Annotated in this window: 349 protein-coding genes, 3 tRNA genes, 1 other RNA gene, 10 pseudogenes and 1 riboswitch; of the genes and pseudogenes, 182 read left to right on the forward strand and 181 right to left on the reverse strand. The window is 41.9% G+C overall.

Annotated features, from left to right (window positions below; translation table 11 throughout):
- Positions 1-251 precede the first annotated feature (251 nt).
- Positions 252-326: transfer RNA gene (locus AAEY88_RS00005), tRNA-Gly, on the reverse strand.
- A 274-nt stretch (positions 327-600) separates the two neighbouring features.
- Between AAEY88_RS00005 and AAEY88_RS00010 the strand changes: the two genes are divergently transcribed.
- Positions 601-2,262, forward strand: a complete 1,662-nt coding sequence (locus tag AAEY88_RS00010; RefSeq protein ID WP_350557460.1) for a thiamine pyrophosphate-binding protein — start codon at positions 601-603, stop codon at positions 2,260-2,262.
- 175 nt (positions 2,263-2,437) lie between these two features.
- On the opposite strand, the gene AAEY88_RS00015 is transcribed toward AAEY88_RS00010, so the two are convergent.
- On the reverse strand, positions 2,438-3,277 hold the full coding sequence (locus tag AAEY88_RS00015; protein WP_350557462.1) for a DUF5020 family protein: 840 nt from the start codon (positions 3,275-3,277) through the stop codon (positions 2,438-2,440).
- 689 nt (positions 3,278-3,966) lie between these two features.
- The gene (ppc, locus tag AAEY88_RS00020; protein ID WP_350557464.1) at positions 3,967-6,756 is read right to left on the reverse strand and encodes a phosphoenolpyruvate carboxylase; all 2,790 of its coding nucleotides are present in this window, start codon (positions 6,754-6,756) and stop codon (positions 3,967-3,969) included.
- 334 nt (positions 6,757-7,090) lie between these two features.
- On the opposite strand from ppc, the pseudogene AAEY88_RS00025 reads away from it, so the two are divergent.
- Positions 7,091-7,237, forward strand: a pseudogene (locus AAEY88_RS00025) (IS5/IS1182 family transposase); the annotation flags it as partial.
- A 147-nt stretch (positions 7,238-7,384) separates the two neighbouring features.
- Here the strand turns inward: AAEY88_RS00025 and AAEY88_RS00030 are convergent.
- On the reverse strand, positions 7,385-7,600 hold the full coding sequence (locus tag AAEY88_RS00030; protein ID WP_350557466.1) for a hypothetical protein: 216 nt from the start codon (positions 7,598-7,600) through the stop codon (positions 7,385-7,387).
- A gap of 1,033 nt (positions 7,601-8,633) precedes the next feature.
- Here AAEY88_RS00030 and AAEY88_RS00035 point away from each other — a divergent pair.
- Positions 8,634-9,953, forward strand: a complete 1,320-nt coding sequence (locus AAEY88_RS00035) for a short-chain fatty acid transporter (protein WP_350557468.1) — start codon at positions 8,634-8,636, stop codon at positions 9,951-9,953.
- Positions 9,954-10,065: 112 nt separating this feature from the next.
- Positions 10,066-10,725, forward strand: a complete 660-nt coding sequence (locus tag AAEY88_RS00040) for a glutathione S-transferase (protein ID WP_350557469.1) — start codon at positions 10,066-10,068, stop codon at positions 10,723-10,725.
- A gap of 260 nt (positions 10,726-10,985) precedes the next feature.
- On the opposite strand, the gene AAEY88_RS00045 is transcribed toward AAEY88_RS00040, so the two are convergent.
- From AAEY88_RS00045 to AAEY88_RS00055, 3 genes are all read right to left on the reverse strand, one after another.
- Positions 10,986-11,558: a manganese efflux pump MntP family protein gene (locus AAEY88_RS00045; RefSeq protein WP_350557471.1), complete on the reverse strand. Its 573-nt coding sequence runs from the start codon at positions 11,556-11,558 to the stop codon at positions 10,986-10,988.
- 8 nt (positions 11,559-11,566) lie between these two features.
- A riboswitch (yybP-ykoY riboswitch) is annotated at positions 11,567-11,734 on the reverse strand.
- Between the two features lie 529 nt (positions 11,735-12,263).
- Positions 12,264-13,451, reverse strand: coding sequence for a PHB depolymerase family esterase (locus AAEY88_RS00050; RefSeq protein ID WP_350557473.1), 1,188 nt, complete (start codon positions 13,449-13,451; stop codon positions 12,264-12,266).
- 58 nt (positions 13,452-13,509) lie between these two features.
- Positions 13,510-13,932 (reverse strand): hypothetical protein, encoded by a 423-nt coding sequence (locus AAEY88_RS00055; RefSeq protein WP_350557475.1) that lies wholly within the window; start codon positions 13,930-13,932, stop codon positions 13,510-13,512.
- A 707-nt stretch (positions 13,933-14,639) separates the two neighbouring features.
- Here AAEY88_RS00055 and tenA point away from each other — a divergent pair.
- Complete coding sequence (tenA, locus tag AAEY88_RS00060; protein WP_350557477.1) at positions 14,640-15,287, forward strand: thiaminase II; 648 nt, start codon at positions 14,640-14,642, stop codon at positions 15,285-15,287.
- A 65-nt stretch (positions 15,288-15,352) separates the two neighbouring features.
- Positions 15,353-16,051, forward strand: coding sequence for a class I SAM-dependent methyltransferase (locus AAEY88_RS00065; RefSeq protein ID WP_350557479.1), 699 nt, complete (start codon positions 15,353-15,355; stop codon positions 16,049-16,051).
- Positions 16,052-16,121: 70 nt separating this feature from the next.
- Here AAEY88_RS00065 and AAEY88_RS00070 read toward each other — a convergent pair whose 3' ends face one another.
- The 4 genes from AAEY88_RS00070 to bhcB form a co-directional block, all read right to left on the reverse strand.
- Entirely contained in the window at positions 16,122-16,535 is a 414-nt protein-coding gene (locus tag AAEY88_RS00070; RefSeq protein ID WP_350557481.1) for a PaaI family thioesterase, read from the reverse strand.
- 971 nt (positions 16,536-17,506) lie between these two features.
- Complete coding sequence (bhcD, locus tag AAEY88_RS00075; protein WP_350557483.1) at positions 17,507-18,508, reverse strand: iminosuccinate reductase BhcD; 1,002 nt, start codon at positions 18,506-18,508, stop codon at positions 17,507-17,509.
- 110 nt (positions 18,509-18,618) lie between these two features.
- Entirely contained in the window at positions 18,619-19,773 is a 1,155-nt protein-coding gene (gene bhcC / locus AAEY88_RS00080; protein WP_350557485.1) for a 3-hydroxy-D-aspartate aldolase BhcC, read from the reverse strand.
- Positions 19,774-19,919: 146 nt separating this feature from the next.
- On the reverse strand, positions 19,920-20,900 hold the full coding sequence (gene bhcB, locus AAEY88_RS00085; protein ID WP_350557487.1) for a beta-hydroxyaspartate dehydratase BhcB: 981 nt from the start codon (positions 20,898-20,900) through the stop codon (positions 19,920-19,922).
- A gap of 1,066 nt (positions 20,901-21,966) precedes the next feature.
- Here bhcB and AAEY88_RS00090 point away from each other — a divergent pair.
- The gene (locus AAEY88_RS00090; RefSeq protein ID WP_350560355.1) at positions 21,967-22,680 is read left to right on the forward strand and encodes a DUF6977 family protein; all 714 of its coding nucleotides are present in this window, start codon (positions 21,967-21,969) and stop codon (positions 22,678-22,680) included.
- Positions 22,681-22,890: 210 nt separating this feature from the next.
- Entirely contained in the window at positions 22,891-24,018 is a 1,128-nt protein-coding gene (locus tag AAEY88_RS00095; protein ID WP_350557489.1) for a M14-type cytosolic carboxypeptidase, read from the forward strand.
- 168 nt (positions 24,019-24,186) lie between these two features.
- Here the strand turns inward: AAEY88_RS00095 and AAEY88_RS00100 are convergent.
- Positions 24,187-24,752, reverse strand: a pseudogene (locus AAEY88_RS00100) (transposase); the annotation flags it as partial.
- A gap of 321 nt (positions 24,753-25,073) precedes the next feature.
- Between AAEY88_RS00100 and AAEY88_RS00105 the strand changes: the two are divergent.
- On the forward strand, positions 25,074-26,756 hold the full coding sequence (locus tag AAEY88_RS00105) for an NAD-dependent malic enzyme (RefSeq protein ID WP_350557492.1): 1,683 nt from the start codon (positions 25,074-25,076) through the stop codon (positions 26,754-26,756).
- A gap of 603 nt (positions 26,757-27,359) precedes the next feature.
- Here the strand turns inward: AAEY88_RS00105 and AAEY88_RS00110 are convergent.
- Complete coding sequence (locus AAEY88_RS00110) at positions 27,360-33,083, reverse strand: ATP-binding protein (RefSeq protein WP_350557494.1); 5,724 nt, start codon at positions 33,081-33,083, stop codon at positions 27,360-27,362.
- A 136-nt stretch (positions 33,084-33,219) separates the two neighbouring features.
- On the opposite strand from AAEY88_RS00110, the gene AAEY88_RS00115 reads away from it, so the two are divergent.
- Complete coding sequence (locus AAEY88_RS00115; RefSeq protein ID WP_350557496.1) at positions 33,220-34,440, forward strand: HEPN-associated N-terminal domain-containing protein; 1,221 nt, start codon at positions 33,220-33,222, stop codon at positions 34,438-34,440.
- Positions 34,441-34,778: 338 nt separating this feature from the next.
- On the opposite strand, the pseudogene AAEY88_RS00120 reads toward AAEY88_RS00115, so the two are convergent.
- Positions 34,779-35,988: pseudogene (locus AAEY88_RS00120) on the reverse strand (IS256 family transposase).
- A gap of 134 nt (positions 35,989-36,122) precedes the next feature.
- A complete protein-coding gene (locus tag AAEY88_RS00125) occupies positions 36,123-37,586 on the reverse strand; it encodes a hypothetical protein (protein ID WP_350557498.1) in 1,464 nt (487 codons plus the stop codon).
- A 129-nt stretch (positions 37,587-37,715) separates the two neighbouring features.
- Here AAEY88_RS00125 and AAEY88_RS00130 point away from each other — a divergent pair, with 129 nt between their 5' ends.
- Positions 37,716-38,027: a hypothetical protein gene (locus AAEY88_RS00130; RefSeq protein WP_350557500.1), complete on the forward strand. Its 312-nt coding sequence runs from the start codon at positions 37,716-37,718 to the stop codon at positions 38,025-38,027.
- Between the two features lie 867 nt (positions 38,028-38,894).
- Here AAEY88_RS00130 and AAEY88_RS00135 read toward each other — a convergent pair.
- Positions 38,895-39,242, reverse strand: coding sequence for a hypothetical protein (locus AAEY88_RS00135; RefSeq protein ID WP_350557502.1), 348 nt, complete (start codon positions 39,240-39,242; stop codon positions 38,895-38,897).
- A 49-nt stretch (positions 39,243-39,291) separates the two neighbouring features.
- Positions 39,292-40,998: a hypothetical protein gene (locus AAEY88_RS00140; protein WP_350557504.1), complete on the reverse strand. Its 1,707-nt coding sequence runs from the start codon at positions 40,996-40,998 to the stop codon at positions 39,292-39,294.
- A 760-nt stretch (positions 40,999-41,758) separates the two neighbouring features.
- On the opposite strand from AAEY88_RS00140, the pseudogene AAEY88_RS00145 reads away from it, so the two are divergent.
- Positions 41,759-41,952: pseudogene (locus tag AAEY88_RS00145) on the forward strand (IS3 family transposase); the annotation flags it as partial.
- Between the two features lie 247 nt (positions 41,953-42,199).
- Here AAEY88_RS00145 and AAEY88_RS00150 read toward each other — a convergent pair.
- From AAEY88_RS00150 to AAEY88_RS00180, 7 genes are all read right to left on the reverse strand, one after another.
- The gene (locus AAEY88_RS00150) at positions 42,200-46,258 is read right to left on the reverse strand and encodes a hypothetical protein (protein WP_350557506.1); all 4,059 of its coding nucleotides are present in this window, start codon (positions 46,256-46,258) and stop codon (positions 42,200-42,202) included.
- Positions 46,255-47,271, reverse strand: coding sequence for an MBL fold metallo-hydrolase (locus tag AAEY88_RS00155; protein WP_350557508.1), 1,017 nt, complete (start codon positions 47,269-47,271; stop codon positions 46,255-46,257). The genes AAEY88_RS00150 and AAEY88_RS00155 overlap by 4 nt, the downstream gene beginning before the upstream one ends.
- 149 nt (positions 47,272-47,420) lie before the next feature.
- On the reverse strand, positions 47,421-50,399 hold the full coding sequence (locus tag AAEY88_RS00160; RefSeq protein WP_350557510.1) for an HsdR family type I site-specific deoxyribonuclease: 2,979 nt from the start codon (positions 50,397-50,399) through the stop codon (positions 47,421-47,423).
- 2 nt (positions 50,400-50,401) lie between these two features.
- The gene (locus AAEY88_RS00165; RefSeq protein WP_350557513.1) at positions 50,402-51,616 is read right to left on the reverse strand and encodes a restriction endonuclease subunit S; all 1,215 of its coding nucleotides are present in this window, start codon (positions 51,614-51,616) and stop codon (positions 50,402-50,404) included.
- A 4-nt stretch (positions 51,617-51,620) separates the two neighbouring features.
- The gene (locus tag AAEY88_RS00170) at positions 51,621-53,093 is read right to left on the reverse strand and encodes a class I SAM-dependent DNA methyltransferase (RefSeq protein WP_350557515.1); all 1,473 of its coding nucleotides are present in this window, start codon (positions 53,091-53,093) and stop codon (positions 51,621-51,623) included.
- A complete protein-coding gene (locus AAEY88_RS00175) occupies positions 53,093-54,853 on the reverse strand; it encodes a DUF262 domain-containing protein (RefSeq protein WP_350557517.1) in 1,761 nt (586 codons plus the stop codon). The genes AAEY88_RS00170 and AAEY88_RS00175 overlap by 1 nt, the downstream gene beginning before the upstream one ends.
- A complete protein-coding gene (locus AAEY88_RS00180) occupies positions 54,853-56,331 on the reverse strand; it encodes a class I SAM-dependent DNA methyltransferase (RefSeq protein ID WP_350557519.1) in 1,479 nt (492 codons plus the stop codon). The genes AAEY88_RS00175 and AAEY88_RS00180 overlap by 1 nt, the downstream gene beginning before the upstream one ends.
- A gap of 542 nt (positions 56,332-56,873) precedes the next feature.
- On the opposite strand from AAEY88_RS00180, the gene AAEY88_RS00185 reads away from it, so the two are divergent.
- From AAEY88_RS00185 to AAEY88_RS00205, 5 genes are all read left to right on the forward strand, one after another.
- Positions 56,874-57,014 (forward strand): hypothetical protein, encoded by a 141-nt coding sequence (locus tag AAEY88_RS00185; RefSeq protein ID WP_350557521.1) that lies wholly within the window; start codon positions 56,874-56,876, stop codon positions 57,012-57,014.
- A 123-nt stretch (positions 57,015-57,137) separates the two neighbouring features.
- Entirely contained in the window at positions 57,138-58,226 is a 1,089-nt protein-coding gene (locus tag AAEY88_RS00190) for a WYL domain-containing protein (RefSeq protein WP_350557523.1), read from the forward strand.
- Positions 58,227-58,244: 18 nt separating this feature from the next.
- Positions 58,245-58,679, forward strand: coding sequence for a DUF1810 domain-containing protein (locus AAEY88_RS00195; RefSeq protein WP_350557525.1), 435 nt, complete (start codon positions 58,245-58,247; stop codon positions 58,677-58,679).
- Positions 58,680-58,724: 45 nt separating this feature from the next.
- Positions 58,725-59,960 (forward strand): PD-(D/E)XK nuclease family protein, encoded by a 1,236-nt coding sequence (locus AAEY88_RS00200; protein WP_350557527.1) that lies wholly within the window; start codon positions 58,725-58,727, stop codon positions 59,958-59,960.
- A 27-nt stretch (positions 59,961-59,987) separates the two neighbouring features.
- Positions 59,988-60,614, forward strand: a complete 627-nt coding sequence (locus AAEY88_RS00205; protein WP_350557529.1) for a hypothetical protein — start codon at positions 59,988-59,990, stop codon at positions 60,612-60,614.
- A 187-nt stretch (positions 60,615-60,801) separates the two neighbouring features.
- On the opposite strand, the gene AAEY88_RS00210 is transcribed toward AAEY88_RS00205, so the two are convergent.
- Complete coding sequence (locus tag AAEY88_RS00210) at positions 60,802-61,122, reverse strand: hypothetical protein (protein WP_350557531.1); 321 nt, start codon at positions 61,120-61,122, stop codon at positions 60,802-60,804.
- A gap of 250 nt (positions 61,123-61,372) precedes the next feature.
- Here AAEY88_RS00210 and AAEY88_RS00215 point away from each other — a divergent pair, with 250 nt between their 5' ends.
- From AAEY88_RS00215 to AAEY88_RS00235, 5 genes are all read left to right on the forward strand, one after another.
- Positions 61,373-61,591, forward strand: coding sequence for a helix-turn-helix transcriptional regulator (locus AAEY88_RS00215; protein ID WP_350557533.1), 219 nt, complete (start codon positions 61,373-61,375; stop codon positions 61,589-61,591).
- 360 nt (positions 61,592-61,951) lie between these two features.
- Positions 61,952-62,404 carry a hypothetical protein gene (locus AAEY88_RS00220; protein ID WP_350557535.1) on the forward strand — a complete coding sequence of 151 codons (453 nt, stop codon included), beginning with the start codon at positions 61,952-61,954 and terminating at the stop codon, positions 62,402-62,404.
- Positions 62,391-64,703, forward strand: coding sequence for a hypothetical protein (locus AAEY88_RS00225; protein WP_350557537.1), 2,313 nt, complete (start codon positions 62,391-62,393; stop codon positions 64,701-64,703). The genes AAEY88_RS00220 and AAEY88_RS00225 overlap by 14 nt, the downstream gene beginning before the upstream one ends.
- A complete protein-coding gene (locus AAEY88_RS00230) occupies positions 64,696-67,851 on the forward strand; it encodes a site-specific integrase (RefSeq protein WP_350557539.1) in 3,156 nt (1,051 codons plus the stop codon). Before AAEY88_RS00225 ends, AAEY88_RS00230 begins: the two co-directional genes overlap by 8 nt.
- Positions 67,852-68,033: 182 nt before the next feature.
- On the forward strand, positions 68,034-68,306 hold the full coding sequence (locus AAEY88_RS00235; RefSeq protein ID WP_350557541.1) for a hypothetical protein: 273 nt from the start codon (positions 68,034-68,036) through the stop codon (positions 68,304-68,306).
- A 319-nt stretch (positions 68,307-68,625) separates the two neighbouring features.
- Here AAEY88_RS00235 and AAEY88_RS00240 read toward each other — a convergent pair whose 3' ends face one another.
- The 11 genes from AAEY88_RS00240 to AAEY88_RS00290 form a co-directional block, all read right to left on the reverse strand.
- Positions 68,626-70,218 (reverse strand): DUF3987 domain-containing protein, encoded by a 1,593-nt coding sequence (locus AAEY88_RS00240; protein WP_350557543.1) that lies wholly within the window; start codon positions 70,216-70,218, stop codon positions 68,626-68,628.
- Positions 70,208-70,495, reverse strand: coding sequence for an AlpA family phage regulatory protein (locus AAEY88_RS00245; protein WP_350557545.1), 288 nt, complete (start codon positions 70,493-70,495; stop codon positions 70,208-70,210). The genes AAEY88_RS00240 and AAEY88_RS00245 overlap by 11 nt, the downstream gene beginning before the upstream one ends.
- Positions 70,496-70,606: 111 nt before the next feature.
- Entirely contained in the window at positions 70,607-71,542 is a 936-nt protein-coding gene (locus tag AAEY88_RS00250) for a hypothetical protein (protein ID WP_350557547.1), read from the reverse strand.
- Between the two features lie 16 nt (positions 71,543-71,558).
- Entirely contained in the window at positions 71,559-72,755 is a 1,197-nt protein-coding gene (locus AAEY88_RS00255; protein WP_350557549.1) for a phage integrase central domain-containing protein, read from the reverse strand.
- Between the two features lie 149 nt (positions 72,756-72,904).
- Positions 72,905-72,981 (reverse strand) — tRNA-Ile (locus AAEY88_RS00260).
- 69 nt (positions 72,982-73,050) lie between these two features.
- Complete coding sequence (locus tag AAEY88_RS00265; protein ID WP_350557551.1) at positions 73,051-73,857, reverse strand: pteridine reductase; 807 nt, start codon at positions 73,855-73,857, stop codon at positions 73,051-73,053.
- Between the two features lie 21 nt (positions 73,858-73,878).
- Positions 73,879-75,057, reverse strand: a complete 1,179-nt coding sequence (locus tag AAEY88_RS00270) for a tRNA nucleotidyltransferase (protein ID WP_350557553.1) — start codon at positions 75,055-75,057, stop codon at positions 73,879-73,881.
- A gap of 169 nt (positions 75,058-75,226) precedes the next feature.
- Positions 75,227-77,560 (reverse strand): NADP-dependent malic enzyme, encoded by a 2,334-nt coding sequence (locus tag AAEY88_RS00275; RefSeq protein ID WP_350557555.1) that lies wholly within the window; start codon positions 77,558-77,560, stop codon positions 75,227-75,229.
- Between the two features lie 436 nt (positions 77,561-77,996).
- Positions 77,997-79,478 carry a protein adenylyltransferase SelO family protein gene (locus AAEY88_RS00280; RefSeq protein WP_350557557.1) on the reverse strand — a complete coding sequence of 494 codons (1,482 nt, stop codon included), beginning with the start codon at positions 79,476-79,478 and terminating at the stop codon, positions 77,997-77,999.
- 237 nt (positions 79,479-79,715) lie between these two features.
- Positions 79,716-80,900 carry a fatty acid desaturase gene (locus AAEY88_RS00285; protein ID WP_350560357.1) on the reverse strand — a complete coding sequence of 395 codons (1,185 nt, stop codon included), beginning with the start codon at positions 80,898-80,900 and terminating at the stop codon, positions 79,716-79,718.
- 574 nt (positions 80,901-81,474) lie between these two features.
- Entirely contained in the window at positions 81,475-82,317 is an 843-nt protein-coding gene (locus tag AAEY88_RS00290) for a glycerophosphodiester phosphodiesterase (RefSeq protein ID WP_350557559.1), read from the reverse strand.
- 387 nt (positions 82,318-82,704) lie between these two features.
- On the opposite strand from AAEY88_RS00290, the gene AAEY88_RS00295 reads away from it, so the two are divergent.
- Positions 82,705-83,688, forward strand: a complete 984-nt coding sequence (locus AAEY88_RS00295) for a hypothetical protein (protein ID WP_350557561.1) — start codon at positions 82,705-82,707, stop codon at positions 83,686-83,688.
- A 110-nt stretch (positions 83,689-83,798) separates the two neighbouring features.
- Here AAEY88_RS00295 and AAEY88_RS00300 read toward each other — a convergent pair whose 3' ends face one another.
- Complete coding sequence (locus tag AAEY88_RS00300) at positions 83,799-84,449, reverse strand: cob(I)yrinic acid a,c-diamide adenosyltransferase (RefSeq protein WP_350557563.1); 651 nt, start codon at positions 84,447-84,449, stop codon at positions 83,799-83,801.
- A 263-nt stretch (positions 84,450-84,712) separates the two neighbouring features.
- Here AAEY88_RS00300 and cysS point away from each other — a divergent pair, with 263 nt between their 5' ends.
- From cysS to pdxH, 5 genes are all read left to right on the forward strand, one after another.
- Positions 84,713-86,176, forward strand: a complete 1,464-nt coding sequence (cysS, locus tag AAEY88_RS00305; protein ID WP_350557565.1) for a cysteine--tRNA ligase — start codon at positions 84,713-84,715, stop codon at positions 86,174-86,176.
- A gap of 197 nt (positions 86,177-86,373) precedes the next feature.
- Positions 86,374-88,428 (forward strand): mechanosensitive ion channel family protein, encoded by a 2,055-nt coding sequence (locus tag AAEY88_RS00310; RefSeq protein ID WP_350557567.1) that lies wholly within the window; start codon positions 86,374-86,376, stop codon positions 88,426-88,428.
- 342 nt (positions 88,429-88,770) lie between these two features.
- Positions 88,771-90,243 (forward strand): IMP dehydrogenase, encoded by a 1,473-nt coding sequence (gene guaB / locus AAEY88_RS00315; protein ID WP_350557569.1) that lies wholly within the window; start codon positions 88,771-88,773, stop codon positions 90,241-90,243.
- A 176-nt stretch (positions 90,244-90,419) separates the two neighbouring features.
- Entirely contained in the window at positions 90,420-91,793 is a 1,374-nt protein-coding gene (glmM, locus tag AAEY88_RS00320; RefSeq protein WP_350557571.1) for a phosphoglucosamine mutase, read from the forward strand.
- A gap of 106 nt (positions 91,794-91,899) precedes the next feature.
- A complete protein-coding gene (pdxH, locus tag AAEY88_RS00325; protein WP_350560359.1) occupies positions 91,900-92,562 on the forward strand; it encodes a pyridoxamine 5'-phosphate oxidase in 663 nt (220 codons plus the stop codon).
- A 199-nt stretch (positions 92,563-92,761) separates the two neighbouring features.
- On the opposite strand, the gene AAEY88_RS00330 is transcribed toward pdxH, so the two are convergent.
- From AAEY88_RS00330 to AAEY88_RS00360, 7 genes are all read right to left on the reverse strand, one after another.
- Positions 92,762-94,120 carry an HlyD family secretion protein gene (locus tag AAEY88_RS00330; RefSeq protein WP_350557573.1) on the reverse strand — a complete coding sequence of 453 codons (1,359 nt, stop codon included), beginning with the start codon at positions 94,118-94,120 and terminating at the stop codon, positions 92,762-92,764.
- Between the two features lie 112 nt (positions 94,121-94,232).
- The gene (locus tag AAEY88_RS00335) at positions 94,233-95,924 is read right to left on the reverse strand and encodes an MFS transporter (protein WP_350557575.1); all 1,692 of its coding nucleotides are present in this window, start codon (positions 95,922-95,924) and stop codon (positions 94,233-94,235) included.
- A 221-nt stretch (positions 95,925-96,145) separates the two neighbouring features.
- Positions 96,146-96,781, reverse strand: coding sequence for a glutathione S-transferase (locus AAEY88_RS00340; protein ID WP_350557577.1), 636 nt, complete (start codon positions 96,779-96,781; stop codon positions 96,146-96,148).
- A 31-nt stretch (positions 96,782-96,812) separates the two neighbouring features.
- The gene (locus AAEY88_RS00345) at positions 96,813-97,490 is read right to left on the reverse strand and encodes a type 1 glutamine amidotransferase domain-containing protein (protein WP_350557579.1); all 678 of its coding nucleotides are present in this window, start codon (positions 97,488-97,490) and stop codon (positions 96,813-96,815) included.
- Between the two features lie 132 nt (positions 97,491-97,622).
- Positions 97,623-98,684: an NADP-dependent oxidoreductase gene (locus tag AAEY88_RS00350; protein ID WP_350557581.1), complete on the reverse strand. Its 1,062-nt coding sequence runs from the start codon at positions 98,682-98,684 to the stop codon at positions 97,623-97,625.
- 151 nt (positions 98,685-98,835) lie between these two features.
- The gene (locus AAEY88_RS00355) at positions 98,836-100,053 is read right to left on the reverse strand and encodes an iron-containing alcohol dehydrogenase (RefSeq protein ID WP_350557583.1); all 1,218 of its coding nucleotides are present in this window, start codon (positions 100,051-100,053) and stop codon (positions 98,836-98,838) included.
- Between the two features lie 265 nt (positions 100,054-100,318).
- Positions 100,319-100,981 (reverse strand): TetR/AcrR family transcriptional regulator, encoded by a 663-nt coding sequence (locus AAEY88_RS00360; protein ID WP_350557585.1) that lies wholly within the window; start codon positions 100,979-100,981, stop codon positions 100,319-100,321.
- Between the two features lie 324 nt (positions 100,982-101,305).
- Here AAEY88_RS00360 and AAEY88_RS00365 point away from each other — a divergent pair, with 324 nt between their 5' ends.
- Complete coding sequence (locus tag AAEY88_RS00365; RefSeq protein WP_350557587.1) at positions 101,306-102,796, forward strand: aldehyde dehydrogenase family protein; 1,491 nt, start codon at positions 101,306-101,308, stop codon at positions 102,794-102,796.
- Positions 102,797-102,948: 152 nt separating this feature from the next.
- On the opposite strand, the gene AAEY88_RS00370 is transcribed toward AAEY88_RS00365, so the two are convergent.
- The gene (locus AAEY88_RS00370) at positions 102,949-103,176 is read right to left on the reverse strand and encodes a hypothetical protein (protein ID WP_350557588.1); all 228 of its coding nucleotides are present in this window, start codon (positions 103,174-103,176) and stop codon (positions 102,949-102,951) included.
- Between the two features lie 201 nt (positions 103,177-103,377).
- Between AAEY88_RS00370 and AAEY88_RS00375 the strand changes: the two genes are divergently transcribed.
- The 5 genes from AAEY88_RS00375 to AAEY88_RS00395 all read left to right on the forward strand — a co-directional run bounded on the left by AAEY88_RS00375 (position 103,378) and on the right by AAEY88_RS00395 (position 107,763).
- On the forward strand, positions 103,378-104,823 hold the full coding sequence (locus tag AAEY88_RS00375; protein ID WP_350557590.1) for a DASH family cryptochrome: 1,446 nt from the start codon (positions 103,378-103,380) through the stop codon (positions 104,821-104,823).
- Between the two features lie 53 nt (positions 104,824-104,876).
- A complete protein-coding gene (locus tag AAEY88_RS00380; RefSeq protein WP_350557592.1) occupies positions 104,877-105,314 on the forward strand; it encodes a DUF3429 domain-containing protein in 438 nt (145 codons plus the stop codon).
- A gap of 42 nt (positions 105,315-105,356) precedes the next feature.
- Complete coding sequence (locus AAEY88_RS00385; RefSeq protein WP_350557594.1) at positions 105,357-105,776, forward strand: hypothetical protein; 420 nt, start codon at positions 105,357-105,359, stop codon at positions 105,774-105,776.
- Positions 105,777-105,902: 126 nt separating this feature from the next.
- Positions 105,903-107,159: an NnrS family protein gene (locus AAEY88_RS00390; RefSeq protein WP_350557596.1), complete on the forward strand. Its 1,257-nt coding sequence runs from the start codon at positions 105,903-105,905 to the stop codon at positions 107,157-107,159.
- 49 nt (positions 107,160-107,208) lie between these two features.
- The gene (locus AAEY88_RS00395) at positions 107,209-107,763 is read left to right on the forward strand and encodes an Rrf2 family transcriptional regulator (protein WP_350557598.1); all 555 of its coding nucleotides are present in this window, start codon (positions 107,209-107,211) and stop codon (positions 107,761-107,763) included.
- A 357-nt stretch (positions 107,764-108,120) separates the two neighbouring features.
- On the opposite strand, the gene AAEY88_RS00400 is transcribed toward AAEY88_RS00395, so the two are convergent.
- Positions 108,121-108,864, reverse strand: a complete 744-nt coding sequence (locus AAEY88_RS00400; RefSeq protein WP_350557600.1) for a hypothetical protein — start codon at positions 108,862-108,864, stop codon at positions 108,121-108,123.
- A gap of 199 nt (positions 108,865-109,063) precedes the next feature.
- On the opposite strand from AAEY88_RS00400, the pseudogene AAEY88_RS00405 reads away from it, so the two are divergent.
- The 10 genes and pseudogenes from AAEY88_RS00405 to mmsB all read left to right on the forward strand — a co-directional run.
- Positions 109,064-109,351: pseudogene (locus tag AAEY88_RS00405) on the forward strand (ankyrin repeat domain-containing protein); the annotation flags it as partial.
- Between the two features lie 630 nt (positions 109,352-109,981).
- Entirely contained in the window at positions 109,982-111,166 is a 1,185-nt protein-coding gene (locus tag AAEY88_RS00410; RefSeq protein WP_350560361.1) for an MFS transporter, read from the forward strand.
- A gap of 230 nt (positions 111,167-111,396) precedes the next feature.
- Entirely contained in the window at positions 111,397-113,067 is a 1,671-nt protein-coding gene (locus AAEY88_RS00415) for a fatty acid--CoA ligase (protein ID WP_350557602.1), read from the forward strand.
- A gap of 223 nt (positions 113,068-113,290) precedes the next feature.
- The gene (locus AAEY88_RS00420) at positions 113,291-115,330 is read left to right on the forward strand and encodes a propionate--CoA ligase (protein ID WP_350557604.1); all 2,040 of its coding nucleotides are present in this window, start codon (positions 113,291-113,293) and stop codon (positions 115,328-115,330) included.
- 110 nt (positions 115,331-115,440) lie between these two features.
- Entirely contained in the window at positions 115,441-116,829 is a 1,389-nt protein-coding gene (locus tag AAEY88_RS00425; protein ID WP_350557606.1) for a GntP family permease, read from the forward strand.
- A gap of 456 nt (positions 116,830-117,285) precedes the next feature.
- On the forward strand, positions 117,286-118,770 hold the full coding sequence (locus AAEY88_RS00430; RefSeq protein ID WP_350557608.1) for a CoA-acylating methylmalonate-semialdehyde dehydrogenase: 1,485 nt from the start codon (positions 117,286-117,288) through the stop codon (positions 118,768-118,770).
- A gap of 172 nt (positions 118,771-118,942) precedes the next feature.
- Positions 118,943-120,103, forward strand: coding sequence for an acyl-CoA dehydrogenase family protein (locus AAEY88_RS00435; protein WP_350557610.1), 1,161 nt, complete (start codon positions 118,943-118,945; stop codon positions 120,101-120,103).
- Positions 120,104-120,224: 121 nt separating this feature from the next.
- Complete coding sequence (locus AAEY88_RS00440) at positions 120,225-121,007, forward strand: enoyl-CoA hydratase (RefSeq protein WP_350557612.1); 783 nt, start codon at positions 120,225-120,227, stop codon at positions 121,005-121,007.
- Positions 121,008-121,057: 50 nt separating this feature from the next.
- Complete coding sequence (locus AAEY88_RS00445) at positions 121,058-122,296, forward strand: enoyl-CoA hydratase/isomerase family protein (RefSeq protein ID WP_350557614.1); 1,239 nt, start codon at positions 121,058-121,060, stop codon at positions 122,294-122,296.
- Positions 122,297-122,516: 220 nt separating this feature from the next.
- Positions 122,517-123,500: a 3-hydroxyisobutyrate dehydrogenase gene (mmsB, locus tag AAEY88_RS00450; protein ID WP_350560363.1), complete on the forward strand. Its 984-nt coding sequence runs from the start codon at positions 122,517-122,519 to the stop codon at positions 123,498-123,500.
- A gap of 130 nt (positions 123,501-123,630) precedes the next feature.
- Here the strand turns inward: mmsB and AAEY88_RS00455 are convergent, their stop codons facing one another.
- A complete protein-coding gene (locus AAEY88_RS00455) occupies positions 123,631-124,389 on the reverse strand; it encodes an IclR family transcriptional regulator (protein WP_350557616.1) in 759 nt (252 codons plus the stop codon).
- A 648-nt stretch (positions 124,390-125,037) separates the two neighbouring features.
- Between AAEY88_RS00455 and AAEY88_RS00460 the strand changes: the two genes are divergently transcribed.
- Positions 125,038-125,943 (forward strand): hypothetical protein, encoded by a 906-nt coding sequence (locus AAEY88_RS00460; protein ID WP_350557619.1) that lies wholly within the window; start codon positions 125,038-125,040, stop codon positions 125,941-125,943.
- Positions 125,944-126,235: 292 nt separating this feature from the next.
- Here AAEY88_RS00460 and AAEY88_RS00465 read toward each other — a convergent pair whose 3' ends face one another.
- From AAEY88_RS00465 to AAEY88_RS00475, 3 genes are all read right to left on the reverse strand, one after another.
- Positions 126,236-126,964, reverse strand: a complete 729-nt coding sequence (locus AAEY88_RS00465; protein WP_350557621.1) for a 4'-phosphopantetheinyl transferase superfamily protein — start codon at positions 126,962-126,964, stop codon at positions 126,236-126,238.
- A 300-nt stretch (positions 126,965-127,264) separates the two neighbouring features.
- Complete coding sequence (gene pal / locus AAEY88_RS00470; RefSeq protein ID WP_350557623.1) at positions 127,265-127,816, reverse strand: peptidoglycan-associated lipoprotein Pal; 552 nt, start codon at positions 127,814-127,816, stop codon at positions 127,265-127,267.
- A gap of 275 nt (positions 127,817-128,091) precedes the next feature.
- Positions 128,092-128,706, reverse strand: a complete 615-nt coding sequence (locus AAEY88_RS00475; RefSeq protein ID WP_350557625.1) for a DUF6231 family protein — start codon at positions 128,704-128,706, stop codon at positions 128,092-128,094.
- 274 nt (positions 128,707-128,980) lie between these two features.
- On the opposite strand from AAEY88_RS00475, the gene pepN reads away from it, so the two are divergent.
- Positions 128,981-131,581, forward strand: a complete 2,601-nt coding sequence (pepN, locus tag AAEY88_RS00480) for an aminopeptidase N (protein ID WP_350560365.1) — start codon at positions 128,981-128,983, stop codon at positions 131,579-131,581.
- 315 nt (positions 131,582-131,896) lie between these two features.
- On the opposite strand, the gene AAEY88_RS00485 is transcribed toward pepN, so the two are convergent.
- Positions 131,897-132,979: a 3-deoxy-7-phosphoheptulonate synthase gene (locus tag AAEY88_RS00485; protein ID WP_350557627.1), complete on the reverse strand. Its 1,083-nt coding sequence runs from the start codon at positions 132,977-132,979 to the stop codon at positions 131,897-131,899.
- Positions 132,980-133,421: 442 nt separating this feature from the next.
- Between AAEY88_RS00485 and lpxB the strand changes: the two genes are divergently transcribed.
- The 3 genes from lpxB to AAEY88_RS00500 all read left to right on the forward strand — a co-directional run bounded on the left by lpxB (position 133,422) and on the right by AAEY88_RS00500 (position 137,119).
- Positions 133,422-134,651 (forward strand): lipid-A-disaccharide synthase, encoded by a 1,230-nt coding sequence (gene lpxB, locus AAEY88_RS00490; RefSeq protein WP_350560367.1) that lies wholly within the window; start codon positions 133,422-133,424, stop codon positions 134,649-134,651.
- A 117-nt stretch (positions 134,652-134,768) separates the two neighbouring features.
- Positions 134,769-135,647 carry a ribonuclease HII gene (locus AAEY88_RS00495; RefSeq protein WP_350557629.1) on the forward strand — a complete coding sequence of 293 codons (879 nt, stop codon included), beginning with the start codon at positions 134,769-134,771 and terminating at the stop codon, positions 135,645-135,647.
- 221 nt (positions 135,648-135,868) lie between these two features.
- Positions 135,869-137,119 (forward strand): CAP domain-containing protein, encoded by a 1,251-nt coding sequence (locus AAEY88_RS00500; protein ID WP_350557630.1) that lies wholly within the window; start codon positions 135,869-135,871, stop codon positions 137,117-137,119.
- Between the two features lie 50 nt (positions 137,120-137,169).
- Here AAEY88_RS00500 and AAEY88_RS00505 read toward each other — a convergent pair whose 3' ends face one another.
- The gene (locus AAEY88_RS00505; RefSeq protein ID WP_350557632.1) at positions 137,170-137,835 is read right to left on the reverse strand and encodes a DUF924 family protein; all 666 of its coding nucleotides are present in this window, start codon (positions 137,833-137,835) and stop codon (positions 137,170-137,172) included.
- Between the two features lie 161 nt (positions 137,836-137,996).
- Here AAEY88_RS00505 and AAEY88_RS00510 point away from each other — a divergent pair, with 161 nt between their 5' ends.
- From AAEY88_RS00510 to radA, 21 genes are all read left to right on the forward strand, one after another.
- Entirely contained in the window at positions 137,997-139,238 is a 1,242-nt protein-coding gene (locus AAEY88_RS00510; RefSeq protein ID WP_350557634.1) for a carboxynorspermidine decarboxylase, read from the forward strand.
- Positions 139,239-139,482: 244 nt separating this feature from the next.
- Entirely contained in the window at positions 139,483-140,757 is a 1,275-nt protein-coding gene (locus tag AAEY88_RS00515; protein WP_350557636.1) for a saccharopine dehydrogenase family protein, read from the forward strand.
- A gap of 560 nt (positions 140,758-141,317) precedes the next feature.
- Positions 141,318-142,940: a GMC family oxidoreductase N-terminal domain-containing protein gene (locus tag AAEY88_RS00520; RefSeq protein WP_350557637.1), complete on the forward strand. Its 1,623-nt coding sequence runs from the start codon at positions 141,318-141,320 to the stop codon at positions 142,938-142,940.
- Between the two features lie 233 nt (positions 142,941-143,173).
- Entirely contained in the window at positions 143,174-143,758 is a 585-nt protein-coding gene (locus AAEY88_RS00525; protein WP_350557639.1) for an HD domain-containing protein, read from the forward strand.
- A gap of 105 nt (positions 143,759-143,863) precedes the next feature.
- Positions 143,864-144,499 (forward strand): class I SAM-dependent methyltransferase, encoded by a 636-nt coding sequence (locus tag AAEY88_RS00530; protein WP_350557641.1) that lies wholly within the window; start codon positions 143,864-143,866, stop codon positions 144,497-144,499.
- Positions 144,500-144,567: 68 nt separating this feature from the next.
- Positions 144,568-144,729, forward strand: a complete 162-nt coding sequence (locus AAEY88_RS00535; RefSeq protein WP_350560369.1) for a DUF1963 domain-containing protein — start codon at positions 144,568-144,570, stop codon at positions 144,727-144,729.
- Between the two features lie 104 nt (positions 144,730-144,833).
- Positions 144,834-145,295, forward strand: a complete 462-nt coding sequence (locus AAEY88_RS00540; protein ID WP_350557643.1) for an isoprenylcysteine carboxylmethyltransferase family protein — start codon at positions 144,834-144,836, stop codon at positions 145,293-145,295.
- 201 nt (positions 145,296-145,496) lie between these two features.
- Positions 145,497-145,826: a DHCW motif cupin fold protein gene (locus AAEY88_RS00545; protein ID WP_350557645.1), complete on the forward strand. Its 330-nt coding sequence runs from the start codon at positions 145,497-145,499 to the stop codon at positions 145,824-145,826.
- Between the two features lie 23 nt (positions 145,827-145,849).
- A complete protein-coding gene (locus tag AAEY88_RS00550; protein WP_350557647.1) occupies positions 145,850-146,683 on the forward strand; it encodes a PhzF family phenazine biosynthesis protein in 834 nt (277 codons plus the stop codon).
- Positions 146,684-146,814: 131 nt separating this feature from the next.
- On the forward strand, positions 146,815-147,147 hold the full coding sequence (locus AAEY88_RS00555) for a YnfA family protein (RefSeq protein WP_350557649.1): 333 nt from the start codon (positions 146,815-146,817) through the stop codon (positions 147,145-147,147).
- A gap of 705 nt (positions 147,148-147,852) precedes the next feature.
- A complete protein-coding gene (locus AAEY88_RS00560) occupies positions 147,853-148,464 on the forward strand; it encodes a 6-carboxytetrahydropterin synthase (protein WP_350557651.1) in 612 nt (203 codons plus the stop codon).
- Entirely contained in the window at positions 148,457-149,005 is a 549-nt protein-coding gene (gene tsaE, locus AAEY88_RS00565; RefSeq protein WP_350557653.1) for a tRNA (adenosine(37)-N6)-threonylcarbamoyltransferase complex ATPase subunit type 1 TsaE, read from the forward strand. Before AAEY88_RS00560 ends, tsaE begins: the two co-directional genes overlap by 8 nt.
- An 85-nt stretch (positions 149,006-149,090) precedes the next feature.
- Positions 149,091-150,845 carry a DNA mismatch repair endonuclease MutL gene (gene mutL / locus AAEY88_RS00570; protein ID WP_350557655.1) on the forward strand — a complete coding sequence of 585 codons (1,755 nt, stop codon included), beginning with the start codon at positions 149,091-149,093 and terminating at the stop codon, positions 150,843-150,845.
- A gap of 213 nt (positions 150,846-151,058) precedes the next feature.
- Positions 151,059-152,204: a tRNA (adenosine(37)-N6)-dimethylallyltransferase MiaA gene (gene miaA / locus AAEY88_RS00575; RefSeq protein WP_350557657.1), complete on the forward strand. Its 1,146-nt coding sequence runs from the start codon at positions 151,059-151,061 to the stop codon at positions 152,202-152,204.
- Positions 152,205-152,634: 430 nt separating this feature from the next.
- A complete protein-coding gene (hfq, locus tag AAEY88_RS00580; protein WP_350557659.1) occupies positions 152,635-153,201 on the forward strand; it encodes an RNA chaperone Hfq in 567 nt (188 codons plus the stop codon).
- A 314-nt stretch (positions 153,202-153,515) separates the two neighbouring features.
- On the forward strand, positions 153,516-154,508 hold the full coding sequence (locus tag AAEY88_RS00585; protein ID WP_350557661.1) for a KpsF/GutQ family sugar-phosphate isomerase: 993 nt from the start codon (positions 153,516-153,518) through the stop codon (positions 154,506-154,508).
- A gap of 78 nt (positions 154,509-154,586) precedes the next feature.
- Positions 154,587-155,177 (forward strand): HAD hydrolase family protein, encoded by a 591-nt coding sequence (locus AAEY88_RS00590; protein WP_350557663.1) that lies wholly within the window; start codon positions 154,587-154,589, stop codon positions 155,175-155,177.
- Positions 155,174-155,773: an LPS export ABC transporter periplasmic protein LptC gene (gene lptC / locus AAEY88_RS00595; RefSeq protein WP_350557665.1), complete on the forward strand. Its 600-nt coding sequence runs from the start codon at positions 155,174-155,176 to the stop codon at positions 155,771-155,773. The genes AAEY88_RS00590 and lptC overlap by 4 nt, the downstream gene beginning before the upstream one ends.
- A 197-nt stretch (positions 155,774-155,970) precedes the next feature.
- The gene (lptA, locus tag AAEY88_RS00600; protein ID WP_350560371.1) at positions 155,971-156,459 is read left to right on the forward strand and encodes a lipopolysaccharide transport periplasmic protein LptA; all 489 of its coding nucleotides are present in this window, start codon (positions 155,971-155,973) and stop codon (positions 156,457-156,459) included.
- 213 nt (positions 156,460-156,672) lie between these two features.
- On the forward strand, positions 156,673-157,383 hold the full coding sequence (lptB, locus tag AAEY88_RS00605) for an LPS export ABC transporter ATP-binding protein (RefSeq protein WP_350560373.1): 711 nt from the start codon (positions 156,673-156,675) through the stop codon (positions 157,381-157,383).
- 472 nt (positions 157,384-157,855) lie between these two features.
- Complete coding sequence (gene radA / locus AAEY88_RS00610; protein ID WP_350557667.1) at positions 157,856-159,298, forward strand: DNA repair protein RadA; 1,443 nt, start codon at positions 157,856-157,858, stop codon at positions 159,296-159,298.
- A gap of 130 nt (positions 159,299-159,428) precedes the next feature.
- On the opposite strand, the gene AAEY88_RS00615 is transcribed toward radA, so the two are convergent.
- Positions 159,429-160,043, reverse strand: coding sequence for a septal ring lytic transglycosylase RlpA family protein (locus AAEY88_RS00615; protein ID WP_407074376.1), 615 nt, complete (start codon positions 160,041-160,043; stop codon positions 159,429-159,431).
- A 980-nt stretch (positions 160,044-161,023) separates the two neighbouring features.
- Complete coding sequence (rodA, locus tag AAEY88_RS00620) at positions 161,024-162,166, reverse strand: rod shape-determining protein RodA (RefSeq protein WP_350557669.1); 1,143 nt, start codon at positions 162,164-162,166, stop codon at positions 161,024-161,026.
- Positions 162,167-162,441: 275 nt separating this feature from the next.
- On the opposite strand from rodA, the gene AAEY88_RS00625 reads away from it, so the two are divergent.
- Together AAEY88_RS00625 and AAEY88_RS00630 are read left to right on the forward strand one after the other, a co-directional pair.
- Complete coding sequence (locus AAEY88_RS00625) at positions 162,442-163,470, forward strand: D-Ala-D-Ala carboxypeptidase family metallohydrolase (protein ID WP_350557671.1); 1,029 nt, start codon at positions 162,442-162,444, stop codon at positions 163,468-163,470.
- A gap of 264 nt (positions 163,471-163,734) precedes the next feature.
- Positions 163,735-164,304: a hypothetical protein gene (locus AAEY88_RS00630; RefSeq protein ID WP_350557673.1), complete on the forward strand. Its 570-nt coding sequence runs from the start codon at positions 163,735-163,737 to the stop codon at positions 164,302-164,304.
- Positions 164,305-164,328: 24 nt separating this feature from the next.
- Here AAEY88_RS00630 and AAEY88_RS00635 read toward each other — a convergent pair whose 3' ends face one another.
- Both AAEY88_RS00635 and AAEY88_RS00640 read right to left on the reverse strand, forming a co-directional pair.
- Positions 164,329-165,783, reverse strand: coding sequence for a pitrilysin family protein (locus AAEY88_RS00635; protein ID WP_350557675.1), 1,455 nt, complete (start codon positions 165,781-165,783; stop codon positions 164,329-164,331).
- A gap of 215 nt (positions 165,784-165,998) precedes the next feature.
- Positions 165,999-167,528: a pitrilysin family protein gene (locus AAEY88_RS00640; RefSeq protein ID WP_350557677.1), complete on the reverse strand. Its 1,530-nt coding sequence runs from the start codon at positions 167,526-167,528 to the stop codon at positions 165,999-166,001.
- 1,356 nt (positions 167,529-168,884) lie between these two features.
- On the opposite strand from AAEY88_RS00640, the gene ftsY reads away from it, so the two are divergent.
- Entirely contained in the window at positions 168,885-169,793 is a 909-nt protein-coding gene (gene ftsY, locus AAEY88_RS00645; protein ID WP_350560377.1) for a signal recognition particle-docking protein FtsY, read from the forward strand.
- A gap of 134 nt (positions 169,794-169,927) precedes the next feature.
- The gene (locus AAEY88_RS00650; protein WP_407074409.1) at positions 169,928-170,443 is read left to right on the forward strand and encodes a methylated-DNA--[protein]-cysteine S-methyltransferase; all 516 of its coding nucleotides are present in this window, start codon (positions 169,928-169,930) and stop codon (positions 170,441-170,443) included.
- 133 nt (positions 170,444-170,576) lie between these two features.
- Here the strand turns inward: AAEY88_RS00650 and AAEY88_RS00655 are convergent, their stop codons facing one another.
- On the reverse strand, positions 170,577-171,326 hold the full coding sequence (locus AAEY88_RS00655; protein WP_350557681.1) for a YebC/PmpR family DNA-binding transcriptional regulator: 750 nt from the start codon (positions 171,324-171,326) through the stop codon (positions 170,577-170,579).
- A 329-nt stretch (positions 171,327-171,655) separates the two neighbouring features.
- On the opposite strand from AAEY88_RS00655, the gene AAEY88_RS00660 reads away from it, so the two are divergent.
- Positions 171,656-172,486, forward strand: a complete 831-nt coding sequence (locus tag AAEY88_RS00660) for an ion transporter (RefSeq protein ID WP_350557683.1) — start codon at positions 171,656-171,658, stop codon at positions 172,484-172,486.
- 21 nt (positions 172,487-172,507) lie between these two features.
- Here AAEY88_RS00660 and AAEY88_RS00665 read toward each other — a convergent pair whose 3' ends face one another.
- Positions 172,508-173,821 carry an AarF/ABC1/UbiB kinase family protein gene (locus tag AAEY88_RS00665; RefSeq protein ID WP_350557685.1) on the reverse strand — a complete coding sequence of 438 codons (1,314 nt, stop codon included), beginning with the start codon at positions 173,819-173,821 and terminating at the stop codon, positions 172,508-172,510.
- Positions 173,822-173,988: 167 nt separating this feature from the next.
- The gene (aroQ, locus tag AAEY88_RS00670) at positions 173,989-174,528 is read right to left on the reverse strand and encodes a type II 3-dehydroquinate dehydratase (protein WP_407074377.1); all 540 of its coding nucleotides are present in this window, start codon (positions 174,526-174,528) and stop codon (positions 173,989-173,991) included.
- Positions 174,529-175,000: 472 nt separating this feature from the next.
- Between aroQ and AAEY88_RS00675 the strand changes: the two genes are divergently transcribed.
- Complete coding sequence (locus AAEY88_RS00675; protein WP_011513806.1) at positions 175,001-175,216, forward strand: cold-shock protein; 216 nt, start codon at positions 175,001-175,003, stop codon at positions 175,214-175,216.
- A 323-nt stretch (positions 175,217-175,539) separates the two neighbouring features.
- Complete coding sequence (locus AAEY88_RS00680; RefSeq protein ID WP_350557687.1) at positions 175,540-176,694, forward strand: DEAD/DEAH box helicase; 1,155 nt, start codon at positions 175,540-175,542, stop codon at positions 176,692-176,694.
- 116 nt (positions 176,695-176,810) lie between these two features.
- Here AAEY88_RS00680 and AAEY88_RS00685 read toward each other — a convergent pair whose 3' ends face one another.
- From AAEY88_RS00685 to ilvA, 8 genes and pseudogenes are all read right to left on the reverse strand, one after another.
- Entirely contained in the window at positions 176,811-177,641 is an 831-nt protein-coding gene (locus AAEY88_RS00685; protein ID WP_350557688.1) for a sulfite exporter TauE/SafE family protein, read from the reverse strand.
- Positions 177,642-177,757: 116 nt separating this feature from the next.
- Positions 177,758-178,054, reverse strand: coding sequence for a cbb3-type cytochrome oxidase assembly protein CcoS (gene ccoS, locus AAEY88_RS00690; protein ID WP_350557690.1), 297 nt, complete (start codon positions 178,052-178,054; stop codon positions 177,758-177,760).
- 114 nt (positions 178,055-178,168) lie between these two features.
- Positions 178,169-178,933 carry a YdcF family protein gene (locus tag AAEY88_RS00695; RefSeq protein ID WP_350557692.1) on the reverse strand — a complete coding sequence of 255 codons (765 nt, stop codon included), beginning with the start codon at positions 178,931-178,933 and terminating at the stop codon, positions 178,169-178,171.
- Entirely contained in the window at positions 178,914-180,026 is a 1,113-nt protein-coding gene (gene murB / locus AAEY88_RS00700; protein WP_350557694.1) for a UDP-N-acetylmuramate dehydrogenase, read from the reverse strand. Before murB ends, AAEY88_RS00695 begins: the two co-directional genes overlap by 20 nt.
- 179 nt (positions 180,027-180,205) lie before the next feature.
- Positions 180,206-180,721 carry a low molecular weight protein-tyrosine-phosphatase gene (locus tag AAEY88_RS00705; protein WP_350557696.1) on the reverse strand — a complete coding sequence of 172 codons (516 nt, stop codon included), beginning with the start codon at positions 180,719-180,721 and terminating at the stop codon, positions 180,206-180,208.
- A gap of 244 nt (positions 180,722-180,965) precedes the next feature.
- Positions 180,966-181,385, reverse strand: coding sequence for a S4 domain-containing protein (locus tag AAEY88_RS00710; protein WP_350557698.1), 420 nt, complete (start codon positions 181,383-181,385; stop codon positions 180,966-180,968).
- Between the two features lie 149 nt (positions 181,386-181,534).
- Positions 181,535-181,672 (reverse strand): annotated as a pseudogene (locus tag AAEY88_RS00715) (excalibur calcium-binding domain-containing protein); the annotation flags it as partial.
- Between the two features lie 245 nt (positions 181,673-181,917).
- On the reverse strand, positions 181,918-183,471 hold the full coding sequence (gene ilvA, locus AAEY88_RS00720; protein WP_350557700.1) for a threonine ammonia-lyase, biosynthetic: 1,554 nt from the start codon (positions 183,469-183,471) through the stop codon (positions 181,918-181,920).
- A gap of 285 nt (positions 183,472-183,756) precedes the next feature.
- Between ilvA and rpiA the strand changes: the two genes are divergently transcribed.
- Positions 183,757-184,416 (forward strand): ribose-5-phosphate isomerase RpiA, encoded by a 660-nt coding sequence (rpiA, locus tag AAEY88_RS00725; protein WP_350557702.1) that lies wholly within the window; start codon positions 183,757-183,759, stop codon positions 184,414-184,416.
- A 292-nt stretch (positions 184,417-184,708) separates the two neighbouring features.
- On the opposite strand, the gene argF is transcribed toward rpiA, so the two are convergent.
- The 3 genes from argF to dnaB all read right to left on the reverse strand — a co-directional run bounded on the left by argF (position 184,709) and on the right by dnaB (position 188,434).
- Entirely contained in the window at positions 184,709-185,632 is a 924-nt protein-coding gene (gene argF, locus AAEY88_RS00730; RefSeq protein ID WP_350557704.1) for an ornithine carbamoyltransferase, read from the reverse strand.
- A 173-nt stretch (positions 185,633-185,805) separates the two neighbouring features.
- Positions 185,806-186,918 (reverse strand): alanine racemase, encoded by a 1,113-nt coding sequence (gene alr, locus AAEY88_RS00735; RefSeq protein WP_350557706.1) that lies wholly within the window; start codon positions 186,916-186,918, stop codon positions 185,806-185,808.
- A gap of 115 nt (positions 186,919-187,033) precedes the next feature.
- Complete coding sequence (gene dnaB, locus AAEY88_RS00740) at positions 187,034-188,434, reverse strand: replicative DNA helicase (protein WP_350557708.1); 1,401 nt, start codon at positions 188,432-188,434, stop codon at positions 187,034-187,036.
- A gap of 398 nt (positions 188,435-188,832) precedes the next feature.
- Here dnaB and pdxA point away from each other — a divergent pair, with 398 nt between their 5' ends.
- From pdxA to AAEY88_RS00755, 3 genes are all read left to right on the forward strand, one after another.
- A complete protein-coding gene (gene pdxA, locus AAEY88_RS00745; protein WP_350557710.1) occupies positions 188,833-189,909 on the forward strand; it encodes a 4-hydroxythreonine-4-phosphate dehydrogenase PdxA in 1,077 nt (358 codons plus the stop codon).
- A gap of 394 nt (positions 189,910-190,303) precedes the next feature.
- Positions 190,304-191,167 carry a 16S rRNA (adenine(1518)-N(6)/adenine(1519)-N(6))-dimethyltransferase RsmA gene (rsmA, locus tag AAEY88_RS00750; protein ID WP_350557712.1) on the forward strand — a complete coding sequence of 288 codons (864 nt, stop codon included), beginning with the start codon at positions 190,304-190,306 and terminating at the stop codon, positions 191,165-191,167.
- A gap of 53 nt (positions 191,168-191,220) precedes the next feature.
- A complete protein-coding gene (locus AAEY88_RS00755) occupies positions 191,221-192,057 on the forward strand; it encodes a symmetrical bis(5'-nucleosyl)-tetraphosphatase (RefSeq protein ID WP_350557714.1) in 837 nt (278 codons plus the stop codon).
- 54 nt (positions 192,058-192,111) lie between these two features.
- Here the strand turns inward: AAEY88_RS00755 and AAEY88_RS00760 are convergent, their stop codons facing one another.
- The 8 genes from AAEY88_RS00760 to AAEY88_RS00795 form a co-directional block, all read right to left on the reverse strand.
- Entirely contained in the window at positions 192,112-194,574 is a 2,463-nt protein-coding gene (locus AAEY88_RS00760; protein ID WP_350557716.1) for a site-specific recombinase, read from the reverse strand.
- A 256-nt stretch (positions 194,575-194,830) separates the two neighbouring features.
- Entirely contained in the window at positions 194,831-196,615 is a 1,785-nt protein-coding gene (locus AAEY88_RS00765; protein WP_350557718.1) for an acyl-CoA dehydrogenase C-terminal domain-containing protein, read from the reverse strand.
- 385 nt (positions 196,616-197,000) lie between these two features.
- Positions 197,001-198,794, reverse strand: a complete 1,794-nt coding sequence (locus AAEY88_RS00770; RefSeq protein ID WP_350557720.1) for an acyl-CoA dehydrogenase C-terminal domain-containing protein — start codon at positions 198,792-198,794, stop codon at positions 197,001-197,003.
- A gap of 410 nt (positions 198,795-199,204) precedes the next feature.
- On the reverse strand, positions 199,205-200,884 hold the full coding sequence (locus tag AAEY88_RS00775; protein ID WP_350557722.1) for an EAL domain-containing protein: 1,680 nt from the start codon (positions 200,882-200,884) through the stop codon (positions 199,205-199,207).
- 194 nt (positions 200,885-201,078) lie between these two features.
- The gene (locus tag AAEY88_RS00780; RefSeq protein WP_350557724.1) at positions 201,079-201,966 is read right to left on the reverse strand and encodes a 16S rRNA (uracil(1498)-N(3))-methyltransferase; all 888 of its coding nucleotides are present in this window, start codon (positions 201,964-201,966) and stop codon (positions 201,079-201,081) included.
- 230 nt (positions 201,967-202,196) lie between these two features.
- Complete coding sequence (locus AAEY88_RS00785; protein WP_350557726.1) at positions 202,197-203,045, reverse strand: methylenetetrahydrofolate reductase; 849 nt, start codon at positions 203,043-203,045, stop codon at positions 202,197-202,199.
- A gap of 47 nt (positions 203,046-203,092) precedes the next feature.
- On the reverse strand, positions 203,093-204,517 hold the full coding sequence (gene ahcY / locus AAEY88_RS00790; protein WP_350557728.1) for an adenosylhomocysteinase: 1,425 nt from the start codon (positions 204,515-204,517) through the stop codon (positions 203,093-203,095).
- A gap of 367 nt (positions 204,518-204,884) precedes the next feature.
- Positions 204,885-206,831, reverse strand: a complete 1,947-nt coding sequence (locus AAEY88_RS00795) for a TonB-dependent receptor domain-containing protein (RefSeq protein ID WP_350557730.1) — start codon at positions 206,829-206,831, stop codon at positions 204,885-204,887.
- Between the two features lie 423 nt (positions 206,832-207,254).
- Here AAEY88_RS00795 and AAEY88_RS00800 point away from each other — a divergent pair, with 423 nt between their 5' ends.
- On the forward strand, positions 207,255-209,129 hold the full coding sequence (locus AAEY88_RS00800) for a mechanosensitive ion channel family protein (protein WP_407074410.1): 1,875 nt from the start codon (positions 207,255-207,257) through the stop codon (positions 209,127-209,129).
- 128 nt (positions 209,130-209,257) lie between these two features.
- Here the strand turns inward: AAEY88_RS00800 and AAEY88_RS00805 are convergent, their stop codons facing one another.
- The 4 genes from AAEY88_RS00805 to AAEY88_RS00820 form a co-directional block, all read right to left on the reverse strand.
- Positions 209,258-209,989, reverse strand: a complete 732-nt coding sequence (locus AAEY88_RS00805; protein ID WP_350557733.1) for a Smr/MutS family protein — start codon at positions 209,987-209,989, stop codon at positions 209,258-209,260.
- A 100-nt stretch (positions 209,990-210,089) separates the two neighbouring features.
- Positions 210,090-210,959 (reverse strand): indole-3-glycerol phosphate synthase TrpC, encoded by an 870-nt coding sequence (trpC, locus tag AAEY88_RS00810; protein WP_350557735.1) that lies wholly within the window; start codon positions 210,957-210,959, stop codon positions 210,090-210,092.
- A gap of 127 nt (positions 210,960-211,086) precedes the next feature.
- Entirely contained in the window at positions 211,087-212,226 is a 1,140-nt protein-coding gene (gene trpD / locus AAEY88_RS00815; protein ID WP_350557737.1) for an anthranilate phosphoribosyltransferase, read from the reverse strand.
- A 93-nt stretch (positions 212,227-212,319) separates the two neighbouring features.
- The gene (locus tag AAEY88_RS00820; RefSeq protein WP_350557739.1) at positions 212,320-212,943 is read right to left on the reverse strand and encodes an aminodeoxychorismate/anthranilate synthase component II; all 624 of its coding nucleotides are present in this window, start codon (positions 212,941-212,943) and stop codon (positions 212,320-212,322) included.
- Between the two features lie 723 nt (positions 212,944-213,666).
- On the opposite strand from AAEY88_RS00820, the gene glnA reads away from it, so the two are divergent.
- Both glnA and AAEY88_RS00830 read left to right on the forward strand, forming a co-directional pair.
- The gene (gene glnA, locus AAEY88_RS00825) at positions 213,667-215,076 is read left to right on the forward strand and encodes a type I glutamate--ammonia ligase (protein WP_350557741.1); all 1,410 of its coding nucleotides are present in this window, start codon (positions 213,667-213,669) and stop codon (positions 215,074-215,076) included.
- Positions 215,077-215,353: 277 nt separating this feature from the next.
- Positions 215,354-216,124, forward strand: coding sequence for a DUF4124 domain-containing protein (locus tag AAEY88_RS00830; protein WP_350557743.1), 771 nt, complete (start codon positions 215,354-215,356; stop codon positions 216,122-216,124).
- A 233-nt stretch (positions 216,125-216,357) separates the two neighbouring features.
- Here AAEY88_RS00830 and AAEY88_RS00835 read toward each other — a convergent pair whose 3' ends face one another.
- The gene (locus tag AAEY88_RS00835) at positions 216,358-217,074 is read right to left on the reverse strand and encodes an SIMPL domain-containing protein (RefSeq protein WP_350557745.1); all 717 of its coding nucleotides are present in this window, start codon (positions 217,072-217,074) and stop codon (positions 216,358-216,360) included.
- A 429-nt stretch (positions 217,075-217,503) separates the two neighbouring features.
- Between AAEY88_RS00835 and ffs the strand changes: the two genes are divergently transcribed.
- The 10 genes from ffs (at position 217,504) to AAEY88_RS00885 (ending at position 230,162) form a co-directional block, all read left to right on the forward strand.
- Positions 217,504-217,600: signal recognition particle sRNA small type (ffs, locus tag AAEY88_RS00840), an RNA gene on the forward strand.
- A gap of 357 nt (positions 217,601-217,957) precedes the next feature.
- Entirely contained in the window at positions 217,958-218,806 is an 849-nt protein-coding gene (locus AAEY88_RS00845) for a hypothetical protein (RefSeq protein WP_350557747.1), read from the forward strand.
- 130 nt (positions 218,807-218,936) lie between these two features.
- On the forward strand, positions 218,937-220,046 hold the full coding sequence (gene serC / locus AAEY88_RS00850) for a 3-phosphoserine/phosphohydroxythreonine transaminase (protein ID WP_350557749.1): 1,110 nt from the start codon (positions 218,937-218,939) through the stop codon (positions 220,044-220,046).
- Positions 220,047-220,319: 273 nt separating this feature from the next.
- A complete protein-coding gene (locus AAEY88_RS00855) occupies positions 220,320-222,152 on the forward strand; it encodes an extracellular solute-binding protein (RefSeq protein ID WP_350557750.1) in 1,833 nt (610 codons plus the stop codon).
- Positions 222,153-222,263: 111 nt separating this feature from the next.
- Positions 222,264-223,043: a hydroxyacylglutathione hydrolase gene (gloB, locus tag AAEY88_RS00860; RefSeq protein WP_350557752.1), complete on the forward strand. Its 780-nt coding sequence runs from the start codon at positions 222,264-222,266 to the stop codon at positions 223,041-223,043.
- A 56-nt stretch (positions 223,044-223,099) separates the two neighbouring features.
- Entirely contained in the window at positions 223,100-224,170 is a 1,071-nt protein-coding gene (yejB, locus tag AAEY88_RS00865; RefSeq protein WP_350557754.1) for a microcin C ABC transporter permease YejB, read from the forward strand.
- Positions 224,170-225,309 carry an ABC transporter permease gene (locus AAEY88_RS00870; RefSeq protein WP_350557756.1) on the forward strand — a complete coding sequence of 380 codons (1,140 nt, stop codon included), beginning with the start codon at positions 224,170-224,172 and terminating at the stop codon, positions 225,307-225,309. Before yejB ends, AAEY88_RS00870 begins: the two co-directional genes overlap by 1 nt.
- Before the next feature lie 109 nt (positions 225,310-225,418).
- Positions 225,419-227,026, forward strand: a complete 1,608-nt coding sequence (locus AAEY88_RS00875; RefSeq protein WP_350560381.1) for a dipeptide ABC transporter ATP-binding protein — start codon at positions 225,419-225,421, stop codon at positions 227,024-227,026.
- A 372-nt stretch (positions 227,027-227,398) separates the two neighbouring features.
- Positions 227,399-228,631, forward strand: a complete 1,233-nt coding sequence (gene msrB / locus AAEY88_RS00880) for a peptide-methionine (R)-S-oxide reductase MsrB (protein ID WP_350557758.1) — start codon at positions 227,399-227,401, stop codon at positions 228,629-228,631.
- A gap of 316 nt (positions 228,632-228,947) precedes the next feature.
- Positions 228,948-230,162: a YadA-like family protein gene (locus AAEY88_RS00885; protein ID WP_350557760.1), complete on the forward strand. Its 1,215-nt coding sequence runs from the start codon at positions 228,948-228,950 to the stop codon at positions 230,160-230,162.
- A 757-nt stretch (positions 230,163-230,919) separates the two neighbouring features.
- Here the strand turns inward: AAEY88_RS00885 and phoU are convergent.
- The 6 genes from phoU to folE all read right to left on the reverse strand — a co-directional run bounded on the left by phoU (position 230,920) and on the right by folE (position 237,963).
- Positions 230,920-231,702 (reverse strand): phosphate signaling complex protein PhoU, encoded by a 783-nt coding sequence (gene phoU / locus AAEY88_RS00890; RefSeq protein WP_350560383.1) that lies wholly within the window; start codon positions 231,700-231,702, stop codon positions 230,920-230,922.
- A 260-nt stretch (positions 231,703-231,962) separates the two neighbouring features.
- On the reverse strand, positions 231,963-232,886 hold the full coding sequence (gene pstB / locus AAEY88_RS00895) for a phosphate ABC transporter ATP-binding protein PstB (protein ID WP_407074411.1): 924 nt from the start codon (positions 232,884-232,886) through the stop codon (positions 231,963-231,965).
- Between the two features lie 92 nt (positions 232,887-232,978).
- Positions 232,979-233,875, reverse strand: coding sequence for a phosphate ABC transporter permease PstA (pstA, locus tag AAEY88_RS00900; protein WP_350557762.1), 897 nt, complete (start codon positions 233,873-233,875; stop codon positions 232,979-232,981).
- A 52-nt stretch (positions 233,876-233,927) separates the two neighbouring features.
- A complete protein-coding gene (gene pstC / locus AAEY88_RS00905; RefSeq protein WP_350557764.1) occupies positions 233,928-234,878 on the reverse strand; it encodes a phosphate ABC transporter permease subunit PstC in 951 nt (316 codons plus the stop codon).
- Positions 234,879-235,198: 320 nt separating this feature from the next.
- A complete protein-coding gene (gene pstS, locus AAEY88_RS00910) occupies positions 235,199-236,368 on the reverse strand; it encodes a phosphate ABC transporter substrate-binding protein PstS (RefSeq protein WP_350557766.1) in 1,170 nt (389 codons plus the stop codon).
- A gap of 998 nt (positions 236,369-237,366) precedes the next feature.
- Positions 237,367-237,963, reverse strand: coding sequence for a GTP cyclohydrolase I FolE (folE, locus tag AAEY88_RS00915; protein WP_350557768.1), 597 nt, complete (start codon positions 237,961-237,963; stop codon positions 237,367-237,369).
- A 347-nt stretch (positions 237,964-238,310) separates the two neighbouring features.
- Between folE and AAEY88_RS00920 the strand changes: the two genes are divergently transcribed.
- Both AAEY88_RS00920 and AAEY88_RS00925 read left to right on the forward strand, forming a co-directional pair.
- Positions 238,311-239,120 (forward strand): enoyl-ACP reductase, encoded by an 810-nt coding sequence (locus AAEY88_RS00920; protein ID WP_350557770.1) that lies wholly within the window; start codon positions 238,311-238,313, stop codon positions 239,118-239,120.
- A 153-nt stretch (positions 239,121-239,273) separates the two neighbouring features.
- A pseudogene (locus AAEY88_RS00925) lies at positions 239,274-239,846 on the forward strand (YoaK family protein).
- 63 nt (positions 239,847-239,909) lie between these two features.
- Here the strand turns inward: AAEY88_RS00925 and AAEY88_RS00930 are convergent.
- A complete protein-coding gene (locus AAEY88_RS00930; protein WP_350557772.1) occupies positions 239,910-240,071 on the reverse strand; it encodes a hypothetical protein in 162 nt (53 codons plus the stop codon).
- A gap of 366 nt (positions 240,072-240,437) precedes the next feature.
- Here AAEY88_RS00930 and AAEY88_RS00935 point away from each other — a divergent pair, with 366 nt between their 5' ends.
- Positions 240,438-241,859, forward strand: coding sequence for a DASS family sodium-coupled anion symporter (locus AAEY88_RS00935; RefSeq protein ID WP_350557774.1), 1,422 nt, complete (start codon positions 240,438-240,440; stop codon positions 241,857-241,859).
- A 374-nt stretch (positions 241,860-242,233) separates the two neighbouring features.
- On the forward strand, positions 242,234-242,593 hold the full coding sequence (locus AAEY88_RS00940) for a hypothetical protein (RefSeq protein ID WP_350557776.1): 360 nt from the start codon (positions 242,234-242,236) through the stop codon (positions 242,591-242,593).
- Positions 242,594-243,351: 758 nt separating this feature from the next.
- Here the strand turns inward: AAEY88_RS00940 and dauA are convergent.
- Positions 243,352-245,049, reverse strand: a complete 1,698-nt coding sequence (dauA, locus tag AAEY88_RS00945; RefSeq protein WP_350557778.1) for a C4-dicarboxylic acid transporter DauA — start codon at positions 245,047-245,049, stop codon at positions 243,352-243,354.
- A gap of 1,232 nt (positions 245,050-246,281) precedes the next feature.
- Between dauA and AAEY88_RS00950 the strand changes: the two are divergent.
- Positions 246,282-247,163 (forward strand): annotated as a pseudogene (locus AAEY88_RS00950) (IS982 family transposase).
- Between the two features lie 98 nt (positions 247,164-247,261).
- On the opposite strand, the gene AAEY88_RS00955 reads toward AAEY88_RS00950, so the two are convergent.
- Positions 247,262-248,515 carry a cupin domain-containing protein gene (locus tag AAEY88_RS00955; protein WP_350557780.1) on the reverse strand — a complete coding sequence of 418 codons (1,254 nt, stop codon included), beginning with the start codon at positions 248,513-248,515 and terminating at the stop codon, positions 247,262-247,264.
- Positions 248,516-248,700: 185 nt separating this feature from the next.
- Between AAEY88_RS00955 and AAEY88_RS00960 the strand changes: the two genes are divergently transcribed.
- Positions 248,701-248,895 carry an NF038104 family lipoprotein gene (locus AAEY88_RS00960; protein ID WP_350557782.1) on the forward strand — a complete coding sequence of 65 codons (195 nt, stop codon included), beginning with the start codon at positions 248,701-248,703 and terminating at the stop codon, positions 248,893-248,895.
- A 123-nt stretch (positions 248,896-249,018) separates the two neighbouring features.
- Here the strand turns inward: AAEY88_RS00960 and purB are convergent, their stop codons facing one another.
- Together purB and mnmA are read right to left on the reverse strand one after the other, a co-directional pair.
- The gene (gene purB, locus AAEY88_RS00965) at positions 249,019-250,416 is read right to left on the reverse strand and encodes an adenylosuccinate lyase (protein WP_350557784.1); all 1,398 of its coding nucleotides are present in this window, start codon (positions 250,414-250,416) and stop codon (positions 249,019-249,021) included.
- 94 nt (positions 250,417-250,510) lie between these two features.
- Positions 250,511-251,737, reverse strand: coding sequence for a tRNA 2-thiouridine(34) synthase MnmA (gene mnmA, locus AAEY88_RS00970; RefSeq protein ID WP_350560387.1), 1,227 nt, complete (start codon positions 251,735-251,737; stop codon positions 250,511-250,513).
- 328 nt (positions 251,738-252,065) lie between these two features.
- On the opposite strand from mnmA, the gene ispF reads away from it, so the two are divergent.
- The 7 genes from ispF to AAEY88_RS01005 all read left to right on the forward strand — a co-directional run bounded on the left by ispF (position 252,066) and on the right by AAEY88_RS01005 (position 259,874).
- The gene (ispF, locus tag AAEY88_RS00975) at positions 252,066-252,560 is read left to right on the forward strand and encodes a 2-C-methyl-D-erythritol 2,4-cyclodiphosphate synthase (RefSeq protein ID WP_350557786.1); all 495 of its coding nucleotides are present in this window, start codon (positions 252,066-252,068) and stop codon (positions 252,558-252,560) included.
- 228 nt (positions 252,561-252,788) lie between these two features.
- Positions 252,789-253,139 (forward strand): Grx4 family monothiol glutaredoxin, encoded by a 351-nt coding sequence (gene grxD / locus AAEY88_RS00980; protein ID WP_350557788.1) that lies wholly within the window; start codon positions 252,789-252,791, stop codon positions 253,137-253,139.
- Between the two features lie 243 nt (positions 253,140-253,382).
- Positions 253,383-253,982 carry a hypothetical protein gene (locus AAEY88_RS00985; RefSeq protein ID WP_350557790.1) on the forward strand — a complete coding sequence of 200 codons (600 nt, stop codon included), beginning with the start codon at positions 253,383-253,385 and terminating at the stop codon, positions 253,980-253,982.
- Between the two features lie 269 nt (positions 253,983-254,251).
- Positions 254,252-256,147, forward strand: a complete 1,896-nt coding sequence (gene mnmG / locus AAEY88_RS00990; RefSeq protein WP_350557792.1) for a tRNA uridine-5-carboxymethylaminomethyl(34) synthesis enzyme MnmG — start codon at positions 254,252-254,254, stop codon at positions 256,145-256,147.
- Between the two features lie 65 nt (positions 256,148-256,212).
- Positions 256,213-257,172, forward strand: coding sequence for an AEC family transporter (locus tag AAEY88_RS00995; protein ID WP_350557794.1), 960 nt, complete (start codon positions 256,213-256,215; stop codon positions 257,170-257,172).
- A gap of 266 nt (positions 257,173-257,438) precedes the next feature.
- Positions 257,439-258,536, forward strand: a complete 1,098-nt coding sequence (locus AAEY88_RS01000; protein ID WP_350557796.1) for a ChuX/HutX family heme-like substrate-binding protein — start codon at positions 257,439-257,441, stop codon at positions 258,534-258,536.
- 318 nt (positions 258,537-258,854) lie between these two features.
- A complete protein-coding gene (locus AAEY88_RS01005; RefSeq protein WP_350557798.1) occupies positions 258,855-259,874 on the forward strand; it encodes an ornithine cyclodeaminase family protein in 1,020 nt (339 codons plus the stop codon).
- Positions 259,875-260,051: 177 nt separating this feature from the next.
- On the opposite strand, the gene AAEY88_RS01010 is transcribed toward AAEY88_RS01005, so the two are convergent.
- The 4 genes from AAEY88_RS01010 to katG form a co-directional block, all read right to left on the reverse strand.
- Positions 260,052-260,213, reverse strand: a complete 162-nt coding sequence (locus tag AAEY88_RS01010; RefSeq protein WP_350557800.1) for a hypothetical protein — start codon at positions 260,211-260,213, stop codon at positions 260,052-260,054.
- 30 nt (positions 260,214-260,243) lie between these two features.
- Positions 260,244-261,263, reverse strand: a complete 1,020-nt coding sequence (locus AAEY88_RS01015) for an LLM class flavin-dependent oxidoreductase (protein ID WP_350557802.1) — start codon at positions 261,261-261,263, stop codon at positions 260,244-260,246.
- A gap of 315 nt (positions 261,264-261,578) precedes the next feature.
- Positions 261,579-262,514, reverse strand: a complete 936-nt coding sequence (locus AAEY88_RS01020; protein ID WP_350557804.1) for a LysR substrate-binding domain-containing protein — start codon at positions 262,512-262,514, stop codon at positions 261,579-261,581.
- Positions 262,515-262,790: 276 nt separating this feature from the next.
- Positions 262,791-264,971, reverse strand: a complete 2,181-nt coding sequence (gene katG, locus AAEY88_RS01025) for a catalase/peroxidase HPI (protein WP_350560389.1) — start codon at positions 264,969-264,971, stop codon at positions 262,791-262,793.
- A 768-nt stretch (positions 264,972-265,739) separates the two neighbouring features.
- Between katG and AAEY88_RS01030 the strand changes: the two genes are divergently transcribed.
- From AAEY88_RS01030 to AAEY88_RS01050, 5 genes are all read left to right on the forward strand, one after another.
- On the forward strand, positions 265,740-267,392 hold the full coding sequence (locus AAEY88_RS01030) for an AmpG family muropeptide MFS transporter (RefSeq protein ID WP_350557805.1): 1,653 nt from the start codon (positions 265,740-265,742) through the stop codon (positions 267,390-267,392).
- A 69-nt stretch (positions 267,393-267,461) separates the two neighbouring features.
- Positions 267,462-268,394: a peptide chain release factor N(5)-glutamine methyltransferase gene (gene prmC, locus AAEY88_RS01035; protein ID WP_350557807.1), complete on the forward strand. Its 933-nt coding sequence runs from the start codon at positions 267,462-267,464 to the stop codon at positions 268,392-268,394.
- Between the two features lie 231 nt (positions 268,395-268,625).
- Positions 268,626-269,432: a HesA/MoeB/ThiF family protein gene (locus AAEY88_RS01040; protein ID WP_350557809.1), complete on the forward strand. Its 807-nt coding sequence runs from the start codon at positions 268,626-268,628 to the stop codon at positions 269,430-269,432.
- Between the two features lie 60 nt (positions 269,433-269,492).
- Positions 269,493-270,839, forward strand: coding sequence for an AarF/ABC1/UbiB kinase family protein (locus AAEY88_RS01045; protein ID WP_350557811.1), 1,347 nt, complete (start codon positions 269,493-269,495; stop codon positions 270,837-270,839).
- 236 nt (positions 270,840-271,075) lie between these two features.
- The gene (locus AAEY88_RS01050; RefSeq protein WP_350557813.1) at positions 271,076-272,335 is read left to right on the forward strand and encodes a YbfB/YjiJ family MFS transporter; all 1,260 of its coding nucleotides are present in this window, start codon (positions 271,076-271,078) and stop codon (positions 272,333-272,335) included.
- Here AAEY88_RS01050 and AAEY88_RS01055 read toward each other — a convergent pair.
- Positions 272,332-272,820 (reverse strand): Lrp/AsnC family transcriptional regulator, encoded by a 489-nt coding sequence (locus tag AAEY88_RS01055; protein WP_350557815.1) that lies wholly within the window; start codon positions 272,818-272,820, stop codon positions 272,332-272,334. The two genes, AAEY88_RS01050 and AAEY88_RS01055, sit on opposite strands and share 4 nt — an antisense overlap.
- A gap of 238 nt (positions 272,821-273,058) precedes the next feature.
- On the opposite strand from AAEY88_RS01055, the gene leuA reads away from it, so the two are divergent.
- Positions 273,059-274,843 (forward strand): 2-isopropylmalate synthase, encoded by a 1,785-nt coding sequence (gene leuA, locus AAEY88_RS01060; protein WP_350557817.1) that lies wholly within the window; start codon positions 273,059-273,061, stop codon positions 274,841-274,843.
- A gap of 279 nt (positions 274,844-275,122) precedes the next feature.
- Positions 275,123-275,740, forward strand: a complete 618-nt coding sequence (locus AAEY88_RS01065) for a hypothetical protein (RefSeq protein WP_350557819.1) — start codon at positions 275,123-275,125, stop codon at positions 275,738-275,740.
- A gap of 169 nt (positions 275,741-275,909) precedes the next feature.
- Here AAEY88_RS01065 and accC read toward each other — a convergent pair whose 3' ends face one another.
- From accC to AAEY88_RS01090, 5 genes are all read right to left on the reverse strand, one after another.
- On the reverse strand, positions 275,910-277,271 hold the full coding sequence (accC, locus tag AAEY88_RS01070) for an acetyl-CoA carboxylase biotin carboxylase subunit (RefSeq protein WP_350557821.1): 1,362 nt from the start codon (positions 277,269-277,271) through the stop codon (positions 275,910-275,912).
- Positions 277,272-277,446: 175 nt separating this feature from the next.
- Entirely contained in the window at positions 277,447-277,875 is a 429-nt protein-coding gene (gene accB, locus AAEY88_RS01075) for an acetyl-CoA carboxylase biotin carboxyl carrier protein (protein ID WP_350557823.1), read from the reverse strand.
- Between the two features lie 515 nt (positions 277,876-278,390).
- Entirely contained in the window at positions 278,391-279,758 is a 1,368-nt protein-coding gene (locus AAEY88_RS01080; RefSeq protein WP_350557825.1) for an MATE family efflux transporter, read from the reverse strand.
- Positions 279,759-280,249: 491 nt separating this feature from the next.
- Positions 280,250-281,290, reverse strand: a complete 1,041-nt coding sequence (locus AAEY88_RS01085; protein WP_350557827.1) for a hypothetical protein — start codon at positions 281,288-281,290, stop codon at positions 280,250-280,252.
- Between the two features lie 523 nt (positions 281,291-281,813).
- Positions 281,814-282,308, reverse strand: coding sequence for an EVE domain-containing protein (locus AAEY88_RS01090; RefSeq protein WP_350557829.1), 495 nt, complete (start codon positions 282,306-282,308; stop codon positions 281,814-281,816).
- 528 nt (positions 282,309-282,836) lie between these two features.
- Here AAEY88_RS01090 and hemW point away from each other — a divergent pair.
- The gene (hemW, locus tag AAEY88_RS01095) at positions 282,837-284,087 is read left to right on the forward strand and encodes a radical SAM family heme chaperone HemW (RefSeq protein WP_350560391.1); all 1,251 of its coding nucleotides are present in this window, start codon (positions 282,837-282,839) and stop codon (positions 284,085-284,087) included.
- Between the two features lie 175 nt (positions 284,088-284,262).
- On the opposite strand, the gene AAEY88_RS01100 is transcribed toward hemW, so the two are convergent.
- Positions 284,263-284,403, reverse strand: coding sequence for an entericidin A/B family lipoprotein (locus AAEY88_RS01100; RefSeq protein ID WP_350557831.1), 141 nt, complete (start codon positions 284,401-284,403; stop codon positions 284,263-284,265).
- Between the two features lie 369 nt (positions 284,404-284,772).
- Here AAEY88_RS01100 and AAEY88_RS01105 point away from each other — a divergent pair, with 369 nt between their 5' ends.
- On the forward strand, positions 284,773-285,348 hold the full coding sequence (locus tag AAEY88_RS01105) for a tRNA (cytidine(34)-2'-O)-methyltransferase (protein ID WP_350557833.1): 576 nt from the start codon (positions 284,773-284,775) through the stop codon (positions 285,346-285,348).
- 22 nt (positions 285,349-285,370) lie between these two features.
- On the opposite strand, the gene AAEY88_RS01110 is transcribed toward AAEY88_RS01105, so the two are convergent.
- From AAEY88_RS01110 to AAEY88_RS01130, 5 genes are all read right to left on the reverse strand, one after another.
- Entirely contained in the window at positions 285,371-285,715 is a 345-nt protein-coding gene (locus AAEY88_RS01110) for a TusE/DsrC/DsvC family sulfur relay protein (RefSeq protein ID WP_350557835.1), read from the reverse strand.
- 11 nt (positions 285,716-285,726) lie between these two features.
- On the reverse strand, positions 285,727-286,071 hold the full coding sequence (locus tag AAEY88_RS01115; protein WP_350557837.1) for a hypothetical protein: 345 nt from the start codon (positions 286,069-286,071) through the stop codon (positions 285,727-285,729).
- Positions 286,072-286,127: 56 nt separating this feature from the next.
- Positions 286,128-286,451, reverse strand: coding sequence for a hypothetical protein (locus AAEY88_RS01120; RefSeq protein ID WP_350557839.1), 324 nt, complete (start codon positions 286,449-286,451; stop codon positions 286,128-286,130).
- Positions 286,452-286,474: 23 nt separating this feature from the next.
- A complete protein-coding gene (tusD, locus tag AAEY88_RS01125; RefSeq protein WP_350557841.1) occupies positions 286,475-286,906 on the reverse strand; it encodes a sulfurtransferase complex subunit TusD in 432 nt (143 codons plus the stop codon).
- A 97-nt stretch (positions 286,907-287,003) separates the two neighbouring features.
- The gene (locus AAEY88_RS01130) at positions 287,004-288,053 is read right to left on the reverse strand and encodes an NADP-dependent oxidoreductase (protein WP_350557843.1); all 1,050 of its coding nucleotides are present in this window, start codon (positions 288,051-288,053) and stop codon (positions 287,004-287,006) included.
- Positions 288,054-288,385: 332 nt separating this feature from the next.
- Here AAEY88_RS01130 and glnE point away from each other — a divergent pair, with 332 nt between their 5' ends.
- Together glnE and AAEY88_RS01140 are read left to right on the forward strand one after the other, a co-directional pair.
- Complete coding sequence (glnE, locus tag AAEY88_RS01135; RefSeq protein ID WP_350560393.1) at positions 288,386-291,241, forward strand: bifunctional [glutamate--ammonia ligase]-adenylyl-L-tyrosine phosphorylase/[glutamate--ammonia-ligase] adenylyltransferase; 2,856 nt, start codon at positions 288,386-288,388, stop codon at positions 291,239-291,241.
- A 350-nt stretch (positions 291,242-291,591) separates the two neighbouring features.
- Entirely contained in the window at positions 291,592-292,521 is a 930-nt protein-coding gene (locus tag AAEY88_RS01140; RefSeq protein WP_350557845.1) for a branched-chain amino acid transaminase, read from the forward strand.
- 112 nt (positions 292,522-292,633) lie between these two features.
- On the opposite strand, the gene AAEY88_RS01145 is transcribed toward AAEY88_RS01140, so the two are convergent.
- From AAEY88_RS01145 to AAEY88_RS01165, 5 genes are all read right to left on the reverse strand, one after another.
- Complete coding sequence (locus tag AAEY88_RS01145) at positions 292,634-293,968, reverse strand: glycosyltransferase family 4 protein (RefSeq protein ID WP_350557847.1); 1,335 nt, start codon at positions 293,966-293,968, stop codon at positions 292,634-292,636.
- A gap of 106 nt (positions 293,969-294,074) precedes the next feature.
- Positions 294,075-295,052, reverse strand: coding sequence for a ChbG/HpnK family deacetylase (locus AAEY88_RS01150; protein ID WP_350557849.1), 978 nt, complete (start codon positions 295,050-295,052; stop codon positions 294,075-294,077).
- A complete protein-coding gene (locus AAEY88_RS01155) occupies positions 295,052-295,507 on the reverse strand; it encodes a GtrA family protein (RefSeq protein WP_350557851.1) in 456 nt (151 codons plus the stop codon). Before AAEY88_RS01155 ends, AAEY88_RS01150 begins: the two co-directional genes overlap by 1 nt.
- Positions 295,500-296,594 carry a glycosyltransferase family 2 protein gene (locus AAEY88_RS01160; protein WP_350557853.1) on the reverse strand — a complete coding sequence of 365 codons (1,095 nt, stop codon included), beginning with the start codon at positions 296,592-296,594 and terminating at the stop codon, positions 295,500-295,502. Before AAEY88_RS01160 ends, AAEY88_RS01155 begins: the two co-directional genes overlap by 8 nt.
- A gap of 77 nt (positions 296,595-296,671) precedes the next feature.
- The gene (locus AAEY88_RS01165) at positions 296,672-298,276 is read right to left on the reverse strand and encodes a glycosyltransferase family 39 protein (protein ID WP_350557855.1); all 1,605 of its coding nucleotides are present in this window, start codon (positions 298,274-298,276) and stop codon (positions 296,672-296,674) included.
- Positions 298,277-298,618: 342 nt separating this feature from the next.
- Between AAEY88_RS01165 and AAEY88_RS01170 the strand changes: the two genes are divergently transcribed.
- Positions 298,619-299,482, forward strand: coding sequence for a glycosyltransferase (locus AAEY88_RS01170; RefSeq protein ID WP_350557857.1), 864 nt, complete (start codon positions 298,619-298,621; stop codon positions 299,480-299,482).
- Positions 299,483-299,680: 198 nt separating this feature from the next.
- On the opposite strand, the gene AAEY88_RS01175 is transcribed toward AAEY88_RS01170, so the two are convergent.
- From AAEY88_RS01175 to AAEY88_RS01185, 3 genes are all read right to left on the reverse strand, one after another.
- Positions 299,681-300,748, reverse strand: coding sequence for a glycosyltransferase (locus tag AAEY88_RS01175; protein WP_350557859.1), 1,068 nt, complete (start codon positions 300,746-300,748; stop codon positions 299,681-299,683).
- A gap of 150 nt (positions 300,749-300,898) precedes the next feature.
- Positions 300,899-301,597 carry a putative nucleotide-diphospho-sugar transferase gene (locus AAEY88_RS01180; protein ID WP_350557861.1) on the reverse strand — a complete coding sequence of 233 codons (699 nt, stop codon included), beginning with the start codon at positions 301,595-301,597 and terminating at the stop codon, positions 300,899-300,901.
- Positions 301,598-301,690: 93 nt separating this feature from the next.
- Positions 301,691-302,458: a hypothetical protein gene (locus AAEY88_RS01185; RefSeq protein ID WP_350557863.1), complete on the reverse strand. Its 768-nt coding sequence runs from the start codon at positions 302,456-302,458 to the stop codon at positions 301,691-301,693.
- A 152-nt stretch (positions 302,459-302,610) separates the two neighbouring features.
- Here AAEY88_RS01185 and AAEY88_RS01190 point away from each other — a divergent pair, with 152 nt between their 5' ends.
- Positions 302,611-303,714 carry a glycosyltransferase gene (locus AAEY88_RS01190; protein WP_350557865.1) on the forward strand — a complete coding sequence of 368 codons (1,104 nt, stop codon included), beginning with the start codon at positions 302,611-302,613 and terminating at the stop codon, positions 303,712-303,714.
- Positions 303,715-303,723: 9 nt separating this feature from the next.
- On the opposite strand, the gene AAEY88_RS01195 is transcribed toward AAEY88_RS01190, so the two are convergent.
- From AAEY88_RS01195 to aspS, 4 genes are all read right to left on the reverse strand, one after another.
- Entirely contained in the window at positions 303,724-304,584 is an 861-nt protein-coding gene (locus AAEY88_RS01195) for a hypothetical protein (RefSeq protein WP_350557867.1), read from the reverse strand.
- Between the two features lie 117 nt (positions 304,585-304,701).
- Positions 304,702-305,496 (reverse strand): glycosyltransferase, encoded by a 795-nt coding sequence (locus tag AAEY88_RS01200; protein WP_350557869.1) that lies wholly within the window; start codon positions 305,494-305,496, stop codon positions 304,702-304,704.
- 122 nt (positions 305,497-305,618) lie between these two features.
- Entirely contained in the window at positions 305,619-306,584 is a 966-nt protein-coding gene (locus AAEY88_RS01205) for a lysophospholipid acyltransferase family protein (protein ID WP_350557871.1), read from the reverse strand.
- A gap of 67 nt (positions 306,585-306,651) precedes the next feature.
- Entirely contained in the window at positions 306,652-308,496 is a 1,845-nt protein-coding gene (aspS, locus tag AAEY88_RS01210; protein ID WP_350557874.1) for an aspartate--tRNA ligase, read from the reverse strand.
- A 549-nt stretch (positions 308,497-309,045) separates the two neighbouring features.
- Between aspS and sohB the strand changes: the two genes are divergently transcribed.
- The 6 genes from sohB to AAEY88_RS01240 all read left to right on the forward strand — a co-directional run bounded on the left by sohB (position 309,046) and on the right by AAEY88_RS01240 (position 315,416).
- Complete coding sequence (sohB, locus tag AAEY88_RS01215) at positions 309,046-310,014, forward strand: protease SohB (RefSeq protein ID WP_350557877.1); 969 nt, start codon at positions 309,046-309,048, stop codon at positions 310,012-310,014.
- Positions 310,015-310,205: 191 nt separating this feature from the next.
- The gene (locus AAEY88_RS01220) at positions 310,206-310,826 is read left to right on the forward strand and encodes a DUF1543 domain-containing protein (protein ID WP_350557880.1); all 621 of its coding nucleotides are present in this window, start codon (positions 310,206-310,208) and stop codon (positions 310,824-310,826) included.
- A 77-nt stretch (positions 310,827-310,903) separates the two neighbouring features.
- Positions 310,904-312,151 carry an acyl-CoA dehydrogenase family protein gene (locus AAEY88_RS01225; RefSeq protein WP_407074412.1) on the forward strand — a complete coding sequence of 416 codons (1,248 nt, stop codon included), beginning with the start codon at positions 310,904-310,906 and terminating at the stop codon, positions 312,149-312,151.
- Between the two features lie 63 nt (positions 312,152-312,214).
- A complete protein-coding gene (locus tag AAEY88_RS01230) occupies positions 312,215-313,585 on the forward strand; it encodes a phosphotransferase family protein (protein WP_350557883.1) in 1,371 nt (456 codons plus the stop codon).
- Positions 313,586-313,658: 73 nt separating this feature from the next.
- Positions 313,659-314,411: a histidine phosphatase family protein gene (locus AAEY88_RS01235; RefSeq protein WP_350557886.1), complete on the forward strand. Its 753-nt coding sequence runs from the start codon at positions 313,659-313,661 to the stop codon at positions 314,409-314,411.
- A gap of 135 nt (positions 314,412-314,546) precedes the next feature.
- Positions 314,547-315,416: an SDR family oxidoreductase gene (locus AAEY88_RS01240; protein ID WP_350557889.1), complete on the forward strand. Its 870-nt coding sequence runs from the start codon at positions 314,547-314,549 to the stop codon at positions 315,414-315,416.
- 132 nt (positions 315,417-315,548) lie between these two features.
- Here the strand turns inward: AAEY88_RS01240 and AAEY88_RS01245 are convergent, their stop codons facing one another.
- The 3 genes from AAEY88_RS01245 to AAEY88_RS01255 form a co-directional block, all read right to left on the reverse strand.
- Positions 315,549-316,340 carry an ABC transporter permease gene (locus tag AAEY88_RS01245; protein WP_350557891.1) on the reverse strand — a complete coding sequence of 264 codons (792 nt, stop codon included), beginning with the start codon at positions 316,338-316,340 and terminating at the stop codon, positions 315,549-315,551.
- A 97-nt stretch (positions 316,341-316,437) separates the two neighbouring features.
- Positions 316,438-317,358, reverse strand: coding sequence for an ATP-binding cassette domain-containing protein (locus tag AAEY88_RS01250; RefSeq protein ID WP_350557894.1), 921 nt, complete (start codon positions 317,356-317,358; stop codon positions 316,438-316,440).
- Positions 317,359-317,370: 12 nt separating this feature from the next.
- Complete coding sequence (locus tag AAEY88_RS01255) at positions 317,371-317,940, reverse strand: hotdog domain-containing protein (RefSeq protein WP_350557897.1); 570 nt, start codon at positions 317,938-317,940, stop codon at positions 317,371-317,373.
- Between the two features lie 314 nt (positions 317,941-318,254).
- Here AAEY88_RS01255 and xthA point away from each other — a divergent pair, with 314 nt between their 5' ends.
- The 3 genes from xthA to AAEY88_RS01270 all read left to right on the forward strand — a co-directional run bounded on the left by xthA (position 318,255) and on the right by AAEY88_RS01270 (position 321,037).
- A complete protein-coding gene (gene xthA / locus AAEY88_RS01260) occupies positions 318,255-319,079 on the forward strand; it encodes an exodeoxyribonuclease III (RefSeq protein WP_350557899.1) in 825 nt (274 codons plus the stop codon).
- An 84-nt stretch (positions 319,080-319,163) separates the two neighbouring features.
- Positions 319,164-320,387, forward strand: a complete 1,224-nt coding sequence (gene argJ, locus AAEY88_RS01265) for a bifunctional glutamate N-acetyltransferase/amino-acid acetyltransferase ArgJ (RefSeq protein WP_350557902.1) — start codon at positions 319,164-319,166, stop codon at positions 320,385-320,387.
- 251 nt (positions 320,388-320,638) lie between these two features.
- A complete protein-coding gene (locus AAEY88_RS01270; protein ID WP_350557905.1) occupies positions 320,639-321,037 on the forward strand; it encodes a DUF4377 domain-containing protein in 399 nt (132 codons plus the stop codon).
- Between the two features lie 111 nt (positions 321,038-321,148).
- Here the strand turns inward: AAEY88_RS01270 and AAEY88_RS01275 are convergent, their stop codons facing one another.
- Positions 321,149-322,582 carry an L-serine ammonia-lyase gene (locus AAEY88_RS01275; RefSeq protein ID WP_350557907.1) on the reverse strand — a complete coding sequence of 478 codons (1,434 nt, stop codon included), beginning with the start codon at positions 322,580-322,582 and terminating at the stop codon, positions 321,149-321,151.
- A gap of 577 nt (positions 322,583-323,159) precedes the next feature.
- On the opposite strand from AAEY88_RS01275, the gene AAEY88_RS01280 reads away from it, so the two are divergent.
- Positions 323,160-324,581, forward strand: coding sequence for a solute carrier family 23 protein (locus tag AAEY88_RS01280; RefSeq protein WP_350557910.1), 1,422 nt, complete (start codon positions 323,160-323,162; stop codon positions 324,579-324,581).
- Between the two features lie 265 nt (positions 324,582-324,846).
- Here AAEY88_RS01280 and AAEY88_RS01285 read toward each other — a convergent pair whose 3' ends face one another.
- The gene (locus AAEY88_RS01285; RefSeq protein ID WP_350557913.1) at positions 324,847-325,779 is read right to left on the reverse strand and encodes a DMT family transporter; all 933 of its coding nucleotides are present in this window, start codon (positions 325,777-325,779) and stop codon (positions 324,847-324,849) included.
- A gap of 418 nt (positions 325,780-326,197) precedes the next feature.
- Between AAEY88_RS01285 and AAEY88_RS01290 the strand changes: the two genes are divergently transcribed.
- Entirely contained in the window at positions 326,198-327,226 is a 1,029-nt protein-coding gene (locus AAEY88_RS01290) for a WG repeat-containing protein (protein ID WP_350557916.1), read from the forward strand.
- Positions 327,227-327,321: 95 nt separating this feature from the next.
- Here AAEY88_RS01290 and AAEY88_RS01295 read toward each other — a convergent pair whose 3' ends face one another.
- Together AAEY88_RS01295 and AAEY88_RS01300 are read right to left on the reverse strand one after the other, a co-directional pair.
- On the reverse strand, positions 327,322-328,371 hold the full coding sequence (locus AAEY88_RS01295; RefSeq protein ID WP_350557919.1) for an alpha/beta hydrolase: 1,050 nt from the start codon (positions 328,369-328,371) through the stop codon (positions 327,322-327,324).
- A gap of 28 nt (positions 328,372-328,399) precedes the next feature.
- Positions 328,400-328,564 (reverse strand): rubredoxin, encoded by a 165-nt coding sequence (locus AAEY88_RS01300; RefSeq protein WP_350557922.1) that lies wholly within the window; start codon positions 328,562-328,564, stop codon positions 328,400-328,402.
- 320 nt (positions 328,565-328,884) lie between these two features.
- On the opposite strand from AAEY88_RS01300, the gene AAEY88_RS01305 reads away from it, so the two are divergent.
- A complete protein-coding gene (locus AAEY88_RS01305; protein ID WP_350557925.1) occupies positions 328,885-329,466 on the forward strand; it encodes an adenine phosphoribosyltransferase in 582 nt (193 codons plus the stop codon).
- Between the two features lie 136 nt (positions 329,467-329,602).
- On the opposite strand, the gene AAEY88_RS01310 is transcribed toward AAEY88_RS01305, so the two are convergent.
- A complete protein-coding gene (locus AAEY88_RS01310) occupies positions 329,603-330,544 on the reverse strand; it encodes a transaldolase (RefSeq protein WP_350557928.1) in 942 nt (313 codons plus the stop codon).
- Positions 330,545-330,916: 372 nt separating this feature from the next.
- Between AAEY88_RS01310 and pheA the strand changes: the two genes are divergently transcribed.
- The 6 genes from pheA to AAEY88_RS01340 all read left to right on the forward strand — a co-directional run bounded on the left by pheA (position 330,917) and on the right by AAEY88_RS01340 (position 338,293).
- A complete protein-coding gene (pheA, locus tag AAEY88_RS01315; protein ID WP_350557931.1) occupies positions 330,917-332,107 on the forward strand; it encodes a prephenate dehydratase in 1,191 nt (396 codons plus the stop codon).
- A 103-nt stretch (positions 332,108-332,210) separates the two neighbouring features.
- Positions 332,211-333,356, forward strand: coding sequence for a histidinol-phosphate transaminase (hisC, locus tag AAEY88_RS01320; RefSeq protein ID WP_350557934.1), 1,146 nt, complete (start codon positions 332,211-332,213; stop codon positions 333,354-333,356).
- A 327-nt stretch (positions 333,357-333,683) separates the two neighbouring features.
- Entirely contained in the window at positions 333,684-336,056 is a 2,373-nt protein-coding gene (locus tag AAEY88_RS01325; RefSeq protein WP_350560397.1) for a bifunctional prephenate dehydrogenase/3-phosphoshikimate 1-carboxyvinyltransferase, read from the forward strand.
- A gap of 297 nt (positions 336,057-336,353) precedes the next feature.
- Positions 336,354-337,304, forward strand: coding sequence for an EamA family transporter RarD (gene rarD / locus AAEY88_RS01330; protein WP_350557937.1), 951 nt, complete (start codon positions 336,354-336,356; stop codon positions 337,302-337,304).
- Positions 337,305-337,350: 46 nt separating this feature from the next.
- Positions 337,351-337,761: a dihydroneopterin aldolase gene (gene folB / locus AAEY88_RS01335; RefSeq protein WP_350557940.1), complete on the forward strand. Its 411-nt coding sequence runs from the start codon at positions 337,351-337,353 to the stop codon at positions 337,759-337,761.
- Entirely contained in the window at positions 337,751-338,293 is a 543-nt protein-coding gene (locus AAEY88_RS01340) for a 2-amino-4-hydroxy-6-hydroxymethyldihydropteridine diphosphokinase (RefSeq protein ID WP_350557943.1), read from the forward strand. The genes folB and AAEY88_RS01340 overlap by 11 nt, the downstream gene beginning before the upstream one ends.
- Before the next feature lie 125 nt (positions 338,294-338,418).
- On the opposite strand, the gene cysE is transcribed toward AAEY88_RS01340, so the two are convergent.
- The 5 genes from cysE to AAEY88_RS15820 all read right to left on the reverse strand — a co-directional run bounded on the left by cysE (position 338,419) and on the right by AAEY88_RS15820 (position 345,574).
- Positions 338,419-339,351 carry a serine O-acetyltransferase gene (gene cysE / locus AAEY88_RS01345; protein WP_350557946.1) on the reverse strand — a complete coding sequence of 311 codons (933 nt, stop codon included), beginning with the start codon at positions 339,349-339,351 and terminating at the stop codon, positions 338,419-338,421.
- Positions 339,352-339,597: 246 nt separating this feature from the next.
- A complete protein-coding gene (locus tag AAEY88_RS01350; RefSeq protein WP_350557949.1) occupies positions 339,598-340,662 on the reverse strand; it encodes a TrmH family RNA methyltransferase in 1,065 nt (354 codons plus the stop codon).
- Positions 340,662-341,048, reverse strand: a complete 387-nt coding sequence (locus AAEY88_RS01355) for an Hpt domain-containing protein (protein WP_350557952.1) — start codon at positions 341,046-341,048, stop codon at positions 340,662-340,664. Before AAEY88_RS01355 ends, AAEY88_RS01350 begins: the two co-directional genes overlap by 1 nt.
- A 72-nt stretch (positions 341,049-341,120) precedes the next feature.
- Positions 341,121-344,825, reverse strand: a complete 3,705-nt coding sequence (gene dnaE / locus AAEY88_RS01360) for a DNA polymerase III subunit alpha (RefSeq protein ID WP_350557955.1) — start codon at positions 344,823-344,825, stop codon at positions 341,121-341,123.
- Between the two features lie 317 nt (positions 344,826-345,142).
- Positions 345,143-345,574 (reverse strand): DUF4236 domain-containing protein, encoded by a 432-nt coding sequence (locus AAEY88_RS15820; RefSeq protein ID WP_407074381.1) that lies wholly within the window; start codon positions 345,572-345,574, stop codon positions 345,143-345,145.
- Between the two features lie 175 nt (positions 345,575-345,749).
- Between AAEY88_RS15820 and AAEY88_RS01370 the strand changes: the two genes are divergently transcribed.
- Positions 345,750-346,880 (forward strand): restriction endonuclease, encoded by a 1,131-nt coding sequence (locus tag AAEY88_RS01370; RefSeq protein WP_350557957.1) that lies wholly within the window; start codon positions 345,750-345,752, stop codon positions 346,878-346,880.
- 148 nt (positions 346,881-347,028) lie between these two features.
- Here AAEY88_RS01370 and glcF read toward each other — a convergent pair whose 3' ends face one another.
- The 5 genes from glcF to AAEY88_RS01395 form a co-directional block, all read right to left on the reverse strand.
- A complete protein-coding gene (gene glcF, locus AAEY88_RS01375) occupies positions 347,029-348,240 on the reverse strand; it encodes a glycolate oxidase subunit GlcF (protein WP_350557960.1) in 1,212 nt (403 codons plus the stop codon).
- 38 nt (positions 348,241-348,278) lie between these two features.
- The gene (gene glcE / locus AAEY88_RS01380) at positions 348,279-349,340 is read right to left on the reverse strand and encodes a glycolate oxidase subunit GlcE (protein ID WP_350557963.1); all 1,062 of its coding nucleotides are present in this window, start codon (positions 349,338-349,340) and stop codon (positions 348,279-348,281) included.
- On the reverse strand, positions 349,337-350,821 hold the full coding sequence (locus AAEY88_RS01385) for an FAD-linked oxidase C-terminal domain-containing protein (RefSeq protein WP_350557966.1): 1,485 nt from the start codon (positions 350,819-350,821) through the stop codon (positions 349,337-349,339). Before AAEY88_RS01385 ends, glcE begins: the two co-directional genes overlap by 4 nt.
- 229 nt (positions 350,822-351,050) lie before the next feature.
- Entirely contained in the window at positions 351,051-352,991 is a 1,941-nt protein-coding gene (gene ggt, locus AAEY88_RS01390; protein WP_350557969.1) for a gamma-glutamyltransferase, read from the reverse strand.
- Between the two features lie 566 nt (positions 352,992-353,557).
- The gene (locus AAEY88_RS01395) at positions 353,558-354,076 is read right to left on the reverse strand and encodes a Spy/CpxP family protein refolding chaperone (protein ID WP_350557972.1); all 519 of its coding nucleotides are present in this window, start codon (positions 354,074-354,076) and stop codon (positions 353,558-353,560) included.
- Positions 354,077-354,306: 230 nt separating this feature from the next.
- Between AAEY88_RS01395 and AAEY88_RS01400 the strand changes: the two genes are divergently transcribed.
- The 4 genes from AAEY88_RS01400 to AAEY88_RS01415 all read left to right on the forward strand — a co-directional run bounded on the left by AAEY88_RS01400 (position 354,307) and on the right by AAEY88_RS01415 (position 358,870).
- Complete coding sequence (locus AAEY88_RS01400; protein WP_350557975.1) at positions 354,307-354,993, forward strand: response regulator transcription factor; 687 nt, start codon at positions 354,307-354,309, stop codon at positions 354,991-354,993.
- Positions 354,994-355,091: 98 nt separating this feature from the next.
- Positions 355,092-356,597 (forward strand): ATP-binding protein, encoded by a 1,506-nt coding sequence (locus tag AAEY88_RS01405; protein ID WP_350557978.1) that lies wholly within the window; start codon positions 355,092-355,094, stop codon positions 356,595-356,597.
- A gap of 51 nt (positions 356,598-356,648) precedes the next feature.
- Positions 356,649-356,984 (forward strand): GlpM family protein, encoded by a 336-nt coding sequence (locus tag AAEY88_RS01410; RefSeq protein WP_350557981.1) that lies wholly within the window; start codon positions 356,649-356,651, stop codon positions 356,982-356,984.
- 107 nt (positions 356,985-357,091) lie between these two features.
- Positions 357,092-358,870 carry a potassium/proton antiporter gene (locus AAEY88_RS01415; protein WP_350557984.1) on the forward strand — a complete coding sequence of 593 codons (1,779 nt, stop codon included), beginning with the start codon at positions 357,092-357,094 and terminating at the stop codon, positions 358,868-358,870.
- Positions 358,871-359,099: 229 nt separating this feature from the next.
- On the opposite strand, the gene AAEY88_RS01420 is transcribed toward AAEY88_RS01415, so the two are convergent.
- Entirely contained in the window at positions 359,100-360,416 is a 1,317-nt protein-coding gene (locus AAEY88_RS01420; RefSeq protein WP_350557987.1) for a DUF3100 domain-containing protein, read from the reverse strand.
- Positions 360,417-360,468: 52 nt separating this feature from the next.
- Positions 360,469-361,629, reverse strand: a complete 1,161-nt coding sequence (locus AAEY88_RS01425; protein ID WP_350557990.1) for a M20 aminoacylase family protein — start codon at positions 361,627-361,629, stop codon at positions 360,469-360,471.
- A gap of 771 nt (positions 361,630-362,400) precedes the next feature.
- Between AAEY88_RS01425 and AAEY88_RS01430 the strand changes: the two genes are divergently transcribed.
- From AAEY88_RS01430 to arfB, 11 genes are all read left to right on the forward strand, one after another.
- Complete coding sequence (locus tag AAEY88_RS01430; RefSeq protein ID WP_350557993.1) at positions 362,401-363,438, forward strand: histone deacetylase family protein; 1,038 nt, start codon at positions 362,401-362,403, stop codon at positions 363,436-363,438.
- Positions 363,439-363,649: 211 nt separating this feature from the next.
- Positions 363,650-365,077 (forward strand): sodium:solute symporter family protein, encoded by a 1,428-nt coding sequence (locus AAEY88_RS01435; protein ID WP_350557996.1) that lies wholly within the window; start codon positions 363,650-363,652, stop codon positions 365,075-365,077.
- Positions 365,078-365,260: 183 nt separating this feature from the next.
- Positions 365,261-366,352, forward strand: a complete 1,092-nt coding sequence (locus AAEY88_RS01440; RefSeq protein WP_350557999.1) for a beta-carotene 15,15'-monooxygenase — start codon at positions 365,261-365,263, stop codon at positions 366,350-366,352.
- A gap of 32 nt (positions 366,353-366,384) precedes the next feature.
- Positions 366,385-367,635: an FAD-dependent oxidoreductase gene (locus AAEY88_RS01445; protein WP_350558002.1), complete on the forward strand. Its 1,251-nt coding sequence runs from the start codon at positions 366,385-366,387 to the stop codon at positions 367,633-367,635.
- A gap of 28 nt (positions 367,636-367,663) precedes the next feature.
- The gene (locus tag AAEY88_RS01450; protein WP_350558005.1) at positions 367,664-368,953 is read left to right on the forward strand and encodes a divalent metal cation transporter; all 1,290 of its coding nucleotides are present in this window, start codon (positions 367,664-367,666) and stop codon (positions 368,951-368,953) included.
- 129 nt (positions 368,954-369,082) lie between these two features.
- Entirely contained in the window at positions 369,083-369,421 is a 339-nt protein-coding gene (locus AAEY88_RS01455) for a RidA family protein (RefSeq protein ID WP_350558008.1), read from the forward strand.
- A gap of 81 nt (positions 369,422-369,502) precedes the next feature.
- Positions 369,503-371,158: a thiamine pyrophosphate-dependent enzyme gene (locus AAEY88_RS01460; RefSeq protein WP_350558010.1), complete on the forward strand. Its 1,656-nt coding sequence runs from the start codon at positions 369,503-369,505 to the stop codon at positions 371,156-371,158.
- Positions 371,159-371,235: 77 nt separating this feature from the next.
- Positions 371,236-372,597 carry an NAD-dependent succinate-semialdehyde dehydrogenase gene (locus AAEY88_RS01465; RefSeq protein ID WP_350558013.1) on the forward strand — a complete coding sequence of 454 codons (1,362 nt, stop codon included), beginning with the start codon at positions 371,236-371,238 and terminating at the stop codon, positions 372,595-372,597.
- 191 nt (positions 372,598-372,788) lie between these two features.
- On the forward strand, positions 372,789-373,712 hold the full coding sequence (locus tag AAEY88_RS01470) for a LysR family transcriptional regulator (RefSeq protein ID WP_350558016.1): 924 nt from the start codon (positions 372,789-372,791) through the stop codon (positions 373,710-373,712).
- Positions 373,713-373,940: 228 nt separating this feature from the next.
- Positions 373,941-374,828, forward strand: coding sequence for an MBL fold metallo-hydrolase (locus AAEY88_RS01475; protein WP_350558019.1), 888 nt, complete (start codon positions 373,941-373,943; stop codon positions 374,826-374,828).
- Between the two features lie 308 nt (positions 374,829-375,136).
- Positions 375,137-375,550 (forward strand): alternative ribosome rescue aminoacyl-tRNA hydrolase ArfB, encoded by a 414-nt coding sequence (gene arfB, locus AAEY88_RS01480; protein ID WP_350558022.1) that lies wholly within the window; start codon positions 375,137-375,139, stop codon positions 375,548-375,550.
- A gap of 215 nt (positions 375,551-375,765) precedes the next feature.
- Here the strand turns inward: arfB and AAEY88_RS01485 are convergent, their stop codons facing one another.
- From AAEY88_RS01485 to AAEY88_RS01500, 4 genes are all read right to left on the reverse strand, one after another.
- Complete coding sequence (locus AAEY88_RS01485; protein WP_350558025.1) at positions 375,766-377,028, reverse strand: amidohydrolase family protein; 1,263 nt, start codon at positions 377,026-377,028, stop codon at positions 375,766-375,768.
- Positions 377,029-377,327: 299 nt separating this feature from the next.
- Positions 377,328-378,290 carry an acyltransferase gene (locus AAEY88_RS01490; RefSeq protein WP_350558028.1) on the reverse strand — a complete coding sequence of 321 codons (963 nt, stop codon included), beginning with the start codon at positions 378,288-378,290 and terminating at the stop codon, positions 377,328-377,330.
- Positions 378,291-378,556: 266 nt separating this feature from the next.
- On the reverse strand, positions 378,557-379,075 hold the full coding sequence (locus AAEY88_RS01495) for a DUF302 domain-containing protein (RefSeq protein ID WP_350558031.1): 519 nt from the start codon (positions 379,073-379,075) through the stop codon (positions 378,557-378,559).
- Between the two features lie 87 nt (positions 379,076-379,162).
- The gene (locus tag AAEY88_RS01500; RefSeq protein ID WP_350558034.1) at positions 379,163-379,888 is read right to left on the reverse strand and encodes a haloacid dehalogenase type II; all 726 of its coding nucleotides are present in this window, start codon (positions 379,886-379,888) and stop codon (positions 379,163-379,165) included.
- 171 nt (positions 379,889-380,059) lie between these two features.
- Between AAEY88_RS01500 and AAEY88_RS01505 the strand changes: the two genes are divergently transcribed.
- Entirely contained in the window at positions 380,060-380,683 is a 624-nt protein-coding gene (locus AAEY88_RS01505; RefSeq protein WP_350558036.1) for a helix-turn-helix domain-containing protein, read from the forward strand.
- Positions 380,684-380,746: 63 nt separating this feature from the next.
- On the opposite strand, the gene AAEY88_RS01510 is transcribed toward AAEY88_RS01505, so the two are convergent.
- The 7 genes from AAEY88_RS01510 to AAEY88_RS01540 all read right to left on the reverse strand — a co-directional run bounded on the left by AAEY88_RS01510 (position 380,747) and on the right by AAEY88_RS01540 (position 388,041).
- Positions 380,747-381,538, reverse strand: coding sequence for a sterol desaturase family protein (locus AAEY88_RS01510; RefSeq protein ID WP_350558039.1), 792 nt, complete (start codon positions 381,536-381,538; stop codon positions 380,747-380,749).
- On the reverse strand, positions 381,528-382,175 hold the full coding sequence (locus tag AAEY88_RS01515; RefSeq protein ID WP_350558042.1) for a CDP-alcohol phosphatidyltransferase family protein: 648 nt from the start codon (positions 382,173-382,175) through the stop codon (positions 381,528-381,530). Before AAEY88_RS01515 ends, AAEY88_RS01510 begins: the two co-directional genes overlap by 11 nt.
- 77 nt (positions 382,176-382,252) lie before the next feature.
- Positions 382,253-382,915, reverse strand: coding sequence for an ATP-binding cassette domain-containing protein (locus AAEY88_RS01520; protein WP_350558045.1), 663 nt, complete (start codon positions 382,913-382,915; stop codon positions 382,253-382,255).
- Between the two features lie 231 nt (positions 382,916-383,146).
- A complete protein-coding gene (locus AAEY88_RS01525) occupies positions 383,147-384,937 on the reverse strand; it encodes an ABC transporter permease subunit (protein WP_350558048.1) in 1,791 nt (596 codons plus the stop codon).
- Entirely contained in the window at positions 384,934-386,157 is a 1,224-nt protein-coding gene (locus AAEY88_RS01530) for an ABC transporter substrate-binding protein (protein WP_350558051.1), read from the reverse strand. Before AAEY88_RS01530 ends, AAEY88_RS01525 begins: the two co-directional genes overlap by 4 nt.
- A gap of 498 nt (positions 386,158-386,655) precedes the next feature.
- Positions 386,656-387,339, reverse strand: a complete 684-nt coding sequence (locus tag AAEY88_RS01535) for a DsbA family oxidoreductase (RefSeq protein WP_350558054.1) — start codon at positions 387,337-387,339, stop codon at positions 386,656-386,658.
- Between the two features lie 147 nt (positions 387,340-387,486).
- Entirely contained in the window at positions 387,487-388,041 is a 555-nt protein-coding gene (locus AAEY88_RS01540; RefSeq protein WP_350558057.1) for a carboxymuconolactone decarboxylase family protein, read from the reverse strand.
- A gap of 353 nt (positions 388,042-388,394) precedes the next feature.
- Between AAEY88_RS01540 and AAEY88_RS01545 the strand changes: the two genes are divergently transcribed.
- The 11 genes and pseudogenes from AAEY88_RS01545 (at position 388,395) to AAEY88_RS01595 (ending at position 401,611) form a co-directional block, all read left to right on the forward strand.
- The gene (locus AAEY88_RS01545; protein ID WP_350558060.1) at positions 388,395-389,075 is read left to right on the forward strand and encodes a glutathione S-transferase N-terminal domain-containing protein; all 681 of its coding nucleotides are present in this window, start codon (positions 388,395-388,397) and stop codon (positions 389,073-389,075) included.
- A gap of 49 nt (positions 389,076-389,124) precedes the next feature.
- Positions 389,125-389,982 (forward strand): glutathione-dependent disulfide-bond oxidoreductase, encoded by an 858-nt coding sequence (gene yghU / locus AAEY88_RS01550; protein ID WP_350558063.1) that lies wholly within the window; start codon positions 389,125-389,127, stop codon positions 389,980-389,982.
- A gap of 132 nt (positions 389,983-390,114) precedes the next feature.
- Entirely contained in the window at positions 390,115-390,699 is a 585-nt protein-coding gene (locus tag AAEY88_RS01555) for a TetR/AcrR family transcriptional regulator (RefSeq protein ID WP_350558066.1), read from the forward strand.
- Between the two features lie 1,267 nt (positions 390,700-391,966).
- Positions 391,967-393,352, forward strand: a complete 1,386-nt coding sequence (locus AAEY88_RS01560) for a hypothetical protein (protein WP_350558069.1) — start codon at positions 391,967-391,969, stop codon at positions 393,350-393,352.
- A gap of 117 nt (positions 393,353-393,469) precedes the next feature.
- Entirely contained in the window at positions 393,470-395,242 is a 1,773-nt protein-coding gene (locus AAEY88_RS01565) for a hydantoinase B/oxoprolinase family protein (RefSeq protein WP_350558072.1), read from the forward strand.
- Between the two features lie 53 nt (positions 395,243-395,295).
- A complete protein-coding gene (locus AAEY88_RS01570; protein WP_350558075.1) occupies positions 395,296-397,377 on the forward strand; it encodes a hydantoinase/oxoprolinase family protein in 2,082 nt (693 codons plus the stop codon).
- 142 nt (positions 397,378-397,519) lie between these two features.
- Complete coding sequence (locus AAEY88_RS01575) at positions 397,520-398,521, forward strand: AraC family transcriptional regulator (protein ID WP_350558078.1); 1,002 nt, start codon at positions 397,520-397,522, stop codon at positions 398,519-398,521.
- 72 nt (positions 398,522-398,593) lie between these two features.
- Positions 398,594-399,172, forward strand: a complete 579-nt coding sequence (locus AAEY88_RS01580; RefSeq protein ID WP_350558081.1) for a GNAT family protein — start codon at positions 398,594-398,596, stop codon at positions 399,170-399,172.
- Positions 399,173-399,213: 41 nt separating this feature from the next.
- A pseudogene (locus AAEY88_RS01585) lies at positions 399,214-399,542 on the forward strand (DHCW motif cupin fold protein).
- 408 nt (positions 399,543-399,950) lie between these two features.
- Positions 399,951-400,283 carry a hypothetical protein gene (locus tag AAEY88_RS01590; protein WP_350558084.1) on the forward strand — a complete coding sequence of 111 codons (333 nt, stop codon included), beginning with the start codon at positions 399,951-399,953 and terminating at the stop codon, positions 400,281-400,283.
- Positions 400,284-400,546: 263 nt separating this feature from the next.
- Positions 400,547-401,611 carry a 2,3-butanediol dehydrogenase gene (locus AAEY88_RS01595; protein ID WP_350558087.1) on the forward strand — a complete coding sequence of 355 codons (1,065 nt, stop codon included), beginning with the start codon at positions 400,547-400,549 and terminating at the stop codon, positions 401,609-401,611.
- Positions 401,612-402,145: 534 nt separating this feature from the next.
- Here the strand turns inward: AAEY88_RS01595 and AAEY88_RS01600 are convergent.
- Positions 402,146-402,221 (reverse strand) — tRNA-Arg (locus tag AAEY88_RS01600).
- 63 nt (positions 402,222-402,284) lie between these two features.
- Positions 402,285-403,088 carry a hypothetical protein gene (locus AAEY88_RS01605; RefSeq protein WP_350558090.1) on the reverse strand — a complete coding sequence of 268 codons (804 nt, stop codon included), beginning with the start codon at positions 403,086-403,088 and terminating at the stop codon, positions 402,285-402,287.
- Between the two features lie 719 nt (positions 403,089-403,807).
- Between AAEY88_RS01605 and AAEY88_RS01610 the strand changes: the two genes are divergently transcribed.
- The 3 genes from AAEY88_RS01610 to recD all read left to right on the forward strand — a co-directional run bounded on the left by AAEY88_RS01610 (position 403,808) and on the right by recD (position 415,114).
- Positions 403,808-408,181, forward strand: a complete 4,374-nt coding sequence (locus AAEY88_RS01610) for an exodeoxyribonuclease V subunit gamma (RefSeq protein ID WP_350558093.1) — start codon at positions 403,808-403,810, stop codon at positions 408,179-408,181.
- Between the two features lie 67 nt (positions 408,182-408,248).
- Positions 408,249-412,685 (forward strand): UvrD-helicase domain-containing protein, encoded by a 4,437-nt coding sequence (locus tag AAEY88_RS01615; RefSeq protein WP_350558096.1) that lies wholly within the window; start codon positions 408,249-408,251, stop codon positions 412,683-412,685.
- Between the two features lie 101 nt (positions 412,686-412,786).
- Positions 412,787-415,114, forward strand: a complete 2,328-nt coding sequence (gene recD, locus AAEY88_RS01620; protein WP_350558099.1) for an exodeoxyribonuclease V subunit alpha — start codon at positions 412,787-412,789, stop codon at positions 415,112-415,114.
- A gap of 92 nt (positions 415,115-415,206) precedes the next feature.
- On the opposite strand, the gene AAEY88_RS01625 is transcribed toward recD, so the two are convergent.
- Together AAEY88_RS01625 and AAEY88_RS01630 are read right to left on the reverse strand one after the other, a co-directional pair.
- Positions 415,207-415,770: a hypoxanthine-guanine phosphoribosyltransferase gene (locus AAEY88_RS01625; protein WP_350558102.1), complete on the reverse strand. Its 564-nt coding sequence runs from the start codon at positions 415,768-415,770 to the stop codon at positions 415,207-415,209.
- A gap of 109 nt (positions 415,771-415,879) precedes the next feature.
- Positions 415,880-416,551, reverse strand: a complete 672-nt coding sequence (locus tag AAEY88_RS01630) for a hypothetical protein (RefSeq protein WP_350558104.1) — start codon at positions 416,549-416,551, stop codon at positions 415,880-415,882.
- 632 nt (positions 416,552-417,183) lie between these two features.
- Between AAEY88_RS01630 and AAEY88_RS01635 the strand changes: the two genes are divergently transcribed.
- From AAEY88_RS01635 to AAEY88_RS01645, 3 genes are all read left to right on the forward strand, one after another.
- Positions 417,184-418,863: a carbon starvation protein A gene (locus AAEY88_RS01635; RefSeq protein WP_350558107.1), complete on the forward strand. Its 1,680-nt coding sequence runs from the start codon at positions 417,184-417,186 to the stop codon at positions 418,861-418,863.
- A 281-nt stretch (positions 418,864-419,144) separates the two neighbouring features.
- Positions 419,145-419,453 (forward strand): cory-CC-star protein, encoded by a 309-nt coding sequence (locus AAEY88_RS01640; protein ID WP_407074413.1) that lies wholly within the window; start codon positions 419,145-419,147, stop codon positions 419,451-419,453.
- A 42-nt stretch (positions 419,454-419,495) separates the two neighbouring features.
- Positions 419,496-420,515 carry an ArsA family ATPase gene (locus AAEY88_RS01645; protein WP_350558110.1) on the forward strand — a complete coding sequence of 340 codons (1,020 nt, stop codon included), beginning with the start codon at positions 419,496-419,498 and terminating at the stop codon, positions 420,513-420,515.
- A gap of 40 nt (positions 420,516-420,555) precedes the next feature.
- Here AAEY88_RS01645 and AAEY88_RS01650 read toward each other — a convergent pair whose 3' ends face one another.
- From AAEY88_RS01650 to AAEY88_RS01660, 3 genes are all read right to left on the reverse strand, one after another.
- Positions 420,556-422,232: a DUF3482 domain-containing protein gene (locus tag AAEY88_RS01650; protein WP_350558113.1), complete on the reverse strand. Its 1,677-nt coding sequence runs from the start codon at positions 422,230-422,232 to the stop codon at positions 420,556-420,558.
- 105 nt (positions 422,233-422,337) lie between these two features.
- Complete coding sequence (locus AAEY88_RS01655; RefSeq protein ID WP_350558116.1) at positions 422,338-423,342, reverse strand: sterol desaturase family protein; 1,005 nt, start codon at positions 423,340-423,342, stop codon at positions 422,338-422,340.
- Between the two features lie 120 nt (positions 423,343-423,462).
- Entirely contained in the window at positions 423,463-424,860 is a 1,398-nt protein-coding gene (locus AAEY88_RS01660; RefSeq protein WP_350558119.1) for a DUF2868 domain-containing protein, read from the reverse strand.
- A gap of 606 nt (positions 424,861-425,466) precedes the next feature.
- Here AAEY88_RS01660 and AAEY88_RS01665 point away from each other — a divergent pair.
- Both AAEY88_RS01665 and AAEY88_RS01670 read left to right on the forward strand, forming a co-directional pair.
- A complete protein-coding gene (locus AAEY88_RS01665) occupies positions 425,467-426,972 on the forward strand; it encodes a nucleobase:cation symporter-2 family protein (protein ID WP_350558122.1) in 1,506 nt (501 codons plus the stop codon).
- A gap of 287 nt (positions 426,973-427,259) precedes the next feature.
- The gene (locus AAEY88_RS01670) at positions 427,260-428,030 is read left to right on the forward strand and encodes an SDR family oxidoreductase (protein ID WP_350558125.1); all 771 of its coding nucleotides are present in this window, start codon (positions 427,260-427,262) and stop codon (positions 428,028-428,030) included.
- A 57-nt stretch (positions 428,031-428,087) separates the two neighbouring features.
- Here the strand turns inward: AAEY88_RS01670 and AAEY88_RS01675 are convergent, their stop codons facing one another.
- The 12 genes from AAEY88_RS01675 to AAEY88_RS01730 all read right to left on the reverse strand — a co-directional run bounded on the left by AAEY88_RS01675 (position 428,088) and on the right by AAEY88_RS01730 (position 443,771).
- Complete coding sequence (locus tag AAEY88_RS01675) at positions 428,088-429,593, reverse strand: bifunctional 2-methylcitrate dehydratase/aconitate hydratase (RefSeq protein ID WP_350558128.1); 1,506 nt, start codon at positions 429,591-429,593, stop codon at positions 428,088-428,090.
- Positions 429,594-429,748: 155 nt separating this feature from the next.
- Entirely contained in the window at positions 429,749-430,324 is a 576-nt protein-coding gene (locus AAEY88_RS01680; RefSeq protein ID WP_350558131.1) for a GNAT family N-acetyltransferase, read from the reverse strand.
- Between the two features lie 248 nt (positions 430,325-430,572).
- The gene (locus AAEY88_RS01685) at positions 430,573-431,202 is read right to left on the reverse strand and encodes a GNAT family N-acetyltransferase (RefSeq protein ID WP_350558134.1); all 630 of its coding nucleotides are present in this window, start codon (positions 431,200-431,202) and stop codon (positions 430,573-430,575) included.
- Between the two features lie 110 nt (positions 431,203-431,312).
- Complete coding sequence (locus AAEY88_RS01690; protein ID WP_350558137.1) at positions 431,313-433,184, reverse strand: ABC transporter ATP-binding protein; 1,872 nt, start codon at positions 433,182-433,184, stop codon at positions 431,313-431,315.
- 261 nt (positions 433,185-433,445) lie between these two features.
- Complete coding sequence (gene prpF / locus AAEY88_RS01695) at positions 433,446-434,666, reverse strand: 2-methylaconitate cis-trans isomerase PrpF (protein ID WP_350558140.1); 1,221 nt, start codon at positions 434,664-434,666, stop codon at positions 433,446-433,448.
- A gap of 289 nt (positions 434,667-434,955) precedes the next feature.
- Positions 434,956-435,216 (reverse strand): Txe/YoeB family addiction module toxin, encoded by a 261-nt coding sequence (locus AAEY88_RS01700; protein ID WP_350558143.1) that lies wholly within the window; start codon positions 435,214-435,216, stop codon positions 434,956-434,958.
- A 38-nt stretch (positions 435,217-435,254) separates the two neighbouring features.
- Positions 435,255-435,557 carry a type II toxin-antitoxin system prevent-host-death family antitoxin gene (locus tag AAEY88_RS01705; RefSeq protein WP_350558146.1) on the reverse strand — a complete coding sequence of 101 codons (303 nt, stop codon included), beginning with the start codon at positions 435,555-435,557 and terminating at the stop codon, positions 435,255-435,257.
- Between the two features lie 166 nt (positions 435,558-435,723).
- Positions 435,724-438,357 (reverse strand): Fe/S-dependent 2-methylisocitrate dehydratase AcnD, encoded by a 2,634-nt coding sequence (acnD, locus tag AAEY88_RS01710; protein WP_350560401.1) that lies wholly within the window; start codon positions 438,355-438,357, stop codon positions 435,724-435,726.
- 295 nt (positions 438,358-438,652) lie between these two features.
- The gene (gene prpC / locus AAEY88_RS01715; RefSeq protein WP_350558149.1) at positions 438,653-439,780 is read right to left on the reverse strand and encodes a 2-methylcitrate synthase; all 1,128 of its coding nucleotides are present in this window, start codon (positions 439,778-439,780) and stop codon (positions 438,653-438,655) included.
- 102 nt (positions 439,781-439,882) lie between these two features.
- Positions 439,883-440,776 (reverse strand): methylisocitrate lyase, encoded by an 894-nt coding sequence (prpB, locus tag AAEY88_RS01720; RefSeq protein WP_350558151.1) that lies wholly within the window; start codon positions 440,774-440,776, stop codon positions 439,883-439,885.
- 394 nt (positions 440,777-441,170) lie between these two features.
- On the reverse strand, positions 441,171-442,358 hold the full coding sequence (locus AAEY88_RS01725; RefSeq protein ID WP_350560403.1) for a divalent metal cation transporter: 1,188 nt from the start codon (positions 442,356-442,358) through the stop codon (positions 441,171-441,173).
- 414 nt (positions 442,359-442,772) lie between these two features.
- Entirely contained in the window at positions 442,773-443,771 is a 999-nt protein-coding gene (locus tag AAEY88_RS01730) for a LysR family transcriptional regulator (RefSeq protein WP_350560405.1), read from the reverse strand.
- Positions 443,772-443,883: 112 nt separating this feature from the next.
- On the opposite strand from AAEY88_RS01730, the gene AAEY88_RS01735 reads away from it, so the two are divergent.
- On the forward strand, positions 443,884-444,105 hold the full coding sequence (locus AAEY88_RS01735; protein ID WP_350558154.1) for a hypothetical protein: 222 nt from the start codon (positions 443,884-443,886) through the stop codon (positions 444,103-444,105).
- Between the two features lie 242 nt (positions 444,106-444,347).
- On the opposite strand, the gene AAEY88_RS01740 is transcribed toward AAEY88_RS01735, so the two are convergent.
- The gene (locus AAEY88_RS01740) at positions 444,348-444,695 is read right to left on the reverse strand and encodes a hypothetical protein (RefSeq protein WP_350558157.1); all 348 of its coding nucleotides are present in this window, start codon (positions 444,693-444,695) and stop codon (positions 444,348-444,350) included.
- 368 nt (positions 444,696-445,063) lie between these two features.
- Here AAEY88_RS01740 and AAEY88_RS01745 point away from each other — a divergent pair, with 368 nt between their 5' ends.
- A complete protein-coding gene (locus tag AAEY88_RS01745) occupies positions 445,064-445,732 on the forward strand; it encodes a hypothetical protein (RefSeq protein WP_350558160.1) in 669 nt (222 codons plus the stop codon).
- 124 nt (positions 445,733-445,856) lie between these two features.
- On the opposite strand, the gene AAEY88_RS01750 is transcribed toward AAEY88_RS01745, so the two are convergent.
- On the reverse strand, positions 445,857-446,612 hold the full coding sequence (locus AAEY88_RS01750; RefSeq protein WP_350558163.1) for a M90 family metallopeptidase: 756 nt from the start codon (positions 446,610-446,612) through the stop codon (positions 445,857-445,859).
- Between the two features lie 551 nt (positions 446,613-447,163).
- Here AAEY88_RS01750 and AAEY88_RS01755 point away from each other — a divergent pair.
- The 4 genes and pseudogenes from AAEY88_RS01755 to AAEY88_RS01770 form a co-directional block, all read left to right on the forward strand.
- Positions 447,164-448,687: pseudogene (locus AAEY88_RS01755) on the forward strand (circularly permuted type 2 ATP-grasp protein); the annotation flags it as partial.
- Between the two features lie 171 nt (positions 448,688-448,858).
- Entirely contained in the window at positions 448,859-449,485 is a 627-nt protein-coding gene (locus AAEY88_RS01760; protein WP_350560407.1) for an alpha-E domain-containing protein, read from the forward strand.
- A 55-nt stretch (positions 449,486-449,540) separates the two neighbouring features.
- Positions 449,541-450,326: a transglutaminase family protein gene (locus AAEY88_RS01765; protein ID WP_350558166.1), complete on the forward strand. Its 786-nt coding sequence runs from the start codon at positions 449,541-449,543 to the stop codon at positions 450,324-450,326.
- Between the two features lie 33 nt (positions 450,327-450,359).
- On the forward strand, positions 450,360-451,097 hold the full coding sequence (locus AAEY88_RS01770; protein ID WP_350558169.1) for a peptidase: 738 nt from the start codon (positions 450,360-450,362) through the stop codon (positions 451,095-451,097).
- A 287-nt stretch (positions 451,098-451,384) separates the two neighbouring features.
- Here the strand turns inward: AAEY88_RS01770 and AAEY88_RS01775 are convergent, their stop codons facing one another.
- The 4 genes from AAEY88_RS01775 to yghU (AAEY88_RS01790) all read right to left on the reverse strand — a co-directional run bounded on the left by AAEY88_RS01775 (position 451,385) and on the right by yghU (AAEY88_RS01790) (position 457,510).
- On the reverse strand, positions 451,385-452,629 hold the full coding sequence (locus tag AAEY88_RS01775) for a DUF819 family protein (RefSeq protein ID WP_350558172.1): 1,245 nt from the start codon (positions 452,627-452,629) through the stop codon (positions 451,385-451,387).
- Between the two features lie 269 nt (positions 452,630-452,898).
- Positions 452,899-454,584, reverse strand: coding sequence for a DEAD/DEAH box helicase (locus AAEY88_RS01780; RefSeq protein ID WP_350558175.1), 1,686 nt, complete (start codon positions 454,582-454,584; stop codon positions 452,899-452,901).
- 602 nt (positions 454,585-455,186) lie between these two features.
- Positions 455,187-456,317, reverse strand: a complete 1,131-nt coding sequence (locus AAEY88_RS01785) for a DUF1176 domain-containing protein (protein WP_350558178.1) — start codon at positions 456,315-456,317, stop codon at positions 455,187-455,189.
- 302 nt (positions 456,318-456,619) lie between these two features.
- Positions 456,620-457,510, reverse strand: coding sequence for a glutathione-dependent disulfide-bond oxidoreductase (gene yghU / locus AAEY88_RS01790; protein WP_350558181.1), 891 nt, complete (start codon positions 457,508-457,510; stop codon positions 456,620-456,622).
- A gap of 357 nt (positions 457,511-457,867) precedes the next feature.
- Here yghU (AAEY88_RS01790) and AAEY88_RS01795 point away from each other — a divergent pair, with 357 nt between their 5' ends.
- Positions 457,868-459,244, forward strand: a complete 1,377-nt coding sequence (locus AAEY88_RS01795) for a DHA2 family efflux MFS transporter permease subunit (RefSeq protein WP_350558184.1) — start codon at positions 457,868-457,870, stop codon at positions 459,242-459,244.
- A 146-nt stretch (positions 459,245-459,390) separates the two neighbouring features.
- On the opposite strand, the gene bfr (AAEY88_RS01800) is transcribed toward AAEY88_RS01795, so the two are convergent.
- Together bfr (AAEY88_RS01800) and bfr (AAEY88_RS01805) are read right to left on the reverse strand one after the other, a co-directional pair.
- Complete coding sequence (gene bfr, locus AAEY88_RS01800) at positions 459,391-459,873, reverse strand: bacterioferritin (RefSeq protein WP_350558187.1); 483 nt, start codon at positions 459,871-459,873, stop codon at positions 459,391-459,393.
- A 68-nt stretch (positions 459,874-459,941) separates the two neighbouring features.
- The gene (gene bfr, locus AAEY88_RS01805; protein WP_350558190.1) at positions 459,942-460,430 is read right to left on the reverse strand and encodes a bacterioferritin; all 489 of its coding nucleotides are present in this window, start codon (positions 460,428-460,430) and stop codon (positions 459,942-459,944) included.
- A 308-nt stretch (positions 460,431-460,738) separates the two neighbouring features.
- Between bfr (AAEY88_RS01805) and AAEY88_RS01810 the strand changes: the two genes are divergently transcribed.
- Complete coding sequence (locus tag AAEY88_RS01810) at positions 460,739-460,888, forward strand: hypothetical protein (RefSeq protein WP_350558193.1); 150 nt, start codon at positions 460,739-460,741, stop codon at positions 460,886-460,888.
- 12 nt (positions 460,889-460,900) lie between these two features.
- Here the strand turns inward: AAEY88_RS01810 and AAEY88_RS01815 are convergent, their stop codons facing one another.
- Positions 460,901-461,092 (reverse strand): (2Fe-2S)-binding protein, encoded by a 192-nt coding sequence (locus tag AAEY88_RS01815; protein ID WP_350558196.1) that lies wholly within the window; start codon positions 461,090-461,092, stop codon positions 460,901-460,903.
- Positions 461,093-461,373 lie beyond the last annotated feature (281 nt).

The raw sequence follows: 461,373 nt of genomic DNA on the forward strand, positions 1-461,373 counted from the left end.
CCCTTCATTGTCTCTGACTTGATTCGATTGATTGTGCTGGTGTCTTTCCCTGCCATATCTCTGGTGTTATTAAGCTAGAAGTGGTTTGTGATAGCAATATAGATAAACCGTAGGTAATATGGTCGATGCACCTGTGATTCAGCGTTGCATTCGTCTATTGAATAAGTGATTAATTAACAATTTCATGGAATTTTAAGCATAAAAAAAGCCTCACTATAAAGTGAGGCTTTTTGCTCTTAACGAGCCATATTTGGAGCGGGAAAAGAGATTCGAACTCTCGACCCCAACCTTGGCAAGGTTATGCTCTACCACTGAGCTATTCCCGCATAATTATCAACTAATCGTCAACTAACTATCGCTAGATGATGATGGCGTATTATACGCAGTTTATTCGGGCTGTCAATAGACATTATGAAAAAAGGTAAAAATTAGCAAAATAGGCATGTTATCCCCCTATAGAACTATGTTATAACAGATGGTTATAATATACATTCCAAAAGCTTTGTTTTGATAAATAAGCTGGAATGCTGTTTTATGATGATCTTCAACCACAGTTATAACCATAACTACTTATAACGATAAGCCTTAAGGATAAGCAACATGAGCAAACCATATACTATCGCTGACTATTTATTTGAGCGTATTGCCGAAGCGGGCGCGACTGATATATTCGGGGTACCGGGCGATTTTAACTTAACATTTTTAGATAATATTATCGCCTCTGATAAACTACGTTGGGTCGGTAATACCAATGAGCTTAATGCAGGCTACGCCGCCGATGGCTATGCCCGTGAGCGTGGTTTTGCCGCGATGGTGACCACCTTCGGTGTGGGGGAGCTATCGGCGATTAATGCGACTGCGGGCTCGTACGCTGAATACGCACCAGTACTGCATATAGTAGGCGCGCCGGCCATGGCTTTACAAGACTCAAAGCGTCGGATTCATCATACCCTTGGTGATGGCGTATTTAATCATTTTATAAAAATGGTAGAGCCAGTCACTGTTGCCCGCGCCCAGATTACGCCCGAAAACGCCGCCTCTGAGATAGATCGAGTGATTCGTACTATTCTCAAAAAACATCGCCCCGGCTATTTAATGCTATCACCCGATGTCGCGCGTCAGCCTATTTATCCGCCTACTACTAAGCTTAACGATAGCGAAGAGAATATTACTAGCCAAGCGGCATTAGCAGCCTTTAAACAAGCTCTGATTGATTTTTTACCGAACAAAACCACGACCTTGATGGCAGATTTAATGGTGCATCGTTTGGGGCTGCAGGACCAGCTGAAGGCTTTAATTGCCGATACTGAGATACCGTATACCACTTTATCATGGGGTAAGACGTTACTTGATGAGCATAGCGAGCGCTGGGCAGGCACTTATGCCGGGGTGGCATCACGTCCGGTAGTCAAAGATGCGGTAGAGAACTGCGAATGTTTGATTAAAATTGGGGTTCAATATACCGATACTACTACCGCAGGATTTAGCCAAGATATCGATGATAAAGTAGTGGTTGATTTGCATTATGAACGGGCGACCATCAGTGGACAGAACTTTGCTCCTATTTCGCTTAAAGACACGCTGCAAGCGCTCCATGAAGTGATGACCTCTGGTATCAATGTTGTGCCTAAGCCGTTATGTAGCCAGATACAGCCCCATGAGCAACATGGCAAGGATGACGAGCCTATCCGTCAAGATGACCTGTGGCACATCATTGCCGAGCGTCTAAACCATAACAATCTGGTATTTGCTGATCAAGGTACTGCTTATTTTGGCATTAGTGATGTGCGTCTACCAGAAGGCGTGACCTGCTACGGACAACCGATGTGGGGATCAATCGGCTATACCTTACCGGCAGGCCTAGGCGGCGCTATCGCTTCTCCGGATAAGCGCAGTGTGGTACTGATTGGTGATGGCTCAGCCTTACTGACCATCCAAGAGCTAGCAGTGATGCTGCAAGAGCGTATTAACCCGGTCATTGTGCTTATTAATAATGATGGTTATACCGTTGAGCGTGCTATTCATGGCGAAAACCAACCCTATAACGACATTCCTAAATGTAATTGGCAGTCAATGCCGCAAGCCTTTGGCGGCAATGAGGACAATACCTTATTACTTAAAGCGGAAACTGCTGGCGAGTTAAAAGCAGCTCTACAAAAAGCAGCAGACACTACGGATAAAATGGTGTTCTTAGAAGTGATAGCGGACAAGCACGATATCCCACCGTTATTGGCTGATATCAGCGCAGCGCTGAAGCCTTAAGTAGATTAAGCTTATATTGCCAAGCGTTTAATAATAGGCGAGTTAATCACTAACGCAAAAAGCCCCATTTAGCATTAATCAGCTGAATGGGGCTTTTCTATGACCCTAATTTTTATAAACCAGGTTTTATAAGCCCGGTTATATAAACAAGATTTATAAATAATCAGAATGCTGTTTAAAAATGATATTTTACCAAGGCACTAGCGGCATTTTGCGTCTCATCGCTACCGAATTTATTTTTCCAGTAGCTATATTCCATACCGACTTCTAAGCGGTTATCGATACCGAGCACTTTTTGCAGGTTATATTTAATTTGGGGGTTGATATGGATGTTGTCTCTAACGCTATCATCCTCACTATTAAAGGCGTAGTCAATATAGCCATCAATGACAAAGTCATTCTTCTCCCAACCATAGGTCAAAGTGATTTGTTGATCATCTGCATCATCTTTGCTGTTATAGGCATGATATAACGAGGCAGATGCGTATTTCATACCGGGAATCGGTAGGTTTAGATCGGCACCGACGCCTACTAAATAGTTATCTTGACTAAAGCCTTTACCGTTTGAGCCAAACTCATACTGACCCGCTAAGTTAACTTGCTTGATAAAACTGTTATCAAAAGTGGCCAGCTTAAGCTTAGGTGCCAGCTCACCATAAGTTTCTTTAAACTTTTTAGTTTCGCCAGTGACTGTATTGGAGACATATTCATCCCCTTGAATACGGTCAACGAAGAAAAATACGCCGCCCCAAGTGTGAGTAGAGGCATGCTCTAGAGTCATCACCTTAAGGGTATTGTCATCCTTATTAGGCGTTAATTTAAAGTTATCACCATAGAGTCCAGTGATACTGGTATCGGCAAAAAGGGTTTTAGCCTGTACGCCAGTCATAGTGCCCAAAGCGACGATAGCAACTGCTGCCATAGTCAAGGGCTTGATAGCAGACAGTTTGCTCTTAGAGGCTTGGATAGAAGGTTGGATATGAGCGGGTAGGCTGGTTAATAGAGTAGAACGCACAGTATTACTTCCTTATGTACAGTGGTTGGTTTTCCCTAAAGGCGCGGTTATAGCGATGAGGCCTGATCTGGTTTTAACGTCCTGTTAAAACGGGTCAGTAGTGCTAGGGAAAAGATAAGTGTTAATTGGGTATTAGTGAGGTATGGATAATAAAATTTAATAAAAGACAGTAAATATTGTTGCTAACTGAGGTCGAAAATAGCAGCTATAAATATAGCTCAGAACAATGAAAATAAATCGATAGATACAGACGTAACAAAAAATTTATTAACGATTTGAAACAGTTAAGCATATTTAAAACCGCCTAACAACTTATATTTTATGGAAGTAAAGCCCTATTACGTGTCGTTATATTGCTAGTATTCACTAAGGATATGATTTCATTGACAATAACTGACCAAATGGTCAGGTTTAAATATTTTTCTTATTTAAAAATATTTTTAGGGAAAGGTGTTTTTGCCTGTTGATGTTTATAGAAGCCATTATAAAAGCGGTCAGCAAAAATTATGATTATTGTAAAATTTGAAATATGGACGCCCCGTTGTCAATTTTTAGGCCATAAAAAACCCCTTTAAATCGACGATTTAAAGGGGTTTAAATAATGCTATCAGACTTCTTCGTTGAGACCCAATAAAATTAAGCCAGTGTTGGTTTACTCGGTTTAATTAATAAATGTATCGCTGTAGTGATTAACCGGTATTGCGCAGACCTGCTGCCAGGGCATTGATACTACGGATTAATGGATCTTCAACGTCCAGGTCCTTATGACCACCATGATCACTATCGCCTGTAGTATCCTTTTGTCTGGCACGTTTTAATAGCTCAATTTGGATATAGTTAATCGGGTCTAAATAAGCATCTCGCCATTCAAGGGAAGCGGCGAGATTTTGCTGGCTAGACAATAAGGACTCTTGATTAAGCAAAGAGTTTAAACCTGAATAGGTCAGCTGGTGCTCATCAGTCACCGCTGTCATAATCTTTTCACGTAACGTCTCATCGTCACATAATTGGCTATAGGCGTGAGCAATACTCATCTCAGATTTGGTAAAAGCCATTTCGATATTGCTAATAAACACGCTAAAAAAGGGCCAGCAGTCATTCATTTCCTTCATCAAGTCTTCGTCTTCTTTAACGCTATGTAAAGCACTACCGACGCCGTACCAAGCAGGTAGGGTAAAGCGGGCTAATGACCAGCCGAATACCCAAGGAATTGCCCGTAAAGTGGATTTACTTGGTAGGCCTTTTTTACGATGCGCTGGGCGTGAGCCAATGTTTAATAAAGAGATTTCTGCTACTGGGGTCGCTTGTGAATAGAACTTATAAAAGCCGTCAGTATGGTCGGTAAGTTCGCGATAGCGATACTCACCGGCATCGGCTAAACGAGCAAAGAGTGCTTCATAACTGGGCAGCTCAGCCGGTTGTACCACAAATCTTGAGGAGCAAGCTTTAAGGGTACCCGTGATGCCCATGGTGAGCTCAAATACAGCAGTATCGGTATTGGCATATTTGGCATAAAGGACTTCGCCTTGTTCGGTGACTTTGATTTGTCCGTGCAGTGTACCCGCTGGCTGAGCGGCGATTGCTTTATGGGTTGACCCACCGCCACGACTCACTGACCCGCCACGCCCATGAAACAAGCGGGTTTTGATACCATATTCCTCAGCGATACGGTTAATGGTTTGTTGCGCGCTATAAAGCTGCCATGCAGAGGTAATGATACCGCCATCTTTCGATGAATCTGAATAGCCTAGCATGATTTCTTGGGTGTTATCTGAGTGCTGTAGCAAGCCTCGATAAAGTGGGTTATCCAAAACCGCAGGTAAGATCTTATCGATATTTTTAAGATCTTCGATGGTCTCAAACAAGGGTGCTACTGGTAAGTCCGCAGATAATTGCCCCTCATCATTGATTTTGCATAAGCCCGCGAAGCGCATTAATAGCAACACTTCCAATATCTGACTGGCATTGTTAGTCATCGAAATAACATAACTGCCGAAAGTATCTTGCCCAACCAGTTTACGCAAGGTCGCCACCGAGTTCATCAAGGCCAGTTGTTCTCGGGTTTTATCTGTTAAGTTTTCAGTATAAATGAGCGGTGTACCAGGCTTTTTAAGCAAGCGCGTCAGCCACTCTTGGCGCTCAATTTCACCCAGCATTTGATAATCTGGCAAATTAGAGGCACTGGCAAAAATATCGGCAATCACGTCACTATGATAAGAGGACTCTTGACGAATATCGAGCGCTGCCAAATGAAAGCCACAGGTTTTTACCAGACGAATCATATCAAGCAATAACCCTTCCGCATGGGCCGTATCATGAGTATTCACACTTTGACGGATGATACGTAAGTCTTCTAATAGCGCTTGTGGATTGGTGTAAGCATCTTTTTCAGCCTCACTATCACTGCCTTTACTCTGAATAAGGCGGTTAGTGGCTTTGACTTTATTAAGAATTAAGGAGAGTAGTCTACGATAAGGCTCATTGCCGTAATCATCGAGATTGTAATCAAATACCCGTTGATCAAGCTCATCGTAACTCTCAATTTTTGCATACACTTCCGGTGCGACATTAACGGTCGTATCGCTATGGATAAGCTGGCGGCGCAACTTTTTGAGCAGTACTTGATAATGACGCAACACGGTATCAGCATGCATTAATACCGCAAGTTCTGTGGTCTCAAAAGTCACAAAGGGGTTGCCGTCTCTGTCGCCGCCTATCCAAGAACCAAAACTCATAAAGGCCGGTAACGGGTACTCTGTTAACTCGGGGTAAATATCGACAATGGCCGCTTTAATATTACGATAGACCTTGGGAATGGCCTCAAACAAACTGGCGTTAAAATAGTGCAGGCCATTATTGATCTCGTCATAGACCAGAGGTTTACGCGTCCGCACTTCATCGGATGACCATAATAAATCAATGGTTTGCGCCGTTTGTTCTTTCGCTTGCTCGTAGGCAAAACTGTTTTCGGTCAGGTTGTTTAGGGCGTCGCTGTCAGCAAATAGACTCTGTAAGATATTCATCGTCGTACGGCGGCGAGCTTCAGTAGGGTGCGCGGTAAATACAGGTATAAATTTCAGTTGATCAATGAGTTCTTGCATTTGGGCGGGCTCAATATTGCGTTCACGACATTCAAGTAAAGTACGACGAAACGATCCTTCCCAGCTCTGTTCAGATTGCGCACGCAAGGCATGACGTTGCTCACGTAAGTAATTTTCTTCACTTAGATTGGCGAGAAAAAAATAGATAGAAAAGCCACGTATGACATTTTTTAAGGTTTGATTGTCTAAAGAGGCAATGAAGTCGATGAGTTGCTGCTTATGGGTTTCGTTAGGCTCACGGCGTTGTTGAATAAAACCTTTACGCAGGGTCTCAATAGTATGGACCGTTTCTTCACCAGACTGGCGAGAAATCGCCTTGCCTAGGAATGAACCTAACAAGCTGATACGTTCACGTAATACGTCGTTATCTATAGTCATCCTTAACCTTCTCATCAAATTAATTGGAAAATAGTCGTGCTAATTTAGAATAGCATATCTACAATTACTGCAACAAAAGTTTATCACCTTTAAAAATCGTAATTTTAATTTCTTTATACCTAATTATTTATGAGAGCATATAGTTAATACTAAATAAAATAGATACGCTAACAGTGACGCGCAGCTGGCAAGATTTTCTCGCTTGCTGTGCGGCTATGCCACTCTAGAGGCTTAGAAAATTTCCCCTAACCATGCTCGCTGTATTGATTTCAGAGTGGACTAACTATAGCAAATAAGTAATTTTTGAATGCTCACAAAAAAGACATGGTTCACTATACCTCGTACTATGCTCAAAGATGAACATTGGACAAGACTAAAAATTATATTACTAGCACTTAATATCTATGACAACGCGAATCTTAGAAATACGGTTGAAGGTGTGCTGTATCGTATGCGTGTTGGCTGTTCTTGGCGCGACCTATTGGCTTAGTGAGCCCAAAACCGTCTACAAGGCGTACTACTACTAGCGTTGGTTTCGCAGTAACAAGCTGCTTGCACTGTTATACAAGACAAGACACTTAGTGGAAAACGCTTTGGCTAAGTTAAAGCAATACAGGGCGATTGCCACTTATAAGCTATCTTTATCTGATTTATCTGAAATAATATCTCTAATTTTTTGTTTGAGCGCCACTAACTCTAAACTAAAAACATCGATTTGATTGTTGTTATGTTCATCTTCAATTCCCATATAATTTTTAGCATCTTCTAACCTCATCATTTGATTTCGTAAGGCGTTGTTAATTATACCCAATTCATAAATTGATAAATCTAAGGAATCAATCATGCTAGCTTCTCTTGTTTTAGAGGAATGAGTGGTTTAGTTAAATTAACATGTATTTGTGATTATGGTGTAAAAAAATTCAGTCATTTTGGACGTACTGTCTTTTTTACTATAGGCTATGAAGCTCAACATCAACTTTCATTAACGACGTACGTCTGCCCTGAAGTCCTGTCCGATCCCCATATTAGGCCTTGATATATCAGCTGTAGCCCAAGTGTTTACAGTATTCTTTGTTTTGTCTGTTATTTGCTTTTGGTATCGTGATTGGTGATTTTATTAAATAAGTTTATTGGGTACCGTAAGAAAAAAACTTGTTTGATCTAACCGCGAGGGGTCATAGAGTTAAACAGAAATACATGTATTGTCAGTCTAATGAAAGAGAAACGCTTCATATTAAAGAACCCATAACTATTAGGTGGGCCTCCCTTTTATTTTTGATAATCATCACTGCCGGAGTGTGGTTACTTTTAGCAATCTATAATATGCTTTTTGAAAGAAGATGGATATGCAGCGTATGTGGATTGAGACGATAAGATGACGCACGGATAGAAAACACCCTGCTACAGGGTAGCCTTCAAGACCGCTATATCTTGTCACTGTTAATTTTGTCGATGGCTTGTTTCTGATAGCGACATGACAAAAAGCCCCACCTAATAAGTGGGGCTTTTTAGCTTTTACCTTGACGACATAGGGTTAAATTGTAAACACGGCCATAGTTGTTACGAAACTATCTAACTGTCAAAAATGCTAACTGTCAAAAATGCTGAAATTGATCGGCACAGCATGGAGAAAAAGAAGAACGCAACGCGGTGCGAACTGGCTGATTACTATCATTTCTTACATAAGAATGATTGGAAGTCTTTGTAGGGCGACATAGCTCTCCAAAGGCTTTTTCTATTGAAGAATAATAAGAACAATTTGAGAAGTCAACACTGCATCAAAAAAGTAGATTTCTGATGAATGAGTAAGAATAAAAACGAAGAATGAGGTAGCATTAGAAATGAAGTGCAAATTCAAACAACAAGGAAGTTAGAAGATGAAAGGGATTACACGTTTTTCGAATAGTTTGATGGAGAAGTATTTACCCGATCCATTTTTATTCGTCATTATCTTAACCGTCGTCATTTTTGGGCTGGGCTTAGGCTTAACCGATTCTTCACCGGTACAGATGGTGGCGTTTTGGGGTGAAGGGTTCTGGGCGTTACTTGCATTCTCGATGCAAATGGTGTTGGTCCTAGTCACTGGTTTTGTATTGGCAAGCAGCCCGATATTTAAAAAAGGCTTAGGCAAACTGGCGAGTTTCGCAAATTCGCCCGGTAGTGCGATTATCTGGGTAACCTTAGTGTCACTGGCAGCAAGCTGGATCAACTGGGGATTTGGGTTGGTTATTGGGGCGTTATTCGCAAAAGAATTGGCGAAGCGTGTTCAACATGTCGATTACCGTTTGCTAATTGCCAGTGCTTATTCTGGATTTATAATTTGGCATGCCGGATTTTCTGGTTCGATTCCGTTGTCCATTGCGACAGAAGGCCATCCATTCGTTGATAAAATCGGTATCATTCCAACGAGTGCGACCATTTTTGCTAGTTATAACTTAATCATCATTGCTGCATTGGTTATTATTGTCCCTTTGTTAAACCGTTTGATGATGCCGAGCAAAGAAGATACGGTCACAGTGGATCCGAAAGTTCTAGTTGATCCGGTCATTGAGGAACTTCCGGCAAAATCGAGTATGACACCTGCAGAGCGTTTGGAAAACAGCTGGATTTTATCGATGGTCATTGGTGCAATGGGGATTGCTTTTGTCGTTTATTATTTCGCACAAAATGGATTCGCGTTAACGCTCGATTTGGTTAACTTTATGTTCTTGTTCCTTGGCATTATATTCCACGGAACGCCTCGCAACTATTTGATTGCCGTTCAAGAAGCCGTCAAAGGAGCAGGCGCTATCATCGTTCAATTTCCGTTTTATGCAGGCATTATGGGAATGATGACGGCATCCGGTTTGGCAGGCGTTATGTCAGAAGCGTTCGTCAGCGTCTCGACAGCGGATACCCTCCCACTTTTCGCCTTCCTAAGTGCAGGATTGGTCAACTTCTTCGTCCCTTCAGGTGGTGGACAATGGGCCGTTCAAGCGCCGATTATGTTAGAAGCTGCAGAAATGCTTGGCAGTGACCCGGCAAAAGTTGCCATGGGTGTTGCCTGGGGTGATGCTTGGACAAACATGATCCAGCCGTTCTGGGCATTGCCAGCACTGGCAATCGCTGGTCTGAAAGCCAAAGACATCATGGGCTTTTGTCTCATTGTGTTGGTAGTCAGTGGCGTTGTGATTGGTTTAGGGCTGTTGTTCTTGTAAATAAATTTATACAAGACAGCCCTCTTTAACAGAGATCAAGAGTAAAATTAACTAACCATTGGAATCAGTGACTCTGAGCTCACTGATCTCGATTTAACTGTGAAAAATATCTATGACTTCCTCCCTTCATCGCTTGTACTCTTTTCGTCGCTGTCCCTATGCCATGCGCGCCCGTCTCAGCCTCTTGTTTGCCGAGTTACAGGTGGAGCTGCGGGAGATAATCCTGAAAAACAAACCGGCCGAGATGCTAGCGATTAGCCCGAAAGGCACCGTGCCTGTTTTACAGATTTTTGACGCTACTGTGGACGGTGCTGTGGTTGAAGAAAGCCGGGAAATAATGGTGTGGGCGCTTGCACAGAAAGATCCGCAAGGGCTATTGGATGCAAAGGTTTTGCATCAGGCCAATGATCTGATCGAGCAAAACGACAACCAATTTAAATATTGGTTGGATCGTTATAAATACGCCGACCGTCATTTTGAGATGACCCAGACAGAATATCGGCAACAGGGTGAAGATTTTTTACAGGTTTTAGAGGTATTGCTGACTAAAAACCCTTACCTACTGGGGGATAGCGCGACCATTGCAGATATTGGCATCATGCCTTTTGTCCGCCAATTCGCCCATGTGGATCGCGATATTTTTTACAGTCTACCTTACCCAAAGCTGCAGTTGTGGCTACAACATTGGTTGGATCATCCATTCTTTCTGCAAGCCATGACCAAGTTTCAGCCATGGCAAGAGGGGGATGAGGTGGTATTTTTTCCTTCTTAACACTAAGCGCTTAGGCCTTCTTAGCCTCTGTACATAAAATTTTAAAACTCAAAAGTGAGGGGAAAGAATTAAAGCGTATTGAACGTTTCGTAGATATTATGGCAAGGCGTACCCGCGAGGGCGCCATTCCGCTTGATCTTGCACAGCTGGCGGAGTTATAACAAGAGTTACTTGGTAGTAAAACGGTCATTCAGCAGTATAACCTCCGTCACTCCCCTGTCTTTGCGTCGTATACTCAGGTGGAAGCACCAAGGTAGCGATTAAAGATGATTTGACAGAATCCACGTACCGATAGCAATTAGCATTAAACCACCAAATACTTCAGTCTTATGACCGAGTAATGAACCCAACACTTTCCCTAGCATGACGCCTAGAGTGACCATTATTGTGGTAGCTAAGCCAATTAGGCCCGCCGCCAGTAAAATATTAACCTCTATAAACGCTAGGCTAATACCTATAGCCATCGCATCAATGCTGGTGCCGAATGCGGTCAAAGCAAGTTTGAAAAAAGAATGTCTCGACGGTGCTTCTGCCTTTTGACTGCTTGGCTTCAAACCTTCATACAGCATGTGCAGACCGAGGGCGACAAGTATGGTGAACGCTATCCAGTGATCCCAGGCTTCAACAAAAGAAGCGTCTACAAAAGAGGCTGCTGAATGACCAATAAACCAACCAATAATGGGGGTGATAGCTTCAATGGTGCCAAAAATGAGGCCCATTCTTAAAGCTTCGGTAAAACGGGGGTTTTTAAGGTTTGCGCCTTTACTAACTGCCACAGAAAAGGCATCGGTAGACATAGAAAGAGCAAGTAATAGAAGGGCTATAGGGTTCATTTTTATTTTCTCAGGTCGAGTATAGAGTCCACGACATACTCACACCCCCGACCTGCAGTGTGGATATATCGATGGTCTCGCCAACCGAGAGGTGTTCGTACCATGGCATATGGCCAAGCATGTTGACACGAACTCTTTCGTAAAACGAAAGCAGGCTACTCCCCAAAGAGCGCTCAGATTAACATTAATAGGTTATAAGTCAATGGAAAAGTATCTGGTTAGCCTTGGTTGAGGCTACGCTCAGTGAGGCTGATTAACCTACCAATTAAAATGGACTATTAACAGGCTTTTGATAACAAGGGTTCAGCGCCTTATTTAGGACTTGGACCTTCGGCTGTGCGCTGTATACGCTAATATATTGAGTTATTGAAATAATGATGGGATACCCTTAATTCTTACCGTTATAAAGGTGAGTATGAGATCAAGTCTTCTCTTATACCAGAGAAAGTGTTGCCTACAATGAGCGAGGAAGTAATATAGGGTTACATAGTGGATTCTATTAATTTACTGAGAAATCTCATAAATTCTTAAGCAGTCTTGATAATTACGTTGAGTAATTACATTGAAAAGAAGAGACCTATCCCTGACAGTTATAAAGGTGGCTTGGTAGTAGGAATCCCTTCCGTTTAGGGAGGGGAGGCAGTCAAGCCAAACCCATCTATTGATGAGGCAAGTTTCTACCTCATCAATGAAGCGTGTTATAAATCAATGATTCAAGAAAAACCGCAGCATCTCCTTTGAAGCGTCCGGCCCTTTGGGATCAGTATGAGATCCTGCGCTACTGCCACCTGCCCAGCTATGCCCGGCACCGTGAATTTTCCAATACTCCAACTGACTAACTCCTCTCTCATCACAAATCTCTAATTGCGTACTACGACAATTTTGCTCGGAACATCGTTGATGCTGCTGGGTGTTTAAATCATTTTTTTGCGCTTGTAACCGTTGCTTTGCCTGCTCAACGATCTGATTACCATTACGAATACTTACCGTATGATCCTGATCACCATGAAACACAATCATCGGGACAAACTTACTGTTCCCCGCACGGTTCATGGCAGCTGCGCCACCCTGACGCATCGCCATTAATGCAGACGGTAAGTCGGTGGCACTGCGATAAGCCAATCCTGAATGAACGCCAACCGCCGCATACAGTTGCGGATAAGCCTCCGCCATAATCACTGCCATGGCAGCGCCTGCGGATAGTCCTGCAATATACACACGTGATGAGTCCACTGCGTAATCCTTAGTAATGGATTGAGTCAATGCCGCAAGCCATGCAGGCTCACCTTGACCTTGCTGTTGATCGGTGGGGTTAAACCAGTTCCAACAGCGATTTTGATTCGCAGAAGCGGGCTGAGAGGGATAAACGATCAGGCAACGGTGTTGTTCTGCCAACTCATTCATGCGGGTACCCGCTGCAAAATCCTCCGGTGATTGAGTGCAGCCATGCAGCATTACTATTAGCGGCAGGCGCAAGCCTTTTTCTACAGCTTGTGCGTAGCTTGATGGAATATACAGCCGGTAGTCATGGCTTCCTTGAGATGACTTAAGCGTGCCTTTAAGAAACTGCGCATTGTCAGGAATAGGCTGCTCGCTATGCGTATTAACCCCGGCACTCATATTCATAACCGTTGGCAAGTCCAACTTAAAGTGCTTCATTGTATCTGTAAAACCTTGCAGTTTATTAACATCTATAAGCTTGCCCATCGGGGCTAAACCATCTTGTGGCATTGGTAAATCAACCATTATGTTATTAGCGGTATCGCTGGCTGATGCTATGCCACTCAAGTTATTTTGAATCGCGATAGTGGCCGCTTTCAAATCGCCTGATTGCATGAGTGTCATCGCTTCTTGAAGGTGCGGCGGTGTCATGCTTAGTTTTGAAAAGTCCATTGGTTATTTTCCGTCGTATATTGATATAAATTTTAGAGAGAGTCGTAAGAGCGGATGCTTAAATCATCTTATTAACCAATACCGCTTTTATCTCGGGGCTTGCCTGCAGCACGCCTAATACCGTAATGCTTTCAATAGTGGCCTCTACAAGTTCCGGGGTTACGTCAGCGGCGATGGTCGCCAGACCCAATACTTGAATATGTAATTTTTCATTGCGCTGTTGAACCGCCTCAAGATCGGCGCGAGTGTAATGACGCAGTCCTAACTCCAAAGTTTTACGAGCAACCGTTTGACGCACCACCTCAGCATGCGTGGTTAGCTGATTGCGAATCGCCGTGCGGATAAAGTCAGTGCGGTTAGAATAGAAACCTTCCTGCACCATTAAATCGACTTGCCCAAGATCTACGTAACCTAAATTAATGGTGACCTTTTCCGTCTCGCCTGCTCTAGCGCGAATGGGCGTAATATTGTTGCTTGCCATCGTCTGCTCCTTACGATCAAAACTGTCTAATACGTCCAACTAATATGCTTAATATACTCCAATTGGAATCCATTTGGAGTATAAATCTAATTTTTTAATAAAATTTAACAATTAAGGCTCTTAAAGTCCTTCTAAATCTGTACTTATTAAGTGCTGAGCACTGTACTCAGGTAGACGTGATTCTTCAAAGCAGATCAATGTCAGATATTTTGCCGTATACGGCATGACCTAAGAACTATATAATTATAATTGAAAACATCAATAATAGAGGTAGCGACAGCCAAATGTCGTTAATAGTGTTGTTGATAGCAGACATTTAAAACCCGAACATCGCCAAAACACTTGGTAGACATCCGACTGGTTATCTATTACCCTGCCGTTTATAGTCAAAATACCACCTGATAGCCAAGTCAAAAGCCCATGAATTCACAGCCAAGCAAAGTCCACCATATATATCTGATTCATGTGATTTAAGAGTACCTCGGAGGATAACAGCACTCAATTTTTATCAGCCTGCTTGTTTCTAGATTCAACAAAAAAAGACAAGCATGTCGTATCAAAGGTCTATTCAATCTTGCAGATCAAGTAAGCGTAGCAGCCAAAAAACCAACCACTAAAGTAATGGCTCAGTTAGTTAAGCAGCTTCTTTTTGTTTGCTATTCACTATTTACGGCGTTAACACACCCTCATAAAAATAAGCTAAAACTATGGATTACCAAACGCTAAGTAACAACTGCCCCACATGGGATGCCTATATTAATCATGACTTTGTCAATCAAGTGGCGGCAGGAACCCTCGCAGAAGACAGCTTCCGCCATTACTTAAAACAAGACTATTTATATTTGATTCACTATACTCGCGTCATGGCTTTAAGCGTTTATAAAAGTGACAGTCTTGCGCAAATGCGTATCGGCCAAGCCGGTATCAATGCCATGCTTGATTTAGAAATAGGTATGTACCTAGACTTTTGTAAACAGTGGGGTATTGAACTTAAAGAGGTCGAAAATACCGATGAATCTGCCGCCACTACTGATTATAGCGGCTATCTATTGGACACGGCAATGTCAGGCTCACTGGCTGATTTGTATGCCGCTATTGCCCCCTGCTTGATGGGCTATGGCGAAATTGGCAAACGCCTTAAAGCGCAAGGTCACAAGTCTGAAAATCCCTACCAACAATGGATAGACGTCTTTGCAAGTGCTGAATTTCAAGAAGTGACTGCCCAGAACGAGGCACATATTGATGAGCTACTGGCTGGGGCGACTCCCTGTCAAGAACAGAGGTTTCAACAGTTATTTGATACCGCCTCTCGTATGGAGATTAATTTTTGGCAGATGGCATTAGAGCTGTCCTAAATAAGCATCCATATTAAAAACTATAGAAACAATCATGATTCTAAGCACAATCAAGGAGCAACATCATGGCAGCATTCGATGAACATGCAACCGCATACGACAGCTGGTTTTTGGGCAATCAAAATTTATTAACCAGTGAGCTAAAACTAGTAGCACACTTTTTGGATAAAAACAGCGAGATTTTATCTATCGGCTGTGGCAGCGGACTATTTGAGATGTTACTGGCAAAAGACTACGACATCCATATTAAACATGGTGTTGAACCCTCAAAAGACATGGCCGGAATCGCCGAAAAACGAGGCTTACAAGTGGATGTCAGCCCTGCCGAAGTTTGTGAGATTGAGCCTAATAAATTCGATGTCATCCTGTTTAACGGCAGTGTCAGCTATATTAGTGATTTAGATCTGTGTATTAAAAAGGCTTTTGATGCCTTAAAAACGGGTGGTAAATTAATACTTATTGATGTTCCAAAAGAGAGCGGGTTTGCAAGCTTATACAATTTAGCCAGCTCACTAGGGACATGGGAACACCAGCTGCTAGCACACATTTCCCCTGCCGACCCTTATCCTATTGAACTGGTGAAATCGGCAAACTGGCGCACTTCTGATGAAAAAATTGAGCTAATGCAAGCTAATGGATTTGTAGATTTTGAATACGCTCAAACCTTGTTGACTCACCCAATGTTCGCCAATGACAAAGTGCAAGAGGTTATTGAAGGCTATGACCGCGGTGACTATGTAGCGGTTTGTGGCTATAAAGCATAAGTAACTTATCTATATTGATTGTCTATTTTTGAAGAGCGCATAATGTGCCCTTCAAAAATAGACAAGCCGCTTAGTCATGCTTGGGCGGTACGGAATAAGTGCCAACAACATGTGCGACCAAGTCGCTAGAGCCTTCTGAGTATAAAGAAACCTCACCTACGATTAGCGTGCGACCTACTTTTAGCAAGGTGCAGTCAGCAATAATACGTGCTTCTGCTGATGGTTTACGCAAAAAATTGATGGTAAGGCTCGTCGTCACTGTCAACGGTACAATGCCAATGGTACCGAGTATCGCGACATAGATTGCTACATCAGCAATGCTCATCATCACAGGGCCGGAGACCGTTCCACCAGGACGCAGCTCGTCTATACCAATATCATGCGATAAGGTCGAACCCTTATCACCTACTGCCTCAACGATACATTTGGTTTGTGGAAACTCTAATGCTATAAAGGCAACAATCTCTTCTTTGCTTGCAGACATATATACTCCTGGGGTCTAATTATCCTTGTTGTTAACTACCCACTCTTCTCATTGAGGTTCATTGGGTTGTTAATGTCTCGACGAACGCTGATAGCCGCCTTTTATTTGAACCGTTTAAAGCGCTTATCTGGCTTGCAGGCTAGCCTACGGTATGGTTTGACTCTAGCTTATCTTATAAAGTGTATTTTACCTAAAAATGAGAATTATCTTTATGACAGTTTTTTATTAATGCTTTTAAAAAAAGTTAAACATTTGGGTTCAGTGTTCAGTAGATCAAAGTTTTAACATTTTACTATACTAGCTGTCTGCCTAACCTTAAGCGATATTATAGCCAATAAATTCTTCATCACCGCTCAGGTGACTTAGAAGCCGACCGCAACGCACACACGCGCGCAAAAAAGTCTCCATCACAGTATAGGCGAATGATTAGGTATGCCCAAAATGCTCGTACCCATTATAATGAACAATTAAATCTATTCAATGGCAAGTCTTTTTCAGTAATGGCTACGTAATCCTGTCGATACTTTAAACCAGTGATTTATCCTGATACATTGTGGCTTGGTGTCTGAGTTAAGAAAATCGGCAATGCCAGCTTGATTCATGAATATATACATTATAGTACGGCTTTGAATACCATTGTTACTAGCGGTGAGCCATTGCTGGGGTATCTCGATAAAGTAAGTGGACAGAAAAAATACCGACGAAGCAAAAGAATCCGCTATTATCACTTTAGAAAATTTTAACCAAACAGATAGAATGAAGTATGGGGACACTCTTTCTCGACGTTTTCTAAGTTTAGTAGGTTGTTAAATTTAGAAGGTGGTTGAGTTCAAGAGTGACTTCTATTTTCTTAGCTTATCGAATGTTAGTCTACGGTTTCTTTAGCATAGCTCATCTTATACTTATCATAAAAAAACCGCCAAATAAACTAATTATTTGGCGGTTCTAAAATACAGCGGCTAGTCTCATAATTACAACGAGATGTGCTGGGCTTCACCTTTCTCAACGGCAAGTTTGACAGCAACTGATGCGATCGCTAAATCTTGCAAGCCAACTCCTGTGCCATCAAAAATTGTAATCTCATCATCAGAGGTACGACCAGCATGTTTACCATTGATAACATCACCGATCGTAATAATCGCCTCTTCTTTGATTGTGCCAGAAGCAATGGCATGCTGTGTTTCACCAAGACTAATTGATTGTGCGACTTCATCAGTGAATACAGTGGCTGCTGACATCAGATCAGCATCAACTTCCTGCTTACCTTTAGTATCTGTGCCCATACAGGCAAGATGCGTACCGGGTTTGATCCACTCTTTCATAAGCAGCGGCTCAAACGCCGAAGTAATGGTAATAATCACATCAGCTTCTGCACATAACTGTTCGCGCTCAACGGCTTCAAACGGTACGCCTAATTCCTCAGCAACTGCTTGTAGGTTTTTGAGACGCTCTTTATTCTTATTCCAAGCAACTACTTTTTCAAAACTGCGTTGTTCAAGTGCAGCGCGCAGCTGAAAAGTAGACTGATGACCCGCACCAACCATACCCAGTACCTTGCTGTCTTTACGTGCCAGATGGGCGATCGATACCGCAGATGCTGCGGCAGTACGTACGGCAGTTAAGTAGTTGCCACCCACTAAAGCGCGCAATTTACCGTTATCGGGATCAAACAAAAAAATCGTCGATTGGTGGTTGGTCAAGCCTTTAGCAGCATTGCCCGGCCAATAACCACCTGATTTAAGACCTAGTGTTTTACCAGCACGGTCAAAGCCTGATTTAAAGCCATATAGCGCATCAGCATAGCCAATCGCTTCTCGAATAACCGGAAAGTTATAAGCATCACCGTGTGACATTGCTGCAAAAACATTTTCAACCGCGCTAAATGCAGAAGTACGATCAATCACTGCTTTGCAAGCATCTTCTGATACGATCAGCAGACCGCCTTCGTTATTAATATTGTTTTCCTCGCTCATTGTAAATTCCTTTTTAGTGCGCAACTTTCAATTTGATATGGGCTGTGGGCTAAAGCTATAGCCACATTGAAAGCCCATTTCATAAATTATGATATTAAGAGTAGGGTTTTTTAGTACATTTTACCGCGTGCAGATACCGGCCATACGGTTTCGACTTTACCGTTACGGACACCCACATACCAATCATGGACATTACAAGTTGGATCACAGTGACCAGGTACCAGCTTAAGTTTTTCATTCACTTTAAGTACGCCATGTGGATCGCTTACGACGCCATGCTCGTCTGAACATTTAACATACTCAACATCGTCACGACCATAGATAAAGGGTAGGCCACTATCAACTGACTGAGCTTTTAGACCGGCATCGACAATCGCTTTGTCGGTTTTGGCGTGGCTCATAACAGAGGTTAGAAGAAATAACGCATTTTCCCACTCATTTTCATCGATACGCTTGCCGTCTTCGTCTAGAATACGACCATAATCGGCATCCATAAACGCGTAAGAGCCACACTGTAATTCGTTAAATACACCTGAATTACTTTCAAAATAATAACTGCCTGTACCGCCGCCTGAGACAAATTTTGGTTTTAAACCGATCTCTGTTAGCGCATCGACGGCGTCTTTTACTTGAGCAATGGCGATGTTGGTCTTGGTTTGACGGTCACTATAGCTGTCCATATGCTGCATCGCACCTTGATAGGCTTGGATACCCGTGAAATGGATATTGTTTGCAGCATCAATCGCTTTGGCAATCTCTACCACTGCTTCTGTCGTAGTGACACCACAACGTCCAGCGCCGCAATCGATTTCGATATAGCAATTAAGTTCAGTGCCGTTTCTAGTCGCAGCTTCTGATAACTCAGCAACGTTATCAATGTCATCGACACAGACAGTGATGGTTGAACCCATCTTAGGCAATTTTGCTAGGCGATCGAGTTTGGCAGGCTCACGTACTTGGTTTGATACCAGCACATCCTTGATGCCGCCGCGTACAAACACTTCAGCTTCAGATACTTTTTGACAGCAAACACCGATAGCGCCGCCAAGCTCTTCTTGCAGTTTTTGTACATCAACCGATTTGTGCATTTTACCGTGGCTACGGTGACGCATGTTATGCGCTTTGGCATAGTCACCCATTTTTTTGACGTTACGCTCAAGGGCGTCTAAGTCTAATATCAAACAAGGGGTTTGAATGTCGGCTTCGTCCATACCAACAGCGGCGGGTACGTTATAACCTACTTCTAATTCAGCAGTAATTGTCATTTTAATTCTTCCATGTTGTTAGTTAGTTGTATTTCGTTAATGGTATAAAAGCCGTTTAAACTTGCGCATGACTTGCGCTTAGTTAACGCTCAATTTTCGTATCGATGATGCTTAATTATTAATGCCTAATACTTAGTTGCCGATAATTAGTTCCAAGGCAACTTATCAAGATCGACGTTACCACCAGTGATAATGACGCCGACCGTTTTTCCTGCAAATATGTCTTTATTCTTTAAAATAACGGCAAGCGGTACTGCACAGCTTGGCTCGATGATGATTTTCATATGGCGCCACGTTAATTTCATGGCTTCAATAATTTCTTCTTCAGTCGCGGTCAAAATATCAGTAACGTAATTACTAACAAAGTGCCAGGTCAAATCTTTAAGCGGTACTTTTAAGCCATCAGCGATGGTATTGGGTGCATCATCAGCGATAATGTGACCGGCTTTTAATGAGCGCGCAGCATCGTCAGCATTTAGAGGTTCTGCTGCATATATCTTGATGTCAGGGGCTAGGTTCGATAGGGTCAAACAAGTACCTGATATCATGCCACCACCACCAATTGGTGCGATAACTATATCGGGTTTTTTGCCAATTTCTTGCATTTGCTCTAAAAACTCATAGGAGCAAGTGGCTTGTCCTGCAATTACTCGTGGGTCGTTATATGGATGTACAAAGTCGCCACCGGTTTCTGCTTGAACCTTAGCAAACACTTCTTCGCGTGAAGTGGTTGATGGCTCGCACTCGGTAATAATTCCGCCGTAGCCCCGTACTGCCGCTTTTTTTGCTTCTGGTGCACTATGCGGCATCACCACATGACACGGTACGCCACGCCGGCCAGCAGCATAAGATAAAGACAACGCATGGTTGCCTGAGCTGTGCGTACATACCCCATTTTTTGCTGCTTCGTCAGACAGACCAAACACCGCGTTTGATGCGCCGCGTACTTTAAAGGCACCGGCTTTTTGGAAGTTCTCACACTTAAAGAACATCTCACAGCCGGCCATCTCGTTCAAAAACTGCGAGGTCAAAACAGGGGTGCGATGAATGTATGGCTTGATTCGCTCATGAGCCTCTAGCATATCATCAAGGGTTGGAATCGTTAGTCCATCGTTATTTGTTATCATAAAAAATACCCTTTAATTTTTGTTGTTGAGTTGCTTATTTAGTTGCTACACTGAACAGAATGACTTCGCCATATCGTGTGCCACCTACTTTTTTGATATCAAAAAGTACGGGCAAAAATCTATCTGAGAAATCAGATGCACAGTGATAGGGACGGCACGTTGATCACGTGACGTAGTCTGTCTAGTATATTGGTAGGATCAGGAACAAAAATTGGATTTTGCAGCGTTCTGATTTACATCCTTGTAAGTTTGTATAAAGGTTATACAAAAATTGTATATGCAGGGTGCCAATCGGATTTTATGCAAGAGTCTTCCTGACTCATACGAGTTTATCTTTTGTGTTTTATAGATTTAAAAATTAACCATGTCAAGAGAAAGGAGTTGCAGGTGATTTATCACTATACTGCTTACTGCTTTCTTTTTATGGTGTTTCTTGCGGTAACTGTTTTTACGAAGGATGGACTAAGAAGTTTTGGTTGAAAAGTGTAGATACTCATCAACCAACTAAAATATAGCATCAACGGCAAGTTGTAACAAGTCATTTTTTAACCTGTAGGTAAAATTACATTATTACGAATTTATTTTAAAGGTATTTAAACTATATATCACTGCGGGGCAACTGCTTTGCAGCGACGCAAGACAAGAGCTGTGCTCGTAGTGGGACTAGAATTCAAGAGCGTTTAGGGTATAAAACGTCAAGGCAGATGTGGTTTGACTTTTACCGTCAGGTTGCTTGATTAAAATCTCCCAAGTTAATGTCTACGGGTTTGACAGCATAGGTCAAAAATAGGATAGGATAAATGATTAATAATAAGATAAACTTCCCCGCGAGCGCTGATTGGGTTCAGTGTATTTTGGATTGAGCAAATGCATTTGACTGCCAGAGAGTGAAATGCCAAGAGATAAAGAGGCGCTGCTAGCAATGATAGAGTGAGCCGCCAGAAGCGCTTGATGTATTTGGATCACTGCTTATTTAAATGCTATTTATGCCAGACCAGTTATGAAAGAAAATTTATACAAGACCATTGATATAAGGCACATCGCTATGGAACAAAGACAGAACCCTATGGAACAAACACAAAACGCTGTAGAACATAGACCCGTATTTATGCCTAGAGTCAACAGTGACAATCTGGTAAAAACGGACATGGTTAGGTTTGAGCGGCATGTGGGATTCGCGAGTAGACAAAAGAAAAAATCTATCAATGACCTGCATCAAGTTATTCGCAAAAAGTATGGATTTAATCACGTCTTAGAGCTGTCTAGCAAATCTGGCAATAAGTTGAGTTTTTTGCTGAGTCCATCGAGCTTAAAGTTAGCTAATGAGCATGATGGTCAACAGTATAGTGTCGAAAACGCCTTTCAAAGCAGTATGGTTTTTGAGGACGGTGGTCCCTACACCGACTTGTTGACAGCCCCGCCAAGACAAGCCAAAAAAGACGAGCGATTAACAACCTCGGGTGAATTAATTGGCTACAATTATTTTGGTATGGAGTGGGGCGTAGAGCCCTTAACTACTTTTTATGATTGGCTGTATGTGAATGCCCTAAAGCAAAATCCTCAGCTGCATGAAGAGGTCATGCAATATCAAGCTTTTACTGATATTGAGTTTAATCCCAAAAAGTCTATCCATTGTTCGGCTTATGCGCTGGCTATGTTTGTGGCACTCAATAAACGAGAGTTGCTCGATAATGTGGAAGAACCGATGGTATTTTTTGACTTATGTAATGAGTTTCAAGTGAGTAATACCGAGCAGCTTTTGGAAGAGGGTTGGGTCTGATAGCTCGATAAAATAATGATTTATAATCGTTTATTGGTGTTGTTTTAAAAAGTATATTGAGAAATCAAAGGAGAGTCTACAGCCGGAGAAAAAATGTTATATTTGAGGTCATGAAGACACAAATAGAGATTAATTGGCCCGACTGCCACAGCTCCAGTTTAAAGAAAAACGGTATAAAAAGTTATGGTAAAAACTAATTAAGGAAAGGTTATGCATATCACTGCTAATTTCGACGCCGGCAATATTGACGTTATTAATTTAGATAATAAAAAAGATATCCAGTTGGCTATTCGTCCGGACTTTGGCGGAGAGTTTTTCCAGTGGTTTAACTTTCGTCTATCAGGTCAGGTTGGAGAACAATATGTTCTCAATATTCTTAATGCAGGCGAAGCGTCATACCCGGCAGGGTGGGAAGATTACCAAGCCGTTGCTTCGTACGATCGTCAGCATTGGTTCCGTCTGCCAACCTTTTATAAAGACGGAACGTTAACCATAGTGGCAGATATGGAGTATGAAACCATTCAAATTGCTTATTTTGCCCCTTATAGTTATGAGCGTCATCAAGATTTATTAGCAGCCGTACAAATGCACCCATTAGTGAACGTAGAGCATTTAGGTGAAACCCTTGATAAGCGCGACTTAACTTTAGTTAAAATTGGTGATGGAAATACTAATAAACGTAATATTTGGATCATTGCGCGTCAGCATCCCGGTGAAACGATGGCTGAATGGTTAGTCGATGGTTTAATACATAGCTTGTTGGATAGTGATAATGCCACCGGTAAGTTGTTGTTAGATAAAGCTAACTTCTATATTGTGCCTAATATGAACCCCGATGGTAGTGCGCGCGGACATCTACGTACTAATGCATCAGGTGCTAATTTAAACCGTGAATGGTTAAATCCAAGTTTAGAAAAAAGTCCTGAGGTGTTTCATGTGATCAATAAAATGAAAGAGACCGGTGTGGATCTATTTTATGATGTGCATGGCGATGAAGCATTACCTTTTGTGTTCCTTGCCGGCTCTGAAGGTACGCCAAGTTATAACGACCGTCTCGCGCGTCTACGTGATAGATTTTCAGACGTGTTAAAATTAGCCAGTGCCGATTTTCAATCTGAATTTGGTTATGAGGTTGATGCGCCGGGTAAAGCGAACATGACCATCGCAACTCACTGGGCTGCTGAACATTTTGACTGCCTTGCAAATACTTTAGAGATGCCTTTTAAAGATAACGATAATGTACCCGACGTGGCTATGGGTTGGTCACCAGAGCGTTCTGTTAAATTAGGTGAAGCGTCGTTAATTGCCATGTTGGCGGTCGTTGATGCCTTACGTTAATTAATAACTTGGCGTTAATTAATAACTTGGCGTTAATTAATAACTTGCCGTTAGTTAATGATTTAGACCAATTGCTTGGGGTAGCTGCTCGAGCAATTAAGAGTGACCTATGCTGTCAAATCCGTAAACATGAACTTGGGAGATTTTGATCAAGCAGCCTGATGATAAGAGCCAAACCATATCTGTCTTGGCATTAAATTTCTGATCTAATACATTTGGATAGACCAGCTCGTTATGACTGGAGTTGGTGGGGACTTTAAAGCGTTTGTAGCGACGGTAAGCAATGCCATGCTATTCTTTAAGGCTTCTGACCATGTATTTGCTGCTCACTGATGTCACGATTCACCCAAGTCATAGTAGCTTGATGGCTTAACGTCCAGTATACGACACATAAGCGTAATACTAAATACTTGCTGGTTGGCTTCAATAAAGGCATACTTTACGAGCTGTGATTCGCTTTATCCTTCCTTATTTAATATCTCTCGTGCCTCTTGGGTTATTTTTAATTGCCGTTTGAATTGCTTGATTTCTTCAAGAGCTGCCATAAGTTTAGGATCATATGGTTCTGTGCCGACAAGCTTGCCTTAATTGGTTTTGTTCTGCCAATTTGATAACGTTTGCATCGCTATTCCTAATTGCTGAGCAGTGGCACGCAAGTTACCGTTATTATCTGCTATCTTTTTGACCGCTTCTGCTTTAAATTCTGTACTATAGCTCTGCATTTTCTTGGTCATGGTAACTTTCTCGTCGAGTGGTTAGTTTACCAAGTTTATCTTTACGGTTTCTTCAGCATCGCTCAATCTCTAACTTACTATAAATTACTTATCCAATTAAGCAAACATAATAAAAAAATCACTTCATCATCAATGCTGAGAGCCTATGAAAGACATTTAATTGCTTATGGGTATCAACCCTTAAGTGTGTTAGTTTGAATAATTTTAAGAAAGTTAGACAAAGAAATAAATGTAAATAATTTCTGTTATTTAATGAATTTGTAAAAACATTTAAACCATTAACTTTGTACCACCATACGCCTTTACTAAGAAGATTTTATTATGTCAAACCAACGTCCGTTATATATCCCCTTTGCTGGGCCAGCACTATTAGAAACCTCTTTGTTAAATAAGGGTAGCGCTTTTTCATCAGAAGAACGCGATAGCTTTAATCTAACCGGTTTATTACCTCATAATATCGAGACGATTGAAGAGCAATCATTACGCGCTTATCATCAACTTAGCTCGTTTACTAGTGATATGGATAAGCATATTTATTTGCGTAATATACAAGATACCAATGAAACCTTATTCCATCATTTGATTGAGCAGCATATTGAGGAAGTGATGCCGTTGATATATACCCCAACGGTTGGCCAAGCTTGTGAAAAATTCTCTAAAATTTATCGTCGTAAACGTGGCTTGTTTATCTCTTATCCTGAGCGCCATAAAATCGATGACATGCTGCAAAATGCAACCAAACAAAAAGTGAAAGTGATTGTTGTCACCGACGGTGAACGTATATTGGGCTTAGGAGATCAAGGCATTGGCGGAATGGGAATCCCAATTGGTAAATTAGCTTTATATACGGCTTGTGGTGGTATTAGCCCTGCTTATTGCCTACCCATTTTATTAGATGTCGGCACCAATAATCAACAGTTACTTGACGACCCTATGTACATGGGCTGGAGAAATCCACGAATTTCTGGTGATGAATATAATGAATTTGTAGATTTATTTATTCAAGCGGTTAAACGTCGTTGGCCAGAGGTATTATTACAATTTGAAGATTTTGCACAAGGGAACGCGACACCCTTGTTAAATAAATATCGTGATCAATTATGTTGCTTCAATGATGATATTCAAGGGACCGCTGCTGTTTCAGTCGGCACATTGATTGCAGCTTGTTTAAATAAAGGTCAAAAACTTAGTCAACAGAGAATAGCATTTTTGGGTGCAGGATCAGCTGGTTGTGGTATCGCCGAGCATATTGTTCGCCAAATGCAGCGTGAAGGTTTAACGGAAGAGCAGGCCCGCAGACAAGTATTTATGGTTGACCGTTATGGTTTGCTAACGGATAGCATGACAGAGCTACAAAAATTCCAAGCACCGTTAGTGCAAAAAGAATCAGCTATTGAAAGCTGGGATAAGAGTCAAAAACTCGGTTTAGCGCAAGTGGTTAAACAAGCAAAAATAACGGTATTGTTTGGTGTGAGCGGACAAAAAGGTCTATTTACACAGGAGGTGATCGAAGCTTTATGTGTTAACACTGAAAATCCAATTGTATTACCGCTTTCAAACCCAACGTCTCGCGTTGAAGCAACACCACAAGAAATAACGAACTGGAGTAAAGGTAAGGCAATTATTGCAACCGGTAGCCCTTTTCCTAATACAACTTTTGAAGGTCAGTCTTTTGAAGTTTCTCAGTGTAATAACAGTTATATATTTCCAGGTATTGGCCTAGGTGTTTTAGCATCACGTGCGACTAGTATCAGCGATAATATGCTCATGGCCGCAAGTCAAGCACTTGCAGATATATCAATGGAATATGAAAAAGCACCAGGCGCACTATTACCGCCAATCAAAGTCATTAGAGAGATCAGTGAAAAAATAGCCAGTGCAGTTGCATTACAAGCGGTTGAAGATAGATTGGCATTACCTATAACGGCAGAAAATTTCGAACGTCGATTAAAGGCTAATTTCTGGTTGCCTAAATACCGCAATTATCGTCGTACCTCCTTCTAGCGGTTAGAAAGGTCATATAAAAGAGCCGAATGTTACTGCTAGCAGTAGCATTCGGCTTTGTTTATTATTATTGGCTTTTGATTTAACCTTAATTATTGGCTAATATAAGGATGATTGTATTTGAAATCATAAAATTATAGTTGCTTATTATATAGTGTCGTTAATTGTGTGGTTCAAACCCCAGGTTCAACCTTGTCACCTAATAAAAATCTAAAACGTAATAACCTCTTAACGCTTTATTAAATATAGCTATAAGAGGCTTTTTTATTTGCCTCAATTTTGGTCTAAGTTGGTCTAAATAGCTCAATACCGATTGCTATCTGATTACTTTTTACAAGCTGATAGAAAATAGCAGACAATAAAAAAGACCTTCAATCTCTTGAAAGTCTTTAATGGTATAGCTTATATATGGTGGGCCCAGTATCAACTTAACTTAGTAATTAAGTATATGATATTTATGAATTTTATATATAAATAAAATATTTATACCAACCAATATACCAACTATTCATTTGGGTAAAAGCTTGGTTAACTAGCTAAATTTAGGTATTCAGATTCAACAAGAAATATTGTTATCATTTGTTAAATATGAGAATTTTTTATTTATATTTTTATTATGCTATAAATCTCAATAGGGTCATCATCCTTATTGTAATTACGCTTATCTATGATAGTAAGCCTTCCCAACATATAGATACTGTTCTCAAATCTGTCTCGTAATATATTCCATATACCTTCTGGCACTATCAAATAGGCTCCCATCGCTGGGCCTATATACGCATAATGTATCGGATACCAATGATAGTGCCATATTTTATACTTAGTATTCAGAACATCTCCAAAGTAATGGTCAACTGAGCTTAATGTTGTTCTCATATCTGCGGGAGGGCAGCCGATTGTAAAGCTCGGAGTCTCGATGCCTCTAGAGGCATAATTAACTTCGAATCTACCCAATTCTAAGCCTAGTGGATGTGCACGCATTGAAAAGGGGTTAATACCTAGCTCTCTACCAATGTCGTACTGGAGTGCATCAAATACTTCTTTAGGAGTTAGGCTTGTTTTTTTACTAGATTGAAAGATTTGCAGCTCCATGTCTATACATACACCATTTATAGTACGAATAATCGGACCTGAACCAGATAGTATCTTTTCTTCCTGCTTTATCAAGTTTTGCATATATTTTGCCAATGCTGCTTTATCAGGTAAAGCTTCATTTTTTTTAATTTCTAAAAGCTGAGGCCAACCAGTTGGTGCTTTAGACGGTTGCAAAGAAGTATAAGGAGTGCCGAAAGGTTTAACTTGATTCGCGAAAAAACTCGCTTTTTCATCAGATAGTCCTAGACAGTGATATGCATAGGATAATGTTCTTAAATAAGCGGATAAGATGACCGTTTCTGCTTGAGTAACTATATTGAATACTAATTTATCTCTTGGATAAAAACGATTGTTACAAAAGCCATAATAGTTAAAGTAAATAAAATCTTGTCTACCTTTGATATATTCCCATTCGTACTCACAGTGTGCTAAAAGAGGATAATTCAACTCCTTACTTAAAACTTGTAGAAAATGCAAATATAAAGGAGCTATACCATTCTGTGCTTTGTTAAATGAATCTGAATCTGAATAAGTTTTATCTTCATTTTTAACAGTATAGAAAGCACTAGTTACTTTTTTAGGTAGTAACCCTAGTTTTCTCAAAATATTATTCGATAATATTGATGGATATATAATAGCTAAGGTTAGCTCCTCAGAACTATAAATTTTTCTGTTTATCAACAACAGGATTGACAAGTAGTCAGTTATGTCTATTTCATACTGTAGTTGACTCAAGTGCTGCAAAAATAGTGGTCGAAACGAAATGTCACTTTCGAGAAGTTTAGCAATTTGATGAGCTGTCCTTAATCTAGCAACTCTGTCTGGCCATTTGTATGACCATAAAAGTATGTGAGACGGTACTTGTTCTATAGCTAATTCTTGTAGTTGCCAATATAAAGGTGTGAGTGACAGATGACTAGTCTCATCTTCCAAGTATTTGAGCATAGACTCAGTTGTAGCAACCGCTAAATCATACTCTCCAACGACAAGAAAAAATTTGACGAGTTCGTAAGTGGGTATAAGAAACCATTCTGAATCGCCAGTTTTGGAAAATTTTGAAGATAACGTATCATCTAAGAACTTTTGCCAGTCACTCTTGTATTTTTCAGCATAAATAAGGATGGTATCTTTTCCACCCCAAAACCGACTCCATAGCCTATTTAGACGAACGCTATGCAATGCAATTGCATAAGATTTTTTTACGCCTCTAAGCTTACAACTAAGTAAAAACACTTTATCAAGGCTTCTTCTTAGGTTGTCAGGAAAATTATCTTCAAGTATCAGCAGAGCTTCGTAAGCTTCGATAATATCAAAAGCTTTACTTTGATCTACCCAATAATCGATCCAACCTGTTATAAAGTCATCTGCAGAGTATATATTTTGGGCCTTGAGCTCATCGCATAAATCATTCAGCCGGTTTGGTGGATACTCTTCAATATCTATTTCAATAGTCTTACTCATATCAGAGGAAGATCTACTGTCTCTAGGCGCTGGAGGAAAACTACCCAAGAATTCTAATTGTTCGTTAAAGATGGTTTTTAGAGTAGTGCTTTCATTAGCTCTTAATTCCAATTGTCTTAGAGACTCATAAGTGGTTTGCGATAATAATAGTGCTTTTTCCGCTGCAGAGTTAAGAGGAAAGTTGATTATAAATTGGTCAAGAACATCTTGACATAATGACCAATTATGTTCTGATATGTGATATGCAAATTCATCCACCAAACGTTCTGGTACGTATTTAGCTATTAGCTTAATTCTCCAGCTAGGAATGTGCCTGTTCTCTTTTTCTGAATATTCAAATATATCAGTAGTGAAGGGCGTTAGTCGGATTACCCAGTCCTTAATACTTCCTACACTATATTCTGCACAAGCATCCACAGCTTCATAAACGTCATTTAACGTGATATCTTTTCGATGACCGTAACCATAAATATGTTGTGCCGTACTCTTTAAACCAATTGTTGTCTCATTATCTAAGTTATATTGATAGGCAAGCTTGGTAACTTCTAAACTATCACCTGCTAAGTAGTTGGTAAGGTTTTTTTGTAGTGATAACTCTTCGAACGAACTTTGTATCGTTTTTTCTATGACCTTTATAGGAACAGATATTGTGATACCGTGTTCAGAAGCAGATTCTAGCCAGTTTTGTGCGAGCCATAAGCTGTTAGTTACTAAATAGTCAAAGTCAGACACATTTAGTGGTACTATTCGATTAGTAGTGCTGAACAATCTATACAGCACAATAGATATTTGGGTCAAGGCTTTTGATACGGTATGCCATACCTGTGCTTTGTCGTTATTACAGTCTGTTCTCTTAGGAAAACTGAATACTTCTATTTGTTTATAGATGTCAAAGATATCTATTTTATTAGAAATTAAAAAATCATATGCTACATTAGAGGCTACATACTCAAAAAACATATCAGCATCTTTTTGAAAGGTGGTGATGTCTGAATTAGTGAAATCCGGTAGTTTACGAGTTGCTTTGGGATGTGATAAAGATTGAGCTAAATTATAGAAAAATAGCTTTATATATCGCTTATAAGGCATACTTTCAAAAGAAGCTATTGGCTCTGGCTTAGTAAATTGAGCCCAATCTATTTGAAACCTATTGTCTTCTAATTTTGCAATTATTGAGCCGTAAATGCTCGTAATAGCTTTCTTTCTTTCTGGTCTATGTAGAAAAGAAATGTCATGATCACAACATGCTAGCACAAAGCTATCCCAATATATATTTATTGAATCTTCGGGAATAGAGCTTACTGGAAAGTCCAAAATAATATCGGAATAACCAGATGATACTAGTCTTTCAATAATTTTATCAAACCAAACTGCCCTTTCATTAAGCTTGTTAAGAAGCCAGACAACTTTCGTTATATCTGGGTTTTCGGACTTAATAAGACAGTCAAAAGCTGAGCTGATCAAAGCATCTACAGTATTTCCTTGATCATCGCCATACATAGCATAGAACTTAATACGTTTAATCAGTTCATCAAAACAACGCATTAATACGTTAGGGCTACTCTTAGAATAAGATACAACCACAGATATATCTTGGTTAGATAAAGTGTTTAGATTATCTATTCGCCATAGCATGGCATAATTAGCTGTTGGATTCTCCACAGCAATTTTGAGAAATTCAGAAAAATCCTGAATTTGAAAATCTGGACCATCAAGATGACGCATCTTAATCAATCTAAATTTCACAAGATCGGAATATTTTTTTTGCTCGAAAGCTGCTCTTTCAGCGAAATATAATATTCGTTCAATATGTGAGTTAGGATATCCTTTGCATACAGAGTCAATTAACCAATCACGGTTAACACCTTCTAGAAGAGGTAGTGGATTATCCAAATAGCTTTCAATAATCCATTGCCAGCCCCATCTCCAATATTCAGGTGCGTCAGTATCAAGCCAGCTTTTCGCTCTTTTCGTTAAAGTTTTCGATTGTTGTGTAAACTCATCTTTACTTTTTAAGTAGACAATAATACTGCTATGAAAAGGCGTGATACCGCTTAAACGAATATCAAATAAGTGCCGAATTTCATCAAAAGCATTCGTAAAGCTCAAGGTATCTTCAAAGCAAGTGGCTAAGCTGTCTCTATCTGGCCATGAGAATTCTACGCATGATATTTGAAGAAGAACCTCACGTGCTTGAGCAGATAAGTTTGACCACAGCACATCATAATATTTGAGAATATTGCCATCTGGGCAGATAGGTAAGCGTTCAACATCATAAGCAGTTATGTAGTTTTTATTATTCGCCAGTTTTCTTATCGAATAAATAAGATAGAGAGGGTAGCCACTTGATACTCTATGAAAGGCGGTAGTGATGGCACTTAGTTCAGAATTCCTATATTCATTGTCACCTACTACTTTAATTTGACTGCTAGCAACTAAATTGTCTAACCAACTTCTGATGGCATGCATATCCATAGGTGGTAATTCAAACCAATGAGTATCTCTAGGTGTATCTACTTCCATAATCGCTGGCAGTTTTATGTTGCTTATCGGTTGCGTGCCATAAATTATACATATCCTGTCTTTGAGTTTATTTACAATATTAATTAGGTGGTTGAGCTGACTAATATCACCAGATCGTTCTCTACTAACATGATCTAATCCATCAATAATCAGTACCAGTTGCTTGTTGTTTGCTTCTGCTTTATCACAAGCCTCTTTAAGTGAGACATAGAAGTCATTATGATTTAAGTCTGAAGTCTTAATTAAATCTGGAAATACTTGTTTAATTTGAAGTAGTATTGATCTGGCTACGTTGGTATAACTGACCCTCTCAACCTCTCCTTGCGATAAAATAGAATAGTGATGGCGTAATACAGGCACACCTTTCTCAACTAATACATTAGTTAAATGCGATAGGTATGTACTCTTACCCATACCAGGACGACCAAAAACAACCCATGCGCCCGATTTTTCAGTTTTAGCTAAAATGTTTTTATGAAAGTCTTTTGAAGGAGGCGTATAGCCATTTGGGACTTCGAAAAACTGCGATAAAGGTTGTGAAATAGCTACACTGAATAAGTCTTTTAAATGTTGTAGCTTAATGTGACCATCAGGTGCTGGCTGCTTCTTTGTAGTGGCCCATCTTTCAACAGCTTTTATGAAGCGATACCAACCTTCATCTGTAGTATGGTCAGGCACAAGACTATTGCGAAGTGACGTTTCAAGGTCATTGTTTGTCGGCTGACTATGTTGAAATTTAAAGTGTTTGAAGAAGCTCTTTGCTTCATCGGTTCCACCGAGCTGCTTATAAATTTGGCTAAGGTATTCAGAAGGAATCATTTTAAGATCTATAATTTCGTTAGTAAGTGCTTGACTAACAATATTATCGGGTACTCTATTGGTAATTAGAACAGCCTTGGCCAGTAAATCAACCTCATAGTACTTTTTAAAGTCGGTATTCCATTTTTGAATAAAGGATGTACCTTTGTCTTTCTTCTTTAATAACCAGTCAAGGCTTAAGCTTAAATCTTTACGCTCCGAATCGATAGTAAACTTGACTTGATAAAGCTCGTATTTTCCTTGTAAGTTCAGAGCTACAACGTCATCTAGACCTTTAAAATCATGTGGTCCTGATTCAGAGTTTTCTATAGTCATCCACTGATATAAATTAGGATTATGGAACCAATCTATTAGAAGCTTAGTACACCAGAGGTCTTGATATGAATATCCTACTCTGGTTAGCTGCGTATGTTTGATGTCACTTGCCATAGTTAAGTCGATAATAATGATTGAGTTAGAATTTTTGAATTCTTAGATTAGAACATTTATTAAGTTAGATACTATCGTATATACGTAAATTGAGATACAAGTTAAATATATAAAATTGAGAGGTTAAAGCATGGGAATGGCAAAACAACAGCAAATTAGCGACTGGGAGCGAGGCTTTAGCTGTGACAAATATTTAACGGTCTGTAATAACTGTTTTGAAGAAGATGGTATTAATAATTTTATAAAAGAGCATCAGACTTCTACAACATGCTCATTTTGTGAAGGTTATGATGAAGATGTCATTGCCAGTAAGTTAGAGTTAGTGCTAGAACATATTTTGAATAGTATTCATTATGAATGGGGAGATCCAAATAATGAGGGGCTACCATATGAAACCAGAGAAGGGGGTTGGCAGGGAGAGGTTTACGATACGTGGGATTTATTTGAAATAATTGAGTTGGGTATTGTAAATTATAATGTTTCCCAATTAATTATGGACTCAATAGATAACCAACAATGGTGTGAAAGAGAGCCGTACTCCTTAAAAATTGACGAAACCTATATGTATGGATGGAATCATTTTTGTAGCTTTGTTAAAACGAAATCAAGATATCTTTTCTTAAACGCAAGAAATCTTGATTATAATACAAAGCAACATGATGAGATGGATCCTGTAAAAATACTTGATGTATTAGGTAGTATTATAAATAGAGTTGGTTTAATTGAAGTGGTAAGTATAGATACTGAAATACTTCGAGTAAGAATTACTGAACTAGACGAGGATTTGACTACTGCCAAAGATTTAGGTTCTCCGCCAACTCAATTTGCCACTATGCCGAACAGGATGAGTCCAGCAGGTATCCCGATGTTTTACGGCGCATTTGATATGGAAACTGCAGTAAGTGAAACTTATCAACAATGTAGTAACAATAAAAAAGCTATCTGTGGTATTTTTAGACCGACCAGAGAGCTTGTATTAGTTAATCTACCTGAAAAATCTAATGTTCCTAGTCTGTTCGATGAGCATAAAAGAGAAACTCGTAGTTATATAAGATTTTTGCAAAATTTCGTTCACGATTTTGTTAAACCTATTGCAAGAGACGATAGGGCTCATATAGATTACGTGCCCACTCAAATTGTGACAGAATACTTCAGACATGTTTTTAAAAGTGAAGATGGCAGGCAAGTAGATGGTGTAATTTATCCTAGTTCTAAAAATGAAGGTCATAGAGCGATGGTCATATTTGCGACTTCTGAACAGTGTTTAAATACAGACGAGCTGTCTGAAAATGATGCTCTCCTCAGGTTGAACAGAATAGAGTCAGAAATATTAAATGGGTATACTCAGGTTAGTTAAAGTTTAATAGTATTTTTAGTGTTATGAGATGCTTAACTAAAATAACAACTTAGGGCTCACTACCCAATAAGAATTATGAAAGCCTGATATAGAGGTTGTTTTAAATCTTTTAAATAAAAGCGTGTCATCAATTAGCAGAAGTGTTTTAGAATAAGCTATACTCATTTTATATATAGCAAACCGAGCTCAACTATGACAAGACTGGCATAGCTTGGCGTAATCTACCTGAACGCTTAGGCGACTTTAGAGTGATTCATACTTGTTTTAGTTATTGGTCAAAAAAGCATATGGGAACGGGTATTCAATCGAGACCATCCCACATTCTGTGTAACTGCCATTTAGATTAAGTGCTTACTGATACGGTCATCAAACATAATCATAAAGCGATTAAGAGCAGACGTCCAGTTACGGATTGGCATCGACCACTTCTTGGATGCTTGCTGGGTGGCTAAGTACACCACTTTGAATGCTGCCTGATCAGATGGGAACACCTTACGCTTATTCACCGCTGTCCGAATCACACTGTTTAGTGACTCAATAGCATTGGTGGTATAAATGGCTTTTCTGATATCTTTAGGGTAGCCAAAGAACACCGTTAAGCCCTCCCAGTTATTAAGCCAAGACTTGATGACATGCGGATACTTATCACCCTACACCTCATCGAAATGATCGAGATTGGCCTCTGCTATCTCGAGGGTATCCGCACCGTAGATGGCCTTTAAATCAGCGGCTACTGCCTTATTATCCGTCCACGGTAAAAACTTCATTGAGTAACGCACCATGTGTACGATACACAGCTGAACCTGAGCCTTTGGATAGACGGTGTTGATGGCATCAGGGAAGCCCTTTAAACCATCTACACACGCAATGAGGATGTCTTTTACCCTACGGTTTTGTAGTTCAGTGAGAACGCCTAGCCAGAACTTAGCGCCCTCATTCTCTGATAACCACATACCAAGCAGCTCTTTTTTACCGTTAAGGTTAACGCCTAAGGCTAAGTAAATGGCTTTGTTGATGATCTGCTTGTCTTGACGTACCTTGACGACAATGCAGTCTAGATAGACGATAGGATAAATACTGCTCAATGGCCGGTTCTGCCGTGCGGTGATGTCATCTAATATATTATCCATGACTCTTGAAACCAAGCTGCTTGAGATATCTACATCGTAGAGCTCTTTAATAGTTTCGACGATCTCAGTGATGGTTTGACCTTTAGCGTAAAAGAATATGATTTTATCATCAAGACCTGAGATACGGGTTTGATGCTTACTGACGGGTACAGTCAAAGCTGCTATCACGGTCTATTGGGGTGGATATCTCAAGATCGCATGTGTCACTGCGGACGGTCTTTTTAGTGTGTCCATGTCCATTGGGCTTATCCGCCTTCTCATGCTTAGGATAGCCGAGATGGTCTTCCATCTCAGCTTCAAGAGCAGTATCGATAAAGGATTTCATGAGCTGCTTCTGAAAGTCTTTGATGTCATCAAAGCTGTTCATGCTACCAGCCATTTGCTCGGCTAGTTTCTTGATGTCAGATTGGGTAGTCATTGCTTATTCTCCGGTTAGTGGATTATAAGCAGTTACACACTTTTTAGGAAAATCCCGTCCAATCAGTTGTCTGAGCAATCAGATACTGCCTTAATGGAACTCTAAGCGCTTTCTTCTCTAAGTACCAACGATAATCACTCTCGTTTTGGCAGCTCATGCATCCCATATTCAAAAACTATTGTAACACCTTCTATATTATCGATATTTCCTTGAAGGATGTTCATTAACTTTACTTTGCGCTCTATTTCATCAACGTCAGCATGTATTTGAGCTAAATTATTTCCTTTGATATAGCTTAGTACTTTTTCTACCTTCGGGTTAGGCTTCATGTTCTCAATAAACTCTAAATGTCTTTGTTTACGGTAAAATTCAGCATATTGAGTTCGGCACAACATATATTTAGTATAAACTTCTGGGATGTTAGCAACATCTAGTACAGGCGCTTCTAATATCTCATCGACTGTTTGCGGATTCTGTTCGGCCATTTTTCGAATAGCAGCTGGCAGAGACGTATCCTTCTTGCCACTCTTAGAGCCTGGGCTTTCGAATTTTAAGTCTTGTAAGGCGTCAGCTGCTAACGCATTAGCATGTAAACTAATGAGATAATCCACGTCTTGTTGAGATATGGATTGATTACCATCAGAGTACCAGTAATCTCCTTTTTTAGTCATAGGATTTCCTAATTTCAATCGTAGACATTGAGCTGCTACTAGCCAATAATGTCTCACATTTGCCAATCCTTGGTTCTCTCTATTCTTTAGGGAATCAAAGGAATCATCATAAAAATCTGCTGTTATCTTACTAATCAAATAACGTTGCAAAGCCTGGTGGTGCGTAATGCTCGAAATTTGATTATATTTTAGAATTTTGAGACTGGGACTATCATTGTCTTTGCTACGTCTCTCTAATATATCTGCAAACATTACGCCCGAAAGTTTCACCATTTTATCAATCAGAAGATCAAAGGATTTCAAAACCTTGCATATTTCATCGGACTGGTGATAGAGAATATTACTGTAAAGCTCCGCCAAATACCCTCCGTATTCTTCGCTAAAAGCGAAGTCTTTACGAGGATAATACACTCTTAAGTCCGTAGACCAAGCATCATTAACTACAGCTAGTTGCCGAATAAATGTTGGACTTGCTTTATGCATATGTGCTAGAAGATAAATGCATTTGAGCATATCATCATGATGTGGCTTATCAATATCTGTTTCTTTTGCTTGCTTGAGATAGGTTTGACGCCAATCCTTATCCTTTTTATTACTTCTAGTTAGCCCCAAAATTGTATTCAAGTGCGTCTTGAGTGCTGAATCATTGAAGTTTTTCCAAAAATCATTATTACTATTTTCATCATCTAATACCCATAATTCTTGTCTAAGCCCTGTAAGCGTCAATTGTCCATCATTATCAGTATTTTTCAGAAAGTCATAGTTTGATAAGGATGAAAAGAATGAGTCACTCTTAGAGCGTAACGATACTTCATACGGTAAGAGATAAATCTCTCCATTAGTCACTGCTTTATAGTTGCCCTTATGCCTTCGACGCAACTCATCTCTATTCGTGACTAAGAGTTTTTCTTGATTCTCTAAATCCATAAATTTATCACTTATTAATTTTTTCTGCTTTTTAGATCGTAACCTTGTTTTAATATCTACACCAGAGCAACAGATTAGTTTTTGCTAGTTGCCTAAATAACCAAAATGTCTAATCAAGAGGTAAATACTATGTCAAATATTGTTCAACGTAATCTACAACGTAGTTTGGCTAAGAGCGTCTCGGTCCTTGCAGAAGAAACGGGGTTTTCACCAAGTGAAATAATAAATACTCTTAACGATGAGTACGGATATGTAACTCCAGAGTTACTGCCCGATTTAAATAAGCAAGTTGAGTTGGATAGGGCTGCCGATCTCCATGCTAAGCAAAAGAAAATTAAAGTCAACAAAGTAGCTGTGTTAAAAACTGCTTTAGATCGTGAAACCAGTGAACTAGCCAAAATCGTTAGGAATAAAGGTGAAGATAGTAGATTCCAAGTTTAGTCAAACCCCAATTTTGACAACTTCATCTAAGTAAAATGCTAAGTAGAGAAAAGTTGCTAACACTATGTATGATACAGTGTTGGCAACCTTTTCTACTTCTATCAAAATCAGTCATACCGTATATGAATTTATGGTATTAATATCCTTATAACCTCATTAATGAGGTTGTTGGCGTCTGACAAATCTCAAGCCAGCCTATAAACTAACTCTTCTTATGCGTTCCCGTTGATTGGCGTTACTCATCATTGATATTCCTTAACTTTTCACATAACCTTTCTATGTTAGCAATAACATCTTCTACAGTAGTTTGTTCGGTGTTAACAAAGTAAGCAGGGTGGGCTACTGTATCTAGCTCTTTTTTTGGACTTATGTGTTCAAACCCCGGTATTAATAGCGTCACCTAAGAAAAGTAAGTTTCATAACCTAGCCCTCTACACTATACAAATAATAGCATATAGAGCTTTTCCAAATTGCCAGAGTAAGATTGATCCATGGCATATGCAAATATTGATGATATTTTAAACACCACAATATTGAAGGATTTACTACCTAATAAGTTATAGTTTTAATAAGAATTTGATCTACTTCAACGTTAATTATTTCTAGTATTAATCTCAATTTTCAGCATAGCTAGACTATAAAACTAGCCACGTCATTGTATTCACACTGATTCTAACACCGGCTGAAAAAAAGACGTTACTTTAATCAAAACCTCTTATCAAATGTACTAAATTAGTTGACTACTACAAAGATAGGTGAGGGAAATAGCCCCAAGCGCCTCAGAAAGCTAAGCCGTAATCGTCCCGCCTTATAAAATCACACAGATTTCTGGACAAGGCCGAAAACGACTCACCGTGAATATATTTATTATGCCTTTGTCAGATGCCAACCGTTACCATGAATACATTGATAAACAGTTAAATTAATTCCACGCTCATCTCTGATAATTTTAGATCTTGTTTTAGCATCAACTTTCGTTTTATATGATTCCTTAAAGCTACTATCAGCGGCAGTACAAAATTCACAGGTTTTAGTAGGTGTTTGCCTGCTTTTTGGTGACAAATGCCATTGCCCGCATTTCCTACAGTTGTATGGTACTAGTTCATGCCCAAATTGTATTTCTGAATACTCTGCTGCATCTAAAGCTTCATGTTCAGAATAATACTCCGTAAGTGACTCGCCAGATACCTTTCCAAAACAGATTTCACTTTTCATTTTATCTTCCTGAATTCAATATTTTTAATAGTAAAAATAGCTCCATTGTTTATAAACAATCGCTACTCTGAAGCTGCTGCATTTTCACCACTGTTAAATCTATCATTTTCACTATCATCGAATTTTTAAGTTGATTAGTATAAGATGGAGCTAATGTTTTTGGATCTCGCATCCATTTCGGCTTATATCCTAGCAAATTACTATATTTTGAAGCATTAGAACCAAGTTCATCATAGAATCGTTCAAAAATATCAGCTTCATTTCTTGCAGAAAAGTACTTATACATCATTTTACAAAAAGCACAGATATCAATATAGAGAGATGTAAAATAGCGACCTGATCCATATTTTGCGTGTGATAAAGATAGTTTAAAATACTGTAACGCCTCGTTCATATCCCCTTCGATCATTGACCTTCTTGCTTCACTCCAGTATTTAACCCAGGAAGAAAAAGGATTGAGGAGAGTAGCTTCAACTACAACTGAAAGTTTCTTTACATCGATATTTTCTTCAGTGTCAATACACCAAAAGTTGGTAAATTCAATAGGCAGCGAGTTACTTGCGTAAAACTTACTACTAGCTAACCAAGATCTATATTTATCCTGATTAACCTTACAAGTAACTAAAAAATCAGATGTTTCTATATCACGAGTCCCACCAGATTCAGCAAATGTAATATCTGAAAAATCATCAATAACATCGCTAATTGGCTTTAAATAAATAGTATTCTGCTTTACTAAATATTTTTCTTTAGAGTATTCAATGCTTTTATAGATGCTAGCTAATATCCCTTCTAATGCATACTCACATTCACTTACTGGCTCTATATTAATGACTAAATTATGAATCCACTGAGCAACAAAACTATTCAACTTCACTATTTTTTCATCAACTGGTAAACGAGAAATAATTGGAGATATTTGTTGCCAAACCTTATTCCAGTTCATTTTGTTTTTTCGGTTGAAACGTGCAACGACTTGTTTGGACTTCGTATTGGTCAAATCAGCGGGGTTAATCTTTTTCCAAATATCAACATCAGCGAGATTTGGATTGTTTAATTGAAATTCATGAAATTGATGAAGCTTATAAGCAGAGACTTGCGAGCTTTTTAGTAACTCGTCAAAATATGCTTTAAGAGGCCATATCTCTTCATTATCTTTTTGACTACCAAATGAAATAGCAGCGCAACTTAGCTCTTCGAGTGAGTAGGAGTGCGACAGTGTTGAAAACAGCGACTTACATATAACCTCTACAGCAATGTGGGTTAAAAATAACTGATAACCATTTATTGCCTCAGCATCATTAGGGATAAATTCCCTAACAAACTCTTTATAGTGTTCAATTAGAGAACGTCTAGTGTTTATTACGAATTCACTTAATATAGGATCACTAAATTTTTCTTTTATAACCTCTTGTATATAAGGTTCTAATTCATCAAATTCAAAACTACTACGAAAATCTTCCTTAGCAAAATGCTGAATTAAATCCTGAATTGTTCGCGTTCTCCGCTGAAGTTTATAGCTTTGTGGCGCATTATCTTCCATTGACTTAAGAACGGATGAAAGAGGCCCATAAGATCCATCAGGTTTCTTGTGCTCCTCAAATACAAGATTTACAGCTTTTCTGCGTTGATCTTCTGTAGCCATTACATCAAACTCGACATCAACGACATCTCCCCCCCAAATTCCTAGACTATCTAAAATCGCCTTATTAAAGAAACTTATTGTTGGTAATGTGGAGCTTTGTACAATATTCATGATTATTCCTAAGAAGTTAATTAATCGAGGAGTAATTTAACCAATTAACTGACAGCTAATATAGGTATCAAAATTGCGATAGACAAGATAAGCTGTTACAAACCCTGATATTAATAGCGTCACCTAATAAAAGTAAGTTTTATACCTCAGCCCTCTACATTATATAAATAATAGCATATAGAGATTTTCTGACTTGTTAGAGTAAGTTTGTTCCATGGTATATGCAGATATTGATGATATTCTAAACACCATAATATTGAGGGACTTACTACCTAATAAGTTATAGTTTCAATAAGAACTTAATTTACTTTAGTGTTAACTATTTTGAGTATCAATCTCAATTTTTAGCATAGCTCGACTATAAAACCGACTACATCAGTGTATTTATACCGACTCTAATACTTGCTGGCATGCTTGAGCTAAATAAGGGTCAACATTGTCCTGTTTAAGCCGTCATTTAATAAAGCCAACACCTTTAGAGCTCGCAGCTAAATCTGTAATAGCCTTACACTTATGCTTGCCAAAGCTTGAATGTATCGGTATACGTGCCATTTGACTAAAATTATATAGGCTCTTCACATTATTTATCTTATGACCTTGGCTATTGGCCAAATCAATCAGACTACCAAGCACTAGCTTAGTGAAGTAAATATCAGCAAAGGCAGTATGCGCGTTCTTTGCTTAAGCACACGCCACATCTCGATGAAAGTGATAGAGTAGGGAAACTAGCTTATGGCTCTTAAACGTAGGAAGAAGGAAGTTAGCCATAGCATTTAATAATAGACGTCCCAACAAAAAGCTGATTTGTCCTTCTGACAGAAGCAGTCAGTATTGTAGCCATGCCTACCACAAGATTATCAAGTAGCGTCAATTTACAGGCTAAATGAGTAGTAAGGCAGTTGTTTCGACAACGCTCCAATAGAAAGCTTCTGGGGCATATTGAAGAATGAGCTTGGGTATCCCAAGATTATAAAATGCTAAGGCATGTATGGTTTGGTAGCACTTGTAGCCCATTTTGCAACACACAATTCAGTAGCTAAGACTATTGAGTAGATAGCAGGCATAAAAAAACTGCCTTTAGGGCTATTGTTAACAGCTCAAAGCGGTTTTTTATATCAGATTAAAGTACTTAGGTAAGTTTAGCGGACAAAACTACCAAAGTATGAATAAAATTGCTCAAAAATACTTTAAAATTTTAGTTTCAGGTACGAACCTTTAAAAGTAATTCATCTAAAGTCTTATTAACCTCCAGCTCATCTCCAATATTTAAAGTAGGTAAAATAGCTTTCATTAAGCACAATATATTAACAGTCCAAGAGTAATCTTTTACTGAAATAGCTCTATTTATGTTTGCGAAGTGATATTCAGGATTTTTAAGTAAATGCCTTTGTTGCCCCCAAAAATATAACCATTTAACTTTGAATGACTCAAAGGCCAACCTAGAGATTAAATTTGACTGCTTGATATTAATACTAATTTGGATGGCGATTAGAGTCTGGTGAAATGTCCCAATAATTAGATGTATAGGAGCTTTGTTTTGCTGATGGCGAAAGCTCATCATTAATTTAAAATTGTTAGCTAGTGCATCAGTTATATTTATATTATTGCCTTCCAATATACTAATTAACTCTGTTCGAATAATTGCTTCTGGCTCTAGTGAAATATGTTCAACTAGTTTATCGACCTCATGCCACTTATTTTGCAGCGAACAACTGGTAACGAAACTAAGTAAGTAGTGCTCAACGATACCACCACAACGTTCAAAATCTGATATGGCTGCTTCTGGTAATGTTTGATATGTGAAATTAATATCAGATGATTCATTTCTATTATCCGCATTAGCTGCAACATAACTTAAACTTGATACAAAGCCTTTTAAAGCATTTATTAGTAACTCGCCATTTGGTTTTATGATTGCCAAATTAAGTTTAGAAGAGTTTAGATCAAGCTCACCTTCCACTAATGGACCATTAGGTAAATTTTCCACAAGCTTTGAGGATATACCTACATCTAATGAGCAGTAATTCTCAATCGAAGCCAACATGTACCAAGCCATTTCGATAGGTGCTAACCTTTGCTTATCTATATCTATACTAGGTTCAGGGTTGCTAACGCAACCTGGAAACATGCTGACCTCTTCACCATTAGGTAAAAAAAACTTTTCTTTAGTGGCTTCTTGTCGAAGCCATAACAAAATGTGGCGAGATATTGCATGGCAATGAGCAGCTTGTAATGAGCTTTTAGGGTCTATTTCTTCAAGCTCAAACAGTACGTCTGCAAGGTCTTGAATACACTCTTCTTTATTACCTCTATGCCAACTTGCTAAAGCAGCATCAGCTTTAAAACCTACTTCCATCGGTTTGTTTTCTGGTAACTCCTTTTCTCTGCTAGCAGAAGCTCCAAGCAAATAATACTTTCTTGCTATTAAATAATCATTCTCGTTTTCTGCACAGATAGCTGCATCCCGATAAAAAAATATTTTAGCAGTATTATTAAGTGGAGCATTAGAATCTATAAGTTGATTTGAGAGTGTAAGACTTTTACCATATTCTTTTGCCCTAAATAGGACTTTTGCTTTTGCTCTTATTAAGACAAAATTTGAAGCTCCATATTTCGCCAGACCTGAATCAATGACCTTTAGCGCTTTCTCTTTTTGCCCTCCTAATTCATCCCAAATAATAGCGGCGAATTGTACGCAAACTGACGCAAGCTCCTCATAATCCCACTTATTTGCAAAAGTTTCTAGTTCAGAGAATATAGCTGAATGCTTTTCGCAATCAATAGTTTCTCTTTTATACTCATGTAACCATGCCCCCCTCACAAAATAATCTACCCCAAAATCAATTTGATCTATAGTTTGGAATAGCTCTTTTCTAATATCTGAGTCCAATGTATCAATAAATTCAAATAATGGAATCAGTGCTTCTATTGTTTCAATTTGACGGATTTGATTGATGATTGAAAAGCTCACAACTGAGATACCATTAACTTCTGTCGGTATTTCTTTATGAGGTATTGAAATAGGAAGTAATTCTGCTTTGTTTTTAAATAAAGCATTAAGCTTCATTACTATTAAATTCCAATTTGGTAAATTTCCAAATTTGGGCTGGGACAATAAAAGTTTTGTGTAGATCACCATACGTACTAAGACCGAGCTGCCAGTCTCTTGAGCATTAGAGTTGCCTGCTTCAATTTCAAAACGGTTAAACGTTTCTAAATAACTCTCTTTTTTATCTTCAAAACACGTTAAAAGTATTAGTTGGGCTCCTCTCAACATAATATTTACACTCGAGTCATGTATATAAATTGAATTTTCTGTAGTGAATAAAGTAAACATCACTAAATGTGGGGCGATAATTTGAAGCTCATTGAGTTCAGTAGTTAGAATTGGATAACATAGAAGTGCAAGCGCTCTAGTATTTTCCCCTGCAAATGCTGCAAGGAATGCAGCATTCATTGTAATTGGATCAATTACTTTTGTACGAAGGATTGAGTCCGCAATTTCACATTGAATTGGTTTCTGTTGCTGCTTAGTTAAAGTCGCATTGGCAAAGTTAGATAACAATGGAGATAAAGAAAAGCGGTCAATTTCATGTTGATCTACCCAAGAGCCTAAAAGTTGATCAAAAATGATTCCTGCGTCAGCTATTTTAGGAGGTAATAAAGCTAAATCAAGAATCAGATGCCTGTTAAACCTACCTGTAATTAAAGATACCCGCTCGATAAGTTCCCTTGCACTAGCGGGAAGTTCATGAAGTAACCGTTCCCTTGTTTTCTTCTTAACTTTTTCAACCGTTTCATTTCTTTGTAGTAAAGAGTCTAAGGTTCGAAATTCTTCAATGCTCCATTCGCTTTTTCTCATACTTTGAATCATTGCGATTACTAATTGAGGATGTCCTCCACCTGATGATATATGTATATATCGTGCCCAATAATCTTCTGTCACACCAAAAGATGATAAAATTTCTTTAATATCGGCCTCTGAAAAGTCATCAACTTTTTGTTCAACCTCTTGGGGGAGGTCAGCAGAATACAAGTAATCTTCATCCGTTGCTTTTGATGATGTGAAAAGTATAAAAACATTAATACTTTTACAAAAATGATGAATGCTAAGTAACTTCTCGATAACAGTAGGCGTGAAGACACATTCAAAATCATCAATAAGGACTCCAGTCACTTCTTGATTATTAAGATTAGTTACTGAACTATCTAAAATTTGACACACTTCCAGAGAGTTTAGTCCTCTCAAATTAGTACCAATCCAACTTCCTCCAATATGTTTCGTAGCCATCTTGGCCGCAACGGTTTTGCCAACGCCAGCCGCCCCAAACAGCCACGCAGTATTATTGTTTTTAAGTGAATAGACTGTGCTATCAATTAGTTCCTTTCTCAACGCTATTGATTTAGGAAGCGGAACACTTTCAATTGAGCTTAGAGGTGACGTGTTTGCTACAGCTATGTCTGAATTACCCGATGAAGAAGGCATAAATTGAGAAATCAAGTTTTTTGAAATTGAACGAGTCAATTCTTCCACATCTATTTGGGTAGCGGGGTCGGTTAATTTACTTTGAGAACTGGTACTTTTTTCACTTCTATAATGTTTGTAATCTATTAGATTTAATTCAGGGATTAAGTACTTCTTAAATAAGGATATACAAGTACAATTAACACCAACGAAGTTATCTTCGCTTACAGACTTTACTATTGAAGTTAGAAAGGCTTTACTTGAGTCATTATCATGAATAAATACGCCACTACCAGACAAGCCTTGTAAAATCTCGGCTCCTGCTTCGCCTTGAAAATCAGTATAGTTTTTCTCTGGTATCTCTATATGAATATCTTCCCCCGCAGTTCCGTTCTTGAAACAAGGTTTCACTGAATAAATTTTACCGCTTTGAACCTTGCCTCTGCCTCTAAATATAAACTCCAATGTTGGCTCATTAGTATCACTAGTAAAAAATATTTCTGGAAAGTCATCGCTATTTACGCCAACTTCAATTGCAAGGATGTCATGATCCTTAAATATTTCGATATTACCTAACTCTCTAATAAACGTTAAATTTCCAAAATTTTCGGATTCATAAGTTAATGAAGAACTAAGATCTTCGCTATATTGCTCACACTTTTCTCCAAAAGAGACGTGAGCAGCAGTTAATACATAAAATGCATTTTTCACTTTAATGAGTACAGCACTTCCTAGGTAGTTTGACTCTTTAGAAATTTGAACAGTTGCGTTGGGTAGAAATGTTAGGTGGTTCATGGCAATCTAATCTCATTTCGTTCTATATAATTTATCTTGTATGAAGTACGTTCTTCAACACTTAATAAAGGTCCATTTCTTGTTTCAATAGACGAAATCGAGTAATTAAAGTAAAAATTAATTTCATCATTGCCATTTCTATCAACTAAAGCTGCTAGCTTAGCAATAGTTTCAGCACTAGGATGCTTACTCCTTGCCTTACCACCGTTTGTGCTAATAATAAAGTTATTACAGCTAATTATGTTAAGTAACTGTTTTGAAATGCTTTTTGCACTTCCGTGATGAGATAATTTGATATAGTCGAATGTTGCTTTGTTCGTTGAATTAAAGCCTTGTTTTAGTAAATAATCTGAAATCACTTCAGGGTGTGAATCAGCTAAAAAAAGTACTTTCTTATCTTTATAATTGAGAATGAAAGCAATAGAGCTAGCATTAGCAATATCATCGGATATTTTAGGAAATGAATCTGGCTGTTTGATCCACTCGGTAACAGATTTAGTGGGTGCGTTTAAAGATATGTCCGTTCCCTTAGTATTCTGTTGTACAGTAGCTATTTGGTCATTATATTTCGCGTAATAACTATCTAGCTCTGTTTGGGTTGGGGAAATAATATCTAGCGAAAGATTTTTAGAGACCTTAATAGTCTGTCCTTGAATTAGACCTTCAAATGGTAATTCTTTGTCTTTTAGCAAGTTAACTAAATCTTTAGCTTGTCGTATAGATATTTCACCGTCAGTTCTGGGGATGGGTATAGATTCAGGGGAGTTTACGTACACTTTATTCAAAGGGAATTTTACAGGATAATCATTAATTAATGGAAAAGCGCCGTTAATGTGATCTTCATCCGAGTGAGTTAAAATAATGAAATCCGCTGAATTGGTTCTCTTTTTTATATGGTGTTTATAGGTTAGTTTAAACCCACAATCTACTAGAAACTTTATATTACTATCAGGCTCTTCGATAAGAAAAGCATCGCCATATTTTGCTTCGAAACTAGTTATTATCAATTCCATAAATATCTCTAAACGTTACTAATCAAGTCTGAAGTACGCGTTAGCAGCTCATATAAAGATCATTAAAAATTAGTAAAATTCTACTAAGTGGTCTAAATGTAATCTTCAAAAGGATGCTAATATTTAATTTAAACTACCGATTCAATAACTCAATAGTACTCTTTAATATAAGCATAGGCCCGATCGAATAGTTCCTGGTCTTTGTGTAGCTGATATTTCAAAAGTGCTTTGCGTAATGATTTTTGTACTTCACGCTCGCCAGCGCTAGTCGTCTGCCAGCCAGGAAAGCGCACAATTCTCACAATGGCATCAATATCACCAACAATACGCTCGACCACTGCCGGTGTTTGATCCGTTTTCAGCTCTAGAAACAACTCAGACAAAGCCGCTGTAGGTAATTTTTCTTGAACATCAATCTCTAGCTCTTTTTCTGCTTGGACTGTTTCCTTAGCAATCTTACAAAGCTCTTTTACAAAATCAATGGAAGCTACTAACCCTTTCTCAGCTTTATCACGTAAGGCTTCAAGGCGTTCACTTAAAGACTTAAAGTTAGGTAACTCTCCAGCATTCTTAAAACGCTCAATTAAAGCCTTCTCTAACTGCTTTACTTTTTTCGGACTCGGATTATTGAAAATCTCCTCGATGATATTTGCATCCATTACAAATTCATCTAAGACATGCACGCTGCCCACATGCACGTTGTCATGGATTAATTTGGTAGTCTGTGCACCCAGTGTCAACCAAAGAAGCTTACCAATACTGTCTGAAGCGGGCTTAACCGACTCATAAACCTGAGCCAGCCACTTATAGTCTTGGTTGTAACTGTCTAATACCGAGTCTGGCGATAACGATTCCCAAAGTTTGAATAGAAACTTAAAATCCAATGCGAAAGCATCTTTCTTTTCATTATTGGCTATAGCGTTCTGTGCAGCCTCTAAGCCCTCAAAGCCTTTTAAGGTCCTATCTACGCCTTCAAAGTGGGATAAAGCATTATGCATGGCTTGTGGTAGCTGTTCGCGCAGCTCTGACAGGTTGGTAATGATTTGCTGTGCACCTAGCTCATCAAACTCTAGCGCTTTTGCTGCATCATCAAATACACCAAAGTAATCGACAATACAGCCAAAGGTCTTGCCTGGATATAAACGGTTGGTTCGGCAAATCGCTTGTAGCAAAGTATGGTCTTTCATGGACTTATCTAAGTACATGGTCTGACAAATAGGCGCATCAAAACCTGTCAAAAGCTTTGCAGTAACGATAATAAATTTAAGCTCCGATGTAGCATCATTAAACTCATCAATAATTTTTTCTTGTTGGCTCTTGTCTATACCCCATTTTTTCTTAAACTCATAATCATCGTTAGCGGTAGTGGAGATAACTACTTTACTGGCCGCCTCAGGGAAGTGCATATCCAATGCTTCTTTATATAGAACACAAGCATGACGATCTGGCGTCACTATCATTGCCTTAAAGCCGTGCGGCTCTACTTTCTCCATAAAGTGGATAGCCATATCTTCAGCTATTCTAGTAATGCGTTCAGGCGATTTTAAAAAGGCTGCCATTTTAGCGGACTTCTTATTTAATGCATCGGCGTCTTCATCACTCAGAGCTTGGCTTTCTTTAAAGTCAGCAAAGGCCTTATCGAGTGATTCTTTATCAATATGAACATCAACTAAACGTGGCTCAAAATGCAGAGGTAGGGTAGCTTCATCACGAATGGAATCATGAAAGGTATAGCGACTCATATAGCCGCCTTGGTCTTCCTCGGCACCGAATGCCCAGAATGTATTCTTATCCGCTTTATTAACGGGTGTACCTGTTAAACCAAAGAGAAATGCGTTAGGTAGCGCAGCACGCATCTGACGTCCTAAATCACCTTCCTGTGTACGGTGTGCCTCATCTACCAGCACGATAATATTATCGCGGGTATTCATATTAGGTTTGGCGTCACGGAATTTATGAATAGTAGAGATGATAATTTTACGGGTGTCACGTTCAAGCATCTTCTGCAATTCTTTAATACTTTCGGTGCTCTCTACGTTAGCAATATCCGCAGCGTTAAAAATGCCGCTTATTTGTGTGTCTAAGTCAGTTCTATCCACTAGCACAATAACCGTTGGGCTTTTTAGCTTTGCTTCACGGCGCAATTTTTGTGCTGCAAATACCATCAATAAGGATTTTCCTGAGCCTTGGAAATGCCATATTAAGCCTTTTTTAATTTTACCTTCAATCACGCGCTCAACGATTTTATTCGCACCTTCATACTGCTGAAAGCGCGGTATTATTTTCATCCGCTGCTTTTTCTTATTACTGCTAAATAGTGAGAAGTTACGCATGATGTCTAATAAGCGAGCAGGATTAAGTAGATCTTTTAATTCTTTACCAACTCCACCTAAACCAAAGCTTCTAGCGATAGCATCGTCATCATTACTTAGACGCCAAGGTGCCCAAAACTCTAATGGACAGCGTACAGAGCCATAAAAGAACTCTTTTCCTTCGGTAGCGAATGAGAGGATATTTGGCACAAATAACTGTGGTACCGCGTTTTCATAAATATTGTGTATTTCATGCGCACCGTCTAGCCAGCTAACAGAAGGGCGAATAGGGGTTTTAGCTTCACCGACGACGACAGGAATACCGTTAATCATCATGACGATATCGGGTATTTTGGTTTCTCTATAATGAATGCGAAACTGGTTGGTAATGATGTATTGGTTATTATCTAGGTTTTCAAAGTCAATTAGGCGAATAGACACATGGTGATTATTCTCACCAAAGGGCATGGTCTTTTCGCCCGTTAGCCACTGAAAGAACTCTTCGTTGGCTTTGACCAAACCAACTTGGTTCACCGAAATTAGAATAGCACGCAGAGCATGGATCACTTCATCAGCTAATAGAGGATTGGCTTGGATTTCTGGGTTTAAGCGTAATAGGGCCGCTTTGACTTGCGGCTCAACCAACACTTCATTCACACTACGACCAAGCTGCTCTGCTGATTGGAACTGCCACTGGGCACCATACTTACGGCGAGGCTCATTAACTTGGTTGCTCTCATGAGAAGCGTTTAAGTTAATGCCGCTCATTTGATTAATGATGTAATTCTCTACGCTATTTAATTCGGTGAAGCTCATCCTTAAAACACCTTGTTTATCAATTGATTTAAGAGCAGTTCACTGTTTGTTCTATGGTCTTTTACTTGATCTATTGTATGTTCAATTTCCTTAAGTTGTTTTACGATATCTCTTTGTTTATTAAGTTCAAATTGCGGTATAGGTAAGTTCTTTATTGTTTCAGTGTTTATGTTGTAATTACCTGCTGAAGAAGTAGCGTGTCGTCTAAAATACCTCCTAACTACATTGCACTGTAAATACCTAACCACAAACTCTGGATCAAAAACATTCTCATCTAATCTTAATTTAATTAAATAAGATGCAAAAACATGACCTTCATCTATATTGTAAATCGCACTTCGCCCTGTATATTCTGGATTTCCGTTTGTTCTAACAATTACGATATCACCATAACTAAGTCTTATAGATTCATATTCATTTTGGGATAAGTCTACTCTTGATAACCTGTCTAAAGATAATCTTTCATTCACTACGTTAGGAATCCCAAGAACTTCATATCCTGATAAATCCTTTGTTGCTTTCTTTGAGGTTCCATACTTTATATTTACCACATGATCAGAGACTGTAGTAAAGCAGATGTTTTTATTGATATTATTCTTTAACTTTATATTGAACTCAGTGCTGCAATTATCATCTACTTCAAGCATTAATTTTTCTCTTGTGGCAGAGTAAAATCTTTCTATTTTTTCTTGAAGATTTCTATGTTTACCAACAACTTCATCACAGGATTTCAATAGTTTATCTAACTTAGACTGTTCGTCTATCGGAGGCAAAACTATTTGATATTCAGCTAAATCCCTCCATTTGACCCTCTTTGACATTGTTCCGGCAGCATTTGAGTTAGCAAAGTCCCATAATGAATTGGAATTTACTATATAAGATAAGAATCCTGGTATTAATTTAGCTTTATTTTCCCTCAAAACGAATGCGTCACCTGAACAAACTCCATCAAAGTTAACGATAGACGCTCGTCTTAAGTAAGCATTTCTTCTAGCAAATAGAATATCACCCGCTTGGAAAGCCTTGCCAGCTGAAACCAATCCCTTAGTTCCACTATATTTGCTTATCTTTATGTCTCCTGAAACAAAATGCTCTAAGCCTACAAACCTTTTATATTCTGATCCATCAGGGTTACTAACTCTCTGTGAAATATCATCTGCTAACTCACCGAGAGTAATCTGAGACCAGTTAGACTTATTAATCACTAAATCATTCATTAGATTACTCCGCCTGCTTAAGTAGCGCGCTTATCGAATCATTTAGATTCATAAAGCTATTACTCCACTGTGAAATAGTTTCAACTATTGACTGCTTATCATTGACACTATCTTCAATATGAAGCTCAACACTAAGCCTTGCATTCTTATCCTCTAAAATATCCGCGTTTTCAACAATTTTAGAAAAGCCTTCAATAGAAGTAAATGTTGTATAAGAGTTTAATATCTTGTTAATGTTTTTATCATCAAGATAACTCATAGCCTTTTCTTTTCTAACTTCATCAACCGCCTGTATAAAGCATATCTTTCCCTTTCGGGCGTCTGATTTTTTGTTATTAGTGATAAGAAGACATGAAACCATTGATGAGTTATAAAACAGATTAGGCCCAAGACCTATAACGCACTCCACCAGGTCTTCTTCAATCATTTTACGACGTATTTGCATTTCAGAGTCACGAAACAAAATACCGTGCGGCCATAATGAAATAGAACGGCCATTACCTAAATCAAGACTCTTTTGAATATGTTGTTGGAAAGCATAATCTGCGCAGCCTTGCGGCGGCGTGCCCCATAGATTTCTGCCGTAAGAATCGTTTTCAAAAGCTTTTCTATCCCAAGACTTAATCGAATAGGGTGGGTTAGCAAGAATCACATTAAACTTTTTTAGCTCATCGTTTTCTATTAAGCCTGGGTTGGCTAAAGTATCGCCACGCACAATCTCAAACTCTTCAATACCGTGCATAAACATATTCATGCGGGCAATCGCTGAGGTTAGCAAGTTAATCTCTTGACCATATAGCTTGAGCGTACGGTATTCTTTGCCTTCGTCCTTTAGATGCAGCGCACAATTCAGCAATAAACCACCAGAGCCACAAGTAGGGTCATAAACAGATTCGCCTGGCTGTGGGTCCATAATCATGGTCATTAGCTTTACAACGGTACGGTTGGTATAAAACTCAGCTGCCGTATGGCCGCTATCATCAGCAAACTCTTTAATCAGATATTCGTAAGCGTTGCCCAGCTTGTCGTCAGGCACATTGGCTAAGTTCAGCGTATGCTGCGAGTAATGCTCAATAAGGTTAGTGAGCATGGCATCGGATAGACGGTCTTTGTTGGTCCAGCTGGCATCACCGAAGATACCTTGTAAGGTTTCTGGATTGGCTTGCTCAATCGCACGCATAGCGCTTTGTAGTGCTTGACCGATATTAACCGTAGTTTCACGAACGTCTTGCCAGCGCGTACCTTCTGGAATTTGGAAATGGTGGTTTTCTGCAAAGGCTGCGTACTCCATATCTCCATCTGATTCAGCTAACGCTTTTTCAAACTCTTCGTCATATACATCAGAGATACGCTTAAAGAATAGTAAAGGGAAGATGTACTGTTTGTAGTCGCCGGCATCAATGGTGCCACGTAAGGTAGTAGCTGCACCCCAGAGGTATTTCTCTAAGGATTTTTGGTCAAGTTCCTGGTTAGCCACTATACGGCCTCCTCAATCGATTCTTCAATATAAGTCACATCGAATAGCTCATGTAGTTTTTTTCTTAAAAGTTCTTTTCGATTTAAAAAGAAGTCTTTGAAATCTTTTAGCTCTAATGACTGCTCATCTAAAATATAATTTCGCTTTCGATAATAGGTAGCATCATCAACCTTATCACTAACCCATTTGGATAAATCAGTAGCCTGCTTCACTGTATTTTCTCGGCCCTCTAGTAGCTGCAAATTAGGCACCTGATCCCGCATATCTTGCCACTGCTTGATAGTTTCGTCGTCTATGCCAATACCCTTTAATACAGAGGGTTTGAATTTGCTGTGAGGGTGCATGTGATCCTGGTGAAAAGATATTTGATCTAACTTTAAGTCTGGATAAAGCGTTGAGAGTAATAAGAACGTAAATGCTCCTTTTTTGTACTCTAAGAAGCTTTCAATATCTGTGGTATCAATTGTTAGCTTTTTGCCACCTGACATTTTTGTATGTTTATATACGGAAAAATCAAACTTAATGGCTTTAAGTATGTATGCGTCACCATCGTCAGACTTTATTCTGAACCCATCACGCAAACCGCTTAGAGCAGTATCCGCTTGACCACTATAAACCTGCTTCAAAAGACTATGCACAATCAGCTTTTTTAGTTCCTGTTTAGTTGTAGAGTCTACCTGTCCGCCCTTATATAAATAATAGGCTAATGGAGTTGCAGCATAGTTGGAGGATAATCGCTTCTTATTAAAACCAAACTCTCTTAGCATTGCTGCTGCATCTATTAGAGCCTTGCGAATTTGATCCCAATTATCTTTTATCTTATGAATGTTCGTAGGGTTAAAGGTCTGTACCTTAAAGTTCATTGGTGCGTCTACCAGAAACAGGCATGTTCGCATCAAAAAATCTGTATTGAAATTAAACAGACCATCTTCGCCATTCATATCAGATATAAGTTTCTCAATTTGGTCGCGCCCATGTTCCCAATGTGCCACTAAGGTAGAGAATAAAAGGTCTGATTTTGATAGTATCGTTCCGCCACTGTTGACACGTACGAAAATATCTAAGATATCATCTAAGTCCTTATTAACGATTTTGAAGTAACTCACTAGTTGGTCATCGTTAAACTTATTTATTAACTGGTCAATAATTTTTGTTACTAGTTCTCTATTTTCTATCAATAAATCTGCTCTGCTAGGTTCGTTCTCTATCAACCTATCAATAATAGCTTCAGAGTCAGCATCTGCATAATCAAGTTCATCTAAAATATTTCTAACCAGATAGAAGTAACCATTCTTACTATTTTGTGCATCTTTGTGAGTTAAGAATTTAAACTCATAAGCCTCATTTAATAGGTTTATATACATCTTACGTTCAGGATATGCGCTATCGTTCTTGGTCTTTGCATATTTCTTCTTAGTACAATATACCCCTTGTAAAGCAATATACATTGAACTGATACGCTGCTGTCCATCCAGTACACCGCGTATGTTAGAAGAAAAACTATAATTGACTAACTCATTCTTAGAGTCACGCTCATGATAATTCTTGAGAAACTCGTAAAATGTATAATCACGAGCTTTCTGAGCCGTTAATTCCCAAAATAAGAAAGTTCCAATCGGATAATCTTTCATAATGGAGTTAAATAATTCGCAAATTTTCCCTTCACCCCAGACAAATTTTCTTTGTATAGCAGGCAAATAATATTCATTATGATTGATATCTTTAATCAATTGCCTGATAGATAGGCTCGAATATGCCATTATAAGAATTCCTTTAATATCGTTTTGAATTTCTCTTCAGCTTCAAGGCTGGCTTGCCATGCTTCTTTTAAGTCAGCCATAGCCTCTTCAACACTGGGCAGATTATCTTCAATTATTTTTTCTACGTAGAGTGGAATATTTAGATTAAAGTCATTTTCTTTTAAATCTGCAAAACTTGCTACCTTGACATAGTTCTCAATATCTTGGTAATCGCTATACCATTGGTATATTTGTTGAACATGCTCTGGTTCTAAATGGTTTTGTGCACGGCCAACGCGTATTTGTTCAGAGGCATCGATAAATAGCACGTTTCCTTTTTTATCGGCATCTTTGTTTTGTTTAAAGACCATGACACATGCGGCTAACTGTGTTCCATAGAATACATTAGGACCTAACCCTATGACGGCTTCCAAAATATCCTGCTCTAGTAATGCTTGACGGATTTTACCTTCCGCACCTTTACGAAATAGGGCACCATGAGGCAATACCACGGTCATACGGCCTGTGCTATTCATGGATTTAACCATGTGCTGTACCCAAGCCATGTCTCCATTACCTTTAGGTGGCACGCCAGCGATATTGCGTCCATAGGGATCATTAGCCCAATTATCTGCGCCCCAGTCTTTTAGTGAGAACGGCGGATTAGCTATGACACAATCAAAGGTTTTCAAACCATCTGCTTGGAAAAAAGCGGGCTCACGTAAGGTATCACCGCGGATAATTTCAAAATCCTCTATGCCATGTAAAAACATATTCATACGCGCAATAGCACTGGATGTTAGGTTTCTTTCTTGGCCGTAGAGTTTAAGCGTACGGAAGTCTTCTCCGTTATGTTTCAGGTTATCAACACACTCCAATAACATGCCTCCGGTCCCACAGGCAGGATCATAAACAGATTCACCTTCGTGCGGATCGAGAATTAGCCCTAGCAAATGTACTACTGAACGCGGGGTATAAAATTCACCTGCTTTTTTATTGGTTAGGTCAGCAAAGTGTTTGATCAGATACTCATAGGCGTTGCCTAACATATCTGGATTGGCATTTTCATGGCCCAAACGATACTGTGAGAAATGCTCAACCAGATCAATCAGTAGCTTATCTGGCAGCTTATTTTTGTTACTCCACTGAGCATCACCAAAGATGCCGTATAAAAAACCTTGGTTAGCTTGTTCAATGCCACGCAGCGCCTGTTCTATGGCTTGACCTACGTTAGTGGTTGTTTCACGTACATCATTCCAGTGGCAGCCTTGTGGGATTTCAAATCGGTGCATTTCTGGCATAGATGCGTATTCAATATCACCGTCAGACTCTGCTAAGGCTTGCTGATACTCTTCATCATAAACGTCGGAGATACGCTTGAAAAATAAGAGAGGAAATATATAGACTTTGAAGTCTGAGGCATCGACGGGACCTTTTAGAATCCAGGCCGCTTTTGAAAGGTATTGCTCTAACTGGGACAGTGATAAAACGTCACTCATTAATAAATTCTCTTAGTAAAACAAATATAAATGAAGGTAGTGGTTCAATGGTCTATATCATACTCTGGTTTTCTGTCAAACCCCAATATTGCCCAAGCCACCTGAGTATTTCTTTGAAAACTAAAAAATTCGCTAAGCTATATAAGACGGTGCTTATTATCAATTTTTAGTACTAGGGTGTATTAAACAATCGACTCTTTGTCCTATTAAAGTTGATAACGACGTACCCTCGAAAACTTTGGTATCTTCACCTGAGTAGTAGGGTTTGATAAATCTACAATAATCAGCAAGAGTAAGTATTTTATTATTTTTATGGCAGGTTTAATGTGTTGATGGCTTATAAGTAGGAGTGAAAGATTAGACTATAGTATATAAATTCATTTATCTTTACTAGCGATATACCCTTAGACCTAACAACAATCAAAGCTAACTATTATTTTGGGATAATCTATGAGATTTATAATAGTATATAACCTAGAAAATAAATTACTAGGTAGTCTACTATACTTGTCTTAATGATAATAAATAATAAGCGAATGAATATGACAGCTACTTTAAGTGATGAATATGAACCTCTTACTGGAACAATAGCCCAAGTCTGTGGTATTGCCTTTAGTCTCGAAATTTGTAGTGACGGCATTCATGATTTAGTACCGAGCAATGATTGGCTACAGACACTTTAGCATCAAGTGTATGACTCAGATGGCAATGCTTATGGTAATGGCACTGCGATTTTGGTTCGTTTTGATTGAGCCTGTATTTTAATAATGATTTGATTACTTCATCAGTCCAATAGAGAAGCTACTATGCCTGCACATCCAATCGCCAGCTATACAAAGTCAGCACGTCTATTTGCTTTATATCAAAGCCTTCCTCGAAGTGAAGCAGATGCTATGTCACTGACCGAGCTTATGGAAAACTATGGTAATGATCCTGATAATTATACAAATGAGCGTAAAAATTTAGAGAACGATTTGATTGGCTTAAATCAAGTCTTTAACGACATATTCTATAGTGACGCCTTAATCCGAGTGCCGGCATGGGGCAAGAATATCAGTGGCAAGACAGCACGGTTTTATATTGAATCCAGCTTTAGTATCGATATTATCAACGAGCAAACAGTGTTCTTTTGGGAGATGCTTGATAAATATACCGCAAACTACTTACCAGTATCTTTTAAACAAGGACTCACAGATAAGCTTACCCAGTTACGTCGCCAAGATAAAGATAGTTTTCACCAAAGTCAGCTAGGACAATGGCAAGATCATCTCATCACACTGCCTAGTATCGTGCAAGCACCAAAGCTTAATAGTGATGTATTTGGCAGTATTCATCAGGCTTTGCTGCAAAGTCGTCAATTACAGATACGCTATCAAAAGAAGTGGGATGATCAGTCAACACAGCGTGTTATTTATCCTAAAGGACTTATCTTTATTGACAATATGATCTATCTCACAGGCTTCAATCTAGTAAATGATCATATCGATGATGAGGTACTGCTAAAAGCGCATCGCAATTTTGCAGTCAATCGTATTACAGAGGCAGTAGTCATAGATAAGCCAATACCTGACTGGATAGGGCGTGACGTTTTTACATTAGATAGCTTACAGAAGCTGGGCAAGCTAGAGTTTGGGGAAAATATTGAAATCAACTTGGTTTTAAAGGTACAAAAGTACGCCTGCCAGCATTTGTATGAACGTCCCTTATCGATAGATCAGCAGATTACTATTATCGATGACACTTGGAATCAGGTCAGCGCTACGGTTGCAAATACTACTCGTCTGCAAGACTGGCTAGTGAGTATGTCTCAGCTAGCCGTGGTCGTAGAGCCGGTGGACTTGAAAGCCGTTATTCTGGATCGATTGCATAGTGCACTGGTACTTTATGAAAACTAAATAGACAGGAGTAGCACTATGAATGAAACCCTGTTCGACGCTTTTATCCAAGCTCAAGATACTATCTATTCACAAGTGATTGAAGAGCTGACCCAAGGTCGTAAGCGTACGCATTGGATGTGGTTTATCTTTCCACAGGTGAAAGGGTTAGGACACAGTAAAATGTCTCGACGATTTGCAATAGGTAGTCTGGAGCAAGCGAAAGCGTATTTGCAGCATGAGGTGCTTGGAGCACGATTAATAGAATGCACTGAATTACTGATGTTACACCCTGATAAAAGCGCTTTAGATATTTTTGGTTCACCTGATAACTTGAAGCTGCACTCTTCGCTAACGTTATTTGCTTTTGCCGCTGGTAACAAGTATATATTTGAGCAACTTTTATATCAGTTTTATGCAGGAAGTTACGATATAAACACTATCAAAATGTTAAGGCAATTGAGTGGTCAATAGTAGCACCAAACAAAACTGAATGAGATTTTAAGAGGATGAGTGAGTATGAGTACGGTACAAAGTTTGATAAGCAATGTTAGCCAAAAGATTAATGCTTTAGAGACAGCGCAAGCACTCTATAGCCGTCAACTGTCGCCAGATTTTAGTACTTTTGATTATATTAGTACTGATGAATTAGGGCTGAGTCGTATTTTGGCAGCTCTACTTGATCCCAAAGGAAGTCATGCTCAACAAGAAAGTTTTTTGAGATTATTTGTGGAACATTGTTTGCCTGTTATATATAAAGACGATAACTGGCAGGTTTTTCTTAATAACCTTGAGAAAACAGACGTTTTTCTTGAAGAAGTAACGGGGAAAAATAATACCCAGCGCCGTATGGATATTTACTTAAGATGTCAGGTAGGTGATGACAGCTACGGTATTTGTGTTGAAAATAAACCTTATGCAGCAGATCAGCTGGACCAAATGAAAGATTATGCTACTGAACTTAAAAATAGAAAACACAAGCATTGGCATCTTGTTTATCTAAACGAAGACAATGACGTACCAAGTGAGTATAGCGTTGATACTAAAACTTTAGAAGGTTGGGTAACCAGTAATCAATATAGTCATCTTAGATTTAGCGGTCTGATTGGTTGGCTCAAAGCGTGTCAAGTAGAATGCCAGAATCATAGTGTCAGTGAGTTTATTGCACAGCTAATTAAGTTTATTCAAAAGCAATTTATGGGGATAGAAGATATGAATGAAGACAACGCAATTTTAGATATCATTAAACAAAATGCAGCTACTATCGATTCTAGTATCAAGATATCTAACACTGTAGATCGAATGAAGAAAGAGCTGATAGCTAAGCTGAAAATAGATTTGTTAGCAAAATATAAAAAAACTGATTACGAATTAGATATTAGTTATATCGGCGAGGGCAGAAGATACGAACAGATTAGATTCATAATTCCTGGCTATGATAAGGCATGGGTTTGCTTCGAGTTTGATAATGCAGGGTTTGATCGTCCAATCCTAGGAATTAAGTTCACTTCTGTAGAAGCCGCGAAAGCTTGTCCATATGCAGAAAGTATGAAAACGGTACTGAATACGATGCTAACTGATAAAAAAGTGAGCTCCTCTGCTCAGTGGCCTGCTTACTACTACTTTGATCCGCAGGACTGGAAAGGTTCGAGTGAGGCATGGTTAATGATAAATGAACGCACGATGGCAGATAAAATCTTGGAAGAAATGGACACAGTGTTTCAGGTTTTAAATGATAACCATCTATTGAATTAGAAGCTCTAATTACAAATGAGTATAATCATGAAATATCAGCTCGACAACTCGCAAATAAATGACACCCCCTGTGCAGCTCTATATCGATCAAATACAGAGTGTTTTCCATCAGCTATCATTGCTTGTTTTATCATCAGTGACGGTTGGAATGAGCAGGCACTACTAGAGCTAAAAAAGAAAGTAAAGGCTGACATTTTAGTAGGCTTACAAACAGATGATAATAAATATGAAAGCTTAGATATCATAGGTGGAGTTATTAGATGTCAGCCTGATGAAGTAAATGATGTCGTTGAACTGCTAGATGTAAATTCCGCAAGTACCATTATTGGTATAGATGTAGTAGATGTTATAAACCTACTTGAGCGTGGTAATTCATTCCAGTTCGTTCAAACAAGCGCTACAGGTGAGCCTGAATCAGATACGGTAAAAACAGCTACACACAAGCTGATTAGTCTACTTGCAAAAGCTCATAATACTAAAGGGATGTTTGTCGGAATGCAGAGTGTGCAAGGTTTACCATTGGAATCTTTGGCTTATGTAACAGAAGCTATTGAAGGGTTGTTATCTAATCCCGCTGCGTCTATTTATTACAGCTCAAATATGAGTGATGAGCCTAACTCGTTTCATTTAAAAGCGATATATATTGATGATTGAATAGGCTATGTAATATCACGACATAAATGGAAATATATTTGGCTATACAGATGCCTTGTTGACTGATGATAAAGTCAACGAGAACCAAATTGTCATGAATACGAATAGAGTTAGTGTTTTGAGTGAGAGAGGGTTGGTTGTGTCAGATAAAAATATGAGTTTTTTAGCTGAAAGTAGATTTGATTATTTATTTGCTAATAAAGTCACTTCTCCACATAGCATGCTCACATACTGCACAAAACCAATTCTCTTTTGCCCGCATATAGGCGATATCAGCAGGTACCTCAATAGGACAAGCGCTACCACAATATTCACAGCAAACATCATCTAAGCAAGCATAGCATTGACTTATAGTTTCAAACAATGTTTGCGAGCTAATATTGTATTTTTGACAGAGCATACGCACATAATCTACATAGCTGATTTTATGATTATAGGCCCAATAATCCTCACAGACCCGTTTATCCCAAGCATTTTGTGTCATGCTCCATTCAATCTTGATGCCCACAACATACTCCTTTTTAATGGCAGAATGACTATGATTAGTGTCATATTTCTATAGTGACTATATATATTGAACAAGTCGCACCCATCATAGTTAGCCAGTTATTGAGCAGCAAGATGAGTCTATGACATAATAGAGCGTTAGTCAGCACAAAATAGTTTTTGACGGAAACTTAGTTATTGCCAACGAGTATTATTTTAACAGAAAAGTAGTCACTGGCAAGTATTTTTTACTTACCAATAAGGATTTTATTGTGATTTCATGTAATCTACCAGTGCTTTTAGCGGAAAGAAGATTGCGAGTTGCAGATTTAGTAAGAATGACAGACATCAGCAAGTCAACGCTTCATAGAATTTATAACGATGAGACAACTCGCATAGAATTCGATACCCTGAGTAAGTTGTGCCAAGTATTAAAAGTCAGCCCAGGGGATGTTTTAAAGTATGTTCCCGATGATAATGAAGAGATCTAAGCTTGATAGGAAGATCGACTGATATAAGACGTTAACCTCCTCACCCAACTAAAATTGAAATGTTTAAATACTCTTCATGCCTTTATAAATATAGGCTGAAGAGTATTTTTTTGTATAAAAAATGGTTGTAAGTCAATATTTGAGTTATCTAAAGATAAAAATATAACAGCAATATTAAAGGCTTTACAATCGATAAGTTATAACATATTATAATTAGTATTATTCACTATAAATGATAATAAAATGAATATTATTCATCTAAAGCCTACTCAGAAGTTTATAACTTTTAGTAAATATAATTTGGTTGTTCATCAAGATGCGCAAAAGGCATTGCTGATATGGCATCAATTTAGGCCAAGAATGAGAATTATAAATATAGGTGGCTTGGATGATTATTATCGCCCACCGTTACGCTTGGTCATTGGTAAAGATTCGACTTATTATTTTTTTAATGAGTTTAGAAGGTTTGATGAAATTCTAATAGAAGAGACCAGTTCACGTCAGCCTTGCTTAGTTGCCGCTGAAAGCCTGAGAGATATTAAGCGCTTAGCTTGGAGCGAGGTTGTCGAGCTGGCCTTCTCAAGGGGAATTAATCATCCTGAATTTCTAAAGGCTTTAAGCTCTAGTGCACCAAAAAGTATTATTTGCGAGCTCATGAATATTGAGCGACTGACAGTAGATAACTATTGTAGGTTCGCGGGTATCAACCAAAGCGCTTATGAGTATCAGCAGTGTAAGGTAGCCAATGATGAGGTGATGCTGGGGCTGCCCAAAAACCTGAATTGGATGGATGCATCTTATGGTTCACACTAAGTTATTTAATGAAGTAATCGATAGGCGAGTGTTTGATAAGCTTATCCCAATAGATTCACCACATCACATACAAATGCGTCAGCTCGTGATGGATGTAATCAGTCTGGTGCCAGATGATGATATTGATTTACTGCCCTCAACACGAGAGTCTGATTTTGCAGACTTTACTGGCATAGACTGCACTGAGGCAATGACACAAACCATTCGGGAAGGTAAGACTGGAGAGTGGGCGGTTACCTATATGCTGATAGTCTTCTATCAGGCCTATGGTGCGATAGACGTTAATAGTAATGCTTGGCGGTTTATGAGCGGCTACTTAAAAGTGATATTTATGATCACAGCACGCCATGACAAGCACTTTGCCAAAATAGATAAGCTTGGCGTGCGTATTCGTATGGCACTAAGACCTTCTGATCCACAACGTGGCATTCTCGAACAGTTAATCCGCATTCACGATCAATGCGATAGCTTGTCCTCATGCTTATCTTATATCAGACAATATGAAGCAAGCGTCAAACAGGAAGAGGCAACAGGTAAAACAGCGAACCAATATCTTGCTAGTAAAATCGGTCAAATCAGGTTGGCTTATGAGGTAGCGATTGATAATAAAGCTTTTATTGGTAAAACCTATAACGAGAGTACTAAACGCATAAAGTCGGCTCAAGCAGTCACTAAGACAGTTATGCATATCGATGGTGAGCCACTACAGAGAGTAGTGTTTGGTACGAAACAATCAAAAAAGCAAAGTAACGTGGCAAGCGCTGAAAATATTGCTGATGACGACGAAGTACCTTTGCTAGACAATGGTTTTAAGCCAGCCACACAAATTGCTAAATCCTCTGAGCTGCAGCAATGGCGATTAAAGAACAACCATCAACATGCCCGCCGTAATCAATTTCATTTCCCAACCAATCATCGTCAGCTAAGCATTACCGGATATCAGATGCTATTTGCCACGCTTTGGCAACGCTTTATGAGTATTGATAAAGAGAGTGGCACTGGGTATGCCGTTTTACTACTATCACTGTTAAGCGGTCTTAGTATTGATAGCATCATTGCTGATTGGCAATGCAGTCGCAGTCAACGGCAGTATTTCGTCTATGACCGTGTCCGTAAAGTTAGTAGTATTGCCATCACGATTGATGTGACGACCAATACTCGAAGTCATCTACTTGCCTACAGACAAAGCTATGGCAGTACCTTTTATCGTGCAATTCCTGAAGCTTTACAGATTATGCTTGAGGATAAAATTACCGTTTCATCCGATACTGTTAAAGACGCTATTTCTTATGCTAAAGATCTGCTTAACCTGCCAGCACTGAGCCCCCAGTATATTGAAGTAGGCCTATTTATCCTCATCAAAAACGAGCTTAATAAGCCATTATATGCTGACCTGCTCACAGGTGTTGATGTACGGCATAGCTCTGCGCTGTATTACCTTAGCACTAAAACGGTAGAGCTAGAGCAAACTTATATAAAAGCGGTAGAGCTAATAACTGAATACTGCAATAATGAGCAAAAAGTACTTTTAATAGATGAGTGTAGCGTACCGATGAATGGGCATAAAAGCCACATTGGTAGCGATATGGTACTTGAAACAAAAATGTGCGAGCAGTTCTTTGAACAGTTGGCTATGAGCGCTGAGAGCTATAATGGACGGCTCAATCACAGTATCGAGCGCTATATTGCACAGTTCAATAGCTATAGCATTTGGCTATGGCACATTGTTATGATCCAAACCGGTATTCGCCCAGTCAAGCATGCACCAGGCTTGCTACACCAGTTTGACTTTCAGCAGCGCATGCTATGGGTATCTGACAAAGAAGAGCGTCATGCGCAGTCTGATGGCAGGCTCATTCCTCTTAGTAAGTTTTTGATAACGGCTATTCAAAACTACATTATTTATATTAAGCAATTTGCTGCCATCTATAATTCATTATGTCCAGCAGTGCTTTATCCCATCAATGAAGTCTTACAGTCAGAACAACCCCTCATTCAAATTTACCAAAAAAATCCAAAAGGCTTTGCCAGTATTACGCCAAGCCGAGTCCGCTATCAGTTGCAAGACTTTTTTAGCCATCAGGATAACTGGCTGCGTCATCAGCTTAGATCTATGCTTATGGGGCGCGTGCCTGACTATCTGATTTGCACCCTTTACGGTCACGAACATGCTGATCAGGAATTTATGCATCCGATGTCATCAAGCTTCATAAATCAGCTGCATCAGCTCAGTCCTCATTTAGATGCGATTGCTACAGATCTTCACTTAAAACAAATTGAGGTTAGTCTATATGGATAATATTAGCGCTCATAAACTGCGACAGCTGAATAGAGAAGAATCCAAAAAAAGTGTTAAGCGTGATGCTAAAAAATTAATCGAAGAATATATCAATCAAAACTCTATGCAACCGCCTTGTGAGTTGCAGCATCATTATGAATCAATTAACCAGTTACTAGAAGGGAGGTTCGACACCGCTCAAAATTTCCAATTGGCTCGGCGCGGGTTTTTAGAATTTGTTCGTGATTATAATAAAACTCACCAGATATATCTTAATGAGCCTGTGGTGCCGATACTGGCAACTCGTGAGCGCTTGACCATTAACTATGATTGGTTTGTGAATGGACGCATGGTGGCAGACAGTAGCGCGAGAATGATAGATGTCTGGCAACGAAAACGGCGTTTTTCAGTGAATGACTTGGTTGAGGGATTGCTGTATTGCAGCATCATGTATGGTGGTATGAATGACATTGAGGTGGTAAGAGCGCTATACGATTGGCTGTTTGGTGAGCGCCGTATGTATAAAATTGAAATGCCAGCAACTGATGAAGAAAGTAGAGCAGAGTCATTGGCTGTGATACCGCTTAGGGTATGTGACGATAATTATGGCTGCGCGGCTGATGAGAGTGAAAGCTTACTCCGTTTTGTTGATTATGTTCCCGATGATATGAGTTTGTGTTTTTTATATGCTCTAAAGGATAAGGAATTAAATACGGCTAAGATAAAGCCATTTAATACCGTAATTAACGATATCTCAAAAACGCTTAAACTCACCAATAAAGATATCGATCGCCCGCAGCACTCACTGCTCATCAAATATGCCAACTATCACTGGCGACAACTAGAGGGTAGCCTGATTGATGGTGCGCTTACTGTGGTGAAACAAGGCGATATAAAAACCACGGGGCTGCCGACTGAGAAACTTATTTATTATAACCAAGAAACCATTAACCCAAATCCTGAGCCACTCGAGTGGTCTGAGTTGTTTGATATCAGTTATCAGACGGCAGGGAAATCACAAGACAAGAGAAATGCCACAGCTTATCCAAGCTTTAGCAAAAACCTGATCAAAGAGCTGCAAGATGCGCTCAAACTGACCAGAGTTGGTGCTATCTCTACTATCACAACATTAAAGACAGACGCTAGCCAGTCTAATGCGCAGCGCTTGCTTAGTTGGACTTTGTCGTTGCTCGGTGATAATAGCATTCGGCTTAATACCATCAGTAAATATGTGGGCTGCATTGGCCGCGACTGGCTGATGCTGACAATGGATGAGGATATTGAACAGTGGGAGGGCAGTGACTTTGAGGAAGTTTATGAGCAAATTATTCAGAGTAAGATAAAAGATGGTCGCAAATTGTCTGTACTGTGCAAGTCATCAGAGTTTGAAGATGATATGTCTAGTGTGATAGATAATGATAAAAATGTTACTGGTCAACCGCTATTTCATCTTGACCGCCTGAAAGACAGCCAGAAATTTACTTATGGTCGTCTGAAAGCATTTCACGATCATCAGTGTATGTACTTTGATGCCCCTTATGTGTATTTTCCATGGGGGAGTAATAGACAAGTAGTAAAAGCAAGTATGGTATCCCCGCGTGTCTATCATGCGATGAAAGACTATGTTCAATCATCAAATTTAGAGATCGATCAAAAGCAATTATGCTTTGTGGTACTAGCGCTTGCTTATCGGACTGGTATGCGAGTTAACGAAATTATTGGCATTAAGGTTAGCGACATTGCAGATATAGGGTTTATTAATAATCAGGTGATTGAAGCGCCAAAAATAATCCTCAAACCCAATCGTTATCGTAGGCTTAAAAGCTCCAGCGCTAAACGGGTAATACCGATAGATAGTCTACTTAAAGCGGATGAGCTAAAGCAATTTATTGCGAATTATCATCAGCAGCATAGATTAAAGCGACGCTATTTATTCTCACAAGGCTCAGGCGACCAACCACTGCCGCCTGTATTCTTTAGTAATATGATGAAGATCATATGGGATAGACTGCTAATTACCCATGATTTTACTTTTCATAGTTTTCGGCATACCGCAATTAGCCAATTGGCACTGGTGTTAAGCGGTTCACCACTGACGCAGTTAATGACAGATTATGATAGAGATCATAGCGAGGCTATCGCTAAAGCCGTCCTTGCCAATAATAAAGAGAAAGGTATATGGTTTGGGCTGGCTAGCCTTGCTGGGCATCTAACGCCAGATACTACGTTTGAGTACTATCTACATACCGCTCAACTATTGGCTGGATGGCAAATGAGTCAAGCTAAGCTTGCTATGCCTATAACCGTATTTGAGATGGTGACAGGTATTGGTTATCAGACAGTGAATAGAAGGGATAGCAGGGCATATAGTGCCAATACTAAACAGGTTCATCTTGATAAGATGCGTTGCTATTTAATTGGCAAGGTTGTGAGCAAAGAGTCTCTATTTTCTTATAACAGCACTCCAACTAATATAGCTTGCCAGCAAAACACACAAAATGACGCAGTAGATACTAAGCCGTCTATATTTATTCATTCTAAAGTTTATGATGTTATTGTGCTGTTAGAAGAGCTACAAAAAATAAGCGTTGATAAAAGAGCTGAGCAGTTGCCAGAGATCGCACTACGGCATGGTATCCATGTCTTCGAGGCTAGAAAGACTTATAACAGGGCTAATCAAATTTTTGCCGATGATAGGTTGCTTTTGAGTGCGCCAACGGGACATAAAAATCAAGAGGTTTTAGTTAAAGCGCTTGATCGTGCGTATCAGATGTCAATTGATGAGCCTACAAGACTGAGATTATTTGTGGAAGTGTTTAAAAATAAACACAACTTAAACACTTCATCAATCCATTTTGGTATTAAAGAGACCCAGCTTAAAATGCTACAGCAGTTCGTGACAGTAGGTTGTCAGCTTATCGATGCCAATCATTGGCAGATTAGGGCGCATAACGAGAAAGCAGCGCGTAACGTTAAAAAAGAGCTCGAGCTCGATAGCTCAATACGTGTCGGTGCTCGTGAGAGTTTTCATGGCTATGAGGTGAGAGTGGTACAGAAGAAGCATAAGCTATCTGATAAAAACATGGCTATGACAGATGATTATTATGCTTCGTCGGGGATGCTGAAGTACCTTGGATATTTATTGATGATACTAATACCGATGGATTAGAGATTAACAAATCTATTTTTTACTTATTTTTTTAGGCAGATTAGGCACATTTAGGCATCTGTCGTTAATAATGAGACAGCTCTGATATCAAGGAATGAGGGCAATAAAAGGAATAGAGGCACACTTATTGAAATGTATTTAACCTTATTTATGTATAAAAATTAGGTGGTGTTTCAAAAAGTATGCTGCCATTAGATGAAGCCATAATTGATATAAAAGAACACCATATTGAACGTCTTTACAGTAGATTCTACTTTGCTGATGCTGATGCCTCATGGCAACGAGGAACAAACGAAAATACCAATGGCTTGATTAGAGAGTACCTGCCTGAAGGGTGTGACTTTAGACAGGTATCTGATGACGAAGTACAGGCTATTGAGGATAGAATAAACAACCGACTAAGAAAGCGTTTAGGGTTTAGAATGCCAAGCCAGGTGTTCTATAATATTATTTAGCGTTGCACTTGGTGTGTTAATCTAGGCTATCGCTTATTAATAATAAATAAACGGCATCTATATATCTGCCATAACAGATGCGATAAATATTTATATATGACTAAGAGTGTGCCTTTTCTGCCTAAACAAGCCATAGCATTTTGACAGTAAAGGGTTGATTTGATAACAGGATGTGCTTAAGTTGTCTTAAACTGCCTAGGTATTGCACTTTTATACTGATTTGATGTAGCTAAAGTACGCTTAGGTGTTGGATACTAACAAAAAAGCCCCTAGCTATAAAGCTAGGAGCAATTTAAAAGTATATTTAAAGGTTTAAGTGTTATGCGTACAATTTTGGATTAATCTCAATAATTTTTTTTCTGCCATGGGTTGACTGTATTATATGCCCTTTACTTTCTAAGTTATCCAACTCAATTTGCAACAATTTATTATTTTTGCGCATTGGCGTAGGTGCTCCGTTGAAGGCATCAGTACGATTTAAAATAGCAGGATTCTTATTCTTGGCCTTACTCATAAGCCAGTTGCTTAATTTCTCACTATCGTTTTGCTCACATGTAGGCGAGCTATCAAAATAGCGTAAGCGTTCAGCTGTAGAATATTCAACTAACATAAAAGCACGTTTAATATCATCACTATTGATTGTCCTACGTTCTTCAAAGAATGCGATCAATGAAGCTATACGGCTCGCATTTTCTGCCATGCGTGATGCATACGCTTTTAATGTGGCAAATATACCACCTAGCTTCTGACGATCTTCTATTGCTTGCATATGGTCATCAAAAGTCTGTTGAGCTGTGACATCTGCCCATTGTATTTTGATGCGTTCAGATTTGTCTGCGACGTTGGTTGGCCCATCGGCGGGCAAAGTAGCAAGCAAAACTTGACAGCGTGACCAATATTCCATTAAGTAAGGGTTGTCGTCTGAGCTATGACTTCTACGCTTTGGATCATTCCATGTTCTATATCCTCGCAGATCTTCAGGACAAGCAATCAAAGCACGGGCTAAAAACCCTTGACCATTCATTAACGGATCGCTTAATGCTGGTTCTAAAATGACATGCTGTGCCATTAACATCAAGGTTAAACGTGCGCCATATGCTTTTGTACGTGGGTTAGCAAAAGCAGTCTTTTGTGATCGTGATCGATTAACCATACCGTTACTATATAAGTCAGTAATTCCAGTCAAACTATTACCAGCTGTCTTACTAGTCATTGAAGGACCATTGAAAAATTGTGCTGCATCATCACTTGCCCACGTTGCAGCAATAATTTCTCGATTTACATACTTATCAAGTAAGGCCTCCATTGTAATATCTTTGAATGCCATTTCAGGATTATATGGCTTAGGTGTTGATTCAAGAAACTCTTTTAATTCTTTGCCATTTAAAACTTCCTTTTTAGCTTCCCATAATACTAATGCATCAATATATTTTTCATATTGTCGTTGCTCATACTCATCAATTTTCAAATGTGTTAACTTCATGGTCTCAGTCTTGCCAGCGCCACTTTCACCTTCTGTTATTAGTATCAAACTCGCTGGCTTATAACTATTTCCAAAAGGTGCGTCAACAAACTGCTGGCCTATATGTGATAACGCGCCCAATACACACTGACCAGCCATTGCAAGTGGCACCTGCGCATAATAGGCTATTGCCTCAATGGTATGCCGCAATGAGCCTGTAAATGCATTGATTGGGTATGACGTAGGCTTGCTAGAGTCGTTGGCTAGTGGCTCAGGATCTGGCCATTTATCAATTTCCAACATATTGATGTTATGTTGTAATGAAGAAGCACTTTTCATGTTAATATTAACATTCAAAAAATCTCTATTAAATTTACAGTCACATGTAGATTTTTCGTGATTAGTAACGCTCATGCTACCAACATGAGCGTTTTTATTTTTAACTTTCATCAGTTTCTCCTCCTGCTTGTTTAGAGATAATCAGCGGCTTATCATGACTCTCGAGCCATTCTATAACATCTGAATTACGCCAAACTGCCATGGAAGGTGAGAGTTTGATACAGGCAGGAAACTTACCAACACGACTCCACTCGTGTAAAGTCGTTCTTGAAAACGGTAAAAAAGGAAGGATGGTTTTTGCTCGTGACATGCCTTGGGTAGGTAACGTAATAATTAACTCATTTTTTAATGACGCGTTACAGTCATTATCGTTATATTGATCGGTCATTTTATTTCTCCATGTGTACTGCAGCGACATGCTGCGGTACACATGGAATATAGTAAAATAAGTTGTAGGAAGGTTGAAGGTTCAAAAGATAGATTGAACCTTCAATCTATTTTAATGTTTAGAATCATTGGTTGTAAAAAAGAATTCTGAAAATTCTTCTAGGCATTGTTTAATACGCTGATCAGGAGCTTCAAGCCCATAAGCATGTGCACGGTCAATTTGCAATTCATCAGTAAGTTTTTTAATTTCCCGTTTTATAGCTGATCTATTAGGTTTGTTAGCATACTTAAACTGTGAGGATTTTTTAGAAAGCATGATCGCCATTACAGCAATTAATTTAGAGTCCTGGCTCCTAGTACTTTTATTATTTTGTTCTACTATACTTAATGAAGAAATGTTATCAGATATTTTGTGCTGAGTTTTTATTGCTTTGAATAAGCACTCAACATTCAGTCTATCAAATAGTAATTTACAAGTTTCGTTTATATTTAATCTTGGAGTGTTAACTTGGTCAGAAGGGTACAGTTGATATCCCAAAAACTCATATTCATTGTTTTCTATGGGGTCATCAATAAACCGCTTTATATGAGCAACTGGTTTAGTGAATCCAAGCTCAACTTGTATTCCTTGTGGAGTATTCAGAATACACAAAGGCGATAATCTAAAAATGGCATGAGTTATATTTTCTTCACGTGGTGGTTTAGTACAATAGCCGTGTTCGAACGTCTTAATGAGATTTTTTATAGAGCTTATAGTGGGGCTATATTCATATAAGTGATAAAGTTCTTTCTTATTACTACTATATTCGGATTTTTCTAGAGCATTAAGAAGAGTTTCAGTGATTTCAAATGAAGCGAGAGGCATGACGGATTCTACGATACCTGCCAACCCTTTATACTCTAAAAAAGGTACTAAATGATTATCTAAGACTAAGTGGAAAATAATTTCATTTAACTCTTCTGTATTATTTATATCAATATCTAGATTTTCAGCCACCAATACTTCTAATTCACTTAGGGTATAAAATTCTTTAAGTTCGTTATTCATAATCCCTCTACTTCTGCTAGTTTTTAATTTTGTTATTGATAGCGTTACGAATGAAATTCGCCCACTGATTCATCATATCCCTACGATAATCTAGATGCTGAGCGCCGTTATACGCTTTACTGATTTTATTTTCTTGTTCATGAGCCAGCTGTAACTCAATAGCTTCATGCATAAACCCCTGCTCATGAAGGGTAGTGCTTGCCAGCCCTCGGAATCCGTGCCCCGTCATTCTATATTTATAGCCCATCTGATATAAAGCATTTATAAACGCATTTTGGCTGTAAGGTTTGCGGGTTGAAGGGTTGTAGAATACATACTGCTCTGAAAAGTTCAGCTCTTTAATTTGTTGTAATATATCTATGACCTGTGGTGAAAGAGGCACAATGTGAGGTCTATCCATCTTCATTTTGTCTGCAGGTATACGCCAAATTTTATCGTTCCAGTCGATCTCTGACCATTCCATGAACCTGAGCTCATTAGTGCGCACGAAGGTATAGCATAGAAACAATAGACCTAATTTAACAGTCATATGACCTGTGTAACTATCAATTTCGCTTAAAAGCTGAGGCAACTCTTTTGAAGTAATGCGACTGTGGTTTTTAGTTTTATGCGGTTTGATGGCTGCTGATAAGTCTGCTGCAGGATTTGATGTTGCCATACCAGTACGAATAGCATGCTTAAATATCTGTCCAACTTCTGCCATAATTCGTCGCGCCATTTCATTAGCGCCGCGTGCTTCAATATTCTTACCGATTGTCAAAATATCAGGTGACGTAATGTCGTCTATTAGCTTATGTCCTATAACTGGTTTAACGTCACGCATGTAGGCTGAATAGTTACGACTAAATGTACTTGTGGCTAAAAAGGTTTTACGATCTGCATACCACGCTTGAGCAATGGTATCAAAAAGTCTTGACCCATCTTGTTCTGCAATTTTTTCTTTTTTCTTATCTTTCGGGTTAATGCCTTCACTGATCAGTTGCTTTATTTCTAAATTACGCTGGCGTGCTTGCTGCAGTGTGATGACTGGGTATTTACCTAAGGTAAGCGACTGCTGTTTACCTTGCCAGCGGTAAGCGCTAACCCAGACTTTATTTCCTGTATGTCTTACCCATAACTGTAATCCATCACTATCACTGTGCTTGTCAGGGCGGTTAGGGGTGCATTTTTCGCTTGGGGCTAACTTATTGATAATAGTATGAGTCAATGGCATGTTGGTATATCTCCGTGTTGGTATAATCTATACCAACAAATATACCAATATTCTATATAGTTCGCCATATACCAAGATATTCGGAAATTACGCAAAATCCCATAAAAAAAGGCTTGCCGCATCGCTGCGAACAAGCCTGATTCAATATGTGGTGGGCCCAGTAGGACTCGAACCTACGACCAAAGGATTATGAGTCCTCTGCTCTAACCAACTGAGCTATGGGCCCTGGTAGACGCATAATGATACCTGAATTTTTCAGATTTTCAAGTAAAAGATGTCTACTAAATGATATCAGTTAGTGATTACTACCGGCTAAGGTCAAACTGCGACCCCCATCAACGGTAATAATCTCCCCAGTAATGTAGCTTGCCTGTGCTAAATAGAGCACACAATGGGCAATATCATCAGGCGTACCAATGCGCTGCATAGGAATAGAGGCAACAATACGGTGTTGCTGCTGCTCATCAAGCGCTTGATCACTATCTGTTTCAGGTAGGACATTCACTCCAGGTGCGATACCATTGACGCGCACGTAAGGTGCCATATCTAGCGCTAACGACTGCACCATCATCCGCTGAGCGGCTTTTGCCATATTATATATGATATAGCCACTAAACGGCTTATCGTGAGCATGAATATCAAGTAAGCTAATAATACAACCGTGCTGGGCTTGCAGATAGGGTAGTAGCGCTTGGCTTAGTAGCAAAGGTACTTTGGCATTGGTCAAAAATAGTTCATCCCATTGATCATAGGTAAGATGACCAACAGCAGTAGGATAAAACCGCGACGCATTATGTACCAGTACGTCAAGTTGGCCAAAGGCATCTATAATTTTTTGAATAAATGGGTTTAAGGTAGTTTGTCTATTGACCACTGCCAAATCTACAACGATTACTACCGCGCTAGCAGCACGGATTTGATTGAGTGCCTCTGCTAAACTATCCGCCTCTAGCTGGCTATGATGACAATGAATAATGACTCGGTAGCCTTGCTGGTGCGCTGCTTGAATAATGGCGGCACCAATTCGCTTGGCACTACCGGTTACTAACATCACCGGTGCAAGCTTGCTTATTGGGTCGGAATGTTTAGGAGGATAATTCATAGCGATATCAACATATTAATATCAATGATTATGCTGCGCTTGCAGGCGTTCAATGCGCGCCTGACGTAGGGCGTTGCCGATAGCTGCGCCTTGGAGATTTGGCGCAACGTCTTCCATACCGATGGTATGAAAACTATTCAGCGCGAGCATCATCTGGCGATGATGCTGTGCCAGTTGTAATACATGGCTAGTAACCAATAGCTGTGAGAGTCTATCCGGCTCTTTATGGGCGCTACACGCTTGGATAAGGTCGATTTTTTGTGCCGCTGTTAGCTCATTTATTGCGCTTACATTTTTGGCTTGTTGAATAAATAGGGTGGCAAACTGGGTCTGGGCTTTAGGTACCTTAGCAACGTTGCCTATATGAGCAATATTTTTCGAAGCCGTAAGTGTGTCATTAATGCCATCAATATTGAATAACGATTGATCAAGACTTGCCATTAGTAGCGCCCAGCGCTGTGATAAGTTTAATTGCATTTGACCGGAGAAATAGAGTGCGGTCTGTACCGTTTCTCGTATTTGCCCATTGTTCCAAGCATAGTGTAAAGGCGTAAAATGGACGGTCAAGACCCCACTCTCATACAGTTGCTGCCAATAGATATGAGGCGAGATTTGCATCATCGCACGGCTCGACTCTTGCCAAATACGCTCAGCACTCAAATGCGCCAGCTCACCAGAGTTCACCAATTCTCGCATTAAAGTCAGAGTTTCATCAGCAATCCTAAAGCCTAGATCATGATAACGTCCATAAAAGCGTGCGGTTCTGAGTACTCGTAGCGGGTCTTCGCTAAAGGCCTTCGAGACATGGCATAAGGTTTTAGCCTTGATATCATCCAGTCCACCATAATAGTCAATAACTGCACCGCTAATAGGGGTGTCATCTGTGAGACTAGTTACTTCAATCGCCATCGCATTGACAGTCAAATCGCGGCGTTGCAGGTCTTCTTGTAGACTGACATCAGGGCTGGCATGGACGCTAAAACCTTGATAGCCATGGCCAAGCTTACGCTCAGTACGTGCTAGTGCATATTCTTCTTGGGTGGTTGGGTGCAAGAATACCGGAAAGTCGGTGCCTACTTGATAAAAACCGGCCGCTAGCATAGCGGCAACGGTAGTGCCGACCACTACAAAGTCCTTGTCTTTGATAGGACGGCCTAATAGCTCATCACGTACCGCGCCGCCAACCAGATAGACTTGCATCGCAACCTCTTTTATTTAATGTTATAAAATCTTAATAAGCCAAATTTTTAGGATGCTAAAAAAAACCAGTCAACGCCATTGTAATAATGGCGTTGACTGGTTTTATTATAACAGACTGCTACCATCAATTAATAATAGTAGCAAATCAGCGTATTGCTTATATTTTAGATCATACAGTAGCGGCTATTGCTGCTTCGTTTTCTAAATCCTGCGCTTCAGTCACAGCAAGAGCGGTCATATTTACCACACGGCGCGCGGTTGCTGATGGGGTCAGGATATGTACCGGCTTGTTGGCACCTAATAAGATCGGGCCAATAGAGGCGCTACCAGTTGCGGTTTTAAGCAAGTTAAAGGCTATATTTGCTGCATCTAAGGTTGGTAAGATTAGCAGATTCGCAGCCCCTTTGAATTGACTTGATGGCAAGTCTTCTATACGAATACGTTCATCAAGAGCGGCATCACCTTGCATCTCACCGTCAAAATCAAAATCGACATTCATATCGGTCAGTAGTTGATACACTTTGCGCATTTTTACAGCGCTGGCACGGTCTGATGTACCAAAGTTAGAATGGGATACTAACGCGACCCGCGGGGTGATACTAAAGCGGCGCAATTGATCAGCAGCTAATATTGTCATTTCAGCCAACTGCTCGGCAGTAGGGTCTTCATGAATATAAGTATCGGCAATAAAGATATTGCGGTCTTGCATCAAGACGGCATTCATCGCATAAAAGTCACTAACGCCTTCTTTTTTACCGATGACGCTTTGTACGTACTTAAGATGCAACTGATAATGACCAAACGTACCACAAATCATGCCATCCGCATCGCCATTGTCGACCAGTAGTGAACCGATCAAAGAGGTTTTGCGACGTACATCACGGCGCGCAAGCTCGATACTGACGCCATTGCGTTTGTTTTTATTGTAATAGCCTTGCCAGTAGTCTTTATAGCGTGGATCATCATCAATGTTGACGATAGTGACATTTTCACCATCTTTGAGACGTAGACCCAGTTTTTCGATATTGGTTTCAATGACTGAAGGACGACCGACTAAGATAGGTTGAGCCAGATTTTCGTCGACGACTACTTGTACGGCAAGTAGGACGTTGTTGTCTTCACCTTCACAATAAACGATACGTTTTGGATCTGATTTAGCACGCGCAAAGATAGGTTTCATTACAAAGGCTGAGTTATAAACAAACTCAGATAGACGCTGGCGATAGGCGTTAAGGTCCTCAATAGGTAAAGTCGCAACCCCTGAATCCATAGCAGCTTTGGCGACAGCAGGAGCGATTTCGATGATCAGGTTAGGCTCAAGTGGTCCTGGAATTAAATACTCACGACCAAAGCTTTGCATGCTTTCAATGTCTTTAACATTCTTAGTTGGCGTGGCTTCAACATGCGCCATAGCTGCAATAGCACGTACGCAAGCAATTTTCATTTCTTCATTAACAGTGGTCGCGCCTACATCTAACGCACCGCGGAAGATATAAGGGAAACATAAGGCGTTGTTAACTTGGTTTGGATAATCTGAGCGACCGGTTGCCATGATGACGTCTGGACGTACTGAATGAGCCACTTCTGGCATAATCTCAGGCGTTGGGTTAGCAAGTGCAAAGATAATAGGGTCTTTTGCCATACGGCGAACCATATCAGCGGTCAAAGTTCCAGGCATAGATAAACCTAGGAACATATCAACATCATCTATGAGCTCATCAATAGTGCTCGCTTCCGTATCACGGACGTAGCTCTGCTTGGATTCATCAAGGTTTTCACGGCTGGTGGTAATAATGCCACGTGAGTCAGAAACGTAGATATTATCTTTTTGAACCCCCAACGCACAGATAAGGTTTAAGCAAGAAATCGCTGCAGCGCCTGCACCTGAACAGATTACTTTGAGGTCTTCAATTTTTTTGCCAGTCAACAATAAGGCGTTAAGCATGGCAGCGGCAACAATAATTGAGGTACCGTGTTGGTCATCATGAAAGACCGGAATGTTCATGCGTTTACGCAATTCGCGCTCGATTTTAAAACATTCTGGTGCTTTGATATCTTCTAGGTTAATACCACCAAACGTAGGCTCAAGAGAGGCAACGGCTTCGATGAATTTATCAGGATCATTTTGGGCGATTTCAATATCAAAAACATCGATACCTGCGAATTTTTTGAATAATACCCCTTTACCTTCCATAACTGGTTTTGATGCTAATGGACCGATATTACCTAAGCCTAAAACAGCGGTGCCATTGGTGATAACACCAACTAGATTGCTGCGCGCGGTATATTTGGCTGCTAGTGTCGGATCTCTTTGAATCTCGAGACACGGCACAGCAACACCTGGCGAATAGGCCAAAGCCAAGTCACGTTGGTTAGCCAGCTGCTTGATAGGCGTGACCGAGATTTTGCCTGGTCGTGGGTGTGAATGGTAATGCAGAGCAGCTTGTTCAAACTGCTCTTTTTCATTAGAATTATCCGTATTCAAATTGGTATCGTCATTCATAGTAATTGCCATTGTTAGAATAAATTGGAATAAAATAAACTGTGATAAAGATAAAGTAACGCCTGAGCTACACCGATAACGGTTTAATATTTTATATAAATAATAGGTGTAGGCGCTAAATTAAGCGGGTGAAAAACACCATAGTCATCATCAAAAAAAATGCAAGTTGACAAGTGAGCTATTCTAACATTATTGGCAATTCACTGCCTAGTCAATGGGCGTGAAATAGGCAAGTTACATATTAGATTGATAACCAACATTTAGACAGTTGATGATGATCGAAAACGTATTTTTCTATGACAGTTTAGTCCTTTTAATAAGCGATAGCCAAATTAATGTCAATCAATATATTTTATATGAGGACTAGAGCAATGATGTTAAGGACAGAAAAATGAGTGTTGATTGTTACCGACTATTAACTGCCATCGTCTAGCTGCTATGACGAACAGCTAATCGGCAATTGTGGTGCATTTGGGGTCGGCGGACGGCTATCAAGGTCCGTGGCGATATCTTGTACCGTATAAGGGCTAGCAAGTAACTCAAAAAGCCGAGCGACTTCTTCAAACTGTCCCTGTTCAGCTGCAGTAATGGCGTGCTGAGCCATGCTATTACGTAGGACATAAACCGGATTATTGGTTTTTAGATCAGTAACCACTTGGTCATTTGTTGGACTAGACGGCTGCTGTATTTGCGCTAAATAGCGTGTTGACCAATCTTGCCAAACTTGGCGTGCCTCATCACTCAGCTCAGCAATCATGATTTTAAGTAGCTGTTGCTCATAAGGATGCTCATCCGCTGCGACCAGCCCTAATAACGCCCGAAAGCTATTAGTGTAATCAAGTAAATTATCTTCTAATAAGGTTAAAAATTCAAAAGCTAAAGTTAAACTATCAGATTGATGCGGCAGTCCTAACTTACGGCACAACCCTTGTTGATAATGTTGCATAAAGGTGGGCTCATAAGGGGCCAAACATTCTGCCAAACTGTCCCGCGTGACACCCTCTTGGGTTAAACGCATAAAGTGTGGTAGCCAGACGTTGAGATTCCAGTGGCCGATAGCGGGCTGATTTTGATAAGTATAACGTCCGCTATGATCTGAGTGATTATTAATCCATGCTGGATCAAAGCGCTCCATAAAGCCAAAGGGACCAAAGTCCAACGTACTGCCGGTAATTGATAAATTATCGGTATTCATCACCCCGTGAGCAAAGCCAGTCAGCTGCCAGTCAGCAATCATGCGGGCGGTACGCTGAACTACGGCTTGCAAAAATGCCAATACCGGTTTTTCGCTATCACGGCACTCTGGATAGTAAGTGTCAATCATATAATCGGTAAACTCGCTCAATAGATCAGGCGCAAAGCTGGCAATCCACTCTACGTGACCGAGGCGAACATGACTGTCAGCGACCCGCATTAGGGCTGCACCTGCCTCCATACGCTCACGACGTATCGGGGTATCAGATACCACAAAACCCAGCGCATTAGAGGAAGGGATACCAAGTTGGGTCAAGGCATGACCGCATAAGTATTCACGAATAGTACTACGCAGTACTGCGCGGCCATCACCCATCCGCGAGTAGGGGGTTAGGCCGCAACCCTTAAGATGCAAATCTTGTAGCTGGTCATTGTTATCGAGTACTTGAGCCATTAACAATCCACGACCATCCCCCAATTGTCCGGCCCATTGGCCGAACTGATGACCGGCATAAGCCATGGCCAAAGGCTCAAACTGAGTGGGTACATACTGACCACCGATAATATCAACCCAGCGCGCCATCAAATCAGGGTCATCTGCCCAGCCGAGTTGCTGTGCGACTTGGTTGTTAAAATGGCCTGCGCGCGGATTTTCCAATGGGGTCGGCGGTTGGCGATGATAAAGACGCGTGTCTAATTTGACATAGGTATTTTGGTAACGCATATGAGCTCTTCCTGTTAATAAAAACTATCTATGAAAATGGGTCAATGAAATGAATAAAACCACTATAACATAGCCCCAATGCTGCACCTGAGTGCTCTGTCAATGTCCTGTAATTTATTTCTAATCTAATAGGTATTAACTAAAATTTAACCCAAAAAAATCCCCCTGTCTATTACAGATAGGGGGAAGGAGAAACGTCATAATAAAAGGTCTAAATTAGCATCTAATCAATGTTGATTAAGCCGCTTTACTGTTATAGCCAATAGAGCGGAAGGCTATTTTTAAGTTATCGTTATGCTCATGAATTTTTTGTTCAATCTTAACGTATTCATGTTTAAGCTTATCATCAACTTCATGTAAACGATCAGCAAATTCGTTCTTTTTCATCTCAATGGCTTTGGCTTTTAATGCTTGCCATTCTTCTACTGTTTGAGTGAAAGCTTCGAATTCAAACTTGATACGATCTTGGAAACTTTGCATCGCATGAGGGATATCAAGGCCGCCTGCGGTTACTGACTCAATCTGCTGCTGTGCTTGTTTAAATTGCATCTGTACTTCAGCATGTTTGATTGTTGTATCATCAATGGTACGCAAATCGGTAGTTAAGCCGACTTTAGATAAACCAGCAATCAACCATTTGGTTGGGTCATATTGCCACCATTTCACTCCATTACGATAGTCGTATTGGAAGAAGTGATGATAGTTATGATAACCCTCGCCCCAAGTAAAGATGGCTAAGATAAAGTTATCACGGGCGGTGTTGGTGTCAGTATAAGGACGTGAACCAAACATATGACATAAAGAGTTAATAAAGAAAGTAAAGTGGTGGGTTAAGACCAAACGCAATAGCCCGGCCAGTACTAAGGTACCCCAAACATCACCAATTAACCAACCCACAGCGGCTACTAAGCCAACGTTTGCTGCTAAGACCCAAAGACCATAGTATTTATGCTGAATTTGGAGCACTCTATCTTTGGTCAAATCCGGAATATTTTTATAGTCAAATTTGCCGCTCGGATAGTTACGCAGCATCCAACCGATATGACTGAAGAAGAAGCCACGCTTCGGTGAATACGGGTCATCCATGCGATCATCGACATGACGGTGATGGCTACGGTGACCAGAAACCCAGTCAAACGCTGAACCTTGTACAGCTAAGGTAGAACCAAGCAATAAGAAGTTTTTGACCACTGGGTGTGCTTTATAGGCACGATGTGATAGCAAACGATGGTAGCCTGCAGTAATGCTGATGCCCGTCCATACCATAAAAGCACCAAATACGCCCCAGACGGGTGCGCTGACTTGATGGGTGAACAAGTACCAGGGAGTAATGACTGCGGCAGCAATTGGGGTTGCTACTAAGATGGTCGCTGGTATCCAGTTAATGGGAGCTTTTTTGAACTCAAGTTCACGGATATCCATAGGCTCATCTATAGAAACGGCAGCCTTATTGTCCGAAGCATCAGTAGACGCATTTTTTATATAGCCGCGTGTTGCGGTAGGCTGCTCATCGAGCGCTCCGTCTGCTTTGCTATCATCAAACCACGTCTTAAAACGCAATGCTTGAGTGCCAGCAGTCTGTATGAGTGTGTCACCAGATTTGATAGCCAAACGTAAGCCTTTAAGCGGTAAGCCCATTGCTTTTTTTGCAATCATATAATATCCCTAACGGTATTAATTCAAGCCTCTATATTACAGTAAAAACATAAGAAAGTGAACACTCATGCACTATAAAAATCTTACTAAATAACAATAACTTGTATGAATTATAGAATATTATTCTGTCAATACCATGATAGCTATCAGGAATTGAGTAAAAATGTAAGCCGTAGCCACTTTATGTTAAAAGTCGGGTTGAATTTGAGAGGTGCTATATGCAAGGTTTAAAGCATAAATAGAGGTAGAGTTAATATCATTTAAGCTCAGTTTAATCTAAACAATAGGAGCACGTTAATCACCGTGAAGGAAATACCAAACGCGCAATGATGCACAGTTCTTATAACAGCTGAGTGGGAATGTCGGTAATGATGACATCAACTTGCCACTGTACCAATTGTTTGATTTGTTCAATATCATTTACTGTCCAAGCACTCACTGGCAGTCCATAGCGATGACAATATTGGATCATTGACTGAGTGAGTAGTGGATGATAAACCCCAAGATGGGTGCAACCGAGTTGCAATGCCGTATTGGGTGCCGCGCTTAACAATTGTGGCGTACGTACCAATAAACCACGCGGAATATGAGACAATAGCGTATCACGTTGCAGTCGAGCCAAAAGCTGCACATCAAAACTGGTAAGGACAATAGGAAGGCTGGCGAGTGGGGTATCAATCAAGTAGTAGGTTAGTGCCCGAATTAACTTGGAGTAATTAGTACGATCATGCGTTTTAATCTCTAGCTCAATATGGGTAAATTGAGCCAGCGCTTGGGCTGTTGTCTCTAAACCCCTAGTCTTTGATACGGTATGGTTAGATAGTCCAAACAAACTATCAAGCGCCTGCTTCTGCGACGTTTGAGATAATAATTGCATTGGTAAGGGCAAGGTCTGCGACAGCATATCAAGCGTAATAATATGATGTCCAGACTGCAGATGTCGCTGGATCTCAGTTAGGCTGAGCTGATCAACACGTGCTTGCAAGCCACATAAGCGCTGTAGCGTATCATCATGAAAAATGATTAAATGTCCATCTGATGTCAGTTGTACATCAAATTCTACACCTGCCAAACCGCGTGGCTGTAAGCTATGTGCATGCTGAAAACCAAATAAAGTATTTTCAAACGCTTCACTGCGTGCACCGCGATGACCAAGAAGTCGTGTCTTTCCGAGGTTTATCATAGTCGTTTATTATCAATTATTTCTTGGCTCAATAATAGACAGTCTCGCAAAGTTTTGTAAAATGGTTTATGAAAAATGTACGGACAATATATTACATTGACCATTAGTTTAATTACTTGTTGCTTAGCTAAAATTCAGCGTAGGCAAGAACTCATTGAGTCTCATATTAGTATTGCCATTTGTTATATTGGACAATTAAAAATAGATTTTTATTTGACCAATAGCTTTTATTTGTATATCAAGGGTTTACACTAATGACCATCGCTTACAAACCTCGTATAATGGCGTGATTTTAAAATCTAATATTTATGACGATCGTGCCTTCATGGCGATATAGATGGCAAATATAGTCATCGGCAGTGGTGCGAATCAGTAATTCGGAGCAAGATGAATATGAGCGTAGTGAATAAAAAATGGATGAAATGGCAAAAAATTGCCGGTATCAGTGTGATATGCGGTTTAGCGGTTGCTGGGTGTAGCCGTTCAGACGATACAGAAGATAGCGTCGAGACTGCAGATGTAACGACTGAACAGCCGATTGTTAATGAGGGTGCGGTAGCTCCAGCCTTCAATTGTGATGATCCTATGGTACAAGATCGTCTTAAAAATGCCTTAAAAAATACGCTCAATCAGCAAGCCCAGAATCTAGTTGCCAACTATGCTAATAATGCAGAGATCAGCCTAAATAGCGGTACGGTTAGTGATAAGGTTAATGGTATTTTAATTGACGTACAAAATGCTACGGTCTTACAAGAAGCCAATGCTAATGGGCTAACGACTTGTCAAGCTAGCGTCAGCATGACCTTACCAAGTGAAGATTTGTATCAAGCGAGCCAAATAACAGCGGCCAATAACCAGCCAAGCTTGCAAACGCGCTTGGCTCAAGACAATATTCGCATTAATAATAATATGCTGGTCGATGAGTCGTTTACGTATGTCGTTGGCGTCCAAAATGGTCAAGTTCAGGTGCGCATTGCTGGACAACCGGCACTGATCACTGCGGTTGCCGATGTTATGGCAGGCTCTGTATTCAAGTCGGCTATGGATGTCCAGCGTTCAGCCGAAGAACGCCCACGTCGCCGTGAACCTACTGAAAGTAACAATCAAAAAAGCAACCAGAATAAGCCTGTTCGTCCGCCCACGCCAAAACCTGTGACGCCAACTGAGCCCGTTCGCCCAGTTGAACCTGCTACGCCACCAACGATTAATCTAGACGGCAATGAAAACAGCGATCAGAGTGATAGCCAAGTGGAAGCGACGCCTAATACTAACAATAAAGCGCCCGCTAGCAACACAACATCGCCGATACTTGTCCCTAAAGATGACAGTATCGATATGGTGATTATTGAAGATGACAGCGCCATTTACTAAATGTTTACTTGGTTCTTAATTTAAGACGTGTTATAAAAAACCGCCCGTAATTTTATAAAGTTACGGGCGGTTTGCGTTTAGATATCTATATTTAAATTGCGCACTCTACGCTATTCATTATCCACGAATTTTTGTAGCACTTGGCTGTCCCATAATACTTCTGATACTTGCTCAGGATCGGTACAGAAACGTGCGGCGACAAATAGCCAATCAGATAAGCGATTAACCAAGCTAACCGCGGTACTCCGAATCGCTTGCGGGCGCTGTTGTTGTAATAGTACCGCTTGACGTTCGGCACGGCGGCAGACACACCGCGCCACATGCAGCTGACTGACCAATACTGAGCCTGTCGGCAAAATGAAGTCTTTTAACGGCGGCAAGGTGGTATTCATCGCATCAATTTGCTGCTCTAACCAATCAATATGGCTGGCATTTACACCTTCATATTCTGGCATAGAAAGCTCACCACCCAGGTTAAACAATAGATGTTGAATAATAACCAATGCTTGGCCAAAATCCATATCTGCTTGTTGGTGTAGACGTTCAGGCAGCTTTTGGCTATCGTCTGTTACTCCAGTATTAGAGGCTGTGATTGCTTGTGCCAGTTGCGCGCGTACCAGCCCAATGTGCGAGTTGAGCTCATCGACATCACCCATCACGCTGAACAAGTTATCCGCCTTACTAACGCGGCTGCCATCTGCCATGCCGGTGCTACCATCATCTCCGGTACGGGTATAAATTTTGCTTAAACGATTGCTCATGGTACTTCCTTATTGTGTTGGTGCTTATGTTGATAAGTAAGGGTTTAAAATTTAGTATTTATTACTGCACCTGTATGGATTGTGCGTCCATTGTAGTATTTTATGGCTGTTTTCGCTAAGATAAAGGGTTGGTGGTTGTGTTACGGTCAGTTTAAGGGTTTCTAGATATTAACCTAAAAATACTGACAAACCATAGTTATCTATTTTTTGCGCTATTTTTCTATTTATTTTCGATTCATTTTTATTCAAAAGGCTATTCCATTATGACCACACCTCTTACCGACGCCATGTCTCAGCTTGTGATTTATGATTCACTAACTGGAAGTAAGCAAACGTTTAAACCGCTTATTAAGGGGCAAGTAGGCATGTATGTGTGCGGGATGACAATATATGATTATTGTCATATTGGTCATGCTCGAATTATGGTTGCTTATGATGTTATTTCGCGCTGGTTACGCCAATTGGGCTATGAAGTCAATTATGTACGTAATATCACCGACATTGATGACAAGATTATTAACCGCGCAGCAGAGAATAATGAACCTATTAATGAGTTGACCGAGCGTTTTATTACGGCTATGCATGAAGATGAGCTGGCATTAGGGTGCATACCCCCTAATCAGGAGCCTCGTGCTACTGACTATATTGATGAGATGCAGCATATTATTGAAACGCTAGTTACTGGCGACTACGCCTATGCTGGTAATAAGGGCGATGTCTATTATGCGGTCGATAGCTTTACTGATTATGGCAAATTATCGAAGCGTAATTTGGATGAGATGCAAGCTGGCTCGCGGGTAGACGTTGAAAACGATAAACGCAACCCCTTTGATTTTGTATTATGGAAAGCGGCCAAACCTGGTGAGCCACAATGGGCGTCACCTTGGGGTCAAGGTCGTCCGGGCTGGCATATTGAATGCTCGGCAATGGCGACTAAATGCCTAGGCAATACCTTTGATATTCATGGCGGCGGTCACGATTTGCAGTTTCCACATCATGAAAACGAAATTGCCCAGTCTGAGGCCAGTACGGGTTGTGAATATGCGCGCAATTGGATGCATGTGGGCTTTATCAATGTCGATGGTGAAAAGATGTCTAAATCTTTGGGCAATTTCTTCACCATTCGCGATGTGATGGCAAAATATCATCCTGAAACCGTGCGTTACTTTCTATTGTCCAGCCATTATCGCAGCCAAGTAAACTTCTCAGATGTGGCCTTAGACGAAGCACATAATAGCCTAAGCAGACTATATCATGCCCTAAAAATTGCAGAGCAACACCAAGGGCAGACATTAGAGATTAATAATGATGAGTTGGTTAATGTGGCTTACACCAGCGCTGCAGGACAAGACTTTATTGCAGCGATGAACGATGACTTTAATACCTCAGCAGCTACTAGTGTGCTATTTGGGCTGGCACGTGATATCAATAAAGCGATTAAGGCAGAGGAAGTAGATAAGGCGTGGCAATTGGCACAGCAGCTAAAAGCATTGGCACAGGCACTCAATATATTACAGCAACCGGGGTCGCAGTTTTTGCAATCAGTGATTGGTGAAGCGCAAGACGATGGCTTTAACGATGACACTATTGATAACTTAATTATTGAACGTGCCGATGCCAAAACCAACAAAAACTTTGCCCGTGCTGATGAAATACGTGTGCAATTGAAAGATGCCGGAATTGAGCTTGAAGATAGCCGTACTGGTACCACATGGCGCCGTGCTTAGGATTACCCGTCATTAAAGCCAGTACTTTTGTCATTAAATATAAGTACCAATAAATCAGGGCGTGTCATTAGTGAGATTATAAGGTCTAAAATGAATAAATGTGCTTGCTAATGACCCGCTTTTGGTCAGCTTACGCTGGCTTTTTTGTGTGGACTGTTTTAAATTGGCTTAATATTCAGACCAAAAAACTTTATCGTATGCAAATTTCTCATAAATCCATAACGTCTAATTCTAACCGTAGCAGCACTCATCGCTCTGATTTCAACGGCGCGCTTGAGGATCATTATGTCCGCTGCACTAACGACATTATCAATGATGACAGCAGCAATGATGACACTATCAGTCATGACAGCACCAGTCATGGCAGCAACGGCCTAACGTTAATATTTGGCTTAGTAGTTATATTGCTTGGCCTGTTTTATATACCTGCCTATGGTGCAACTAATGACAGTGAGCAACGTAATCCGCCAACACAAACAAAAGATAAACCCGATAACTTGGTTGATTATGCTGCGCAGAAACTCGACATTATCAAAGAAAAAGGCTTTAGCCCCTCAGAGATTACCAAGGAGCTGGTCAATCCGTTAAAACAAACAGCGGTGCCGCAAGCAGGATATTTGCAAGGAGATGAGGGTTTAACTGGAGAGTATAACGAAAGCTACTATCCATTAACTGAGCTCAATAGTGGTTTGCCACCATTGTCTAAGCCAGCTAACCTATCTACACCATTGGCAACTTTAGAATTCTTTCAATCGGCAATTATGAAACAACAGTTTGATTTGGCCGCCTATGCACTGAACATGAACTTGATAGATAAGGAATTGCAGCGCAGCCGGTCACTTGAGCTATCTAAGCGCCTTGATTTTTTATTAACTAAAAAGAAGCTCTATGTTTTTAATGAATTGCCCGATCGTCCTGATGGTTTAATTGAGCCGTCCATTGGCAACAACAGCAGCGTAATGGGCATTCCCAGACGTTCCATTCAACTTGGCTACATGGATTATCGTGAACGCCGTGTGCCTATTTATTTACAGCGGGTACGGGTCGACGATAATGCGCCGCTTTGGGTGTTTTCGGCACAAACGGTTGGCAAGATCGACAACCTTTATGAGCAGTATCATCCCACGCAGTTTGAGCGTTTTCTACCTACTTGGCTTACGCTGCGATTTTTTGGCATTGCTTTATGGGAACTTTTAGCGTTAGTTTTATTTTTCTTGTTGACCATGGGGTTGGGTTGGTTACTGAGTAAAGGCACCGAAAAAATTATCAACTGGTATGCCAGCGATCAAAACTTTAGTCTCTACGTTGGCAGCAGTAACAGCGTGGCGGACTTAGTCAGTAAGCTGACCGTGCCATTGACGTTTACCATCAGTTTTTCATTAGTATTTACCTTAGTATCCGGCGGCTTTCCTTATATAGATGCGGTGGCATCATCGACTCGACCTATTGTCTGGATTGGTTTGGTATTTAGTGCTATGTGGCTGGGTATTCGGGTCATTAATTTTTTTGCCAATCGTTATCAAGATTTGCAAATTGAAAATTTAGCTGAAGAGCAGTTCGATAAAGTGCGCCGACGCCGTACTTATGTATCTGTATTTCGGCGGTTGTTTATCTTTGTCATGATTCTCGGCAGTTTTTGGATCGGTCTTAGTGAATTTACCAACGTTCAAGGGCTAGGCAAGACCTTATTGACCTCAGCAGGTATTGCTGGTGTAGTGATTGGTATTGCTGCTCAGCCTAGCTTGGGTAATATTATTGCGGGTATACAGGTGGCACTCACTCAGCCAGTACGCATTGGCGATACAGTAATAATGGAAGGGGAGTGGACGACGATTGAGGACTTGCGCTATACCTATGCAGTGCTTAATACTTGGGATGAGCGCCGCTTAATTGTACCGATGCGCTATCTTATTACGGAAGTTATTGAAAACTGGTCGCATACTGATGTGCATCAGACCTGTGCGGTGTACTTATATGTCGATTATGGCGCTGATATTGATGCCATTAGACAAAAATATATCGAGGTGGTTAAGGCGCACAAACTGTGGGATGGTGAAACAGAGCCTGAGCTATTCGCGGTGTCGGTCAGTGAAAATGCCACTAAGCTACGCGGTAGTCTGGCGTCTGATGGTCCTTTGAGTGCCTGGACACTAGAATGCGCGGTACGCGAGCAGATGCTCAGTTATATTTATCAAGAACAAAAATCTTATCTGCCAACCGAGCGCTTCACCTTTCAAAACAACATTAAATAGATCGGAGTTTATATTTTTTAGGAATAGTTATCTCCTCATAATAAATCGCCTCATAGGCAAATTTATGGTAAGTATAGATAACTAGCCGTAAACTAAGCTGACAAATATATCATGCGATATGCTAGCTTATTTGTTATAATGTGGCGTTATTTTTAAGGGATAACTGATTTATTAAGCGAAGGTCGATGCTACATTTGCATCACCGTACTATTGATCAATTATTAGCGTAGTATTTGAGTCGAGTAAGCGTCTGTATTTAGCGTTTGCTGGCTGCCAAACTGTTGATTGAGGTCCTTAATACTGAGCTCCCACCCATCAAAATAACCACTGCTAGGGGTATGTATGTTACGAATTGTCGATGAAGCCTTCACCTTTGATGACGTTTTATTGTTACCAGCCTATTCTGAAGTCTTGCCAAAAACTGCCGATCTGTCTACCCGTTTGACCAAAAATATCACCCTCAACTTGCCTATTATTTCTGCTGCTATGGATACGGTCACTGAGTCTGAGATGGCGATTACTATGGCGCAACTGGGCGGTATGGGTATTTTGCACAAAAGTATGGACATCGTTAAACAAGCCACCCAAGTACGCCGCGTTAAGAAGTTTGAAGCCGGTACGGTGGTTGACCCTATCACTGTACATCCAGAGATGACCATTGGCGACTTACTACAATTGACCCAAGATAACAATATTTCAGGGGTACCGGTAGTTGAGAAGGGCACTGATAAAGTAGTGGGTATTGTCACTCACCGCGATTGGCGCTTTGAGACCAATCTCTCCTTGCCAGTGGGTCATATCATGACCCCAAAAGAGCAGCTAGTCACCGTGCACGAAGGTGAAAGTAACGAAAATATTAAAAAGCTATTACATGAGCATCGTATCGAAAAAGTAGTGGTTATTGATGATGATTTTCGTTTGCGTGGCCTGATTACGGTTAACGACTTTGCAAAAGCTGAAAATAACCCCAATGCTTGTAAAGACGAGCAAGGTCGCTTGCGAGTTGGCGCGGCTGTTGGTACCGGCGCAGATACCCAAGCGCGTGTTGAAGCATTAGTCGCGGCTGATGTAGATGTTATCGTGGTTGACACCGCGCATGGTCATTCAAAAGGTGTTATCGATAAAGTGGCTTGGATCAAAAAATCTTTCCCACATATTCAAGTTATCGGTGGCAATATTGCAACTGGCGATGCTGCTAAAGCCCTACGTGATGCCGGCGCTGATGCCGTAAAAGTCGGTATTGGCCCTGGCTCCATTTGTACCACCCGTATTATTGCTGGTATTGGGGTGCCGCAAATATCAGCTATTGATAATGTCGCCAGTGCGCTGCAAAACAGTATTCCCTTGATTGCTGATGGCGGTATTCGCTTTTCAGGTGATATCGCAAAAGCGATTGCTGCTGGGGCGTCGTGCATCATGGTAGGCTCATTGATGGCTGGTACCGAAGAAGCGCCTGGTGACGTTGAGCTTTTCCAAGGTCGCTATTATAAAGCCTATCGTGGTATGGGTAGCTTAGGGGCAATGTCAGGCGACAATGGCTCTTCAGACCGCTACTTCCAAGATGCCAAAGATGGGGTTGAAAAACTGGTTCCCGAAGGTATCGAAGGCCGTGTTCCTTACAAAGGCCCAGTAGCCGGTATTGTTAATCAATTGGTTGGTGGCCTACGCTCATCAATGGGTTATACCGGTTGTGCCACTATCGAAGACATGCGTAGCAAACCACAGTTCATTAAAGTGACCTCCGCTGGTATGAAAGAATCACATGTTCATGACGTCCAAATTACCAAAGAAGCACCGAACTATCGCATCAACTAAACAACAGCGTTAAAAACGTGAGTATTTATAAGATAATGATCTCAAGATACAAACAGCCAACAATGCTCGTTCATTGTTGGCTGTCTTTTTTGTAAAATAAGACAGTAAGAGACCCTCTTACCGTCGTGTAAGGCTGGCCTTTTATTTTTAGCATTTAATATAAGGATATAACTATAATGAGCTACTTTGGTACTGATGGTATTCGTGGAAAATTTGGTCAACTGCCTATCACCCCTGATTTTATTCTAAAATTAGGTTATGTGACTGGACAGGTGCTCGTAGAGAATAATGACAATCCAGCGCGTAAACCCAGTGTGGTTATTGGTAAAGACACTCGGCTTTCGGGCTACGTCATTGAGGGCGCGCTGCAAGCTGGCTTTAATGCGGCAGGGGTAGATGTCCATATATTGGGCCCGCTACCGACGCCTGCTATTGCTCATTTGACCCGCAGCTTTCATGCTGACGCCGGCGTTGTGATTTCAGCCTCGCACAATCCGTATTATGATAATGGCATTAAACTGTTTTCAGCAGATGGCAAAAAGATCACTGACGACATGCAAAATGCCATTAATGATAAATTAAAAGCTATCATGAGCGCGGAAAGTAGTACCGAAGATAGCCCATTAATGTCTATAAATGATCCTGCAAAATTAGGTAAAAATCACCGGATTAATGATGCTAAAGGGCGCTATATTGAGTTCTGTAAAGGCAGCTTTCCTTACCAATATGATTTAGATCATCTGACCGTGGTGGTAGATTGCGCTAACGGTGCAGGTTACAGTGTCGCACCAAGAGTGTTGCGTGAGCTTGGGGCTAATGTCATTGCTATTAACAATACTCCGAATGGTATCAACATTAATGATGAGTGTGGTTCTACTCATCCTGAAGCGCTACAGCAAGCGGTTTTAGATCATAGTGCTGATGTAGGTATAGCTCTCGATGGTGATGGAGATCGTATCGTTATGGTAGATGAAACAGGAAAACTAGTCGATGGCGATGGTATCTTGTACGTATTAGCAACCCAAGGTCGAACACGAGCAGCTGGCGTGGCGGGTACATTGATGAGCAATATGGGTTTAGAGCTAGCACTACAAGCAGAAGGGATTGAATTCACCCGTGCAAAAGTTGGCGACCGCTACGTGATGCAAGCGCTTGAAGCAAGAAATTGGATATTGGGCGGCGAGCCTTCAGGGCATATATTATGTTTGGATAAAAGCCGCACTGGTGATGCGATTATTGCCAGTCTACAAGTATTGGCAGTGATGCAAGCGCGGAATAAAGCGCTGAGTGAGTTGACTGAAGGCTTTGATGTCTTGCCACAAAAACTAGTCAATATACGCCTAACAAAAATGCAAGACCCTTATAATTATAAAGAGCTGGTTACCGCTTTTGATAAAGCGCGCGCTACCTTGGAGGGCCGTGGTCGCTTGCTTATTCGCCAGTCAGGTACTGAGCCTATGATTCGAGTCATGGTCGAGTCCGATGATGAAATAGAATGTGATGTCATGGCCAATGATTTGGCTGATCATATCAAGGCGGTACTGGGCTGATAGGTAAGTCTAATAGTTACTTTATTAATAATTCCTTTAATAGGCACTTTATACTATAAACAAGCCATTTAAAATAAGACAACGGCAATAAGGAACAGTTATGAGCATGGATTTTACCGATCAGCGCTTATCTTATGAAAAAGGCAGCTTAGATCAGCAGTCAGTGCCAGCGTCTCCATTCGAGCTATTGAAGGGCTGGATTGCTGAGGCAACAGAGCAGCAAGTACAAGAACCTTATGCCATGAGTTTGGCCACTTGCGGCGCCGATAATAAACCCAGCGTGCGCATTGTATTGATGCGTGAAATTACTGAAACGGGTATCGTTTTCTATACCAATTATGAAAGCGCTAAAGGCCAAGATATCGCTGAAAACCCCAATGCGGAGGTATTGTTCTTTTGGCATGAGCTTGAACGTCAAATTCGTATCAGCGGTAGTATCGCTAAAATAGATGCCGATAAGTCTGCGGCTTATTTTCAGAAGCGTCCGCATGACAGCCAAGTAGGAGCGTGGGTTAGTCAACCACAAAGCGGCGAAGTTGCCAATCGCGAGGTCATGGAGCAAACCTTTGACCAACTGCAAGCTGATTATCCAGAAAATGCAGCAGTGCCAACCCCAGAGTTTTGGGGCGGCTATGAGATTAAGGTAAATGAAATTGAGTTTTGGCAAGGTCGCGCCAATCGGATGCACGACCGTATTGTGTATAGCCGTGACGATAATGAAAGTAGTGACAATGTTGCAAACTGGCACACCAAGCGTTTATTGCCATAACTAGTTATAAAAACGATGATGTTTATTTGAATATAAGTACAAACAATTAATTACTAAGTTGCACACAAAAGCCACTCAAGTCGTCACATTTATGGTGATACTTAGAGTGGTTTTTTTTGGTAAATCTTAGTAATTTTTTATCGCACTTATTATAGTTAATCCAACTTAAAAACGACCCAGTGCTACTGGTCTGAATTTTTTACTGGGTTTTTGTATCAACATCGATAGAAACCGACATGCCAGGGCGCAATTGTGCAAGCTCCGGCTGGCCTTGGTCTAAATCAATCCGTACCGGAATACGCTGAGCAATTTTAATATAATTACCGGTAGCAGGGTTTGCCGCCCCGGCACTAAACTCACTGCCGGTTGCTGGTGAGATATTACTAACATGACCACGAAATTTAGCGCCACCAAGGGCGTCAACATGAATGGTGGCGGGCTCGCCAATGGTCATATTTGCCACTTGGGTTTCTTTAAAATTAGCGATAATCCATATACCTTTTGGTACGATATACATCAGCTGGGTACCCGCACTAACGTACTGGCCAGTCTTGACGCTCACTTGGCTCAGCTGGCCCGATTCAGGAGCAGTAATGACCGCATTGTCTAAATTGATTTGTGCTTGCTTCGCGCCAGCCTCGGCACTTTTAATATTGGCATCTAAAGAGGAGCGGCTACCGCTGGTTTTTTCACGGGCTTGACGCGCTGCTTGCAAGTTGGCCTCGGCTTGCTGTACGCCTGCTTGCGCTTTTGCCAATTGCGCTTTGGTATGCGAAACTTCAGCTTTGGATACGGCACCAATCGCATCTAGTCCTTGATAGCGTTTGACGTCTTCTAAGGCACTATCAACACTGACTTTTGCACTATATAAATCGGCCTCGCGCGCTTCGATTTGTGCTTGGCTTGACTGAGTGTCTTGAGCGTTACTAGAGCGATTGGTAACCGCGATTTCAATATCAGCCTGTGCTTGCTCAAGCTGCTGGCGGAAGATACGGTCATCTATTTTGACCAGTAAATCTCCGGCTTGTACGTTTTCAAAATCTTGCACCGCCACTTCGGTAACATAGCCGGACACTTGTGGGCTGATAACGGTTGTTTGACCTTTTACAAAGGCGTTATTGGTCTGCTGAACAGTAGGGGTAAATGGCGGCAGTTTCCATGCATATAGAATTAATAATACCCCGATAATAATCAGACCCATAAATAAGCTCAAATTTAAAAAAGACTTGTCTTTAGGCGACCAACCTGAGGGCCCAGGAATAGGTTCAGTGGGTGGCATCGGCGTCTCATTGTCAGCAGCATTTATATTATTAAGGTCATCTGATTTAGCTGAACTGGGCGTGTCTGTTGCAGGTTTGGGTTCAGGTTTAGATTCAAAGTCAGGCTCTAACGCTTCTTTATTATCCTGTAAAGGCGGTGCCGTCGTTTCAGTGCGAGTTTCTATGGTATTAATCTTTGATTCTACACGGGTGTCTGTTGCTGGAGAATCAGTTGGCGTCTGAGCCTTGCGGTCAAGGTCATTGAGCTCATTGAAGTCATTGGGTTTTTTTTGGCTCATGACGCGCTCCTAAGGGGTTGAATCAGCATAATAAATAACTTTAATAATACGGTAATCGTTAGGTTATAAAGATTAAAAATGTGAGTAAGGGTCGTATCGTAATTGCAATGACTTATTTTGGTTCACGCATTTTAGCGATAGCAGCCAGTTCTTTGGCAAGTGGGTTGCGCTTATGATAGCGATAGTAAAAGTAGTTTATCAATAAAATAAGGGTCGTTACGGTAGCAATACTGGCCATGAGAAAAAATAAATCGCCATAAGCGGCAACGGTGGCTTGACGCTGGATACCTTGTAATACTTGTCCCATTGCTGCTGCACTGGCTTGCGCTGAGTCGGTTATTTGGGTTGATAACGCACCACGCGCGCCCGCCACTTGTGCCATCAGAGCGGGATCACCCAAATTGAGGGAGCTGACCATATCTGCATAATGCATCTGCGTGCGAATAGTGGTAAAGGCTTGAATGGCTGCTGCGCCTGCCAGACCACCAATAGTTTGTGAGATACCAAAAATTACCGAAAAGCTGATGATATAAGCTGGACCATTAGCAATGGCGCGAAACATACCTTCAAAGACCATCGGTCCCATAAAATAAACGGCGGCAAAGGCGATCAAAAACTGACTCAAATAAAACATAGAGGGCGCAGAGTTTAACGAAACATCAGTGTCCATCCACGCGCCTAAAGCAATCAGAGCTACGGCAAAAATTACCGGACGGCGCAGCTCCATAGCATTGGTGCGAAACACACTAATCACCAATGCTAGCGCACTAGCTGCCAATATTACTGCATAAAAAGGTACCAGTTGATCATTACCGTAGCCTAAATTTGCCAAGAGTCCAGCAGCACCCACATTTTGCTCAGACAGCAAAATACGCATAGTCGCACCGGTAATCATAAAGGCAATAATAGTACGACTGCGCATCCAGCGCACTTGCAGCATGGGGTTTTTGCGATGAGTTTCTATCCATAGAGCAATAGAAATAGTGACCACTGCAATAATAAGCGGATAGCTTAGCCAAGGCGTACTCCACCATAAAATCCGTCCTTGTACTAAGAACACTGACAACGCGGCAAGACCGCTGGCAAAAAAAGCAAAACTTAAAATATCGAGTTTCTCAAAGACCTTTTCAGTATTACCGGGTGGTAGCTCAAGTAAGTTAATCAGCCCAAAGCAAATCAGCGCCATTCCAAACTCAAATAAGAACAAATTCTCCAGCTGACCATCAATGGCGAGATAGGGCGAGATGATACGCGATAGCGGAATGCCAAATTGCACCAAACCAAAACCCAAAATCAGGCCGCTGATACGCTTAGCGGTGGGCATGCCCTGTAAACAATAAAAAATCGACAGCACCGTCATGGCACTAGCGACCACCCCACTAAAACCACGGGCAACTATTTCTAGATAATAGGGATCTAACGTGATGCCAGTCGTTGTGCTTGTTAGTTCACTACTTACTAGCCACTGCATGCTGGTAGCCGCCAGTAAAAAAAACAGGGTAATTTTACTGAACAGTGACATACCAAATTGCTGCCGTATTTTATACAGCAATACAGTGATACAGGCATTGGTCATATTATAGGCGACCGATATCCAACCACCTTCTACGGGCGTTAGGCCCATTTCGCCTTGAATTTGGGTAAGGTTAGCGACCAGTAGGCCATTTTGGAAACTGGCCGTCAGACCAATAAAAATACCGATAAATAAGTATAGTATCTTACGGCGTACAGGATGGTCAGGGGTGGCAGGTGAACCCAACATAAACGGCTGTTCATGGGGCTTGAACTGATATTCGGTATTCATGGTCGCATGATGATCTGTATAAGTGAATAGAATAAGGTCATGGTACCGCTTCCCTATAATTGGCAGCGCCTGTTGAGTTTGGCTGCAATTAAACTGAGTACTATCATGGTTAATACTATCAGCAGGGTGATAAAACGAAAAAAAACAGTCCAAGATTTACTTGGACTATTTTATCATAATTTTTAACTAGCGCTTGCAGCTATGCTGTTCGTTAACACTATCTAAACTGCAGTAGTCTCATCATAATTGGCTTCCAAGCGCATGGCACGTTGGTAGCTATCAAGGCTGGCAAGCTGTAACGCATATTGTTCTATATGCGGATAGTCACCGAGCTCATCGCGCTTAGCAAGCATAATTAAGTCAAACGATAACATAAAGTCTGCGCCGCTGAGTTTATCGCCAACAATGTAGGACTTACCATTGACTGCATTATCTAGATAGCTCAGCAAGTTACTTTTTTCTTGACTGATATAACCGTTTAAAAACTCATTATCGCCCATCCCCGCTTTTTTGGTAAACAACTCAAGTAGCAACGGTACCATCAGCGAGCTTTCAGCAAAGTTAACCCATTGCAGATAGTAACCATAATCTGCGCTCTCAGGAGCAGGGCGCAGACGCTCAGGGGCAAAGCGTTCAATCAATAGCTCAGTGATAGCACCCGACTCTGAGTATAACTGACCATCCATGTCGATGACCGGCGACTTACCAAGCGGATGTACTGCTTTGAGACTATCTGGCGCTAGATGAGTTTTGGCATCACGTTGGTGGCTGATGACTTCATAAGGCTCGTCTAATTCCTCTAGTAGCCACAAAATACGCAGTGAACGAGATTGGTTAAGATGATGCAAGCGAATCATAGTAGTAACCTTTTATTAAGCTTTTGGCTTATTAAGCTTGAAGCTTAGCGAGTAGGTGTTTGGCAGTATCTTCTGAAGACGCTGGATTCTGTCCAGTGATCAGTAGACCGTCTTCGACCACATATGATTCCCAATCCGCCCCTTTTTCATAGTTGCCACCATTGGCTTTAAGGGCATCTTCTAATAAGAAAGGCACCACATCGCTTAGGCCAACGCCTTCTTCTTCAGTATTGCTAAAGCCAGTGACTTTTTTACCTTTAACCAAGTATTCGCCATCGACTTTAACGTTTTTAAGTGCTGCAGGTGAATGGCAAACAAAGGCAACTGGTTTGTCTTGTTTGACAAAGGTTTCGATTAATTCAATAGAATGTTTGCTGACTGCTAAATCCCATAGCGGGCCATGACCGCCAGGATAAAATACTGAATCAAAATCTTCAGCTTTCATATCAGCAAGTTTCTTAGTATTGGCAAGATGCTCTTGAGCATCAGAGTCCTCTTTAAAACGTTTGGTATCTTTTGTTTGCGCATCTGGGGTGTCGCTACTAGGGTCAAGTGGTGGCTGACCGCCGGCAGGAGAGGCAAGCGTAACGTTCACACCCGCATCAATAAAAGCATAGTAAGGTGCCGCAAATTCTTCTAGCCAAAAGCCAGTTTTTTTGCCAGTATCGCCCAAACGGTCATGTGAAGTCAGTACCATTAGAATATTCATAATTAGCTGTCCTTATTTATTATTCATTAAGAGTGTGTAGTGAAAGAGAAGGTTAGCAATCCGTATTTGTAAAACATGGATGCTAATGGTATCTACTTTTTAGCCGTGAAGTTTATCCATCATATTAAGAAGTTACTTAACGTCAGCAACTTTTACCACGGTCTTACCAAAATTCTTACCCTCTAGCATGTCAAAGAAGGCTTGTGGCGCTTGTGCTAGGCCATCAGCTTGATATTCTTTGGTTTTAACTTCGCCAGATTCTACCCATTTACCCATAGTTTTTAAGAATTCTGGGAAATGATCGCCATATTCCTCAAAGATGATAAAACCTTTGATGGTTAGACGTTTACTTAGCACATTTCCCATGAGTAGACCCAAGCGGTCTTTGCCGTCAGGGAGTTCGGTGGCGTTATATTGTGAGACCAAACCACATACTGGGATACGCGCATGCGCGTTCAGTAATGGTAATACCGCGTCAAACACTTTACCACCGACGTTTTCATAATAGATATCGATACCATCGGGGCAAGCGGCTTTAAGCTGCTCAGAAAAGTCATCAGCCTTGTGGTTAATACAAGCATCAAAGCCTAACTCATCGACCGCATAAGCGCATTTTTCAGCACCGCCTGCTACGCCGACTGTACGTAGACCCAAATGTTTACCCACTTGGCCAACGGTTGCGCCGACAGGACCTGTTGCTGCGGCGACTACTAAGGTTTCGCCTTTTTGTGGTTTACCAATATCAGTCAAGCCCATATAACCGGTGAAGCCTGGCATACCTAGAACGCCTAAACCGTAAGAGGGGTTTGACATATTTTTATCGAGCTTGAGTACACCTTCGCCATCACTGACGCTATAGTCCTGCCAGCCAGAGTTTGATACCACTAAGTCGCCTACGGCAAAGTTAGCAACATTAGACTCAACCACTTGGGCAACGGTACCGCCGGTCATGACGTCACCAACTTGTAGTGGATCAGTGTAGCTTTTGGCATCACTCATCCGTCCACGCATGTAAGGGTCAAGTGATAAATAGACCGTACGTAGCAGCATTTGCTTGTCATTGGGTGTCGGGATATTGCCAGCAGTCAGCTCAAAGTTATCGTTCGTTGGGGCGCCATGTGGGCGGCTAGCAAGCTTGATTTGACGGTTTTGTTGTTGGTTTTGCTGCTCATTAAAATTGTTATCAAAGCTCATATTAAGGCTCCTTTGTATTTATTAGTTTTAAAATATTTGATTTTTAATATAGTAACTACTCAATGCTGAGTAGTTACTATAGATAGCATAACTAGATGTATTTCTTGTTACTATTTATTATGTACTGCTTATTATTGTACTGCGATGTTTTTTACGACGCTTTGCTGCTTACTGCGCGCTCTAAAATGTGGCGTGATACCTCTAAATCATTCTTGCCATACTCACCTAATTTGACCATTTTATGCGCCTCTAACTGCTTGATGATAGGCTCAATCGCTGATTTATCTAGTTCTGCGTCTTCTAAGCTCACTGGTAAACCAAGCTCACGGAAGAAGTTTTCGGTATAGCCAATCGCTTTTTCAATGATGGCATCATCGTCTTGATCAGTAGCGGTGATGTTCCATACATTACGGGCATATTGGAGCAGCTTGTCTTTTTTGCTGTCTTTTAGCTCACGCATGACTGATGGCAGTAGAATAGTAAGCGTCCGTGCATGGTCAATAGCATGTAATGACGTTAACTCATGACCAATCATGTGCGTCGTCCAATCTTGTGGTACGCCTGTACCAATCAGACCGTTAAGCGCCATAGTTGCTGTCCACATGATGTTTTTGCGGGTCTCTAAATTGTCCGGGTCATTTTTGACCACTCGGCCTTCATCAATCAGAATTTTGAGCAGACTTTCAGCAAAGGCGTCTTGAACTTTGGCATTGACTGGATAAGTCAGATACTGTTCCATAACGTGGACAAAGGCATCGGCGACACCATTCATCACTTGGCGCTCAGGTAAAGTCAAGGTCTTAGTCGGATCTAAAATCGAGAACTTAGGGAATACTAATGGGCTACCAAAAGGTAGTTTTGCTTGACGTTCGCTACTGTTAATGACCCCACCTGAGTTCATCTCAGAACCAGTCGCTGGGATGGTCAATACCGTACCCAAATCAATAGCCGAGTTGATTTTTTTGCAACCACTGGTTAGCGCATCCCAAGCTTGCTCACGTGAGACAATATTTTTATTATCTTCTTCGGTTAGTGAAGAGATGAGCGCAACGAACTTACTTCCGTCAATCACTGAACCGCCACCGACTGCTAATAAGAAATCGATGTCGTGTTCGTTGACCATGTCAGCCGCTTTTAGCAAAGTGGTAAATTCTGGATTGGCTTCAATACCGCCAAACTCAAATACTTGCCGTGCGCTATTTGCTGATAATGCGTTTTTTACTTCATCTAAGGTACCGGTACGCTGAGCTGAACCACCGCCGTAAGTAATAAGGACGCGAGCATCAGTAGGCACTAGATCGGACAATTGCTTGATTTGGCCTTCACCGAAAACGATACGTACTGGATTGTAATATTGAAAGTTATTCATAATATTCCTGAAATTTTAATGTAAATTCTGAAAATTAAACGATTAAATCGTAAATACTGGGCATGCTCTTTTTGAACATCTGCACGCATTGTACATTAATTAGACCGGTCGTCTAGTAGTTTGTTATTATCAGTTACAAAACTATCGTATAGTTGAATATCAAAATTAGCTGTTAAGACGAACGATACAAATAAATCTTTAGGTTAAGTAAGTCTAATGAGCAGAATAAAAAATATAAGTAAAAAAATAGACAAACAGAACGTTATTAGCGCCCCATTTGGGTAGTGGTCATCTGCCATACTTCAGCTAGTGGGGTATTGGTTTGGCTAATTTTGGCGATTAAGCTGGCACCAAGCCATGCGAAATACCAACGCTTGGCCATGCTTTCGGCCGCGACATTATCGGGATGCGGTACCGAGTTATCTGCCCAACCGGCTTTAATTTGCTCAGCAAGCCAAGTAATTGTTTGCTGGTAACCCGCATCGAGTGCTTTACGCATCGTCTCTGACATATCTGCTACTTCAGCGCTTAACTTTACCACCAAGCACTTTGCATGATCGCAGCCGTTTTGCTGAGTGTCATACCAGTTCTGAAAGTAATCATAAAGCTTTTGCTGTGCGCTGACGTCTTGTGCGCCAATGATATCCAGCCGATTTTTATATAAGGTAAAGTAATGGTTGATAATGGCTTCACCGAAGACTTCTTTTGAGGCAAAGTAATGATAGAACGAGCCTTTAGGAACACCGGCGGTATCTAATATTTGCTTGATACCGACGGCAGTAAAACCTTTTTGGGCGATCAGCTGATAGCCGGTTGCTAAAAGATGATCTTTAGTATTTGCTGGGCCCGTATTTAAAGAAATCGTTTCTAAAGGGTCGGCATTTAAAGGGAGCGTATCTAATGGAGCAGCGGTTGTAGTAACAGACATAAAGGTCATGTTCTCCTTGGATTATTATTTTAATAAGGGATGCTTCTAATTAATAAGTTACGTTTTTTCAACAAACTTTAGTGAGAAGAAAGTCTTGTTTTATTACTGTCTATGGTAGCATTAGACCAGTCGTCTAGCAAGTTAGATTTAGAAAGTGTTTGAGCAATTTAGTAAAAATTAACGTCATAATTTTAAACGGCTAGCTTTACAGCATTTACGTATTCATTTAAACAAGATCAACATAAAATAAATATGAACGTATTAAGACAGTACCTCTAAATGATAAATTTTGAATAACAATAGGGATAAACAATAGGAATAATTATGACTACTAATAATACAAATACTACCGCGAACGCTTATAGTGACTTCCATCTGCAATATATCGCAGGTAAATGGCAAAGCGGCCAAGATGATAGCGTCAATATCGATACCAACCCCTATAACGGCGATACGCTGGTAGAGATTAAACAGGCCACAAAACAGCAGCTTGACGAGGCTTATCAAGCAGCAACCACCGCGCAGGCTGAGTGGGCACAAAAGACCCCAGCCGAGCGTGCTGGCGTCCTCTATAAAGTGGTCACTATCTTCGATCAGCGTCAAGACGAAATCGTTGATTGGCTGATTAAAGAGTCCGGCAGCACTCGTATTAAGGCAATGGTAGAGTTTGGTAGTGCGCGTGCGATTACTTTGGAAGCGGCGACCTTTCCCAACCGTATGCATGGAGAGATTCGTCCGTCTAACACGCCCGGTAAAGAAAACTTTATCTATCGTGAACCAATGGGTGTCATCGCGGTTATCAGCCCTTGGAACTTTCCTCTACATTTAACTCAGCGTTCTATCGCACCAGCCTTAGCACTTGGCAATGCGGTGGTACTCAAACCTGCTAGTGATACGCCTATTACGGGTGGTTTATTGCTTGCAAAAATATTTGAAGAGGCAGGCTTGCCAAAAGGGTTGTTGAACGTGGTCGTTGGTGCGGGTAGTGAGATAGGGGATGCAATTGTCACCCATGATATACCGTCATTAGTATCTTTTACCGGCTCGACCGCGGTAGGTAAGCGTATCGGCGAATTAGCCAATGGTGGTGATTATATCAAGCAAGTGGCGCTAGAGCTGGGCGGTAACAGCCCGTTCGTCGTGCTAAAAGATGCTGATATCGAACAAGCAGTAAAAGCGGCGGCCTTTGGTAAATTTTTACATCAAGGTCAGATTTGTATCGCTATCAACCGTATCATTGTTGAAGATGAGATTTATGATGACTTTGTAGAGCGTTTCCTTGCTCACGTTAAGACCTTAAACGTCGGTGATCCCAATCAAGCGGATACAGCGGTCGGTCCTATTATCAATAAAAAACAAGTTAAGTCTTTAAAGGATAAAATCGCTAAAGCTATCGACGAAGGCGCGAAGATGATTTTAAGCGATGAGATTAAAGGTCAAGTGGTCCCACCGCATATCTTTACAGAAGTCACTCGCGATATGGACTTGGCTCGCAATGAGGTATTTGGACCCTTAGTCGGTATTATCCGTGCCAAAGATGAGGCTGATGCTTTGACCATTGCTAATGACACTATGTATGGACTATCTAGTGCGGTATTCACCAAAGATATGGAAAAAGGTCTGCGCTTTGCCCGCGGCATCAAAGCCGGCATGACCCATATTAATGACATTACGGTGAATGATGACAGTAATGCACCGTTCGGTGGTGAGAAGAACTCTGGTATTGGTCGCTTTAATGGCGAGTGGATCTTAGAAGAGTTTACGACCTTGCATTGGATATCTGTGCAACATACGCCGCGCGATTATCCATTCTAACAGTAGCCGTTTTAAAAGCAGCCATTTTAAGATTGGCCGTTTTAAACATTGTGGTACGTTTAACTTGAATTTTTAGATCAAAAAAAGACTGCCATATTGGTAGTCTTTTTTATTTGTGAAAGGGGTCGTTGTTCGACCGTTTGCGGTTTTATTTATAGATGAAAACCCATCATAGACTGAATCTCTTCGATGGTCATACGTCTGACTAGGGCCTGCTCTTCTACTGACAAGCGGTTGGTATGCTCCTTTATCATGGTGTGAATACTGCGAGCGACTTCAGCAGTCGTGGCATAATACATTTGCGGCTGTTCTTTAGTCAGTTTAATCAAAAATTTATCGATGATTTTACGCTTTTCAATCGAAGCGTGTTCTTCAGTCATAGCATTCTCCTAGGTGTTAACCATTTAATCAGTCAGATTAATGAGAGTCAATACTCATGGCTAGAATAATGATAATAACAACAGTTATGAATGCTCGCGTTAAACCTTTAACACGCCCTATACGGTATATGCTGTTTTAAAATATTATAGTTTAAGGATGGTCGTTAATCGAGTGCGTTTAATTATTTGGAAATTTAAAATATGTCACATAAGCGGTCAGATAAAAAAGTCGCATTGGTTTTATTCCACAACGATTTGCGGATTCATGATAATGCTACTTTATTACAAGCGGCAACAGTAGCCAACGCTAATAATGGGCAATTGCTACTCGTTTACGCGTCTTCTTTGGCTGATACACTTGATCAAAAAAGTGTCAGTCAAGCCTATTACTTTGATGAGAAGGGCGCTGCCCGTCAGCGGTTTTTGTATGAGAGCTTGGCTGACTTAAATGAGTCCCTACAGTGCCTTGGCAACAGATTACTTTACTTACAATCTAAACATCTGCAACAAGAGCATTCGTCACCGGAACAGTTACCACAATATTTGGATACGCTTCTACAGCTTTGCCAGCTCATTGAGCAAGAACAGGTTACTGATATAAGTGTCAGTCAAACGGCAGACTATAATCAAAACCAAGTTTATGACATATTGCAAAATAAATATCCACAAATATGCTGGCATGGTCAGTCAACCGCCCCTTTATTTGCTACTTTGCCGCTTGACGCTCTGCCCAAAAGTTTTACTCAATTTCGTAAAAAAATTGAATCAAATTATGATTTACTAAATGCCGAAAACGACCTTATTGTTTGTCAAACGCCGAAAGCACTCCCGCCAATGCCCGAAAGCATGACCAATAGAAGTGAGTACTTTTTTGAAAATCAAAAACTTGGCGAACCAACACCTGTAGCCACTGATACTGATATAGCACCTCAGCTACAGCAGCAATCACAACACCAATTTCAGAATAAGTTTAAAGGCGGTGAAGCAAATGCCATGCTTCATTTAAATGACTATTTTAATTCCAGCGCCCCCAGCACTTATAAAACCACTCGTAATGCGCTTGATGACTGGACTCACTCCACCAAATTTTCGGCTTGGCTGGCCAATGGCACCTTATCAGTTAAGACTTTACTCAATCGATTGCGTCATTATCAAACACAAGTTACTGCTAACGAGTCAACTTACTGGATATGGTTCGAGTTACTCTGGCGTGAATATTTTTATTGGTATGCAGTCACTCACCAGCAAAAGCTATTTTGGTTTCAAGGGATTGCTCAACATGCCCCATCGACTCAGTTTGATAAAAAGCGTTTAGTACAATGGCAAAACGGCACCACGCCATATCCTCTGGTCAATGCCTGTATGAATCAGCTAAAAAGTACCGGCTACCTGTCGAACCGTGGTAGGCAAATAGTTGCCAGTTGTTTCATTCATGAGCTGGGTCTGGACTGGCGTTACGGCGCTAGCTACTTTGAGCAGCACCTTATTGATTATGATGTTGGCAGTAACTGGGGCAATTGGCAGTATTTAGCAGGAGTCGGTGCGGATCCAAGAGGCTGTAGACAGTTTAATCTTAAAAAACAAACCCAACAATACGATCCCAATGGCGATTTTATTAATAAATGGCAAGGTAATAAGACCTGTTAATACTGCTGGTAAGTCTCAGCTTAGCGAACTTAATACAAGATGATTTTAATAATATGAAAAAACCCAGCCCTTACTTAACTTTTGCAGGTGCGATTCCGTTCGTAGTTTGCACCATTTTACTCATTATGGGCATTGGTGCCATACCGGTTTTGGGAAGGACTGCGCATATTTTGTCTATTTATGGCTTGGTGATTGCCTCATTTATGGCGGGTGCACACTGGGGTAATCATCTTAGCTTGGCTGATGACCATAGCTGGGCCGTTAAGCTGCCTATATTTAGTAATATTATGGCACTCGCTTTGTGGCTAGGGTTTTTAACGTTACCGATGGTCGGTTTTCTCTGGCTGCTAATGATAGGTTTTGTCTGTATGTTAGTTATCGATTACAGTCTTAATCAAGCACATATTATCAGTTATGATTATTTTAAAGTCAGGAAATACGTCACTGCGATTGTGGTCTTTTCATTAATAATTGCAGTAGTGCAGTTATAAGCGTTTAGAATGGCGTCAATTTATTATTTGGTACAATAAGCTATGAAAATTAAAATGATTGTCGCTATAGCCGTTATTGCATTGCTGGGTATCATCGGCTTTAAATATTATAGCAGTACACAATCTAAGGTAAGTGTCGTTGCTACTGAAGAGAGCCTAGCCAAACTTAATAATATTACAAATCGATGGGAGCATAATAGCGAGGCTGTAAGCAAAGCGCCCAAAGCAAAATTGCCGGCAGCTATAAAAGATATGCAATCGTTAAGACGTGAGGCGAATAAACTTGGTGTCACGCCATGTTTGACAAGTGCGCAAAACAATCTGTTGGTAGCAATGGACTCAGAAATAGCAGGCTACCTAAAGCTTATGGCGGATGATGATGCGGTTATCACCACAGATATAAATAGAGTTTATCAGGCGATTACAAAATATCATGAGATAGTCGAGAAGTGCGCTGCTTAGAGAGTACTATCAGTAACCCTAGGTTACTGGTAGCTAAATGCAGCACGTCCATTGTATAATCTGTAACATTCATTTAAAATAAACCTTTGAGGTAATACTTATTCAATCTATTTTAAGAAGTCTGTTATGCAACCGATATCTTTACCTAGCAAGCCGCCGACCTCTCCGCATCCCATTTTGAATTTGAGCTTCCGCATATTTTTTAGTGCGGCGGCACTATTTGCTATCGTGACGATGACGCTGTGGGCGTTTGTGTTCACCGGTCATACCAATATTGATGCGCAAACCTTGAATCCACTGTACTGGCACGGTCATGAGATGATTTATGGCTATGCACTGGCGGTGGTGGCGGGTTTTTTACTGACGGCAGTGAAGACCTGGACAGGAGTGATGATGCCGCATGGCTATAAACTGCTGGGTATCTTTGTCTGTTGGTTGCTGGCACGTCTCGGTTGGCTGGCATTTGGTTTGGGTATTGATTTTGGCGTTGGGCAGGGTGCTGGTCAAGGGATATGGCTACTATATGCGGCGGCCGTGTTTGATTTATTATTTATAGGGTTGATGGCATTTGCGATTTTTCGAGCGGTATTACAAGTTAAACAATATAAGCAGCTGGGTATTTTGGCCAAGCTGGTGCTATTAACGGTCGGTAATGGGCTGTGCTATTGGGGCATTATTAGCGCGGATATGAACCTTACTAGGATAGGTATGTATCTAGGCTTTTATTTAATTATCGGCTTGGTGTTGACCATGGGTCGGCGTGTGGTGCCGTTCTTTATTGAGCGTGGGCTTAGTATCGACAGTACAGAAACCATTAAAGTACGTAATAATAAAGTGCAAGATATCGCCAGTTTATTATTTTTCTTGGCATTTTTTATCGTTGATTTGTTTTATCCTAATAAGTACTTACTGACCATTACGGCACTGGGCGTGGCGGCTGTTAATATCGTACGATTAATAGGTTGGTATCATCGCGGTATTTGGCAAAAGCCGCTGTTATGGTCGCTGTATATCGCGTTTTTGGGAATGTGTCTCAGCTTTGTATTGTACGCGCTACAACCATGGCTCGGTTATAACCATAGTATTGCGGTACATGGGCTATCGATTTCAGGTGTTGGCATGATGACGGTAGCAATGATGGCACGGGTATCACTTGGCCATACTGGACGCAGTATCCATAATCCATCTAAAATGGTCACTGTAATGTTTGCGCTGATGGTGTTGGTATTTGTCAGTCGTGTGCTACTGCCATTAGTAGATACCAGTCATTATTTACTATGGATAATGATAGCGCAAGGAGCATGGATTGCCTGTTTTATGTTATTTTGCATCAGCTACTTACCCATGCTGGCGCGTCCTAGACCTGATGGCTTATTTGGGTAGTTAAAGATTTTACTTTATTAAAAAACGATAAAAATAGGAGCGCTAGCAGATGCGATTGACCAATTATAGTGATTATGCGTTACGATCTTTGATCTATTTGGCGGTCAAACCAGCGCCGCAGACTTTAGCCAATATCAGTGATATTGCAGACAGTTATAATATCTCTAAAAGTCATTTAACCAAGATTATTCATCAGCTTGGTCAGCTGGGCTACATCGATAGCGTACGTGGTAAGAATGGCGGTATTCGGCTAGCAATGGCACCTAAAGATATCAATTTGGGCATATTAATCAAGCAAATCGAGCCAGATTTTGCTTTGGTGGAGTGCTTTGCCGAAAAGTTACCTGATAGTGATGGCATCAACTATAACGCCAGCCATGACGAGCGTTATGATACGGCTAAGTCGCCAGGCTTACCGCTGACCCTTATTGACGAGACGGCAGTAACCGCGAATAAATCGACATCAGGTTGTGTGATCAGTCCAGTATGCCAATTAAAAGGCGTATTCTTTGAAGCGTTAACGGCATTTATCACAGTACTTGAGCGCTACACGTTGGCTGATATCATTAATAATAAGGCTGAGCTTGATTGGCTGTTATCCTGATAAGGTGTTTTGAAGAAAGCAGTGAGTAGTATTAATAAGGTGGGTAGTATTAATAAATTGCAGTACCATCCTGAAAGATACTCAATTATTCATAATGATCACAGCCTATTTAATCGCTATCTATATAAACTTCACATACTCTGTTTTATTGTCTATTGCTGCAATATTCCTTTGAGCTAAAGCATTCTCTTAATTGACCGTTTTTCCATACCTTCAACTGACTTAGCAGACTCTTGAAAAACACGTTAGCAAGATAAGCCACTTAGAACTGCATTAAAAAAGACTACCAATATGGCAGTCTTGTTTTGTGTTTAGTTTAGCTGAGGTACGTTATAAGTAAGACAACACCCTAAAGTATTAGGCTTTTTCAAGCTTAGGACGGGCTTTATCGATAGCTTTTAGTAATGCTTTTTCAAAGCCACCAACTTCAAACGTAACCAAGCTTGAATGCGCCGCACAGAAATGTCGGGTATCACGCCATTGATGCGCAAGCTCTGTCGCCCAATCACAATATTGTTTGCCAGCATTGGGCTCATCTTTGAGCGCATTGTTGGTCGAGGGATGCAATATTAGCTCGGGTAGCAGCGCTTTAAGCAGGGAAGGCGGGCTTACAAACGTGTCATCCACGTGTAAGCTATGGCTAGCAGGATGAAATACCAATAGCGATCCTGCGTGTACTTTCTCATTAGGCGAAATATAATAAATACCTTGAGGTAAAGAAAAATTGAGCTCAGAATAGCATTGGGCTACCGCCTCACTTTCAACAAGTTCATCGGCCCATTCTACTTCAGGCACTTGCTGCGCGTGACGCTCACTGCCATAAAAAGTGGCTTGTGGAAAGTCTTTGGCCATCTGTGCACAATGTACAGTATGGAAAGGATGGACGTTGAGTACCGCTTCCACATCGTGTCCATTATTTGTCAATACCATAACTTTTTTACGGACGTCACCGGTTAGAGCGTAACTGTCCAAAAAAACAAACTTTCCTGACTGCAATCGGATCAACGAGCATTGGGCGCCAACATCAATAATACCGCCAATGCGAAACGAGCCTTGTATATTCCAAAAGCCTGCACCCAAATTATAAATTTTATCTGTCATTTGTGCTATTCCTTAATAAACAATATATTAAATGGTGCTTAAAAAGACTGTAATATTCGCGCTACAGCATTTCATGTCCACATTTTATAATTATGTTCCATAGAGGTATTTAAGTCTGTATAAAAAAGATGGTATATGGTCAGCCTTGATTACTTCTTGTTAAGGGAAATAAGTTCTAAAAAACTCTACTTTCAAAGGTTTATTAGATGCGAAAGCACCAGTAGATTTAAATGACCAAACTCGAGAGAGCGATGGTGAAACTCTAATTATGGTGGCTGTTAGCAACAATCGAATTGAAACCGTAAAATTCTTGCTATCTAAAGACGCTAATCCCAATCTAGTCGCGACGACTAAAGATAAGAAGATGGGATCATACAATCAAGGCGCTTACTCATATGCGTGTTCGCGCGATTTGATTGAGATGCAAGAGCTGCTCGCGGCAAACGGTGCTATCAATCATCGCACTGGCAAGGCAAGCTGTAAATAAGCATTTTGATGGCGTAAAAAATTAACAATAAGGCCGCTAACATCAATAGCGGCCTTTTTTTGTTCAAGCTATCTCTGCGGTATTTTTCTGTCCAAACCCATATTTATATTCTAGCTTTTAGTGAATTCTATTTAAAGAATTTTCCTTGCGCACCTATGAGGAAGGACAAAATAAAGGTTTAGGAAACCTTTACCCTGACGCAAGAGAAAATCTGTGATTTTCTAGCATGCAATTTTTAACGGTGTTCATAAATCACCTAAGCGGTGATGAAGATTCGTGCTAGCGGCAATTTCTAAGCTACCTTTGCGGTGAGGAATTTCTAAGCCACCTCTACGGTGGTAAAGTCGGCGTACCTATTTTTTTTTGACGCAAACATGATGCACAGTCAAATCTAACAATTTTAGTGCTCAAATGGAAGTGTTATTTAATTTTAACAGCACACTTCGAACCCTAAGCCTAACTCCCAATGTGCTAACATAAAGGGCTTGTTATAATAAATATAAATGATTAAAAGTTCAGACTTCTATAGCCTTACTCCTATCACCCACGCTTAGATAAACCGCGTATAACATAGTTAGAATCCTCGTGAATAACTCTATAAACCATATTCAAAAGTCCGATTTACCGCCTTTGTCCCCACCAGCTAATTCGCCTTCATGGATTTTAAAATTAACCATCGGCTTAATCGGCATGTTTGCTTTTTTGCAGGTGTATTCCGTTCAAGCGGTGTTGCCCGTCCTAATGGTAGATTTTGCTGCCACCGAAGTACAAGTCGGTATGATTGTCGGGGCAACGGTGATGGCTATTGCAATCATGTCGCCGTTTTTAGGAATGCTCTCTGATGCGGTTGGTCGCAAGTCTTTTATCGTTGGGGCTTTGTTGTTTTTAGCGATACCAACGGCTTTAATTGCTCAAAGTCCCAGTATTGGTTGGATGGGATTGTGGCGGTTTATTCAAGGGTTATCTGTTCCCGGTATTACGGTGGTGACCATTGCTTATATTGGTGAAGAGTTTGAGGGACGAGATGTTACTGAGCTGATGTCGTTTTATGTCTCAGGCTCAGTGCTTGGTGGCTTTATGGGTCGGTTTTTACTCGGGCACTTACATGAGTTAATCGGCTGGCGGCAGGGTTATTATGTGATGGCGACTATGACTCTAGTAGGTGCGTTGTGGGTGGGGAAAATGCTACCGGTATCGCGCTGTTTTGAAGCCAATCCTAACTTTCGCTCAGCGATACAGACGCTTGGTGAACACTTGACCAACCGTTACGTCGTTACTGCCTGCTTGCTTGGGGGTTGTGTGTTGTTTTCGCTAGTGGGCTGTTTTACCTTTATCAATCTCCATCTTGCCAAAGCCCCCTACAATCTAAGCACCGGACAGCTGGCTAATATCTTCGCGGTCTACTTAATTGGAGTGATTATCACCCCACTATCGACTACGCTGCTACGCCGATTCGGTGCCGCGCGGACGGTTCGAGTCGCGGTGATCGTCTCAATGGTAGGTGTGCTATTAACTCAAGTGACACCGCTATGGGGTATCATTGTTGGTCTTGCCATCATGTCCTCGGGAGTATTTATTACCCAAGCGGCGACCATCAGCTATATCGCAGTCAATGTCAAAAAAGGACGCTCACTGGCCTCTGGTTTATATTACATGGGTTACTATGCGGGCGGCACAATGGGTGCTTGGCTGTGCGGACTTGCCTATGCGCGCGGAGAATGGAAGCTAACGATATGGCTGTTATTATTGGTACAAGTCTTAGCACTATTAATAGCAAGCTTTGGGATGATTAAAACCAAAACCCGCGCGACTTAGCACCCATTTGACATAGCACAATATGGCGAATAATTAAACGATAGACATCGAACGGATAGTCCTACAACACTTACGCGCACGCCCTTTACATGCAACAGGTTTTTTCTTACTATCAATAAATACCTTTTAATAAGCATTTTTATTATCATAACGATGACTACTTATTAAAACGTCTTTAAAAAATACCCATAGCCTGTGCCCTATTCATAACAAACAAGGAAGTTAAACCTATGTCAAATGTTTATCCGAGCGCACCATCTGCTTATGAATTTCCGCTACTTATCAAACAGTTATTAAACCGCGCTAAGACTGTGTCCTTAGACCAAGAAATTGTCTATGCAGATAAAAAACGCTTAACTTATGCGGAATTATTTACCCGTATCAATCGTCTGGCCAATGTTTTAGCAGACCTAAATCTTGCTGCCGGTGATGTGGTCGCGGTAATGGATTGGGATAGCCATCGTTATTTAGAATCCTATTTTGCGGTGCCGATGTCGCAGTATATTTTACAAACCGTTAATATTCGTTTGTCACCAGAAAAAGTTCTCTACACCATCAATCATGCTAAGCCTAAAGTCCTAATGCTGAACTCTGAGTTTGCGGAGCTGGTGAAGAATTATCAGTTTGAAAACTCTAGTATCGAGCATATTATTTGGCTTGATGATCATGGTGTGACGGTTGAAGGGGTCTTTGGTGATAACCAAAGTCGGGTGGTGGGTGAGTATGAGGCACTACTAGACAGTGCGGATAGTAGTTTTGATTTTCCTGACTTCGATGAAAACACCATTGCCACCACTTTTTATACGTCAGGGACGACGGGCGATCCAAAAGGGGTCTACTTCAGCCATCGCCAATTGGTATTACATACCATGGCAGAAGCGGCATCACTCGGCATGTTGCCCAATAAACAAGGCGTTAGCTACGGTGATGTCTATATGCCGATGACCCCAATGTTCCATGTACATGCGTGGGGCTTTCCGTTTACCGCCACTATGACTGGTCTGAAGCAAGTGTATCCGGGTCGCTATGCGCCAGATACCTTGCTTGATTTAATTATTAATGAAAAGGTCAGCATTACCCATTGCGTACCGACGATTTTGCAAATGGTACTTAAAGAAGCGCAAGCGCGTAACGTTAGCTTTAATGGGTTAAAAATGATCATTGGCGGTTCAAGATTGACCGAAGGTTTAGCCAAAGCCGCATTGGCACAAGATATTGAGGTCTATACTGGTTATGGTATGTCAGAGACAGCGCCGTTGATTAGCTTGACTGACTTTAGTATCAATGAACCTGAGATAAGCGAGGAAGAAGATATCGCTCGCCGCTGTATGACCGGTAAGCCCGTGCTGATGGTCGATGCGCAAATTTGGAGTGAAAGTAATCAGTCAGTTGGTACCGGCAAAGACAACACCGGCGAGCTGGTATTACGCGCACCCTGGTTAACCCAAAGCTACCTAAAAAATGATGATGCTGGAATCGAGCTGTGGGAACATGGCTATATGCATACCCAAGACATTGCTTATATGCAACTGGATGGTACTATCAAAATCACTGACCGCCTAAAGGATGTCATCAAATCCGGTGGAGAATGGATCTCATCGTTAGAGATTGAGACCATTTTATCTTTGCATCCGTCAGTCTCTGATGTGGCAGTGATTGGTATTCGTGATAAGCAGTGGGGCGAGCGTCCGCTAGCGCTAGTGGTCCTCAAACCTGATTGCCAAGATACCAGCGCCGATGATATCAAAGCCATTGCTGAGCAAGCGGCCAGTAAAGGGATTATTCCTAAGTATGGCGTGCCCAGTCAGTTTAAGTTTGTCGATGAATTACCCAAAACCTCAGTCGGCAAACATGACAAAAAAGTTATGCGCGAGATGTATTCTAAACAGACTGAAGTTTAATTTTTTAAATAATAAGTGGTCGATTGGTTAAGTCGTTTACTAGAATAATTGCTTAACAGTTGACCTTTATTCATTGCTCTGCTACATTTTAAACCGATACATAACGTATCGGTTTTCTAATTCCGGCAAGGATAGCCAGTGTACTAGTGCTTAAATTGTTATTTTATTTTCATTTATTATTATTGTGTTGCATCACATTTCGTTTACGCTAAGGACAGCCATTATGAGCGAGCAAACCACCAATCAAGCTTCTAACCAAACTTCTCAAGTTGCACCAACCCCGCAAACGCCAAACTTTGCTGATATTTATCACGCCTCTATTAATGACCGAGAGCAGTTTTGGGCCGAGCAAGCTCAGCGTATTTATTGGCATAAAGAGCCAGAACAAATTCTTGATGACAGTAACCTGCCTTTTGCCCAATGGTTCGTCGGTGGTGAGACCAATCTATGCTATAACTGCGTCGATCGACATCTGCCTGAGCGTGCTGAGCAAGATGCTTTTATTTGGTTGTCATCAGAAATCAATCAAGAGTTAATAGAGACTTATCCAGCGGTAGTGGATTCTTTTAATGATTTGGGCAATAACGTTGAGTTTTATACTGACTACACTAAACGCCGTCTGACTTATAACGATCTATATAAAGAAGTGAATTATTTTGCAGACGTGCTCCAGCGTCACGGTATCGAGCAGGGCGATCGAGTCATTATCTATATGCCGATGATTTTAGAGGCTACTTATGCCATGCTAGCGTGTGCGCGTATTGGTGCCATCCATTCGGTAGTATTCGGGGGCTTTGCGGCGCATAATTTAGCGATACGTATGGATGATGCCGAGGCAAAAATGGTCATCACCGTGGATGCTGGTCTGCGCGGTGGTAAAGTTATTAATTATAAAAATCTGGTCAATCAAGGGCTTGAGCAAGCAACGGTTAAGCCTGAACATGTGCTGGTCGTTGATCGCGGTATTTTACCTTTTAAAGCGCAGGCATTAGATGTTGACTATGCTACCGAGCGCCGTGTTAGCTGCGAGGCCAATGCCATCGTCGATCCGGTATGGCTAGAGTCTAATACCCCATCATATTTGCTTTATACCTCCGGCACTACCGGTACGCCAAAAGGGGTACAGCGCGATACAGGCGGTCATGCCGTAGCGTTAACGACCTCAATGGACTATATCTACGATGGTAAAGCAGGCGAGACCTTTTGGGCGATATCCGATATCGGCTGGGCAGTCGGACACTCTTATACTGTTTATGCGCCGCTGTTAGCAGGTATGACTAGTGTCATGTATGAAGGTCTACCGCATCGTCCCAATCCGGGTATCTGGTGGCGCATCGTTGAAGCTAATAAGGTCAATATCTTATTTACTGCACCAACGGGCGTACGCATGCTTAAAAAGCAAGATGAGACTTGGATGACACGTTACGATGTCTCCAGTCTTAAGTCCTTCTTTTTAGCCGGTGAGCCCCTTGATGAGTCGACTGCCAATTGGCTCACTAAGCATCTAGGCGTACCGATTTTAGATCATTATTGGCAAACAGAATCGGGCTGGCCGATTTTAAGTAATACACCGAAGTTTAACCACAAACCGCATAAACAAGGATCTCCCGGTTATCCGATGTATGGCTATGATGCGCATGTTATTAATGAGGAAACCGGTGAGCGTTGCGCTGCGGGCGAAAAAGGACTGTTGGCGATCAGTGCACCGTTACCACCAGGCTGCTTAACCACCGTTTGGCGTAATGATGAGCGCTTTATCAGCAGCTACTTTAGCTTATCTGATAGTAATGAATACTCAACTTCAGATTATGCGGTGACTGATGAGGATGGCTATTTTTATATTTTAGGTCGCACTGACGATGTTATCAATGTTGCTGGCCATCGGCTTGGTACCCAAGAGATTGAGGAGGCGATTAGCACCCATCCAGAGATGGCAGAATGTGCGGTTGTAGGTATTCAAGATGAGCTCAAAGGCGAATTACCTATCGCGTTTTGTGTACTCAGAGATCACGAACAAGTGGCAACGACCGAAAATCGCTTTCGCCTTGAGCAGCAGATTATTGGCGCAGTGGTTAAGTCCCTTGGTGGTATTGCGCGTCCAGCAGCGGTATATTTTCCACAAGCACTACCAAAAACCCGTTCCGGTAAGATCTTACGCCGCGCTATCCGAGCCTTAGCAGAAGATAAGCCAACGGGCGATATGTCAACCCTTGATAATCCAACTGCGATTGATGCGGTCAAGCAGTCTATGAAAGACTATTAAATAATCCACGGTCTAGGTTCTATTTGCTAATAGAACCATTCATTTTATTTAGTATATTTCTACGGCTTGTCCGTTTCAGTTGAAAAAAGTTATTGAAAAGAGTTGGCGTTATGGATATTTTTGCCATTGTATTATCTTTGGTATTGCTGATGTATTTTGCATATCGAGGGGTGAGTGTTCTAATACTGGCTCCCATCCTTGCTATTCTGGCCGTTGTTTTAAGCGGTGTTGGCAATCAAAGCATGGGGATGTATACCCAAATATTTATGAAGGGGATGGGCAGCTTTGCGGTTAAGTATTTCCCCTTATTTTTACTCGGAGCCATTTTTGGCAAGCTGATGCAAGATTCAGGCTATGCTTATGCCATTGCTAAAACTCTAGTTACGAGATTAGGGGATAAGCATGCCATGCTATCGGTAGTACTGGCCTGCGCTATTCTTACTTATGGCGGGGTATCCGCTTTTGTGGTTACGTTTGCTATATATCCGATTGCTGCCGCTTTGTTCAGGCACGTCAATATCCCTAAAAGACTGATACCGGGTGCGATTTGTATTGGTGCTTTGACACTAACGATGACCGCATTACCGGGTACCCCCTCCATTCATAATGCTATTCCTATGCCTTACTTTAAGACAGATGCGTTCGCAGCCCCGGGATTAGGCATTATTGCAGCAATAATTATGCTAGGGGGCGGTATGTTATGGATGAGTCGCCAACTTCGTATTGCCCGTGTTAACAATGAAGGGTATGGAAATCATACTTTAAATGAACAAGACAGTCCTTCGGGTATCGATATACCCAATTTCTGGCTCGCACTATTGCCCATTGTCATCGTCATATCCGGCAATTATGTTTTTTCAAAAATCATAATACCTTTATGGAGTAACGGCTACTTAGCTGATGAAAAATTTGGAGGGGTAGGATTAAGCTCTGTCATTGGTATTTGGTCCATAATTTTATCGTTAGTTTTGGCTTGTATTTTTGTTACGGTACTTAATTTTAGAAGAATGGACAATGTGAAAGAAAGTTTAAACAAAGGCGCTATGGGCTCTCTACTGCCGATTTTTAATACGGCATCAGAGGTGGGTTATGGCTCTGTTATTGCCACTCTTACAGGTTTTGCCATTATCAAACAGTACCTTATGGGGTTTGCACCAGGCAATCCATTGATATCAGAAGCAATCATGATTAACGTTCTAGCAGGTATTACAGGGTCAGCTTCTGGCGGGTTAGGTATTGCTCTAGAAATTATGGGCAAAAGTTATATGCAATTAGCAGAACAGTATAATATTAACCCTGAACTGATGCATCGTATTGCTTCTTTGGCTGCAGGGGGATTGGACTCATTACCCCATAACGGAGCAGTAATAACGATGCTAGCTATTTGTGGATTAACTCATAAAGAGTCTTACAAAGATATTTTTGTTACTGCTGTCTTTGTACCGTTGATAGCACTAATTGTAGTGATTACCTTAGGAACTATGTTTGGGTCATTTTAATGTTCAACAGACCCGAATATCTAAAGTAACTTCTTAAATTAATTCTAATTCGTTAGATGGTTATTTAGACTTTACTCAATTTACTAGTATGTCGAGTTTGACAGTCTCCGAAAGACTATGAGAAATTAATTACTCATAAAAATTACAAATATTCGTCACTTATATTTCATCTCTAAGCTTATGGAACTCCATAGGCTTTTTTATTTGCTTACTGTACGGTAGTTCCAAAGGTTGTATAGATTTCTATAAGACACGGTAGTAACAATAGCTTTATTGTTGAAAAAAGACCTCCTGTACGAAAACTTCAAGAAAGCGCTTGACCCTAAAATTGTTTTATTGTTATAGTCAATAACGATACGAAATAAATCATTTTAAATAAATACATCGCTAAGCTTGGTTCAGATACTGATAACTAAGTAAATAGCGGCAATCCTCTAGACAAGATAAGGATATCTTATGCATCACGTCCAGCAGCTTATTAATGGTCAATTTACCAAATCAGCCACCAATGAATGGATTGATATTACTGATCCAGCGACTCAAGAAGTCATCGCTAAAGTTCCACAAACCACCAACGATGAGATTAATCAAGCAGTCGCCGCCGCTCAAACCGCCTTTCAAACGTGGCGTAAAACACCGATTACCACTCGTGCGCGTATTTTCCTAAGATACCAAGCTCTGATTCGTGAGCATATGGATGAGTTGGCAGGAATTTTAACCGCTGAACAAGGTAAAACGATTGCCGATGCTCGTGGTGATGTGTTCCGTGGTCTAGAAGTGGTTGAGCATGCTGCCGGTATTGCCAATTTACAAATCGGTGACTATGTCGAAAACGTCGCATCTGGTGTGGACACTTATAGCATCTGGCAACCTCTTGGCGTCTGTGCAGGTATTACTCCGTTTAACTTCCCAGCGATGATTCCGTTATGGATGTTCCCAATGGCCATCGCCACTGGCAATACTTTTATTTTAAAACCTTCTGAGCAAGACCCGATGGTTACCATGCGTTTGGTAGAGCTGGCAGTAGAAGCGGGTGTTCCTGAAGGTGTACTGAACGTCGTACATGGTGGTAAGGACACGGTCGATGCTATCTGTGATCATCCTGATATTAAAGCAGTTTCTTTTGTAGGCTCTACTGCTGTTGGTAAGCATGTCTATGAGCGCGCTAGCTTATCGGGCAAACGCGCCCAGTGCATGATGGGTGCCAAGAACCATGCAGTTATCCTTCCGGATGCCAATAAAGAACAAACCCTAAATCAATTGGCAGGCGCCGCATTTGGTGCCGCCGGTCAGCGCTGTATGGCTTTGTCAGTAGTCGTACTGGTTGGTGCTGCTGGAGAGTGGGTCGATGAGATTAAGGCCAAAGCAGAAGGCTTAATTGTTTCTGCCGGTAAGGATGATAAAGACTTAGGGCCATTGATTTCACCAGCTGCCAAAGCAAAAGTTGAGCATCTGATTGGCACTGGCGTAGAAGAGGGTGCAACTTTGGTACTTGATGGTCGCGGTATTACCGTCAAAGGCTTTGAAAAAGGCAACTTCGTTGGACCGACTATTTTTGACAACGTCACTGCTGATATGCAGATTTATGAGCAAGAAGTATTTGGGCCCGTACTGTGCATTATGCGCGCTGACAGTTTAGATGACGCGATAGAGATACTTAATGCCAACCCACATGGTAACGGCACGGCTATCTTTACCCAATCAGGAGCTGCCGCGCATAAGTTCCAACAAGATATTCAAGTCGGACAAATTGGGATTAACTTACCTATTCCAGTGCCACTACCGATGTTCTCCTTCTCGGGCTCACGTGCCAGTAAGCTTGGCGATTTAGGTCCTTATGGCAAGCAAGCGGTACAGTTTTATACCCAAACTAAGACCGTGACAGCGCGTTGGTTTGACGATGAGGCAAGCCGCGGTGTGAATACCACCATCTCAATGTAGATGTTAATCAAATATATTTGCGGTACAGTATCAACCTCGCTTACTATGTTAACTTTGATACGTTAGCTACTATCTGAGTTTGATTTCCTCGTACTGCTTTTATATCAAAGTAACGATATATTAAACTTAGCCTTCTATTTATGTACCGCGCTTATAGCACAAGGATGACCTCATGGATTTTTCATTAACCGATGATCAAATTGCTTTCGGACAGACTGCCAAACAGTTTGCACTAAAAGAGCTGAAGCCGAACGCCGCTGAGTGGGATCGTAATTCTCATTTTCCGGTCGATGTGATTAAAAAGTCAGGTGAGCTTGGCTTTTTAGGGCTGTATGCCAATCCAGAGTATGATGGACTGGGACTGCCACGCTTGGATTCTGCCATAGTGTTCGAAGAGCTAGCATGGGGCGATACCTCAGTGGCCTCTTATATGAGCATCCACAACATGGTTACATGGATGGTTGGCGAGTTTGGTAGCGATGCGCTGTGTCAGAAGTATATGCCTAATATGGTTAGTGGTGAGTGGCTGGGCAGTTATTGCTTAACCGAGCCCAATGCGGGCTCTGATGCAGGCTCGTTACGTACTAAAGCCGATAAGCAAGGCGATTATTATTTACTGACTGGCGAAAAAACCTTTATCTCTGGGGCTGGTGCGACCGATGTATTGGTGGTCATGGCACGTACTGGTGCTTCTGGACCAAAAGGTGTTTCTGCCTTCGTCGTCGATGCGCAGAGTGATGGCATTGAATATGGTAAAAATGAGCACAAAATGGGTTGGAAAGCACAGCCAACACGTACTATTAGCTTTAAAGACGTCAAAGTTCCAGCGGTAAACCTATTGGGCGTAGAAGGGCAAGGCTTTCAAATAGCAATGAAAGGTCTGGATGGTGGCCGTATCAATATCGGTATTTGTGCGGTGGGTACCGCACAGGCGGCACTGGAGACTGCAACCAATTATGTCAAAGAACGCAGTCAGTTCGGCAGCCCCATCGCCACGTTACAATCAGTACAGTTTAAGCTGGCCGATATGCTCACTCAGACAGTAGCTGCACGGCAAATGCTGTATTTGGCGGCTAATAAAGTTGACAAAAAGGACCCACAAGCTTCTGTCTATTGTGCCATGGCAAAACGATTGTCCACGGATTTGTGTTTTGATGTCGCAAATGAAGCGTTACAGCTTCATGGTGGTTATGGTTATTTAAATGAGTATCCACTTGAGCGTCATGTTCGTGATTTGCGTGTGCATCAAATCCTAGAAGGTACTAACGAGATTATGCGGGTGATTATCTCTCGTCAGCTATTACAAGAAGATGGGCTCAACCAATTACGCTAATATCTGTTGCTATTTATTCTAAATAAAATGCTATCACAGCGTCCTAGAAGAGTGATGGCAAACAAGCGATAACATACGGATATATAAAAATCTAGATAGATAAAATAATAAAGGATGACTTATGACGGAATATACCAATCTACAATTGTCAATTGACGGTCATATCGCCACGTTGACCCTGCAAAATCCACCCGCTCATACCTGGACGATGGACAGTCTACAGGCACTTAAAAATCTGATCACAGATCTTAATGTTAATGATGATATTTATGCCTTAATTATTCATGGTGATGGCGAGAAGTTCTTCTCAGCTGGGGCTGATTTGAATAACTTTTCTGATGGCGATAAAGGAAAAGCGGTAAGTATGGCGATTGCTTTTGGTGACGCATTTGAAGCCTTGTCCTCTTATCGCGGAGTTAGCATCGCTGTTATTAATGGTTATGCGATGGGCGGCGGACTTGAGTGTGCGCTAGCCTGTGATATTCGCATCGCTGAAGATCATGCTCAAATGGCGTTACCAGAAACCGGCGTGGGCTTATTGCCTTGCGCGGGCGGTACGCAAAATCTACCGTGGCTCGTTGGTGAAGGCTGGGCAAAGCGCATGATATTATGTGGCGAGCGGGTCGATGCGGCCACTGCGCTACGTATTGGTCTGGTTGAAGAAGTGGTCGAGAAAGGAGCTGGTCTTGCAGCCGCACAAGCTTTGGCTGCAAAAGCCGCTAAACAGTCACCGGTCGCCGTTAGTCATTCTAAGCAATTAATCCAAGCCGCTAGACATACCCCACCGGCGCAGAATCTAATTTGTGAGCGTGAATCTTTTGTTAAATTGTTCGATACCCAAGATCAACGTGAAGGTGTTCAGGCCTTTTTAGAAAAGCGGTCGCCCAATTGGCAAAATAAGTAGCCTTTATTAAAGTAGCCTTTTTACCTTTTAACTATTTATAGGTCACTTTTATGACAGCAGCGGATAATACAAACAATCATGAGTCTATAACCCCAGAAGCGCCTGTACTCTTTGATACTGAGTTAACTGATTGTGGCCACATCATTGGGATAATGACCTTAAATACGCCAAAGTCTCTAAATGCCTTGAGTGTTGAGATGTGTCAACTATTATCGCATCAGCTAGAGCAATGGCAAGCAGATGACAAAGTGGTCGCCATACTATTAAAAGGGGCGGGTGATAAGGCGTTTTGTGCGGGCGGCGATATTCGTAAGCTTTATGACAGTATGTCGGAGACCGCGCCCCTACCGAATCCTTATGCGACCGAATTTTTTAGCCATGAGTATAAGCTATATCGGCAGATGCACTTTTACCCTAAGCCCTTAATACTTTGGGGTGATGGCATCATTATGGGTGGTGGCATGGGACTGATGGCTGGTTGTAGCCATCGTCTGGTTACTGAGCGCACGCGCTTTGCAATGCCTGAAATAACCATTGGATTATTCCCTGATGCATCCGGCAGTTGGTTCCTGCAGCGTATGCCCGCTAAAACAGGTCTGTTTTTGGGACTTACCGGTGCGCATTGTAATGGTAATGATGCGTTGCTCGCCAGCCTTGCAGAGTATGCGGTAGCCAGTCATGACTACGATGCCATCATGCAGCGTTTAATTCAAAGCAATTGGCAATCGGTGACTGATATCACACATGCTGATAATGCACATAGCATTGCAAGTCGCGCCTTGGCCTCACATCCAGTCGCAAAGCTACCTGCGAGCAAACTTGCAACCTATTGGCATCCTATTCAGCAGCTCATGAACAGCGGTGGTTTAGCTGATATTGATGCATTGCTACGGGATGATGAAGCGTTAAAGCAACTTGATACGGATTTTGCTGAGGACAGCTGGATACAAAAGGCAGTGGCGACTTATCGTCATGGCTGTCCAGTAACAGCCGCCTTAACTTATGGGCTATATCATAAAGTCGCTGATTTATCCTTAGAGCAGACTTTATATTTAGAAACTAATGTTGCGGTGCATTGTGCTGCCAATCCTGACTTTAAAGAAGGGGTGCGCGCGCTACTGATTGATAAAGACCGAAGCCCGCAATGGTCACGCTCACTAGCAGACTGCTTAACCGCTGAGGGGCGTGAGTATATTGCGCAACATTTTGTCAACCCTTATCCAGTAGGCGAACATCCCTTTAGTGATTGGCTTAGTACTGATTCCTTTGGGGCACAGCATGTGTGCTAAGTAGCCTGTGACAAGTAGAGTAATTACTTTATTTTAAAATAAATACAGTGAGCAGGGCTGTGAAGAGATTTTCGCCAGCCTTGCAATTTTATGTTTCGTATTTATTTTATTTAGCATTCACTATATATTTATTAAGCAATATTAAAAACACACTTTATTTTTAAGAAATATTTTAGAAATTTAACTGTCAATAAAAGACTTAAAATCGTCTGTAATATTGATTACACAATCATCAAGGAGCGATGAGATGAGTACAAAGGATAAGGCTAAAGTAGAGAATAATCAGGACTCAAAGCCGAATATTGCCTTCATTGGCCTCGGTAATATGGGCGGCCCAATGGCAGAAAACCTACTAAAAGCAGGTTACAAGTTATCGGTATATGATTTATCTGAATCAGCGACCCAGCATTTACAGAAATCTGGTGCTAGCGTCGCTGACAGCCCTAAGGCTGCCGCTGCTAATGCCCAAGTCATTATAAGCATGTTGCCCGCTGGCAAGCACGTACACTCTGTCTATTTGGGTGATGCGGACGGTGCCAATAATGGCCTGCTAGCCGAATTACCAAAAGGCACGCTGGTCATTGATAGTAGTACCATAGCTGCTGCTGATGCTCGTGTCGTAGCGGAAGCTGCCACGGCGCATGGCATTCACTTTTTAGATGCGCCAGTCTCAGGTGGCACAGGCGGTGCCGTTGCAGGAACTCTTACCTTTATTGTGGGCGGCAGCGCTGAGGATTTTGCAACAGCAGAACCGATACTGGCTGTGATGGGTAAAAACATCTTTCATGCTGGCGATCATGGTGCCGGACAAATCGCTAAAATATGTAATAATATGCTATTAGGTATTTTAATGGCAGGAACGGCTGAGGCGATTAGTTTAGGGGTCAAAAACGGTCTCGATCCTAAAGTATTGTCAGATATTATGTTGCAAAGCTCTGGGCGCAACTGGACGCTTGAAGTATATAACCCTTATCCACAAGTGATGGATAATGTGCCGTCAAGTAATGGCTATCAAGGCGGCTTTATGAGTAAGCTCATGCAAAAAGACCTTAATCTTGCCATGCAAACCGCTGAAAATAGTGACGCTGATACCCCAATGGGTGCCAAAGCGGCTGAGCTATATCAGGAGCATGCTGTCGAACATGGTGATAAAGATTTTTCGAGTATTATGGCACGCCATGATAGCTCGGTGCTATCTTCGTAATTTAATATTTTTTCAGCAATACTAAGCCTCGTAAAACTATCTTTTAAAAGATAGCGGTTAATAAAAAGTCCGATTGGGCTAGCAGGATATCTTGCTAGGCCAATCGGACTTTTTTATCTGGTTAGAATGCTTAGCTTTGTAGCTCATAAACCAGCGTTTGGATATCTTGCGCTGCCGTACGTAAGCGCGGTACATGAGTCAATAACTCATCCAAAGATACTCGAATAGTCGGTGCATGCAAATATAGCGATGCTAAATAACGTGATTTTTTATCCAATATAGGTACCGCTACTGCTACCATCTCAGAGATAAACTCTTCATTATCGATACCAACGCCGGTCTCAGCAATATGGTCAAGCTCAACATTTAGGACATCAAGATCAGTAATGGTATTCTTAGTAAATTTATTGAGCGTTAAACTATGCAGCATTTTGCGTCGATTTGCTGCCGGTAGTTGACTTAGATACAGTTTACCAGTTGCTGTACACCACATCGGTGATTTTGCACCTACAGGCAGATAAATCTGTAGCGGCAACGTTGTCTGCGCGCGGTTGGTATAAATCATATCCATATGATAAGGAATGCCAATACCGCAAGTCTCTTTGATATCATCAACCAGTCTTTGCAATATCACCTGGCGCTCGTTAAAAAACTGCCGCCGCTGCCACAATTCGACGCTTAAATTACGCACACGCTTGCCAGGAATAATGCCACCCCCAATATCAACCGCTATGAACCCCTCATCGACTAGGTTCTGAATCAAGCGATGAATCGTCGGTTTTGGAATATCAAGCGCTTGTGATAACTCAAGCGGTGAAATAGGTTTGGATGCATAGGAGACCGCTTCAATAATCTCTAATACACGGGTAATCGATGACACTTTAGGCATATGAACAGCTCAATGAGGATAAAAAGGAAAGCAGGACACTATATAAGGCCATTTTAGCATAATGTTCTATTTTGAATAATGTTCAATAGCACAGATAAGAATCAAAATAGATTAGAGTGGTTACGATATGTTTGTGTGCAGTATCTCAATGTATTTGTAAAAGCAGTCATTGATACTTCCACTAACAAATCACAACATACCGTAATAATATGCTATATAATCTGCATTGTTTTAGTTTAACTATAATGACATTATAGTGACATGTTTTGTATCACTGTTGCTATAGCTGTAACTGATGAATCCTTATTGTTTTATCAAGATGCTCATCTGTTGCGATAAACGTGACTTTTGATGCGGGCCTGTTAAATATTAAGTAAGTTTCTAAACAAGGTATTGCTTGGTAAGTTATTTCTTCAATAAGTTACTTTAAGAGTATCGTGTAACAACAAAGCGACGTTTTACAGATTCCTGTAGCAATCATTACAATATCTATGCAATCTTTACATAATGGCAAATAAAAACACCGTCTTTAGGGATGACTTTTTGAGCCAAAATTGTTTTAATCTGCTCAACAAAATGATTGTTTAAAATAAAGAATAAACAATCGTTTTTTGTGGGCTAGTTATTTCATACTTTAGGAGAATAACCATGAAACTTATTAAATTAACTGCAGTCGCTGCCGCTGTTTTGGCCTCAACTGCTGCACTAGCAGCTGATCCTATCATTGTTATTGATGACACTGATGCGGTTGTTTATGAAGCTGAGCCAGTATCTTATGCTGAGCCAGTTGCGGTAGCATATGAAGCTGAACCAGTTGCCTCTGAAGCTGCTCCTGCTGCTCAGTACAATAACGATGCAGGCATTATCCGTAATACTACTGGTGCTATTTTCGGCGGTACTAAGACGTTATTTAACACCGTTACTCATCCAGCAGCAGTTAGTGCTGAGGTCGGTACCTTAGGTTACGGCGCTAATATCGGTTGGGCGATTAACGACAAAACTGAACTACAAGCCGGTTGGGCAGGTGGTGATGTCGCTGATTTATTCGGCGGCGATTTTGATGCAAACGATGTCAACTACGATGTTGAGACTGACTTTAGCAACCCGTACATGGGTGTACAACTACGTCCTGCAGGTAACTGGTTCACTATGGGTGCTGGTATCATCGTTCCTGACAACAGTATCGACGTAACTGCTAATTCTGAAGGTGGTTTCTACAAAATTGATGGTGAAAGATATAAAGCTGACGACCTTGGAACATTGACAGGTAGCGTTGATCATCGCAACAAGTTGGCACCTTATGGTACTATCGGTTTCCGTCCGAACATCAACAACCATTGGGGCGTGTTTGGTGAAGTTGGTGCTGCATACTTAGGCAAAACTGATGCTACAATTCGTACAAATAGTACGAATAGTAACGTAGAACTTGAAGATGGTAGTTTATCAGGTCAGAGTGCAACTGAAGTTGCTTCTAAAGCTCAAAACGAACTAAAAGGTAAAGACTATCTTGAGTGGTTACCAATTGTTAAGTTAGGCGCCACTTACCGCTTCTAATTACAGTAGCTAATAAGTACTGTAATCAGAGAAAGTAAGCTAAAGAAACGACCTTCGGGTCGTTTTTTTTGTTTAAACTTATAAAGTCCTAGAGCAAGTTATCAATTCGATTACGAGGACTAAAATGAGATAAGTTGAGGTTAAATAAGGAAATATTTACAGCGAATATGAACCTATTAACAAGGGTTTTGACGCCATTTAGAGCGTTTTTAGCCATTTCAAGACCATAATACATGAATGTGCCAATTGATGACATGCCCTTGCTAGAAGCATTAGAGTTCGATAAACAGGCCTAAAAAATAATAATCGTTTGCTGTTGAGGTAAAAGAGCAATCTGGTAGTTACATTCGTTCCTGCTAGGAAACACTAACGGAGAATTAGCTGGTTCGAGGCTAATAATAAGATCAGCAATCAGAGGCGAGTAGTTCATCCCTAATCCCTGTGCGAGCTTGTACTGATAAATTTTTATAAAGCTCTCTTTGATTTGCCACAACCATTTGGCAGTAATATCGCGTTGTTGTAATGACAATTCATTTAAAGTAGTCGTTTCAGTAGAGTGATAAAAGCGCTGTGTAACATGCCGAGTAATATTGTGAGTTTCAATGTCGATACCAACGGCGCGCTGGGTGCTAATGACCACAGCTACTTTGTTTGCAGAGTGACTAAAACAGACATAATGACGGCTATTCATGAGGCGATAAGGGAATTGGGAGTCATCTAATGTATCAACGATACTAAGCTCAGCGAGCAGCTGTTGCAAGAGAAGACGAACACCACTACGTTGTTGTTGGCGCTTATAGCGAGCATGCTCGGGTACTGTCAAAGGGATTGGATTGGATTGGAGTTGCCAGTAAAAATTATAAAGCGTGATAGAGTCGATGAATGCAATAGAAGGCGCTAGCGGCCAGGGTAGATTACCCCATAAGCTTGACTGTAATTGCAGCCTAACCTGAGCCGTAGCGCACCATGTCATAGGGTCAAGCTGGGTATAGTGGCTACGGCGTAATATCAAGTTTTGCATAAGTCATTGTCATCAGCCATTAAAAGTTAAATCGATAACTAAAAGGAAAGTCGGTAGCTAAATAGGTATAGTCGATCCAATTTAAAATTTATACCAGTAGCACGCTCATATGAACGACTCTTTTTTATCTTAAACTGACTATATAACACTCAATATTGATTCTTTTAAGCATTTTGAGTGGTTGATAAAGAGCAATTTATTAAAAAATAATTCATCAAAAGCACTTATTTTAAAAAGCCCAGCAATACTTTGATTGCTGGGCTTTATTGATTAGTATTTCTTACTGGCACTTAATAGCGATTAGTAAGACAGCTCAGCACGGCGGTTTTGGGCGTAAGCTTCTTCAGTAGTACCAGCAACGGCAGGGCGTTCTTCACCATAGCTGATGACTTTGATATTATCTGCCGCTATGCCTTGAGTAGTCAGGTAGCTACGTACAGACTGCGCACGACGTTCGCCCAATGCTATATTATATTCACGGCTACCACGTTCATCAGTGTGGCCTGCGACAATAACACTAGCCGCTGAGTTTGAACTTAATAAACTGGCGTGCTGGTTTAAAACGCTGGATGATTGAGCCGTAATCTCGCTGCTATCAAAATCGAAATATACAACAGCTTGTAAGGTATCAGCAGCGGTGACGATTGCGGTTGGATTATCGACCATGACCGCACCGGTATAGGCTACTTGGCCGCTTGGAATCCCTAAAGGTGCAACCACCACTTCAGAGGTAGCACGTTTAGTGGCGCAACCTGTGGTTAATGCAACGGCGCTTGATAGTACGGTAAGCGCGGCAATTTTAGCCAAACGATTCTTAGATAGAGTGTTAGACAAAGCAGAATGAATTGACATGATAAGCTCCTAAATATTTAATCAGACTTGTTATTTTTAAAACTGCCTGTAATAGAACCTAGGCAATTGCTGCTCATAGTAAAATCAATGTTACGTTATGTAAATAGCATTACTGTAAATGATGCCAAATTTTGCTGCCTATTACAATATGCAATTGGCAATCCTCTCATCACCCAGCAATCTAGTAAGTTATATTGATTGGTATTGCTAAATGTTAAGCGGATTTAAGTAGAATAAGCTTATATAACTCACCTAAGTAGCGATGAGTAAATTCTCTACCAGCGTTCTTTACCCCAGTTCTCAGGATTGGCCCAATATTTACTATTTAACCAGTTTGGCAGCTTTTTATAATCATATAAATTAAATTGCCAGAGCCTTATAGAGTTTATAGGAGTGCTTGAGGGTGGTAAATATTCTGCTGTATGGTCGTCCCGTGTTGACCCTTCATTATTTAGAATATCAAAGGGTGTAAAACCATAAGCGCGTAAGTCTATAGCACTATCAAGCGCAACAAGCAGGTGTGCAGCATAGAGATCACGATAGCGCATCAGTAGTGGTATATAGGGTTGCAGCAATTCTTCTGTTAACGTTGGCAGCCAAAAGCAGGCAAGTTGGTAGCGCTCAGGTTTAGTGTGTATAGCAAGCTCTGGTAAGGTAGACAGATTGCAATGAGTTATGTCATCACTATTTTTATTATCAAGCTGCATTTGCAGGGTTGATACCTCAGCTTTATCTTGCACGGCCCATAACAGCGGCGCTGAATTATCATTCTCAGGAACATCGGTTACGTTTTTAGGAACTGATAATGATAAAGAGGGCAGTAAGGCCTCGATATAAGCGATGCATAACGGTAAGGTAATATTGGGGCAGTTGTTATTGTGTCTGGTCATAAAAGTAGCCCACTTGTTCAACGTTGTCGTCAGGTTTATGGATAGTCTGTCAGCCAGTAGGTTGACGTCCTATTCGCTGACCACCTCATTTCCTTAAAAATTTACTCTTGAAATTTTGTCATTTAAGCCAATGTAACCATAAGTCTAATCATAGTCAAATTTATAAGTAAAATTCATATCACCTTGATTCGTTAGCCCCAAGCTTTGCTAATACTAAATAATAGGAAATGCCATGTCTACCGCTGAAAACGATGCCCAGATTATTAATCCTGAGATGCCAGATGTCCCGTTACATGCGCCTAGTGATATTAATAATAAAATTAATTTAAAAGACTATAAGCCGCCAAGCTTTGATGTTGATACTGTCGATTTAGATATTAAACTGTTTGACGATTATGCACTGATTGATAGCAAGCTAGTGATGAACCGTCAGACTGTGGGTGATTTAGTTCTTTATGGTGAAAACATTGAGCTGCTAACCATCAGGATTGATGGCGAATCGCTTGCGCCTGAGCGTTATCATCAACAGGCTGGCACGCTGACGATTACTAATGCACCTGATAGCTTAACCTTAGAGTTGCAAGTGCGGCTTTGCCCGCAAACCAATACGGCACTTGAAGGGCTATATATGGCGGGTAGCGGTAGTGATACCATGTTCGTTACTCAGTGTGAGCCTGAAGGTTTTCGTAAAATTACCTTTTATCCAGATCGTCCCGATGTATTGGCAAGATTTACCACGCGCCTGGAAGCAGATAAACGCTATCCTACGCTGCTGGCCAATGGCAATTTGGTTGAGCAAGGAGAAGTGGCAGACGCGCCAGACCGCCATTATGCGATTTGGCATGATCCAACTAACAAGCCCAGCTATCTATTTGCCTGTGTGGTTGCCGACTTAGACGTGCTGACCGATCATCATACTACTAGCGACGGTCGAGATGTCATCCTTGAGCTGTACGCTAAATCTACTGATATTGATAAATGCCATGTCGGTATGCAAGCGCTCAAAGATGCGATGGTTTGGGATGAAGTCAATTACGGCCGTGCCTATGATTTAGATCGTTATATGATAGTAGCGGTCAGTCAATTTAATATGGGTGCGATGGAAAACAAAGGCCTTAATATTTTTAATACCGCCTGTGTGTTATCCAGTCCTGAAACCACGACTGATGCGCGCAGCTTCAATGTCAAAGCGGTTATTGCCCATGAATATTTTCACAACTGGACCGGCAACCGTATTACCTGTCGTGATTGGTTTCAATTGTGCTTAAAAGAAGGCTTTACGGTATTTCGCGATCAGTCTTTTTCAGCTGATCAGCAATCAAGCGCCGTACAGCGGATTGATGATGTGGCAACCTTGCGCGCGCATCAGTTTGCCGAAGATGCAGGACCATTGGCGCATCCGGTTCGCCCTGAGAGCTTTGTGGAGATTAATAACTTTTATACCACGACTGTTTATGAGAAAGGCGCGGAAATCGTGCGTATGCTTGCTAATACACTGGGGCCGGATAATTTTCGTAAAGGTACGGATGAGTACTTCCGTCGTTATGATGGACAAGCGGTAACCGTTGAGGACTTCTTATCAGCACTGAGCATTACCGACAGTAAGATTGAAGATTTTATCGATTGGTATCGTCAGCCGGGTACGCCCATAGTGTCCGGTCATCAGCACTATGATGGCGAAACCCAAATATTGACAATTACGTTGAGCCAACAGACCCGCCACGTATCAGGCTTTGATGCGCCACAGCCATTACCGATTCCGGTGGCCACTGCTTTGTTCGATAAAGCAACGGGCAAGATTGTCACTGAGCGGTTGTTGATGTTAGATCAAGCAGAGCAAACGTTTAGCTTTGATAATGTCGCTAGTGAGCCTGTGGTGTCGTTACTGCGTGATTTTAGCGCACCAGTACAGTTGAATTATGATTATCAAGAGGAAGATTTAGCGTTTTTACTCACGCATGAGACCAATGGTTTTAACCGCTGGCAAGTGACACAAATGCTGGTTAATCGTATCTTGCTACAAGATCATGACCCAAGAATATATTTACAAGCCTTAGCAACAACATTGCCAAAACTGGCTGCTACTGATGCCATGCTGGCTGCGCGGTTATTAGATATACCATCGCCGCAGGAGCTGGCGTCGGCTATTCATAAAAGCTATGATCCGGTACTGATTAAGCAGCAGCGCGAAGGTTTATACCAACAAGTTGCTGAGTCGCTCAGAGAGCAGTGGACAGCGCTCTATGAGCAATTATCACTACAGCCATACTCAGATAGCCCTGAAGCTCGTGGAGAACGAGCACTGCGTAACGTGGTGCTCGATATGGCGTTGACTGCTAAAGTCAGCGACGCTACTGAATGGGCGAAGCAGCAGTATGACGTAGCAAGCTGTATGACTGAACGTTTTGGCGCGCTAAAAGTAATGGTCAACCACCAAGTTGCCGGCGCTGATGCTTATTTGGCAGATTTTTACGAACGCTTTCAAGCTGATGACTTGGTCATTGATTTATGGTTCAGTGTGCAAGCCTCTGCTGATCATGTTAGCACTGATACCATTAAGGCCTTATTTGCTCATACTGACTTTGACTGGAATACGCCCAACCGTATACGCTCAGTGATTAGCGCCTTTACTGCCCAGCCAACGGTACTCTGGACGCCAGAAGGCTTAGATATCTATACTGGTGTCATCAAAAAACTGGATGAAACTAACCCAGTGGTTGCCTCACGTCTATTACAAGTACTGGCGCGCTGGTATACTTTGGTCGAGCCCCGTCGCCAAATGGCGCACGAACATTTAATAGCCTTGCAGCAGCACGTCTCTTCTAAACACGTGCTTGAGAGCTTGGACAGTGTATTAGGTGCAATGGGTGATTGATTTATATCGAGGCTGTCTAATTAATAGGTCTGAGATTTGCTATTAATTAAAAGCGTGTAAAGACGATTTGTTAGAGATAAACGAGCGACTCTGGGAGTTTGCGAACAACGGAGTCGAATGTTCTTTAATCAATCGTCACATAATTATTATATTGAATGTCATCAGCCTCACGAGTTTATGTGTCGTATCTATTTCGGTTGGTATTCACTATAGAGTAAACGTTTAAAACTAAAAAAGCCCGTCTATTCGTAGACGGGCTTTTTTAGTTTTAAACGTTTAATAAACACTATTTCAAAGAACTATTAGTAATAGCGTTTAGCGATTGGGTAAAACGTCTTTTACCATATCACGTAGGTTATGTAGGGCCGTTACCGTGCTGTCCCAATCTAGGCAACCATCAGTGATCGACACGCCATATTCTAGTGCATCCAAATCAGCAGTCAGTTTTTGATTACCGCCTTTTAGATGGCTCTCTATCATCATACCGATGATAGATTTATTACCATTTTGGATTTGTTCAGCGACGTTATTAATAACCATCGGCTGCAAGTAAGGGTCTTTACCGGAGTTGGCATGGCTGGAGTCAATCATAATCTTGCCGCTGGTTTTGCCTTCAGCTAGGGCATTTTCGACTTGAGAAACGGCCGTTTCATCATAGTTAGGTTTGCCATTACCACCGCGCAATACCACGTGAGCATAAGGGTTGCCTTTAGACTTGATGATACATACTTTGCCATCTACTGACAGACCTAAAAAGCTATGTCCGGCTTTGACTGCTTGCATGGCATTGACGGCGACAGTCATGCCCCCATCGGTACCATTTTTGAAGCCTACTGGACAGGATAAGCCTGAACTCATCTCGCGGTGGGTTTGGCTCTCAGTGGTACGCGCGCCAATCGCTGACCAGCTGATTAAGTCTTGCATATACTGTGGGGTATTTGGATCAAGGGCTTCAGTGGCACAAGGCAGACCTTTTTCATTCAAGTCAATCAGCAGCTTACGGGCAGTACGTAAACCTTTTTCGATATCAAAGCTGTCATTCATATCAGGGTCATTGATCATGCCTTTCCAGCCGACCGTGGTACGCGGCTTTTCAAAATAGACGCGCATGACCACAAAGATAGTGTCTTCAATCTCTTTTGCCAATACGGCTAGGCGGTCAGCATATTCGTGCGCCGCTTTAATGTCATGAATAGAGCAAGGGCCAATCACCACGAACAGACGCTTATCGGTACCGTCCAAGATATCTTGGATAGTACGGCGGCCTTTTAAGACGGTTTTATAGGCCGGCTCTGTGAGAGGTAGCTCAGTTTTTAGCTCAGCGGGAGTAATTAAGGGGATGAATTGTTCAATATTCACGTCATCAATATCTGCGTTATGAGTAGCTGGTGTAGTCATGATTATACGTCGTCTAGCTAATTTATAGGAATATTCATTATGCGGTGAAAACAGTGGGTTGACAAGGGTAGTCGCTCAGTTAATTGACTGATAACTGGAATGTCAAAACCAAAATTTTGTTATACTGACCTGTTATGTTGAGCATTGACACTATTCTCGACCTACATTTTTTGGTCACTCATTTTTATTGACGCCTTACCGTAAAGACAAATTATAGTCCATTAAGCTTTGTTCTCGGTCATTGGCTATTGTTATGACCGTCACGTATGATGCTTACTATAATGCTAATAATTTATTTAACCTAAGACACATTACATATAGCCTAGACGGTATTGTACTTATTATGCCTTGTCAAGATCGAGAGCTTGTTATGACAGATTCTGCTACGCCCCCCAAACCTACTAAAGTGTCTGCTAATAATTCTGAAGTGGCAATATCGCCTATGTCACCAACGTCGCCGCTAGTAATTGGTATTGTTGCCGGTGAGGTATCAGGGGACAGTTTGGGTGCCGACTTTATGCAGCAGATGAACAATCTGCGTGATGATATTATCTGGGTAGGCGTTGGTGGTACAAAAATGCAAGCACAAGGCCTACAAAGTATTTTTCCGTTATCACGTCTGGCAGTGATGGGTTTAGTAGAAGTATTATCGCAATTACCAGATCTACTCAAAGCGCGCCGTGAGCTATTAGCCGCCTTTAAAACCGCTGATATCGATTGGTTCATCGGTATTGATGCGCCTGATTTTAATTTACGAGTCGCTAAAAAACTCAAACCTGCAGGCGTGTTTTGTGTCCAATATGTCAGTCCGTCAATTTGGGCATGGCGTGAGTCGCGTATTCACGGCATCAAGGCTGCAACTAACTTAGTGCTGTGTTTGTTTCCGTTTGAGCTGCCGGTTTACGAGCATTATAGTCATCCAGCGATATGTGTTGGACATCCGTTATTGCGGACTATGAACCAAGACTTGTTAGACACACCGACCAATCAGCTGCGTAGTGAGCTGGTCTGGCACAATGACGGCCTACAGCAGTTCTTTATTGAGCGCTTTAATGATGTCAGTCAACTTATTTGCGTGATGCCAGGGTCGCGGCGTGGTGAAATTACGGCTATCTTGCCCTTGATGCTTGACGGTATCCAAAAACTGATATTACTAGACCCTAAGCTATGTTTTATCATTCCAACAGTGGATCAAAACCATCAGTATATCGTACAAGAAGTCATTGATAAGCGCTCCGAGCAACTGCGTGCTGCTATTGTCGTGGTCTATGATGAAAGCCAGGCAGCCTTTAGTCAACAAGCGATGGCCGCGTCCGATCTTGTTATGCTCGCATCGGGCACAGCAACCCTTGAGGCCATGCTCCTTGAGCGCCCAATGGTGGTCATTTACCAGCTAAATCAGCTGACCTATCAGATCGCTAAGCGCTTGGTAAAAGTACCTTATGTGGCGCTACCTAATATTTTAGCGGGTAAGGCCATTGTTCCTGAGCTTATCCAAGAGCACGCGAGTGGCGAGAATATCTGTAGGACGGTTATGCAACTATTGCAGCCGCGCGCGTATACGGAGCAATTAAAAGCCCTCACTAGCACCAAACAAAAGCTACAGCAACAAAGCAATCATGACCCTGCGAATAGCGTGATTGAGCAATGGTTTACTCAGAACAGTCATTAACTATCATCGATTAAATGTCGTTATTTAAGTGAGAACAAATAATTGAATGCTAACAATTAAGTACTAGTAAACAACTATTATTGTTAATCAAATTAATAAACAAGAAGCTTTAAAGTTATGAGTATTGAGACCTGTCTAGAAAACTTTGTAATCCCTATTAAAAGCGTTATTGAGCATATCGATGTTAAAGGACAAGATGTTAGCTTGGCAGCACCTATCAAGCTGTCTGGTCAGCTAAATATCTCTAAGCTATTAGCGGAGCAGTGGATAAATACAGGGCAAGAATCAGATGAAACAGCCTTACAGATTGGCGTTGATGAAGCAGGACGCGGGCCATTACTTGGCAGCGTCAATGTGGCTGCTGCGATATTACCTAAGGCATGGTCAGGTTTAATTGAAGCACAACCGCTACAACATACCTTACTGTCTATCCTAACCGACTCCAAAAAGCTAAGTGAGAAAAAGCGCGATAGGCTTTATCCATTAGTACAGCAGCATGCGATAGGTTATGTGGTTGCCGACATTCCAGCAGCGGTGATTGATCAGGTGAATATTCTACAAGCGACTCTGCTGGGCATGCGCTTATGTACTGAAGTGTTATTAGAAGTGATGGTAAGTCAGTCGGCTACCGCTATAAATGATGCAACAGAAGCGTCTCGCCATCTGCAAGCGCAAGTATTATTTGATGGCAATCGCTGTCCGGAGCTCGATTATCTAAAGCTTGCTACATTAGGCATAGAAAAGTCAACTATTGATTGTCAAGCCTGGGTAAAAGGGGATGCACGTCATACCAGTATCGCGGCGGCCAGTATCTTAGCAAAAGTCAGTCGCGATCAAACGATGTATGAGCTGGACTCCCAGTATCCACAATACGGTATTGCTCAGCATAAAGGTTATCCAACCCGCGTGCATATGCAGGCGATTGATACTCATGGGGTATTACCTGACCATCGGCGCAGTTTTGCACCCATCAGACGAGCGTTAGAGAATAAATAGTCGACCAAAGATAAATTATTGTCTTAAAAGCAGTCAACACTTAAATTAAATAGCCTAAGTAATAAATAGGCTATTCTCTGGATTAACACTAGGATTATTCCTCAAATTAGTTTCTAAAATTTATGTTATGTCAAGCGGTATCCTACAGACGGTTTTATTGTTATCATAGACAGTATTTTTATTATGAATTGGTATGTCCACTTCATTACCCTATAGGATAAATGATGATTTTTAATCCGACAGAAAAAGGCCTTGCCGTTGCTTTTTTCTCAACCATAATTTTGACTGCTTGTGGTGGTGGCGGGGACTCAGATAACAATTCAAACAACTCGAACCCACCGGCAACTGTTAAGCCAATAGAGTCTACTCAGACATTAAAACCTACCAAGCCTGCTACTCCCTCTAAGCCATCAAACTCTGATGCCATTCTCCCAGTAGGGGATGCTAAGGTAACTATCAGTAGCATTGATAGTAAAAACTATGATCAAGCAGCGTTAGTCGGCTCTAACTTAATTAGCCTACAAAGACAGGACTGCGGACTTGGCGGGGTCGAGTATGACCAGGAGTTGACCGAAATTGCGACTCAACATGCTCAGTATATACAGCATGTGTTCTCCAACACCACACCGACTACCTTCAATGCTCATTACGAAAATGAGATTGCCGATATCAAGAACTCGACCGGAAAGAACAATCCATTCTTTAGGGGTGTCAGTTTCAAAGACCGCCTGCTCAGAGCCAATTATCCCGATCTAGCTTATGGTGTCACTGAGAATATTGCCCAGACCGCGTACTTTAATTCTGCCGGTAAGGTGATATCTCCTGAATACGCCTCATATTCAATGACAAAATCGCTATTGGCTGCGCCCTATCATCAGCGCATACTTATGACCCCTAATCTCAGCCAAACAGGGTCAGGTATGGTCGCTTATAAGCCTTATAATAAGGCCAGCGATAAAAGTCAGAGCTATGTCTTTGTCAACGCCTCATCTGCGACTCAAAGTACAAAAAACGATAGTGTAAAAGGACTGTTTACTTATCCGTGTGCTGGTGTAACTGATACCAATACAGCACTATACAATGAGTTCCCAAGCCCAGTGGCCGGGACAGGTCGCAACCTAAAATATGACCCTATTGGTCAGCCAGTGTATATCAGTATGCCGTCAGCGAACTCTATTAAAGTCAGCAATATTAAATTTTATGATGTGCAGCGTAAAGTAGACGTCTCTACCGATCTATTAGACTTTAATAACGATCCCCATAAAAACACCGCGTATGAACTGCCAAAAAATGAAGCCTTTATTTTACCATTAACCGATAGTCTAAAAAGCTGTAAAACAGGCAGAAAGCAAGGTCAAAATTGCGGACTTTATGGCAATAGCGAGTACAAAGTAAGCTTTGATGTTTTGGTAGATAACCAAACCTTAAATACGAAAAAATTTACTTTCAGAACAGGTAATGTGAATTATTAAACAGTAGCAACTCTTGCCTAAAATTTACTCAAAAATACTAAAAAGAGTACCTAAAAAGATGAATTTGGCTGCTGCAGGAATACTTCTTCTGCTCCAGTTGATGTTCGATTTAAGGCCGCATTACGATGTGGATAACGTCCAAATTGCTCGATAATTGCTTGATGACCATAAGCAAAGTCTAGTGTAACGGGATCATCTAACTGCTCAAACAGGGAAAAGTAGCGTGCCTGAATCACTGCTGATTCAGAATGCATAAACGGCATAATCATAAACTGGCGCCATTGCCACGGTAAATTACTAAATTTAGGCTGATAAATGGCTTCTTGCGCCAGCACCAAAGCCATATTATCTTGCGCAAATGCGCATGCTTGCTTGCGACATAGATTACGTGAAAATTGATCTAAAACAATAATCTCTGCTAAGCGCCCAGCAAGGTTAGTCGCTACAGTATCAATCCCTGTATCATCAGTAGTTGTATGTTCCTCAACACGTCGCCAAAGTGCACATTCACCCTGTCTAGAAGCTTGCCATATCTCACCAAACTTATCATTGATTGTCTGATCAAATTTATCATCTTCTAAAAACCAATACGGTTCGTTGTCTTTATCAAACCAAAATTTCAAGACAGCGTGGGCATCAGCGTGAAGGTGTGGTAGGTTAAGCTGGGTTAAATCAGGTTGATTCAAGAAGGTAGAATAATCGGTTGAGAGAGACATAAGCTATTCTAATTATGATAGGTTTAGTCTACTATAACGCAATTATTTACGTGTGTCATATCGCTACTGAGCATCACCTATAATCCATAAGTTTTTGCTTGTTTCTATTATTATTATCATGACGGTCACTATCCTTATCAAAAGCTATTAGGTTATCTACTATGAATTCCTCCGCCACTGTACAACCAATAAATGTACCTACCCCTTATTATTTACTTGATGAGGCCGCTATTGTGGCGAATATGCAGATTATCGCTCGTCTATGTGAGCTATCCGGCGCAAAGGCTTTATTGGCGCTAAAATGCTTTGCTACATGGGGCGTCTTCGATGTTATACAGCCATATTTACATGGTACGACTTCATCGTCCCTTAATGAAGTACGACTAGGATATGAGACTTTTAGTAATACAAACGAGAAGGAAACCCATGCCTATAGTGTGGCTTATAGCGCGGATGAAATCCCTGAAGTACTTAGCTATGCTGATAAAATTATTTTTAATTCTATCTCACAATTAAATGCCTTTAAAGACCAAGCGAAGGCGCAAAGTGTCCCCGTAGGATTGCGGTTAAATCCCAAGACCAGTAATTCGTCATTTATTATTGCTGATCCAGCGCGTCCTTTTAGTCGTCTTGGAGAACATGATAAAGACAGTATTGCAGCGGTGCTCGATGACATCACTGGGGTCATGATTCATAACAACTGCGAGAATGACAGTTTTGAATCCTTTAGTAAAAGCTTGGCCGATATCGAAGCTAAGTTTGGTGGCATTTTAAAACAGCTAGAATGGGTAAGTTTAGGCGGCGGCATTCACTTTATTGCTCCTGATTATCCGCTTGAGCAGCTGGCGGAACGTCTAAAAACCTTTAGCGAAACTTATGGCGTGCAAGTCTACTTAGAGCCGGGTGAGGCTAGTATTCATGGCGCTGGTACGTTGGTCACGACGGTTTTAGATATCATGTATAACGAGAAAAATCTCGTAGTGGTAGATTCCTCTATTGAAGCGCATATGTTGGATTTACTTATATATCGTGAGTCCGCGCCGATAGTTGCTATTAATAATAACCCAATTGATATCGCGCCTCTTGATATCGATCCTACTAGCAGTACACCCACTGATATTTCAGCAACTGAACAAGCTGAAGCAGCTAATAATACTATTATTTATGGTCGTTCTTGTTTGGCTGGTGATATCTTTGGTGAATATTCACTGTCAAATTCTTCACAAAGCTCATTGCAAATAGGCGATACCGTCACTTTTGGTAATGCGGCTGGTTATACCATGGTTAAAAAGAACTGGTTTAATGGTGTTAATATGCCCGCGATTGTGATTCGTCGTCTTGATGGGAGTATTAAGGTGCAGCGAGAGTTTGATTATCAGGATTATAAAGCGAGTTTGTCTTAATGTTGCCAGCTTTATAATTGGCTCAGACGGCAAGATTTTTCTGATTTGCTAATTCTTGCCGAAAGGTGGGTAAAAATTGTTATAATCACTACGGACAAAAATAGCAGTCATTGTCCATCGGGTGCGTGGGTTTTCCTTGGTCTTCCTTTTTAATTCACGCATATCATTCACTGGTTTCTGTTTTGAATAGCCTTTATCACAATGGTCACAGGCGCCAACAGAGACACAAAGGAGGATTGTTGCATTGAAACCAACTCAACATACCAAGCAAGCTAAAAAAAATGTACTTATTATCGGTGCTGGCGGCGTTGCGCAAGTGGTCGCGCATAAATGTGCGATGCATAATGACGTACTAGGTACGATTCATATCGCTTCACGCACGCAAGCCAAATGTGATGCTATCGCTCAAAGTGTGCAGGATAAAAATAGCTTTAAGCAGACCGCTACCTTACATACGCACCAAATCGATGCCATGGATATCCCAGCGCTGATACAGCTTATTAGCGACACTGGCATTCAAATCGTTATCAATGTCGGTTCACCTTTTATTAATATGAGTGTGTTAGAAGCCTGTATTGAGACTAGTGTCGCTTACATCGATACCGCTATTCATGAAGATCCACGCAAGATTTGTGAGACCCCGCCATGGTATGACAACTATGAATGGCAGCGTAAACAGCGCTGTGCAGATAACAATATCACTGCCATTTTAGGCGCAGGCTTCGATCCTGGCATGGTCAATGCTTATGCCAGACTCGGCTATGACATGATGGATGCAGGCTCGGTCACTGATATTGATATCATCGACATTAATGCCGGCAACCACGGCAAATACTTCGCCACTAACTTTGACCCTGAAATTAACTTCCGCGAATTCACTGGTACGGTTTATTCGTGGCAGAACAGTAAGTGGCAATCTAACAAGATGTTTGAAGTTAAGCGTACGGATGATTTTCCCGTCGTTGGCGTGCAAAACAGCTATCTAAGCGGTCATGACGAAATTCATTCTTTATCCGTCAATTTAGATGTACCAAATATTCGCTTTTGGATGGGTTTTGGTGAGCATTACATCAATGTCTTTACCGTCCTTCAAAGCTTGGGATTATTGTCCGAGCAGCCAGTCATGACTGCTGAAGGCTTAGAGGTTATACCGCTAAAAGTTGTCAAAGCGGTACTGCCTGATCCAAGCTCATTGGCACCGAACTATACCGGCAATACTTGTATCGGCGACAAGGTCAAAGGTAAGAAAGACGGCGTAGATACTGAAGTATTTATCTATAATACTTCAGACCATAAAGACGCTTATGAAGCCATGGGTAGTCAAGGCATCTCTTATACTGCTGGTGTGCCGCCGGTTGCCGCTGCTATGCTAATCGCTACTGGCGAGTGGGATGAAGGGAAAATGGTCAACGTCGAAGAGCTTGATGCTAAGCCCCTTATTAATCTATTAAATGAGATTGGTTTACCGACGCGAATTCAAGATGCAGATGGTGATAGAGCGTTAACGTTTGATATTTAATTAGCTGTATTTTGTATTAAAAAAAGCCCGTTTAGCATTTTTCTATTGATGCTAAGTGGGCTTTTTTGTGGTCTGCTTTTGATGGTTTAATAGGGGAGTTGATTCTGCTATTCATCACTCAACTAAGAGGGACGAGGCAGTGATATCGTACTACCTATGCTACGCTTATGCGATACAAGGCTAGATCTATAATTGCTACATTTATTGAAGCATTAATATGTAGCAAAATATTAACTAAAACTCGAAACTCAACCTTCCTACGCACATTACTCAACCAAACCAAATACAGTGCACCAGCGAGTAGGCGATAACCTTTAAGTATTCATAGTCCAGCACCAAGTGCGCATGATCAAACAAGCCAAGATTCCTAATCATTGAACGAGACTAATCTTAGTGGTCTTATGTTTTTGACTGAGCGTTTTTTTATATTATTATATTCGCTCAACTAAGCGAGTATAGTTGACTGACAATGACCTCAATTTATATAAGTCAAACATTACTCTTAGGGATAAGAGTAGCGGGTTATTAAACCAATAACACTCATGAGCAGGGAGCTATTTATGGAATTTGACTATATTATCGTTGGCGGTGGGTCTGCAGGGTGTGTGTTAGCAGGACGCTTATCGGAAGATCCCAATATCAATGTCTGTCTGCTGGAATCTGGCGGTGAGGGCAAAGATCTGGTGGTACGTGTCCCTGGAGCCGTCATTATGATGATGCGTGACAAGCCGATAAAAATCAATAACTGGTGCTTTAATACTGTACCGCAAACCAACCTTAATAACCGCCTTGGCTATCAACCTCGTGGGCATTGTCTCGGTGGCTCGTCGGCTATTAATGCGATGATCTATACCCGTGGTAGTCCAAAGGATTATGACCGTTGGGTAGATTTAGGTTGTGACGGTTGGGGCTACGAGCAATTACTACCTTATTTTAAAAAAGCAGAAAACAACAGCCGCGGCGCAGATGACTATCATGGTGATAGCGGGCCTCTGCATGTCACCGAATTACTCAGTCCCCGTCCTATCTCTAACGCCTTCGTTGATGCGTGTGTCGCCAATGGAATTGACCGTAATGACGACTTTAATGGTGCCAAGCAAGACGGCGCAGGTCTGTACCAAGTCACCCACTTTCATGGTGACAAGCAAGGGCAACGCTGCTCAGCAGCTGCCGCTTATCTACATCCTATTGAGGATCGCTCAAATCTTACCATTATTACAGGTGCAATGGCCTCACGTGTCTTAATAGAAGACAAGCGGGCAATCGGCATGGTTTACCATAAAAGCGGCGAAGAATATACTATCAAAGCCCGTTCAGAAGTTATCCTATGTGCGGGGACCTTCGGTTCACCCAAGATATTGATGCTTTCGGGTATTGGTCCCAAAGATCACTTGCAACAACATGGCATTGAGATTGTTTATGATTCGCCAAATGTGGGTAAAAACCTACAAGATCACCTCGATGTGGTTTTTGATTATGAGGTGAATACCAAAGATGTGTTTGGTATTGGTTTTACAGCAGCCGGTAACTTGATCAAAGCCTCAAACGATTGGAGAAAAGACGGTACTGGGCTGTTATCAACCAACTTTGCGGAAGCAGGTGCTTTTTTTAGTGCCAAAGAAGAGACTCCAGAAGAGTGGCCAGACATCCAGCTACACTTTGTCATTTCTCGAGTGATTAATCACGGACGTGAGCTTAAGTGGGGTTATGCGGTTTCCATCCATAGCTGTTATTTGCGCCCTGAAAGTCGGGGCACAGTAAAACTGGCCTCCACTGATCCGAGCGCGGCACCGCTGATAGATCCTAATTATTTAGCTGACCCAAAAGATGTTGAATATATGATTGCAGGGGCAGAGCGTACTCGCGCTATTATGATCGAGGCACCGATGGCAAAGTACATTACTGAAGACTACGCCGCGCCTTATATCGAAAAAGATGGTTTACTCGGTTATATCCGCAACAAATCGGATACTATTTATCATCCCATAGGCACTTGCCGAATGGGCGCAGACAGTCAATCGGTCGTTGATATAGACCTTAAAGTTAGAGGAGTTAAGGGCTTGCGAGTAATTGATGCCTCTATTATGCCTACCCTAATCAGTGCCAATACCAATGCCCCAACTATCGCTATTGCCGAAAAAATGGCGGTGCAAATCAAAGCTGAATATGCTGCTTCTGTTTAATAGTTTTATTTGAAAATAACCGGATATTTAACAGCCAGTCTAAGAGCTAAATTAACAGCCAGCTTTCCAGTATTTATTTATAACATTGGAAAGCTTTTTTTATTTAAAATGTGAGGGAGCTATTGATGCTAAAAATAAAAGTGGCTATCCAATAACAACTAACAGGATGCAGAATTGCGGCTGTTGCTAAAATTTTGGGCAAAATCTAAATAATTTTAAATAAGGAGTTTACCTTGTCGAATCAATTAACAGCGATTACTGAGTACTTTCTTGAGCTTGATGCCTTAAAGCTGGTTAACCGTCGTACTTATATTGATGGCGGAGTTCGCCTTGAGAATTCTGCTGAGCACTCATGGCATTTGGCTATGGCTTGTTGGTCAATTTCAAGAAGTTTTGATCTTGATATCTCTGAAGAGAAGCTATTGAAGCTGGCGCTAATCCATGACTTAGGTGAGATTGACGCTGGTGATACCTTTCTTTATGCAGCTGATAGAAGTAGCGCGCATACTGCCGAACGAGAAGGTATTAAACGATTAAAAAGCCACCCAGGCAATGCTATTAGCGATCTATCTGAGTTGTGGGAAGAGCAAGAAACGGGCCATAGCTTAGAGACTAAGCTGCTAAAAGTGGTAGATAGGCTATTGCCATTTCTACATAATATCAACAGCGAAGGCAAGACTTGGCGAGAGCTCGGTGTAAAGAAATCCCAAGTAGTGAACGCACATGCATTCATTGCTGATGATTTTCCTGAGATTCATTTGTGGATGACTGATACCCTTAATTTAGCGGTAAAAGCGGGTTGGCTGGATGATTGCTAGTAGTCATTGCTAAATATGAAATTAGAAGTAATGCTTGTTTCTCACAGCTTAGTCATGCTAACTAAGCGCTATTAAACTCTAGCCTTACATATAAGGGAATTGGATATGAAATCTCAAGTTAGCTCTGATAAGTTTTGGGATAAAGTGGCTGATCGCTACGCGAAAATGTCAGTGTCGGATATGGCGACCTATGAGAAGAAACTCACTGAAACCCAGAGTTTTTTTGAGCCAGACATGCATATTTTAGAATTTGGCTGCGGAACAGGCGCGACGGCTATTCTTCACGCTACCTATGTGCAGCATATTGATGCAATAGACATATCTGAAAAGATGCTTGAGATTGGCCGGAGCAAGGCTAAAGAGGCGGGTATTGAGAATATCGAGTTTACTCATGGAGATTTGGAGGCATTCAATGCAGAGTCTGCCAGCTTAGATGCTGTTTTGGCCTTAAACGTGCTGCATTTATTAGCAAATCGACAAGCTACAATAGCGGAAGTTGCTAGAATTTTGAAGCCCGGTGGTATTTTTGTGAGTAGTACTATCTGCCTTGGTCATTCGTATTTGCGTTTTATTAAGCTCGCAGCAGCGCTTGGTAAAAGGCTTGGTCTAATGCCTAATATATCTATATTGACCGAAGCCAAATTGGAAAACGAGATTACAAACGCAGGATTTGCGATTGAGCGCCAATGGCATCATGGAATAAATGATATCAGGGTATTTATTATTGCGCGAAAAATATAGCATTGTAAGTTGGTTTACTCTTAAATCGAAAAGACAGTGACGATATCTGCTACTTAAACGAATGTGCCATCCTCTTAGATGGGTACCTGCGTTGTATTCAAGGAGAGGCCACACCTCTGTGCTCAAAGTGCAAGACGCAGATGGCATTTTTTGCTCAAATAGACTCCGAGGATGAGACGAGTATTATGTGGGGTGATGGTGGACTGGTTTATTTTTTCTGCTGCCAATAACATAAGGAGGCGTTCCATTTTGAGTTACAGTGTTATTGATGCTGAACGAGCCGGAGGTATTCGCATAGTTTTCTACCATAAGGTGACATTATGAAGGTAATATTATGAAATTTCTAGAGCTAAAAGTTCCGCCTGTGCTACAAGTCTTGACTGTAGGCGCCGCAATGTATGGCGTATCTAAAACGCTGCCATCGTTGCAGTTTTCGCTTACCGGTTCAGGTTGGTTAGCAAGCGCTCTCGCTGTCACAGGTTTGGGTGTCGGGGTAATGGGCGTCACTGAATTTAAAAAAGCGCAAACGACCGTTAATCCACATACTCCCGAAAAAGCCACGGATTTGGTAACAAGTGGCATTTATCAATATAGTCGCAACCCCATGTATTTAGGCCTTGTTCTTATTTTGTTAGGCTGGGCATTATATTTGTCTCATGTTTTGGCATTTGTATTGCTTCCAGTTTTTATTATTTATATGAGTCGCTTTCAAATTCAGGCAGAAGAGAAGATTATGATGCAGAAGTTTGGTGATAAATATCAAGCTTATTTAACGAAGGTGCGTCGCTGGCTGTAAAGATTAATGAAGGTTTCATGTTAAATGGTATTGCTCAGGTTTGCTTATTCTGTTTGAATGGACAGTGAGTATTTTAGTGGGTACTTTAAGTGATAAATAAACTATATTGGGCTGAATTCACCATCTACACTTATAAAATATCGCTTTATAACCTTGTTATAAGCCATCAAATAATTAAGTTAAAAATTAGGAGACAGTATTATGGAAATCAATAATATACCTTTTGGAACCACCGATTGGACCGCAGTGGAAGCGCTAGAAGTTAAAGGTGAAACAGGTGCTGGGCATTGGAAAACACTCGAATTCGGTACTATTAATGTGCATATGGTCGAGTATTCAGCCGGTTATCTTGCCGATCACTGGTGTAATAAAGGACATATACTACTGTGTATCGAAGGTGAGCTAAATACCGAGCTACAAGACGGGCGTACTTTTACTCTAACGCCGGGCATGACCTATCAGGTAGCAGACGATACAGTAGCGCATCGTTCATCAACCACAGGTGGCGCTAAGCTGTTTATTGTTGATTAAAGGCAATTTAAAGAGGACAAAAAATGCAACTCGAAATTAATGTCATCGACGCTTTTACAGATACTGTCTTTAAAGGAAACTCAGCAGCGGTCATTATTACCGAGAATTGGTTGGCCGAAGAGTTGATGCAGTCGATTGCGACGGAGAATAACTTATCGGAGACTGCTTTTTTAGTTGCCGATAAGTCAGATGACAAAGGCCTGTCAGATAAAAAAGACACTTATCATATCCGCTGGTTCTCACCACTGACTGAAATTGCTTTTTGTGGCCATGTGACTTTAGCCTCCGCTTTTGTCTTATTTAAAAAGAATCCCACTTTAAAAGTTATTAAGTTTTTAGCGAAAGCAGTTGGAATATTAACAGTCGTACAAACCAACTCTGGTAAAATTCAAATGGATTTTCCCAATACTAAACCTGAAAAAGTTGAAACGATTCCTGATAATTTACTAATGGGTTTGTCCATTGCTGCTACTGAGGTTTATCGGAATACGCAGGCATATTTTGTGGTTTATCCATTGGAGTCTGATGTGCTATCGGTAGTTCGTGATAATGAAGTACTCAAACAGCTGAAACCCTTAGATGTCGTCGTTACCTGTCAGGCGCAATCAAAGGATTATGATGAATACGATTTTATCTCAAGATACTTCTGGCCAGCAAACGGTGGTGATGAAGATCCAGTCACGGGGTCGATTCATACGGGTCTAGCACCACTTTGGGCGCAGCGATTGGGCAAAAATGAATTGGTAGCTTATCAAGCGTCAAGCCGAGGCGGGGTGCTAAACTGTACTGTCGCAGGTGATAGAGTACTTGTCTCAGGTAATGCGGTGCAGTATTTAACGGGGTTTATTACTGTGTAAAGATATAGACGTCTTTGTTTTAATAAAGCAATGAGTAGTTGCTAGGCTATCATCAAAAAAACCTCACTGCTGCAACGCCCTAAATTTGCTAAAAATCGCAGCATTATAGATGACTGAAGGAGTAAGTTGCCTTGCCTGAGTTAAAGACTGTTGGCCTTTTTATGCTTACGGCGCTAGCAGAAATTGTCGGTTGCTACCTACCTTATCTTTGGCTACGAGAAGGTAAAACCATTTGGCTTCTTATTCCCAGCGCGCTCAGTTTGATTGCTTTTGTATGGCTGCTGACTCTGCATCCAACCGCTGCGGGTAGGGTTTATGCTGCTTATGGCGGAATGTATATTTTTATGGCGATTATGTGGCTGTGGACAGTCAATGGTATTCGGCCAACCACATGGGATATAGTAGGGTCGGCGGTGGCGCTCTTAGGCATGGCGATTATTATGTTTGCACCGCGCAGCACCTAAATTGCCAAGCAAAGCCTGTTTATTAAATTATTGGGTCCGATTAGCGTGTTTAGGTTCTTAATATGTTCGTAGAAGGTAAGAGTGTGACTCTTATTATGTGGAACAATGAACGTGCGATGAGACTTGGTATGATGAGGTAGGTAATGGCCACCTTAGGCAACGATGTACAGTCGTCTTTAGATGGCCGGTCTTACTTAATGCTGTCCTAATATACTGTTATCATCTTTCTTTGATTTTTTGGCCGCTTTCTTTTCTTTTGCGGTTAAAAGTGGTTTCTTTTTTACATTCTTTTTACTATCTTGGCCTTTACTCATGATTACTTTCCTTCTGAGGTAGCATATAACATATTTGAAATAGCTTCTAAAACCTTTAAAGTCAGCTTGAGCCAACCTAAGGGCAGTGGCTACGCAGTCGCTGCGTAATGAAATCAGTATAGCCTTAAGCCTGAGTAATAGCCAGCTATAGCTCAGGCTCACTATGCGTTGCCGCTACTCATCTGTTAGCCACTTGCTGGACGAAATATGATTATACATACTATACTTTTTCTATTCATCTCTCAAAGTCGCACTCCACTGACGGTAACGTTGATAAGCGCTTACTTACGGATACATGGCGATTTGCTATAATAGGGAACAAGCTGGTTACTAGGGTCAGCAAACTCTTATTTAGCACAATGATGCTCACTGTTTTGGTTAATTTATTATTATGCGTATCCGTAAACTCTTTAAATTTGAAAATGCTCATATTGTTCGTAACTGTAGTTCTGAGCGCTGCAAACACTCTATTCATGGTCACAGCTACCAGATTGAGCTGATCCTTGAGGCCCAGCGTTTAGATCATGGGCAGATGGTTTATGATTTTGGATTATTAAAGTCGTCGATTAAAGACATTATTGATAGCTTTGATCATGCTATTTGTTTTTGGAATCAAGACGATCCTGAATATATCGCTGCTTGTAAAAAGTTCAGTGCGCGCTGGATAAGTTTGCCCGTCTCCCCATCTGCTGAACAGTTCTCCCGAGTGATATTCTTTTGGGCGCAAGAAATTCTGCAACAAACCCAAATGCAAAATGGTGAAGCTGATGTCGCCGTCTATTCGGTGATTGCTCATGAGACTGCGACCGGTTACGCGCAGTGCTTTGCCGGAGACGTATCGAATGAACAAATGGGCAAGCTTGAACTGGATAAATTTGAATTCAGTTCGCAAGTGTCTGCTGAATGGCATGATCCAGAGCTGTATGCCAAGCTGATTCGCGGTGAAAATTTTGTTAACCCAAAGGTAACTATGCAAGTGCCGCAGGTGCAACCTGATGTCTAATGGCAATGAGCATTCTAAAGTTAATCAACAGTCGATAAAGTTAACGCTGACTTCTGAGGCAGATACGCAGGCTTTAGCGCAGCAGTTAGCAAAGTTACCGTTGTCCGGCAGCGTGTGGCTGGTAGGTGATTTAGGTGCAGGTAAAACCACGCTGACCCGTTACTGGCTGCAAGCACTAGGGCACTCGGGCACGGTAAAAAGTCCGACTTATACTTTGGTTGAGCCTTATAGTATTCAGCAAACTGATGGTACGGTTAAGCCCGTTTATCATGCCGATCTATATCGGTTGCAAGACCCAGAAGAGCTGTCTTTTATTGGTTTTGATGAATATCTTGATGAACCGGAGGCACTGGTCATTATCGAATGGCCGAGTCGTGCTGACAGTTATTTACCACCGCCGACATTGTTTATTGATATGACCCAAGGTGACAATGTTCAAGATGATAGTGCTCAAAGTAATAGTGAATCACGACAAGTTGAGCTACGACTGTCACGAGTAGGGCAGGCGCAAGGATTGGATTTATCAGCGCTTAGTCTTTAGTTATTTTTAATAACATTAAGCTTTGTTGAAAAACATCTCAGAAACCATTAAAACCTAATATTACCTTATACCATGTCAGATACCAATGTTAAATAGCAGTGCCAATACACGCATCAAAAAACTATCACCGCTGCTAATCAATCAATTGGCAGCCGGTGAGGTGGTGACGCGTCCGGCGGCAGTGGTTAAAGAGCTGCTTGAGAATGCCATTGATGCGGGTGCTACCAATATTGAGGTGCATATTACTCAAGGTGGCATGGGTATGATTGAGATTGTGGATAACGGCGCCGGTATTCATCCTGATGATATGGCGATGGCAGTTACTCGCCATGCTACCAGTAAAGTTGCTGACATTGCCAATTTGCATGGTATTACGACCTTAGGTTTTCGCGGTGAGGCACTGGCGGCAGTGGCAGCAGTCGCGCGTTTGACGCTGATAAGCAGTCATGATGACAGTGGTATTGGGCGTCAGCTACAAGTGGCTGGCGTATTAGCCGATATGCCAAAACTGACGCCAGTAGTGCACAATCGCGGTACCACAGTCACGGTAAAGGATCTCTATTTTAACGTGCCGGCGCGGCGCGGTAATCTCAAGTCTGTTGCCACTGAGTTTTCCCATATTGAAACTATCGTTCGTGAGGTGGCACTCGCGCGCGCAGATGTGACACTCAGTCTCTTTCATGATCAAAAAAAGCGGCTGTCATTATTAGCACAACCAGCATCTTTACTATCAACACGCTTAGATCAAAGTAATGCCAAGCGCTTGCCGCTATCACGCCTTGAACAAGCGCTCGGATCACCATTGTCTGATAATGCTCTTGAAGTGACAGTAGATTTATCAAGTCTTTTACAACAGCCGGCTATGGCAACTGAGAACGTCACCAACCAAAAGAGTGATTATCAAGCAAAGATTAGTGGTTGGCTATGGCCTACAGATGATCAGCAGAGCTTATTACCTAAGCTATTATATGTAAATGGGCGGCTGGTCAAAGAGGTGCTCATTAGTAACCAATTACGCCAATTGGTAACCAGTGCTGAGCTCAAGGGCCTCGGCTATGCATTATATTTTGAGCTTCCTAGTCATTGGCTTAATATCAACGTCCACCCTACCAAGCAACGTATCAAAATCAGCCCATTAAATAATATCATGGCGCATTTAAGTCACGCTGTCAGTCTTAAGCTTAAGGCTCTTAAGCCTAAAGAGGTGAGTAACCCGCAAACCTCAACTAATAATTTTTTATTAAAACAGACATCAGATAACAACATACCGTCTAAGACTTTGCTATCTACAACCACGTTGTCTGAAGCCAAGACGTCACGCCAGCAAGTGCAGGCACCGAAGCAGCAGTATCAGCATTTAGCAACGCCACAATTACCGAAAGGGTCAACAGACTTTAGCGTCAATGAGACTGTATTAAATCAGCGACTACAAAATTCTGATATAGAGCTCCCTAACATAACGGCTTCTTCTTTGCCACAGTGCTTAGACGTCATCAACCACTTACCTGAACCGTGGTTACTGCTTTATAATCAAGAGCGATTTTTGCTGGTTAGTGAACAGTGCTGGCTGCAAATTTTGCAAAAACTCGCTGACAATCAATCAAAAGTGTCACCATTATTCGAACAAGCGCTATTTGAGCAATCATCATTTAAACAAAAAAAAACGCCTATGAATGCTGCTATTATCAATCAGCACTTAGCCAAAGTTGTCAGCCAGTTATCCGCACAAGAATTTGCAACCTTTACTGTAACCTTTGAGCAAATGTTAAATACCAATGCCTATAAGGTTATAGATACTGAGCAATTAGTAGCGTTACTGTTATCATCCGAGATCAGATAGCTGTTTTCCAAATATTATTATCAATACTTCTGAGAATAGTTATAGAAATAGTTTAATAAGGACAAACAAGAAAATTTGAGAGTGTGCGAAAATAGGAGTTCAGTGTTGTTTATTAAATTGTTATGAAGACAGTACGTCAGTTTCAACTCAAACTAATCATGTTAAAGCCAACCATAATAAAAAGTCACCTATTTAACCAGTAAGAGAAAACCTATGCGACTGCCATCTGATACCTTAGCGGATAATAGTGTGGTGTGCTTAATGGCACCAACGGCTAGCGGCAAGACTGCGCTGGCTTATGAGCTGTATGATACGGGTCGCTACGAGCTGATCTCAGTAGACTCAGCGCTGATATATCGTGATATGAACATCGGTACGGCCAAACCAACGGCAGCTGAGCTTGAGTGTTACCCTCATCATCTGGTAAATATTATTGACCCAACTCAAAGCTATAGTGTGGCGGAATTTGTCACTGACGTCGCCCGTCTTATCGATAGTTGCCATCAAAAGGGTAAAATACCACTATTGGTTGGTGGTACTATGATGTATTACATGGCGCTACTTGATGGGCTGTCACCTGTGCCAGATAGCAAGGATAATGTCCGCCAAAAAGTTGAACAATGGCGGCAGACTGAAGGCATTGATGCGTTATATAATTATCTTAGCAAGGTAGATCCTATCAGCCATCAGCGTCTGAACGCTACCGACACCCAGCGTATCACTCGCGCCGTTGAGGTGCAGTTGCAAACAGAAGTGCCGATAAGCGCCTGGCAGGATCAGCCCAAACAAGCATTGTCGCATAATGCCCACCAGCAGTGGCACGCACTTGCAGTCATGCCTGATCGTGCTTGGCTACACAAGCGTATCGCCCAGCGCTTGGATATTATGTGGCATGAGGGTTTGGTTACTGAGGTCATTGATCTGCTTAAACGTTATCCATTAACGCCAAACTTGCCATCTATGCGCTGTGTTGGCTATCGTCAAGTATTAGAGCATCTCGTTCAGATTGACCATCCAATATTCGATCAGCCACATCTAGATAAAGCTCAGTTTTATGCTATGTTTGGACGATTTGATGAGACAAATCAGGTTCAAGCCTACCAAAATGGGGCGTCGCAACAGACTGAATATCTACTCAAAGCTAACAATGAACTGGGAGCGCTGTCTTGTGACCAAATGCAAAATAAGGCATTATATGCGACAAGACAGCTTGCAAAGCGCCAGTACACTTGGTTGCGTAAATTGATTCAATTACCCAGTTTACCGTTAGATACATCTACATCATTTTATACTGGAAATAATCAAACCACAGTAAGAGCGTTTACGACAATGGCACAGGCTAGGGATTATCTTTTCTAATTGATCACTATGCATGAAAGTTAGGGGTTAGAAAAGCTGTAAAAAATACGGCAGGTCAGCGAGATATACTTTTATAAAAACTTAATAAAAACCAATGACAATAAACTTCAAAGTGTATTTCGGATAGCTGTTATAATTTAGCGGTATTAAATAAAGTATAAACTTGTATAGCTTACTTGCTACTGTAATTTATTAGTATGAATCGATAATTGTTGATAATAACCATTATAGAAACAAGTAGTTACTTATTTATCTACAATAATATTATATTCGCGATAAAGTAGAATTACTTAAGAATAACTGGTGCTCATTTAGATACGTTTCATTAATAAAACTTATTATCGTATCTGCTTATAATCATTATAATTGAGCTAGCACTTATAATAATTATCACTTAAAACATAACTACATAATATTTAGGAGAGTTTTCATGTCAAAAGGACAAACCCTACAAGATCCGTTCTTAAACTCCTTGCGCAAAGACCGCATTCCTGTGTCTATTTTTTTAGTTAATGGCATTAAATTACAAGGTCAAATTGAATCATTTGACCAATATGTGGTACTACTCAAAAATACAGTAAGCCAGATGGTATATAAACATGCCATTTCAACGGTTGTTCCAGCGCGCAATCCGCGAGGTAGCACCACCACTACAGCAACAGGAAGTAGTACACCAGCCCAAAGTACAGGGACTGCCGGTTATCAAGGTGGCAGTACGAGCGGTGGCTTTGAGCGCGGTAGTAATGCTACTAGTACTGATGGCGGCTTTGAAGAACGCGGCTTTACTTCTGCCTCTAATCGTAGTGGCTTTAATCGTAGCGGCTTTGGTCAGGGTCAAGAGCGCGGCTTTGAACGTGGAAGCTTTGGTCAGGGTCAAGAGCGCGGCTTTGAACGTGGTGGATTTGGTCAAGATCGTGGTTTTGACACCCCAGCCGATAATGCTGGCCCAGAAGACAAGCCCAATGATGATTTTGATAACAGTAACAACAATAGTTAGTCGTTTAATGCGTAAGTATTAAAAACATTATATCAAAAGGTTATAAACTTTGCGCCACGCTGCTATGTGCCATGATTTTTATTATTATGACTTTTATATAGCTACTTGCTATCAAAATGACTGCTATTAAATAAAGGCCTACTATCAGAGTGGGTCTTTTTTCTATATCCCTTCTAATTATTATTTCTTCTGGTAGATATAGCTCTAATGATGCGCTAATAACGGGTAGTCTACATATTTTCAGCTATATTATTAATATTGGCTATAATATAGTAAAATGTGTCATTGATTCATTACAAGCATTGAGCCAACCCATGATTAATAGCCCACGTAGCTTAACCCACGACCAATTTATTATTAACGCCATTGATGCGATTAAAACTGAGCAAGCTGCTCTCGAGTTATTGGTTGAGCAGATAGATGATCGATTTGCACAGGCTTGTGATGTCATCTTAGCTTGTGCGGGTCGGGTAGTAGTGACGGGTATGGGCAAGTCGGGACTGATCGGACGTAAGATAGCAGCAACGTTTGCCTCTACTGGTACGCCGTCCTTTTTTATGCATCCTGGTGAAGCCGGTCATGGCGATTTGGGTATGCTGGTAAAAGGCGATGTGCTGCTGGCCATTTCTAACTCTGGTGAGTCTGATGAGATTAAGACACTATTACCAGTAGTCAAGCGTTTGGGTATTCCCCTGATCAGTATCAGTCGTGATAAGCGCGGTATGCTACCACGCGCTGCTGATATTATGCTGACATTAGGTCAATTTGAGGAAGCATGTCCGCTAAAGCTGGCGCCTACTTCGAGTACGACAGCAACGTTAGCGCTGGGTGATGCTTTAGCGGTAGCCTTGCTACATGCGCGTCATTTCACCTCAGAAGATTTTGCATTATCACATCCTGCTGGTGCCCTCGGTCGCCAGCTATTGACGCGAGTCGAAGATTTGATGCATACCACTTCAGAGGACTTGCCACTGGTCAATCAACGTTCTCTACTACATGAAGCCTTATTCACTATGTCTAATGGACGCTTGGGTATGACGGTAGTGACCGATGATGATAAAAAAGTCGTTGGTGTTTTCACTGATGGTGACTTGCGCCGCGGTTTAGAAAAAGGCATTGATCTGGCCACACCGATGCGTGAGGTAATGACCACCAATCCGCGGCATGTGAATAAAACCATGCGCGCCTCAGATGCTTTGAGTGTGATGAACGAAAATGCCATCAGTCAGTTGCTGGTAATGGATGAAGATGGTCATTTAGATGCTATTATTACCGTTCATGACTTACTGCAAGCTGGCGTAATATAAGCAGCTAATGCTACCGCTTAATTGTTTTGGTTTTGATTTTATATTAAGTAAGATAGACCCTATTATAAGAGGCAGATTATGCAAGACTTAATAAAAAAGGCGGGTCAAGTAAAGCTATTGGTGCTAGATGTCGATGGTATTTTATCGAACGGTCAGATTATCTATGATGCTAACGGCATTGAGACCAAAGCATTTTCGGTACAAGATGGCGTTGGGATTAAGTCTTTAGCGCATTATGGTATTTCGACGGCCATTATTACCGGTCGTAGCAGTCCTATGGTGAACAAGCGCGCCGCGGAGATGGGTGTTGATTATGTGGTACAAGGTCGAGATGATAAGCTAATCGCTTTGAATGAGCTGCTCTCAACACTGGACATTACAGCCGCTGACTGCGCTTATATGGGTGATGATTTACCTGATATTAAAGCCATGCAAACGGTAAGCTTTGCCGCTACCGTACCTAATGCCCATTCAGAAGTGATCAATCGTAGTGATATGGTCACTACTCGCGCTGGTGGTTATGGTGCCGTTCGTGAGGTATGTGATCTTATTCTAAAGGGTCATGGTCATTATAAAGACTTTATTGCACAGTATACCCTGGATGATACAAGGGTTCAGCATAACTCTCTTGATCACACTCAAGCGAGTACACAGGATAACTTGTCGTGAATACTCGTATTTTAATTATCTTAGCTTTGATTATTGCTGGTATTGCTGGTTGGTTTTTCCAGCAGCAAGGAAAGATCTCGCCGCCAGTAAATATAGAGGCATCAGAAGTTGATTATGAAGCCACAGATATTAAAGCGGTACAGACCAATGAGCAAGGTGAGACTGAGTATGAACTTAATGCTGAGTCATTAACCCATAATCCGGTGACCAATCAGGATGAGATGTCAGGCATCACCATGAATTGGGAGCCCTCAGATGAGCAGCGCTACCGTATTGAGGCGGGCAGTGCGGCCATCAATCAGCAAACGGGTGAGCTACATTTATCGGGCGGCTTTACCTTAGTGAGTGAAGACAAAGTTAGTGAGAATAAGACAGCTGCGACCGACATAGAACCGATACAAGTGACCGGTCAGACGCTTAAAGGTAACACTAAATCGCGGCAAGTTTATAGTAATGAGCCGGTCAAGGTCGTACAAGGCATGAACCGTTTTGAAGCCTCCAGCATGAAAGCCAACCTTGAGACTGGGGAGTATGAATTCGGGAAAGTGGCGGTGACCTTTACTCCCGTAGAACGCCAAAATAAAGCGCTATTTTGATAATGGCAATTATCTATGACCTATCTTGTGAGAGCTTAGAATAGACGATAACAACATTATCAAAAGTACCATTTATATTCATCATTACTTACCAATTATCAAAAGAGTAATTGTTTATGAAATTCAAATTTTTGCCGGCTATGCGCTCCATATTAACCTCTCCCATTCAAGCATCGCGTTGTCTGCAGACGTTGCCTATGGTGTTGTTATTGGCGCTACCACTGTACAGTTATGCACTGCCTTCGGATGCCAATCAGGCGATTAAGCTACTTGCTGATAAGGCGACTTATAGTGAGCGTACCGGTGTGACCAGTTATTCTGGTAGTGTCATCATTACCCAAGGATCGCTGAAGATGACCGCTGATAACATCACAGTGAATTTATCACAGCAGCGCAGTATCAATTCAGCGATAGCGACCGGACGACCAGCGACCATGCAGCAGATCGTTAGCCAAGAAAAGGGACTAGCAAAAGGCCAAGCCAATAAAATTGACTATAATGCAATGACTGGCATCATCACTTTAACAGGCAATGCTAAATTGACTCAAAACGGTGCCAGTTTTGCCGGTAACGTCATACGTTATAGCCTAAAAGCGGGTGACGTAGAAGCGACAGCTGGCGGCAATCAGCGCGTTGAGCTGGTATTTCCACCCAGTAATAGTACCAACCAAAACAGCATACGCTAACTTGAACAGCACCTGCCAAATAGTATAAGCACTGCAAGGTGAAAAAGAGCAGTTACGGTAGCTGATGACTGAGCATTCTCTTAAGTAGATCGTAATTTTTGTACCTAATTTTTGTAATAGCATGAGTAAGTTATGAGTGATAATAGCAGTACTAATACCAGTATTCATCATCTGTCGCCAACCAGCAGCGCCGAGCCTGTCGCCCGTTTGGTCATGCAAAATTTAGGTAAACGTTACGGTAAGCGCTGGGTCGTCAAAGACGTGTCATTTTCTGTTGAACAAGGTCAAGTGGTGGGTCTATTAGGTCCTAATGGTGCAGGCAAGACCACTAGCTTTTATATGGTAGTGGGCTTGGTCAATATGGATAAAGGCCGCGTTACTTTGGGAAAAATGGACTTATCTAAATATGCCATGCATGAGCGGGCGCGCGCTGGTATTGGCTATCTGCCGCAAGAAGCGTCCATCTTCCGTAAGTTGTCTATCGAAGATAATATTCTAGCTATTTTACAAACACGTAAAGAATTAACCGCCAGCGACCAGCGTCAAGAACTTGAAAAATTGATTGATGAGTTCCATTTAGAACATGTCCGTGAATCATTAGGTATGAGTGTCTCAGGCGGTGAGCGCCGTCGCTGCGAGATTGCCCGTGCCTTAGCAGCCGACCCCAAGTTTATCTTATTAGATGAGCCTTTTGCGGGTGTTGATCCGATTTCTGTTGGCGATATTAAAGAGGTTATCTTAGCCTTGAAAAATCGTGGTATTGGCGTATTAATTACCGATCATAACGTCCGTGATACGCTAGCCATTTGTGAAAAAGCCTATATCGTCTCCGAAGGTGCGATTATCGCAGAGGGTACGCCGCAACATATCCTAGATAATGATTTGGTTAAAACGGTCTATTTGGGTAAGGATTTTCAGGTATAAATGAGCTTGATGTTACCAATATTATAGATCCAATAGGTATCATTGATACTAAATAGAATAAATACGCTAGTAGTCACGTGTGACTGGTAAAAATTTATGGCTTACGGTATGCCGTATTGTCCTAGATACTGCAAAATTTACCAGTAACTCCGTATCCGTCTTAAAATAGATGGGCAATAGAAGCGATTAACTTAATGATTGTTTTTTGAAATTTTCATCTCTATCCTTATTCTTTTTCAACCTTATTATTGCTCGCAGTGAATGCTTTTATATTACTTGAAGTGCTTATTATCGTCCTGCTCGTAGCTGCTTTGACTGTCAAGCTGTGAAGCAAATAAGTCACTGCCAATAACCCATTGAACTGTGCTAAATGCATCGCAACAATTCGTATTTCCTCTAGCGCTCGTCTCAGCAATAGCATATTACCTATCATTTATTTTTCTATTGATAACCTGCATAAGGCTTACCTACTATGGCAAAAAATAAAAGCAGCTATGTCTGTCAGCATTGCGGTGCTCATTTTGGTAAGTGGGCGGGACAATGCTCTGATTGTGGCGAATGGAACAGCTTGGTTGAGGCGCCCAATGTTAGTATGCCTCATCATAATAAGACTGCATCTAAGCCAGCAGCTAACCGGGCGCCGTCGCGTAGTGCCGGTGGTGGTGCACCTACGGGAAACTATTCAGGAACCCATAGCGCGGTTATGCCGCTCAATGCGGTTAGTGTGTCTTTAGATGCGCGTATGTCCACAGGCATTGGCGAGTTTGATCGGGTATTAGGTGGCGGATTAGTTGCTGGTTCTGTGGTATTGATAGGGGGTGACCCAGGTATTGGTAAGTCGACTATTTTGCTACAGACGGCCACTAACATGGCCCGTGCTGACTCACTAGCAGGCAGTGCGCTTTATGTCACTGGTGAAGAGTCACTCGCGCAGGTCGCCATGCGTGCTAAGCGTTTGGATCTACCGGCTGATCGTCTGCGGGTGCTGGCTGAAACTAATGTAGAGACGATATGTGCTGCGTTGACGCAAGAGCAGCCCGCCATTGCTATTATTGACTCTATTCAGACGATCTATACCGATGCTATTAATTCAGCGCCAGGCGGCGTCAGTCAAATTCGAGAATCTGCCGCTATTCTGACTCGATATGCAAAGCAAACCGGCACGGCGCTATTCTTAGTTGGTCATGTAACCAAAGAAGGTACACTGGCAGGTCCGCGAGTACTGGAGCATATGGTCGATGCTGTGCTGTATTTTGAAGGGCAGTCTGACTCGCGATTCCGGATGATTCGTGCCGTCAAGAATCGCTTTGGGGCGGTCAATGAGTTAGGGATTTTTGGCATGACCGATATGGGACTCAAAGAAGTGGCTAACCCGTCTGCTATCTTTTTGAGTCGTTATGATAAGCCAGTATCTGGATCAGTGGTCATGGTTAGCCGCGAAGGCACACGTCCATTATTGGTTGAGGTACAAGCCTTAGTTGATGATTCCCAAGGGCAGCCACGCCGGATGGCGCTTGGGCTTGATTTTCAGCGCTTATCCATGTTACTAGCAGTCATGCATCGTCATGGCGGTATTCATACCAGCGGGCAAGATGTTTACGTCAACGTTGTTGGCGGCGTAAAAGTTATGGAAACGGGTTCGGATTTAGCGGTGTTATTAGCTTGCGCGTCGAGTATTAAAGAAAAACCGTTACCGTCGTCATTGGCAGTATTTGGTGAGGTAGGTTTATCGGGTGAGATTCGTCCAGTACCTAATGGACAAGAGCGCTTAAAAGAGGCGATGAAACACGGTTTTACCCATGCTATCGTTCCTAAAGCCAATGCGCCTGCCAGTAATGCTGCTCAGTTTAAAGGCATTAAGGTGATTGCCGTAGAGCGCCTTGATGAGGCCATTGAAAGTGCGTTTGAATTATAGTTTTTATCTAAACAATACCTTCCGTACTATCAATAAAAAAACGTCAAACCAATAAAAAAGCGCCAAGTTCATATGAACTTGGCGCTTTTTTATGTCTGTAAAATATTTATACAATAACTAGTCTCTAAAACTAAGGGCCTGAAACACGCTCAATAGCAACATTACCAACACCCTTGGCAGTCATACCTAACTGCTTGGCAGCACCATAAGATAGATCTAATACACGGTTACCTGAGAACGGGCCACGATCATTGACTTTGACGACTACAGTTTTGCCATTGGTTTTGTTGGTGACTTTAACATAACAGTTCAAAGGTAATGAGCGATGAGCAGCAGTCAAAGCATTCATATCAAAGGTATCGCCACTGGCTGTTTTGCGACCATGAAATTTACGACCGTACCATGAAGCAAGACCTGTTTGTTTAAACTTACTGACAGAATTAGAGGCGACAGCAGTTAGGCGCTCAAGCACGTCTTCATCATTGCTTAATTGCGAAGTATCACTAGCCAGTAGGGAGCTATTAAGCGCTAAGGATGTTGGCTGACGTGCTGATTTAACCAAGCTTGATGCACTGTCATGCTGGCGAGTAAGCTCACCAAGGACACGATCAATATGGGAAGCGTTATCTTTTGACAACGTCATAATGGACGTTTTTGCTTCTACTGCATTTGCATTGGAGGCCATTGCAGAGCCAGCAAATAGACACACTGACATTGTAAGTAAACCAGATAAACGCTTATTCATAAATACCTCTATAACTTATACCTTAAAACCTAATCTTGAAATTCTAAGATTGAGCGTAGCAATATTAGACCACTCTAAGACTGCCTTATACTCTAAAGTCTCTAATATCCATAACTATTAGATTAATAGTCATGGATATTAAATACAGACTTTTTGTAGGCTTTAAGGTATGGATAAGTTTTTTATTTCGTTGTCATGAGTTTGCAGACGGCAGATAATATCCGCTGATACTTATGTCATGTTCAAACAATAACTGATTATAATAACAAAAACATAGCATTAGAAAAAAGTAATAAGTTAGCTCTAAGTGTCCGTTATATTTTCTTAGATACTTATTTTATTCAGTACTTATTATGTTTGAGACCATTAAACAAATAAATAATCTAAGTAGTATTACGCAACGCTTTGTTATTAAACCGTTAACTAAGTATTGTCTTTGAAAGCTTAAATGATAATAGGCGCTAACTATACTCAAAAGCTATGACTCAAATATAATTAAATGCTAACTTTGTTAGTAGCTGTGTACGGGTTGTGTATCAAACACACTAAAAGGAGAGTAACTCAATTTTTTGCAAAAAACAAGCGTTAAGATATATAACAAATATTGAATAGATAGCGTATGATTAGGGTGGTGAAGCAGTAATTAATGATATTTTACTGTAACAATAACAATAGTTTATGTGAGATAGCTACTTAATATAATGATTATTATTGTTAAGTAACATTTAATAAAAATACCATCAAAAAATGATAATACCACGTTAGATTAACGTGAATGTCTTTGTTTATAGATTTAAAAAATTCATTAATCCATACTCACAGTTTGCTAAATAACCTACTTTATTCGCTACTGTCAAGAGCCTTACTTGACATCTTGTTATCGTTATTTCAAGCTCTAGGATAAAACTAACTTAAAGCTGGAAATAATTATTTATTTATCATTTAAGGTATCGATTGTTGCTCTATTTGAAGATTATAGGTTAGTAGGTGCTATGAGTATGAATCGACATCAGCAAGCCGAAACCAGCCATTAGAGTCACAATAGCGGTGCCGCCATAACTAACAAAGGGCAAGGGAACACCAACGACGGGCAAGATACCACCGACCATACCCACATTGACAAATACGTAAACGAAGAATGACATGGCAATAGCGCCTGCCAGCAGCCGGCTGTAAGTATCGGGATTTATAAAGGCAATATATAGCGCGCGCGATAGCAGGCAAGCATATATAAACATTAGCAATATCACACCGACGAGACCGAACTCTTCAGAAAAAGCCGCAATAATAAAGTCGGTATGACCTTCGGGTAAAAAATGTAGATGCGCTTGAGTACCGTCTAGATAACCTTTACCGGTAAGACCACCCGCACCAATCGCTATTTTGGATTGAATAATATTCCAACCCGCCCCTTGGACATCGGCCTCAGGATTGAACAGAGTTAAAACCCGCATGCGCTGATAATCATGTAATAAAAAATACCATGCAAAGGTCATAAGCGGTATTGATAAAGCCAGCGCGCCTGAGATTATCCACCATGATACCCCAGCCAAAAACAGCACAAAAATACCACTTAAAGCCACTAATAGTGAGGTGCCCAAATCAGGTTCTTTGGCAATCAATAGTACAGGTATGATGGTTAAGCTTAGCGTTATTACGACACTCGATAGCGACGGCGGTAGCTCACGCTTGGATAAAACCCAGGCACACATCATCGGCATGCCAAGTTTCATAAATTCTGACGGTTGTACACTACCGAACCCCGGTAAATTAATCCAGCGCTGGGCACCCATTCGTACTTCGCCAATGATATCAACCAACACCAGTAGCACGAGCCCCAAGACGTAAAATAGGGGAGTGAACGTACGATAAATACTGGGCGGTACTTGGGCCATGGTAAACATTACCCCAAACCCTATACCATAACTGACCATCTGACGGATAACCATAGCGCTATTTTGAGTCGAGGCACTATATAATATGGTCAAACCAATACAGCAAATGGTTAGCAAGAGCAGGGTCAACCAGGGATCAATATGAATACGCTGCCATAGCGTCGGCACATTATGGGGATCGAGATGATGGCTGTGGCGTGAAAATCGATACTGCGGATTAAAAGACATAGGCAAGGTGCGGCTGAAGAATGGCGTTAAAAGAAGATATTAAAGTATTTGTTGTGATAAGTGACAGTGAATCTAGTAAAAAGTAACGTATCAGCAATAAAGTAACGTCATTATAGAAAATGATGAGGATAAGTGTTAATAACAAATATATGGTGGCAGATAAAAGAGGATAGTTTAGCCTGCTCGCTTAAAATTTGATAGTATCGATAAAATGTTTTTAGTGGTATCTGCCCGCAATGATAAATGTAAAAGACCGCGTCCATAGAATTATCCATATGCCTATCAACACGCATGATAAGCCCCTGATCTATCAGACAAAAACAGCCGTCACGGCAATCCCGACCTCTTTTATTGCTGCTGTCATTAAGCCTACCATAGCGCTACTTATTGGCATTAGTAGTGTCAGCGTCCATGCCGCTATTTTGAGTGATGATAGTGAGCGACGTATTCAAATACGTCACGGTAGTAGCAATGACAGTAGCACTGTTTATATTGCTCCCTCGACTACTGCCACAATAAGTAATAGTGCGGGCGTCACTATGTTAAATGAACAAAGTAGCGACAGTATGCAAGGCCTTATTCAACAAAAACAACGTGAATTTGAGTTCGATGCCAAGTTATCGATAGAAGAGAATAAACGCGTAAACGTTAAACGGGGCGGGTCTCGTTATAGCAGCACTGATCGCAATACGTCTTACAACGCTACCTCCTATCGTACAGAAAACAATAGTTATAGCAGCTATAGCAGTTATGTTGATATGAACTTCAACGCCTGGCTGAATAGCAATCGCTTTCGTGCCCAAGAAGTTGCCAATTACCAGCGTTACCTAAGCTCGCAAATTGGCGCTAAAAACGTGCCGCCATTAGATCAGCTGCTAACGACTGCCCGTAGCTGGGAAAAATGTGGCTACGAGCCCTATCAGTTGCCGCCCCAAGAACTATGGTCAAATATTGTGCCTACATTGCGGCTTTATAGTCAGCTAAAAAATCAAGGAATATTACCAGCCAGTAGCGAGATTCGTTCAGTATATCGCAGTCCGGGACTCAATGATTGTGCGGGCGGGGCTAACAGCAGTAAGCATATGACTGCTAGTGCAATAGACATTTGGGTACCTGAATACGATGATAATTTATGGCAGCTTAGTAATATGCAGGATAGTTTATGTCAGTTTTGGCAATATCAAGGTGAGTCTCATAATTTTGGGCTAGGATTGTATTCAACGGGCGCCCTTCATTTAGACACTGAAGGCTATCGTAAATGGGGTTTTAATCATGCGAGTAGCAGCTCAGCGTGTCGCTATTAATGTTTGTAACTATTAACAATTATATGACCAAAATAACTACTGTCATCAAATGAAATGAAGAATTAACCTAAGCATTAACAGCGCCTAAAAGAATGATAATTGAAGTAGCCAGCGGTCGAAAATCTAGATTCATAAAAAATGGAGCACTAAAAATTAGTAAAAAGCCACTTAAGTATGTTTTAATAGTTATAGATTATTGTTTGTTTTTCATACAAGCCTATTATTTGAAAAGTAAAATTGTAGAGCTTGATATAAGCGAGACTCATGAAGGACTTTTGGTCATTAATAGTAGCAACCGTGCGTAAGTGCCGTCTGATTGATTACATAGCGGCACAATCAAAAACAACGCATCTTGTATGGCTTATTATTGCTGTCTCATTACTATCGATTATTAATTCTTGTAGTCTATCAGCCTCCACCGACAGCGAGGCTGATAGAGAAGCAGCAATTGTTCAGCAAAAACACCAAGATGTTACAGAGATTGAAGATAATATTGAAAACTCTTATGCACGGCTAGCTGCCCAGCACCCAGATATCTGCCCAAAATTAATACAAAAAGATATCGATAACAACGAAATTCAGCGCCTTGCTGAAGTTATGGTAAATAACTATTGTGATTATTTTCTATACCTACGTACCGGCCAAAATATTATGGTTAGTGTTGATAACAATCAAATTGATGCCCTGCTAATTGTCCCTGTTTTACATGACTTTGCTAATGGGGCGTATGAAGTCACATCCTATGATAAGCATGTGATTCGATTGTCTTATAATGGTGCTTCTTATAAGCCTGAACGCTTGAGCTATAATGTGACCATAAATATTAGCGACTAAGTTTATTACGCCCTAAGTCTATAATTAAGGCGTCGCTTGCTTTTCCTCCCATGGATTGTCTTGTCCAACCGTCACAATTAAAAATTTATCCGGATGGAGTGTGTCGCGCATTGTTTGATTAATTTCTGATAGTTGTACGTTATCAATACGGGTCACATAGTCGGCTAAATAACTATCAGGTAGTTGGTAAAAATTCATCATTCCCAGCAAACCATTAATCCCGGCATTACTGGCAAAGCCCATCGGAAAACTGTTTTTTAAGTTATCTGTCGTTAGGCGCATCTCAGCAGCAGTAATACCTTTATCTAACGTATCGTTAATCACCTCTACGCTGGCATCAATTGCCGCGCGGGCTTTGTCATTGCGCGTCGCAAAGCTGATTTGATAAGGGCCGCGTGCTAGCATCGGGTTCATAGATCCTGAGATGCCATAGGTATAACCAAGGTTTTGCCGAATTTCGGTCATCAGCCGCGCATTAAAATCACCGCCTGCCATTACCTCATTGCCGACTGCAAAGTTGGTTTGCTGCTGCTGCGCTTTAGAATCAGTAGCGCGTTTATCACCCAATTGCCCCATTAGTACTGTGGTTTGAGTACTGGGAAAGGGGATATGAATATGCTGGGCTTGGGTAAGCGGCTTTGGTTCAGGTAGGGTGGCTGCGGATTTGCCAATGGATAAATTAGTAGTAAGGTCTTCAGCAAGTTTTTTAGCTTGGTTTAGAGTCAAGTTACCCGTCATTGCCAGCGATGCATTAGCAGCGACCAAATAGCGTTTTTGAAAAGCAGTCAAATCTTGTTGTTCAATAGTGGGCACTGTTTCAAGCGTGCCAGAAGACGGATGGGCATAAGGGTGTTCACCATATAATGCTTGATTGAAAGCAATACTAGCTAGGCTACCGGGGTCTTGTTTTTGCTGCTGTAAGCCGACTAATAAACGCGCTTTATTACGCGCTAAAATTTGCTGATTAAAATTGGGCTCAGTAAGCATTTGGGTCATTAGATCAATAGCAGGTAATAGATGCTCATCATCAGACAAGCTGCGTAGCGAGACGATAAACATATCCTTATAAGCGCTGCTATTTAGATTGATACCTAAGGTTTCAACTGCGCGCGTAAAATTATTTTCATCTAAGCTATTAGTACCTTGGGTAAGCATAGTGGCAGTCATACTGGCAATACCAAAGCCGTTCGCACGTATATCGCCATCGCGAGCGCTACCCGCGTTAAAGCGTAGATCAATATCAACAATAGATAATGTTGCTGCGCGCACAAAGGAAACTGAAATTCCATTTTTGGTTTTAAAGTGTTCAATAGTTGGCACGGTCACTTGCAACGGTTTGACGTTATCAAGGCTAGTGAGTTTAGATTGCGCGGCAATAGGGGCATTTGCATCGATTGCTGCCATAGAAGCACGACGATCTTCTACTTGATTCGAGTCGGCATAAGCGGGAATAGCCAGTGTTACTAAACCTAAAACCATGCCAGCCCTCATATAAGAGGCTCGAGCAGTCTTAAATCGTGTTAATTGTGACGCTTGATTAAGGATCAATGCGGTGCTTTTTATCTTGAATATAGAAGTCTTATACGTCATAACTGTCTTCTTAATAAAGGGCTTCTTAATAAATAGTTTCTTAAAATATGGGTCGGATGCTAAATGGATGAAATCGTAGCAAAGGTTGACTCAAAGCGTTTTTTTTAATTATTGGTCTTTGTTTTATTAACGTCAGCTTTATTCTTTTGGTCTTCAGGTGGTACGACATGCATAACGGTTAAATTATCTTTGACCAAGTATTTTTGACTGGCGGCTTTAATATCAGCAATCGTTACCCTATCGAGTTTGGCTGGTAGGGTGGCAATTAATCGGTCATCAAGTCCGATAGACTGTAGAGAACCAATCATTTGGGCCTGACCCTCCATACTGTCTTGAGCGTATACTAGACCTGTCACTGTATTGGTTTTAGCGCGGCTGATTTCATCAGCATCTATCGGATCAATGGCAAGTTTACTAATTTCAGTCATGATAGCTTTCTGTGCAGCTTCTAGGCTCACGCCTTCGCGCGGTGTTGCTTGAATTAAGAACAGCCCATCGCCGCGATCAAACAAGTCATAAGAGGTACCAACTGAGGTCAGTAACCCTTGCTCACGGATCAAACGGCTCTCTAGGCGGGCAGATAAGCCACCATCTAACACGTCTTGCGCCAGTGATAACGCATAAACTTGTTTTTCATCGGAAGGCTTAGCAGTTAGTAAACTGGGTACGTTATAACCCATTAGTAATACCGGTACTTGTACCGCTTGCTCGGAGTTGACTTGCTGATAACCACGGAACCCTTTTTGGCGGACAGCAGGGCGTTTAGGAAGTTTGCTGGCAGGCAAGTCACCAAAGTAGCGTTTGATTTGTGTTAGTACCTCTTGGGGCTCAACGTCACCGACGATAACCAAGGTTGCATTGTTCGGTGCATACCAAGTTTTATACCAATCTTTTAATTCTGGCAGGGTAATTGATTCAAGCTCGCTCATGGGCCCAATGACGGACTCACCTTTGGGACTATCGGGCAAAGCCAGTAGGCGAAACGATTCATAAGCTTTAGCAAGTGGATTGTCATCGGTACGCTGACGACGTTCTTCCATGACCACTTGATGCTCTTTAGCAAACTCTTTGGCATCAAAGCGTAAGTTCTTCATGCGATCTGCTTCGAGCTCAAGGGCTAAGGGCAGACGATTGGCCGGAAATAACTCATAATAGCCGGTATAGTCATAGCTAGTAAAAGCATTATTGACCCCACCAAATTTAGCAATTAAGCGCTCAAAGTCATCGCTTGAAACGTCAGTTGTACCTTTAAACATCATGTGCTCTAGTACATGCGAAATACCCCCTTTATCAAGCGGTTCATCCGTTGAGCCTACCCGATACCAAATCTGAGTCATTACTACTGGCGCGCGGTGGTCTTCTTTGACAATAATCTTGAGACCATTATCCAACTGATACTCATGGCGACCAGACATATCGATAGCCAAAGCGGATGGTTTATCAGCACTTTGGCTAGTTGAATCTTGAGTCACGGAGGTTTGAGTAGGGTGCACCATTTTAGAGGTAGATGCAGGAGGTATAGCAGTCGTTTGGCAGGCAGCAAGGATAGTAGCTAACGCTAGACAACTGGCAACGCGCAGTGACGTAGCGGGCAGTGATAAGGACAAAGAGACAGAGAGGGGTGAGGGGAGCATAGTATTCTCAACTTCTAAAGATAGCGACTAATACAGTAATTTTAAATATAACAATCAATCAAATACAGCAACGAGCAATACTATATAGAATGTTTTATATTAGAAATTAAAATGGCCGTTGGTTCAAGCGCTTGAAGCGTGTTACAACCTACTGCTAAAGAAGACAAAGCAGCGATAATGAGCGAGAAGGTTATTTTAGTAACTTTCTCATGCCTAGATCTCTTATGTTTAGCATTTTTTGATCGATTCTGGAACTTCAATAAATGATAATGTTCTAATAAGCGTGATTGCATTGAGGATGACATGATAGATCCTACTTATATAAAATAACGATTGAAGATATGAATGTTAAATTTTGCCATAAAAGCGAAGTAAGATCATAACGCTTTATGTGCGCCAACTATGACACTAGCGGTCGGCTTAAATTCTTGGGTCGTACTACAGCCTGTTGCTGAAAACGCCAGTGTTGATATGATAAGTATTGAGCTAATGCTTACGAAATTTTTGTAGTGAGCAACTATTGATGACATCTGCATTCCTATTAAATGGCGACTAAAAAATAGATAACGTGATAATGGCAAAGGGCTAAATAAAAATGAATAAGGTATTCCAAACTGTAGCGAAGTTTAACTTAGCAACGGTCAGATTTTTGTGTTCAAACCTTAAGCGAAGCTTTCTTAGATAGTTTGTAGTGCTTTGCTGTGCGTTAGGTTATGGTCTTGGCTGAGCCTATCTTGAATTATGCTAAACTAGCATAAAAACCATCTCTTATTTTAACGATGCTAATAATGACTTTACAATAAACATATTACTGACAGTGATAACTTTTAGGGCAAGCTTATGAACAATTCAAATAATGCCAATCGCGTGGTCATCAACCTTGATGACAGCCTCGATGATTTAGATGATGATGATATTACCCTACCCAGTCTGCTGGCGCAATCTGTCGCTATTATTGATGAGTACGATTCTAAGCCTGAACCTGAAAAGTCCAATGATAGCAGCACTCAGCATAACCAAGACAGCAGTGGAGAATTAACAAGTGCGGATGCAGCAGTAGAGATAGCATTAGGGGCGCCGATTGTATCACCAGAAGTAAAAAATGAGATCGAAAGTACGTCGCCTAGTGCCAGTCCATCACAGAATGCAATAAAAAATGAGACCACGCAACCTGCGATACCAACAATGCCGTTGCAAGAGCAGTTAGGAGATAGTGGCAGTGCTCATTCTAAAAGTAGTGGGGCTGAACCCTCTAACTTAGAATCATCTAAAGTAGAGTCAGAACAAAAAGATGAGCCGCAAGATGCCCAAGAAAATGAGCCACAAGGCCGACAAAAAGGCAGTTGGTTTAATCGCATGAAATCTGGACTCACTAAGTCACGTAAAAACCTAGCCGAAGGTATGGTAAGTATTCTTATTGGTGGTAAAGAGATTGACGATGAGCTATTAGAGGAAGTTGAAGACCAATTATTGGTAGCGGACATCGGCGTGAACGCGACCAACCGTATTATTAAAAGCTTAACTGAACAGACGACGCGTGGCGATTTAATCTATGCGCATTCTTTATATAAAGCGCTACAGACTGAGCTGGTTGATATTTTGACACCCAAAGTGGCGCCGCTGGTCATTGACACCAGTAAAAAACCTTTCGTTATTTTAGTGGTTGGCGTTAATGGCGTAGGCAAAACCACCACTATCGGTAAGCTTGCCAAGCGTTTACAAGGCGAAGGTAAATCGGTCATGCTGGCCGCTGGTGATACCTTCCGCGCTGCCGCTACTGAGCAGCTTCAGATCTGGGGTGATCGTAATAACATTCCCGTAGTTGCTCAAGGTCATGGCTCAGACAGCGCCTCAGTTATTTTCGATGCCATGCAATCTGCCAAAGCTAAAAATGTCGATGTACTGATAGCAGATACTGCTGGCCGCTTGCAAAATAAAACCCACTTGATGGCGGAGCTTGAAAAAGTGGTCAGGGTCATGCGTAAATCTGATCCAAGCGCGCCCCATGAAGGCATGATTGTTCTTGATGCTGGCACGGGACAAAATGCCATTAATCAAGTTGAACTTTTTAATAAAGTCGTACCATTAACTGGTATTACTATTACTAAATTGGATGGTACTGCTAAAGGTGGGGTAGTGTTCAACATTGCTGAAACCTCTGATGTGCCTATTCGTTATATTGGGGTTGGTGAGTCTATCGATGATTTACGTGCCTTTAGTCCAAAACAGTTTGTCGCGGCGTTGTTTGAGACTGATGACAAGTAACTGATGACAAGGGACTTTTAAATAGAAACCATATCAATGAGGTAGAGATTATGATTATCACCAGTATAGCGTTGTCCGATATAGCAAATGATAATGCACAGCTACCTGAAGCAGCGCTTTTGTTCGGCAGTCATATGCTAAACGGTGTGCCAAAGCTTATTTGGTGTAACTGGCTTGCTACCGATGTGTGCTGGCAAGATAATATTAATCTGACCAAGTTAACCAAGCATTATGGTTTTGATAAAACTGATTCTCAATTTGTACCAGCCTCGAAGCTCAATGCCAATAGTCCTGAGCAGCAGTTACTGTTAGCGAGTATCGCGCAAATGCAGCAATATTTACAAGGGACGCGTCAACATTTTGACTTACCTTTAGACTTATCATCCGGTACTTTGTTTCAACAGCAAGTTTGGCAGGCGTTACAAGATATCAGCCACGGTCAAACCATCAGCTATGCCACGCTTGCGCAGCGTGTTAATAACCCTAAAGGATATCGCGCCGTTGCTAATGCCAATGGCAAGAACCCATTTAGCATTATTATTCCTTGTCATCGCGTAATCAGTAGTGACGGCAAACTTGGCGGCTACACGGGCGGATTGGATAAGAAAGAATATTTGTTAGCGCTAGAGGGTGTTGAGTGTAAAGGATAGCTTTAAGGTTAAAAACCAAAATTTTAAGATATATATCAAATAAAAGTGCACTAAAAAAGCCAAATACTTTGAAGTGTTTGGCTTTTTTATTTTTATATAAGCTATTGATTAATTAAGAGTTTACAACTAACCATTACTCCTCTAGCTGCGCCATTACCTCATCTGAGAAGTTGACATTGGTATAAACGTCTTGTACGTCATCGATGTCTTCTAACATATCAATCATTTTCATCACTTTTAGCGCGTCATCAATATTATCAATTTCAGCACTAGTCGCGGGCGCCATAGTCACCTCAGCATTATCGGATACTAAGCCTGCGGCGTTTAAAGCATCTTTAACTTGCCCAAAGCTATCCACTTCGGTAATGACTAATAGCGTCTCTCCATCATTTTCGATATCAAGGGCACCTGCATCTAACGCGGCAAGCATGACATCATCCTCTAAACTCATATCATTAAAACTAATCTCACCGCGCTTGTTGAATAAATAAGCGACAGAACCTGACGTGCCTAAATTACCATCGTGTTTGGTGAATGCATGACGTACTTCACTGACTGTACGATTAACGTTATCAGTCATGGTTTCCACCAATACCGCCACGCCGCCAATCCCATAACCTTCGTAACTGATCTCTTCCATGTTTTCGTTATCGCCGCCACCAGTACCGCGGGAAACAGCACGATTGATCGTATCTCTAGTCATGTTAACTGATAAAGCTTTTTCAATGACAGCTCGCAAGCGCGGATTTTTATCAGGGTCGGGGTCACCTTGCTTGGCAGCTGAGACAATTTCGCGGATAATTTTAGTAAATACTTTACCCTTTACCGCATCCTGACGGGCTTTACGGTGTTTGATATTTGCCCATTTTGAATGACCTGCCATACTATATCCTTAAGTTTTTCTTACTATTTATTATGCTAAAAAAAGCGGCTAAAAACAGCCGTTTATATTGACTGATATGGCTTTTATTTTGTGACTGCTAGGTTTGTTTGCCGTTTTAAGCTTACGTGCAAGTGAGCGATTTGTATGTTGTTAAGGGCGGTTTTTTGCTACACTGTGACAAACTATGAGGCAATATGTTGGCCATTAATAATCATAAGTTACCGATATTATAGACCACTTATACGCATTTTGACTAACCCAAGCCAGTGCCGGTTACTTTAAAGCATTCGATTTTATAAAACTACTAATCTTGTGACCTTACTGACTCTATGAAGCAACCAACTACCGAAGCCATTACCCATCTACGTAAGCGCATTCATATCATTATTGAAGGGACAGACACCCGTTTGGGTAAGCTTTTTGATATTGTATTATTGATTGCGATTTTGGCCAGTGTGGCCGTAGTGATGCTTGATAGCGTGCTCTATATGCGCTTACAGTTTGGGATGATATTTTTTTATGCTGAATGGTTTTTTACCATTTTATTTACCATTGAGTATAGTTTAAGACTGTTTTCAGCACCCAACCGCCTACGTTATGTTTTTAGCTTTTTTGGGGTAGTGGATTTACTCTCCGTGCTACCAAGCTACTTGAGCCTTATATTTGTCGGCGTGCAATATCTACTAGTAATACGTATTTTGCGTATTTTACGAGTGTTCCGGGTTCTAAAACTTAAAGCCTATATGCAGCAAGCTGGCTTTTTGGCATCAGCTCTGAAGACTAGCCAGCAAAAGATTACTGTATTTTTCTTATCTCTGGTGCTATTAGTCACCATTTTTGGATCGGTCATTTATGTGGTTGAAGGGCCAGAAAATGGTTTTACCAGTATTCCGCTGTCTATTTATTGGGCGGTAGTAACCATGACGACAGTAGGTTATGGTGATATATCGCCAAAAACCCCTCTAGGTCAAACCATTGCAACCCTAGTCATGATTACTGGTTATTCTATCATTGCGGTACCGACGGGAATCTTTACCTCTGAGCTTGCCCGTAATATGCGCCCACAGCTTAATCCAATTACCTGTCCGAACTGTGGTAAGTTCGGTCATGCGGTAGGGGCGGCGTTCTGTGATCGTTGTGGCCATGCGCTGCACGTATAATAAGTAGCTGTTTTTATAGGATTATGAGTGCATGGGTGTTTTTAAATAGCCCTCGACTAGTGATGACAGATCGATTTTAACACCCAAATTAACCAAGTTCCAATACTGTCCAGATACAGTACGATCCAGCATCATAGTAGTGGCTGAGGGCTGAAATTGGCCAAAGTATTTTAAAGATGTGCGCATTTGGGTAATGGCTTCATGATGCACTTGGCTGGTTGCAAAATCAAAGGCACCCTCTTGATAAGGGGCGATAGATAAGGGCTTGAGACCGATGGAGAGCCATTTTTCATAAAACTCACCGGGAATATTCGTATTATCATCACGGCGGACATCAAGAGCAACCAAGTCTTGCTCCAGTGCAGTCACATCGCCTTTTACTGCATGCTGAGCAAAACGGCGAAACAGCTGTACTTCACTATCACTATAGCTGCGAGTACCGCCAAAGTCATAGGCAATGACGCTACCATCCGCAAGAAAAGCAAAGTTCCCTGGATGGGGATCACAGTGCATCCGATATAAGCCAAATAGCTGTCCGGCGCTAAAATGAAACAGGCGCTCAGCAATTTTTTGCTTAATGTCATTGTCCCATGTTGCCGCGACCGCCAGCGTTTCACCCATCTCTTCAGTTAAGGTTAATACGCGCTTAGATGAGTGACTACTGATCACCTTTGGAATAATAAGTCCTTTATCGCTGACGTGAAAGGCACCAAATACCCGTAAGTTATGCGCTTCTTTAATATAATCAAGTTCATCATGTAAGCTTTGGCGAATCTCGTTGAACAGCTGTTCTTGTAACTCCCGGCTCATGTTGAGAACCCCTGCAATTTTGAGTGCCATACGTACTTGCTTAAGGTCGCTATCACAGTTTTCATCGACACCAGGGTATTGGACTTTGACCACTACCTTTTGGCCAGAAAGCAAAGTAGCCTTGTGGACTTGCCCGATAGAAGCAGCAGCAAAAGGAGTTTCATCAAATTCGGAAAATAATTCACTAATAGGGGCTTTAAGCTCACGCTCCACTTGTGCGCGTATCTGTGCATAAGGCATAGGCGGTGCATCTTTTTGCAATTTTTCAAGAGCGGTGGCGACCTCAGGCGGGAATACATCTTTATATTGTGAGGCAATTTGCCCTACCTTCATGACTGCGCCTTTCATTTCACCCAACGTTTCGGCTATTTGAATGCCCACGTCTTGCATCAGCTCAGAGCGCGCTTGGAGACGCTTTTCCTCGTCACTAGAGAGATGCTTTAATGAGTTTTTGGCCGCCTTGCCTGCAATACTTGCAGTCATACCAGCGAGTTTCATAAAGCGTTTTCCGGACGATTTTGCCATTTATGTCACCGTGTATTGGTTTATTTATTAAGTTGTTCTTCATAAAGCCTATTTTTCTGTAAAGGCTATTGACTATAAATACTATAGATTATAAATGTTATTAGGTTATCAATGTACAGACTATCTATAACTTTTATATTTTTATCAAGGCTTATTTAAATCAAGTTTTAATTATCCGCCAAGTCTTTACAGTATAAATGAGTCAGCCAATAATCTAATGCCATCTGATACCCTAAATGTCCCAAACCGCAGATAACGCCAACGGCGACATCACTCAAATAAGAGTGCTGCCGGAAAGATTCGCGCGCGTGCACATTGGATAAATGCACTTCGATAAATGGCTTTTGTGTTGCCAGCAGTGCATCGCGTAGCGCGACCGACGTATGTGTAAAAGCCGCAGGATTAATAATAATAGCGTCTACTTGAGCTGGCGCTTCTGTAAGTAAACCATAATGCTGAATATCATCAATAAGTTTGCCCTCATGGTTGGACTGAATACAAATCATTTCAATACCGTGCTTAGCGGCGCAGGCAGTCAGATGCGCCTCAATATTTGCAAGTGTCGTATGACCATAAATTTCAGGCTCACGCAAACCGAGTAGATTTAGATTAACACCATTGATAAGTAATAGTTTACGCGTAAGAGGGATATCTTTTTCTGAACAAGTGGTCATTATTGTTGTGGTTGACTGAGAAGAGGGACTCATAGGTTTCTCTATAAATATAAAATTTAATGGGGATTGGGAATTGTTAAACTTTTAATAAAAATTATAAGGCTTTATCATAACAGCTTGATTGCTACGTTATAAAAAAATTACAGGAAAAGCGGACCTAACCATTAAAAATCATGTTAAATAACTTTGTGTTACCAAAAACCCGTGCTATGATAATTTTTAAGTAATAAATCTTACAAGTTTGTTACTAATACTGTTTAAAGGTTTTATAAAACAGTATTACGCTATCAGCGACAGGGCAATGCCACTAGCCAATGCGGCTAAAGCAGGGTCGTTTCCCTTGAGAGAAGCTTTCATCAACTAGTAAAGCAAGTGTCACCGTAAATCTCAACTGCTTGTATTTAAGTAAAGATGTTTAAATTCTGACTTCATCATTTTAGACCCCTTTTATATGCAATGTTGCAAAGCAATTCGGGGCTAAGCGTACTTTTTAGGAAGCAATATTATGTCAGCTCGTGAGCAAGGTATCGTTAAATGGTTTAATGACTCAAAAGGCTTTGGTTTCATTCAACGTGATAGCGGAGAGGATATTTTTGTCCACTTTCGTGCAATCCAAGGAGACGGTTATCGCTCTTTAAAGGATGGCGAAAAAGTCGAATTTAGTGTGGTTGAAGGCGACAAAGGACTACAAGCTGAAGAAGTCAGAAAAGTAGAAGAGTAATCAATAGCGTCATTATGGCAGTTTAGTTATAATGTCTGTACAAACTACTGATATACTACTGAGTCAAGCCCGTCTTATCCTACCGACGTTGATTTTATCGCAGCGTACTCGGTGAGAAATAGACGTTAGGCTTGGCTTTTTTTTATGCTTTTTAATTTTGCATAGCGATAATCATTTGGATTCATTCATTTTTTGGCTTTTATTTTTAGGTCTTCATTTATTTGTCTTCATATATATTGGACTAACGATACAAGCTATGCTAAGGCTTATCATTAGTCTACTATTGCTTAATAGACGAGCAGTTAATATACAAGGATAATTTTTTGAGTAATTTTAAGACATTCACTGATTTGCCACTCTCAGCGCCGACATTACGCGCGGTCAGTGATTTAGGTTTTACCGAGTTGACCGCCATTCAAGCGCAGATATTACCGCATACCCTGGCACATCAAGATGCCATTGGACAAGCGCAAACTGGTACGGGTAAGACCGCAACATTTTTAATTACCATTATGGAGGCTTTGCTCAAGCGTCCTTTTGCTACTGATGAAGAGCGTTATTTAGGGGAACCACGTGCCGTTGTTATGGCGCCAACACGTGAGCTTGCGCAGCAGATATTTGATGACTGTATCGAGCTGACCAAATATACCTCGCTACATAGTGTCTGTATCATGGGTGGTACTAATTATGAGACCCAACAGCATGAGCTTGAGCGTCAATACGTGGATATCTTAATCGCTACGCCTGGTCGTTTGATTGATCTGATGCATAAAGGTATGGTTTATCTCGATCGTGTGGAAGTACTGGTGTTAGATGAAGCAGATCGTATGCTAGATATGGGCTTTATCCCCGATATTAAGCGCTTAGTTGGCCGGATGCCGCCCAATACCGATCGTCAAAGTTTATTGTTTTCAGCAACTTTTAACCAAGATGTGATGAATCTTGCTTATCGCTGGTTACATGAGCCCCAGTTTGTTGAGATTGAGCCAGAGCATAAGACCAGTGAATTGGTCGATCAGCATTTCTACTTGCTCACAGAAGATCAGAAGTTAGAAGCTTTGCAGCGTATTATTAGTGATAAGGCAGTGGACAAAGTTATCGTTTTTGCCAATCGTAAAGATCAGGTCAAGCGTCTTTATCATAAGCTGCGCCAAGCGCATAAAATTGTGATGCTATCAGGTGATGTTATTCAGCAAAAACGCGAAAAATATTTGCAACGCTTTAAAGAAGGCCATGCTTCTATTTTGGTGGCGACCGATGTCGCAGGGCGTGGTATTCATGTCGACGATATTAGTCATGTAGTCAACTATACCTTACCTGATCAGCCAGATGATTATGTACACCGCATTGGTCGTACGGGTCGTGCTGGAAAAACTGGGATAAGTATTAGCTTTGTCAGTGAAGATGATGCTTTTAATATACCGGCGTTAGAAAAGCACTTAGACACTAAGTTCACCCTTGAGCAGTGGCAGCAGTAGTTAGATATAAGTGGTTATCGTAAACCAACTATTATTATGTCATGTTGCACCTAAAAGCCCTCAACGTTATGATTAGCGTTGAGGGCTTTTTATAGCTTTCAGTCATCTAATATTCACTAGTTAGCATGCTCCATCGTAGTCGATTCATTACTACCCATATTATGCATACTGTGATCCATGTCTTGATTCATAGTAGTGTCAGTATCAGACGGCATAGGCATAGAAGTGTGGCTGCTATGATCCATCGGTGCTGCATCGCCATGTCCACCACCATGCATGCTTGCCATAATCATAGGTACGACAATAACTGCCAGTCCTGAGATCATCATTATAGCGCCATTCATTTGTCGTAAACGCAAGCGACCGATTTGATTACGTAACCAGCCGACGGTCTCATGAGTGGCGACTAGCATGGGAACGGTACCCAAACCAAAGGCAAACATCAATACCGCACCGGTCAAGGGGTCATGTCCAACGACGGCAATCAGTAGCGCTCCGTAAACCAGCCCGCACGGTAAGAACCCCCATAACAAGCCGGCTGTCAGCGCACGTGGGAAAGTTGTGAGCGGAAAGACCTTTTTGCGTAGTGGCGCAAGCACTTGCCAAAAGCGCATTCCAAAGCGTTCGAGCTTCGTTAAGAACGGCGCGCCAAGCATTGTCATACCTACAAATACTAATACCAAGCCCAACAGAATACGCGGCGTACTGTTACCCATCATTAGAGGTGCCAGAACAGTGGTACCAATCAAGCCTGCAATCAAACCCAAAGAGGCGTAGCTGAGCAAACGTCCAAGATGATAGGTGGCTATTAAGCCACGGCGCTTGGCAGGACTGACATCTTTCATAGATAGTCCAAATGCTGCTACCAGACCACCACACATACCTAAGCAATGCGGTGAACCAAAAAATCCCATTAATAATGCCGCAACGAGTAAGGCTGTGGTCATAGGGAATATCTCCTAGAATGAATAGCGAAATGTAAACTAATTTTCTATCGTTGATGACTTATTAAGTATGCCAATAGCTGCGACAGGTCACGGATACGTAACATAGAAGATCAAGTCTATATCTTTGGGGTGTCATCAGTATCAGTACGATTAATCGTATCTGTTTCGATGTTGTCCCCTGTTACCTTATCAACTGCGTTATTAGGGGGTGTATCATCAGGGTGATGAGCAGTATCTAAATGCTCATGAGCTTGAATAGTTTGCCGGCGTTCTTGACGGTCATCTAATATAATGCGCTGTGAGGCATTGTCTAGGTCTTCAAACTGGTTGGATTTTACTGCATAACGTACTGCCCAAATAGCCACCACAAACAGCATTAAACTTAATGGAATTAATAAAAATATGCTGAGCATGACAATCCTCTTTAATGACAGTTTTTCGTATTTATGGTTATTTATTATACGCTTATTATGGACAGATTAAATGTACCGAATAGATTATAGGGTTTAATGCCTTATCAGTACTTATTAATTGAAGGTCTTAATAGCTTTGCCTCTTGGGGTCAATAGCTGCTGAGTGCTGATATCTTCGGCACGGCGACAGTCTAGTTGCGGTCGCAGTACATCACGAAGGTAGGCAGCTATTTCATAGACGGCACGTCTTGAGTGACTTAAGTTTTGTGCCGGTTCGCTCCAGTCACGTTTGACGGGCAGAGGCGCATTAATCGGGGTGCTATTGATACCATTTAGAGCAAATTGCCGACGAGCCCGTGCCATGTGATAACTATCGGTAACTAGATAGACGTGACGTAGCGCAACGCGTTTAGCGGTAAAACGTGCATTTTCACAAGTATTCATACTGGCGTTTTCGCTGATCAGCTCATCAATACCATGCTCGTTGAGCCACTGACCAAGCCAAGGGGATTCAGCGCCGCTTAACACGATAGGAAGTGGCAGGTCGTGATACGCTGTAGCAGCAGTACGGACACGGTTTAAGCTATAAGGATTAAGAATAATTTGATTATTGTTGTCGTTGGTGAGGCCGCCACCGAGGATTACGTAGGCAGTTGGTGGTGAGTTTATTGCTGTTTCTGGTATCTCAGGTAAGGGAAGATGATATAAAACATAAACGACTGTGCGTGAAAACAGCGGCGTGAATAGACTGAGCAGCACCACAATAATAATCGTTGAGCCCAGTAAAAAAGTTATATTTATAATTCGAAATACTTTAAGCATACGCTCAGCTGATCGTAGATAGTGTCGCCATAACCGTTTAGACCACATGCTTGCCATGCCCAATTGTACCGTTAGCGTTTACCCAAACCGGCTCACGCGATAAGGTAATAGAAAATTTTTTATAAATGCATGCCACAATGTAACTCTGTGCTTGTTCAACATCGTCTTGCGTTGCTTGATAGGGCGTATGGTTAGTTAGCACCAAGGCTTGCTGTTGATGGGTAACAATGGGCTCAATGCCACCACCTTTTAAACCTGCTTGTTCGATTAGCCAACCTGCCGCGACTTTAACCATTAATTCTGGCATAGGGTAGCCGACGATATTAGGGTAAGTGGCTTGTAGCGCTATAAATTGATCTTGACTAATGATAGGATTTTGAAAAAAACTACCACAATTAGGTAGCTGCTTAGGATCTGGTAGTTTTTGCTGACGAATATCAATAATGGCATGCATCACATCAGCAGGTGCTGGTTGTAAGCGTCCTTGCTGCTTAGCATAATCTTGCGCGACCGTTTGTACATCGCCATAACTCGCTAAAATCTTCGCCGGGTCAGTATGCAGACGAAAGCCCACGCGAGTAATAAGCCAGGTATTTGGCGTGCGTTTGAAAATACTATCACGATAGCCAAACTCGCAGTCCGCCGCTAATAAATGATGCCACGTTTTGCTGGGCAGATGATAAGCACGCACATACTGCAAACAGTCTTCTAGTTGAACGCCATAAGCACCAATATTTTGTATGGGCGCCGCCCCAGTCAATCCTGGTATGAGGGCTAAATTCTCTAGCCCATACCAGCCTTGGTTGACGGTATAGACAACCAGATCATGCCAGTTTTCACCAGCCATCACTTCAAGATCCACATAATCCTGCGTCTGATTGGTGATCATGATGCCACGCAGCTGTGGTCGCAATACGATAGCATTTAATTGCGCTGGCAATAATACATTGCTACCACCAGACAATACAAATAATGGCCGACTTTGCTCCCGATCTGCTATATCACTAGCCATAAAAGCATCAAGCTGCGCCTCATCCGTCAACGTTACAACGCAGTCAGCAACGCATGCTAGCGCCATGGTATTCTCATGTGACAGGTCATACAATGAATGATGTTGGACACTAAGATCAAGGCGCAAAGCTGCAGTCATAAGGCGGCCTGTTCGGTAAATAAATAAGAATTAAAGCGTTCGTTATTATAGGGTATACACCCTATAAAAGTGGATAAAAAATGAGACTTTTTAGCAGACTACTAAACGTCTACTTGTGGCTATTAATGGGAACTATAAATGCTTGCGACATCACGTTATAAACGCTACAACTGCCTAATTTAATTCGTTTTCCAGCTTTCAATCCAAGCTTGTGCACTTGACTCGATGCGCTCAATCACTTCTTCAAATGCGTTACCATCGCCTTGATAAGGGTCGGGTACGTCATCACCACCATAGGTCGGATCTTCTTCGCTAAATAAAGCAAGTTTCGCTAACTTTTTTGTTGAATCAGGATTATCTGTTGAGTCAGTAATGCTGTCTTTGATTAATTGTAGATCCGCTAGGTTTTGGGCATCCATTGCCAAAATCAAATCAAAGTTGCGAAAGTCATCCGTATTGACTTGACGCGCAACCAGCTTACTAATGTTATAACCATGAGATTTGGCATGGCGCTGTGCTCGTACGTCGGGAGCGTGGCCAATATGCCAGTCTCCAGTACCTGCTGAGTCTACTTTCATTGAGAGTCCAGCAATGGCCACTTGCTGACGAAAGATCTCTTCGGCGGTAGGTGATCTGCAAATATTGCCCAAACAAACCAACAAAACAGAGGATGGTGTAGACGCTTTGATCAACATAGTATGACCTTTTATGACAACTTATAACAACAAAAAAACATGCTATAAGAGCCCGGCATTAGTAATGCGGCTTATGAGCATGCAAATGGATAAATTAGCGACTAGCGTAACTGCTAACACTGCAAATGGCAAGGATAGAGACTAACCAATAAGGTCAATAACGTCAGTAACAATGTAGACATCTATCCTGCTACTTAATTAATGCTTTGAGTCAATTTTTCGAGATCATTTAGTCTTGATAGCTTTATTCTTGATTATTCTTAAAGCGCTGTAAATCACGGCGCTGCTTCTTATCAGGCTTGTTATCAGGGCGGGCAAGGTTGGCAAGCTTACGCTGATCGGCATAATAGGCACGGCGCTCTTCGCTCTCCTCGGTTTCTGAATATAAAACTTGCGCGGCGCTGGCGTTACCACGCTGAGCTGTTAAGGCCTCAACAACGACGGTTTTTTCAGTCATCGCTGTCGCTGAACCTTGGCGAATGGTTAGCTCATCTCCGACCGCAATCTCTTTACTGGTCTTGACGCGGCTACCACCATAATGTACTCGTCCGCTCTCGATAGCTTGCTTAGCCAAGGTACGCGTCCGATAAAAACGCGCTGCCCACAGCCATTTGTCGAGGCGGATTTTGACTAGGGCGTTGGGTGTATCGTTAGTTTTACTCATCAAAACCTCATCAATAGATTATGGTATTAATAGTGCTTAACTCATCGATTAAAAGAGTGATATTAACTCATCGTATTGCTTAATTATTTAAAAATAGATTAATAGCTTTAAAAGCAGCAGTCAATTTTGTGGAAATTACTATAGTAAAGCTAATAACAAAATTGACTCTCACAAGGTATTCCATCATTATTACCATCCATTTTTGTATTAGGACAGTGGTTTATGAAGTAGGTTGCCTCCTCACATGACGTCATCTGCGAGCAATGCATCCTACCATCACAATTATAACTCTGGTTGTTCAATGAGGAAGCGCTTACCCCTAATTCATCAACTGTTTCATAAGCAGTATTGTATGTCGGCGGAATGTCAAAATCATCAGTCGCAGTCTCTTTTGCTTGAAAATTTTTATAACCATACAATGCTAAAAATAGTAAAGCCGCAATAATAAAGATATTTTTCATAAAATCTCAACTACAAAGCAAATAACACCGAACGATACACAAACTTATCCAATCAGTTTTCATTGCAAACTTTACTTCAAAAACAGCTGATAACCAATATTATCATTAACGGTGATACAGTCATAACCGATATCAAGTAGCGCATCTTGTAGCAAGCGCGAGTTGCTTTCAGACGCTTGTAAGCCCACTAATACTCGACCTTCAGCCGCGCCATGATTGCGATAATGGAATAAGGTAATATTAAAATCATCACCGAGTTTCTCTAGGAAGGTTAATAATGCGCCAGGACGTTCTGGGAAAGTAATTTTTAGTAATTGCTCATTTTCTACGTGGGCATGGCCACCAATCAGATGACGAATATGAGATTTAGCAATATCATCATCCGTTAAGTCATGTGCCAGATAGCCATCAGCAGTCAGCTGATCACTTATCGTTTGGCGTTCTTTATCGCCCTCTTTTAAGGCAATCCCGACAAATATCGCCGCAGGATCCATAGAGTCGGGTGACTGTTGATTGTCCGCACGGTAGTTAAATTCGGTAATATTACGTCCATGCAAGCTGCGGCAGAAGTTTAAGAACGCACCTGTCTGCTCAGGAATAGTCACCGCAAAGATTGCTTCTTTTTTCTCACCAATCTCAGTACGCTCGGCGATATAACGCAGCCGATCGAAGTTCATGTTCGCGCCGCAAATGATACTCACACAGTTTTTACCTTGTAAGTCATAAGCCTTGATATATTTTTTCATACCTGCAACTGATAATGCCCCAGCTGGCTCTACGATGCTACGATTTTCTTCAAAGACGTCTTTAATGGCAGCGCATACTTCGTCGTTGGTGCAAGTAACAACCTCAGGCTCAACTACTGGACCTGAGTTATCGCTTTTTTGCATACGGATGACGTCAAAAGGTATTTTACCAATTTGTGCGACCGCCACACCATCGACAAATAAGCCCACTTGCGGCAAGCGTACACGCTCATTCGCTGCAAGAGCGGCTTTCAAACAGGCGGCTTCTTCTGCTTCTACTGAAATGACCTTAACATGCGGCGCCACTTCACCTAAGAATGCCGCCACACCTGCGATTAGACCACCACCGCCAGTTGCGACAAAGACGTAATCCATATCGCGCCACTGCTGGGTCAGCTCGAGTCCGATGGTACCTTGTCCGGCAATCACCAGCTCATCATCATAAGGAGGGATAAAGGTTAAGCCTTCACGCTCGGCAAGTTCGATTGCGTAGCGGTTGGCCTCATCGAAGCTGTCGCCATGCAAGTCAACATTACCGCCGAGCGCTTTAACCGCATCGACCTTGATATCAGGGGTAGTGGTTGGCATGACAATAATATTCTTTAGCGATAATTTTCGCGCAGAATAAGCGACACCTTGGGCATGATTGCCTGCTGAGGCACAAATAACCCCACGCGCTTTTTGCTCATCACTTAATTGACTGATACGGTTATAGGCACCACGTAATTTAAATGAAAAAACTGGTTGTAAATCTTCGCGTTTAAGACGAATGTCATTAGCAAAACGCTGGGTCAGCTTTGGTGCAGGCTCAAGTGGGGTTTGGATAGCAACATCATAAACAGTGGCTTGCAAAATAGCTCGTACCCAATGTGACAGCATAATGGTTCCTAATTTAGGTGATAAATAAATAGGTGATAGATTAAGATAAAAACGAAATAGATCAGCCTATGCTGATTTTTGTCATCTTGCAAGACACAATTGCAATTTTCGTGAGCGCTTATAGGGTGCTATATAGTTTATCAGTGGTTTCATCATAAAAAACTGCTTATGAATATGGTCTAAATAGCGGCTAAATTAGAGTTGGCATTGTACTGACATCCGTTATAGGCATCGGTTATAATGATCGCGCATTTTGACATTTTTTCACATTGCCAAGGATTTACGATGAGTGATCAGCACGCACAAAAGCAAGCCGCTGCCAAAGCAGCTCTACGCTATATCGAAGATGACATGATACTGGGCGTAGGAACAGGTAGCACTGTGAACTGTCTGATTGAGTTATTACCCACACTGCGACTGGCAGGTGCAGTTGCCAGCTCACAAATCACTGAAGATAAACTAAAGGCACTGGGTATTGAGGTGATCGATCTAAACTTTGCAGGGACGCTTGATGTCTATATTGACGGCGCCGATGAGGTTAATGGGCATTTGCAGTTGATTAAAGGTGGCGGCGGGGCACTCACTCGCGAAAAAATCGTTGCGGCTGCCTCTAATAAGTTTGTGTGTATGGTTGATGACAGTAAAATGGTCGAGAGTCTTGGACGTGACTTTCCGGTGCCAATTGAGGTGTTACCACAAGCGCGTTCTTATGTGGCGCGGCAGTTGGCACAGTTGGGCGGTGAGCCGGTATATCGTGAAAATTTTGTTACCGATTACGGTAATGTTATCTTAGATACTTACGATTTAGATGTCAGTAATCCTTTAGCGCTTGAGCAACAGCTGAATAATATCGTTGGCGTGGTATGCAATGGTATTTTTGCCGCCAATCAAGCAGATATTTTGCTAAAAGCAGGTAGCGATGGGGTCAAAGTATTAACGCGTTAACTTTTCATAAAATGTTTGAAGTTCAAGATGTTTGAATGAGAAAAAGGCAGATTACCAACGTAACCTGCCTTTTTTAATGCGTCAATTTTTTATGATACTGTCTTTAAATGCCTGTCTTTAAATAACTTTTGCATATAGTGAGCACTAAATAAAATAGCTACGGAATATAAAATCGCCTAGTTCGAAAAATTATCTCGCTTGCTGTACGGCTTCGCCACTCCAAAGACTTTAAAAATTTCTCTAGGTAAGTGTTATCTGCTTTAACATTGAGTAACTAACTATACTACCTTCACTATGTAGGCAGTTTTATCTTGTCTTTTAATAAAAATTCCATCAATGCCTTCTGTGCATGTAAGCGGTTTTCAGCCTCATCCCAGACTACAGAACGCGGATCATCGAGCATATCGTGAGAGATTTCTTCGCCGCGATGGGCCGGCAAGCAGTGCATAAATACCACTTCTGGATCAGCTTTGTCTAATAGTGAAGGCGTTACTTGATAGGGAGCAAAGCGGCGGGCGCGGGTATTTTGTTCCGACTCTTGCCCCATACTTGCCCAAACGTCAGTGACAATTAAGTTTGAATCTTTCGCCGCATCTTGTACATTTTCGACCAAACTAACGCAGTGCGAAAAGCGCTCCATAAGCGCAGGGTCTGGCTCAAAGCCATAAGGCGCAGCAACACGTAGCTCAAAGCCAAATTGATGTGCTGCTTGCATAAAGGATGAGCACATATTGTTGCCGTCACCGACCCACGTGACGATTTTGTTTTCGATACTACCGCGGTGCTCGTAGTAGGTCTGCATATCAGCAAGCAGCTGACAAGGGTGAAACTCGTCGGTTAGCGCATTAATAATTGGTACACTTGAATATTCCGCAAAAGTTTCAACTTTTTCGTGCCCAAAGGTACGAATCATAATGATGTCAACCATGCTCGATATCACCCGTGCTGAGTCCTCTAAAGGCTCACCGCGGCCAAGTTGAGTGTCATTTGGCGATAAAAATATCGCGCTACCACCGAACTGTCCCATACCAGTCTCAAAAGAGATACGGGTACGGGTGGATGATTTCTCAAAAATCATACCCAGCGTACGGCCAACAAAGGGCTGATAAATCTCGCCAGCATGCTGCATTTGACGCAGTTCGCTTGCGCGTTTGATAAGGGCTTCTAGTTCTTGTTTGGTTAAATCCGATAAGGTCAAAAAATGGCGCAAACTCATAGCAAACTCAGCAGTCGATCACAGTCAATGAAACGTTATCAGCCGTCAGTGGCGCTAGGAAAATGCCTAGATTATGGTGACAACAAACTTTTAGTATAGCGTAATTACTTTCAATGTAAACGCCCAATTTTGCCAAAAGTTATGCGATGTAAGCGCAGTTGTTAAACGATCAACTACACTTGAGTACGCTCTGGCCGCGCGCTCAGTCGGCATAGTAGCTCATAGCCGGTAGTGCCGGCATGGACGGCCACCTCATCAACGTGCGGCATGACACCCCACAATATGACTTTACTATTTAAAGCGATATCGGTAGGAGCTTGGCTGATATCAATGACAATCATATCCATCGCCACCCGCCCACGAACAGGGCATACGTAGCTTTGGTTGCTATTGGTATCGATGACGCAGACATAAGCATCCCCGTTTATCACGCGCGGATAGCCATCACCGTAGCCAATACTGACTAGCGCAGTTTTAGTCTCTTGCTTGGCAATCCAACCGCTACCATAGCCGATAGCATCACCAATATTGACGGTTTGAAAGGCCATAATTTGGGCGCTAAAATCCATAGCAGGCTGCAAGTTTAAATCAGCTGCACTTTGGTCAGTAACCGGAGAGCTACCATATAACATAATGCCGGGACGTACCCAATCGTAATGGTTGCTTGCAAAGTTTACGATACCTGCTGAGTTGCAGAGTGACCCTTGTATATCGGGGCTAATAGTATTTTTTAGATAATTTATCATATCGGCAAAGCGTTTTTTTTGGACAGTGTTTAACGGATGGTCACGGTCATCAGCATTAGCAAAGTGAGTAGCAAGAATCAGCTGATAGCCAGCATCATGGAGACGTTGGGCAGCTAGAATAAGCGCCTCGTCGTTAAAGCCCAAACGGTTCATACCGGTATTGTATTTTATCCAAATTTGCCGCGTCGGATTGTCCACTGGTGGCACGTTTTCTAATGCCCAGTCCAACTGCGGTGTATGATGAATCACACAGCTAAATGCATTATTGATAGCCTGTTGCCACTCGCTGGCGCTAAATACGCCCTCGATTAAGCCAATGGTTTTATCCCAGCCTAATTGCCGCGCCTCTAGAGCTTCAGCGAAGCTTGCGACGCCAATACCATCTGCTTGTTGCAGTGCAGGTAATACTGTTTTGATACCATGACCGTAAGCATTGGCCTTTACCATGGCTAAAACTTTGGCGTTGGGAGCAAGTTTTTTAACTTGATTTAAATTATGAGTGAGGGCAGTTGGGTTAATGGCAATTGTGGCAGTACGCATAGGTGATTTCTTTATTAGCAGGGTTTTAAAGCTACTGATTAGTCAAAGCTATGTTTATTAATAGCGATTTACTATCAACAGCGACTCATTGTTAAAGGCTACTTATTATTTACATTTATTCGTCATCAAAGCTAACACCTTGATAATATTCAGGAGTGAGATTGGTAAATCGAGTAAATTGCCCTTCAAAGGCCAAACGTATGGTACCGATAGGTCCATTACGCTGTTTTCCGATGATGATTTCAGCCACGCCTTTATGGTCTGAATTTTCATTATAAACTTCATCACGATAGATAAACATAATCAAATCGGCATCTTGCTCGATAGCGCCGGACTCACGTAAATCTGACATAATAGGGCGTTTATTAGGCCGATTTTCCAAGCTACGGTTAAGCTGTGATAGGGCAATGACCGGACATTCAAGCTCGCGTGCCAGCGCTTTTAAACTGCGTGAGATCTCAGAGATTTCCCCGACGCGGTTACCATCAAGGTTGGGTACTTTCATTAGTTGCAGATAATCCACAATAACAGCGCCTAAGCGTCCATCATGGTTTTTGGCGATACGGCGGCAACGTGAGCGCATCTCAGATGGTGGCAGCGCGGTACTATCATCGATATATAAATGCTTCGATTGCAAGTGTTGAATGGCGTTCATCATCTTCGCCCATTCATCCTCATTCATTTGTCCTGAACGCAAATGGGTCTGATTAATCGCACCCCAAGAAGATAGCAAACGCATAACAATAGATTCCGCTGGCATCTCCATCGAAAATACCACTACCGGCAAGTCTTCATTAAATAAAATCCCTTCTGCTAAGTTCATCGCAAAGGTGGTTTTACCCATCGAAGGACGAGCGGCCACAATGACTAAATCACCGGCTTGTAGACCTTGGGTTTTATTGTTAAGTTCGGCAAAAGGCGTCTGCAGACCAATCATGCCATCAGGATTGGATTTAAGCTCTTGAATCTTGTCAATAACGTTGGTCAACACCGAAGTAATTCCAACAGGGCCACGTTGCTCAGCACGCTTATTATGCTGCTCATTGATGCCAAATATTTTGGCCTCAACACTATCCAAAATGTCACTGACCGATTGATCTTTAGGATTATAAGCTAAAGTCAGCATATCGTTACCGGTCGTTATCAGCTGGCGCAAGGTAGACAGCTCACGTACGCGCTGAGCGTAGGCCGTCAGGTTAAACAGAGTCGCTGGGCTTTGGCTTAAAATATCAGCCAAATAGCTGTCACCACCGGCACTTTTGAGTAGCTTTTGGGCCTCAAGCCAGTCATGTACCATCACTGTGTCATACGGTTCATTTACTGCTGCCAAATGAGCGATACCCGCAAAAATATGCTGATGCCGCCCGGCATAAAAGTCGTCTTTGGTGACGATATCGGCAATCTTGTCATAGGCCTCTTCGATACTCATCAAAGAAGCCAGTAGCGCCTTTTCAATATCGATATTGTGCGGGGGCTGCTGATTGAGTAAGTCGTCGGTTTTGCTGGTATCTGCCATGAGTGCCTAAATAGTTATAATGTTCTGAGGATAGTTACAAAAGTCAGCGGCGCTGCTAATCGAGATATAGCCAAGCATAAATAATATTGTCACTGTCTATGCTGTCTGGCTATTACTGTAACTGTATAGTGAGCGACATGTTATTGAAGAACGCATGGTAAATCTACCAAAGAGGTACCAAAACGTGTCTTAATTTCTAGCTGGTTGATGCTACAATCAAAAGCGGAAGTTTAACACATTATGTGCTTTTTTCGGATGCTATCAGTAACTATCTATGTATTCGCCAGTCGCTTCACAAGTACGAATACCCAGTTAAATGGCAAATTGAAAAATTGCAATATTAATAAAAAATACAATAAAACCTAATATTATAAATAATAAATAAGGACGATTATACTATGCAAAAATTACCTCTACTACTTACTACGGGCGAGCCTGCTGGCATTGGGATGGATGTGGTGTTGCTTTTAGCACAAGAGGGCAAGTTGCAAGATTTTGCACGACTTATTTGGGTGACTGCTGATGCTGAAGCTATGCAAGCGCGTGCCGAGGCGTTAATTGCCGCTGGTGTATTATCTGTTTGTCCCACTTGGCACACCATAGAGTTGCAAGGTGATATTACTAATACTATAACTCATATCTCACAGCAGCATATCGATGCAGAAAATAACGCATTTATATTGCTTGATATGCCCTGCGGGGCACCTGTAGTTGCAGGTCACATTGATATCAATAATGCCGTGATGGTCGCGCAGCAATTAGAGTTCGCCCATCAGCTTGCTACAAATCATACCGTGGCGGCTATTGTCACTGGCCCTCTACAAAAATCTGCGCTTATTGATGCTGATATCAAGCTATTAGACGGCACTATGTTTAGTGGTCATACCGAGTTTTTTATGCAGCAAAGCAACTGTAATAAAGTAGTAATGATGCTCGCCAATCAAGCTATGAAAGTAGCGCTGGTGACCACTCATTTAGCCTTGAAAGATGTACCTGCCGCTATTACTAAAGATAATGTTCGGCAAACGGTGCAGATAGTCCTTGATGATATGCAGTCGAAGTTTGGCCTTACAAAACCGCGAATTTTAGTTTGTGGCCTTAATCCGCATGCCGGCGAGGGTGGGCACTTAGGCCTAGAGGAGATTGAAATTATCAATCCGGTATTACAAGAATTTATTGCTGCTGGAGTAGATATTTCAGAAGCAATGCCAGCGGATACTTTATTTACCCCAAGACACTTAAACAATTGTGATGCCGTTATTGCGATGTATCACGATCAAGGGCTACCAGTACTTAAATCGCACGGTTTTGGTGATACGGTCAATTTAACGCTAGGATTGCCTTATATTCGTACTTCTGTCGATCATGGGACGGCACTTGATTTGGCAGGGCGTAGTGGCGCGAGTGCCACTAGCTTATATCAAGCATTAGTGATGGCCAATGAGATGGCAAACAAAGCACTGCCATTTTCATAAGTCATAGCGCTGTTATTAGAGAAAATATGGCAACTTTGCATAACGATATTAATAATGCGATTGGGCAAAGATAAACGAATGATTGTACGCGCTGGTGAATGCTAGGGTTAAGGGTTTTTTACTACATAGCTTTTTTATTACTTTGTTATGAGGTTAAGAGTGTTAATTTTTTGGCTGGGCTATAATTAACTATATAAATAATTAATCGTATCGCTAAAATACAGCCTGATTATAAGCTATGGTATAATTTTGAATTGATAACAAAACGGCAAGAGTACTGGCTGATTCGTGCCTGTAGGTCATATTATTAAAGTGCGGCTTTTTTTATAGCGCTATTCTGCCGTTTTACCGGCCCATTTATTATTTTATTTTTCATTGATGATAAGAATTATTTATGTCTACACCTTCGTTTGACGCTCAAACACTCGCTGCTAGCTTGCGAGCTTCCAAACATCAACCACGTAAACGCTTCGGTCAAAACTTCTTACATGACGGTAGCGTTATTCGTGAAATTGTTGATAGTATTCATTTAGACCGTTCTGATAATTTGTTAGAAATTGGTCCGGGCATGGGGGCGTTGACTGAGCCGCTACTGGCTGAAGTTGATGCCATGACTGTGATCGAGCTGGATCGTGACTTGGCAGATAGTTTACGTATTCGTATCGGTGCTAACAGTCATCCTAATTTTACGATTATTAAAGCCAACGCGATGCATGTCGATTATCGTGAGCTGTATAGTACTGAGCGCGGCAAGCTACGCGTGGTGGGCAACCTACCTTACAATATCTCCACGCCAATACTATTTCATCTACTTAGCTATGCAGATGTTATTCAAGACATGCACTTTATGCTACAAAAAGAAGTGGTCGAACGTATCACTGCCGACGTTGGCAGTAAGACCTATGGTCGCTTGTCGGTCATTATGCAGTATCACTGCGATACTGACTACCTCCTGACTGTCCCTAGAGGTGCCTTTAATCCACCACCTAAAGTCACTAGTGCTGTTTTTCGTCTCACCCCGCATGAGAACAAACCGATAGTAGCAGAAGATGAGCAATATTTTGCCATTGTAGTACGTGAGACTTTTAACCATCGCCGTAAAACGCTACGCGCCATCTTCAAGAAATCCACCTTGCTACCGACATTGAACGAAGATGATTTTGCCGCTTGTAGTATTGATCCACAAGCACGTCCAGAAACGCTCAGCGTTAGTGACTTTGTGATGTTAAGCAATCACGCTAAGCATTTAGCGGTCTAAGCGTATTTTTTAGTAATTATCGATAAGTTAGTAACTTCAACAGTTGAGACATTATGAGTTTTCGCCACCAATACGTTATCGGTGACTTACAAGGTTGCTATGCTGCTTTTCGTCAATTACTTAAGACCTTGGATTTTGACCCCAGCCAAGATAAGTTATGGTTTGCTGGGGACTTAGTGGCGCGCGGTGAGGACTCGTTAAATACCTTGCGCGATGTCAAAGCTTTGTGTGAGCAAGGTGCAGCAGCGACTGTTCTTGGTAATCATGATTTGAATTTGCTCGCAGTGTGGCGCGGGGCGATTAAGATTAAGAAAAAAGACAAGACGGCCCCGATTTTTGCTGCAGGAGATAGTGATGAATTACTGCAATGGTTACGCCACCAGCCGATTCTAGCTTATCCTGATGCGCATACGGTATTGGTACATGCTGGTATTCCGCCGCATTGGTGTTTAGATGACGCTGCTGGCTATGCTCAGCAGTTAGAGGCGCAATTGCAAGGCAGCTTAAAGCAGCTTGATCGCATACTACCGCATTTGTATAGTAAAACGGCAGATGATTGGAATGAAAATATTAATGGCTTTGTTAAGATAAGAGCGATTGCCAATTATTTTACCCGCATGCGTTTATGTAAGCAGGATGGATCGTTGGAGTTTAGCTTTACCTCCACTCTCGATGAGGCGATGCCCGATGACTTTTTACCTTGGTTTGCATGGCAGGTGCCACGCGAACGTAAGATACTATTTGGGCATTGGGCAGCGCTGAAAGGTGAGGTTGATTTGCCCTATGCTCGTGCGCTTGACGGTGGCTGTGTTTGGGGCAACTATCTATTGGCTTATCGATTAAGTGATGGCAAAGTCATTACTTCAAGTGCGCATTGTCCTACGCCATAACCATAGTAATTTTTTTATAAATACATACAAAAACCGCTTCAACCTACCATCAAATTAATGGGGTAGGTTAGGCGGTTTTTTGGGTTTTGGTAAGGGCGTTTTTGCATCTCCCGGCGCTTTGCTATCGGAACTTGGCTTATTGATTGTATTGGCAGTGGTGTCCAGCGTTTTGGTTGCTTTATCGTACTGAATGTCATCAGTATAAGGCACGCTGTTTAGCGCCTCGTCTATCAGACCATCATCCAAATCAACAACCTTTTTAGAGGATATTTTTTGTGTTACTTGTCCTTCACGGCCGCTTATTTCAGAGTTAGTATTATTATTTCTTGGCTGATTGTCATAATGTATATCAGTGGTCGCCTGTGCGCTCTGCGCATGAGCTTGCATGGACTCTGGTAATATTTTAACATCAGATAGCCGTCTAATAACATAATTGCTAGGCAGCGGCTTACCTCCTTTTTGTGCTGAGTTGTCCTCAAAAATCATATGCCCTTGGCTATCGATGCGCGCGTACTTCATCGGTTTATCGCGTGGCCAAAAGAAATCGGTCGGGTGATGAATAATGTGGCTAAAAATCTGTTTGGTAAGACGGCTCCATTCAAAGAATCTGACCTCTTTAGAGCGTAATGCCACAAATAGGGCCAGTGAGAAGCTGACCATTAAGTTGACCATGCCGATCAGCGCAACCCCCAGGATAGACAATAAAATGACCTCCCAACTCATTTGTGTGGCTGAGAGATTAAACAGTCCATGCGCCAAATTTGCCGAAGCAAACGCAATATGGCGAATATCAATTGGTAAGCCAAATAAGTAACCGATAGTGGCGGTACTGCCTAAAAATACCCCGAATAAAAAGTTGCCCATAATCGCGCCAAGATTGGCTTCTACAAAGCCACCTAAACGTTGCAGCCATGATTTGGGTAATAAATACTGTAGTAGCCGATGGCGACGAATTCGCGCACCAATATGATTATAAACGGCCAAATTATCATAGTACCCGGCAATAAGACCGGATAAGAACAGATAAACCCCAGCAATGGCTGCGTGCGGTAGCGCTAATGAGCGAAAGGGATCCAAGTCATGGAGAAGGTGCGCCGCCTTCTTCGTATCAACCATCGGCGCTCCTGTATATTGCAGCCACGCAAAGGAGATAATCAGCGCCACGGGTATCGCAACCATAATATTACCCATAATAGCGATGAACTGAGTCCGTAAGATATCGACCACCAGTTCTGATAGCTTGGTGAGCTGGTGCGATTTTTTACCGGAACCATCTGAGATGGTCGAAGCGATAGCAGCAGCGGTCATCGCCGGCTGCTTAGTTGCTACTGTACCGTGGATAACATGGATAAAAACGAAGCCTAAGCCATAAATCATACTGTTTATAAACGCTCGTCCCATTGGCGCCAGCGCTAAATGATAAGCCAATATTTTAGTAGTGGCCATAAAGGCAATCACAAAGCCACCAATAGAGGCTTTTCTAAACATTTTGTGATAGCCCGCTTTATCAGTACTGATATAGTGTTCACCAACGCGGCTAGCGTTTTCGGTAACTTTGCGTGATAGTAGTTTGGTGTTATTATCAATCAAATAACCGATGCTATAAAGGCGATTAGCAGACGTAATCAGCGTCTGAATCAGCTCAATTATGGCGCGATCGCGTTTTTGAGAGTCATCTGAAATCAGCTGAGTTAAAATACGCATGCGTTGCAAACTTTGATCGAGACGCAGCATCATATTGGTTAGGCGGATGGAAATACCGGTTTTATAAATACGCTTGCGCACGGTAGCAACGATGTCTTCACATTGCTCCAGCATGACTAATAATGGCGCTGGGTTAACCGCTTGCTCAGGGGTAATATCGGTTAAGTTATCTAGCTCGTGTTCCTGTCGGTATTGGTTGACGAACAAGACTGCTTCTTGGTTTTGCGCTACAAAAGACGCTGAGTAGTTCAATATTTGCGGATAGGCTTCCATTAAGTGCGGATGCAGACCAATACCAGTGATACGATAAGACAAAATAACAATGGCGTTTAGAATACTATTTTTTGCCGTTGCCACCAGATGTAGGTGTGCTTCTTTTACTTTGAGTAATGCAACTAAGGCATCCCACTTGTTTTTATCAATGTTGGCAAGCCAGCGTTCATCTTGACGCTGGTCAAATAAATTACCCATCATTTCAACGACAGAGCCTTCTTGTGGCAATAAAGGTAAAAATCTGTGACCAATTAGGCGGCGAAGGCTACTAAAAAAACCCTCATCTGACATGATGCCAGTATCGGTATATAGGGCGATTTGGCGATACTCAATAATAAGCTCTAAAACAAAGCTTGCCAATCCATCAGCATATTCTGGATGCTGATATAAAATATCAATGAGCATTTGAATTTTTTCATTAGCAAGTTCTGGCTCTTTTTCGGTGACTCGCAGCTCATCGATTAAGCGTTTAAGCACCGAGGGATCAGGTACATCACTTAAGGCAGTAATCTGCTGTAAAATGCGTTTTATCTCTGACACATTGTACCCTTTCTCATAGTTATTCTAGTCGTTGTTATTATTTAATGCGTATCATGGCATGGTTCTATGGCATAGAGCTAAGTGTTAGTACGTTTGCTTTTCAACATTATTTTGAGTTATTTTAATCTGAACGGTGTGTAGATGGTCAACTATTTTGTTAGTAGTTGTTCTGCTAGTAGTTATTTTTTGGCACAAAAAAGGACAGTAATCAGACTGTCCTTTTTTATTATCTCATTGTAAGTTATTTAATAATCACTTAGCTTGCAGAAGCATTAAAATAATCAAGATCGAAGTTCATCATCGGATCGCTACCGGCTTGGACCATCTGTGCATGCGCATCAATACGCGGTAGGATGCGACCAACGAAGTAATCAGCAAGCTTGGCTTTATTAGTATAAAACTCGCCTTCTTTACCATCTGCGGCTTCTACCATCATAGCAAACATGTAGGAGTAGCAGAGATAGCCGAATGCATGCATGTAATCAACTGCACAGCCATTAATTTCGCTCTTACGCGTGCTGATATTGGCAAGGACGGTCTTGGTTAATTCTTCAACCGTATCTGCAGCACCTAATGTCGCTTGCTTGATACCGTGGTCTGCTTGCATGGCGTTAATATAATCACGAATCTCACCTAAGAAATTGGTGACATATTTACCGTTATTACGGGCAACTTTACGGCCTAATAAGTCAAGCGCTTGAATACCGTTTGCGCCTTCATAAATCTGAGCGATACGGGTATCACGAACGATTTGTTCCATACCCCATTCACGCACATAACCATGACCACCGAAGACTTGCTGACAATCAATGGTTGCCTCTAAAGCTTTGTCGGTTAAGAACGCTTTAGCAACTGGGGTTAATAAGGCCACACGGGCAGCGGCAACTTGAGCCACTTCAGGATCAGTGCTAAATTTTTCGGCGTCGAGTTGTTTGGCAACATACATCGCAAAGCAGCGTGAGGCTTCAGAGTTGGCTTTGGCATTTAGCAGCATACGGCGTACATCGGCATGGTGAATGATGGCATCCGCTGGTTTTTCAGGGCTTTGAAGTTGCGTATCGCTACGACCTTGGGCGCGATCAACGGCGTAAAGCGCGGCATTTTGGTAAGCAAGTTCAGAGCCACCAAGACCTTGTAAGCCCATCGTCACGCGCTCATAGTTCATCATGATAAACATAGAGGACAGGCCGGTATTTTCAGCCCCAATCAACCAGCCTTTGGCATTATCAAAGTTCATGACACAAGTAGCAGAGGCTTTGATACCCATTTTATGCTCAATGGAGCCGACTGCCAGTGTATTGCGCTCGCCTAAGCTACCATCTTCATTAACCAAAAATTTTGGCACCACAAACAGTGAGATACCTTTAGAGCCTGCTGGTGCATTTGGGGTTTTTGCTAAGACTAAATGAATAATATTTTCTGTTAAATCATGCTCGCCGCCGGTAATAAAAATTTTGGTACCAGAAATATTAAAGCTACCATCATCGTTAGGAACGGCTTTAGTTTTGATGATTCCTAAGTCCGTACCCGCATGGGACTCAGTCAAGCACATGGTACCTGACCATTCACCAGAATACATTTTTTCTAGATACATCTGCTTTTGCTCTTCTGAGGCAGCAGCATTCATACAAAGAGTCGCGCCAACAGTAAGGTTGGGGTATAAAGCAAAAGATTGGTTGGTAGTAAAGATCATCTCTTCGGTCAGCATAGTGACCATTTTTGGAAAACCTTGTCCGCCGTACTCAGGGTTACCACCAAGACCAACCCAGCCTGATTCAGCGTACTGCTTATAGGCTTCCTTAAAACCTTCAGGAGTAGTGACGACACCATCACCTTGAAAGATCGCGCCTTCTTCATCGCCACTGCGGTTGATGGGTAGCAAGACATTTTTGGATAATTTTGCCATTTCTTCTAAAATCATATCGACGGTTTCCATATCGACATGAGACAAATTTTCATTATTTTGCCAAAACTCATGGGCTTTAAAGACATCCGTTAAGATAAAGCGCATGTCATTAAGGGGAGCATTGTATACAGACATAAACATTCCTTTGATTCAAAAAAATAAATTTATTGAGGTTTCTAACTTTTTAGCTTGATCTTAACGATTAATGACTAAAGTTTAGCAAATTAGAGACTAACCTTGTGTATATCTTCGTGAATTATGCGTACACCAAAAGTCCATAAGTACACTTGTAGTGTGTAAATAAAACTTGATTAATAACGTTGCCAATCAAGACAGGCTAATAAAGGTGAATAAACACAACTAACATTGTTGAGACAATTTTTGCCATAAATCATAGAAAATAAAATCGGCAACATATCTGAATATGTTGCCGATCATGAGGGTATTGAACAATTATGGTGATAACCAACAGTAATAATTAGCAGTAGTAATTACAAGAAGTGCTTAATTATTCTATTCATTAAAAAGCAAATTGATCGACATCCATACTCATGTAAGGTTCGACGCCAGTATCGATACGCTGTACATAAGTGGTTGTACGCGGTAGCAATTTGGCAAAATAGAACTGTGCGGTTTTGATTTTAGCATCGTAGAAAGCTTGTTCGCTGCTGCCATCAGCAATAGCGGTTTGCGCGACTAGTGCCATACGTGCCCATAAGTACGCTAGGGTAACATAACCACTAAAGTACATGTAATCAACAGCTGCGCCACCTACTGCTTCAGGGTTTTCAGTCGCTTGCATACCAATACGCGAAGTCAAATCACCCCATTCTTTGAGGTGCTTGGCAAGTGGCCGAATAAATTGACCCATTTGGTCATTGTCTTTATTCTCATCGCAGAACTGTTGAATAACCTGGACAAAGTTTGCGAGCAATTTACCTTGTGAGCCTAAGACTTTACGGCCCAGTAAATCAAGCGCTTGAATCTCAGTGGTACCTTCATATAAGCAGGCGATACGGGTATCACGGACGTTTTGCTCCATGCCCCATTCGCTAATATAGCCGTGACCACCATAGACTTGCACGCCATGGTTTGCCGCCTCAAGACCAGTTTCAGTTAGGAAGGCTTTAGCAATTGGCGTCAGCAATGACAGCATTTGATCGGCAAATTCAAGGTCATCGCCGGTGCCTTTGGCAACGGTATCGACAAAGTGTGATAGATAGTACATCAGTGCGCGGCCGCCTTCTGCAAAGGCTTTTTCGGTCAACAGCATGTTGCGCACGGCAGGATGGACGATAATAGGATCAGCGACTTTATCCGGCGCTTTGACCCCTGATAAGGAGCGCATAGCAAGGCGATCTTTAGCATAAGATAATGATCCTTGGAACGCATATTCTGCTGCCGTTAAACCTTGAAGTGCGGTACCGATACGTGCGACGTTCATAAAGGTAAACATACACTGTAGGCCGCGGTTCTCAGGGCCAATCAAATAGCCGATAGCGCCATCGAAGTTCATCACACAAGTAGAAGAGGCTTTAATGCCCATTTTGTGTTCGATAGAGCCGCAAGCAAGTTTATTATTATCACCTAAGCTACCGTCTTCGTTGACCATTACTTTGGGGACGATGAATAATGAAATACCTTTAGTGCCTGCAGGCGCGCCAGGTAGACGGGCTAAAACGATGTGAACGATATTGTCAGTCAAGTCGTGCTCGCCAGCTGAGATAAAAATCTTTTGACCGGTGATGCGATAGCTGCCATCGTCATTGGGCTCAGCTTTAGTGCGGGTAATGCCTAGATCGGAACCCGCATGTGCTTCGGTAAGACACATGGTTCCTGACCATTCACCGCTGACCATTTTTTCTAAATAGGTCTCTTTTTGGCTATCCGTACCGTGATGTTCGATGGTTTGAATAGCACCATGCGACAGCCCAGGATACATGGAGAATGACCAGTTGGCGGTGCCTACCATCTCATTAATGACCGTAGATAATGAGAATGGCATATTTTGCCCACCGAATTCTTCTTCAGCAGATAAGGCTGGGAAGCCAAGTTCGCAATATTGCTTATAAGCTTCTTTAAAGCCCGCTGGCGTGGTGACTTTGCCATTATCGAAATGACAGCCTTCCGCATCGCCGCTTTGATTGAGTGGCGACAGCTCATTTTCAGCGAAGCTTGCCGCCATCTCAAATAGACTGTCCATCAACTCGCGATCAGTTTCTTGAAATTCTGGGATATTCTTATAATGGCTTTCACTATCAAGTAGCTCATGCATGACGAATTTGATGTCGCGTAGAGGGGCTTTATACTGCATAACTTCCTATCCTTTTTTGGAATATGATATTTAGCATGACCGAGTGTCAATCTTGCAAGCGCCTGTCTTTAAGCACTTTTCTTTAAGCGACTTTTTTAATGGACGGTGCAATGTATTCTCGGGTCATATTTACCCATAAAAGATAGGTGTTCGCAGGAAATTATACAAGTTTAGTAGTGACACTGATAAGTCATGAACCTCTCTTGCATCGGTTATACAATCAACGTTGGGAAGGGATAAGTTGTCTTCAAATATAGTGAGAAAAATGATCTGAAAGGTAGGCAACAGTTTGAACCTATAAGCGTCGCAATCATTATAGGTAAAGTATAAACGCAGTCACTATTTATAAAAAATTAGTTCAGAAGTCACAAGAAATCAGTTCAGAAGCTGGGTGTTTTAGTAGGGCGTAATTAGACAAGCATCTCAGTCGCTACATCAGCAGGGACAGGCCGTGCAAACCAATAGCCTTGACCATAGGCACAACCCATTTGTGATAATAAATCACGCTGCTGCTCAGTTTCGATACCTTCAGCAACGGCCTTCATATCGAGAGCGGTTGCCAGATCTAAAATGGCTTTAACGATAGCGTACTGAGTACGATCTGAAGAAATTTTATCAGTAAAACTTTTATCGATTTTAATAAAGTCAAAAGGGTATTCTTGCAAGTAGCTGAGCGACGCATAGCCGGTACCGAAGTCATCAAGCGCCAAGCAAACCCCCAATTCTTTAAGCGCTATCAGCTGTTGTTTAATGCTGGCATGTCGCAGCATTAAAGACGATTCGGTAACTTCAATATGCAACTGATGTGGAGAGAGCAGATACTGGGTAAACAAATGACTGACAAAATTAAAAAACTCAGGGTGACTAAATTCAGCAGCATCAGCGTTAATACAGATATGCTGAGTGAAACCCATTGCTTGCCAAACGGACAGCTGTTTAGCGATCTGTAAGGCCATTTGACAAAATAGCTCAAATGACAGTTTGTGTTTGATCACCGCATCGATAAAATCTATGGGCTCTAACAGTCCGCGGGTGGGATGACGCCAGCGTACGAGTGCCTCAAAACCAGCAATAGCTCCAGTATCTAAGGCTATTTTTGGCTGATAGTAAGGCTCAAACTGATTGGTGCTCATAGCCGCGCGCAGCTCAGCCTCTAATTGTAGATTATCAAACGACATATTATTCAGCTCATCGCGATACCAACAAATATCATCGCCACCCTGTTGCTTAACATAGTGCAGTGCTTTTTCAGCTTTATTTAATAAGCTTATCAACTGATTGCCATGTTCTGGAAAGTAGCTAACACCAACAGAGATTTGCAAGTAGATATCATTGCCCTCTAACGAAAATGGTCGTTGACACATTTGCATTAAGCTATCAAGTTGATGACGAATCATATTGGCATCATTACACTCAAACAATAACCCGAAGTCATCACCACCGAAGTGTGAAAAGCACAGGAGTTCCTCAAGGTCAAGGTTGTTGACCCGAGCGACAAAGTCTTTTATGAGGGTATTGACCTTATCTTGTCCAAGATTGTTAGTCAGAATACGATAACGATCAATATTTGCGCGAATAACAACCACTTCTTGGTAGCTGTCCATCAATATATCATTGGTCTGACTCAAAAATACCTTACGATTGGGTAGGCCGGTCAATTGATCATAATTAAGTAGATGCACCAACTGTTGCTGGTCTTCAACCGCTGAAGAAATATCGCGCACCATGCCGATATAATAAATGATATCGCCGATATAGATGCTACGATAAGTCATATGGCAATTGAGGGTTTGACCATAGCGATTGGCCATCGCAAAGTTATTTTCATAAAAGCCATCTTTATCTAGGCGAGTAGAGATATCTTTTAATATGGCGCGCTCCTCTTCTGATAAAAAATCAGCAGCATATATGCCAAGCGGCCGACCGATTAAAAACGATTCTTTGTAACCAATCATAATTTCATAGGCCGCGTTCACCGACATATATCGAAGCTGTGTATCTAAGATAAATATAGCGTCTTCAAGACGCTCACATAGTTCAGTCAACAGTTGCTGCTTTATTGAGGATGAAATAGGGGTGAAATTACTCATAATCGGTGCTCATGAAATCAAAATAAGTAATATAAAGTCAGTAAGCAGCAGTAATCAAGGTAATAGCGGCTAAATAACGATACTGTCAACTATATAATCATTTATAAGAAGAGTCATATGGCCAATTATAAATAATAAATGACAAAAGTTTATAATATTTTTTGTTAAAAGTGAACGCTGTTTTTAATTTATTATTAGGGACTTAGCGCATGTAATGTTGCTAAGGCAACAACTGGTGCTGTTTCTGTACGCAGCACGCGTGCGCCAATTTGCCAAGGTGCAAAGCCCGTTTGTTCAGCCTTCGCGCACTCGTCATTACTGAGTCCACCTTCAGGGCCAATCAATAGCTCAATATAAGGCAGATCTTGCACCAATATTGCCAATAATTTTTCTGGCATTGCTGGTTGTCCAGCGGCTGGCACACTCATTTGCAGACGCAAGTCTGCTGAGGTATTTAATGTTTGATAATAAGTATCTTGGCTTAGCGCTGCTACGATAGGACTGACAGCCATATTGGTGCTTAAAACTTCAGCATCTATATTTTTTAACCACTCGGCGATAGATACTGGCGCAAGGATAAGTGGCAGTCTATTCAACCCACATTGCTCACAAGCAGCAATAGCAACTTGTTGCCAATGCTGTAATTTTTTGTCCACTTGTGCAGGCTTAAGTGAGACCTCACCATGGTGGCTGCTGAGTAGTTGAATGGCAGTCACCCCAAGCTCAGTGGCTTTTTGGATGGCATAATCCATGCGCTCACCGCGGCTCATGACTAAGCCAATTTTACTAATAATAGGGGCACTACGATCTTCATCTAGGTGCGTTAATAAGGTGACCATCGCTTGTTTTTTGCTAATGGTTTGCAGTTGTACTTGATATTCACCGCCAAAGCCGTCGAATAAAATACCCTGGTCACCAATATTTGCCCGCAGCACGCGGCACCAGTGATGCACAATACTGTCCGTCAATGCCACGTCACTACCTAGGGGCAGCGTACTTAGTCTTGGTAAGCAAGGTTTCTTACCGTCATCATTATTAAAGTCTTCGTTATCGCTATCAGTTGCATAAAAAAAACGTCGCACGGCTTTTTAGTCCTATTATTTAAATAATAATCTTTCTTAATAACTTGCTAGAATAGCATTTATGGGTAATGAAAGGCATTTTTAGCTGTAAAGGCAAGCTTGTCATCAGTAGCGGTATCGTAGCTTAAATGCAAGATGCAAAAAATGAGGCAAGGTTTGCTGAAGATATCAGCAGATAAAAAAACTGGCGCTCCTAAGAACGCCAGTTGGTTGAAGCCTATTAAAAAATACTAACCCACAAGTCCTAACGCTTCAACCAAGCGTTTATTCGGCTCAATCCTATTCATACTATAAAAGTGCATGGCGGGTACACCCTCGGCGATTAAGCGCTCACATAAGCGATAAACGACCTCAAAGCCAAACTCACGAATGGCCTTACGATCATCGCCAAAGTCAGCCAGCTGCTTACGGACATAACGCGGAATATCAGCGCCACAGCTGTCAGCAAAGCGTACTAGATTACTAGAGTTGGTGATTGGCATAATGCCAGCGACTAATGGCTGGGCGACGGTGTCAATACCGCGACCTTCTAATGCATCACGCAAGTATAAATAGCTATCTGCATTATAAAAGAACTGGGTAATCGCCGCGTTTGCGCCAGCCTGATATTTATTGACTAAGTTATCAATATCGAATAAAAAACTACGCGCTTGCGGATGCATCTCAGGGTAGGCGGCCACTTCGATATGAAAATGATCCCCTGAATGCTCACGGATAAATTTGACTAAATCGACCGCAAAAGGCAATTGACCCATGCCCACTTGCCCTGATGGCAAATCACCTCGTAGCGCCACCAAGCGCTTAATACCTAAGCTTTTATAATGGGTTAATAGCTCAGCTATTTCGACTTTATCGTCACCAATACAAGAGATATGCGGCGCAACCTCAGTATCACCGCGTGCACACAACGCTTGTACAATCTCTAAGGTTCGGCTACGTGTTGAGCCCCCCGCACCATAGGTTACCGAAAAATAGGTTGGCGATAGCTTGTTCAGCTCATCAAAGGTATTGAGTAGCTTCTCATGTCCTTGCTCAGACTTGGCAGGAAAAAACTCAAAAGAGAAAGCGGGCTTACTCACAGTCACGCTCCTTATTTTTAATAGAAGTACTAATATAGATACTCATATTAATATTTATAGGCATCAGGTTTGAACGGACCTTCAACAGGCACACCCAAGTATTCGGCTTGTTTTGCGGTGAGCTTGGTCAGCGTACCATTAAAGCCTGCGACCATGGCGGCAGCCACTTCTTCGTCCAGCTTTTTCGGTAAGACTTTGACATATAAATTATCAAAGCGTTCATCGACAGGCAGCTCGGCGAATTTTTCTTCAAACAGATACATTTGCGCCAATACTTGGTTGGCAAATGAGCCGTCCATCACGCGTGATGGGTGACCAGTCGCGTTGCCTAAGTTTACTAAACGACCTTCAGCCAATAGAATCAGGTAATCGTTTACATCTTCTGAGCGGAAGATTTGATGAACTTGTGGCTTAACTTCTTCCCAGCGCCAATTATCACGCATAAACTGAGTATCAATTTCGGTATCAAAGTGACCAATGTTACAAACCACTGCGCCAGGTTTTAACGCCGCTAGCATATGCTTGTCACAGACGTGATAGTTGCCAGTAGTCGTGACAATCATGTCCGTGTCTTCGAGCAAACGAGTATTGATGTTTTCAGCGCCGCCAGTATTATCGCCGTTAATGTACGGTGATAATACTTCATAACCGTCCATACAAGCCTGCATGGCACAGATAGGATCAACTTCTGAAACCCGAACAATCATGCCTTCTTGACGTAAGCTTTGTGCTGAGCCTTTGCCCACATCACCATAACCGATGACTAAAGCGCGACGACCGGCAAGGAACATATCCGTACCACGTTTAATCGCGTCATTTAAGCTATGACGGCAGCCGTATTTATTGTCATTTTTAGACTTAGTGACGGCGTCATTGACGTTGATAGCAGGAACTTTTAGTGTGCCTTTGTTAAGCATTTCGATTAAGCGATGCACGCCAGTGGTTGTCTCTTCTGAGATACCATGCATATTATCAAGAAGCTCAGCATACTCGTTATGGATAAGTGCGGTTAAGTCGCCGCCATCATCTAAGATTAAGTTAGCATCCCAAAGCTGACCAGAGTCTTCGCCGCCAACGTGTACTTGCTGACGTAAGCACCATTCGTATTCTGCGTCAGTTTCGCCTTTCCAAGCGAAGACAGGAATACCAGCAGCAGCAATCGCAGCAGCAGCGTGGTCTTGGGTTGAGAAGATATTACATGAAGTCCAACGTACTTCAGCACCGAGCGCCATTAAGGTCTCGATAAGTACGGCAGTCTGAATGGTCATATGGATACAGCCGACAATTTTCGCGCCTTTAAGCGGTTGATCCGCTTCGTAGCGACGACGCAAACCCATCAGGGCAGGCATTTCGGCTTCAGCAAGGGTGATTTCACGGCGGCCGTAATCAGCTAAGCTAATATCAGCGACTTTATAGTCAGTGAAAGAGGGGTCGATCGTATGGGCAGATGGGGAAGTAGACACTGCGTCCATAATATGCTCCTATCAGTGGTTAACGTATGATAAAAAGAATAAAAACGCAGGTGCCGTTGTTATGCTGTCAAAGACTGGAATAGCCAGTATTAAACAGTTTACCGAGCCTAACATGACAAATTAATCAGCGTCGTTTGTTTATAAAGCCCAAACGCAATGATCAGTTCATATGGCGCAACACCTCTCGGAGGTCGTTATTGTAATATATGGGACGCAGGTTGTCACCTACTGGTGACAGGAAAATCTAGGCGTTCATGTTGCGCTTTCCTAACTTGTGTACTTGACCGCCGATATACAGCCAAAAAAAAGGCCATCGATTGATGACCCTTGTATTAGCAATATAAATTATAGGTCGTGCCAAATATGCTTAGAACCAGTTGTAGGTTAATAAAGTAAAGAAGTTGGTGCCATCTTGGTTATAACGAGAGCCAAACTGACCGAAACTTTCATTAGTAGAATAATCTATATTAGTTAAGTTGTTAATACGACTGGTCCATGTCAGGTTTGGACTAAGGTAATAGTTACCACTGATATTAAATAGCGTATAGTCATCAATAAAAGTACTATTATCTGCAACGTTATAAGTCTTACCAACGTATTCTGCTTCAGTACGAATGTCAAAGTCTGCAGCTTGGTAACCGACATACACTAACCCAGTATGTTCAGGACGATAAACCAGCTGTTTGCCTTTATTAGTTCCTGAACGTTCTTCTGCGTTTGTACGCGTATATTGACCACCAAATAAAACATTACTTAACTGCCAATCTGAGGTAAAACTATAACCTGATAATCGTGCTTCATTAATATTAATAGCTTGGTACTTTCCAATTGAAGGGTCGTAAGCATTATCAATAAGGTTGTCAACACGACTATTAAACCCAGTTAGACGAGTGGTTTGTATTGTACTATTTGACTCAATGAATACTTCAAGGTTTTTACTTTTTTCAACTTCCAAGTCTTCATTGGGAACATAGTAGAAACTTTCAATATATAAATCATTCAGAGATGGCGCTCTATAACCAGTGGCAAAGCTAGTACCAAGACGCAGGCTAGGCGCTAGTTTTACGGCGTATCCAAGGCTATATGTAGTTTCATTATCAAATTGTGAATTATCATCGTAACGGACATTGGCTTGCAGGTCATACGCTTCTTTGTTGATTTGATAACCTACAAAACCACTTTTGATAGTACGTTCGTTTTCTTTATAGGTGTCTTTACCAGTAACACTAGGCGTATTATCTACAACATCTATTTCTTGTTTGAGCCATTCTCCACCCGCTTGCAGTTGACCTGTAGGCAAGCGATAAATACTTAGTAGATTCGCCTGTTTTTGTTTGGTTTCAAATTCATCGCCCACTTTATTATCAAGTTTATCTAAGCTCTCACCTGCCGATAATCGCAGTGTTACGTTGTTATTCTCATACTGTGAAAATGCTGATATCGCCCCATTTTCTTGATCAATTTCTGCATTGGTGCTTTGATTAAAGTCATCAAATTCAGTGGTTGATTTTGCAAAAAGACCATTGGCGCCAACACTAATATTTTTAGTTAAGGGAATGCTGGTATTTATTGCAAAATTGTTACTTTTAAAGCCATCGTCGTCTTTATTGTTACCTGTTTGGTATTCAAGAGCGCTGATACCGTCAGTTTGGTTGCGACTGGCAGACAGACTAAGTTTCGCCCCTTGAGTATTTGCAAATTGTGCTGCAGCACCATAAATATAATGATCGTGTGAGCCAACACCTGCAGTAACAGAAAAGTTAGTCTGATCAACATCAGAGCCTTTGGTAAAGATTTGAATAACGCCGCCCATGGCATCAGAACCATAAATACTAGAGCCGGATGCACCATATAAGATTTCGATACGATCAATTTGATCAGCAGGTAATAAGCCTAAGGCTGGCTGGCCAGTTGACATTGAGCCATAACGAACACCGTCTATTAATACTAATACGCGCTTACTGTCATAGCCCCGCAGATAAAAATTACTGCTACTACCCATACCACCATCTTGCTTAATACTAAAACTAGGCTGACGTCTAAGCACTTCTAGCACCGTTTGACCTTGGAAACGCTTTAGATCTTCTTTATCAATAACACGAGTTTGAGCAATAACATTACTAGTTTTAGTCGGGGTGCGTGTAGCGGTCACTATAATTTTGTCAAGTTCGACTTGAGGTAGCTCTTTATCGCTAATGATATTTGAATCAGTATTGGCAGGCGTGGCTGCTGTTGCGCTAACGGCAAATAAGCCAAGCGTGCTTAAGATACAGCAACGCAAATAAGTGCTCGAAGATGAACGTAGAAAAACCATAAACAATCCCAAAGTTATAAAACTATAAATTAGCAAAATCAGCAGACAAACTGAATAGTACTCATTATCTACAATACTTACACATTTATAAACAACTTTAACCTAATGTTTCTTCACTGTAAGCTGAGCCATTTTCAAGATGAGATGCTATTTACTCATTTTGCCGCATTTTAAAACTAATTTTATAATTTACCAGCTTTTGAGAACCCAAAAAATAAGCAAAACATCAATAATAGACCCCATTACCAGTTACCATAAAAGTGCGCAATCAAAAGCACTGTAGTTATAAATAATTGCTATCATAGCGGCAGCTTTTGTCCTTTTTTATATTCTATCTATCAAGTTAAGAGGTTCGTTTTGTCTATTGAGCGTTATGTGAGTCCTGCTACTGCATTATCTTTATTAGCCAGAGCGCCACTTGCAATGGTGTTATTGATAGCGTTGTTGTTTAGTCTGGTATTGCCAAATACTGTCTTTGCTGCTGAAGCGGGCGTGCTTGGTATTGGTTCTAGTAGTAAGGAGAACGAGAGTGCACGTACACCAGTACCTGACTCATTTGGACGAGATACACCACGTTATACGGTACAAGGATTTATCAGTGCACTAGGTGAAAATGATTACTTATTGGCCAGTAATTATCTCAATTTATCTAAATCTGACAATCCAACTACTGCCGTGCGTCAGTTCAAGCAGGCGCTTGATGCAGGTGGTCGTTTTCAGCCTGACTTGCAGCTGAATAATACTCCTGACGGTAACTTAACCGATCAGCTGCCGCCCAGCCAAGAGAATGTGGGCAGTATCAGTATTAATGGTAAAAGTGTGCCGCTATTGCTTGAGCGGGTAGTCTCTAAAAAAGGCGAGCAGTACTGGCAGTTCTCTAATGACACCCTTAGCTCTATTCCAGAAGTGATAGAAAATACGGAGCAAACCCTAACATCGCGTTATACCATTGATTCTCTCCAAGATAAAAAGTTGCTTGGTTATCAACTGTCTGATTTGGTTGCAGCAGTAGCACTAGCGATTGGTAGCTTTGTACTGACTTATGTGTTGGTATGGCTGTGGTATCACCTATTAAAGCTCATTTATCCACGAGTGCGCGGCGTGCCATTGCCATTACCTGACAAGGTGATATTGCCGCTTGCTGTGGTTATTATGGCGCTGATTTTATCTGAAATCATGGTTTATGCGGGTGTATCGGTGACGCTACGCGAGCCAGTCAATCGCTTTACCGAGATTGCCTCGTGGCTAGCGACAACTTGGCTATTACTACGGGTCATCGACGCTATCTTTACCCGCGCTGTCAATTTAAGCTATAAAAAGAACTATATTGAGCGGGTGTCTATATTAGGGTTGCTGCGCAAAATCGTCAAAGCGCTATTACTAATATTTGCCATTATTGTTATTTTTGGCAATTTAGGTTTTGACTTAACCACTGGTATAGCCGCGCTTGGGGTAGGTGGTTTAGCCTTAGCCCTTGGTGCGCAAAAGACTATTGAGAACCTGGTTGGTAGTGTGGTGGTGGTGGCAGATTCACCGGTGCGCATAGGTGACTATTGTAAGTTTGGTACGTATGAAGGGACTGTAGTTGATATTGGTATTCGCTCATCGCGCGTGCGCACCCTAACGCGTACTATTGTAACCGTTCCCAATGGCGATTTTTCATCGATGCAGATTGAGAACTTTACTTCCCGTGATATGTTCCGTTTTTTCCATCAATTATATCTCAAACGTACTGCAAATATTGACGTGGTATTCAAGATGGTAAAAGACTTAGATGAATTTTTAAATAAGCATTACTTAACCAATCAAGAATGGAATCAAGTCAATATTTTAGAGCTGCGCCAAGATTGTTATGTTATCCAATTGCAGGCTTACATTAATGCCAATGATGTTATGGAGTTTTACGACAAACAAAACGTAGTATTCGTTGATGTATTGAATCAAGTCGCAAAATATAAAGTCGAACATGCGCTGCCAACGCAGCAATTAATCGTCAACCAAGCTGAGCTTGAGCATCAATTAAAAAATGATGTCGAAGACAAAGCCGTAGCCGATAATCCTGAGCAAGAAATAGATAGTAGTCCTGAACCTAAACCTGACTCTGTTGATTTAATGAAAGATTTAGAAGCACTCGAAAATGCGGGGCAAGCCTATAAACGAGAGCATGAGGAAAAAGAAGATATTCAGCAAAGTAACCAGCAGAATGATACTAATAAAGATACAGTTAGTGCATTAGCACGAAGAAAGCTGAAACACATTAAAAGAAGCTTTAAACGCTTCAATGTAAAAAATAATTAGGGATTTGTACATCGTGCCACTTAGTGGCGTTCACTCACGTAAAAAAGCCTAAATATAAGCTTGCTAGACATAAAAAAAGACTGCGTATATGCAGTCCTTTTTTATGTCTAAAATGAATGGCCTAACACTTACTCGCCATCGGTTTTAGGTTTCTTTAGGAGTATCAATACCGCGCCGTTACCCCCATCTTTTGGTGGAGCCGAGCAAAAGGCCAGTACTTCTGGCAGTTGACGTAGCCAACCATTGACGCAAGTTTTAAGAATCGCTTCACTACCTTTGCCATGGACAATTTTTACCATCGTTTCATTATTCTGTTTTGCTTGGCTGAGGAGTTGGGTCATGGCTGCGCGGGCTTCTTCAATCGTGCAGCCATGAATATCTACGGCATCATACCAGCGCAATTTACCTTGCTTTAGCTGAGTAAAAATTTTGTTCTGCAACGTTGGCTGCTTATAAGATAAGTACGCTTCACCAGCCACAGGATTGAGCAGCGCTTGCATATCGGATAAACCTGCACCTAAATCGCTTGCTTCACTACCTTGAGCGGCGGCACGTTTTGATAAAGTCGTCGCATCAGGTTTGCTACCTTTTTTAGCATTAGCAGGCGAGCGGAGGTTTTTATCATCGAGTTGATTGACGCCATGCATCGCTTGCATAAACAGTACTTTGTCATCGTCAATATGTTCGCTATCTAATTGCTTGACCGTTCTTTTAACTTGCTTTTGAGACAGTAGAGACACCGACTCGGTTGGCTTTTGCTCTTCGCCATCGGGTGATGTGGTATCACGGCCCTTGCTCAGTTGTCCTTTAAGCTCTTTGAGCTGGTCTTGCATTTCTTTTGAAAAAATAGAATTTACCATAAAAGTTAACGTGTCTGTTTAATTAATAGAAGAATGATTTAATAATCAATACTATAGTTAATGTTACAGCCAGTATGCTACTGGCATCATTTATATTACTTTACGCGCTCGTAGGAACACTCGCAAGTAAGGATTGTAACGCTTGTCCTGGATGATCCGTCTTCATAAACTGCTCACCGATTAAAAAGTGCTGAATATTATGGCTCAGCATTAAGCGAATATCATCGGCGCTATGAATACCACTCTCAGTAACGATAAGCGCTTCTGATGCTTTATCTTTGTTGTTAGCATCAGGGTCGGCTTCCAATGCTTGCAATAAAGTGTTTTTGAGGTCTAGCGTGGTTTGCAAATCTACCTTAAAGGTATTCAAGTCGCGGTTATTGATACCATAAATATTGTGTGCTGAGCGCGGTAGCTTTAATGCACGGTCGAGTTCTCCGGCAGTATGAACTTCAATCAACACATCCATGCCAAGTTCGATACTCAGCGCATGTAGCTCTTGCACTTGGGCGTCATCTAGGCAGGCCATAATCAGTAATATACAATCAGCACCCAGCAAGTAGGACTGATAAATCTGATAGATGTCAATCATAAAGTCTTTACGCAATAGCGGTAAATTACAGGCTTCGTGTGCTTGAGTGAGATAACTGTCATCGCCTTGAAAATAATCGCTATCCGTCAATACTGACAGACAACTGGCACCCGCTTGCTCATACTGCTGGGCAAAAGCGGCAGGTTCAAAGTTACGGCTGATAATACCTTTCGATGGTGAAGCTTTTTTAATCTCAGCGATAATGCCAATATCAGCGCTACGTAAAGCGGCAGCAAAGCCACGACGTGGACGCTGGTCAGCGGCAACTTGTGCTTGTAAGTCGGCAAGCGCTAGCAAGTCTCGGGCAGCCTTAACTTCATCACGTTTAGTGGCGACAATACGCTGTAATACTGAGGGAATATGAGCGGTAGTGGTCATAGATATATCCGGTTATCAGTAAGTTTGAATGGTCAGTAAATTGAATAGAAAATAAGGTTTTTTAGCCATTATTTAGTATTTAGTGTCGTGATTTAATCCGTTAGAAGCTTAATAAATAACATCAGGCCTAGGTAGAAACGGTAGCCAGCTGCTGAGTATAGGCTGCTAACGACTCAAGCTTGGCCAATGCTGAACCATTTTTAATCACTGTCTGCGCCTGACTGACGCCATTCGGGTAATTGCTGGCAAGCCCTGCCGTATAAATTGCTGCCCCGGCATTAAGGGCAATCATATCACGTGCTTTGAGTACCGCACGATCAGTAGTAGCGCTACCTGATAAAGCAGCACGAATTAGCTCAAGGCTTTGTTCTGGTGACTCTACGTCAAGCCCGATTAGTGTTTGTGACTCGATACCTGCATCTTCCGGCATTAACTCATAAACAGATATTTTGCCGTCTTTTAGCTCAGCGACCGTGGTTGAAGTGGCCAGGCTGATCTCATCTAAGCCATCTTTTGCGCCGACAACCATCACATGACGTGCGCCTAGATTTTTCATGACTTTCGCTAGCGGCTCACATAGTCGTGCGGTAAAGACACCAATAACTAGATTAGGGACGCCAGCAGGGTTGGTTAATGGGCCTAAAATATTGAAAATCGTCCGCGATTTAAGCTCACGGCGTACTGGGTTGGCATAACGCATGGCGCTATGATGATTGGGTGCAAATAAAAAGCCAATCCCTTGGTTTTCGATACAATTAAGCGCTTGTAGGGGTGTGAGTGCCAAACTAATACCGGCCTGCTCCAGTAAATCTGAGCTACCTGACTTGGTAGATACGCCGCGATTGCCGTGCTTAGCGACTTGAGCACCTGCCGCTGCTGCGACGAAAGCCGAGGCAGTAGACACATTAAATAAATTAGCACCATCACCGCCGGTACCAACAATATCGACCAGATGATTGCAAGAACTCGGTACAATATTAGCCGCTAAATTACGCATGGCACTGGCAGAAGCAGTGATCTCATCGATGGATTCACCTTTCATACGCAGACCGGTTAAGATAGCGCCCATCATAGCGTTACTGCATTTTCCTTGCATGATAATTAGCATCACTTGATGCATCTCATCAAAGGTCAGATCAATATGCTGGAAGATTCTATCTAAGGCGGTGGTCAGTAGTTTATGAATATGCTCATCAGAGAGCTGGGCAATATCCTCAGGCGTCTTTGCGCTTTGTAATTGCGTGTCCTGTATGTTAATAGTGCTCATGATAGTCTCGCTTATTGTTATCTTTTATAGTAATGGGGCACACTTATTTGGCTGACATTACAAACCAGTATTATCAAAACCAATTTAGAATCACTAGCCCACTTGTGGCAATTGATCTGAGGTTAATACCGCCAAGTTATGAATCCGCAAAAAGTTATTGAGCAGCTGATAGCCGGCTTCACTTAAGATAGATTCCGGATGGAATTGTACCCCTTCAATGGCGAAGCTTTTATGGCGTACACCCATAATTTCTTCAATACTGCCATCCGGATTTTGCGTCCATGCGGTCACCTCGAGACAAGCAGGCAAGCTGGTTTTATCAACCACTAATGAGTGATAGCGCGTGGCTTGTGATGGATTGGGTAAGTCCATAAAGACACCTTGATTGTTATGATAGATAGCAGATAAACGTCCGTGCATGACTTCGCCTGCTTTGACAACCTGCCCGCCAAACGCTTGTCCAATCGCTTGATGACCCAAGCAAATACCTAATATAGGTATCAGACCTTTAAAAGTATCAATGACTTCTAAAGAAATTCCAGCGCGATCTGGATCACATGGACCGGGACCAATGACAATCACATCAGGAGCAAGGGTTTTAATCTGTTCGAGTGTGACCTGATCGTTACGCCAGACGGTGATGTCCTGCTGTAATTCACCGAAGTACTGTACAATATTGTACGTAAAGCTGTCGTAATTATCGATCATCAGAATCATTATGGTTTCAACCTATTGTTGTCGTTATACTTTATAAATGCGCATCCATTATGGTTATAGCTATTAAACATAGGCTATTTGGCATACTTTTATTGAAGCCTGATATCTTACCACTATTTTGTCGTCTATCAAACGCAGAGCGTCTGTTGGCTCCTGACTAACCGTATTTTTATGTCTTAAAAGTATTGATATTTTTTACAATCAAATTAATCTAATCTGAATAAAAAATTTAAAATGCACCAACTTAATTATATAAATATTATAAATGCACTAACTTAGTGCTTTTTTATTTTAATGACACCACGTTTGTGCAGTGTTAATGCTACTCTTTGCCTGGTTTTAATATTTTTATATCATTTATTGAGGTGCTAGCTAGGGTAGTGCTAATGACTGTCGTTTTATGCCGTATCTAATAGGATGATTTGGCACAGCGCTTGCATTACTTTAATGGTGACAGCTAATGAATGTCGATTAAGATAAATGTACCTATTGGTAGATACTTATGGTAGGTACTTAACGAGTGGTATGACTAACAAGCCAGCTAAGAGGACATAACAGTTCAGCATTATGAGTCATATATTGCTAAAATAGCGCAGCGATGTTCCTACCTATAAATAACGTAGTCGTTAAAAAGCGACTAAAACTTAAAATAGTAATAGAATATAGAAACGAGCACGGCAATCTTAACTCGCAATCAAATGATAACCACCAGGGAGACTATTCATGTCGAATAAATTACTAGATCTTATCAAATCATCTAATGCCAAATGGGTTGATTTTCGCTTTACCGATACCCGTGGTAAAGAACAACATATCAGCTTTCCTGCCTATACCGTCGACGAAGAAGTGATGGAAGATGGCAAAATGTTTGATGGTTCATCCATCGCTGGCTGGAAAGGCATCGAAGCGTCTGATATGATTTTGCGTCCTGATCCAGAGAGCGCTTTTCTTGATCCGTTCTTTGATGCCATTACGGTGGTAGTAACTTGTGACATTATTGAGCCATCGACGCTGCAAGGCTATGAACGCGATCCACGCTCTATCGCTCGCCGTGCTGAAGAATACTTAAAATCAACGGGTATCGGTGATACGGCCTACTTCGGTCCTGAGCCTGAGTTCTTCGTATTTGATGAAGTGAAGTGGTCCATTGAGATGTCAGGTGTTAGCCATAAAATCGTTGCTGAAGAAGCGGCATGGTCAACTAACGAATCTTATGAATGGGGCAACATGGCGCATCGTCCCCGTGTCAAAGGCGCTTATTTCCCAGTACCGCCAGTTGATAGTTCACAAGATATGCGCGCAGTTATGTGTGAGCGCTTAGAAGAGATTATTGGCGAAGGTTGCATTGAGGTGCATCATCATGAAGTTGCGCCTTGTCAGTCAGAAATTGGCGTCGCGTTCAACACTTTGGTACGAAAAGCGGATGAAGTACAGCAGCTAAAATATGTCGTCCATAACGTGGCGCATCAGTTTGGTAAGACAGCGACCTTTATGCCCAAGCCTATCGTTGGTGATAATGGCTCGGGTATGCATGTACATATGTCGATCTCAAAAGATGGTGTAAATACCTTCTCTGGTGACGAATATGCGGGTCTGTCTGAAACCGCGTTATACTTCATCGGTGGTATTATCAAGCATGCGCGTGCATTGAACGCGATTACTAACCCATCTACTAACAGCTACAAGCGTCTCGTACCGCATTATGAAGCGCCTATCAAATTGGCATACTCTGCTTCTAACCGTTCAGCGTCTATCCGCATTCCACACGTTAGTAGCCCAAAAGCGGTTCGTATCGAAGCGCGTTTCCCTGATCCAGCAGCCAACCCCTATTTAGCCTTTGCGGCATTATTGATGGCGGGCCTTGACGGTATCCAAAACAAGATGCATCCTGGCGAAGCGGCTGATAAGAACTTGTATGACTTGCCACCTGAAGAAGAAGCCATGATTCCAACCGTCGCTGAGAACTTGGAAGTGGCGCTACAAGCCTTAAAAGAAGATCACGAGTTCTTGTTAAAAGGCGATGTGTTCACTAAAGACATGCTCGAGGCATTCATTGCGCTAAAAGAAGAAGAGGTACAGCGCGTCAACGTTACTGTGCATCCGGTTGAGTTTGACTTGTACTACAGCTGCTAGTATCTAGCTAATACGCTAAATAATTATTGAATAATAACAACCAGCTAAGTGCGCCTTAGCTGGTTTTTTTATGGCTGTATATGAGACAGTGGTGTTAAGGTTAAAAGTTGTTGATGTGGGTTTATACTATCGCGACATCTGCGCTACACAGACTAAGCGTATTCATTATAGGCTAGGATTTCACCCAGTAAATTAACAGTGAATACGACAAAAGTATTGCATAATAGGCGTTACATAAGCACCATCAACGACATTGATAAATTTAGGTTGACTGACTATGATCCCATTATTTCATCGCTTAGTATCTAAATACAAACCGCCTAAACACCAGCCATCTAATAGTAGTAGGCCAGCTGCTCTCCTAGTAGGCTTAATGGTAGGAGTGGCCATTCTTTATGCACCTATGCTCAATGCAGCAGCTATTTATAAAATAGTCGATGAAAAAACTGGTCAGATCACTTTTACAGATCGTCCGCAAAGCTATGAGCAGCAGGCAGGTAAGCAGATTATTGAAACTCATATTACTACTAATAGCACTAGTAGCTCTGAGAATGCGTCGACAGCACCGAATCAAACAACTAGCACTGCACTAGCACCGCTACAACCAACGGCAGCCGCTTCTACTGCTACCAAAGCGCCACGTGTAAACTATCAATTAACGATGACCGAACCTAGTGAAGCACGTGCTTATCGTCGTCCTGCCCAAAGTATCTTGGTAAATGTGCAGTTAAAACCCGTACTACAGGTCGGTGATAGCGTCAGCATTTATCTAGATGGTAAGGAAGTAGGCCAAGGATTAAGTACTTCGATTTCAACGGTTGATATATTACCGGGGGGTCATAGTATAAAAGCTGTAGTAAAAAACAAGGCGGGACAGACCATTACGCAAACGGCCCGTACTATTTATGTGATTCAAAACACTATGATTTTGCAAAATAATAAGAAAATTGCACAGCAGCTGTTAGCCTATCAGCGTTTGCCATGGCATCAAAAAGTATTACTCAAACTGCGCCAAGATGACATTGATAAGCAGCAAGCTAATAAGTAAAAAGTTAAAAACTATCGAACAGTGCTTAACGCGGCTTGTGTTCAACTAATATGCCAGTGGTTACATAGAACGAGCAGACAGTCTTGATAAATATTTAAGTTAAAACCCAAACGGGCAAGTGCCATGTAAAGCACTTGCCCGTTTCAGTATTTATATGGTCTCATTATCTATATTAATGGTAATCATTTAACAATAATAATCTAAGCAAATAACCTTTATAAATGAGGTTGTATTTATTTGGTTAGCTCTATCGTACCGTTAGCGGTCACTGAAATGGTGCTATCACCAGATTCAAAACTTTGACTGGGTACGGACGCATCGGCGGCTTCTGCTTTCATATTCATAGCGCTATACATCGGGCGCGGATAGTTGCTACCCGTATTAAGATTGACAGTGACGATGCGATAGCCACGAGCATCCCATGCTTGGGTTAAGTTTTTAGCCTGTTTTTGAAAGGCACGAGAGGCATCAGTCATTAACTTTTGCTCAAGCGCATCTTTTTTAACATCTGATACCCCAAAGTTTAGATTATCCATGACTAAAGTTTCTTGCAAATCTGCAATAAGTTGGCTGGTGGCAGTAAAGTCAGTACTTTTTAGGTCTATATTGGCCTGTCCTGTCCAGCCGATAATTTTGTCATTCTTATCGTAGCGGGGATAGGTGCGCTGCTGTCCGGTGCTGACTGTGACGCTAGGATAGCGCTTGGCAATAATCAAAGCGTTATTGATTGAGGTATTGAGCCTAGTTGCTAACGTTTTTGCATCGGTCGCTTGCGTTTTTTTATACATACTTGCGCGTACTTCGTCATTTGCCACTTCGGCTTTGACTTCCGTTTGAAAGCTGAGCTGATCGTAACCCGTTGGTTCGGCATGCGCGCTGCCCATCATAGCGGTAAACAAACAAACTGTACCAGAGGCGATAGCCGCCTTATTCAGTAGTGTGGTTTTCATAATAATCTCCTAAGTAAAGTATGAGCGAAAAAATTTGTATTATTGTTACCTGCTCTACTCATTAAGTAGCATATATTGAGTTTAATAGCACATTTCAAGCGTATTTTCAGATGGCAGGTTACAGCTAAAATAGCAGGTTTGGCGCGTGATGCTGTAAGGGTTTTGTCAATCAGGTTACTGCTTCCAAACTTACCTTTGTTTCTGCATCTTACAGTCGATAGTGCCGCTGTCTTTTTAGCCTAGTGACCTTAGCCTCACTAGGATGAGTCAAAATTCAATGACTGGCCAGCTACCGGAATAACTGATTATTGATATAGATAGCAATATATTTGTGGTGATCAGTTGTAGTTGACTTGGCTGATAAGCATCTATCTGCTGATAGGGGTTGTAATCCTGCAAAAACCTTGTATAATTTGCAACTGGTGGCTCCATTGGTAGCCTCGCAACATTGTTCTATGAACCCCGCCAGGACCGGAAGGTAGCAACGGTAATAGTTATGATGTGTGCCGAGGATGTGCTTTTGGAGTCGCTTTTTTTTGTCTAAAATTTGATATAATATGTTCTATAGTATCTGTGCCCTGATTAAGCTCTTTATTTAAAAGAATTTTTTTGGTTAAAGTTTTATCTTATTATTCTATTCTTAAACCACTATTCCTCTAAAAATATCTATAATAACTATTGGATAGGGCTGATTGCCTTGCATGCTTCTATGCTACACGATACGATAATAAGCCAAGACGACCATATCCGCTTAACGGTATTAACAGAAAACTGTCTTGGTGTTAGGCCAACGATTGATTGATTTTTTGTCAGTCGCTTAAACTATATATAAAGACAGTATCTATAACCATATCAGCAAACTCGTTAGGATAAATACCTACCTATGAATGATACCCAAGACGATCTAATCTTACGGCAGCGGCAAGTGCAGCAGCGTCAGATTTTGGCGATGATGGGTATTGAGCAGTGGGTGCAACCGAGCTCGCCAACAATAAGTATGGCCAACATTCCAGCGCCGACCGTACAGCAACCAGTGGAAGATCAACAACCAATATCTGAGTTAGACGTTGAGCACGCAAGCTTTGAGCCTAAAGCGCCTATGCAAGATACGCCGACTATTATTGGCGATTATGAGCACACTGTTCCTATTGATACTGACATATCCGATGGACATAAGTCTACAATAGATACCGCTGAAAGCAGTACAATAAAAGCCCCCGTCGCCCCCGATAATCAGGTTGTCACGCAAACAGTTGCGCAGCAGTGGGTAGAACCGCTAGTAGAGACAGTCACATCGTCTATCAGCGATGTAGCATTAACAGCACCAGATAATACAGTTAAAAATAATAATAACAACAGCCTAAATAAAGTTGCCCCGTTTGATTTGCAAGGCGGGCGTTATGGCAATTGGGTACTACTGATCGATATCCAAGCACTAAATAATGACAGCCAAAAATTATGGCAAAATATCACCCAAGCGTTATCTTTATCGTGCGAGACCAGCTCTTTTCCCATTTGCGCGGGTATGGATACCACTGAGTTAGCAAACGCTAGCTTTGCCGGATATATCTTTAAGATTGGTAGAAGTGAAGAAGTGCTCATTGCAGCATTGACCGCGTTGCCTGACGGTATTGAGCATCCAAATCTTACCTCTGTGCCCACATTAAATGAGATGCTAACTGATAGCCATCTCAAGAAGCAGTTTTGGCACCAGCTGTCCAAGCAAGATTAAAATCTAGAGAGTTTTTTGAATGATGGCTTATTACTTGATGGTTAAGTAATAAATGTAAGATTGATTTTGACACGTTTTAAGATAAAATTGAGATAACAACGCTTACTCCCTTGTATTTAGGACAAATATCATGACCACCAAATCCGCACCGCATCGTCTTCCTAATTTTTGTGCTGGGCCTGCTACTATGCCTACTGAAGTGCTGATGCGCGCCCAAGATGAACTGCTCGATTGGCAAGGTCGCGGCCTATCAGTAATGGAAATGAGCCATCGTAGCAAAGACTATATGGCTATCACTGCAAAGGCTGAAACTCAGCTACGCTCACTAATGGAAATTCCAGATAATTATAAAGTACTGTTTCTGCAAGGCGGTGCAAGTTTACAGTTTTCAGCAATTCCATTGAATTTATTGAATGGCGGGCGCGCCGATTATCTGACTACAGGTGCATGGTCTGGTAAAGCGATCAAAGAAGCGCAGCGTTATGCTAATTTAGGTTTGGGTGATATTAACCTCGTAGCAACGGGCAAAGACAATAATTTTACTGATGTTCCCGTACCAAGCGATTGGAATATTAGCGATGATGCTGCTTATTTCCATTACTGCGCCAATGAGACCATTCACGGTCTACAAATATTTGAGCCCCCAGTAGTGAATGCACCGCTGATCGTTGATATGTCATCATGTATCTTATCGCAGCCGATAGATGTCTCTAAGTTTGGGATGATCTACGCTGGTGCGCAAAAGAATATCGGTCCTGCGGGATTGGTGATTATTATCATTCGTGACGATTTATTAGGGCAGGCCAGTGAGTGGTGCCCGATGCTCCTTAACTATGAGCATCAAGCAGAGAAAGAGTCAATGTCTAATACGCCGGCGACTTATTCTTGGTATTTAGCCGGCTTGGTGTTTGACTGGCTTGAGCAGCAAGGTGGGGTTGCTGCTATTGGTAAAATAAATCAGCAAAAAGCAGCGCTATTGTATGACACCATTGATAATAGTGCGTTCTACCACAATCCAGTGGCCCATAAGTATCGCTCTATTATGAACGTGCCATTTACCTTAGCAGACAATAGCTTGGATAAAGAATTCTTGATGCAGTCAGAAAAAGCAGGGCTGCTTAATCTAAAAGGTCATCGTGACGTTGGTGGTATGCGCGCTAGTATTTATAATGCCGTACCGCTTGAATGGGTACAGTTGTTGGTAGACTTTATGCTAGAATTTGAAAAAAAGTATGGCTAAGCTGATAAGTACCCTGGAAGCAATTTTTGCTTAAATAAAAAAGGCGCAGCTGATAATAGTTGCGCCTTTTTTATTTGAATATATTTCATAGAAGCCTATTACCGCAAAGCATTAGGTTAAAAAAGTTAAGTTTGTTATGATAAAATTTTGTAACTTTAATGTTTTTAGCTATTTTGAGGTATTTGTCGCTATTTTAAGTCAGTACATAAATGAGTCAAGTGCATAGGTTTGCTATAACGCCGATTATGATAAAGAAGCCATGATAGAAAAGTTATGATAAAAAATGCCATGTTGAAAATCGTCTTGCTTTGTGCGGCTACTGGCTGGGTGCCTATCACTATGGCTGCGCCTATAACCACTACTGCGCTCGGGCATAACAGTTCTGCCGAGTATATTAATGCGCCTTATATGCCGTATGCCAATCCTAACGCCCCAACTGGCGGCACTTTATCCTTAGACGCACGCGGCACTTTTAATAGTGCCAATAAATGGATGACCACTGGTGTGGCGATGATTGGCACTGATTATCTGTATGACACTTTGATGACTGGCTCCTTAAATGAAGCCTTCACTATGTATCCGCAGTTGGCAAGCAAAGTTACTTATGATCCTAACGATAGTAGCTGGATTATTTACCATATTAATCCTGCTGCGCGCTTTTGGGATGGCTCGCCGGTTACCAGTAGCGATGTTAAAGCAACTTATGAGGCGCTATTGACTAAAGGGCCGATGTTTATTCGCAGCTATTTAGGCGATATTAAAGCCATACAAACGATTGATAAGCAGCAAGTAAAATTCATCTTTGCCTCTGATGACAATAAAGAGATTCTTCTAACGGTCGGACAGTTTCCTATTTTCGCTAAATCTTCTATCGATGCCAATTTTGAAAAGATTAGCCTAACACCGCTAATGGGAAGTGGGCCTTATAAGTTAGGAGATGTCGAAGCAGGGCGAGCAGTCAGTTATGTGCGTGATCCTGATTACTGGGGACGTGATTTGATGGTCAATCGCGGTCGTTATAATTTTGATATGATTAAGTTTGTTTATTATCAAAGTGATGAGATTGCCTTTGAGGGTTTTAAATCTGGCCAATACCGCTTTCGTCCTGAGAATAAAGCATCTAACTGGGCGACGGGCTATAACTTCCCTGCGGTTACCGCTGGACTGATTAATAAAGAAGCCATCAAAAGTCAGAATCCAGTGCCGATGCAAGGTTTAATTATGAATATGCGGCGGCCAATTTTTCAAGATATTCGGGTTCGCCAAGCACTTACCGCTGCTTATGATTTTGAATGGATGAATAAGACTTTGTTCCATGATCAATATGAGCGTTTGCAAAGCTTCTTTCATGGCTCAGAGCTGGCAGCGACTGGCAAGCCATCAACGACTGAGATGCAAGTTTTAACGCCTTTGTTATCTGAGCTTGAGCCTATTCAGCGCCAAGCGGTATTAGATGAATGGCAGCTGCCAACCAGTGATGGGGGCGGCTTTAATCGTCAAGGATTACTAAAAGCGCGACAATTATTATTAGATGCTGGATTTTATTATGATGATATGAAGTTATATCAGCCTGATGGTGCGCCTGCCCAAATTGAAATTCTGATGACCGGTGATACAATGGGCCGTGTATTATTGCCTTATATTCGTAATATAAAGCGCCTAGGGTTTGATGCAAAATTACGCCAAGTCGATGGGCCACAATATTACGAACGGCTGCGTAGCTTTGATTATGATATGACGGTTGATGTGTTTGCGCAGAGTCTGTCGCCTGGAGCGGAACAAGCGGCCTTTTGGGGCAGTGTCGCTGCTGACGAAGCGGGTAATAACAATACGATTGGTATCAAAAACGTGGCGATTGATAAGGTAGTGGCAGCACTTAGTGACGCTGAGAGTCGTGATGAGATTGTTTTATACACTCACGTGCTGGACCGTCTGCTGCGTGCTGGATATTATTTAGTACCGCTATATGGTAAATCCGAGACCAACGTTGCTTATTGGAATCAATATCGCCATGCCAAAAAACTGCCTACTAACGCAGTTGGTATTGACTACTGGTGGGTTGATAAAGAGGCGGCTGCGCGTGTCGATAAATATTTGGGCCGATAAAGTAGACGATTGTTTTATTGCTAGTGCTTTAAAATAAGCAGATTCTTTGAATAGCAGCTCTTTTAGATCTCCCACATTAAAAATAAAGATAACTTTCAATAAGGATTTAATATGACTATTCGTATTCACCCGATTAAAGCGTTCAATGATAATTATATTTGGACCTTGATTAATAAGAATAATAAACAGGCTATTATCATTGACCCCGGGCAAGCAGCGCCCGTCATCGAATACCTAGAGGCAGAAGGGTTGGAGATGATAGCGATTTGGACGACCCATCACCATCATGACCATATTGGCGGGGTTGCTGAGCTACAAGAGCACTTCCCCATGACTCATCTGGTTGCACACAGTGAACATAATGTAGATGAAGACCAAACCATTAAAGACGGTAGCATAGTAAACGCTTGGGGCTGTTCCGCACAAGTATGGGATGTCTCAGGCCATACTGCCAGCCATATGGCCTATATCCTAGATATTGACGGGCACAAGCATTGTTTTTGCGGTGATACGTTGTTTAGTGGCGGCTGTGGTCGGGTTTTTACCGGTACTATCGAACAGTTATACGCCAGCTTTGAGCGTTTAAGCAATTTGTCAGATGAGGCTCTGTTTTATCCAGCGCACGAATATACTGCCAGTAACTTGCGCTTTGGTTTGTCTATCGAACCTGGAAACGTAGCCATGCAGCAAGCCTTGATACAGGCCGAAGAGAAAACAAATCAAGGCATTCCCACGTTGCCAGTAACGGTAGCGCACGAACGTGAGGTTAATGTGTTTTTACGAGCCGATGAGCCCAGTGTGATAGCAGGGGTCGCCTCTAAAATGAAACTTGACGATGAGAAGCCGCTAACGATATTTGCGGCATTACGCGAACTCAAAAATAATTTTTAAATAATGCTGTTATCACGCTCTTTTACACCGACATTGCATTTTAGGAAGTTGCCATCATGGGCCGTTATATATTAAAAAGACTGCTATTGATATTACCGACGCTATTCTTAATCTTGCTGGCGAACTTTGTGATTGTGCAAGCCGCCCCAGGTGGTCCGGTTGAGCAACAGTTGGCACTTATTGAACAAGGGGCCAAAGATAATGCGCTCGGTAGCAATATTGGTGCTGGTAGCGCTGGTGGTAATGACAGTACTTATCAAGGTACGCGGGGTCTATCAGAGGAGATGGTGGCGGCTATCAATGCCCAATACGGTTTTGATAAATCCGCTCCTGAGCGCTTTTGGTTAATGCTAAAGAATTACGCGCGCCTAGATTTTGGCGAGTCATTCTTTAAAGGGCAGCCCGTTACGGAGTTGATTGTAGAAAAGCTACCCGTGTCTATCTCGCTTGGGCTGTGGAGTACGCTGCTTATTTATTTAATCGCTATTCCATTAGGTGTTTATAAAGCCATGCATCATGGGTCAGCCATTGATAAAGCGACTGCCATGCTACTTGCGGTTGGACACGCGATACCGGTGTTTGTATTTGCGGTAATACTGTTGGTGTTTTTTGCTGGTGGTAGTTATTGGCATATTTTCCCACTACAAGGACTGACCTCAGAAAATTTCGACCAATTATCAGCGCTGGGCAAGATTAAGGATTACTTTTGGCATTTGGCATTACCGCTGCTGGCAAGTACGGTCGGGGGCTTTGCAGGGCTGACTTATTTGACTAAATTTAGCTTTTTAGAAGAATTAGGTAAGCAATATGTGCTTACGGCGCGCGCCAAAGGTTTAGGGGAGCGGCAAGTATTATATGGCCATGTATTTCGAAATGCGATGCTGATTATTATTGCCGGTATACCAGCCGCTATCGTTGGTATATTCTTTGCCGGTAACTTCTTAATTGAGATTATTTTTAAGCTTGATGGGCTAGGGTTGTTAGGCTTTGAGGCCATTCAGCAGCGCGATTATCCGGTAATATTTGGTACGTTATTTATCTTTACTTTATTAGGATTATTATTACAGCTTATCAGTGATTTAAGCTATCACTTAATCGATCCGCGTATTGATTTTGAGGGGCGCTAATGTCAACTCATCATACCTCCGTTAATACTGAATCTTCAAACCCTGACTCTCTCAATACGCAGTCATCTCATTCTAAACCACCACCTGTGCCAAAATCTAACCTATCTAAACAAAAAAAGCACCGCTTAAATCCTGTCTGGCAAGCGCGTCTCAATCGTTTTCGCCATAATCGCCTTGGGGTTATATCGCTAGTTATTTTTACCATCGTTTTTGTGATTTGTATGGCGGCAAATGTAATCGCCAACGACAAGCCACTATTGGTGCAGTATCAAGGCGATTATTATACTCCGGTGTTAAAAGCTTATCCTGAAACCATGTTTGGCGGCATATTCGAAACCGAGACCAACTATAAAGATCCAGCGGTACAAGAATTAATTAATGCGCAGGGCTATTATGTGATGCCGCTCATCCCGTTTGCTGACCAAACGCCCAACGTTGAGCTGGGGATTCCGTATCCAGCTGCGCCCAACGCTCAAAATTGGTTGGGTACCGATGATATGGGACGTGATGTATTGGCAAGAATACTTTATGGCATGCGGGTATCACTATTGTTTGGACTGGCGTTAACCATAGCCGGAGCGATTATTGGTATTATTATCGGGGCGATTCAAGGCTATTACGGCGGTTGGGTTGATTTGGCAGGCCAGCGTTTTATGGAAGTATGGGGTGGGATGCCGCAGCTCTTCATGATCATTATCTTAGTCAGCTTGTTTAGCCCCAGTATCACTGTGCTATTTGCGTTGATGTTGTTATTTGGCTGGATGGGACTGGTTGGCTTGGTTCGAGCAGAATTTTTGCGTGCACGGAATTTTGATTATGTTCGAGCGGCACGCAATCTTGGTGTTTCAGACCGTCAAATTATGCTTCGGCACATTTTGCCCAATGCCTTAGCGTCGAGCTTATCGCAGCTGCCATTTATTTTGACCGCCAATATTATTGCACTGACTGCGCTGGACTTCTTAGGGTACGGTCTACCGCCTGGCTCGCCATCACTGGGTGAGTTAATGGTACAAGGAAAAAACAACCTTGATGCCCCGTGGCTTGCGTTGTCAGGATTCTTTAGTTTGACTTTTATTTTATCGCTGCTCATTTTCATTGGGGAAGCGCTGCGTGACGCGTTTGATCCAAGGCGTTCCTAATATGACTATAAAAACGACAACTACTACAACAAACACTGCAAATGATGAACAGCATCGAAGCAGCCTTAATCAACAAAACAAGGTTAACCTGCCAAACGAAGCAATCTTGATGGTCGATAACTTAAGTATTGTCACTCAAGCAGGGATGGTATTGGTTGATAAGCTGTCCTACCAGCTAAAAAAAGGTCAAACGCTGGCGATTGTTGGTGAATCTGGATCGGGTAAATCGATTGCCAGCTTGGCATTGTTAGGATTACTACCGGAGAGTCTCACCGTTAGCGGAAATGTGCAGCTAGAAGGAATAGGTGGATTATCGATTGCTAATGGTAGTAATAGTAGTAGCGCCCGAAATAGGTCACTGAAAGCCATTCGTGGTCAGCGTATTGGCATGGTATTTCAAGAACCGATGACCGCGCTCAATCCCTTACATACGGTCGCCAAACAAATTTCTGAATCCCTATGTTTAAGCGGCGTGCCCAAAAAGCAGTGGCTAAAGAAAAGTATTGCACTGTTGAATGATGTCAATATCACCGATCCTACTGATAAGCTAAATCGCTATCCGCATGAGCTGTCAGGTGGTCAGCGTCAGCGGGTGATGATTGCGATGGCATTAGCGCAGCAACCGGATATTTTAGTTGCCGATGAGCCCACCACCGCGCTTGATGTAACCTTACAGCATGAAATTTTAGCGCTATTAAATAATCTTAAGCGTGAGCATAATATGGCGATGATTTTAATCAGCCATGACCTCAACCTGGTACGGCATTATAGTGACGATATCATCGTCATGCGTCAAGGACAGACGATTGAGCAAGGCAGTACCTCTATCATTTTTAGCCAACCTAAAGCGGACTACACTCGTACCTTAATGCAGCAGAACTTTGGCGCCGCTCTTGATATAGCTGATATTGCGCCTAAAGACAGTCATGTTCCAGTGCTAGAAGTGAAGAATTTGCAGGTACTATTTTCTATAGAAAAAAGCTTATTTGGCAGTACTAAGCACTGGTTTGATGCGGTAAAAGATGTGGATATGACGCTACAGACAGGGCAGGCATTGGGTATCGTTGGCGAGTCTGGTTCAGGAAAAACCACTATCGCCCTTGCTTTAAGTCAGCTGCTAAGTAATAACGCGCGCGTGAATGGACAAATAATTGTTAGTGGACAAGATATCTCGGCATTATCTAAAAATGAGTTACGCAAGTTTCGTGCGCAGATTCAAATGGTGTTTCAAGACCCATTTGCCAGTATCAATCCACGTATGACGGTACTACAAATCATCGAAGAAGGACTGCTAGTACGAGGTGTCAATAAGGTAGCGCGTCAGCAAGCCGTAATGGATAGCCTTGCAACCGTCCATCTACCGGCTGAATTTATTCAGCGCTATCCACATGAGCTTTCAGGCGGACAACGCCAGCGGGTAGCGCTTGCGCGGGCTTTAGTCATGCAGCCACGACTATTGATTTTAGATGAGCCAACTTCTGCGCTTGATAGTACCACGCAAGTGACAGTCGTTAATTTGCTGCGAGAAATACAACAGAAATTGCAGATAAGTTACGTGTTTATCAGTCATGATCTAAAAGTCGTACGTGCCTTATGTCAGCATATTATGGTATTAAAAGATGGTAGTTGTGTGGAGTCGGGACCTACCGAGGATATCTTTAATAATCCGCAGCATCCTTACGCCAAGCGTTTATTACAAGCCAGCATAATAGCCTAAGTAATAAATAATTAAACCCTTACGTCTCTTCTGAAAAATAGCATGATTAATTTAAAATAAGTAGACTTACGAATTTCACTTGCTATAGTATTTGCACTTACATTCCTTTACACGTTTACCTTCAAATATAAATGCTTGCCGTAGCAACCAAATTAGGCTTAGATTGGTGATCGCATGCCGAAACGGTGAAGTGTCAGTAGGACCTATTTACTGTACGCAATCGGCTTAAGAATGGTATCGAATCTATATTGTCATTATCTTTAGCCGATTGAAAAATAGTACAGAATGTTGTAAATACCTAACAGTTTGGGAACGTTTCGGTGATACCTAAGAGTTACGATGGTTACATGAAATTACTCTTAGGAACTCTTTATGAAACGCAAAATACTAATGGATTTCAAAATACAGGCTAAAGTTGTTGGTACCGTTATACTGGCGAGCAGTGCTTTTTACGTAGGCTGTGCTTCTACTGAAAATAGTCCTACTGTGCAAACCTCTACTGTTGATAATCCCTATGCGCCCACAGATTCGAAACTGGCCGTAGCGACGCTGGCCGGTGGTTGTTTCTGGTGCGTAGAATCAGGTTATGAGAAGATTCCTGGTGTGGTAGAAGTGGTTTCCGGTTATGCCGGTGGTCAGACTGAAAATCCAACCTATAGCTCGGTGTCAGCAGGTGGTACTGGCTATACCGAAGCCGCTCAAGTGTATTATGATCCGCAAAAAATTACTTATGATGGCATACTGCAAGCGCTGTGGCGAATTGCAGATCCAACCGATGACAAAGGTCAGTTTGTAGATCGCGGTACCCAGTATCGTCCTGCTATTTTCTATAACAATCAGGAAGAAAAGCAAAAAGCGGAAGCCGCTAAGCAATCCTTGCAAGAATCTGGTGTGTACGATAAGCCAGTAGTGATCGAGATTGTTCCTGCTAGCACCTTCTACCCAGCGGAAGAATATCATCAAGATTATTATAAAAAGAACCCATTGCGCTACAAGTATTATACTTTTAACTCTGGGCGCTACCAGTTTATCGAAAGCGTGTATGGTAAAGATTATGAGCTAGATTTTAGTCAGTTCAAACCTACCGCTGATAGTGCACAGCAGGAGGTCTCAGGGAAAAATTCAAACGCCAAAGTAGGCGCAGGCTTTAATCCAGATACGTTTGTAAAGCCAGGAAAAGCAGAACTGAAAAAGTCACTTAGCGACATGCAATATAAAGTTACTCAGGAAGACGGTACCGAGCGTGCTTTCAAAAACGCCTATTGGGATAACAAAGAGCCTGGGCTTTATGTAGACGTAATATCAGGTGAACCGCTATATTCCTCTCGTGACCAGTTTAAGTCTGGAACTGGCTGGCCGAGCTTTATCCGTCCGTTAGGCGCTGACATGGTAGTTGAAAAGGCAGATCAAGGTTTCTTTTCGACCCGCACTGAAATTCGTAGCCGCTACGCTGATTCGCACGTGGGTCACGTATTCGATGACGGCCCAGCACCCACAGGCAAGCGCTATTGCATGAACTCAGCGGCAATGCGCTTCATTCCGCTGGCGCAGATGGAAAAAGAAGGTTACGGTAACTGGATCAGCGAAGTAAAAACTGCTGGCTAACGCTGCTCTACTAAAATTAAAAATTGCTCACTACTGTCTAAATGGCATAGTGAGCAATTTTTTTGTATAATGTATAAACATTGCTATTTAGTTATTAAATGTGTTTATTTAATGGTATTTGTGTAATATAATTATCAAAATGTATACTTTTAGTTAATTTAAAATTTAAGGTTTTTAGCGTCTGAAACTCGCAGTGTTTAAAGCTACATCAAGGAGCATAAGTTATGTTAAAAAATTATGGAATCCAATTCTAGTTACACCTGCTAATAAGGAAATGCATAAATTAGGTAAGAAGGCATCTTATTTAGCAATCAGTATGCTGGCAGTTAGCGGAATATATCTAACGACAGAGTCTGCAATGGCAGTAGATTCTTGCTCGCTAGATCCGTGGATGTGTGGATTCCCAGGTCCTATGGGTCCTGCTGGTATAGATGGCGACAAAGGCGATCAAGGTATTCAAGGTGAAATTGGCGCTAAAGGTGATACTGGAGTCAAAGGTGACAAAGGCGATACTGGACTAACTGGTATTCAAGGCGTACAAGGTAAAATTGGCGCTAAAGGTGATACTGGAGTCAAAGGTGACAAAGGCGATACTGGACTAGCTGGTGCTCAAGGTATTCAAGGCGTACAAGGTGAAATTGGCGCTAAAGGTGATACTGGAGTCAAAGGTGACAAAGGTGATACTGGACTAACTGGTGTTCAAGGTGATAAAGGCGATACTGGTCTGACTGGTGCTCAAGGTGAAGCAGGTAAGGATGTTAATATCAGTGTAGCTGTACAGACCTCTAATAGTACGGATACACCAGCCCAAGCTATCGGCCAAGATTCTATAGCGATTGGTAATGGTGCATTAGCTGAAGGCAGTCAATCCATTAGTATTGGTGTCGGTAACATAGTAACGGGTCAAAATTCGGGTGCGCTTGGTGATCCAAGCACCGTAAGTGGTTCGGGTAGCTATAGCTTTGGTAATAATAATACCGTAACAGGCAATAACACGGTAGTTGTAGGAAACGAAATCAGTACCGCAGTCAATAATGCAGTAGTTGTAGGAAGTAATTCAACTTCAAGTCGTGATAATACAGTATCAGTTGGGGCAGTAGGTAGTGAACGTCAAGTAATTAATGTGGCTGAGGGCACACAGAACACAGATGCGGTCAATGTCAAACAGTTGAATACAGCAAGAGTCAACGCAGTGTCTGATGCTAACGCCTATACTGATAACAAATATGACATTTTGAATAGCAGCTTTCAGAATTATTCTAATGGCGTAAATCGTCGGGTTGATGATGTAGAAAAAACAGCCAATAGTGGCGTGGCCATTTCTTTAGCAACACAACAGGCTATCCCTAATCTTAAACCAGGCAATGTTGCTGTTTTTGGTGGTATGGGTCATTACGAGGGTGAAAGTGCTTTAGCTATTGGTGCCGCTACAATGTTAGATAATGGTCGCACGTCAGTCAGTGGTGCATTTGGTTTTGCTGATTCAAAGTTCGGTGGCCGAGTTGGTATGTCTTACATATTTGGTCAATAATAGTTTTATTGATTTAGTCTTTTATCTCAACCTGTCGTAGCCATACGGCAGGTTTTTTCACGAAGTCTAACCATACTCTATGACTTTCTTCTTATATTGGGATTGCTATGGTGGTCTCACCCACTGCTTATCGACTAAAGCATTATTGCATCGAGCATAGCTATAGTAGTAGGAACTCCCTCCGTTTAGGAAGGGGAGGAAGTCAACTACTTTATGCTTAGCATCTAGTGTTTCTCTTATTGTTTGTAATAATTATCAATGGAATCGACAGAAGTTATTTCACACCCTACAAAAGCGACTCCAAAAGAACAGCTTCGCGTTAATCACTCTAACCCACAAGAACTTATATCTGCATTCATATCTTTCGCAAATACAGAAAAAAGTTGGTGCACAGTGATTAAGGGTAATAAACTCAGTATTGAAGCGTGAAGCGTGAAGCGTGAAGCGGACTTTTTGTAGCCAACCACTGCTACTGTTACTGTTGTTTGTTTTGCCGGTGCTGAAGGTATTGAATACAAATGGAATATCAACGGCAAACCTATTATGATGACTATTCGCAGTAAAATTTGTAAAGGTGATAATGCTAATGAGCATGAATCTACTGCGACATTAAGCTATGAATGAAGGTAACCCTTATCAGGGTTGTGCTGTTACTGGGGCAATTAAAATTGCTCCCACACAAAAAGCACGCTATATAATAAATAGCGCGCTTTTTGCTGATTTCAATCTGCTGACTTTAGACTGTCTATTTTAAAGGTTAGTGCTCGTCGTTATCTGCCGATTTAGGGTTAGTCATTGGCGTGGTGCCGGTTTGGCGAGCGGCCATCCGATCGTTGGCTGCTTGCACTGCCTTTTCGACTTGGGCATAGTCCGAATGCCGCACGTCCTGTCCACTAATCGAGTTAATCACTAACTCTGCTACGTTTTGTGCATGATCGCCAATACGTTCAAGGGCTCGCAATACCCACATAATATTAATGACTTTAGACACATGCTTTGAGTCCTCCATGATATAAGTCATCAAAGAACGCAGAGCAGACTGATATTCATCATTTACCAGAGTATCATTACGCATGACTTCAAACGCTTGTTCAGCGTTCGAGCGACTAAAGGCTTCTAGGGCATTATGAACCATTAAGCGAACTTGATTGCTCAAATGCTGAACCTCGGCGTAACCGCACGGTGCATTGCCTTGTGCCGTGATTTTAATGGCCATCTGTGCGATCTTGACCGCTTCATCACCAATACGCTCTAGATCAACCACCCCTTTACTGATGGCCATTACTAAGCGTAAATCGCTAGCAGCCGGCTGGCGTTTGGCAACCAACAATAAAATATGTTCGTCCAGCTCCATTTCCATACGGTTGATATCAAAGTCCATATCAATGACTTCTTGTGCCATCGCTTTGTTTTTATCAGTGAGGGCATGAATCGCCTTTGCCACTTGACTGGCAGCGCTTTCACCCATGTATAAAAATAACCGAATGGCTTCATCAAGATCTTGATCAAAACTTTTAGAGATATGCTTATCATTTTTCATAGGACGTACTCCCTGACATTGAGATACTGGCGGCATAGCAAGACGATGGAATCGAACATTGTTTGATGGTTCGAACCCCAGTTGCTGATATACTTTTTCTAATCCTAAAAACTCTGAATCATCCTTCACAATTATTGCTCATAACAGTCACTCTAAATAGGTACTCTAAACAGCCACTTGAAAGAATAAATAAGAATCGTTTTGCGGTTTAACCCAAATTCATCCTAATGTTCGTTGTATGAATCCTAAGCCAATCGTGATTAACCATAACGACCAGTAATATAATCTTCAGTCGCTCTTTGGGCAGGTTTGGTAAATATTTGATCGGTCTCACCCATCTCAATCATATCGCCCAAATACATATAGACCGTATAGTCTGATACCCGCGCCGCTTGTTGCATGTTATGGGTCACGATAGCGATGGTATAGTCCGTTTTTAAATCTTCAATCAAATCTTCAATGGCCCCTGTAGAGATGGGATCAAGGGCTGAAGTCGGCTCATCGAGTAATAGCACCTCAGGCTTGGTGGCGATACTACGAGCGATACACAAGCGTTGCTGCTGCCCGCCCGATAAGGACAGTCCTGATGCTTTAAGTTTGTCTTTAACTTCAAGCCATAAAGCAGACTTTTTAAGTGCCCACTCAACGCGGTCATTAAGCTCAGATTTGCTGAGCTTCTCATATAGGCGGACCCCAAAGGCGACGTTATCGTAAATTGACATGGGAAACGGAGTCGGCTTTTGAAAGACCATGCCGACTTGTGCCCGTAGCAAGTTGACATCGATATCTTTACCTAAGATGTTTTTTCCATCGATATTAATGCGGCCTTCTGCACGCATACCCGGATATAGATCATACATACGATTAAAGGTACGCAAAAGCGTCGACTTGCCGCAGCCTGAAGGACCAATAAATGCGGTGACTTTTTTATCAGGAATATCAATATTGATATTTTTGAGGGCTTTAAAATCGCCATAATAAAAACTTAAATCACGAATTTCTATTTTTGTAGGGGGCATGTTTTTAGGGATATCAGCGATTGTCTGCTTGGTAAAGCTTGTTGCATCTGGCTGATTCATTTGCGCAGCAGTTGAGATAGGTTGTGCTAATAAGTTGCCTTCTGTCGTATTGACTGCTGTCTTATTGGCATTATCAACAGCGGTTTTTGTAGAGGCTTTATTTATGACGTCATTCATAATTTTATCCAACCTAGCTTAATTATATTTAATATAAATTTAAGAAAATGAGTGCTGCCTTATCAATTTGGTATTGGTATTTATTTAGTGTTGTTTCTGCCACCAATATAGCGCGCCAAAATATTCAACATCAATACCGATAAGGTGATCAATAGGGCGGCAGCCCATGCTAATGTATGCCAGTTATCATAGGGACTCATCGCAAACTGATAGATGGTATTGGGTAAGTTAGCGATAGGCTGACTCATGTCGGTACTAAAATATTGGTTGTTGAGGGCGGTAAATAGTAAAGGCGCGGTCTCACCAGTAATTCTGGCAAAGGCTAGAAGTACGCCTGTGGTCAGACCCGCTTTGGCAGCCTTAATAGTGACTTTGGTCACCAACTGCCATTTTGGCGTTCCCAAAGCATAAGCTGCTTCGCGAAGGGTATTCGGGACTAGATTGAGCATATTTTCAGTAGTTCGAACCACCACAGGGATTACAATGAGCGCTAATGCTACCGCGCCTGCCCAACCAGAAAAGTTGCTGCCTTTAACCATAAGCGCATAAACAAAGAGACCAATGACAATGGACGGTGCCGATAACAAAATGTCATTTAAGAACCGCGTCACTTTGCCAAGCATACTGCCATGGGAAAACTCAGACAAATAAATACCGGTCATCAGCCCGATAGGCGCCCCGATAAATAAACCTGAAAATGCCAACATGATTGAACCAACAATAGCGTTGCGTAGTCCGCCCTCAATCATGGGTGGCGGTGTATCGGCGACAAAGATTGGCAACTGCACCAAACCTTGAAAGCCTTCCATAAATAGCGTCACTAAAATCCAAAATAACCAAAACAACCCAAAAGTCATCGCCGATAAAGCAAAGCCCAGGCCGAGTTTATTAATCCGGCGACGCTTGTTATAAAGGCTTTTGTTATAACGTCCCTCAAAACTAGTCTCGATAGGGGACGCCGCGTTTGTAGTAGGCATAAATTTATTTTCCTGTATCGTCTTAGCTAATATGAATAGCTGTCGAAATCTATTAATTACCTGCTTTATGATCTAGACGCATCAACATTAATTTAGCGATGGATAGTACAATAAAGGTAATGACAAACAAGATTAGGCCTAAATGTAGTAGTGACGCCAGATGTAGCTCACTAGAGGCTTCGGCAAATTCATTGGCCAGTGCTGAAGTAATGGTCACCCCAGAGGTGAATAAACTTGGGCTAATATTAAAGGCGTTACCGATCAAAAAAGTAACCGCCATGGTCTCACCCAGTGCTCGGCCGAGCCCTAAGATTACGCCGCCAACCACACCAGCCTTGGTATAAGGTAGGATAATCTTAAACATGACTTCCCAGGTCGTCGCGCCCATTGCATAAGCGGACTCTTTGAGTAAATCGGGTACGACTGAGAAGACATCACGCATGGTGGCGGCGATGAATGGAATAATCATGATCGCTAGCACCAGTGAGGCGGTAAACATCCCAAGCCCCATCGGTGCGCCCGTAAATAACTGACCTATTATTGGCAATGGACCTAAGTTTTCGATAAACCAAGGTTGGATGTTATTACCAAAAAATGGCGCAAATACAAATAATCCCCACATACCGTAAATGATAGAGGGGATTCCTGCTAATAGCTCGATTGCGATACCGAGTGGTTTTTTTAAGAAGCCCGGACACATCTCTGTTAAAAATATCGCAATTCCAAAGCTGACTGGAACCGCAATCACGATAGCGATTAACGACGTCACTAGGGTGCCATAGATTGGTGCCAGCGCACCGTATTCATCCGCTACCGTATCCCAGTTATTGCTGGTATAAAATCCGAGGCCAAACTCCTGAATGCTCGGCCACGCACCGACAATTAAGGAAAGTAAAATGCCGCCTAAAGACAAAAGTACTATTATTGCAAAGGCCTTAGTTGCATTGACAAATAGAGCATCGTAACGTTTTTGTTTAGCCAGCTGGGACCTTAAATCTGACATAAGCGCCTCATCATTGAATATTGTTAAGTCAAAAAGAGTAAACTGTCAGTTAAAAACATTATCATTTGATTATCGCTTACCACAGCAACCTTAAAATGGTTAAGCGGGCACAGCTATCTATTATAGCGGCTAGTATATAGCTGCTAATTGACAACTGTTAAGTAGGTTGATATAACCCATCATCTTTACCGTTAAATTTGCTGTGATAAAACCTCTCGAACCACTCTCCTTTTGGGACAGTAATCGTTCAAGAGGATTACAAGTCAACGCCTTCGGGTCAACTTAACGATATAAGAATAAATAATGACTGACAAATAAAGTTATTGGGCTGGTGTATAGACGGGTTGTCCATCACTACCTTTTACTTCATTCCACTTGTCTTTGAATAGGGCAACGGCAGTGTCAGAGAAAGGTACATAATCAAGCAATATGGCATCATCATCGCCTTGGCTGTAAGCCCAATCGAAGAAGTTCAATACGCCAGCAGCTTGCTTAGGATTCTCAGGTTGTTTGTGAACTAAGATGAAAGTCGCGGCAGCGATTGGCCACGCTTGATCAGTCTCAGAGTTGGTAATGACTTTATAAAAGCCTTCTTGTTTTGACCAGTCGATATCACCAGCAGCAGCAAATGTCTGAGCAGAAGGCTGAACGATGTTACCAGCAGCGTTTTTCAGTGCTGCATGTGACATTTTGTTTTGTTTGGCATAAGCATACTCGACATAACCGATGGAGTTTTTCATACGGTTGACGTAGCTTGCAACGCCTTCGTTACCTTTACCACCCGCTCCTGTTGCAGAAGTAGGCCATTTAACGGTCTTTTCTACACCAACCGTATCTTTCCAGTCGTTTGAGACTTTGGCTAGATAATCCGTAAAGTTGAAGGTAGTGCCCGAGCCGTCTGAACGAAATACGGTAGTGATGGACGCATTAGGAAGGGTTAGGTCTGGGTTCATAGCAGCAATAGCAGGGTCATTCCAATTACTAATTTTACCCAAATAGATATTGGCTAAAGTTTCACCATCTAATTTAAGCTCGCCTGGTTTGATACCGTCAATGTTAACAACAGGCACTACGCCGCCGATAACGGTTGGAAACTGAATAAGACCGGCTTCTTCGAGCTCTTTGGGTGTCAAAGGCGCATCAGAGGCACCAAAGTCTACTGTTTTTGATTGGATTTGTTTGATACCGCCGGAAGAACCGATTGATTGGTAGTTGACTTGACCACCGGTTGCCGCATTGTAGTCGTAAGACCATTTAGCATAGATAGGTTGTGGAAATGACGCACCTGCTCCGGTAATGGTCATCGAGACATTTTCGGCAGACTTAAAAGAGTCTGTTGGGGCAGTCGTCGTTTTAGCGGTTGTAGGGGATTGACTCACCCCTTCTGTTTCTACTACTGCAACATCATTGTTAGCAGGTTCTTTCTTATCACAAGCTGCTAGAGTAAGGGCACCGGCCACTGTTACTACAGCTAGTAATGAATAACGCATGTATATCTCCTAAGTAATATTTGATTTCGAACTAAATTCAGATAAATGGAATTAAGCACTAACAATAAAATCTTAGCTATTGATACCTTTAGCGAGGACATCTCTTGGAATGTCCAAACTACTAATGTGCGTATTGTGATTTTCGACAAGACCGTCTAATAGAACTAAAATAGACGTATTACATCAAAGTAACGAATAAAAGCTCTTAAATAATAGGGTCTCCTTATAAGATTGTTTGCTCAGTCTAAAAGTAACCCTAAACGAAATAATTATAGTGGGTAACTCAACTGACAAAGATTTATTAGTAACCTATAACCTCATGATATAAAAAAGATTATAGAAGATATATTTCACGGGCTAAATCAGACTTTTTATTTGCCTTTATGACAAATTTACAAAGAACTGAACGTAACTTGGGCACACTCTAGCATATAAATATTGCCCCTGAAAGCACATAAATATTCTTATTACAATAAAATATTCAATTCATCAAATCCGCCCAAATTTTGCTAATATAAATGTTGTTGAAGCGTGGGGTAAAAGCTACTAAAATTCATTCAAAGTCATTGTAATGACAAACGTCAGGTTAATTAAGCGGTTTGAGATATCACTTGTCGCACTTGTATAGCCAATTCACTTTAAAACGGATACAGCGTGGCTGGTAGAAATTTTTGCAGCTTCTGGAGTGGCATCGCTGCATAGCAAGCCAGAAAATTTTACCAGCTGCACGTGACTGTTAGCGTATCTATTTTATTTAGTATTAACTATAGTAGTTGGCAATACTGGGTGTAACTTTGCGTCAATTAAATGCTTTTTAGTAACTGTCAGCAAGGTACTTCACCATATACACTGAATGACTAATTCTCCAGATTTCCGCACGCCAATCTTCAATAGCCTAAGTAAAAAATGAGCTCATACTTTAGACAGCTAAATCAACTTAAAAACCAACAAAAAAAGACGCCTAAGCGTCCTTTAAATTATTAATTTTATGTTAAAAGTTAAAACGCTGGTTGTCGTCTCGGTATCGCGCTCAAAAACTCCATACGTGCTTGATTGTCATGGACAAATTCACCCAGCATCGCTGTTGTACGGGTGGTTGAATGCTGCTTGTTCACACCGCGCATCATCATACACATATGCGCTGCATCCATTACCACTGCCACGCCGCGACAGCCGGTCACATCCATAATAGTCTGGGCGACCTGTTCACTTAAGTTTTCTTGAACTTGTAAACGACGAGCAAACATATCTAAGATACGCGCAAATTTCGATAAGCCTAATACTTGTCCATTAGGCAGATAGCCGATGTGGGCGATACCATGAAAGGGCAGCATATGGTGCTCACATAATGAATAAAATTCAATGTTTTGTACCAATACTAGCTCACGGTTACTCGATGGAAATAGTGCGTCATTGACGACTTCATCCAAACTTTGATGATAGCCTCGAGTTAAGTGAGCAAACGCTTTCGCAGCACGCATAGGCGTCTCTTCAAGACCAGGACGCTCTAAGTCTTCGCCAGTTGAAGTAATCAATTGGCGATAGGATTCAATACTTTCTTGATAATCTGATGTTATTATTGAGGTGTTACTCATAAGTTTGGTAGCCATCCAAAATGTGGGTATAGCTTAACGCTAAATCCTATTTTGTAAAGGATTTTTATAAGGACTGTGCAAGCTGGGAAGGGCTGTGATTATACTTGAAAACCGCTTAACTTCATACCGCTATGGCTATTCTTAATGCTTTAATAAGCAATTATCCACAATAAAGCACTAATAGTTTACGACTGTTTACTTAATTTGATTCGTGTATAATTGTTTCGTGTACAATAACCCATCTGATTATCTTATTGCCACTGTGCAACCTTATTGCCACTGTGCAACTTTTATTTATTATATCGAATCTATATGCAATGTATTCGATCGGCCAACAAGGAAATATTATGCTACTTCAAGGACAACGATTTGTCGTCACCGGCATTGCAAGCAAACTTTCTATCGCATGGGCTATCGCCGAAGCGCTGCATCGTGAAGGCGCGTCTTTGATTCTAACTTATCCGAATGATAAAATTAAAAAACGTGTTGATATGGCCGCTGAAAAATTCGAGGCTGATTTGGTACTTGAGTGTGATGTGGCCTCTGATGATTCTATTGCTGCCTGTTTTGAGCAAGTAACCGCGCATTGGGGTGACGGTATTGATGGCGTGGTGCATGCGATTGGCTTTGCGCCGATGGATCAGCTCAATGGCGATTTTACCAGTGCTACAACGCGTGAAGGCAGCCAGATTGCCCACGATATCTCAAGCTATAGTTTTGTGGCACTTGCCAAAGAAGCGCGTGAGCTACTAGCCATGCGTCATGGCTCTATGCTGACTTTGACTTACGAAGGTAGCATCTCAGTATTGCCAAATTATAATGTCATGGGCATGGCAAAAGCCAGTTTAGAGGCCAGCGTCCGCTATTTAGCAACCTCAATGGGCGGTGAAGGGATACGGGTTAATGCTATCTCAGCAGGGCCCATTCGAACTCTTGCGGCCAGCGGCATTAAGTCATTCCGTAAAATGCTCGATATCAGTGAAAAAATAGCCCCGCTCCAGCGTAATATCAGTCAAATGGAAGTGGGTAATGCGGCACTATTTTTATTATCACCTTGGGCATCAGGTATCACAGGTGAGATTATGTTCGTCGATGCAGGTTTTAATACCGTTGCTATTAGCGAGCAATTGATGATGCTTGATGAGCCAAATCAATAATTTAACCACAATACTTTAAATTACTAGTAGGTAGCAATTAATCATTAACGCTTAGATATTCGTTCCTATGAGCATAATGAAGGCAGCCAAAAGGTTGCCTTTTTTAGTTATACTAGTGGCTTTTTTAGGGTAATGAGCTCTTAGGCGGTAGATATGTTAACCAAATTACCGAGGTGGATACTGTGGGGCGGGGCAGTGTTAGCATTTAGTGCTGGCTGCGTCAATACGGCAGCGCTGATGGAATTTACCAATCTATCTGTGTCGCATGTTACTGGAAACGTTAGTTTGTTTTCAGCAGCCGTAGCACATTTCGATGCGCACAGTATCTTATATATCAGCGCCTCACTATTGTCATTCTTAGCAGGGGCAATATTAAGCGGCTTTGTAATTGGCCAAAAATCTCTAAAATTAGGTAGAAGTTATGGTGGCGCGGTTATTCGTACCACCCATTTGACCGGTTTGACCTCTGATGTGGGCGCAGCAATAGGCAATTGGTTAGCAGGACGACCAATTAGCAAGCCCGCCCTCGGTTTTTAAGCCGTCATCTGGTATTGTTTCTATGCTGGCGGGGTAGTGGGTGCATTTTTGTACGCTAGAGTCGGCTATGGCGCGTTATTCGTACCGATTATTATTGTGCTCACAGCTGCATTTATTTATAACCATGCATCTGATGACTTGCCAGAAAAACGTCAGTCCAGACGAAAAAAGCGCTCATTAAATGAATAAGCGCTTTTTAAATTGAATATATATTCTTTAAAATACAGCAGCTAGCGTGGTTAAAAGTGTCTGCTATTTGTCGTCTTCTTCATGGTTTTCATGCTCGTGTAAGCCCTGCATCATGTCGAGCGCTGAATCATCGGTACGCTGCTGATCTTCTTTAGCAAGTCTATCTTGATTAATATCTTTTGGTGACATTTTAGTTGTCGAGTCAGTCTTTTCACGATTTGCCATGGGATACTCCTGTTGGCTTTTATCCACTTTTAATTAGGTATATAAAACAACCTCTTGATTATGGGTCAATCCTTTTATTTTGTACAGGATGTAATTATGTCAATTTGGTGACGATGTGTAATGAGTCATTTGTTTACCTGAATGGTTAAAAATAAACAATTATCATTCACCACAGATAAAATAATAGTAAAGGGTATCACTTTTTATATTAGGTGAACAGAAACTATTCTGGCAGAAAAAAGTTCTGTTATGATGGCGGGCATTGTAGCGAGGATATTTTATAGCAGTAAATTATCGCTAAAACATGCTATTTACGTTAAGATTTTTTATCCTTCTCTCTGAGTGCAATTGCAATAAGGAAGTTTTATGCCAGAGCAAAAACTAGACAGCCATATTCCCGATGATGGTAATGAGTATTTATTTACAGACACTTTTCCAAAAGGTACGGGTAAAGGATTGATAGTGGTGGTGATAGCCGCGATCCTCAGTATGATTATTTATAATGTACTGCCTTTTGATATCAATGCCAACAAAGGTCTATCCTTGCTGTTTTTTATTGGTACGCTATGGCTGACTGAAGCAGTGCATGTGACCATTACTGCGCTGTTGGTAGTGATTGTGGGCACGCTAATTAGCATACCAGACTTTGATGCCAAAATCGGCTTACAAAGCTTCGCTAGTCCCATTATTTACCTGTTCTTTGGTGGTTTTGCATTGGCAGCAGCTTTGCATGTCCAGCAGCTGGATAAAAAGATTGCGCTAAAAATATTGTCAATGTCAGGTGGCAAGTTGGGTACTGCGGTATTCTTAATATTTGGGGTGACCGCATTTTTATCGATGTGGATATCGAATACCGCTACTGCGGCAATGATGCTACCGCTTGCGCTGGGAATATTAACGCAGGTAGACCGCGAAAAAGATCGTGGCACTTTTGTGTTTGTACTCTTGGGTATCGCTTATTCAGCAAGCTTAGGTGGTCTGGGTACTATCGTAGGCTCACCGCCCAATGCCATTGCAGCAAAAGCGCTCGATATCACATTTATTGATTGGATGAAGTTTGGCGTACCGATGATGTTGGTGTTGTTACCCGTCTTATTGGGTGCCATGTATTTGGTGCTGAAGCCCAATCTGAATCGTAAAGTCACTATTGCGCAAGAAGTGCCCATTGAGTGGAATAAACCACGGGTGTTGACTATCATCGTCTTTATTGTGACGGCGCTGAGCTGGATATTCTCCAAAAAGATTGGTGCGGCGTTCGGTATCGCGGATACAGATGCTGTCATTGCCCTATCAGCGGCAGCAGCCGTGGTTAGTTTAGGACTGGTATCATGGAAACAAGTCTCTGATAATACCGACTGGGGTGTACTCATGCTGTTCGGTGGTGGTATCGCCCTGTCAACGGTGTTAAAAGTCTCTGGGGCATCTTTGGTACTGGGGGAAACGGTCGCCAATGCTCTGTCATCTGCGCCGCTTATCGTAGTGATGATTGCGATATCAGCCTTTATTATCTTCTTGACGGAGTTTGCTTCTAATACGGCTTCAGCTGCGCTGTTGGTGCCGGTATTTGCAGCTATTGCAGAGCAGATGGGTCTACCGCGTGAAGTGCTGGTCTTGGTCATTGGTATTGGTGCATCGTGTGCCTTTATGCTCCCTGTTGCTACCCCGCCTAATGCGATTGTCTTCGGTACTGGGCTTATAAAACAGTCAGAAATGATACGTACGGGTGTGGTGCTCAATATCATTGCCACGTTTATCGTTGGACTATGGGCATATTTTTTCTTAATCTAAAGTTTATTAATTCAATGCTATATTAATAAACAAAAAACCGATGTCTGGTCGTATACTGGACATCGGTTTTTTTGTGCTTAAATAAGATGAGTTTAAAGGCAGTTAATCAAAAACTACTCAGGATAATCAACCCATATCCAACCGTTCTCTAACCATTCCATCAAATCGTCTGGATCAACATCTGCTATATCGTCAGCGTTTATATTCTCACCATCTGCTAAGCGTATCAGCAGCGCTGTAGCGTAATTATCGAGACCGTCTAGCCGTTGACCATCAGCATTATATCAACGTTTATCAGCGCTCCGATGCCAATACTCTGATGCGGTTATCTCACTGACCTGCCGTATAATTGAACGTAAAAGGAAACTAAAAAAATGAATCCATGGAAGCGCCGTGATGTGACTATCGAAATAGCGGGAGCGTATTATTTACTCGGCCGCGAACTCATTGATACAGAGATTACGGAAATCATGCGTAAAATAGAGCAACTCCTCCACACTCGGCATATAGCATCAAGTGCAATTGAAGGATTGAACGCAACCTTGCGAACTTATGTTTATGCAAGGAAAGGAGTTAATCAAGGTTTCTTAGAATTATTTAAAGCTTGGTATAACCTGCGCGAACGTCGTAATGGGCAGCGTAAAGGGGTCTCTGAGTATGAATCATTAACCGGAAAATGTGTTAATGATTGGCTGACACTTCTGGGCTTTCCTTCCTCAAAAACCGCTCACTAAAACACCCATTTTCACCTAGATTATCTTACCGGTTCCGCATTTGTTGAACTGGCGACAGAGTGTGGATTGTTACCCTAAATAACCTTGATTTGATCGGTCTCATCAATTCAACCAGCAGAATTAACGACTTCTAGCTAACGCGATCGCGTTTCCAAACCCTCACTAAAAGCAAAGTCCATTGTTGTCAGCAAGCAAGGTATTTTAATAAGGTTTGCCGTTTGCAGACGGCCTTATATCAGCCTGTAAGCGTTGACCGTGACACACTTAAAGTACATTATTAACCTTTCCTGATTTTTAAACTGATGCCAGTTCTTACACCAGAGGCGATAGTTTAATCGTTTAATTAAGGTTAGCTTTAATTTTTAATGCTATTACTTTGTATTCAACATTCCGCACCTATTCACAATAAACTGATTTTATAAGCCTATTTTTATTCTAACGTGGATAGATAAATCAGAAAACCATTTTATATCATGTTGTGATTAATTTTTGGTAAGGGAAATGGGTTGTATTATATTTTAATCATTTGACATAAGGTTTAACTTGCCGCTAAAGCAAACGAGAATGCGCCCCGATAATGTTCGAGAGTCAATAAGGATGTCGCTATCGCTCCGCTTGCTTTAGGTGGAGAATGAACGCCACCTAAAGCTATTTATATCTATCGCTGAAACGATGGTTGCGCTATCCATCACCACCCAAACCAATTCGCTTAGGCTCACTGGCTATGGATGCCGTATTCCGCGCGTTTTCGATAAATATTATTGCGAGATCATTTCATTAGCGATGGCAACAGCATCTTTGATTGTCCGCGAGAATTGAATTTCCCCCGGTTTATAGCGGACTCCAGCACGGCGTAATTTCACCACCATTCTTGGTTCTAAGTTATTAATAACTAATCCTATATGTTGTCTGGCAAGACTATCCTTAATCGATTCAATGGTGACAATTGCACTCATATCAAGCATATTAACCTCAGACATATCCAGTATAACAACGCGAAGATCCGGCGTAACAATGGAAATACTTTGCAGCGCTTTTTGCGCAGATCCGAAAAATAATGGCCCGTTAATATCATAGATTACAATATTATCAGCGAGCTCACCGTGGAGTTCATGGTTTTTTTCCATTTCGGTTGTCTGGGTCAGCGTAATACTTCTGCGGATAAACAGCAGAGCGGATAATCCCATTCCCACTGCGACAGCAACCGTCATATCAAAGAGTACCGTCAGTGAAAAACATAAAATCAAGACAATAACATCATCCCTTGGCGCGACTTTAATAGTGTGAATAAAGTGTTTCGCTTCACTCATATTCCATGCTACTACCAATAATAAAGCCGCCATTGATGCCATCGGGATATAAGCGAGTAAAGGCGTAAGCGCCAGTATTGAACCAAGAATAAACAAACTGTGTACTACGGATGCGAGCGGCAAACTCCCCCCAGCTTTAATATTAGCAGCGGTGCGGGCAATGGCTGCGGTTGCAGGTATGCCACCAAATAACGGGGCAATCATATTACCAATCCCTTGCCCGATAAGCTCATCATTGGGATTATGTTTTTTGCCTGACATACCATCAGCGACGACCGCGCATAACAGTGATTCAAGTGCGCCCAGTATGGCAATGGTAATCGCAGCGGGTAATAACATTTTAATAAGAGCAAAACTCAGGCCAATTGGATTACCATTGGCATCGGGTAAATTCCATGGCCACTCAAATGCCGGCAAAATTGCTGGGATGCCATCACCAATTAGACCATTGACTTCATAATGAAATCGACTAGCAATGGTTGCAACAGAAAAATCCTGACTTAGCAGGCTAAATAACCATGCAGAGATGGAGCCCACAAGGAGTGCGATCAGATGTCCCGGTATTTTAGATCGCATGCGAGGCCAGAGTAATAATGTGATAATAGTCAGTGCACCAATTAACAATTCCTGCCAGTTAATGGTGGGTAATGAAGACACTATCAATAAAAGTTTATCCAGATAGTCCCCATTTAATGCTTCTATATTGAGACCTAGAAAATCTTTTATCTGCAACGTACCGATAACAACACCAATACCGGCTGTAAATCCGATAATAACCGGGTAGGGAACAATCTCAATAAGTTTGCCAAGCTTGCCAACCCCCATCAATATCATAATGATACCTGCCATAAAACCACTAACGAGCAGTCCCCCTATACCAAACTGTTGAACAATTGGCAATAACACAACGACAAACGCCGCAGTGGGGCCTGATATATTCACTTTAGAACCGCCACTAAGGGCAATAACAATGCCGGCCACAATAGCCGTGTACAGTCCATGCTGAGGTGGAACACCACTTGCAATGGCTAACGCCATAGATAGCGGAAGCGCAATCACGCCGACAGCTAACCCTGACAGAATATTCTCTTGAATATCTGAAAGTGTTATTTTGCTTGCTAAGGATTTTCTTAATGCTGAAAACAATGTGTACTCGCTTATTGAGCGCTAACGCCCTAATCTGGGAAATCTAATCAGTTTGGTGGGTTAAAATCAAGAATAAGTCTTTGTTGCCACACCCGTCGCTAACAATGACTTAATCAAAAACGCTGCTATCTCTGATTTTTCCTATGCAATCGAGGAACGCTTATTGGCCAGATTCCCGATCAGGCGACATAGTTAATAAGATGCGAACTTGCTCTGATTAATAAAGCTGTTTATGGTATTGACATTTTTATAAAAAATGAGTTAATCAGACTTGAATAGTAAATCGCTGATGCTGTTTGTAGAGATAGCATGTCAGCTTTGCTAAGAATCGTTGAATTATTAAAACGATTTGTGTACTTTATACGCCTTAGAAGTTGATTTTGAAAGCTATATTAACGTTATACCAAAAGAATTAATGAAGTGATCAAGTATTGAACAGGAATCCAGTATCACCAGATGCCTGCCAATCTCCTTCAATGCAGGCTGAGCAGGCTGATTCTTAATTTCTAGATGTTTTTCATTAAACAATAGACATGCCCTTGTACGTTCACCTTATCTTGACAACGTCATGTGACAGTTCAAATAATTCAAGGGACTAATATGACTAATGGCAATACTTTATTTTGATTAAATAATCGTCTCATATTGAATATCCTAGTTAAGATAATTGCTAAGTTAGACAACCAACGCCCGGTTCAAAACCGAGTTTTTGCCGTCCGCTGAAACCGGTTATTTGCGGCCAAAGGATGCAGGTAAGGTTAAATCAGCCACCTAACGAATCAGCTGGTTCACTCTGCTTGAACGAGTTCATCAATCGAGGATTCCTCGGCGTATCAGGGATGAGTTCAAAGGTCATAGTAAATAGTAAAAGGGTAAGCATGGTTTAAGATCATCGAAAGGTTTGCAGCTACTTTCTATTTGCAGTTATCTTCTAATATGACTTACCAGCTTTGATGTTAGCGTCGAAACTTACCTGCCATCATTATATCATTCAGGTCAATGGTAGCAATAGAATGTCATCTTGATTAAACCGGCACTAGTGAATAGTCCCTGATAATTGTTTTATTTATCAAACGAAACAGTTGTTCTTACAGTAACAATGCAACTTTATTAAAAGGATTGATATGGATCTTATATTTGATTACGCCACTCTCAACTTCGATAGTGATTGAAAAAAGAAAAGCATCTCACTACTCTATTGTTTTCGACTAAGAATCTAACGGAGTCATGAGATGCCTATAGATGAATTTATCATCAATATCTATCTAACGGTAGAGCATTACTACAAAATAATCGTCATCGAATCATTAAGAACCGGTGGTTACGCTCCTAAACTCAGTGATCCAGAGATTATTTGTATGGAAGTGGTGGGTGAGTTTTTAAACAGGGATCAAGACAAACGGATTTGGCAATACTTTAAGCAGCATTGGCAAGCATGGTTTCTAGCGATAGGCTCATATCCTAACTTTGCCAAGCACTGCGCCAATTTATGGCAGGTTAAAAAACGGATACAGGATAAGGTCAGGCATCTAGAAGGGAATGATCACATTCATCTCATTGATGGTTTTCCCATACCGGTATGTCATTATGGACGAGCCTATCGGCATAAAAACTACCAAGATCATGCCGCTTTTAGTTATTGTGCCGCTAAACAAGAAAAGTATTATGGCTTTGAGGGGCATCTACTGATTACCCTATCGGGCATGATTAAAGGCTTTACTATCGCACCTGCTAATGTTGATGAAAGAAAGGTTGCGCCTGATATAACCGGTGATATTCATGGGTTGCTTGGGGCTTATAAAGGATATATCAGTCCCAACCTCACTCACTACTATTAGTCTCAGAGTATTGATTTGCAAACGCCACTCAGACGTAACATGGCAGAGGATAGACCTAAACCTATGTTAAGACGTTTGATGAAAGTCCGCCGTACGGTTGAAACCGTCATTGGACAGTTATCAGAACGCTTTAATATACAAAAGGTATGGGCAAAAGACTTATGGCATTTATCACATCGGCTTATTCGTAAGATACTGTCACATAATCTGTGCTTTATGCTCAATAAACAACTCGGAAACCCGCCACTTCAATTTGAGCTGCTTATTTCAAGTTGAGAGTGGGGTAGTCCATATAAAAACCCGATGTCTCAGTAAGTTGGACATCGGGTTTTTTGTGCTTAAATAAGATGAGTTTAAAGGCAGTTAGTCAAAAACTACTCAGGATAATCTACCCATATCCAACCGTTCTCTAACCATTCCATCAAATCGTCTGGGTCAATGTCAGCAATATCGTCAGCGTTTATATTCTCACCATCAGCTAAGCGTATCAGCAGCGCTGTAGCGTAATTATCGAGACCGTCTAGCCGTTGACCATTCGCGTATAAGGTTGCGCCTTTAGCCGTTTGGTTATAAAGTAAACGATTGCTATAGTCGGCTTGTAGTGTGGCACCTTGCGCTAACGCTTGTATCAGCTCATCAGTATTCATCGTGTCTTCAGGTACTAACGCATCATATTGACGCTTACTGACCACTTCACATACCGCTTGGCGAATAATATCAGCACCACGCTCCGACTGTAATAGTTGCAATAATTGTGCGGTGATGGCATCTATACTTTCCGCTTGTAACTCACCTGAAGCTTGTGGCGCTTGTGGCAAAATCATCGGAATAAATAACTCACTATCGTTGGTCGCCACATCGGCAAGACTGTCGATAACTTGCATTACATTAGGACGACGGCAGCCAAATGAAAAGGTCATACAATCGTCTTGCGCCACGCCAAAATGAGATAATTTAGGCGGTACATATAGCACATCACCAGCTTCTAAAATCTCATCAAAGATAATCTCACCCATATCATCAAAAATACGAATCGGTTCATCGGCAACAAATTCAGTCTGCTCATCACAAAATTTGCCCAGCTGCCAACGGCGCTGACCATAACCTTGTGCTAAGAACACATCATAATCATCATAATGTTTACCAACCGAGCCACCTTTGGGGGCATAAGACACCATAATATCATCACGCTGCCACTGCGGAATAAAGTCAAGGGCTTGCCATAATTGCCCCAACTCAGGCGACCACTGTTCTAAATTTTGTACCAATACCGTCCACTGCTCGGGCAAGTTGTCAAAGTCTGCTTCGGTTAACGGGCTTTTTTTGAGTTGCCATTGTGATGTGCTCGTTTGGTTATCTGAGTTATCATCGTCGTTATAGTTGCCGTTACTGCTATCAGCCTTGCCGTTCTTTATAGGGATAGATTTTAAATCGCTCACTGACCTTTGAGTGATTAATCTTGCCGAAGCCTCTTCATCGAGTGCCAAACTTAAAATATCATCCGGCTCAAACATACCGATCAGCTGGGGTAACCCTTGCTTAATTAATAGTGGCTTTTTTTGCCAGTATTCTGCTAGGAACTGTTCCGGTGTTATAGCATCGGGTAAACAAAGCTTTAGAGAGGTCATTGATGAATCCATATCATTTAATTGGTTTGAAATAATGCATAGGTTTGCTTTAGAAAAGCAATTTAATAGTTTATGATTACCAGTTATCTAATTACCAATACTTATTTGCTGTTATCTGGTTATTATTCTCTAATTACTGATAGCTAATGGCTTATATAAGCTATCTAATCAACCATAGGACATTCATGAAAAAATTACAAATTATTGCTCTACTTGCTAGCATATTCCTACTACAAGCTTGTGTGCACAAACTGGTTACCGTACCGGTTAAAGTTGCCTATAAAACCACTAAAGGCGTGGTCAAAGGTACGGTCGCCGTCACCAAAGCCATCATACCTGGCGGTGATGAAGACGATGATAATAAGAACGATAAAAAATAAAACCTTACTCCTCTACTAGGTTTTTGAAGATAAATCCTAGTATTCAGAGTAAGGTTATAGAGTAAAGTGATATAAATTAGTGACTAGTAAATACTGATTTATATCTTTTATTTATTAAGCCTATTACTTATCAAGCTTGGCAATCCATTCTTTAATGCTATGCGCTTGCTCAGCGGCATTACCAATATAAGTGGCAGGGGTCATCTCACGTAAGCGTGCTTTATCACTATCGCTAACCGCAGACAGCTCATCGCTTTCAACGAAGGTTAACATCGCTTCACGAGTCATGGCATTACCACGAGTTAGTGCTTTAAGCTTCTCATAAGGGTTTTCAACACGGTAGCGGCGCATGACGGTTTGAATGGGCTCAGCCAATACTTCTTGCGCTTGCTCAAGGTCGCTATTAATACGCTGTGGATTCAATTCAAGTTTGCTAACCCCTTTTAGGCAAGCATCATAAGCAATCATACTTTGTGCCAGACCAACACCAATATTACGCAATACGGTCGAATCTGATAAGTCGCGTTGCATGCGTGAAATCGGCAGCTTTTCGCCCAAATGTGCCAGCATGGCATTAGCTACACCAAGGTTGCCTTCTGAGTTTTCAAAGTCAATCGGATTAACCTTATGCGGCATGGTAGAAGAACCGACTTCACCATCTTTTAGGCGCTGCTTAAAATAGCCTAAGCTAATATATTGCCAAATATCGCGGTTAAAATCGATAAGAATGGTATTAAAACGCTTGACCGCGTCAAACAATTCAGCAATATAATCATGGGGCTCAATTTGCGTGGTATAAGGGTTAAACGTCAGCTCAAGATGCTCATCAATGAACTGCTCAGCATGTGCTTGCCAATTAACATCAGGATAGGCGGCATAATGGGCATTATAGTTACCGACTGCGCCATTGATTTTACCTAGTAGTTCCACCTGACTCACTTGTTTAATTTGACGGGCTAGACGATAAGCGACGTTGGCCATCTCTTTACCAAGTGTGGTTGGGCTTGCCGTTTGACCATGAGTGCGTGACAGCATCGGTTGGTCAGCATGAGTAATCGCTAAAGCAACAATGCTATCGGTCATTTGTTGCATTTTATCGAGTACGATTGTGCGACTGTCTTTTAGCATCAAGGCATACGATAGATTGTTAATATCTTCACTAGTACAAGCAAAATGGATGAATTCTAGCGAGTCGTTAAGGGCTGCCTGACCACGAAATTTATTTTTGATAAAGTACTCAACCGCTTTCACATCGTGATTGGTGGTTGCTTCGATATCTTTAATCGCTTGTGCATCTGCTTCACTAAAATCATCAACAATAGCGTTTAAAAAGGCGTTAGTATCGCTATCAAATGCTGCTAATTCACCAATGGCTTTATTATCAGCCAAGGACTGCAACCAGCGAATCTCAACGGTGACGCGGGCTTTAATCAGACCAAATTCAGATAAATAAGGGCGCAAGCTATCGGCTTTAGATGCATAGCGGCCATCAATCGGGGAGAGCGCGGTAAGTGGGGTCATGGTAATACCTCAAGTCGTTATAAGTGAAAGAAATTAAAAATAAAGCAACGTTTAAAAAATTAATAAAAATATAAAATGGTATTGTTAATCTGCCCTAAAACCCACACGGCGCATCAATAGACGCAATAACACCGCCACCCAAGCAAACCTCACCAATATAAAATACGGCTGACTGACCAGGAGTCACGGCGCGTTGCGGCTCATCAAACACCACTCGTACTTCGCTGCCATCTTCATTAATAGCGTTTACAGTGCAAGCTTGGTCGGGCTGACGATAACGCGCCTTTGCCATACAACGTAGACCCTCAGCGCTAAAAATATCAGCAGGCGGCAGCCCATCGACCCAATCGAGCTTATAAGCGTGTAGCTCGGTACTTAACATCATCGGATGCTCATGACCTTGTCCAACGATTAGACGATTTTTATCTAAGTCTTTTGCCAATACAAACCACGGTTCTTCCGGACGGTCTTTAACACCGCCGATACCAATACCGCCACGCTGACCTAAAGTATAATACATCAGTCCATCATGGGTGCCGATGACATTGCCATCATCAGTAATAATTTCACCTTTTTGGGCAGGTAGGTACTGTTGTAAAAAGTCTTTAAAGCGGCGCTCGCCAATAAAGCAAATACCAGTAGAATCTTTTTTATTAGCCGTAATCAAATCATACTCTTCGGCAATCTGACGGACGACTGGTTTTTCAAGTTCGCCCACTGGAAACAAGGTTTTAGCAAGTTTGTCGCCGCCGACGGCATGTAGGAAGTAGCTTTGGTCTTTATTATTATCAAGGCCACGTAATAGTTGCGCGACAAGCGTGTCATCCGCATTGGTATAAGTCACACTGCGACGGGTATAATGACCGGTGGCAATATAGTCGGCACCAAGGGTTAGGGCATAATCTAAAAAGGCTTTAAATTTAATTTCTTTATTACATAAGATATCAGGATTGGGTGTCCGTCCGGCTTTATATTCAGCTAAGAAATGCTCAAAGACCCGGTCCCAATACTCCATTGCAAAGTTGGCGGTATGTAATTTGATGCCAATCTTATCGCATACTGATTGCGCGTCCGCTAAATCGTCCATCGCGGTACAGTATTCGGTGCCGTCATCTTCTTCCCAGTTTTTCATAAACAACCCTTCTACCATAAAACCTGCTTGCTGCAGCAGAACGGCGGATACCGAAGAATCAACCCCGCCTGACATGCCGACAATTACCCGCGTAGTAGTAGGATTGTCAATATCAGTGAGGGTTAAAGCGCGATGGGCGCTGAAAGTAGTTGATACTGGTGTGGTTGATACATTTGGCATGGTTGACATAGCTGACATAAAAAGTGCTCAACAACTTATGGTAAAATAAGCGTCATATTATAACAGCTAATTGAAAGCGGTGGCGAGGCGCGCTCCTTTCTAGTTTAAAAACTTGCACAATAATTTTAATAGATGCTTGGATACGATCAGCGTTGTTGACTTGAATTTCTTTACTTTACGTTCATCGAGTAATGGCTGGAAAACTTTATGCAGCCTTTCGAACTACTGTAAAGCCATCAAATAAATTTTTAACAGCCACGATGATTGTGATAACTATTTATTGATGACTGACCGTGACTGCTTTTTTTAATAACCTTTAATAGACTTTGGAATAATCATGATAAAAATTGGTCAAGGTATCGACGTTCACGCCTTTCATAATAATGGCCAACAGCAACAATATGTGATGCTAGCCGGTGTACTTATTGAGCATAGCCATAGCTTGCTTGCACATTCTGATGGCGACGTGGTGCTTCATGCGCTAGCCGATGCGCTACTTGGCGCGTTAGCGCTTGGCGATATTGGTCAGCATTTTCCTGATACTGATGCGGCGAACGCTGGTCTTGATTCGCGGATATTGCTGCGTTATGTGTATGGTAAAGTCCAAGCAGCGGGCTATATATTAGGTAATGCTGATATTACCGTGATGTGTGAATATCCGAAACTTGCGCCCTATAATCAAGCAATGCGTGGCAATATCGCTAGCGATCTACAAACCGCCATTAGTAACGTTAGTGTTAAAGCAACGACCACTGAAAAACTTGGCTTTACTGGTCGGCAAGAGGGCATCATGGCTAATGCCGTGGTATTATTAGTGCCGAGTGATAAGTAGGGTTCAACACCTAGCGATAAATTCCAATATTTAGAGTTTAGTTGTCCAATACCTGATGCTACTTAGCCAACAGGTAAAGATTACAGTATAAAGCCTGACGCTAATAACATAAGCTTGTAATATGGCGACTATTGCCCCATGTACCAGCAGTATGCAGACCTTACTGTTTGATATAACCGTATTCAAAATAACCATTTTTAATAAATCGTTTAATCAATAGGAGCTTTTATGACGGAGCAAACCCCAAACACCACTGCGAACGACGTTGAACAGCTGATTCGTGACCAAATTAAAGATAATAAAGTTATCTTATATATGAAAGGCACGCCACAGTTTCCACAGTGTGGCTTTTCTGCGCGTTCTATCGAAGTGCTGACTCAAATTGGTCGCCCATTTGCCTTTGTGAATATTTTAGAAAACCCAGAAATCCGTGCCACCTTGCCAAAAATTGCTAATTGGCCAACGTTTCCACAATTGTGGATTGATGGTGAGTTGATGGGTGGTTCAGACATTATTTTGCAAATGTATCAATCAGGCGAGCTTAAGCCAATGGTCGAAGCCAATAGCCCAGCGGCATAGTTTTTAACGATATAACGTTCAAGCGCTTCTATCTAGGCATATTCGACGTCTAAATTTATAAATGTTGAATTGCTAAGTACTGAGCCTAAGAAGTAGCAAGCCCAAGCAGTCCACTGATGACTGCTTGGGCTTTGTGGTTTTTGAATGCTGGTCTTTACAATTTATTGTTTTTATAGTTTTTACCCCCATACAATGCTGATGATAAAACTCCTATAAATACCTCTTCAATAATAAGAGAGCCCTATGAATAACCAATCAAATCAGCAGCCGCTAAGCGACCAACAAATAGCTGAGCAAGAGACTGTTAAGAAAGAAGAAATTGAGCAACAAGCTATCGAGCAACGCCGTGAGCACTTAAAAAACGAGTCAGTGCGTATTATTGATATTGCCAATAATGAGCCCCATTCTGCTTTAAAATGTATTCATCAACTTAGTGTGGCCGGCGGCGCAACCGAAGGTACCTATGTTGCTATTGAGCAACGTATCGTTACTGATCAAGACGCCGCCGGGGCTTATCATTTATCATTACTGGCACAGAATACGTCAGATTTACCAATTGATGTGCGCCAGCTTATTGAGTTGGTGGTTGCCAAAGGTGATAATCAGCAGCGTTTAGCACTTCTAAAAAACTTGCCATTACCGCCTGTTGATATGATTAAAGAACAGGTTTTAGCCAGTGATGATGGTGATGCGATTGGGCAAATGAATGCCTATCTGCAAATCAACCCTGAAGGGTATGGCAGCCAGCATCTGTTGACTAGTAGTCAGGCCGATCAGATTTTATCGATGAGTCATGACGACAATGTTAATAACAATATTAACAATAATACTAACGACGACTGACAAGGCCTGATTTTTAAATTCCAGCTTTTAAAGACTGGGTTTTAAAGAACAGTTACAGAGTTTTTAGCGTAAAGATTTTTAAAGACGCTAAACATTGTTATAATTATCGGTTATCTTCCAGATTTTAACGGCTTATCTTAGCGGTTATCTATTTTTAGCAGTTATTTATTTTTAAAACATGATTGACGCCTATTTATCATACGGACAGTTATTGTTATAAATCAATAACTTGTGGTAAAAACTGGCACAATCAGTCAAGTGAGGCATGCATGCAATATCCAAAAAATTACGACGTGGTGGTAATCGGTGGCGGTCATGCCGGCACAGAAGCGGCCTTAGCTGCCGCGCGTATGGGCGCGCAGACCTTACTATTGACCCATAATATTGAGACGCTGGGTCAGATGAGCTGTAATCCAGCGATTGGCGGTATTGGTAAGTCACATTTGGTGCGTGAGATTGATGCACTTGGCGGTGCAATGGCGCTAGCTACCGATAAAGCGGGTATTCAATTTCGAGTATTGAACAGCCGTAAAGGTGCCGCCGTTCGAGCGACGCGTGCGCAAGCAGATCGTATTATTTATAAAGCAGCTATTCGCCATACGCTTGAGAATCAGCCAAACCTTGATATATTTCAGCAAGCTGCTGATGATATCTTAGTGGAAAATGGTCGTGCCACTGCGGTTGTGACCTCTACTGGGATTGTCTTTAAAACCGAAACCGTTGTCTTAACCTCAGGGACGTTTCTAGGCGGCGTCATTCATATTGGGCTTGAAAATTCTAAAGGCGGACGCGCAGGGGATCAGCCTTCCATCAAGCTTGCTGACCGTCTGCGCGAGCTAAAGCTACCGGTAGGGCGCCTTAAGACTGGCACCCCGGCACGTATTGATGCGCGTAGCGTTGACTTTAGCGTGATGACCACCCAGCCTGGTGATACGCCTTTACCGGTGATGAGTTATATGGGCGATGTCTCCATGCATCCCGAGCAAGTGAACTGCTATATCACGCATACCAATGCGCGTACCCATGACATTATTCGTGAAAATTTAGATCGCTCACCGATGTTTTCTGGCAAAATTGAAGGTGTAGGCCCGCGCTATTGTCCCTCTATTGAGGACAAAATTCATCGTTTCGCCGATAAAGACAGCCATCAGATATTTATTGAGCCTGAAGGTCTGACCACTCATGAATTATATCCCAATGGTATCTCGACCAGTTTGCCGTTTGATGTACAGTTAGAATTTATTCATAGCATGAAAGGGCTTGAGAATGCACATATTACTCGCCCAGGTTATGCGATTGAATATGATTATTTTGATCCACAAAATTTAAAACCTACTCTTGAAACTAAGTCTATTGATCGCTTGTATTTTGCCGGACAAATCAATGGCACAACTGGCTATGAAGAAGCAGGCGTGCAAGGGTTACTGGCAGGAACCAATGCGGCACTAGTCACCCGTGATAACAGTGAGTTTGAAACTTGGACACCGCGCCGTGACCAAGCTTATCTTGGTGTGCTTGTCGATGACTTAATCACCCACGGCACCACTGAGCCCTACCGGATGTTTACCAGTCGCGCTGAATATCGCCTGTTGTTACGTGAAGACAATGCGGATCAGCGTCTCACTGAAACCGGGCGTAAGCTGGGCTTGGTCGATGATGTGCGCTGGCAGGCTTATCAAGAAAAAATGGAAGCCATCGGTAAAGAGACCAATCGTCTAAAAGACTTATGGGCAACCCCTGTTAACGCATTAGGAGCGCAGATAACCGCGCAAACGGGCGAGGTGTTATCGAAAGAATCTACTGCCTATGATTTGCTAAAACGTCCGCAAATTCACTTTAAAGATATTGCAGCGATTACTGACTCACAAGTCGATCCACAAGTGGGCGAGCAGATCGAGATATCAGTTAAATATGCCGGCTATATTGATCGTCAGCAAGAAGAGATTGATCAGATGAAGCGTCTAGAAAATACCGCACTGCCAATGGACTTTAATTATAGCGTAGTGTCTGGGCTGTCAAATGAGATTGTACAGAAACTATCTCAAGTACGTCCTGCGACGCTGGCGCAAGCCGGTCGCGTTAGCGGTGTCACTCCCGCAGCCATTCAGCTATTGGCGATGACCATCAAAAAACAGAAAAAAGCCAAGTCGGCTTTAGAGTCATAACTCGTTCCAATTTACCGTAGTGATGTTCGTATTATTTCGGGCATCTTACTGACCTGAGCCCATTTATGACCGAAGCTATTCTTTTTGCGATCACTATTGTACTGCCCAACCTTGCCTTAATGGGGTTGGGTTTTTTTATGCAAAGACAAGGACAGGCCAGCCAAGCGTTTATCGATCAAGCCTCAAGCTTCGTCTTTAACTATTGCTTGCCGTGCCTGTTATTCTTTAGCGTAGTCGATAGTGAAGTGGATTATGCGAAGCAGGTATTACTGATAGCGGTTGGGGTATTAATTACTTTTATTCTATTCTTTGGTGCTGAGCTTTATGCCAAGCGCTATATCGAGCAGCCGGCCGATCAAGGGGTATTTGTACAAGGGGTTTTTCGCAGTAATATGGCCATTATTGGCCTTGCAACCGTCGCCAATGCTTATGGGGAGCGCGGTCTGAGTATCGGTGCGGTCTATATGGGCGTAGTAACGATACTATTTAATATTTTGGCAGTGATTACTTTGAGCCGCGTGTCCAAAAGTGTTAGTGATACCTGGATAAGTCGCATTATTTTGATTGTCAAAAAGTTGGCAACCAATCCACTCATGGTTGCGCTATTGGCCGCTTTTGCCTATAAAGCCTCATCATTACCGCCGATTACAGGTGTTATTCATACCACTGGCGATCTATTGGCTGCTGTAGCGTTACCGCTAGCACTGATATGTGCGGGTGCTAGTATCGACTTGAAGTCAATGCTGAGTCTTTCAGGCATATCGATGCAGGCAAGTATTGGCCGTATCGTCATCGCGCCGCTGATAGCTATTGCAGTAGGGCTTAGTTTTGGGCTGACGGGTATTCATATGGGCGTGCTGTTTTTAATGGTTGGCGCCCCAACCGCTGCCGCCAGTTATGTAATGGCAAAGGCGATGGGCGGTAATGATATATTAGCTGCTAATATTTTAGCATTTACAACTGTGGTCGGTATGTTCGGAATGGCGATTGGGGCAGGGGTATTACGCGGATTTGGGCTAATGTAGAATTTTTATTTTAATAGAGCACAATAAGAAATTAATATAACGATATTGATACTGGGTTTTAAATGATAGAAAGTTAAGGTAAAGTTTAGTTAATCTAACCTCGGCAGAATTGTCACAATAAGTGGTTGTCTTCAAAGGGCATGGGTGTCGGTGGGTTATAAAAAGTAACGTTGATTTGCAGACAAGCATTGCTCTTTGCATCAACAGCCCTTAATGTTATACAAAGCGTAAACTGTTCTCTCGCTATCAATTATTTGGATATCACTATGAGCCAATCACTATTATTAACCCATAAAAACACTGCTCTATGGCAAGCCTACCAAAATAAAAAATCGCAAAGTCCGATGTTATTCCCAACAGAAGGTGCGGCAGCACTGGGTGTCAGTGAGTTTGAGTTGATGCTTGCGTCGCCTTATAGCCAATATATTGGCGGGCAGTGCAAAGCGGTACTCAAGCAGTTTGAAAGTTTTGGTAAGGTTGAGAGCATCGTTAGAAATGCGCTAGCCGTGCACGAAAAACAAGGTCAATATCATAATTTAAAACTGGGTGACAAGATGGGCATAGCGCTCAATGTCGGCGGACTTGATCTGCGCTTCTTTATGTGGCGTTGGCAGCATATGCTTGCCGTAACCGACACCAGTAAAGCGGATAAACCGTCTTATAGTATTCAGTTTTATGACAAGCAGGGTGCCGCGATTGATAAAGTTTACTTGCGTGAGCTGACAGAGAAGGCAATTGCCTGCTGGCAGGCAATGATTCAGCAGCAGTTAGAGACAGTCACTAATGATGAGCTGAATTTAGAGGTGAAAACGCCGCTTAAACCATGGCAATATAAGACACTTAGCGATGATAAGCGTGAAGAGCTACAACGAAGATGGCGGAAAATGACCGATGTACATCAGTTTTATTTTTTATTACAAAAGCTTAATATAGACCGTGCCAGCAGCTATCGTCAGGCACCGGATCAAACCACTCATCAGCTTAGTATTGATGCGGTTGCTGCTACTTTTGAGCAGGCACGCGATGCCAAATGCCCTATTATGATCTTTGTGGGTAATAGCGGTATGGTACAGATTCAGACCGGCCAAGTTCATACGCTTAAGCGTATAGGCGACTGGCTTAATATCTTTGATAAAGATCATACTGACTTTACTTTGCACCTAAAAGATAAGGCGTTAGCGCAAGTATGGTGCGTTAAGCGTCCGACCAAAGATGGTATTGTATCTTGTATTGAAGGTTTTGACAGTTATGGCACTAGTATATTTAGTGTGTTTGGTCAGCGTCTAGAAGGTACCCCTGAACTTGCTATTTGGCAGACCATTACCGCAGAAATCGTGGACGAATATAGTCATGATACAGTCTAAGACGCAATAAAAGACCCCATAAAAAATATAATCGACAAGTTAGTATCGTTCACTTGGTAAGTAAAAATTTCTTATTTTGCCTAAGCGTGATGGCTGTTATTGACTCATAAATGCCTCAAACCGTAAATGGCTTAGTTTTTATCGTTTTGCTAACTTATAGAATACCTGTCGCAAACCTTCTACGCTAAAGCGTGTTTTATGGCCTTTAATGTTAAGTCATGAGGGTAATGATCATTGTGTTGCTGGTAAGATAAAGGCATGATAGGTTATTAATAACAATTAATATGTTAATGACATTATCAATAAGGAATAATCAGAATGCAGTGGTTAGATCAACAAACAGTGACCGAACACCTCAATATGCAAGCCGCTATTGATACGATTGAACAGTTATTACATCAGCAAGCGGTACATCCAAATTGGATTAAATCGCCTGAGCGCTTAGTTATTGAGACTTTTAGTGAAGATAGTACTCATAGTTCAGGCTCGCATTTATCAATGCCAGCGATGATTTATGATGGCGAGCAAGAATACACTACGGTAAAACTAGTCACTATCTGCCCAGACAATCCCAGTCGTGACCTGCCAACGACTACTGCCATTATTACTGTATCAAATAATGCCACTGGTGAGATATTAGCGGTGATGGATGGCATTTATATTACCCAAGTACGTACCGCAGCGCTATCGGGTATCGCTACTAAATATATGGCTAAGGCTGACTGCCAAAGCGTCGCTGTTGTCGGCTGCGGCGGGATGGCTTATGAACAATTGAACGCGGTACTGACCGTACGCCCTGAGATTAAGACTGTTTACTTATGGAATAGAAGCGCGCAAGGTGCTGAGAATTTTAAAGCGCGTTTTGCTCGTGATTATGCACAATGGGATGTGGAATTAAACATTTGCGAGCAGCTGACTGATGCCATTAAAGATGCGGATATTATCAACGTAGCGACGCGTGCTAATAAAGGCTTATTTAGCATCGAGCAAATTAAACCTGACGTCCATATCAACGCGGTAGGGGCATATCGGTCATCAATGAAAGAGATCAGCAATGATGTTATTGAAAATAGCGGTATAGTGGTGGTTGATGATTTAGTTGGCAGTCGTCATGAAGCTGGAGATTTGATCCAAGCTCATGATGCTTCTGATTGTGCATGGACCTGGGATGAGCTTAGTGGCGATCTACAAGCACTAGTGACTGATAAGATACCAGCAGCGCTAACAGAAAAATCGACTAAACCTGCGCAAACTATGACGTTATTTAAGTCGGTAGGCGCAGCCAGTTTTGATGCGGCAGTAGCACTCTATGTTGCACAGCAAGTACAAGCAAAATAATCTTGGCACGTAAATATCAGGATAGGAATCTTATAGCTATAATTTCAACAGTTAGAATGGTTATAATCAGTGTGTTTATAACCATAAATGCTATCAATAAAAAACCTCCTACTCACTTAAGAGTAGGAGGTTTTTGTCTAATTTAAAGACCAAAGTTTAACGTTTACACATCAGCTATCAACGATCGTTACGTTTTTCTTCACGGCGCTTTTTACGACCGGGGCTGGTACGATATGTTAGATAACCACCGATAACCATAACCCCCATAAACGCCAAGATATACAAAAATATTGATGAGCCAATAAATAGTGATGCGCCGATAATAGGAGTAGCGTCCATGTCAGATATCCAATTAAAGTTTATAAATTATTATGCAAGCGCCGCCTCAGATTGTAAAGTAAATAAATTTAACTGAGGCACTAATGCCAATGAATGTAGCCGCGCTGCTTGATCATAGACGTTGGCGGTAACAATCAACTCATCAGGTTCATATTCAGCGATGAATTCAGCAAGTTTTGGCTGTACGGTCTCAACTGAGCCGATAAAAGACACCGACAAAGCACTATCGACCATCATTTTTTCTGCTGGGCTCCACAGGGTATTCATATCTTCGATAGGTTTTGGCATTTGTCCGCGCTCATTACGACGTAAACGCACAAAGCTTTGTTGTGTTGAAGTAAAGTGATAGTTCGCTGTCGCATCATCATCAGCTAAGAGTAAATTGGCAGCTAGCATGACATAAGGCTTATCAAGATAAACGGATGGCTGGAATTGCTCACGATAAGCAGTGATGGCATGGCTAAGCATTTGCGGGGCAAAATGTGAGGCAAAAACATACGGTAGCCCTAAATGTGCAGCTAGGGTTGCACCAAATAATGACGACCCCAAAATCCAAATCGGCACGTTTGATTTTGCACCAGGGAACGCTTGTACTGGACTATTATCAGTATCATCACCTAATAGATATAGCAGCTCCTGCACATCTTGCGGGAAGCGCTCAGCATCATGCATCTCCCGACGTAGGGCCTGAAAAGTAGCCCCATCAGTACCTGGGGCGCGTCCGAGACCTAAATCAATGCGGTCACCATATAACGCTTGCAAGGTACCAAACTGCTCAGCAACGACTAATGGCGCGTGATTAGGAAGCATGATACCGCCTGAGCCGATACGAATGCGGTCAGTTTGGCTGCCAATATGTGACAACAATACTGAGGTAGCAGCGCTCGCAATGCCTGCCATATTATGATGCTCGGCCATCCAATAACGGTTTAGGCCGACTTTTTCTGCTTGCTGTGCCATCTCTACCGTTTGGGCAATGCCATCGGCAATGGTTTTGCCAGTAGGAACGGGTGCTAAATCTAGGAAGGATAAAGGAATTTTGTTACTCATAAGTCACCTGTTTTTATGATGCCATATTAACAATGGCACTCTTATATTGTTATTCATTCAAAAGCGCTTACAGGATTATTCTGGCAGTTTTTTGTAGACAGCTTATAGAAAACCGTTAGCGCTTAACACTTTATATAATGGGGCGGTTATCCTGAATATAAAGGCTAGTGTCAAAGGTGATAACAAATATTAATAAGGCTATAGAGCTAAAAACAGGCCAGCTAACATTTTATTAAAAGCAAGTAAAAGGCCTCATTATCAATGAATAATGAGGCCTTGGTGTTAAGTACGACTTTGAAATATGAAAATTACTCTCTAATCTTGTTGGTCAAACTGATTCTGACAAAGCTCCATAAAAGCACGACCGTATTGACGGATTTCGGCATCGTCCCGTACTGCCATCCAACTGGTGAAGCGGCCAAAATGATCGACTGGAATGGCGGTTAAGTTTTGATAATGGCTGGGCTCAAAGGCCATCTCAGCGATAATACCAATACCTAGACCTAATCCTACATAAGTGCTGATCACATCCGCATCTAGCGCCGCTAATACAATGTCAGGCTCCAATCCGGCAGCCTCAAAAGCTTTATCAATCGCCCCACGCCCGGTAAAGCCACCGTGATAAGTTACTAATGGATAGCTGGCAAGAGTGGGTAAGTCGATAGTTTCTTGACCGGCAAGCTCATGATCGCTTGGCACGATAACACGGTGCGTCCAGTCGTAATATCGATAACAGCGTAGGTAGTTATTATGCAATAAGGATTCAGTGGCAATACCAATGTCAGCTTGCCCACGAATGACCATCTGGGCGATAGTCTCAGGGTCAGCCTGCTGGAGGATTAAGTTCACCTTAGGGAAGCGTTCCTTGAACTCTTTGACCACTTTAGGCAATACATAACGTGCTTGGGTATGAGTCGTTGCAATGGTTAGCGTACCCGTATTAGGATTATTGAAATCAAGACTTAAGTTCTCAATAGTACGAATCTCAGCAAAAATGGATTCAATATGTGGCATCAGAGCGGTACCCATAGTGGTGAGTCCAGTCAGCCGCTTACCTTGACGAACAAATACTTCGGTTTTTAGTTGGTTCTCAAGAGCGGCAATATGCTTCGATAAGCTGGATTGACTGGTATGCAGCACCGTTGCTGCTTGACTTAGATTGTAGCCATTGACGACCGTATGCCACACTGTCTCCAATTGTTTGAGCTGAATCTGCAGATGCCGCTGATTGATCACCACGTCGATTGCCATAAAATAATCCTATCCAATAAAAACAAAGTCTGCATATAAAATAATAAAAATGCTCAAACGCGCAGCAAGAGCCTAGTGTAAAACAAAGTTATTATTCTTGTATATAATAAATAGGTATCTATTTATGTTATTTAGGAATATAGGGTTAAAGTGTTGGCTAGCAGAATGAAGTGAAAAAAGAGCCACCTTATTTATGTAAGGTGGCTCTTTGCCTAGGGCTAATCATAAGTCTGAAGTTGATAATAATCAGAGTTAAATGAATATTAGAATTGAATGCTAAAAACGATCCGCATTCATCACTTTACTCCAAGCATTAACAAAGTCGTGGACAAACTTCTCTAGATTATCATCCTGCGCGTAAAGCTCAGAATAAGCACGTAAGATAGAATTTGAGCCAAATACTAAGTCCACACGAGTGGCCTGCCATTTCACATTACCGGTTGCACGCTCACGTACTTCATAAAGGTTAGAGGTATGCTCTGAATCATCATTGTCATTGATTGGGTGCCAAGTAAGATTCATATCGGTTAGATTGACAAAGAAGTCATTACTAAGCACGCCAGCGCGGTCGGTAAAGACGCCGTGTTGCTTATGGCCATAGTTGGTATCAAGAACGCGCATACCACCAATTAAGACCACCATCTCAGGAGCCGTTATACCCATCAATTGGGTACGATCCAGCAGCATCTCTTCAGGGGATACTGCATAGTTGTCTTTTACCCAGTTGCGATAGCCGTCGTGGCGGGGTTCAAGATCAGAGAAGGATTCACCATCAGTCATCGCATCCGTTGCATCGCCGCGCCCTGCATTGAAAGGTACAGTCGTCTTAACGCCTGCATCAGCAGCAGCTTGTTCAATAGCACTATTACCAGCAAGGACAATTAAGTCAGCCATGCTTACAGGCTTAGCAAACTCAGTTTGAACGCGGGTTAAAGTCTCAAGCACGCATTGTAACTGCTCAGGCTCATTACCGATCCAATCCTTTTGCGGGGCTAGACGAATACGGGCGCCATTGGCACCGCCGCGATAGTCAGAAGCACGGAAAGTACGGGCGCTGTCCCATGCGGTGATGATTAGCTCACGGCGGCTGAGACCACTGTCTTTGATTTGCGCTTTTAGCGTGGCAATATCATCAGCAGTTAAGTCAGCGTTGCCGGCTGGAATAGGATCTTGCCATACAAAATCTTCTGCTGGCACGTCGGCACCTAAATAACGCGATTTTGGCCCTAAGTCGCGATGGGTAAGTTTAAACCACACTTTGGCAAATACGTCATCAAAGTATTCTGGATTTTTATGGAAGTTTTCTGAAATCACGCGATACGCTGGATCTTTAATCATTGCCATATCGGCATCGGTCATCATAGGATTGCGGCGTATACTTGGGTCATGCGCATCTACCGGCTTGTCTTCCTCGGCAATATCAGTCGGCTCCCACTGCCATGCACCCGCTGGGCTCTTAGTTAGTTCCCAGTTGTGATTAAGCAGCAACTCGAAATACTCATAATCCCATTGGGTTGGGTGAGTAGTCCATGCGCCTTCAATCCCACTGGAGACTGTATCACCCGCATTGCCGCTACCATTAGGATTGCGCCAGCCTAAGCCTTGCTCTTCGATGCCAGCACCTTCTGGCTCATCTTCTAATACCGTTGCATCGCCATTACCATGACATTTACCAACGGTATGTCCACCGGCGGTTAAGGCAACCGTTTCTTCATCGTTCATCGACATCCGCGCAAAGGTGGTGCGTATATCTTGTGCTGTTTTAATGGGGTCAGGATTACCATCTACACCTTCAGGATTGACATAAATCAAGCCCATTTGTACCGCCGCTAATGGGTTTTCAAGTGATTCACGTTCATTATCATCTTCATAGCGGTTTTTGGTAGCCGCAAGCCATTCGCGCTCAGAACCCCAATATATGTCTTTTTCTGGGTGCCAGATATCTGCACGTCCGCCAGCAAAGCCTAACGTTTTAAAGCCCATAGACTCATAAGCCATATTACCGGCTAAAATTATCAAATCCGCCCAAGACAGTTTATTGCCGTACTTTTTCTTCATCGGCCATAATAGACGACGTGCTTTGTCTAAGTTAACGTTGTCCGGCCAGCTGTTCAATGGCGCAAAGCGCTGATTGCCAGTGTTAGAGCCCCCGCGTCCATCAGAGCGACGATAAGTACCTGCGGAATGCCAAGCCATTCGAATCATGAGGCCGCCATAATGACCCCAATCTGCTGGCCACCACGCTTGCGATTCGGTCATCAGATCTTTTAGGTCTTGCTTAACGGCTTCTAAATCTAATTGCTTAAAGGCCTCAGCATAATCAAATTCAGGATCCATTGGATTGGTTTTATGGTCTTGCTGATGTAAAATATCTAGGTTTAAGCTGTTCGGCCACCAATCAGTCGCCGCTGAGGCAGTAGTAGTATGTGCTTGATGCATGACCGGACAACCGCCCATACTGGGGCGCTGCGGTGTATGCGACTGGTCTACATTCTCACTATGAATTGTCGGACCTTGGCCATCGCCCTGATCATAAGCAGTATTAGTGTGGGTGCTGGAATCGCTGTCATGGTCAACAGGGCAGCCAGTAGACTCTGCTGTTGAATTATTGGGGGTCGAGTTGGTCATTGGATAACTCCTTGGCTGTGATAAGAACGGTAAATAGCAGTAGTTAGCGCTATTGTTCATAATTGTTTATATACCTAGCATATAGAGTTATTCATGATTTAGAAAACTAATATATAAAAATGTTAGGTTTTAAAATACCAATCAATGTCTGACTGGTATTTTACCATTGCATTGTCTCATTCAGTGTTAACAAGTTTGACAGCATCCCATGAAAAATTCTATCTTGTTCATGAATGACAGTAGTTTGTAGCGAACGTTATCACATTAGATTTTGCAAAAATAGATAATAAAGAGATTTTGCCTGTAGGACAGTAAACAGAAAATCAAGATAGCATTTAATAGTTCTGTAAGTTCACGATATATAGCGTTACTACTGTGATATATCCACCTTTCATTAATGCGCATAATAGATAAGTTAATGCAAAAATATTATCAGAATGTCTAGTCAAGATAGGCGTTCTCAAGTACCATAATTAAATTTTGCTGCAAGCACTGTTATTTGTGCAGCGCTAGGCAATTTTTTATCGATATTTGACCTCGATATTTAGTAGGGAATTGCACACCGTTGTATTTTTTGTTCCTTTTTGGTGATTTGTTATGTCTGCTGTCCAACCTGTACCACCCAATCCTCCGGTCGCTGAAAAGTCATGGGGTGATGCGGCAAAAGCCTATCTTGATCGGCGTGCTATCATTATGCTGTTTTTGGGATTTGTTGCTGGTATCCCAATCTTACTGATTTTCTCAAGTCTGTCATTATGGCTGCGCGAAGCGGGCATTGATCGCAGCGTAGTGACGATGTTCAGTTGGGCAGCGTTAGGTTATTCGTTTAAGTTTATTTGGGCGCCCTTGGTTGATGCGGTGCCACTGCCTGTATTGACTAAGTTATTGGGTCGTCGGCGTAGCTGGATATTGATTGCCCAATTGATGATTATCTTAGCGATTTGTCTGATGGCCAGCGTCAATCCGATTGATGATAGTAGCTTGGTTTATATGGCGGTGGGGGCAGTACTACTTGGTTTTTCTTCTGCGACCCAAGATATCGTCATCGATGCTTACCGGATTGAGCTTGCACCGCCCAGTTTACAGTCGGTACTTTCGGCGATGTATACGGCTGGCTATCGTTTAGGGATGATCGTTGCAGGTGCTGGTGCGCTATATTTGGCTGATTACTTTGGCTCTACCGAAGCGTTATATAGTTATGAGGCGTGGCGTAATACCTATTGGGTAATGGCCGGAGTCATGGGTATTGGGGTTATTACCACCTTAGTCATCCATGAGCCTGTTAGTGAACAAGTACGTGCCCCACGTAAGACCTCAGACTACACACGATTGGTATCGGTGTTTGCTTTATCGGTTGTCGGCTTCGTTCTCGTATTTGCCAATGTCGGACAACTGTTACCTGAGACTGATAGTGCCGTTTTGGGATTTTTAATTGAAATAGTGCATTTGGTACTCAGTTTAGCGACCGCTTTGATTATCGGTTATTTCTTGGTAAAAGCAGGACTCGTACAAAAGCAAGTTGCCGTTGCAACCTGGGTTGAACCTATTGCTGACTTTTTTCGCCGTTATGGTAAAAAGGCACTGCTATTATTGGCGCTGATTGGACTTTACCGTATCTCCGACATTGTTGCTGGCGTCATATCCAACGTTTTTTATCTAGATATGGGCTTTACTAAGACTGATATTGCCAATGCCGTCAAGTTAGTCGGGGTTATCATGGTGATTGCTGGTGGCTTCTTGGGTGGCCTGATGGCGCAAAAGCTACGTATGATGCAGGCGATGATGGTTGGGGCGATATTAGCTGCTGTGACTAATTTATTATTTGTATTGCTGACTTACCATCAAGGTAGTTTGCCGTATATGTATATGGCAGTGATATTTGATAATCTTGCGGCAGGTCTTGCCAGTGCGGTGTTTATTGCTTTTTTATCCGCGCTAACCTCGATACGATTTACCGCCGTTCAATATGCGATTTTCTCATCGCTCATGACCCTTCTACCTAAGGTGTTGGGCGGCTATTCAGGTACCATCGTTGATAAGATGGGCTATCCGTTCTTCTTTATCTTCACCTTTGCTATTGGAATTCCCATTCTAGCGCTGATTTATTTTGTTGATAAACATATTGTTATCGGTGATAACGATGATATTTATGGTGACGATGATAATAGGGGTGATGACGGAAAACCTTCGTTGACTAAGGCCAACCCTAATTTGACTGATACCAATGAGCCGCCACGTGCGTCAGAATAGAGTAAGGGTTAATAATAGTAATATTGATTTGGCTATCGTTAATAAACACCCAACAAGTAAGATTGGACTATGACAACACCTATTATTCAGCAAATAAAACAGCAAAGTCAGCCGCTGGCAAATGCGTCTATGAATGGTGCTATACCTCATTTTTGGATAACGGACTGGCTACTGTATGTCATAAAAAAGCCATCAGTATTCTTAATGACCAACGATGACTATCAGTTGACCAAGGCCGAATATGAGCAGTTTAACGCCGGTGTAACTAAGATGCAGAAGGGCATTCCTTTAGCGTATTTGACCGGTCATCAGGAATTTTGGTCATTGGACTTCAAGGTTAATGAGCATACTTTAATTCCTAGACCCGATACTGAAGTATTGGTAGAACAGGTGCTAAATTGGATAAACATACAGAGTAATACTGAAGCTACTGCTGGTCAACGTGATGGAGCGAATAAACGCCTACTTGATTTGGGTACGGGTTCAGGCTGTATTGCTATTAGCCTTGCGCATGAATTGTCGCCAAAAAATAATAATGTTGATAAAGATAACCAAACTAAGTGGCAAGTGGTAGCGGTTGATGTTTCAGCGGAGGCGCTTAAAGTTGCAAGGCATAATGCTGTTATAAATAAAATTAATAATATTGAATTTATCCAGAGCAGTTGGTATAGCGAATTATCTACCCATTCTGAGAAGTTATTTGATGTGATGGTCTCAAACCCGCCCTATATTGATGAAGCGGACGTGCATTTGCAGCACTTGCAAGCAGAGCCAGTCAGTGCTTTGAGTGCACCCAATTATGGTTTGGCTGATATAGAGCATATTGTTCAGCATGCGCCGAGATACTTGCGCATAGATGGACTACTGGCCGTTGAACATGGCTTTGATCAAGGGGCGGCTGTACGCCAGTTATTTTTGGATAGCAGCTTTGACGCTGTACAAACCATTCAAGATTTTGGTGGTAATGATCGGGTGACCCTTGGACAGATTAAAGCGCTCTAGGTAATTTAGTTAAGTAGAACATAACGAGTTTATTGTAGTATGGTTGCTCTATTCTAAAATAGTTACAGCATAGTAGGAGAAATTTTCGGTGTCTTTGAAGTAGTGCATTCGCACAGTAAGTGAGAAAATTTTGCCAGCCTTGCAAGTTTATAGGCCGCATTTATTTTGTTTAGTCATCACTATAGGCGCGCTAAATGCTGGTCAGTTAAACAATAAGTTTGGATAATAAATATGACACATTCAGTAGGTGCAGAGATGTTAATAGATGCAGAGCTACTGCGCTATGCTAGGCAAATATTGCTTGAGGGCTGGGATATTGATGCGCAACTGCGTTTAAAATTTGCCCGCGTGGTGATAATTGGTGCCGGCGGACTTGGTTGCCCTGCTTCTGAAACCCTAGTGCGAGCAGGACTTGGACAGGTACATCTTATAGACGATGATGTCATTGAAGCCAGTAATTTGCAGCGCCAGACGCTTTTTTTACCAGACGACATCGGCAAACCAAAAGCGCTAACTGCCGCGCAAATGCTACAGCAAATAAACCCGCTTATTGAAGCTTGTGGTACGGTTGCTCGTCTCAGTGAGGACAATGCTTATCAGCTACTCGATATGCAATCAGGTAAACCAGATTTGCTATTAGATTGTACCGATAATTTTTCGACTCGCGATATCATCAATCGTATTAGTGTACGCTATCAAATTCCACTGCTGTCCGCCTCAGCGATTGCAATGCAAGGGCAATTGGCGTTGTTCGAGCCGCAGTTAAATACTGGCTGTTACCACTGCGTATTTGGTGCACCTCCTAATCTTGATAGTAGCAGTGATGTTACCCTTGATGAGCGTACCTGTGCTAATTCAGGGGTTCTGGCTAGTACTACCGCGATTATGGGTAGTCTGCAGGCCAATGCTGCGTTGCAATATTTAGGATTAACCAAAAATCCACTGACAGGCAAGCTGCTATTGTGGGACGGTAGCCGAATGCAGCAACGGCTGATAGGCTATCGGCAAGACAAGCAGTGTCCCATCTGTGCAGTTTAGCTTGTTAGCTATATTTTTCTTTCCTTAACTATTTTTGCTTACTAATAACAGTTGTCCTTTATGAAAATTCATCGTCCTCATTTATTGAAGCACACGTTTAATGTGGTCAACCGTGTGCGCCAGACGGCCAGTATCGCAGGATTGTCTGCGTTAAGAGTGGCTAAAGGCGAAAAGCCTGATGCCACGTTATTAAAAGATACTTTTGAGCAACTGGGTACTACCTATATCAAAATTGGCCAGTTTATTGCCAGTACGCCCTCATTATTTCCACGTGAATATGTCGAAGCTTTTCAAAGCTGTTTGGATCAGACTACCCCTTTATCGTATGATTATATTGAGCAGGTATTGACTGCTGAGCTTGCAATCAACGGCCAAACTTTGAGTGATAAGTTTGCTCATATTGATAAAAAACCGCTAGCGTCAGCTTCAATCGCGCAGGTACATGCTGCCCGTCTGCATAATGGTGATGAAGTGGTATTAAAGGTGCAAAAGCCAGGTGTCGAGACTATCATGCAGACTGATCTAGGAGTGCTGTATGGAGTGACTAAACTGCTAGAGCTACTCATGCCTTCGATGAAGTTTGCCAGTATCGCTCCTATTATTGATGAAATTCGCTTGCGTATGCTTGCTGAGACCGATTTTATCGCTGAGGCACAAAATATTCGTGACTTTCAGCAATTCTTAGCAGTATCAGGTAATACGCGAGTGATCGCGCCGCAAGTCTATGACGAGCTGACTACTAGGCGCGTATTGACCATGAGCCGACTGCGTGGTGTTTCTATGATCGATGAGTCGGCGATGCGCCAGTATTGTGATGATCCTGCGCAAGTGATGGCTGACACCTTAAATACCTGGTTTGCCAGTTTGATGTTATGCAATAGCTTTCATGCTGATCTACATGCTGGTAATCTGATGCTGCTGACGGACGGCCGAATTGGCTTTATAGACTTTGGAATAGTGGGTAAGCTAAAAGCTGAGAGCTGGCGCGCTTGTATGGGTATGATGCAGGCGTTGCAAGATAATGATTATCAGGCGATGGCTCGCCATATGATCGATATGGAAATGACCCATGGCCCCAGTGCCGTAAACGTAACCGCTTTGGCTGATGACTTGCAACGCATGATGAAAACTATTATGGCAGAAGATATTACATTTACCAGTGGTATACCGTTTAATAGCAAAGAGCAGGCCGATGACCTCAATAAAATGATGCTAGAGATTATCGATATCGGTAAGCGTCATGGGATTCATTTCCCGCGCGACTTTGCCTTGTTGACCAAGCAGCTGTTATATTTTGATCGGTTTATGCGAACCCTTGCACCGGACATGGATATGTTTAGTGATCAGCGAGTAAAAATACTGGGGCAAGATGCCACATCGACAGTTGTATCATCAATTGCTTCTTAGTGAACGATGGCCTATTCCGGTAATAAGCTATTATCGTAATAAGTCACTAAAAGCCGTTATTTTAAAGTACAAAAGTGGTTTACTGCTATATGTCTATGACAGCGCTGCGGCAGGATAGGTGACGGCGACTGTATATCTCATCTTGCTATAACTATAATATAGCGATGCTAAGGTGTTTGCTAAAACGTTTTTTAACACAAAGGATTGTGTGCTAATTGCCACAAATTGGCTCTGTCATGATGACTGCTTCTAAAAGCCGAACATTCACTACCATTACTAATGAAACGGCTACTGCCTTGATAGGACTTTACTGCATGGCGGTAGTAATGGGTTATGGGCGCTTCTTATTTACCGCCACCTTACCTGATATTATGACCCAGTTAGCGCTATCGACTACTATTGCTGGTTGGCTGGCCTCAGTCAACTATATCGGTTACTTCATTGGCGCGCTGATTGCGATGTTTATACCCCACCACATCACGTGGCGAGCATTAATGTTTGGCACGATCGTCAGTATTGTTACTACCATTTTGCTAGTGATACCAGATATGTCTCTTAGCCTATGGTATGTCATTCGCCTGCTGGCAGGTATCGCAAGTGGGGTAGCGATGATTCTTAGTTCTTCTTTTATCATTCAGCGTTTCAGTATTGAGCGCCGTTCCGTACTATCAACCGTACATTTTGCTGGTATTGGTGTCGGTATTAGTGCCTCTGCTATACTCACTTGGTGGCTGTTAACGCTTGGCTTTCACTTTGATATGATTTGGCTGGTTGCAGGGATTAGTAGTTTGCCACTTTTGTGGCTGTTATACGCCGTACGTCCGTTGAATGTTAATACCTCTAAACAAGCACAAGCTCAGCCTAACGCCGAACATCGTTCAGTGCGCCAAACCTATATTAATTTTAAACGATCCTTATATGAGGCGATTGTAGGTCAAACCAAAGCTATTTCATTATTGGCAGCAAGCTATGTGCTCGCAGGGTTTGGCTATATCACCTCGGCGACATTTTTACCTGTGATGGCAGCCCAGCGCCTAACAACACAAACCTATGCTGGACTACTGATTTGGTTGGTTGTTGGTATTTTTGCGATGCTATCTAACCCTCTATGGGGTGCGCTGGCCAAGCGTATTGGCGAAGTCAAAACCTTAATGGGTCTAACTTTATTACAAGCGCTTGGGATGTTATTACCTTTATGGTTTGATGGTGCATTTGGTTTATATGGTAACGCGGCTATTTTGGGTTCGACCTTTGTCGGTATGGTTTCAATGACCCTTAATATTATCAAAAATATGAATCCTGCCTATTCTAATTTATTAATTGGCTTGGCTACTTTAGCTTATGGGGCAGGTCAGTTTATTGGTCCATTAGTAACAGTAGCGTTAGCTGGAGAAAATGATAATTTTAATGCCGGGTTGTTAGTCGCTGGTATCGGACTGCTGGTTAGCTTTGTCTTAATATTACTATTTCGCCGCCAGTCGCACCGAGCAATCTAAATCACGTTACGGCTAAACACTTCCCGTAGCTCAAAGCTAGTATGAACCTGCGCCACACCTTCAATGCGATTGAGTCGATGTAATAAAAACTCTTCATAATGAGCCATATCGCGTACTCGAACTTTAATTAAATAATCTTCGGTACGTCCAGTGACGATACTACAACTGATGACTTCGTCGAAGCTTTGAATTTTATGCTCAAACTGCTCAAAGCGTTCAGCAGTATGACGATCCATGCTGATAGCGATAAAAATAGCCAGTGGGTAGCCTAGCTTTTGCGCGTCTGTTTGAGTATGGTACCCGGTAATAATACCTGCATCTTCTAGGCGCTTAACACGGCGCGCGCATGGAGTAGCAGATAGGTTAACGCGCTCGGCAAGTTCAGTAATACTCATTCGCGCTTCAGTCTGCAATAAGCTCAGTAGACGTTGATCAATATCGTCGATTTCATAAGTCGTTTGATCGTTAGAATGCTTGTTTGTCATAATGTAGTCATAATATTAGTTATTTAATCTAATTATATCGATAAAAGTAGTGTTAATCACTAAAAATTAGTTAATTTATATGTAATAAAGCTGCTTTTCACTCCACAAACTTTGCTATTATAATGGCATAAACTTTTGTTATCTCGTATGATAATACCGATTATTAAAACGTAACTGTTGTGAACCGAATATAATCTTTGAACCAAATATAATCCAACACATCATCTAAGGATTGATTATGTCTAAACATACCACACGCTCCGCGACCACCCAAACTGCAAAAGTCACCCCAAAGCATGCCGCTTTTGACTTTCGTAACTATCGTCCCTTTGCTTTTGCGCCGTCATTACCGGATCGCATATGGCCGAGCAAAACGGTTGAAAAAGCACCATTATGGGCAAGTGTGGATCTGCGTGATGGTAACCAAGCCTTAATTGATCCAATGACTATTGATCAAAAAATGCGCTTTTTTAAGACCTTAGTTGATGTTGGTTTTAAAGAAATTGAAATCGGTTTTCCATCAGCGGCGCAAGTTGAGTTTGATTTTGCTCGTAAATTGATCGAAGAAAATCATGTGCCTGAAGACGTCACCTTGCAAGTATTGGTGCAAGCCCGTGAGCATTTGATCGCACGTACCTTTGAATCACTAAAAGGCGCCAAACGTGCCATCGTTCATGTCTATAACTCAACTTGCCGCATTCAGCGTGAAAAAGTTTATGGTAAAGACCTTGCTGAGATTAAAGAGATTGCCATCACTGGCGCAAAATTATTAAAACAGTATGCTGCACAATATCCTGAAACAGAATGGGTATTCCAATATTCGCCAGAGAGCTTTAGCCAAACGGAAGCAGAATATGCGGTAGAAGTTTGTGATGCAGTTTGTGATATTTGGCAGCCGCAACAAGGTCAAGAAGTTATTCTAAACTTGCCAGCAACTGTTGAAGCATCCATGCCCAATATCTTTGCTGATCAGGTCGAGTATTTTTGCCGTAACTTGGCTCAGCGTGAGCATGTGATTGTCAGCCTGCATACCCATAATGACCGTGGCTGTGCCGTAGCTGCTGCTGAGCTAGGTATACTTGCGGGTGCCGATCGTATCGAAGGCACGTTGCTGGGTAACGGTGAGCGTACCGGTAATATGGATATCATGGTTATGGCGATGAACTTGTTCAGCCAAGGTATCGACCCTGAACTTGATTTTAGCAATATGAGCGAGATTGTGCAGGTAGTCAGCGAGTGTAATAACTTACCAGTACATCCACGCCATCCTTACGTTGGTGAGTTAGTATTTACGGCCTTTAGTGGCTCACATCAAGACGCCATCAAAAAATGTCTTGATTATAATGAGAACAATAAAGAAAAAACTGAAAATGTTTGGGATGTGGCTTACCTACCGATCGATCCGGCGCATATTGGTCGCAGTTATCAAGATGTGGTACGTATTAATAGCCAGTCGGGTAAAGGCGGCGTTGCTTATATCTTGCAACGTAACTATGGCTTTAACCTACCGCGTTGGATGCAGATTGACTTTAGCCGTGTGGTTCAACAACAAGCTGAAACCGCTGCTCGTGAATTACAAAACGATGAGATCCTACAAACCTTTGAAGACACTTACTTACAGCAAGGTAATTTTGAGCTACTTGATTACAGTGTCAACAACAAAGGTGGTGAGGTTTACTTTAATGGCCAAGTCCAGATGAATGGGGACACCATCACTATTGATGGCACAGGTAATGGCCCCTTGTCGTCTTTCATTAACGGCCTTGCACAACATACCGGCAAATCACTACATGTCATTAACTATGCCGAGCATGCAATTAATCCACAGCATGACAGTAGCGACGGTATCGATGATGATACTAATAGTAATAACAAGACCAATGCTAATGCTGCCGCTTATATACAGTTGAATGTTGACGGTGAGGTCTATTCAGGTATTGGGACTTGTAGCAGCACCGTGTCCGCTATGCTGAAAGGCGCTTTATCAGCTTTCGCCCAAGCACCAGCAGTGACTGCAGCATAAGCTTACATAGCAACTTACTTAAGCAAGTTAGCCGAATAGTTTAATGGTTATAACGTCATGTCTCTTTGCGGTAAGCAAACTAGGGTCATGGCGTTATTTTTTGCTATGTTAATTTACCAATTTTTTAAATGGTTGGCACCTCAAATTGACATTAAACCGTTATTACCTAACGTGTTAATCCGTGTATGGACGTTGATAGCATAATATTACTTGTGTTTTTAGTGTCTAGGACTTACGCTAATGTTTATATAACGTATTAGTATAAATAAAAGGTTAATTATGGAACCTGTTTCAATTGCTTCATTTACGCTAGCGTCTATTCTAGCGTCACTACCTGCTAATGGTGTACCAGTCAATAAATCGACGATTACGACACACATTAGTCCAGCTATCGCTGGCCAATGGGAGATAGACCTTAATAGCACAAATACGATTGGCGAGCCAGTAGCAGCGTCCGCTGATCAGTCGCTAGTTAGTAATGAGCCCAAAATAATTGCTGGCACAGAAGGCGGAGTAATAGCGCAAAACGAGCAGCGTATTGTTAAGACTAAGTCTAATATCAAGCCTAACGCCGCGCAGACTACAAGCGCATTAGGGGTAAAGTCTGCTCAGTGCCGTGAGCTATATAACTTTGGCGCAGACAATGAGATGTGGGCGGTTAGTGGCAAAGAATTGACTTATGGACGTTATATAGTCAGTCATAGGGAGGAAGGTCTACCGATTATTGCTATCAAAACTATCTATGATAACAATGAACCGGATTGCTCAGGCAATCAAATCGATCAGACTGATGAAGCTTTGATTGCTTTTTTAAACCATGATGGCAATCAAATGCAATGGTGTGCTGACCCTAATGGTAAAGAATGCTTCATGAATTTCAATCGGGTATTGCCATAGTCGCTAAGCATATTTAGAATGGCTAAGTGTAGTCCAATCTAGCTAGTGAAAATTGTCTTATTAAACTATAATAAAAAACCGCTATCGATGATGATAGCGGTTTTTTGTTATACATAGTTATTATCAGTAATAGTCATGACTATTACTGATAATAACAACAGCATGCGAATTATGATGCCACTTTTTCTTTATTAGCAGTAAGTAACTCTTTTTCAAGATAATGAATATTTTGTGCTTCATTAACAAAATTCTCATCGGCTAAAATAACATCACGATGCAACGAAATATTGGTTTTTATACCTTCAATGATCAGCTCATCTAGTGCATGTGTGGTCTTGGCAATAGCTTGCTGGCGTGTCTGTCCATGACAAATCAGCTTGCCGATTAACGAGTCATAATAACTGGGAATCTCATAACCGGGATAGAGATGCGAGTCAAAGCGAACGCCTGCACCACTTGGAGCAAATAATTGGGTAACTGTACCCGGAGAGGGCATAAACGTAGTGGCATCTTCCGCATTGATACGACATTCAATAGCGTGACCTTGAACTTCAATCTCGCTTTGGCGATAGGATAGACCGTAACCAGCGGCAATTTTTAATTGCTCGACCACTACATCAATACCGGTAATCATTTCAGTGACTGGATGTTCAACCTGAACGCGGGTATTCATCTCGATAAAGAAAAATTCATTATTTTCAAATAAAAATTCAAAGGTACCAGCACCGCGATACTTAACCAGTTCACAAGCTTTGACACAAGCATCCAAAATCGGCTGACGGATATCATCAGGAATATCAGGCGCTGGCGCTTCTTCTAGCACTTTTTGATGGCGGCGCTGTAGTGAGCAGTCACGATCATAGAGATGAATGGCATTACCATTACCATCACCAAGTACTTGCACTTCAACGTGGCGCGGGTTCTGTAAGTAGCGTTCCATATAGACAGTATCGTCACCAAACCATAGCTCAGCTTCTTGTTTTGCCGCTTGGACTTGGCCGATAAGCTCATCAAAGCGCTCAACGACTCGCATACCGCGTCCACCACCGCCAGATGCTGCTTTAATTATCAGCGGAAAGCCGATATTGCGCGCTTGTTCTTCAGCATTATGTAGATTTACGGCACCAACGGAGCCTGGTACGGTAGGAACGCCCGCTTTTTTCATGGCATTAATAGCAGAGACTTTATTACCCATTAAACGTATATGATCAGCGTTAGGACCGACGAATGTTAACCCTGCTTCTTCGACTCGCTCAGCGAACTCAGCATTTTCAGCTAAAAAGCCATAACCGGGATGAATGGCATCCGCGCCAGAGATTTCAGCAGCGGTTAAGATGGTATTAATATCCAAATAGCTTTGGTTGGCGTTAGGCTTGCCGATACAGACGGCTTCATCAACGAAGCGCAAATGCATCAAATTTTCATCAGCAGTAGAGTAGACACCAACGGTCTCGATACCAAGCGCTTTACAGGCACGTACGATACGTAGGGCAATCTCACCTCGATTGGCGATGAGCAGTTTTTTTATCATGGGGTCATCCTTGTCAAAGCAGCGGTGATCAATCAGATCGTTACGGGTTACTCATCATGCAGTCGTATTCAATACAACCGCAATTGATGTAGTCACAGCTACTATAGCAATAATTACTCTAGTAACAGTCATAACGAAGTGTCAATCATAACTATGTAAAGTGGGGCAGATACCGTTAGGCTTTATAGCGTATAACGGGCTGGCCAAACTGTACGACCTCAGAGTTATCCACTAAGATTTCATCAACGACACCACTTTGAGTCGCTTCAAGCGGGTTCATAATTTTCATTGCTTCAATGATGCCAACTGTATCACCAGCTTGCACTTTTTGACCGACTTTGACAAAGGGGGGATCGTTAGGGCTAGGAGCAGAATAAAAGACACCTACCATGGGTGAGGTCTCAACGCTACCAGCTTTTACATGTGCTTTGGCGTCAATAGCAACAGGTGCAGCGCCAGCAGTAGGAGCAGCCATCATCGTTGGGGCAGGAGCGTCGTAATGACGGGTAAGGCTAATGTGCTCATCGTCTGAACTGACTTCTAAGTTAACCAGTTCATTTTCTTCCATGAGGGTGATTAGAGTGCGTATTTTTTCAATATCCATAATTTTAATGAGACCTTATACTAAAATTTAAGAAAAAAATAGTGTAACAAAATATTGTTTGATTAATCGCTAATGATACCTATATTCGGTGCAATGAGCAATCGATGTACAGTTGTTAACTGGAAATTTTTACATATCATTGACGCAAGTTGACATATTAATGAGTCATACCTTGCAATTATAGCGTTGAGATTAAGAATGGCTTAGTTGTTAGGGTGGTTTTTTGCGACTTTAAAGTGCAACTCAAGACTTTATCTATAAAAACTCAGGTATTTATCATAGTCTATGTGAGCAGGTAGTGCTAGCGTTGATTACCACATGCTACGATAGACAAGCATACTAGAAAAACTAGAGAGTCTTATAAGATAATAATTAGAATTTTTATATAACAAAAGTTAGAAGCGCATCCATGCGCTGCATACTCGAGAGAAGATCCATTGGCTATGCGCTCAGTTTATTGTCCTGATGGTTATCAGGATCATTGTCAACCTGAGCACAAACGTTCTATTAATAGGCTAAGCCCACTGTGACCACAAGCGTTTTTGTTGATAACGCAGACGTAATGTGAGTAGGATAGAAGATAAGAATAGACCGGTAATTAATGCCATCCAAAATCCTTGCGCGCCAACATCCGTAAAGCGCACTAAATAGATTCCAAGCGGCAAAGCGACTATCCAATAACAAAATAGAGTCACCCACATCGGTACAGTAGTGTCTTGCATACCACGTAAAATACCAGCAATATTAACCTGCCAGCCATCAAATAACTGATAAGCGAGCGCAAAGATTAACAGATGCATCGCTTGTGCTCGTACTTCTAGATTATCAGTGAAAGCGGCAGCCAGCTGTGGCCTAAATAGCCAAATTCCAAGCATACAAACGATGGCAATAAGTACGGTCCAAATAAGCCCAGTCGCTTGTACATGACGCAGAGCAAGGAGATTTTTCTCACCAAAGCGATTGGATACCATAATCGTCAGTGCCATCGCTACCGATATGGGGATCATAAATAGCTGCGAAGTCACAGCCAGTGCCACTTGATGCGAGGCGGTTGCCAATTCGCCTAACGGACTGATAACCAGTGCCCCTAAGCTAAATAAACTGGCCTCAAAAAAGATAGAGATGCCAATTGGTATACCCAGCTTAAGTAGCTTGGTGATTTGCTCGCGATTGGGTTTAGTGAAGCTATAAAAAAAGCGGGTGCTGGCAAATTGCTGGCGCTTAGTAAAGGTGGTGTAAGCGCCTAATAATAGCACGTTAATCCATAGTACTAGCGCTGTTGCTACCCCGCAGCCAGCTCCGCCAAGCTCTGGCATTCCATATAGACCATGAATAAAAATATAGTTCAGCGGGATATCTGCTAATAAACCGATAATACTGATAATCGTTACCGGTTCAGGACGACCTAGCGCTTCGCAGTAGCTTCGCAGTACCGCATAGACCGCAAGAGCAGGAAAGCCAAAAGAAACCCCATGTAAATACTGAGCAGCGATAGGTTGAATGTTCTCAGGGACGCCCATCACATTCAGCACGTTGGGCGCTAGATTAACAATAATAAAACCAATAATACCAATAACGCCAGCCGTCCATAGTGATTGCTGAGTAATATGTGGTACTTGATCGTGTTTATTTTGACCTATTGCCTCACCAATCAAGGGGGTGGTGGCAATCAAAATACCCGTTGCCAATAAAAACAGCGGTAGCCAAATACCAGAACCAACCGCCACCGCCGCCAAATCGAGCGCTGAGACCTGGCCTGCCATAATGGCATCAACAACACCAAGCGCTGCTTGGCAAAACTGAGTAATCAAAATAGGTAACGCTAGCACGCCTAAGCGTAAGCTGTAGCTCTTAAAATCTTTAAAGGATAATGGGGAAACCATAGTTAGCAACTTGTCAATTATTCACGGTGGTTATTGTTGATGGACAAATGCTGTCATCAACAAATCAATAGCGAAACAGTAGGGTAGGGATAGTGCCGACAATAGTATGTTGATGAATCATGTTAAACATAACTATAGGGGTTGATTGGTTATGGTCGGTTATTAAGAAATTGAGAATTATTACAATATAAAATGACTATGATATGAAAGCAATAAAACTCAATAATTAAAATACCAGTAAAGTACAGTCACCAAAATACGGACACTAAAATAAAAATAACCCGTCAATTCAAGTTATGAATAGACAGGTCAAAAGTAGACATGATGGTAAACAAGCCTTGCTATGATGTCAACGTTTTCGCAGTAGATAGTACGTCATAGTCAGTCATATAAAATGGCAAGTTATAACTGACTTAAGTAATGCGGTCCAATACGCGGGTGCTGAAACGGCGACGCTCATATTGACTATTAACCGGCACTACTGCGCTAAGCTATAAAGACTCAGGTAAATCTAGTACGATTGCCTGATAGCCAAGTAGATTGTTATTGGTATCAAATGCTTGTACCACGATAGCGTAGTTAATCGGACTATTTGGAATAACAGGTGTAAATCGTTCCTCCTTATTAGTCAAGACCACATTCTGCACATAACCATTTGCCCCAGATTCCGCTTTATTCACATTGATTTGGCTAATTAATACGCGTTGAGCGTTGGTAGGGTTTTTCCAAGTGATGGTTTTTTGACTGCCATTACCACTGACATCAAGAGCCATATCACCCAATTTGTAATCAAGGGCATAGGTGGTAAAGTTAGAGCGGTCACTGAGGGTATAAGTAACCGGGCAATCAGTATCGCCACTTGATAACTGTTTCCCCCCTAAATAATCTTGATACTCAAAGCTACCTTTCCACGGCTTGCCATTTATTTGATCTTTAAAGCTACCAGCAAATGTGGTCATCAAATTTGGTGTTTCAATATTTAAATCATTGATATATTTAATATCTAAAAAACTTGCCATATCAAGGCTGCCAGTCACTTTACCCACAATATAGTTGTCTACTTTAATACCTGTATTGACATCAAGTGTCCGATTTTCCTGACAAGCCTGCTGTTGATAGCTGATGCGCCCGTCAACACTACCAGCACCGTCTTCACTAATATCAAAATATACCGCACCGACGTCAATATCGTCGTTATTACCGTCATCAATCTCAACAAAGTGACCAACATAAAGACCACCACGGCCACCCTCTGGCGTCAGCTTATCTAAAAAATTATCTAATGATTCCTCTGGCAAAAATATGGACTTTAATATCTCTGCCATACCTTTTTCATCATCAGTCAGCTTATCTTCAACTTCTTTATACTTATCTTTAATTTTATCTTCAAAACGATCATATTCATCTTTGACCTGATCTTCCACGCGGTCATATTCTTCTTTAACCTTATCGCCATCGCTGCCACAGCCATTGAGTGTAAAGCCCAATATACTGATGGTTAATACAGATAATAGCAGTTTGGGTGCGCTCATAGATGAGTCCTGATTATTAAGAAGTTGCGGCTGTAAAGTGACATGGGCGTGTAGCTGCCATATGAAAACTACTATATTTCAATATAAAGAACTGATACGACACTTTGTAATATCGAAAGTTCAGTTCTGGCCGCAATATAACAAATTTTGTTAGGATATTGCTAGGAAAATCGTTAAGTGGTTTTATAACAAATTTTAGAAAGTAATCAATGCGCTATATAAATTATGGTTTAGGAGTCCTAAGCTGTTTCTTATTGGCTAAGTAATGTTGAAGTTGGGAATACTGATGTTTTCACTTTTTTTTATAACTTCAATGTAATATCTATCACCCTAAAAAATATAAAGCTGCATGATGATAAAATAAAGCCATTTGCTCACTTACTATGGTGGATTTTAACCAGTTTTAACTTTTTTGATGGTTACTGAGGTCATGATTATCTCGACAAAAGGGTTAAAAAAATATAAATCATCTAGATATATAAAGCTAATATGATTAACAGCAGGAGATATTAGCTTTATATATCTAGAAAATGTCTTCACCGTCTCTCAACAACCCAAGCGTCTCTGCCATATCCATAATTGCTAGCCAGTGTTTGGGTTCAAGCGGAATAACGGTTAATTGCTCACAGCCCTTTTTGAGTAATAATGAATCCTCAAGCATGGGTATAAATTTAAGTTCTGATAGTGGCAGGATCTGTGTCAAAGCTTGATCGAAGGTGACATCTACCATATACCAGCGTGGTTTTTCTTCGGTTGCTATAGGATCATAATGTCGATGTTCAGGATGGAACTGACTAGAGTCAGGGTAGCCTGCCTTACTGACGGTCATGATGCCCACGACGCCTGATGGTTTGGCGCTTGAATGATAGAAAAATACCTTATCACCTACTTTCATATCATCGCGCATAAAGTTACGGGCGCGATAGTTGCGCACCCCATCCCATCTCTCTGTTCCCAAACGTTGCAGGTTATCTATCCCAAAAAACTTGGGGTTAGACTTCATCAACCAATATGCCATATGTTTTATCCTATTATTGATTGTGTGCTGTTTATTATCCGGTGCTAGAGTTAATACCCAATAAAATAAATACGCAAATAGTCCTATCCCTGTTTTGGATTGTTGGGGCTGATGCTAAAATTGTCCCATACTGTGTTATAAACCTAATTAAGGCACTAGCATGCCCGTTGGTTTACGCCTTGTATGAAATACATCTTTGATTAACTAGCAGCGATCAGCAGTGCCTACTTGTGAATGTTCAACAGACCCTGGCTATTTTGCCTGCAAGAGAACGCTATTAATAGAAGCGTTTGTTACTGGTTTTGTGATCGATACGCTTTTCTTTAATATAACCTTTTTTTAAATGAGCTTAGCCGTTATCCTAGTGATACTTTTTGCTGCCAAACGCAGCGTCATTTTTAATGAATAAGTCCATATATGCTCAAATCTGAACCTAATACCCTTTTGAATGCTCCTAATTCGAATAACCCTAATGGCTATCATAATACGAGTACGGATAATATTGCTAATACGGGTAATATAAATGCGATGAGTATTCCACTTGCACTTTATATTCATATTCCGTGGTGCGTAAAGAAGTGTCCTTACTGTGATTTCAATTCACATGAACTGGGCGCAAATATAGAGCTGTCGATGTATGACGAGTATGTCGATACGCTATTAGCAGATGCGCACTTACAACAGCCGCTGACTCAAGGACGTAAGATTAGCTCGATATTTATTGGCGGCGGGACACCGTCGTTATTACCGATTGCCCAGTATCAGCGCTTATTTGCCGGTTTACGCATCCTTTTTAATTTTGCTGACGATATTGAAATTACTATGGAAGCCAACCCAGGCACTTTGGAGCATGCGCCATTTTCTGAATATCTAGAGGTCGGGATTAATCGTTTGTCTATTGGTGTACAGAGTTTTGCGGCCGATAAGCTTCAGACACTTGGACGTATTCATGATCCCGAGCAGGCATTATCAGCGATCAATGCTGCGCGTGCGGCTGGATTTGAGCGGGTAAATGTAGATTTAATGCATGGTTTACCGCAGCAGACCATGATCGAGGCATTATATGATATTCAGATCGCGCATGATGCCGGAGCGACCCATATATCTTGGTATCAGCTGACCATTGAGCCTAATACGGTATTTTATCGTAATCAGCCAATCTTACCGGACGAAGACAGTTTGGCCGATATTGAGCAGGCAGGACAGGCTTTATTACAGAGCTTAGGTTATGATAATTATGAGGTGTCGGCATGGGCTGGTGCGTCTGATGCGCCATGTCGTCACAATGTGAATTACTGGCAGTTTGGTGATTATTTAGCGATAGGAGCAGGCGCTCACGGTAAAGTTAGTATCGATAAAAATATTAATATTAATAATATTAGTTCAAAAAATGAAGAATATTCAACAGATGAGGGTATTTATCGCTTTAGTAAATCACGGTTACCCAAAGATTATGTTGCTACTACATTTATAGAAAACCAAGATTTAGACAATACAAGTATAGAAAACGAGGCTATTCAACATGCGCCAAAAATGGTTGGCTGGCAAGTGATTGCTAGTGATGAATTAGTCAGTGAGTTTATGCTCAATGCGCTGCGTTTACACGATGGGATAACATGGAAATTGTTTGAAGCGCGAACAGGGCTGGAATACAGTAGTATTGCTATACAAGTAGAACAACTGGTTAGCAAAAACTTGTTAATCAATAGCTCAGAAAACCTACAACCTACAGCATTGGGACGCCGTTATTTAAACCAGATATTACGAGAGTTTTTATAAGGGCTTTTTTATAATGTCTCTTTTATAAAAGTTTAGCTATGAGAGCTTGGTCATAAAGGCATTGTTTTTCTAGCTAGTACTAGTAAAGGGTTGGTAGTGTGCAAATAAAAAAGGCTTACCAAACGGCAAGCCTTTTTACTGCTAAATCTAATTTATTCTATTTACAATATAGAGCTTAGATTTTGTTTTGTACTTCTTGTGCAGTGCCACTTACAGCACTACCAGCACTTGATACGTCTTGGCCTAAACCTTTAAAAGTATTACAGCCAGTTAGTACAAACATAGCAGTCAAAGATGCGATAATTACTTTTTTCATAATATTTTCCTCAAAAGGGTGGATTTATGTCAATAAAGAAAATGACGCTAAGCGCTATACTTTAACGTCATTAACTGGGTGCAGGATAAAATAGCAAAGTTACGATATCAGTTTTAAGGTATTTACAAGTACCATATAAGATCATCATATCTTCTTGATATCCGTTACGGCTATCATAATAAAAGTTAAAATAGTTGCCCAGTATCAAAATGTAATTATTGACAATAAACTGTAACTTTTGATTACGGACAGTACAAGGTGTTTTAGATCCTTGTTAGTTAAGAAGTAGACCAGCCAGCTTATAACAGCGAATTTTAGAAATTTAACACCCTAGATAACATTTAAAATGTAATTATTCAGGAACTTATTATGACTACTCATATTGTGCTGGTCGCACCTAAGATGCCTAGCAATACGGGCAATATTATTCGTTTGTGTGCCAATAGTGGCGCGCAACTGCATTTGGTTAAACCGTTGGGATTTGATCTTGACGATAAAAAGCTACGCCGTGCAGGACTCGATTATCATGAATATGCCAATCTACAAGTTCATGACGATTGGACAGCGGCTAAACATGCGCTCATGAACGCTGACTGTCGTATTATCACGGCAATGACCACCAAACTTAGCACACCTTTTTATGACTATGATTTCACGGCTCAAGCAAATGCTGACTCCAAAATTAATTTAAAAAATGCGCCTGATAGGCTACCTAACGTAGCATTAGTATTTGGCTCGGAGACTGCAGGTTTAGCGGGTACGATTCGTGACGATATCGGCGCCGAGAACTGGTTGAGGCTGCCAATGCTACCTGATTCACGCAGTTTGAACTTATCTAATAGTGTGGCGATATGTTTGTATGAGGTATGGCGTCAGCAGGGCTTTATTGGCGATGAAGGCCGTAGTATTGGTTATGAGACCCTAACAGTCTATGATCCGAAGTAGCGGTTTTTATACGTCGCTTTGCTTATAAACAGTTAGGTGGCTTTGGCAGTCCAGCGAGACGATTAACATGACGCGCGACCAATCCCGTATTAAACAGTTGCTGTAGCTTTTGGTTAGTAATGTCCTGCTCAGGTAAAGTCTGTTGTAGCCACTTAATCAGTGGGCGAGTAGCAGGTGCATGATTAAACTTAGTAAAAAAAACCCGCACTTGCTGCAAAATATCCAGATGCTCAGTGTTCAAATTAATATCAAGGGTATCTGCCAACTGTTGGGCGATATTTGCTGTCCAGACAGTATAATCAAAAAGATGACCGTCTTGATCTAGTACAATGTCAGGAGTCTGAGTAGAAGGTTTGGTAGAGGTCATAGCAAAAACACTCATAAGGCAATTGTTACCACTTTGTCGAACTTGGCTTCATCAATGTTAGTATCTTGAGTTAGCCTAACCCATTCACTATCGGTTAATATATCTGTTAATTTGGCATTGAGTTTCAGTTTTGCTGTTGTATTTGCACTGAGTTGCGCGACATCATCCGCCAGCGCATAAATACCAGCAATACCTTCTATATCACCATCGCCCAAATACGCATTCAACCATTCAACAAAAGCAACGGTCGCTCCTAATAAGAGGATACTGTCGCCGGCACGCCATGTTAAGGCCATCTCCTCAACGCTATGTCTGAGGGTATCCATGGTACTGTGTATTTGGTATAAGGTTGCCATAACGGTGTCCGATTAATTGCCTACTTCAGGCCAATATTAAATATGAATATACGATACTAAAAAGTTAAGATTTGCTCAAAGTCTTGCGAATTGATAATTTCTGGGATAAGCATTAATTGGGTGGCTAAATCGTTCGGTAACATGCCAGTTAGCCAGCCACTAAACACATCATCAGGTAACCAAGCGGCAGGCATATCATATAACTCCAGCGATTGGATCATACCGTGTAAGCGCGACTTAGGCTGCATCAATAGACCAAAGACGGGCGCGTCTAGATAAAGCTGAACATCATGGCCAAAGGTCGCTAGTGTCAATGCCAGCGCGCAGCCTTCATAACTCGCCATCTCGCTACCAGTACGTAGCTGAATTAATAATTTCATTATTTGTCCTCAATCAAGCAGCCTTAAAACTGTATCAAACGGCAGTTACTTTGCATCATCATGGCAAGCTCACTCAAACCAACCAAATGGAACCCTTCGGCAATATTATCGCCAAGTAGCTGATGGCGCGCACTATTGTCGGTATCACTAATACCACGACTGAGCGCCGTGCTGACGCAAACAGGTAGCGGCAGCTTATATTGCTCTGCCAGTGCTTGCCACTGTTTCGTTAAGTTGCTCTGATCTGCAGATTGCCAGCGTAACCGATTGGCAGTATGGGCAGCATCAGCATAAAAAAAGACGTTTAATGGCTGCTCATTGTTTGTAGAGCGGTCAGTATTATCGCTATGGTTGTCGGTAGCGTTTACTTGCTCAAGTAAAGCACGGGCATAACGCAGCGCTAGATGAGCAAGCGGCCGGCTAGGATCAACGGTAATCAATAGAAGAGGGGTCATGGCTGTAGTCATAAACGTAGTATCACAAGTTAGTATTATCGTGAGTTATTAATGATTATCGATGGCTCACTATAAGTGATGAGAGGCCACCAGCAGTTTATTTTTCACTGTCCTCAACATCGCCAACTTTAATCATTTGCTTACCAATATTTTCGCCCGAAAATAGGCTAATAAAGGCAGAAGGAATATTATCAAACCCTTCGATAAGGTTTTCTCTATATTTTATTTTACCATCGTTATACCAGTCACTCAGTTGGTTTTTGGCCTCATCGAATTGATCTTTAAAATCGTAAACCACAAAGCCTTCCATACGCGCACTTTTCTTAACTAACGTGTTCATCGGTCTTGGGCCTTTTGGTGGATTTTCTTTATTATAATCGTCAATTTGACCACAGATGGCGATTCGGGCATGCTCGTTAATATTGGCAAAGACGGCATCGAATAGCTCGCCACCGACATTATCAAAAAATACGTCAACGCCGTCCGGACAGGCTGCTTTTATTGCCGCTACCATATTATCGGTTTGTTTATAATCAATACCTTTATCGAGACCTAAATCATTCTCTAAGTAGTCGATTTTTTTAGGAGATCCGGCAATACCAATGACTCTACAGCCTTTAATTCGAGCAATTTGGGAGGCAATACTACCGACTGACCCTGCAGCGCCGGAGACGACAACAGTGTCGCCTTCTTTAGGTTGGCCGATTTTTAACATGCCAAAATAAGCAGCTAGACCTGGTACGCCAAGCATACTGACCGCAGTAGAAATCGGAGCAAGCTCAGGATTTACTTTTTCAATATTGTCTACACTTGCGCTTTGATATTTTTGCCACGCAAAACGGCCATGAACGATATCACCTTTTTTAAAGTCATCGTTTTTACTGTCGATGATTTGGGCGACTGTTCTACTAGTAATAGGCTCGTTGAGCTTAAATTTATTGCCAGCGGCATCGTCATCCCCTTTAGCCATAAATCCGCGCATACCAGGATCGACTGATACGTAGAGGCTTTTTAACAGCACGTTGCCCTCAATGAGTTCAGGCATATCGATATTATTGATTTGAAAAGTGTCTGCTGTCGGTACACCTAATGGATACATAGCGAGTACGATTTCTTGGTTTTGCTCTTTTAGATTGGTATGATTCATTGTTCTTGACCTGTCTAGAGTCTTTAAATAATTTAGCAAATTAACATCCGCCTGCTATATTAGCATTAACAGCGGTATCATTAATAACTTGCTTGGAGAAAAACGTCCATCGTTCCTGGCTAAACTATTTATGCTACCATAAAGCCAACCAAATCAGATGGTAACAGCGTTGTTAAAAGTAATTTTATGCTAAAAGCATACTAAAAAATATGGCCGTCTGTAGTGACCGTCTGGTAAGAAAAACTGTAAATAATAGCCCCAAATTGAGGTTGTCTAGTTAATCTACGCTGCAAGGAGTTTTTGTCACTATGCTACCAGTTATGTCGCCAGCGATGTCATCTGCCACGCCCAATGCTGCAGGCTACCAGCCTACGACCGTTCAATTACAAGTTTTGCAGACAGCCAGTGAGTTTGCTTATCAGATTTGGGAAAGTCGGACGATTTCATGTCAGACTTTTTTGCGCAGCTACCCGCTAGAGCAGACCTTAACCCGCCAGCAGATTGATGATCTTATTCAAGATTATACCTTGGATGAAAATTACCAGCTTGCTGATGAAACTAAGGTGATGAGTGGCCTGCGTCATCTACGAACGCTGTTAATGACGCGCTGGATTTGGCAAGATGCGCTAGGGGTAATTACGCTTGAGCAGTTGACTGATGAGCTGTCTGAATTTGCTGATGGTTGTATTTTATTTGCTAAAGACTATACCTATCAGCAGTTGATCGCCCAATATGGGCAACCAACTTTTATGGATACTAAAGGCGTTCTACATATTGACGATATGGCGATTATGGCGATGGGTAAGCTTGGCGCTCATGAGCTGAATTTATCCAGTGATATTGACCTGATATTTGTGCATCAAGCACGAGGTCAGACTGATGGTGACAAGGCACAAGGCACGCGCAGTATCGATAACAAACGCTTTATGACCCGCTTTGGTCAAGGTATTATTAAGCTGCTCGATAACAACACGGCTGATGGTTTTGTATTTCGGGTAGATATGCGTTTGCGTCCATGGGGTGATGGTAGTGATTTGGCTATTCATCTGTCCGCATTACAAAAGTATTTTACCACTCATGGACGGGCTTGGGAGCGCTTTGCCTGGCTAAAAGCGCGTGTGGTTGGGCAAATTACACCGCCGTTCTATGATGAGCTACAAGCCTTAATTAAGCCATTTGTCTTTCGCTATTATGTTGATTATAGCGCCTTTGCCGCACTACGCGAGATGAAGTCACTGATTCAAAATCAAGTGGCGCAGCGCGAAGATTTAGATAATATTAAGCTGGGGGCGGGCGGTATCCGTGATATTGAATTTATTGTTCAAGCCTTTCAGCTTATTTATGGTGGACGGCATCACCAGCTACAAGTTAAGGCTTGCCTGCAAGCCATGCAAGCCTTGGACGAGCTTGAGTATCTTAAGCCTCCGACTTATGAAAACCTGCAAGCTGCTTATCGGTTTTTGCGCCGGCTCGAACACGCTATCCAAGCGATCAATGATCAACAGACTCAGCGTTTGCCGCACGATTGTCGTTGGCAGCGGAACTTGGCCATTACCCTCGGTTTTGAGGATTGGAACGCGCTGCTCATTACGCTAAATCGCCATAGAGATAATGTAACGGTACCGTTTGAGCGTATGGTAACCGAGCGACAGATACCAGCACAAGATGATACAACCCTTGAACCTGCTGAGCTGGACGAACAAATTGCTCAACTTGATACGGTATTGACCGAAGAAAGTCGAGCCCAACTACAGACATTTTGGCAATCAAAGATGGTCGCAAATCTCAGCGATGAGGCCAGAACACGCTTAGATGACGCCTATCCAGTGATACTGCATGCGCTGCTTGCCCATCAAGAGCAGCAGCAACTGGCCAATACTGCATTACCGCGCCTCATTGCATTACTTGAGGCCATTTGTCGACGCTCAATCTATTTAGTTATGATTGCCGAAAATCCTAATGCGACGGTTGAGTTGATTCCGATGTTATCTGCCAGCCCATGGATTGCTAATGAACTGGCGCGTTACCCGGTGCTGCTCGACACTTTTTTACAGCAGCGCTACCGTCATCTACCGGATAAGCCTGAGTTACGAGACATTTTACGTCAACGCTTATTACGAGTAGAGCCTGATGACGAAGAGGAGCTGCTTAGCGTCTTGCGCCTATTTAAAAAGAACCAAGTGTTGGCGGTTGCTGCTAGTGATGTATTGGCCGAGCGACCTATTATGAAGGTTTCAGATTCACTAACTTATATTGCGGCGGTAGTGTTAGAAGCAGCGCTTGAGCGTGCTTTTGCAGAGTTAGTTAAGCGCTATGGTTATCCTATTGGCCAAGATGGTGACCCAGTTACTGAGGCGGATTGTGGTTTTGCCATTATTGGTTATGGCAAGCTTGGGGGACTTGAGTTATCGTATTCCTCCGATTTAGATTTAGTGTTTTTACATAAAATAAAAGAGCGGGGTATGTCCACTGGCGAGAAGTCGGTTAGTGGTATGAAGTTTGCGGCACGCCTTGCTCAAAAGTTAATGACTTATCTCAATACCCAAACCCGTGATGGACGGGCCTATGAGATTGATATGCGCCTGCGACCATCAGGAAATGCTGGCATGATGGTCATCTCTTGTCACGGTTTTGAGACTTATCAGCGCGATAAAGCTTGGTCATGGGAACACCAAGCGTTGGTACGGGCGCGGGCAATCTGTGGTGACAAGCGTGTGACCGCACGTTTTTGTGACATTCGACGTACTGTATTGGCACTGCCGCGTACCCTTGAGCAAGTGCGTATCGAGGTAACCAGTATGCGTATTAAGATGCAAAAACATCTGGGCACCAGTCAATGGCAGCAGCAAGCGGGTAAGTTCCATCTAAAACAGGACGCTGGCGGCATTGTTGATATTGAGTTTTTGGCACAATTTGCTGTCCTGGCTTATTCACATGAGTATCCAAGCCTAACTAAGTGGAGCGATAACGTCCGTATCTTTGAGGAAGTGGCACTGTTAGGCATTTGGGAGGCGCAAGTATGCCAGGACCTAACGGATGCTTATTTGCGGATACGAGCAGCGACGCACCAGTTGGCATTGGCTGAGCAATCGCTACTGGTCGATGAAGCCTTATGGCAAGAAACACGGATGCTAGTACAAGATCAATGGCAATGTCTTATGGGGGTAGAGCCAGCACAGGAAGAATAAGCTGTATAATCAAGCCCCAGTATATAAAAGCCGTCTATGAGCGAGCTAAAATATTTCGTTTGCTACGGCTGCTGGTGCTATAATAATTCGCAAATCATAAAATATAATAGAAAGTGAGCTGTTTAACCGACATTATTTGAGCAGTAGTTCTTACTGAGTTAATGCTTGATCATTTAACGACCGATTATTTGTTTAATGGCTCCCTATTTATAGTAGCTATATTTTTAATAGTTACGCTGAACGTCATAGTCCTTGTTACTATGGCGTAGTAGCATCCGTTAATTAAAACTTTTAATAAAATTTACTCAACAAAAAAAGTTAGGCGCCAGCGCCAGCATAAGGAATATCGAATGAACATGGCAACACAAGACGGCAAGCTTTGGATGAATGGCACGATGATTAATCAGCCAGATGCTAAAGTTCACGTACTGACGCACAGCTTACATTATGGCATTGCGGTATTTGAAGGCGTACGTGCTTATCAAACCGCTGATAAGCGCACTGCGGTTTTTCGCCTGAAAGATCATGTTGAGCGCTTGTTAGGTTCCGCCTTTATTTTTCAGATGGAGGTGCCTTTTGATGCCGCTACCCTTGAGCAAGCGCATAAAGACGTCGTTAAGCAGAATAACTTATCTGAAGCTTATATTCGTCCACTGATATGGATCGGTGCAGAAAAGCTTGGCTTATCCGCCCATGATAATAGTGTCAACGCGATGGTTGCGGCATGGCATTGGGGTGCTTATCTTGGTGAGGAAGGTATCCAAAACGGTATCCGGGTAAAAACCTCCTCTTATACCCATCACTTGCCCAACGTCACTATGTGTAAGGCTAAAGCCTCAAGTAACTATCCAGTGTCCATTATGGCCAATCGAGAAGTCACTCGTAATGGCTACGACGAAGCAATTTTAATGGATTCACAAGGATATGTTTGCCAAGGTTCAGGTGAAAACTTATTCTTAGTTAAGAATGGCGAGCTACATACCCCAGACTTAGCAGGCGGGGCGCTTGACGGTATTACTCGTCGAACTATTATCCAGTTTGCCGCCGACTTAGGCATCAAAGTCACTGAACGTCGTATTACTCGTGATGAGTTTTATTTGGCCGACGAAATCTTTATGACGGGTACCGCTGCAGAAGTCACGCCTATTCGTGAGTATGATGATCGCAAAATCGGTAATGGTGGTCGCGGCGAGATAACCGAAAAACTGCAAACCTTATATTTCGATGTGGTCCATGGCCGCAATGAGAAATATATGGACTGGTTAAGCTTTATTGACTAAAGATTATTTATAAAATAATTCATACACAGTTTCATCTACAATAAAAAAGCCAAGACCTTTTTATAGTCTTGGCTTTTTATGGATATAAGAAAGGGATAGAAGTAACGAGAGTTTACTTAAACATATTTTTCCACCATCTTTTAGATTTCGTAGACACATTATAAGGGTTTGGGTAGTTTGCCATTAAGCCAATACTTTCCTCGTAATAGTGCCACATTTTCTGAATATCGTTTAACTCATATTCAATTAGAGTTTCGCAGAATAGGTGACGAAAAAAATCATCATGCATAAAAGGAACGGATAGCGTGTTAGCAAAATAAGCTAATTTATGGTAAAAGGCCTCTAAAGCTTTATTGTCAATAAAGGATACTTTTTTATAAAGTTGAATATACTTATCCCAGTTATCTGACGACAATTCCAGTTTTAACTGTTGGTAGATATCCTGACTATCTTCTGATTTGTAAGCTTCCAACTGTGCAAAGAATGTTTCATTATCAATTGATACAAGACCTTTACCTATAAAATTATAATTTTTAAGAGATTGAAGATTATTTATAGTAACTAAGCCGATTAAATTGCCCTCGGGAGTAACAATACATACTGGTTTATGACACGCTAATCCCTCTAGAGCTACACGACCCATCCCTGCCACTCCTGCATATTTCGGTATCAGTGTTGCTATATCTTTAATTTCACCTAAAAAATTTACTTGTAATTCAATATTAAGGGAGTCTATACACTTGCGTAACTCAGCGCATTTGCCGCCACCCGCAATATCTACTGTAGTTATTTTACAGTCATTTGCGGCCTGTAAAAAACGTAAAATTGATGGGTATTTTTCTGGGCTGATACGATTAACTACTAACCAAGCTGATTTTAAATTATTTGGCTGGTACTGGTATTTACCTAAGTTAATTAAATTAGGAATTACAGTTGTTAGAGGCGCTTCTGTCAAAAAAATACTTTTCAGATGCTGTGATACACTAATAGATAAGCTAAAACTTTTACCCGCCAATTGCTGAATGAATAAACGTTCAATAGGTCTACGATAAATGTCTGGCGTACCATGAATTGTAGAAATTACAGGAATTTGGCAAATTTGTGCTGCCATTACTGCTGCACAACCGAATGTATCAAGCATATGTATACTCAAGACTTGAATATGCTCATTGTGGATTGTATTAATAATATGATTAACTAGTTTTATAAAATTAGTGGCTATATCAATATCATTAATAATAAATTTATGAATTGAAAATAACTCAGATATTTTAGGCTCAAAACGTTGTTGAGGTGTCAAAAAACTAACTTGATAGTTATTTTTTTTTAAATACTGAAATTCGTCCATCCAACGGGTTTCAAGACCACCAATAATATCGAGTCGATCATAGACAAAAAGTATATTAGTAACTTCATTCGCATCGATAAAATTTTCATCAGCGAGCATAAAATATTATCCCAAACTTAATTTAATATTAGTTTTATAAATATAAGAAAATAATAAGGTAGTGGGTATGCTTATCAATCTACTTAGGATGCCGAAAATTAACTTTTTAATACTCCGACCATCTTACCAACCTGACATCATATTGCTGTAATAACTGCTCGAATTGATGACTCATTAGCCATTCATGTTCGCGCTCGCGTGCAGTTTTAATTTCATCTTGCCAATTGTTGGCAGGGACGGCAGGATGACACATAATTAGGGTGGGGGTCAAATTGTTAGGCAAGGCATTGGGTACAGAATGTATGGCTGGGATAGTCGACCCATATTGTGCATAAGTGCCAAGTGACTCAATGGCAAATAGTTGTGTATGTAGAGCAGGTGCTAAGTATTGTGTTCGAGGCGCGTTTTTTAGCCAGTTTTCCCACAGCACTGCAAGTTGTTGAACATTCGCATCAAACCCGTAAACCCCACCAAACTGGTCATTGGTTGCAATATGGTTCTTTTTACATAGCGTACGCCAAGCCCGACCCCCAAGCGCATAAATAACCCAAGATTTGAAATCATTGACCAATGGCGTGGTGATGCGTGCACTAATAGAGTTTTGCGAGCCATCACTATAACGAGTGTTTAGCTCATTAATTAAACTTTGACGAATAATAGGAAACTGATGAATGTGTTGATGCCCATCAATAAAGATTGGTGCACGCCCAAACCGATCTTCAAATCCATCGAGTTGTTGTTTAATTACCTCGGTTACTTGCTTAGCATTAAGCCGACGCAAATAGCTGGCTACGATGACTGAATTAAGTGATCCATGTAGCGCTGATGGAAAAACCCCAGTTAAGTCTAAATGTAGACCAATATCAACGTTTAACTCTGCTAGCTTACGTATATCTCCATCCGTGATAGCGCCGCCTGCCATATAACTACTGGCACCGATGCGTCCGCGCTCAGCGAGACCAATTACCGCATCGTTCACCGCACCGGACAAGCCTAAGTCATCAACATTTATGATAATAGCGCGCGCATTGTGCGATGTTTGAGAGGTATTAGACTGAGAAAAATTATTTTTTGCTATCATCATTATTTAAACGCCCAAAGTTTACCTAATGCAAAAGTCATTATGGTGATAACACCGGTCACTATTAGCCATATCAGCATATAGTAGCGCTCACCAAACCAGTTTAAACCCAATAAAAACAAGCCTTGATTGGCAATAAATCCAGCAGCGGAGCTGGCAAACCATTTCACGAGTGTTGGTAGTGAATGATGCCATGATTTATGCTTAGCGCTTTCACTATTATAGGTATCTTGTCCGAAATAGCGATCTGACTGCCGAAAAGTCAGGTAAAAATGTCCCAAAAAGCTCACCACAAACGCCACCAAAAAAGCCATAACATTGGCCCAAGCTGGAGTGATAACTGTGAAACTGACGATGCTGACCAATACTAAAAAATGTACCAAGGCTGCGCTTGCGCCGACGATCAAAAACCATAGTGCTTGCTGCGAGGCAGACTTTGTTATTGCAATTTTATTCATTGGTTTGCTTATTAAAACGTTCATTCACTACATGTTTAGGGTTTTTATCTTTAAGCGCATTAGCATCCTGTTCGCTACTGGACTGACTGCTACTAATGGTTTCATCAATTAAATATAGCGGGCGCTGTTTGACTTCTTCGTATAGCCTGCCAACATACTCACCAATTACGCCAATACAGACCAACTGAATGCCAGTTGAAAACATAAGACCAGCGGCAACCGTTGCCCAGCCTGCGACATCACTGCCAAATAGTAAGGTTTCAATAACAATATATAGGCCATATAAAAACGCTAAGGCGGAGACTACAAAGCCCATTCGTGATATTAAGCGTAACGGCTTTTGGGAGAAAGAAGTAATGCCAACTAAGGCCAATTCAAAAAGGCTACCAAAGTTAAATTTACTACTGCCCATACCGCGATTATCAGCGGTAAAGGGTAGATAGACGGTATTAAAGCCCACCCATGCATAAAGACCTTTCATAAAACGTTGACGCTCAGGTAATGAGCGTAACGCCTGTACGACTTTGCGATTCATCACCCGGAAGTCACCGGCGTTTGGGCGAATCTCATAACGCTGCCTGTCTTGAATAAAATGGTAAAAGCTACCTTTTAAAGTCTTGGCTAGCCTGCTTTCATGGGGGCGGTTGGCCTGAATACCGGCGACCATATCGATATCTGACTGCTCAATCATACTGAGCATTTTTGCCAGTACGGTTAAAGGGTGCTGTCCATCAGCATCAATCATCGCCACCACATCGCCATCTGCTTTGGCAAGACCCGCACTGAGCGCCGGCTCCTTACCAAAGTTACGCGATAATCGCACTAAAATCAGCTTCGTATTGTTTGGACGAGTTGGCATTAAAGTGGTGACCATATTAATCAAATTATCACGGCTACCATCATCAACAATAATGATCTCACATTTTGCTGATATTGTTTTATAGTTATGCTCCGTATTGGCATCATTGCTTATAGGAGCACTCAATGCTGCGGTAAATTCAAACACCTGCGGTAAAAAGGTTTGTAACGCCTCGGCATCATTATAGGCTGGCATGATGATAGATAAATAAGGATGATTTTGGGGCATGAAAATACTCATCGGCAGTGATTGATATTAGTTTTCTATGAGGCGCTTATTAACTATAAGCTGTTTATTGTACAATCTTAAGACTTATGTTGCGATTGAACACAGCGACTGGGCACATAAGCAATCCAGTTTACCGTTAATGGCTCAGTGGCGTTGTTATCCCGCCATGCAATCTGCCATTGACCTTGTTGTTTTATTAATGGATTGAGGTTCTTTGTAGTAGCCTTTATTACATCTACTTCATCAAGCAAGGGTAGCACGATATTGTCACCCTCATTTTGCCACATGACTAAGGTGCCATACTGTTGAAGGCGCTCAATACTCATCCATGGTGAATGGCTGGCAGGTCCTGAGATCATTTGTGATGGGAAGCCATTATTTATTGCCACTAATCCCCCAAGCCAGCGATCACCTGACACGCTATCGAGCGCACAACTGCTTAGCGTTTGCCATGTGTCTTGTGCTTGGGTTGCTAAAGCTTGTTCAGGCCAATTCATTCGCGATGGTTTATGACGTATCTTATCGCCAAATCCAACATAAACTATCATCAATACTGTTGCAAACGTCAGCCAAACAACCAGGGCTTTACGTAGTTTAATAGCTGTCAAAGCTTGCGTAGCTGGCACAATAAAGGATGCAGCTAATAATCCTGATAGAGCCCACATCGGCATGCCCCACATGTCGCGTAGTCCGATGCCAAATACTAAGCTTAAGACAATTAAGACACCCATTGGTGCTGCCCAAAGATACCATAATAACGGTGCACCAGCGGGTAGGTTGTGCTTATAAGCGCTGATACTAAATAAGCGTTTACGATTCAAGACTAGCATTAATAGTAGCGGAACATGGGCGATAAGCTGGGCGATAATAAAACTTACCCAACTAAAATGGCGCTTAATATTATTTGCGGCTTCACCGACATCATGTGAGCGTCCGTTGGCATAAGTGAGTGGTAACCAGTCATGCATCATGAGCCAGTATAAATGCGGCGCAAATATCGCTAGCATCACGAAAACGGCTATCCACGGTTGGGGCTGCTTGAGTAATGGCCATTGTTTTGGTAATAGTAAATACAGCGCCATAGGCAGTAATAAGAATACGACACTGTATTTGGTGAGCATACCAAGCCCGCCTAGTACGCCCAGTAACAGCCAGTCTGTCAGTCGGTTACGCGTCAATGCTTGATAAAATACTAAATACAATCCTGCCCAAATAGGGAACTGCGCGACATTATGGTTAAATTCAAGGCTGGGATAAGTATAATAAACGACTGCGAGTGTCAGCGTGCTACCAAGTAAGGCAGTCGCTGGTGACCATAGTTGTTTACCCAGCTGATAAACTAAAAATAGCGTCAACAGCACAGATAATTGGCTCAATAAATAAGGGCCAACATGCCCAAATAGCTGATAAAAGCTGTACAATACCCATGATGATAGTGGGGGGTGCTTATAATAGCCCCATTGCCACTCGCTACCCCAGCTGACACCTTCACTGACATCGAGCGGTACGCTGCTGGCGAGAAAGGCTGGCGCGAGTGACCAAATAAGAAAGTATACCAGTAAAAATAAACCAAACCATCGCCACTGTTTTTGTTCTTTCTCCCTGTTATCACCGTTATTATTAATATCGTCAGCTTTTAGTGAGGCGTAAGAGGTTGGCTTGTTAGAGAATGGCGTGGTCATAACTACACTCTTTTTATAGTTTGTCTGATCTTATGCTCATACTGGCTCAAGTTACTTTAAAACATGAATTCGGTAGCGCAGCAGAGCGGGTATGGGGGAGTTCAGCGTCATTATAGAGTGTATCGATGTCCAGTCATAGTAGGGCAACTTCTATCTATAATTTTGACTACAGTTAAGTGTTGTTTAGCGAATATATAACAAGTTGTTAATTATCTAGTAAGTTATTATATTCTAGTAAGTCATTGTATCTAACCAGCTAATATATGAAATTCTATTATCATATTGTTCAATAATATTTTTTAATTATTTTCTAATATAACTACAGACTTAAGAGAATACATTATGAATAACGAGATTATTAAAGTATTTGTCGGATGTGATCCTAACAACTGCGATCTAGAACAGATGATGGTATTGGATTACAGTATTCACAAACATACCAGAGCGCCAGTTGAAATAGTCTGGATGCAGTTATCACATGATCCTAAAAGCTATTGGTATTCAAATCCTGAAACAGATGAGGGTTGGAATACCACTAAATGGGCAACTCCTTTTTCAGGATTTCGTTGGGCCATTCCGGAATATTGTAATTATTCTGGAAAAGCAATTTATATGGATGCTGATGTTGTCATCTTAAGCGACTTAGCAGAATTATGGAATCATCCTATCAATGATCAAGCAATAGTAGCTGCAAAAACAAACGCTGATATGGTTCGTTTATGTACTTGTGTCTGGGATTGTAGCAAAGCCCAAGATATAATTCTACCTGTCGAGCAGCTCAGAAAAGATCCTGATAGTCATCAAAAAATGATGGATATGATTGAACAAAATCCACAAATGGTGGAGCCTTATCAAGACAGCTACAACTGTGTAGACGGAGAAGAGTTAGCAATAGAAGATATTAAGATACTACATTATTCAGATATGGGAACTCAGTTCAGCCATAAATACGCGCTAGCAAGGGTTGGTGCAGAAGGCTTTGAGCATTGGTTTGATGGTAAAATAACGCCGCATCCAAGGGAAGAGCTGGTCGAACTGTTCGATAGCTATTATAACCAAGCGCTTGCCGCTGGCTATCAGTTAGATAATTACCGAGTGGACGCTTTTGGTACTTTTCCCAAAAAATCCCATCGTCGTTATAAAGGTAACAAAATAACGCGTCCAGACGGTCCTAGATCGTTTTTATCGCGATTATTTAACCGTTAAACTTTCAATAATACTGAAAAGCAAGGCCCAGACTAAAATATTGTTAGATTGTAGTTGAAATCACATAATTGTAATATCAGAAAGATAAATACAAACAGTAAATAGCTTACCAAATAAAGATCTTGTAAAGATAAGAGTAGTTATATATCAATAAGGATTTGACTACATTATAGGCTGATTGTTGTCACTACTATCTTTTTAACTAACACGATCATTGGTAGATACCAAAAAAGGTGACTCTATTAATACCTGTTTAATGTTATATTTATCTTTTGGAGAAATTGTTGCTTCCGTAAAAAAATCTATTAGATTACTCTTCATGCTTTGACATCCTCTTGATATTAATTCTCTAAATGGGTTATCGTACTTTGGTGCTCTACGTCTTTGTGCAGACATAGTCAACATATCCTGATTAATATCAGGAAAAAACTCTGACAAAAATTTTGTATAAAAGCTCTGATATTGCTTTGTATATTTATTATCTGTACGCCAAGGTTTGTTGTTACTGATAAAATGAATAATATAAGGATTCATAGTATTTGTAAACTTATAGGTAAGTTTATTTATCTGCCAGTTAAAATCAAAAGGTAAGAGTGCTATATTATTTAATAGCGCACCGTTAAGTGCAGACTGATCATGGCATTGCAACTTGTCGGTATTTTTAACAGCATAAGAAAATACTTGAGATAATACATTTTCTTCGATATAAGTTTTAGTATTAAACACTAAAACTCCAGAGTTGCGATAAACATGTTCGAAATGGTGATAAGTTTTTACATATAAGTCTACGACTCTTGGCTTTTCATTAAAAGATGATCGGAATTTTAATTCCATAATATCAGCAGAAGCAGCCACACAAAAATTGCCTTTCATACTGTCTATATAATGTAGTAAATCATTATAAAATGGTTGGTTAATATAGGTATCGGCATCTAAATAGATAATATACTTATAGGTGTCTTCAAAAATTTGAGGTAAAAATAAACGATGATATGCTGCAAGACTAAGCTGTCCTACTGGTAAAGATTCTATACCGTTAATAAGTAGTTCAATAAAACGAATCTGAGTATTAATAAATTTTTCAGGAACTTTATTAATATCAGGTACACATATACAGACGTCACATGGAATTTCTGGATGTAGATTTATGAATTGCTCAGCAACGAACAAAGCGTAAGGTAAATAATTTTCATCAACACAGAATGCTAAAGTATTGACGTTTTTTGGCTTACCTGTTTGCTGAGTAATCGTTGCAGAAATATCCATAGTATCAAATCCCATTAATTGCTCTCTTATTAATGTAAATATATTTATTACATATTATAACAACAATATAACTAAAAAAACAATTTAGAAAATGAACACTTATAAAGTGTTTCCAGTAAATATTATACTTACTACAGGTTCAAATATAATCTAATTAATAATCAGCACTACTGTTACTAATATAATAATGGTTAATATAGAAAGTATTAGAAGTCGGTTCCGTCGTCTGATTTTTTGACGTTTAAGCTTAGTATGACCACGGCTTGCCTGATATTGCTCAATATAAACGTCACCATCATAGTCTTTATCAAATATTTTTATGTAGCCAGGATTGAGTGGCTCAACAGTCAGTTTATCGGCAAGCTTATTCATAGCGACATCAAGGCTATCTTGATCGACCTGTGTACGTTTGCCCTCTATCTGTTCAGTAATCCACTGCTCAACCAGACTAACCGTATTAGCAGTATTATTAAAAAACATAGTACTGGCTAGGTAGTCATGAGACATACCAGGCATACCTTTTGTCTTATAAAATGCCACATCGGCGTTAATATTATTGAAATAATCTAAAGGTTTTTTAACCAGAGCATCGGCATCTAAGTACAAGACATTTTTATCAGGAAACTGTTGTAAACACTCCAAAATAAAATGTGGTTTAATACGGGTATTCGCCTCCCAATATCCTGCATCATCAACTTCTTTTAAATAATAACTTAAGCCAAAATCGTCAAGCGATTGCCTCAAAGATAGGGCGTGATTGCGATAGCTGTCGGTATAAAAACAACATATAATGAAGCTGTCTTGAGAGCTGATGCTTTCAAAGTATAAGGGGTATTGAGCTTTAGTCATTGAACACTCTATAAAATTTGAATGAGGACAAAGTTACTAGGAAATTATTTGATGTTAGAGTGTAGTAAGAAAGTTAATCAAAAACATCTACCGTTAATCCAACCACCATTTAGACTTATCGTCTTTGTGCAACAACCGCAAGATAGAAAAAGCACTACTATTATTTTGCAGTCTATCAAAAACAAATAATAACATAGTAGTTGCCAGTTTATCGAGGTCGTAAAACTTTTGATAGCGGAGGCGCATGTTTTTTAGGGTGTCATCGGTGCCAATACGAAAGTAGGTGAGACTATCATATAATGGCAGGTGAGTACGATAGAGCGTGTCGATTTTATCATTTAATAATATTGTCTGTTCAAGGGAAGCACTTAGTTGTAAAAACTGCTTGGTCTCATAGACCTTTAAGGTGTTAATCAACGTGGTGACATTCATCAAGATAGCCGTTCTAATTGCATCATCTGAATGATCAATAAAAGTATCACAAGCAGAGATAATCCAGCGCAATGATAGGTGCTTTAACAAATAATCAATTTCTGTCATCCATAACGTTTCAAACTCAGCAAATGTTTCCTCAAGCTTATAATCACGACGTATCAGTACAATCAATGTTGCGTGATAAAAACACAGTTCTGATTGACCAACAAATTGATATTTCAAATTGTTCAAGTGTTTTTCTAAGCTTTTAAGCCGAGGCTTATCAGATAACGCGGTAGGATCGCACATTGACTCTGTGATAAGAGTTAATTTCATCTCATTAATACTTTTATTATTGAAATTTCCAATAATTGTGCCAGCATTTAGCGTTTTATCACTTTTGAATAGGAAAGTGAGTTTTTCATGCCATTTTGAAGGTGCTATCATCTCATTAATGTCCTGATAACAAATATATTCATATTAGCTAATATATCCGCTTTGTAGACTTCTTAAAGTATGAAAGTAACAAAATCTTGTCTATAATTAACTGAACAATAAACCTATTTACATACTAACTATAAAACTACATCAAGACTTCTATGAAACAACCTATTATTTTACTGATACTCAAAGCGTTAGAAGGTCGCGGTGCTGAACGTATGGTAACCACATTAGCGCGTGCTTACGCGGAAATGGATTATCGCGTTCATGTGCTTTGTCTGGAAGATACGCAGGAAATGCCGCTAGATCCTAGGGTCCAGCACCATGTAGTGCCCTATAATCAGCCTCTTTTTGAACAACAGTTGGAGCAAGCAGCAGCATATAGGATGGTTGCTGAGCGCATAGATCGTTATGTGCTGGAAAATATAGGAGTGCCGGATCTGATACTGGCTAATATCTATAAAGTAAATTGGATTATGGCTTATAGCCAACTGCCAAATATTGTCAATGTATTACACACTGCGCTATCTAGACAATTTCAAGATAAGCTATCGACAGCGCCTGCTCAGATTATCGCGCACTTAAAAATAGTCTATGGCGCCCATCCTTGTAGCTGCGTCAGTGATGGCGCGCGTAAGGACTTGCTAGCGCTTATCGGTAATGATCTTAATAGAACGACAACGATTTATAATCCCTGCGACATCAATGAGATTAAGCAAGCAGCAGCAGGCCCGTTAGCTATTGAGCAGTTTGGGTTGACCGCTAAAGAATATATGATTCATGTGGGGTCATTCGATACGATGAAAGGTCATCGAGACTTGTTGCAAGCGTATGCTAAAACAGACTTGAAGTACCCTTTGGTATTGGTCGGTAAAGGCAACCTTGAAGATGAGATTAAGCAGTTGGCGATCCAACTCGGTGTTGACGACTGTGTCAAATTTTTAGGCTTTCAAGCCAATCCTTATCCATTGATTGCCGATGCAGCGTTGCTAGTACTTACTTCTAAGTTTGAAGGGTTTGGCTATGTTATTGTCGAGGCGCAAGCATTAGAGATAGCGGTAATTAGTACCGACTGTCCCTTTGGCCCAAGAGAGTTACTGCCTGAGCAAAACTTAGTACCCGTAGGCGATATTGATGGATTAGCAACGCTAATGAGTCATGCAATAGATAATCTAAATCACTACAAAGTACCATTGAATCAGCAGTTGTTCCCCAACCGGGTCGCTCATCAGTACCTGCAGTTTGGTCGAGTGCTAGACTAGAGAACGTTATCAATCAAGATTATCAAACAACGCTTTAGAAATCGCCGAATGATTAATCACTGGAATACCGTGTTCTTTGTACACTCTCCCCAATAGATTAAACGACGGTACAATACGATCGCTAATCGCTTTATCAAGTTTACTCGGGGCACTATTGTCTTGGTTTTCATAAAATCGTGGCTGATTACTGTTTAGCAAGTCAACACCGTATAGATGAATAGCACTGGCTTGCCGCGAAAAAGCCAATTGAGTGGCGACATAAACCACGGTTCCTGCTTCTACAAATCCATAAGTAATATCAAGAGAGACGCCGATAGGGTTGTGTTTATGAAAGCTGTCAATGACAAAATTTGGATGATCAGCAAAACTTAATAAAGGCTTTTTTTTATTGAGTAATTTTTTTCTAAAAGCCAACTTACTAAATAAAAGCTTATTTGATTTGACGCCCCAAGGCCGATCTACTGGGTATAAAACCCGCATGGAATCATGATAAATGCGCATGATATTAGGGTGTGTTACGGCCATCGCCTCGAATACAGCCAAGGTCGCATACAAAGGCTGGCCTCTATAGTACTTTTCTAAGATTTCAGGTTGATGGTTGATAAAGCGAGCGTCGCTGATCACGTAACCGATGACATCAGTGAAATCATACTGACCAATTAGGCTAATGCTACCGTTGACAAAAATAGTAGGGATATCTACCAGCTCTGAGAACACTAAATTAGCGATAGAAGGGCCAGAGGCAATAATATTTACAGCGTGCTTATGTAAATTTTGCTTGGCCTCACTGGCATCAAAAGCGCGAATGGTGATAAGTTGTTTATCAATATCAAACCCAGCGGTAGGAGGTAGTCCTAAGTGTAGTGCCATATTATTTTCCAATAGTTGTTTTCAACCATTTCGTGCAATTGCTTCCTCTCATAGCTAGAGTGCTTGTCAATTGTAAATTGTTAATAGGGTTAACGTTTAATTAGCGTTTACACATATTTATTGCCAATACGGCTTGAGCCATGGACTTGGTTTCACATGACGATACCACTTACCACCGCCGCCAGCAATAGCATCTGGCGGATTAATCTCACCATGAAAAATAACAATTTTTGCACCAGTAGGCAGCTTTGGCGCTTGTATTAAATTAAACGGAATGGGCGCGATACATTGATATTTGAAGCTAACGCACCAGGTTTTATCCCAGTACTCTAAGTGATGATGTTCGCGTAAATAGTTAGATAAGTAAGCCTGCTCATGGCGTACTTGCTGATGAATGGTATCAAAGTTACGCTCAAAGTTTGTCAGTAGGTCAGGGTAGGTATGCATACCAATCTTAAAGCGATAAACAGAGCTGTTACCAATCATGCGCCACGGTTTTTTCCAATCACGAATAATAACCACGCTATCATCATGCTCAGCTTCATAAGTGAAGAAGCCATCAATATTATCAACAATAACAATATCAATATCTAAAAACAGGGCGACCCCTTTGAGGTCATATAAATTGGACTGAAAGGTAGTGAGTTTTTTCCAGCCGCGCTCAGGTAGATCGGATGGCAGATTCATCTCAGGAATTGGATAGCAATGTACCGCAGGATCGATTCCGACCTGGTCATCAGTTAAGCAGATCATTTGAAAGTCTACTGTTAAATGCCGGCTGACCATATTATACAAACGATTGACATACTCAGCACCGTATTTATCACCCCATTTCATACAGATAATATAACGCCGTTCAGCTGCACTCGCGTCTGTTTGAGTTTGGGTAATCGATGAGGTTTCAGTTGCCATGGTGCACTCGTATTGATATGAATAATAGAATACTAACTAGTTGAAAGGCGAAAAATTTAAAAATATTAGCCTAGGTGGGGCTGGTTATAAGCCTTCGTACTTAAATATTTATATTATTATTTTTATAAATCATCATTATCTAAATGATGTTTCTTATTAGGATTGCTCTCATCGTTTGTAGAAGCGTTAGCATGGATATACTCAGCCAGTGCTATATCATCAGCACGGTAAGGATTACCTAAAACGGGCAAGTGTTTAAAGCGTCGATAACCCCACATATAATGACTGCAATGATTCTTAATCATCTTCTCCATCGCTTGGTTTAATGCATGGGTTGAAATATAAGCATCACGATTATATAGCGCTGAATCATCGAGCTTATAACAATAAATATCGAAGCCACGCCTATCCTCACGGCGAATACAAGAGATACCAACCAACGCACATTTGGTTTTGCTGGCAAGTTTGGAAGCCAAGGTACTGGTTAAGGTTTCAACACCAAAGAAGGGTACGACCACCCCGCCTGACGGGTCAGGGACATGATCCGGTAGCACAATACTAAAACCCCCTTGTTTGAGCGTTTTAAAGATGGCTTTGACTCCGCTACCATCCGTTGGTACTAAAGTAGCGTTAAGGCGGGCGCGTCCTTGCAGCACAAATGCATTGGTAATATTACCCTTAACCGGTTTATACATGATGGTTGGCGAGCCAAACTGATTGAGCCAGGCGTTCATTATTTCCCATGTACCCAAATGCGGCAAAATGGCGAGCATACCGTTGGGATTGGCCAATCCTTCCAGTAATATATCTTGGTTGTGGACATCACGAATTTGGGCAATGCTCCATTCAGGTGACATTGCCCAACTTTTAATAGATTCAACACTACTTAGGCACTGATGCCGAACAATATCTTTGATTAGAGTTTGTTTTTGCAGGTCAGACAATGCTGGGTCAATAAGTGTCATATTAATTTTAATGATACGTATGATACTCAAATTTGGTAGCCACATTATCACCCAGGCAACGAAACGTGCCAGCATCTGCAATACAGACAAGGGCACAAATTTAAATATATGATACGGATTCATGACCACTCACATGGTGATAAATAACATAACAAGCAATGTAAGTAGCAAATACGCAGCATTAGGTTATCTACTGAGCTGGTTTGCTAGCATCAGGCTGCGCTTTTTCACGCAGACGGATACCTAGCTCACGCAGCTGTTTAGGTTCCACTTCTGCAGGCGCTTGGGTTAATGGACATTCAGCTGTCTTGGTTTTTGGGAATGCAATGACATCACGGATAGAGCTTGCGTCTACCATAAGCATAATCAAGCGATCTAAACCAAACGCCAAACCACCATGCGGCGGCGCACCAAATTTCAAGGCATCAAGTAAGAAGCCAAATTTATCTTCGGCTTCTTGCTCGTCGATACCAAGGGCTTCAAATACCGCTTTTTGCATCTCAAGGGTATTAATACGTAAGCTACCACCGCCGATTTCGGTACCATTTAATACCATATCATAAGCGATAGATAGAGCCGTTGCAGGGCTGTCTTTCAGCTCTTCAACTGAGCCTTTAGGCTTAGTAAATGGATGATGCATTGAGGTCCAGTGGCCATCGTCTGTTTCTTCAAACATGGGGAAGTCAGTCACCCAAAGTGGCGCCCATTCACAGGTAGTCATCTTAAGATCAAGACCAATCTTTTGACGTAGCGCGCCTATCGCATCATTGACAACATTGGCTTTATCAGCGCCAAAAAAGATAATATCGCCATCTTGCGCACCGGTACGCTCGATTAGGCTGGCAAGCACATCATCAGTCATGTTCTTGATAATCGGTGATTGCAAGCCAGATTCTTTATCGACACCATTGTTAATGTTGCTGGCATCATTGACTTTGATATAAGCCAAACCACGGGCACCATAAATACCAACAAATTTAGTATATTCATCGATTTGCTTACGACTAATACTACTGCCATTAGGAACACGTAACGCAGCAACGCGACCTTTAGGATCATTAGCAGGACCTGCAAATACTTTGAAATCAACGCCTTGCATAAGGTCTGCAACATCAACTAATGTTAATGGAATACGCAAGTCAGGCTTGTCTGAAGCGTAGTCGCGCATGGCTTCTGCGTAAGTCATACGCGGGAAGTCAGCAAGTTCAATGTTCAGCATAGTCTTGAATACGTGCTTAATAAGACCTTCGTTGATGTTCATGATCTCTTCTTCATTTAAGAAAGAAGTCTCAATATCTACCTGCGTAAATTCAGGTTGACGATCGGCACGTAAGTCTTCATCACGGAAGCACTTGGCAATTTGATAATAACGATCAAAACCTGCCACCATCAACAATTGCTTAAACAACTGCGGCGACTGCGGCAACGCAAAAAAGCTACCTGGACGCGTACGTGAAGGTACCAGATAGTCACGAGCGCCTTCAGGAGTAGCTTTGGTCAAAATAGGAGTCTCAACATCCAAGAAGCCGTGATCGTCTAAATAACGGCGAATCGCTGAGGTCGCTTTGGCACGAAATACCATGCGATCTTGCATCTGCGGGCGACGCATATCAAGGTAGCGATATTTTAGACGCAAGTCTTCTGATACCGTTGTATTCTCATCATTTAAGGGAAAGGGCGGGGTTTCAGACTTGGCCAATACTTCAATTTGCTTACCCAAAAGTTCAACTTGACCACTGGTCATATTGGCGTTTTCAGTGCCTTCATAACGGCGACGAACGCGGCCGGTAATCTTGAGGACGTATTCAGGACGTACCGCATCAGCGGTGGCAAACGCTTCTGGCGTATCCGGATCGACAACCACTTGCAGAATACCGGCACGGTCACGCATATCTAAGAAAATCACTCCACCGTGGTCGCGGCGGCGATGTACCCAGCCGACGATACTGATGGTTTGTTCTAGTAAGTTTTCGGCTACGGCGCCGCAATATTCATCTCGGTATTCGCTGTGCGTCGTCATGTCACTTTGTGTCATAGTGCTCTGCGTCATAATAGTAGTTATCCAGTTGTCTGCCCAATTCAAAGAACAATAATGCAGCCATCGCTGATAGATTTCAACCAACCCAGCAAAAACCGACAAAGTCATCAGCACTAATAAGTCCAGTACTAATAAATTTCCGTACTAATTCAGTACTAATAAGTAAGGTCAGCTTGGTTAGTAGTGAAAAAAATTGGCTGAAAGCGTTACTATTTTGATGCTTGGTATCGTTAATCAAGACCATCAAAGAATAGCAGATAAAACGCGATCAAGACAAAATGTCGTCACGTTGGCGGCATAAAAATAGATGTAAGCGCATATTATGCCTAAACTGCTTTTGTTATACAACACTCCTTACAGAACAGCTGTCAGTAACACTTAGCTTGTTGTCCGTTTATTCCTTTAATTCACACATCATTAAATATTGTTGCCATGCTTGAAAAGTATCGATGTTGCGCGCATATCAGCCTGATACTAAGCATTTAATATTAATAAATTTACCCTAAAAACGTCATTATCGTTTTACTCATTTAAGGAATGCCATTTATGCTATTTCATCCACCCAAAAATCCCATTGAACTTAAAGTCATGCATCTTAATAAGACTCAAGCGCAACGCCGTGAAGACCTAATGGAGGCCACCCAAGGTAAAGCGGCACTAAAAAAACTCAAAAAAGTTATGGCAAAAAAAGCCAAGCAAGCTGCAAAAGACAAAGCCAAAGGTAAAAATAAAGGTCAACAAGTTTTCGTACTTGATTTTGATGGTGATATTAAAGCCAGTGCCGTGAAGCACTTGCGCGAAGAGATTAGTACTCTAATAAGTACCGCTAATAAGGGCGATGAAGTGGTTGTGCGCCTCGAATCAGGCGGCGGCTTGGTACATGGTTATGGTCTAGCAGCGGCACAGTTGGTACGTCTTAAAGATGCGGGTTTGAAATTGACTGTATGCGTAGACAAAGTTGCTGCCAGTGGCGGTTATATGATGGCCTGTGTCGCGGATAATATTATTGCAGCACCTTTTGCGATTATTGGTTCAATTGGGGTGGTCTCACAATTACCTAACTTTCATAAATGGCTAAAAAATCACGATGTTGATTATGAGATGTTTACCGCCGGTGATTATAAGCGCACCGTCACCGTATTTGGCGAAAACGATGCCGAAGATCGCGCTAAGTATCAAGAAGAGTTGGAACAAACCCATCAGCTATTCAAGCACTTCGTCAATCGCTATCGCTCGATGCTTGATTTAGATAAAGTTGCGACTGGTGAGCATTGGTATGGTGAAGATGCGCTGCATTTAAATCTCATTGATAGCCTGCAAACCTCTGACAGCTATATTTTAGATTTAATGGATAATAATGAAGTATATGCACTGCATTCACGCCAAAAGCCAACCTTAGCAGAGAAGTTGGGTTTGTCGCAAGCAGCCGAGGCGACGCTCAGTATGGCTGTTGATAAACTGCCGGATGCTTTGATGCGCTTTGACTTTAATAGCCGATTAAACATCTTAAAATAGCATTTTAGTGGTTAAGGGTTATTGATATAGCATAGACATGGCTATTAATATTAAGTAACAACCACTGTTATTATAGTTAGATATTCTAAAGGCGTGGCCTAGCTGGTCGCGCCTTTTTGCTGCTTGTTAATAAGAGGTATGCTATAAATGATGAGTCCTATACCTCAATGAAGTGAATTAAAGGAACCATGATGCCAGAATTGTTCATGATTAAAATTGGCGGCAGACCAAAAGGACGTTTAATTGAGCAACACGACATGTTCTTTGGAGTCGGCGACCGTATCGGTGATTTCGTTGAAGCCATTAATACCCATTGGCCTGAGGTCAAAAATACATGGCATTTAGACGCTTACCGTCAAGTGACTAGAGTAGGCAATTACCGTATCCAGTGGCAGCTTACTAGCAGCAGAAAAGAAAACGAAGTAGAAGAAAATGATCATAATTTAAAATTATTTTTTATTAATTTAGGGGGCTATCTTACTGGCGAGTTTGAAGAGTTCCATCATAAGTTATTGATCGTCGCGCTTACCCAGGCTGATGCTATTAAACAAGCCAAACAATCAGATTTTTATAAACAGTATAGTTTTAAGGATAAAAATACGCCATTTAATGCGGCAGCTCATATCGATGACAAGCAGCAAGTGGATATCGATGAGATTTATGATGTCAATGATTTATTAATGGGTGGTCGTTTGCTTATAACCCCATTATCAAGTAACGAGCTAGAATCAGAAGAAAAAATACCAGAAGACCACGCTTATATCGGTTATTTAAGTTTAAAAAAATTGCGTAAACTTAGCGAATTAGGATAAATTTAAATCCCTATTATTCAAAAGTAATTTACTAAAAATATCCAACAAGGAAGAGGAATAAGTTTATGTCTACAACAATATTTAGCACTACTCCCCACGGCCAAGCCATGCATGAGCGAGTCACAGACTTCATTGCCACCTATATTGAGCCCATAGAAACTCAGTTTTGGAAAGATTGTCACGAGCAAAACCCCGATGGTAATTGGCGTAACTGGCAATGGCCAGAAGCATATGAAACTTTGCGTGCAAAAGCCCGCGCTGCTGGTCTGTGGAACCTGTTTTTGCCGGATGATGAGTTGGGTGCAGGATTGTCAGTGACAGATTATGCGCCCATTGCTGAGCTGACTGGACGCAGTTTACTTGCGCCGTATGTTTTTAACTGTAATGCCCCTGATAGCGGCAATATGGAGCTATTATGGCGTTATGGGAGCCCCGAGCAGCAAGATAAATGGTTGACGCCACTATTAGCCGGTAAAACGCGTTCAGTATTTTGTATGACTGAGCCTGATGTTGCCTCCAGTGATGCCACTAATATGCAAGCGACCGCCGTGGTTGATGGTGATGAGATTATCATCAATGGTAGCAAATGGTGGTCATCGGGTCTTGGAGATCCTGCCGTTAATTTACTGATTGTAATGGCTTATACGCCTGATGATACTAAAGATCGCCACCATCAGCATTCTATGGTATTGGTTCCGGCTAAAACAGCAGGTGTCAATATTGAGCGCATGCTCAAAGTCTTTGGTGATTATGATGCCCCGCATGGTCATGGCGAAGTTAGCTTCACCGATGTACGCGTGCCAGTTAGCAGCTTTATTGGCGGCCCAGGGATGGGCTTTGAAATTGCCCAAGGTCGCCTAGGGCCAGGGCGTATTCATCATTGTATGCGCTGTGTTGGCGCGGCGGAAAAGTCTCTTGAGCTTGCCATTCACCGCGGTATGAAGCGTACAGCTTTTGGCAAACCCTTATTGCAATTAGGTGGTAATCTAGAGCGTATTGCTGAAGCGCGGATTAAGATTGATCAGGCGCGTCTACTCACGTTATATGCGGCGCAAAAAATGGATGCGCAAGGAACGAAAGCAGCCTTGACTGAAATATCAGCGATTAAAGTCGTTGCACCGACAGTATTACAAGAAGTGGTTGATATGGCCATTCAGATTTATGGTGGTATGGGCGTTTGTCAAGATACAATGCTACCAAGCTTTTTTGCGCAAGCACGGGCGCTGCGCTTGGCGGATGGTCCTGATGAGGTGCACAAAACCATGATTGCGAAGCTAGAGTTAAAGCGTCAGGGTTTTCATCGTCCGTCTAAGCCTAAATCTTAATCGATTAGCAATTAAAATAGCCTAAGTAAAAAAATAATACAACCAGATGATAAGGAATATCGCATGGCAGATAATAACAATACTAAAAGTAATGCTGACAGCAATGCTAATGGCAATGCCGATAACAATACTGATAAAAAAGCTGCAGTAGATGCTCAACTATTGAATAAGCCATTAAATAAGCTATTAGACAAAGGTGGTGCTATTCGTGATGGCGAGGAGCTCGACGCCCAAGCAGTTAGCAGTTGGCTACGTGACCAAGATATTGATATCAAAGGGGAGCCTGTCGTTACTCAATTTTCCGGCGGCGCATCTAATTGGACCTATCGTTTACAATATGGCTCTCAACATGAGGGCCAAGATTTAATATTGCGTCGTCCACCGAAAGGTACCAAGGCAAAATCTGCCCATGACATGGTACGCGAATATACGGTACAAAAAGCCCTTACCGATGTTTATCCGTATGTACCAAAAATGGTCGCGCTGTGTACTGATAAAGACGTGATTGGCGCAGATTTTTATATTATGGAACGTATGGAAGGTATTATACCGCGTGCCAATCTGCCTAAAGATATTGAACTTAATCCTACACAAACGCGCGATTTATGTACTAATGTGCTAGATGCCTTGATTGAGCTACATCAAGTTGATTATCAGGATAATCCTGAACTGGTCGCGTTAGGTCGTGGTGACGGCTACTGTGCGCGGCAAGTGGCTGGTTGGGATAAGCGTTACGTTAAAGCAAAAACCCCTAATGTGCCTAGCTTTGCACTGGTGCGTCAATGGCTTAACAAGCACACACCAGCGGATAGTAGCACTTGCGTGATTCATAATGACTGGCGCTTTGATAATGTCATTTTAGATGCTGAAAACCCTACTAAAGTCATCGGTGTGCTCGATTGGGAAATGGCGACACTCGGTGATCCACTGATGGATTTAGGGAGTGCACTAGCATATTGGATTGAAGCAGATGATAATATCATTATGCAGCAGTCTCGTCGGCAGCCAACCCATCTTAAGGGTATGATGACGCGAGATGAAGTGGTTGAATACTACCTTAAGAAGACTGGCTTGAAAGTTGAAAACTGGACATTTTATGAAGTGTTTGGTTTATTTCGCTTGGCGGGTATTGTCCAGCAGATTTATTATCGCTATTATCATAAGCAAACCAGTAATCCTGCTTTTAAAAACTTTTGGATTATCGTGCAGGTATTACATGCCAAATGCCTTAAACTGATTGCTAAGTATGAAGGCGAGGCGCTGTTTATCAGTCATCTACAGCCACATTTACAAGATATGGGCGTTGATACTGCCCGTATTGAAAAGCTGCCCAGTTCTGTACAATCAGTTATCAAAGGTATTTTGCCCAAAAGTTATTTTGAGGACAGCGCTAAGCAAGCTAAAAACCAAAATTATAAACCATTTAAAGATTGAACTTTCTGAAAGCTAGGCTGTTTAAAAAATAGACTTCTAAGCAAAAAATACAATAAAAATAGGTAATATCATTATGACTACCATTCTTTTGGCGCGCCATGGCCAAGCATCGTTTGGACAAGAGAACTATGACCAACTCTCAGAGCTTGGCGGTATGCAGGCGCGTCTGCTTGGCCAGCATTATGCAAATACCCAACGCCGTATTGATGCCATTTTCAGTGGGAGCTTAGTACGGCAGCGCGATTCTGCACGTCACTTTTGGGAGACTTATCAGCCATCAGTAATTGCTAATAGTATAGTACCCATTCTAAATATTGAAACGCCTGATAGCTATGTGTTACCTATATTTGATGAGTTTAATCACGAAGATATTTTTATGAAGTCTAGCCCCAACTTTGCCACTCAAGCAATGATTGCCGCTGAGCTTAACAAAGCCGACAAGCCTTTAACGCGGTTGGGCGAGTTGTTTGACCTTGCTATGCAGCGCTGGCATGCCGGTGACAATGATAGTGATTATCTTGAAAGCTGGTCACAGTTTAATTTTCGTGCCCAGCAAGCCTTGGAACAAATAGGCACCCAAGTAGCGCAGCTTGGTCATTTAGAACGTGATAGTACTGTTTTGGTCTTCACATCAGGTGGGGTGATTGCGGCTATTACCGCCCATTTACTACAGCAAGGCAGTCAAACGGCTTATCAGCTAACCAAAAGTTCAGTTAACACGGGCGTCACTGCGATTGGTCTACAACAACCAACTCCTCAGCTATTATCCTTCAATGAGCACAGCCACCTATTCGCGGATGGTAAGCGTTTTGTGACGAGGCATTAACCAGAATTTTTGATACACAATCACCTTTCATCCAGTAAACGATAAGCACTATAATACGTTGTTTCTAACCCTACACTTTCAGATTTGTTTTTTACTATATTTCATATTAATATCCAGACATACAAAGGACTGTCTATGCAACATAAATTAATGAGCTTAGTGACGCAAACCGCCAAGCAAAGTAAAGATCAAGCATTCAGCGCCCTTCAGCCGGCACGGTATCTTAAAGGTTTAAACAAGCAGCAAGTTGGCCGTGATAAAACAGTTTTAATTACCGGTGCTAGCTCAGGACTTGGAGAAGGAATGGCACGACTATTTGCAGATCTAGGTTATAATTTAGCCATTTGTGCGCGTCGTACCGAGCGCTTAGAACAACTCAAAGCTGAGTTGATGGATCGTTATCCTGAGATACGTATTGCTTATCGTGTCCTTGATGTCAGTAATTATAAATCCATATTCGAAGTCTTTGATGCATTTGCTGCTGATTTCGGTCATATCGATCGAGTGGTGGTCAATGCTGGCGTTGGTGAAAGCCGCCGCATCGGCAAAGGCCGTTTTGAGACCAATCGCCGTACGGCTGAGATTAACTTCATTTCTGCCTTAGCGCAGTGTGAGGCGGCCATGCAAATATTTCGTGCACAAAATAGTGGGCATTTGGTGGTGATATCAAGCATGTCGGCCATGCGCGGGCTACCTAAACATATGACCACTTATGGCGCGAGTAAAGCAGGTCTAGCGTATCTTGCTGAAGGCATTCGCGCTGATATGCTACTCACTAATCTACCGATTAAAGTATCTACCATTTATCCAGGTTACATTCGTACCGAAATCAATACCAACGCTAAACCGTTACCTTTTGAAGTTGATGCTGATAAAGGTACAAAAGCGATGGTCGCTGCCATTGAGTCTGGTGTTGAAAAGGCCTGTGTGCCTAGTCTTCCATGGTCAATAGTAGGTCAAGCGATGAAGCGCTTACCCTTAAGTATGGTTAATAGAATCAGTTAATATGCTGATCGATTGATAAGGTTACGTTATAAAAAGTCCTTCGTATTTTTTTGTAGCAGGATTTTTTATAATGATTGGGTAAACATAAGATGTGTCTTAAGTAACCAATAACTTAGTAATTAATAACATTAATTAGGGTAAGATAAACTGCTGTTTGCTATTAAAAAAACGTCGATAAATAAGTAGGGCGCTTATCGTACAACCAAGCGTGCTACTAACACATATCAAAAACATCGTTACAATCTGATAGCGTACGGCTTGGGTAGGGTCGGCACCGGCGAGTATCTGTCCCGTCATCATTCCCGGTAAGCTGACAATGCCTACTACCAGCATAGAATTAAGTGTTGGGGTCATACCGCTGATGATAGCGGCTCTTATCTGCTCATGTACGGCTTCAAATGGACGGGCAGATAGGCTCAATATCATCTCAATACGCGGCTGCTGTTCATGAAAGGCTTCAATCAATTGGTTACCGGTCAATGAAATTGCTGTTAAAGAATTACCTAATATTAAACCTAATATAGGAATAATAAACTGCGGCGTATACCATGGCCGAACTTGCAAGATAAGACCGATAGCAATAATCGTGACCAAGATAGCTGACGTGCTCACTGCAATAAGGGTATCGATGAATAAGCCCTTATAACTGCGTGTGACTCGATTTTTGGCAGCGCCTCCTGCTATTAGAGTCATAATAGTCAAAATCAGCAGCACTTCATACCATTGTTCGCGTGCAAAAATCCATGCCAATATCAAACCAACAAAGCTAAGCTGTACCACTGTACGGATAGCGGCTGTTAAAAGAGTTGCCGTCAGCTTTAGATGTAGCCACCAGCACACAACAAGAACCAGTATAATCAAGCTGCTAGCAAGCGCAATATCACCGTAAGTCAGTAAAATTTGCAGATTGTCTGTACTGGTCATAGGTGCTCGTTACAAAAGGGTTTAATGTAAAATAGGAAGAGAGCGCACAAAACAGCAGTAGGAAAACCGACAATAAGTACGTTGATTAATAACAGTCTTATAATACCTCAGTTAATACGCCTGCAAGCATGTGCCAATGTTGATCTGCTAATGGCAGGATATCTTGAGTGTCATGAGTCACCCACAGCAACGTACGCTGCGGCTCAGCGTGTAGCCAATTGAGCAACAGTTGAACCAGTTTTGCTGATGTATCGCTATCTAAGGCGGCGGTGGGCTCATCTAGTAACAGTACTTGCGGAGCTAATTGCAGCAGACGTAAGATAGTGACCAATTGGCGCTCGCCACCTGATAGATGACTGGCAGATTGCTGTAAAAATTCTGCTGTGCGCTCCAAATAGTCAAGTTGTCTGATATGCCAATCAATATCAAAATGGCTTTGCTGATAGGCTTGCAGACGATACGGCATCTGTAAGTTGTCAAGGACACTACCTTCTATCAATTGTGGGTGCTGGGCAAGTAGTGCCACTCGTGCACGCCATTGCGTAGGTAAAATATGGTGAATGCTATGATTGATACTACTCGGTTGAACAGAGCTGTCGTACTGCCAGATATTACCTGTAGTCATAGGGGATAATCCTGCTAGCACGCGCAATAATACTGATTTTCCACTACCAGAATGGCCAGTTAGTACGGTAACCTGCCCTTGTAATAAGGTGCCACTAGCACCTGCTATCAGTGCGCGTTTATGAGTAGGTATTGACTCATTAGGTATCAGCTTACTCTTTATTCTTGCCAGCCATTGTTGATGATTTTTTTGATAGTGAGCAGGCATGCTGGCGGTTACAGACTGAGACGAATTTATCCTGCGAAGACTCTTACTACTCTTACTCACGGTAATACGGTTATCATTAGAGTTGACTACCGTGGGGCGCTCGCTAGATACCCAGATGTCCTCAAATGTAAGCATAGCATTGCTACTATGATTATGGGTGCTGTAATTGAGATTATGAGTGTTCATGATTAACCGTTATTACTCATCTGTATGCTGCGTGACGGCCTGCTGAATCATATCATGGAGCTTTTTCGGTACGCGTATTGGTCGTATAGGAGTAGCGCTAGCAACTGGGATAGGTGCGTCTGAGCTATTCTCTAAAGGGGTTGATGGTTGATCAGAATTTATTAGATTTTTAACGCAGGCGATAACGATTTTAGTGCTACTCAGCAAGGTATCTAGCGACTTAGTGTCTTTTTGATTGACCTCTGGTGGCAGGTGACGATGAATGCTTTGATAAAATACAATGCTGGCAGGTTTTAACTCTACTTTATCAATGCGTACATTGATGATCTCGTCTAAAAATATAGCTTTACGATACTGAAGCTGTGCCTGACTCACTACAAAGTGTTGAACTTGACCATCATCAGTCTGCAAGAAATAACCATTAAGCCCCAGCTTGGTAAACCAATCGCGGCGACAGTTTTCAAAAAATATCAAATGATTGGCATGGTAGACTATGCCACCAGCGTCAGTATGATTAATATAAATATGATAATCAGTGGAGAATAGAGGTGTAATCGCGGTATTGGATGTTGAGGTAGTCATAGTTTGGGTCATAAATTTACTCGACAAAAAGTGGTTAATAGTTTATCTGTACGCATGATACATATGTTTGCATAAGCATACTGAGAATAAATAGATAAAAAATAGATATTATTAGACTAAGACTATGTCGTTTTACTAGCGTTAATGTAATAACAGGTAACAACGTAAGGTTTTCTACTGTAGCTTAAGCGTCAAAATCGCGCAATAGATAGGTCTGTTATCATAGTTATTTAAAATAATAGTTTTAAAGTAGTACTGCATTAAAAATGTATTGAATAATAAATAAATTTGAACCAATTAATATAGGATAACATATGACCCGTTTTGTTAGCTTTAATATCAATGGTATTCGCGCTCGTCAACATCAGCTTGAAGCCGTACAAGCAGTGATCGATCCCGATGTGATGGGCCTGCAAGAGACTAAAGTTCATGATGAGCAGTTTCCACTTGAGAACGTAGAGAGCCTAGGCTATCACGTCGAATATTTTGGTCAAAAGGCGCATTACGGTGTGGCATTATTATCCAAAGTCGCCCCTATCTTTGTGCAAAAAGGTTTTCCTGGTGACGATGAAGAAGCACAAAAGCGTTTTATACATGCACGTTATGAGCTGCAGGGGCGCGAGATTGATGTGCTTAATGGTTATTTTCCGCAAGGTGAGAGTCAAGACCATCCCACCAAATTTCCAATGAAACGTGCTTATTATGCAGATCTAATGGCCTATATTGATACCTTAAAAGCCGAAGATCGTTCGTTAATCATCATGGGCGATATGAATATAGCGCCAGAAGATATCGATATTGGGATTGGCGAGGCCAATGCTAAGCGCTGGTTAAAGAATAGAAAAACCTCGTTCCTGCCTGAGGAACGGGAGTGGTATGAGGCACTGATGTCGCGTGAGCTTACCGACACCTATCGTTTGTATTATCCAGAGAGCACTGAGCTATATAGCTGGTTTGACTACCGCAGTCGCGGCTTTAATGATACCCCTAAGCGTGGAATGCGTATTGATCATATTTTATGTACTCCAAATTTAATTGGCCAATGCGTTGACGCGGGCATCAGTTATGAGTTGCGAGCAATGGAAAAGCCCTCGGATCATGCACCAATATGGTCAGCATTTGACTTAAGTAAGCCCTGATATTCATATTCAAATATAATCATTTTTGCTAAATACTAAATACTAAATACTAAATACTAAATACTGACGAATAAGGATTTTGACATGGCTGTTGGCAACGTTGCAGTACCTACTACTATTTATGCTATTGACGGCATCAAGCTTAGTGCCACCGCAGCGGGTGTGCGCTATAAAGATCGTGATGATTTAGTCGTCATTGAAATCGCTGATAGCGCCGCTACGGCTGTGGTCACTACTAGAAATACATTTTGTGCTGCACCCGTACGCGTATTGCGTGAGCATTTTGCTAAGATGAGCCCGCGCTATTTGGTTACCAACACTGGTAACGCTAATGCCGGTACGGGTGCAGATGGCAAACGCCGTGCAACAGATATCTGTTCGGCCTTGGCCGATAAAGCTGGCGTGGACACTAATGCCGTTCTACCATTTTCTACTGGCGTAATCGGTGAGCCGTTAAACAGTGAGGCAGTGATAGCCGGATTAGATGCGGCATTAGCTGGTTTGGCCGCTGATAGTTGGCTAGCGGCAGCGAACGGTATTCGTACCACTGATACTATTCCTAAGCTTGCCAGTCAAAAGATTAATATTGGGGACATAAGTTACCATGTCACTGGTATCTCCAAAGGTTCAGGGATGATACGGCCTAATATGGCAACCATGCTCGGTTATGTGGCTACCGATGCCAATGTTGCCCCTGACTTATTACAAGAGATGCTGATCGCTATTAATGAGCAGTCCTTTAACCGCATCACCGTCGATGGTGATACCTCAACCAATGATTGCTGTGTATTAATAGCAACAGGCAAAGCCAGCTCACAAGTCATTGATAGTCCAGAACATCCGCATTATTCGTTATTATTTAATGCCTTGACTGAGGTATTTGTACGTCTGGCACAATTAATTGTTCGTGATGGCGAAGGCGCCACGAAATTTATTACGGTTAAAGTCACCAGCGGCAAAACCACTCAAGAATGTTGTGATGTCGCTTATGCAGTTGCGCACTCGCCACTCGTTAAAACGGCATTTTTTGCCAGTGACGCCAATTGGGGACGTATTTTAGCAGCGGTTGGTTATGCAGGTATTGAAGATCTTGATACTGAACAGGTCGATGTGTCGCTAGATGAAGTCATGATTTGCCAAAATGGCGGTGTGGCCATGGGCTACACTGAAGCGGCCGGAAATAAAGTGATGAGCCGTCCTGAGATTACTATTCATATTGATTTGGCGCGAGGAGAGGCCAGCGATACGGTCTATACTTGTGATCTGTCTTATGATTATGTCAAAATTAATGCAGACTATCGCAGTTAATACCTCAACTATTAACATAAAGCTGACGTAATGACGTATTATGAAACAGCGACAGTTGCAAATACTGACGTTACGTTACAAAGCAGTTATAGAGGCTAAGGTTTTAGGCGTCTTATAATTGCTGTAGTACAAAAATAAACGACGCCTTTAACCTTTAGCTACTTTTTAACCGTTAATCAATGGCGTTATTATTAATACCTGCTTGTCGTGAGGTATCAATAATTTAATAGTAATTAACTGAGGATAGTATAATGAAAAAATTAGCACTCGCAGCATTGATGTCTACTTTTGCTTTAGCAGGTTGTTCAACAACTGATTTGGTCAATGAGCGTGATATGGTTGTTGATGGCCAAGCCCAGAGCGTTAAAGTGGTTAACATTTCAAGCTTTAAAGTAGAAATTGCACCGCGTAAAGCGCTTTGTGAATTTATGGACGCCAACGGTAGCAAGATTGAGTCTGAGTGCCTACAGTATCGCCAAACTTATCAGAAAAACTATAACACCCTAAACGGTAACATCCAAGGCTTTACTTATGAGCCAAATTACCGTTATATGTTAGACGTGCGCCAAGAAGCGGTAGCGGATACAGAAGCTGGTGTTGTGAAGCCAGTATGGTATCTAAATGAAGTCATTTCAAAAACTGCTGAATAACTGCTATTCATCAAGCTTGATTCTTTATTAAGCTTTGTCAATAAGTAAGTGCAAAAAAGCCTCTAGTTCGTTAGAGGCTTTTTTGTGCCGGTCGCTTTTATATATCAATAATTAGCACTGGCTATATTTTACACTAACGCCATGAGATGCGGTAGGAATGCGATTATCTGCAAAAATGGCAAGACCACCACGTGAGGTTTCTTTATATTTATCTAACATATCAGCGCCCGTTACTCTCATAGTTTCAATCACTTTATCTAAAGACACAAAATGTTGTCCGTTACCACGGCAGGCAAGCCGCGCAGCATTAACAGCTTTTACGGCGCCCATAGCATTGCGTTCGATACAAGGCACTTGTACCAAACCGCCAACCGGATCACAAGTCAAACCTAAGTTGTGCTCAATCCCTATTTCAGCAGCATTGAGACATTTGGCAGGATCGCCGCCTAAAATTTCTGCCAATGCAGAAGCTGCCATCGCGCAGGCAGAGCCAACTTCTCCCTGACAGCCCACTTCCGCACCAGAGATAGAAGCGTTTTGTTTGATTAAGCTGCCGATGGCGGTGGCATTCAACAAAAATTTGCGTGCCCCATCTTGGCTGTAAGTTGCCAAAAAGTCTCGATAATAATGCATGACTGCAGGAATAATACCCGCGGCACCATTGGTTGGCGCGGTAACCACATTACCACCATTGGCATTTTCTTCATTGACTGCTAGAGCATATAAGTCTATCCAATCCATGGCAACAAGCTTGTCAGTTTTCGTAATGGGCTGATCTTTCTCAGCACACAATTGTAAATGTAATGATTGGGCGCGGCGTTTGACATCCAAACCGCCAGGCAATATACCGCTGCTTTGACATCCTCGGGTCACACAATCTTGCATCGAATCCCAAATAGAATCCAAATAGGCAAAGACATCTTCTTTATCACGGTAATGGCATTCGTTAGCCAATACTAACTCGCTGATACTTAAGCGATGCTGACGACATTGTTCAAGGAGCTCTGCAGCGCTATTAAAGGGGTAAGGAATAACATCAATAGTCGGAGTGGCGTGATCTTCATCCGGATTAGTGGCGTTTTCATCGTTGATGACAAAACCGCCGCCTACTGAGTAATATGTTTGCTGATAGTGGGTATCGTTTGCTAACCGTGCGGTGATAGTCATGGCATTGGGATGGTAGGGTAGGACCGTATCACCATACCAGTGGATATCGCGCTCGATATCAAAGTTAATATTGTGGCTACCTGATACGTTTAATTGTTTATCAGAAAAAATGGGCGCAAGATATTGACTGGTCAAACGCGTATCAATAGTGCTTGGGGCGTGGCCTTGTAAGCCTAATAGTATTGCAGTATCGGTAGCGTGGCCTTTACCTGTTGCGGCTAGAGAGCCATATAGTTCAATCTCTAATGCTTGTACATCAGTTAGCTCGGCTTGCTTGAGTAGTGAGGCTAAAAATAAGTTAGCAGCCACCATTGGGCCGACAGTATGTGAGCTCGATGGGCCAATCCCAATTTTAAATAAGTCAAATACACTAATCATAATAAGGTACCAAAAAAAGTGAAAGTGAATAGACGTCATTACACAGCCCAGTCTAAGCACCTGTATCACAAGTGTGACAGGCAGCATCGGTGACAGGCACCGCTAATGAGTGAATATAGAGCATCGTCTGTAGAAATGTTTAAACGTGATAGTACGGATGACGGGTGAATAATAGCTTTTGTTTATTATTAAATTCCGTTATGATGCTCAGCATCAACGCTTATGTAACATCCTGTAAGTGGTTGCCGCTGTAGAACATTTAATGATTCAGGCAACCCAAGCGATGAATTTAGTAGAACATATCTGGACTCAGACATCTAGCAAAATATGGCAATTTCATACAAACAAATCTACTTTGTCTGCCTTTCTTACAATAAGCTCTTATTATGACAGGCTATGGTCATAATAAACGATGAGAATACCAAAAAGGCATGAGTAGGTGAATAAGTGGTTATAGTGCGAGACGCTATACAGTAGGGCACCGGCATTGTGACGCTGCTATTTATGTTTTAAACTTTTAGTTCTTCCTAGTTATTATTACCCTGATGTTAGCCTAGGTCACACAGGAAAATCACGCATGACAACTCCCTCAGAGCACTCCCCTCAATTAGAGAAAAATAGCCAATCTAACCCCAATGCTTCAACAGCTATAAATGCTGCTGGTACTGATGCGGCGACACTGCATTTGCCGCACAATCCAGACTTTGAGAATGGCCGCTGGTTTCCAACATGGCGCCCGTTTCAGGGTGATTTAGATCGCAATCCTGTTGGCATCAATGAATATCTACCTCCTACAAAAAGTGTACTACTGGGGGTACAACATACTTTTGCTATGTTTGGCTCGACAGTATTGGCGCCGCTATTGATGGGGTTTGACCCCAATTTAGCCATCTTAATGTCCGGTATCTGTACGGTGATGTTTTTTATGATTACCGGCGGAAGGATGCCCAGTTACTTGGGTTCAAGCTTTGCATTTATTGGTCCGGTTATTGCGGTTACCGCTTATGCAGGCGTAGGTTTTAATAGTAATCTAAATGTCGCTTTAGGTGGCATTATGGTATGCGGCATCATTTATGCTTTAGTGGGGCTACTGGTGATAAAAACTGGTACTGGCTGGATTGAACGTTTAATGCCGCCTATTGTCACTGGTGCGATCGTAATGATAATCGGTCTTAATCTAGCGCCAGTGACCATTCAAGGGGTATCCGCCAATCAGTTCGATGCGTGGATGGCTGCATTGACTGTATTGCTAATAAGTGGGGTGGCCGTCTTTACACGCGGCATGCTGCGGCGCTTATTATTATTGGTTGGTTTGATATTGTCATATATTGTCTATTATGTGATGACTAACGTCTTAGGCTTTGGGATACCTATTGATTTTAGCAGCATCCAAGCGGCATCCTGGTTTGGTTTGCCTAGCATTCATGCCCCACGCTTTGAGATGAGTGCCATTATCTTGATTGCGCCGGTAGCCTTTATTTTAATTGCGGAAAACCTTGGGCATTTTAAAGCGGTAGAAGGTATGACCAAATCTCGTGTCACCCCTTATATGGGTCGAGCGTTCTTTGCTGATGGCTTGGCGACTACATTTTCAGCTGGTTTTGGGGGTACAGGAGTGACTACTTATGCTGAAAATATTGGGGTAATGGCAGTAACTAAAGTCTATAGCACCACTATCTTTGTCTTAGCAGGTATAGTTGCTATTTTATTGGGGTTATCACCAAAGTTCGGTGCGATTATTCAGACTATTCCGCCTGCACTATTAGGCGGGGCATCCATCGTGGTATTTGGTTTGATTGCGATTGCTGGCGCGAAAATATGGATAGACAGTCATATTGATTTTAGTAAGAACAGCAATTTGATCATTGCTGCTGTCACTATCATTATGGGTACCGGTAATTTTAGCCTGCATTTAGGAGGCTTTGACTTAGGCGGGATTGGTACGGCAACCTTAACCGCTATCGTACTTAACGCGTTGTTTAGTCGCCAGAAAGAGTAAGTTGCTTACATTTCCCATTTAAATAAAAGGTATTAGGTAAATATAGCCACCCGTTATAATCTCAATATATAGATTTTATAACGGTTTACTAAAGAAGTTTATGACTTAGTAGAGAAATCTTAATTCCGTTGTTCGCTGGCGAGCATGTCAGCTCGTTTATCTTTATTAAATCGTAACTGCCCTTTTTTATTCAATATTGGCTATCACGTCAAGCGAATATTGATGAACGAATAACCATATTTTATGGCTATACCTACCGCTACTACTACTTGTACTTACGCTTATAAAATCCTGCAAAAAACCGATAGCGCCGCAAGGCACGAGGTTTGGGCTTAAGTGACCCTAAGTAAATAGCAAACATAGTTAGCAGTGCGCCGCTCCATTGTAAGGTGTTAATCGGTTTATCCAACCAGCTATAATCTATCACTAGGGCCGCAATAGGCTCGGTTAATAGTAGTAGACCAGTTACTGTCAAAGACAGTTTTGGAATAGAGTAAGCAATCAACCCCCAAGCCAAGCACTGCATTACCGCTCCGTAAACCAGTACCCAACCGATCTCAGACCAGGTATTAGGTAGAATATTACCCATATCGAAGATAAACATCGGTATAATCATTGCCAATACGCCGCCAATACTGACCAGCTGCATCAACATAAATATTGGCGTCGGTTCGGTATCATGGGTTTTACGAATAAAGGTCATGGACGCTGCTAGCATCGCGCCTGAGACAATACCTGTGACAAAGCCCCAAGTAGCTGCCGTATTTTGCGCAAACTCAGGGCTACCGATCATCGCTACCCCGAGCATAGCTAGACATAAACTGAGCAGCTGCAATATCGACTGGCGTTCACTAAAGTACAAAAACCCAATAGCCGCCAAAAAGAAAATCTGTAAGCTATTCAACAACGTTGAGATGCCAGGGCCAACAGCATAAATACTCTCGTGCCAGAGTGCTAAATCCAAACCTAAAAAAACGCCTGATAACAATCCGTAAGTAATGGCGCGCCTCGAGCGTGGCAAACGTTGTCCTGTCATCTTTGCCAGTAGTGCAAATACGACACCTGAGATGGCCAAGCGCCAGAATGACATCGCCCAACCACCAATATCGACATGAGCAACAATCAAGCTGCCTAAGCCAAAAATAATACAACCAATGGCTAAGCCGATGGTCGCAGAGCGTGAGGAGGCGACAGCCATGAGTTGTCCTTTTATTTGATTAACGAGCCATTCTAAAAAGCACAATTGTAAAGGTTTTTTTGCTAAAGCTAAATGCTATAAGTATTAATTATGTTGATTAACTGGCTATTTCTTGAACTTCACTTAATATTAAACAGGCTCTATCAATCCTATTTACCTAATCGGTAGGATATAGCACGCGACAAAATTCTGTTACTATCTATATATTGAGGTTATATTTTTACCCGATTAGTAGTGGCTCTAACCCTGATTATTTAGTAATCTAATCGTTTATAATAGCTAGAAATAAGAAACAGGGTTAAGAAACATTGGCTTATTATTACTCCGGTTCTTATACTTTGCTATCTATAACTTCTACTGTCCATAGTCGTTGCTGCTCATGACTCATTATATTAATAACTTTAGCTTAGGTTTGTTTATGTCCCAACGATCTGTATCAAAATTACATCGACTACCCGCATTTAACTCAGCAATAGTACTGTTACCACGCCTATATATGGCGCTTACTATTTTGTTAAGTGCATTATTTGTGATGCCAGTAGCGCAAGCAGCCAGCTGTAAAATACCTAAAAGTTACTATAAAAATGTGTCTTGTACTGCGAGCCGCGGTTATCTTTTAGCGACAAAAGATTTTGGTGCACCTGTCGCTTTACTCGATAGTAGGGGCAAAAAAGTCGTTGACCTATCACGCTATCAAAAAGTTGATGCTGATAAAATTGTCAGCGGTGTATTCCCTGTACAGCGCAATGGTCGTGTTGGTTATGTCAATATGCAAGGTCGTGAAGTGGTTCCTGCTATCTACGATAGGCTGAACGATGGTCAGGGTTGGGCACGACCAGCCTCAGAGGGGCGCATCGTGGTCAAAAAAGATGGCAAGTACGGGGTTGTTAATACGTCTAATAAAACCATTGTACCGTTCTCAGGGGCGATTAGTGATATCGATAATTATCGTGGCGGTATAGCGCGTATCCGTAAAAACCAAACGACCAGCTGGCTGGATGAAAATGGTAAAACAACCAGCAATCCTAATGATACTAATGAGAGTGATGACGCGTCATCAGCATCGAACAATGCGTCGTTATTGCCTCCACCAGCAAGACCGTCAAATCTTACCTCCTTTACGACTTTACAGCCATATCAGCAAGATGGCCGCTGGGGTTTTGTTGATGACCAGAACGTAACCATGATTACTTATTCGTTTGATGAGGTACGGCCATTTTCTGAAGGAATGGCTGGCGTGCGTGTTGATGATAAATGGGGATTTTTGAATTTAGGCGGCGAGCTGGTAATTCCATTCCGTTTTGATGATAGTGGCGTAATTGCTAGTGATAGCTATAAAGGGGCGCCCGCTTTTGTATTTAAAGACGGTAAGGCTTGGGTTGGCAGTCTCAAAAATAATGGTAAAATTTGTATCAATAAAGAGGGTGCTAACGTCAGTTGTGACTGATTATCTAATACAAAAAAAGCAGTTAACGCGCATGAAGGATTCATGTGCGCTAACCGCTTTTTTATTTTTCAACATAACAAGCGTTTAACAGCTATTTAACCTAGTAAATGATTGCGAATTAAGTCGACTAAGTAGGGCTGGTAATAGGCTGGAATATCGTGTGCCATGCCTTCAATAAGATGAAATTTGGCATTGGGAATGGTTTTGGCCACCACGCGACCTTGTGAGGAGGGCAGTAGTCCATCAGCGCTACCATGAATGACAATGGTTGGCGCTTTGACTTGCTTACTAAAACGGCTAATAGAGCCCGATGACAAGATAGCATTGAGCTGCTGCACCGCACCCAATGGGTGGAAGTTGCGCTGATAACGTAGTTTGGCAATTTCACGCACCGTCCGGACATTAACATGACCTGGCGTACCCACTGTTTTCATAAACCAGACACTATGACGTACAATATCACGCTCAGAATGGCTCTCAGGGCGATTGATTAGCGTATAGAACTGCTTGGCTTTTGGGGGTTTTAAAAAGGCGCGATTGGTGGTGGTAAACATCAGCGCCATTCGTCGTACCAGGCTCGGATAGCGTGCAGCGACAATTTGCGCAATCATACCGCCCATAGACGCCCCAAGTAGATGTGTGCTACCGAGACGTAATATCTTAATCAGACGTACCGTGTCTTCTGCCATATCAGTTAAATTATAAGCAACCTGCTGGCTTTTGTTAGAGAGACCTGTTTGCAATCGTAGCATCATCTTCAACTGGCTTACACGCGGTAAACCTTCAATTTGTACTTTAGACGACAGACCAATGTCACGATTATCAAAACGAATCACAAAAAATCCAGCATCAATCAGACGTTTAATAAAATCATCTGGCCAAAATACCATTTGTGAGCCCAATCCCATCACCATTAGCAGTGGCGGATTATTGGGATTACCACCCGCCTCGACACACAGTTGAATACCATCGCTGATATCAATCATGGCCTGATAAAGATGTTCGCTCAGATCGGAGGTACGCCAGTGATGCTCGCCAAATCGTTGCCATTCGGGAGTAGGGTAGTTATACAGTTCTTCAGGCAAATCAGTACCGTCGGGATGATTGAGGTGATTTGAATGCTCTGGATGATTTGAGTTTGTCATGAGATATCCTAGTTAGAGTGTCATCTACCTAAATTGCCATCATCTCAAAATCTAACTTACCCACACCGCACTCTGGGCACGTCCAGTCGTCAGGGATATCATCCCATTTAGTACCAGGGGCAATGCCTTCTTCAGGGCAGCCCAGTGCTTCATCATAGATCCAGCCACAGACAATACATTCATAACGGTTCATACATAATCCTATAGATTGTTACCAATTTTACAGCCTGTTAATTTATGATTAGTACAGGCCACAAAAACGCAAATAGTGTAGCATATAACCATACTTTGCATGGTTAAGTTTACACTTGTATATTGAGATAAATAAGCTTTTTTCAACCCACTATTCAGGGATTAATTTACTTAAGCGGCAGTCTTTTTGCGCGCTTAGACGTAGATATAAAACCAATCATGCTATAGTAATCAGCGTTAATTTTCCTATTTTATATATTATTTACCGCGGTTATATCATTACTACTGAAGTTATTCAAGTTATCTACGTTAAGGGTCATTATGAGCGCTACCGCTGCTGCCACACCAGCTACCATTGGATCTAACACTGCATCCGAATCGTCTAACACGCTTAATACCGATCATCCATTTTGGCAAGTTATCCGTACCGTGCCTGACTTCCCTAAAGCCGATATCGATTTTTATGATATTACGCCGTTACTACGCAGCCATATTAATGATGTTATCGATGCAATGCTGGCAGTACTACCTGAAGGTCTATTAGATGAAGTGGATTGTCTCGGAGCTGTCGAGGCGCGTGGGTTTGTGTTTGCAAGCTTGATAGCGGGTCGACTGGGTAAGGGTATTATTTTGCTCCGTAAACCGGGCAAACTACCACCACCTGTTACTAATAAGGCCTATGCCTTAGAATACGGTAAAGATACCCTTGAAATGCAAAACAACTTGCCTCCTGAGCGCGTGTTATTGGTCGATGATATTTTAGCGACTGGCGGTACGCTGAACACGGCCTATGAGCTATGTAAATCAGCATCGCATACGGTAGTAGGAGCGTTGGTATTGTTGGACTTGGTTAAATTACATGGCGAGTTCCCAGTTCCCGTCTATACCGTATTAAAAGCTTAAAAAGTAGCGGTATCACATATAAAAAAGCGCGCTGACAATTGGGTCGGGGCGCTTTTTTATAGACATTAATAACGCAATGACCATTGGCTATACTATTATTTTTGAATAAACGCTTTAAATTATAAATTACTTAATCCTAATTCCGCATCGTAGCCAACGTATGAGCAAGCTCATCACGAGCGCTGATAAAGCCATCAATGCCTTTTGGCAATAAATCCTGAGTTACTTTATCTTGTTGATAGCACTGGCTAAATTCTTCATGAGTTAAGCTCACACGAGTCATGCTGTCCATCTCCATTGACATACTAGGAGACATCTGGCGAGTAATCGTAGTATCTAGCGCTGCCAACTCGTCAATGAGATTTGGGGCGATAGTCAGTAAATCACAGCCAGCTAGTGCTAGTATCTGCTCAGCTGATCGAAAGCTTGCGCCCATCACCTGCGTTTGATAACCATGCTGTTTATAATATTGATAGATAAGCTTTACCGATTGCACGCCCATATCATCAGATGCTGGTACGTTTTGACGGCTCTGTTGGCGTTTTTGCCAGTCCAAAATACGGCCAACAAAGGGTGATATAAGCGTCACGCCAGCGTCGGCACAGGCAACCGCTTGATGTTGTCCGAACAATAAGGTCAAATTACAATGAATTCCTTGAGTCTCCAAGTAGCGTGCTGCTTCAATACCTTGCCATGTTGCCGCAATCTTAATTAGTACGCGCTTCGGGTCTACACCTGCTTTTTGATAAGCCGCCATAAATTCTAAGGCTTTATCAATCGTGGCTTGGGTATCATAAGACAGCCTGGCATCGACCTCGGTAGAAACCCGCCCTTCGATCAAATCTAAAATATCGCAACCGATTTTGATAGTGAGTGCATCGATCACGGCATCCACGTCACCTTGATGATGATTCATGGTATCTGAGAGCATGGCTTGATTGTCAGGGTGAATAAGCGCTTTAGTAATCAAGCTTGGGTTGGTAGTCGCATCGATCGGTTTTAGACGCGCAATAGCGGTAAGGTCGCCGGTATCAGCGACAATAGTAGTCATGGTGCGAAGCTGCTGTAATGCGCTCATCAGAATCCTTATAGGGTAAATTAACGTGGTTATTTGCTTATTGGTAGTTATTTGTTTATTAGTGGTGCTACCAATAAATATCGTCAAACTGTATCACAGTTTTGAGTATCGGTTTGCCCCTAGTTTTATGATGCTCAGCAATTTATAAGATTTACACCATTTAGCTCATTTACGAATGGGCACTGTACGCAGTTTTTGTTATAGTAGAGGCGGTTACCTGTTTGCTTGTCACATTTACATATAAATATAAGACAACAGCGGCACAGAACTAGTAATACATAACACTCTTAATAATATAATAATTGGCTAACTTGATTGGCAGTTAACCTTATCATAGTGATAAATAACAGTTCTAAAAAAGGATAGGCGGTAATGAATGAGCAGTCATCAGAGCAAAAAATGGACAAACTAAACCAAGTGACTACTGACGTCGGTGATAGTTCTACTGATCAAGCGTTTTTAAATCGCCTACGCCAAAATATTGATGCCGTAGACTGCGAAATCCATACGCTGATCAATGACCGCGCAAAGTTAGCGCAGCAAGTAGCAACGGTGAAGAAAAACCACGTTGCCAGCAGCACGACTACGGCAAGCAAAGCAAACAACAATCCTATTTTTTATCGTCCTGAACGTGAAGCACAAGTACTAAAGGCAGTAATGGCGCGTAATACGGGGCCTATTGCTGATGAAAAGATGGCGCGTTTGTTTCGTGAAATTATGTCGGTATGTTTAGATTTAGAGGCGCCGCAGCGTATTGCTTTTTTAGGTCCTGTGGGTACCTTTACGCATGCTGCCGCGCTGAAGCATTTTGGTAAAGCGGCTGACACCCTACCGCTGACTACTATTACCGATGTATTCCGTGAGGTAGAGGCGGGCACTGCCATGTATGGTGTGGTGCCTGTTGAAAACTCATCTGAAGGCGTGGTCAATCATACTTTAGATGGTTTTTTATCTTCAACATTGAAAATTATCGGTGAGGTTGAGTTACCTATTCACCAGAACTTCTTAGTCGCTGAGCATACTAAACTTGATGGTCTCAGCCGTATTTATTCACACCAGCAGTCACTTGCCCAGTGCCGTCATTGGCTAGATGTGAACTACCCCAATATCGAACGTGTTGCCGTATCGAGCAACGGTGAAGCCGCCCGCCGTCTCAAAAATGAATGGCATTCAGCGGCTATTGCTGGAGACGTAGCAGCCGCGGAATATAACTTGCATAAACTATATTCAAACATTGAAGACAATCCCAGCAATACCACGCGCTTTTTAATTATTGGCCATGAGTCAATTGCGCCATCAGGGCAAGATAAAACTTCTATCGTCGTTTCTGCCTCTGATAAAGCAGGCGCGCTCATTGAAATCTTAAAGCCATTATCGGCTCATGGGGTCTCTATGACCAGTATTGAGACTCGTCCTGAGCGTCCAAATAAATGGGCATATGTGTTCTTTATTGATATGGACGGCCATATCCAAGATTCAAACGTTAGCGCTGCTATTGCCGATATTCGTCCATTGGTTAAAGATGTCCGTATATTAGGGTCATACCCCAAAGCGGTACTATAGATTAGAGCTATCCATTAACCTAACGCCATAATAAATTTTGATAACCAATCTTAGTAACGATGAATACCAATAATAGATGGATTACCACGTCTAAGGATAAACCATGCAGTCTACTGAATCATCTCAAGCCGCCGCTAACAATAAAGACCAAGTGCTATCACAACCAACACCCGCTTATGACAGTATCTTAGAGCTGGCTCCTTACCAAACGGGTAAGCCAGTTGAAGAGCTGACTCGCGAGTATGGGGTCTCGGATGTGGTAAAGCTGGCAAGTAACGAGAATCCAATGGGCTGTTCGCCTTATGTGACTTTAGCGATCACCGAACAACTGGGACAGTTAGCACGTTACCCGGATGGTAATGGTTATTACCTCAAGCAAGGTATTGCAGATTTTACGGGTATTAATATAGAGTGTATTACCCTTGGCAACGGTTCTAATGATTTGCTTGATATATTAGCGCGCAGCTTTGTCGGTGCTCATGATGCAGTGGTTTATAGCCAATATGCGTTTGTAGTCTATTCAATGGTTACTAAGATGCAAGGTGCAACGGGCATTGAAGTACCCGCACAGCGCTTTAGTCATGATCTTGCAGCCATGGGTCAGGCGGTTGCAGACAATGCCAATACCAAGATGGTATTCATTGCCAATCCTAATAACCCGACAGGTACTCAGCTTGAGCGCGCAGATTTACGTGAGTTTATTGCCAGCTTACCAAGCTCAGTATTGGTTGTATTAGATGAGGCTTATATCGAATATAGCCCTAAAAGTAACAATCGGGCGTTATTAGATGAATTTGATAACGTGGTCATCGTGCGCACCTTCTCCAAAGCTTACGGACTGGCAGGTCTGCGTATCGGCTACGCGTTAAGTTCTGCGCCAGTTGCTGATTTGCTAAACCGTATTCGCCAACCCTTTAATGTCAGTCGAATTGGATTGGCTGCTGCTGCCGCCTCTTTAGCTGATCAAGACTTTATTGAGCAAGTCCGTTTAACCAATGAAGAGCAAATGCGTTGGTTAGAAAAGCAATTTGATACGTTAGGACTGGGCTTCGTTAATTCGCATGCTAATTTTATTATGGTTGAGATTGACGATGCGGCTGATATCTATCAAGCACTGCTTGAGCAAGGCGTTATCGTCCGTCCGCTAGCTAGCTATGGCTTGCCCAACTGGTTACGGATCACTGTTGGTCTAGCAGAAGATAATATGCGCCTGATTGATACCTTGCAATCTATATTGACCAATGATTAGTGTGATATAGCCAATGAATAGCAACTTGATAATGAGTGGCGAAAAGTTGGCTATTTTCAGCCCGTATAATGATTAATTGGGCTGATTGATAATACGCCCTAATATTTTAATCACTTAAATGCTATAACGCTAATCTGTAGCCTGTTGGTCAGCCCATCCACCTATCCATACAAATAGATAGAGTAGGCAGATAGGTGGGTAAGCTTAATTCAGCACAGATTGGCTTTTGCAATGAGAAAAGCCGTGAGTAGTCAGCAAGATAATAATCAATCTCAAAATGACAATCAGAATAGCAAACAGCAGCAAAAATTTGATCATTCAAATCATATGCAAAAATCCAATCAAGCCCCCATAAAGCCAACGCCACCAGTTGAACCGCTATTTCAGCAGGTTTGTATTATTGGTTTAGGATTAATTGGCGCCAGCTTAGCACAAGCGATTAAAGACAATGGTTTAAGCACGCGCTTGGTTGCAGTCGATAGACATAGCCCAAGCGTAACGGAAGCTATTGAGCACGGTTTACTCGATGCCGGTAGCTCTGCGCTAAGTGAGGTGGTCAGCGGTAGTGATTTGATCGTTATTGCTGTTCCTGTGCAGGCCGTACAAGCGGTATTTGTTGATATCAAAGCCGCTATGGATAATGGTCAGCTGGCAACGGATTGCATCATTACCGATGTCTGTAGTACTAAGGTCAATATAATTGAGGCGGCCAAAAACGTATTCACAGCGCTGCCAGTAGGGCTAGTGCCTGCGCATCCAATTGCCGGCGCAGAAAATTCAGGTTATCATGCTCGCCGAGCCGAATTATTTATCAATCATAGCGTCATTATATGTGAGCTGCCTACTACTAATTATGTGGCTATTACCAAATTGCGGCAGTTATGGGAAGCGGTAGGCGCAACGGTTATGACAATGGAGGCGGGTCATCACGATTCTATATTGGCGCATACTAGCCATTTGCCACACTTGCTGGCGTTTAATCTCGTTGAGCAATTGGCCAGTCATGATGATAATTTAGATATGTTTCGCTATGCCGCTGGTGGGTTTCGGGATTTTAGCCGTATCGCCGCTAGCGACCCAAAAATGTGGCATGATATATTTTTTGCCAATCAAAGCGCGATTGTTAGTGCCCTTGATGAGTATGGCGTCTATCTACAGAACATGCGCCAGCTTATCATTGATAAAGACTCGACCGCCCTGATGGGAATTTTGGGCCGCGCGCAAGCCGCACGGCGACATTTTGGCCATATGTTAGCCAGCACTCCTTATACGGATACCTCTGCCATGTCAGCTTCTTATATTATTTCGCCTAGCAATACTGTTTCTGGTACTATTGCCATTCCTGGTGACAAGTCTATTTCCCATCGCAGTATTATGTTTGGTAGCCTTGCTGAAGGGGTTACGCAGGTCACTGGGTTTTTGGAAGGGGAAGACGCCTTAGCAACTCTACAAGCCTTTCGCGATATGGGCGTAACTATTGAAGGGCCGGATAAAGGCAAACTGACCATTCATGGTGTTGGTATGAATGGTCTAAAACCGAGCAAGACACCGCTATATATGGGCAATTCTGGCACCAGTATGCGCTTGCTATCTGGTATCTTAGCCGCGCAAGCGTTTGATAGCGTCTTGATTGGCGATACCAGTCTCAATAAACGTCCAATGGAACGTGTTGCTGCACCACTTCGCGCTATGGGCGCCGTCATCCAAAGTACCGGTCATAGTGGTACGGCACCGCTAAGCATCACTGGTCGCGCTAATGCCGGCAAGCCGCTACAAGGTATCAATTATGATATGCCAGTGGCCTCAGCACAGGTGAAGTCTTGCTTATTATTAGCAGGCTTATGGGCAGAGGGAACAACCACGGTCACCCAGCCGGAAGTTAGCCGCGATCATACCGAACGTATGCTATCGGCTTTTGGCTATGAAGTCGCTGTAGACGGCAATCGTATCAGTGTGAAAGGTGGCGGTAAATTGACGGGTGGTGATATCGTGGTGCCTGCTGACATCTCATCCGCTGCGTTTTTTATGGTCGCAGCGGCTATCAGCCAAGATAGCGAGTTGACTCTAACTCAAGTCGGTATTAATCCCACGCGTACCGGTATTATTGATATCTTAACGTTGATGCAAGCTGATATTACCTTGAGTAATGAAACCTACGTGGGCGGTGAGCCAGTGGCTGATATCACTATCCGGTCTTCTAACTTGGTCGGTATTGAGATACCAGAGTCACTGGTACCGCTAGCTATTGATGAATTTCCAGTACTATTTATCGCTGCTAGTTGCGCGCAAGGTCGCACTGTCTTGACCGGTGCTAAAGAGCTGCGCGTTAAAGAGTCCGACCGTATTGCAGTGATGGCAGAAGGGTTACAAACGCTTGGCATTAATTGTACCGTGACGGATGATGGTTTGATTATTGAAGGAAAGGGCATTGAAGGTAAAGGTAACGATGGTCAAGCTGGCAACACTGATAGCAGTGAAGTGAATAGTGGTCAAGTAAATAACAGTCAACCAGTATTTGGGGGTGGTCACCTTGTTTCGCATCATGATCACCGCATTGCTATGAGCTTTGCAGTAGCAAGTTTGCGTGCCTCTGAACAGATTACTATAGAAGGTATCGAGACCGTCAATACTAGCTTTCCCGGTTTTGCGGAGCTTGCTAATCAAATAGGCATGTCTATTCAAGTCGATAGTGATGCTTAGTGTTAGGTCTAAATACAAATACAATGTTGCTTAATGGCAGTAATCAGGTTTAAGATTACTGTCTACCCTTATGAAAAATTAAACTAACTAACGGTTAGCGCCGTTAATAACCCACCATTAAAATTATTTTAAAATCGTTATTATCGTCAGCAATGCACTAGTGCTAATATTGGTACTAGCGCATTGCTTTTTTATTTTCTATTCTATATGTAGTGAATCCAGCGTTCTCATTGACTGTTTGTCATTTATTAAAAGTCGGTGAGGGCGCGCTTTGCTCTAAAACAGTTGTATTTTCTCATGACTACCCAGAATGTCGTCAAAAAATCGGTAACTCCTATCAAAACTACTAGGCGTGGTATCATAACCGCGCTGATTGCTTTTTCTATCTGGGGCACCTTTCCATTATATTTTAAGCAACTAGCTGCCTATGATGCTACTGAAATTATCGGTCATCGAATCATATGGACTTTTTTATGTCTACTGGTCGTGCTGGTTGTCACTAAGCGTTGGCAGTGGATTGAGACCCTTAAGAAAAATCCAAAGTGGATATTGTTCAGTTTTTTATCAGGTTTAATTATCGCTACCAACTGGCTTGTTTATGTTTGGTCAGTCAATCACGACCGCATATTAGAAGCCAGTCTAGGATATTTTATTGGACCGCTGGTTGGGGTGGCGCTATCAATGATTCTATTCAAAGAGCGTCTGCGTACGTTGCAATGGGTGGCTATTGGATTTGCGTTATTGTCTGTGGTTATTCAAGTAGTCATGATTGGTAGCTTACCGTGGATATCGTTGATATTGGCATTCAGCTTTAGCACTTATGGAACGATTCAGCGTCAAACACCACTGACTGCCGTGGATGCCATGTTTGTCGAAACCACGATGTTAGTGCCTATTTGCATATGGTGGTTTTGGCAGTCTGATGTGGTGAGCAGTCAATTGAGCTTTTGGTTTACGCCTTCTATTTGGCTGTTGATGATAGCGGGCCCTATCACGTTGATACCGTTATTACTGTTTAATAAATCCACTAAGCTGGTCGCTTTTAGTATTCTAAGTTTTATGAATTATTTGACCCCAACCTTTATTTTCTTCTTAGCGGTATTTTATTATAACGAGCCCTTTGATGTACAGCGCCTAGCTGTGTTTGGTTTAATTTGGTTTGGTTTGCTATTATTCAGCATTGATTTGTGGCGTCACCGTCCCAGTAGGCAACTTAAAGCGGCTCGCCTGCGTGATGAGGCTTTGTAAAAACTCAAAATTCCAACTAATAAACACAGTCAACAAGGATAAGACAATGTTACACACCGAGTCTGATGTGGTATTTGTAAAAAGTCTAAAAGTCGAGGCAGTCATTGGTGTTTACGAGTGGGAACGCGCTATTACCCAGCCATTGTTGATTGATATTGCACTTGAGACCGATATTAGTAAAGCGGCGGCGTCAGACGACGTTAATGATGCACTGAACTATAAAGCGGTCTGTGATGATGTTAGCGCGTGGTGCCAAGCCATTAAAGCGCAGCTACTTGAGCATTTAGCTACGCAAATTGCGGATAAATTACTCGCAAACTATTCTTGTCAGAGAGTGACTTTAAGCATTGCTAAACCAACAGCGATTAAACAGGCAGATAAGGTTGGGGTGCAAATTACCCGTCATGCCAAGCATGTTGATAATAAGATTGCTGATAGCAAACCTGATGATACATAGAGCAATGCAAAAGTTGCCATTAGTATTGGATGTTTCAAAGCTAAAGAAGTACCCGCTTGAAAAATTGCAGGCGCAATCTGTAACGTCAGTATTATTAGCGTTGGGTAGTAATCATCACGCTGAGTATTACTTGCCTCGCGTATGTGAAGATCTCGCTGCGCTAGGTCAGACACAGTACTCTACTGCCTTTAAAAACCCTGACTTTACCGCTACTCTAGATCAGCCTAAACCGGACTATATTAATCAATGTGTCTATTTATTACTAACATCGCCAACAACATTACAGCAGCTACAACAGCTCTTTAAACAATTTGAAGGGGACTGTAACAGGCAGCGCTCATTCCCAACTATTACTAATGCTAATGTCGAAAACATGCCTGACACTGAACCGACAGCAATACGGCAAGTGACTATGGATATTGATATTTTATTGGTTAAATTAGACGGTACCAATGAATGGATAATTATGACAAATCGTTATCCGTTTAAAGTCCATGAGAGTGCAGGGGTTATAGAGTTAAATATATTGTAAAATGTGAAACATTCTAGCTTCTATAGCACTATAAATGCAAAAGCCGTCGCTATTGATGTTTATTAGCGGCGGCTTCTACTTGATCTATCTACTTCACTGTTCAAGCTAACTTATTATTTAGTAGCTTACTTCTGCTCAGTACTTACCTCATCCGTATCACCTTTACCAATGACATCCAAGTCTTCTAAGCATAGTTTGTCATACTGTTTTTTACAAAAGTCGGGATCAATCTTACCCATTGCTGCTTGTAGTTGATCAAGACGGTTTTCAGATTGTTGAATGTGCTCCAACATCTTAGCAAACGCATCGGCAACTGGATCTTGTGAAGAAGGGTCGATACCATAAGCCTGAAATGCTGTTTCACGTGCTGAGTTTTTTGGTTTGTCTTTAGTACTATTCTGCGTGCTACCTTGATCTTGAGTGTCTTTAATCCCTGCTTCTACAACTTCTTCTTGCTGCTTGGTATCTTGTACCTTGGTCGCAATCGGATTTCCTTTTTCATCATGATGATCGGATATCATACGTGCGGCACTACCGATCATAGTTGCGCCTGCGGGTACAGATTTTACGACTACTGCATTAGAGCCAATCTTGGCATTTTTACCAACGGTGAACGGCCCCAAAACTTTGGCGCCAGCACCGACAATCACGCCGTCTTCTAGAGTTGGATGGCGCTTGCCATTATTCCATGATACACCGCCGAGAGTGACACCATGATATAAAGTAACGTCGTTACCAATCTCAGCGGTCTCGCCAATGACGACACCGACGCCATGATCAATAAAGAAGCGTCTACCGATTTTGGCGGCAGGGTGAATCTCAATACCGGTGATGATACGTGAGCCATAGGAGATAGCACGCGCTACAAATTTTTGGTCATGCTGCCATAAGCAGTGCGCGCCGCGATGTAATATAAGCGCATGAATGCCAGGGTAAGTGAGTAGCACCTCAATACTGTTACGCGCAGCAGGGTCACGGGTAAAAACGGCATCGATATCTTCTTTTAAGTCTTTTTTGATGCTGGCAAGCGTTTTGAACAAGGCGGTTGGCAATGACATAAAGCGTCCTATCTAGTCGACAGTATTTTTTCGGTGTGATTTCATCCCCATTATAATAGGGTATCAGCCGTCATAGTTTATAAGCGCAATTTTTATAAGCAAGTCTTTAGCTATATTATAAATGCGTCTCATAAAGTTATAGCAGCTTTGGACGCTAAAATATAGTGATAAGCCAGAAATAGAACAAAACTAGCAAATTAAAGGCTTCTGACAGCTTAGACTACTTGTTCTTTATCTGTAATAGCTTTAATCCTTTGAGAGTTTAGCAATCAGCGCGCTCAACATTTGAAACTCTTTTTGATCAAGCTGAATACGTGAGCCGAGGCGAGATAAGCGAGATGGTAGTGATTTTAAATGATCAGCATCAGCAAGGCCACGTTGCACCATAAGCTCAGTGGTGCGCTGAGTAAGCTGCTGTAATTGTTGCTGAGTGATGGCAGGCTCATCCCATTGCTGGCGTACGTAGGTGTTTATTATCGGCGATACTGCTATCTGGCTTAAGTCACTGTTATCTAAATCACTATTATCTAAATCACTATTATCTAAATCACTATTATCTAAGTTACTTTTATCTAAGTTACTTTTATCTAAGTTACTTTTATCTAAGACATTGTTGTCCAAATTATTTATTTGGGTTGGCGTGCCTAAAGCATGATGGTTAGTGCTAGAGGGTTGATGTGTTTGGGCATAAGCAAAGATAAAGCTGGCAATGACTTGCACTGCTGAGGCAACATTAAGTACCGGATATTCAGGATTGGCATCAATTTGGATATGATAGTCGGCGTAGGCCAATTCATCATTGGTTAGACCGCGATCCTCACGACCAAATAGAATAGCAATGTTTGGTTTATTGCTGCCACTGTTTATGTGACTATTATTAGTATGGCTATCTTGGTTTTGGCTTACTGCATTGAGTTCTGGCTGCTGATTAATAGCAGTTTGTTTGTCAATAAAGGACAGCATTATTTGTGCTGCTTGAGTCGGGGTAACCACTGGACGCGGTAAATGACGGCTGCGACTACTGGCAGCAAACACCAGCTGACAATCGCTAATGGCCACTTCCAACGTGGGTTTAATTTGGGCATCTGCTAAGACATCACTACCACCTGCGGCATGAGAGACGCTGGTCTCATCAATCGGATGCTTAGGATCAACGACTGTCAGGCGCGATAAACCCATGGTATGCATCGCCCGTGCCGCTGAGCCAATATTGGCAGGCAAGGTGGTATTGACCATAACTACTTGCAGACAAGATAAGTAGTCGCCGGCGGTAGGTTTTGACAAAGTGGTTGATAAAGAGTTTGTATTCATTATTGTCCTAGCCGTTTATTAATCTCTAGCTCTACTTGCTGTAACGCTGTCGCTGTTTGGTCAATAAGCTTTGCTTGCTGACCGATGTTACGCTTACGACAGGCTTCTTGTAACTGTCCGCTAAGAGTGACCAATTGCGTTGCACCCACATTGGCACTTGCGCCTTTTAAGGCATGAGCGGCTTCAAAACCGTTGGCATTATCACCGGATGCTTGGGTCGTACGTAGCAACTTAATCCGCTGCTGACTGTCGATGATATAAGTCTGAATTAAGTCCGCGAAGTCTTCTTCTAGTAAGTCACGCATCTCTTCAAATTGTTCGTGATTAATAACTTCGTTATCAATATTATTACGAATATTGTCATTATTGAAATGAGCGTCGGCCATGATTAAACATCCCGTCAAGTAAAAAGTGTGGCAAATGTACCAAGGACAAATGGTTTAGCTGTAATGAAAATGCTAGCTGTAATGAAAATGTAGGTTATCTTCGCTAATCATATTTTTTAGTTGTTGTAGATTATCATCATTGGGATAGACACGCCAGTGCTCGGACAACGCCACATTAGCAATGCCAAAATCCTCATAAATGCTAAGCCCAAGCGGAGTACAGTTATCATTAATTGAGGCATCTGTATTACTAAGAGGTTGATTAAAATCGCCTTGATTCATGTCTTGGCTCATATTTTGATCTTGCACCAATAAATCATTGCCTTCTTCATCATACAAGCTACCGCCTTCTGCACTATTATAATAATCATTAGCGCCGCCATTACCTTGCTCCTCCTGATCATTATCGTAGGAAAGACGCGGTGCTGGGATTAAGTCGGTTTGTGCTGACTTGAGAAGCGGTTGTAAGCGCGTGAGCAAATTAATATCGCTGCCATGGACTTTAATACTGATCTTTTTGAGCCAACGTAAACGCGCATCGACCATACTTAGTGCATTATCAAGACGAGCAAATAATCGTCCATCACGTTCACGGATGCTGCCTTTGATAACCACCACTTCATCAACTTTTAGCTGGTCTTTGACGCGGTTAAAACGTTCGGCATAACAGCTCACTTCCAGTCGCGAAGTACCATCATCTAAGGTAATAACGTTACGATTACCAAAGTTCGCCATATCGATGATTAAGCCTGCAAAATAACAACTGCCGTTATAGCCGGTGTCCGTTAATTTATCGAGACGGGCGCCGGAGGTATAACGCTTGAGCTCCTCACGATATTCGTCGATAGGGTGTCCAGTCAAGTACAGCCCTAAAGTATTTTTTTCAGCTTTTAGACGGTGCTTATCACCCCAGATAAGTTCTGCGGTCATAATCAGTGGTGGCGCTGTGACCACACCATCCATTTCACCAAACAAATCCATCATACCGATTTCTTTGTTTTGACGGTCTTGCTCAGCCGCTTGTACCGCGCTTGGCAACTGACTCATCAGCGCTCCGCGAATCTCGTAAGCTTCATCAGCTGGCAAGTCAGGCCGTAGCGTGGCGGCAAAGTCATCAAAGCAGCCTGCACTTACTAACGCGACAAGGGTACGCTTATTAATTTTTTTAATATCAACCCGGCGGCAAAAATCATATAAATCGGTAAAAGGACCATCGCGGCGGCGCGCCTCAACGATAGACTCAACCGCGCCTTCACCAACGCCTTTAATCGCGCCTAAGCCATAAATAATATTGGTCGGGGTGTTGGCGACAAAGTGCCATTCACTACGATTAACCGATGGGTTAACCACCGTTAAGCCGAAGTTTTCACGGCAGTCATTGATAAAGAACACTACGTTATCGGTATTGTTCATATCAGAGGTCAATACTGCGGCCATAAACTCAGCAGGGTAGTATTGTTTCAGGTAAGCAGTCTGATAGGCCAATACGCCATAAGCGGCAGAATGCGATCTATTAAAGCCATAGCCTGCAAACTTTTCCATCAAATCAAATACGCCGCCTGAGGTAACTTCATCAATACCTTGCGCAGTGGCCCCAGTGACAAAAATATCACGCTGCTTGGCCATCTCTTCAGGTTTTTTCTTACCCATCGCACGGCGCAGCATATCAGCGCCGCCTAAGCTATAACCGGCCATGACTTGTGATATCTTCATGACCTGTTCTTGATAGACAATAACACCGTTGGTATTTTCTAAAATGGGCTCAAGATTGGGATGGTCATAAATGACCTCTTCACGGCCATGTTTACGATCGATATACATCTCTACCATGCCAGCATCAAGTGGCCCTGGACGATAGAGCGCACACATGGCGATGACATCTTCAATATTGGTTGGCTGCAGCTTGGCTAAATACTTTTTCATGCCCATACTTTCTAGCTGAAACACAGCAGTGGTTTTGGCATCTTGTAATAGCTTATAAGCTTTGCTGTCATCTAATGGTAAGTCTTCGAGTATGAGGGCGTCTAATCCTTCTTTAGCACGGCGCAAATTGATGTTTTCGACTGCCGCATTAATCACCGTCAAATTACGTAAACCCAAAAAGTCAAACTTCACTAGACCGACCGCTTCAACATCATCTTTATCGAATTGGCTGACCCGGTGACCATCGTCATCACAATAAATAGCGCTAAAATCAGTGATTTTATGCGGCGCAATAAGTACGCCACCAGCATGTTTACCGACGTTACGGCAAACACCTTCTAGCTTGATGGCCATCTCCCAAATCTCAATGGCGTCTTCATAATCCATGTTATCAGGATTGGATATTAAGTCTTTGAGTTGCGGTTCTTGCTCAAGCGCTTGAGTAAGCGTTATGCCTGGAGTCTTGGGTATAAACTTAGAGATTTTGCTGGCAAGAAAGTACGATTTACCTTGTACTCGTGCCACATCACGCACCACTGCTTTTGCTGCCATGGTACCAAAGGTGATGATTTGTGAAACCGCCTCACGGCCATAAGTATTGGCCACATAATCGATGACCCGATCGCGACCGTCGATACAAAAGTCGATATCGAAATCCGGCATTGATACCCGTTCAGGATTCAAGAAGCGCTCAAATAACAGGTCATAATGTAGTGGGTCAAGGTCAGTAATGTTCAATGCATAAGCGACTAGTGAGCCCGCACCAGAGCCACGACCAGGACCAACAGGCACGCCATTGGCTTTTGCCCAGCGGATAAAGTCCATAACGATTAAAAAGTAACCGGGGAAGCCCATTGACAAGATAATGTTGAGTTCATACTCTAAACGGTCATCATACTTCTGTCGAATATCACTCCAGGTATCACTACGCGCCTCAACTGGAAATAACTTCTCTAACCGTTGATTAAGTCCGCGTTGCGATTCTGCTCGAAAGAAAGATTCAGTGGTCTCTCCCTCTGGTACTGGAAACTCTGGCAATACATTAATACCGAGTGTCAGGGTCACATTACAGCGCGTTGCCAGTCGTAAAGTATTATCAATAACCTGAGGAATATCAGCAAATAGTTGCTGCATCTGCGCTTGAGTTTTGAGGTATTGCTCATCTGAATAGGTTTGTGGACGGTTGGGGTCGGCCAATACATAAGAGCCGGCAATACAAACACGCGCTTCGTGGGCATCGAAGTCGTCTTGCTCTAAAAAGCGTACATCATTATGGGCAATAATAGGAATAGTGTGTTTGGCACCGGCATGAATAGCGGTTTTAATAAAGTCATCTTCACCCGCTCGATTGGTACGCTTAATCGCAAAATATAAGCGATCTTCAAACTGCGCTTGCCACTCTGTAATGAGCTCATCGGCTTTTTCTGGCATCGAACTGACCAATGATTGACCGACATCTGATTTTTCAGTAAATAGTACAATCACGCCATTCGCATGCTCAAGGATATGGCTACGCTTAACAATAGGGACCCCATGATTGGCAACGTCTGCACGTCCTTCAGTAAACCCAAGCGATACAATGCGGGTAATATTTTGATAGCCCTCATTGTCCATTGCCAATAGCATTAAGCGCGAGTCTTCATTTTCCATGATGACTTCACTACCGATAATCGGCTTAATACCGGCACCTAAGCAGGCACGATAAAACTTCACCGTCGCATAAAGATTGGATAAATCAGTCAAAGCCAGCGCCCGCTGATTGTCTGCCACCGCCGCTTTGACTAATGGCTTAATACGTACGATAGAGTCAGTAATTGAATATTCGCTGTGAATGCCAAGGTGTACAAATGCCATAGAGGACTCTTACTAATGCAATCAAAAAAGGGGACGATAAGAAGTCAAAATAAAGACGCTAGCATAGACAAATATTATTGAATAACTGATTATCTATCAATACTTTACGTCATTATCCAAACAAAAATAAGGCACTAGTTGCCTTATTATATATTCTTCGTCTCAGCTGCTAATAATAGCATTATTTGACGATAACAGCCACTTATTCAAGAGTGCAAATCTGGGTGAATTGGCCTAGCGACTCACTTTTACTGAGATTAAATAGGGTTAATCAACACCGCTGCTCTTTAAATAGGTCATCCTTTGAACAAACCGCTTTAACGCATTGCAAAAATAAAAATAATCATCCAAACCATACTAATGGCGCGATTCACTGTCGAGTAGCCTTGTCTAAGCGTGAACCATGAAAAAATAATAGGTAGTAAAAATATACCTATTCCTAGCATGATGCTGACTTGTTTTTGAGTGGGATTAATGTCGAGTATTGGCGGCAGGGGTGGGCGAGCGGAGTCAGCTATAGAATTGTGCTGATCCTGATGTCTTGGTTCCGTTTTAGACTTAGCGTGCGATTGATAAGACGAATAAGACAATCCACTACCAGGTAACCCAACAGTTCCTCGTGTGCCTTTTTTACCGATGTTTACAGTCGCGCCGCGTTTTCCCACTGAAAGGCTGGAGATGCCTTTTTTGGTCAGATTGAGGCGCACACCAGGTACAATTTTGATGCTTTTTCTAAATCTAAAGCCCATTTTTATTGATCGCTTTTCTAGGGTTGAGAAGTTCTATTAGGTAAAGAAGTTATTGAAAGTATGAATAGTAGCATGCAAACAAGAAATAATATAAACATTTGTCCTTAATTAGTTATAATATCAAGCCAATTTGATGATATCGTTTATGCAATCAAATAAAGAAAATGGTAAGACTATGAGCAATATTACAAAGTTACCTGCATTTGGTGACCTGCTAAATGCGGGCATACAAACCATAAAAAACTTAAGCACACGCAATACTATTGGTCGAACTGTTTTTTATCGAGAGTTTGAAAAACTGGCACAGATAGTATTGGACCATAAAGAGATTAACTTTATGAGTAACTATGACGTGCGCCATGAATGTCATGAAGGCTCGCCTTGCTATGACGAAATTATCGACTTGGTCTTATCATGTTTATCGGCAATGGGTCTAGTAAAAGAAGATAAATTTAGTTTAGTACCTAATTTAAATCAAAATTTTGCTAATTTTATTACCTTTGATGAAAAAGTAACGCCCAAAAACATCAGTCGCTTAGATCCTTTTGGTAAAACTTACTTTTGGTTGGCGGGGAGCAATTTTACCCAGTATATTAACGAGGGAATCCCAAACAATGACTATATTGCTAATTTAAATCGGTTTGATGCTAAGGCTTTTGCGGACCTACAAAAAATAAATCTTGCCGCTTATGGTAAAAATGGTGATGTGCTGGTCAATCATTTAATTGAAGAAACTCAGCGCCGCACGTCCATTTTTATGAATAACTATGCCGATGCTAGAGTTGGTAGTGATTTTGTTAAAGTCACCCCTGATATGATTATGTCTCAAATTGAGAGTCTGTCGCCATTACAGTTCGAATGGTTTTGCCTTAAGCTGATTGAGCGTTCTTTAGAAATTGAAAGTCCTGAGAGTAATTTGACTTCGCGCCATACTGGGCGCTCTAACGACAACGGTATCGATGGTCTTATTATTCAGGATTTCCCCGATGGCGAGGTGCACAATTACTATATCCAAGCCAAGCTATACAGTACTGGTAATAATATATCTAACGGCGATTTAAGAAATTTCGTAGGCGCTTATCCGCCACAAAAAACCAATCATCACGGCTTATTTGTTACTACTTCAAGTTTTACCAGGCCTGCTCAAGATTATGCTAATTCTATTGATTCGCATAGCCTTATTTTAATTGATCAAATGAACTTGATAGAGCTGATGATGCAGCATAAGGTGGGGTTAAAAGAAGTCAATGCCAGACCAAAACTGTTATTGGATAATGATTTTTTTGGAAAAATAAAGTTATATTGATTGGTAAATACATATTCAAGAATTAATTAAGACAATAAAAAACCCTTCTATATCCTAACAATATAGGAGGGTTTTTAATAAACGCCAGATAAAAACAACTTTACGCTAATAGCTTAATAACCTATCACTACCGCATCTACAATCAATACTACTGCGGATCTAACAATTCAATCCAGTGCTTCACTGGTACTGATGATTTGGTGCTTAAGTGCAGCTGGCAACCAATATTGGCGGTCACAATTTGTTCTGGATTATCAATCGTTAAGTCCGCTAACTTATTGGTCAGTAATTGCTGGCTCATCTCTGGTTGGAGTATCGAGTAGGTTCCTGCAGAGCCGCAGCATAAATGGCCATCCTTGGTACGGGTCAGATCGATACCGGCTTGCTGCAGAATTTGTTCAACTAGGCCACCCAATTGCTGAGCATGTTGCAAGGAACACGGACAGTGTACAGCTGTTTTGCGACCTAATCCTTGCAACTCTAGCTGACTTAAATCTTCTTTAAACAATACCTCACTAAGATCTTTAGCCAGTTCACTAACTCTTTGTGCTTTAGCTGCATAAGCAGGATCTTGGCTTAACTTTTCGCCATAATCTTTAACCATCGAGCCACAGCCAGAGGCACTAATGACGATGGCTTCTACTCCCGTCTCAATATAGGGCCACCAAGCATCGATATTACGGCGCATAAATGCCAGCCCTTCTTCATGGGCAGAAAGATGATAACTCACAGCGCCGCAGCATCCAGCTTCAGGTGCGGTGAACAAGCCAATGCCTAATTTATCGAGCACCCGGGCCGCTACAATATTAGTGTTGGGGGTAGCCGAAGGTTGAGCGCATCCTGCAAGTACCAACATCTGGCGCGTGTGCTGTTGCGCTGGTAAAGAGAGCTTAACCTGTCTGGCAGGTACTTTGGTCTTCAGACTACTAGGCAACAGTGGCCGCCCTAACTGCCCTAACCTTAACAAAGCCCCGAAGCGACGTGAGTAGGGCAAAACCTTACGTATCAACCAACGCAAAAGCTTTTGCTGAAAGGGTCGTTCCAGCTGATCCTCCATGATGCCACGGCCTATTTCGGCTAAGCGTCCATACTTTACACCAGAAGGGCAGGTGGTCTCACAACTACGACAAGTCAAACAACGGTCTAAGTGAGTCTGCGATTTTTCGCTAATATCACCGGTTTCTAGTAGCTGCTTAATCAAATAGATACGTCCGCGTGGACCATCCCGTTCATCGCCCAACTCTTGATAAGTGGGACAAGTCGCGTTACAAAATCCACAGTGTACGCAGCTGCGCAAAATAGAGTCGGCTTCCTGAATTTCTGGATGATCAATATACTTCACATTAATTTTTGTACGCATAACGTCCTCTTATTACATCCAGCTATTATGTTCAGCTATTACATCCAGCGATAGAGACGACCGGGATTAAAAATTCCGCTCGGATCAAAAGCTTGCTTAAGTCGTTGGTGGAGTTGACGCAGCGCCTTGGGCTGAGTGTGAAAAACGTCTTGTAGTCGATCGCCACCACGATAAAGGCTTACTTGACCACCCGCGCGCTCAGCCAGTGCTTCTAATTCATCAGCTGCAAAATCACCGCGTAGCCAACGCTGGCTTCCCCCCCAATCAAGCAGCCAATCCTCCTCTGGCAAAAAATGCCCGGCATTACTATTGACTGAAAACCGCCATAAGGGGGCGTCTTGGCCAGAAAAGTAATCCAATTGCTGTTCACGTAACTGTGTCCATAGATTATTTCCATCTTCTAGCAGTGTGCCTTGCCACTGGCTAACGGTACTGTCTACTGCACTACGAGCGCCTTCCAGACGCAAGTAGAGATGATTATCAAACCAACAAGCTGCAGTTAGGGGTTTGGCTTGACCCGCCAAACGATTCATCTCTGTAATGGCTTGCGCCGCATTCATTTTTTGCTTGAGTGTCATGGTGGCGGCAGGCTTGGGCATCACTTTTAGACTGACCTCGCTAATGACACCTAAGGTACCCATCGCGCCAGCTTGCAGTCGTGAGACATCATATCCCGCCACATTTTTCATCACTTGACCACCAAAGCGTAGCTCTTCTGCGCGCCCGTTGATCAAGCGAATACCGAGGACATGATCTCTTACCGAGCCATTCCACGGTCGGCCTGGTCCCGATAAATGACAAGCCAAAGTGCCGCCTAAAGTAGCTCGTCCGTTAAATAGCGGTGGCTCAAACGCCAGTCTTTGATTGTGCTCGGCCAAAGCAGCGCTGATCTCGACTAACGGTGTACCTGCTCGAGCGGTAAGCACCAGCTCAATCGGCTCATAACTGACAATACCGCTGTGCTCAGCAAGACTAAGGGGTTCACCCTCAGACTGTCGACCCATGAAATGCTTACTACCACCACCAACTATTCGTAATTTTGTACCATCGGTGCTGGCCTGTTTAACCCGTTCGATCAGCTCATGACTGATATCTTTCATGCATGCTCTCCCTGCTGCGTTGACTCGCTCCTACCTATATCGCCTTTGCCTATATCGAGTGCACGATATTCCTGACAATTTTTCAGCACAGGAATTCCTTTACCTGGATTAAGGGTGCCAGCAGGATCAAAGGCATGCTTAATGGCGTGAAACTGGCGTAACTCCTGTTTGTTAAACTGCACACTCATTTGCCGAATTTTTTCTATGCCTACGCCATGTTCCCCAGTGATACAGCCGCCCACTTCCACGCATAGCTCTAAGATGCGACCACCAAACTCTTCGGTTTTTTCAAAATCGCCAGGCACATTGGCATCGAATAATATTAACGGATGTAAATTGCCATCGCCTGCATGAAACACGTTTGCCACTCGTAAACCGTAGTGTTCTGAGAGCTTTTCCATTTCAGTCAGTACATGAGCAAGTTGGCTACGAGGAATGGTGCCATCCATGCAATAGTAATCGGCGGATATCCGACCTACGGCCGGAAATGCTGACTTACGGCCTTTCCATAATAATGCGCGTTCCGCCTCGCTCTGAGATACTCGAGTTGAGGTGGCGCCCAGCTGAATAAAAAGTTGCTCGACTTCTGCAATTTGTTCTTTAACCTCAGCTTCACTACCATCTAGTTCACATAGAAGCAGCGCCTTAGCATCGACAGGATAACCGGCATGAACAAAAGCCTCCGCAGCTATGATAGCCAGGCTGTCCATCATCTCGAGTCCAGCCGGAATAATGCCTTTGGCAATCACGTCACCTACCGCGTCGCCTGCCGTCTGTACATTATCAAAAGCTGCCATGATCACCTGTGCCTTTTCAGGGCTAGGTAACAGCTTGACCGTCACCTCAGTAACTATGCCCAACAATCCCTCAGAACCAGTAATTAAGGCCATTAAATCGAAGCCGTTACTGTCTAGACCTTCACTACCTATACTAATCAGGTCCCCTTCAACGGTAACCATTTCTACTTTCAGTAAGTTATGTACGGTTAGTCCATATTTGAGACAGTGCACGCCGCCGGAGTTTTCCGCGACATTACCGCCTATCGTACAAGCAATCTGCGAGGAGGGGTCCGGACCATAATACAAGCCATATATGCTAGCTGCTTCACTAATGGCTAAGTTACGGACGCCTGGTTGCAAGCGAGCGCTACGCGCTAGCGGGTTGATTTCAAGAATATGTTTAAAACGAGACAACACCAGTAATACGCCATCCGGGTTGGGCATGGCACCCGCACAAAGACCAGTGCCAGCTCCACGCGCCACCACAGGAATCTGATAGCGGTGACAGAGTCGCATTACTTCCTGCACCTGCTCGACCGTATCTGGTAACACCACTATCAATGGCATATCAGAATATACAGATAAGCCATCACACTCGTAAGGTCTCTGGGTTTCCTCATCACTGATCACATACTCAGGCTCAATAAATGCACGAAACATATGCACTAATGTGGCTTTATCGGGTCTTTCGCTTTGGTTCATACTGATGCTTTCCCTAGCTAACTGGGTTGACAATGATCTTCTCGTTATTGCATAGATAACAAGAAGAGCATCGTTAATAAAAAATAATGACCTCTTTGATAGATGGAGTCCTACCGATATCAACTGACAATCAACTGAAAATATAGTGCCTTTAGACGCCAGTGCAATAATTTTACAGGGTTGCTACCTATCCGGTTGCGCCAAACCCATCTATCAACAACAGACTACCCTAATAACCCACCACCGCTGCATCCACAATACGCGGGTCTGATGAGCCGTATATGCCAGTTGGCGTAATCATAATCGATTGTGTTGAGCCCATCGCTTCTTGCGGGCTAATGGTATGTCCCATCGACTCTAGCTTCTTGATAGTATCAACATTCAACGCCTTTTCGATACGAATTTCATCAGGTAGCCATTGGTCATGAATACGTGGCGCATGAGTGGCTTCAGCGATATTCATATCATGGTCGATGACGTTAGAGATGACTTGGGTGACCGTAGTAATAATACGGCTACCTCCAGGGCTGCCAGTGACGATATAGGGTTTGCTGTCTTTAAATACCAGTGTGGGGCTCATAGATGACAAGGGACGCTTATCTGCTTCAACGGCATTGGCCTCGCCACCAAGTAGGCCATAGCCATTAGGCACACCAGGCTTAGCAGAGAAATCATCCATTTCATTATTTAATAAAATCCCCGTACCTTCAGCGACCAATCCCGTGCCATAAGAGAAGTTCAGAGTATAAGTGTTGGCGACCGCATTGCCCTCTTTATCGACAATAGAGAAATGCGTGGTTTGGTCACTCTCATACGGTAGCGGGTTATTGGCTTTAACCGTCGCTGCAGGTGTGGCTTTATTTGGGTTAATTAAGTTGCGCAGCTTGTCCGCATAAGGACGCGCAGTTAGACCTTTTACCGGCACATCAACGAAATCTGCATCACCTAAGTATTCTGCGCGATCAGCATAGGCCAGCTGCATCGCTTCCGCCATTAAGTGAATGGTCTGAGCGCTATTTTGCCCATAGTCTTTTAATGGATAGCCTTCTAAGATATTTAAAATCTGCACGATATGAATACCACCAGAGGATGGAGGTGGCATAGACACAATCTCATAACCACGATAATTACCCTTCACTGGCTCGCGAGCGATGGCTTTATAATTGGCTAAGTCTTGTAAGCTCATATTGCCGCCAGCTTCATTAACGGCTTTGACCAGCTTACGGGCAGTTTCGCCCTTGTAAAATCCATCTGTGCCTTGCGCGGCAATTAATTTAAGGGATTGCGCAAGTTCCGGTTGCTTTAAGCGCTCACCGGGTTGATAGGCGCTGCCATCAGGTTTAAAGAATATCTTTTTGGTACTTGGCCACTTTTGCATGCGCTCACTTAGCGCTTCTAACGACTCGGTCAAGCCAGCGGTAACTTCAATACCATTTTCTGCCAATGAAATCGCTGGTGCCATGACCTTTCCACGACTCATCGTACCATGATCTTCTAATGCTTTTAGTAGTCCTGCCACTGTGCCCGGCACGCCAATAGCTAAGCCATGATAACGTGATAAATCACTGACTGCATTGCCCTCTTTATCAAGGTACATATCACGCGAGGCGCTACTCGGTGCTTTTTCACGATAATCGAGCGCCACCGTTTTACCTTGTTTGGCATCATAAATCATCATAAAGCCGCCGCCACCAATATTGCCAGCGCGTGGTAGGGTCACTGCCAGTGCAAAACCAACAGCGACCGAGGCATCAACGGCATTACCGCCTTGCTTCAGAATCTGCAAACCAATATCAGAGGCGATGGCCTCTTGAGTGGCGACCATACCGTTCTTTGCCCATAGCGGATGTTCAATAGCGTCCTCAGAGTAAATAGCCTGATCGGCTTTAGCTGTGGTCGTGGCTGTAGTCGAGCCAGGCGCTTTTTTCAAACTGTTAGGCGCAGCAAGTGTGACGCGCTGGGTTTCCGACAATACTGTCGGCGCGTTAGTCATAACAGCTAGGTTTATGGCACTGGTATTTATCGAGCTGTTATTTATGGTAATGGTTTGCTCAGCAGCGTGAGTAGTGACAGATAATAAAAGTGTACTACCGATAAGTAATATAGCGGCTTTGGCTGTCGCTTTATTATGATGAGGATCCTGTTGAGGTTTCGAGATTAGTTTTTGCATCGCAAAGTCCTTTTTACGAGAGGGAAAATAGTCAAACGTAGATAAATACGAAGACAGCTAAATAGTAACGAAAATAAGTGTCAGTGCAAAGCTCTTTATCGACTTTTATCCTTTATTATTAGTAACGAGACAGTAATATGCTGGCAAGTAGAAGCCTATTCGGTGAAGATTTCTTAGTAACTTTAAAGAGTTTGTGGTAATAAAAATGATATTACCGTCTATAATATAAGTACCTTATCAGTAGAAAAATCTGATGATAGGCATGCTAATAAGTCCGTTATGATCCGCTTTGATATTTCTGCTAGCACATTCATATAGCTCGGCTATAGATTTAATATCGTAGGCTCTAAAAATCATCATTCTATCTCTTATGTTTTTGTACCTGAAGTTTTATCTTTTCTAGTGTTTAAACGTCAGCGCAACTCTTTTTAACTACTGGCGCTTTGCATTATATTGCTTAATATTAACGAATTAACGGATAGTGCAGCAAAAAAGCGCATCGATTAAGAGGCGCTTTTTTATTTTAAATATAGGGTTTTAGATAAAAGTCAGTCTAACTCATCTATTCACATACCTTGCTGTTGGTGCTTACCACGCGCCTTGCGATTTTCTAAATGCTGACGACCTTTCGCCTGCCTTTCTGATTTTAATTGCGCCATTTTTTGGCGTTGCTCAGCGGTCAGTACTTGTGAAATAGCATGTTGAGTTTGTATTTGGCTAATAATGCGTTGTTTGGTTTGTGCCGCTTGCTGATCAGCCAAATGGTTTACAGCGTTAGTATCTAAGGTTGTACTGTCAGTTAATATTTGCATCTGTTGCTGCATTTGTGCACGGCCAGCTTTATAGCTCTCTTTGTTATTTTTGCGTGCATCACCTTTACTTTGCATAATGGCTTTGATTTGAGCTTGTTGCGTGGCAGTCAAATTCAGCTGTAAAAATGGACCTTTAGCGCCGCCTTTATGCTGCTGTTGCATGCTACTGCTATTAGTTGCCGTCGTATCAGTCGAGGCACCTACACTGGTACAAGCCGTTACTGCAAATAAGCTAGAAGCTGCTAGTACTGAACCCATTAATAACTTTTTCATAATGATATCCTTCATTGGTTGTCAATTTATTATCTTAAAAAACGACTTATAACAAAGCTGATTTTGAGCGACGACAACACCAGCCCCGCTCTCAATAAAGCCATGATAGGTTAAATAGACGTTACGAACATTTATGAAACATTAAGAAAGGTAACGTTTGTAGCGTATTAGCGAGCATTTGCCTGATAATATAAACAATAATAATGTCATTAAAAATTAAAGGATCTGTTATGCCAAATATATTACTTGGTGATGATGATGAGGAACTGACCCAGTTATTACAAGAATACTTGAATAATCACGGCGTCAACTGCGACTGTGTGCATGATGGAGAGGCGGTCATTCAACGTCTCAAAGCATCGAGTTATGATGTTGTTGCTTATGATCTATTGGTACTCGATATTATGATGCCAAAAATCGACGGGTTAAGTGTGCTGCGCCAATTACCGAATATCAGCGATATCCCTGTTATTATGTTGACTGCAAAGGGCGAGGAGATTGACCGTATCATTGGGCTAGAGCTTGGCGCTGATGATTATATTACCAAACCCTGTAACCCGCGCGAGCTGCTGGCGCGTATCAATGCAGTGATTAAACGTACCACCGCGGCTGTCTCAGAGCATACGCCGTTACCAGCGAGTCGCTTGCATCTTGATCAAGCCCAACGGCGGTGTCAGATAGATGAGGTGGAATTACAAGTCACTGGTACAGAATTTGATTTATTGGTGGCGCTATTAAGACAAAAAGGCGAGGTGGTTAGTAAAGCATGGTTGTCGCAACATGTTTTGCAGCGTGAATTGCAGCCCTTTGACCGCAGTCTTGATGTGCACGTCTCTCGACTTAGAAAAAAACTCCAACCTTTTCATGATGAGCCAATCAAGGCCATTCGTGGCAAAGGCTATCAGTTAGTACTGTAATGGCTGACACTACTAAGATGACTGAATCATCGATAAAAAAACCACGATTTAAAGCGCACCTAACCTTATTCTGGCGACTGTTTCTAAGTTTGCTATTTATGATTCTTATTACCTCTACTTTAGCTATTGTGGTAGAGCGCTGGCTTAATGAGCAAGAGCTGGCGACGCGTATGGACACCCAAATCGAGAAATTATTGGCCAAGCGTGAATTGTTGGCGACAGCCTTGCAACTAGGTGACATGACTGCCGTCAAGAAAATGTATGAAGACGACCGACGCCTAATGAATCAGATCAGGATATACGATGAGCAAGGCGCCATAATTTTCCCCCGATATCGTGACCGTAAGGGACAGCGAGAGCGACGCCAATCAATAGATGATAAAACACCAGCGTTGCCTGATAATGACCGTATGTCCAGCAACAAAGCGTCTAATAATAATGAGCTTAGTAATTTTACGCGTTCCAATAACAGCGGTTTTAATAAAGAGGATGCAAGTAACAAAAGGTTTACCCTTAATAATATTCTACAGCCAATACCACTACATAAAGCCATTGCTGATACGAATAGCCGCTCCGAGTTGGCTGATATAATAGTAGCGTTACCAGATGAACAAACGGTCATCATCCAGTTGCGCCCGCACTTGCTGTTTAAAGATGTATTAGAGCTCCAGCGCAGTAATTTTACCTTACGCTTGGGGCTAATTATTCTCTTTAGTGTTTTGGTCTGTTTTTGGCTCAGTCGTACTATGACCCAGCGTATTCGCTATGTGCAACATACCGTACATCGCATGATTGATGGCGACTATCAAGCCAGTCCTAATTTATCAAAATTGGGTAGAGATGAGCTAGGATTACTGGCGAAAGATGTGGCACAGTTATCGACGCGTTTGGCTGACAGTGAGCTGGCACGCAAGCAAATGCTTAGTGATATCTCTCACGAATTGCGCTCACCCCTTGCGCGTCTTGATGTGGCGACTGAGCTAACTCGAGATTTCGCTCCCCATGCCAGTCGTTATCTTGACCGCATCGACAAAGAGTCTGTGCGCATGAATGAGCTGATAGAACAAATCATTCGTATTCAATCATTACAAATGCAGCAGTACACTATTAATAGCTCAGAAAGTGAAGCGGTAGATGTTGCTGAAATTATTAGTGAGATTGGGCAAGATGTTTGTTTTGAGTTTCAACATAAACATGTGCACTGGCAGTGGCAGTCTTCTGAAACTTCTTGGACCGTAGTTGGCAATCAAGAGCAGCTGCATAGCGCGCTTGAAAATGTCATTCGTAATGCATTTATGCATACGCCACCAAACTCAATCGTTACCGCTGCGGTAATGAAGGTACAGATAGACAAAGACATAGAAGGTATTCAAATTAGCATCAGTGATGAGGGCGGCGGCGTAGCAGATAAAGATTTAGAGCGTATATTCCAACCCTTTGTCCGACTTGACTCCGCGCGCCATCGGCAAACGGGGGGTTACGGTTTAGGCTTAGCAATTGTCCATGCGATAGTAATGGCTCATAAGGGTAAGCTTACTGTATATAATCGGCAGGATGGTATCCAAGGTTTGGTGGTACAAATTGTGTTGCCAGTTTCATTTTAGAAGAACATGGTGTGTTATTTTAATTGGTATATGACAGGAGGTTGATCCAGCATGATTTGGTTAAAAATGCTTATTGGCGCACTGATGGTATTGGTGATTCAATTATTTGCTCAAACTCGATTTTTTTATTTGGCAGCGCTCGCGCCACTTTTCCCAACATTCACTTTAATCAGCCATTTTTTGGTGGGTACGCAGCGTAGTATTGCAGATTTCAAAGTAGCGCTGATATTTAGTATGCTTGGCGTCATACCGCATCTTATCTACACGCTTGTGGTATTTTTTAGCTTTAGCCATATTGGCTTGTATAAGGCATTATTATTAGGCGTAGTAGGATGGTTAGTGGCCGCTGCCATTCTGGTGTTGGCATGGCAGCACTACCAGATCTAATTCAAGCAGGTCTAATTCAAGTTTATAGCGCGTCATAATAGCCGAACCCATAACCAATGGTCATTTGGCTGTCATTATTATTATAAAACAATAGGGCTTAAAAAAAGATGGATACCTTAAATATCCTGTATTTAGTAGGGGCATTATTAATATTTGCCAGTATCATGGCAAGTACATTATCGGCTCGTTTGGGCGTACCTTTACTGCTGTTGTTTTTAGTGGTGGGGATGTTGGCAGGTGAAGATGGTATTTTAGGTATTCAATTTTCACAATACGGTATTGCTAACTTTATTGGGCAGGCAGCGTTAGCCTGTATTTTGCTAGATGGTGGTTTAAGAACGTCTTTCCAGTCTTTTCGAGTCGGTCTTAAGCCTGCGGTAGTTTTAGCGACTTGGGGTGTATTGGCCACTGTCTTGGTACTCGGAGTCTTTGTTACTTGGTTAATGGATGTGGATTGGCGAGTTGGGCTGCTGATGGCGGCTATTGTCGGTTCGACTGATGCGGCGGCAGTTTTTTCTTTACTGCGTAATGGTGGCGTCAAGCTTAACGATCGCGTGCAGGCCACCCTTGAGTTAGAGTCTGGCGCAAACGACCCATTAGCCATCCTGTTAGTCACTGGCTTGATTGCGCTTAATGTAGATCCCACAGGGCAAACCATATTTGGTTTCTTAGGATTGTTATTACAACAACTTGGCTTTGGATTAGGTATTGGTCTGCTGGCAGGTTTCTTACTATCCAAGCTGTTACCAAAGGTACATTTGGCAGAAGGTATGTATGCCATTTTAATTATGTCAGCGGGCTTGTCTGTATTTGCAGCCACCAATTTAATCGGCGGTAGTGGATTTTTGGCAGTATATCTAACTGGAGTGATTATTGGCAACAATAAGGTGCGCTCAACCGAGCATGTGTTGCGAGTGATGGACAGCTTTGCATGGTTATCACAAGCAGTGCTTTTCGTGGTACTCGGCTTGCTAGTCACTCCCTCCAACGTCATAAACGTTTGGTATTATTCGGTCGCGATTGCGGCTTTTATGATTTTGGTCGCCCGGCCTATTGCGGTCTATACCAGTGTCAAACCTTTTAAATTCAAAGATCGAGAGATTGGCTTTATTTCGTGGGTCGGCTTGCGTGGAGCGGTGCCCATTACTCTGGCGATTCTCCCTGTTATGGCATCAGTAGATGGCGCTTTTATGTTATTCGATGTTGCATTTGGGGTGGTGGTTTTATCTTTAGTCTTACAAGGAACCACCATACCTATCATGGCAAATTTGTTTAAAGTGCGTATTCCTGCCAATGATGAGCCTAAAGAAGAGCATGAAGTTTGGGTGTCAGATAAAGCGAGTATTACCTTATATGAATTTGAAGTAAAGGCTGGCGCATTTGCGACTGGTAGGCATCCAAAAAGTATCTCTAGTCGTATTAGTCCTGATGAGATTGATGTCTTTGCTTTAGTACGCCGACAACAGCTAATAGTCGTTGATGAAAATACCCAGTTAAAATTTGGCGACAATGTTTGGTATGCAATGCGAGGCAATCACGCCAGTCAAATTGCCCAAATTTTTAATGATACCAAACTAGATCGTAGAGCCATAGAAGATTTCTATGGCGATTGGCTGTTATCACCCAGCGTTAAGCTGGGAGATTTACCATTTTTTACGGACGCAATACAAGCGGAATCTCTGGTAACCCAGCCTAAGCCTCAAGCTAATAACAGGTCAATAAACATGTGGCAACAAACTGTGGCTGAATATGTAATTGCCAGCTTAAATATGGCTCCAGTTTCAGGTGATACCGTAACAATTAATGATGAATGGTCTTTAGTCATTAAAGAGGTTGATAGCAAAGGTACGCTAAGAACGATTGGTTTAAAATATCGAAAACACTGATAGCATTCAAAAAACAGCTCGCTACTGTTTATAAACTAGCCTAGTCGCACTTAATACAAAACCAGGCTATTCTCAAAATTATGCAACTACTATTGTAAATACGGCTATAGTGAATCAATCTCTATCTGACTTGTGGTCTTAAGCGCTCTTAACCGTCATCTAAGTTCACCCTTTTTACCTTAGACAAGCGTTCTAAATTCGACTAACTACAGCTCTAGATCAAAAGCGCTTACAGCATAACTTGTGCAATCATAGCCGATCCTAAGAAAGTACCCGTAAAGGTAAGTATGGCAACCACTGCAATTTTAAATCCGGACTTTTTAAATAAATTCACTTCCATCTGCGAGATTGCAAATCCTGCATAAGCAAGCACAGGGGTAATTAGTTGTAAGACCCCCAGCTTTTCTGTTTCTACTAAGACGTATTCGCTCATTGGGAATTGTGGCAAGGATATTAAAATAGCCACAATTGATATCCAAGCAATAGCAGGAACATTAACAGGGATAACTTGTTTTAATAGGATTCCAACGATACAACAAGCAAATAGAATCAACATAGCAGGTAGAGCAGAAATTGGATTAACGTCTTGTCCTACCCAGTTACTCAATAGCAGTACGACACATATAACTGCTAGTAGAGCAACAGACTGCCATACCGACAGAATGGATTGCTCTTGTATACCTGCGCTAAAATTTGTTTGTGTGGCAGCACTATCACCATTATTCTTTTTAAATTTGCTGGTAACTTTATATAAAAACTCTGTAAATGGCAGCGCAACAAATAAACTGACGAACAGTCCGGTAGCGTAAGTTAATAGGTTAGAGGTTGCAGCAAACGCAGTAATGGTTTCCGCTTGAGCAGGCACAGTTTCTGCGAGCGCTGCCGAACAGGCACCCATCATACTACCACTACCGATACCGCAAGCCATTGCCAGCGCACGAATATCCATGATGTCCATAGAGGCAATGATACCAGCCATTAATGAGAAATAAATCGCTCCGAATAATGTGCCCATCACATAGACACCCATGACACCAATACCTTCGGCACTCTGAAGTCCATATTTATCAGCGATTAAAGCAATGTTGGGTTCACGAGCGATCGAGTGAGTGGCCCCGATAGCTTCTCGTCCCATACCAAATACCAATACCGCAACGGGCAAGGCAATTAGGGCAGTGGCCACGTTACCTAATTCTTGTAATAACAGTGCTGGACCTGCGGCGATTATTTCTTCAACTTTAGGACCGACACCCACACCGAATTTAGCAATAAAAGGCATGATACTTAAAAGAACAGCATAGCTGGCAAATTTTGCTCGATCTTTGGAGATGACCGCTTTCATTGAAGGGATAACGTTGGGGTTTAACAAGATTGCAAAAATAAATGCGTATAGTAAAGGCAATAATATTAGGGTACCAATACCAATAGGAATTTTAATGATGCCTATCCACTCTGCAATTAGTGACACGACAATCACGAGTAAATGTAGCTTCCAATCAAATAAGTGCTTAGTCATGGTACTAGACAGCACACTGGTATTATTCATAACAATTCCTTTTGTATGTTGATATTACCGTACACTTTAACCCCTTGGTTTACTAACGACTTTTTGGTAGCTCAGACTCCGTTAAAGAAACCCACACCTTAATACCGGTCTCAATGGCATCATCGTTAAAGTCATAGGACGCGTTATGCAAGGGTTTAGAAGGGGTATTGCCGTCAACACCCAACCAAAAATAAGCGCCTTTGACCACTTGACTCATGAATGAAAAGTCCTCAGAAGCCATTGAGGGCTCTACATCAGTCTTTACCTTATCAGCGCCCAGTACTTTGATAGCAGCTTCTTTAATTTCGATATAGGCTTGACTGTCATTAGTGGTTACTGGATAGCGTATATGGTAATCAATTTCACCTGTGACCCCATATAAAGGCGGTAACGTTATTACCATCTCTGTGAGCATATCCTGCATGGATTGGCGTACGTCCATATCAAAGCTACGAACCGTGCCTTTTAGAATCGCATAATCAGGAATGACATTGGTGGTATCGCCGCTATTCATCTGCGTCACGCTAATGACACCTGATTTGAGTGGAGATATTCGGCGAGAGATGATGGACTGAATGTTCGTAATCAATGCCGCTCCTGCTGCAATGGGATCAGCCCCTAAATGTGGCATAGCTGCATGCGTGCCTTTACCCGTTAAAGTAATCTCAAAAGTATCAAAAGACGCCATCATAGGGCCATTATTGACGGCAATTTCTCCTACAGGTAGTCCTGGCCAGTTGTGCAGTCCATAAACCGCATCCATAGGAAATTTTTCAAACAAACCATCGTCAATCATTGCCTTTGCGCCGCCTAACACCTCTTCAGCAGGTTGAAAGATAAAATGAACCGTTCCACTAAAGTTTTTATGTTGGCTTAGATGTTTTGCTGTGCCTAGTAGGACTGAAGTGTGACCATCATGACCACAGGCGTGCATACAATTTTCATGGGTGGATTTGTATTTGACATCGCTTTGCTCTTTTATGGGTAACGCATCAATATCAGATCGTAGCCCAATAGTAGGGCCTGAGCCGTTCTTAAGCGTCCCGACAACCCCAGTACCGCCCAATCCTTGATGCACTTCAATCCCAAAAGATTGTAGCTTGTCGACAATAAATGATGCGGTTTTAAACTCTTTAAAACCGAGTTCAGGCTGGCTATGAATTTGTTTGCGCCACTGTTTGACTTCATCTAATAGTGCTTCGTTAATTAACATTTATTTTCTCCTTTGAAGATATTTAGGACATCTTTGGTATTTATAATCAGGATTCATAAACAACCACTCTACTATAGCTAAAACGGTTGTAGATAAGGCAAGAAATGTTAGTAAGGTTGTTTCCTTGCTTATTTTTCTAACGCAGTTGTCCGTTTTTTAGTTTAGCGAGTAGGTAATACCGACTATTTATACCATTATGACGACTCACCTCTTTTAGTATATTTCGTGCTCGTAACGCTTAATCAAGAGTGTGAAATATCAAACCTATCTTGATATTATTATCATTTTCTAGCTAACGATAGCAGGAATATAGACATCGATGAGAAAAGCAATATAGACCCAACTGCCATTGGTTTGGATAAAGATAAAGACAATCGCTTATGGCAGGTTAGAAGGTCTGATATAAACGTTACGTTTATAAAAGTGAATGGTTTGTTGTTGGTTATCAACGAGGCGGTGTATTTGGTTTTGCGGCGCGGCGCCAAATTGCTTGATGAGATGCCTGTATAAATAGGTATTAGCTGTACTTATAATGCCTATTACTTTATATCGTTTGACTGTGTCTATCCATCAACATATATTGAACTGATACAAATACTATGAGTAGTATTTAAATTTTTAGTAAAATAATATCGCTAAATATTACTTTATTATTAGTATTTTTAATATTTAATCTTGTTATTTTCGAACTATTATCATGGTTTTGGTTGGTAGTTAGCGCTTATATTGACAAGAAAAAATGGAATTTTTAGAAACAAGGGAATGTACAGAATGAAAATATATAGCCATGAAAAGCAAAAGCTTCATCACCCACAGAGTTACTTTTCTCGGGGACAAATGCGCCAACCGCAAGAAAAACCTGAGCGCTTGACAGAGTTATTAAAAGCGCCAGAGGCGTTAGGCCTAGAAGTAACGACTGCTAAAGACATAGGAATCGAGCCTATTTTAGCGGTACATGATTTTGGCTATGTCGACTTTTTAAAGCATGGTTATGAAGAATGGATGGCCGTAGATGAGGATATGGGAGAGGAAGTTCAAACGACCATTTATATGCCGCATAACAATGCTGGCCTTGGTATTTTGGCAAAAGCTGCTAAATATCAGGCGGATGGCAGTGCGCCAATTGGCAAGCATTCATGGACATCTATCTACTGGTCTGCTCAAACGGCGCTCAATGCCGCTGATTCGTTGTTAAACGAAGAGACGAATCAAAATAAGTTGCAAATATGTCTCACAAGACCCGCAGGCCACCATGCACGTAAAAGTGCAGCAGGTGGCTTTTGTTATTTAAATAATGCCGCCATTATTGCTGAGCATTTACGTCAAAAATTCCAAAAAATTGCCATTATAGATACTGATATGCATCATGGTCAGGGTATTCAAGAAATATTCTACGACCGCAAGGATGTGCTGTATACCTCTGTACATGGCAGTCCTATCAATTTTTATCCAGTGGTCGCAGGCCATGAACATGAGAAAGGCGAAGGCGAAGGTTATGGCTATAACATTAACTTTCCGATGCCGCACGATACCGATGAAGCCGGTTTTTTCCATCATGTTGACAAAGCAATCAAAACTATAAAGTTATTTAATCCAGATGTCATTGTCCATGTCTTAGGATTTGATGTTTATAAAGACGATCCGCAGGCCAAATGTCACGTTAGTACCGAAGGGTTTAAAACCTTAGCACAAAAACTTAAAGCACTAGATAAGCCCGTTATTGTTTTAGTTGAAGGCGGCTACTGTATAGAAAAGCTCAATGAAAATTTACAAGCCTTTTTATCTGGGTTTATTTCAGAAGAAAAATAATAACGACCAAATAGCAATTGATGTTAAACCATTACCTGCATAAAGGATTTATTAAGGTAATTACTTGGTCAACTGATAACAACAGGGATGTTTAATATGAGTACTTCCATTCTAAAAGCGATCAGCTATGCCGGTGTCTATAGCTATACCGGTGTCTACATTAAAGCGATCACTATTGCAGAATATGCAACAATCTAGAGGGAAGTGAAGTATGTATAATTCAAGTGAAAGTTTAATTTTAGGTTCGTTAGTTGTTATATATTTCTTATTTTTATTTGGTGTATCGTTTTATATCAACAAAACAAGTATTAAAACATATGATGATTATAACGTTGCAGGAAGGTCTGTATCGATATTCCCTCTTATTTTAACCTTTGTAGGAACTGCGGTTGGTGGTGCGACGTTATTAGGATTTATGCAGAACGGCTTTTTATATGGCATGGGTCAGCAATGGTTAAACCTTTCGATTTTAATTTCGGGTCTGCTGATGCTTGGACTCTTTCTTAGTAGAATTCGTACGCTTGGCGAAAAGTATAAAATGGTAACGATTGCAGATTTTACTGTTTTGAGGTTTGGTGAGGGTGCTAGGATTCCAACCGTGGTCAGTGTTTTAGTTGCTAACTGCGCGTTGACAGGAATGCAGTTTGCAGCCATCGCCACTGTACTTAATCTAACAATGGGACTAAATATTACCACTGGTATCTTAATCAGTTGGGTACTGCTCACGTTAAAGACCTATTACGGTGGAATGAAGTCAGTAATTTGGCAAGATGCTTTTCATGGAACGATACAGACAATCGGTATTTTTGTCTTATTTGTAGCCGTAATTTTGGCTTCTGGTGGCTTGCAAGAGGTATCTAAACAAGCAGCACTTGCCAATCAAAGTGAATTTTTAAGTATTCTCGGTATTTCACCTTCTGAAGTGTTCGTTTATTTATTAACCATTGGGGCTTATCAGTTCGTTAGACAAGACTTATGGCAGAGGTTTTGGGCTGCTGGGAGCGCTAAAATAGCTAGAAATGGGTACTGGATTTCAATTATTTTAACCTTTATAACTGGCTTCTTTATTATTTCAACGGGTGTTATGGGCCGTTTCGGCTTGAACATCGGAGAAATTGATTCCAGCCTAACTTATTATAAAATAATTGGAGATGTATTTAGTTTTCCAATGGTTGTAGTGATGATTATTGCCCTACTTGCAACGGTAATATCAACAGCTGACTCTTTCTGTATGGCTGGTGCCTCTTCAATTATAAACGATATCATTAAACCAAGACTACAAGAGACACCCGATCTCGATAGCCGCTTGTTAAAGTATAGTCGTCTTTCAGTTGTCCTGGTTTCAATCTTTTCTTTACTACTAGCACTATATATCCCGCAATTAGTCAGTTTATGGGTGACAGGTGCAGCTATGTTAGTGTCAAGTTTATTAGCACCAGTCATTGCTGGCTTGTTCTGGAAAAAAGCGACTCGCTTAGGTGGAACAGTGGCAATGTGGGTCGGTTTAATTGTGGCAGTAACTTGGCAGGTACTTGGACATCCATTTGGTTGGCATCCGATATTTATAGGTCTTCCAATTTCAACTCTATTGGTCATTTTCGTGTCATTAGCGACCAATGACTCAAGTCATAAAATTTAAGTATTTTAATTAGACTTGTCTAAGTTTTGATTAACGACAGGTGTATGTGACGACAATTAAATCAGCACATTCAAAAGAAAAAAATAATAACGACCAATCAGCAATTAATGTTAAACCGTTACCTACATAAAGGATTTATTAAGGTAATTGCTTGGTCAACTGACAACAACAGGGATGTTTAATATGAGTACTTCCATTCTAAAAGCGATCAGCTATGCCGGTGTCTATGTCGGCGCGGTCATTGGTGCAGGATATGCAAGTGGGCAAGAGGTGCTGCAGTTCTTTGCAAGCTATGGCTTTATTGGTATGTTGGGTGCCGTTATCACTATGATCATGTTGGCATGGTACGGTACCGTATTTATGGAATTGGGTCATCAACTTAAGACCAACAGTCACCGAGTCGTTCTGAATTATCTGTGTGGTAAAAAAGTAGGGTTTTTCGCCGACTATATTCTGTTGTTCTTTATGTTTGGCGTCATTAGTATCATGTTTTCAGGTGGCGGTGCTGCTATTCATCAGTACTGGGGTCTGCCGCCAGTTGCCGGCAAAATTATCATTGCCGTCATGACATTATCAACTGTGATCTTTGGCTTTACCTCCTCTGTTAGAGCGTTAGGGATCATCTCTCCATTAATGATTTTGGCAGTAATTGTCATCTCTGTCATTACTTTCACCACTTACTCTGATCAATTGGCAACCGTAGATGCCAGCCTCCAAACCCTTCAACCTGATACAGCCACCCCATTTTGGTGGACGTCAGCGATCGTTTATGTCTCATATAATGTCATTCCAGGGGTATCTACTTTCGCTTCTATTGGTAATAAAGAGCCGAACTTAAAAATAGTAAGAATGGCTGGTGTTATCGGCGGGATGACTTTAGGTATTTGTTTGCTATTTATTATCATGGCGCTCTTAGCAAACCTTGAAAACGTCATGAGTTATGAGATTCCGTTTTTAGAGATAGCGCGTGGTATTGGTCCAACTACCGGATTTTTATTTAGTATAGTACTCGTGGTTGCGGTATTCACAACGGCTGTATCTAATTTATATGGTTTTTGCATCCGCTTTTATGATTCTGATACGGAAACGTCAAAGTTTCGCATATTGACCGTTGTTGTTGTGGTGCTATCTTTACTTGCCTCACTCTTCCCATTCAGTACCTTAGTAGGCACCTTATATCCCGCTTTAGGTATTCTAGGAATGTATGTTCTGATTTGCGCTTTGTACAAGACTTTTAAAGGTCAGATATTTATGGCTGAACGACCAAAGTTATAATGAAAAGTAAAATGGAAACAAAGGGGTATGGTATGCGATATGAAGTGATTGTTATTGGTGCCGGCATGGTAGGGACGTCCATTGCTTGGCATCTCCAAAAACATAACTCTCAGGTTTTATTATTAGATAGAAAGTCACCAGGGTCAGAGACCTCATATGGTAATGCCGGGTTGATACAGCGGGAAGCCATTCATGTGCATCCTTTTCCTAGACATTTTACTGAGCTGGTAAGAGTGTTACCGAATCAGAATACTGATATTCGCTATCGTTGGCCTGCCGTCCTACGTCATCACCGAGCACTACTACAGTATTGGCAGTTTTCTGCGCCATCTTCTGTCCAAAAAATAGAAGAAGAGTGGGAGACTCTGATTGAGCATTGTACCAGTGAGCATCAAGAGATGATTACGGCTGCTGGTGCAGAAAACTTAATCAGACGTGTTGGTTGGATTGAGATGCACCGAACTGAAGATAAGTTTAAAGTCGCTATCGCAGCAGCGATAAATATGCGTGAACAAGGAATTGAGCACAAAGTTCTTTCCATTGATGAACTAAAAGTACTTGAGCCTAACGGTAATTTCGATGGCTTTATTGGTGCTATCCATTGGTCCAACTCTTGGCAAGTCTCAAATCCCGGTGCATTGGTAAAAGCTTATGCCAAAAGCTTCCAAGAAATGCAAGGGTCAATAGCTGAGTGTAATGTCAAACAAATCCTACCTGATGGTGATGGTTGGCAGGTGATAACTGATGATGCTACTTTCTATAGCGATCACTTAGTGGTTGCTGCCGGGCCTTGGTCAAATCAGCTGATAAAACCTCTAGGTTATGATTTGCCACTATTTCCGATGCGTGGTTATCATCAACACTTTGACATCACACCTCAAAACACCATCAATCATAGCTTGGTCGATATGGATAAAGGGTTTGTCATGGGGCCAATGCAACAAGGTATTCGCATTACTACCGGCGCTGAAATGACATTAATGAATGCGGCAAAAGACTTTGGACAATTAAATGCTGTATTGCATTTCGCCAAAACAATTTTGCCATTGAATAACAAGGTAGAGTCAGAGGCATGGTGTGGGTCTAGACCCTGTATGCCTGATATGAAGCCTGTGATCGGCGCAGCCAATAAGCATGATAATTTATGGTTTGCTTTTGGACATGGTCATCAAGGATTCACCTTAGGACCGATTACCGGGCGTATCGTCGAAGAGCTGATACATAACAAACCTTTGACGGTTAACGTCGATCCCTTTAATGCTCAGCGGTTTTTAATAGCTTAATCTTTGTTTTCATTAATATGAGGTTCCTATGCCTACATCTAAGTCTGATCATTTAACGCATAGTGCAAGTAATAGCGATGTGCAGAAAATTTTTAGTTGGCGTACCCTTGGTCCTGGTATTTTATTAGCATCAGCAGCTATTGGCGGCTCGCATTTAATATCCTCTACGCAAGCTGGCGCAACTTATGGTTGGCAGCTTGCAGGACTTATAATAATAACCAATTTATTAAAGTATCCATTTTTTCGTTTTGGTACTGATTATGTCTATGGTACTGGTGAGTCTTTAATCGCTGGTTACTATAAGAAATCAAAAGTTTATTTGGGTGTTTATCTATTTTTGTCTATGTTTGCATCGGTAGTAGGTACAGGCGCCGTTGCCTTACTTTGCGCTGCTATCTTAGGGTTTATGCTACCTGCCAGCCTTGAGCTATCGACTATTACATTGTCTGTTATCGTCATGGGTATCTCTTGGGTATTTTTAGTCGCAGGACATTACAAACTACTTGATAGCGTTAATAAGTGGATTATCATTGCTTTGACACTAGGGTCTCTTGTCGCTGTCATTATGGCTGCAGGTAAACCTACGGTTATGACAGCAGATTTTGTAGTAACGTCACCTTGGAATTTAGCGACTTTAGGCTTTCTTGTTGCTTTGATGGGATGGATGCCTGCACCAATGGAGTTCTCAGCCATCAATTCGATGTGGATATCTGCAAAAATTAAGGCTGAAAACACCACGCATCGTCAAGGTTTGATTGATTTTAATGTGGGCTATGCTGTCTCTACTATTTTAGCACTAGTATTTTTAGCGCTAGGGGTGTTTGTTCAATATGGCTCTGGTCAGGAGATTCAAACCGCAGGAAGTGATTACGTTGGTCAGCTGATCAATATGTACACAGCTACTATTGGTGAATGGTCAAGATTCCTCGTCGCTTTCGTGGCTTTTATGTGTATGTTCGGTACCACGCTCACCAGCGCCGATGGAACGGCGCGCGCCAATTCTGAATGTTTGCGACTTTTTAAAGGTAATGCAGAGATTACCAATAAACAAATATTTTTTTGGACAACCTACGCCATTGTTGGCGGCTTAATCATCATTATCTTCTTTACAGGTCAACTTGGCTCAATGCTCAAGTTTGCCATGATAGCCGCTTTCATCGCGGCACCCATTGTAGGCGGACTAAACTATGTATTGATTAAAGATCATAAAAAATTATCTACTGCAATGAACGTATGGGCAATAACAGGACTAATATTTTTGACAGGTATCGCTTTACTTTTTATCGCCAATTTATTGGGACTTTTCACACTCTTATAAAACGGCAAATAAGTAGTAAGTTTGTGAATTCTAGATAATTAATGCTCAGCGATTTTAAACACTTAATAAAGTAAGCTAATAATATATGTTTTAACCCTATACATTTTAATGAACTAAGGATAAACCCCAATGCAAAAAATTAATAGTAATCAACGTATGAGCCAAATCGTAATCCATAACCAAACTGTCTATTTATCGGGTCAAGTCGGGGCTATCGACGAAGATGTGGCGGCTCAAACATTGACCTGTCTGAATAAAATCGAAAAGCTACTAGAGGACGTGGGTAGTGATAAATCAAAAATACTCTCGGCAACCGTATGGCTAAAAAGTATGGCAGATTTTGAAGCGATGAATACCGTATGGGACCAATGGTTCGACGACACATTGCCGCCTGCTCGCGCGTGTGGAGAGTCGGCTTTAGCACACCCTGATTTATTGGTAGAAATCACTATAATCGCTGCTGAGTAAAGTCGCTGTTGAGTAAAAGATTAATCATACTGGTAACCAGTCAGAACTCGAATTAAGAAAATAATAGTTAAGGGGATAATAATGAATAATACAATCCATGGTGGTCAAGCGATCGTAGACAGTTTGCAATTACATGGGGTCAGCCGCGCCTATGTCGTCCCAGGTGAGAGCTATTTATCAGTATTAGATGGACTCTACAATGCTGATATTCAAACAGTGGTATGTCGCCATGAAGCCGCCTGTACTTATATGGCAGATGCGCATGGGAAATTTACCGGTCAGCCGGGTATTGCTATGGTGACGCGTGGACCGGGCGCTGCGCAAGCCTATACCGGTATCCATACCGCTTGGCAAGATGGTGTACCACTCATATTATTCGTCGGATTAATCCCTGTAGCAGATAGAAATCGTGAGTCTTTCCAAGAGTTTGACCCCAATCAATGGTTTTCTAGTCAATGTAAACAGGTACTGATATTAGATGAAGTTTCAAGAGCGTCCGAAATTGTAGCAAAGGCTTTTCATGCCGCTTTAGAAGGAAGACCTGGCCCTGTGGTAGTGGGATTACCTGAAGATATTATTCAGCAAGAGTTTCATGGACAAATGCATCCGGTGATACCTGTGTCCCAAGGTTGTGTTGCTGATGATCAGCTCAATATCATACTTGATGCACTATCAAACGCTGCCAAGCCGTTGATTTTTGCTGGGGGACAAAACTGGACACCTGAAGCATCTAGGCAGTTGACACAGTTTGCCGAGGACAATCACATACCGGTGATTCATGATTGGCGAGCTTCCGACAGAGTTGCCTTTGATTCGCCTGCGCATGCTGGTTATTTGGGTTATGGGCGCTCAGATGAGTGTGCAGCATTAATCGAAACCGCTGACGTGCTGCTAACGATGGGAACCGTATTAGGGGATGTCGCGAGTGATGGCTATAAGTTACGTCAGTCTTTTGATAAGCCCAATTATATTGTCAATTTAGATACCAGTTTGCGCGGGCATAGTGGCTCAGTTACTGAACATATTATCGCCAGCCCCATTAGCTTTAGTAAAGCGCTAAGCAAAGTGTCGCTATTAACAAGCTCAGAGTCTCGCGCGTCTTGGTTCAATTATTGTCATGAGCAACAAAGAAAAGATTGTGCTTTTCCAGAAAAGGAAACAGCTATTGAAAGCACTGATCAACCTTATGCCAGTATGACCCAAGTTATTAAAGCAATTACTGAGCAATTACCGACAGATGCCGTATATAGTTTTGGTGCGGGCAATCATTGTTTATGGGCACAGCGTTATCTGCCTACGCACACCTTCCCAAGTCAGCTTAGTACCAGAAATGGGGCGATGGGCTATAGTTTGCCAGCAGGTATCGTTGCCGCCTTAGAGTCGCCCGAACGGCTATCCGTTGTCGTCACAGGTGATGGCGAATTTATGATGAATGAAGCGGAGCTATCGACATCATTACGTTATAACGCGCCTGTTTTAATCATCTTAATGGACAATCAGCAGTTCGGCACTATTCGCCAGCATCAAGAAGCCCATTACCCTAATAGAGTATCGGGTACTCAGCTACAAAACCCTGATTTTGCGGCGCTTGCCAATGCTTTTGGCGCACACGGCATACGAATCGCTAATAATAAAGATATTAAAATGAGTATCAATGAAGCGATGCAGGTAGTTACCAAAGAGCGTAGAACAGTATTGTTACATGTGATGACTGATCCTGAGCAGCTTATGCCTTAGGCCGCTAATACCAGTTAATGCTACTAGCAGTTAATAATATAAGTCACTCATCACATCATTCATAATAAGGAAGTATTATGACCCACTATCAAGTAACGAACCCAGCGACTGGCGAGATAGAAGAGCAATATGAAAACCATTCTGACCAGGAAGTCCACGATTTCATAACCGAGTCGCATGATGCTTATCAAGTATGGCGTAAAATCGATGTTAAAACGCGCGCACAGATCTTAAATAAGATTGCTGACCTGTATGATGAGCAACGCGAAACGCTGGCTAAGATTATGGCATGCGAGATGGGAAAGCCTGTTGCGCAAGGTGAGGGAGAGCTTGAGTTAGTCAGCGAAATATTTCGTTATTATGCCAAGTATGGTGAGCAATTTTTAGAGACCGCAGAATTACCCAACACTCAAAACGCTGTGGTAAAAAAAGAATCTATCGGCGTGTTACTGGGTATCATGCCGTGGAACTATCCTCACTACCAGGTAGCGCGTTTTATTGCTCCGAATCTGATGTTAGGCAATGCGATTATACTGAAGCATGCGCCTTCATGTCCTAAATCTGCGACCGCTATCGTCTCCATATTGGCGCAAGCAGGCTTACCTAAAGGCGTCTATAACAATATTTTTGTGACCAATGACCAAGTTAAAACAATCATTAATGACAAACGTATTCAAGGGGTTTCCTTAACAGGATCAGAGCGAGCAGGGGCGGCTGTTGCTCAAGTAGCCGGTGCCGCGTTGAAAAAAGTAGTGCTTGAATTGGGCGGCTCAGATCCATTTATAGTTCTGGCCGATGCAGATATTGATCAAGCAGTAGAATGTGCATTTATCGGTAGGTTTGGCAATGCAGGACAAGCTTGTAATGCGGCAAAACGTATTATTCTACAAGCAGCTATTTATGACGAGTTTGTAGAAAAATTAACTCATAGAGTTGAGGCGTTGGAGCCGACAAATCCATTAGATAAAGACACTTTTTTAGGGCCATTATCTTCCAATCAAGCTTTAGAGACCATCCAAGCGCAATATGATAATGCGGTAAAGCAGGGCGCGACCGTATTAGTGGCTGGTGGACAAATATCAAAGTCTGGAGCATGGTTCAAACCCAGTCTATTAGCCGATATCACACCAGATATGCAAGCGTACCATGATGAGTTATTTGGACCTGTCGCCGTCGTATATAAGGCGGCAGACGTAGAAGACGCTATCAGGCTTGCTAATGATACCTCGTTCGGCCTAGGAGCATGTATTCATACACAGAATTTGGCACGCGGGCAAGTGGTGGCCGAACAGTTAGAAGTTGGTATGGTTGCGTTCAATCAAGCCCCAGGAACAGCAGCTGAACACCCATTTGGCGGTGTCAAACGATCAGGTTTTGGACGCGAGCTTGGCCCTTATGGTATGAGTGAGTTTGTAAACTTTAAGTTATATAGTAAATAAAGATTTATAGAGACCCGCTATCCCTAACTATATTGTATTATGAATTAAAGGTAGTAATGAAAATCGAGCTGAAGTCCATAGGCTGAAGTATCATAATAATTTAACTCTATGTGCTTTTAGCTTGATTTTCATGTTACTTTTTCATGTTACTTCGTCATCAATATATTTAGAATATAAGTGCTGAAATCGTCATGATACAACAGAAATTAGCAGACAGCTTAAATTGGACATTGCTTCATGTGTTAATCGTTATATATGAAGAGGGCAGTATTAGTACTGCCGCTAATCGTTTAAATATTACCCAGTCAGCGGTCAGTCAGAACCTTAAAAAGCTTGAAGAGCAGCTGGAGAGTCAGCTCGTTATCCGTAATACCAAGCCTTTAGAGCTCACTCCCATCGGTCATTACTGTTTACAAGTTGCCCAAACTATATTTACAGAAATCACTTCTATTGAGGCGATGAAAGGCAGTAACTCGCATCTCTTAGAAGGCGACATTAAGCTTTTGGTGGCCAGTCGTCTCCACAATCCAAAATATAATGATTTCCTAGTCTATTTTAAAAAGAAATATCCAAATATCACCTTAGATTTGACCGTGAAATCAAGCATGGATATTCTAAATGCCCTCAAACAAAAAACCCCTGCTGTCGGTATCTGTTTGGCCAAACATATTCCCGAAACTCTTAATCAACAGTTATTGTTTAATCAGCGCTATTATTTGTACTGCGGCTATCATCATCCTTTATTCTCATCGCCCGATTTGAGTTTTGACAGTCTATTAAAAGAGGATTTTATTGCTTTTAATAGTGAAGATATTGGGGATGTTCTCTCTCCAATTACTGTATTTAAAGAAAGTCATGATCTAACAGGCCGTATCAGCGCCTATACTAACAATTTAGATGAAGCGGTTCGGCTGATTTATACTGGATATGGTATCGGTGCGTTACCTGATCAGTTTATTGCAGCGACCCACCTAGAAGCTAAGCTCAGACGTCTGCCCCCAAAAGAAGGTATTGCGGATATACCCATTCATATTTTTTGGCACAAACACCGCGCCTTGTCACCTATTGAAGCTAAATTTATTGAAGAAATTTTAGAGTTCGATATTTCTTTTTAAAGCAAGTGTTGATGGGCTAGTAGGAGAGTTTTTTGTACAATCTCTAATGGCTATATAATGGATCTACAAGAATTTATATTATCCAGCCCTATATATTTGCTTGCTAATGATAATGAGACTTTGCTGATTATCTAATGTTGCTAACTTATTTGTCTCTTCAGGTAGTTCCCAGCAGCACGAGATTGGCATTTATTACCTCATTTAAACTTCGAGACTAACTGACAATGAGTGACTGCTCGAAATCAACTCAGCTGTAGCTCTAACCGACGGATTCCAATCGTTTACTACGAGGACTTTATAATGTCTATTCATATTTGCAATGCCTGTGGAACCTCATTCCCCAAAAGCAATAACCCTCCTAAAAACTGCCCAATCTGCGAAGATGATCGTCAATATGTACCTGCTGATGGGCAAACTTGGACCACGCTTGAAAATCTTGTCGGCTCTCACTCGAACATGTGGAAACAGCATGAACCAAATTTATACGAAATTAAAACCCATCCTGATTTTGGTATAGGACAACGGGCGTTTCTGATTAGGACGCCGAATGATAATATTCTTTGGGACTGTATTGCTCTACTTGATCCCGCTACTGAGGAACTTATTCATGCGCTTGGCGGTATTAGTGCAATCGCGATTTCGCATCCTCATTTTTACACAACCATGCAAGATTGGGCGCATGCATTTGACGCCCCTGTGTATCTTCATAAGCTCGACTGTGAATGGGTAATGCGACCCGATGAGAAGCTAATTTTTTGGGAAGGTGAAAGCTTTGAGATAGGCGATGGTCTTTCACTTATCCGTACCGGAGGACATTTTCCTGGCGCCACTGTTCTACATTGGCCTCAAGGAGCTGATGGTAAAGGGGCTCTGCTCAGTGGAGACGTTATTCAGGTCGCCGCAGATAATACGCGTGTCTCGTTCATGCACAGCTATCCCAATATGCTGCCATTGGCAGCGGCTACCGTTCAGCGCATAGGCGACACTCTAGAGTTATGGGACTTCGATCGAATCTACGGTGCTTTTGAGGGCAAAACCATTCTATCAGGTGCAAAAAAAGCCATAAAGCAAAGCGTATCACGATATGTCGAACTGCTTGAAGGTCATCAGATATAAATAGCATTGACTAAGTATGCTAATAAAAGTGCCGACTTAAGGGAATGAATGATTCTATTCACGTTTTAAAAGAGTGTTCATTAAATCAGCGTTCTCTGAATACTCGTAAGATTGATTAAGGTCGATTAGTAGCTTGCTTCATCACCAGCACGTTTAGCATCGTTCAAAAGGCAGGCTGACTAATTCCGCTAACATTGTTTCATCATTTATCTTGCTTTCCCGAAGTAAGAGAGATTGCAAGTAGCAGCCTATTTGATAATGGTTTATGATAAACAATCAACAATAATTATTTAACGTAAAAGCAGACCATGATTTTTATAAGCAATACCATCAGCCTTAACGACCACGAGGTAGACATTAACGCCATCCGCGCCCAAGGTGCAGGCGGGCAAAACGTCAACAAAGTATCCTCTGCCATTCATCTACGCTTTGATATCAACGCTTCCAGTCTTAGCGACTCTCACAAACAGCGCTTATTAGAAAGCAAAGACAGCCGCATTAGTAAAGAGGGTGTGCTAATCATTAAAGCGCAGCAATTTCGCACTCAAGAAAGAAACAAAATCGATGCCTTCGAGCGCCTTCAAAAATTTATAATAAAAGCCACTTACGTTAGCAAAAATCGAAAGCCCACTAAACCGAGCAAGAATGCTCGGCGTAAACGTGTGGACAAAAAAACGCAGCGGGGTAAAACAAAATTGTTGCGAGGTAAGGTCGATTTTTAAGTGGGCTACTTAAGCACATAAAAAGTCCCAGTCATTAAACTGGGGCTTCTTAAATCTGGTCGGCATAATTAAGTTCGAGATAGTAGCCTTCATAACGTCACTGACTTATACTTAGGTATTTATTACTGTCCTATTTTTTATCCTTATGATTGGTACTGCTATAATCTGCATCGTTGCGTGTTTTAACCTATCAATGAAGCTCACTTTAATGACGCTCATTCAAAGCAAATATGTGCCGCTTGATTACAGAAGGTCTGTTTGCCATTTTTAAAACCCGCTAAAGCTTGCGCGGCGGTTCTAATTGCCGATACCGCATCTTTCGCCTCTAACACCACCAAAGTAGCTGGTGCCCCCACTGTTATTGCAGTCTGATGTGACAACAACTTCGCTGCATTTTTACTGACCATGTCAAATACATCTGCTATTTCAGTGTCTTTGGACAGTTGCGCAATATTGGCATACATATTTGCCATTCTAATTAATGAGGCATCACCGTAAGGGGTAAAGGCGTTCAAAATATTATTACTAGCAATAGTGGTGTTAATGCCCATTTCTGCTAACTCATTGGCATTTACCATGCCTCTAGGTATCAAAGCGTCGTAGTCACGCCCATTTAAATAGATATCAGTTGCGGGTAACACCGTTAATGAGATATCTGCGAACTTCAGTAACCCTACCATTGCTCCTCGTTGCATCTTGTCCATAGCAGACAGCTTAGTAACATGACCAATAGACACGCGCCCCTGATAGTTACGTTTGATGGTTTCTTCTACCAGTTTTGGAATACTTGAGTTATCAGGGTCTAAATCAAAATCCAGATGAAAATCAACATTGACATTAAACTGCTCAGCCAAGTCAAATATCATCTCAATATGTTGGTTGGGATTGTCATCTTTGTAAGGGCAACCGCCGACCAAATCCGCTCCCTGTGCTAGTGCTTGTTGCAACAGTTCCTGCGTTTTTGGCTCGTTGGTTAAGCCATCTTGGGCAAAAGCACAAATCTCTATATCTATTGCAAAGGCATATTTTTCTCGAGCTTTTTTTATAGCGTTAAAACTGCGCAACTGAGTTTTAGCATCAGTTTCAACGAACGTGCGCAGACCTACGGTGCCTTTTTTAATAGCCATTTCTAGCACTCTTGATGCCCGCTCAAACACATCTTCTTCAGTAAACTCTTCTTTGGCCTTACCAGTTTCTTCAACCGCTTCTTTTAAGTTGCCTTCCTCTACGGTACAACGGTCTAGTATGCAGGCTTTATCGAGATGGATATGACTCTCGTAAAAACCGGCACAGACAAAATTGCCTTTTGCGTCATAAACAGTGTTTTCATAAAGACGGTCATCACTATTAGTAACCGGATTATTAGTAGTGTCACTATTAGCAGCATCAATGCCCTCAATATGAGAATCTTTTATACTAATATCAACCAAGCCTGCACGGTTTGTTAAGCGTGCGTTTTTAATTATTAAGTCAGTCATTATTATTTATTCCCTGTTTACGAATACTTAATTAAGTCTCGTTTGAATCTTTTTATCTAGTGAATCATTGTATCTAAGGTCTTACTTCAGATGCTTGATCGGTTAAGGAGAGTATTAGGAGACCTGATTATTATTAGCTTTAATCAGGGATTCGCGCTCATCACTAATATACTGTGGCTGTGAGTTAATATGTTTTGATAGTAACGCCTTAACCTTTCCGCATTACACACGAGCTTGCACTAATGTATAGAGGTCTAGTAAAAAGACAGTTTACAAAAAGTGAGGGAATAGATTATCAATTAGGCATCTGAAGCAGCGGGTTTGGTTTCAAATTCAGCAAGCATATTAGTAATACGCTGATCTTTTTGTCGCCATATTTTCTCTACCCAGTCGAACATTTGCGCTTTGGTAGCCTCGTCGTTTTCGTAACCACCATTTTGAATACTGGAAAACAGAGCATGGGGTATGTCGATATGCCGTACATCAACACCTAAACGCTTAATATTGCCTTTCCACAAGTCGCTATAAGTCGGTATTCCATCGGGATAAACAATCGTCATATCCAAAATACTATCTATATCTGCACCCAAGGCGTTGATAGCAAGTGCTAAACCACCTGCTCGTGGCTTGAGTAAGTGCGTGTAAGGTGAATGCTGCTTGTCACGCTTAATGGGTGTAAAGCGTGTGCCTTCTAAATAACTAAGTAGCGTAAAAGGCTTGTTTTTAAGAAGAGCACAGGCACGTTTTGCTTCTTTAATATCCTTACCTTTTAATGCCGGGTTTTTCGCAATAGCTTCTTTAGAATGGCGACGCATCATTGGAAAATCTAAAAAGTAAAAGGTTTGACCAACGATGGGTATGTATATCAATTCAAACTTAGTAAAAAAGCGGGTTAACGGTAAACGGTTTTCACTAACATACTGAACGATACTGGTGTCAACCCACGATTGATGATTACTAACAAGTAAGTATTTACCCTCGGTATGTGTGTCCTCGGGTAAGCTAATACGCCAGTCTTTTTGTGGCAAAATAGTGTCAATCATTGCATTATTACTATTAATCCAATAATTAGCGATTTTAATCACAATCTTATCAGCAATAGGTGCTCCAGTAATGATTTTGGTCGTGCCCATTAACCACATAGGGATGCTACCACCAAAACTATTACCTACAATGACGACAGTTGCAGTCGCAAGCGAAACGGCTTTGCCAAGTTTGGGAGTGCGTTTATGCATTTTTTGTATAAATGATGCCAATCGCATGTTAAATCCTTTCTATCTATACCTATTATTAGCTATTGCTAATGCCATCATATAATTTTAGCAGAAATCAATATTAGTGTACGAGTGTTGACGTGACTGGCGATAACACATAATAAATACGCCAACTTTCATAACTAAGGAGATATAGAGCTACAGCTTATGGTTCAAAGCAGAAGCTATCAAACTGGTAGAAGAAAAATAAAAAAGTATTATTGGCTAAATCAGTTAAGCGTTTGAGCCGAGCCTAATGTTAGTTTATTAGCTGCTTACTTTGATGTGGCAGCAATGCTTAATTTACCAAGAAGCGTTGAGATATCGTTAATAGCTTTATCGCAGCCTTTAATGTTATGACGCACTTTAAGATATTTGGGATTGTTGTATGAAAGAAAAACCTTGTTATTTGCGTCTTCACTAATGAGAACCTTTTGTGGTAAGTCAATTGCCACGTTTTGAGCACACTGCATTAATGCGGTCCCAGCTTTTGGATTACCGAAAATAATGACTTCCGTTGGTCTTAACTCTAAGTTGACACCTGCGGCATTTTTTTGATGATCAATTCTGGTAAATAGTGTTAGGCCTTTGTTTTCAATGATAGATAAAAACCTATCAGCAGTTTCTTTAACTGAATAATCACTCTCAAGTGTGACCAATCCATCTCCAGGATTTGCATAAACAGCGGTCTCTTTGATTGGATGGTTATCCTTAGGTGTGTGCATGTTTTTTCCAAAACTGGCACAAGAGGAGGCTAGCAAAGCAAAGGCGACAATGGGAATAATTTTAATCATAAGTTTACCTGTTGGTTCGTATTGATAATGGGTGATAGCCTAATATCAATTTTAATAAGAAAGGATTAGTAGGTTTATACGATTAAATTATGCCTCTTTATTAAGGATGATTTGCTCAGCAAGAGTATTCAGATTCGAAGCAACAAAGTCCGGTAAAGGAACATTTGGTGCCGAAAGAATAGCATTGTGTGGTCGGGTAAGAAATGCGCCACGGCAGCCCGCTGCTTGCGCCCCTATAGTGTCCCAAAGGTGACAGGCGACCATGCACAGCTCTGAGGTGTCGACGGACAATTCTTTTGCGACCATATTATAGGTTTCGGGAGCCGGTTTGAACTTACCGACGTTCTCAACACTAAAGTTACGCTCAAAAAATTGGCTTAATCCTGCTTTGTCTAATGGAGTAGGGGACGTGCTACTTGGCGAGTTAGTCAAAGTGACCAAGCGAAACCCTGCTTCTTTTAATCGGGTAAGTGCAGGAATAACGTCAGAGTGGGCTGGCATGTTGCTCATTCTTTCTTTTAACTCTACGATATCGCTGTCTGTAAGTGTTACCTTATGAGTAGTGGCAACCATCTGTAGCGCACCCACACCAAGGTTGCCAAACGAGGTATAAAGACCTGATAAAGTCATGGTTTGTGAGTACAGTACCAGCTGTGCAAACCATTCTCGCATAATAATTCGATCACCGAATACACGCTCAAATAAAGGTTCGAGACTGGTGATATCGAGAAGGGTTTCGTTGACGTCGAATACGATAATCGAAGGAAACTTATTCTGAGCCGTTTTATTCTGATCTTGTTTATTCTGAGACATTAGGCATCCTTGTTTGTATAGTCAGTAAAATAAGGGGCACGATATAGCTTCGTCACTTAACTTTAACTGGACTGTAAAGACTATTCAAGATAAAATTGAGCAATCACTCAAATTATATTATTGTGCTTATTGACTATTTAAAATTGCGACTTAGAACCATTGGAATTGATTATGTCTCGTGCAACACTTCACAATCGGCAAGACTCTCTAGATCGAGCTTTACAGCTGTTCTGGCAAAAGGGTTTTCATGCCACATCGTTAAAAGACTTAGAAAAAGCGCTCGATATGCGACCTGGTAGTATCTACGCCGCTTTCGGTAGCAAAGATGGTCTATTTCAAGAAGCACTCGATTATTATGCCCGTAAAGCTATGGTTGAACTAGAGCGCACCTTGAGTAAGCATAGCTCTCCATTATTGGGATTGGCAGCTTATCTACGTTTGCTTGGCGGTCTGCGTGATGAAGAGTTACCAAGCCGTGCGTGTATGTTGGTCAAGAGCTTATTAGAATTAGGCGAACGTGAGCAGTCTGCTTTACAGAAAGTCGAGAGCATGCTGGCAGGTATGGAGACCCATTTCATAAAGTGCTTTACTGAATCCCAACGGCTGGGAGAATTAAATAGTCAGCTAGACCCTGTGCGCCTTGGTCGGCGATTGCAGGCCGAAGTGATGGGTCTGCGCGCCTTTGCCCAACGTGAAGTTGATAGTAGCGCTGTGCACGACGTTGCTGAAGATATGGCGTTATCTTTAGAAGCGCTTTATAGCGATGCCATAAACAATAAAGTAGAAACAAATTAACAATCCATACAGTTTTTTTTAAATGGCCGAATACTTAAGTAATTAAATACTAAGTTAAATTACTCATTTATTCTTAAATGGCATGATCAATAAGCGCCAAAGTGAAGCATTTTGTTTGGCAGTAGGATATTCAATCAAACCGATATCAATTTGATCATCGGTTTTTTTTGCGACACTTTTATAGCTGCTGAATAATTTATCCCACCAAATGACGCTAAAACCATAGTTTGAGTTGGTCTCAGACACGACTTGGCTATGATGAATACGGTGCAGGATTTGGGTCATTAATATAAGACGTAGTGGTTTTTCAATCGCTGGTGGCAGGCGTACATTGGCATGATTGAACAAGGCCAAACCATTTAACGCTATCTCGAAAATCAGTACCGCTATAGCAGGGACGCCCAGTACAATGACAGCAGCCAGCTTTATTAGAATACTGAGTATAATTTCAATCGGGTGAAATCTAAGACCAGTGCTGGTATCAACATGTGCGTCGGCATGATGGACGCGGTGCAAACGCCATAAAATAGGCACTCGGTGAAACAATCTATGCTGCCAATATATTAAAATATCGAGCAAAACCAGACTTAGCATAATGACTATGACACTTGGTAGCTCTACTAAATTGAATAAGCCAATACCGTGCTGTTGGGCATAAAGTGCCACCGCAGTCAGACCAATCGGTACTGCTAAGCGGGCAATAAGCGATGAGGCAAATACCAACCCAAAATTAGCGAACCAACGCGTGCCACTTTTAATCGGTGATTGTCGCGCTGGTTTTCGCCATTCAAATAGCATCATTATGATTAGAATGCTAAAAAAGAAGCCGAGTCGCCACCATACTTCATGCGTCATTGAGTGCTCCATTGGCCTTAGCTTCTTGCTGTTTGAGGGTATGATAACCGCCATATATGCGGGTAAAAATAGTAATCGCGCAGGCAATAGCGAATAAAGTAGCTAATAAGACAAAATTTTGGGGCCAGATACAAAATGCTATGAATAATGCAATGGTTTCAGTGCCTTCGGTTAAACCATTTAAGTAATAAAAGCTCTTGTATTTAAATTGTGGTCTGTCAATTTTAAACCTTTCGGCGGCAATAGCAAAGGCCAAAAAGCTTGAGCCAGTCCCCATAAACGTCGCTAATAATAAGGCGCCAGCAATAGCATTTTGCTCAGGATTGGCAAGGATAAACCCAAACGGAACCGCTGCATAAAATAAGAAGTCGAGAGTAATGTCTAAATAACCACCAGCGCTTGAGCTTTGTTTGGAATATCTAGCCAGCGCCCCATCAAGCCCATCGAAAATTCGGTTTAAAACAATAGTGACTAGTGCGGCATACCAATACCCAAAGGCGAGTAATGGCAACGATAGCAGCCCAATTAAAAACCCCACCACCGTCAGTTGGTCAGCGGTGATAGCACGCTTATGCAATAGTATAACGACCGGAGTCAATAGTGGTTTTATAATGGGAGTGATATATTTGTCTAGCATACTAGTTGCCTTGTGGCTTTAAACTTGTGAATCCAAAACTATTGTACTAAGTTGCTGGTTTTTGAGTTGATAAGCTGCTAATTAATACTCTCTAAATTAATAACTTTGCCATTTGTCGCCTTGGCATCGCTATGGTCGTGGGTGACCATAATGGCGGGCAGGTTACGATTACGTATTTGCTCAAATACCAATTGGCGTGTATCCACTCTCAGCTGGGTATCCAGTTTACTAAATGGCTCATCAAGTAAAATGGCTTTAGGCTCGCTAAGCAACAGTCGAAGTAAGGCAACCCGTGCTTGTTGTCCGCCCGACAGATTATCGGGATGACGGTTTCCCATACCTGTTAAGCCTACTTGCTCAAGTGCGTCATCTATTTTTTCCAGCCGCTGTTTTTTATTGCTCTTTTTATTACTCTCTTTATTACTTTTAGGCATCGCAAAGGCAATATTTCCGGCAACTGTTAAGTGCGAGAACAATAAAGCATCTTGATACAACACTCCAATATGGCGTAAATGCGTTGGCAGATTGTTAATATTTTGGCCGTTAAGTAATAATTCGCCATCGGCTGTAAAGCTGCTGGCAAGCGTACCTGTTATCCAGTTCAATAAACTCGATTTACCGCTGCCCGAAGGCCCCATAATAGTGAGTATCTCACCGCCATCAACTTGTTCATCTAAACTCAGTAAGCGTTTATTTTGACGATAAAGCTGTAAGTTTTTTATCTGTAAAGAAGATTGCATCAAAAACCCTTTAACATTATGTATTTTTAACGATGTGTAATTTTAACGACACATATATTTAAGGCTTCGCACCATAGCTTATTAAAAATAAAAGAGAGTCATTTATGACAATGTGCTACTGATATAAATTTTTCTTGCTTGCTGTTCGCCAGCGTGACAGAGGCTGCAAAAAATCCATACCAGTAGCACCGTACCGTAGCAATGTACCGTTTTTAAATCATCTTAACTATATTAAAGCCTCGCACTCTTAAAAAAGTACTTAGGTAATATCCAGGCTAAGGTAAAGCCGATTAGTGGTAATACCATTTGTATAATGGCATAAACGGCACTGGTGCGCCTGCTTGCGCCATTAGCAAGGGTAACGGCCTCGGTGGTTATGGTGGTTATGCGCCCGCCACCTGCTATTAGGGTTGGCAGATATTGTCCAAAACTGATGGCCAATCCTAACGCCGCCGCGATTAAAATCGGGGCAAATAACTGTGGTAATTTAACCTGAAAAAATACTTTGCTAGGAGTAGCACCAAGGCTGGCAGCAACATTAGCAAAGCGAGGGTCTAAGCGCCGATAGCTACTCGACAGTGATAAAAATACATAAGGCAGTACAAATAATAAATGGGTAAAGGCCACGTTAAAAAATGCGGTTTGGTTATTAACCAATTGCTGTAACCATACCAAGCCAAATAAAAAGGCAATACTAGGTACTAGTAGTGGCAAATAAATAATTAAATGGGTAAAGGGAGAAATTGCTTTGGCAGTCAGCTGCTCTGATTCTAAACAGAGTAGGGTGAGCACCACTGCAAAAAAGGTGGTTATTAAACCAATAGTAACAGTATTAAATAATGGGCTGCCTATTTGCAATAAGGCGCTTTGAAAATGCAGGAGCACAAATTGCTCTGGCAGCGCTGCCGGAAAGCGCCAAAATCCTGCAACCGACCACATCACTAGTCCAATCAATGCCAGTAATATAAAACCAATAACCAAGGTAGTGATTACTACGGTTATTTTTTGCCAAACAGTATCGCCGTAGTTGCGCCGACCATTGGTGATTGAATGCCTACATAAGTACTTGACAATTTTTTCACCAGCACACCATAGTGCAAGTAAACTACCCGTTAGAGCGAGTTGTAATACCGCACCAGCAGAGGCTTTTATACGTAAGTTTAAATCAACATCGTTGAACCAATTCATGATGGCAACGGCCAATGTTGGCGGAGTATTGGGGCCTAATATGAGCGGCATCTCTACACTGGCACTGGCATAAGCGAGTACGGCAAATATAGGCAGACGTAATAACGGATAGAGGTTGGGCAATACCACTTTAAAAAAAGCAGTCATTGGATAGTAGCCTAAATTAAGCGCTATCTTGTGCTGTTGGCGTAATTTTTTGCCAAGCTCCGGCTGAGCCAATACGCCGAGCGCCATTAATAATAGAAATGGCAGCTCTTTTAACGTTAAGCCTAAAATGATACTGATACCATAGGTATCGTGCGGAAATATACCGTGCGGTGCCAACTCCCAGCCACTCAACCACGGTGAAATTAGTCGAGAGAACATACCGGATGGCGCAATTAAAAAGCCAACTGCAATCGCCGCTGCTGCATGGGGAATAACTAAAATAGGACTAAGTAGACGCTCAATACGATTGAGCCAAAGGCTATTAAAAAATGCGGCCAAAATCATTACCGTTATTATAAAAGCAAGCAGAGTGCTTATTAATCCAGCTGCCACGCTCAAATTAACCATTTTCGCAAGGCCCGGCGTTTGCCAAAGTTCCTTAAAGCCTTGCAGACCAATCGTTGTTTTCTCGAGTGCTGGTGCCCAACCAAAGGCTGGCAACAATACGCTGACTAAGCCGCCGAGTACGGGTAACATGAGTAAGGCGATTAGAAATAGCGGGCTAAGTTTTACAATGTGCGTAAAGTTATCTATTTTGTAAGTCGCTACTGGTGCCGTATTGGTTTCTTTAGCAGTTATTTTCTCAGCTTCTTTATCGTCTGCTTTTTTATTAGGCGCTACACTCATGGGTCAACCCCATAACGCATTTGCCAGCCTTGCATAATGGCGTCAACCCAGCTTGGGTGCGGCTCACTCACCGTGCGTTTGATACTATTAATAGGCAAGGCACTAAGATGCGGCGTGCTTATTTTGAATAACGCTTGTTGCTCGGGAGTGAGCATGGATTGAACAAGCACGGTGCTATCGCCCCAGATATAGGGCTTTTGTTTTTGTGCTTGGGCGGTAGGACTGAGTAAGAAGTTAGCGATCAGTTGCGCGCTTGCTTGATGGCTGGCGTTATAAGGAATGGCAACAAAATGAGTATTACTCAAACTGCCATCATCCATAGCATAGCTACGAATACTTTCCGGTAAGTCATAACGCTGAACCGCTGCAGGCACCTCCGGCGCTGAAAAGGTAAAGGCCAAGCTTAGCTCAGTATCATCAACCAAGCGGCGCATTTGTGCACCACTTTGCGTAAAATACTCACCTTTGCGCCATAAGGTCGGGTGCAGTTTATCTAAAAACTGCCATAACGGCTCTAACACTAGCGCTGTATTTTGCTCGGTCGCTGGCTGGTTTAATTGTGATTTTAGACTTTCAGGGCTTTGATTATGTAGCATTACCAACGCATATTTTAAAAAGCTCATTCCTAAAAAATCAGGCGGCTTTGGATAACTAAAGCGTCCGGGATGTTGGGCACTCCAGTTTAATAACTCGTTTAACGTGGTCGGTGGTTGGTTGTTTTCTGAACCGTCAATTGCCAAGCTGTCATAATAAAAAGTAAGCGCTGCTTGTCCCCATGGGGCTTCCATGCCTTCAGTGGGAATACCAAAGTCAAAGGTAACCGCAGGGTTATTATCGGGGTCGGTGAGCCCAAAGTTAGGCAGTTTATTTGACCATTGTTTTAGGAGCAGTGAGTGCTCATTCATGGTGGCAAAATTTGCCCCATTTATCCACACCAAATCAACGCTACCTTGGCTATTATTGTTGGCTGACTTCTCAGCTAGCACCCGACTTACCGCTTCACTGGTATCACTAAGTTTGACATGTACTAATTTAATATTGTACTTGGCCTTCACTTGCGTGGCGACCCATTGTAGATAGGCGTTTATTTGTGGATCGCCGCCCCACGCATAAAAGTAAACCTCTTGATTTTTACCCCGCGTTTCTATCTGCTGCCAGTATGATTGCTTATTGATACTGGCTTTAGAATTGGTAACTGCCGTGCTAGAAGAGATGCCCACACAGATACTCAAAAAGATAAAAAGTACCACCCAGTAAAGGTGGAAGCGCGTCAGTATTGGCCAAGACTTAAAAACGGGCATTTAGATTCCAGTTGTTATCCAAAATTAACGTCGTCTGAAATTAATTTCTAGCTTGCTAGGTATTTATTTACAACTCATTTTTATTTGGTATCAACTACACCGTTATTGGTTGCTAGGTAACTGTATAAATCTAAATTAATTATTCTTTTGAGTGATCGCCCAAAATATAACCATAACAATATCGTTAAATAACCAAGGTCAGTGCAGTATAGCTATTTTTGAACGTTCGTTCGATATAAACCTAAAAAACATAGCTCAGATTTATCTTATTGAGTAATATCAAACAGTGTCGTTTTGAAAATATACCTGCTATCCTTTTTGTCTTTCAACAGAAAAGGAGGGCAGGCATCAGTACTTCTAGACTGTCTAGAAGTACATTTCAAAATAACAGTTTAGCGAGGTAGCTAAAAGCCTCGTTTAGTCTGGTATCTCAGCCAATTGCTTTAGAATGCTAGTATAGTTTTCAACGCCTTGGGCGCCACTGACCAAATGACGGCCATTAAAGATAACGGCTGGCACGCTTTGAATGCCTTGTTCTTGTGAGCGCTGTACGGACTCGCGTATCTCTTTGGCAAAGCGTTGATCTTCGAGCACAGCTAATGCTTCGGTACGATTCAGCCCGATTTCTGCTGCTATATCTGCAAGCACAGCATTGTCAGAAATATTACGATTGTTAGTGAAATGAGCAGTGAAGAGTGCCTGCTTCAAATCGTGCATGCGCCCTTGTTGCTCTGCCCAATGTAGTAGTTGATGCAAGTTAAAAGTATTGTGCATTCGGGTGTCATCAGTAAACTGGAATTCGAAGCCGACTTCTGCGCCTGCTGCTGTCATTCTGATGCGGCTCTCTTCAGAGTCTTGAGCGGTGCTGCCGTACTTCTCGATGATATGCTCGCGCAGATTTTGTCCTTCAGGCGGCATGTTAGGATTCAGCTCGAACGGATGCCAGTGAATTTCATGCGGGGTATTGGTCTGCTCTAATGCCTCAGCCAGCTGTCGATAACCGATGATGCACCAAGGGCAAACAACGTCTGATACGATATCTATTTGTAGTGGTTGCTTTGATAATAATTGCTCTGATAATGACTGCTTTGAATTTTCCATATAATTTCTCGTTAGCGATTGTTTATAAATTTAACTGAAAAAACTGCTGCCCGATTGACTTCTTAACAACAGTCTTTCGAACAACAGTATAAAAACATCAAAGGGATCGTGACAACCCCAGACTGGTTACATTATTAGTCCGCTTCATTAATCAGCTTTGTGCCATTCAAATTTTTGGAATGGTTTGTCTATCGGGGTGTTGGCAAGATGGTTAGTATAGTTGCTCATTACTTTTTGAGCCGCACCAAGAATAACTTCAAGAACCTGACGCTTAGTGAATCCCGCCTCTAAAAATGCTTGAACGGCGCTATCATCAACATTACCACGGTTACGGATGACAGAGAGCGTGAAGTCGCGTAATGCTTCTAGGCATGCTGTTGGTAGCGGGGTTTCGTTACGTAGTGCTTCAGTGATTGCATCATCTACTTTCATGCCTTTAGCAATGCCAGTATGGGCAGGAACGCAATAATGGCAGGCGTGTTCGACATTGATGGTTTGCCACACAACAGTGATTTCTTCATCATCGAAGCTGCTGTCTAAAAACAATTGATGTAGACGTTGGTAGCCTTCAAGTAGTCCTGGTGCTTCTGCCATCACTGCATGTAAGTTCGGTACCATGCCAAAAGCATTAAGAGACACGTCGAGCAATGCTTGGCTGTCTGTTGGAGCGCTTTGTTTATCGTGAAGGGTAAAGTCGGTCATAATATTATTCCTGATAATAAATGTGAGTTCTTTCATGTCCACTTAAGATTTATTACGGATTAAAGTCTAATAATTAATTTGAGCATTCACTCAGATTATGCCGTAATAATTTCTTAAGCAAGTCAACAGAACCCACTATAAATGATATTGAACGAACGCTCAATATAAATTTGAGTAATCACTCAAATAAAATGTAACAAGCAGTTATTTAAAATTTATACTTGAACGAACGTTCATTTATGATTATAGTGGTTTTAATACCAAGTAATAAACAAACCGTTCAAGCCATGACTCACGTTTTTTATTACTTCTATAGTTATCAGACTCATATTTCTACACAATAGGATAACGTTATGCTTAAGTTTTATTTTCATCAAACACCAAACCCAATGAAAGTGGCTCTTTATCTTGAGGAGACGGGGTTGCCGTACGAGTTGATTGCAATAGACACTCTAAAAGGTGAGCAACACACCCCTGAGTACCACGCTATTAACCCGAATGGCAAGACACCGGCAATTGAAGATGATAATAAGCGCGTGTTTGATTCGACTGCTATTTTGATGTATCTCTCTGAGAAGACAGGGAAGCTGGCAGGAAAGCCAGAAAATCGCGGTGAAATGCTGTCTTGGTTGATGTTTTTGGCGACAGGCCTAGGGCCATTTTCTGGTCAATCCGTTCACTTTAGACATAAAGCACCAGAAAAAATACCTTATGCTATCAATCGCTATCTTCGTGAAGCCGAACGTCATTATGACGTGTTAGAAACACACATGGAAGGCCGCGAATATTTAGTTGGTGATGAGTATTCAATTGCAGATATTTCGGCATGGGGTTGGATGGATAAAGCCACTGCCGTGTTAGGTGAAGAGGGGTTAGCCAACTATCCTAATCTAAAGCGTTGGTTTGCAAACGTAAACACGCGTCCTGCGGTAGAAAAAGCCCGAACGCTTGCCAAAAATATTGAGTTTAAAACTGATTTTGATGAAGTCGCCGCACGGGCGCTATACCCACAAAACTTCGATAAAAAAGCTTAATCACTAGAAAAAAAGTTTAATCAATATTATTAACATAGAAGTGACGAGAATGGAAAACCAATACATACCACCGAAAATTTGGACGCATGACGCAGAGAATGGCGGTAAATGGGCGGGTATTAATCGTCCGGTTTCAGGGGCGACTCATGAAAAAGCGCTGCCTGTTGGCAAGCATGCTTTGCAACTGTATTCAATGGGCACGCCTAATGGCCAAAAAGTGACCATCATGTTAGAGGAATTACTCGCATTGGGTAAGGCTGTAGAATACGATGCCCACCTAATTAATATTGGTGACGGTGATCAATTCTCATCGGGTTTTGTAGCTGTCAATCCCAACTCTAAGATTCCAGCATTAGTCGATTACTCAAGTGACGATGCGACGCCTATTTTTGAGTCGGCTTCTATTTTAGTATATCTTGCTGAAAAATTTGGAGCATTGCTGCCACAAAAAAGCACTAAACGTACCCAAGTCTTTAATTGGTTGTTCTGGCTGCATGGCTCTGCGCCCTACTTGGGTGGTGGCTTTGGTCATTTTTATGCTTACGCACCCGAGAAATTTGAATACCCCATCAATCGTTTTGCGATGGAAATCAAGCGTCAATTGGATGTACTAGACAAGCAACTAGCAAAAAACGAATTCATTGCCGGTGATGAGTATAGTATTGCAGACATTGCCACTTGGCCTTGGTATGGTAATTTAATTTTGGGTAATTTATACGACGCAAAAGAATTTCTTCAGGTTAAAGATTACACCCATATCCAACGTTGGGCGACAGCCATGGTAGCGCGTCCCGCAGTACAACGTGGCTGCATCATCAATAGAAACTGGGGAGAAGAGTGGGCGCAACTCGAAAACCGTCATAGTGCTGAAGATATTGATAGAGTCTTAGCACTAAAGCCAAAGTAGCTTATTTCGAATAAATCTAAGCGATAACGTAAAAAACCAAGTAATATTATTACTTGGTTTCTGTTTTTTAAGGACGATTTTAAGACAGGTAATTAAGACAGATTTTAAGATAAAGGTTTTAAGGTAAAAATTATGAGTGCCCCAGCAAAATTTAATCGCGATGATGTAATCGAAAAAGCAAAAAATCTTTATTGGGAAAAGGGCTATCACGCCACGTCAATGAGAAATCTACAAGAGGTAGTGAAGATGCATCCGGGTAGTATTTACGCCGCTTTTGGCAGTAAAGATAAATTGTTTACAGAGTCGCTCAATCGTTATGCTAAAGACGGTGCCCAGAGGCTTGCCGATTGTATGGCAGAAGAAGACACCGTACTGGATGGTTTGAAGCGATTCATTCATAGTGTGATTGTATGTAATAAAGCCACTGTGCCCAGTGGAATGTGCATGATCGTTAAAACGGTCGCTGAACTTACTCAGAATGATAGTCCAGATTTGCTGGCTCATGCAACGGGTATTTTAGAGACTATAGAAGCATCCTTTGCTAATCTTTTTAAACAAGCCATCGATAATGGTGAAATCAGCATAGAGAAAAATCCGGTTGAGCTGGCGCGTTATTTCCAAATTCAAATCATAGGCTTGAGGACGTATGCTCAAGTCACCAATGATAGTGATGCCGTAGAAAAATACATTGATGATATCTTTGAAAACATGGTGTAGAAGGGTGTTTTTCTCTAGCGTGTTATAGAGCCATCATATATTCACAAGCGACACGTGGAGATATGATGGCTCTATAACATACGCCCTGAGTGCAAATGGCCCGAAACCTTGCATGCTGAGTGTTATTACCAGTAACGTACGCAACGATTACCTGCGCAGCTTTCCAGGAAAATAGGCTATAACCTGTAGAACGGCTACAAAAAAAACAATGTTGTTGTGATCGTTATTAAATAATAAACCTTAAAAAAAGATGGCTAGCTTAAATATTCTATATCTAGCAAGGCTATTATTAGTATTCGTCAGCATCATAATAAATACGTTAGTAGTTTGTTTGGGCTTACCCTTACCGTTTTTTTGATAGTAATTATGTTGGCAAGCGAAGAAAATATTTTAGGGATTCATTTTTTAGGATAGGGTCTTGCGTAGTCAATCCGCCACGACTTAACGCCTGTCTTGCTGATGTGTGGCATCTTTACGGTATCCTGTTTTTATGCTTGGCTCAATGCCGCAAAGAATACCGTGATAATCACCATGTGTAACTAGCTAATATCGAAAATCACCGTAAGATAGACAATAAAAAACTTGCAGGTTTCTCACACTCATCTCGGGGAAACATGTAATGGCTACATCTCAATAGGCTTGAACTTGTACCATTTATAGATAGTCTCATACCTCAATACTAACAACATCGTCTCGGTAAAATGCTAAATACAAAAAAGGTTACTAACGCTATGTTCTATACAGCGTTAGTAACCTTTTTTACTACTTTAATAATCGAGTCGCTACTAACATCTATCGATAAAGTTAATCTTCCTAGCACAATACTAATAATATAAATGGTACTTAATATCATATAAGGCAATTTATAATTATTTACAGAAGCCTATGACCGGAAATAAGCTAAGTTAAGCTAGAACAGGACTTATCTGTCCAATTAATGTTTACAGGATTGAAAGTATATATCAAACCTAGTTGAATTTCACCTCCAGTCAAAAACACTGCACTTTCAGTCATTTTATCTCTCTAACTATTCTCTATTATTGGACTGTAACAATAGTCTTAAGATTATCTACCAAATGTTTGCTGCATGGATGTCTTAAGTCAGTCATAGCAAAGATATAGAGCTAACAACCTTTTGCAGGACGTAAAAGGCCTGATGTGGTTATTACTGTCAATGAGTCAAAATATTTTCAAAGCTGATTATATTTAGCCAATAGATAATCACGACAGTATATCGAAACCAATAAACTATCATAAGGAGAGTGATATGGCGGGTGTAATACAACCAAAAAATGGAAAGCAGAAAAACTCTAGTACTCCCTCTGATCCTAATCAAGAGTTAGTACCGTTAGAAAACCGAGCTTCTAGGGGCTCCTTGACCATGGCATGGTGGGGCGTATGTAGTGCGATGTTTTATCTAGTCATTGGCATCGCGATGGCTGAAAACTACGGTACAAAGAATGCCATTATCGGACTTTTAATCAGTTGTGTATCCTTTGGTATTATCAACGGTATCATTTCTCGCTACGCTATTCGAACAGGAATGTCAGTAGCATTATTTTCTCGAGTGTTATTCGGTCATAAAGGCGCAGCCTTGGCGACATTAATATTTTTTGCCACTGCTATGTATTATGCGGTATTTGAAGGCTCTGTTATTGCGGTTACCTTTCACCAGACTTATCCTTCTCTACCCTATTGGCTAGCTGCTTTAATAGTCGTGGCATATAGTGTGCCGATGATTATGGGCAGTGTGCAAAACTGGTTAGACAAATTAAATGGTGTGCTTCTACCGTTTTATCTCATTGGATTAATCGGCGCAGTAGTGATGGCAACTAATGAATTTGGCTATAGCAATGCTTGGTTAAGCCTAGGTCCCGAAGAGGTATCACCTTTTGGGTGGTGGAATGTTGCTGTGTATTACATGGGGGTATGGGTCTTAATGATGTATACCTTTGATTATGCGCGTTATGGTAAGCAAGAAGACAGCAAATACTTATCGTGGTTCAATTTCGGTATACCTTTTTATTTAGTAGCTTTTTTCTTGAGCGGTTTAGCCGGCATTTATTTAGTTAGCACTATTCCGCTAGAAGGTGAGTTGTCTGAAGTGTCCATCACTTTAGGATTAGTGAAGTTGATGGGTGTATTCGGGCTAATTTTTGTTGTCATTACTCAAACTCGTATCAACACTGCCAACTATTTGTTAGCAACGACCAATTTACAAGCTTTTATTAAAGATACCATCAATATAAAAATACCAAAATTTGTAGGTGCATTATTGATTGGAACCTTTATTTTTATACTCATGCTGCTTGATGTGTTCAACTATTTGTTACAGGCGTTGGCTTATCAAGGCGTGTTTGTAGTGGCGTGGGTTGCCATTGCCTTAACCCATATCTTGTACCCCAAGAGAGAGAGCATATTTGGTGTTGTTCCAGTCATTGATCCACAGCGCTTGCCAGCATTTGATAAATCAGGATTGATAGCTTGGATAGTGGCCTCGATGGTCGGAATCGTATTAATGAACTTAGGAGGCAGCTGGGTTAATTGGTACGCGACTCTAACTTTTGTGACCGCTACTGTCTTGTACGCCATATTAATGCCCAAAAATCAGCAGCAGATGGTGTCCTCTATATTAGAACCAGTAACTCGCTAATATCTAATGTATTAAACTGCGCTCACAGTCAAATACTGTGCATGCTAAGTCCATTTATTTGCTGCGAGCGTTGCTATATTAAAGACAGCACGATAATAAGATTACAAGGAGTGAATCATGAATCAAGCTAAAAACACCTCAACTATAGCCCTCGATCCCATCACCTTATCTGTCGTCCGTGGTGCGTTAGAAACAGCGCAACGCGAGATGACTCTGACGTTAGAAAAAACAGCACGTTCTAGTGTGTTTAATCTCGCTCATGATTATAGTAATGCACTATTCGATCATCTGCCTGAGATGATACTGCAAGGTCAAGATATTCCTATCCATTTGGGCTCATTAATGCCAGCCATGAAAGCGGTAGCAGCCTTCTATGGTGACGACATTCATGAAGGTGATATTATTTATCATAATGATCCTGTTGTAATGGGCAGTCATATTCTAGATTGTTGTATGTATAAGCCCGTATTTTATGAGGGTGAGCTAGTATTTTGGACGGTATGTAAGGGTCATGTTACCGATATTGGTGGTCCTGTCCCTGCTGGATACAACCCAGATGCCAAAGAGATTTATGCTGAAGGATTACGCATTCCTCCTATCAAAATATGGGAGAAAGGCGTCAGACGTAACGATGTTATTAACTTGATTCACAGTAATATGCGTTCACGTCGCAATCAAGAAGGCGATTTGAATGCACAGTATGGTGCTTGCGCCGTTGGTGAGCGCAATATGATTGCCTTACTAGATAAATATGGTGTAGATACCGTTCGAGCAGCAATTGAAGAGCTTAAAAATATGGCGGATCGACATATGCGCTCGCTAATTGAATCGCTCAATGATGGTGATTACCATGGTGAAGCAGTCTTGGAAGATTCTGGACATGGTTTTGGCGATTTGACCATCCGTGCTGACATCAATATCAAGGGTAGCGACGTACATATCAAGATAGATAGCCCGCCACAAATTCCTTATTTCATCAATTCGTATGCTGGGAATTCGATGTCGGGTGTATTGTTAGGTCTCATGATGTTTGCTCAAGTAGATCCTCCTTACAATGAAGGACTCTATCGATGCGTCACTGTGGATCTAGGCGAGCACGGAACACTATGTAATGCCAAAGAGCCAGCTCCGCATGTTAACTGTACGACCACACCGATGGAAACCCTTACAGATGCTGTTCGTAAAGCATTAGAAGATGCTGCGCCTGAGCGAGTAACAGCGTCATGGGGACATTCATCAGGCGTTAACATTGCTGGTATCGATCCTAAAACAGGTGAGCAATATGTCACTATGGTATTGGCATCTATCATCTCAGGTGCAGGTGCCACTCAACAAATGGATGGCTGGCATGCCTGTGGTCCCTTATGTTGCTTTGGCGCTTTAAGTTCAGGCGATATTGAACTATTAGAATATCAATACCCTATAGTTATTCATAAATATGGATTGGCTGAAGATAGTGGTGGCGCTGGTCGATTACGTGGTGGCTGCGGAACCGTCTGGGAAGTTGAACCTCTCGATCATACGATGACCGTAGTGGCATTCGGTGAAGGACGGCATATCCCTACTATGGGCGCAGGTGGTGCAGAACACATTATGCCCGAGCTTAAATTAGGAAAGTTAGAAGTGTTCCGTGAGAACGGTAAAGTTGATTTACATCTTCATAATACCGTGATTGAAATCAATGCTGGAGAGCGGGCGCGTAATACCAATCCTGGTGGCGGTGGTTTCGGTAGCTCTTATGAGCGCAAGACTGAAGCGGTATTGCGTGATGTCATAGAAGGTATTGTATCAATCTCTTCAGCAGCTAAAGAGTATGGGGTAGTTATCGACAGTGATACTCTGCAATTAGATGCAGAAGCAACTGAGGCTCTACGTCGAGATTTAGCGTAGTCAGTACAGGGATGTACTGAATTTCAATATATATAAAAGTTTAAGGATGACTTATGAGTTATGAATTTCGTTTAGGTGTAGATGCTGGTGGTACTTTTACAGACTTTGTTTTGGCTGAAAAACTTGGGGGGATACATTTATTTAAAGCGCCGTCTACCCCTGAGGATGGTACAAAAGCTATCGCTGATGGACTACAACAAATCTCCAAGAAGTTTAATCGGCCCATTACAGATATTATTCAAGCCTGTGATTTATGTATTAATGGTACCACTGTCGCCTTGAATGCTCTGATTCAAATGAAAGGGGTTAAGGTTGGGTTACTTTGTACTAAGGGTCACGAGGATAGTATTGAAATCCGTCTGGGTCATAAAGAAGAAGGACATCGTTATGATGCCAGCTATCCTCCAGCGCCGCAAATAGCGCCGCGAGATTTGCGCTTTCCTATTCGTGGTCGGATATTAGCAGATGGGACAGAACGAGAGCCGCTCAACGAGGATGATATTCTAGAGGCTATCGAAGAGCTCAAACGTCAAAACATTAAAAGTGTCGCTATCTCTTTTGTGTGGTCAATACGCGATACTAAGCATGAGCAACGCGCTAAAGAGCTCGTACAGCAGCACATGCCTGATGCGTTTGTTTGTTGTGGCAGTGAAGTATATCCTCAAATTAAAGAATATACACGTACCTCAACCACCTTGGTTAATGCGTACTTAAGTCCGATTATGTCCTCTTATGTGTATAAGATTGATGACTATTTCAAACAACTGGGTGCTGATCAACCTGTGCGTTACTTTCAGTCTAATGGAGGACTGGCGTTAGGTGAAGTCATGAAAGAGCGTGCGGTTAACGCTATTAATTCAGGACCCGCCTCAGCGCCGCAAGCTGGTCTGTATATCGCCAAACCATTTGGTATTGATAATGTGATTACTGTCGATATGGGCGGCACATCTTTCGATATTACATTGGCGAAAGATGGTAAAACCAGCCTTAATCGCGACATCGATTTTTTAAGAAATCGCATTGGTGTACCGATGATTCATGTCGAAACCTTAGGTGCAGGTGGTGGCTCTATTGGTCATATTAATAACTTTGGTATGTTAGAAGTAGGTCCGCAAAGTGCAGGCGCGACCCCAGGTCCTGCATGCTATGGCAAAGGTGGAACACTACCGACAGTAACAGATGCAAACTTAGTTTTAGGATATCTGCGGTCTGGTGCAGTATTAGGCGGGATTGTAACCTTAGACAAAGGTAAAGCAACTGAAGCTATTGAAAAGCATATTGCTCAACCACTCAATATTGATCTGCCTCATGCTGCTTTTGGTATTAGTGCCATTGTTAATCAGAATATGGCAAATGGTATCCGCCGCATTACCATTGAAAAAGGTTATGATCCCCGAGATTTTGCTTTGGTATGTGCTGGCGGTGCCGCTGGTATGCATATAATCTCATTGGCAGAAGAGATGGGAATCAATACGATACTGGTACCCAAATTAGCGTCTTGCCTATGTGCTTTTGGTCAGATCATCTCTGATGTTAAATATTCGTATCTTGCTACTCAGATTATGATGATGTCAGCAGACGCCAATTTAGATAAGTTGAATGCCACTCTTACAAGGTTAGAGGAAGAGGGTGTTAAAAAGCTTAAGGAGGATGGATTTAGTGACGATGGTATAGAGATTGAACGTGCTATGGAGATGCGCTATGTTGGGCAAGTACATGAATGCAATGTTATTGTGCCAAATGGTCGGATAGATAGCGACGCTGCTGCAGATATCTTAGAAGCATTTCATAAGCGTCACAAACAGCTATATACTTATGATGAGCAAGATAGTGCCGTAGAGCTTGTCAATGTGGAGGTTTCAATTATTGGTAAGGTTGCCAAGCCTGAGCTACCTACTATAGAAGCTCAAGCCGGATCTATAGAAAGTGCTAAGATCGATGAACGTCAGATGATACATGACTATAGCTACCAATGGATTCAAACGCCTATATATGATGGAACTAAATTAGGAGCAGGAGCCGCCATTATTGGTCCAGCTCTCATCGAAGAGCCAACCACGACTATAGTGATTAAACCTGATTGGCAAGCTGATCTGCATCAATCGGGTACTTATAAGTTGAGTAAGATTCGTTAGTGTGAAAATGATAGCATGATTAGTCCTTCTCCAAAAGGAGAAGGATGTTTTGCTCAATAAAATAATAAATCTTAGTTAATATATAGTAAAGTAAATATAGATAAATATAACCCTATTATCTGACATTTAAGGATGAATGCAGATGAAACATAATGAATATACTAAGGGAACAAACGAAAAATATAGTGAGAACATTGATAACAAACATATGTTCCAACAAACACTCAGTGCAGATGGTTGGCAACGTGTTATCAGTGAGACCTATTTCGATTTAAAGGTGCAGGTTAAAAAACCCAATCAGTTCATTGGGCGAATTCAGCAAGCAACCTTAAATCAGGTAGGTATTTCAGGCTATATTGCCGACTCAGTGCATTATCAGCGCAGTGGTCAGCGTTCGCTTCAAGATTGCGATAGTATTTTACTGACATTTCCGCTCAATGGATCGGTCTGCTTTCAACAACAAAAACGAGAGTTAATTTGCCATCCTGGTCAATTTTTTATTCAGCTATCTCACCAACCTTATCAGTTTTACCATTCTCATGCAGTAACGTTACAAGTTCTAAAAGTTCCTATAGCCAAACTCGTAACACATCAGCGCCTGATAGAGCAGTGTTTTGCCCAGCCTATTACTACTGAAAAAGGTTCTGGAAGACTTCTTAATCATCAAATCAGTCATACTTTAAACCTAGCGACTAATTTTGAATTATCGATTTTAGAGTCGCAATTACTAGAGCAACAACTCCTAGATTTAGTTGTGCATACCTTACACCGTCCCATATTATCTTTGGCAGATAGCCAAGTTTCAACGATAAAAGCTGCCCACCTGCAACGTATAGAAAACTTTATACACATGCACTTAGCCAATCCAAAGATATCCCCTAAATTAGTATCGCAAGCCTGCCATATTTCTGTGCGCTACATTCATCTTTTATTTCAAGATTTACCTTATACATTTGCCGAATGGATAAAGATAATTAGACTAACAGTCGCTAACAAAATATTAATGAAAGGTAATTATAGCTCTGTTGCAGACGTTGGGTATCAAGTTGGTTTTACTGATCAAAGCTACTTTTCACGTATATACAAGCAACAGTTTGGTTATCCGCCTAAAGATACCCCTTCTAATTATTCTAAGTCACACTAGAGCCATGACACAGGCTATGAATTAAGTTGTATGACTATATAAGATGAATAAAAATTTTAATGGAGATACCGTGTGCTCAACCTTCCTACATTATCAAGTAACGGCGTTACCCTTGAGCCATTAAACCTAAGTCATGCAAAGGACTTAGTGGCGGCATGCAAAGACGGTGAATTATGGTTAATAACCACTACTTCTGTACCAGAGCCTGACATGGTAGTTAATTATATTAATAATGCACATACAACGCATGATCGATGCGCTTTTGCAGTTATTGACGAAGTTACTGGTAGGGCAATTGGCTCAACCAGTTATCATGATATTTTGCCATTACCGAAGCGCCTAGAAATTGGTTATACCTGGTATGCCAAGTCGTATTGGCGGACCCATGTCAATACTGTTTGCAAGCTTATGATGTTAACTTATGCTTTTGAGACGCTAGAATATTTGACAGTTGGGTGGCGGACTGATGATGCAAACTATCGATCTCAGCAAGCTATTGAAAGACTAGGAGTAAAGAAAGACGGCACTATCAGGGGCAATCGAGTTTGCCGTGATGGTGTTATTTCAGGTACGACAATGTATAGTCTTACAGCAACTGAATGGCCGAATATAAAAGAGACATTGCAAGAAAAACTTACTAGTGCTCATTAGCAACTACAAGTTATTAATTCATTAAATCAGGAGATGAACTGATGAAAATGAAAAATATACCTTTTGGTGTTATTGATTGGAAAAAGTAGAAGCAGTAGAAAGGCAAGGTGAGACGGGTGTAGGGTATTGGAAGACACTCGAGTTTGGTGGTATTCAAGTGCATATGGTTGAGTATTCTGCCGATTACTTGTCTAATCACTGGTGCTATAAAGGATATATCCTACTTTGTGTTGAAGGGGAGTTGAATACCGAGCTAAAAGACGGTCTTACTTTTACCTTAACATCGGGAATGACCTATCAGATAGCGGACGATACTATAGCTCAGCGCTCCTCCACAATATGTGATGCCAAGCTATTTATTGTTGATTAAGAATATTGTCAAAGACCATTAAGCTAATAAATGTGCTAATTGATGTTACATGATGGATAAGGTATCAGTTTATGTCAGTTTTAAACTGATACTTATAAAGCCAGATACTAGTCGGCTATGGCAACCCTCTTAATTACAATATATTTTATATATTAGAGTTGTACCTACTATTTTAACTTTAGCAATGCTTGATTAATGTTAATTTTTGGCCTTCAAATTAAATATTATTAAATATAACACTTGATAAACAAACACTCTCGTCTAGGAATTTAGCATCAGCCCGAAAGAATAAAACAATTTCCTGAGAGTTTGGTTAATCTAACCCATTTGCGTTCATTGCATATCCCTGTTGAATTAATTGATCAGTTACCGACAATTGTTATTGAAGGGTAGCGTGATAATGAGCTTTTGATAAGAAATTTATCTTTTACCCTGTTGTACACACCGCTAGCAGGCGAGCACTGCTTATCTAGTTACGGGTTTTTCCTCATTGATGATGGTTGGGATGAAAAAACACTAATCGATCTAAAGCATAAAACAGGAGCGCGTCTCTTACTCGGTTTGCAAACATCTGACAAAGGTATTGATGAATTCGATGTGATAGATGGCATTATTATTTGCCAGCCTGCTGAGGTAGAACAAGTAATAGGAGTGTTTAAATCCGTATTAGAGAGAAGGACTGTTATTGACACACCTGTGTTCTACAGTTTAGAAATTATTGATAAGCCTAAATATTGCTGAATAGGAGCAATATATGTTGCCAGCTAGTTCATTTAAATGCTCACATTAATATTAAAAATTAATACAAGTTGCTAGGACTTATCCAGCTGATTACCTTCATTTAGAATGCGGTTTATATTATTGTTTCAAACAATAACTTTCATTTATCATAGCTCGTTTTACCCAACAATACTTGACAATTCAACTCTGCTCTGGGCATGATAGTGGTAAGTAAATTTCATATTTTTCATTACTTTTTCTAATGATAACCGAAGGAGATTTATATGAAAGCTGCACGTTTTTATGACAAAGGCGACATCCGTATTGAAGACATTCCAGAGCCCACTGTAAAACCAGGCACCGTTGGTATCGACGTTGCTTGGTGCGGTATTTGTGGTACTGACTTGCATGAGTTTATGGAAGGTCCTATCTTTATTCCTCCTTGTGGTCATCCTCACCCGATTTCAGGAGAGTCTGCTCCCATTACTATGGGTCATGAGTTCTCAGGCGTCGTTTATGCTATCGGCGAGGGGGTTGATGATATTGAAATCGGCCAGCACGTTGTGGTTGAACCGTACATTATTGCCGATGATGTGTCTACCGCACCTGGTGAGAATTATCACCTATCGAAGGATATGAACTTTATCGGCCTAGGTGGTCGCGGAGGTGGTTTATCTGAAAAAATTGCGGTTAAACGCCGTTGGGTACACCCTATCTCTAATAAAATCCCATTGGATCAAGCAGCTTTGATTGAGCCGTTAGCAGTTGGCTACCATGCCTTTGTGCGCAGTGGTGCTAAGGCAGGTGATATTGCTTTAGTCGGTGGTGGTGGTCCGATTGGATTGTTATTGGCTTCGGTTCTAAAAGCCAAAGGTATTACCGTAATCCTTACCGAATTAAGTGCCAAACGTAAAGAAAAAGCTAAAGAAAGTGGCGTTGCCGATTATGTTTTAGACCCTACTCAAGTCAATTTGACTGAAGAAGTCATGAAGATTACTAATAATCGTGGTGCAGACATTGCCTTTGAATGCACTAGCGTCAATGAGGTATTGGACTCGCTGGTTGAGCTCACCAAATCAGCTGGTGTGGTAGTGATTGTCTCTATCTGGAGTCACCCAGCTTCAGTAAATGTACATAGTGTGGTCATGAAAGAGCTTGATGTACGTGGTACTATCGGCTATGTAAACAACCACAAAGAAACCATTAAATTGGTCGAAGACGGTTTAGTTAATCTTGAGCCTTTTATTACTCAACGTATCAAATTAGATGATTTGATTTCTAAAGGCTTTGAGACTTTAATTCATAACAATGAATCAGCGGTGAAAATCATTGTAAACCCAAACCTGTAAACCAATAAGGTGAAAGGGTTAGCTTCCGCAGATTAAGGTTATTGAACTAACCACATCATCCTAGTCTGTGCCTTGAAATTAATCAATCTAAACTAAAAAACGCCAACCATTCAGGTTGGCGTTTTTGCTTGGTATTAAAAGTACTGTCGAAACCCCAATATCAACAAAGCCATAAGACATTTCTAAATAAACCGTTTAGTTCTAAAAACATTGATGATAAAAGCTTTCAGGATTTTTTATGGCTTAAAATGCTTAGCTGGTGACATAAATTATTGAAAGATATCATATAATTTTCAATATGGCGTGTGATTTTTTGCGGTACCGACTGCTTAGCGATTACTTTTTACAGGCATCTAGAGTCTTTAGCAGCAAGTTGGTATTTTTTTAACAACATTACATGCTGAGTTAAAACTTTTAACAACGTTGTAGTGATGCTAGTAGGTAATGGATACTAATGAATAAAGACATGATACTAATCAGGCAGAGGGTTTAAGCAGTTTTAGGTAATGCGAGGTTATGGCTAAATACAATGATTGGTGCGCCCACCAAGACTTGAACTCGGATCGATCGCTTAGGAGGCAACTGCTCTATCCTGTTGAGCTATAGGCGCGTTATGGAGTGCTATTGTAAAAAAAAGTGCTGAAAAAAGCAATCAATGAAAAGTAAGCAGTGGTTATTTGCCATTACTAAGCGCATCAGCGACTTTTACAGACTTTTTACCTGTGGCAGTCTTAGTGCCTGAGGTAGGGTTAAATAAGTCGTCTACGCTGTTTTTATAACCCTCAATATTACCATAGTCATACTTTTTTAAGATATCTTGTCCCGCACTCGATAATAAAAAGTTACGGAAGTTTATAGCAACGGGATTGTCCGTTAAGATGACGCCATCGACCGCTTGTGTGCCTTTTACTGCATAGCTAAAAGAGGCTAGATTACGCGCTTCATTGTCATCAGTTTTGCTAGTATTACTTATCGTTGCATCATCACCGTTATCTTGTACCATACCATTGGCATTAATTTTACTTTGATTAGGCTCAGATTGCGTATTGTTAATTGTGGCTTGCAAAGAAGTCAAGCGGGTTTGGGTTAGTTTATCATCAGCAATAATTATATCAATATTAACGATAAAGGCCGAAAGCTCATTGTTGGAGGTGCTGGTATCGGGTAGGGTGAATAGGGCGTTGGCAGGTACATAGTGCGCTAGCACTTGTATCTTAGGATAGCGGGATTCAAAGCGGGCAATGACGTCATCTAGCGGCAATTGTACTCTATCTTCTGCTTGTACATACAAGATATTGGTGGCAATCGTCATTGAGTCATCTTCATTATTAGTAGACGATTGGCCGTTTTCACTGACTGTAATCGGTAATGGATCTATATTTTTGCGATTGCTATTCCATAGCCAAGCAAAGATACCAATGAAAATAATCAGCAGCAATAAGGTAAGCCCAACCAATAGCAGCTTGTAGTCTTTCATATTTCACAGCTCGTTTCTTGTTTTATTGTTTTAGGATGACGTTAAAGCTAAATCCAACTAGTCGCGATAATGTCGCATCTCCTTTACCAAATCTGCCAATATATCAGCAAAAGTATCGGACCTCATGGCTCCAATATTAGTCTTTATTGGTTTCGCACTGGTTTGACTAATTACTAAAGATTATATCGTTATTAACTAGTGTTGCTAATAACGATAATCTAGCTAGGAGCGGTGACATTATGGGCTGTTATAGGCAGACGTCAGTATACAGTGTCAACGTTATCTCATTATTTGAAATGAAAAGACTAAAAAGTTAGGTAGCGGACAGGCCTCATGTTTTAAGTATTCTAATATTATGTATCCGGTACTGAGCGACACTTGTTGTCGTAAGGTTTCTTATATTTGTTTTGATACGCTAGTAAATGATCAATATCAGTGACACACTATAATGCTATATATATCTTCATAATTGTTTGTAACTATGAGGTCTAAAGCCGCTAATAAGCAGACATGACTCGATAATAAAAAAGACACATCTTAACAGAAATGTAGAATAGGAACGACAGCTAAATATAGATGCACTTACCTCTTATCTTGTTGTAACGCTTTTTGTTAACATGCTCACAACCATCATACCCCCCGTTAATTCATCGCTACTCTCTATAGAAGCTGGTGTTTATTAGCCCTCATATTTCATTATCATAATCAGATTATTATCTATGTTTACCATTATTCAGTCGCACCGTACCGAACGCTTGGTTGAGCAGTTACTGACCGCTTATAAATCTAAAAATCAGTCTGTCTTTGAAGAGTTTATCGTTATTGTACCCTCGATGGTGCTGGGCGATTGGCTGGATAAGTCTATAGCCAGTCAAGCTGGTATCAGCACTTTGGTAACCACCAAGTTTTGGGGACAGTACCAGTGGACCCTGATGCAAAAAGTCTTGGCTGAGTATAATTCGTGGCTGGAGAGCGAGCAGCGTGACCAAGAGGTTATTACCGTGCCTGAGGTAGCCGTGCTAACCGGATCGGTGATGCAATGGCGGCTATTTGGTTATTTTACTTATTATCAAACTGAAATTATGGGGAATAACAGTCATCCTCTATATCCATTGTTATCAGCATTACTAGACGAAGAGTCGGATCGCAGTCAGCAAGATGTGAGACTGTGGTCATTAGCTACTGATTTTTCGCGGGTATTTAGCCGTTATCTAACCCACCGTGAGGATTGGTTAACGTTATGGTCGAATGATAAAGCCGTTGATGCAGAGGCATTGGTAGCAGCAAAAGATGAGCTGTCCATGAAATTTGATAAGTATGCCACGGCAACGCCTGAATGGCTGGTCGCTCACTATATGGAGCTTGAAGCTGCGCAGCGTCATCTATGGCGTCTGCTATTTGCGTCCGTCTATGAACACCGTGCTGCTATTGAAACCCGGTTTTGGGAGATTATGTCGGGCACTGATAGCAACATTAATACCGATAACGGGGTAGATGTTCAAGGATCATTGCCCGCACAATTGCATATTTTTACTATCCAACAGCTGCCGCAGAACGAACTAAATTTCTTACAAAGATTATCAACATATATTGATATTACCTTGTTGCATTATAATCCCTCGCAGCTATTTTGGGCAGATATTGTTGATAAGCAGTGGCTACAGCGTCAACAAGTAATCAACCCAGAAAGTGTATTCCTACGGGACTATGGGCATACTTTGTTATCGCGCCTCGGTAAGCAATCGCGTGAGACGTTTGCGATGCTGGCAAGTCTCTCAGGTAATGAAAATAAAGACGGCTTCAAGCTTGATTGGCAAGATAAATTTGACTTAAATGATGAACAACAATCTCCTATGTTGTCAGACTCAGGTTCAGTACAACCGTTAAGTTTGTTAGCACATTTACAGCAGGATGTATTGATGCTGGACGAGAGCGCTACTCAACAAACGACCGCTGGGCGACTGAGCGCCGCTTTAAGTTCGCAAATGCAACTTGATTTAGAAGATGGAGAAGGAAAAGAGAGTAATAGCAAAAATAGCCTAAGCAATGAATCTTTAATTCAGAATCAAAGTTCAGATCAATGGTATAGCGATGATACTTTAGCTAATAAGCACCATCAACAGTCTCGTGAATGGCAATTATCGCAATACGATAATAGCCTAAGTATTCATTCATGTCATAACTTACAACGCCAACTTGAAGTGTTGCGCAGCATGATTGGACGTTGGCTAAACGAGCCGAATAATACCGGCAGACCACGTCATCTGTCCGATATCGTAGTACTGTTACCTGATGTTGATCATCACCATGAGCTGATTAATTCAGTTTTTGTTAGTGGAGAAGGGCAGGATGGTCTAACGTTGCCAGCGAAAGTGACAGGGGTGGTCGATAAATCTATTAGACAATTATGGGAAGCAATACGCGGATTTTATGGTCTGCTAGGTAGTGAGACCGCACGATTTGAAGCTGCTGAAGTATTAGATTGGTTAATGCTACCGCCTCTTTACGAAAGTCTTGGACTGACCCATGAACAGATGCGCCGTGCTTGCGATCTGTTAGAGCAAGCAGGCCTTGTCCGCGGATTTGATGAAGCACATCTCCAGCAGACACTTGATGCGCAAGATTACGATTATCGTTTTAGCTTTGCTTATGCATTAGATCAAATGGCATTGGGATTAGTGATGCCAGAAGCGGGTATCAGTGATTGTCTGTATCCTAATAATTGGCAAGATGATACTTTAGCCGAAAAAACGATACCGATCTCAGCAATTAGTTTGGCAGATGCGCCGATAATTGAAGCGTTATGCCGTGTTCATGCTGGGCTTCATGCTTGTCGAAATGAATACCAAGCGCGTCATAAGGCTGAGGATTGGTTAAATAGTATTGAGAGTCATATTATTCATCCCTATTTTGGCGCACTTGATCAGACACGTCCCATGCGCGCTATTTTTAATGCTATGAATGGTTTTAAGAGTAGCCTACGCGCTAACCGTCATTATCAGCGTTACCATGCTGACAGTGATGTTCAGACTAATGTTACCTCAAATGACACGCTAACAGCAGGACAGGTTGAAGCACGACTATCGCAAGTCAGTACCTTACCGCTCAAGCTTAACTTTATGCTTGATAGTATTGAGGATGAACTCGAGAGCCAACAAGTCAGTGCCGAGCCGACTGGCGTGATTACTTTTGGGCGTTTTGGCGCGCTACGTAATGTGCCGTTTGGTTTGGTGGTCATGCTCAATATGGATTTGTCCGAATTTCCGAATCGTGACCGTGATAATCGTTATGACTTAATGAAAGCCGGATTAGCACAACGTGGCGATAGATTTAGTGAGGACGACGATAATGGGGCCTTTTTAGATGCCCTGCTATGCGCTCGTAATGCTTGCTGGATTTTTTATAATGGCCAACGTTTGACCGATTCCCATGAGCATCTACCCGCCAATCCTGTGAGTGAATTATTGCAATTTTTACAAGGGGAGGTGCAATGGCAATGGGATCCACTTAAAAATGCACAACAAGCATTAAGTAATGATAACAATGATAGCAACGAGATTAGCGATAATGAAGCCGCATTGACCGCACAAGTACAGCGTTATCTGCCTAAGCTTATCGAGCAGTGGTTAGTCACCCGTCATCCTGCATTGCCATTTGCGTCAGAAATATTTATCCAGCCCGAAATAAATGCGCATACAGCAGTATCTGGTAATCAAGCTGATGGCCAAGACGACAGTCAGGATAATGGCCAAGCGCTTATGCATTTATTAGAGCAGGCGATGCAAAAAGAAAAGCTCAGTCAGAAAGAAACCAATGCTCCAGCGAGAGTTTGGCATGACGTGTTTGAACGTTTGCAGGCTCAAGACGATTCTGATATTAGGCACCCTATCAAGGTTAATTTACCTAGCAAAGAGGATTATGCCAATATTGCCCAGCGTATCAAGTCAGCTAATGAGACTGATGATCGCTTTGATATTACTCAAGTTGATATGCAGTACTTATACTACCAAGTACGTCATCCCGCGAAGCACTTTTTAAGAGAACAGCAAGTGCATGTCGTCTTACCTGAAGATGATACGGCGCATCAAGAGCCTTTATCCTTGTCAGGCTTGGGTGCTTACGAGGTTAATTCGCAACTCCTCAATGAACTACACAGCAATGAGAGTGCTAGTAAGGGTAATAGCGCGAGCAATCAAGCTGTTAAACCGTTAAACCGTCTATTGTATAACTCTGTTATGCCAGCAGGTGTGGCGCGTCAATCAACCTTACAGTATCAGCAGCTTAAAATTACCCAACAATGCCAAGAGTTTGCTGAACAGCTGTCTGAGTTGGGCATTGATACCAACAGTGATGGCAATAATGAAAGCATCAGCACACTATTAACGCCCTGTGCTGAGACCATGATTACCGTTCAAGCACCTAATATAAATGCTCACAGTCAATTGCAAATCAAAGGAACCATTCCGATAGGAAGTAATTCTGTAAATGATGCTGCGTCAATATCGAAATCGGAAACAGAATCGACATTAGAACAAACATCACCTGAACTTTGGCTCAATATTTTGCCCAATAGCGCCCGCACGCAGTATTTACTACGCTTTTGGTTGTCACATGTTTATTGGCAAGTGGCACGGCGTACTACTGAGGCGCAAGTGGCTGCTGAGGACGGTAGAAGTATTTGGCGATTTAATAAACCTAGTGATGAACATAATAAATATAAAGGTAAGACTGCTTTTTTACTACTGCCTATAGAGTATGAAGCCGCTTTAGCAGAGTTGCTTAAGTGGATAAGGTTTGCTCATATTGCTGGCAGTACACCAATAACGATATTGCCGGTTCATGCGATGACTTACCTTGATAAAGTGAGCGCTGCTCAAGGCAAAGACACTATTTACCAGCCCAAACGTAGTGATTTTGATAGCTGGCTATGGTCGGGCTATAACAGCGATGTGGTTTATGATACTTGCTCGCAACATGAGCTGTGGCAATACCTACTTTATAAACAAGACGTTTTTACCAAGTTAATGGATGCTTTGCCATCTTTGGCTCAGCCTTTATTTGGGGCAATGAATGACGCCCTAAAGCCATTATAAAAATTTTATTTAATAATTAATATTCAAACTGTAAGACTTTGAACAAGCGCCTTTTATGGATAAGTTTATGGATCAGTATAATAACGATAGCATTAAAGCTAATAGCACGGCTGAGGTTTCACCTGCTAACTTAGTTGATAAAATGCAACAACCTCCAGCCATACGTGTGCCATTAAACGGTAAGTATCTAATAGAAGCATCAGCGGGTACGGGCAAGACTTGGACGCTAACTGGCATCGTACTGCGCTTATTGATTGAAGCGAAGCGCGCGCCTGAACATATTATCGCCACAACCTTTACTCGTGCTGCCGCTGCCGAGATGCGCGAACGTATTCATGCCCGCTTGGTTGATTTTTATCAGTTATTACAGTGGTTGAGTAAACTACAAGTCAATCCTGCCACGCACAGTATTCTCTATCCTCAGCTGATAGTTGATGGTGTTAAAAAGGCTAATGGTAAGACTGCTGATGTTGATAAAAAAGCTAGAGAAGATAAAGATAATAATAAATCTGAAGCTTCTAATAAAAAAGTAAGTCCTGAGCAGCGTCAAGCTCGACAGCAGTGGCTCGAGACCCAAGCGAAGCTGGCAGGTAATGCTGATCTTATTGACGATCCTATCAATAGCTATTTGCTAGGATATTTATTAGATAATGCGATAGATTATCCATTAGCTGATGCTATTAGGCGCTGTGCTTTGGTGCTAACCACGTTAGATAAACTGTTTGTGGGTACGTTAGACAGTCTGTCACAAAAGTGGCTGTCGGAGTACAGTGCCGAGACTGGTCATCAGCAAGGGATGCAAATCAGTGACCATGAACAAATTGTGATAGAGAGTATCATTCACGATGCGGTGCGCGCACATCAAAGTCATATGTATTACCAGCAGCCGGATATTTATGCGCTATTGCAACACACCAATCGTTTAACTGCGCCTGCTGATCATGTATCTGTTGCACAAAAAGCCCTCCAGTTTATCTCAACACCTATTGAAGAGGTTGAGCTGGGCGAAGCTATCGATTTTAGCGCTTATCAGCAGGCATTAGATAACTTTAAAAGTTGTGATTTAAAAGATATCACGCCTTATTTTGATATTGAATACCGTACGACGCAAGGATTTGGCAAAGCAGGTAAAACTGGTAAAAACATAGCATCTATTGTCACTATTCAACAAGCTATCCGCCAGTATGGTATCGCGTTTTTTACCCATTTAGAGAATAAGGCTGACGTTCTATATACGGAACTACCCAATGCTTTTATTAGTAAAGAAGATGGTGGAAAGGTTTTTAATAAGGGTAAAGAACCAGAGCGTTTAACATTTATTAATCTTGAAAGCATACAAGCGCTAAAAACGCTGCGCGATTATGCTGAGCAGATTGAGCTTTATCTTGATGCGTTAAATGAGAAGTTGAATCGTGATATTGCCATTAAGGTACGCCAAAAGCTCCCATCGATATTAGAAGCACGGCGCGAGACCACCTTTGCCCTACAAATGGTTCGCTTAAACCAAGCGTTATCTGGTAAGCAAGGCGAGCGGCTGGCACGTTATATCCGTCACCATTATCCAGTGGCACTGATTGACGAGTCGCAAGATATCAATGGTGAGCAAGCGCGTATGATTGAGCGCATTTATCTTAAGGATGCTAAAGACAGTCATGCTAAAAATACCAATCGTGGTTTTTTATTACTAGTAGGAGACCCTAAGCAAGCTATCTATGGTTTTCGTGGCGGGGATGTTGCCAATTATAACGCTATGAAAGCGCGGTTCGATGCTAAGCATATGATGACCCTCGATGTGAATCGACGTTCAAATGAGCGGTTGATTACCGCGTTAAATCATTGGTTTGGTAGCGCTAATCCTGCAGACAACGCCGACCAAGACTCAGGCTCGCAAAGTGCGGATCAGCTGGCACAGCTAGGTAAGGATATTTACTATCAGCATATCACTGCGGCAAATACCGATATCCATGCCTCTTGGCAACAATCAGAGTTGGCTATATCAGATTCTGGCTTAGCAGAAACCCCTGCTATCTTACCTAACCATCCGGTCAGTATTATTCACCTGCCTTATGATAAACAAGCAAAATACAACGCCTTTGAGCTGACGGCGTTGCATATTGCAGCATTGCTGGCCAGTCAGCAAACTATAAAGGGTCGTGCGCTTAAGCCAAGTGATATTGGCGTACTGGGTCGCCGCAAGCATGAGCTAAAACAAGTCGAAGATATGCTGAGTAAGCTTGGCGTACCTACTCTTGAGACCGCAGAAAATAATGTTTTTGATACGCCCATCGCTGCTGATTTAGCTGCCTTATTAGAAGCGATGTTACGTCCGCATCGCCGCGATATTATCAACCGCGTATTAACCAGTCACTTTTATCAGTTAAGTCTTAATGATGTGCAAGCGTTGATGTTAAGTACGGATGAGGATCATACAGCGCAAGTAAACATAGAACAGGGCAATACAGTACTAGAACATACAGACGCTGAGCAGGCGCGTCTTAAGCAGCGTTACCAAGATTTCCAAACCTATCTAAAGACGGCAGCGTCGCATTGGCAACACAATGGTATTTTGTCAGCGCTACATTATTTGTTTGGTCGCAATCCCATGGCCAAGCAAAAAACCAATCGGACAACGAGCCAAAGTATTTGGGTGGGCCTTGCTGACTTAGAAGATGGCGCCCGTTATTTAATGGATTTACGCCATTTGTTAGATATTTTAGCGCAGCATGGTATGCATATTGGGGAACATGAGCTGCTGGCATGGTATAAGAAAAATATGAACAGCAAGCGTATCCCTGAATGGGCACAACAACAGCCGCTTCCGACCGAGTCAGGTGTGCAGCTCATGACTATTCATAAGTCAAAAGGCTTGGAGTTTCCGGTAGTCTATGTAATAGGTATGGATGGCGCTAGTCCTAACGCCAGCTCTAAAACTGGTGGCCGTAACAAGCATAAGCTGTATTTATATGATCATGATATTGAGGATAATAAAACAGAGCGCCGCTTATCTGCCAGTCAGGGTAAGCCCCATAGCAAATCTGCTAAAGGCGAGTTGCCGGTAGATTACTATGCGCAATTTGAAACTACCGAAAACTATGAAGAATTGAAACGGCTTGGCTATGTGGCATTTACCCGTGCTAGTGAGCAGCTTTATATGGTACTCAAAGATGGCCATAATAAAACGGATGCTGAACGTAAGCCAAGCTTGAAGTGGTTGAGCGCTCAAGATCATAAGTTCATGCTGCCAGAGCGATTGCAAGATTATATTGGCTGGCTAGACTACAACACTATTGAATCATCGGCTGAAGCGGTTATAAACACTAGTAAAGCAGCAATGAATGCTAATCATGCTGATTTGGAGTCCATACCTAGCGATGTTATTCGCATTGATTATCACAACGCCTATGCGCAGATACAAGCACATTATTTTAAAGGCTGGGCAAAAACTAGCTTTACCGCTTTGTCACGTCAGTTAAGCAAACAAGGTCAAGCGTTAGCTATTTTTGATGACGGGGTAGAGGACGATTTAGACTTGACCGATAGCATGGCGTTATTAAGCGATAGGTCATCTGCCACTTACGAAAAAGACGATGATAATACTGCTGGCGAGCTAATTACAATAGATGATATTCGTTTTCGTTTCGTTAAAGGTGCTAATGCTGGGACTTTTTTGCACGAAATCTTTGAAAAAATAGATTTTACTAACAAAAGTAAATGGTCAAACATTATTGACCAAAGCATTCGTCAATATCAATTGCCTATCAGTTATACCAGTGCTGATTACCAACAACGATTGGATAAAAATAAAACGCCGCCTCTATCATTACCTACAGTGCCATCAGAGCATGATGAATCGTTAAGTAGCGGTACTGAGTTAATAGCAACGGCTGATAACCAGTTAGGAGCCGCCCATGATGAATTGATAGAGTGGATAGCCGATGTTCTGAGCGCGCCGTTACTGGCATCTGGTCAGCCGCTACAAGCCATACCGGTTAAACAGCGTATTGCTGAGCTGGGCTTTAATATGGGACTGTCAGAGGATTTTACCCCTGAGCGTATCAATGAGGTTTTTACACAATATCTACCAGATGAACCTGAAAAGCATATCCAACTGACCGCCCAGTATTCTGATCATATTTATCGTTATCTACGCGGTGAGATTGATTTGGTCTATGAATATGCAGGCAAGTATTATGTAGTGGACTATAAAAGTAATTACTTAGGAAATAGCCTAAGCAATTATAATGAGGATAATTTAAGCACTGCTATGAATAAAGCGGGTTACTGGTTACAAGCCGCTATCTATCAAGTTGCTCTTCATCGTTTTTTAGGTTTACGTTTACATGACTATCAGGGTAATGAAGAGCAATACCTAGGTGCGGTAGAGTATGTATTCTTACGCGGCATTAGTGCTCAAGGAACGCACAATTATGGACGTATTCAATGGCAAATACCATTTACCTTGGTACAAGCATTAGACGAGATGTTTGGTATGCCAAGCGCTTAATGTATTAAGCAATCATTGGTAACTAGATAAATTAACAAAAAATCTATGCTGATAACTAACTTTCATAAACGCTATAGCCAAAAATAATAAGTGAATAAATAATGAATAATGATGACATTGAGAAAGAGACCACTGAAAAAGTAACTCAAGACCTAAGTAGTTCGGCAAAAAACAGAGCAAGCCCTCAACAAGGGCGGGCGGGTAATCACCAGAGCAGTGTTCAAGGCAGCTCTAATAGCGATATTGGTAGCAGTTGGGCAACGACGATTAGCCAGTACCTATTACAACGGCGTAAGCAGACTCAGCTGGCATATCATGCACAACTACAGCCTGACGCTATGCATAGTGATGACAAAGAAACGCAAGACTGGTTATTTGAAGCGATATTTGAGGTGCTGGTACAACGATTGGAGGAAGGGCATACCGTATTGGTGCTGGAGGATAATTATCTTAGCACTGATTATTTGCAAAACAGTAATACTGAACTTTTTGGCTGGCAGCAGCAGTTATTACAACCTTTGTTACAAGCGCTACTTACACCACTAGAAGGCATGTCAGAAGCTTTCACTAGCATTGAGCTATTAGAGCAACAAGCGTTTTGGAATGCGACAATGCGGCAATCGATATTACCAGAATATGAAAAACAAATATTAGAGCAGCGTTATAGCGCCTGCACTCAGCTTTATCGCTATTTAAAACAAATAGCCCTTACAGCTACTTCAACAGAAAATAGCCTAAGTAAATTTATAAATAATCTAAACAATCACTCACTCTTCAGGAAAAATATTGATAACGATAAAGATAAAACCGATAGACCAATCATTTTCCATTCAAAAAGCGAGCCAAAAGACGACCATACTACCGTAACATTATGGCTGCATCGTACATGGCAGGCCGAATATGCGCTGGCTCATCATATTATTCGTATCAAAAAGCAGAAGGTTACTGAGTTACCGATAACCCTTAATCCGTTATTAAATATTGAACAACAAGATGCTATTCATATGGCGAATCAATCTGCTTTTAGTATCATCACTGGAGGTCCAGGTACCGGAAAAACCTTTACCGTTGCTCAATTGGTAATAGCTTTACAGCAGGCACAACCTAAAAACGTAGGAGCAGGGATAGAAGAAACAAAGGGTAAAGCTAGCGTAAATCTAGCTTTAGCCGCACCAACTGGTAAAGCCGCCCAACGTATGCAAGAGTCGCTACAGGACGCCATACAGCAAGCTGGCGTGTCCATACAACTACCAGAAGCTAAGACTATCCATCGCTTGCTTGGTATCGGGCAGGGTGGTCGCCCACGCTATCATGCTGACAATCCACTCAGTGAAGATATTATTATCGTTGATGAAGCTTCTATGCTCGGGGTAGAGTTGGCCAATTATCTGGTCAGTGCCATAAAACCCAATTCACAGCTTATTCTATTAGGGGATGCCAATCAATTAGCAGCGGTCGATGCGGGAGCGGTATTAGCAGATTTATGCCGCATACCTGCGCTACAAAAAATTCATCAGCGCCTTAAGATGAGTCGGCGTTTCACTGCGGACTCAGGCATCGGCAAACTGGCACGGCTAATTAACCAAGCAGACCAACACCAATCTACAGATCAAAATATGACAGCAGTCTGGCAATTATTACGTGAAGATGAAGCATTGAGTTTTTATCATCTAATTAACGTTGTATCTGAGAATAAAGAAGGCAATAATAATATAGCTTCTGATAGTACGATAAAAAATAGCCTAAGTAATTACAATTTTTTAAAAGTAATCTCCAAAAATTACCTTGATTATATGGATAAAACCAAATTAATATTAGCAAAAATAAAGATAGCGGATTCTGTGCCAACAAAAGAATATATTAGCTATTTTAACGAATTAATAACCTTACTTAATCAGTTCAGAGTTCTTACTGCGGGTCACCATGGTCGCTGCGGCGATTATTCCATTAATCGCTATTTAAGTGAACAACATCGAAGCCAATTAAAACTACCACTGTCCAAATCTCCTTGGTATCACGGACGCCCAGTGATGGTATTACAAAATAATTATGAACTGGGTCTATTTAACGGTGATATTGGTATTTGTCTACAGACAGAAAGAGGGCGCTTGCAAGTATTTTTTGAAAATAAAAAACAAGGCATGGCTACCAATATGCTGAGTGACGAGATGATTGCAACCGCCTATGCAATGACTATTCATAAGTCGCAAGGGTCAGAGTTTGAACATGTGGCGATTGCCTTTGATGATCATAATAGGCGTTTACTCAGTCAGGAACTAATTTATACGGCAGTAACACGTGCCAAAAAGCAAGTCTCCATCTTTAGTACCGCTTCCGCATTTACGCGCGCGTTATCGACCCCAACTGAAAGACAAACAGGGCTAAAGCTACAGTTTGCCCAACTTGATAGAACGTCTGATAGTTATTAAAAAATCTTATTTTCTGTAAAAAAGAGATATAAAAAAGCATCCAATAAGGATGCTTTTTTATATGAGAATGCTTAATAAAAGGGCAGAAAATCCTACACTTTGTCTTCTTTAATAGCATAGATGCCAGGTAGGTGACGCAAGTAACCATGGAAATCCATGCCGCAACCATAAACATAACGGTCAGCAACATCGATACCCACAAAATCAACTTCAAAGCCTGAGATTTTACGGTCATGCTGTTTGTTGAGTAGTACACAAGACTCAATAGACAGAGGTTTCTCTTTACTCAATTCTTCAACAATAGCTTTTAAAGTAATGCCTTCATCAAAAATATCATCAATTAGTAACACATGCTCACCAGCGATATTGACGTCAGGCTTGAATTTCCAGTCTAGCTCATTGGTGCCTTCATTATCACGATAGCGAGATGCATGAATATAATGCATGCGATGATAGAACGTAAGATGGGTAAGCAGTTGACCGGCTGGAATAAGGCCGCCGTTCATAACGACCATGACAATCGGGTTCAGCCCAGCGTAATGTAGATTGAGCTGCGCGGCAAGACGCTCATAAGCAGCAGCCACTTCCATACTGCTAATAAGGCACTCTGAGTTACGTAAGGTTTTTTCAATTTCTTGGTTGCTAATTTGAGTCATTGGTTGCGCCATCGGTAGAAAGTGCTGCTTATTTTAGCAAGTTTTAGTGAATTTGCCCAATGCCACATGGCTTTTCAGACAAAAATAATCTCATATTGTTATTAACGCTTTATTCATCTGCTATTTCTATGAAAAAGGGCCGATAAAAACGTGCTAAACGGTTTAATCCCGCATCAGGTAATTGCGGTAGTAATTTATTAATCGCCATACTCATTCCTTTATCAATAGCCGCTTTGGCAACGGGAATAGATTTGCGTTTGATCATGCCCAGTTTAAGCGTTTCAGTAAAGCGGCTGATAAAGTGGGTAAGTGCTTCCTCATTCATGGTCTCAAGCGCCGTTTTGAACTGCGCCTTATCTACTGTATCTGGCGTGACCGCTGCAAAACCTTCAATAATTGTTTGTGCCGACTCTTCAGAGAGTTTAAACCCCACACGGCGTAACCCTTCATTATCTATAAACATAGACTGGTTTTTTAAAAAGTTGAAGCTGGGCATGATATCTTCATTTTTATCTTTGCCAAGCAAGACGTTAAGCAGTGTCTCAGTAGCACGCTCAATAGTTCCAACAATCTTACGCATAGACGCTTGCCGTTCAGGGTTTGGAATCACATCAATTAAGCTGACCAATAAATTATCAATAAGTTCACTAGCAACCTGTTGTGTAAGCTCATTACGATAGGGGTAGTAGTCGACTTGCTCATCTGAGGCAATAATACGCTCGGCTTCATCAATCATATCGTTAAGTTCATCCGACGGTATAAATCCAAAATAGTGTGCCATTACAGTACCTTTCTTTTAATATTAATTAATTTTCAATGTTTAGCTTATTATTGTTTACAGAGTTAGTATAGCCAAATTATCATTGTTAAAGCGTTGTTTCTAGTAGCATGAGGCGTATGCTTTTTTATCTACAAATACTTCAAAGAGTATAGACATCAATATATACTCACTCAAAATAACTTTCAGCGGCTACCTTGATATCTTAAAATTAATGCTGAATAATTGTACAATAGATATTAAACGTTACATTTTATGTCAAATCGGCTACACTTAAGCCAGTATGTCAATACATTAGCACAGCTTAGCCCGCACTTCATATTTTACAGATCATAGATAAATCTGTTATCTCTTAATCGCGATTTTCTTTGTCTATACTCATCGAATATAGGCTTCTGATTGGTATCCTAACTGATCATCATCACAAGCGTTTAGTAATAGAAGCTTGTACTCAACAGTAACGACTACATAGAGCGCCACTTAATAGCATATAGAACGACCATAAAGTCAGATTTATATAGGTTTGACTATAGATTAATAGGGTTGTCTTGCCAGCGCTTACTATGGAATAAAAAATAAGGATATTATGAGGAAATGGATATTTTCCACCCTCACTTTATCTAGGGAGAGATAAGATGAACAGTGCCATTGTATTAATCGTTGGCGTCGCCGCGATGCTTTGTGGTTATGTTTTTTATTCGAAGTTTATCGCCACCAAGATTTTGGCATTAGATAATAACCGTCCCACGCCAGCTCATACGATGAAAGATGGGGTAGATTATGTTCCCACTAATAAGTATGTGTTGTGGGGCCATCATTTTACCTCCGTTGCCGGTGCTGCACCGATTATTGGCCCCGGTATTGCTGTTATTTGGGGCTGGTTACCTGCGGTAATTTGGGTGGTCTTTGGGACGATTTTTATGGCTGGCGTTCATGATATGTCAGCCATATGGGCAAGTATGCGTAATCGGGGTCAGTCTATTGGCTCTATTGCCGGTACGGTTATGGGTACGCGCGTACGTAGCTTGATGATGGTTGTGATTTTCTTATTATTGCTCATGGTCAATGCTGTATTCGGCGTTGCTATTGCCAATATGATGATTAAAACACCGTCAGCCGTATTACCAGTGTGGGGCGCGTTAATCGTTGCCTTTATTATTGGTCAGTGTATTTATCGCTATCAGATGAATTTACTTTGGGTATCAATCATTGGGGTAGTCGCATTATATGGGCTAATTTACCTTGGTCCTATGTTCCCATTCGCCTTCCCTGAGACCGTTTTTGGTCTACCTGATAATGCCGTTTGGATTATTATTTTATTTGCCTATGCGGCAGTTGCCTCATTACTACCGGTATGGATGTTATTGCAGCCACGCGATTATATTAATGGCTTGCAGTTATTCGTTGGTTTGATTTTATTATATGCCGCCATCTTTATCTCAACACCTACTATTGTGGCACCGGCGATTAATACCAATTTACCAATAGACACACCATCAATCATGCCACTATTGTTTGTGACTATTGCTTGTGGTGCGATCTCAGGCTTCCACGGATTAGTCGCGACAGGGACGACTTCTAAGCAAATTGATAAAGAAGAAGATGCGCGTTTCGTGGGTTACTTTGGTGCGCTTGGCGAAGGTATGCTAGCGTTAGGTGCGATTCTTGCGGCGACCGCAGGGTTTGCTACGCTTGGTGATTGGGAAGCCGTTTATCAAAAATTCGGTGACGGCTCTATTGGCGCATTTATTGACGGCGGCGCTGCAATATTGAATGCCGGTGTTGGTATTGATATGGTATTGTCACAAACCATGCTGACGGTTATGGCCGCACTATTTGCGGGTACCACTATGGATACTGGGGTACGCTTACAACGTTATATCTTCCAAGAATTTGGTGAGTTTTATAATATTCCAATATTAACCAAAGGTGTAGTGGCCACGCTTCTAGCAGTAGGAACCTGTTTGCTATTGGCATTTGGTGCCGGTGGTATTGATGGTGCCGGCGGTATGATTATCTGGCCATTATTCGGTACCACTAACCAGTTAATGGCAGCATTAACCTTGATGATTGTGACTGTTATCTTATTACGTAAAGGTAAGCCGGTCTGGTATACCTTAGCGCCCTTATCGTTCCTATTAGTGATGACAGTATTTGCGTTATTGATCCAGCTCAAAACCTTCTACGTTGATGGCAATTGGTTGCTTATCACTATGGATATTATTATCCTGATTGCTACCATATTGGTCACCTTTGAGAGTTTGTCTGTACTGCGCCGTGAATGGACAGAACACAAAGGTAAAGATCAATCTTAATAGCTGACTATTTATCAAAACCAATGGTTAAATTAAAATAAGACGCTGGCAATTGCTGGCGTTTTTTTATGTTATCAAGTGATGAATGGTTTTTGCACAGGAAATCAAAGAAAAGCAAACGATAAGTATCACGGCTATTTATCATTACTATAGCTAAGTATGGTATGTTTTATCTATCACCTCGCATAAGTACTACATAATAAGCATTACTAGTAAAATTAGGTCAAACTATGAAAAATAATGATAATAACAATCTGATAAATCAACCCTCGGATGATTCAGTGCAATCAATAAACACACCTGCCAGCTCTGTCGACGACTATGCACAAGAAATCGCACCGTGGTGGCAACGTTTTACAGAAGGTCTTAATGAGTTCTATCATGCGCCTTATCGGCAAACGATGGCTCGGGCAGCACGTGATGAAGAAGACTTTTTTATGCTGCTGATGTTTGCTGAAAGCTTAGGAATTGACAATCCGGCCAGCTTTTACACCCTTGAATTACAGCCATTATTCTTAGAAAACTTCCACGAATGGCATACCCGTATGGGAATGGATAGATGTCCGTTTGATCATGTTGGTTGTTGCTAGTCTTACTAATAACTAATAGTAAAAATAATTGAGATATAAAATATGTCATTACAACCTTTAAGCTCATTGGTAACGCAACTTTCCTCACAACCGATTATATTCGTTGGTGGTAAAGGCGGAGTAGGTAAAACGACCACCGCAGCGGCACTTGCCAGCCATTATGCTGCCAAGCAAAAAAAGACACTGATCATTTCAACCGATCCTGCGCATAGTTTAGGCGATGTATTAAACGTACAGCTAAGTAATGAAAAAACAGCTATCACACCTTACCTTGATGCTATCGAGTTGAATCCTGACATCATCGTAGATGCTCACTTTGTACAAGTCGAGCGCACTATTAAAGGCTATACCAATCCCGATATGATGCCAAAAATTCGTGAGCATCTGCGTCTCTCAAAGTCAGCTCCTGGGGCTCAGGAAGCGGCAATGTTAGAATCAATGTGTCAACACTTAGTGGCGGCAGCCGATGCCGGTTATGATCATATTATTTTTGATACGGCACCCACAGGACATACTTTACGCTTGCTGGTATTGCCTGAAATGATGGGGGCATGGACGGATGGGCTGTTGGCACAGCAGCGGCGGCAAGCTAAATTACGTTCGGTTGCCACTCACTTAGATACTAATACCAGTAAGGCTAAAGCTAGCAACGATAAAAAAGATGTCCCAAACCCATTTGCCAAGCATAAACCAGATCGCTGGGAGCAGGCGGTATCAGTATTAGAAAAACGCAAAGAGTTGTTTCGTCAGGCAGGGCAGCTACTTCATGACCGCGCGCAAACAGCGATTGTACAAGTGATGACCGCCGATGTACTGCCCTTAGCAGAAACCCAGCGTGCCATTCAGCAATTAGAGGAAACCAAACTCACGCCAGCAGCAATCGTGGTCAATCAACTCATTACCCCGACGCAAAAGGATACGTTCTGGCAGCAACGCGCCGATAGGCAGCAGCAGCTCATGGGCGATATTGAGCGAAGCTTTACTAATTATCCGATATACCCAATTTACTTACAGCAAACAGACGTTCGCGGTACTGAGGCTTTAAGTGCGTTATTAAAGTAGGAGATTCATTTTGCTATACTTTATAAGTGCTTATAAACAATTATGCTCGTTCTAGCTTACGTGAAAGCGCCCAAGCCGCATCAGTACGCAAACTTTGTGCTTGTTCAGACTTACCACTGCTCAATGATGACCATTGCGGCTTACCTCGGGCTTTTTTAAGCTCATTAGGTAACTTATTTGTCGGCCAAGGGGTTATAAGAGTAGCATCATCACCAGTATTTGTATCATCATAAGAATTAGGATTTTGCGAACCGTCACCACTATATAACATTTGGGTGGCATCAGTAGCGGCATGACCACGATGGCGTAGGGCAGTCAGTAAGTCTATCGCACGGGTAGCCAACAAGGTTATCGTAGCAGGGTCAATATATAAGCGCTTTACGCCCGATATTTTATCCGCGATACTGCTAGTATTAGACAATAATCCCCCCGCGATACCACCTAGTGCAGCACCCAATCCCAATGTCGTGCCTAAAGCAGCTGCATCAAACCCTAATCCCAATAAAGCGCCAGCAGCAGCACCCGAAGTCGTACGAATACCATAGCTCTTGAGCAATTCGGGATTAAAGGGGTCTTGCTGATAGGCTTGCAATTCAAGTGGGGTTGCTGCTACGGCATTATCATAAAACTTATATGAATTTAATAGCTTATGCTGCATAGCACGCTCGCTTTGGCGTACCGCTTCTTGCATTTGCTGTAATACCGGCAGCGGGTCGTCATCATCGCTAATCTCGCGGACAAAGGCGGCGACATTTAATAAAAAGTCCGCAATAATAATATTGGCCTCATCATATAGCTGGGCCCAGTCTTCAGTCCGGCGTTGTATCAACTGCTCGAGCATTTCTGCATGGGTAAGCATAGTAGCCAGACTTTGCCACAATCGTATTTCATCTGAGAATTCAAAAGCTACAGAATCAAAACGGGTTGAAATATGCAAGTTACGACGTGCCAGCATGGTCTGCCACTCGTCGATATTGGCATCTTGGCTGTCAGTGAAGTTAAATACGGGCATGACCGGAATCGCCGCCCATGACAAAATAGCCAATTCGTCCTTATATTTACCCAGCACTGGCTCGCGCGCATCAACCACATAAATTGCCATATCACTTGCCAGTAACTGGCGGATAACCTTTGCTTCTTGGCTATAGTCGTTGTATCCATAATCGTCTAAGCTGTCAGCACCGTTAGCCCCAGATGCAATGTCTGCTGCCAAAAATTGTTGTAAACGCTCAATTCCATCACGGCGACTGGCGGTGTTATCTTCCAGCCAATCCATCAATCCGGAGGCATCTTCCAATCCGGGTGTATCATATAGAGAGACCAATACATCGCCTGTTTGACTGTCAGTCAACTGAGCGCGCTCCACATGGCGGGTAGTGGCTGCTTCGTTTTTTACTTCCCCAAAATAAACATCACGCAGTAGGGTACGCAATACTGAGGTCTTTCCAGTATTGGTATGACCAACGACTGCCAGTTTTAATGGCTCACCACTAGCAATAGTGGTTTTATTACGCGTTGTCGTTTCAAGTGACAATTCTGAGGTTAAGATAGAGTAAGGGTCAGTCGTACTGTTAGTGTTTTGATCCTTATTAATATTAATAGGCTGCTCTTTGTTTTGTTCAGATGGTGCAGCATAAGCTTTATCAGCAAAGAGACTTGTCGGCTGATTGGTATTATTGTTATTCATGCCCACATCTTTATTATCATCACGGTTCATAATAGTGTCTTACATTATTAGTGTTGAAAGTTAAGCTCTTTATTAAAGGTTAGCTTAAATAATAAAATAGCATCAATCGCCTGCTGAACCCAGATATGTTTGGTATTAAACCGTGCCTGGTGGGCTAAACAATACTTTGAGTTTATTTTTAAGGCCTTTTGTCTGAAAAAACCTTTGCCACATACGATAGAACACTGAAAATATTAAATGGAAAATATTATCATGACTGGTTTCACCAACAGCGCCGTAGCTTACTGGATTATTAATAGCGTCCTCTTCTACATAAGTGCCAAACCAGCGGTCAAAAATAATGATGACTCCGCCATAGTTTTGATCAATATAGTCGCCATTGGTACCATGATGGGCACGGTGATTGGATGGGGTATCAAAGACGTATTCAATCCATCTTGGAAACTTGCCAACCGTTTCGGTATGAATAAAAAATTGATAAATTAAATCTAACGCGTAGAAGAAAAACACCCAAACTGGGTGCACGCCAAGCAGCATCAGTGGGACGAAGAATAACCACCAGCCGGTAACCGAATACAGCAAACTTTGGCGCATGGCAGTAGATAGATTCATCTGATCATCGGAGTGATGCACTACATGTGCTGACCAAAACCAGTTGATTCGATGTGAGCTGCGATGAAACCAGTAATAACAAAACTCGACGGCGATAAAGATTGGAATTGCGGTTAGCCAGGTCACATCAATGGTAAACAGACGATATTGATATAACCATAAGCAAATCGGCAACACTATCAACGCTTGAATAATTAACTCAAAGCTTAAGTAAGATCCGCCTAAGCTAAAGTTAGTCGCCGCGCGTCGCCAGTTAAAGGAATCACTGCGCCCACGTTTAGACTGATAAAACCACTCTGCCAAAAACAATAAGAAAAACGGAGCACCCATCAACGGCAATAACCATTCTTGCCAGTGTGTTGGTAAAATACTGGTAAGCAGCGACTGCCATGACTCAGGAGCAAACGCGAGAATACTCTGATTCAGCGTGTCTTTATAGCCCTCTAAGGTCTGACCGTACTGACTCAAATTTATCAAATTACTGCTTAAGCCAGTATCTGAATGACTACTGTTATCTGATATTGCCATATCATCCCACCACTTATCGATTGTTACCTGACGTCCCTGTCATTTTAATATACGGCTAAACCCTTAAAAAATCAGCATTTGTTGTGAATGCTGACGTCATTAGACAGCAGATACTGTGTTTTAATAATTATTAACCAAGCCAATCTTTCGCTCAGAAAGCGCCGTTTGCCATTGTTGCTGGCGAATATCTTTTGGCGATATCATTTCTGTCTCTGATTCAGGCTGATTAGGAACAGTGTCGTTGTTTAACAGCTGAACGATAAGACCATGCTTAGCATGAGTGGCAATTTGATCCAGTTTACGCAGTGTACCGCGATCTGGCAGCGCTTTATTATGAATACCCAGTAGTACTTGGACCGAATGTTGCTCTAAATAAGCGATTAAGCGGGTCATATCCTCACGATCATCAACGATACCGAAATTTTCTATCTCGTTCTCTATCTTATGTTCATTGCGGCTATTATTAGAAAGTTCGAGACCTACCTGCCACCATTTTTCCTGGTTGGACGGGTATTCCAGTAAAGCGACTAACTTCTTGCCAGCACTAACAGTCGCTTTTGGAGCGACAGGTGCGGCAACTTCAATGAAATCATCGGCATCGACCACATGACGTTGCCAAAAATTCAGGATTTTTTGATAATAGGGTAGTTTTATATCTAAACGCATCTTTTTACGGCGGAACATCAGCGCACAAAATGCCCAAGCAATCGCGCGCGGTACGATGCCATACATCAGCAGGCTACCAACTAACAAGCTTGCCCACTGTCTTGCCACTGACAAAGGCAGAGCATCAGTCACTAAGCGACTTTGTACAATAGCCGTATTATCAGGCACATCAAAACCCACCATGCTAGGTAACCAGCCCAGCAGGTGAGTAAGGGTAATTAGTGCCTGATCAGATAGTAATGTCGACTCCCAGCTAAAACTATACTGCCGTACGATTAACAAAAATATAATGGCAAAAAGCATACCGGTTAGGGTCGCAAGCCACAACTGATGGCTGAATTTTCCCAGATACCAGCGCATACCACTATGCTGGAGTTGCTGCTCATATAAGCCAACTGCCGCTTGCGTGATATCGTCTTTACCGCGAATAAGGTGGCTTGGACTCACAAAACTCGCAAACCAATTCGAGGATTGCTTACCCTGATTAACCAGGGTTAATACTAGCCAGCCGACTAGCATAATCGTATGAAAACCTAGCAAACAGACCAATACATAAAAGAAATTGACCACATTGGCCTGTAGTAAGGTAAACAAACCTAAAAACCCTGACACACACCAGACGACGCTCATGACTATCATGATGCCCTTAATACGTCCGTCAATCTTACCGAGCACTCGTGCCAGCGCACCATTACTATCAATACGCGAGGCGCGACGATGCAGCTTTTGAATGGGAGACCCGTCTTCTACTTGCAATTTTTCGGTGACCAGTAACGGATCAGTTGCAAAAACGTGCTGCGCGGTCTCAAGGGTTCGCACCAGCTCAGTCAGTTGGTCTTGGGGTGATAGCATGATGGAATAATATCCGTATAGAAGTGCACATTAAAAATCGTTAAGACAGCCAAAAAATGAGCCATAAAGTTATAACGTAATCAGGCACATAGCTATTGTAGCGCATTTACTCACGTTAACATTTTTGTTGTTAAGTAAGTATAAATACACAAATAATCTAAAAACCTGACCATATGGTCAAAAAATAACTGGCAGTTATTATAAATACACGCTATTCTAAAAGTGAGTGATAAACGGGCTATCATAAATAAAAAAAAGAGCAATAGAAAATAAGTCATCCATTACCTCAATACTTGCAATCACAGTAGAAGACAGTTTTGATGCTCCTGCATCGATGCTCCGTAAAATTCTAACTACTTTTAAAAAATTTGCAAAAATAAAGAAGTGTGAGAGAGGTGCCCACACTCTCTAATCATGAATCCAGCTCACACACTGTTCTTGATTAGGAGCTAAGGCTTCCATCTCCATGTTGAATATAAAAAGTTGATTTTTGCTTAATATTTAAAAATTAGACTATTTTAAAATCACTCACATTTATTTCTACACCACTAATGATATGTCAGTCAGGACATATTAAAAAATATCATGCAGGGAGCACGCGTAATTATGGATATGAAATCCACCTCTCAACAAACACTCGCACGGCCAGAAGATGAAAATCTAGGCGTTGGTGCCAATATTGCTTATGGTTTTCAGCATGTACTCACCATGTATGGTGGTATTATCGCTGTACCGCTGATTGTTGGACAAGCGGCTGGGCTACTACCAGCTGAAATTGGTTTATTGATTGCCGCCTCTTTATTTATTGGCGGTATTGCAACATTATTACAGACTCTTGGTGTACCATTCTTTGGTTGTCAGCTGCCACTGGTACAAGGGGTGTCTTTTGCGAGTGTTGCGACCGTTGTTGCCATTGTGACCTCGGGGGGCGGGCTACCTTCGGTATTTGGTGCTGTTATTGCCGCCTCGGCTCTTGGCTTTTTAATTACGCCTATTTTCTCCCAAATTATTAAGTTCTTTCCGCCACTGGTAACCGGCACAGTCATTACCACGATTGGTTTGACCTTGATGCCCGTAGCTGCACGTTGGGCAATGGGTGGCAATAGCAACTTACCTGAATTTGGTAGCGTGACCAATATTGGTCTGGCCGGCTTTACGTTATTAATGGTATTGCTGCTAAGCAAGCTGGGTAATGCAGCTATCAGTCGCTTATCGATCTTGCTTGCTATGGTCATTGGTACCTTTACTGCTTGGGCTTTTGGTTTGGTTAACTTCTCCGGCATTACCACTGGTTCTATCTTCGCCTTTCCCACACCTTTCCATTTTGGCGCCCCTACCTTTGAGATTGCTGCCATCGTTTCTATGTTTATTGTGGTATTGGTTATTTTAGTAGAAACCTCAGCAGATATTTTGGCGGTTGGCGATATTATTGAGACTAAAGTTGACTCAAAACGTTTAGGTAATGGTCTACGCGCTGATATGGCGGCAAGTATGATTGCACCACTATTTGGTTCTTTCACTCAAAGTGCCTTTGCACAAAACGTTGGTTTGGTAGCTGTAACAGGCGTTAAGAGCCGTTTTGTCGTGGCTTATGCGGGTATTATTCTAGTGGTTTTAGGCTTGATGCCGATTATGGGTCGCGTGATTGCAACCGTTCCAACTGCCGTTTTAGGCGGCGCGGGCATCGTACTATTCGGTACCGTAGCAGCCAGTGGTATTCGTACTTTGGCACAGGTCAGCTATACCAATAATATGAACCTTATTATTGTTGCTACCTCTATCGGCTTTGGTATGTTACCGATTGCGGCGCCATCGTTTTATGATCAATTTCCAGACTGGTTCGCGACTATTTTTCACTCAGGTATCAGCTCTGCGGCAATTATGGCTATCTTCTTAAACTTGTTATTTAACCACTTAAAAATAGGTAACTCAGATCAACAGTCGGTATTTGTAGCTGGTACCCAAGACCGGTCAGTACGTCCTGCTGCCATTATAGATTTGACCGAAGGCGATTACTTCACTGAAGGTAAACTATTCGATTGTGACGGCAAAGAGATTCCTGTGGTATCAGTAGAAGGGGCAGAAGCGCCACGTTCTGCGGCTCATCATTAACCACTGCTTATTAACAGTGATAAACGGTCTTAATAACGTATCACTTTCTATTAATTTAGCCGCCCAATGAGGCGGCTTTTTTAGGGGGTATAAGTGCTCAATACCTAGTCTTTCTTAGGGTAGTAACGCCATAATAGAAAGCAGTACAGTGCTTCTTTCTTAATACTGCATGTTTCAACCCGAATAAATTGATAACATAAAATTATGAGTCATGGTAAAAGGTAAAAAATTCAGTCAAAATATATGATGAGTAATCTATCAATCGTCACAACAATGAGGAATGCTTTATGAATCCTAAAACTTATCTTATTATCGGCGGTACGGGCGGTATCGGGCAAGCTATGGTTAAGCAGCTGGTAGCAACTACCGCTAAGGAGAAAGGTAGCAAAGAAGAAGACAATATTCGTGTCTTTGCTACTTACCATAGGCGCATACCTGATTTTGAGGCGGACAATCTGCATTGGCTACAAATGGATGTCAGTGATGAAAATAGTATAAAACAAGCTTCAGAGGCTATTGAAAAACAGAGCCCGCATCTTGATTGGATCATTAACTGCGTGGGGCTACTGCATACTGATAAATCGCAACCTGAAAAAGCACTTAGACAGGTGGAAACTGATTTTTTCTTACAAAACATGCAAGTCAATGCTTTAGCGGGTTTACTCATTGCCAAGCACTTTAGATCATTATTGGCCAAATCGACGCGCAGTAATGACCACCCTGCTATTTTTGCAACCATATCAGCGCGGGTGGGTAGTATCAGTGACAATCAAATGGGCGGCTGGTATAGCTACCGGATGAGTAAAGCGGCGCTCAATATGGGTATGAAAAACCTCAGTATCGAATGGGGCCGGGCGCTCAAAGACGTCTGCGTGGTAGTCATGCAGCCGGGTACGGTTAACACTCAGCTGTCGGCCCCATTCCAGGCCAATGTTGCCGATGGACACTTATTCTCGCCTGCTTATAGCGCAGAGTGCTTACTGGAAGTACTGACAGGTATGAACGCCAGTCAATCCGGTAGTTTTGTTGATTGGGCAGGTGAGTCAATACCGTGGTAAGCCCACGGTATTGACTTATTATCATTTGAAGGTGGTTTTGACAGCTAAACAAGCGCCCTAATTAATGACAAATAAATCCATAAATTCATTCACGGGCGTTTGTTCTAATGTGTCTTGGTCGCTACATAGCGAGACAATGGCATCACAATGACTGTCGATAAACCTAGTAGCAAGACTGGCTTGGAACTTGGCCTCTAATACGGGTATACCTTCTTCGCGGCGACGTTTATGACCGATTGGGTATTCAACCGCGACTTTATCAGTGCTAGTACCATCTTTAAAAAATATTTGAATGGCATTAGCAATAGAGCGCTTGCTGGGGTCATGGTAATCTTGTGAATAGCGCGTATCTTCTTCTACCACCATTTTGCCACGTAGCTCATCGATTGATAGATGCTGCTCATGATAGTCATCTTCATAGTTTTCTGCCATCAGATCACCGGTTAACAGGGGCACAGCAACCATATATTGTAGGCAATGGTCACGATCAGCAGGATTGGCCAGCGCGCCCTCTTTTGAGATGATTCGAATCGCCGAATCATGAGTGGTTAACACAATTTTTTCAATATCGTCAATTCTATCTTCGACCATGGGATGTAGAATGACTGCCGCTTCACACGCGGTCTGCGCATGAAATTCAGCGGGAAAGCTTATTTTAAATAAGATATTTTCCATCACATAACTGCCAAAGTCACGCTGGAATTTAAAGCGACGTTCGCTTTCAGGCTTAGTCGCTAAGTCTTTATTGGTGTGGCTAAATAGCACATCATAAAATCCCCATTGTGCAGCCGTCAGGGCACTAGGTATTCCCATCTCTCCCCGTTTGGTAATGTCTACCAAGCGCACAGCACGGCTGGTGGCATCGCCTGCAGCCCATGACTTTCGGCTACCTGCATTAGGAGTGTGACGATAGGTACGCAGTGCTTGGCCATCAACAATAGCTTGCGATAAGGCTGCCATGATACGCTCGCGTGGTAGCTCATATAGCTTGGCGACTACTGCTGTTGATGCCAGCTTCACTAAGAACACATGATCCAGTCCAACGCGGTTAAAGGAGTTTTCTAACGCTATTATCCCTTGGATTTCGTGCGCCATAATCATGGCCTCTAACACAGTTTTCATCGTCAGCGCGGCACGCCCTTGGCTGACATTTTTCTGACTGATATAATCCGCTACGGCTAAAATACCGCCTAAGTTATCCGAGGGATGACCCCATTCGGCAGCAAGCCAAGTGTCATTATAATCAAGCCAGCGTACCATACAGCCAATATCAAAGGCCGCTTTAATAGGATCAAGTCGATGAGACGTTCCAGGAACACGCGCACCGTAAGGGGTAATTTGATCGGCACAATTTGGCCCCAAATGCTTGGTACATTCAGGGAAACGCAGTGCTAGCAATCCACAGCCAATGGTGTCCATCAGACAATAGCGTGCAGTATTCCAAGCGACTTCACGGTTTGGAGAGTCGTCGTCTATAGAGTAATTTAAAACATAATCGGCTATTTTTTGAATCTCGGTGTCATACTCTGGACGGACGTTGCTTTCTACATTAGTCATAGTCATTTCTTCTTCCTCTTCCTTAAGTGAATTATCTTATCTATTGCTGATAATCATTGCTAATTAACAAGGTAACATACTCGATATAAAACAACAGTGAGATAGTGTACAACCAAGATAAGTCAGTTATCAGCCAGTAGTAACCCTTTGAATGAAACTATTTAAGCTTTGATGTCGTCTAAAATCATATGAATGTGTTCAATGCCCTCTTCAGCATAAACCAAACCATCACAGATAAAACCTAACGATTGGTAAAATTCAATTAAATAAGTTTGCGCAGAGATATGTATAGGTTGCTTGGGAAATTGGATATGGCAATAATCAATCGCCCATATCATCAATTGTCGTGCCAGCCCATAACCTCGGTAGTCAGCTACTACCAATACTCGACCGATACGGGGATAGCTGTGCGCTGTACTAGGCATATCTGGATGGTTAGTGATTACTGGCGCAAGTATCCGGCAATAGGCCAATACCTGCGCGGCATGGTTTTTATTGATATTTTGGCTATCTGTATCGTCTTGATATGCCGATAAGTGCATCGCCTCAAAATCGAGACCATCGGCATCAATATAAGAGCATTTTTGATCTTTAACAAAGACCTGTTCACGCGCTTGGATGATGTTATATATCTGATAGGCACTTAGCTCAGCAAAAGAGGTTAGTTGCCACGATACTGATGGTAGTGAAGGTTTGGTGTTCTGCATGGTAGTACTTGGCATAGTTTTAGATGACATCGTTTTTAGTTCTCCCTATTTATTAGATTGCTGATTTTATTATATACAAGCTACTCTATAACTTTGATTCTATAGTCAGTTCAAAATAAAATAGGCACAGATCCGATAATGCGCTGCTTGTATGAATTTCCCTCGCTTGCTGTGCGACTTCGTCACTCCAGAGGCTTCGAAAATTTTATCCTAGCCGCACTGTGGTTTTTTTAAAGTGAATCGAATATAAACTGCTTTAATGCCATCTAATAAATTGTTTAAACCATCAAATACAGCAGACCTAAAATAAATAAAGCCGCCATTATAAAAAGTAGAAAGCTTAGGATTTTGGTCGTGGTAGTGGCGGTATCCGCACTCTCTTTTTTTACTTTGACTTTTTTGACTATAAATAAAACCATTTTCACATGCTCAATACCATCTTCAAGATAGAATTCGCCTTCAGGAACAAACCCTAATGATTCATAGAAGCTAATTAAATAGGTCTGTGCTGAGATTATAATAGGTCTTTTTTTACCGAATTTTTTATAACAATAGGCAATAGCTTGAGTCATAATTTGTCTTGCTAGGCCGTGACCTCGATGCTCTAGCAGTACCAACACTCTACCTATAGCAGGAATAGATGGATTGGCTGAAGACTTGTTGGCAGAGTCCACTACTGAAAGATTAGACTGCAGTTTATTGAATTCAGGAGGAATGATTCGGCAGTAACCAACAAGGGCTTGATTTTGATGGGCGATAAGATGTAGGCAATCAAAATCAACCTCATCCATGTCTTGATAAGCACAATTTTGCTCGACCACAAATACCTGTGAGCGCGCTTTTAAAATATGGTACAGATCAACTGAGGTCAGCTCATCAAAAGTTTTTATAGAAAATTCATAGGACATAGTTAAATAGCTTCTGGCGACGTAGTGGGTATGAGATAGATTGTAAACAGCTCGGATACAGCAGGATTTTGTAAGTAGGCATTATAACGATTTAAGCCCTTACTAACCGTTTAAGATTTGATGGATAAGGTTTGACTGATTTTATCCAAATTTAGACTATCAGACATGGCGTTAAATATCTCAAAATAGTTACCGCGTTTATTATACAACGCTTCGTGCGTACCAGTCTCAACCACACGGCCGTTCTCTATTACGACTAAGTCATCAGCATCGATAATTTGGGCGATATTATGTGAGACCATAATCACCGTACGGTCTTTTTTAATCAAATCCAAGCTCTTTTTGACTTGCTGACTGGCGATCGCATCGAGGCTAGCGGTTGGCTCATCCAAAAACACAATCGGCGGATCCTTTAAAAACATTCTAGCCAACGCAATACGCTGCTGTTGTCCGCCTGATAAAGACTTGGCTTCGCTCTCATAACCCTTAGCTAAAGATATGACTTGTTCATGAATAGAGGCTTTTTTGGCAGCGACAACAATATCCTCATCGCTGGCTTTTATATCACCATAACGAATATTTTCACTGATAGTCCCTGAGAAAATATGATTGCTTTGTAATACCAAACCTATACGTTGACGCAACTCATGGGTATCACAATCTACCAAATCATGTCCATCTAAGCATATCGTACCCGCATCTGGCTCATAGAATTTCACCAGTAAGCTAATAATCGTGCTTTTACCAGCGCCACTTAAGCCAACCAACGCAGTAATGCGATTGGGTTTGATGGTAAAGCTAACATCTTTTAATGCTTGCGTCCCATTAGGATAAGTAAAATCGACATTTTTGAGTTCGATATGACCTTTTAAATCTTTGCTACTTACCCCGTCTATATTTTCAACTTGCTCATCAGCTTCTAGTATCTCAAAAAAACCTTCGGCATAGGTCAGCGCATTATTAATTTGATCATAGATACGATGTAATTGACGGATAGGGGCGGCGACATTCTGAAACAGTATCACATGAAATAAAATCATCCCGATGGTCATCTCACCCTTTAATACAAAGTAGGCGGTCAGTAGGATGATAACCACCACGCCAATTTGCTCGATAAAGGTTTTAATCGCGTCATAAATAAAACCTATGCTACGAATTCTAAGCTGATTGTCAGTCATCTCTTTTTGAATATTCAAGTGCTTCTCAGCCTCGATAGATTCACGGACAAACGATTTAACCACGCTAATGGAATTAATCAGGGAAATAACCAAGCCACTTTTGGCCTCTCTAAACCCGCGCATCTGCCGCCGAAAACCTTGCAAGCGCCGCGCTTGTTTTTGACTGATAAAGAAATATATCGGTATGATAATAAGACCGACTAGACCAATCCAAAAGTTGGTCGAAAACATAATAATTAGCGATACAAAGGCACTGGCAAACAGCGGCAACATATCGATAAAGAAATTTTGCACTAAACTCGTGAGACTACTAACCCCATAATCTATACGGGTTTGCAACTTGCCACTGTCGTTTTCGCTACTGGTATAAAAAGCCATGCGGTAGGTAAGGATGCGCTCGACAATGCGCTGTGACAAATCACGCGATAGATTAATACGAATCTTTTCACCAAAGTAGCGTTGTCCAAAAGAGATAAATATCGATAACACCTCTTTAGTCAATAGAATAACGCTGATGATGCCTAGCATCCGCAAACCTGCCTGCCAAGGGTCAGCTAAGGTCGCAATCTCGGTTAAGGTATCTACGGTATAACGCAATACAAAGGCATTCACCTGCGCGGTAAATGAGCCAAGCACCGTTAAAATAAGCGTGAAGATGATTAAGGTTCGGTAAGGCGCGGCAAATACCGCTAGTTTTTTAAGAATGTCCCATAGCAAAGCCCGGCGCTCAGTTTTTTTGAGCACAGGCTTATTTGGAGATAGCTTATCTAATGACACGCGGCTTGGTTGGGGAGAATTTGACATAGAGTTAATATAGAAAGATAGATTTGTATTTTAAAACAAATGCTCCTTTTTTGGGCCTTAAACTTGTTAATTTTTTTGGCTAATATATTCAGATTAGTCGTTTTGAAACGCTATAATCCAATAAAAGCCTCATATATGGAGGCTCTTACTGAATTTTCGGTTGCTTAATAAAAAGTAGTAATGCAAAAAGAAAATGACTGCTTATAATAACTATTTATATAAGCATCTACCCAATCCATTTCTTAACACCTTAATTAATAATCAAAAAGCATCGGCTGGTACAAAGACTTCACCAACCATTATCCGACGAGCAGAGCGGCTCATCGAGACTTTCTTAGCTTGCCAGCGCCCATCGACTTGTTCTGTTTTGCCGCCAACTAATAATGTGCCAGATGGATGACCAAAACGCACTTCAGACAACTCGCCAGCGCCTGCTGCTTGATTGACTAGCGTCCCTTGGGTGGTTGCCGCTGCCGCAATAGCTACTGCTGCCGTTCCCATCATCGCATGATGTAATTGTCCCATACTCATTGCTCGTACCACTAAATCGATTGACTCTGCCGATACGGTACTGCCACTAGATGCCATATAGCTGCTAGCCGGTGCAACCCACGCTAATTTTGGGGTATGTTGACGGGTTTGTGCCTCACTGACATCTGCAAATAGACCCATTGCCACGCCGCCATGAGCGCGAATGGTTTCAAGCTTATCTAATAAAGTAGTATCGCTATTGATATCACTTTGTAGTTCAGTACCCGTTAGCCCTAACTCTTCAGCTTTTAAGAAAATAGTCGGAATACCGGCACTAATAAAGGTTGCCTCAAAGCTACCAATGTTAGGCACATCGAATTTATCGACCAAATTACCGGTAGGGAACATCGCACTATCCCCATCTACAGGATCGATAAACTCAACTTTGACTTCAGCAGCAGGGAAGGTGACTCCGTCTAAGACAAAGTCGCCGGTTTCTTGTACTTGCACGTTTTGGTGTTCATCTGTATAAACAGGAATATGCGCGATAATCGTTTTGCTAATATTTTGTTGCCAAATACGTACCGCACAGATGCCATTAGCAGGGATGCGATCAGCAGCTACTAACCCCATATTAATAGCACAAGCGCCAACGGCTGCGGTTAAGTTACCGCAGTTACCGCTCCAATCAATCATGGGCTTGGCAATGTTAACTTGTCCAAACAAATAGTTCACATCATGGTTATTACTATCAGTAGGTGACAAAATAACGGTCTTTGAAGTACTGGAACTGCCATTACCTAAGCCATCTATTTGCTTACCATAAGGGTCTGGGCTACCGATGACGCGCAATAAGAAATTATCACGAGCTTTGCCCGCTTCCTGACAGCGCTCAGGCAAATCAGATAGTTTAAAGAACGTACCTTTTGACGTACCACCGCGCATATAGGTTGCGGGGACAGAGATTTGCGGGGCGAAAGACTGTGTTGGTTTAGAGTTTGATTGAGTCATTATGATAAGTCCTTTTTATGCTTATGATTTTATTGGTAAAATAGAATGGTATTGGTTATTTAATTTAGAATGAGAGCATCATAACAATAGAAAATTCGACACATACAATACCTACAACGCTAGCAGAGCCAAACGTAGATTTAGCGATTATTAATTAGATTATGGAGGACAATCCTGATGTATCTTATGAGTTCGTTAATCAGTTATTAATAGCCCAAGCAGAAGTCGATGCTGGCAGGATCGAGCGGTATAATTTTTAGAACGTAATGCCATCTCTACAGATCTACAGCTAATAATGATACCGACACGAAATAACGATCAGGTAGTTGTCATCGACCGCATAGACTAACCGATTAGCCTCATCGATACGCCGTGACCAAAATCCCGATAGATTTTCCTTTAACGGTTCAGGCTTACCAATACCTTCAAAAGGTATGCGCATACAGTCTGCTATGAGCTTGTTGATACGTTTTAGCGTTTTTTTATCTTGCGTCTGCCAATATACGTAATCCTTCCATGCAGCGTCCGTCCACGCTAACTGCTTACTCATCCTTTCTCACTCATGGCTTCACCTAAATCGACCATCAACTAAGCGTCTTCAGTATTGGCGTTGTCGACATTAACATCAATATCGTCAGTAATATCAGCTAGTTCATGTACTACCGTTTTACCTGCCTGATATTGCGCGATAGACTTCGCTAAATGAGCGGCATTAGCAGGTGACTTCAACAGATAGACTGTTTCCATCAAACTATTATAGTAATCAAGTGACATTACTACTGCGTCATCGGCATCACGGCGAGTAACGATAGTAGCGCTGGCGTCGTCATTCACCATATCTAAAACTGATTTTAGATGTTTTCTGGCTTCTGAAAAGCTAACAACTCTCATAATAGCCTCCTTAACTTGTACAATAAATAGTACATGTTACGCTATTTATGAGTAAACCTCAATATTACTAGCTTAATATTCTTAGATAGAAAAAGAGCCGACCCCATATAAACTATCTATACAACGTCGGCTCTCTTATCTTTTATGTTAATACTCTGCTAAGAAATTAAGCAATATCTAACGTACCATCGATAAACTCTTTGGCAAAGCGTTGGAGCATCCCGCCAGCGTTATACATTTTGACTTCATCAGCAGTATCTAAGCGGCAAATGATCGGTACCTCAAGCTTGCTACCATCAGTGCGGTTAATGACTAAAGTCATCAGCCCGCCAGCAGACACTTCACCAGTGACATCAAATACTTCTGAGCCATCAATATTTAAGGTATGACGATTTACGCCTTTTTCAAACTGTAACGGTAGGGCACCCATACCAACTAAGTTTTGACGATGGATACGCTCAAAGTCCTCAGCAACCACCGTTTCTACACCAGCTAGACGCACACCTTTGGCAGCCCAGTCACGGCTTGATCCTTGACCATAACCATCACCAGCGATAATAATAAGTGGTTGTTCACGGTTCATATAGGTTTCAATCGCTTCCCACATACGCATGACTTGACCTTCAGGCTCAACCTTGGCCAATGAGCCTTGGATAACGTCGCCTTTATCATCACGTACCATTTCATTGAGCAATTTAGGGTTAGCAAAAGTCGCACGCTGAGCGGTTAAGTGATCACCGCGATGGGTCGCATACGAGTTATAGTCTTCGCTTGGCAAGCCCATAGTATCAAGATATTCACCAGCAGCTGAATCACCTAAAATAGCATTCGACGGTGACATATGGTCGGTGGTGATGTTATCACCGAGTACCGCTAATGGGCGCATACCAGACAATGCATTTTTCTTCGCCATTTTGCCTTCCCAATAGGGTGGACGGCGGATATAAGTGGTCTGATCACGCCAGTTATATAATGGGCTTAAGGCTTTGCCCGTGTCTTTTTTGGCCTCATCAAACATCGGGATATAGACGGCATTGAACTGTTCAGGCTTCACTGCTTCTGCCACGATCGCGTCGACTTCGTCATCATCGAACCAGATATCTTTTAGGTAAACCTCATTGCCATCTTGGTCTTGGCCTAATGAATCTTTTTCGATATCAAAGCGAATGTTACCGGCGATGGCGTAAGCGATAACTAGGGGTGGTGACGCTAAGAATGCTTGCTTAGCATAAGGATGGATACGACCATCAAAGTTACGGTTACCGGATAGCACGGCGGTGGTGAATAAATCATTATCAATGATTTCTTTTTCGATATCAGGATCAAGTGCGCCGCTCATACCATTACAGGTCGTACAAGCAAAGCCAACCACGTCAAAGCCTATTTGCTGCATCTCAGACATCAGACCTGCTTCTTCTAGGTACATTTTTACGGTTTTAGAGCCAGGGGCTAATGATGTTTTTACCCAAGATTTACGTAATAAGCCTTTTGCATTGGCGTTACGAGCAACTAGACCAGCCGCAACCATATTGCGCGGATTAGAGGTATTGGTACAACTGGTAATCGCGGCAATAATAACCGCACCATCTGGCATCATGCCTTCTTTTGGTTCCGGTAACTTCTCATCAGCACCGTGAGCAATACCTTTGGCAACCAAATCAGTGGTTGAGACCCGGGCGTGCGGACGCGAAGGGCCAGCTAAGTTACGGACTACTGCTGATAAGTCAAACTCAAGGACGCGCGCGTATTCGGCTTTTTCCATGCCATCAGCCCATAGGCCGGTTTGCTTAGCATACTGCTCAACCAGCTTAATTTGTGCTTCGCTACGACCGGTAAGGCGTAGATAATCGATGGTTTGCTCATCGATATAGAACATTGCAGCCGTGGCGCCATATTCAGGGGTCATATTAGAGATAGAAGCCCGATCACCAACAGTCAGCTGGCGGGCACCATCACCAAAGAATTCAATATAAGTAGAAACTACGCCTTGGTTGCGTAAGAATTCAGCCATCGCCAAGACTAAATCAGTACCAGTAATACCTTTTTCTAATTTACCGGTTAGCTTAACGCCAACGAAATCTGGGAGGCGCATATAAGAGGGGTTGCCTAGCATGACGCTTTCAGCTTCCAATCCGCCAACACCGATAGAAATAACACCTAGCGCATCAACCATAGGAGTATGGCTATCAGTACCAACGAGGGTGTCAGCAAAGGCAACCTTGTAGCCATCTTTACCTTGTGCCACTTGAACGACTGGTGACATTTTCTCTAAGTTGATTTGGTGCATGATGCCGTTACCGGGTGGTACGACGTTGACGTTATCAAAGGCATACTCGCACCAGTTGATAAAGTGAAAGCGGTCATCATTACGGCGCTCTTCAATCGCACGGTTTTTCTCAAAGGCATTTTCTTCAAAGCCGGCATGTTCAACCGCCAGTGAATGATCGACAATCAATTGTGTCGGCACAATGGGGTTCACTTGAGAGGGATCACCACCTTGCTCAGCAATAGCATCACGTAGACCCGCTAAGTCAACAAAAGCGGTTTGCCCTAAAATATCATGACAGACCACACGCGCCGGATACCAAGGGAAATCAAGGTCTTGCTTGCCTTTAATATGCTGGGTCAAAGCAGCAGTCAAGTCTTCAGGTGGGCAACGGCGAACCAAGTTTTCACATAATACTTTTGAGCTATACGGTAGTTTGTCATACGCGCCAGCTTCAATATTCTCGACGGCTTCACGGGTATCGAAGTAATACAGATCCGTATCGGGTAATTGCTTTTTAAATCGCTCATTCATGGGCTGAATTAGAGTGTCCATAGAGTACCTTTGGCAGTTGGCTGGTTAAATGGGGGTTAATGAAAATAGGAAATTCTTTTAGAAAAACCAGTGCTGTGCTGTTGATATAATTAATGTCGTTACTAATAATGCGGGCAGGTTTTGCTAAAAAAACGTTGTAAAATAAAGTAGGACTTGTAGAAAAGATAAGCAGCGAGAAGGTTTAACTGCTCAGCCCGTGTTGATAAAGGACCAAACAGTTAAACGCGCTCTATTTATCATAAAGGGTTACGATAAATACTATAGGAGGACTAAATTAACGCGCGCTCATATCTGGTACTGAGCGCAATTCTTCACCGATATATTCCGCACTTGGGCGAATGATACGGTTATTGCCACGTTGCTCAAATACATGAGATGCCCAACCCGTTAGGCGTGAGCAAACAAAGATTGGCGTGAACAATTTAGTTGGAATACCCATGAAATGATAAGCTGAAGCATGGAAGAAATCGGCATTACAGAACAACTTCTTCTCGCGCCACATGACTTCTTCACAACGTACAGATACGGGGTAAAGTACATCATCACCAACGTCTGCCGCTAGTTTCTCAGCCCAACCTTTGATGACCACGTTACGTGGATCAGAATCGCTATAGATAGCATGACCAAAGCCCATAATTTTATCTTTACGCGCTAGCATCGCCATCATTTCTTTTTCAGCATCATCAGGTGAGCTAAAGCCTTCAATCATATCCATAGCCGCCTCATTAGCGCCGCCATGTAGAGGACCACGTAAGGTACCAATCGCGCCCGTAATACAAGAATGGATATCAGATAGCGTAGAGGCACAGACGCGCGCAGTAAAGGTTGAGGCGTTGAATTCGTGCTCAGCGTACAGAATTAATGAAACGTTCATCACTTTTTCATGCAGCTCTTTTGGCTTCTCACCTTTAAGCAGATGCAAGAAATGACCACCGATAGTCTCATCATCAGTTTCGGTTTCGATACGCTCATTATCATGAGTAAAGCGATACCAGTAGTTAATAATTGATGGGAATACGGCTAGCATACGATCTGCTTGGTCGTTTTCTTCTGCAAAATCCATTTCAGTTTCAAGATTACCTAGCATTGAGTTGCCAGTACGCAGCACATCCATCGGGTGCGAGTCAGCAGGGATACGCTCAAGCACATCTTTTAATGCTTGCGGTAGACCGCGTAAGCCTTTAAGTTTGGTTTGATAGGCATCAAGTTCGCTTTGAGTAGGCAGATTGCCATATAGCAGTAGATAAGCGACTTCTTCAAAAATGCATTTGTCTGCCAATTCTGACACATCATAACCGCGGTAAGTAAGACCTGAGCCCGACTTGCCAACGGTAGATAAAGCGGTCTTGCCAGCGACTTGACCGCGTAGGCCTGCGCCTGAAAGTTCTTTTTGTGCTGCCATGATAAATTCCTTTTGGTGGTAGCGTGTTGTTAAGTGATTGTTTTAAATACTATTTAAATCAATGGTGTTAATTAGTAACGATTAAGCGGTAAAAGATATTAATTACTTATTATCAGCGAACAGCTTGTCTAAAGTTTGCTCAAACTCGTGATAGTTCAAAAAGTCATAGAGCTCCATACGGGTCTGCATGGTATCAACGACCTTATCTTGGGTGCCGTCAGATAAGATGTGCTGATAGACATTGAGCGCGGCTTTATTCATCGCACGGAAAGCTGATAAAGGATACAGTACCATATCCACACCAACGCCATGTAATTGCTCGGTGGTATATAGATCGGTCTGACCAAACTCGGTCATGTTGGCCAGTACCGGAATATCAAGCACGTCGGTAAATTTACGGTACATCTCGATATCAGTTAAGGCTTCAGCAAAGATCATATCTGCGCCAGCTTCTTGAAACGCTACAGCGCGTTCAACAGCCGCATCAAGCCCTTCAACAGATAGCGCATCGGTACGTGCCATTACGACAAAGTCTTTATCAACTTTGGCATCAAGAGCGGCTTTTAGACGATCAACCATCTCTGAGATGCTAACGATTTCTTTATTTGGACGGTGACCACAGCGCTTTTGGGCGACCTGATCTTCGATATGTACCGCTGCCACGCCTGCTTTTTCCATTTTTCTGACTGTCTGCGCGATATTAAAAGCGCCACCAAAGCCGGTATCGATATCGACTAATAAGGGCGTATCAACGGCATCAGTAATACGGCGCGCATCTTCTAAGACATTATCAAGGCTAGTCATTCCTAAGTCTGGCAAGCCGAATGAAGCATTGGCGACGCCAGCACCAGAAAGATATAACGCTTGGTGACCGACTTGGGTCGCCATCATTGCGGTATAGGCGTTAATCGTACCAACGATTTGTAGCGGTTGGTTGTTGTCGTTTTTTTGTTTGATTGCACTGCGGAAGCGAGCGCCAGCTGATGGTAGGGTCATACGAGAATCCTTGCGTGAAGTGTGGTCTTATTATATAAATTTTAGGCGTGTTGTTTGTATGGTGCGTACTTAATTTTGTCTAACTTCGCCTCTATTCACTTAGAGTATACGCAATTACTCCTAGTTTTAAAGGATTAATTAAATCAAATTATTTATAAAAATTAAAAATTGTTGTTAGTAAAACTATTTTTATTCAAAAAATGAATAGTATTATGCATAATATGTTAGTTTGTTCTTCTAATTATGTATATTGACAAGATTAGGGGGTTTTATAAGTATTAGAAAATTACATTTAGTTACACTTAAAAGTTATAAATAAAAAACCTCCCACAGATGATCTAGAGGAGGTTTTTTATTATATATAGCTTTAAAAGCTACCATTTTGAGTGGATGTTTAACCAAACAAGCCGGCAAGATTGGCTAAGAATAACAGTGCAAAGCCACCTAAGAATATTAAACCTGCAATTGATAAGGCATTCATACCTACTGATAGTTTTTGATGGCTGCGAACGAGAGAGTAGTTGAGCCAGCCAAAGATAGGGGCGGAAACAAACGCTGATATCATGGCAAACTTAAGCATAGTGCCTAATTGTCCTGCAAAGAAGCTAATAATCACTAAACCACCACCAATGGCATAAGTGGTCCAAAAGGCGATTTGTTTTTTGTTAATCTCACTTTCGCCTTTAAGTAAGCGCCAACACTCAGCATTGGCACGTCCATAACCATCCGCACAAGTAATTGTAGTGCCAAACATACACATAAAGGCAATGAAGGCGACCAGCAATCTCGACCATTCACCAATGGTATTGGTATACATGCTAATCAGCTGATCGATATAAGCGCCGCCGGCAATCTGAATCTCTTGACCTGAACCATACTGAACAAAGACGCCGAGCGATAAGAAGAATAGTGCCAAAATAGCAGAGATTGAATAGCCGACATTAAAATCTAATAAGCCTTGACGGTGCGTCGTGTGATCGGCTTTCACTTTCGCTGAAGTCCACATAGAGGTAATCGCAGCAAATTCAAGTGGTGCTGGCATCCAACCCATTAGTGCCACAATAAAGCCTAAAGTAGCCAAATTCCAAGGGGAAGCGGCAACAAAGTCTACCGTCATAACGCTTGGCTTACCGGCAGCAATGATTACCGCAGCAACAGTCGCTGTCGTTAGCGCAATCATAATCCACTTCGTCAACCCGTCGAGCAGCTTATAATGACCGGCTATTAAAAATACCCAACATACCCCAGTCACTATTAATGCCAGCGTAATGGTTGAGAGCCCAACAGAAGCCGGCAGCATAAAGCCTAAAATCACGGCGGCAATCAAGGATACTGCACCGGTACTAATCACCGCTGATAAAATAGATAGGATGAAGTAGATCCAAAGATAGGCTTTTGAGCGCTTAGCATAACCGGCAATTAAACTTTCGCCAGTATCGTAGACATAGTCGGTACCGAAGCGAAAGAACGGATATTTAAAGACGTTAGCTAATATAATCATAATGGCTAATTGCCAGCCATATATCGCGCCAGCTTGGGTTGAGGAGATGAGATGCGAGCCACCAATAGCCGCCGTTGCCATTAAGATGCCTGGGCCAAAAATACGCCAACTGAAACCTTCTTGCGCTGCGTCCGCTGTTTCATCAGCATTATTGGGGCGTTCAGGGTTTTTAAATTGTTGTGCAGTCATGAATACCTCAAAATAATTAAAGTAGCAAGTTATCACTTACCTGTGAAATTCTTACCAGTAACCAATACATAAAAGTTTATGGATAGCAAATTTTATGGAATAACTTTATTTGATGGGTGACTTTAGCATACCTAACCTTGTACAGGATAATAATTATTATCCTTATTATTACTTTTATAGATGGTTAGGTATGAGATACATTTTTAGTAGAACGCTCTAAGGATATTTTTTATTAGATGGCATAGACGCTTGTCTTTGCTGAAAAATATATAGGCATAGAGTATTCATAATTGAATTTGATAGGTATCAAATAAACTGCTGTGGCCGATAGGTAATACCACGCTGCTCATAGACTTTATAAATCGCGCTGAGTAAATCAGGAATTTTAGGATGAATAAAATCTTTTAAGGTATGCAAATAAATAGGGGAGGTGACGTTTTCATGAATCAGACGCTGATAACTAATCTGCTCAGTGCGTACGGTTTGTAGGCTGGCAGGCACTAAGGTAATGCCTTCACCAGCAGCAACCAAACCCAGGGCCACTTGTAAATCACTCACTTTTGTAGTCATAAACGGCGAGATACCATACTGTGCAAACAAATGTAGTAATGGTTCAGTGACTGGCTCATGCTTACTCTTTAGACTGTTGTTCTCTGTAATGGTAGGGTGCGTAGTAGACATATGTATAGTAGAAGCGGGCAGATGGGTTTGATGATACAGAATCAGGCGATTATTGGCCAAATCAATCAAGCGCTGTTCGCGAACATGGGCAAGGGGGTGTGCTTTAGGAAGAGCCACCACATAGCGCTCATGGCGCAGTAATATTTGCTGTATCCAAGGGTCTTGATGCGCAAAACGACCAAACCCTATGTCAATTTCACCAGTTTTTAGCGCTTCGATCTGCTGATAAGAGCTAATATCTTTAAGATTGACTTCAATATCAGAGTTCTGATTGGAGCTATGGCGCTTTAAAGTTGCAATAATTTCGGGTAGTAAGCCATAGAGCACGGAGGGTACAAAGCCAATATTTAAGGCAATACTGGGCGCAGAGAGTCGCTGGGTCATACTAGTAACAGTATCCAGCTCTATTAACAGTGCGCTAACTTTATCATAAAAAAACAAACCCGCTTCTGTCAGCTGTAGTGGCCGATGATAACGATCTATTAATACCACACCTATATTAGTTTCTAATTGCTTGAGTAGTCGACTTAAACTTGGTTGGGACAAGCCCGTTGTTTTAGCCGCTGCACTGAAGCTTTGCAGGTCCGCAATAGCAATAAAGGCATTGAGCTGCTTTAGATCCATTTTTGTATATCCCATAGGACAGTATCCTTAATGCTAATATTTTATTATATAACGTAGATTGAATCAGGTTACTGGCATGGTTTTTATTTATACATAAAATATATCAGACGCTATGTATAGAAACTATAAAACAGCCAATCATAATGAGGATAATATCACTGAAGGCGTCGCTAGTAATCCAAAGTTAAATTCAAAGCCAAAAATCTCAAAAATTAATTTAATATCAAGAGAAACAGCCCAGCATTACAGCAATGATGACGCTGAGGCAAGTATCAGTTATGAGGGTTTAAGAGAAGAGGCGCAGAGTACCTTACATCGTGAGACTAAGGATTGATCCTAACTGCCAGTTATTGACTGAGTTGAAGCCTTGACATAGCTAGCTCTAAAATAGTCTATTTAACATAATATACATTATGCGAAAACAAACTAATGGTTCTTGGAATCGTCCAAACGTAATTTGCGCAGTGCTATCATAAACGTTGCTAAGTTATATCTGCTATTATTTTTAGAATTCAGTCTCTGTTGATTGCTTAGGACTTATTGTTGGTTAACAATTTAGTCAGTGACAGGTTTCAGTTAACCACAAGCTTCCATTAAGTAATCTTTTAATGAGCTACCTTCATCGTCTAAGATAACATCTGTTACTTGGCAATCTGTACTTTCATCAATACCATCACAGGACAAATCATAATAAATCTTACTGCCATGCGCTAAGCTGACCTTAACCAATCCTTGCGTGGTCATTGAAAACAGTTTGTCTTGCTCATAATCAGGATCTTGAGAATTCCATAAGACGTCGTAACCGATATGACAGGACATTTGCTCTCTAGCAAAGTAATCTCGCTCAGGTTGCATGGCCGCCTGTAGCTCTTGACTGGCATATCGTTCTAGCGTCACAGGATAATCTTGACCTTTGTTTTTCACGTCCTGCTGGTACATTTTTGTGATAGTAGCTATTTTTATAGCTGAATTCTTTTGCCTTAGCGCTGCTATATTTGCTGTGGCAATACTGGTAGCTACCAGCCCTATTATCAGCGTCAGTGTGAGTAATCCCAACTTTTGCATAGTGACCTATATAGACTCTCAAGCTCTAACTTTATGATTGTTGTCACTGATTACATCACGTTTACCTCATCAATTTTCTGCATTAGGTGGGTTTAAGGGCTAAAAACAATAATTTACACAGCACTTTCACAAATTTTGCTAATTTATTCTTATTATACTGTTTAGTATAATTAAACCGATATCTATTACTAGCTTATTCTAATATCTAATACGGTAAGGATGTTTTTATGACCATGCCTTTTATTTCTAAATTAGCAGCTGGTAGCTGTTTGGCGTTCCTGCTTACGGCAATGGGCTGTCAGTCTCCAACAACCACTGAATCAGAACCCAAACCTAATCATCAAAGCAGCAGTAATCAAGGTAATAGCCCATCAACGCTAATAAAACCTGATACTAGCCAGCAAACCCTCACCCAGCAAGCGTTACATATTCAGCAGGCACTGGCTAGCAAAGACTATGCCAGCATCACAGATGATATCCATCCGACACGCGGTGTACGGTTCTCAATGTATGCCTATGTGCATTTAGACAAAGACAAAGTTTTTAGTCGCGCGCAATTTTCCCAGTATTTAGAGGAATCAAAAGTTCGCTTTACTTGGGGCGAATTGGACGGTGTTGGCGAGGCATTGGTAGTGCCACTACCAGAATATTTAGATACTTGGATTGATGGTAAGAATTACAATAATGCTCGTATAACAGTCAATACTTTTGAATCTAGAGGTAATATGATTAATAACGTTAATGAAGCCTATCCACAGTCAGATGTGGTGGATTTTTATTACAAAGGCAGTGATAAATACGATGGTATAGATTGGCGTGGCATGCGTTTGGTATTTGGTGACTATCAAGGTAAGCGTTATCTAATCGCTATTATTAATGATCAATGGACGGTATAAAGCTTCGATTGTTTAGTAGTTACCTAATAAACTATCAATAAAAAAGGGCAGTACGTCATTTAAGTGATGCACTGCCCTTTTCACTTGCTGTTATTCCATATCTTATGAAGAAGACATCATAAGCTTACGATTTCGGTTCTAGTGGATTCTGAAGAAAAAACTTGACCATGATTTCGTAAATCTCAGGATAAGCGTCTACCAGCTTCTGGGGCGTTTCAAAAAACACTTCACTAAGAACGGCAAAAAACTCAGCCGGATTGGTAGTGCCATAACGATCTAGCCCCGCCTTGCGATGTTTCTGAAAATCAGCGAACCCACTTTCCATCGTCTCAGTCCACCTCGTAGGATCCATATCGGGCTGCATCGGTGGAAAGCCATTGGCTCGACCATTGAGCATATCGAGCTTATGGACAAATTCATGAATGACCACATTGTGGCCATCGCGCTCGCCTGAATGTTTGGCATCCTTCCATGAAAGAATAACGGGGCCTCGAAGCCATGCTTCACCGCTACGATGTTGATGACCCTCATGGACGATACCGAACTCGTCTACGGTGGTGCTTTCACTGGTGTATGAACCCGGATAGATGATGATTGATGACCAGCCAGCGTACCATTCAAGGCTTAGGTTTAAGATAGGCAGACAGGCTTGCAAGGCAATGGATTGCCTTACCTTATCTGTTATTACAAAGCCTTGAGCTCCGTTAATAGATTTGTCGTCCAAAAACAACGTCGCCAGTTCAAACAGGCGGCTCATCTCGTCTTCATCCAGCCTATCAAGTATCACAATGCGTTCGGCAGCTTGCATCCAGTCGGCATTGGTAAATTCACTATTATCCAATACCCGCTGTTCGCGCCAGTCTTTTATCATGCTGAACATGTTCTATTTTTCCTCTAATATTGACATTTACACCGCATTTTTCACTACCGCTGCGACACTCTACGTAGGGTGCGCCCAGTGCACCTACCTTATAACTGTATTTATTATAATGTGCAGTAGGACGTACCCTACTCAACTGCTTGAAATACATTGCTTAAAATACAATGTAATCACCTATTTAAACAACCTCTATCTCAGCAATCTGCTGCATGATTATATTAGCTAAAATTAGCGTGGCGATGATATTTATATAGTGCTTGATATCATTATGGTCTAGAGAAAACCAATACTGGTTTTAGTGATCTTACGCGTGGCACTATTGTCATCTGCCTTTGGATAGCCTAGGCCTATAAGAAAAAAATCCTGCAGTATTTTTGATTAATATTAATAAAATCTATTGTCTAACTCTTGTTGTGCACTACCCTATAGACGTTGTATAGTTCATATAGGAGATAAGCTGTACATTGGATGTATTGCACCTGCCAGACTGACCCTAATAATCAGTCTGTTAATCATAATCTATGACTTTACCAAGGATGCGTGAGGTATTTATGAATCAGAAATCATCTCAGTCACAAAACCAAGGCCAAACTCAGGGTCAAAGTCAATCACAAACCACGACTGCCACCAAGACCGCTACAAAAAACCAACCACAAAACGCGCAAAAGCTGCACAGCTTTGATGAATTGCAAAGCGAAAAAGGTCAATACCGCCCTATAGCAAAGGCTGTCGGTGACTGGTTAGAAGACACCAGTCTTGACTCCCTAAATCATCTAAACGAACAAGCAGCTGACATATTTTACCGCAAAGGCGTGACTTTTACGGTATATAGCGATGCTAAAAACATTGAGCGAATGATACCGTTTGATATTATTCCCCGCATTATCGCCGCAAGTGAATGGCAGCAGATAGAGGCTGGTTGTCAGCAGCGCATTACGGCCTTAAACGCCTTTTTGCATGATATTTATCATGAGCAAGCCATCATGAAAGCAGGTATTGTACCTGCGAGTTATGTGTATGCTAGTGGCTGCTATGAGCCATGGATGATGGGCATTACGCTTGATAAACCTATCTATTCGCATATTAGTGGTATCGATTTGATTCGAGATGAGAGCGGCCGATTTTGTGTGTTAGAGGACAATCTCCGTACACCATCCGGCGTCTCATATATGCTCGAGAGCCGAAATATATCAGAGATTTTATTGTCTGATATATTTGCCCATACTCCTATTTTGGGCATTAGTGATTATCCGGAACGACTTAAAGCCTGTCTTGCCAGCTCAACCAGCAAATACGACCCACAAATTGTTATTTTAACCCCAGGACGCTTTAATAGTGCCTATTATGAGCATGCTTTTTTGGCACATGAGATGAACGTGCCGCTGGTACACGGCTACGACTTAGTGGTTGAGGACAGTAAAGTCTATATGCAAGGTATTCGCGGTAAATTGCAAGTTGATATTATTTATCGCCGGATTGATGACCCTTATATTGATCCGTTGGCATTCCAATCTAACTCTATCTTAGGGGTATCAGGACTGATGAGTGCCTACCGTGCAGGTAACGTGGTCATCGTCAATGCCCCCGGCACTGGCGTGGCTGATGATAAGAGCTTATATCCCTTTGTGCCGGATATGATTGAGTTTTATTTGGGTGAAAAACCTATTTTGCCAAATATTGAGACCTATCAATGCCGCAAGCCTGATGAGCTGGCATACGTGCTGGATAACTTAGATAAGCTGGTGGTCAAAGAGACCCAAGGCTCTGGCGGCTACGGTATGCTCATCGGACCGACATCAACCAAACAAGAGATTGCAGAGTATCGCAAACGCTTGCTCAGCAATCCAATTGGTTTTATTGCCCAGCCCACTATCTCGCTATCCACCAACCCCACCGCTGTCTTGGATGGGATTGCGCCACGCCATATTGACTTGCGGCCCTTTATACTCAGTCATGGCGATGGGTCGGTGGATATCGTCCCTGGCGGCTTAACCCGAGTAGCAATGATTGAGGGCTCATTGGTAGTTAACTCGTCACAAGGCGGCGGAATCAAAGATACCTGGGTAATCGATGACCGTAACTTGACGTCTTCCACCAAAACGGCTTCAGCCAAAAGACACGACTATCAAACTGATAATCCTAATAGTTACTCATCAGATGCAATCAGCGCCCGTCACGCCCACTATCATAACCCTGTGCAGCCGCTTGAGGCAGGCTATGAAAGCCCTGATAATGCACCGATGATAATGCTATTGTCCACGGCAAATCACCTGGTTTGGCTCGGCAGATATAGCGAGCGGCTCTATTATTATGACAACATAATGAAACAGCTGGTTAAAGGCAGTCTTAAAAAGGCGCAGGTACAGCACTTAATTAGCCACTTAGGTTTTGATGCTGACCCGAGTCAGCCAATAAAGTTTATGAAAGCGCAAATGCTGCGTGACTTGGAACAAAACAAAATCCCTACCGTTATTCAATCTATTGAAACCAATGTACAAGAAGCCAAGGGCGTGATCGGTAAAGACACCGCTGAGCTGTATAACCTTATTAAGCGACTCTCGAGCGCTGGTACCTATCGGGCAGCGACCTTGCAATTACATGCCTGTAATGCCGCTATGGCACAAGAGCACCCTAGCGTCACTTGCTGTTGGCAATTAGGACGTCGCTTTGAGCAACTTGAACGGGCAGTTTTCTTAAATGAGGACTCCGTAGCAGTCAGTCTTGAATTTAAACATTGGATCAATAAGCTCCCAGAAAATACGCGCTGGCGTGAGCTTATTCGCCTAAGCAATCAGATGATTAAATCTCAGCAGCTCAGTGATTTTGAATTATTAAGCCAAGAGTTTAGCACTATATTGCAGCAGGGCGTTTAGCGCCGCGCTATATTTTAATCATACGAAACCACACTAAGTACAACGGGAAGGCGTTATGAAACTTCAAATCAGCCACCAGACCAATTATTACTATGACGAGCTGGCGCAGCGCAGCGTACAGTACATCCGCATGACACCGATGCAGCTGCCGCACCAAATCATTCATCAATGGAATGTCATGCTACCTAAAGTGGCAATGAGTCAAAAAGATGGCTTTGGCAATGACTGGCTGACCCTAAGCCGAAACGAGGCACATAACAATTTACAGATGCAGGCGTCAGGCATCGTTGAAATCAATACCGATACTGAGCGACTAGAGGATATGGACAACGTCCCCTACTTGCTATTTACCGTACAAACGCCTTTGACCAAATGCTCAGAAGCGATGCGCACATTTGCAGCGCCTTACCTAAAAGACCCCACGCACGACCATCTAAAAGCGATGGCTGCTGAGCTCATCCTGAAGATGCCTTTTATAAAGGATATGACCCATGTCGGGACAACGGCTACAGAGGCTTTTGAAGGTAGTGCTGGCGTGTGCCAAGACCATACTCATGTATTTTTGGGCTGCTGTCGTGATAAGCATATCCCAGCGCGTTATGTATCTGGCTATCTATATGATGACACCGAAAACCATATGGCAAGTCACGCTTGGGCAGAGGTCTGGTTAGATGGCTATTGGTACACCTTTGATATCTCAAATCAGCTGTTCCAGCCAAGCTCTCATGTGTACGTGGCCATTGGTCGAGATTACTTGGATGCCGCTCCTGTGCGCGGCGTAAGAATGGGCGGCGGCTATGAGAATCTTTATAGTCAAGTGCTGGTCACGCGTTTATCATAGCGCCAAAGATTTTTTGTTTATTGAGGATGTTTTATGACCTATTGTGCCGCTATTCGTCTAAAAGATGGTATGGTTTTTGCCAGCGACACCCGCACTAATGCCGGTGTTGACCATATCTCGACGTTTAGAAAACTGTATCGATATGGCATCGAGGGCGAACGTTTTATGGTGCTACAGACGGCTGGCAGTCTTGCTACCTCGCAAGCGGTATTCACCAAATTACAGAATGCCATTGACCAGCGTCATGAAAATAATTTGAATTCCGTATTGACCTTATTTGACGGCGCGCAAATGGTAGGCGAATGCATGCGTAGCGTTACAGCACATGCTCAGGCGGTTGCTAACGATAATAGCGGCACATTTACCAGCTCATTTCTGTTAGGTGGCCAAATAAAAGGCCAGCCCCCTGAGTTGTATATGATATACCCTGAAGGCAACTGCATCAAAGCTACCAAAGACACCCCATTTTTTCAGCTGGGTGAAATCAAATATGGCAAGCCCATTCTCGATCGGTCGGTCAACTATGAGACTGACGTCGAGCATGCCGCCCAAGCACTGATGCTGTCATTTGACTCGACCATTCGGGCCAACCTATCGGTAGGTATGCCTGTGGATTTTGTAATCTACCAGAATGACAGTCTAACGCTACCTAAAGGCCGCCGTATTGATGAAAAAGATGAATATTTTGATAGCATTTGCCAAAAGTGGTCAGAGGCGCTGCGTCATACTTTGATTGAATTACCCCAGTGCCCCGATAGCTATTGGGAATAAACCATTAGAAATAGACATTAGCCTCTTTAGATTTTAGATAAAGTTTTTAGTCGTGCCCAATTTGAGCAATATTTGCAGGAGTCAAAAGTTTGTTTCACTTGAAGCGATTTTGACGGTACCGGTGAGCTCTTCGTCACACCGTCACCTAACTGTTTCTTAACTTGGGTCGATGGCAGTAAGTCTAATAGTGCCAGTACTAGGAATCTTTTGATTACCTCTATTACGATTAAGGTTAATTTAGACTTATAAATGAAATAAGATTTTAAATTAAATTCTGATGCTGTATTTTACGTCACTACCAAACGCATTAACTGAGTGCTGATATAACCGCCAAATGTGCCCATCGCATAACCTAAAATCCCCAAAAACACCCCAACTGGCGCCAACGACGGGTGAAAAGCGGTGGCAACAATAGGTGCTGAGGATGCACCGCCGGTATTGGCATTAGAGCCCACCGCTAAGAAGAAAAAGGGCGCACGAATGATTCTGGCGACTATAAAGACAATCACCACATGGATAGTCATCCATACTAAGCCAATTAGCAAGAGTCGCCACTGAGAAACAATACCCGCCAAATTAATCTGCATACCAATAGCGGCAATCAATACAAAGATAAATACCGTACCAATTTTAGAGGCACCCACATGATCCAGACGGCGAATTTTAGTAAAGGAAAAGACTACACCAATTAAGGTAATAATCACCACCATCCAAAAAAACGAGCTGGCGAAACTATATTGCACCGCCCAATCATAGGGCGCAAAAAATTCAGCAATTTGTCCGCCAGCAAAATGCGCCATTCCTACCATCGCAAAGCACAGCCCAAACATCACCATCAGATCATTTAAGGTAGCTGGTCGCGCATGATCGCGCTCATAGCTCTCAACCGCGGCGATGACTTTATCGATACTGCTGGTATCTGCTTTTAAGAAGCGATCTATCTTATCGCTATGCTTAGCCAATACCAATATGACAAGGAGCCACAATGAGGCGTTGGTAGTATCAACCAATATCATCATACCGAACAAGTCATCACTGACCCCAAACAGCTCCTTCATCGCTGCTTGGTTTGCTGCCCCGCCGATCCAGCTGCCCGCGACTGCCGAAAAACCGCGCCATAAGGTATCATCGGTAAACATCTCTGGTGATACCCATTTAGCCAATCCCAAACTAATCGGCCCGCTGATGACAATCGCCACACTGGCGGCGACAAACATCGCAATCGCTTTCCAGCCTAGACCTAAAATTTTGGGCACATCCATGGACAAGGTCATGAGCAGTAAACTTGCCGGCAACAGATAAGTGGCGGTAAAACCATAAATCTGCGAGCCGATACCATCAGCAAACACGCCGAGACTGTTCAGGGTCGCGGGTATAAAACAACACAGTACAATACCCGGCAACACCGCATAAAAGCGCCGCCAAAACTTGCCTGGTAGACCTTGGGTATAAAATACTAAGCCAATGACGGCCATAATAATACCAAATGCTACCGGCAGACTTTCTATCGCTAGATGAGATATGGCGAGCATCGCATGGCTCCGAATCGTAACAGATTATAAAAATAGGCCAGTATAGACAAGGCTAAAACCACGCGCAAGCAAGCATTTATATTGTATAAATTATTATGAATCATAATTAATGATAGAGCTTTTGTAGCATTGCACTTAAAGTTAAGAACTATATTCAAATGTATCAGACATAAAAAAGCCAGATAACGAGTATCTGGCTTTTTTTATTTTGAACTCATTATTAGCAATTGAGATGGCTAGAATTATCCTAGCCAATCAATGCTAGCTTATTATGAGTTTTTGTTACGATTACCGCCGGTTGGGCGGCCACCTTGACTATTACCTGAACCGGTACGACCTTGGCTGCCACTTGGACGACCGCGGCCACTCGCAGCGCGCTCACCACGTGGGACACCAGTGCTATCGCCACGGCTAGGACCCGTACGTTTGCCTTGATACGGCTTGCCACCTGAACGCTCATTTGGCTTACCCGATGAATCGCGTGGCTTACCTTGATAACCGCTGTCATTGCTAGCGCGCTGACCGGTACCTGTGCTGCTGTCGCTTGAACGACCGCGGCCTTGACCATTACCACTAGGCTTGCCAGCATAACCACCCGCTGAACGACCACGGCCTTGACCGTTACCGCCGCCATTAGAGCGACCACGACCACGGCCGCGACCATTGCCTTTATTATCGCTAGGAACATAAGTCTTTTTAGGTTCCATGCCTTCAAAAACACAGACTTCCATTTTGCGATCTAAATAACGGTTAATAGCGTTTAGCTGTGGACGATCATCCATGCTGCATAAGCTAATAGCCACACCAGTACGACCGGCACGACCACAACGACCGATACGATGGACGTAATCTTCAGTTTGGCGTGGCAAGTCATAGTTAATCACGTGTGATAGTGCTGGTACGTCAAGACCACGAGCGGCAACGTCAGTTGCGACTAAGATTTTGCATTTGCCATTACGAAGGTCTTGAACAATGCGGTTACGCTTGCTTTGTGGTAAATCGCCATGTAGGAAGCTGGCTTTATGGCCGTCTTCTTGTAGAGATTTTGCTAGTTTTTCAGTGCTACGCTTGGTTGCAGCAAAGATAATGACTTGTTCTACATCTTGTTGGCAAACCACTTTGTCTAAAATTCTGTTTTTATGATCGAAATCATCACAGTAGTAGACTTTTTCGTCGATATGGGCAGATTCTACCTTGATTGCAACGCGTTCAGGATTCTTGGTGAAGTTTGCAGCGATCTTGCCAACCGGACCATCCCAAGTCGCAGAACACATGATGGTTTGACGATTGCTAGGCGCCGCTTTTAAGATATCACTGATATCATCAGCAAAACCCATGTCTAGCATGCGATCCGCTTCGTCAAGTACCAATACTTCAAGGTTTGATAAGTCAACACGGCCAGAATTGATATGGTCAAGTAGACGGCCAGGAGTGGCGACAATGACTTGTACGCCTTTTTTCAGGGCAGTAATCTGACCGTTATATGGCGCGCCGCCCACTAAAGGTACGCAGAATAGACCACGCATATCTTTAGAATAAGTACGCACGCTATCATGTACTTGCTGAGCAAGTTCACGCGTTGGCGTTAAGATAAGCGCTTTAGTGTTTTTATCGAAGCTGGTCGCACGGCTCAAACGATCAAGCAATGGAATAACAAAAGCAGCTGTTTTACCACTACCAGTTTGTGCTGACAATAATAAGTCGCGACCGGCTAGAGCAAAAGGAATGGCTTGTGCTTGGATAGGTGTTGGGTTGGTATAGCCACTGCGCTCAAGCGCGGTAAGAATAGGCTTGGCAATATTTAGGTCAGTAAAGCTGACTTCATTGACGTCAGTAGGTGCCGCCTGATTGTCAGTGCTGGTATCAGTATTTTGAGTAGTGCTATTTTGAGTATCAGTATCAGTATCTTGAGTAATACCGTTTTGAGAAGCGATTGTAGATAAGATGTCAGTCATGAGTATCCTTGGTAGTATAAGCTGCTGTACATTCAGCAACTAGATGCCTACCACTGATAACCGTTCACCACGTAACCTGTTATAGATTGACTGTCGAAATAACGATAGTCAGAAGTGGATTAGCATGGAGCATATCACTTCTATAAAAGGCCTTGCGTGCTGTCTGACGTATTTTGGTGGTAGTGCCGAGAGTCTTACCTTTGTCTGTTGTAAGTGGTTTATCATGGCTTTATCTAAAGCAGATAAACATAACAACAATCAATCTAGCGCAAACTACAAACTAGTAGATAAGATATGAGTCATAAATAATAGGATTATTTACGAACACAAAATCATCGGCAACAATTACTCATGGTCATCCTAGACCCAAAATCGCAGGCGATGTTATCAATCTCATAATTCACGTTGACTTCATTCTATTATTTAGAATAGATATTAGGCTAACGTGGCGACGCAGTATAGCACAGTAAAAGCGCTTCCAGCGTCTATTTTTTAATTTATTCTAATAAAGGGGGCATATATCGTCTGAATAACTGTTTATAACCATGACAACCATGCCAAAATTAATGGCCATTGTAATTATCAATTGATTGACCATGCCTTCAACGGGCGATCTTAACTTCGGAGACATAAGTTGGCATTTGCCATGCCCCGCCCGCTTCAATCATTCGGCACAATCCGGTGGTCCCTTCATGACTCTTTGAGAAGCGATTACCTGTCCAGACCCAATCAGCCTTGTATAAGCAGTCGCCAATACCACGTCCTTTTTGCACCACACTTATTTTACCATCGGCATAATCTGTTGCATCGGTGGTCACTAGGGCGGGATTATAAGGGGTGCTATCATTAATTACCCATACACCAGTACCCATGTTATAAGCCCCCGTCCAGCAATTATGCTGTGCCAATAGTTGTGTGCTATTCAGTCGGCTAACACGCCATGGCGACTTGTCCATTAAGTTTGGACAGTCACTGTTTGTATCTTTCAGCGTTCCCTTTACCAGAGCCGCCAACTGCGAGGATTTCATACTGAACTTTTTATTACTGCTCGAATGGGCTTTAGGATTGGGTACAACCAAACGTAGCTGCGGGGCAGGCTTAGCCTCTAACACGTTAATATTAGGTTTGCTGGTGTTATCGGCAGTGAGAAAGGCACTTGATGTCCCTATTCGCCCCTGAGCTTCATCGGCCTTAAGCATTACTGCTGTGGCGCCTTTATCAGACAGCTGCCAGCGTGAATTACGTGATACCAGCTCAATCTTACTGGGTTTGGTTAAGGCGTTAAGGAGCGCTGTTACTTGGGTGGAGGTAAGCTCAGAATCACCAGCAACCGCTGAAAAGGGCTTGGTTTCCCCTAAGTCTTTATCATTAATAAATAGCGAGATACGGTGACGGTTGCCCAGCTGCAAGAGCGCTTTAGTCGCGCTCTCTTTTGCACCGCCAAGCTTCACTTTGCCAACGACGCCAGCATTGCTACCAGCGCGCCGAACGAGTAATACAGACACCGGAAAGTCACTATTGTTCTCAGCTTGATAACCAGCCAGCCTGCAGGTGCGTGTATTATCACAGGCCACTTGCCAGTCTTGATGAGTGAACTCAACAGCTGCTACTGCCATGCTCGTAGTGCTGATAGCAGCAGTGCTCAGCGCTAGCAATGCGGGTAGAATAATTTTATTTTTCAGTATTGTATTGCTTATTGGGCTGCTCGTTGGCAGGTGCTTACGTACAAACATAGAATTAGCATCCTTAATAGTTATCACTCATTGCTAGAGGAGATAGTAGTGCTGATCCCTTACGATAGCAGCGAGCAATCATCTTAACTTACTGATGTTACTATCTGTTATAGTAATGTATATTTATGTAGAAGAATAGACAAATATTGCCTATTGCTAAAATAGATTTTTACTATTAAATGCTTTGACAAAATTTAAGGCTGATAGAGTAACCCCCTACCAGCCTTAGTGTATGTAGGCCTAATAACTGTATAGTTAGCAAGCCTACATTGACTATCTATTGTCTTAAATAGTACGGTAAATCAAGCAAGTGGCTGTAAAGACAACTCTACTGCTCGTTTTACCGCTGGGCGCTCGGCTATATTTTTGGCCCAACGCTGTAGATGTTGGTAGCTGTCAACTTGTAGAAATTCTCCAGCATCATAGAGTTTGCCAAGTACCAACTGACCATACCATGCCCAAATGATGATATCAGCGATATTGTAGTCCGACTCATCATTGCCACACATATATTCACTGTTTTTTAGATGACTATCAAGGACATCGAGCTGGCGTTTGGTCTCCATCGTATAGCGATTGATTGGATATTCCATCGGCTCAGGGGCATAGGCGTAAAAATGGCCAAAGCCGCCGCCAAGATAAGGCGCGCTTCCCATTTGCCACATCAGCCAAGACAGACACTCAGCACGCGCAGTGCCTTGCTCCATAGGTATAAACTTACCAAATTTTTCTGCTAGGTATACTAAAATAGCCCCGGACTCAAAAATCTCAATAGGCGTGCCAGCGTCATGATTAGAACCAGTATTAGTAGCGATCATGGCAGAATAATCAACTAAAGCAGGAATTTTAGAGTTGGGATTAAGCGCGACGAAGTCAGAGCCAAACTGATCACCCTCTGAGATATCAATCTTATAAGCATCGTATTCAGCGCCTTTTATCCCCAGCTCAGCAAGCTCTTCTAAGAGGATATTCACTTTAACGCCGTTTGGGGTATTGAGTGAATATAACTGTAGTGGCGCCTTGCCTACCGGTAGCGTTTGTTCATGGCGCGCACCAGCGGTTGGACGGTTGGTGCTTGAGAACTTTCCACCATTTTCTTTATCTTGTGTCCAGACTTGAGGTGGCGTGTAATTTGAGTTGCCATTGTCTTGTGTATTGGCATGGGTAGTCGTTTGATTATTGTCGTTACTCATAAGATATCCTGTTATTGTCTGATTTCAATATTATATTTTTGTATCAAATATAGGGTTGCTCTACTATAGCGAGTGCTTGCCTGCTTAATAAAGTTGTCTCATGTAATTAATGTAGCGGTTTTTAAACCACCCTTTCATTTCATTTATACCTATCTCTTTTTTACTATAGCGGTTTCTAACCTTTAATAAAGCGCTTACCAACAGCATTGTCCAATATCGTTACTTTGCTTCTCTTTAATTATCGCTCAGTAGTTCTTATACTACGGGCTATTTTCTAAATTACTTAAATGGTTCGTGCCACAACAACCAGTGCAGCAATAATGCTAAGATTTTGGTACTCATAATGGTGATGTCTGTATGGTAACGCTCACAAAAACCCAAGACAAATATCTGCCTTATGTACTGGCAGTCGCATTGTTTATGCAGATTTTAGATGCCACCATCTTAAATACCTCACTGCCGCAAATGGCACAAGCGCTTGGTGAATCGCCTCTGAAAATGCAGTGGGCAGTTATTAGTTATGCCTTAACCTTAGCCATTTTTATTCCGATTAGTGGCTTCTTAGCGGATAAATATGGCACACGCCGGGTATTCTTAACTGCGATTATTATTTTTTGCGTGGGCTCCCTACTCTGCGCCGCCTCTCCTACTCTAAACCTATTAATTGGCTCGCGTATTGTCCAAGGTATCGGCGGTGCCATGATGACGCCCGTTGCACGTTTGATTTTGGTCAAATCCTACCCACGTAACAAGCTACTGACAGTGATGAACTTTGCAGTAATACCTGCCCTGATTGCGCCTTTAGTAGGACCATTACTGGGCGGTTATATTGTGCAGTACGCCAGCTGGCATTGGATATTTTTGATTAATATTCCAATGGGAGTGGTCGGCTTTATAATGGGTAAAAAATTAGTACCTGCTTTATTTGAGGACACCAAGCGTCTTGACTGGTCAGGCTTTATATTGTTTGCGGCAGCCGCTTGTGGACTGACACTAGCAGTTGAAGTGGGCTCACAACCAGGTCATGGTCTATACGGTTTACTGCTGGCCTTAGCAGCGGTAATACTAATAGGCGGGTATATATGGCATGCCAAGCACCGGCAAGCACCCCTATTTCCTTTGGGGTTATTTAGTATTCGCACTTTCCGTATTGGTATTACAGGTAACTTATTTACCCGTCTTGGTATCAGTGCGGTACCATTTTTACTGCCACTACTACTACAAGTGGTTTTTGAGTATTCCCCCTCACAGGCAGGTTGGCTGCTTGCGCCTATTGCGGTGGGCGCGATAGGGATTAAGCCTTTTGTCAGCAAGCTCATTCAGCGCTACAGCTATCGTAAGGTACTGGTCTATAACACCTTTTTGCTCGGGGCGTTGATTATCGTCTTAGCGCAGTTCAACGATCCATCGCATTGGATGTGGTTTATCCCAATTTTAGCTTTGATGGGTGCTTGCAACTCTATGCAATTTAGTGCGATGAATACCATTACTATTGGCGACTTACAAGGTACGCAGACCAGTAGTGGCAACAGTCTGATGGCCGTAAACCAGCAACTGGCAATTAGCTTCGGTATCGCCTTTGGTGCGGCTCTTCTTAACTTACTGCGCGAGCGCTTACAGCTCGATACCCTAACGGCATTTCAAACCACGTATTGGATATTGGGTATCATCACTATTCTCTCAGGGCTGTATTTTTTACGCTTAAAGCCGGAAGATGGCCGTGGACTGTATTAGATGTATAACAGTTAACTAATAACCGTTTATCTAGATAACCAATATTTTTAGACACAAAAAAGCCAGCGTGTGCTTTATAAAAAATGGCATGCTGGCAAGTTCGATTGCTTTAAAAAGTAATAATTCCCGCTCTAATACTGTTAATACTAAGGCGCTTTATCATCCTCTATTTGTGATTGGATATAGTTTTGTACACCCACATCTCTAATGAGGTCTTCTTGAGTATCAAGCCAATCTTCATACTCTTCATTGCCGTCTTTGAGTGTGACTAGTAGCTTACGCGAGACGTAATCATGATGCGCTTCACATAAGGTAATGGCATCCGTAATAATAGCTAACTTTTGCTTTTCTAAACGCAAGTTACAACCAATAATCTCTGGCACATCTTCACCAATTAAAATTTTGCCCAAATCTTGTAGGTTTGGCAAACCCTCTAATAGCAAGATACGCTCAATTAAATCATCTGACCATTTCATCTCTTGAATAGACTGATGGTAAAACGAATCATTTAAGGACTCTAGTCCCCAATGGCGTGCCACACGCGCATGTAAAAAATACTGGTTAATAGCTATTAACGACTGTCCGAGTACCTTATTTAGTGCCTGAATGACGTCTTTATCACCTTTCATAATTTCTCTCCCTTATTATTACCTTTGAGCTGATATTGCTGAGTGTGTGCTACCTTTGCTCTAAGTCACTAGGCAAGATTAGGTGGCACCTCAGCCATTTGGCTTTGTAGGTAATTCGGTAGACCAATCATTTCAATGAGGCGCAGTTGCTGCTCAAGCCAATGAGCATGGTCTTCTTCAGTGTCTTTGAGCTGCTCAACCAGCATAGCGCGAGTGACATAATCGTGCTCTTCCTCACACAAAGCAATGCCATCTTTAAGATGCTGTTGTACTTCGTACTCAAGGTCAAGATCAAGTTGCAACATCTCTGGTACAGCAGTGCCGATATGAATGCCATTGACGGTCATGTTTGGCGTGCCGCTCAGCATCAAAATACGGCGGATAATAGCTTGTGCATGCAAGGTTTCGTCCGTCATCTCATGGCTGATGCGGTCATACAGCTTGCCATAATGCCATTCAGCATACATCTCAGAATGGATAAAATACTGGTCACGAGCGGCCAGCTCACCACCTAGTAAGAAGTTTAAATAATCGATAACTTTTTGGCTGCCTATCATAACGAGTACTCCTCTTTTTTCAGTTTATGCCATTATTATTGTGGCTAACTTTAGATAGCACTGCCGGTAAACTGATGGGTAAAAATCAGAAACGACAAGACGTCTTATAGTGTTAGACAAATAGAGTAACATATAGGTAGGATATAGCTTGTAATGTTATGAACTAAGAATAAGATTCCAATTGAGAATCATAATTAGCTAGAATCGCCACTATAAGCTCAATGAATGGTTATGGAATAGATTTTGATAGATATTATGATAAAAAAGAGTATCGCTTTGAGGATAAAGGAGACAAGCGCTAGGCTGTTATGACACCGTCAACAGTTATAGTGCTGTTACTATCTTTGCACACCTATCGTTTTGTACTGTGGCCAGTCAAAGAAGGTGGCGCAGCAATAGAAAAAGCCGCCGTAGATATAGTGGCTAGTGGACTGCACAAAGCTCTCTATCAGCTTTAGTCGACCTAGGATTCAAACCGCATAAGCTAAAACATCGAGCTTAGCGTGATGCTCGTTAAGATAATCATTCACCATAGGCTCACAGCAACCGCAACAAGTAGCAACGTCGAGCGTATCTTTTAGGCCATCAAGGGTATCGATGCCAGAGGCAATGGCTGCCTGAATTTGCTTTTCTTTCACGTCATTACAGATGCATACGTACATGCGCTTGCTCCTACTTCATTGGCTATGATTACTCGTTTTAGTGATGCAGTAAATCTTGCATATCTATTGAGTATTGATTTAATTATTGAACGAAGTTTACAGGTCATTATTTATCTAATAACTTTTCTAATAATACCCATTTAATAATAAGTTACTTAACTATCAATATCTTAAAGTATTTCTTTAGTATCATTATAATAACGATAATTATTACCATTTACAATAACTTTTAGAAAATTTATTGATTTTAAGAGGGTTGCTCAACAATATTGGCTATTGTA

The sequence above is a fragment of the Psychrobacter sp. CAL346-MNA-CIBAN-0220 genome (genome assembly GCF_040309805.1).
Lineage (GTDB): Bacteria > Pseudomonadota > Gammaproteobacteria > Pseudomonadales > Moraxellaceae > Psychrobacter.

What these genes read in the sequence shown, in the direction of transcription:
- AAEY88_RS01700 (WP_350558143.1), bottom strand. Translation starts at nt 435,216, where the DNA reads ATGAGTAAGCAGTTAGCGTGGACGGACGCTGCATGGAAGGATTACGTA.
- AAEY88_RS00245 (WP_350557545.1), bottom strand. Translation starts at nt 70,495, where the DNA reads ATGACCGATCAATATAACGATAATGACTGTAACGCGTCATTAAAAAAT.
- AAEY88_RS00425 (WP_350557606.1), top strand. Translation starts at nt 115,441, where the DNA reads ATGGATATTTTTGCCATTGTATTATCTTTGGTATTGCTGATGTATTTT.
- AAEY88_RS00585 (WP_350557661.1), top strand. Translation starts at nt 153,516, where the DNA reads ATGATTAATAGCCCACGTAGCTTAACCCACGACCAATTTATTATTAAC.
- AAEY88_RS01300 (WP_350557922.1), bottom strand. Translation starts at nt 328,564, where the DNA reads ATGAACCGTTATGAATGTATTGTCTGTGGCTGGATCTATGATGAAGCA.
- AAEY88_RS01605 (WP_350558090.1), bottom strand. Translation starts at nt 403,088, where the DNA reads ATGAAAGACTACAAGCTGCTATTGGTTGGGCTTACCTTATTGCTGCTG.
- pstS (WP_350557766.1), bottom strand. Translation starts at nt 236,368, where the DNA reads ATGCGTTATTCATTACTAGCTGTAGTAACAGTGGCCGGTGCCCTTACT.
- AAEY88_RS00705 (WP_350557696.1), bottom strand. Translation starts at nt 180,721, where the DNA reads ATGTTGATCAAAGCGTCTACACCATCCTCTGTTTTGTTGGTTTGTTTG.
- AAEY88_RS01635 (WP_350558107.1), top strand. Translation starts at nt 417,184, where the DNA reads ATGAACAGTGCCATTGTATTAATCGTTGGCGTCGCCGCGATGCTTTGT.
- AAEY88_RS00200 (WP_350557527.1), top strand. Translation starts at nt 58,725, where the DNA reads ATGAGTACGGTACAAAGTTTGATAAGCAATGTTAGCCAAAAGATTAAT.
- AAEY88_RS01505 (WP_350558036.1), top strand. Translation starts at nt 380,060, where the DNA reads ATGTCTCGTGCAACACTTCACAATCGGCAAGACTCTCTAGATCGAGCT.
- AAEY88_RS01370 (WP_350557957.1), top strand. Translation starts at nt 345,750, where the DNA reads ATGAGCAATATTACAAAGTTACCTGCATTTGGTGACCTGCTAAATGCG.
- AAEY88_RS00940 (WP_350557776.1), top strand. Translation starts at nt 242,234, where the DNA reads ATGAATCCATGGAAGCGCCGTGATGTGACTATCGAAATAGCGGGAGCG.
- AAEY88_RS01020 (WP_350557804.1), bottom strand. Translation starts at nt 262,514, where the DNA reads ATGGCAATCGACGTGGTGATCAATCAGCGGCATCTGCAGATTCAGCTC.
- AAEY88_RS01230 (WP_350557883.1), top strand. Translation starts at nt 312,215, where the DNA reads ATGGCAGATAATAACAATACTAAAAGTAATGCTGACAGCAATGCTAAT.
- AAEY88_RS00765 (WP_350557718.1), bottom strand. Translation starts at nt 196,615, where the DNA reads ATGTCTGTATACAATGCTCCCCTTAATGACATGCGCTTTATCTTAACG.
- AAEY88_RS01430 (WP_350557993.1), top strand. Translation starts at nt 362,401, where the DNA reads ATGAAAATATATAGCCATGAAAAGCAAAAGCTTCATCACCCACAGAGT.
- AAEY88_RS01350 (WP_350557949.1), bottom strand. Translation starts at nt 340,662, where the DNA reads ATGAATACAAACTCTTTATCAACCACTTTGTCAAAACCTACCGCCGGC.
- AAEY88_RS00295 (WP_350557561.1), top strand. Translation starts at nt 82,705, where the DNA reads ATGAATATGAGCGTAGTGAATAAAAAATGGATGAAATGGCAAAAAATT.
- AAEY88_RS00330 (WP_350557573.1), bottom strand. Translation starts at nt 94,120, where the DNA reads ATGAGCCAAAAAAAACCCAATGACTTCAATGAGCTCAATGACCTTGAC.
- AAEY88_RS01200 (WP_350557869.1), bottom strand. Translation starts at nt 305,496, where the DNA reads ATGGCAACTGAAACCTCATCGATTACCCAAACTCAAACAGACGCGAGT.
- ilvA (WP_350557700.1), bottom strand. Translation starts at nt 183,471, where the DNA reads ATGCTGTCACATTGGGTACGAGCTATTTTGCAAGCCACTGTTTATGAT.
- AAEY88_RS00220 (WP_350557535.1), top strand. Translation starts at nt 61,952, where the DNA reads ATGAGAATTATAAATATAGGTGGCTTGGATGATTATTATCGCCCACCG.
- AAEY88_RS00540 (WP_350557643.1), top strand. Translation starts at nt 144,834, where the DNA reads ATGAAATTTCTAGAGCTAAAAGTTCCGCCTGTGCTACAAGTCTTGACT.
- AAEY88_RS00830 (WP_350557743.1), top strand. Translation starts at nt 215,354, where the DNA reads ATGATCCCATTATTTCATCGCTTAGTATCTAAATACAAACCGCCTAAA.
- AAEY88_RS00935 (WP_350557774.1), top strand. Translation starts at nt 240,438, where the DNA reads ATGCCAGAGCAAAAACTAGACAGCCATATTCCCGATGATGGTAATGAG.
- AAEY88_RS00400 (WP_350557600.1), bottom strand. Translation starts at nt 108,864, where the DNA reads ATGACAGATAAAATTTATAATTTGGGTGCAGGCTTTTGGAATATACAA.
- AAEY88_RS00960 (WP_350557782.1), top strand. Translation starts at nt 248,701, where the DNA reads ATGAAAAAATTACAAATTATTGCTCTACTTGCTAGCATATTCCTACTA.
- AAEY88_RS01270 (WP_350557905.1), top strand. Translation starts at nt 320,639, where the DNA reads ATGAAAAAATTAGCACTCGCAGCATTGATGTCTACTTTTGCTTTAGCA.
- AAEY88_RS00530 (WP_350557641.1), top strand. Translation starts at nt 143,864, where the DNA reads ATGAAATCTCAAGTTAGCTCTGATAAGTTTTGGGATAAAGTGGCTGAT.
- guaB (WP_350557569.1), top strand. Translation starts at nt 88,771, where the DNA reads ATGTTACGAATTGTCGATGAAGCCTTCACCTTTGATGACGTTTTATTG.
- AAEY88_RS01325 (WP_350560397.1), top strand. Translation starts at nt 333,684, where the DNA reads ATGCAAAAATCCAATCAAGCCCCCATAAAGCCAACGCCACCAGTTGAA.
- AAEY88_RS00195 (WP_350557525.1), top strand. Translation starts at nt 58,245, where the DNA reads ATGAATGAAACCCTGTTCGACGCTTTTATCCAAGCTCAAGATACTATC.
- radA (WP_350557667.1), top strand. Translation starts at nt 157,856, where the DNA reads ATGGCAAAAAATAAAAGCAGCTATGTCTGTCAGCATTGCGGTGCTCAT.
- AAEY88_RS00290 (WP_350557559.1), bottom strand. Translation starts at nt 82,317, where the DNA reads ATGATAAACCTCGGAAAGACACGACTTCTTGGTCATCGCGGTGCACGC.
- ftsY (WP_350560377.1), top strand. Translation starts at nt 168,885, where the DNA reads ATGAAATCTGGACTCACTAAGTCACGTAAAAACCTAGCCGAAGGTATG.
- AAEY88_RS01040 (WP_350557809.1), top strand. Translation starts at nt 268,626, where the DNA reads ATGACACATTCAGTAGGTGCAGAGATGTTAATAGATGCAGAGCTACTG.
- AAEY88_RS00435 (WP_350557610.1), top strand. Translation starts at nt 118,943, where the DNA reads ATGGATTTTTCATTAACCGATGATCAAATTGCTTTCGGACAGACTGCC.
- bhcC (WP_350557485.1), bottom strand. Translation starts at nt 19,773, where the DNA reads ATGACAATTACTGCTGAATTAGAAGTAGGTTATAACGTACCCGCCGCT.
- AAEY88_RS00385 (WP_350557594.1), top strand. Translation starts at nt 105,357, where the DNA reads ATGAAAATTAAAATGATTGTCGCTATAGCCGTTATTGCATTGCTGGGT.
- bfr (WP_350558187.1), bottom strand. Translation starts at nt 459,873, where the DNA reads ATGAAAGGTGATAAAGACGTCATTCAGGCACTAAATAAGGTACTCGGA.
- AAEY88_RS01100 (WP_350557831.1), bottom strand. Translation starts at nt 284,403, where the DNA reads ATGAAAAAAGTAATTATCGCATCTTTGACTGCTATGTTTGTACTAACT.
- AAEY88_RS00180 (WP_350557519.1), bottom strand. Translation starts at nt 56,331, where the DNA reads ATGAGTGACGTTTTATCACTGTCCCAGTTAGAGCAATACCTTTCAAAA.
- AAEY88_RS01310 (WP_350557928.1), bottom strand. Translation starts at nt 330,544, where the DNA reads ATGAGCGCATTACAGCAGCTTCGCACCATGACTACTATTGTCGCTGAT.
- AAEY88_RS01220 (WP_350557880.1), top strand. Translation starts at nt 310,206, where the DNA reads ATGCCAGAATTGTTCATGATTAAAATTGGCGGCAGACCAAAAGGACGT.
- alr (WP_350557706.1), bottom strand. Translation starts at nt 186,918, where the DNA reads ATGCGTACTGCCACAATTGCCATTAACCCAACTGCCCTCACTCATAAT.
- AAEY88_RS00505 (WP_350557632.1), bottom strand. Translation starts at nt 137,835, where the DNA reads ATGTCTCTCTCAACCGATTATTCTACCTTCTTGAATCAACCTGATTTA.
- AAEY88_RS00560 (WP_350557651.1), top strand. Translation starts at nt 147,853, where the DNA reads ATGCGTATCCGTAAACTCTTTAAATTTGAAAATGCTCATATTGTTCGT.
- AAEY88_RS01155 (WP_350557851.1), bottom strand. Translation starts at nt 295,507, where the DNA reads ATGAATAAAATTGCAATAACAAAGTCTGCCTCGCAGCAAGCACTATGG.
- rarD (WP_350557937.1), top strand. Translation starts at nt 336,354, where the DNA reads ATGACTACCCAGAATGTCGTCAAAAAATCGGTAACTCCTATCAAAACT.
- AAEY88_RS01615 (WP_350558096.1), top strand. Translation starts at nt 408,249, where the DNA reads ATGGATCAGTATAATAACGATAGCATTAAAGCTAATAGCACGGCTGAG.
- AAEY88_RS00650 (WP_407074409.1), top strand. Translation starts at nt 169,928, where the DNA reads ATGCTAAACGGTGTGCCAAAGCTTATTTGGTGTAACTGGCTTGCTACC.
- AAEY88_RS01355 (WP_350557952.1), bottom strand. Translation starts at nt 341,048, where the DNA reads ATGGCCGACGCTCATTTCAATAATGACAATATTCGTAATAATATTGAT.
- glnA (WP_350557741.1), top strand. Translation starts at nt 213,667, where the DNA reads ATGTCGAATAAATTACTAGATCTTATCAAATCATCTAATGCCAAATGG.
- AAEY88_RS00660 (WP_350557683.1), top strand. Translation starts at nt 171,656, where the DNA reads ATGAAGCAACCAACTACCGAAGCCATTACCCATCTACGTAAGCGCATT.
- AAEY88_RS00820 (WP_350557739.1), bottom strand. Translation starts at nt 212,943, where the DNA reads ATGATTCTGATGATCGATAATTACGACAGCTTTACGTACAATATTGTA.
- AAEY88_RS00185 (WP_350557521.1), top strand. Translation starts at nt 56,874, where the DNA reads ATGACAGCTACTTTAAGTGATGAATATGAACCTCTTACTGGAACAATA.
- dnaE (WP_350557955.1), bottom strand. Translation starts at nt 344,825, where the DNA reads ATGGCATTTGTACACCTTGGCATTCACAGCGAATATTCAATTACTGAC.
- glcF (WP_350557960.1), bottom strand. Translation starts at nt 348,240, where the DNA reads ATGCGTACAAAAATTAATGTGAAGTATATTGATCATCCAGAAATTCAG.
- AAEY88_RS01085 (WP_350557827.1), bottom strand. Translation starts at nt 281,290, where the DNA reads ATGAGCGCACCCAAACTGCTATTATCTGTATTAACCATCAGTATATTG.
- AAEY88_RS00485 (WP_350557627.1), bottom strand. Translation starts at nt 132,979, where the DNA reads ATGACTACACCAGCTACTCATAACGCAGATATTGATGACGTGAATATT.
- AAEY88_RS01050 (WP_350557813.1), top strand. Translation starts at nt 271,076, where the DNA reads ATGATGACTGCTTCTAAAAGCCGAACATTCACTACCATTACTAATGAA.
- AAEY88_RS00130 (WP_350557500.1), top strand. Translation starts at nt 37,716, where the DNA reads ATGTCAAATATTGTTCAACGTAATCTACAACGTAGTTTGGCTAAGAGC.
- pepN (WP_350560365.1), top strand. Translation starts at nt 128,981, where the DNA reads ATGCCAGATGTCCCGTTACATGCGCCTAGTGATATTAATAATAAAATT.
- AAEY88_RS01395 (WP_350557972.1), bottom strand. Translation starts at nt 354,076, where the DNA reads ATGAAAAAGTTATTAATGGGTTCAGTACTAGCAGCTTCTAGCTTATTT.
- AAEY88_RS01295 (WP_350557919.1), bottom strand. Translation starts at nt 328,371, where the DNA reads ATGACAAACTCAAATCATCCAGAGCATTCAAATCACCTCAATCATCCC.
- AAEY88_RS00070 (WP_350557481.1), bottom strand. Translation starts at nt 16,535, where the DNA reads ATGTCTGCAAGCAAAGAAGAGATTGTTGCCTTTATAGCATTAGAGTTT.
- AAEY88_RS01730 (WP_350560405.1), bottom strand. Translation starts at nt 443,771, where the DNA reads ATGGATCTAAAGCAGCTCAATGCCTTTATTGCTATTGCGGACCTGCAA.
- AAEY88_RS00230 (WP_350557539.1), top strand. Translation starts at nt 64,696, where the DNA reads ATGGATAATATTAGCGCTCATAAACTGCGACAGCTGAATAGAGAAGAA.
- AAEY88_RS00090 (WP_350560355.1), top strand. Translation starts at nt 21,967, where the DNA reads ATGGAACAAACACAAAACGCTGTAGAACATAGACCCGTATTTATGCCT.
- AAEY88_RS01760 (WP_350560407.1), top strand. Translation starts at nt 448,859, where the DNA reads ATGCTATTGTCCACGGCAAATCACCTGGTTTGGCTCGGCAGATATAGC.
- AAEY88_RS00150 (WP_350557506.1), bottom strand. Translation starts at nt 46,258, where the DNA reads ATGAACCACCTAACATTTCTACCCAACGCAACTGTTCAAATTTCTAAA.
- AAEY88_RS00300 (WP_350557563.1), bottom strand. Translation starts at nt 84,449, where the DNA reads ATGAGCAATCGTTTAAGCAAAATTTATACCCGTACCGGAGATGATGGT.
- dnaB (WP_350557708.1), bottom strand. Translation starts at nt 188,434, where the DNA reads ATGGCAGATACCAGCAAAACCGACGACTTACTCAATCAGCAGCCCCCG.
- bhcB (WP_350557487.1), bottom strand. Translation starts at nt 20,900, where the DNA reads ATGATAACAAATAACGATGGACTAACGATTCCAACCCTTGATGATATG.
- AAEY88_RS00135 (WP_350557502.1), bottom strand. Translation starts at nt 39,242, where the DNA reads ATGAAAAGTGAAATCTGTTTTGGAAAGGTATCTGGCGAGTCACTTACG.
- AAEY88_RS01680 (WP_350558131.1), bottom strand. Translation starts at nt 430,324, where the DNA reads ATGTCATCTAAAACTATGCCAAGTACTACCATGCAGAACACCAAACCT.
- AAEY88_RS01450 (WP_350558005.1), top strand. Translation starts at nt 367,664, where the DNA reads ATGCCTACATCTAAGTCTGATCATTTAACGCATAGTGCAAGTAATAGC.
- pheA (WP_350557931.1), top strand. Translation starts at nt 330,917, where the DNA reads ATGAATGAGCAGTCATCAGAGCAAAAAATGGACAAACTAAACCAAGTG.
- AAEY88_RS01750 (WP_350558163.1), bottom strand. Translation starts at nt 446,612, where the DNA reads ATGTTCAGCATGATAAAAGACTGGCGCGAACAGCGGGTATTGGATAAT.
- AAEY88_RS01625 (WP_350558102.1), bottom strand. Translation starts at nt 415,770, where the DNA reads ATGACTCAAATTAGCAACCAAGAAATTGAAAAAACCTTACGTAACTCA.
- tsaE (WP_350557653.1), top strand. Translation starts at nt 148,457, where the DNA reads ATGTCTAATGGCAATGAGCATTCTAAAGTTAATCAACAGTCGATAAAG.
- prpF (WP_350558140.1), bottom strand. Translation starts at nt 434,666, where the DNA reads ATGACTCAATCAAACTCTAAACCAACACAGTCTTTCGCCCCGCAAATC.
- AAEY88_RS01410 (WP_350557981.1), top strand. Translation starts at nt 356,649, where the DNA reads ATGATTTGGTTAAAAATGCTTATTGGCGCACTGATGGTATTGGTGATT.
- ppc (WP_350557464.1), bottom strand. Translation starts at nt 6,756, where the DNA reads ATGACTATAGATAACGACGTATTACGTGAACGTATCAGCTTGTTAGGT.
- AAEY88_RS01470 (WP_350558016.1), top strand. Translation starts at nt 372,789, where the DNA reads ATGATACAACAGAAATTAGCAGACAGCTTAAATTGGACATTGCTTCAT.
- AAEY88_RS01665 (WP_350558122.1), top strand. Translation starts at nt 425,467, where the DNA reads ATGGATATGAAATCCACCTCTCAACAAACACTCGCACGGCCAGAAGAT.
- AAEY88_RS00710 (WP_350557698.1), bottom strand. Translation starts at nt 181,385, where the DNA reads ATGAGTAAAACTAACGATACACCCAACGCCCTAGTCAAAATCCGCCTC.
- AAEY88_RS00160 (WP_350557510.1), bottom strand. Translation starts at nt 50,399, where the DNA reads ATGAGCTTCACCGAATTAAATAGCGTAGAGAATTACATCATTAATCAA.
- AAEY88_RS01565 (WP_350558072.1), top strand. Translation starts at nt 393,470, where the DNA reads ATGAATCAAGCTAAAAACACCTCAACTATAGCCCTCGATCCCATCACC.
- AAEY88_RS01280 (WP_350557910.1), top strand. Translation starts at nt 323,160, where the DNA reads ATGACAACTCCCTCAGAGCACTCCCCTCAATTAGAGAAAAATAGCCAA.
- AAEY88_RS01455 (WP_350558008.1), top strand. Translation starts at nt 369,083, where the DNA reads ATGCAAAAAATTAATAGTAATCAACGTATGAGCCAAATCGTAATCCAT.
- AAEY88_RS00190 (WP_350557523.1), top strand. Translation starts at nt 57,138, where the DNA reads ATGCCTGCACATCCAATCGCCAGCTATACAAAGTCAGCACGTCTATTT.
- AAEY88_RS00920 (WP_350557770.1), top strand. Translation starts at nt 238,311, where the DNA reads ATGCTACTTCAAGGACAACGATTTGTCGTCACCGGCATTGCAAGCAAA.
- phoU (WP_350560383.1), bottom strand. Translation starts at nt 231,702, where the DNA reads ATGAAAAATGATAAGCATATCTCTAAAAGTTTTGATCAAGATCTTGAT.
- AAEY88_RS01145 (WP_350557847.1), bottom strand. Translation starts at nt 293,968, where the DNA reads ATGCTCGCTGATGAAAATTTTATCGATGCGAATGAAGTTACTAATATA.
- AAEY88_RS01420 (WP_350557987.1), bottom strand. Translation starts at nt 360,416, where the DNA reads ATGAATAATACCAGTGTGCTGTCTAGTACCATGACTAAGCACTTATTT.
- hisC (WP_350557934.1), top strand. Translation starts at nt 332,211, where the DNA reads ATGCAGTCTACTGAATCATCTCAAGCCGCCGCTAACAATAAAGACCAA.
- hemW (WP_350560391.1), top strand. Translation starts at nt 282,837, where the DNA reads ATGAGTATTCCACTTGCACTTTATATTCATATTCCGTGGTGCGTAAAG.
- AAEY88_RS00590 (WP_350557663.1), top strand. Translation starts at nt 154,587, where the DNA reads ATGCAAGACTTAATAAAAAAGGCGGGTCAAGTAAAGCTATTGGTGCTA.
- AAEY88_RS01190 (WP_350557865.1), top strand. Translation starts at nt 302,611, where the DNA reads ATGAAACAACCTATTATTTTACTGATACTCAAAGCGTTAGAAGGTCGC.
- AAEY88_RS00420 (WP_350557604.1), top strand. Translation starts at nt 113,291, where the DNA reads ATGAGCGAGCAAACCACCAATCAAGCTTCTAACCAAACTTCTCAAGTT.
- AAEY88_RS01005 (WP_350557798.1), top strand. Translation starts at nt 258,855, where the DNA reads ATGCAGTGGTTAGATCAACAAACAGTGACCGAACACCTCAATATGCAA.
- gloB (WP_350557752.1), top strand. Translation starts at nt 222,264, where the DNA reads ATGACTATTCGTATTCACCCGATTAAAGCGTTCAATGATAATTATATT.
- AAEY88_RS00035 (WP_350557468.1), top strand. Translation starts at nt 8,634, where the DNA reads ATGAAAGGGATTACACGTTTTTCGAATAGTTTGATGGAGAAGTATTTA.
- AAEY88_RS01170 (WP_350557857.1), top strand. Translation starts at nt 298,619, where the DNA reads ATGAATAACGAGATTATTAAAGTATTTGTCGGATGTGATCCTAACAAC.
- AAEY88_RS00460 (WP_350557619.1), top strand. Translation starts at nt 125,038, where the DNA reads ATGAAACTTATTAAATTAACTGCAGTCGCTGCCGCTGTTTTGGCCTCA.
- yghU (WP_350558063.1), top strand. Translation starts at nt 389,125, where the DNA reads ATGGAAAACCAATACATACCACCGAAAATTTGGACGCATGACGCAGAG.
- AAEY88_RS01795 (WP_350558184.1), top strand. Translation starts at nt 457,868, where the DNA reads ATGGTAACGCTCACAAAAACCCAAGACAAATATCTGCCTTATGTACTG.
- AAEY88_RS00885 (WP_350557760.1), top strand. Translation starts at nt 228,948, where the DNA reads ATGCTGGCAGTTAGCGGAATATATCTAACGACAGAGTCTGCAATGGCA.
- AAEY88_RS01660 (WP_350558119.1), bottom strand. Translation starts at nt 424,860, where the DNA reads ATGCTATCACCCCAAGACCAACTGACTGAGCTGGTGCGAACCCTTGAG.
- AAEY88_RS00500 (WP_350557630.1), top strand. Translation starts at nt 135,869, where the DNA reads ATGATGATTTTTAATCCGACAGAAAAAGGCCTTGCCGTTGCTTTTTTC.
- AAEY88_RS00350 (WP_350557581.1), bottom strand. Translation starts at nt 98,684, where the DNA reads ATGAGCTTTGATAACAATTTTAATGAGCAGCAAAACCAACAACAAAAC.
- AAEY88_RS01015 (WP_350557802.1), bottom strand. Translation starts at nt 261,263, where the DNA reads ATGAGTAACAAAATTCCTTTATCCTTCCTAGATTTAGCACCCGTTCCT.
- sohB (WP_350557877.1), top strand. Translation starts at nt 309,046, where the DNA reads ATGCTATTTCATCCACCCAAAAATCCCATTGAACTTAAAGTCATGCAT.
- AAEY88_RS01515 (WP_350558042.1), bottom strand. Translation starts at nt 382,175, where the DNA reads ATGCTAGACAAATATATCACTCCCATTATAAAACCACTATTGACTCCG.
- lpxB (WP_350560367.1), top strand. Translation starts at nt 133,422, where the DNA reads ATGTCACCAACGTCGCCGCTAGTAATTGGTATTGTTGCCGGTGAGGTA.
- AAEY88_RS00625 (WP_350557671.1), top strand. Translation starts at nt 162,442, where the DNA reads ATGCCTATCAACACGCATGATAAGCCCCTGATCTATCAGACAAAAACA.
- AAEY88_RS00520 (WP_350557637.1), top strand. Translation starts at nt 141,318, where the DNA reads ATGGAATTTGACTATATTATCGTTGGCGGTGGGTCTGCAGGGTGTGTG.
- AAEY88_RS01560 (WP_350558069.1), top strand. Translation starts at nt 391,967, where the DNA reads ATGGCGGGTGTAATACAACCAAAAAATGGAAAGCAGAAAAACTCTAGT.
- bfr (WP_350558190.1), bottom strand. Translation starts at nt 460,430, where the DNA reads ATGATAGGCAGCCAAAAAGTTATCGATTATTTAAACTTCTTACTAGGT.
- AAEY88_RS01275 (WP_350557907.1), bottom strand. Translation starts at nt 322,582, where the DNA reads ATGATTAGTGTATTTGACTTATTTAAAATTGGGATTGGCCCATCGAGC.
- AAEY88_RS00465 (WP_350557621.1), bottom strand. Translation starts at nt 126,964, where the DNA reads ATGCAAAACTTGATATTACGCCGTAGCCACTATACCCAGCTTGACCCT.
- AAEY88_RS01525 (WP_350558048.1), bottom strand. Translation starts at nt 384,937, where the DNA reads ATGAGTGTAGCGCCTAATAAAAAAGCAGACGATAAAGAAGCTGAGAAA.
- AAEY88_RS01045 (WP_350557811.1), top strand. Translation starts at nt 269,493, where the DNA reads ATGAAAATTCATCGTCCTCATTTATTGAAGCACACGTTTAATGTGGTC.
- AAEY88_RS01705 (WP_350558146.1), bottom strand. Translation starts at nt 435,557, where the DNA reads ATGAGAGTTGTTAGCTTTTCAGAAGCCAGAAAACATCTAAAATCAGTT.
- AAEY88_RS00445 (WP_350557614.1), top strand. Translation starts at nt 121,058, where the DNA reads ATGACAGCAGCGGATAATACAAACAATCATGAGTCTATAACCCCAGAA.
- accB (WP_350557823.1), bottom strand. Translation starts at nt 277,875, where the DNA reads ATGGATATTGAAAAAATACGCACTCTAATCACCCTCATGGAAGAAAAT.
- AAEY88_RS00235 (WP_350557541.1), top strand. Translation starts at nt 68,034, where the DNA reads ATGCTGCCATTAGATGAAGCCATAATTGATATAAAAGAACACCATATT.
- AAEY88_RS00110 (WP_350557494.1), bottom strand. Translation starts at nt 33,083, where the DNA reads ATGGCAAGTGACATCAAACATACGCAGCTAACCAGAGTAGGATATTCA.
- AAEY88_RS00995 (WP_350557794.1), top strand. Translation starts at nt 256,213, where the DNA reads ATGACCGAAGCTATTCTTTTTGCGATCACTATTGTACTGCCCAACCTT.
- AAEY88_RS01675 (WP_350558128.1), bottom strand. Translation starts at nt 429,593, where the DNA reads ATGACTATGACTAATGTAGAAAGCAACGTCCGTCCAGAGTATGACACC.
- AAEY88_RS00250 (WP_350557547.1), bottom strand. Translation starts at nt 71,542, where the DNA reads ATGAATAACGAACTTAAAGAATTTTATACCCTAAGTGAATTAGAAGTA.
- AAEY88_RS01445 (WP_350558002.1), top strand. Translation starts at nt 366,385, where the DNA reads ATGCGATATGAAGTGATTGTTATTGGTGCCGGCATGGTAGGGACGTCC.
- AAEY88_RS01065 (WP_350557819.1), top strand. Translation starts at nt 275,123, where the DNA reads ATGGAACCTGTTTCAATTGCTTCATTTACGCTAGCGTCTATTCTAGCG.
- AAEY88_RS01495 (WP_350558031.1), bottom strand. Translation starts at nt 379,075, where the DNA reads ATGATTAAAATTATTCCCATTGTCGCCTTTGCTTTGCTAGCCTCCTCT.
- AAEY88_RS01485 (WP_350558025.1), bottom strand. Translation starts at nt 377,028, where the DNA reads ATGACTGACTTAATAATTAAAAACGCACGCTTAACAAACCGTGCAGGC.
- yejB (WP_350557754.1), top strand. Translation starts at nt 223,100, where the DNA reads ATGGGCCGTTATATATTAAAAAGACTGCTATTGATATTACCGACGCTA.
- lptB (WP_350560373.1), top strand. Translation starts at nt 156,673, where the DNA reads ATGCAAAATTTAGGTAAACGTTACGGTAAGCGCTGGGTCGTCAAAGAC.
- AAEY88_RS00280 (WP_350557557.1), bottom strand. Translation starts at nt 79,478, where the DNA reads ATGCGTTACCAAAATACCTATGTCAAATTAGACACGCGTCTTTATCAT.
- glcE (WP_350557963.1), bottom strand. Translation starts at nt 349,340, where the DNA reads ATGAAAGATATCAGTCATGAGCTGATCGAACGGGTTAAACAGGCCAGC.
- aroQ (WP_407074377.1), bottom strand. Translation starts at nt 174,528, where the DNA reads ATGAGTCCCTCTTCTCAGTCAACCACAACAATAATGACCACTTGTTCA.
- AAEY88_RS01255 (WP_350557897.1), bottom strand. Translation starts at nt 317,940, where the DNA reads ATGACTACCTCAACATCCAATACCGCGATTACACCTCTATTCTCCACT.
- AAEY88_RS00255 (WP_350557549.1), bottom strand. Translation starts at nt 72,755, where the DNA reads ATGCCATTGACTCATACTATTATCAATAAGTTAGCCCCAAGCGAAAAA.
- msrB (WP_350557758.1), top strand. Translation starts at nt 227,399, where the DNA reads ATGAAACGCAAAATACTAATGGATTTCAAAATACAGGCTAAAGTTGTT.
- AAEY88_RS01340 (WP_350557943.1), top strand. Translation starts at nt 337,751, where the DNA reads ATGATACATAGAGCAATGCAAAAGTTGCCATTAGTATTGGATGTTTCA.
- AAEY88_RS00795 (WP_350557730.1), bottom strand. Translation starts at nt 206,831, where the DNA reads ATGGTTTTTCTACGTTCATCTTCGAGCACTTATTTGCGTTGCTGTATC.
- AAEY88_RS01650 (WP_350558113.1), bottom strand. Translation starts at nt 422,232, where the DNA reads ATGAACCGTGATGATAATAAAGATGTGGGCATGAATAACAATAATACC.
- argJ (WP_350557902.1), top strand. Translation starts at nt 319,164, where the DNA reads ATGGCTGTTGGCAACGTTGCAGTACCTACTACTATTTATGCTATTGAC.
- AAEY88_RS01415 (WP_350557984.1), top strand. Translation starts at nt 357,092, where the DNA reads ATGGATACCTTAAATATCCTGTATTTAGTAGGGGCATTATTAATATTT.
- AAEY88_RS01545 (WP_350558060.1), top strand. Translation starts at nt 388,395, where the DNA reads ATGCTTAAGTTTTATTTTCATCAAACACCAAACCCAATGAAAGTGGCT.
- prmC (WP_350557807.1), top strand. Translation starts at nt 267,462, where the DNA reads ATGACAACACCTATTATTCAGCAAATAAAACAGCAAAGTCAGCCGCTG.
- AAEY88_RS01400 (WP_350557975.1), top strand. Translation starts at nt 354,307, where the DNA reads ATGCCAAATATATTACTTGGTGATGATGATGAGGAACTGACCCAGTTA.
- AAEY88_RS01440 (WP_350557999.1), top strand. Translation starts at nt 365,261, where the DNA reads ATGAGTACTTCCATTCTAAAAGCGATCAGCTATGCCGGTGTCTATGTC.
- AAEY88_RS01150 (WP_350557849.1), bottom strand. Translation starts at nt 295,052, where the DNA reads ATGATGATAGCAAAAAATAATTTTTCTCAGTCTAATACCTCTCAAACA.
- AAEY88_RS00805 (WP_350557733.1), bottom strand. Translation starts at nt 209,989, where the DNA reads ATGGTAAATTCTATTTTTTCAAAAGAAATGCAAGACCAGCTCAAAGAG.
- AAEY88_RS01105 (WP_350557833.1), top strand. Translation starts at nt 284,773, where the DNA reads ATGACTACTCATATTGTGCTGGTCGCACCTAAGATGCCTAGCAATACG.
- AAEY88_RS00665 (WP_350557685.1), bottom strand. Translation starts at nt 173,821, where the DNA reads ATGGCAAAATCGTCCGGAAAACGCTTTATGAAACTCGCTGGTATGACT.
- AAEY88_RS01765 (WP_350558166.1), top strand. Translation starts at nt 449,541, where the DNA reads ATGAAACTTCAAATCAGCCACCAGACCAATTATTACTATGACGAGCTG.
- AAEY88_RS00675 (WP_011513806.1), top strand. Translation starts at nt 175,001, where the DNA reads ATGTCAGCTCGTGAGCAAGGTATCGTTAAATGGTTTAATGACTCAAAA.
- AAEY88_RS00155 (WP_350557508.1), bottom strand. Translation starts at nt 47,271, where the DNA reads ATGGAATTGATAATAACTAGTTTCGAAGCAAAATATGGCGATGCTTTT.
- xthA (WP_350557899.1), top strand. Translation starts at nt 318,255, where the DNA reads ATGACCCGTTTTGTTAGCTTTAATATCAATGGTATTCGCGCTCGTCAA.
- AAEY88_RS00930 (WP_350557772.1), bottom strand. Translation starts at nt 240,071, where the DNA reads ATGGCAAATCGTGAAAAGACTGACTCGACAACTAAAATGTCACCAAAA.
- AAEY88_RS00225 (WP_350557537.1), top strand. Translation starts at nt 62,391, where the DNA reads ATGGTTCACACTAAGTTATTTAATGAAGTAATCGATAGGCGAGTGTTT.
- pstA (WP_350557762.1), bottom strand. Translation starts at nt 233,875, where the DNA reads ATGCCTACTACAAACGCGGCGTCCCCTATCGAGACTAGTTTTGAGGGA.
- AAEY88_RS01465 (WP_350558013.1), top strand. Translation starts at nt 371,236, where the DNA reads ATGACCCACTATCAAGTAACGAACCCAGCGACTGGCGAGATAGAAGAG.
- AAEY88_RS00310 (WP_350557567.1), top strand. Translation starts at nt 86,374, where the DNA reads ATGCAAATTTCTCATAAATCCATAACGTCTAATTCTAACCGTAGCAGC.
- AAEY88_RS01655 (WP_350558116.1), bottom strand. Translation starts at nt 423,342, where the DNA reads ATGGCAATATCAGATAACAGTAGTCATTCAGATACTGGCTTAAGCAGT.
- AAEY88_RS00440 (WP_350557612.1), top strand. Translation starts at nt 120,225, where the DNA reads ATGACGGAATATACCAATCTACAATTGTCAATTGACGGTCATATCGCC.
- AAEY88_RS00685 (WP_350557688.1), bottom strand. Translation starts at nt 177,641, where the DNA reads ATGACCACAGCCTTACTCGTTGCGGCATTATTAATGGGATTTTTTGGT.
- AAEY88_RS01120 (WP_350557839.1), bottom strand. Translation starts at nt 286,451, where the DNA reads ATGAAATTATTAATTCAGCTACGTACTGGTAGCGAGATGGCGAGTTAT.
- AAEY88_RS01175 (WP_350557859.1), bottom strand. Translation starts at nt 300,748, where the DNA reads ATGGATATTTCTGCAACGATTACTCAGCAAACAGGTAAGCCAAAAAAC.
- arfB (WP_350558022.1), top strand. Translation starts at nt 375,137, where the DNA reads ATGATTTTTATAAGCAATACCATCAGCCTTAACGACCACGAGGTAGAC.
- AAEY88_RS00855 (WP_350557750.1), top strand. Translation starts at nt 220,320, where the DNA reads ATGATAAAAAATGCCATGTTGAAAATCGTCTTGCTTTGTGCGGCTACT.
- AAEY88_RS00475 (WP_350557625.1), bottom strand. Translation starts at nt 128,706, where the DNA reads ATGACCAGACACAATAACAACTGCCCCAATATTACCTTACCGTTATGC.
- trpD (WP_350557737.1), bottom strand. Translation starts at nt 212,226, where the DNA reads ATGAGCACTATTAACATACAGGACACGCAATTACAAAGCGCAAAGACG.
- AAEY88_RS00985 (WP_350557790.1), top strand. Translation starts at nt 253,383, where the DNA reads ATGAATAACCAATCAAATCAGCAGCCGCTAAGCGACCAACAAATAGCT.
- AAEY88_RS00040 (WP_350557469.1), top strand. Translation starts at nt 10,066, where the DNA reads ATGACTTCCTCCCTTCATCGCTTGTACTCTTTTCGTCGCTGTCCCTAT.
- AAEY88_RS01500 (WP_350558034.1), bottom strand. Translation starts at nt 379,888, where the DNA reads ATGTCTCAGAATAAACAAGATCAGAATAAAACGGCTCAGAATAAGTTT.
- pstC (WP_350557764.1), bottom strand. Translation starts at nt 234,878, where the DNA reads ATGTCAGATTTAAGGTCCCAGCTGGCTAAACAAAAACGTTACGATGCT.
- mnmG (WP_350557792.1), top strand. Translation starts at nt 254,252, where the DNA reads ATGCAATATCCAAAAAATTACGACGTGGTGGTAATCGGTGGCGGTCAT.
- AAEY88_RS00115 (WP_350557496.1), top strand. Translation starts at nt 33,220, where the DNA reads ATGGCAAAACAACAGCAAATTAGCGACTGGGAGCGAGGCTTTAGCTGT.
- AAEY88_RS01595 (WP_350558087.1), top strand. Translation starts at nt 400,547, where the DNA reads ATGAAAGCTGCACGTTTTTATGACAAAGGCGACATCCGTATTGAAGAC.
- AAEY88_RS00340 (WP_350557577.1), bottom strand. Translation starts at nt 96,781, where the DNA reads ATGATTCGCTTGCATCATCTTAACCAATCTCGTTCACTGCGTATTTTG.
- AAEY88_RS01115 (WP_350557837.1), bottom strand. Translation starts at nt 286,071, where the DNA reads ATGGCAACCTTATACCAAATACACAGTACCATGGATACCCTCAGACAT.
- AAEY88_RS00415 (WP_350557602.1), top strand. Translation starts at nt 111,397, where the DNA reads ATGTCAAATGTTTATCCGAGCGCACCATCTGCTTATGAATTTCCGCTA.
- grxD (WP_350557788.1), top strand. Translation starts at nt 252,789, where the DNA reads ATGACGGAGCAAACCCCAAACACCACTGCGAACGACGTTGAACAGCTG.
- AAEY88_RS01205 (WP_350557871.1), bottom strand. Translation starts at nt 306,584, where the DNA reads ATGAATCCGTATCATATATTTAAATTTGTGCCCTTGTCTGTATTGCAG.
- AAEY88_RS00635 (WP_350557675.1), bottom strand. Translation starts at nt 165,783, where the DNA reads ATGGTTTTAGGTTTAGTAACACTGGCTATTCCCGCTTATGCCGACTCG.
- ggt (WP_350557969.1), bottom strand. Translation starts at nt 352,991, where the DNA reads ATGCAAAAACTAATCTCGAAACCTCAACAGGATCCTCATCATAATAAA.
- recD (WP_350558099.1), top strand. Translation starts at nt 412,787, where the DNA reads ATGAATAATGATGACATTGAGAAAGAGACCACTGAAAAAGTAACTCAA.
- AAEY88_RS01305 (WP_350557925.1), top strand. Translation starts at nt 328,885, where the DNA reads ATGAGCGCTACCGCTGCTGCCACACCAGCTACCATTGGATCTAACACT.
- AAEY88_RS00870 (WP_350557756.1), top strand. Translation starts at nt 224,170, where the DNA reads ATGTCAACTCATCATACCTCCGTTAATACTGAATCTTCAAACCCTGAC.
- AAEY88_RS01630 (WP_350558104.1), bottom strand. Translation starts at nt 416,551, where the DNA reads ATGGCACACTATTTTGGATTTATACCGTCGGATGAACTTAACGATATG.
- AAEY88_RS00845 (WP_350557747.1), top strand. Translation starts at nt 217,958, where the DNA reads ATGAATGATACCCAAGACGATCTAATCTTACGGCAGCGGCAAGTGCAG.
- AAEY88_RS01405 (WP_350557978.1), top strand. Translation starts at nt 355,092, where the DNA reads ATGATTCTTATTACCTCTACTTTAGCTATTGTGGTAGAGCGCTGGCTT.
- pdxH (WP_350560359.1), top strand. Translation starts at nt 91,900, where the DNA reads ATGGATTTTACCGATCAGCGCTTATCTTATGAAAAAGGCAGCTTAGAT.
- AAEY88_RS01510 (WP_350558039.1), bottom strand. Translation starts at nt 381,538, where the DNA reads ATGACGCATGAAGTATGGTGGCGACTCGGCTTCTTTTTTAGCATTCTA.
- AAEY88_RS01490 (WP_350558028.1), bottom strand. Translation starts at nt 378,290, where the DNA reads ATGCGATTGGCATCATTTATACAAAAAATGCATAAACGCACTCCCAAA.
- AAEY88_RS01610 (WP_350558093.1), top strand. Translation starts at nt 403,808, where the DNA reads ATGTTTACCATTATTCAGTCGCACCGTACCGAACGCTTGGTTGAGCAG.
- leuA (WP_350557817.1), top strand. Translation starts at nt 273,059, where the DNA reads ATGTCTAAACATACCACACGCTCCGCGACCACCCAAACTGCAAAAGTC.
- AAEY88_RS01780 (WP_350558175.1), bottom strand. Translation starts at nt 454,584, where the DNA reads ATGACTGACATCTTATCTACAATCGCTTCTCAAAACGGTATTACTCAA.
- AAEY88_RS01185 (WP_350557863.1), bottom strand. Translation starts at nt 302,458, where the DNA reads ATGATAGCACCTTCAAAATGGCATGAAAAACTCACTTTCCTATTCAAA.
- AAEY88_RS01180 (WP_350557861.1), bottom strand. Translation starts at nt 301,597, where the DNA reads ATGACTAAAGCTCAATACCCCTTATACTTTGAAAGCATCAGCTCTCAA.
- folB (WP_350557940.1), top strand. Translation starts at nt 337,351, where the DNA reads ATGTTACACACCGAGTCTGATGTGGTATTTGTAAAAAGTCTAAAAGTC.
- AAEY88_RS00495 (WP_350557629.1), top strand. Translation starts at nt 134,769, where the DNA reads ATGAGTATTGAGACCTGTCTAGAAAACTTTGTAATCCCTATTAAAAGC.
- AAEY88_RS01030 (WP_350557805.1), top strand. Translation starts at nt 265,740, where the DNA reads ATGTCTGCTGTCCAACCTGTACCACCCAATCCTCCGGTCGCTGAAAAG.
- AAEY88_RS01110 (WP_350557835.1), bottom strand. Translation starts at nt 285,715, where the DNA reads ATGACCTCTACCAAACCTTCTACTCAGACTCCTGACATTGTACTAGAT.
- AAEY88_RS00655 (WP_350557681.1), bottom strand. Translation starts at nt 171,326, where the DNA reads ATGGCAGGTCATTCAAAATGGGCAAATATCAAACACCGTAAAGCCCGT.
- AAEY88_RS01785 (WP_350558178.1), bottom strand. Translation starts at nt 456,317, where the DNA reads ATGTTTGTACGTAAGCACCTGCCAACGAGCAGCCCAATAAGCAATACA.
- AAEY88_RS00365 (WP_350557587.1), top strand. Translation starts at nt 101,306, where the DNA reads ATGACTACTAATAATACAAATACTACCGCGAACGCTTATAGTGACTTC.
- AAEY88_RS01575 (WP_350558078.1), top strand. Translation starts at nt 397,520, where the DNA reads ATGAAACATAATGAATATACTAAGGGAACAAACGAAAAATATAGTGAG.
- AAEY88_RS01540 (WP_350558057.1), bottom strand. Translation starts at nt 388,041, where the DNA reads ATGACCGACTTTACCCTTCACGATAAACAAAGCGCTCCAACAGACAGC.
- AAEY88_RS00240 (WP_350557543.1), bottom strand. Translation starts at nt 70,218, where the DNA reads ATGAAAGTTAAAAATAAAAACGCTCATGTTGGTAGCATGAGCGTTACT.
- ispF (WP_350557786.1), top strand. Translation starts at nt 252,066, where the DNA reads ATGATAAAAATTGGTCAAGGTATCGACGTTCACGCCTTTCATAATAAT.
- glmM (WP_350557571.1), top strand. Translation starts at nt 90,420, where the DNA reads ATGAGCTACTTTGGTACTGATGGTATTCGTGGAAAATTTGGTCAACTG.
- bhcD (WP_350557483.1), bottom strand. Translation starts at nt 18,508, where the DNA reads ATGAGCGAGGAAAACAATATTAATAACGAAGGCGGTCTGCTGATCGTA.
- AAEY88_RS01435 (WP_350557996.1), top strand. Translation starts at nt 363,650, where the DNA reads ATGTATAATTCAAGTGAAAGTTTAATTTTAGGTTCGTTAGTTGTTATA.
- AAEY88_RS01195 (WP_350557867.1), bottom strand. Translation starts at nt 304,584, where the DNA reads ATGGCACTACACTTAGGACTACCTCCTACCGCTGGGTTTGATATTGAT.
- AAEY88_RS01810 (WP_350558193.1), top strand. Translation starts at nt 460,739, where the DNA reads ATGACACCGTCAACAGTTATAGTGCTGTTACTATCTTTGCACACCTAT.
- AAEY88_RS01290 (WP_350557916.1), top strand. Translation starts at nt 326,198, where the DNA reads ATGTCCCAACGATCTGTATCAAAATTACATCGACTACCCGCATTTAAC.
- rodA (WP_350557669.1), bottom strand. Translation starts at nt 162,166, where the DNA reads ATGTCTTTTAATCCGCAGTATCGATTTTCACGCCACAGCCATCATCTC.
- AAEY88_RS00140 (WP_350557504.1), bottom strand. Translation starts at nt 40,998, where the DNA reads ATGAATATTGTACAAAGCTCCACATTACCAACAATAAGTTTCTTTAAT.
- AAEY88_RS01645 (WP_350558110.1), top strand. Translation starts at nt 419,496, where the DNA reads ATGTCATTACAACCTTTAAGCTCATTGGTAACGCAACTTTCCTCACAA.
- prpB (WP_350558151.1), bottom strand. Translation starts at nt 440,776, where the DNA reads ATGACCCTACCATCAGCTGGCGCTCGCTTCCGCAGTGCAATCAAACAA.
- tusD (WP_350557841.1), bottom strand. Translation starts at nt 286,906, where the DNA reads ATGACCCCTCTTCTATTGATTACCGTTGATCCTAGCCGGCCGCTTGCT.
- AAEY88_RS00095 (WP_350557489.1), top strand. Translation starts at nt 22,891, where the DNA reads ATGCATATCACTGCTAATTTCGACGCCGGCAATATTGACGTTATTAAT.
- AAEY88_RS00875 (WP_350560381.1), top strand. Translation starts at nt 225,419, where the DNA reads ATGGTCGATAACTTAAGTATTGTCACTCAAGCAGGGATGGTATTGGTT.
- AAEY88_RS00285 (WP_350560357.1), bottom strand. Translation starts at nt 80,900, where the DNA reads ATGGATATCCGTGAACTTGAGTTCAAAAAAGCTCCCATTAACTGGATA.
- AAEY88_RS00380 (WP_350557592.1), top strand. Translation starts at nt 104,877, where the DNA reads ATGAAAAAACCCAGCCCTTACTTAACTTTTGCAGGTGCGATTCCGTTC.
- AAEY88_RS01725 (WP_350560403.1), bottom strand. Translation starts at nt 442,358, where the DNA reads ATGGCAACGGCGGCTATTGGTGGCTCGCATCTCATCTCCTCAACCCAA.
- AAEY88_RS01555 (WP_350558066.1), top strand. Translation starts at nt 390,115, where the DNA reads ATGAGTGCCCCAGCAAAATTTAATCGCGATGATGTAATCGAAAAAGCA.
- AAEY88_RS01670 (WP_350558125.1), top strand. Translation starts at nt 427,260, where the DNA reads ATGAATCCTAAAACTTATCTTATTATCGGCGGTACGGGCGGTATCGGG.
- AAEY88_RS01165 (WP_350557855.1), bottom strand. Translation starts at nt 298,276, where the DNA reads ATGACCACGCCATTCTCTAACAAGCCAACCTCTTACGCCTCACTAAAA.
- AAEY88_RS00125 (WP_350557498.1), bottom strand. Translation starts at nt 37,586, where the DNA reads ATGGATTTAGAGAATCAAGAAAAACTCTTAGTCACGAATAGAGATGAG.
- AAEY88_RS00270 (WP_350557553.1), bottom strand. Translation starts at nt 75,057, where the DNA reads ATGCAAGTCTATCTGGTTGGCGGCGCGGTACGTGATGAGCTATTAGGC.
- glnE (WP_350560393.1), top strand. Translation starts at nt 288,386, where the DNA reads ATGTCATCTGCCACGCCCAATGCTGCAGGCTACCAGCCTACGACCGTT.
- AAEY88_RS01460 (WP_350558010.1), top strand. Translation starts at nt 369,503, where the DNA reads ATGAATAATACAATCCATGGTGGTCAAGCGATCGTAGACAGTTTGCAA.
- rsmA (WP_350557712.1), top strand. Translation starts at nt 190,304, where the DNA reads ATGTCTACACCTTCGTTTGACGCTCAAACACTCGCTGCTAGCTTGCGA.
- accC (WP_350557821.1), bottom strand. Translation starts at nt 277,271, where the DNA reads ATGATAAAAAAACTGCTCATCGCCAATCGAGGTGAGATTGCCCTACGT.
- AAEY88_RS00545 (WP_350557645.1), top strand. Translation starts at nt 145,497, where the DNA reads ATGGAAATCAATAATATACCTTTTGGAACCACCGATTGGACCGCAGTG.
- AAEY88_RS00335 (WP_350557575.1), bottom strand. Translation starts at nt 95,924, where the DNA reads ATGAATACCGAATATCAGTTCAAGCCCCATGAACAGCCGTTTATGTTG.
- AAEY88_RS00360 (WP_350557585.1), bottom strand. Translation starts at nt 100,981, where the DNA reads ATGTCTGTTACTACAACCGCTGCTCCATTAGATACGCTCCCTTTAAAT.
- AAEY88_RS00265 (WP_350557551.1), bottom strand. Translation starts at nt 73,857, where the DNA reads ATGAATTATCCTCCTAAACATTCCGACCCAATAAGCAAGCTTGCACCG.
- AAEY88_RS00055 (WP_350557475.1), bottom strand. Translation starts at nt 13,932, where the DNA reads ATGGCAAGCAACAATATTACGCCCATTCGCGCTAGAGCAGGCGAGACG.
- AAEY88_RS01770 (WP_350558169.1), top strand. Translation starts at nt 450,360, where the DNA reads ATGACCTATTGTGCCGCTATTCGTCTAAAAGATGGTATGGTTTTTGCC.
- AAEY88_RS00370 (WP_350557588.1), bottom strand. Translation starts at nt 103,176, where the DNA reads ATGACTGAAGAACACGCTTCGATTGAAAAGCGTAAAATCATCGATAAA.
- AAEY88_RS00275 (WP_350557555.1), bottom strand. Translation starts at nt 77,560, where the DNA reads ATGAATGACGATACCAATTTGAATACGGATAATTCTAATGAAAAAGAG.
- AAEY88_RS01080 (WP_350557825.1), bottom strand. Translation starts at nt 279,758, where the DNA reads ATGGTTTCCCCATTATCCTTTAAAGATTTTAAGAGCTACAGCTTACGC.
- AAEY88_RS01140 (WP_350557845.1), top strand. Translation starts at nt 291,592, where the DNA reads ATGAACATGGCAACACAAGACGGCAAGCTTTGGATGAATGGCACGATG.
- AAEY88_RS01250 (WP_350557894.1), bottom strand. Translation starts at nt 317,358, where the DNA reads ATGAACACTCATAATCTCAATTACAGCACCCATAATCATAGTAGCAAT.
- AAEY88_RS01775 (WP_350558172.1), bottom strand. Translation starts at nt 452,629, where the DNA reads ATGCTCGCCATATCTCATCTAGCGATAGAAAGTCTGCCGGTAGCATTT.
- AAEY88_RS00430 (WP_350557608.1), top strand. Translation starts at nt 117,286, where the DNA reads ATGCATCACGTCCAGCAGCTTATTAATGGTCAATTTACCAAATCAGCC.
- AAEY88_RS01690 (WP_350558137.1), bottom strand. Translation starts at nt 433,184, where the DNA reads ATGTCAAATTCTCCCCAACCAAGCCGCGTGTCATTAGATAAGCTATCT.
- AAEY88_RS00390 (WP_350557596.1), top strand. Translation starts at nt 105,903, where the DNA reads ATGCAACCGATATCTTTACCTAGCAAGCCGCCGACCTCTCCGCATCCC.
- cysS (WP_350557565.1), top strand. Translation starts at nt 84,713, where the DNA reads ATGACCACACCTCTTACCGACGCCATGTCTCAGCTTGTGATTTATGAT.
- pal (WP_350557623.1), bottom strand. Translation starts at nt 127,816, where the DNA reads ATGTCAATTCATTCTGCTTTGTCTAACACTCTATCTAAGAATCGTTTG.
- tenA (WP_350557477.1), top strand. Translation starts at nt 14,640, where the DNA reads ATGGATTACCAAACGCTAAGTAACAACTGCCCCACATGGGATGCCTAT.
- AAEY88_RS01160 (WP_350557853.1), bottom strand. Translation starts at nt 296,594, where the DNA reads ATGCCCCAAAATCATCCTTATTTATCTATCATCATGCCAGCCTATAAT.
- trpC (WP_350557735.1), bottom strand. Translation starts at nt 210,959, where the DNA reads ATGACCACTACCGCTCATATTCCCTCAGTATTACAGCGTATTGTCGCC.
- AAEY88_RS01685 (WP_350558134.1), bottom strand. Translation starts at nt 431,202, where the DNA reads ATGTCCTATGAATTTTCTATAAAAACTTTTGATGAGCTGACCTCAGTT.
- AAEY88_RS00770 (WP_350557720.1), bottom strand. Translation starts at nt 198,794, where the DNA reads ATGCAGTATAAAGCCCCTCTACGCGACATCAAATTCGTCATGCATGAG.
- AAEY88_RS00455 (WP_350557616.1), bottom strand. Translation starts at nt 124,389, where the DNA reads ATGCCTAAAGTGTCATCGATTACCCGTGTATTAGAGATTATTGAAGCG.
- AAEY88_RS01570 (WP_350558075.1), top strand. Translation starts at nt 395,296, where the DNA reads ATGAGTTATGAATTTCGTTTAGGTGTAGATGCTGGTGGTACTTTTACA.
- katG (WP_350560389.1), bottom strand. Translation starts at nt 264,971, where the DNA reads ATGGGCGGTTGTCCGGTCATGCATCAAGCACATACTACTACTGCCTCA.
- AAEY88_RS00550 (WP_350557647.1), top strand. Translation starts at nt 145,850, where the DNA reads ATGCAACTCGAAATTAATGTCATCGACGCTTTTACAGATACTGTCTTT.
- AAEY88_RS00395 (WP_350557598.1), top strand. Translation starts at nt 107,209, where the DNA reads ATGCGATTGACCAATTATAGTGATTATGCGTTACGATCTTTGATCTAT.
- pdxA (WP_350557710.1), top strand. Translation starts at nt 188,833, where the DNA reads ATGCAAAAATTACCTCTACTACTTACTACGGGCGAGCCTGCTGGCATT.
- yghU (WP_350558181.1), bottom strand. Translation starts at nt 457,510, where the DNA reads ATGAGTAACGACAATAATCAAACGACTACCCATGCCAATACACAAGAC.
- AAEY88_RS01735 (WP_350558154.1), top strand. Translation starts at nt 443,884, where the DNA reads ATGTATAGAAACTATAAAACAGCCAATCATAATGAGGATAATATCACT.
- AAEY88_RS00630 (WP_350557673.1), top strand. Translation starts at nt 163,735, where the DNA reads ATGAAGGACTTTTGGTCATTAATAGTAGCAACCGTGCGTAAGTGCCGT.
- AAEY88_RS00050 (WP_350557473.1), bottom strand. Translation starts at nt 13,451, where the DNA reads ATGGACTTTTCAAAACTAAGCATGACACCGCCGCACCTTCAAGAAGCG.
- ccoS (WP_350557690.1), bottom strand. Translation starts at nt 178,054, where the DNA reads ATGCTCAGCATATTTTTATTAATTCCATTAAGTTTAATGCTGTTTGTG.
- AAEY88_RS00835 (WP_350557745.1), bottom strand. Translation starts at nt 217,074, where the DNA reads ATGAAAACCACACTACTGAATAAGGCGGCTATCGCCTCTGGTACAGTT.
- AAEY88_RS00755 (WP_350557714.1), top strand. Translation starts at nt 191,221, where the DNA reads ATGAGTTTTCGCCACCAATACGTTATCGGTGACTTACAAGGTTGCTAT.
- AAEY88_RS01285 (WP_350557913.1), bottom strand. Translation starts at nt 325,779, where the DNA reads ATGGCTGTCGCCTCCTCACGCTCTGCGACCATCGGCTTAGCCATTGGT.
- AAEY88_RS00775 (WP_350557722.1), bottom strand. Translation starts at nt 200,884, where the DNA reads ATGAGTAATTTCACCCCTATTTCATCCTCAATAAAGCAGCAACTGTTG.
- AAEY88_RS01535 (WP_350558054.1), bottom strand. Translation starts at nt 387,339, where the DNA reads ATGGAAAATTCAAAGCAGTCATTATCAGAGCAATTATTATCAAAGCAA.
- AAEY88_RS01010 (WP_350557800.1), bottom strand. Translation starts at nt 260,213, where the DNA reads ATGGACGCTACTCCTATTATCGGCGCATCACTATTTATTGGCTCATCA.
- mnmA (WP_350560387.1), bottom strand. Translation starts at nt 251,737, where the DNA reads ATGTCAACCATGCCAAATGTATCAACCACACCAGTATCAACTACTTTC.
- AAEY88_RS01745 (WP_350558160.1), top strand. Translation starts at nt 445,064, where the DNA reads ATGACCATGCCTTTTATTTCTAAATTAGCAGCTGGTAGCTGTTTGGCG.
- lptA (WP_350560371.1), top strand. Translation starts at nt 155,971, where the DNA reads ATGGTGTTGTTATTGGCGCTACCACTGTACAGTTATGCACTGCCTTCG.
- AAEY88_RS00165 (WP_350557513.1), bottom strand. Translation starts at nt 51,616, where the DNA reads ATGAATGATTTAGTGATTAATAAGTCTAACTGGTCTCAGATTACTCTC.
- AAEY88_RS01520 (WP_350558045.1), bottom strand. Translation starts at nt 382,915, where the DNA reads ATGCAATCTTCTTTACAGATAAAAAACTTACAGCTTTATCGTCAAAAT.
- AAEY88_RS01055 (WP_350557815.1), bottom strand. Translation starts at nt 272,820, where the DNA reads ATGACAAACAAGCATTCTAACGATCAAACGACTTATGAAATCGACGAT.
- AAEY88_RS00345 (WP_350557579.1), bottom strand. Translation starts at nt 97,490, where the DNA reads ATGAATATTCTAATGGTACTGACTTCACATGACCGTTTGGGCGATACT.
- miaA (WP_350557657.1), top strand. Translation starts at nt 151,059, where the DNA reads ATGCGACTGCCATCTGATACCTTAGCGGATAATAGTGTGGTGTGCTTA.
- murB (WP_350557694.1), bottom strand. Translation starts at nt 180,026, where the DNA reads ATGACTGCAGCTTTGCGCCTTGATCTTAGTGTCCAACATCATTCATTG.
- AAEY88_RS00105 (WP_350557492.1), top strand. Translation starts at nt 25,074, where the DNA reads ATGTCAAACCAACGTCCGTTATATATCCCCTTTGCTGGGCCAGCACTA.
- AAEY88_RS01130 (WP_350557843.1), bottom strand. Translation starts at nt 288,053, where the DNA reads ATGAATCATACCAATCTAAAAGAGCAAAACCAAGAAATCGTACTCGCT.
- mutL (WP_350557655.1), top strand. Translation starts at nt 149,091, where the DNA reads ATGTTAAATAGCAGTGCCAATACACGCATCAAAAAACTATCACCGCTG.
- hfq (WP_350557659.1), top strand. Translation starts at nt 152,635, where the DNA reads ATGTCAAAAGGACAAACCCTACAAGATCCGTTCTTAAACTCCTTGCGC.
- aspS (WP_350557874.1), bottom strand. Translation starts at nt 308,496, where the DNA reads ATGACACAAAGTGACATGACGACGCACAGCGAATACCGAGATGAATAT.
- AAEY88_RS01090 (WP_350557829.1), bottom strand. Translation starts at nt 282,308, where the DNA reads ATGGCATATTGGTTGATGAAGTCTAACCCCAAGTTTTTTGGGATAGAT.
- AAEY88_RS01235 (WP_350557886.1), top strand. Translation starts at nt 313,659, where the DNA reads ATGACTACCATTCTTTTGGCGCGCCATGGCCAAGCATCGTTTGGACAA.
- serC (WP_350557749.1), top strand. Translation starts at nt 218,937, where the DNA reads ATGACCACCAAATCCGCACCGCATCGTCTTCCTAATTTTTGTGCTGGG.
- AAEY88_RS00955 (WP_350557780.1), bottom strand. Translation starts at nt 248,515, where the DNA reads ATGACCTCTCTAAAGCTTTGTTTACCCGATGCTATAACACCGGAACAG.
- AAEY88_RS00510 (WP_350557634.1), top strand. Translation starts at nt 137,997, where the DNA reads ATGAATTCCTCCGCCACTGTACAACCAATAAATGTACCTACCCCTTAT.
- AAEY88_RS00615 (WP_407074376.1), bottom strand. Translation starts at nt 160,043, where the DNA reads ATGAATAAGCGTTTATCTGGTTTACTTACAATGTCAGTGTGTCTATTT.
- AAEY88_RS00205 (WP_350557529.1), top strand. Translation starts at nt 59,988, where the DNA reads ATGAAATATCAGCTCGACAACTCGCAAATAAATGACACCCCCTGTGCA.
- AAEY88_RS00010 (WP_350557460.1), top strand. Translation starts at nt 601, where the DNA reads ATGAGCAAACCATATACTATCGCTGACTATTTATTTGAGCGTATTGCC.
- AAEY88_RS00175 (WP_350557517.1), bottom strand. Translation starts at nt 54,853, where the DNA reads ATGGCATATTCGAGCCTATCTATCAGGCAATTGATTAAAGATATCAAT.
- AAEY88_RS01240 (WP_350557889.1), top strand. Translation starts at nt 314,547, where the DNA reads ATGCAACATAAATTAATGAGCTTAGTGACGCAAACCGCCAAGCAAAGT.
- AAEY88_RS00030 (WP_350557466.1), bottom strand. Translation starts at nt 7,600, where the DNA reads ATGATTGATTCCTTAGATTTATCAATTTATGAATTGGGTATAATTAAC.
- AAEY88_RS00065 (WP_350557479.1), top strand. Translation starts at nt 15,353, where the DNA reads ATGGCAGCATTCGATGAACATGCAACCGCATACGACAGCTGGTTTTTG.
- AAEY88_RS00695 (WP_350557692.1), bottom strand. Translation starts at nt 178,933, where the DNA reads ATGGCAAGCATGTGGTCTAAACGGTTATGGCGACACTATCTACGATCA.
- prpC (WP_350558149.1), bottom strand. Translation starts at nt 439,780, where the DNA reads ATGGCAGCACAAAAAGAACTTTCAGGCGCAGGCCTACGCGGTCAAGTC.
- cysE (WP_350557946.1), bottom strand. Translation starts at nt 339,351, where the DNA reads ATGTCATTGCCAACCGCCTTGTTCAAAACGCTTGCCAGCATCAAAAAA.
- AAEY88_RS00375 (WP_350557590.1), top strand. Translation starts at nt 103,378, where the DNA reads ATGTCACATAAGCGGTCAGATAAAAAAGTCGCATTGGTTTTATTCCAC.
- AAEY88_RS00045 (WP_350557471.1), bottom strand. Translation starts at nt 11,558, where the DNA reads ATGAACCCTATAGCCCTTCTATTACTTGCTCTTTCTATGTCTACCGAT.
- AAEY88_RS01000 (WP_350557796.1), top strand. Translation starts at nt 257,439, where the DNA reads ATGAGCCAATCACTATTATTAACCCATAAAAACACTGCTCTATGGCAA.
- rpiA (WP_350557702.1), top strand. Translation starts at nt 183,757, where the DNA reads ATGAGTGATCAGCACGCACAAAAGCAAGCCGCTGCCAAAGCAGCTCTA.
- ahcY (WP_350557728.1), bottom strand. Translation starts at nt 204,517, where the DNA reads ATGGACGCAGTGTCTACTTCCCCATCTGCCCATACGATCGACCCCTCT.
- AAEY88_RS00355 (WP_350557583.1), bottom strand. Translation starts at nt 100,053, where the DNA reads ATGAATAACTTTCAATATTACAATCCAGTACGTATCGTTTTCGGTGAA.
- argF (WP_350557704.1), bottom strand. Translation starts at nt 185,632, where the DNA reads ATGAGTTTGCGCCATTTTTTGACCTTATCGGATTTAACCAAACAAGAA.
- folE (WP_350557768.1), bottom strand. Translation starts at nt 237,963, where the DNA reads ATGAGTAACACCTCAATAATAACATCAGATTATCAAGAAAGTATTGAA.
- AAEY88_RS01245 (WP_350557891.1), bottom strand. Translation starts at nt 316,340, where the DNA reads ATGACCAGTACAGACAATCTGCAAATTTTACTGACTTACGGTGATATT.
- AAEY88_RS01385 (WP_350557966.1), bottom strand. Translation starts at nt 350,821, where the DNA reads ATGAACCAAAGCGAAAGACCCGATAAAGCCACATTAGTGCATATGTTT.
- purB (WP_350557784.1), bottom strand. Translation starts at nt 250,416, where the DNA reads ATGACCCCACTTACCGCGCTCTCCCCGATTGATGGCCGCTATGCATCT.
- AAEY88_RS15820 (WP_407074381.1), bottom strand. Translation starts at nt 345,574, where the DNA reads ATGGGCTTTAGATTTAGAAAAAGCATCAAAATTGTACCTGGTGTGCGC.
- AAEY88_RS01425 (WP_350557990.1), bottom strand. Translation starts at nt 361,629, where the DNA reads ATGTTAATTAACGAAGCACTATTAGATGAAGTCAAACAGTGGCGCAAA.
- AAEY88_RS01815 (WP_350558196.1), bottom strand. Translation starts at nt 461,092, where the DNA reads ATGTACGTATGCATCTGTAATGACGTGAAAGAAAAGCAAATTCAGGCA.
- acnD (WP_350560401.1), bottom strand. Translation starts at nt 438,357, where the DNA reads ATGAATGAGCGATTTAAAAAGCAATTACCCGATACGGATCTGTATTAC.
- AAEY88_RS00640 (WP_350557677.1), bottom strand. Translation starts at nt 167,528, where the DNA reads ATGCTCCCCTCACCCCTCTCTGTCTCTTTGTCCTTATCACTGCCCGCT.
- AAEY88_RS00800 (WP_407074410.1), top strand. Translation starts at nt 207,255, where the DNA reads ATGGTGTTATTGATAGCGTTGTTGTTTAGTCTGGTATTGCCAAATACT.